This is a genomic window from Winogradskyella sp. Asnod2-B02-A (assembly GCF_045063645.1).
In the GTDB taxonomy this organism is placed as follows: Bacteria; Bacteroidota; Bacteroidia; order Flavobacteriales; family Flavobacteriaceae; genus Winogradskyella.
Map to the genome: position 1 here is coordinate 1,787,820 of NZ_JBEFOG010000027.1, position 461,373 is coordinate 2,249,192.

Consider the following 461,373-nt stretch of genomic DNA (forward strand, 5'->3'; position numbering starts at 1 on the left):
TGGCTGCTGCCCATACCGAAGTAGAAAAAGGAAGAACAGTGGGTAAAGTAATCGTTACGCTATAAAAATTACTGTTCCAGCATAGGTACACTAAACGAAATAATCATAATATATAACAATATTACTTCTTGTCCTAATATAAAAAATGACTTGTAAAAAATAGTAAACCATACGTTACGACCAGCCGTACCTAAATTAAAATTACACGAAGAATGAAGTACAATATGCACTGCCTATAAAAAACGATTCCGGAAAGTATTTTGATAACGATAAAGGAGATAAAAAGGTTATTTTACACCAGCGCATCCAGATGCTTATGATATTTCAAAAATCACTAATTTGTTAAGTGTAACCAATAAGTTATTAGGATATTAGACTTTGTTATTTGGAATTTTAAATAAGTTTCGTCAAATTTCGTATCTTTTAAAGTGTCTTAAAAAAAGCACTATTTTTCAGTCTTAAAACAATTTAAAAAAAAACAAAATTACTTTAAAGATAAAGAAGTAGTTTTGCGTTTTTTTTTAAATTAAAATTTTCCACTAAATGGATAACTTAATTACATTTTCAATTACAGTATTTACTGCTTTTTTTGCTATAACTAACCCTATATCAAATATGACGGTTTTTGTGTCTTTAACACAAGGTGCAGATGCGAAAACCAAGCATGATATAAACAAAAGATCAAATCTGATAGCATTTGTGATTGTCGCCGTTTTTGTGCTTCTTGGTAAGTATATTTTCGAATTATTTAATATCAGTATTCCTGCGTTTAAGATTACAGGTGGTATTTTGATATTTTTCATTGGTTTTGATATGCTACAGTCTAAAACGTCTAATGTAAAAAGTCTTAATGATGTACATGTAGATGAAAACATTGCTGTTTCCCCTTTAGCTATTCCAATTTTAGCAGGACCAGGAACCATTGTTACTGCAATGAATTTTGTAGCGAATGTAGAAACTATTCATATTATTTTGGTGATTCTAATTTTTGGATCAATGAGTTTAATTACCTATTTTACTTTTAAATTAAGTGATTTAATTGTAAAAATAGTGGGCCATAATGTCATTTCTGTAATCGGAAAAATCATGGGATTAATCATTGCTATTATTGGAACAGGTATGATTATTACAGGTATTAAATTATCTTTTAATTTAATGGCTTAGGCTAAAATTACTTAAAAAAAAACAAGAACTTAATCACATAAGTTTAGACTATAAGCGATTAAAATTAATTTTATAATCGCTTATTTATTTATAGCTAATTTAGTCCTATGAAAAAAATACTTATTCTGTTTTCGCATCCTAAATTTGAAAAATCTAGGGTTAACCAAGCTTTAATTAATCATATTAAAGATAAGGATCATGTGACCATTCAGGATTTGTATGAGGAATATCCCGATTTTCATATTGATGTAGTTAAGGAGAAGGAATTACTAAGTCAACATGATATTATCATTTGGCATCATCCTTTTTACTGGTATAGTTGTCCGTCTATTATGAAACAATGGATGGATATGGTGTTAGAGTTTAATTGGGCTTATGGTCCAGAAGGTAATGCATTACAAAATAAAACATGTTTAAATGTTATTACAACTGGAGGTTCTAGAGAAGTCTATTGCTCAGAAGGTTATAACAGCTTTACTATTAGACAATTTTTAAGACCCTTTGAGCAAACAGCAATTTTGTGTGGTATGACTTATTTTCCGCCTTTTGCTGTTATGGGAACCCATACATTATCTGATGAAGACTTAAACGATTATAAAAATAACTACGGAAAACTAATCGACTTATTACAAGCTGATTTATCTATTAATGATTTTGATAACAAATCGTTTTTAAACGATATTCCTCAACTTAAAGCAACTTAAACTATGACTGGAAGTATACTTTTTGAAGCCATAGTATTTTTAGCAGGTGCCATAATTTGTGTCTCTATCGCAAAACGTTTAGGCTTAAGTTCTGTTATTGGTTATTTATTGGCAGGTGTGTTAATTGGCCCTTATGTCCTCGGATTTATTGGAGAAGAAGGGCAAGATATTTTACACTTTGCCGAATTTGGTGTGGTGGTTATGCTGTTTTTAATTGGACTAGAAATTGAGCCAAAAAACTTCTGGAACATGCGAAAAACCATTGTAGGCATGGGAGGCATACAAGTGGGAGGAACCATGCTACTCTCATATATTCTATTCGCTGCATTAGGTTTCGAGTGGAAAGTGGCTTTAGTGATTTCAATGGCTGTGGCACTATCATCTACGGCAATTGCATTGCAAACCATAAAGGAAAAAGGATTGATGAATACCACATTTGGCACGTCTTCGTTTTCCATCTTATTGTTTCAAGATATCATTGTTATTTTTATGTTGGGTTTTATTCCGTTATTGGTTGATTCAGAACATAAAACGTCCACAGAAAATCACAGCGAGCATGCTAACTTATTAGAAAATCTTCCAGTAGGTCTTCAAACTTTAGCAATAATTTTATCAGTGGTTTTAATCATTGTTGCTGGTCGTTATTTAATTGTGCCAATGTTACGTAAAGTGGCTAAAACAGGTGTGCGTGAGTTGTTAATCGCGGCTGCTTTGTTAATCGTTTTTGGTATTTCATTTTTAATGGAATATGTTGGTATTAGTCCTGCGTTAGGTGCCTTTTTAGGAGGCGTTGTACTTTCTAATAGTGAATTTAAACATGAGTTAGAAAGTACCTTAGAACCCTTTAAAAATCTGCTTTTAGGTTTGTTCTTTATGGCTGTTGGTGCTTCAATTAACTTTATTGTTATCGCCAAAAGTCCATTGACTATTGGTGGTATTTTATTAGCAATTATTGTTTTAAAGGCAGTGGTGTTATTTATAACCGGACATATTTTTAAACTAAAACTTGACCAAAAATTATTGCTAACCTTTAGTTTAGCTCAAATCGGAGAATTCGCTTTTGTACTGCTGTCTTTTGCTTTCGGATTGAATATTTTAGAGCAAGAACAAATGGATATGATGCTCGTAATTACAGCCTTGTCAATGTCCATAACACCAATTATTAGCATGATTAACGAACGGTTAATACTGCCTAAAATAGGTACCAAAGAATCCATAAAACGACCAATGGATCACATTGCTAAATCGCAAAAAATAATCCTCGTTGGTTTTGGTCATTTTGGAAGTACAATTGGACGTTTTTTACGTTCTCATGGTGTTGAAGCTACTATTTTAGACCACGATTCTAACCGTGTGGATTTTCTTAGAAAAATGGGTTTTGAAGTGTATTATGGAGATGCCACACGACTAGATTTATTAGAATCAGCCGGAATTGCGGAAGCCAAAATTATTATTTGTGCAACTAATAAAATCAGTGTTTCAAAAGCGATTAGTAAAATAGTGAAGGAAAAATATCCGCATGTAGAATTCATGATTCGGACTAAAAATAGATATGATGCTTACGAATTATTAAATTTAGGGCATCAAAACATATATAGAGAATCTTTAGAAACGTCCTTAACTTTAGCTAAAGATGTGTTGAGCAAAATGGGCTTCAGAAAATACACGCTAACTAGACAAGTTCAAAATTTTATTAAATATGATGAAGATAGTTTAAGACGATTAGCCTCAGAACCTAAACGCGAAGAAGACTATATTTTTAAAGCTAAAAAAGAATTAGAGCAACAAGAGAAATTCTTAAATGAAGATTTTAAGCGTGGTGTTGTAGACTATGATAACCATTGGGATAGCGAACATATTAGAAAGGCTTTAGAAAACCCAAACACTAAAAAATAATGGCAATAAATATTCCACATATTGAATTTGATTCTAAAAAACCAGATAATAGTGGAATAGAAATTTTAACTATTGAAAATCTTGCAGAACGTAAAGAGGATGCTGATCATAATCCTGAAAAAGCACATCAAGTTTCATTTAATATGATTGTGTTTTACACTGCTGGAGAGAGTAAACATTTGGTAGATTTTGTTTGGCATCCAGTTAAGAAAAATACGTTAATTCATATTTCTAAAGGTCAAATTAATGCCTTTCAATTTACACCAGAACTAAAAGGATATATCATATTATTTACGGAAGCGTATTTAAAAAAACAAATTAGCACGTTGCCAAAAAATGAAATAGATAGACTGTTTAACGCGCAGTTATTTTCGCCTATTATTCACGTGCCTATAGATTCTAATGTTGAGACGTATATTCGGTTATTTGATGAAGAATATACTAATCCTCAAGAAAGTTACAATCAAGATAATACTTATAATGCGCTACATACCATTATCTTTTCTAAGTTAGAACGCTTAAAGCAATACCAAACCTTTCACCTTAAACGTTCAGATAAATTAAATACATTTTTAAATTTTAAAGCACTACTAGAAACTAATTTTAGTAAAAGTAGAAATGCAGATTTTTATGCTGAAAAATTAAACATCACCTACAAACATCTTAATTTCATTTGTAAAGAAACCGTTGCGATTACTGCTAAACAATTTATTGACCAATTTTTAATTTTAGAAGCGAAGCGGTTACTTATTAATTCGGAATTAAAAAGTACAGAATTAGCCTATTCTTTGGGTTTTGAAGAACCCACTAACTTTGTAAAATACTTTAAGAAGCATACCGGATTTACCCCAAATCAATTCAAAAAGACCATACAATTAGAGTTTTAGGTTCGATATATACCATTTTTGTACTCACATTTATCTTTAGTTAGGTTTTATGCTGGTTTATTTTTGTTGAAAACAAACAAATTATGTCAGACGTAAGAATATGCCCAACTTGTGGAGCAAAAGCCAAATACAAAGTTAAAGACGATAAAGAAACTTTTAGCGCAGTTCAAGATGAAGATGCTTTTAAAAAAATAGGGCAATTGAAAAAAGCAATGCAAAAATTTAAAGAAAAAGCCGAAGCTTTAGAAAAAGAATTAGAAACATTAAAGTCTAAAACGTAACCATATGAATATAGAACTGAATAAAAAAAATGCCATTGCGTTTTACAAAATGGCTTATGAAGGCAACCCAACTAAAGCTGTAGAATTATATGTTGGTGATACATATATACAACACAATCCTATGGTTGCTGATGGTCCGCAGGCATTTATAGATTATTTTGACAGAATGCAAAAAGAGTTTCCTGTAAAATCTATTGATTTTGTACGAAGTGTTGCAGAAGGTGATTTAGTAGCATTGCATACGCACCAAGTTTGGCCAGATAATGATGAATATATTACTATGGATTTTTTTAGATGTGATGACGTCGGAAAGATTGTAGAACATTGGGACAGTATTCAGCAAATACCAAAAACGTCTAGTAATAATAATAGCATGTATTAATAAGGGACAATGAATTTTTTAAAAAAGAATTTCGGTTGGATAATTGTTGCCATTTTGGCTAGTTTACCTTTATTGGTCATTTTTAAAATGATTAACATTGATTTCTCTAATGGCTTGTCTATTTCTTTTGCTGAGAATGCAGTAGGAGATGGTAAAACTACAGTAGAAATGTTATATCATGTTTCTGGTGAATTTGCCATAAGATGGATGACGGCTGTACTAACATGTACACCTGTTTTTATTGTTTTTGGAATTAACAACCTCTTTGTACGGCAAGCTATGGGAATTGCAACTGCAATATGGAGTTTAATTCATTTCGCCATTTTTATTGCAGACGAAGGTTTTTTGGAGACGTTTTCACAAGTAAATTATGTTCTAGGTTTTATTGCCATATTAATATTAATTCCATTGTTATTTACGTCTAATAGAAAATCTATGAAACGGCTTAAAAAGAATTGGAAAAAACTACAAAGCTTTGCATATGTTGCCGTTTTATTAAGCTTAATTCATGTTGCTATTTTAGATAAGACTTGGATGATTTATGCTGTAATTGTTGGTTTAGGTTTCATTATAAGAATTCCGGTTGTAAAAAATAAATTCGTTATTTTTAGAAAAAACAAAAAAATGGCAAATTCTTAGTCAAGCTGGTCAGTCTTAACTTTTATATGTTGTGTTTCTGTAATTTTTTAAAAATTGATTCGACTTAAACACAATCAAAAACTAATAAATGAAAAAACAAATGCATTTAGCTGCACAATATTTAGCAGCAGCAGGAATTAGTTTCCTAGAGAAAAAAGATGACGACAGCCATACCAATTTAGGGTTTAATATTGAAGATAGCACATTAGAATCACATTTATTATCAGAAAATGGAGACCAATTGTGTTTAAGTTATAACGACTTTTCATTACAATGGAAATCGAAAACTGGAACAGTTTCTTTTGATTTAGATGGCGCAACGCATCAAGATGTTTTAAGTTGGTTAGCAGATACTTCTAAAGCACATTTAGGTAAAGAATACACTTATAATTTGCATTACGATTTGCCATATAGCATTGACAATTCTTATGTTTTTCAATTAAAAAGTACTGAAGAATTACAAGAATTAGTACATTTAAGAACCATGGCACAATTAAGTCTTGAGAAAGTAAATAACGATTTCAATAAAAAGGCTGATATTAGAATTTGGCCACATCATTTTGATACTGGTATTTACAGCCAATTACTTAATAACAATATATATTTAGGACTTGGACTTGCTATACCAGATAGTTTAAGTGATTACCATTACTTGTACATCAGTGGCTATAAAGAAAACAGCGCTATTAATCCATCTCATTTTAGCCCATTAAAAAACGGAGAATGGAAGAGTGATGGTTTTAAAGGTGCTATATTATCTGCTTTAAATGTAACAGAAGCTGATGCTGTAGATTTTTTTAAAGAAGCAATTAATCAATATAAATAGTTAAACAATTTATTTTGTCAAAAGAAATTATCACTACATTTAAAACCATCCGGAAACATACAGAAACGATTTGTAAGCCTTTACAGATTGAAGACTATTCCATCCAAGTGGTGCAATTTGCAAGTCCTGCAAAATGGCATTTAGCACATACCACGTGGTTTTTTGAAACATTCATTCTAAAAAACTACGCTCAGAATTATGTGGAATTTGATGCCAATTTCAACTTTTTGTTCAATAGCTATTACAATAATGTAGGAACTAGAATATTACAAACCAATAGAGGTAATATGTCGCGTCCTGCTACAGATAAAATCTATGAATATAGAGCTTATGTGGATGCTAAAATGATGGAGTTTTTAAGCGATGTTTCTGATGCTGAAATAATAGATTTAGTAACATTGGGTTTAAACCATGAGCAGCAGCATCAAGAATTATTGATGACTGATATAAAATATATGCTTGGTCATAATCCTATTTTCCCCGTGTATGATGCAGATTTTAATCTTATAAAAGATACAAATTCAAATGCTGACAGCATTAAAATTAAAGCAGGTATTTATAAAATTGGATATCAAGGAAATGATTTTTGTTATGACATTGAGTTAGGTGTGCATCAAGTATATGTAGATGATTTTGAAATCAACAATCATTTAGTTACCAATGGAGAATATTTAGAGTTTATGGAATCTGGAGCTTATTCAGATTTTAATCTTTGGTTAGATGATGGTTGGTCTTGGGTCAATAAAAATGATATAAAATCACCATTATATTGGTATAAAATTGAAGGTGAATGGCATTATTATTCCCTTTCAGGATTACAAAAAGTAGACAAAAATGCCATATTAAGTCATATCAACTATTACGAAGCAAATGCCTTTGCAGAGTGGAAAGGTATGCGATTACCAACAGAATTCGAATGGGAAATTGCTTCACAGCAACTCAATTGGGGAAAACGTTGGGAATGGACTAATAGTGCCTTTTTACCCTATCCAAATTTTGAAAAAGCCAATGGAGCAGTAGGTGAGTACAATGGCAAATTTATGAGTAACAAAATGGTATTGCGAGGCGCATCTGTGGCTACATCTCAAAATCACAGCAGACCTACATATCGTAATTTTTTTAACCCATCAGAAAGCTGGCAATTTACTGGAATAAGATTAGTGAAATAGATGATTGAAACGTTTAAGAAAGAAGTAAAACAAGGATTAGACAATACCCCTAAAACGCTTCCCTCAAAATATTTTTATAATAAAATTGGTGATGCCCTTTTTGTTGAAATAATGAATCTTCCGGAATATTATTTAACTCGCAGTGAGTTAGATATTTTTCAGAATAAAACACAAGATTTAATTAGTGCTTTGCAGTTAAAATCCGACTCTTATTTTGAGCTTATTGAGTTAGGTGCAGGTGATGGTTTAAAAACGAAAAAGCTTCTAAGCGCATTAGATAATCAGCAATATAAGTTTGATTATCTTCCTATTGATATTTCTGCAAACGCCTTAAATTTACTAAAGGAAGATTTATCCGAAGTTTTACCAAACGTTTCTGTAAAAACTCAAGCGGGAGATTATTTTGAGGTACTAGCGTCTTTAAAAGAAAGTAATAAACCTAAAGTTATTTTGTTTTTAGGCTCTAATATTGGTAATATGACTGATGAAAGGGCAGCAAAATTCATCTATAATTTAGGAGCCAACTTAAAGCCTGGTGATAAGTTATTGTTAGGTGTAGATTTAATAAAATCTGAAGACATTGTGCTTCCTGCTTACAATGATAATAAAGGGATTACGGCAAAATTTAACCTCAATTTATTACATAGAATTAATAACGAATTGGGAGGTGATTTTAATCTTGAAAACTTTAAGCATCAACCAGAATATAACGAAGAAGAAGGCATTGCTAAGAGTTTTATTGTGAGTGCAGAACAACAAACGGTAAACATAAAATCTATTGGAGCATCTTATCATTTTGAAGCAGGTGAAAAAATTCATACGGAAATTTCAAGAAAATATAACGATGCTTTAATTGAGCAAATTATTGCAGAAACAGATTTTAAGCTAGACACCAAAATTATGGATAGCAAAGCCTATTTTGCAGATTATATTTTGACAAGAAATTAATAATGCTAGAAACAAAACTTGCTGTATTAGGACTTGGAAGTCGTTCAACATTATATTATTTGAGCGAATTGAATCGGTTATACAATCAAGCGAAAGGTGGTTACAGCACATGTCCATTTGTATTATTAAATACAGATTTTAATGCTATTAACTGTTTACTGCCAAACCCTTCAAACGAATTAGATGCAGCATTAAGCGTTTATATAAGTGAAATAGAAACGTATAATATACAGCATGTTTTAATTCCAAATATCACACTTCACGAAACTATAGATAGATTACAAATCACTAAAAACGTATTGCATCCTGTTCATTTAACCATTAAAAAAGTTAAAGAAAATAACTGGACTAAGGTTGTTTTGTTTGGTTCACTATTTAGTATGAATGCTACATATATTAAAAATCAATTTGTAGCAAATGGTATCGAAGTACTACTGCCTTCACAAGAAGATATGTTATTTATTGATGACGTAAGAAAGCAAATTTATAATGAAACAGAAACTAGTGAGTTGATTGAAAAATATCACTCATTAATTGATTCATATTCCACCAATAATCCTGTAATATTATCTTGTACAGAGCTATCTATTTTAAAACCAAAAGGTAATAAGAATCTGTTAGATATGGCAGATGTGCAAATTGAAGAAGCTATAAAACATTGTATGACTTAGTGCATACATTTACCATTTTTTGGCTAAGATTCATCTTAAGTTTTCTTAGATAATCAGGCATCTTTGTATTAGCAAATTATTAATTGTTAAAACAACTATCATGAAAATAGCAGTAACATCAGCAAGCGGAAAATTAGGCGCTTCTATAGTGAAACATCTTGTGAATTTAATTGGTAAGGATAATGTAATAGGAATTGCACGTACACCAGAAAAAGCAGCGCATTTAGGTGTTGAAATAAGGAAAGGAGATTATAACAGTAGAGAGCAATTTGATGTTGCTTTAAGTGGAATAGATACTGTTTTATTGGTTTCTGGAATGGACACGCCAGATAAGAGAATTGTGCAACACAGAAATGTCATCGAAGCAGCAAAACAAAATGGTGTTAAAAAAATAGTGTACACAAGTATTGTTGGAGCCGAAGAAGGAAATGCTTTTAGCCCAATAGTGCAAACCAATAGACAAACAGAAAAAGATGTTCAAAACTCAGGATTAGAATGGGTTATTGGAAGAAATGGCATTTACATAGAGCCAGATTTAGAATACATAGATACCTATGTAAAAGAAGGTGAAATAAGAAATTGTGCTGCAGATGGAAAATGCACATACACAAGCCGTGAAGAATTAGGTTATGCTTACGCTAAAATGTTAACTGAGGAGAAACACAACAAGCATATTTATAATCTTGTGGGAAATGCTATAACACAAAAGCAACTTGCAGAAGATATTAATACGGTTTTTAATACCAATTTAGTTTTTAAAAACGAATCTGTTGAAGCATACAAAGCAGAAAGAACGGAAGCCTTAGGTGAATTTATGGGAACTGTTATTGCAGGAATTTATGAAGGCATTAAAGAAGGTGCAAATGATGTAACTTCAGATTTTGAAACAGTTACAGGAAGATCACATTTATCTGCAATAAAAATGATGGAAGCCTTTAGGAAAACGGAAATGGTAAACAAATAAAATAATTAAAGCATAGCATTAAAATTAAAAGCCAGATAAATAATGTTTATCTGGCTTTTAGTTTTGCTTATTTGTTTTCTGTTCTTCTAATTCTTAATGATTTTTTTCACTATCGTACCTTCATTAGTTGTTAATCGTACAAATAGAACATAATGTCCAGTGATTGTATCGCTTAAGTCTAGTGTTGTTATTGTAGTGGCTTTACCAATAGAATTATTTATACGTTTAAGTACGTTTCCGGTAACATCAAATATTTCAATAGTGGCAGTGGTACCAATGACTGCATTGTATTTTAAATTAATTGTCTCTTTAAAAGGACTAGGATATACATCTAAATAATTAGACGATCTGCCAGCAGAACCATCAGGATATTCACAAACATCACCTATTAAATTATCATCTAAGTCTGCTTGGTCAGGGTTAAAAGTGTACAAACAATTGTCTATACAATCAGCAACACCATCACCATCAGTATCAAAAAAGCCTTCGTCTATAAGACCATCTCCATCATTATCAACACCATCACAGTAATCTTCTAATTGAGGTGATTCACATATATCTCCAATACCATTCTCGTCTACATCTATTTGATTTGGGTTATAAGTATCAATGCAATTATCAATACAATCCGCAACACCATCACCATCCGTATCAGCAAAGCCTTCGTCTATAAGTCCATCGTTATCATTATCAATGCCATCGCAAATTTCTTCGGCTTCAGCGGTTTCACAAATATCTCCAATGCCATTTTCGTCAACATCGATTTGATTTGGGTTGTAAGTATCAATACAATTATCAATACAATCAGCAACACCATCACCATCCGTATCAGCAAAGCCTTCGTCTATAAGACCATCGTTATCATTATCAATACCATCACAAATTTCTTCAGCTACTGCGGTTTCACAAATATCTCCAATGCCATTCTCATCAACATCGGTTTGATTTGGGTTGTAAGTATCCATACAATTATCTATACAATCCGCAACACCATCACCATCCGTATCAGCAAAACCTTCGTCTATAAGACCATCGTTATCATTATCAATGCCATCGCAAATTTCTTCCGCTTCAGCGGTTTCACAAGTATCACCAATGCCATTCTCATCAACATCGGTTTGATTTGGGTTATAAGTATCAATGCAATTATCAATACAATCCGCAACACCATCACCATCTGTATCCGCAAAACCTTCGTCTATAAGACCATCGTTATCGTTGTCAATGCCATCGCAAATTTCTTCAGCTACTGCAGTTTCACAAATATCTCCAATGCCATTTTCGTCAACATCAGTTTGATTTGGGTTATAAGTATCAATACAGTTATCAATACAATCTGCAACACCATCACCATCTGTATCAGCAAAGCCTTCGTCTATAAGTCCATCGTTATCATTATCAATGCCATCACATATTTCTTCAGTAGGTGTATCAGGAATAATTATTGTAGCATCAAATATATAAGGGTGAACTTCTCCTGAATTTTGTTCAAAAGCTTCAACAATAATTTGACCATCAATGTTAAAATTACTTCTATTGTTAAAACGTGCTTGAGGCGCATAAATAGTTCCGTATATCTGAGCACCACCAACATAATTTAGTGTTGAGGTTATATTCGCGAAATTATATAATATGTAAGGCGCATAACTTAAAGGGCTACCAACAATATTTGGCCAACTATCAATTGTTATAATTTCTTCATTATTACTAATATCTGTAATATTTATAATTAAAGGGGTTGTATCTGAGGGTGTTAAAGCATTAAACTTAATTTCACTTAAAGCATTAAATTCTGCAATAGTTAAATTAATTACATTGGTTTCATTTGGTATTAAATCTAGCCACAACTTTCCTTGGCTGATTTCATTTTCATTCCAAGTGACGTTAGTGCTCTGACTGCTTAATAAAGCAGAAATAGTCTCAAACTGATTAAATGCAGTATTGAAATTTATTTGTGGGTTTTCTGCAATAGAAATAGCAGTTTGCTGCGTTGATAATGCAATACTTGGTGTGCTATCATAATTACTCCCAATAGCTGTGATTCGGGTATTACTCGTTACATTGTTTTGGTCAACTTCAAAAATAGAACTTGTAGATAAATCTCCTATTTTTACATAGTTATTTTGCAATATTTGTAATCTACCAGACGTGTAAATGACTGTTCCATTAACCACCAAAGCAGTAGGTTGAGCATCTCCATTGTAATGGTTTACACCACCAAAAATATTGATAGTGCCATCGATTGTTAAATCACCTCCAACTGCCCAAGACCCTTCTGATTCGGTTCTTACAGCAATAGCATCTCCAGAAGTAAAGACATTAAAACTTGTAGCAGCTTCTGTTGGGTTAATTGGGTTAGTTTGAGCGCCTAAATAACTCGTAATATTGAGAAATGAGGTACCAACAACTAAACTAAATAGTAGTTTTTTTAATTCCATAACATGTATTTTGTAGGTTAAGTATAACAAAATTAACAATTTTAGCGACATAAAGATGTCAGTCGTCGATGAGTGGTCATTTTTTTTTACAATTAGTTGTTTTAGCTTTCTGATTTGTAATGCTGAAAGCAATGTATTGGTCGGAGTTACGGGTTTTAGCAGAATAAATGCTAAACAGCATGATAGTTGGAGTGTTTTTATAAGTGCAGTGATTGGTATTGGGCGTCCTTATATAAGAAGTCATAAAGCCAAATAAAAGTTAAAAAATTTTTTATTTCTAACCGATTGTTTAGTTTTGTCATGTAGTTAGAAATAATGGCAAGAAAAAAACAATATAATGAAGATGAAGTCGTAGAAAAAGCCATGAACCTTTTTTGGAAAAATGGTTATGAAACGACATCAATGCAAATGCTCGAAAAAGAAATGGGCATTAATAAGTTTTCTATATATTCTAGTTTTGGAAACAAACATGGTTTGTTTATTGAAAGTTTAAATCAATACAAATCTAAAATAAGTGCTACGTTATTAAAGTTTAAAAACGGCACCAACGGAATTGAAGACATTAAACAGTTTTTTTACGATTCTATTAGTTCTAATTTTAAATTAGGTAATCAAAAAGGTTGTTTTGTTACCAATACCTATAACGAGTTTTCAAAAAATGAAGACCAACTTATAAAAGAACAAATGGATGCTTTTATGAGTAATTTAAAAACCATTATAATAAAAAAATTACAAATGGATCCTTCAAAAGATGAAGACACCATTTTAAAACAAGCCAATTATTTACTCTTAGCAAAACATGGCTTAGCTGCTGCATCAAGAGTTAATACGCAACAAGAAATTGAAGATTACATTGAAATGACGTTCAAAAATCTATAACCCTTTTTTTTACACAATAACTAAACGAACGTTTAGATTAAATTAACATTAATAAATAATTAAAAAGAAAAATTATGACAACATTAAAAATTCACACTATTGAAAGCGCACCAGAAGCCGGTAAAGCATTATTAGAGAATTCTCAAAAAGCTTACGGAATGATTCCTGGTTTACATGGCGTTTTAGCTGGTGCACCAAAAATATTAGAAGCTTACCAAGCTTTACATCAATTATTTGTTGACTCTTCATTTAACGAAGAAGAATTAACGGTTGTTTGGCAAACTATTAACGTAGAGCACGCTTGTCATTATTGTGTGCCTGCGCATACAGGTATTGCAAAAATGATGAAAGTTGATGATGCTATTACTGAAGCATTACGTAACGAAACACCTCTTGAAAGTTCAAAACTTGAAGCTTTACGTACTATGACATTGACTATTGTTAGAAATAGAGGTCATGTAACTCAAGATGATTTAGATGCGTTTTATGCTGCTGGTTATGGTGAAGCACAAGTGCTAGAAATAATTTTAGGATTATCTCAAAAAACAATAAGCAACTATGTAAACCATATTGCAAATACACCTGTAGATGCTGGATTTAAGCCATTTGCATGGTCTAAAGAGAATGTGGAATCGTAAACCCTAAGACCACAGATTGATTGATAGTTATAAGCCTTCCGTGTATTCGGAAGGTTTATTAATCATTTAACCACACAATTATGATAAAAGTTTCTGTAATGTATCCAAACAGTGAAGATGTAAAGTTTGATACTGACTATTACCAGAATACACATTTACCAATGGTAGCAAAACTAGTTGGTAGCGCTTTAAAACGATTAGAATTAGATTTAGGTATGGCAAGTAAAGTTCCTAATGAATCTGCACCATATGTTGCTATTGCACATCTATTATTTGATGATATTGCTTCTTTTCAAGAGGCTTTTGGTCCACATGCAGCAACCTTTGCTGCTGATCTAAAAAACTATAGTAATGTTCAGGCCGAACTTCAAATTAGTGAATTAATAACATTTTAATATGAAAGAGAAATTAAAAATTGATATCGTTTCAGATGTGGTGTGTCCTTGGTGTACCATTGGTTACAAACGTCTAGAAAAAGCGATTTCAGAATTAGGTATAGCAGACCAAATAGACATAGAATGGCAACCCTTTGAATTGAATCCTAATATGCCAGCTGAAGGTCAGAATGTAATTGAACACATTTCAGAAAAATATGGATCTACTTTAGAACAACAAAAAGCATCACAACAACATATGATAGATGCTGGCGATGAGCTCGGTTTTACATTCGACTATTTTGATGACATGCGAATGGTAAATACCTTTGATGCGCATATTTTATTAGAATATGCTAAAGATTTTAACAAGCAAACCGAACTCAAAATGCAGTTAACAAAAGCATTTTTTAGTGACCGTAAAGATGTTTCTAAAACAGAGGTCTTAAAAGAAGCGCTTTTGGAAGTAGGTTTAAATGCGGAAGATGCTTTAGCTAAATTAGATAATGACGAAGCGCGTTTAGAGGTAAGAAATAAGCAGAATTATTGGAAAAACTTAGGGGTAAACTCTGTGCCTACAATTGTGTTTAATAGAAAAAGTGCCGTTACAGGAGCACAACCTGTAGAGACTTTTAAACAAGTACTTTCTGAATTAATTGCTAAGTAAAAAGGGCTATACCACAGTTGTTGCTAATATTTTATTTTCATAAAAAAGTTGAACGCTTTATAATGAAAAACAACAGAATAAACTTTATTAAAATGTGTATATTATGCAGACAACAAGAATGTTGATGCCAGATTAAGTATTAAGAAACACAAGAAAATAAAAAAAGTATGACAACTCAAACAAGACCCAAAGTATTATTTTTTGATGTAAACGAAACGCTCTTAGATCTTACTCAAATGAAAAAGCAGGTTGGTGAAGCGCTAAACGGAAGAGAAGAATTATTATCGCTATGGTTTACTACCATGTTGCAATACTCTTTAGTAATTACAGCGAGCGGACAATATAAGCATTTTGGATATATAGGTGCCGCAGCTTTACAAATGGTTGCTGCAAATAATGGTATTACAATTTCTGAAGATTCAGCGAGAGAGGTCGTCTTAAACTCGTTAAGAGGATTGCCAGCTCACTCTGAAGTTAAAGCAGCATTGTCTCAATTAAAAGAAGACGGTTACAAATTAGTTTCTTTTACAAACTCATCTAATGAAGGTGTAAAAAAGCAATTTGAAAGTGCAGGATTAACAGATTATTTTGATGAATGTTTAAGTGTAGAAGACGTTGGTAAATTTAAACCTTTTACAGATACGTATGCTTGGGCAGCGCGGAAAATGGAAGTGAAACAAGAAGAGTGCATGCTAATTGCAGCACATGGTTGGGATGTTGCTGGCGCACTTTGGGCTGGTTGGAGAGCTGCTTTTGTAGGTAGACCTGGTCAACAATTATTTCCATTAGCTCCAAAAACAGAAATTAATGAATCTGATTTACAAAAGGTAGCAGATATTCTTGTTACATACAAATAAGTATATTGTAATTAGTTGTCTAAATTATTGATTAAAATAGAACAATTAAAAGTTAAAATATCTTAGATAAATTAAAAGGCGTAAATTTTATTTACGCCTTTTAATTTAAAAACCAAAACCCATTCCAAAAGCTACTCTTGCTCCGTCTGAAGAATTAAATACTCCTAAATTTGCAGATAATATATCGATAGCATTAATAAAAAAACCTCCACCATAAGCATTATGCCATTTGTCTGAATGATCATCTTCAATCCAAACTCGACCATAATCAAAGCCTCCAAAAACACCAAGTTTAATAGGTATTAATCTTGTTTTCATACTATTAAAACTATATCTTAAATCTGTATTTTGGTAAAAAGCATTCTTGCCTGTAAAACGTTGATTTCTATAGCCTCGTAATCCATCAAGTCCTCCAACGGAAGCTGCTTGATAAAATTCAAAACCATCGCCAAAGTTTAAATGACTTTTTAACTTAGTAGCTATAACTAATCGTCCCGATGGGTTCAGTTTTCTTGCAAACCCTAAATCTGTAATGAGATAACCAAAACTACGATTGCTTACTTCTAAATTGTCTTTATAACCTGTTTGGAGAGAGAACGTCATCCCATTAGTGGGATAGGCTTTATTGTCATAATTAGAATAAGTATATTTTGCATTTATACCAGCAAAATGCTCTTCATCAAATATGTAATTAGGCAATAAGGTATTATCTGAAACATACCTATTACTAGTATTCTGAACTTCATTGACTTCGTAACTTATACCAAAATTAATAAGGCTTCCGCGTTTAGAATTCCATATAAGTTGAGGCGTAAAACGAATGATTCTGGTTTTTACTCTATTATAGTCTAAGCCTAATTCTTCGTCAGAATTTTCAGTTTCATTACCATAACCAAAGAAATTGACACTGTAATTAGGACTCTGAAAGTGAGTTTCAAATCCAAAATTTAAATTTCCTATTACATTAGCAAATTCACCATGGTAGTTTAATTCAAAACCATTGGTTGCAAAATAATATGCGGCTTTAAATTGATGTTGTGACGTAAACGGGTTTCTTTCAAACCCATAAACGGTATAAGTATCAATAAAGCCCAATTTTAGTCCATCGTCAGGATTGGCACCTAAACTAGGAATGATTTGATTGACATTGTTTTTTATTTTCCTATAATCGTAAACGTTGGTATTGTAATCGTCCGTTAGTTTAATTCTTGCTTTTTTAGCCTGTGTTAAATCATTTTTCTTTGATTTGTAATCGTAAATGACAATATTTTTACCATGCTCTACTTTATAATCGTCATTATTCTGACCACCAATAAAACGAACTTTAATTTTAGAAACTTTTCCTTCAACTTCAAAGCTATCGTCATCATCTAAGCCATAAACCCAAATCTCTTTAGTTGTTTTAGGCTGATAAATTTTATGATGAAATCGGTTTTTTATAGTATCATCTTTTTTGCGATATAATGATACTTCTACGTTGCCATTTTTTAGAGACTTAACATGTATGTAATCATCTTTATTTGTTCCAGTTAAAATGGCATATTTACTAATTAATTTGACATATCTGTCTGAAATATTCTGAAGGTTAGATCGTCTCTCTTTTAAAATATTTTTAATTTCAATAACCGTTTTAGTGTCTAACTCTTTAGGAATGCTTTTAAAAGCTTCATCTATAACATCATCGGTGATTTGAGATTGAATAAATAGCACTTGTTCATCCCAATCTAATTTATTATAATCCGTAATAAATGCTACATCTAGAGGAAAACCAGATACATTAAATCCTTTTACGTCTTTTAGGTCAGATTCATATTTTCTGAATTTTCTTGCTGCAGGAATAAGTTTTACACCAGCTCCAAATAAAAACCCATCAGACATTTTAGAAAAAGCTAAATCTCTATCTCTAGGTAAGGGTTTATAAATTGTTTTTCCGTTTTTTTCAAATACTAACCAACGCCATTGATCTTGGTGTCTATCTGCATCTCCAATGAGCATGTCAAACAATCGTGCTTTTATAAATTCTTTTTCATCTATAATTTTAGATTCATCACTTAACACTTCTTTTAGCATATCTACAGTGCTCACAATTTCTCCTGTAAATTTGCCTGTTGCTAATTCCATGTGACCATCAGATGGATGTTCTTCAAAGAGATAAAGTTCATTACCAAAATCCTCATTATATTGTCCTAAGGCATTTTGTTTAGGTACATAATACAATTTAGGGTTTAAATGCGGTAGGTTTATAGCATCAGATAAAGCAGCTATTGTAAATGGTGCGTATGGATAGGAGCCTGAGAAAACATCCTCTAATAAAGCTTCGGAGGCTGTCTCCGTAAACTGACCTTCTACATATTGATCTTGAAAAATAGCAGCTTGCAAAAATTGGTCAGCTTGCTTTTTCATGGCTCGCATTACATAGCGTTTACCGTTTGAAGCTTTTAAATGTAGTGTTTTAGATTGTGTACCTCCTCCTTTTCGAAACGGTTGTAAGCCACTCATTAAAGTGTCTAAACTGACAACTTTTGCTGTAACCGCTTTACTATATTCGTCTCGATATCTATTTCCCCAAAGAAATTTATAGAATCCAGATTTACTAGTGTCCTCTTTCGCATAAATAGAAGCACTTATAGAATCTAAATTTGTTTTTGGATAGTCAATTTTGGTGTTGTTCTCTGGTTTTTTTATTTGCTTATAAAATTCTACTTGGTCTGAGTTTGAATTAAAAAACTGAACATCTACAGCTTTATTTTCATCTATATTTAATAAAGCGTAGCCAGAAACGGCATGTCCATAATTATCAGGATTACGCATTCTTACAGGCGTTGTTTTAGAACCAGAACCACTGATAACTTGTACGATATTATCAGTCTCTAAATATTGTAAATTATGTTCGTGCCCTGAAAGAAAAATGACATTATCATTCTGTTGGGCAGCTACGATGAGGTTTTTTCTTAATTCATTATAGAATGGATTAGATAAATCAGCGTTAACCACACCAGTTGTTGTTCTTAATACATTTTTAATAGTACCAATAATAGGTATGGGTTTCATGTGTTCCTTAAATCCATAACGTCCATTATGTGGTCCATTACTATACATAGGATGGTGTATTGCTACTAAAGTAATTTTTCCTCGTGCTTTTTTAATTTCGCTTCTAAATTCGTCTAAAAAATCTGCTCTCGTTTTTAGTTCGCAATCGTCGTTTATTGTTGGGTGATTATTCCAATTGGTAATATACCAATGAGAATCTACAACTAATAAAACGGTATCATCATTAAGATTTATTTTCTCAATAGGACAGCCATTCTCTGGTTGAAAGGTGTTTTTGCCTAAAGCTTCTTCAACCATTTTTTCTTGTTGCTTTAAACCTTTTAAGCCACTATACCAATCATGATTTCCTGGAATAAACAGAACATTACCAGGAAACGTTTTTGCAACTTCTAATTGAAGGTTTAGTGCGTTTTTTGCGGCCTTAATGGCCTCTTTATCTTTTAGAGGAATCCCTTTAGGGTATATGTTATCTCCCAGAAAAAAAAGCAAATCATTTTTATCTGCTTTATCAAATTGATTTTGAAGTTTCACTAAGGCTTTAGGTGCTGTTCCATCGGCTTCAGGTTTTCCTACATCTCCTATTAAAAAAATATTGGTGGTTTTGTTATTTATGCCTTTTAGTTGTTTGTCTGTAACATTAGCATTGTATGCGTTGTAAGTAGCACAACTACTCAGAATGAATGTTATTGCAAACAAACTAATTAATAATTTTATTTTCATAATTTCTTTTCTATACAGCTTGTAAATCTTCAATTGTGAAAATATCGGATACCTTTTGAAGCGATTGATTGATGTCTACTCTAAGTGCTTTTATACCACTTGCGCCTTGAAGTTCCTCTAACTCTAATATTTCAATAGTACTACCTATGTAATTTTTGGCCTGTAAAAACTCAAAATAAGCTAAGTATTCTTTTTCTATGGCATTGCTAGAGTAGACTACAGCAAGTTTATGTGGTTGCGTTAAACGCTCATTTGTGTTTTTAATAAAGGCTTTGTCTATACGTTTTTTTATCATTTCGTAACGTACATTATAGGCTCCATCTACATCAAATTGTTTTTCGTCTATTCTATAGCGAATTGTAATAGGAGTATCATAAGCCAGTATTAAGGACGCAACTTCTAATTGTAATGGAAATTCTTTTTGTTTTTCGTAATACATGGCCTCCATTTCGCAAGAAACTTGAAGTTGCCACAGGCGTAAGTTGTATAAAACGGTTGGGTGATAGTTTAAATACTTTGTAATAGATTGCCCAATATATAGATTGTGTTCAATACCATCTGTTTTAAATTTTTCAAAATAATGAGGAAAAATTTCTTGCGCTTTTAATTGCTGTTTATCTAAAAATGCAGACAATGCTTTGTTGCCTTTTTCAATAGTTTTATCATATTTTTTTCTAGCATCATAAATACTACTTGTTGTTTTATCTATGGCTCTAAGAAATTCATCTACATCATTGCTGCTTTTAGAATTACTTTGAAAATGTTTAAATAAAGGGAAAAGCTGTTTCTCGAAAAATATATTTATTTCTTGTTCTGAATTGGTATGAAAGTTTTCTTTTAGTTCAAATAAATATTTATCAATTTGAAAAGCTAACTGTTCGTAAAATGGCAGATTTATTTTAATTCTATTTTTAAGTATGTCTTTGCTTATTTCTAGCTGCTTTGTAAGATCTATTCTTATAGCCTCATTCCTTGCGTTAGATGAGCCAACGACATCCACTTGCCCAAATAAAGGAACAACATCTTTAAAAACGATTTCATGAAAAACCGGATTTTCTCCATAGTTACGTTCTTGAAGGTATTGGTTAGCTTCTTCTTCAAATCGCCATTGCACAGAAGGATGTATAGCAGTACACTCTTGCTGTATTATGGCACTTATTTCATTTTGATACTCTGAAAATGTTCGTTTAGAATAGCTTAAAATAAACGGCATAATGGTATCTAGCTTAACCATATTAATGGCGTTAAGCTGGTTTGGTTTAAAAGAAGCTAACTCTAAAATAAAACCTAATTCACCGTTAATAGGAATAGGAATTAAAGCAACACTTTTTAATCCTTTTTGTAATAATATTTCACTTAATCTGTTGCCTTTGCTCCGTTTATGGTAGGTTTCTACATTAGAGATAATTACAGGTTTACAATCTTTAAATAGCATGTCTTTAATATCGTTACAAGCATATTCATCGGTACATATGTCATCCTTTGGTAACATTGTTAATGTATCGAAGTTTCTATTAAAAGGAGGTATAATTCTGTTATGCTCTACATTATAACTTCCTAGTTGTAAATCTGGATTGTTAAATATGCGTCTTATGTCTTCTATTAAATATTGAAAACTTTCGCTATTGGGCTCTATTAAATGTGTTTTAAAGTCATCTATTCGTTCGTCTAATGAGGTGTCAATTAAGGTAATTATACCAAAGCCTTCAATGGTCCATGAATCTTTTGGGAAATATTTTTTCCAAATTTCAATGTTGTTAGCGTTCCTTAATAATTCATCTAAAATGTCATCAGTAATTTCGATAGCACTTTTGTTTGGGTAGATGTCTAAAAAGTCGGCATTAAAAACAACGCGATAACGCTTTCTATCACCATTCTTATTTGTAATGGATACCGTTTTAGGTCTCTCAAAATCTACATCAAATTTATAATGAATGTTCAGTATAATAGCATAAGTAAGCAAATCAAAAGAATCTTCATAATCTTTATAGAGGTCATTAAAAATATTATCAGTAATGGTTGAGTTAATTATTATTTCCTCTAATCTAGAACTGCAAAAAAATACATCATTTGAATAAGGAGTAACAGCTCCTTTAATCTCATTCTCAGTTAGCGCAGTTGGAAAAATGTACGACATTAACTGATCTATAACCGGTTTGTTATTAAGAAAATCTTCAATTGTATTGGTTCCGGTTAACAAAACCGAGTGCTTTTCAAATAACTCTAAAGCTTGTTTTGCTTGTGTTTTAACAGCTTCATTCTCTGAGTCTAATAAACGTTCAAACTTCTCCTTTAATAAGCGTAATGATATAATTACTTTGAAGGGTCCTGTATTTTTATTTTTCATTTTTGTTGCATTTAAATAAATACTAAGCAGGCATGTTAATGTAATAACTGTATATAAATGCTGCGGCTGAAATAATAATTCCGAACATAAAAACAGTATAAGTAATTCTAAGTAGTTTATATTTTCTATTTAGCACTAATCCCAAATAATATAAATCTTTAGTAAGTGAATTATACAAAGTGTCTTCATTATCCATTAAGTAGTCGATTCCCCATTCAAAATCTTTCAAACTCATTTTACTAAAGTTTCCAAAAAATAGAATATTGGTTTTTTTCTCCTTAATCATCTCCTTTGTAATTGCCACATTAGATATTTTAGGTCGCGTAGATAATACAGATAGTACAACGGAAGCCACACTAAAAAGCATTAATATTAACGTAGGATACACTAAAAATAAATTCGATGGATTGTCTAGTTTCGGAATTAAATTAGATAATGCAATAGAGATAATTATAGCATTTACAGAGAGAAGTATGTTTGCTTTTGTATCTGCAATGGCACTTAATTCTATATGATTTTTTAACTGCACGCGGTACATCGTTTCTACACCTCTGCCAAACTTTTTACCCTTGCCTTTGCCTTTGTTTTTCTTTTTTGCTTTAGTAATTAGTTTATCTACTTTTTTCTGAGTTTCTAACTGAAGAATTTCTTTTTTAGGTTGCCAATTTCTTTTTGCTGAATCGGTATAAAATGTATGATTTTTTAGGAATATTAAATTTTGTTTAGCCCATTCTATTTTGGAAAAATCACTAATATGTTTAGCGTTCAGTTCCTTTAATAAATTTTCTGAAATATCTAAGAAATTATCAGAAGCTATATGTCCACAATCAGCATCTTTAATAATTGACTCTAATTTATTGGTTGGTACAACCTCACTTTTTGTAGCTAAAATTAATTGCTCAATTTGGTTTTGTGTGTCTTCAGATATGTTTTGTTGCGATAAATAAGAACGAGCAATCTTAACACTTTCTTCTTCGTGGCCATTGTCTGTATAAATAAATCCAGTATCATGAAACCAGCCAGCCAACAACAACGTTAAAATTTCTTCTTCTGTGCATTCTTCTGTATGCGCTAATTCTAAAATAGAAGCAATAACTTGTCTCGTATGAATAGCGTTATGGTAATAGTTCGTTGAAGCTAGATGTTTATTTAACAAATTTGCTACATATGTTTCAACATCGAGTAAAAGCTTTTCTTTCATATTACAAATTTACATTGTTTTAATAGTCGTGTAAAATGATATTTACTATCATTTTTTTTAACTGAGCAATTTAGGTTGCTACAATAAGCAAGTTATCCGTATAATTTAAGTAAAAATAATTTATTAAAGACGTTTAATTAAATCTCACGTTTTAAGATTGTAAGCAAATAGGTTTATTTATAAATATAAGTTCTAGTTAGTTTAAACCCTGAAGTCTAATAGGTAATGAGTCTTTTAGCTCTTTTATTTATAGTATTTAGAAAGTTCTAAGCTTGCATAATATCTGTTGCTAATTTTGTTAATACGTGTTTTTTCAAAGAGGTTTCTGGTTTTAAAAGCTTCCATGGTCACTTTTGCTAAAGTAGTTGTATTTGATAAAGTGTAAGTTATACAGTGAATTCTTTTAGAAAAATATACTTTTCCTTCAGCACGCATTATTCAAATTTGTCCGTTTATTTATCATAATCATCAAATAACTCATATAAATTAACTCTAAAATTATTGATGTTGATTTTTAGTTATTTAAGATCGGAAAGGTTTAAATGTAATATCTCTATAGTGTTGTAATTTATTAGAATTAAGAATCAATAATTTTTTAAAACACAGTTTTATCTAAGTAGTCTTTTTTGCTATTTCCTATTCACTAGTCCTTTAGTAAATTCGTTCAATGTCTCAACCTTTTCCTCAAAATCACCTTTGATGGTCTTTCTGTATTTATTTAAGTTTTTTACTAATTCGTCTATATTGTCAGGAATTACATCTTCAAAAAATTGTCTGAGTCGTTTTGCTGTTGTTGGTGATTTACCATTTGTGGAAATCGCTATTTTTACATTGCCTTTAGTAACAATTCCTCCCATATAAAAATCACAGTATGGAGGATTATCTGCAACATTTACTAAAATATTATGCGATCTACAATCGCGATACACAAGTTCGTTAACAGCACTGTGATCAGTTGTGGCTATAACGACGTGCTTATCTTTTAGATAATCACTTTTATAAATATCAATAATCATTTGGATTTTAAACGTTTTGGCAAGTTCTATAGTGTCGTTTCTAAACATGGGAGCAACCATTAGAACGTTAGCATCTGGACTAGATTTTAATAGAAATGTCAATTTTTCTAAAGCCACATTTCCACCACCTACTATTAAAATATTAATATTTGATGTTTTTAAAAATATAGGATATAAGTTGTTGCGTTCCATTTATTAACTGTTTTAATAGAGTATTATAGTTTAAAAAATACTTTAAAGCATAAAAATAAGTAATAATACTTAGTTTATACGTAGATATTTGAATTTATTACGTAAGTTTGATTGAAGTTATTAGGAATATAATCAAATTATAACGCATATGAAGTCATCAATAAAAGCAAAAGTCACTTTAGTTGGCGCAGGACCCGGAGATAAAGATTTGATTACTTTAAAAGGTTTAAAAGCCATTCAAAATGCAGATGTTATTTTATTTGATGCACTTGTAAGTGAAGAATTGTTATCAGAAATTGATGCTTCTATCATAAAAATATATGTTGGTAAACGATGTGGAAAACATTCATTCTCTCAAGAGGAAATTAATACGCTAATTGTCGAAAATGCTTTTAAACATGGTCATGTTGTACGGTTAAAGGGTGGTGATCCATTTGTATTTGGCAGAGCAAGTGAAGAGATTTTATATACTGAATCTTTTGGTATTCCTGTAACGGTTATTCCTGGTGTTTCTAGTGCAATTGCTGCACCAAGTAGTCAGGGGATTCCTATGACAAAAAGAGGTTTAAGTAGTAGTTTTTGGGTAATGACAGCAACAAAAAGAGATGGTACGTTTTCCGAAGATTTAAAATTTGCAGCACAATCATCAACGACTATGGTTATTCTTATGGGAGTTCGAAAACTAAATGAAATAATAAAAGAAGTTTCTAAATATAGAAGTGCGCTAACTGCTTTTGCGGTAATTCAAAACGGAACGCTTCAAAACGAAACTTTTGTTATAGGAACTCTTGCAAACGCAGCTAGCGTAACCTCTAATATTAATAAAGCTGAGCCAGGAATTATTGTCATTGGAGATGTGGTGTCAGAGCATCCTTCGTTTTTTGAAGAAGAAGTGCAACGTATGTTGTATTCTTCTTTGTAATGTAGATTACATTCTTACCCATTTAGAGGTCAATATTTCAATATTTATTAATTATAAGGTCAATAATTAGAGATATACTAAAAATTACTAGTCTTAAGTATAAAAATTAAGTAGTTCTCTATTTTGTAAGTAAAAATACTTAGATTTGTTAAGTAAAATACGTAGTTATGAAAAATATCATAGTTGTTGGAAATGGAATGGTCGGTTATAAGTTTTGCGAGAAATTTATAGATAATACCAATGGTGAAGAATATAAGCTCACTGTTTTTGGAGAAGAACCTAGGCCAGCTTATGATCGTGTTCATTTAAGTGAGTATTTTGAAAATAAGGACGCCAAAGCTTTAGAGATGGTACCAAGATCTTGGTATGAAGAAAACGGAATTACATTAATTACTGATACTAGGGTTACAGATATTAGCAGAAAATCTAAAACAATTACAACGGTTAATGATGTTGAGTATGTGTATGACTATCTCGTTTTAGCAACAGGATCATCCGCTTTTGTGCCTCCAATAAAAGGCATTGAAAAAAAAGGGGTTTTTGTGTATAGAACTATTGAAGACTTAGAGGCGACAATGAACTACGTTGCAAAACTTAAATCTGAAGGAACTCAAAAAAGAGCGGCAATCTTAGGTGGTGGGCTGCTTGGCTTAGAGGCTGCTAAGGCTTTAATTGATATGGGACTTGAAACAGCAGTGGTAGAGTTTGCGCCAAGATTAATGCCAAGACAACTCAATAACGATGCTAGTCAATCGCTTCAAACCAAACTAGAAGGTTTAGGGATTGAGATTTTACTTAGTAAAGCGACAGAACAATTAACAGGTGATGATTGTATTGCAGGCATGCAGTTTTCTAAAGACGAAACTGTTCCGTTTGATATGCTCTTGGTGTCTGCAGGAATTAGACCAAGAGATGAATTGGCAAAAACGTGTGACCTCGAAGTAGGTACACGAGGTGGTATTGTGGTTTCTAATGATATGAAAACGTCCGACTCCAACATATTTGCAATTGGTGAGTGTGCTTTGCTAAACAATATGATTTATGGATTAGTGGCGCCAGGTTATGATATGGCAGAAGTAGCTGTATCCCAAATTTTAGGAGATGAAAAAGTCGCTATGCCTACTGAAATCGATATGTCTACAAAACTGAAATTAAGTGGTATTGATGTGGCTAGTTTTGGTGATGCTCTAAATGAAAATGAAGGTGTTGAAATTGTTTATGAAAATGGTTTTGAGGGCATTTATAAAAGTATTATTGTAGATAAAGAAGGGAAATCACTTTTAGGTGGTATCATGGTTGGTGATGCTTCTGACTATAGTATGTTGCATCAAATATTTTTGAATGGAATGAAAATTCCTGAAAATCCTGCACAATTAATTTTGCCAGCAATTGATGGTGCTGCATCTTTTGGTGATGTTATGGATTTACCAGACGAAGCACAAATATGTTCTTGCGAAAGCGTAAGTAAAGGTCAAATTTGTAGCGCTATAGAAAGTGGAGTAGCAACAGACGTGGTTGGTGTAGTAAGCTGTACAAAAGCTGGAACTGGTTGTGGTGGTTGTAAACCTATGGTGACCGATTTAACCAATGCTACGCTTAAGTCTTTAGGTATAGAAGTGAAACCTGGGGTTTGTGAGCATTTTGAGCTGGATAGACAAGATTTATATAAAATTATTCAAGTAAAAGGTTATACTACTTTTAATGACGTTTTAGATAATCACGGAACTGGAGGTCATGGATGTGAACTGTGTAAGCCTTTGGTAGCTTCGCTTATGGCAAGTATAAATGCAGATACTGCTAATAAAGAATATGCGATACAAGATTCTAATGATAGGTTTTTAGCTAATATTCAGCGAAATGGTACATATTCTGTTGTGCCTCGTGTTCCTGGTGGTGAAATTACGCCAGATAAGTTAATTGCACTTGGTCAAATTGCTAAGAAATACGATCTGTATACTAAAGTAACTGGTGGAGTTCGTATAGATTTATTCGGTGCCACTTTAAATCAATTACCATTAATTTGGAAAGAATTAATTTCTCATGGTTTTGAAAGTGGTCATGCTTACGGTAAATCTTTACGTACGGTAAAAACGTGTGTTGGTTCTACTTGGTGTCGTTATGGAATGGACGAAAGTGTAAGTTTTGGTATCGAACTAGAAAACAGGTATCGAGGAATCCGTGCACCACATAAAATAAAAGGAGGTGTGTCTGGTTGTATTCGTGAATGTGCTGAGGCACGCGGAAAAGATTTTGGCTTAATTGCGGTAGAAGGTGGATGGAATTTATATGTTGGAGGTAATGGTGGTGCAACACCAAGACATGCTGAGCTATTAGCAGAACAAATAGATAATGAAACGGTTATTAAATACATAGATCGTTATTTAATGTTTTATATGCGCACAGCAAAACCATTGCAACGAACAGCTGCGTGGCAAGATAGATTAGAAGGTGGAATGGATTTCTTAAAAGAGGTTATTATTGATGATAAATTAGGGATTGCAGAAGATTTGGAAAAAGAAATGCAATCTTTAGTTAATAAGTTTGAATGCGAGTGGACGCAAGCGGTTAATGATCCAGAAATGATGAAACGTTTCAATCACTTCGTAAATAGTGAAGAAGAGGATGATAACTTAGTTTTTGTACCACTTAGAGATCAAAAAATGCCAGAACCTTGGAAATAATTAATAGACTAAAAACTAAATTACAATGGAAGTAATTCTAAATAAATATAAGACTACAAAGTTAGAAGATGTAACGGTTTGGTTTAAGGCAGCTCATATTAGTGCTTTTCCAAAAGATGGAGGAGCATGTGTTAAGTATAAAGATTTACAAATTGCAGTCTTTAATTTTGAAAGGTTAAGCACTTGGTATGCATGCCAAAATTTATCTCCAGAAAAAAAAGAAATGGTTCTTAGTAGAGGCATGATTGGTGATCATAAAGGAATTCCTATGGTGGCTTGTCCGTTACATAAAAAAACGTTTTCCTTGGTTAGTGGTGAAAATTTAAATGGAGATTTAGAGGCTATTGCCACTTATCCTGTTAGAATTAAAGAAGATTATGTTTATATTGGTTTTAAATACTAATAAAATCAAATAAATGAAGCCAACTAGATTTGAAATAGCGATAGCATTAATTGATCAGAAAAATGCTGAAGATATAAATACTTATAGTAGTCATGGTGTTGAGTTTTCAAAAGAATTACTGTATTCGCAACGTATGTTTCAAAAGTTGTTGCAATTTAAATCAGATGCCTCAGAAGAACTTCAAATAGCTGCAAGAGCTCAACATATTTGCAGATGGAAAATTGCCAGAAATGAATTTCCAATGGATAGAGTTGGTTATTTAAAATGGAGAGAGACTTTAAAAAAAATGCACGCTACAATAACAACGGAAATCTTAACCGAAGTTGGTTATAGTGAAGAATTTATAAAAAGAGTTTCCTTTTTAATTAATAAAAAAATGATTAAAAAGGATGAAGAAAGTCAGACTATTGAAGATGTTATTTGTTTGGTGTTTTTAGACTATTATTTTGAAGAATTTGCCAGTAAGCACGAGGATAAAAAGATTATTACTATTCTTCAAAAAACTTGGGGAAAAATGTCTGAACAAGGTCATAACTTTGCCTTAAGTCTTAATTATTCTGATAAAAGCTTGGCTCTAATAAAACAAGCGATTCATTGATAGATTTAAAACAAATGCCAGAAAATAGCAGTTCATTAGATCAAAGAACGTTTAGAAAGCTAAGCCGCTTATATATAGTAGCTTTGAGTACAATTGCATTATCTGTGATTATTAGTCAGTTTTTAATAAGAAAACATCTAAACGATCAACAAACCGATTCTACGGTCATTAACGTTGCAGGAAGACAACGAATGTTAAGTCAGAAATTAACAAAAGAGGCTATTATGCTTTCTTCTATTAATAATTTAAAAGAAAGCACTGCACTTAAAAATAAATTTCAAACCACGCTTTTATTATGGGAGTCTTCCCATAATTCGCTGCAAAAAGGTGATGTTAATCTAGGGCTTCCAAATAATAATAGTGATTCCGTAGCTTCTTTATTTCAAAAGATTAATCCTGTTTTTAATAATATTAATGAGGCTTCAAAACGCATAATTGAAATAGTTGAAACAAAAGCTAATAATAGTGCTTTAGATCTTACTAGTGAGGTTGAAATTATCAAAACAAATGAAAGTAGTTTTCTAGACACTATGGATCAAATAGTAAACCAATACGATTTTGAAGCAGAGGAAAAAGTAAATTGGTTAAAGAATTTAGAGTTACTTCTAACAGCACTTACGCTACTTATCTTATTGGCAGAATTATTATTTGTTTTTTGGCCTACGGCAAAGACGGTACAAAACAGTATTTCAAAATTATTAATAGCAGAAAAGAAAGCTAAAAGAATGGCTTTTGAAGCTGATGAATTAAGTGTTGCTAAGGAGAAATCAATAAAAGAATTACGTGCATTAACGCGTGCTATGGACGAGACACTTTTATTTGCTCGCATTAGGCCTAATGGAACTGTTGTTGAGATAGGTACTCGAATTTCAAAATTTTTTGGGCTTAACAAAAATATTACTAATATTAATTTTTCTGAAGTAATTAGTATCCATGAAAAAGAGCAGTTAATTATTGAAAACTTAATTTCAAAACATAAAAAAATAGGTTGGCAAGGCGAGGTGAAAGGGACAACAAAGAAAGGGGAAAATGTATGGTTAGAATTAGCAATCATTCCCTTTAATGCTGCCGGCAATAATTCAGAGTTACTTATTATAGCTTCCGATATAACGGATAGAAAAGGAGCTCAACTAGAAATAGAGCGTTTAACAGAAGCTAGTTTTGTTGAAAAAATGAATCAGCAAAAAATTATTTCGAGTAAAATAATTGAGAATCAGGAAAATGAGCAAAATCGAATTGCCAAGGATGTGCATGATGGAATTGGGCAAATGTTAACAGGTCTTAAGTATAATTTAGAAAGTATAGATTTAGGTAATATTGAGAAAGCTAAAGTAAAGGTTGAGCAGTTAAAGCTTCAGGCAGAAGATATCATTAAAGGTATTCGTACTGCTACTTTTAATCTCGCACCACCAGAGCTTACGGATCATGGTGTGGTTCCTGCAATTACAAAGCTAACAAAAGAATTAGCTAAACTTACGGGTAAAAATATTGTGCTTTACAGTAAGACAAAATTCAATGTGCGTCTAGATTCTTTAATAGAAATAAATATTTACAGAATTACCCAAGAAGCCATAAATAATGCCATAAAATATGCAGAATCAACTCATATCATTGTAACAATTACGCATACTGAAGAAATGCTAAGTATTGTTATAGATGATAATGGTAAAGGTTTTGATCCTGATAAGGTTGAAAAGAAAAAGAATGGAGATGGAGGAATGGGATTAACGTTTATGCAAGAGCGTATTAAATATATTAACGGTAGAATTTTCTTGAATTCAGAACCGAATAAAGGTACAAAAGTGACCTTAAATGTTCCCATGTAAATACGTAGTTATACGTATTTTTTATTATTTTCGTATATAGAAAAATATGTAAAATGTCCGCTATTAAAATTATCCTTGTTGACGACCATGTACTAGTTAGAGATGGTATAAAGGCACTTTTAGAAGATCAACAAAATTTTGATGTTATCAATGAAGCATCTAATGGAGTTAAGGCTCTGGAAATTTTGACTACTGATAAACCAGATCTAATGATTATAGATATTAGAATGCCAGAAATGAATGGTATTGAATTGGTAAAAGCCATTAAAGCAAAATATAAAGACATAAAAACCTTGGTGCTCTCCATGCACGATTCTGAAGAATACGTAGTTTCGGCTATAGAAGCTGGTGCAGATGGTTATATGCTTAAAGGTGCTAGTAAAGATGAGTTTATAAAAGCTTTACACACTATAGCTTCTGGTGATAAGTATTTTGCAGGAGATATTTCATCTATTATTATTAATAATTTTGTTAACGGTACTAAAAAGGCAACTGTTGCAAATACTACTGCTGTAAAAGATCCTTTCGGCCTTACAAAACGTCAGAAACAAATTCTCGGTCTCGTTTTAGAGCTTAAAAACAATAAGCAGATAGCAGAAGAATTGGATATCAGTAGAAGAACGGCAGAAGTGCATCGTTTTAATTTGATGAAGAAACTAAAAGTTTCAAACATCAAAGAACTTTCAGAGAAAGCAGCTGAATATAATCTTGATTGAGAATTTGAATTTAATAATAGAATTCTATTTTTTTTAGCGCTTAACTACTAAATTACTAAGATTTCTTCTTTTAACTGATGATTTCATATTAATCAAAAGAATACGTAATTTTTAATTTAAAAACTAAGTAATAATACTTATTTTTAAATCGTAAAATACTTAATTCTTGACCTTATGACTTCTCAAAAAGCGACAAAGCTTAATTTATTAGATATTAAAAGTATTCCAATCCGTACGTTTTGGATTACATCATTTTCATTTTTCTTATGTTTCTTTGCATGGTTTGGGATTGTGCCATTTATGCCAGATGTGGTAAAAGATTTAGGATTAAGTCCTGATCAGAAATGGAATTCTATAATTTTAGCAGTTTCAGGTACTGTATTCGCGCGTTTACTCATTGGTAAGTTATGTGATAAATATGGGCCAAGACTCTGTTATACTTGGTTGTTGGTATTAGGTGCTGTACCTGTTATTTTGTGTGGTTTAGTGCAAACGCCAACTCAGTTTTTAGTATGTAGATTATTTATAGGCTTTATAGGAGCTTCATTTGTAATCACTCAAGTACATACCACATTAATGTTTTCACCAAAAATTGTAGGTACGGCTAATGCGACATCTGCTGGTTGGGGAAATCTTGGTGGTGGAGCTAATCGTTTGGGAATGCCTTTAATTGCAGCAGCTGTAATTGGTTTTGGTGTTGCAGAAGGTGAGGCTTGGAGATATTCTATGGTAGTTGCTGGTGTTATTTGTTTTTTAATGGGAATTGTGTATTTCTTTTTTACTCAAGATACGCCAGAAGGTAACTTTAAAGATATCAACAGGTCGGAAATCATTGAAGAGAAAAAAGAAAAAATTTCTTTTCTAAGTGTGCTTAAAGATTATAGAGTTTGGATTCTGTTTCTTGTTTACGCAGGTTGTTTTGGTATCGAATTAACTGTTTATGGTACCATGGACGATTATCTACAAAACACCTTTCAGTTAGAGCGTGTTACTGCTGGTAACATTGTGTTGTCATTTGCTTTAATGAATATTTTTGCAAGAACATTAGGAGGATTCTTTGGAGACAAGTTTGGAAAGTTAAAAGGCTTACGTGGTCGTGTATTATTCTTAGCGGCAATACTGGTTACACAAGGTACAATGCTTTCAATTTTTTCGACTAGTACCAGTATTATTTTTGGAATTGTATTTTTAATATTATTTAGTTTAAGTGTGCAAATGGCTGAAGGAGCAACATTTTCTGTAGTGCCATTTATTAATAAAAAAGCTATTGGAACCATTTCTGGCATTGTTGGTGCAGGTGGTAATGTTGGTGCTTTTTTAGCAGCAATGCTGTTAAAATCTAAATCTGCTGTAGCAGAGAAAGCAGCTATTTCTGCTAGTCAAGGTTTAGGAGAGGAAGTTATTAATAATGCGCAAGCAGCAGCATCTTCGATTGCGGTTTCTAATGGCTATTTAATTATTGGTTTTACGGTTATATTTATTGGAGTACTTTCTTTACTTATAAAATTCACTACTGCAGATGAACATGCAGAGGAAGCTAATCTTAATGAAAGCTTTGGAGAATTAGAAGCGATAAAAGTAAAAAGCTAATTGTTAGCTAATATAATTATGAATTACGGACTATAAATCTTATATTTTATGAGATTCATAATAATGCTATTCAAGACTTGTTTGCTGACATAAAATGTCTTTAATTGATAATAAAAATGATGAAGTAGTATGTTGAAAAATGAAGTAAAAACAACCTGTTCTTATTGTGGAGTTGGTTGCGGTATCATTGTAAAAAAGGATATTAACAATAAAGTTTTTGTTGAAGGAGATAAGGATCATCCTGTTAACAAAGGGATGTTATGTTCTAAAGGAATGAATCTTCATTATGTAGCTAATGACACTTCAGATCGGATTTTATATCCAGAAATGCGATGGAGTAGATCGCATCCTCGCGAACGCGTATCTTGGGACGATGCATTGGATAGAGCAAGTAGCGTTTTTAAATCTATCATTAAAAAATATGGTCCAGATAGTGTTGGTTTTTATGTCTCAGGGCAATGTTTAACGGAAGAGTATTACATTGCTAATAAACTTACAAAAGGATTTTTAGGAACTAATAATATTGATACTAACTCTAGGCTATGCATGAGTTCTGCTGTCGTTGGTTATAAAAAAACCTTTGGAGAGGATAGTGTGCCTATTTCTTACGAAGACATTGAATTAGCAGATTGTTTTTTGATTACTGGTGCAAATCCTGCTTGGTGTCATCCTATACTTTTTAGACGTATTGAAAAACATAAAGAAGAAAATCCAGATACTAAAATTATTGTCATAGATCCACGAAAAACGGATTCAGCAAATTTTGCAGATTTACATCTTCAGCTTATTCCAGGAACCGATATTATTCTTAATAATGCTATTGGAAGGTACATCATTGAAAAAAAATTAGTCGATCAAGATTTTATAAATAATAACACAGAAGGTTTCGATAAATATAAGAAGCAGGTTTTCGATTTGTCATTAAGAAAGGCTTCAAAACTTTGTGGTGTTTCTGTAGATGATATAAAAACGGCGGCAAAATATATTGGTAACGCTACAGGTTACATTAGTATGTGGACAATGGGTCTTAATCAAAGTTCTATTGGTACCTATAAAAATTTCTCACTTTTAAACTTATCATTAATTACAGGTCAAGTAGGTAAGCCTGGTTCTGGTCCATTTTCTTTAACAGGTCAGCCAAACGCAATGGGAGGACGAGAAGTAGGAGGTATGGCTAATCTTTTAGCAGCGCATAAAGATCTTTTTAATGAAGATGATAGAAGAGATGTTGCTCAGTTTTGGGGAGTCGATAAAATTTCGGATAAAGCGGGTTACACAGCTACAGAAATGTTTGATGCTTTAGAATCAGGAAAACTAAAAGCCATTTGGATTGTGTGTACAAATCCATTAGTGAGTATGCCTAATCTTCATAAAGTTGAAAAGGCAATGAAGAATGCAAAATTTGTTGTTGTTCAAGATATATCACACAAGTCAGATACTGTTGCTTATGCAGATTTAGTACTTCCTGCTGCAGGATGGTTGGAAAAAGAAGGAACGATGACAAACTCTGAACGTCGTATTTCGTATTTACCAAAAGAAATTGATCCACCAGGAGAAGCGAAACCAGATGTTGAAATATTATGTGAGTTTGCTCAAAAAATGGGTTATAGGGGTTTTAATTATAGTAATGCTGAAGAGATTTATGATGAGTATTGTTCTATGACCAAAGGAACTAATATTGATATTTCTTTTTTAAATTATGACCGTTTAAAAAACGAAGGCACATTTCAATGGCCAGTTCCAGAATATAGGCATGCAGGAACGCCAAGACTTTTTGAAGATAAAAAATTCTATACACCATCGCAAAAGGCAATTTTCAATATTCCAGAGCAAATTATGAGTTCGGCTTTAAAAAAGGATATGGATTTCCCTATGATTTTAACTACAGGTCGTGTTCGTGATCAGTGGCATACCATGACAAAGACAGGGAAAGTCTCAAGGTTAAAAGCACATTATCCTAAGCCTGTTTTAGAGATTAATAAAATAGATGCTTATATCTATAAAATAGAAGATGGTGATATTGTAGAGATTAAGAGCGCCAATGGTGTAGTTCGTGTTCGTGCTAGTCTTACGGATAAGGTGAGAGAAGGTGTTGTTTTCTTACCAATGCATTGGGGAAAACAATTGCAGAATGATTTAAATAGAGCAAATAATTTAACCAATACTATTGTAGATCCTATATCTAAAGAACCAGAATTTAAATTCACTTATGTTTCTGTTAGTAAATATCAAAAGAAAGAAGAAAAGATTGTAATTGTAGGTGCAGGTGCAGCGGCTTTTAGATTTATTCAGAATTATAGAGAGAAAAACGAAAAAGACGAAATCCATGTGTTTTCAAAAGAGTTTAATCTATTCTATAACCGTGTATTATTGCCAGAATATATAACCGAAGAATTAACTTGGGAAGAACTACTGAAAATAAAGGAAAAAGAACTTAAGAAATTAAATATTACCATACATCCTGAAACGTTTATCACTAAAATCGATAAAAAAAACAAGGTAATTACGGATAATAAAGGTGAAACTCATAGTTACGGTAAACTTATTTTAGCAACAGGAAGTCGTGCATTTTTACCTAAAGATGTACAGATAGAATTACCTGGTCGCTTTACTATGCGAAATAAAATAGATGCAGATCGATTTAAATCGTATTTAGAAGACACTAAGTTGCCACCAGAAGAACAGCATGTTGCGATTGTTGGAGGTGGTTTGTTGGGATTAGAATTAGCAGCTGCTTTAAATCATCAAAATGTTAATGTCACCATTATTCAAAGGGCTTCCAGATTAATGGAGCGTCAATTAGATTTGGTGTCTAGTAAGCTGTTGGCGCTCGATGTGAAAGAAAGAGGTATTCAAATTTATTTTGATAATGAAGTTAACACGGTTTTTGATGATGAAGATTCAAAAGAATTAAACATCACTTTACGAAGTGGAAAACTGATTACTGCAAATGCGATAGTTTATGCAATTGGTACGGTTCCTAATGTAGAAATAGCAAAAAAGAATGGTATTTCTTGTGGTAGAGGTGTTAAGGTAAATCAACATTTACAAAGTTCAGATCCTAATATTTTTGCCATTGGAGAAATAGCAGAATATAATAATAAACTCTTCGGAATTACGTCTGCAGCAGAAGAACAAGCAGGTGTTTTAGCTAATTTTATTGAAGGTGATGTGAGTAGCTCATATTACGGTTCTGTATTAATGAATATTTTAAAATTCAACAATCTAAACCTTTGTAGTATTGGTGAAATAAATGTTCCTGAAAATGATGATAGTTACCAAGAAGTTATATTCACGGATATTTCTAAGCGTTACTATAAAAAATGTATTGTAAAAGATGATTTGTTAGTTGGTGCCGTTTTAATGGGTGATAAAGATGAATTTGCTGAGTTTAAAACCATGATTGGCGAAAAAATTGAAATGTCAGACAAAAGAAACACCTTATTGAGAGGTGCTTCTAATACCAAACCAGTTATAGGGAAACTTATTTGTTCATGCAGCCAGGTAGGAGAAGGTAATGTTGAAGAAGCTATTCAGCAAGGTTGTACAGATTTTACAGAATTATGTAATGTTACAGGAGCAGGTTTGGGTTGTGGAAGTTGTAAACCTCAAGTAAGAGATATGTTATTAAGCGTAAAGGCATAAAAAAATAATTATTTACACATGAATAATTTAAGCAGACTTATAGTAAATGGAGGTGTTTTATCTCCTGCGGAATTGAAATATATATGCGAATCTGCAGAAAGTTTAGGTTTAACATCTATTTCTTTTGGGTCTAGACAAGATATTTTGTTTTCAAAAACGATTGACGCAAACAGAATAAAAGAGTTTGATAAACTCAAAATAATACAACCGGGAAGTCATGATGGAGAAAATATTATTTCGTCCTATGTTGCGACAGATCTTTTTCCCGCAACATCATGGCTAACAAGTGGTCGTTATTTATATATTTTGGAACAATTTAGAACGCAGCCGAAATTAAAAGTTAATATAACGGATCCAAAACAGCGGTTAGTACCACTTTTTACAGGTCATATTAATTTTATAGCTTCGGAGCACGAAGACTATTGGCATCTGTATATAAGACTTCCAGAGTGGAAGGAAATGGAAATGTATCCAGCACTAATATATAGTTGGGATATAGAAAAAATTGTTGTGGCTATAGAAGATGTTTTGCAAGAAGAGCCAGATTCCATAGAGATGGTTTTTGAGTTGGTGAATGTTGCTGTGGATACCGAAAATAGAACGGTTGATAAGCCACTAAGCGTACCTTTTCACCCGTTTCCGTATTACGAAGGTATGAATAGAATAGGGCAAGACAAATATTGGTTAGGCTTATATTGGAGAAATAATAAATATGATTTAGAGTTTTTAAAGGCTATGTGTAACTTATGCTCTGATGATAAAATTGGAAAAATATCAATTACACCTTGGAAATCTTTTATTATTAAAGGGATTCCTAAGTCTTCTAAATTACAATGGGAAAAATTTTTAGGTAAAAATGGAATTAATGTGCGTCATTCTATGCTCGAACTCAATTGGCATTTACCAGTTGCAGACAAGGAAGCCTTGAGTTTAAAAAAATATTTGGTAAATAATTTTGATAAAAATGACATTAGTACTTATGGACTCACATTTGGTATAACAAACCACATTAGAAAAGCATATTATTTTACATCAATTGTTATCGAAATCAATGCGAAACCAGAGGAACTAAAAGATATCGGTATCAGAGATACTTATAACTTACTTTATGCAAAGAATTTTGATCCTAATACAAGGGACTATATTTCATATGTCCAAGATGTTGATAAATCAAATTTATCAAATTTATTAATGGAACTAAGTCAATTGTACTTTGATGAGTTAGGTACTGAAAAAGATGCTAAAGACAATTCTAAAATTTTAAAAGATACAGTTGAAGAGATTGTTTATCAATGTAAAGAATGCCTAACGGTTTATAATGCTCAATATGGCGATATCACACAAGATATTGTGCCAGGTTCTAAATTTGAAAGCCTTTCTGAATCTTATACCTGTTCGCTTTGTGAAGCTCCTAAATCTAGCTTTGAAAAGAAGGTTTTTGTAAGAGAAGTCTAAAATATTTAATTAATTTACCCTCCAATTGTAATCATACTCCGATTCTGACTATGCAATTTTGGTTCTTGTAATTTTTTGAGCGTATTCATACCACCACGTATTTTAAATTTAGCCTCAACGGCTTTTTTAATTACAGGTTCTATTGGGTTTCCTTCGCGTAAAGTGGTTAATAAATCCGATTCAGTAGAGGAGAAGAGACAATTCTTAAGTTGTCCATTTGCAGTAAGGCGTAAGCGGTTACAAGAATCGCAAAACGGATTTGTTACAGAGCTAATAATAGCAAAACTGCCTTTGTAACCTTTTATTTTATAATTTTTAGAGGTGTCGTTTGGCGCGTCTTGCAGTCGTAAAATTTCATTTTTGTTAAAATTAGCGTTAACAAGATTCATAACCTGTTTATATGAAACCATTTTACTCATATTCCACTTATTGCCATCAAAAGGCATAAATTCAATAAACCGGATTGAAACAGGTAAATCTTTAGTGAGATTTATAAAATCAATAATTTCATTTTCGTTAAAATCATTCATTAAAACAGCGTTCACTTTTACAATAAAACCTTCTTTAATCAATAATAGAATATTGTTGTAAACTTTTGTGAATTGGTCTCTGCGTGTTATTTGTTTAAACTTATCGCGATCTAAAGTATCTAAACTTACATTTATTTTTTTAACACCATTAGCTTTTAAAATATCTATAAACCTATCTATAATTACAGCGTTAGAGGTTATAGAAAGTTCAACATTTAGAGTTGCTAGTTTTTGCAGAATTTCAGGAATATCTTTTCTTATTAAAGGTTCGCCTCCTGTAAGTCTTATTTTTGTAACTCCATTATCTACAAAGGTTTTAGCGATGGTGTAAATTTCATTGCAAGTCATTAAATGACTTTTAGGCGACAACTGAATGCCTTCTTCTGGCATACAGTAAGAACAACGCAAGTTGCATTTTTCAATAAGTGAAATACGCAAATAAGCATGGTCTCTACCAAACGAATCTTGTAATATAGAATTAGTCTTTGTCATTAGTTTTAGTCGTGTCGTGCTCCTTTTAATATTTTAAAAATGTGTAATGCTGAAGGGAAAATAGCATCCATAGATTCTTTTGCTCCATTTGTGGAGCCTGGTAATGCTAAAACTAACGTGTTTTTTATGGTGCCAGCAACGCTTCTAGATAACATGGAATATGGTGTTCTGTCTTGGCCGTAATTACGAATAGCTTCTTCAATACCAGGAATTCTTCTATCAATTAGAGGTAATAGAGCTTCAGGTGTAACATCTCTAACTGATAATCCTGTTCCGCCTGTATAAATTACTAAGTCAACACCTTCGTTTTGGTATTTAAGAGCTTTCTCTTGGATAATATCTTTCTCGTCAGGTATCACAATATAATCTGCAATTTTAACATCGCAAGTTTCTAGTTTCGCTATGATTGCTTTTCCTGCCTTATCTTCTTTGTGTCCTGCCGAAATCGTATCCGAACATACAATTACAACGGCATTTAAATCTTTTCTAAAGCGGTCTTTAAAATCAGATTTCCCACCTTTTTTCTCTAATAATTTAATGTTATGAATTTCAATGCCTTTATCTATAGGTTTTAGCATATCATACATATTCAAAGCAACGATGCTCGCGCCATGCATGGCTTCAACTTCTACGCCAGTTTTATATATGGTTTTAACCGTGAACAGTACTTTGATTTCTAGTCCATTTATTTCGTATTCAATACCTGTGTATTCAATTGGAAGTGGATGACAATCAGGAAGAATATATGGAGTTTGTTTTACACCTAATAAGCCAGCCGCTTTGCTCATAGCAAATACATTTCCTTTTGGTACTGTATCATTTTCAATAGCAATTATGGTTTCAGGTTTACTGACCATTACAATGGCTTGGGCTGTTGCTATTCTTAGTGTTGTGCTTTTGTGTGTGATATCTACCATTTTTTGGTTTCCGTTTAAATGTTAAATTGTTTATTCGTTTAACTTTTTAATTGTGAGTTTCTTAAAGAGTTAAGCTTATTAGATATTTTTTCAATTTCTTTCCTTATTTTTTGATAATCAAATTCATTTAGCAACTCTAGTTCCTTAGAAATAATAAGTTGATTTAAAACTTCCATTAATGAACTAAAGGCCATTGTTGTAAAATGTGCTTTATCTTTATTCGTTTTTCTTGATGTTCCTTCTGCTAAATTTGAAGCTACAGATATTGAAGCTCTTCTGAGTTGATTTGTTAACCCGAATTTTTCTTCGCTTGGAAACCCCTTAGTAACAGAATATATTAATTTTATTAATGTTTTAGAATCAACCCAAACATTTAATTTTTCAAAAGAAAAGGTATATGACATATTTATAATTTTAATAATTCAGCATTTAAGCAAAAAAACGATTCAACAAAAAACACTTTTTAGCTATTTTCTTTCCATTGATGTGAGTTGTCTTCAAAAATTTCTTTTCCAAAGACAGGAACATGTGCTTTAATTTCTTCTACAATAAATTCTATGGCTTTAAATACTACTTTTCGTCTTGGTGATGAAGCAAATACGAAAAGACAAATTTCACCAGATTTCACAGTGCCTAAGCTGTGATAGATGTGCATACATGTTAAGTCAAATTTCTCAAATGTAGCTTCTCTAATGGTATTAAATTTTTCATTTGCCATGTCCTCATAGGCAGTATATTCAATAGCAGCTACAGTTTTGTTATCAATAACGTCTGCGCGTACTTGACCTAAAAAAATAGAATGTGCTCCTATACTTGTTTTGGTTTGGTGTTTGGCGATAGATTCTCCAATAAATTCGGAAGAAATAGCACCTTGTTTAAAAACGTTTTTCGATTTCTTAGTTGTCATTTGTATACTTCTTTTAAATATTTTTCTATGTCTGAAATGCTCTCTTTTATGGCATAACAGTTGGTGATTTTTAATTGGTTTAATAAAGAAATTGCCTGTTTACTTCTTTTTCCAGATTGGCAGAAAATTAGTTTCTCTTTATTTAATTCTATCTTATCTAATTGATGTTCTAAATCACTCAAAGGAATTGAGGTGACTTTAATAATTTCAATTTTTGGTAATTCATGAATTTCTCTAACGTCAATAAATTGAATACTATCTTTTTTTATTGCTGTTTTAATTGAAATTATATTTGTTTCAGAATTGCAATTGGCAATTGTGTTTTTAGAGGTGAAAAAATCACGTTCTCGTAATACCTTATCAATTTCTTCTTCAGATTTATTGATCTTTAAAACCATATTTTGAAGTGTTAAAGCATTGTAAACAAGAACTTTTCCGGATAACACATTTCCAATATCTAAAACTATTTTTAAAACTTCATTCGCTTGCATGGTTCCAATGATGCCGGGTAAAATGCCTAAAACACCAACTTCAGAGCAATTAAGCGTGTTGTTTTGTGGCTGCTTTTTGAAAAGACATCTATAGCTAGGTCCATTATTGTAGTTAAAGACAGATACTTGACCTTCAAACTTATAAATAGCACCAAAAACTAATGGTTTGTTGGTGATAATTGAAGCATCATTGATGAGGTAGCGCGTTTCAAAATTATCTGTGCCGTCAACAATAATATCGTATTGATTAAATAAGTCAATCGCATTTTTATGGGTTAATCGTTCTGGATATGCTGTTATTGTAATGGTATCATTTAAATCTTGAAGTCGTGTTTTTGCAGCTTCAGCTTTATTTTTGCCTAAAGATGATGTGCCAAATAGTACTTGACGTTGCAGGTTAGAGACTTCGACAGTATCAAAATCTATAATGCCTATGGTGCCAATGCCTGCAGCTGTTAAGTACTGCAAAATAGGGCAGCCTAAACCACCAGCGCCAACAACCAATACTTTTGCATTAGAGAGTTTGTTTTGTCCTGTTTGTCCTATTTCCTTAAGGCTAATATGTCTGCTGTATCTATTCATGTTTTTAGCCACCCGCAAAAGGCGGTAAGAGTGCAATTTCGTTTCCGGTTAATATGGTTTCTAAAGTGACCAATTCTTGATTTTGTGCGACTTGAAATTCCTCGCTCTTTAAAGCTGGATATTTTTCGTATAGCACGTTCAATAAATTTAAAACGGTCTCGTTCGCAAAAGAAATAGCTTCGTTTTCGCATTGCGTGATTTCAGCTATAAGTCCAAAATATTTAACGGTTATAAGCATTGTGTTAAGTTTTTAAATTGTTCTGGCGTATTAACATTTGTGGTGTATATGTCGTCTTCTGTATTTAGAATAATTGATTTAGTGTTACAAGCGCTAACTGCTTTGTGTAAGCGTCTTTCATCATTAAGTAAAAGTTTGTGAAACATAGATGCGCAAGATTTTTTATATACAGCAATAAGTGGCATGTGTTGTCCTTGACTTTCAATCTGTACAATATCAATAGTGTCTTCAGAAGCGTCTATGAGTTGTTGTAAAATCCTTTTTTTAATAAGTGGTACGTCGCAGCTCAGTACTAAATTATATTCTGTTTTTGATGCTTTTAAACCGGAATAAATTCCTGCTAAAGGACCAGCATTTTCTATGTCGTCAGTTATACGTTCTATGCCAAAAGCATCATACTTTTTAAGATTAGAAACAATGATAATTCTAGAAACTAACGGTTTTACTGCATCAATAATATGTTGAATAAAAAGTTTATTGTTCAGCTTTAAGAAACCTTTGTCAGTTCCCATTCTTGAGCTTGCTCCACCAGCAAGAATAATACCTGTTATGTTTTTTTTGTCTCTCATTTTATGTCAAAACGAGTTTGGCGCAAGCGATTATTAAAACAAAAGCGAGTATGTGTCGTAAACGTTTGTTGTTTATTTTTTTACTACCATAATAACTACCGAAGATGGCACCTATTATTGCAATTGTGATAAGTATAAAAACATTTGAATCGAATGTAACTCCAGAGGTGAATTGACCAATTAATCCTGATGCAGAATTTACCCAAATAAATAAAGCGGAAACCGCAGCCGCTTCCTTCATTTTTCCCCAATGGAAAAGTAGAATAATAGGTGTTAAAATAATGCCACCTCCAATACCAATTAAACCGGAAAAGAAACCAATTACGCTTCCTATTAAAAGGCTTTGCCATAATTTAACGTCCTTTATTTTAGTGTTTTCTTTACCAAAAACATTAAGCATTTTTAATATTGAGAAGATGAGTAATACGGCTAGTATCTTTTTATAAATAGAGGCGTCAACGTCTAGCATTCCGCCTAAAAACGCAAAGGGAATGGATGTAATAGCGAATGAAACAAACAATTTTCGATTAAAAAAGCCAGCTTTGTAATAATAGAAAAATGAAATACCTGCAACAAATAAATTAAGTAAAAGTGCTGTAGATTTCATCGTTTCTGGTGCAAACGAAAACAAAGCCATTAGCGCCAAATAACCGCTTGCTCCTCCATGGCCTACACTAGCATAAAGAAAGGATACTATTGGCAGTATGATTAAAAAAAGGGTTATGTTTTCTAGTTGTAGCATCTATTTATAAATCTTCCATTTTTACTAATTGAGTATCTAAAAAAGCCCAACAACTTTTATTGATCTCGTCAAAAGTTTTAATTACAGATTTACCATAATCTGTTAATTGAGCGCCTCCACCACCTTTGCCACCAATGGTGTTTATGGTCACTGGTTTTTTAGCAGATTGGTTTACAGAATCTAAAAGGTGCCAAGCTTTTTTGTATGATATTTTTAGGCTTTTTGCCGCTTTAGAAAGAGAGCCTGTGTCTTCAATTGCTTTTAGAAGTTGAATCCTCCCTTCTCCCAAAAAGACATTGTTTTCAGATTCAATCCAGATTCTACTTTTAATTTTATAACTCATAGATATTAATTAAACAGGTAATAAAATAACTTCGAGGGTATCGTTTAAATTAATTTGATTCACATCTTCAGGCATAAAAACTAAAGCGTTTGACAATGCAAATGTCTGTAGCATTGCAGAACTTTGACCTTCCAATATAGTAGCCATTCCATCTTTATAAATGGCTTTTAAAAATTGAGGTCGATTACCTGTTTTGTTAAATGTTGAGTTAGATTTTGCTTCTGTTTTTGGTAATTCAACAGTAGTATTATTCATCATTTTTTGTAAAGCGATATGGACATATATGTAAAAGCAAGTTAATGCTGCTGCAGGATTTCCGGGTAATGCAAAAATGGTAGTGCTATCCTTTTTTCCAAAGTATAATGGTTTGCCAGGTTTTTGCATGACTTTATAGAAACACTGCTCAACGTTTAATTGTTGAAGTGCTTTGCCTACAAAATCGTAATCTCCAACAGAAATTCCTCCAGAGATGAGTACTAAATCTTTTGTGTTTATTAACTTATTTAATGTTGACTGCGTTTCGTCATAGTCATCTTTAATTTTGTGAATAGTGAGGTCGTAAAACTTCAAGTTATATAACGCATTTTGAAGCATTTTAGAATTGCTTTCATATATTTTTCCATATTGCAAAGATTGTCCTGCTTCAACTAATTCATTGCCTGTTGTTACAATAGCAATGGATGGTTTTTTATACACAGAAACTTCAGTAATACCAAGTCCTGTTAAATAACCAATAGCCGCAGGAGTTAATTTCGTGCCTTTTTTAAGAGCTAAATCTCCTTTAGTAACCTGTTCGCCTTTAGGACGAATATTTTGATTAATAGAAACTGCACTCTTCTCTAAAGAAATGGTAGCGTTATTAGCAATTACTTTTTCTTGCATAATAACTGTATTTGCTGAATCTGGTACAGGTGAACCCGTAAAAATTCTTATGGCTTCACCTATTTTTAAAATTGGTGAAGCATCATCTCCTGCTTTTATTTCACCAATAAGTTTATAATTTGTGGAGTTATGCAAATTTAAAGCGTAGCCGTCCATTGCAGATTGTCTAAAAGGTGGCATATCTATAGGGGAATATACGTCTTTATAAAGTCTATAGTTTCCTGATTTTTCGAGTGGTTTTATAACCTCTTTTAAAAGTGGATTACAATTGCTTTTAACAAGCTGGATGGCATCTTTAATTGAAATCATTTAGCAACGTTATGTTTTTGTAAATATAGCGAAATATTGATTACTTATAAGAATAATTACGTATTTTAGTTTATTTTATAAGTAATAATACTTATTATTGTGATTCAAAACTATAATTTTGGCTATTCAGTTTCTTCATTCTCAATCAAAAAAACATTCTATTTCTGGTGTGTCGTGCCAAGCATGTGGCAATGAAAGTTGTTTGATTAAAAGAAATTTGAAACCAGATGCTACTTTTGATTTAGCTCAAAAGAAAAGTGAAATTAGATGTAAAAAAGGTCAGCAATTCATTTTAGAAGGTGCTCCAGTTAGTGGTCTTTTCTTTTTGCTTAAAGGAAAGGCAAAAGTCTTTAGGACAGGTATTAATGGTAAAGAACAGATTGTTCGTTTTGCTAGTAATGGTGAAATTATAGGGCATAGAGGTTTTGGTACCGAAGAGTTTTATTCCATCGGAGCTGTGGCTTTAGAAGATTCTATTTTGTGCTATTTTTCTAAAGAAAGTTTGCAAAACAGATTGGCTAATGACGCAAAGTTTACTTATGATTTTATGCTTTTTTATGCTAATGAGCTGAATAAGAGTGAATCTAAAGTGAAATCGTTATCTCAAATGACGGTTAGAGAACGTGTTGTAGATGCGTTATTGTATATCAATAGAAAGTTTAAACACAAAAATAATTACCTCGATTTGGTGCTAAGTAGAAGTGATTATGCTGATTTTGTTGGCACTACAGAAGAACAGGTTATTCGCGTGCTATCTGCTCTCAAGAAAGAACAGCTCATTGTAACACACGGAAAGAAGATTGGTATTCCAGACGTGTCGATCCTTCAAAAAGAAATTGACGAGCATAATTTTTATCTCCACAGTTAATAGCCCTTATTTAAATTTATTAATTACGTATTATTTTACTTAGATAATTTAATCGATTGGGTGGTGTTTAACTAATTGATTATTAGTTGTTTGTTTTTTAAACCTGCTTTATGGCAGGTTTTCTTATTGTGTAAAAAAAGGTATTTATAAGTTCAAAGCCATGTTTTGGTAACATATCTACTTATATATTTGTTAAAAATAAGTATTAATACTTAGTTTAATTTTAAAACATTAGATATGAAATCACTATTAACAAGACTAACTTTAATTTTACCAATAGCAATACTCTTATTTGCTTGTGGTAATGAAGAAAAGAAAACAAAGACGGCTGACGTCGCTGAAAAGACCTCAGAAACATCTTTAGATATAGAGAAACCACAATTAACATTTGGATTCATAAAACTTACCGATATGGCTCCATTAGCAATCGCTAAAGAAAAAGGTTTTTTTGAAGATGAAGGTTTATTTGTATCAGTTGAAGCACAATCGAATTGGAAAAACGTATTAGATCGTGTTATTGATGGTCAATTAGATGGTTCACACATGTTAGCTGGTCAGCCGATTGCTGCAGGAGCAGGTTTTGGTCGTCAGGCAAAATTAGTAACCGCTTTTTCAATGGATTTAAATGGAAATGCTATTACGGTTTCTAATGATGTTTGGTCTAAAATGGAACCAAATGTACCAAAAGATGCGGACGGAAAACCCATTCATCCCATTAAAGCAGAGGCTCTAAAACCGGTTATCGATCAGTATAAAACTGATGGTAAGGCATTTAAAATGGGAATGGTATTCCCTGTGTCAACGCACAATTATGAAATCAGATATTGGTTAGCTGCAGCAGGTATTCATCCAGGAATGTATACAGCAGATAACGTACAAGGACAGATTGATGCAGAAGTTTTATTGTCTGTAACGCCTCCGCCACAAATGCCAGCAACATTAGAAGCAGGTACTATTTTCGGTTACTGTGTAGGTGAACCATGGAATCAGCAAGCTGTTTTTAAAGGAATTGGTGTGCCAGTTGTTACAAATTATGATATCTGGAAAAACAACCCAGAAAAGGTATTTGTAATGACAGAGAAATTTGTTGAAGATAATCCAAATACAGCAATAGCTGTTACTAAAGCGTTAATAAGAGCTGGTAAATGGTTAGACGAGCCAAAAAACAGAGCAGAAGCAGTAAAGATTTTATCTATGTCACAATATGTTGGAGCTGATGAAGCTGTCTTAGCAAATTCAATGACAGGTACTTTTGAGTTTGAAAAAGGTGATAAAAGAGACATGCCAGATTTTAATGTGTTCTATAAATATAATGCAACGTATCCATTCTATTCTGATGGTATTTGGTTCTTAACACAAATGAGAAGATGGGGACAAATTCCTGAAGCAAAATCAGCAGATTGGTATGCTAATACTATTAAAGATATTTATAGACCAGATATCTGGAAAAAGGCGGCAGCACTATTAGTTGAAGAAGGTAATATACCAGCATCAGATGTCCCAGAGACAGATGGTTATAAGCCAGCAACATCAGATTTTATTGACGGAACAACATACGATGCTAAAGATCCTATTTCTTACATCAATAGCTTTAAAATAGGAAACAAAGATAAAGTAGCTCAATAAATCATAATACAAAAAATAAGAGAATATGAAGCAGAGTATAACATTAGGGAAAGTAACTAAATTTATGGGTTTAGGTGTTTTTAACACTATAAAAGACTTATTTACTGGGAAACTAGAAAAGGAAGACTTTAAGAATCTTTTACGTAAAACTTTAGTGCCTCTTCTTTCAATTCTTTTATTTATTGGTTTGTGGCATATGGGAGCTAAAGCACTCTATAATAAGGAGGCTGATTTTAAAATTGAAAAAGCGCTTACGGATCAAGGAGAAGAGGCTGCAGAGGCTATGAAAGTATGTATTGCATCTGGTGATGTTAGCTGTAAGCCAAACACATTGCCATCACCATCTCAAGTATGGGATTCTTATAAATCATTATTAAGAGATCATAATATTATTGCTGCAGACAAAGCTGCTTTTAAAGAAAAAACGGCTGTATTGAATGAAAAACGAGTTGCTGACGGTTTAGATGCTATTACATATACAGGTAGACCATCGTTTGTAGATCAAATATTTAGAAGTTTAAAAACCGTATTCGCAGGATTTTTATTGGCTTTATTGATAGCGGTTCCTTTAGGAATATTTATAGGGTTAAGTCCAACATTAAAGAGTTCTTTCAATTGGTTTATTCAAATTTTCAAACCTGTTTCGCCAGTAGTTTGGTATTTATTAGTGTTTATGATTGTAAAAACATTATTGATAGATTCTAATGAAGACAGCTCATTTACAATTTCATTTATTAGTGTTGGTTTATGTTCTATGTGGGCAACCTTAGTAAATACAGCAATGGGAGTTTCTTCTGTAGATAAAGATTATATCAATGTGGCTAAAGTATTAAAGTTAGGATCTTTTCAGAAAATATTTAAAGTCGTTTTACCATCATCTTTACCATTAATATTTACAGGTTTAAAGATTACGTTATCTGTAGCTTGGATGGTTTTAATAGCTATTGAATTATTAGCGCAAAGTCCAGGATTAGGACTGTTTGTTTGGGAAGAATTTCAGAATGGAGCAAATGATTCTAACGCAAAAATAATTGTTGCCATGTTTGTTATTGGTATCATCGGATTTTTGTTAGATAGATTAATGTTAACGATTCAAAACTGGGTGTCTTTTGATAAAACAGACGCGATATAACGCATGTTGAATTGGTTAAAATGTTTATTCGTTGAGTCGGTTAAACAGTTAAGCAAATAAACGATTAAACAGAAAAAAATGGCATATTTAGAACTGAATAACATTTATAAAACATACGGACAAGGTGATACTGAAACAGAAGTATTATCTAATATTAATCTTTCTATAGAAGAAGGAGAGTTTGTAGCGATTGTTGGTTTTACAGGAAGTGGAAAAACGACCTTAGTAAATTTAATTAATGGATTAATAGAGCCAACAAAAGGAGAGGTTTTGTTTAAAGGGGAACCCGTTTCTGGAACAAGCCATGAGCGTGGCGTTATTTTTCAAAATTACTCGTTGTTGCCTTGGTTAACTGTTGGCCAGAATGTTTATATGGCCGTAAAAGTCGCTTTTCCTAAAAAGAGCAAAACCGAGTTACATGAGATTGTAGCTGATTATGTTGAAATGGTAAGTTTAACACCAGCCATAAATAAGCGTCCAAATGAATTATCTGGTGGTATGCGTCAGCGAGTAGCTGTTGCAAGAGCATTGGCAATGAAGCCCGAAATGATAATTATGGATGAACCGCTTGGTGCTTTAGATGCATTGACTCGTGGTAATCTTCAAGATGAAATATTAAATATTTGGGGAAAAGATAAGCGAACTGCTTTATTGATTACGAATGATGTTGATGAGGGAATTTATATGGCAGACCGAATTATTCCATTAAGACCAGGACCTAACGCAACCCTAGGACCAGAATTTAAAATTGATATTGATCGTCCACGTGATAAAACGGAATTGAATGATAATGCGAATTTTAAGAAAACAAGAAATGCCATTATTGAATATCTGATGGATATTGGAGAGGAGCGAAAATCGGAAACTTCGGAAGAGATTACACTTCCAGATTTAACACCTAAGGATTTTGTTAATCAGTTTAAATTTCAAATATTATGAGTATTATTTTAGAAAACGATAAGATAGGAATTATTACTGATAATGGACTTTTTCCTTCTAATGAAGTGATGCTAGATTTAAAGAATTTAAAGAAAGTATATCCTACACCAAAAGGAGATTATGTGGTTCTCGAAGATTTAAACCTGCAAATTAAAAAAGAGGAATTTGTAACAATAATTGGTCATTCGGGTTGTGGCAAAACAACAATGCTTTCAATGATAGCAGGATTAAACCCTATTTCTGGAGGACGAATTTCTGTTTTAGGCAAGCAGATTAAAGGACCAGGTCCTGATAGAGGTGTTATTTTTCAGGCACCAAGTTTAATGCCTTGGATGACAGCTTTGCAGAATGTACTGTTAGGTGTTAACCAAGTATTTCCACATGGCACAAAAGCGCAACGAAATGATATTGCCAAATACTATTTACAGAAAGTAGGTTTAGAAGATTCATTTCATAAAAGAGCATCTGATTTATCTCAAGGTATGCAACAACGTGTAGGAATTGCCAGAGCATTCGCCATAAAACCAAAAGTATTGCTATTGGATGAACCTTTCGGAATGCTCGATTCTTTAACTAGGGGAGAACTTCAAGATATCTTAATTGAAATTTGGAATAAAGAAAAAATCACTGCGGTAATGATAACACATGATGTTGATGAAGCTATTTTTTTAGCGGACAGAGTGGTTATGATGACTAGTGGACCTAAGGCAAAAATTGGAGATATTTTAGATATCAATTTTGAAAGACCTCGTACTCGAAAATCAGTTTTAGAGCATGGTGATTATTACAAATACAGAAAACATTTAATAGACTTTTTAGAACATTAAAAAGTAAAAACAACAACAGTTTATTTAGCTTAAAACAAGTTTTTGAAGATTGAATTTTTCAAAAGCACAGGAAAAACACAACCTAAACCAACCAAAAATGACACATAATAAGACAAAAAATAATTCTAACTTAAAAACAAGAACCATGAAAAAACAATACGTTTTAATAGGCTTAATGGCATTAATAGTTCAATTTGCACAAGCTCAGTTTAGTCTAGACGGAGAATTTAGACCACGTACAGAATACAGAAACGGATTTGGAAGTATAATAGCAGATGATGCAGATGCAGGTTACGGAATTTCTACAAGACTGCGATTAAATGCAGGCTTTAAAACAGCTGTGTATAACTTCTATGTTAGTCTTCAAGATGTCATGGTTTGGGGAGAAAACAGACAACTTTTACCATACGATCAAAATAACTCTTTTGCTATATTTCAAGCTTGGGCAGATATAAAATTAGGTGAAGGTTTTTCTACTAAAATTGGTCGTCAAGTTTTATCTTATGATGATCAACGTATCTTAGGTGGATTAGATTGGGCACAACAAGGAAGAAACCATGATGCCGCTTTACTAAAATATACAAAAGATAAATTTGAATTAGATTTTGCATTAGCTTTTAACCAAGACTATAGTAACCCTACAGGTTTCGTATCCGAAGGTACATCTTATGATACAACGGGTTTCTTTTCTTATAAAACAATGCAAATGTTACATTTAAGTAAAAAGTGGTCTAAGTTTTCTGGTAGCTTATTATTAATGAATAATGGTTTTCAAGAATATGAAGATGATGGAGTTACAGCAGATGGAACAAGTAGTTTGCAAACTATCGGTACACATTTAAAATATAATACTGGGAAATTTGGTGTTGCTGCAAATGCTTATCTTCAAACTGGTCAAAGACAAGGAGAGGTTGATATTAAAGGAGCTCATTTATTGAGTTTAGATTTATCTTATAAATCATCAGATAAAATAACTTTTGGAGCTGGTATGGAAATTATTAGTGGTAACGATGGTGATGCTGGAGAAACAGGAGCATTCTTCCCACTTTACGGAACAAATCATAAATTTAATGGATTTATGGATTACTTCTACGTAGGTAATCATGCTAATTCAATTGGTTTAGTTGATATACATGCAAGTGCAAACTTTAAATTAGGAGAGAAATCTAGTCTTTTGGTAAAAGCATTAAATTTTAGTGGAGAACAAGAATTGGCAAGCGGAGAAAAGTCTTTAGGAACTGAAGTTGATTTGGTTTTTAAACAAAGCTTTAAAGGTTGTGCTTTGGTGTTAGGATACTCTCATATGTTTGCCAGTGATGGTATGTACGAATTAAAAGGTGTAACAGAAGATTTAGCTGCCGGAAGTCAAAATTGGGCTTGGGCAATGTTGGTAATAAAGCCTAAGTTTTTGAATTAAGAGATAAGATGTTTAAAATAAAAACCTGTAAATTATAAGTTTACAGGTTTTTTTTGTGGGTTTTATGCCCAATAAGTGGAGTCGGAGAGAATCGAACTCTCGTCCAAACAAGTAACCAAAAGGCTTTCTACACGTTTATTCTTTTCTTGTTTTTTCGATTGTAAGCTGGTTAAAGACAACCTACTTACAACTTAGCTTTTTAATCTCGAAAAGGCATCAAAGCACTACCTAATCTAAGTCAATTTTTACGATGCCTCAAAAAAGAACGCCATTAACCAAGGCTTTCTGGAGACATTTAGCCTTCCTACCTAGTAGGAATGAGCACGAATCTTACTATAATTCAGATTATGCAGCTAAAGCGTAGTTATTCTCGCCGTTTAAAATTTGGTCTAGCCTTTTAGGTGTTTCAATGCCATTACACCACGTGCTTACCATCTAATTAATCTCGCTGTCAAAACCAGTCGACCCCGTTTACTTCCCACAAAAGCAGGAATCTCATAAATGATAATAATATTTTGGGCGTTCCCTTATCAGGTCGGGCTTTTCGCTATATCTTTTGCTAAAAAAAGCAAAAGGATGCCACTACAATCCCTAACGCGTCAAACCAAGAAACAGTAATAGAATTTCAAGGTCTGCAAAATTACTAAAAATACTAATGCAAATGCCATACCAATCTTGTTTTCTATGTGTTTGCAGAAATTGTGTCAGTATCTGTGCTTACTCATTGTATTTAAAACACAAACCTCTACTAGAGTTTAAAAAAACTACAGTCAAACAAAACGTTAATAAGCTCAATATGTTTTTATAATAAAATACTCAATTTGAGTATTTTATTTGTTTTTAATGCATTGTATATTATGCGTTTACATATAAAGTGTCTTTTGCAAACCAACCAATAGCCAAAATGAAAAAACAAATACTACTTTCACTCTCTCTAATCGTATCTACAATCTATCTAACCCTTAATGCTCAAAACTGGAACGAAATCATAAATGCCACAGCCTCTGATGCAGGCACTGGTGACTATTTTGGCTATTCAGTTGCAATTGATGGTGATTATGCCATTGTTGGCGCTAATCTTAATGACGATGCCGGTGGCTCTTCAGGTTCAGCCTATATCTTTGTGCGTTCGGGAAACAATTGGACAGCACAAACAAAACTCACGGCGTCCGATGCTGCTGCTGGTGATCAATTTGGCACTACTGTTGCTATTGATGGCGATTATGCCATTGTTGGAGCTTATGCTAATAGCGACGCTGGTGGCTCTTCAGGTTCCGCATATATCTTTGAGCGTTCTGGAAACAGTTGGACAGAACAAGAGATACTCATGGCATCCGATGCTGCTGCTGGTGATCAATTTGGATCTTCTGTTTCTATAGATGGCGATTATGCCATTGTTGGAGCTAATGATAATGACGATGCTGGTGGCTCTTCAGGTTCAACATATATCTTTGTACGTTTAGGAGGTAGTTGGACAGAACAAGCAAAACTCACGGCGTCCGATGCTACTGCTGGTGATAGATTTGGTTATTCGGTTGCTATAGATGGTGATTATGCCATTGTTGGCGCTTATGGTAATGATGATGCAGGTAATAATTCAGGTTCAGCCTATATTTTTGTGCGTTCTGGAAGTACTTGGACAGAACAAGAAGAACTCATAGCATTCGATACTGCTGGAGGAGATCAATTTGGATCTTCTGTTTCTATAGCTGGAGATTATGCCATTGTTGGGGCTTTTGGTAATGACGATGCTGGTTCCTCTTCAGGTTCAGCCTATATCTTTGTGCGTTCAGGAAGTAGTTGGACAGAACAAGTAAAACTTACAGCATCTGATGCTGCGGCTATTGATATTTTTGGCAATTCTGTTTCTATAGCTGGCGATTATGCCATTGTTGGAGCTTTTGGTAATGACGATGCTGGCAATTCTTCAGGTTCAGCGTATATTTTTGTGCGTTCAGGAAACAGTTGGGCAGAAGAAGAGAAACTCACGGCGTCTGATGCTGCTGCTAGTGATCAATTTGGCTATTCCGTTGCTATTCATGGCGATTATGTCATTGTTGGTGCTAATGGTAATGATGATAATGGTAATAGTTCAGGCTCTGCCTACTTTTTTGAAAAGGAGCCGCCAGCTATTGTCCCTGATCAAACTAATTTACCGGATGTTACATCACAATGTGAAGCTACACCAACAGCACCTGCAGCAAACAGTGGAACAATTACAGCAACCGCAGATGTTGTCTTCCCAATAACAACACAAGGCACAACAATTGTAACCTGGACTTACAATGATGGTGTTGGTAATACCTTAACGCAATTACAAAATATAATAATTGACGATACCACAGCACCTATTCTATCATTTTCTAATCCTTCAGATGCGTTGATAGATTCTTGTGCAACTGAAGTTATAGTGCCTTCACCTGTAATTGTAGAAAATTGTACAATAAATACTACTTTAGATTTTGATGGAACTAATGATAGAGTTACCATTCCTTACAGTGCATCTTTAGCTTTTACAACAGAATTTTCTGTACAAGCTTGGATTTATCCAAGAGCTAACCAGTATTCTAGAATTTTAACTCAATACTCAGCTAGTGGTAACAATTCTGGTGAATTTGTTTTCGACACTTATGACGGTTCAAATCCGACTTATTTAGCAAATGGTAGAGGTTTAAGATTAGTATTTACTGGTACAGATGGTGGAGCAGTAATTAGTTCAAATGTGTTGAATTTAAATTCATGGAATCATGTGGCAGGTACTTTTAATAATGGTGTACTTAAATTGTATGTTAATGGTATCGAAGTGAATTCAGGTAACACTACATTTACTTCTATTCCAACATCGACAATAAATTTAGCTATCGGAGAAGATATTAATGTAGGTGCTTATGAGTTTTTTAACGGACAAATAGATGAATTAAGCATATGGAATAAGGCACTTAAGCCATCCGAAATCACTTCTGGCTACAATAAGATTTTAGAAGGAACAGAATCTGGTTTAGCAGCATACTATGATTTTGAAGAAGGAACAGGAAGTTCTGTATTGATTGATAAATCTAGTAATGGTAATGACGGGCTTTTAACTAACATGGATTCAAATACAGATTGGGTAACCTCTGCAGCACCTATAACTATGTCGAGTCTTACTAATGATATTACTAGTACTTCTGATGCATCAGGTACATATCCTGAAGGAGAAACAACAATTACTTGGACAGCTACAGATGCTAATGGTAATGTAAGTACGTTACAACAAACTATAAATGCAGGAGATACTGAAGCTCCATCTATTACGTTTTCTAACCCAACTGATGCCAGTATAACTTCTTGTGATACCAACGTAACGATTTCTTCTCCTTTAGTGTCTGATAATTGTGCAGAAAATACAGCTTTAGATTTTGATGGAGTTGATGACTATGTTAGTATCTCTAACTTTCCATTTTTAACAGATTTAACATTAGAAGCATGGATTAAACCAATTTATATAGCTAATGAAGGTTACCGATCTATTGTTAGCAAAGGTGCTGTTTTTGATGCTAATACTAATTTTGATTTTGGAATTAGAAGAAATTGGCAAAATGGAAATTATACTTTGTATTTCTATGTTCAAAATGGGACGACAATCAGTGGTTATGCATTAGAAATAAATGATACTCCAAACTCTTGGACTCATGTAGCAGCTAGTTTTGATAATGCTACAAAAATGGTTAAATTATTCCAAGATGGTTCTTTATTGGGCAGCAGCGTGTTGTTAGTTTCACCTACCAATGGTGGTCAAAATTTAAGAATAGCTCATCCTGCTTCCACGGATGGGCAAGACGAACCTTTTACTGGACAAATAGATGAAGTTCGAATATGGAATAGAGTTTTGTCAGAAACAGAAATATCAAATTCTAATTATAACATACTATCTGGCTCTGAACCTGGTTTAGTAGCTTATTACGATTTTGAAGAAGGAACAGGAAGTTCTGTGTTGATTGATAAATCTAGTAATGGTAATGATGGAGTTTTAACTAACATGGATTCAAATACAGATTGGGTAACCTCTGTAGCACCTATAACTATGGTGAGTCTTACTAATGATATTACAGGAACTTCTGATGCATCAAGTACATATCCTGATGGAGAAACTACAATTACTTGGACAGCTACAGATGCTAATGGTAATACAAGCACTTTACAACAAACTATAAATGCAGGAGATACTGAAGCTCCATCTATTACGTTTTCTGACCCAACTGATGCTAATATAACTTCTTGTGATACCAATGTAACAATTACTTCACCTTTAGTTTCGGATAATTGTTCCGTAAATACGGCTTTAGATTTTGATGGCGTGAATGATTATATAAACCTAGGAAGTCCATTATTATCACCATCTAATGGTAGTCAGGCGCATACTGTTGAAATGTGGGTGAAAACGACTCCAAAAAGCGCCTACACTATATTATTTAATCAATATGGATGGAATGAGTTATACGCCTATCGATCTGTCTTTTATATTGATACTGCTGCAAATGGAGGAAATCTAGTGTTCTTTAAAGGAAGTTATGTTAATATAGAAGGAACGACTAATCTTTTAGATAATCAATGGCATCATGTTGCTATGGTAAGAGAAATCTCAGGGGAGCTTTCATTATATGTTGATGGAGTAGTTGAGGCTGTTGGCTTAGATACTTATCCTTATTCTAATACAAATAGTTTAATAGGAGGTCAGGCACTTTTATCAGATAATTATTATAGTGGTGTTATGGATGAGGTGCGTATATGGAATACTGCAAGAACCCAAACGCAAATAACAAATTCATTCAATGCAAATATATCTGATTCTGAATCAGGTTTAGTAGCCTATTATAAATTTGATGATGGAATAGGAAGTAGTGTCGTAAATGATGAATCAAGTAATTCATACGATGGTGCCTTAATCAATATGGACATAAATACGGTTTGGGTTCCATCAACATCGCCTGTAGCTTCTGTAACATTAACCAATGATTTTAATGGAACTTCTGATGCATCAGGTACATATCCTGAAGGAGAAACTATAGTTACTTGGACTGCTACAGATACCAATGGAAACCAATCAACATTAGAACAAATAGTAAATATTGTTTGTAGTATAACTTACACGTTTAACAATGATGTTTGGTCACCAAATAATCCAAGTGGTTTGGCTACAGCTTTAGATGATATTATTGTTACATCTGGTAATGCTGCTATTAATTCTAATACATCTGCTAACACAGTTACGGTTGAAGCTGGTGCATCGCTTACCTTAGATGCCGCCTTAACAGCTACAGATATTACATTAAACTCTACTTCAACTAGTTATTCAAGTTTATTAATTGGAGCATCTGGTAATGTGTCTGGTACTATAAACTATAACCGTTTCGTTAATTCTAATAGTCTTGGTAACGACCTAATCTCATCACCATTATCTGGTGAAACATGGAGTGATTTTTTAAGTCCAGAAAATGCCACAACGTTATTAGATAATGGCGGAACACCAGCCATTTATGCCTTTGCGCCTTTTGATAAAACAACAGGAGATTATGAGAATTATGATGTTAATACTACAGCAATATTAAGCAGTGGTTCAGGATATAGAGTTGCAACGGATACAGGAGAAACCTTAATGTTTTCAGGGACAATGCCAACAGACGTTAGCGTCAATATTATGAATACGCCTGCGACGTTTGCTCAATGGAATTTAGTCGGTAATCCGTATCCCTCTTACATTAATGTACATGCGTTTTTAAACCACGAGGTAGATGCTGGTATTTCAAACTTAGATCTTTTTACTAATGCATCTGCGGCAATTTATGGTTATAATGCTAATACAGAAAACAAATGGACCATTTACAACTTAGCCAATACAACAGTATCTACTGTTATAGCACCAGGTCAAGGCTTTTTTGTTACTGCAGATGCCACATATGAGTCAGTATATAATTTAGAGTTTACCACAGCAATGCAAACCATTGGGACTTCAGACGATTTTATTGCTGGACGTAATGCGGTCTTAGAACTAATGTATCTTACAATAGATTTAAGTTCAAATACAAACACATACAGTACAGATGTCTATTTTAATGCTAATGCAAGTGAAGGTTTAGATAAAGGTTACGATGCTGATCTTTGGGGATCCGTAGTGCCAGAGTTTAGTATTTATTCTCACTTAGTACAAGACAATACAGGGAAACCAGTAGCGTTACAAGCCTTAAATACAACCAACTTATCTGATGTTTCTATTTCTTTAGGTGTACATACTAATCAAGGTGAGCAAATTACATTTAGCATTTCGGAAACTACATTACCAGCAACGGTAAACGTGTTTTTAGATGATGTTTTAACTAACACATCTACATTACTTAATAATAGCGATTATACTATAACGCCATCAACCGATCTTTCAGGAACTGGCCGTTTCTTTTTGCGAACCACAGAAGAAGCATTGTCTGTTGCAGACAATAATTTTGATGCTATAAATATATTCTATGAAAAGCGTACTAAAGATGTCCTTATAAACGGACGTATTCAAAATAATACTGTAGTTGAGGTTTATGATATGCAAGGCAGAAAAGTATTGTCTAAGTCTCTTGATGCTGCTGTGTTAGAAAATAGAATACATGTTACTTCGTTAAATGATGGTGTGTATGTAGTTAATCTTAAAAATAGTTCAAAACAAAAAACACAAAAAATAATTATTAATTGAGTAGATAATATTACCTGCGTTTTAAAATTACAAACGTTTCATATTCAATACTAAAAAAATGGAATTCTCAAATAGTTGTGGTTTAAATTGACAAATAATTTAAATCACACTATTTTCGTAAAAACTATAATAATCCCACTTTTTAGGGAATGATAATTCCATTACCATGACATTCGCCATCATTAAAGAACGTAAAAATCCACCAGATAGACGTGTGGTATTTTCTCCTGAACATTTAGCAGAAGCTAGAACCCAATTTCCAGAAGCAACATTTATAGTTGAGTCTTCGGATATTAGAATTTTTCCAGACGAAGCTTACAGGAAATTAGGTTTTGAAGTATTAGATGATGTCTCTCATGCCGATGTTATGATTGGAGTTAAAGAAGTACCGATTGAAAATTTAATTCCGAATAAAAAATATTTCTACTTCTCACATACCATTAAAAAACAACCCTACAATAGAAAGTTGTTGGTAGCAATGTTGGAGAAAAACATAGAAATGTTTGATCATGAGACTATCGTTAAAAAATCAGGAGCACGTTTAATTGGTTTTGGACGTTATGCAGGTTTGGTTGGTGCGTATAATGGTTTTAGAGCTTTAGGATTGCGAGATGGTTTATTCAATTTACCAAAAGTTGAGACCCTTGCAGATTTAAACGAAGTAAAAGCAGAATTAGATAAAATTACCATTCCTAATATAAAGATTTTACTTTCTGGAACTGGGAAAGTAGCACATGGAGCCAAAGAGATTTTAGATCATTTAGGGATTAAACAAATTAGTGATGCCTTGTATTTAACATCTCAATTTACAGAGCCTGTCTATGTTATGGCAGATGTAATGGAATATGCCAAACGAACTGATGGAAAAGTAGGTGACCGCTTTAAGTTTTACAAAGATCCATCTGGTTACGAAAGTAATTTTATGCCTTACGCCAAAGAAACTGATTATTTTATAGCTGGTCATTTTTACGGTAATAATGCACCATATTTATTTACTAGAGAAGATGCGAAGCATCCTGATTTTAGAATTAATTTAGTTGCAGATATTTCTTGCGATATTGATGGTCCTGTGGCAAGTACAATTAGACCTTCAACTATTGAAGATCCTTTTTATGGTTATGATCCTCATACTGAAAAAGAAGTGGCTTACGATGACGAAGGCGCAATAACTGTAATGGCTGTAGATAATTTACCATGTGAATTACCAAAAGATGCTAGTGAAGGTTTTGGTGAAACATTTTTGGAACACGTTATCCCAGCATTTTTTAATAATGATGAAAGAGAAATCTTAAAACGAGCTAAGATGACTGAAAATGGGAAATTAACCAAACGATTTAGTTATTTACAAGATTATATAGATGGAAAATAATACCACTAAAACAGCATTAGTAACTGGAGCAGCATCTGGATTAGGATTTGAATTGGCACTTTTATTAGCTAAAGATGCTTGTAAACTAGTGTTAATAGATATAGATTTAGAAAAATTAGAGACTGCAAAAAGCGATATTTTAAAGACCTATGATACCAATATTATCTTAATGAGAAAAGATTTGAGTTTGGTAAATATTTCACAAGAAATCTATGAGGAATTAAAGGATACACCAATTGATATTATTATAAACAATGCAGGTTTTGGATTGTTTGGTACTTTTAACGATACAGCTTGGGAGCGTCAATCTCAAATGTTAAATCTCCATGTGTTAACCACAACGCATTTAGTAAAGTTGTTTTTACCGAGTATGGTAGATCGTGGTTATGGAAAAATTTTAAATTTATCTTCGTTAGCTGCTTTTCAACCAGGACCCATGATGGCTTTATATTATGCATCAAAATCTTATATTTTATCCTTTTCGCAAGCGATTGCAAATGAGTTAAAAGGCACAGGTGTTACAGTTACTGCTTTATGTCCTGGACCAACAAAAACGTCTTTTCAAAGTACGGTTTCTCAAGATGCCAAAGAGAATAAGATTTCTTTTAATATGGCATCTGCTAAAGATGTCGCGGCTTATGGTTATAAAGCCATGCAAAATGGAAGGGTTGTGGCAATTCCTGGTACTTTTAATAAGTTTTTGTCCATATTACCAAGAATGTTAACCAGAAATAGAGCGACCAAAATTGTTCGTAAAATTCAGGAAAAGAATCGCGAGTCTTAGTGACTTTAATGATCAGAATATACTTTAAATTAAAAAGAGGAATATCTTAATTGATATTCCTCTTTTTAGTTTTTAGATTATTTTTTAGTTTTTCAAAAGTTCTACTATAGTATCAATTTCGCTTACTATTTTTTCTGCAGAACCACTAAAACCAACAGATTTAAAATTAATTCTGCCACCAGGACCAATAATTACCTTTGTTGGTATGCCAGAAACTTTATATGCACTTGCTACATCATATTTATCATTATCCTCATTTATAGGATCAATTAACACGTTAAAACTGTATGCATTGTCTTCTATAAATTTAGATACTTTTTCAATACGGTCTTTACCGCTTTCAAACGTATCAACAAATAAAAATACAACACTATCATCGTCTTTGTATTTTGTAACTACTTTTTGCATACCAGGAAATGATGCTATACAAGGTCCACACCAAGTTGCCCAAAAATCTAAAACAACTGTCTTTCCTTTTAAATCAGATAAAGTGACTACATCACTATTTAAACTCTTTACAGTAAAATCTGGTGCTTTTTCATCTATGAGTGTTTTTCTAATGCGATTAAATTCTTTTTCTTTCGCTTTAGCTTCAAGCTCAGCTAACAATGTTTTTGGATTTTTTGAGTTGTCCGTTTTTTGAATGGCCTCTATGAAGTTAGCTTTTATGTTTGCTGTACTTTGCCCTTCTTTTATAAATTCTGAAGCTTCTTCAACGATGTTATTATGTTGATTGTCTGCCTTTAAAAATTGAATATAACGTTCATTCATTTCTGGACTTTCACCTTGGCCTATTGCTATTTTTTGATAATTTATAGCTTCTTTAACATCACCATTTTTAAAAGCTAATAATGCATAAGTATCTGCATACATGTTATATGTACTCTCTAAACTTTTCTCGTATTGTTTGGGTGTATAATATGGTGGCTTATTTTGTGGTGCTTTTTGTTCAGCTTTAATGAGTTCTAAAGACTTTTTTGATAGGGCTATAGCGGCTTCAATATCTTCCCCTTTTTCAGCTTTAGGCCAAGCAATAGCGTTATAAAGTGAAGCCTTATCTGTTTTATTGTTTTGTAGATTTAAATAATCTTCAAAAGCTTCAATGTTACCTTTTTTGTAATTTGCATTAGCTAATGTTTCAATAACAAAGCTCGCATATTGCGATTTTAATAATTTGTCTTTATGCTGATTAAAAATAGTTTCTAATGCACTGAGCTCTTTTGTTTCAAAAAAAGTATTGATTACAGAGCGCAACGCTAAATCGCTATCAGGAAATTTTTCTACAGCTATTTTAAGGATACTATCACTCTTTTTAGAATCTCGCATGCCAACATAAACACTTGATAGGGTTTTGTAATCTTCTAATGTTTCCGCTTTTTTAGTACTAAACTTAGAAAGGTACATGTAGCTAACATCTTTGGCTGTTTTTGCATCTACTTGTCTCGCTAAGTAAATATGTCTGTCTATCCATTCTTTTTTTAATTCCGGATTTTTTTCTAATGCGTTTTCTACGGCATTTAATGCATTTTTTGGATTGCCTTCCATACCAAAATTTTCGCCATAATTTATAATGTAATTTTGTTTTGAAGCTTCAACATCTATAGCCATTTTTTTATCGCTATTCACTACAGAAAAAAGGAAACCTTCTTTGTTGTTATTCGCATAGTCATCACCAACTTTAAAGTTAAAGGCTACAGCCGAAATACTATCTGGCACAGTAATCGTTGCTTTATTGTTATTAAAATCTAAATCAAAAGGATAAGATTTAGAATGACTTATTTGGTAGAAAAAACTATCATCTAATTCTCCAGTACCATTATATGTAATCTGGAAAGGTGTGTTAGCTTCAACCGTTTTAGAAGAAAAACTAAAGTCTCCAATTTCAATAAGCTGAGGTGCTGCTTTTTCTTCATTTTTACAAGCTGAAAAAAGGAATAAACAGAGTAAGGAGTATAGTGCTATTTTTTTCATAAAAACTAATGTTTATAATTATCAGCTTAAAGGTATAAAGAATAGATTGATAAATTAGACTAAAATAGTTATAGGTTTTGTAATGTTTTCAAATTTCTAAATAGCCAAAAGCCAACTGCTAAAAAAGTTCCAAAGCCAATGGTAAACAACCAAGCTTCATAGTGTTGAAACGGTGAAATTAGGATATTAAAAACATCAGAAATTAAGACTTGTGGATTACTAATGATTTCCCAAGAATTATAACGCAAAAAACGGCCTAAATAAACTCCAAAGCCACATAAAAAGAGAATACTAAATGTTAGTGTTGCAATAGGAATTTTTTCAAATTTAGATTTTACAAGATTTTGCATATCTATAATTGATAAATAAAACAAGAATAATCCGCTCAAGGCAAAGGATAAGACCACTAAAATATCGAGCCATAAAAGTGAATCATTTCCTATTCTAATATGAATAAGGTCTGTTACAATATATGGAGCATTGGGTAAAAAAGCCAACCAGATTATTAACCAAACGACGAGCTTAAATGTGCTGATATTTTGTTTTGAGCTGAGATACATAGTGATCGCAAAAGGTATAATGGCTAAAAATACATTCCAGATTAAGAATAGATAGAAAAAGGACTTGTTCAATTTTATGCGTACCATGAGTAAAATGGCACTAAACGTTAATGCTACTGTGATTAATGATAGCGTTTTAAATTGTGATTGAATGGCTTTTTTTATGGTTTCCATAATGTGGTTTTTTGTTGTGATTCAAATTTTGAAATTGAGGTTTCTACAATTAAAACGGTTGCAATTCCCAAGGTATAAGCAATTAAATCTGTAAACTGAAAAGTGCTACCAAAGATTAATTTTGCTGTAAAACTGTCTTGTAAATTAAAATAGCTTAAGAATGGAGTAAGTTGTAAAAACTCAATACCAAAAGCAATTAAGAGGACGACCAAACTAGAGGCCCAAACACTCAAATTGGTGCATCCTCTAATAATTGCATATAGTAAAATAACGACTAGATAATCGCCAAACGTGTAGCGAATAAATCCTGTATTAAGTATAAAGGCGATTGCTAATTCTACTAAAAACAAGCTGTGTGCTAAGGCCAAATAATATTTATTGAATTGTAGCTTCATGGTAAGATGTGATTTGTTCATTTTATGGCAATTTTGTCTCCTAAAAATTTGGGTTCAATATTAAATAGTAAATCTAAACTGGCTTTTGCTCTTGCTAAATATTCTCTTTTAGGATGTTTATAAACATCTTTAGCATTAAACGCAATGGCATTAATGCCAAAATGTTGGGCAATATAAATAGCACGTTCATTATGGAACTTTTGCGAAATAATAGTGATATCATTCTGTCCAAATATTTCCTTAGCTCTCACAATAGAATCTAAGGTTCTAAAACCTGCATAATCGGAAAAGATACACGCTTCAGGAACACCATTTGCAATTAAATCGTTTTTGAAATCAGTGGGCTCATCATAGTCTTTTCTACTATTATCTCCACTCACTAAAATGTAATCTATCTTCCCAGCTTTATATAATGCTACAGCAGCATCTACTCGGTGTTTATAGAACATATTTATGTTTCCGCTTGGCGCAAGTTTGCTTGCTCCAAGAACAAGCCCAACTTTGTTTTTAGGAATGTTATCTATGTTATCATAATTAAATCCTTTGGCTTTGTAAGCTACCCAATAGAACGTGGTGACTACTCCAAACACAATGAGCAGTCCTGAAAGGATTAATAGTTTTAGTTTTTTCATGCAGCAGCGAGGTTGAGATTTAATAATTCATGTTTTGAAAAAATAGCTTTCCTAAAGTCCGATATGGGAACGGTTAATAATTTTTGATAATCGAAATGATAAAATGCATTTGCCGCTTTTCCTGTTTTAAAAGACTTGTAATAATATTTGTAATAATCTGGAAGAATAGAAACACCAAGTACAATAGCTCCATATAAATAAGGACTACGTTTACCGTTACCAAAACAAAGACATTGCAGTGCAATTTCATCTTCAACTTTTGTGCTATAGCCACAAAGCACATGGTAGCAATCGTGGCGCTCTACTTTGGGTAATAATTCAAAATTATTTTCATCTAAAAAATCACCTAAGTGTCTGCCAAAAGTAGGTTCTGGTAGATTTAGTAAATCGGCTTTTGTAATCTTCCAAGGTTCATGATTTTTAAATAAAGAAGTATAAATACGTTGCGAATGTTCAAACATCCAAATGATGAGATCCTTTCGTTTTTGTTTCAAAATTTTAAATAGGTTGTTCATGGTAATTCGGGATGATGAGGTTTTGTGATGTTTTTGATAGTGGTATATTTTCTTTTACAATGCTTCAATTTAAAGTTCCAAATTAATAGTGCTAGGAAGTAGGTGCTTATTGCATAATAAATGGCGAAATATGCGAAATCTAGAGTAATAATTAACGCGCTACATAACCCGAATAAAACTATGATGTAGTATGGGAAATGTGTTTTAAAAACGTACGGTTTATCATTCGGTTTTTTAGAAAACCAGAATACACAAGTCACGCTTAATCTTAGGATAATAAAAGTAAATCCACCAGCAACAAGACACACAAAAATTATAAGTGCTGCCATCTTATTTTGTGTTTAGTTTAAAATTATCGTATTGTAATTCTTGCCAATTATTTGTTCTTAATTTATAGACGTATTTATTGTATTTATTTTTAATGAGTTGAACAGAATTGTCATCTAAAGTTGTAGTTGCTATCTGCTCATTTAGTAATAAAGTGTTGTTATTAGAAAGGTTATACAAATAGTTGAAATCCATAGATTTCGCATAATTAAAGTTGTAGTTGGTAATATGATAATCCCAATTAATAGTACTAGAAATAATAAGAATTATAAATGCAGCTTGCGTGTTTATTCTAAACAAATACCAATTGTTTTTTGCGCTATTTATTTTTAAAAGCGTGGTGACAAGTCCGATAGTGGCAAGTAGAAGGTAAACGATAACACCAATACGCTTGTAAGTGAGACCAAAATAGTAGATATACTGACTGTTTTTAAAAACGATACTTAAAACCAAAAGAATATTTAAGATAATCCAAGTAAAAGCTAAACGCTTAAGTGATTTGTTGTCTTTGTAAAAATTTAAGTTGCCTCTAAAAACATAAAGTAAAATCATTATCGCAATTACAATAGAAGCAATTAAGGCGTTAATTCCGTTATGTACTTGGGCAGAGTAGGCTGAAGCTCTTAGGTCTTCTTGTGATACTAAAAAAGTGATATCTGTAATAAGATATAATACAATTAAAGCATTTAGTAACGCAATGAGTATCACACCAAGTTGGTTTTCTTGTTTTAATTTTGAAATTGAAAAGGCTTCAGTTTTAAGTAAGGTGTTACTGGTTTGTAAATCGAGTTCAGTAGCAGGTTCTACTTCAATGGGATTATAAATATTGTTGAATAAATAATATCCCAAACCTGCAACTAACAACCATTGAATGTTTATAAATCCAAAATCGATGGCCTCTATAATGTTACTAAATACGGGATTTCCATCTTTGTATAGTGCGACGAAAGCAATAACTATTACTGTAGGAATTAAAATAATTTTAGCCCAATGAAGATAATCAATTTGTATTTTTTCTTCTTTCTCTGTTTCGGTTTTTGGTAATGCAAAGTTGCGATGAAAAAAACCAGCGATAGTGGTGTAAATGCCATTTAGCCAATGGACATATATAGAAGATTTCGTTTCAGAAAGATGACCAATTAAGGTAAAGAAAGCGACTAAATTGGCAATTATGGAAAGGGTAGAACTATGAAAAAACATTGTTAATCCTGTAATTAGATAAGCGATACTATAGATTTGGGTTTTTCGATTTTTAAAGTGTGATTGATTATTAATAAAAAGAATCACAACAGTAAGAATACTGAATAAAAATAGGTTAAGTCCAATGGATTGATCGTAGAAGAAGGTACTAAATAAAAGAGCTGCGATAAATAATGCTGGTTTTTTCATGTTTTGTTTATTTAAAAGTACTTTGTTTTTCAAAGTAAATGTTTAAAAAAATAGCTGACTTACATAGAGTAGTCAACCAATTAGGTTTTTCGTATTAATTTTTCAAGCGCTTCAATGTGTTTTTTAAATTCTACTTTACCAAGTTTTGTAACACTATATCTTGTGTTTGGCTTTCTTCCAATAAATTGTTTTTCAACTAAAATATACTCTGCTTTTTCTAACGCTTTGGTATGGCTTGCTAAATTACCATCTGTTGCGCCTAATAACTCTTTTAGCATATTAAAATCTGCATACTCATTTACCATAAGCACTGACATAATGCCGAGTCTTATTCTATGATCAAAAAGTTTATTTATGTTGGTAATTATATTCAAATCTCAGTATATAGTAATTTTTTGTGTATTGGTAAAAAACGTCTCATTTAGTGTCATATTTAAAATGCATCCAAGTACCATAAATGATGTGCAATAATCCAAAACCTACAACCCATAACCAGAAACCGTAACCTGGATAATATGCAGCAAACAAACCTAAAACAATTTCAGCAAATCCTAAGTACTTTATATCTCCGATGCTATATTTTGAAGCATTAACTAAAGCTAAACCGTAAAAAATAAGCATTAGTGCTCCTGTTTGTCCATATCTGCCTTGGTCTAATATGATTAAGGTATACAAACCACCAGCCACTAATGGGATTAAAAAATTAAATAAGAGACGTCTTGATGAATTGTCCCATATTTTTTCACCATTTTTTTTAGCCTTTCTTGTTGTAAGTATTATGCCAGTTAAGGCGCTTAACAAAGCAATCATAAAAAGTACAAACATGCTCGTCCAAAATACCCAACCGTGAAATATATATAATTTGCCACCACTGTAAGAAATAACAAGCCAATAGGCTATTGCCGCACCAATTAAAGCATAAATGCCAGCTAGAATTCCAGATAATCCGCTCAGGGAAATAAATCGAGAAGATTTATTCATAAGATTTTTAATCTCACTGATGTCTTTTAAGTAATCCTTGTCGCTCATATTTAAAGTACTTTGAAATACAAAGTAAAATAAAATATTCGGTTTCAACAAATTTATTTTAGAGATTTGATTAAATTTATGAATTGACAGTTAAAAATATAGAAGCGATATGATAGAATTACTTTTAGCGATAGCCAATATTTCAGGAGGCATATTACTTGGTCTAGCCACCTTAGATAAATGGGATGGAGAGCATAATTTTTTTAATAAAATTGCCGGATTTTTAACCCCTTTTGATACTATTATTGGACTCGCGCTTATTATACTAGCAATACTAGAATTTTGGGATGGTTTAGTCTTTAATATTATAAGTATTCTTGGCGGAATTTTACTTTTAACACATGTCTTTTGGAAAGTACCTGCTTTAGAAACAAGTCTTAGAAAACTCTCTGCGAAGCTAATGCCGTTTAAAGCTATTATTGGAATTGCATTATTAGTGATTGGTATTTTAGGTATTTTTTAATTACCCATAACAGATCTTTTTTTATATGTGTTATCACAAAATTAACGTGAAGAACATCAGTTTTGAATGAAAGAAAATCAAGTTTTTTTCATTAATTAACAATCTTTCAGACTTATTAACAAGTATGACAATTGTCATGTTTTTGAGATTTATGTTGGCTAGCTTTGTGTCAGTTTTATTAATATTTCAAAATCTATGTTATCATGAATCAAACGCTTTTGTCTTCAAAATCATTTACTTACGATGAAGTTTTAAAAAAATCTCTAGACTATTTTCACAACGATGAACTTGCTGCAACCACTTGGATTAACAAGTACTGTTTAAAAGATAAACAGGGAAATTATTTAGAAAAATCTCCAGATGATATGCACATGAGAATGGCAAAAGAATTTGGTAGGATTGAAAATAAATATGCACATACCGAAATCGTTTCAGAAAGTTTATCGGATTATGGAAAAAATAGAAAACCATTAACCGAAACGAAGATTTATCAACTTTTTAAAGATTTTAAATATGTGATTCCACAAGGAAGCGTGATGTTTGGTTTAGGAAACGATCAAGTGATTGCGTCGCTATCAAATTGTATTGTAGTGCCATCAGTTTTAGATTCTTATGGTGGTGTTTGCTATACCGATGAGCAATTAGCACAATTATTTAAAAGACGTTGTGGAGTAGGAGTTGATTTATCAGAATTACGACCAAAAGATGCTTTAGTATCAAATGCAGCTGGTTCAACAACAGGTGCAGTTTCATTTATGAATCGTTTTTCTAACACCACAAGAGAAGTTGCTCAAAACGGCAGACGAGGCGCTTTAATGCTTACTATGGATGTAAAACATCCAGATATTGAAGATTTTATTACAGTAAAACAAGATTTAACGAAGATTACAGGAGCTAATATTTCAATTCGGTTGTCAGACGAGTTTATGCAAGCCGTTGTAAACGACACAAAATTTACATTACAATGGCCAATTGACAGCAAAACACCAAAATATACTAAAGAGATAGATGCCAAAGTTTTGTGGCAACAAATTATAACCTGCGCACATAATACAGCAGAACCTGGTTTGATTTTTTGGGATAGACAACATTACTATTCCACATCTTCTGTATATCCTGAATTTAAAAATAGTTCTACAAATCCATGTTCAGAGATTGCAATGCAAGGTGGTGATAGTTGCCGATTGATTGCTGTTAATTTATTCAGTTTTGTTGAAGCTCCTTTCACCAAAAAGGCAAAATTCAATTATAAGAAATTCTATGAAGTAGTTTACGAAACCCAACGTCTTATGGATGATTTAGTGGATTTGGAACTGGAAGCCGTAACTAGAATTTTAGCTAAAATCAATACAGACCCAGAGCCAGACACCATTAAAAGAACCGAAAAGGAAATATGGAATTTATTGGCAGAAACTGGTAAAAAAGGGAGACGAACAGGTTTAGGATTTACAGCTTTAGCAGATGTTGTTGCAGCATTGGGAATTAAGTTTGATACCGATAATGCTTTGGAGGTTGTTAATGACATAATGAAGACAAAAATGACTGCCGAGTTTGATAGCAGTATTGATATGGCAATCACAAGAGGTCAGTTTGAAGTGTTCAATAGAAATGTTGAAGACACCTCTGAATTTGTTCAAATGCTTGCAAAAGAATTTCCTGAAACTTATGAAAGAATGATGGAACATGGTCGAAGAAATATTTCCATAAGTACCGTAGCACCAACAGGATCGTTAAGTATGTTAGCACAAGTGTCTAGCGGCATTGAACCTGTATTCTTACTGTCTTACGTAAGACGAAGAAAAGTAAATACCAATGACGAAAACTCTAAAGTTGACTTTGTTGATGATTTAGGAGATGCTTTTGAAGAGTTTACGGTATATCACAAAAAGTATGAGACTTGGATGAATACCACAGGTAAAACAGATGTAGCTGAAAGTCCTTATGCAGGTGCAACCGCTCCAGAAATTGATTGGAAAAAACGTGTGGAAATGCAAGCTTTGGTTCAAAAATACACCACACACTCTATTAGCTCTACCATCAACTTGGCTTCAGATGTAAGCATTGATTTGGTTGGAGATATTTATGTCGATTCTTGGCAGAAAGGATTAAAGGGCATTACAGTTTATAGAGATGGATCGCGAAGTGGTATTTTAGTTTCAACGGATGATAAAACTAATGAAGAAACAATAACATCAACAGAAACATTAATCGCCAAACGACCAGATAAAATTGAAGCCGAAATTGTACGTTTTCATAATGAGACTGAAAAATGGTTAGCTGTAATTGGTTTAGTAGATGGTAGACCTTACGAAATCTTTACAGGTAAAATGAAAGATGCCTTTAACTTACCTCAATGGGTAGAAAAAGGTTGGGTTATTAAAAATAGAAATGAAGATGGTTCTTCACGTTACGATTTTCAGTATATAGATAATGAAGGTTATAAAATAACTATTGAAGGTTTATCTAGATCGTTTGATAAGGAGTTTTGGAATTATGCCAAATTGATTTCTGGCGTATTGAGACACGGCATGCCCATACCTTATGTGGTTGATTTGGTTCAGAATTTAAATTTATATGACGATCATATTAACACCTGGAAAAATGGTGTAGCAAGAGCCTTAAAACGATTTGTGCCAGAAGGGACAGAAGCTTTAGATAAAAAATGTTCTAATTGTAATGATCCTGAAGGGTTGATTTTTGAAGAAGGCTGCTTAAAGTGTAAAAGTTGTGGTTATTCTAAGTGTGGATAACAAATTCCTACGAAAGCAGGAATCTTGCAAAAGAACGGTTGTCTTTAAGCAAATTATACACCTCATAAAAAAGCTAAGCTAATTTTAGTTTTAGAGAGGTGTATTTTTCTAGTTTACTTTTTAATTTTAAAGTCTAATATCTTCTCGCCATCATAATACAGGCTTAAGCGTTTAGATCGTTTGGATTTATACTTTAAAACTGCCACGTATATGTCATTATCATTTTTTGTTAACGAGAGTTTTCTAAGTTTATTTTCATTATTAAACTTATAATAAATTGTCTTATTACGTTTTTTGTTTTTAAAACTAATATGAATTTTTTCATCTTGTTTTGATACATGTAGCGTACCTGTTTGATAATTAGAAAGCTCTAGGCCACTTTCAAAATATTTCGCATAATAAATAGGGAGTTTAAAAAATGCTTTAGTGCTAATTGGTTCTGAAATAAGTTGAAATTCAGGTTTTTCAGGTAAATGAGAAGATAATAGTTTTTCGGGATCAGTAAAGAAATAGTAATTATTAAATCGCTGAACCCATCCTCCTGAATTTCTATCTTCAAAACCTGAAGCAAAAGTAATGTCAATAAGTTTCCATTGATCATTGATTTTTACAGCATTCCAAGCATGATTTTTTGAATAATGAGGGTTTTCAATATTATCTACTGTCCTTTTTATAATGCCTTCAATTAATTTTACCTCAATATTAGACTTTAAACAGAGTTCCGAAAAAAGAGAACTAAATCCTAGACATAATGCCCTTCTATGTTTGAAAACTTGTTTGGCTAATTTTTTTCTTTTTTGATTTTCAATGCTTTTATTAATACTCTCTGAATCAAAAATTAACTCTAATACTGGAGGTCTAATAGAGTAATATTTGTTCAAGTCATAGGTTATATTTTTAGCAGTCCAAGTATAAAATGCCCTTACCTTTTCTACGTCAGTATTAAATTCATTGTTTACATGCTTTACTAAATCTTCAATTTGGTTAAAATGTGGATAGTTTTTTACTTTTTCATCAATCAATTTGTAATTTTGAGAGTGAACAATTATAATTGAAAATGTAAACAGGATAGTGATTAATAACTTCATAGTTTAAATATAATACAAATTAATAATAAATGAATCCAGCCGAAGCACATATCCTTAAACAACCAGAACCATACAAATCTATTTTTTTGCATTTACAGGTATTAATAGAACACACTTTACCAGAGGCAGATTTACTATACAAATGGAGAATGCCTTGCTATTACATTGATAAACGTCCAATGTGTTATATCAATCAAAGCAAAGATTATGTGGATGTTGGCTTTTGGCATTCTGCACACTTGTCAAAAAAATGGGATGATTATTTAGTTTCAGAAAAACGGAAAGTAGTAAAATCATTGCGTTACAAAACAGTTGACGATATTAATGATGTTATTTTCATTTCAATTTTAAAAGAAGTAGAAGCGCAGAAAGAAAAAGGGTTTTATAAGAAAAATTAGGTTTCAGTCTCAGTTTGTAGTTTTTTGGAAATAGAATATTTAATTATAGAGCTCATAACATTCCGTAAATATCTACATGTATTGTAATCTTCAGAAACACGTAATCACAACGTTTAGGATGAGTGATTTTTTTTACTCTGAAACTTTACGCCTCAGCTAGAAATCAATTACTTCACCAAATACATACCCAAAAAAACAGCCAAAAATCCCACAACAAAACTAGCAATGGTATAAATGGCAAAACTCATAAAGTCACCAGATTTTAAAAATACATGATTCTCATAAGCAAAGGTTGAGAATGTAGTAAAACCACCACAGAAACCAGTAGCTAATAGTAAGGTTTGATTTTGTGATAACGTTTCATTCTTAGCCGCTAAACCAAGTATAATACCTATTAATAAGCTTCCAATTATATTAGCTGCAAACGTACCATAGGGAATTCCGGTTTCTGAGTTGTTTAACCATTTTCCAATTAAAAAACGTAGCACACTACCAAAACCACCACCAATAAAAACGAATAAAAGCTGTTTCATTCCTTAACCGCTACATAAATTTCAGTAATCCAATTTGCGGGATTTTGCTCACTCATCGGATCCGTTAAATAAGTTTCAATCATTGGGCCACCTTCAACCATTTCTAAATTATTATCAGCAATATAGGTCATGGTAGTATTCCAAGCTTCTTTCAAATTAGAATAATTACCTTTTAAAACTGTTTTCACGGTTCTAAACGATTCTAGTTTACCTGTTAAAATTTCGGCTTCGTCAGTCACAATTCTAGAGTTTGTGGGTACACAAGTAGAGAACATTACCGTGTCATTTTCTTCATCCCATTTATGATATAAAATAAAAGGAGGACCAGCCATAGTTACATTATGTGTCATGGCATAAGCTCCGACTTTTGGTAACATTGTTGTCATGTTTTTTTCAAAATCACTAAATTTACAAGACGCAGTATTGTAAAGGTAATAGCCTCCACTGTGTTGCGTTATACCTTCAACTTTAATGCTATAAACTTTCATTTCATTCTGTATCACGCTATCTAACAGTGTTAGTCCTCTTTCAAAATGAGGTCCAATCTGTTTTTCCATACCTCCCATAAATGCCGAAACCATTTTAAATCCAAAAGGCAAATCTTTGCCAGTAATGGTCCAAGTTACATCTGTAGAACCATCTTCATTGGGTTTAAATTCCCAATTAACATCAGATTTTGGGAACTCTCCAAATTGCATTTCTTGCGAAATGGTTGATTTTGGTTTGGTATCAATAGTTTTAAAATTTCCTACTTCTCCTTCATCAGTCCATTGGTAAGAGCCTCCAATACCATTTGTTTTATCGCCAAGCGTCATTACCATTTCAGGTTTTTCTTCAATCCAAGAATTCCAAGCTTCCCAATTTTTAAAATCAATGACATTATCATAGACCACAGATTGTGGTGCTTTTATGGTCCTAGTTCTTGTAACTTCGAAAGAATTTGGTTGTACTGCAATATAAATTGAAACTCCAATAATAAGGATGAGGAGTAGCAAAAGTATATATTTTATGTATTTCATTTTTAGACGTTCTATATTGTATAATATCAAAGATAGTCATTTTATGATATGTGATATATATCTTACCTTTGTTTCAACTAAAATCGAATAAAATGAATATAAAATCATTATTTAAAGTTTGCCTTTTTGCTTTATTAATTGTGTCATGTAAAAATGATACAAAAGAACAACCTATTGAAACGGTTGAAGTCGTTGAAACGGATTTCAGTTTTAACGTAGAAGAATTTGCTGATATTAAAGTCTTACGTTATCAAATACCAGGTTGGGATAACTTAACTTTAAAAGAACAAAAGTTAGTTTATTATTTAACGCAAGCTGGTTTAGCAGGTCGCGATATTATGTGGGATCAGAATTACAGACATAATCTTAAAATTAGACGCGCTTTAGAGAATGTATATACGTCATATTCTGGTGATAAAACTACAGACACTTGGAAAGAATTTACCATTTATTTAAAACGTGTATGGTTTAGTAATGGTATTCACCATCATTATTCTAACGACAAAATTGTGCCTGGATTTACTAAAGAAGAACTAAGTGAATTGTTTGCAGCGACACAAACTGAGTTACCAGAAGAAGCTTTCGATGTTATGTTTAATGATAAGGATACTAAAAAAGTAAATCAGGCTAAAGGCATTGATAATGTATTGGCTTCTGCAGTTAATTTTTACGGACCTGATGTAACAAGTAAAGATGTTATTGATTTTTATAAGAATAAAAAATCACCAGATGCTACAAGACCATTATCTTACGGCTTAAACTCTCAATTGGTTAAAGAAAACGGAGTGCTAAAAGAGCGTGTTTACAAATCTGATGGTTTATATGGTGCAGCAATAGATGAAATTATTAAATGGTTAGAAAAAGCTAGCGAAGTCGTAGAGAATGAAGCACAAGGTCATGCATTAGATTTGTTAATGAAGTACTACATGACAGGTGATTTACAAACTTGGGATGATTATAATGTGGCTTGGACAGCAGCTACAGAAGGTAACATTGACTATATTAATAGTTTTATTGAAGTGTACAACGATCCAATTGGTTATAGAGGATCTTACGAAAGTGTCGTACAGATTAATGATTTTGATATGTCTAAAAAAATGGCTGTGCTTTCTGAAAATGCACAGTGGTTTGAAGATAATTCGCCATTAATGAGCGAGCACAAAAAGAAGAATGTTGTTGGTGTAACTTACAAAGTGGTTAACGTTGCAGGTGAAGCAGGCGATTCGTCTCCAAGCACACCAATTGGTGTTAATTTACCAAATGCTAATTGGATTAGGGCTGCCGTAGGAAGTAAATCAGTTTCTTTAGGAAACATTATACACGCTTACAATAATGCAGGTGGTTCTGGTAGGTTGAAAGAATTTGTAAATGACGAAGAAGAATTGCAATTAGAAGAAGAATACGGACAGTTAGCAGATAAATTACATACAGCATTGCACGAAGTAATTGGGCATGCCTCAGGACAATTAAATCCTGGTGTGGGTGAAACTAAAGAAACACTTAAAACCTACGCATCTACTTTAGAAGAAGGACGTGCCGATTTAGTTGGTTTGTATTATTTATACGATTCTAAATTACAAGAATTAGGATTAGTTGAAGATTGGGAAAAAGTTGGAAAAGCAGCTTACGATGGTTACATTAGAAATGGATTAATGATGCAATTAATTCGTTTAGATTTAGGAAATGATGTTGAAGAAGCACACATGCGAAACAGACAATGGGTTTCTGCTTGGGCATTTGAAAAAGGAAAAGCAGACAACGTTATTGAAAAAGTAACTAGAGACGGAAAAACGTATTTTAATATTAACGATTATAAAAAGTTACATGAGCTTTTTGGTCAGTTATTAAGAGAAACACAACGTATAAAGTCTGAAGGTGATTATGCTGCAGTTGAAGCTTTAGTAGAAGGTTATGGTGTAAAAGTAGACCAAGCCATTCATAAAGAAGTTTTAGACCGCAATAAAGAGTTTCCTTCGCCTCCATATAGTGGATTTGTAAATCCGGTTTTAATCACAGAAACAAACGACACAGGTGAAATTACTGCGATTAAAGTGGAACAACCAAAATCATTTGATGAGCAGATGTTAACCTATGCTAAAATCTATAGTCATCTTCCAGATGTGAATTAATTAGTATTCATTTAAAATAAAAAAAGCACTTGCAATAACGTAAGTGCTTTTTTATGGGGTAAAATCAAGTATATGAGATATAATAGTATGAACAATTGTATTTGAATACTGTTTAATTTTAAAATTAACTATATTTAAAAATGATGATTTTAAAACGTTGTCAATAAAAAGATGATAGAAGACTTAAAATATTATAATAATCTAAAAAAATATACAGGAACTCTTGTAGAGTTATTGGATAGTGAATCTTCTTTTTCGGATGTGCCAGATACATGGCATGTGGTGATAGTTGATATTTTAAATTCTACACTAGCCGTTGATGAAGGTAAACACCATCAGGTTAATTTAACAGCTACAGGCTCCATAATTTCCGTGTTAAACTTTATCAGAAAAGAAAAACAAAACATAGAAATACCTTATTTTTTTGGTGGTGATGGAGCTACATTTCTCATTCCAACATTATTTTTAAAGAGAATTATACTAATCTTAGATAATTATAGTCTTCATATTAAGAATCACACCAATTTAATACTTAGAGTAGGTCATATTTCAGTTAATTATTTAATGGGTCAGGACTTTGGATTAAAAATAGCCAAGCACCAACTAACAAATCAGTTATCTATTCCTATTGTATTAGGTAATGGTTTAAAAAAGGCTGAAGAAATTATTAAAACAAATTTTGAAGAGAATAGAACCAATTTTGAAAAAACCCTTTTAAATTTAGAAGGCATGGAGTGTCGCTGGAAGCAAATAAAGCCTATTCAAACTCAAAAAAAAGTGGTTTGTTTATTATTAGATGCAATAAATGAAAAAGATCAAAGACTTATTTATAAAGATGTTATTAGTCAGTTAGATACGTTTTTTGGCACTTTAAATAACAGACAACCCATAAAAACAAATAATTTAAAATTAAATTTTAGTATTCTAAATATATGGGAAGAAATGAAGATTAGATTAGATAAGCAGAATTTAAGTTACTTATTTAAAAAATGGATAGAAACACTGGTAGGTAAATTCTATTTGAACTTTTCAGTTGATGGAAAACAATATTTACAACAAATAGGGCAATTATCGCACACGTTTATGCTAGATGGAATTATTAATACTGTTTTTACTGCTGAACAATCTAAAATTGATCTTTTTATAGAGTATTTAAACCAACTAGAAAAAGAAAAGAAAATCATTTATGGTATTCATATCACACACGCATCTGTAATGTCTTGTTATGTGTTAGATAGAAAGACAAAACATTCTCACTTTGTAGATGGCACAGAAGGAGGTTATACTTCAGCAGCTAAAATGTTTAAGCAAAAGATAAAAAAAGTGTAACCACTTTATTTCAAGTTAAACCAAATAATATTTTAACCTAAAAGTTTATTCGATTAAATTGTCTCTTTGAAGGGAGTTTAGGGATGTTTTTTAGCGAATCAATACAAGTAACAATGCATAACATATTACAATATTTTATACCATGCAAAGGGAAACAAAGTTTAGTGTTTTTACTTTTTGTTTCATTAGTTCTCACATCATGTAATAACGAACCTAAAGCTACACCAGACACCGATTTTTGTACTCATATCCATAGAGACGAAAGCACAACATTAACCAAAGAACTAGAAGACGTTGCGATTAAAATGGAGACTAAAACAGGAGTTTATGTTTTAGAAGACGGCAGTGGTTCTATGGTTGCCAGAGCGTGGTTAAGTGAATATGCAGAAAAAACCATAGACATTCAATACTTTATCTTTTCAATGGATAACGTTGGTCTTATTGCTTGCGATTATTTAATTAGAGCTGCAGATCGTGGTGTAAAAGTGCGCATTATAGTCGATGATATTATGGTAGATGCAGATATACAAGATATTTTAACCTTTGCATCTCATGAGAATATTACCGTAAAAATATATAATCCAGGTGTTAATTTAGGGAAGAACCTATTTAGTAAACTAAAGAAATTCACTACCGATTTTAGATCAGCCAATCAGCGCATGCACAATAAAACCTTTATTGTAGATGGTAAAGTGGTGATTACAGGAGGTCGTAATATTGCAGATGAATATTTTGATTACGACCATGAGTATAATTTTAGAGACAGAGATGTGCTCTTGTTAGGTAAAGTATCTCAAAATATAAACACCTCTTTTAGCCAGTTTTGGTACAGTGATCTAAGCAAAGATGTTACCACTATTATAGACGATTTGCCAAGCAACGCAACAGCAGAAAACAGATTTGATAAATTACACGAGTATGCTTGTAATCCTCAAAATTTTTGGCCTCAAGTAAGAAAGCGCATAGCCAACTTACCAAGCACGTTTAAAACCATTAATGATTCTGGCGATTTAGTATGGTTAGATGATGTACAATTTATTTCAGATGATCCAGGAAAAAATGATGGAGAAAACGGACTAGGAGGAGGCGGACGTTCTACCACAGCATTAATAGATTTGGTTAAAAATGCACAAACCTCAATAGAGATTCAAACCCCTTATTTAATTACCACAACTTTAGCTCAAAATTTGTTTAAAGAAGCCACAGAACGTGGTGTAAAAATTAGAATATTAACCAATAGTCTTGCATCTACAGATAATTTAGAAGCCTTTAGCAGTTACCAAACCGATAGAGAACGTTTATTAAAAACAGGTGTACGCATTTTTGAATTTAGACCAGATGCAGAAGAACGCCTTAGTATAATGACAGGAGAACTGCAAGAAACTCTAGAGCATAAACCCATTTTTGGTTTGCATGCTAAATCTATGGTTATAGATAATAAAATTACTGTCGTTGGTACGTTTAATATAGACCCAAGGAGTGCCAATTTAAATACCGAATGTGTAGTGATTGTAAATTCTACCCAAATCTCACAACGTGTATTAAAAGGTATGGAAATAGAGTTTAAACCAGAAAATTCATGGGAAACCACTTTAGATTTTAACCCAGATGCAGAGGTAGATAATTACAAGCGCTTAAAAACTTGGACACGCAAAATTTTGCCTAAATCTATTTTATAGGTGATTAAATGGTGTGTGTTAAAAAAATAAGTAGTTCTACGTATAGGTTTCTATCTACTTAAGTGTTAGTTTTATAAACTGTTATATTAGAGTAATAATAGTTCATATCCCTCAAATAAATTCTGATATGAATTGTAATTGTTTTGATATAACACGTTCTACGCAATTTGACAAACCAACAAACGAATGAATAAACTTCAAATTTTGAATACAATTAAATCTATAGGGAAATGGATTTTTCTATTGTTTACAATATTCTTAGTGTTTTTATACATTCCTGCATTAATTGACAAAATTGAACGACCAACTTTCAAAAACTTACCAATGAATCAATATGTGATTATTGGTATTATATTAGTGATTATGATTTTACTAAATCTAAAATGGTTCGGTATTTTTAAAAAACTGAAATGATTCAATTTAAAAACTTAACGAATCGGATTTTGATTATCTCAAGCGGATTTTTGATTTTAATAGTTGGAATTTCTTACTTTCTGTATGTTATAAGCCAACCGAAACACTTGGTTTGCGGAACTGAAACGCCTGAATTTGTTTGCGGAACTGTTTCGCCGAATTTGACAGAAAATGGTCGAAAAGGAAAACAGATTTTTAATACAAATTGTGCAGCTTGTCATAAACTGAACAAAAATATGACTGGACCAGCATTGGCTAAAACTGACTCTATAAGACTTTGGAAATGGATAACTTTAAAAAACGAAAAAATAGATAGTTCTAAAATCGGAGAATTAGGAATTGACTATCACAGAAATCTTTGGGGTAAATCATTGGAACAATCTGAAGTAAATGAACTTTACGAATATATTAAAGCGGAATAAAAACTGCGTAGAACAACGTGTATAATTCATTGCTAGTTCTAGCCTACTTACGAAAGTCCTCGCGGACTTTCTATCTGTGATTTATTTGCTAACTTTAGTGCTCAAACACGCAACGAAATCATACACAAAACCGTTAGCTGTAATTTGAACCAAGGTACTTTCCTGAAATAGGTTGACTAAAAATTAAACATTTAATTATAGTCACTTATGAAAACACGAAAACAAGACTGTCGAAAAAAACCTTACGAAAAAGTAACTTTTCAGTACAAATTATTCGTCGTTGGCCAAATACAAAACGGTCAAATCTCTGCCAATTTTGCATCTAAGAAATATGATATTTCAAGATCAACTATTGCTTATTGGCTAAAAAAATATAGTACNGAAATTATAAATTGTATAAAATCTATGATAACGGAGATTATTATAAAGCTTACCAATTATATAATGATGATGGATCTGACAGTGATATAGAAGAGATGGTGGATGTTATAGATACCATGCCTGTATCTCTTAAAAATGAAATGATCTTAAAACTAGAGACGCTTTTAGCTGAAAACGATACAAGAATACCACATTTTAATCCAGATTATAATGGTGACCCTTTAGTTAATCAAGATATTGTTCCGTCTGTTACTTCAACAGTTTATGATCATGATACAGATGTAGCCACAGCAACTCTTACTACTAATCCTGGAGATGCAATTATTGAAACGGCTTATTTGCTTTATAGAATAGAGGCTGTAGATTCATCAGAAGAAGAATGGTTTGAGCTTCCTGCTACTATAAATGGTAACGTGATTACAGCCGATGTGCCAGAAGTAGCTACAGGAATTGTATTTACGTTAATAGATGAAAATAATTTTGTGGTTATAACGGATGACATCTCAACAGTTATTAATCCTATAGATGGAACTTATACTAATGCAGTTGACCTTGGAGATGGAACATGGGATACAGCGACTAACTGGACAAATAGCATAATAGCGAATGAAACTGGTATAGCAACTCTTGAAAGAACTATAGACTTAGAAACCAATAGTTATACAGTTGGGCAACTTCAAATGACAGGTAATAGTAATACCAAAACATTTTCTAATGGTACACTAATTTTAAATGGTACTACGTCTTTAAATCCTGATCAAATTATAAGGAATAGGTCTAATAAAGCCATCACCATTACATGTAATGTAACAGTAGATGTTGATGATAAAGAACTTCATATTAGAGAAAATGCTACCACACAACTTATTTTTAATACTGGTACATTTGCATTAGGTAGCAATACGATTAATGTAGATAATAAAAGTACTGCCACTACTACTATTCCTGTAGAATTTAATGGAGCTGTAACAGGTGATTCAAGTAGTCGTATTAACATCATAAATCAAGATGTGTCTTTAGGAGCTTCATCTGATTTTTCTGGCTTTACTGGGAGTATAACTTTTGGAGGTACTAATGGTGTGTTAACCGTAAATGGTGTAAATACTATTGAAGGTTCAATTGGAGTATTAGCTACGTCAGATGGTAATTCTATTATAGAATTTAATGCTAGCCAAAACGGTTTAGCTAATCTTTCAGTAGATACACAGGCATTAGCAATAGATTTTGATGCTGCAGCAACAGCTGTAGAATTTACGGGATATACGACATCAACTACAGAAGGTGTTGTAGACTTACAAAATTATGTATCTGGTTCTCTTAGAATAGGAACCAATGCTACTACTATTTCTCAAACCATATTAAATACTTGGCTTATTGATGGTGTAGAACCTGCAGATGGTACACTTGTACAAGATGCATCTGGATATATTAATGTACAAACATCTGTACAAAATATTAGAACTTTTTTACAAGCAGCACCTAATGGAGAATGGCAAACTACTACTAACTGGGACACTGGTGTATTACCATTAACAACCGACCAAGCATTAATATTATATGCTGGTGATTTAACTTTAGATCAAGATCGTGCAATAGGAAATCTAAAATTTCAAACAAACACAGCTAGGTCTTTTCTTGATGCTGGTTCGACTATATTAACTCTTGATACTCAGTTCGCGTCGAATTCGCGTTTAATTGATAATTCTACCAGTAAAGCAATTACCATTTACCCTAGTATAAACTTTACGACTTCTGGGATTATTTATAATAGAAATAGAAATGGTAATCAACTTACTTTTACAGCTGGTACGATTTATATAAATTCTAATACAATTACTACCGATAGTCGATCGACACATCCAAGTAATCAATACATAGTGTTTAATGGACCTGTAGACGGAGATGGCATAATAAATGTAGATGATTCACAAGCTGGTGGTGCAACACAAGGAATCTCTTTAGGTGCTGATGCAGATTTTTCAACATTTACAGGTACAATTAATGCTAAAAATAATCCAATTGTTTCGTTTACAACGAATGCATTTGGTAGTGCTTTAACTTTAGACGGTACAGCTTCATTTGAAATAAATGTTGCAAGTACTTTTACAGGTTCAATTTCAAGATTAGCTACAACTGCTGGCGCTGCAACTGTAACATTTAATGCAAACCAAAGCATGGGTGCTCTTACAGTAGATACACAGCCATTAGCAATAGATTTTGATGTTGCAACAACAGCTGTAGAATTTACAGGATATACGACATCAACTACAGAAGGTGTTGTAGACTTACAAAATTATACATCGGGTGTTCTTAGAATAGGAATAGATAATACTGGAATTTCCCAAACCATTTTAGATACTTGGCTTATTGATGGAGTAGAACCTGGAGATGGTACACTTGCGCAAGATGCATCTGGATTTATTATATTTCCAACGACGTTTACGTCAACCAATGGTCAGAGTCTTAATTGGGAAGATGGATCTTCTTGGGCAGGAGGAATTGCTCCTACAGATCCTACTGAAAATGTAATAATACATGGTTTGATAACCATAAACTCAGACGTCACTGTAAATAATATAACTATTGTAAATGCTGATGGCGCAAGTACTTTAGAAGAAAGAGTAGTTGTAGGACCAGGACATTCTCTTACTGTAGAAGGTAATGCAGTGACAAGAGGTCAAATTTTTGCATCCTCTAATTCTACTAGTTATGGTAGTTTAATTTTTAAGGGAGTTGTAGATGGTCAAATTAGACTGCAAAGATTTGTAAACGGAGTAGCAAATGGCAACGACCTAATAGCGTCTCCTGTCACTGAAACTTTTGCTTTTTTTGCTGGTGATAGTCCTAATCTTTTGGAAAACCCTAGCAATACTACAGAAAAGGCATTTGGCCCTTTTGATAATACTACTGGTGCATTTGTAAACTGGGATACGATTAATGATGGAGGAACAAATATCGTTCCTGGTAAGGGGTATAGAGCAGCTTCTAGTAGTGGGAATTTGGTTACATTTAGAGCTGAGCCAGAATCACCAGCAGTCGATGTACCTGTTTCTATTACAGATGGTGGTGACGCTACTTATGGACTATGGAATTTAATCGGAAACCCTTTTCCATCATATTTAGATTTTGGTGCCTTTTGGACTGAAAATTCAGGCGTACTAAATGGTGGAGGAGGAGTCTACCAAGCGATTTATGGTTATGATGCTGATGATTCTGATGGTAGTAATTATACGATTTGGAATGGATTTAATACGACAGATAAAATAACACCTGGTCAAGGTTTCTTTGTTAGAACTATATCTGGTGGAACCGTAACTTTTAAACCAGAAATGAGAACTGTTGGTTCTTCTGATGATTTTATTGCTGGTAGATCATCGACAACTGGTTTTGTTTTATCGGAGTTGTTTTTATCTAACGGATCATCTACTTATAATACAAAAATATATTTTGCTGAGGATAAAACAAAAGGGCTAGATCCAGGATACGATGCAGCAGATTTTACAGGTGCTACTAATGGTATTTATACAGATCTTGTAGAAGATAATGAAGGTGTAAAATTTGCTATTCAGGCTTTGCCTTATAATGATTTTAATGATGTTGTTGTGCCACTTGGTGTTAATAGTGATGCAGGTATACAATTAACTATTGGTTTAGATGCAACAACTGGCACTATTCCTTCAAATATTAATGTTTATCTTGAAGATAATGTAGCCAATACATGGACATTATTAAATAGTAGTGATTATGTGTTTACACCATCTGCTTCAATAAATGGAACGGGACGTTTCTATGTGCATTACTCATCTACAACATTAACAATAAAGGATGATTTGTTAAACGGATTAAACATTTATACGGAACAATCATCAAAAACAGTAGTTGTTAAAGGAAAATTAACCAATGATACTACAGCTGTAATTTATGATGTACAAGGTAGAAAAGTATTACAACAAGAATTAGATAGTGCTCATACAACAAACACAATTAATGTGAATGCTTTAACTACGGGAATTTATATTGTTCAGCTAGAAAATAATTCACAAGTTAGAACTCAAAAGGTTATCTTAAATTAACTATAGAAATATCAGGTTTAAAAAGGAGTTTGTATTTTTTACAAGTGATTAATCTAATGGAAGTAAAACAACTTTAAAATTGTTAAAGGAATAAGGTAGACGTGCTACAACGATTAAATATCTAACTTTTTTGTTTCTGACGGCTACCTAATCTATAGGTGTAACTCAATATGATGTAGCGTCCTAAACTTTCTGATGTGGTTTCTTCAAAATAGTTGGTGGTGCTTCGTCTTTCAAAATCTACATTTCTATCTAACAGATCTATTAAAACCAGTTTAAGACTATTATGGCTATTTCCTATATTGTATGAAATAGCCATATTCCATATAGGAAGCTGAAGGTTACTATCAAATTGATTATCTGAAAAAGCGAAATAATCAAATTGCGTATTAAAATTCAGTTTTTCTGTGAAATCATAATCTACGGCAGCATAATAATGTTGCTTTTTATAAGTTCGATTAAGATCTTTTTCTATAGAAAATGTGGTGTTATTAACACTGTAATTGGTTCCAAGCTTTAAATCTATAACATTCTTTTTTGCGTTCTCTATTGACAAACCCATTAGAATATCTTTTGAAACCACATCGTTAAGTTGAAGGTTAATTAATGACGTGGAAGAATTATAAAAACTACTGTTCTTTATAGCATAACGAATTCCTAGTCCCTTTATTTTTTTGCTAAAATTAAAAAAGGCGGAAAACCGTTTCCGCTCTCCACTATTGATATAACTTCTTGTTTTAACAAAGTCATCATCAATAGCAATGTTTTGTATAATAGCATCTCTAGAAAACTGATATTTAATTCTACTTGTAAAATTTAGCGATGTTTTGTAGTTGTATATATTAGCTATTAAAGAGAAATCGTCAGTTTTTTCTGTTTTCAAATTAGGATTTCCTTTTCTTATAAAAAACGGATTTAAATCATTGATAACTGTTGAGCTTTCTGCAGTGCGAGGGCTGCGTATTTTTCGGTTATAGACCAATCTGTATTTTACACCATTTTTAGGTTTGTATTGCAGTGTAGAAAATGGATTTAAGTAAAATTGATTGCTATTAAAAGGATCTTCTGTAATGACACCAAAAGATCTATCGAGCTCTTGAAGTTCAACACCAGTAAAAATATTCAGTTTTTTTGTACTGTAATTGTATGCCAATCGGTTTTGGTAACTGCCTTCTCTGTTGTTGTATTTGTAAGTAAAGAGCTCTTCGGCATTATCATTCGTTATTGTGGTTTTAAGTTGGTAGATGTCTTCATTTTGATTTAAAACTTTTAAAAAGGATTGAAATTTAAAATAATGATTATTACCTAAAGGTTCTGTGTATTTAAAATTGAAATTGTATAAGCCGTTATTAAATGTTTCGTCTCGTAGCGCAAAAATCTCAGTATTTGTTGGGTTGTCACTATCTATATTTCTGGTCACAAAGGTGGTTTGTTCATTATCCTTTGCTTGTTCGCTTATATTGGTGTTAAACCCAGCACTAAAGCTACGACCAGCTTTAGCTAATTTCTGATAGAAGTTAATATTAAAATATAATGATTTTTTAGTGTTATTATTACTGTAGTTTTGACTATTTAAAGTCACTAAATCACCATCTTCAGTATAATAAAATCCGTCTCTAGCTGAATTTTGTATCACCTCATCCGAATTTAAACGCCCTTTAATGGTTAGGCTATTTGTACGATTTGATTTGTTTATGTAATTAAAATTGAAATTGTGATTTTTTGAAACCTTGTCAAAATTATTATCTGCTTCGTAATCAAAGTTATTGGTATTTGAAAACGAAATTCTTTTGGAGAAGGACGTTCCTCTGTTGTCCGAGAGATTGTAAAAATAGTCGGCATTAAGAGATTTTTTCTTTTTAAACTCATGTCCAATATTTATGCCGCTTACTCCCGTTTTTAAATAACCACTTAAGCTTTTTGTTTTTTTTGAATTGGAATTGTCATCATCAGATTCATCAGCAATGCCATCAGCATTTTCTAGAAATCCTTGAATGTTAGATCCCGTAATATTGATGTTGTTGTATTTACCAATAATTGCCAATTGTGTTTTTGGCGAAAATTTGTTGTAGTTAACGTTGCCAAAGTAGCGACTGTCTAATCCTATACCTGCTGACGCTTTTCCGAAACCTTGGTTTTTTTTCGATTTTTTCAAAGTAAAATTTATCACAATCTGTTTATTACCGTCATCTACGCCTGTTAGTTCTGCTTCGTCACTTTTTTTATCGATGACTTCAATTTTTGCAATGGCATCTGCTGATAAATTTTTTAATACAAGTGCCGGATCTCCTCCAAAAAATTCTTTGCCATCGACATATATTTTAGTGACTTGGTTACCTTGAGCAATTACTTTTCCATTAGACTCAATCTCTAAACCAGGTAATTTTTTTAAAAGCGTTTCTAGATTATCACTTGAGTTTACTTTAAAAGAATTGGCATTAAAAGCAATAGTATCTTCTTTTATTTGAATTGGTATTACAGCAGATATCGTAACGGCATCTAACTCATAAGAATCCTCTTTAAGAATGACGTCGCCAAGGTCTATAGGTTTGTTTTTATAATAGACATTCTCAAAATGCGTGACATATCCTAAGTAAGAAAATTGTAATAATAGAGAGTCCTTAGGTGTATCCAAAATTACAAATTCACCCTTAATATCTGTAATGGTGTAATTAATAAATGTAGAATCCTTTTGTCTTAAGAGGGCTACAGAAACAAATTCTATAGGCGCTTTATTTTCGGTTATGACGATACCTTTAATTGGTGGTGAAGACTGACTAAAAAGAACATTAGACAGAACTAGAAAAACTAATATTAAGAATTTTGATGGATTCATGTCACAGTTAAATCACTTAGATTTTAAATTAGAGCATTATTATAATTGAAAAAGACAGCGTCTTTATGCCTTACTTTTAAGTTCTATATAATTGTAAACCCTATCGCTTAAATAGCTTGGTTTTCATTTATAGATAAAAAAAAAAGGTAGCAATTTAAATTACTACCTTATTTTTTACAAAATAATTTAAGCAACGTTTATTACTTAAAATGACCATATTAAATTTTTATTCTTTTACAATTCTCAAGGTTTTAGATCCTAATTCTGTCTTGATATTTGCAATATAAATCCCTGTTGATAAATCACTAATGTCATAATTAGATTCTTCTTTAAATGTTTTTATCAAACGTCCAGTAATATTATATAATTTAACACTCTCAATACTTCTATTAGAATCTATTTGAAAACTGTTAGTTACAGGATTAGGGTAAGCAACAATAGATGCATTATTTAATTCAAAGTCATTTACAGGTAATGTGGTTGCAGATGGTCCTTGAAAAGCATCTAAATAATATACATTTCCTGTGGCGAGAAAATCAGCATCTGGTTGATCAAATAATAGGTTTACAGTACTATAAGATACACCATCTGTAAGTGTAACTCCTGTAAAATCAAAGGTATATTCTTCCCATTGATCATAAACAGTAACATCAATTGTTACGTTCTTTTGGCCTGCAGTTTCAATTCCATCTCGCAAAAACAATCTTAATCTTCTACCAGAACTGCCATCTACATTGGTTGATGGTGCATAGGCTCTTATTTTAAAAATAGCAGCTGATTGATTTGCTGAAGTAATTATAGCCGGTAATTGAAACTTTAATTGTGAGTGTACTTCTTCTCCTTTTGTAAACTTGGCAACTAATGGACTGCTGTTTCCAGTAGTTGTTGGTGTAGCCACTGCTGATGCTTGTTCTAAAAACTCACCGCCTAGCACCTCATTAAGTGTTACGCTAAATGTATCTGGGCTATAGTTATGATACCATTCATTTCCAGATTCTAAAACGGCTTCTGCATCCAAAGGTGGTTCAGGCACGTCTTTATCGGTAACGTTAAATTTATACAATCTTGCTGCAGTAACTGATGGTGCAGTTCCTAAATCTAAATCTGTAATTTCAAATGTAATAGGCGTTGGTGTAGTTGAAAATGTGACAGCTCCAGCATAAGTAGCAGATAATACTTGATATGTACCAGTACCACCATCAGTTTCACTATATGTGAATGTTTGTGGTGTTTCAGACCCAACCGTAATTTTTATAGCCAATGTATTTCCTTCTTTTTTTCTAAAATCAAATGAAATAGTACCGTCAATAGTACCTGATGAAGTTTGAGCAACAAGGTCAAACGTACCAGCAACATCGTTAGAACCAGCTTCATCAGCCACTATTTGAGTACGATTTGGTGTAGCAGGTGCTTCTGAAATAGTAGCAGCCGTTCCAGTAGAAACAGAAGTTACCAAAGGGGAAATCATAGTAAAATCTTGATCTGCTGCATCCACTGTTATAATAGCTTGTGCAAATGCCAACGTTGTGGCAAATAAAAAGGACATGATAAAAAGTAATTGTTTTTTCATAATATAAAGTTTTAATTAGTTAATCAAAGTTAGTTATACAAGGTGTTTTTTCTTTGCTTATTTCAACCAAAAACTTTTCTATCACAACTATTATACTTAAATAATGTAATGAAGGGCATTCTCAAAATGAGTCTTAAAAGCATAGACATTTCACAGATTAATTAGTGGTTTAAACTGAGATAACACTATTTTGTGATGTTGTGAGAAAACAAAAAAGTTCCTTAGTTAAATTTAACTAAGGAACTTTTTTTAATCAATTTATAACAACAACGTTTGTTGCATTAAATACTTGAATACCGAAATCTTATTCTTTTACAATTCTCATTGTTTTAGAACCTAATTCCGTCTTAATATTTGCAATATAAATACCTGTTGCTAAATCACTAATATCATAATTAGCTTCTTCGCTATATGTTTTTAATAATTGTCCAGTAATATTATAAAGTTCTACACGCTCAATACTGTTGTTAGCATCTATTTGAAAGCTGTTTTTTGTTGGGTTAGGATAAACTTTAACACTTGTCTTTTGTGTTTCAAAATCATCTACACCTAAAGTTTCATTAGAAAATCTAAGCCAATAGAATCTAATTCTAGCGCTATTAGAAAGGTCTTGTAAAATATTAATATCCAATGTTATCGTTTTAGGAACAGATGTAATAGTAACATTTTGGGAAAATGTTAACGTATCAAATGTCTCAAAGCCATTAAGGTTGCTTGCACTAGCGTCAGCAGCTAAAGTAATCGGTGCGTCAGTTGTGCCATCAACAGTCATAGTTACACTCCCAGAATTACCAAATAATTTTCTTACGTGAAAAACAATTGATGTTTCGAAATCTGCTCCAGAAGAAACTACATCAAAACTAATAGATCCATTAAGAGCTTCTGGTATAGTTGCATTAAGATGAGCACCATTTCCGTTTGGTGCAAAAGGTCCTCCAGTTTGAGTATAATCTGTACTTGCTATACTGATCTGCTGTGTTTCAGAGTCCAATGGATCAAGTACTGTTGCTTGCCCAAATGTAACACCTGTAGCAAAAAGTAAAATTGCAGTAAAAAGTAATTGTTTTTTCATAATATATATGGTTTTAAAATTAGTTACTCAAAGTTAGTTGAGTTATTTTATTTTTCTTTGCTAAATTAACCCAAAGATATGCTCATTTCTTGTGTAAAAAAATAAAAGTGCTAAAAAACAATGGTTTATGTTTTTCTTTTGAAGCTATAGACAACGGTCATAAACTTAATAGAAAAATTAATTATTTGCTACTTAGAGCATAGTTAGAATACTTCTTTTTCTTCTTTTTAAGAGATTTAATCGTAGGTATTTCAGGATAACTTACTAAGAAATTATTCGCATCAATTAAGTTAATAATATAATGGGTAGTGCCTTTAGGTAAATTGGCTGTTATAGTACCATCAGTATTTATTTTGGCATCGGTTTTAAACCATTCTTCGTATTGGTGCCCTCCGTTAGTTGTATAAATCAAATCGGCCTTTATCACCTCAGCTCCATTTTCTTTATATTTAAAAGTAACTTGGTTATTCTCTTTTGATTGAGATAATACAGTGGGAACCGTTTCTTTATGCTCCATATCACTTTTGTAATAGGGATTGTAAGACGGATAACTCGCTTTCATTTCTGTTAAAATAGAAGTCAATTGCGCGTTCATTTCTTTTGTTTTTTCAGGATAAGACGACGCTAAATTATTTGCCTCCTCAATATCCACACGTTCTGCGACTCCATTATTGGTGGTATATAATTTATATAATTCATATTCTGGTGTTCTAGGGTTATTTTTATAGTCATAATTTCTAATGAATTTATAATCCCCTACACGTAACGTACTTTGGTATGAAGAATGTGGAAAATGCCACATCATCGTCGTTCTTTCATTACCGTTTTTATCAAGTACCAATTTAGAATCGGTAGGGTCTTTTAACAGCAACGTCGATAAATCTGCACCATCCAAATGTTTGTCTTTTGGTTTCTCAATTCCTAATAAGGATAAGATTGTTGGGTAAAAATCGAGTCCGTTTACAACAACATCAGATTCTACTCCTCTTTTAATTCCAGGTCCTGATATTAATAAAGGTACTCTTGTTCCACCTTCTTTAGCATTTATTTTTCCTTTGTCTAATGGATAATTGTCAGTAAAAACTTCTCCTGGATGACCTTCCATTCCTCCGTTATCTGAAGTAAAAATAATATAGGTATTTTCACTTAGTTTATGACCTGGCCAACGTGGATCATCGGTAGTTTCTAAATAATCAAAAACCTGTCCTACATAGTAATCTAACATTTCTACCATGGCTGCATAATATGGATTATTCTGTCCTTTTACGTCCCAATGATCAGGGGCCGTTGGAAAAGGTACACCTAACTTTTTACAATATTTTTCTAAGAGCGCTTTACTCCTTGTGTGTATTGGTGCATGTACAAGAAACGTAGCATAGTACAAGAAAAAAGGATCTTGTTTGTTTTCTTTTAAGAAGTTTAAGGCATCTTGACTGTTTTGATGGTATGGAAAACCGTTTTCATCCAAGCGGTAAGGATCAGACGCTTTAGTTGTTGCAAAATCGGTTAAACGATGTGGTTTTTGTGGACTCGTTGCTCCACGATTTGCAGTAGACACATCAAAACCTTGATCTGTAGGTTGCGGGAAAGCAAAGTGGTTAATAGCCATATGCCATTTTCCAGCATGCCCTGTGGTATAACCTTTTTGCTGCAATACTCTTGCTAGAGTCATTTCGTTTTCTGGCATTCGTCCACTATACCAAGGATCGATAATGCGTTGTGTATTTTTGTTTGCATAAACTGTAGGAGGTGCACCACCAACAACATGTGTTTTTTGGGCTCTTGCTGGATGGTTTCCACTCATTATAGCACATCTACTCGGTGCACAAGTTGGAGCAGGTGAGTAGGCTTGCCAAAATTGAATACCTTTTTTTGCGAAGGCATCAATGTTTGGTGTTTCGTAAGGAGAAGGTTCATCAATATCGTAAACCTTTACATCTTGCCATCCTAAATCATCAGTAAGTAAAAGAAGAACATTAGGTTCTGGTCTATCAGTATTTTGAGTTTTTTGGTTCGATACTTTTGGGTTTTGTGTATTACAGCTAAAGCATAACATAGCTGCGATAATACATATCGTAAATTCTTTATACCTCATTTCAATTTTATTAAATTATTTTTTTAATCTCGAAAGCATAATTACTATGCACATTAAAATGTTTAGTAAGCTTCTGCTAAGTAACAAAACGATATACCTATACTGTATCTGATATTGCTTTAAATTTTGCTTTAATCAATCAATTCAACTACGCGCTTATGATTATGCGTGTCTACTACTAATGTTGTAATTATAGAAATAAAGTTAAGTAATTATTTCTTTTGAATCTTATTATTAGCGATTTAACTGTGAAATCTTTAGATGGATTACAGTAAGAAATGGGTGGATTAGAGAAAACGTAATAATAGTATACGGATTATCTTTATAAAAATTTAAAAGTATGATTAACAAAATTAATTTTATAGTTCTATTTTCATTTTTCTGCTTAAGTTCCATTGCTGCGCAACAGACTTGGTATGAGAATTCAAGTAGCACTAATAACATTAATTTTAACAGCGCAACAGCAGGTACTTTTACCACAGATGAATCAAATCCAGAAACTAACGGTATAAATTCAAACATTACAGTTTCACAATTTGTAAGAAATGGGGACACTAATCCAACCATTCTATTTGATTTAACAAATCCAATAACAGATTTATCCTCATATTCTATTTCATTAAAAGCATATACATCGATACCAACGACCAACTTTAATTCAACAAACAATAGAATTCGATTGTATTTAAGAAGCTCAGATATTGGCGATTCTGGTGATATTTTTGAGCAATTAATATTTTCTCAAGGAGAAACTTGGGAATCTTTTTCTTTCGATTTTAACGGGTTAACAATTCCTTCTGATGTGCTTTTAGCAGGAGGTTACGACCAAATACTGATTGAGTTGGCTTCTGAAGATGAAACAGGACTAACATCAACCTATTATATCGATACTATTTCTGGATATTCAGAACAAACCATACCGCGAGCTACATTTTTATCAGGTTCTTGGGGAGTGAGATTCAATGTCAACGGTGGGATTAGATTAGACGATACGGAAGACTATGAATGGGCAGCTGGTGCACAACAAATTGTAGATAATTTGCCTGCAGTTGACCACGTTATTACAAATTTTACACATCCAGCACATGGTTATTTTTATACCTTAAGAGATAATACTCAGGTAGATGTAGCCAATGAAATTCATCCAGCAATGGTACCATCTATAGAAAATGAACAAATAATACTTAATGTCATTAGTACTTTAAAAAGTTCAGGGAAAAAAGTAATTCTTTATGTTAACGGAGCTGGTCCATCAAGCATTCAAGGCAATGTTGATGCTACCGAAGCAGAAATTTCATTGGCATGGGAAAATTATTGTGATCTAAACTTTGCGGGAGATCAAGGTTTAGCGTGGCAAAATTTAGCTAGAGGTTATTTTGAACGATTTAATAGCTTAGTTGATGGCTATTGGATTGATAACCTATCTAATTTACCAGGTGATTTAGATGCTTTTATCGCTATGATTAGAGAAGTACATCCAGATGCGGCTATTGCGACCAATTTAACCAAGTCGTATATAAAAGATGAGAATGGTAACAATATATATGTAGATTCTGATGCTACGGTCGATGACAATCCTACAGATTATAAAGTTTTCTTTTTAGAAGCTAATGATCCTCATATGGATTTTACAGCTGGTCATCCTACACCTTTGGGACAAGGAGCACCACCTAATTCATGGGCATATGAAGAGTTTTCCTTTCCATTAATTACTGAAAACCCTTGGTCTTCTTACGACGGAAGTAAGTTAGCATTAAAACATTATTTTGCACCTATTAGAGAACGCTGGAGTGTTGCTAGTGCAGATTTAGTTTTTGAAGTTGAGCAAGCCTATCGTTTTGTGAGAACTTTTACAGATGCAGGTGCAACAATCACATGGAGCACAACAATTACCGATGGTTTTATTACTGCAGATGAAATGGCTATAATGCAAGAGGTAAACGACAGAATGATGCAAATGCCTAAACCAGACTACATACCTTATATAAGACCAGTAGGAGCTTACTTAGTTGGAGAAACATTAAGCATTGATTCTGATAGTTTTTTTAATAAACTTGTTTTATTTCCAAATCCTGTAAAGCAAAATTTTAGCTTATCAAAAGAAATTTCTTCTGCAATTATTTACAATGCTAATGGACAGGAAATACTAAAATTTAAAAGCAATCAAAATTCTTTTGATGTTTCAAAACTAGTTGAAGGCGTTTATTTTGTAAAAGCGTATACAGCAACAAATGAAATTCAGGTTTTTAAATTTATAAAACAATAACAACCACATTCATAAATATATAACTAAACAACAAACATTAAATCACTCTACTGATATGAAAAATAAATTATTCACTGAAAGAAAAACATATTATAAATATATCGCTTTTTACGTGTTGTTACTTATGGCTTCTTTTTCCTACGCACAAGTTGGTGTTGGAAATACAAATCCACAAGCCACTTTAGATATTACAGCATCTAATCAAGCAGCACCTTCAAATGTAGATGGCATCTTAATTCCTCGAATTGATACCTTCCCTGCAACAAATCCTACTGCTGCGCAAGATGCAATGCTTGTTTACCTAACCACTACGGTTGGTTTAAATTCTAAAGGTTTTTATTACTGGGATCAAGCAACAACAAGTTGGATTCGTTTTTCGAGTATTGAAAAACTAAACGATCTTTCTGATGCAAAATCGGATGTAGATGGTCTTAATGACGGTTCTTCTATTTTTATTGGGATAAATGCAGGATTAAATGATGATGCTGATAACAATCAAAATGTTGGTGTAGGTTTTAACGCATTAATGACAAATGTAGATGGTGATGCAAATTCTGCGTTTGGATTTCAAGCCTTGAGTTTAAATACAGATATAAATAACTCTGCTTTTGGCTTTAGAGCCTTAGCAAAAAATTCTTCAGGACGAAGAAATTCTGCTTTTGGAAGAGGTGCTCTAGAAGAAAATACAACTGCAAATTTTAATACGGCAGTGGGAACACAAGCATTAGCTACCAATACAACTGGAGCTAGCAATGTAGCGATAGGTGAAAAGGCTTTAATCGGTAATTTAACTGGAGATGGTAATACAGCAGTTGGCGCTGAAGCTTTAACTAATAATATAGCAACAGTAGCAGAAGGAAGTAGTACTGCAGTTGGTTATCATGCTTTACACACAAATACAAGTGGTGCACGTAATACGGCTGTAGGGTACGAAGCACTTAATACTGCTGGTACTGCTAATAACAATTCTGCATTTGGTCATAATGCACTTAGTACTAACACATCTGGTAATAATACCGCTATGGGTTCATTTGCAGGAGATTTGTCTTCAGGAGCCTCTAATGTAATTATTGGACAAAGAGCTGGTAGCGAATTAGCCGGAGCAGAGAATGTACTTATTGGTCAGCATGCTGGTCGAATATTAATTGGAAACAACAATGTGTTTATCGGAAGAAATTCAGGTCGTACTACAACAGGAAATTCTAACGTTTTTATTGGTGATTTTGCAGGTTACGATACAGCTTTTGCTTCGGTTAGTAATACATTAGTAATTCAAAATGAAGATAGTGCTATTCCATTGATTTATGGAGACTTTACCAATGATAGAGTGGGTATTGCCAAAATAGCAACAACACATGCTCTTGAAGTTGAAGGTACAACTGAGGCTACTCAATATAAACTATCTGCATTAAATACAGCACCTGCTAGTGCTACTGATACTGGAGTTGAAGGTGAAATAAGAGTGACTGCGACACATATTTACGTATGTACAGCTACTGATACTTGGGTAAGAACTGCTTTAGCAACTTGGTAGATATAGGTTTACGTAGCTTTCTAAGTTATAAAACAGATTGTAATGATATGCCTAAAATCAATTCCCTTAAAGAGATTTTAGAATGCCGTTAGGAGAGTTTATTCATTAACTGCTATTACAGCATAATGTGATTTTAATAGAATTTGAAATGCTTACACCAAAAATAAGGTGTAACTCATTACTTTTAATTAGTAAGTTGTTACCATTAATTGTTACCTGAAAAGTAAATGTATTAAGTTAAACATCAGAAAGAAGTGAGCAATAATTAAAATATTATATATCTAAGAATTAAATTATTATTTATAAAAATATTCTAGATGTCATTAGTGTTTATATAATTCTGTAACGTTGCTATTCTAAAGCTTCATAAATATTATTAGTGTAGCTATTAGCGGTTTTTGGTCTAAAACCACAGTATAACTTTATCTGTTAAAAAAAGTCCTTTAAAAGTATTCAGACGATGAATACTTTTAAAGGACTTTACATTTATGCCGTTACTTAGGCATTTATTCTTTTAGAAGAATTTAATTTTTCTTCTTCTTCTTGTTGTTACCTTTTCCTTTACCCTTATTCTTTTTAGAGGCATTCATTATTTCTTTAGCGCGATTTTTTCCAAAAGCTATGGTAAGCAATTTAGAAAATTCCTTGTTGTTTTCTTTTCTATGCTCTTTTATCTCTGCAGAACCCTTTTCGTACTTTTCGTTAATTTCAAAAAAAGCTATCGCATGTCCTTTTCTCAATGTAACTATAGTTTTCTTTTCTTCGTCTGTTATCTTTAGATTATCTTCTACAGCCTCTACGAACGCATTAACTCTTTTGTCTATTTTTTTATCTTTAGTATTTTGAGCAAATAATGAACTACACATTGCAATACTAAATACGAGTAATAAAATTGTCTTTTTCATAATTTTAAAATTGTTTAGATTATTAGAACAACAAACATAATCTATATCTCCATTAATTGCGTTCTATTATTCATCATTTAGTTGCTGTAAACTATCATTTTCATCTTTTTGAATATTCTGAAGGCGATATACCATGCAATTTTTTAAATGAGGTAGAAAAGTAAGAATTAGATTCTATACCTATTTGATACATCACTTCTGCAACATTATAGCCACTATTACTATCTAATAACTCTGCCGCTCTCTGCAATCTAAAATTACGTAAATAGGCATTTGGGACTTGCCCAGTAAGTTGCTTTAATTTTCTATAGAAATGAGATGAACTTAAGCCTGCTTCTATAGAGAGTTCTTCTACTCCAAAATTTGAATTAGATAAATTTTTCTCTATAATCTCAGCGATATTCTCTAAAAATTCGAGGTCCCTTTTAGAAAAACCTAATTCCTTTTTGTCTTTTGGAGGTAAACTATTTTTTGAAAAATAATCTTTTATCTTAACATTATTTTCAATTAGTTTTTTTAGTCTTAGTTCTAAGTGTTTTAAAGAAAATGGTTTGCTAATATATTCATCGGCTCCAAATTCTAAACCTTTAATTAAATCCACATTATCTCCTAAAGCAGTTAATAGTAAAACTGGAAGTTGGCAAGTTTCTGGATTGGCTTTTATTCGTTTACATAATTCAAAGCCATCCATTTCTGGCATCATTACATCACTTATAATGGTGCTAAACTCCGTTTTTTTAATTTCTTCAAGTGCTTCAACTCCATTGTTTGCTATTGTGATATTATATTTGTCTGATAATGCACTATTTAGAAAATCTTGGATATCTATTTCATTTTCAACAACTAAAACATTGTGCTGTTTCTTGCTTTTTTTGTTGTTCTCAGCACCTTCAATAGTATTGCCTTGTAAGGGTACCCAATTTTTAATGAATGATTTTTTTACTCCATGGTGTTCAATGTTAGCTTCCTCAATTTTAGAAGATGGAATAACAATTGTAAAACGGGTTTCTTTATTTGGTTTACTTTTTACAGAAATACGACCATCAAATAAATCTATTAAAGATTTACAAAAGGATAACCCAATACCTCCACCACTAACATTACCATCTTGATTTCCTAATTGATAGAATCGTTCAAAAATGTTATTTAAATTTTCTTTTGGTATGCCTTTACCAGTATCAATAACATCTATTTTTATCTTTTTAACATCGTCTTCAAATATTATTGAAGCGTCAATACTTATGGTTCCTTGAACAGGTGTGTTTTTAAAAGAGTTTGAAAGTAAATTAAAAAGTATTCTTTCCAATTTTTCTACATCAATAACAATTTCTTCATTTGGAGTGCTAATTTTATAATAAAAATTAATGTTTTTTTCTAATGCATAATTTTCAAAAGCTTCTGTTGTTGGATATAAGAAATCGCCTAAAGTAGACTTTGTAAAGTTTAAATTGAGATACCCTTGCTCTGCTTGTCTAAACGTTATTAATTGATCTATTAAACTTAAGAGACGATGCGTGTTTCTTTTAATGATCGCTAAAAACTTTTCACTTTCTGGATTATTGTTATTTTCTATAACTCTATCTAAAGGTCCAGAAATTAATGTGAGAGGTGTTCTAAACTCATGAGATAAGTTGGTAAAATATTTAAATTTACCTTGGTTAATAACTTCCATTTTGTCTTTGTCTAATTGCTCATAGATCAATCTTTGTTTTAATTTTTCATGCTGAACAAAATAGAAAACAATTCCAACACCAATACCTATAAGTAAAAGAGCCATTAGCATATAGCTCCACCAAGTTTGGTACCAAAGCGGCAGAACAACCAACGTTAATGTTTTGGTTGAAGCACTCCAAATACCATCTCCATTTGCGGATTTTACTTTTAATGTGTAAGTACCTGCTGATAAATTGGTGTAAGTTATTGTAGATTTTCCTTCATCTGTTTCTACCCAATCTTTATTAAAACCTTCTAATTTATACGCTATTTTGTTTTTTGCAGGTGTAGAGGTATGCTCAGTAACTAAATTAAAAGAAATAATACGCTGACTTTTAGAGACGGTAACAGTATCTGTTTCGGAAATCGCTTTTTTAAGAATTGTAATATCATTTAATTTTTCACCAATTTTTATAGGTTTATTATTAATTAATAGCGACGTAATTAAAACTCTTGGAGGTTGTTTGTTTAAAGATATTTTCTGTGGGTCGAAAATCGTTAAGCCGTTTAGTCCACCAAAATACATATAGCCAGATGTGCCTAAAGTATATGCGGATTGTCTAAAATTATTTTGAATTAAACCATCACTAACATCAAAGACATTTACTTTCTTTGATTCTGTATTAAACCGAACCAATCCCATATCTGTACTGATCCATAAATTATCGCTATTTTTTTGTGGTAAAATCCCGTAGATAACATCATCTGGTAGGATATTATTTTTTCGGAAGTATTCAATGTTTAATGGATTACTCTCGCTATCTAACGTTAATTTATTTAAACCACCACCAAAAGTACCTATCCAAATATTTTTTTTACTGTCTTCAAGAAGTGAAAAAACACTTTTGTAACTTATTTTAAGACTGCCTGTTTTATTTTCTTGGTATTGTCTTATAATCTTAATTTTTCCATCTTTATATGTACATTGCAGTAAACCTTCATCTGTACCAAACCATAATTGATTATTACTATCTTGTAAGAAAGATTGCACTCTGCTTGCTTCTATTCTTAAGCCAGAAGATATGTTAATTTTTGGTTGTTTTGATTTGTCAATTTCTTCCCATGGATTTTGTATCACTAAAATTTTATTTCCAGATAAGACAATATCGGTGTCATTTATTTGCGAAATTTTTCGTGTTAAGAATAATGACGCTTTGCCACCTTTTGATAAAAATTTAATTTCTTTAAAATCTTTTTTCTGCGGATTGTAAACAAATACTTTTTTGTCTGTACCTAGCCAAATGTAATCTCTTTGGTCTTGATAAATACATCTAATGACGTCATTATCTTCAATAGATAATTTACTTTGTAAATCTTCAAACTTAATTTTATCTAGATTGTTTTCACTAATGGTATTTATACTTCTAAATAATTTTTTATTATACCCAGAAATCCAAATCTTACCATTGGTATCTTCTAAAATGGAGGTTATTAAATTATCGCCAATAGAAAACTGATCGTAAGGGTTGTTGGTATAAGAATAAAATGGTTTTTGAAAAAGATCCAATTTATTAAGTCCACCTTGTGCAGTGCCTATCCAAAAGACATTGAAACTATCTTGATACACCGCATTGATTTGATGACTACTGATGCCGTTTTTATTCTTTGAATCGTAATTAAAATGTTTGAAAGAATTTAGAATAGGATTGAATTTGTAAAGGCCATCATCGGTTGTACCTATCCATATAACATTATCATTGTCTTTAAAAAGGCTATGGACATAGAAGGTAGAATCTTGATTTGGTACTTGTATTTTCTTGACTAAATAATCAGAGTTTGAATCTAAATTTGAACTGTACAAACCTTTTGTTGTGCCAACCCAAAAGATATTATCCTCTTTTATGATTTCAGTAATTTCTTTATCCTTAAAAAAATCAAAATCATCTAAATCTGAAATTGGTGATGTTAATATTTGACTTTCTGGTTGATACTTAACTTTTTTTAACCCATCAGTTGTTCCTAAGATTATGGAAGAATTAAGTCCAAATGCAAATGTGTTAATTTCTAAAGATGTTTCTTTTAAATCTAGAATGTTCTCTGTTACTTCGAAAAAACCACTACTTATATCTTTTAATTTACAGCGTATTAATGCTTTGGAAGACGTGATCCAAATATAACCGTCATTTTTTGCGTCAATCTTATTGACATTTATATTATATTTAAGTGGAACCGTAAAAAAGCGTTCTAACCAAGGGACATATATATTAACGCCAACATTAGTGCCTATCCAAAGAATACCATCTTTATCGTTATATAAATAGGTAACATTATTACTTGAAATGGCTTGTTCATTTTTAGATTGTGTACTAAATGTTTTAAATTCATAACCATCATAACGAATTAACCCATTTGGAGTGGCATACCATAAAAATCCATATTTATCTTGCTCTATGGCATTAACAGTATTTTGATTGAAACCTTCTTTATTAGAAATTCGTTCAAAATTTTGAGAATAAGCTTGTAGAGAAAATAGTGTAATTACAACACTAATAAAGCATATAATTCTACGCATTTTATATTTTTAATTTGGCTCAAGAATATACATATTTTAATTTATTCTCTAATAAATTAAAGTAATTTTTTTATCAAGGAACAACTTTCATAATAACAGGAAGGTCGCTCAGTAATATGAGTAGTAATAATATCTAATATAAATAGCTTACCATCAGTGGTTATTCTGTCTGCTTAATCAATTAGAAATGATTATTAAAGTAATTATATTTCTAGTGGTATTAAACGTTCTATTTAAATGTGTATTGGTTTTAAGGAATAAATGCTCTTAAACAGTTTTTGATGACTGATAGCATTTAGATTAATTCCTAATTTATATAATATTTCATCATCAATGCAGCACCTAAAGAGCTTTCATTTTTACAATCAGAAATATTTATTTCAATATCATTTTTAAATAGCTTTAAAAAGTTAATAAAGGTGAATTTTTTATTAAATCCACCAGAAATATAAATGTCTTTGATCTCTAATTTTTCATCAGAAATTGAATTGCTTATTCATTACCCTTATAAAATGGGCTTTTTATTCTTAATGAATTTATAGATCGTAATCTATAAAGCTAATCGGTATATCTCTATAGTATCTTCTATAGTGACTTCTCTTGGATTTCCGCCAGTACAAACATCTTGAATTGCATTATGAGCCATTTCTTCAAAATCTTCTTCTTTAACTCCTAATTCTCTTAATCCTGAAGGTATTCCAACTGCTAAAGATAATTTTTTAATGGCTTTAATCGCTGCATTGGCACCTTCTTCATCACTCATTTCTGAAACGCCAATTCCCATTGCTCTGGCTACCTTTTTTAGTTTATGAGCACAAGATGGAATATTGAATTTTTCAACATGTGGCAATAATACGGCATTTGCAACACCATGAGGTAAATCATACATGCCTCCTAACTGATGCGCCATTGAATGAACAAAACCTAAGCCAGCATTTGAAAATGCCTGACCAGCAATGAATTGTCCCCAAGCCATTTTGCTTCTGGCTTCTAAATCTGAACCATTTTTTACAGCTTGTTCTAAACTAGACGAAATCAATTTTATTGCTTCTAAGGCCAAAGCATCAGACCAACGAAATGCGCCTTTGGTCACATAGGTTTCAATTGCATGGGTTAAGGCATCCATGCCTGTTGCTGCAGTTAAATTGGCTGGTTTGCCTAACATTAACTCAGGGTCATTTACAGCAATTGATACTAAACAATTTTTATCAACCATCACCATTTTGATATGACGGGCAACATCGGTGATAACATAATTTATAGTTACCTCACTTGCTGTACCAGCCGTAGTATTAATTGCAATTATTGGTAATGATTTTACTTTTGATTTATGAATACCGTCATAATCCTCTATATGACCTCCATTAGTGGCTAAAATACCAATGGCTTTACCACAATCTTGAGGAGAGCCACCTCCAAGTGTTATAATAAAATCACACGAATTTTCTTTTAATAATTTTAACCCGTTAGTTACATTTTTAACTGTGGGATTAGGTTGTACATCATCAAAAACAACAGATTCTATACCTGATGTCTTTAATACATCTAATACTTTTTCTGCAACACCAATCTTAACTAAAATTTTGTCTGTAACAAAAAGTGCTTTTTTATATGGGAGTCCTTTTAATTCTTCACCAAGATCATTTAATGCTCCTGGTCCAATTAAACTTAATGGTGGCAAATAAATCCTTCTACTTTGTAACATCTTTTAATATTTTATTTATTGATATAATCTTTCATTAACATTGCAGCACCCAAGGCGCTGGCATTTTCACCTTTCGGAAATTTAATGTTTTGTTCAGGCATCATTTGATTTAAGTACTCAACAAAAATTTCATTTCTGTTAAAACCACCAGAGATGTAAATATCTTTAAGGTTGTTTTCTGAATCTAAAATTCGGTTGATACCGTTATGTACACGTTGTGAAATTTCAAAAATAAGTTGGTAGTATGCGCTTTCGTAATTCTCAAAATTTTTAAGTTGTGTTAAATCGCCTTTAAAATTCTCTGCAATTTCCTTAGGGAAAAACAGTTGTTTGCCTTTAGATAAAATGTCTACACACAGATTCTTATTTAGCTTAAATTCTAAATAGTGATTTTTATCAACACCAAAATGTTCGCTTAAAGCAATTGCATTAACCTCATGTACTCGCCCTAGAAATTGCATAGATGATTTTATTTGCTTTTTATCTGGCGTCATAAAACAAAGGCAATCGTTTTTTAATTGATCGATTGTTAATGTTTCTTTGCTAAAAGGATTCATGCAAATAATCCAAGTACCAGTTGACAATAGTATAAATTCGTTATCAGAATTTTCATTAGCTTCTAATAAAGGAATGATAGAAGAAGAACTATCGTGCAAACCTTTGCCAATAGCTATTTCTTGTCCGTTTACAGTTGCAATAGTTGCATGTTTTCCTGGTTTTGGTTCTGGTAATTTTATACTTTCTGTTGCCAACCAATCATGATACTGCATGGTATCGAAATCCCAAATAGCGGTATGTGCTCCAACTGAAGTAAAATCGGCTGTGATTTTATTTGAAAACAAATAACTAAGATATTGTGGATAGTGTAATATGGTTTTTACTTTATTCCAATAGTGAGGTTTGCTTTGTTTTAACCAATACATTTGTAAACCAGCGTTTAACATGCCGTACGCAGGCGAGGCTGTTTTTCTAGAAAATTCTTCAACACCACCATTTGCGTCATAAAATGGTGTAAAATCAATATCTAAAGGTTTTAAATAATTGTAAAGTGGTGTTATTCGGTTACCATCCTTATCTAAGTAAACTAACGTAGCACCATGTGTAGAAAAGTTGATGGCTTTTATTGTAAACTTATTTTGTTCTTGAATGACTTTAATTTCATTTTGTATCCAAGTTTCTATAGATTCTATATTGTCACAAGGATAATTGTCATCATCTACAATTTCATCAAAGCGAGTAGAATTTGTATAGACAACATTAAAATTCTCATCAAATAAAAGTATTTTTTTATTGGTTTTACCAATATCTATTACAGCAATTACATTCTCCATCACAGTTCAAAATTAAAAAAAGGGTGTTGGTTTTTGAAGCCAATCACCCTTTTGAGTTATTCTAATTAATCTTTAAATCCGTATAACGGACCATAATTTTTACAAGCTCTATAATCAGCTCCTTCTAAGCCTTCTCCAAAAGCAGACCATGCACTTGGTCTAAATACGTCATCTTCACTAACATTATGCATGTTAACAGGAATACGTAACATTGCTGCTAAAGAAATTAAATCAGCACCAATATGTCCATGAGAAATTGCTCCATGGTTGGCTCCCCATTTAGCCATTACAGTATACACATCTTTAAAGAAACCTGTACCTGTTGTTCTTGGTACAAACCATGTTGTTGGCCACGTTGGGTTTGTTCTTTCATCTAAAACTTCATGAACATCTTCTGGTAACTCAACACTCCATCCTTCTACAATCTGTAAAACGGGTCCAATGCCTTTAACCAAGTTTATTCTACACATTGTCATTGGCAACTCACCTCTAGTTTTAAATTGTGATGAAAAACCACCACCTCTAAAATATTCTGCAATTGCAGCAGGCCATTTTGTATTTTCTAAACATCTTTGAACATCTTCTTCAGAAATATCCCAGAATGGTTTCATTGTAGGGTTTCCGTCTGCATCTTCTTGTTGTGCAGTTGCATCTAACGTTGTAGAACCAGAATTGATTAAGTGGATAATTCCATCTTTAGCAATACCTGTTAATTTTTTACCTGTAACTCTTTCTACAGACTCAGGACTCCAGTACGTACGTACATCAGAGAATAACTGAGCTTTGTTTGTTAATAAGTGACCGAACAACATAGAAATTGCGTTTAAACAATCGTTTTCTGTTGCAAAAGTATATGCTTGTCTAATTCCATTCCAATCAAAAGAGGAGTTTAAAATAGACTCTGTATAATCTGCATTTGGTTGGTAGTCGGTCCACTGACGTTGCCCTTGAAAACCTCCCATAATGGCATTTCTACCTTTAGATTCTTCACCGAATCCCATGTCTTTCAACTTGGGGTTTCCGTTCATTAAATCTTTACAGATTAAAGTCATTTTTACAACCTTTTCCCATTCTGCATCTTTAACTTCTGCAGATTTCTGTGCTTCAGGACTATTGTAATCTTTACCTTCTATACAGTTTTCTTTGGTCCAAGCTAATGCTTTTTCAAATTCGTCATGGTCATAAATACCTTCATCTATACGTCTTAAAAGCTCTACAGATTCTACAAACTCAGCTCTTACGCCTAAATAATCTTGTAAGAAGTTAACATCTACCATAGAACCAGCAATACCCATAGAACTGTATCCTATAGATAAATAAGATTTACCTTTCATTTGGGCAACGGCTAAACCTCCTTTTACAAAACGTAATATTTTTTCTGAAACATCTTGAGGAATGGTTTGGTCACCACCATCTTGCACTTCTTTACCATAAATTCCAAAAGCTGGTAATCCTTTTTGAGAATAGCCTGCTAAAGCTGCTGCTAAATAAACAGCTCCTGGTCGTTCAGTTCCATTAAATCCCCAAACGGCTTTAGGTGTTGAAGGATCGGTATCCATAACTTCTGTTCCGTAACACCAACATGGTGTCACTGTTAATGATACTTCAACGCCTTCTCTTTTAAATTTATCTGCACAAGCTGCTGCATCTGCAACACCTCCAATAGTTGTGTCTGCAATTACAACTTCTACTTTTTCTCCACTTGGAAAACGTAACGTGTCTTTTATTAATTTAGCTGCCGCTTTAGCCATGTCCATGGTTTGAACTTCTAAAGACTCTCTTACACCTAATTCACGTCCATCAATCACCGGACGAATTCCTACTTTGGGTAGTCTACCTATTAATCTACTCATGATTATGTTTTTTTTATTATGTGAATTGTTCTAATTCTGTTAATTGATCGTTTGAAAGTCCTGCTGGCTGAAAACCTGCTGCCCAACACATCATTAACATTTTAGCTCCTTTATTTGCAACATCTAAAAAGTCCCATGCTTTCATTACATCTGGTGCTGTTGCTGTTGCTCCATGCTTTTCCCATAAGGACACGTTTCTTGTTTTAAACGCTTCCATAGTGACTTCTGCTAAAGCTGCTGTACTAGATAAAGCATAAGGAGTACAGTGAATTCCTTTAGGAACAAATACTTTTACCTCAGGACACATCATCCAGATTTGTCTGTTTAATTCTTCTTCGTTATCAAATAATTCGTGATGACTCATACAGATTAATTCTAATGGATGTGTATGTACAACCGCTAAATTTTCTGGATGATAAATAGAGTTAAATAAATGGATACTTGCATGAGAAATTAACTCACAAGTTGGTCCAAAGTTTTCACGCTTACCTCCCCAAATAATTGAATAGGCTGTGGCGTCTTCATTGATATAAAGAATACAAGATGCTTCTTCAAGCTTATCTACTAAATCTCTCAAATAACAACCTGTACCTGTAATATAAATTACAAATCCTGCAGCTCCTTTTGGGAATTCAAATGGAATTTCAGTTCCAATGCCTTTTACTTCTTCTTTTGTAAAGTAAGATGTTAAGTTCATTGAAATATTTCCTGCATTTCGCTCTGCCCATTCACGTTGCCATAAATAACCTGCGACTTCAGATACTTTTTTTAATTCTGCTTCTACCTGTACTGGGAGTTTTATTGTTTTCATATCGTTTTAAATAAAATTATTGTAACAAAAATAGAGATAGAATACACGTTATTAAATATTCAAAATCTGTATTTTTGTATCTAATTCAAACATTAGTGCTCCATGAAGTTTGTAAAAGAAATTGAATTAGGCGATCCTTCTGCGAATCATCAAAATTTTATTGATCTGAAATTAAAGATGTTATGTTGTAGATATTGGTTATTGGATTTATGGGACTGTCATGAAATGGTATTTCCGTTTTGGAGACTATATTGGAATAAAAACACAGGTGGTCAATTAATTCATCAGGATACTGTTTTTGAAATGGATCCAAATTACATCTACATTATTCCTCCGTTTACTTCGTTTTCATCACTATACAGCAAAAACCATATCTATACTGAAGGTATTCATGTGTCAGGGAAACAGTTAAACGTGAATCACAATGAAGCGGAATTAGAAAATATGTTCTTAATCCATTTCTTTGCTCACTTTAATCTTGGAGTTCCTTTTGATAGTGTTTATCCTGGTATATTAAAAATAGAATTAACGGACTATTTAAAGGATAGACTAAGCTATCTAACCAATCGCTTAAAAATTGAAAACAAAAATTTCAAACTCACCTTTAATTTAAAGTTGCAAGCTTTCATTAAGGAAGCACTTACTAATATTGGTCCCGAATTATGGAAAACTATTAATATAGACGAACGTGTTTTAAAAGTGATCCGTTACATTGAAGTTAATATTGATAAAAAACTAAGTAACACTAAAATGTCATCCCTTGTTAATATGGCGCCAAATTCCTTTTCGCGATTATTTAAAGATGAAATGAATGTAACTTTACATCAGTTTGTTCAAAATAGAAAAATTGCAAAATCATGTGAGCTATTTGAGCACACCAATAAATCCATTGAATATGTTGCTTTCAATTTAGGTTTTTCAGATCGCTACCATTTTTCACGTGTATTTAAATCTGTTACTGGCTTAACTCCAGCATCATACAAATCTGGAAAATACACTTAAAACCACTTTGTAAAATATTTAGATCCTTAGTCTATAGATGCGTGTTTTTAACACTATGAAGATTTTGAGCAAGCAATTGACGGATTTGAGAAACGTACTCTATCCTTTTCTTTCATTCTTTGTAAAGGCCAATACCATCAGGTTGTAGGTCAGCAAATTTCTATTACAATAAAAGGGCTTTTTCAGTATTAAATACTGTTGAAAATTCAAACTCAGAAATCCTTCTATGTTTAAATTATACATATTATTGATTAATATGGATAAATGCTAAAACCACATTGAGATATAAGTTTGTTGACTACATTGGTAAAGAATAATTCAGTTTTTTGTTTATTTATAATAAAAACCTCGAATTTATTAAACATATCACAACATAAACTAAACGTAAACACTCATGAAAGAATTTAATCAATTTATAAACGGAAAGTTTGTAAAATCTACTTCTTCAGAAGTAACAAAAGTACTTAACCCTTGTACAGAAGAAGTATTGTCAGAGATACCACATGGTTCTGTTGAAGATGCAAATATAGCATTAGCGGCTGCAAAAGAATCGCAACACGCTTGGAAATCTCTAACTGCGATTGAACGTGCTGGCTATTTAAATAAAATGGCTGCTGTAATTCGTGAAAATCGTGTGTTTTTAGCCGAAACCTTAGCGTCAGAACAAGCTAAAGTTATAGGGTTAGCGCAGGTAGAAATTGATGTTACTGCTGATTATTTTGATTATAACGCAGGTTGGGCAAGACGAATTGAAGGTGAAATTATTCAGAGTGATAGAGCTAAAGAACATATCTTTTTACATAAAGCACCTATCGGAGTTTCTGTAGGGATATTACCATGGAACTTTCCATTTTTTGTAATGGCGAGAAAAGTAGCACCATCTTTAGTTACAGGTAACACATGTGTTATTAAACCAAGTTGTGTAGCACCAAATACAGTGATGGAATTTGTAAAGCTTATTGAAAATATAGGTTTACCTGCTGGTGTATTAAACTTTGTTTGTGGTTCTGGACCAATAGTTGGTAATGCCTTAACTAAGAGTCCTATTACAGGTATCGTAAGTTTAACAGGAAGTGTATATGCTGGTCAGAAAATTATGGAAGCTGCTGCACCAAATATTACTAAGGTGTCTTTAGAATTGGGAGGAAAAGCGCCCGCTATTGTTTGTGCAGATGCTAATTTAGATTTAGCGGTTAATGCTATTGTTAACTCTAAAGTAATCTTTAGCGGTCAAGTTTGTAACTGTGCAGAACGTGTTTATGTAGAAGATTCTATATATGATGAGTTTATGGATAGAGTAACAAAGAAATTCAACGAAGTAAAAGTTGAAGATGCATTCTCTACCAACAATCCAGACATGAGTAGTATGGTATCTCAAGCACAAATAGATAAAGTTGAAGAAATGGTAAACTTCGCTAAAAAAGAAGGTGCTGAGGTTGTGCTAGGTGGAAGCAGATCCAGCCAATTTGACAAAGGTTATTTTTATCAACCAACATTATTAACAAACGTTAAGCAGAGTATGCAAATAATTCAAGAAGAAGTATTTGGTCCTGTTTTACCAGTAATGACATTTAGTACACTTGACGAAGCAATTGCTTTATCAAATGATAGTGACTTCGGATTAACATCATCTATTTTCTCTGAAAACTTTAATAAAGTGATGCATGCTAGTCAAGAATTAGAATTTGGCGAAACCTATATAAATAGAGAGCATTTTGAAGCCATTCAAGGTTTCCACGCAGGATGGAAAAAATCTGGAGTTGGTGGAGCTGATGGAAAACATGGTATGGAAGAATACCTTCAAACAAAAGTGATCTATGCACAATACAGATAGTAATTAATATCAAATTACCAAAGCACTATTCATTTTTAGATATTAATTTGAATGGTGCTTTTTTTTCATTGAAACTAAAAAAAAATAAGACGAAATGACAAATTCAACAAAAATACCAGTAGTATCTAAAGAGGTCATCGTGCCATTTGTACTCATCACATCTTTGTTTGCACTTTGGGGTTTTGCTAACGATATTACAAATCCTATGGTAGCAGCATTTGGAACCGTAATGGAAATATCAACTGCAAAAGCCGCTTTGGTACAATTAGCTTTTTATGGTGGTTATGCTACTATGGCTATTCCTGCAGCACTTTTTGTTAGAAAATACAGTTATAAAAAAGGGATTCTTTTAGGTTTAACGCTTTATGCTATTGGAGCTTTGTTATTTTTTCCAGCAGCAAAATTTGAAGTTTTCGGATTCTTTTTAGGATCATTATATATCCTAACCTTCGGATTGGCTTTTTTAGAAACTACAGCAAATCCTTTTATATTATCAATGGGAGATGAACGTACTGCAACCCAACGTTTAAACTTAGCACAAGCTTTTAATCCTATAGGTTCATTGTTTGGAATGTTTGTGGCATCTAAATTTATACTTACCGCTTTAGATTCTGACAAACGTAATGAAGCTGGTGAACTTATTTTCAATACGTTAAACGAAGCTCAAAAAGCGGTTATTAGAACACACGATTTAGGAATCATTAGAAATCCGTATGTTATTCTTGGTTTTGTTGTTATAGTCATGTTGGTGGTCATTTCTGTCACTAAAATGCCAAAAAGAAAGGTTAGCGATAATCCAACGAGTGCAGCATCTTCATTTAAAAGATTGTTCAAAAACGGAAAATATAAAGAAGGTGTTTTAGCACAATTATTTTATGTGGCAGCGCAAATTATGTGTTGGACATTTATTATTCAATACGCAGGCAACTTAGGCATACCTAAAGCAGAAGCACAAAACTATAACATTATTGCAATGACAATATTTTTATGCAGCCGATTTATTAGTACCTTTTTAATGAAGTACGTTAACTCTAGAAAACTACTAATGATTTTTGCACTATGTGCTATGGTAACCATGTCTGGTGTTATTTTAATTGAAGGTATATTAGGCCTTTATTTCTTGGTAGCGACTTCTGCATTTATGTCTTTAATGTTCCCTACCATTTACGGTATTGCTTTAGACGGCTTAAGAGCAGACGATACTGCTATTGGAGCGGCTGGTTTAGTAATGGCAATTGTTGGTGGTGCTTTAATGCCAATATTACAAGGACTAATGATAGATACAGAAAAAATAGGACCATTTTCTGGAGTTAATTTCTCTTTCATTCTTCCTTTTATTTGTTTCTGTGTTATTGCACTTTATGGCTATAGAACTTTAAAAGTATATAAAGACCAGTAATTAAAAATGATGTTAATGGAAAAAATATATGAATTATAAAAGTACATTATGAAAGTAGGATTATTTATTCCTTGTTATATCAATCAATTATATCCACAGGTTGGAATAGCAACATTAGAACTGTTAGAGAAACTAAACGTAAACGTTGAGTATCCTTCTGGACAGACGTGTTGTGGACAACCCATGGCTAATTCAGGTTATGAATATGAATCTGTAGGAGCTTGTAATAATTTTGTGGACAATTTTAAGGATTTTGATTATGTCGTTACACCTTCAGGAAGCTGTGCTTATCATGTTAAGAAACATTATGATATTATACCGCAAACAGAAGATGTTATTAACGTTCGCAATAACGTTTACGAACTATGCGACTTTATTGTTAATATTCTTAAAATCAAAAATGTAAATGCAAAATTTCCATATAAAATAGGAGTGCATAAAAGCTGTCATGGTCTACGTGGATTGCGATTAGGATCTTGTTCAGAACTTGTTGGTCCTTCTTTTTCATCAATAGAAGATCTTTTAAACGAAGTTGAAGGAGCTCAATTGATATCATTAGCAAGAAAGGATGAGTGCTGTGGTTTCGGAGGTACTTTTGCCGTTACAGAAGAAGCTATTTCCGTAAAGATGGGCAAAGATAAAATCAAGGATCATTTAGATAGTGGTGCAGAAGTAATCACTGCAACAGATACATCTTGCTTGATGCATTTGGAAGGTTTGATTAATAGAAACAAACAACCATTAAAAGTATTACACATCGCCGAAATTTTGAATAGTAGTATTTAAATTTAAAGTAAAATGAATCATTCAAAAGCAGCATCTATATTTAATAAAGACGAGAAAAAAGTCGATTGGCATGATAAAGCCTTATGGTTTGTAAGACATAAACGTGATAAGGCAGTACACACTGTTGAAGGCTGGGAATCGTTGCGGAATTACGGTCATGGCATTAAAGCACATGCTCTTTCAAATTTAGACAATTATTTAATTCAATTTGAAGAAAACGCTTTAAAAAATGGTGTGCAAGTTCATTGGGCAGCCAATGGAGACGAACATAACAAAATTGTACATGGAATTCTCAAAGAGCACAATGCAAAAAAAGTTGTAAAAAGCAAATCAATGCTTACTGAAGAATGTCATCTAAACCCATTTTTAGAAGCTGATGGTATTGAGGTTATAGATACAGATTTAGGAGAGCGTATAGTGCAGTTGGCTAAAGAGCCACCAAGCCATATTGTATTGCCAGCTATCCATAAAACAAAAGAAGATGTTGATGAACTTTTTCAAGAACATTTAGGTACAAAACCTTCTGGTGGTGATCCTCAGTATTTAACAGGAGAAGCAAGAAAGCATCTTAGAAAAAAGTTTATAAGTGCAGATGCTGCCATTACAGGTGTTAATTTTGCTATCGCAGAGACAGGTGGTTTTGTAGTGTGTACCAATGAAGGGAATGCCGATATGGGAGCGCATTTAGCTCCTGTTCATATTGCGTGTATGGGAATTGAAAAACTGATTCCAAAACAAGAACATTTAGGAGTCTTTTTAAGACTGTTAGCAAGAAGTGCTACTGGGCAACCTATTACTACATATTCATCTCATTTTAAAAAGCCAGTTAATGGTAATAAAATGCACATTGTAATTGTAGATAATGGAAGAACAGAACAATTAAGTAGGCCAGATTTTAGAGCGTCATTACATTGTATTCGTTGTGGAGCTTGTATGAATACTTGTCCTATTTATAGACGAAGTGGAGGACATAGCTACGATGCCACTATTCCAGGTCCTATAGGTTCTATTTTATCGCCTGGTAAAGATTTAACAAAACATAGTAGTTTGCCATTTGCTTCTACCTTGTGTGGCTCATGTTCGGATGTGTGTCCTGTAAAAATTGATATCCACAGTCAGTTGTACAAATGGAGGCAGATTATAACTAAGGAAACTCCTCAGCCATTTGTTAAGAAAACATCTATGAAAATGATGGGTAAAGTATTTGCAAAACCTATGCAGTTTGAACGTATTGGAAAGGTGGCACGATGGTCTTTAAGAAATTTACCAAAAGGAGTGATCAACTCAAAACCAAATGTTTGGGGAAAAGAAAGAGATTTACCGTCAGGACCAACTGAAAGTTTTGATGATTGGTATAAAAAAAGAAAAGATAATGAGCAGTAGAGAACATATTTTATCAAGAGCAAAAGCAAATAAGCCTGACTTATTAGAATTACCAAACCTAGACTTAAACGTGTTTGTTGATGGAAGAGATTTAATTAAAGAATTCAAAACTAAAATTGAAGTGGTTGGTGGCAATGTTGTTGATGTTGTAGCAAAGGAAAGCGTTATTTCACAAGTGTCATCTCTATTTCCGGATTCGCAAATTAATTTTTCGACACTTGAAGGAACGCAAGATTTTAATACAATTTCATTAGAAGCTTTAAACAAACCTCATGAACTTGAAGATTTAGATATACTGATACTAGAAAGTGATATAGGTGTCGCTGAAAATGGAGCGCTTTGGTTGTCAGATAATCAAATTCCAATACGCGTGTTGCCATTTATTACAAAGCACTTAGTTTTGGTATTGAAAAAAGAAAATATAGTTCCTTTTTTACATCAAGCCTATCAAAAACTAGCTTCTAGAGAAGCCGATTTTGGGGTTTTTATTTCTGGACCATCAAAAACTGCAGATATAGAACAATCGTTAGTTATTGGTGCACAGGGAGCCTTGAGTTTGACTGTTTTTATTTATTAGATAAAATAGTTGTAGAAGGTATAATGGAGTTAAAATGATGTAGCATTTAGTTGTGAAATTAGTGTTTGGACATATTTTAAACTTAATTAATAAAATAGTAATTGTATTTAAAACAATTATTTAAATAAGAAAAAGTCGCTGTAGGGAGCGGCTTTTTTTTGTTGTCAAACTTTTTAAGTTCTATCATTTTTTAAGCTATAAGTGTAGATAATTATAGTATGATAATTTAAGTGTAAGCAATAAACAGTATTGAAAAATCGCTATTTTTTATTTTTTTTCAATCTAAAAGACGCATTTTTAGTCTGTCATTATATTTTTAAAAGTCTTTTAAATTTAAATTTTTATAGTTGCTAACACTTTAAATAAGTACTCTTTTTAAGTGGTTTGTCCCTAATATTGTTGATTTTTTAAAACCAAAAAAGCCTTAAATCATTTGAAATCAAATGTTTAAGGCTTGTTAGTGGTGGTGCCTCCAGGAATCGAACCAGGGACACAAGGATTTTCAGTCCTTTGCTCTACCAACTGAGCTAAGGCACCAATTGCTTAATTAAGCGGATGCAAATATAGAAGCATTTTTAATATTCACAAAAAGAATTTGCTAAAATTTGATTTTATAAATTTGCAATATAGAATTTGCTTATGAATCTTATTGTAGATGTGGGGAATACGTATGTTAAGTTTGCTATTTATAATAGTTATAATTTAATATTTAAATTAAATTTTAAGCTTTCAGAGTTTAAAAAGCAGTATAAAGCCCTAAAAAAAGACTTTCCAAAGTTAGAGAAAGCTATTATTTCCTCTGTTGGTCATTTATCACAAGACCAAGTAGAATTGATAAAGAAAGATTTGCCAGTTATTGAATTGAGCTCAATGACAAAATTACCATTTAATAATCTTTATGAAACTCCAAAAACATTAGGTGTAGATAGGATGGCTTTAGTTAGTGCTTCCATACAACAGTTTTCTGATAAAAATGTACTGATTATAGATGCGGGAACTTGCATTACCTACGATTTTATTACTAAAGAAAATAATTATTTAGGAGGAGCAATATCACCAGGTATTAGATTGCGTTACAAAACGTTAAATAATTTAACCGCAAATCTTCCGTTATTAGAAACAGAAGAGCCTAAAAGTATTATTGGGAACTCTACAGAAACATCAATTCATTCTGGTGTTGTAAATGGTGTTGTTAAAGAAATTGATGGAATTATTGACCAATATATTAAAGATTACTTAGATTTAACAATTATTTTAACAGGAGGAGATGCCATTTTTTTGTCAAACCAATTAAAAAATACCATATTTGCGAATTCAAATTTTCTATTGGAGGGTTTGAATTTTATTCTAGAATATAATTCAAAATAATGATAAAACGACTCATTGTAATATGTATTACAATTATAAGTTCTGCTGCCTTTGCGCAACAAGGAACTGGTTCTCCATATTCATTTTACGGTATTGGAAGCCTAAAAGCTAAAGGTACTGTAGAAAACCGCAGTATGGGAGGAATTGGTGTTTACTTAGATAGTATTCATGTCAATTTAAGGAATCCGGCTGCTTATGCTGGTAAAAATGTTGAGTCTTTTCCTTTTGAAGGAGAAAGTAGACCTATAAAGTTTGCTGTTGCAGGTTCTATGTCTGATGTGACTTTAAAAAGTAATTCTGGCGAAGCAAAAGTAAATAGCACCATCTTTGATTACATTGCTATGTCAGTTCCTGTTGGTAAATTTGGTTTTGGTTTTGGTTTAATGCCATACACTTCTGTGGGTTACGGGCTAGATGATGTTAATGAAGACGATATTATAGTAAACCGTTATAGTGGTGAAGGAGGTGTAAATAAAGTTTTTGCAGGTTTAGGTTATCAGATTAATGATAAACTAAGTGTTGGTGTAGATTTTAATTACAACTTTGGTAGTATACAAAATTCAGCCATTGAAGTAAAATACACACCAGAAGGTGAGGTAGTCGAATATCAGACGAGAGAATTTAATAGATCTGATTTAGGTGGTTTAAATCTTAATTTTGGTTTGGCTTATAAAACTATGATTAATGAGAAATTAGAGATGTCTGCAACTTTTACTTACGCTCCTGGAAGCAATTTGAAATCGGAGAATTCAAGAACAATTTCTACCGTTTCCTTAGATGCATCAAGTTTAGAAGTATCTTCAGTGTCTAATTCTATTGATATTGATGTTAACCAGTCGGATATAAAATTACCATCTAAATTTTCTTTAGGTGCAGGTATTGGTAAGCCTAATTCATGGTTTGTAGGTTCTGAATATACTTTTCAGAAATCAAGTGATTTTTCTAATCCTGTTTTTTCAAATACTGATACAACTTTTGAAAACGCCTCTCAGATTTCTGTAGGTGGATTCTATATTCCAAATTATAAAGCCTTTTCAGGTTATTTTAAAAGAGTGGTTTACAGAGCTGGGTTTAACTTCGCAAATACAGGTTTAGTTATAAAAGATGAGTCAATTAATGAGTTTGGCATATCTTTTGGTCTAGGTTTACCAGTTGGAAGCCGAAGTTTGTTTTCTAATGCTAATCTAGGTTTAGAATTTGGAAAACGTGGTACAACAAACAAAAACTTAATTCAAGAGAATTTTGTAAACTTAAATGTAAGTTTATCATTAAACTCTAGATGGTTTAAACAAAAAAAGTATAACTAACAAAATTAAATTAAAGATGAAGACGAGAATTACTATAATGCTTTTAGCACTTTTTGTGAGTGTTAACATAGGATTTGCTCAAGAGGACAATCAGGAAGAATGTATGAATAACTTATCTATTTTTAATAGTTATTACAAAAGCAAAAAGTATGATGAGGCATATGGTCCATGGAAAATAGTACGTGAAAAATGTCCTAAGTTTAATCAAGCCATCTATGCTTATGGTGATAATATTTTAGAGCACAAGATTAAAAACTCTACTGGAGCAGAACAATTAGCGCATATCAATGATTTAATGTTGTTGTTTGATCAAAGCCACGAGTATTTTGCTTCAAAGTATTCATTAGGTGACATGTTAGTAGAGAAAGCACAGTTAGCTTACAAATACAGAAAAGAATTAAACATGTCAGATGTACAAGTGTATAACATGTATGATGATGCTTATAAAAAAGATCCAGAAAACTTTACTAGTGCTCAAGGACTTTATACGTATTTCTCTTTAGCTGTTGATTTGTATGATGCAGGACAAAAAACACCAGTGGATGCTCAAAAATTATTTGACAAATATGATGATGTTATTGTCATGATTGAAAGTGTAGAGAAAAGCTACATAGAGAAGCTTAATAAGTTAGTTGAAAAAGAAGAAGCAGGTACTGAGCTTAGTAAAAAGGAGCTAAAGTATAAAGCTAACTATGAGGCAAATTTAGAGGCTTTTGAAACTGTAGCTTCTAGTATGGACAAAAAGCTTGGTGATAGAGCTAATTGTGAAGTGTTAATACCTTTATATCAAAAAGATTTCGAAGAATACAAGAACGATGCAGTTTGGTTGCAACGTGCAATGAATAAAATGGGACAAAAGGATTGTACTGATGATCCTATGTTTGAGAAACTAGTTGCACAAAAGAACACTATAGAGCCAGATGCTAGTACTTCATTTTACTTAGGTGTATTAAAAGAAAAGCAAGGTAAAATGTCTGAAGCAGACAAGTATTACAGTCAATCATTTGACTTAGAGACTGATCCACTTAAAAAATGGAAACTTGTAATGAGAGTTGCTGAAAAAAATTATAAAAGAGGTAACTACGGTAAAGCAAGACAACAGTACACGCAGGCGCTAAAATTAAATCCATCAAATGGTAGTCCTTATTTAAGAATAGCAACGATGTATGCAAAAAGTGCTAATAATTGTGGAGATACTAATTTTAACAAAAGAGCGGTATTTTGGTTAGCTGCATTAGAAGCTGAAAAAGCAGGAAGAGTAGATGGTAGATTAAGATCTGCAGCAGCACAGACGGCTACTAGTTATAGAGCTAGTGCTCCTTCTAAAGCTGATATTTTTCAAGCAGGAAACAAAGGTGAGGTTATAAAAATTGGATGTTGGATCCAACGTTCAGTAACAGTTCCTAATCTTTAATGACAAAAGATAATTTACATACTATAAAATACTTAGTCACAGCAATTGCTGTGACTTTGTTTTTTTCATGTAGTAATGACTTCGATGATGTGCAGAAAGTAGGGATTTTACAAAATCAACCTATTAGTGAAGCAGAACATATCGATTTAAATTATACAGAATACAAAGATTCTACAGTAAGGCTTTTAGCGAACCTATTAAGCCCTAAAATGTTAGATTATTCAAATAGAAGTTTTGCGTTTCAAGAATTCCCTGATGGTATTGAACTTAAAATATATGATGAAAACAACAACAAAACAACTATAACCTCGGATGATGCAATTGTGTATTCTGAAACCGATATTATAGATTTACGAGGTAATGTGATAATTGTAACACCAGAACGAGACACTATGTTTACGGAGCAATTATATTACAATCAAAAATTAGAATGGGCATTTACAAATGAATCTTGGTTATTTAAACGTGCTATTGGTCCACTTTATGGAGTTGGGTTTGATTCAGATAAAGAGTTTAATAACTTTCAGATGTTAGAAGTAGGAGGTGATTTTGAACTCGATAATTAGTTATCTTTGCACTTTAATCATTATAATTAAGACATGAAAATTCAGAAAATTTTTCATTACGCATATATTGTTTTTGCAGTACTCTTTTTGTATGATGCTATTTCAAAATGGTCAGTAGATCGAAATGGTTCATATATGATGTTCTTCTTTGCTGCATTGGCTCTTTTTATGTTTTTCTTTAGACAACGCTTTAGCAAAAAGTTTAGAGACCATAACAATAATTAATATATGACTGCTGATATAGTCATTATTATAAGTACTCTTATTCTTTCAGCCTTTTTTTCTGGGATGGAAATCGCTTTTGTGTCTGCCAATAAAATTCATATTGAACTAGAAAAAAAGCAAGGTGATTTTTTAGGAAACATATTAAGTAAGTTAACGGCCAAGCCTTCCAAATACATCGCAACGATGCTTATTGGAAACAACATTGCTTTAGTAATCTATGGCTTTAAAATGGGCGAGGTTTTAGTGCGATGGTTTCAATCAATGTTACCATCAGATAGTGCCGCTTTAACTTATTTATTTAGTGATTTGCAATTATTAACTCAGACCATAATTTCTACTTTAGTCATTTTATTTACTGCAGAGTTTTTACCTAAAGTGTTTTTTCAGATTTATGCCAATACCTTATTAAAGGTGTTAGCTTTTCCTACTTATGTTTTTTATCTATTATTTTCTTGGATTTCAGATTTTGTGCTTTGGATTTCAGATGCCGTCTTAAAGTATATCTTTAAAGCCGAAGGTGAAGATGTTGCTTTAGCGATGACCAAAGTAGAGTTAGGAAATTATATAACAGAACAAATGGAGTCCGTAGATGACCATGATATTGTAGATAGTGAGATACAGATTTTTCAGAATGCGTTAGAGTTTTCAGATGTTAAAGCGCGCGAAGTTATGGTGCCACGTACTGAGATTACGGCTGTAGATATTTCAGAGAGTATTGAAAACTTAAGACAACTTTTTATTGATTCTGGTAGAACAAAAATCATTATTTACAAAGACAGTATTGATGATATTTTGGGTTACGTGCATTCTTTTGAGCTGTTTAAAAAGCCTAAAACTATTAAGTCTATTATTATTAAAGTAGGTTTTGTACCTGAAACAATTCTTATAAAAGATGTATTAAATATTTTAACTAAGAAAAGACGAAGTATGGCTGTAGTTATTGATGAATATGGTGGTACATCAGGAATTATGACAGTAGAGGATATTATAGAAGAGTTGGTTGGTGAAATAGAAGATGAACATGATACTATAGAATTAGTTGAAGAACAACTTAATGAAAACACCTATAGGTTATCAGCAAGGTTAGAGGTAGATTATATCAATGAGACTTATAAGTTAGATTTACCTGAAGGTGAAAACTATGAAACTTTAGGAGGTTTAATTGTTAATGCAACTCAAGAAATTCCTCAAGAAAATGATGATGTTCAGATAGATAATTTCAAATTTACAATTACTGAAGTGTCATCAACTAAGATTGATGAAGTAGTTTTAAAAATCTTAGAGGTTGATTAGTGCTCTGTCTATTTTGTGTGTTTTTAGTTCACCAAAAAGACGCTGTTTTTAGCATATAATTGCACTATTTTTTATAAGACTTGCATTATTATCATTTTAAAAAAGAGTCATATTAAAGTTTAAAATTTAAATTTTAAAAAGAGAAAAGAAAATGTGCAGATAAGTTCGCTTATAAAAACTACTGTTCTCCTTTTATTATTTAGTAGAAAATACTATTTTCGCAGACTTATTTACACCAAAAATATACTATACAACAAAGACTATGGCAGTTTTAAATAAAATTAGACAACGTTCGCTGATATTAATATTGGTTATCGCGTTAGCGTTATTCTCATTTGTAATTGGAGATTTATTCAAGAATTCTACAGCATTTACAGGTGGTCCACAAGACGTGGTTGCTACTGTTAACGGTACTGATATTAATCGTAACGATTTTCAGCAAAAGGTTAAAAATTATCAAGATAGAGCAGGAGGAAGGCAAACATCTACTCAAGCAATGAATGCTATTTACAATCAAGAATTACGCAGTATTGTTTTAAAATCTGAGTTTGATGAATTAGGATTGTCTGTTGAAAAAGACGAAATGAGAGATTTATTGAAAAATAGTTTTTCTTCATATCCTGAATTTCAAGATGAAAATGGGAATTTTGATGTAAATCGTTTAAACGCTTTTATATCTAACTTAAAAGATTTAAACGGCGAAGCAGCACCTTTAGGTAACTTTATGGTTAACTATGAAAGTTGGACAAACAATGAGCAGACGATTGCTGCAAATGCTATTCAGCAAACATATTACAATATGATTAAAGCTGGTGTTAGTACAACTATAGCTGAAGCTGAAGATGATTATTTTGGTGATGCAAAAACAGTAGATATTCGCTACGTGCAAGTGCCTTATACAACTATAGCAGATAGTTTAGTTGTTGCATCTAAAACTGAAATTCAAGCATACATGAATGCTCACAAAGATACTTACGAAACGGAAGCAAGTAGAGAAGTTGTATATGTTGAGTTTAAAGAAGAAGCTTCTAAGGCTGATGAAGATAAAATTAAAGCAGATTTGTTAGCTTTAAAGTCGGATAAATCAGAATATAATGAGAGTAGTAAGAATACTGAAGTTGTTCCAGGATTCGATTCTGCTACTGATATCGAAGAATTTATAAATTCAAATTCAGATATTAAATATAACGATTCATTTTTAAGAGCAGCAGAATTGCCAGCAGTAGCTAAAGATACTTTATTAAAGTTAAGTGTAGGTGACTATTACGGACCTTATAAAGATGGTGAGTATTACAAATTATCTAAAGTAATTGCAACAAAGCAAATGCCAGATTCTGTAAAAGTACGTCACATCTTAATTCCACATGTTGGAGGTCAAAGAGCAGATGCTGCAGTTACTAAAACAGTAGAAGAAGCTAAGGCTACAGCAGATAGTATTTTTGCTAAAATACAAGCAGGTACTAAATTTATGGATTTATTAGAGTTGTCTTCTGATAAAGTAAGTAACGAAAAAGATGGTGAGATTGAATTTGATTACAGAGCAGGAATGGCACCAGAATTTAAGGCTTATGCTTTTGATAATAAAGAAGGTGATATAGGTGTGGTACAAACATCTTTTGGATACCATATTATTGAAGTATTGGAACAAAAGAGTTTTAATAAAACAGTTAAAATAGCAACTCTTGCAGATAAAATTGAACCATCTGATCAAACACTTCAAGATGTGTTTAACAAAATGTCTAAGTTCGAAATTGCATCTAAAGATGGAGATTTTAATGCATTAGCAAAAGAGCGTGATTTGGTATTAAAGCCAATTACATTTAATGAATTAGATGAGAATATTCCAGGTCTTGGAAGTCAAAGAGAAGTAGTGCGTTGGGCATTTGATGATGATACCGAAACAGGTGATTTTAAGAATTTCGCAATATCTAACTTTGGATTTATCGTTGCTAAGGTGGTAGAGAAAAAGGAGAAAGGTCTAATGAGTATTGAAGATGCTTCAATTACGGCTTTACCAGAAATAAGAAAAGAAAAGAAAGCACAAATGATTCGCAAAGAATTAACAGGAACAACTGTTGCCGAAATTGCTAAGAATCAAGGTCAGAGTCCAAGAACAGCTGCTGCTGTTACAATTAAGAATACTACCTTGTCTGGTGCAGGTGTAGAGCCTAAAGTTGTAGGTGCTGCATTTGGTTTAGCGCAAGGAGTAACTTCAAAGCCAATTGATGGTGAAAAAGGAGTTTATGTTTTAGAGGTGACTAAAGTTAACGAGGCAACTAAGTTAGATAACTATTCTGCAATAATGAATAGATTAAATACAGAGCGTAGAAATACAGTGCAAACTAAAGTGATTACAGCTTTAGAAGATGCTGCAGAAATAGAAGATAATAGAGCTAAAACGGTATACTAACCGATTAGAAAAATAATTTACTTAAAAAGGCTTTACATGTTTGTAAAGCCTTTTTTATGTCTTAAAGGTTAGTTGTGTGGTATCATAGCATTCAATATGCGTAAACCATTTATAAAATCATACCGTCATAAGGTATAACAATATCATACCCTTTTGCATTGAAGTAGGCTTTAGGATTGTTCTTAGAAGTGACTAACACAAAATCGCCTCCCCAAGCTCCTAAACTTTTTACCGCACCATTAAAATCTGAAAAGAATTGGGTTTTAATTGGGTCTTGCTGAATGAGGTTTGAAATGATGTTTTCATGTTTTTCAATCAAACTTTCAAATTCCGAAAGTGATTTGCAAACAATCATAGCTTCTGTTATAGCATTAATCTGTGCAATGTTATCTGAATTGATTTCCGCATTTTTTTTATAAGTTGAAATCCCGTCTCTACTATTCTGTTTTTGGTTGAGATATACAAAATAGAGTTGCGGCTTAAAATTAGGTTGAAAATTTACAGTTTCAACTTTAGGCTTTTGTTCAGAGTTTAACTGATATGTTATTGGATCATTATGCTGTGCACAAGCAATATCGTAACCACTACCTCCAAAAGTTTTTGCAAGCAATTGGTAGGCGTCTACATTTGCCCAATTCGCTATATTATTAATTAAAGTTGAAGAGGTGCCCAAACCCCAAAGTCTATTAAAATCTTGATGCGTAGTAATATTATATCCTCGATTCGAAGCTAAAAACTTAGGATTCAAACTTTGGACTGCTTTTAATATTTCAATAAGGCGCTCAGAAATATCATTCTTTAAAGCTGATGTCACGCTAAACACAGATGAAGCGTCTTGTATAGTAAATACATCTTCAAACCAAACCTCACCTAATTCATTATAACTCTTCCAATTTATTTTGTTAGAGTTATTCGCAATAACGTCTAGACTCTGTCCATATTTAGTTGGGATCGCTAAAGCCTTTGCGCCATCTAATACAGCATATTCTGCTGTAAGTAGTAGTTTACCATTACTTCTATATGTTTTAGGGTTATTGTTCAAAATTTAAATTTTGCTTATTGCTGTTCTTCTATAATCACTGAGTGTCATCTATGTTCTACAATACCAATTGTAAGAGGTGTGTTGGTCTTTTTAATTTAGTTTCGTATGTTTTTAATAGCTTCTACAACTGTGCTATGCGTTACCACATGTGTTTTAAAGTATTCAACAAGTTTTACTTTTTCAATTTCTGTTGCTTCAAACTGATTTAATATATTCATTAAGTGCATTTTCATGTGTCCTTCTTGAATTCCTGTTGTGGTTAAGGATTTTACAGCACCAAAATTTTGAGCTAGTCCTGCAACAGCAACTATTTTCATTAAATCTCTAGCTGTTGGTTTTTGTAACATTTCTAATGAGAACTTAACTAAAGGATGTAGGCTTGTTAAACCTCCAACGGTTCCTAAAGCTAATGGAATTTCAATCCAAAATTTAAAAATACCATGGTCAATTGAACAATGTGTTAAACTAGAATATGAGCCATCTTTTGCGGCATAAGCGTGCACTCCAGCTTCTACAGCTCTAAAATCATTTCCAGTGGCTAAAACAACAGCATCAATGCCATTCATTATACCTTTGTTGTGCGTTACAGCTCTATAAGGTTCTATTTCTGCAATACTAATAGCTTGTTTAAATTTTTGAGCAAACTCTTCAGGATTTGGAATATCCTTACTTTTTAAATCTTCAATCTTACAAGATACTTCTGCGCGTACTAAACATTGTGGTACGTAGTTAGAAAGTATGCTCATTACAATGGTAATGTTTTGCTCTAATTCATTGAAGCTTTCATATTGTAAGGCTTCATTCTTAAAAGTCGTTGCAAATTGTTCCAAACACGTATTGATGAAATTCGCTCCCATAGCGTCTAAAGTTTCAAACGTGGCGTGAAGTTGATAGTAATTGGGTAAATCTTTCGATTTGTCTCGTAATTCAATATCTAAAATGCCTCCTCCTCTGCGTTCCATACTTTGAGTCATAGAAGCAGTATCACTAATTAATTTGGGCTTTACATGATTAAAAAAAGTTTTAAGTTTATTAAAATCTCCTTTGAAAATAAAATGTACTTGGCCAATTTTTTCAGTGGATATGACTTCTGCTTTAAAACCTCCGCGTTCTAACCAAAATTTAGCCGCTTTACTTGCTGCAGCAACTACCGAACTTTCCTCAATAGCCATTGGAATAGTGTAAAAAGTGTCGTTAATTAAAAAGTTAGGTGCAACACCTAATGGTAAATAATAGTTGGTAATGGTGTTTTCTATAAATTCATCGTGTAGTTTTTGAAGTTTTTCATCCGAGTTCCAGTAACGTTGTACTAGTGCTCTTGCGCTATCTTTATCTACGAAATATGAATTTAAAAGCCACTCAATTTTTTCGGATTTAGAAAGCTTAGAAAAGCCTGAAATGGTGTTTGGCATGTTGTTTTAATTTTTGAAAAAAACAAAGATACTAGGATTGGTATTAAATGAGTGCATAATCGATTGTAAATGCCGATTTACTGTTAATAATAGCTATTTTTTGCATAATTTTTAGTAAACTTGGCATTGCTTTATTGAAACTTGAGATTTATAAAACAAGCATGTTAAAACTAGCTATTGATAAAAGTATGATTAATAGCGAACAGCATGTGGCTTTTGTAAATATTAAATATAAATACATGAAATTTAGACATCTTGTAGCTGTTTTCGGCTTTTTAATGACTTCTTTGGTTTTTTGTCAAGAAAAACAAATAACACTTCAAGAGATTTGGAGCGGTGAATTTAGAACAGAAGGTATGCAATCTTTGCATTCTATGGCTAACGGAAATGAGTATTCCGTTTTAAATTTTAATAGAGAATCAAGAACGACATCTATTGATATTTATGATTATAAAACTTTAGAAAAAACAAAAACTTTAGTGTCTTCAGGTGATATTGCTGAGATCCAATATTTTTTGGATTATTCTTTTAATAAAGATGAATCTAAAATAATTCTTACTACAAAATCAGAACCTGTTTTTAGACATTCTACATTGGGTGAATATTATATTTATGATATTGCTTCAAAAAAAGTAACTAAAGTGTCTGATGATTTGGTTCAAGAACCAACATTGTCTCCAGACGGTTTAAAAATCGCTTATGGATTTAAAAATAATTTGTATGTTAAAGATCTAAAATCGGGTAAGGTTGAACAAGTCACTAAAGATGGTGAAAAGAACAAAATTATCAACGGCATTACGGATTGGGTTTATGAAGAAGAATTTGCTTTTGTAAGAGCGTTTGATTGGAATGCAAATAGTGATCAGATTGCTTTTATAAGATTTGATGAAACTAATGTGCCAGAATTTTCAATGGATGTTTATGGCTCAGATTTGTACCCAACGCAACATGTGTTTAAATACCCTAAAGCTGGTGAGGCAAATTCTAAAGTGTCTTTGCATTTATATGACATTAATTCAAAAAACGTATCTGAATTAAAAGTAGATAAAGATTATGAGGATTTCTACATTCCTAGATTAAAATGGACAAATGAAGCTAATGTTTTAAGTGTTCAATTTATGAATCGTCATCAAAACGAATTAGATCTTTGGATGATTGATACTAAAGCCCTGACTTCAAAAATTGTATTAGCAGAAAAAGATAAAGCGTATATTGATGTTACTTTCAATTTAACATTTTTAAAAGATAATAGTTTTATCTGGACAAGTGAATTAGATGGATTTAATCACATTTATCATTATTCTAAAGCAGGTAAGCTAATTAACCAAGTGACAAAAGGGAATTGGGAAGTCACAGATTATTATGGCTTCAATGAAAAAAAGAATACTATATATTTTCAATCTACAGAAAATGGTTCTGTCAATAGAGATGTTTATTCTATAGGCTTAAACGGTAAAAATAAAAAACGTCTTACACAGAAAGTTGGAACAAACAGTGCGTCTTTTAGTGCAGATTTTACTTATTTTATTAATACATTTTCTAGTGCAACGACACCACCAGAATATGTATTGTATGATTCAAAATCGGGGAAAATTGTAAAGCAGATTAAAGACAATAATGTTTTAGCAAAGAAATTACAAGGCTATGCAATGTCTAAAAAAGAATTTAGTACTATTTCTGTAAATGGTAATGATTTAAATATGTGGACAATTAAACCCAAGGATTTTGATGCAAACAAGACTTATCCATTGTTTATGTACCAATATTCTGGTCCAGGTTCTCAGCAGGTCGCTAATCGTTGGAATAGTGCAAATGATTATTGGTATCAAATGTTAGCACAACAAGGTTATATTGTGGTTTGTATTGATGGTAGAGGAACAGGATTTAAAGGTGCCGATTTTAAGAAAGTGACACAAAACGAATTAGGGAAATACGAAGTTGAAGATCAGATTGAAGCTGCAAAGCAACTGGGTAAACTAAATTATATTGATGCTGAAAGAATTGGAATTTGGGGTTGGAGCTATGGTGGCTTTATGAGTAGTAATGCACTTTTTAAAGGGAATGATGTCTTTAAGATGGCTATTGCAGTTGCACCTGTTACAAGCTGGAGATTCTATGATTCTATTTACACAGAGCGTTATATGACTACACCTCAGGAAAATGCAAGCGGTTATGATGAAAATTCACCAATAAATCACGTTGATAAACTGAAAGGAGATTTTCTTTTAATTCACGGAACAGGTGATGATAATGTGCATGTTCAAAATACTATGCGAATGGTTGAAGCATTAATTCAAGCGGATAAGCAATTTGAATGGATGATTTATCCAGATAAAAATCACGGCATTTACGGAGGAAATACAAGATTACATTTATATAAGAAAATGACTAATTTTATTCATAAGACTTTAGGTGATAAACTAGAGATGTCTAAGAATTAGTAATCTTAAGATTATAAAAAGAAAAACTAACTACTAACTAAAATAACAATCATGTCAACAGCCATTAAACAACCGCATCAAAAAGAACTATTTGGGCATCCAGTAGGTCTTTATGTTTTATTCTTTACAGAGATGTGGGAACGATTTTCTTACTATGGAATGCGAGCATTATTGACACTTTATTTAGTTGAAAAAACAACAGCTGATAATCCAGGTTTAGGTTGGTTAGATTCACAATCTATTATGCTTTACGGTTGGTATACAATGCTGGTTTATGTGATGTCAATTCCTGGTGGGATGATTGCAGATAAATATTTAGGACAAAAGAAAGCCGTTTTTTATGGTGCATTGATACTTGTTGCTGGACATGGGATTTTAGCATTCGATGTGATGTGGGCATTTTACACAGGTCTAGCTCTAATTATTTTAGGTGTAGGCTTATTAAAACCTAATATTTCAACAATGGTTGGAGGTTTATATAAACCAGGAGATATAAGAAGAGATAAAGGATTTAGTATTTTTTACATAGGAATTAACTTAGGCTCATTACTAGCAACCTTTATTGTGGGTTATATTGGTGAAGAGATAGGTTGGCATTATGGTTTTGGTTTAGCAGGAATTGCGATGCTTTTAGGCTTAGTTGTTTACATGTATGGCCAAAAATTTTTAGTTACGGTTGGTAATAAACCAACAGCAGAGGATAAAAACAATGATGTATCCATAGCTAAATTGTTAAGTGATTTATTTAAGTCTCCAGTTAATCTTGGTATTGTAGCTTTAATAATGGCGTACGCTCTTTATGCAGGTTTTACCTACAATGGTGTTGATAGTTGGGGCTATACGGTGTTATATATTTTTATTGCTGTTGTAGCAGGAATAATGATGATGATTTATAAGAATTTAGAGACTCAAATAGCTAAGGATAGATATTTAGTTCTGTTATTATCCTTTTTAATAGTAATTGTATTTTGGGGTGCATTTGAACAAGCAGGTGGATTAATGAGTATTTATACTAAAACTAATACAGACCGAATGTTGTTTGGGTGGGAAATACCAGCAACTTGGTTTCAAGGTTTAAATGCAGGATTTATAATCATATTTGCAACCTTAGTAGCTGGTTTTTGGGCTAAACGCAAACTGAAAGGAAAAGAAGCTTCTTCTTTATTTAAAATGGCAATAGGTACAATGATAATGGGACTTGGTTTTGTGTTTATGATATTTGCAGCAGCAGAATTTAATTCTAAAGGAAGTTCAGCAATGTATTGGTTAGTATTAGCTTATTTATTTCATACCATCGGAGAATTATGTTCTTCTCCTGTAGCATTATCTTTTATAACTAAGTTAGCACCTGTAAAATATGCCTCATTAATGATGGGAGTTTATTTTGCAGCAACTGGATTAGGTAATAAAGTTGCAGGTGTAATTGGAGAATCTGCATCTGAATTTGGTGAGTATGCCATCTTTTCTGGCATAACTATATTTACTGTTCTTTTTGGTATATTGGTAATATTACTATTAAAACCATTAAAAAGATTAACTCATGGCGCAGAAGACAATGAAGTTGAAATGCATGATGACGAAGCGGAAGGTTTTGAACTAGCGGAATAAATAATAGTAAATTAAAATAACCCTTATAGAATTCTACTTTAAGAATTCATCCTAACTAAATTATTTTTTATGAATACAGACATCGAAAATCTATTTAAAGACAAAGTTCTTGGTCATCCAGCAGGACTTTTTGTTTTGTTTTTTACCGAAATGTGGGAACGCTTTTCATTCTACGGAATGCGTGTACTACTTGTTAATTTTCTTACCATGGCAGCTATTGGCTATAATCCAGGTTGGGAATGGACTGTAGAAAATGCAGGGGCACTTTTTGGAACTTATGCGATGTTACTATATATAACACCAATTATTGGTGGTTGGCTGGCAGATAAATACACTGGTTATAGAGCTGCAGTAATTATTGGGTCGTTAATAATGACGGCTGGCCATGCGTCTATGGCCTTAGAAACTGAATTTTCATTATACTTTGGTTTGTTTCTTTTAGTAGTAGGTACTGGTTTCTTTAAACCAACAATGACGTCTATTATTTCAGATATGTATAAAAAGAACCCAGAAAAGAAAGATGGTGCTTATACTATTTACTATATGGGTGTAAATGCTGGTGCATTTTTCGGAATGATGCTTTGTGGTTATTTAGCTGAAAAAGTAGGTTGGGCTTATGGCTTTGGATTAGCAGGAATTTTTATGCTATTAGGAACGATTCAGTTTTGGTTAGCGGGTCCATTATTTGGGAAAATTGGAGCGAAGCCATCTAAAGTGCATGAAGTAGAATTACCTCAAAATATTAACGAGGAAAGTGTTGAGATTTCTGAAGAGGAGCAAGAAGAACGTCCTAACCCTTTTACAACTTTAGATAAAGTCTTAATTGTAATAGCATCAATCATAGGTTTAGGCTATGCAATTAACGATCCTATGTCTAAAATTGCAGGTGTAGATATGTTCTCATTTTTACAAATAGGTGATTTTGAAGGGCAATACACAGCCGTTTTATTTGCTTTAACGTTATTCTTGGTATTAGTAATTGGTCGTATTTTAAGATATACAGCAGTAGTAAGGGACCGAATGATAGCCTTTATCATTTTTGCTTTCTTTACGGTGTTCTTTTGGATGTCTTTTGAGCAAGGAGCATCATCATTAGTAATTTTCGCTAGAGATAACGTCGATAGATTATTGAGCGGAAGTGCTGCAACAATATTTAATATTGTAAATACATTATTGACTGTAATTCCATTGATTATTATTTCTTATGTGCTTTATATTTTATGGAAGAAAACATTTAAGAAAATACCAGGTTCTAATATTGTCCTAGTGATTTGTTTCTTACTAATGTGGGGAATTGTTGGATGGATGTTAAATAGAGATTATAATACCACGGCTTACGATGTGAGTTATAGTGCTATTGAGCAACCAGAATTAGATGATAAAGGAGAGCAAGTTAAAAATGACAAAGGTGTATTGCAATTTAAATATATACCTGTGACTCAAAGTACAGTTACTAATCCGTCACAAAAAATTGTAACAAAAACAATTACTGTTGGAGAACCTTATGCAGATTATAAAGTTGGTGATAGTAAAATTCTTATTAATAAGAACAAGGAATTAACTGAATTCTCATTTGTGTCATCCGATGATAAAAAAACTGAGTTAGTTGCTAATGCTAAGGGTTTAGGTAGAGATACCGGATTTGTAGATGCAACGATTACAAAAGTTAGAGAAAATGAGGTTGAAATTACAGTGTCTTGGTTTAGTATTCTAAACTCGTTCTTTATTATAGTTTTTGCTTCGTTCTTTTCTAAATGGTGGGAAAGTAAATACAACCCAAGTGCGGCAACAAAATATGCATTAGGATTATGTACTATGGGACTTGGTTTTGGTTTACTAGCCTTCGGTGCTTTTGGTCTTGTAGATGGTGTAAAAGTAAGTATGGTATGGCTGATTTTAGCTTATCTGTTCCATACATTAGGTGAGCTCTGTTTATCACCTGTAGGTTTATCTTATGTAAGTAAATTGGTGCCAGGTAGGATGATTGCCTTAATGTTTGGGATGTGGTACTTAGCCATTGCAATTGGTAATAAGTTAGCAGCAGTAGTTGGTGGACAGATTGAAAATATAACTAAAGAATATAGTTTATCAACGTTCTTCTTAATATTTACTATTGTGCCAATTATCGCTGGACTTATAATATTCGTATTAAATCCAGTATTGAAAAAGTTAATGCATGGTGTGCGTTAAGCAAAACCGTTAAAAATATCTAAAATGCTCCTGTTTAGGAGCATTTTTTGTAAGTTCGGCTCATTATTTGCAACAAATTGAATATGATGAAAAAAATAACCTTAGGATTAATAGCTGTTTTTGTGTTTTCATTGACAGCAATGGCACAAGAGATTAATTGGGTAACCATGGATGAAGCTTTAGAACTTCAGAAAAAGGAACCTAAAAAGATATTTATGGATGTTTATACCAATTGGTGTGGTCCATGTAAAATGTTAGATAAAAATACATTTCATAATCCTGATGTTGCAGCTTATGTGAATAAGCATTATTACGCTGTGAAGTTTAATGCCGAAGGAAATTCTACAGTAACTTATAAGGATAATACATTCGGAAATCCAAAATACGATGCATCAAAAGCAAACAGAAGAAATAGTGCGCACGAATTTTCAAGATACTTGCAAGTAAAAGCATATCCTACTATGGTGTTTTTTGATGAAGAAGGTAATGTGATTTCTCCTGTTCAAGGATATTTAAAACCGCAACAATTAGAGTTGTATTTAAAGATTTTTGAAAGTGATAAGTATAAAGAGATGACAACACAAGAGCAGTTTAATGAATATTACAAATCATTTAAAGCAGAGTTTAAGGAATAAAAAATCTATTCAATAATAAAGGCTCCCTTTTCGTTTGTTTGATGGAAAGGGATTTTTTTATGCTCACAACTTGCTTTCCAACGTTTTAAATAAGATTTGTAGTTACTTGCATCTGCAATAATTTGTTGTGGTTGTAGACTATCAATCATTCTATTGAGATTTAGTCTTGGAGAATTTCGTAATAAAATGTAATTGGGCTGAAACGAAAGACTTTTATATACGGCTAAGCTGTCTATTACTAAAATAGTTTTGCTTTTATATGTGTATATGGATTGTAAACTGTCTGAATACATATTGTTTATAGACTCACCAACTTTGTAGTTTTTTATGGCATAATCTGATTTCAGCATAATAGAATCTAAATTATGATACAATGTTAAGTTAGCATTCTTTTTGATGCCAATCATAGAATAGCGACTCTTGTTAAACACAACAAAAGCATCATTTTGAGTTTTAGATGTGTTATAAATGAAAACACCTTGTAATCCAATTATAGTAATTAAACTAATGGCTGTCCATTTAAAATTTCGGAATTTATAAAGTTGAATTAAAGCTACAATTATCAAATAGCAAGTAATAACTTGAAGTAGAGTAAACGGAATATCTCTAAATAAAAAATCTTCAAATTGAGCTATCCAAGCTATAAATTGATTTAAACTTTCAATTATAAAACTATAAGCCAACACAATTGGCTTTGGTAGAAAACCTATTAAAGCAAATGCAATAACTAGTAAACCAAGGCCTAGAATTAAACCTAAAAAAGGAATCACAACTATATTAGAAATAAAAAATAAACCCGGAAACTGATGAAAATAGAATAAACTAATTGGCACAACTCCCACTTGAGCAGCTAAAGTAACGGTGAGTATTTGCCATAATTTATCAGTTAAATAATATTTTGTTTTCCATAGTTTATAAATAATTGGCTGCACACTTACAATACCTAAAACGGCCAAATAGCTCATTTGAAAACCAACAGAAAATAAAAACATGGGCTTAAAGAGTAAAATCACAAAGGCAGATATTACTAATGTGTTATAAATGTTTGTTGGTCTTTTAAGATGCATAGCAATACTAATGATACTAAACATTGTCACTGCTCTAGTAACGGAAGGAGATAGACCTGCAACAACGGCAAAACTCCAAAGTATACTAACTAAAATGAAAGGTCTAATAAAATGGCCATATTTTAAATACAGCAAAGGGCTAAATACAAAATTTAGAATCCATAATAATATACCAACATGCAATCCTGAAACGGCTAGGATATGTATAGTGCCAGAGTTGACGTAATTATTGTAAATCGTTTTATCAATTGTTTGTCTTTGGCCAAGTAGAAGCGCATTCATAATGCTAAGGACTTCGTCTTTAAATCCTGCTTCTGTAAGTTTTGTGTTGATGGTTTGTCTCAGTTCATCAGCATAACCATAAATAGTAGATTTAGAACCTGAAAGCTGTAAAATGTTAGCAGAGCTTAAGTAGAGTTGATGGTAAACTTGTTTCAATTCTAAATACTTGCTATAATCAAATTGGTATGGGTTTAATGGTTTTTGAATTACTTTTAATTCTGCGCTAGAAAATAATACATCATCTACATTAAAGAGTTTTTGTAAACTATCTCGTCTCACATTAATAAGTAAATGACCTGTGGCTTTTTTGCTGTTAAATGATTTTATTTCAACAATATATTTATCATTATATGCATCAGGTTTTAGTCGTTTTTCAATTTGAAAAACAATAATATTTTGGTTTTCAAGAGGATTCTGATTTGAATAATGCTGAGGTCTTAATGTTTCGTTTTGAATATTGTAGGAGGTCATTCCAATTCCAATCATACAAAAGCCTGCTAGAATTCCGAAAAATGGTGATCTACTGATTTTAGATCTTAAGATTATCCAATAGATTCCAGCAGTAACCATTAAACCTATAGTAATGTATAAAATGTATTGGAAATTAAGCTTTGTGAAATGGGCTAAAAGGATTCCAATAACCAAACAAATGGTCAGTTTTATAATAGTAAAATTTAGTAACTTCATGATTGTGAGTTACTAATATAATAAAAATGTATTTATAAGACGCGTCTAGCTTGTACAAATGAGAAATACCAATATTTTTCAGCTAACGAAGAAATCATTACGCCTCTGCTACTAGATGCGTGTATAAATTCTACATTACCAGTTCTTACATTAGTAACAATACCAACATGATTTACTTTTCGGCTATTTTTCTTAGTCGCAAAAAATACTAAATCACCAACGTTTACTTCTTTAACGTCTATCCAATCTCCTGTGCCTTGAAGTCCTGATGTTGTTCTAGGCAAGCTAACATTATGTTTTTTGTAGCTGGTATAAATTAAGCCAGAACAGTCCATACCTTTTTTTGTTGTACCACCATATTTATATCGTGTGCCATCAAAAGTTTTGGCATATTTCACTATAGTTTCAGCTTCAGCAGTTGGCTTTGCAGTAGTATTGACTTTTACAGAAGGTGATGTGCTTTTTCTACTAGAATATGATTTTTTGGATTTACAGCTAGTAGCTAGAAAAATTAAAAGTAGAATTGGTAAAATTTGTTTCATTGGGTATGTAAATGTTTATTGTTTGGGTGGTTTAACTGCGTCGTAAATCAATTTAGCAGTATTTTCACTAGCTCCTCGACCTCCTAGAATTTGCTCTAGTTCGTAATAGTCTAAAAATAGTTGTTCTCTTTTTTCGGTATTTAAAATAGCTGTTAATTCTTTTTTAAGCCTTTTTTTGTTTAAATCTCCTTGAATTAATTCAGTAACCACTTCACGATCCATAATTAAATTTACCAATGAAATATATTTCAAGGTAATAATACGTTTTGCAATTTGATAAGAAATTGCATTTGCTTTGTAGCATACCACCTGAGGGACTTTAAATAAAGCAGTTTCAAGTGTTGCCGTGCCAGAAGTGACTAGTGCTGCAGAGGAAATACTGAGTAAGTCGTATGTTTTATTAGATATAAATTTAATGTTTTTCTTCTTAATAAATCCTTTGTAAAACTCAAAATCTTGACTAGGTGCGCCAGCAATAACAAATTGATAGTCTTTAAAATCATCAACCAAACTAAGCATAACACCAAGCATTTTTGTGATTTCTTGTTTTCTACTACCTGGTAATAAGGCGATAATGGGTTGATCACTCAGATTATTTTCTTTTCTAAAAATATCCTCTTCAACTTGAGGTCTATCTGCAATAGCATCAATTAATGGATGTCCAACAAAATTAACATCGTAGTTGTACTTTTTGTAAAAGGCTTTTTCAAAAGGAAGAATGCAGTACATCGCATCAATATCTTGCTTTATTTTTTCAACTCTGCTTGCTCTAGAGGCCCAAACTTGAGGAGAAATATAATAATGTGTTTTGTAATTTAATGCTTTTGCCCATTTAGCAATTCTAAGATTAAAGCCAGAATTGTCTATGAAAATTATAACATCTGGCTGAAATTTTTGAATATCATTTTTGCAAAACTTTATGTGGCCTAACACTTTCCTGAGATTAAGAATCACCTCTGCAAACCCCATAAATTGACGTTCCTTGTAATGCATTACCAATTCTCCGCCTACTTGTTGCATAAGGTCGCCTCCCCAAAATCTAATATCTGCCTCTTTATCTTGTTTAAACAAGGCTTTCATTAGGTTTGAGCCATGTAAATCGCCCGAAGCTTCTCCTGAAATGATATAATATTTCAACGTTATGTAGTTTTTAAATTAGTCATTCAAATTCCAAGTATTTAGTTTTTGTATGGTGTGGTGAGCAGTTAAATCAAAATGGACAGGCACCACAGAAACGTAACCATGTTCTAAAGCCCATTCGTCGGTGTCCTCACCTTTGTCCATGTTTACAAATTTACCTGTTAACCAATAATATTCTCGTCCCATTGGGTTGGTGCGTTTGTCAAATTCTTCTTTCCAATTGGCTTTAGCTTGTCTACAAACTTTGATACCCTTTATGGCCTCTTTCTCAAGATTTGGAAGATTTACGTTTAAAACAACACCTTCAGGTAATCCATTTTCTAAAACTTGTCTAGTGATGGTTTCTATAAAAGATTTACAATGTTCAAAATTAGCATTCCAATTATAATCTAAAAGTGAAAAACCAATAGCAGGAATTCCTTCAATACCAGCTTCTAAAGCAGCACTCATGGTACCAGAATAAATAACGTTGATAGAAGAATTTGATCCATGGTTTATGCCAGAAACACAAATATCTGGTCGTCTTTCTAAGATTTCATTTACAGCTATTTTTACACAATCTGCAGGCGTGCCGGAGCAACTATATTCAGACTGCTTTCCATCTATAGTTACTTTTTCTATATGCAAAGTAGAGTTGATTGTTATGGCATGTCCCATTGCGCTTTGTGGGCTATCTGGTGCTACAACAACGACATCTCCAATAGTATTCATTACGGAAATTAAAGTTCTTATTCCAGGTGCTGTTATGCCATCATCGTTGGTAACTAATATTAAAGGTCGTGCAGACATTTCGTACAAAGATTTATTGAATTGTAAAAATACTAAAAAGCTAACGTTTAATAACTAATAACTGCTTTAACAAAAATTTAGTGCCTCTATTTTTTATGGCACGGTTTTTTCTTCTATTTTAGTGAAAAATTGAAAAGCCTACTTAAAAAATAAATAAATAGAATATGAAAGGGAATTATAAGTTTTTACTACTCGCATTATTGATTGCATTTGCATCGTGTAGTTTTACAAGCAAAAAATTTGAAGATCCAGATAAAGATAAATTACTAATTCAACTAATTACCTATCTATTAGATCAAGGTCACTTTGAGCCAAAGGATATTAACGATAATTTTTCGTCTAATGTTTTTGAATCTTATTTAGATAATCTAGATCCATTTAAACGTTATTTTTATGAGTCAGATATAAAAGAATTTGAAGCTTATAAAGATAAAATTGACGATCAAATAAAAGCATATGATGTGTCGTTTTTTAATATCACACACGAACGTTTATTGCAACGTATTGCTGAATCTAAAACAATTTACACTGATATTTTAGAAAAGCCTTTCGATTTTTCTAAACAAGAGGACTATAATGCAGATTATACTAAGCTTACGTATGTAACGAACAAACGTGAAATGAAAGAGCGTTGGAGACAGCAACTTAAGTTTTCTACTATTGCTAATTATGATGATGCTGTGACTCAAGAAGATTTAAGTAAAGATGACACCGAAAAATCAAAATCAAAAGAGAAAAAATCAATTAAGGAGCATGAATCTCAAGCCAGACTAGAAACGAAAAAGTCTTTAGATGAATTATATGAATATATAGATGATAGAAGACGTGAAGATTGGTTTTCTGTTTATATAAATGCTATTGTAGAAGAATTTGATCCGCATACATTTTATTTTGCACCAGAAGATAAAGAGCGTTTTGATAGAGATATTTCTGGTAAGTTTGAAGGAATAGGAGCGCGTTTACAAAAGAAAGTTGATGGTATTGTGGTTAACGAAATTATTAGTGGAGGACCAGCATGGAGAGCTAATGAACTAGAAGTTGGTGATCAAATCCTTAAGGTAAAACAAGAGGATGAGAAAGAAGCTGTAAATGTTGTTGGTATGCGTTTAGACGATGCTATTAAATTTATTAAAGGACCAAAAGGTACCGTGGTTACGTTATCGTTAAAGAAAGTTGATGGTACTATTCAAGATATTTCTATTACTAGAGATGTTGTAGAGTTAGAAGAAACTTACGCAAAATCTTCTATTGTAGAAAAAGACGGAAAAACCTTCGGGATTATTAATTTACCAAAGTTTTATATCAGTTTTGAAGATTATAATGAGAGAAATGCAGCTTCAGATATTAAGCAAGAAATTTTAAGGTTAAAAGAAGAAGGCGTAGAAGGTTTGGTGATGGATTTAAGAAATAATGGAGGAGGATCTCTACAAACTGTTGTAGATATTGCTGGTTTATTTATAGAAGAAGGTCCTGTTGTGCAGGTTAAAACGACTGGAGAAGCAAAAGAAGTACTTAACGATAAAGATAAATCTATTGTTTGGGATGGTCCATTAGTAATTTTGGTTAATGAATTATCTGCTTCGGCTTCAGAAATTTTAGCTGCTGCAATGCAAGATTATAAGAGAGGTATTGTTATTGGTAGTAAGCAGACTTATGGGAAAGGAACAGTGCAAACTGTAATGGATTTAAACCGTATGGTAAGAAATAACACTAAAGGTGATATGGGAGCTTTAAAGTTTACGACACAAAAATTCTATAGAATTAATGGTGGATCTACGCAGTTAGAAGGAGTAAAGAGCGATGTTGTTGTTCCGGATCGTTATAGCTATATTGATATAGGAGAAAAAGATCAAGAAAACCCATTAGCTTGGGATAAAATTGATGCAGCAGATTATGATGTATGGGAGAATTATTACGATTACGATACTACAATTAGTAAAAGTAAAGAACGTATGGCTGCTAATGAACAATTAAAATTGATTGATGCGAATGCACAATGGGTGAAAAAAATAAGAGACCGTGAAAACTACTCATTAAATTATGAGACGTATAAAAAGGAAATGCAAATTAACGAAGAAGAAGCTAAGCGTTTCTCTAAGTTGTCTGAATACCAAACGGACTTAACATTTAACTCTTTACCTTATGAAATGAAGTTAATGGATAAAGATTCTATATTATTAGAAAAACGTAACCGTTGGCACAAGGCTTTAGCAAAAGATGTTTATGTTGAAGAAGCAATAAATGTTTTAAATGATTTAAAGATGACGTATGCGATTAAAAATAAAGTTGCAAATTCTGTGAAGAATTAGAGTCGTCAATGAGCAACAAGAATAATTCATTATCAAGTTTAGCGCTTCAAAAGTTTAAAAAGAACTTTTGGGGCGTTTTTAGTTTGGGTATTATTGTTTGTATTGGGTTGGTTTCTGTTTTTGCATATGTGTTTGCTCCAGATGCTTCACAAAATGCGAATCAAATGCATTTATCTATTCATTCTAAATCTCCTGGTTTTGAAGTGCAAATGTTAACCATTCCTTCTGGCATTATAGCTGATCAAAACTTTTTTTCAAAACTGTTTTTAGGAAAAAATAATACAGACACTGAAATTCCTATTCAATCTTACGAAGTAAAAGGAGATGTAATATCTTATACAGAATATGCTTCAGATGGATTGCAAGGGCTCGAAAAACAAATGAAAATAACACGATTTCCAAATTCGAATTATAAAGAATATATTAAAAAAAGAAAATTCGCTTTCGGTACAGATAAATACGGAAGGGATTATTTAAGTCGGATTTTAATTGGTTCAAGGATCTCATTTTTTATTGGTTTTGTAGCTGTTTTTATTTCTTTAATTGTTGGGCTATTAATGGGAAGTCTAGCAGGTTATTATGGTGGAAAAGTGGATGCCTTTATAATGTGGATTATAAATATAACATGGTCAATCCCAACATTGCTATTAGTTATAGCTATTACGCTAGCTTTAGAGAAAGGGGTATGGCAAGTTTTTATAGCTGTAGGACTAACAATGTGGGTAGAAGTAGCTAGAGTTGTTAGAGGACAAATAATAAGTGCCAAGGAAATGCAATATGTTACTGCAGCGAGAGCTTTAGGTTATAATGATTATAGAATCATAACGAAACATATATTACCTAATATTTTTGGTCCCTTAATTGTAATTTCTGCGGCTAATTTTGCGGCCGCAATTTTAATAGAAAGCGGATTAAGCTTTTTAGGTATTGGAGCACAACCACCAATGGCAAGTTGGGGAGCGATGATAAAAGGTCATTATAATTATATAATTCTCGGAAAACCTTATTTAGCATTGATACCTGGATTTTGTATCATGCTATTAGTTATGGCTTTTATGTTGGTTGGTAATGCTTTACGTGATGCTTTGGATGTAAAAGGTTAGGTCGTTTGTTTGTCTAAAAAGTAGTTTTTTAATTATTAAAGAATAGCGACCAATTTTCAGGTTTTAAATGCTGTTCAAACAAATCAACTCTATATTCTCCGTTTCTAATTAAAATTTGTCCGTTTGGTTTTATAGCGGCAAACGATCCGCAAAGTGTTTGGCTAGTAAAAATGTTTTCTTTTGCAAAATTGTTGACATCTAAGAAAAAATATTCTTCTTCATTTTTTGAATTAGTGTTCAATTTTATACCGTTTTCAAATAAACTAATGAAAATAATATTATGTTTTCTGTAATCCTTTATCAATGGATTTATAAAATTTTTGCGAGAATTAATCTCTTTTTTTGTCCATAGGTTATCGCTTTTTGAACTGCACAAATCATCTTTATAATAATATTGCAGTATTATTATGCTGCTATCATTGAATTTTAAAGGGGTTATTTTTTCAATCTCTGTTTTTATAGTTGTATAATCAATGTTTCCAGCCGTATATAAATTACTTCTAAGTGTGGCATATCGTTTTTTATCTTTACCAATACTATCCCACCGACTTAAGCCTAAATCTTTATTTCTCCATTTTTCCAGAAATTGACTTTGACCGATAGTGTCTCCTTTTTCGTCAATATGAATCCTTTTCTGACAAAAACCGAAAGAAGCTAAAATTAAATATATTAGTAGGGTTAGTGAAGTTATTAATTTCATAGCGAAATTTTAATTATTCTTTAATTCTTCAATCTCATCATTAGTTTTTCCTATAAACCCTAAAACATCATCCTTGCCAATACTATTAGAAGAAGATGTTACAAAATAAGGAGGTAATTCTTCCCAAGTTTGTAGTAATACGTCACAATACTCTTGTACCTGTCGTTCAATAGCTTTAGGCTTTAGTTTGTCTGCTTTGGTGAAAATAATCGCAAACGGCATTTCACTTTCACCTAAATATTGCATAAACTCTAAATCTATTGGCTGAGGTTTATGTCTAATATCTACAAGAACAAAAGCTGAAAGCAATTGTTGGCGTTGTTCAAAATAATTAGTTATAAACTGTTGAAATTTCTTTTTCGAAGATTTTGAAACACGAGCATAACCATAGCCAGGTAAATCAACTAAATACCAATTTTTATTAATTATAAAATGATTTATTAACTGTGTTTTCCCTGGTCTCCCAGATGTTTTTGCTAAGCTTTTTCTATCCGTTAGCATGTTAATTAAAGACGATTTCCCAACATTACTTCGTCCGATAAATGCATATTCGGGTAGGTTGTCTTTAGGACATTTACTAACTTCAGAATTACTAACTACAAATTCGGCTGATTTTATTTTCATCTTTAGTTTCCGCCAAAACGGAAATCATTTTAATTAAACGCTTATGGTAATTTAAAGTGGTATCTTAAGAACTTTGTGATTAAGTTTTAAACTTAATGATTTTAAAACTCACGTTTCTCAAGCCAAGAACTCAAAATCGTATTAAATTCTTCAGGATGTTCCATCATGGCTGCATGCCCACATTTATCAATCCAATATAATTCAGAATCTGGCAATAACTCATGGAATTCTTTTGCAACTTCTGGTGGTGTTACACTGTCGTTTTTACCCCAAATAATACAAACTGGAGTATTCATTTTAGGTAAATCCTTGCCCATATTGTGCCTAATAGCACTTTTGGCAATCGCTAAAGTTTTTATTAGTTTATTTCTGTCGTTTACAGTTTCGTAAACTTCATCTACAATTTCTTTAGTTGCAACTGCAGGATCGTAAAATACGTCTTGTGCTTTCTTTTTTATAACCTCGTAATCGCTACGTTTGGTGTAACCACCTCCCATTGCGCTTTCGTAAAGTCCAGAGCTTCCTGTAATGATTAGGGCTTTAACTTTTTCTGGATTCAGTTTTGTGTAGTATAGACCAATATGTCCACCGAGAGAATTACCCAATAAAATGACGTTGTCTAAACCTTTATACTCAATAAAAGCTTTTAAATAATTAGCAAAGCTTTTTACGTTGGTTTTTAACAACGACATGGTGTAGATAGGTAATTCAGGAATGATAACCTTATAGCCTTTAGTGCTAAAGTGCCTAGTAACAGCATCAAAATTACTGAGTCCTCCCATCAATCCATGCAACACAATAATTGGTGTGCCTTCTCCTACTTCAATATATCTATAATCCTTTTCTTTTTTTAAAAGGTGTGCCATTTGCAAGTCAGTGCTTATGTGTTAAAAACAAATATAACTAAATCCTTTAGAATATAAATATTATCAATAAAATATCAATTTTTTTATTTGAAAATCATTGGAGTTTGTCATGTTAATAATTCCCACTTATGGAAAGAAAGCTTACAAGTGATATTTGTTGACCTTAAAATTACCTGAACATGTTTTAAACGAAAACTTATCAACAAATGTGGTAGAATGTGGTAAAAAGTGGTGATTTTTTCAATATATTTGAATCTTAATCGTTAAAGTGGTAAACGAAACCTTTTGAATTCATTTATAGGAACATACGAATGTAAAGCTGATGCCAAAGGAAGGCTAATGATACCTGCTGTGCTTAAAAAGCAGTTGTCATCAGCTTTGCAAGACGGTTTTGTTTTAAAGCGTGCTGTTTTTCAGCCGTGTTTGGAGTTGTATCCAATGTCTGAATGGAATAAAATGATGGAGAAGATTAATAAGCTCAATCGTTTTAAGAAAAAGAATAATGACTTTATTAGACGATTTACTGCAGGAGTTAAAATTGTAGAGGTAGATAGTACTGGGCGATTATTGATTCCGAAGGATTTAATTAGTTTTTCAGGTATTTCAAAAGAAGTGGTTTTAGCTTCTGCTGTTAATATTCTTGAAATTTGGGATAAAGATAAGTACGAACAAGCTATTGATGATGCGGCTTCAGATTTTGCTGATTTGGCCGAAGAGGTAATGGGACAAGACGACGAAGAAAATGGATTATCATAATGCAGTTTTACTAAAGGAAACAGTTGACGGTTTAGATATAAAGCCAGATGGTGTTTATGTAGATGTCACTTTTGGAGGAGGTGGACATAGTCGTGAGATCTTATCAAGATTAGGGCCAAATGGAAAACTATATGCTTTCGATCAAGATAAAGATGCATTAGCAAATGCTATTGATGATGAGCGCTTTGTGCTTATCAATGAGAATTTCAGATTTGTAAAACGATTTTTAAGATTTTATGGTGTGAAAGAAGTCGATGGTGTCTTGGCAGATTTCGGAGTGTCATCACATCAGTTTGATGTTGCTGAGCGAGGTTTTTCTACGCGTTTTGAAGCAGATCTCGATATGAGAATGAATCAAGATAGTAAGCTTTCTGCCTTTGAAGTTGTTAATAATTATGATGAGGAGCAGTTGAGATCTGTATTGTTACAATATGGAGAACTGCGAAATGCGCCAGCAATGGCAAGGGTGATTGTTTCAGAGCGAAAGCATGCTGAAATAAAAACAAGTGAGCAGTTAAAAGCTGTTTTGAAGCCATTCTTAAATCATCAAAAAGAAAATAAGGTATTAGCGCAAATTTATCAGGCGATTAGAATTGAGGTGAATCAGGAGATAGAAGTTTTAAAAGAATTGCTATTACAGACTCCAGAGATTTTAAAGAAAGACGGGAGGTTGAGTTTTATCTCTTATCATTCTTTAGAGGATAGGTTGGTAAAACGATTTATTAGAAATGGATTGTTTGAAGGAGAGCCTGAGCGTGATGTGTTTGGAAATTTTGAGGTGCCTTTAAAAAAGGTGGGTGGACTAATTGTTCCTTCAAAAGAAGAAGTTAAAGTTAATAATAGAGCACGCAGTGCAAAGCTTAGGATTGCTAAGAAAATATGAAAAAAAACATCTACGGCATATTAAGAGGGAAGTTTTTAATCAGTGATGATTCCTTTAAAAATTGGCGCATCATTATTTTCATTTCTTTTTTGGCAATTATAATGATAGCAAGTTCGCATAGTGCAGATCAAAAAGTTTATGAAATAGCAAAGCTGAACAATGAGGTTAAAGAGTTGCGTTCAGCATTTGTAGATAAAAGAGGTAAGCTCATGCAGCTTAAAAAAGAGTCTTTTGTAGAGGCTGAAATGAAGGCGAAGGGTATTGAAATTTCCTTAAATCCGCCAACAAAAATAATAGTAAAATCAAAAAAGCAACAATAATAAGTCTTGGCAATAACAGAGAAAAACATATTGAACAGATTGTACTTCGTAGCAGGCTGCATGTTTGTGTTCGCCTTGGCTGTGGTGTTCAAGCTTATTAGTATTCAGTTTATACAAGGTGATGAATATAGAGCGCTTGCGGAAAAGAGTACCACTAGAGATTTTCCTATTCCTGCAAATCGTGGGAATGTGTATTCTGCTGATGGTAGTCTGTTAGCGACTTCTATACCTAAATACGATATTAGAATTGATGCTATTCAGGCAAAAGACGCCACATTTGAAAAGTATATTAATGCTTTGGCTGATTCACTTCATGTTTATAAGGGGAAGCCAACGTCTTATTATAAGAATATTATCCGTAAAGCTCGAAAAAACAAAAATAGATATTTCCTTTTAGCTAGAAATATAAGTTATTCTGATTATATCCGAATGAGAAATTTTCCGTTGCTTAATCTTGGTGCTATAAAAGGTGGCTTAATTGTAGAGCAAACAACAAGACGTGAACATCCAATGGGTGGAGTTGCATCGCGTTCTATTGGTTATGAGCGTTTTGATGAAGATGGGAACGTCAGTAGAGCTGGCATTGATGGTGCTTTTGGTGTTAAATATTTACGAGGCACTAATGGGAAACGTCGCAAACAAAGAATTGGTAATGGGCAATGGAAGCCAATTGCAGATTACGACCAAGTTGAGCCCAAAGATGGATATGATGTTTATACAACTATAGATGTCAATATTCAAGATATCGCGCATCATTCGTTGTTGAAACAATTAGAATTATACGAAGCTGAACATGGTTGCGTAGTTGTAATGGATGTAAAAACAGGAGAGGTAAAAGCTATTGCTAATTTGGCTAAAACCTCTAAAGGGACGTACTACGAAAAACGAAATTATGCAGTTTACGAGGCTCATGAGCCTGGTTCTACATTTAAAGTCATGGCTATGATGGCTGCTTTAGAGGATAAGGTTATCGATACATCAACGGTTGTCGATACAAAGAAAGGTAGAAAGAAATTTTATGGCCGTGTTATTACGGATTCAGGTAGTGGTTACGGCGAAATTTCTGCAGCACGTGCATTGGAAGTTTCATCTAATATTGGTTTAGCAACGATTATAGATGATAATTACGCTAAGCAACCTCAAAAATTTATTAACCATTTAAAAGATTGGAAGCTTAATGACTCTCTTGATATTTCTATAATGGGAGAAGGTATTCCGGATATTCCAGAGCCTGGTGCTTCAAACTGGAGTAGAAATGCATTGCCTTCAATTGCTTATGGGTATAACCTAACAATTACACCTTTACAAACTTTGACCTTTTATAATGCAATTGCTAATGATGGTGAAATGATAAAGCCTCGTTTTTTAAAGTCGGTAAAATCTTTTGATAAGAATATCGAAGTATTTAAAAAGCAAGTGCTTGTAGAAAAAATATGTTCAAATAAAACATTGAATGAAATTCAAGATATATTAAAGAATGTAGTAGTTCGTGGTACAGGTCAGCGTATGTATTCTGAAACGTTTTCTATGGCTGGTAAAACCGGAACCGCAAGAACCAACTATGCTGATCTCGAAAAATGGTATAAGGATAAAAAGTATGTGTCTTCATTTGCAGGTTATTTTCCGGCAGACAATCCTAAGTACTCTTGTATTGTAGTTATTCATGAACCAAGTACAAAGGTGGGTTATTATGGAGCTGATGTTTCTGGTCCAGTATTTAAAAGAATTGCTCAGAAAATTTATACGGACACACCAATAATAGATGAAGTTGAGACTCTTGATTTTAAAGATAATTTAGTTAATGAAGAGTTTGAAAATTATTTTGAAAACGCTCGTAAGTATAGAGAGTTAATGCCAAGCGTAGTAGGTATGCCAGCAATGGATGCTATTGCTTTATTAGAAAACTTGCATGTAGATGTTAAAGTGAAATTGTCTGGAAGCGGAATAATAAAAAAACAGTCTGTAGAAAGGCATCAGAAATTACAAACCAATCAAACCATTGTTTTAGAAGCATCATGATGGTATTAAAAGACATATTATATAAGGTTACTATTAATGCTGTCGTTGGGAGTACAAGCATTACTGTGGGTAAAATTGAATTCGATTCGCGTCAAATACAGACCAATGATGTTTTTGTTGCTATTTCTGGGACCATTACAGATGGTCATAATTATATAGAAAAAGCGATTAAAGATGGCGCAACAGCTATTATTTGTGAAGTGCTTCCTGAAAATCTTCAGGATAATATCACGTATATAGAGGTTGTAAATTCTAATCAAGCCATGGCATTTATGGCTAATAATTTTTATGGTCAGCCTTCGGCAAATTTAAAACTCGTTGGTGTAACAGGTACTAATGGTAAAACAACAGTGTCGAGTTTACTATATCAGTTGTTTAAAAAAGCAGGTTATAAAGTTGGGTTATTATCAACTGTAAAAATCATGGTAGATAATACCACTTATAAGGCGACGCATACCACACCAGATTCTTTAACTATCAATAGATATTTGAAAATGATGAATGATGAAGGTGTAGAATTTTGCTTTATGGAAGTGAGTTCGCACGGAATTCATCAAAGTAGAACTGAAGGTTTAAAGTTTGAAGGTGGCATTTTTACAAATCTGTCTCACGATCATTTAGATTATCACGATACGTTCGCGGAATATAGAGATGTTAAGAAAAAGTTTTTTGACCAGTTGCCAAAAGAAGCCTTTGCACTATCTAATATAGATGATAAAAATGGCTTGGTAATGTTTCAAAATACACAAGCTAAGAAATATACTTATGCGTTAAAAAATTATGCAGATTACAGAGCGCAGATTTTAGAAAATCAGTTCAGTGGTTTGTTGTTGAAGTTGAATGATAGCGAATTATGGACGCGTTTAATAGGAAGTTTTAATGCTTACAATATTCTAGCTATTTATGGTACGGCTGAATTATTGGGCTTAGAAAAAGATGAGATTTTAAGATTGATTAGTGAGCTCGAAAATGTAGCAGGACGCTTTCAGTATTTTATTTCAGAAGATAAAATTACAGCGATTGTAGATTATGCACACACGCCTGATGCGTTAAAAAATGTATTGGAAACCATAAATGATATTAGAACTAAAAACGAAGAATTGATTACAGTTGTGGGTTGTGGAGGTGATAGAGATAAAACTAAGCGACCAAAAATGGCACACATCGCTTCGGCTTTAAGTACTAAAGTGATTTTTACAAGTGATAATCCACGTAGTGAAGTGCCTGAAACTATTATAGAAGACATGGAAAAAGGGGTCGAGCCTCAAAATTTCAAAAAAACGTTATCTATAACAAATAGAAAACAAGCGATTAAAACGGCTTGCCAAATGGCAGGACCAAACGATATTATACTTATTGCTGGAAAAGGGCATGAGAATTACCAAGAAATTAAAGGTGAACGCTTTGATTTTGATGATTATAAAATAGTTCAAGAGTATTTAAAACAATTACAGAAATAAATAACCACCAAGAATGCTGTATTACTTATTCGAATATTTAGAAAAACAGTTCCAGTTTCCAGGAGCGTCACTTTTTGGGTTTATCACCTTTAGAGCGGCTGTGGCTATTATATTGTCATTGTTAATTTCTACAATTTTTGGTAAGCGTATTATTCGTTTTTTACAAAGGCAACAAGTAGGGGAAACGATTCGTGATTTAGGATTAGAAGGGCAAGTGGAAAAAGCCGGAACACCAACAATGGGTGGTATCATTATTATTCTAGCAACATTAATACCTGTGCTGTTATTAGCAAAGCTTGAAAACATATACATCATCCTTTTAATAGTGACTACACTATGGATGGGAACCATTGGTTTTATTGATGATTATATCAAGAAATTCAAAAATGATAAAGATGGCTTAAAAGGGAGGTTTAAAGTTCTTGGTCAAGTTGGTTTGGGTATTATAGTTGGTGCAACCTTGTTTTTTAACCAAGATGTAACGCTGAAAGAAAAATTGCCTATTGAGCAACAAAATGAAATTCGTGCTGAAAACCCAAATGTGCAAGCATCAAAATTATTTAAAGCGGAAGAGAAATCAACTAAAACAACGATTCCTTTCTTAAAAGATAATGAGTTTGATTATTCGGATTTAATTACATGGATAAGTCCAGGATTAGAGAAATACACGTGGATAATATTTATTCTGGTGAGTATTTTCATAATCACAGCAGTATCAAATGGAGCGAATCTCACAGATGGAATAGATGGTCTTGCAGCAGGTACATCAGCCATAATTGTATTGACCTTAGGGATTTTTGCTTGGGTTTCTAGTAATATTGTTTTTTCAGGTTACTTAGATATCATGTATATCCCAAGAGCTGAAGAAATTACTATTTACATCGCAGCATTTGTAGGAGCATTAATTGGTTTTCTGTGGTATAACACCTATCCAGCACAAGTATTTATGGGAGACACAGGAAGTTTAACTATTGGTGGAATCATCGCTGTAATTGCTATTGCTGTTAGAAAAGAATGGTTAATTCCAATTCTATGTGGCATATTCCTAGCTGAGAATTTATCAGTGGTATTGCAGGTCAGCTATTTCAAATACACCAGAAAGAAATTTGGAGAAGGACGACGCATTTTTAAAATGTCGCCTTTGCATCATCACTATCAGAAATCAGGATATCACGAAAGTAAGATTGTAACTCGTTTTTGGATTGTTGGAATTTTGCTAGCTATTATAACAATAGTAACCTTGAAAATTAGATAATGAAAAGGCTGGTAATTCTTGGTGGTGGCGAAAGTGGAGTAGGAACAGCGCTTTTAGGAAAAGCAAAAGGATATGATGTATTTGTATCAGATAAAGGAAAGATTAAAGAAAAGTATAAAGACGTTCTTTTAAATAATGAGATTGAATTTGAAGATGAGCAGCACACGGAATCAAAAATTCTAAATGCAGACATCATCATGAAAAGTCCTGGGATTCCAGATAAAGTGGCTTTGGTAAAACAAATTCGTGAGGCAGGAATTAAAATAGTTTCTGAAATTGAATTTGCTTCCAAATTTACGGATGCAACTTTAGTGGCTATTACAGGAAGTAATGGTAAAACTACAACGGCAACGTTGACGCATCATATTTTAAAACAGGAATTAGATGTTGGGTTAGCGGGAAATATTGGAGATAGTTTCGCGAAGCAGATTTTAGAAAAAAATCATGAGAATTATGTATTGGAGATTAGTAGTTTTCAACTGGATGATATTATTGATTTTAAACCTAAGATTGCTGTGTTAACCAATATTACACCAGACCATTTAGATCGATACGATTATAAGTTTGAAAACTATATCGCTTCAAAATTCAGAGTGATAGAGAATCAGACAGAAGATGATTATTTTATATATGATGCAGATGATGAGGTCATTTTAGAGTATATAAAAACGCATCAAATTCGATCCAAAAAATTGCCTTTTTCATTAACAAAAGTTATTGAGCAAGGTGCATATTTAGACAATAATAATATTACAATAACCATAGATAACAATAAAATAATTATGCCAACAAAAAATTTAGCATTAGAAGGAAAACATAACGTGAAGAATGCAATGGCTGCCTCTACTGTTGCGCATTTACTTAAAATTAGAAAACAAACGATACGTGAGAGTTTAGAGAATTTTCAAGGTGTTGAGCATCGTTTAGAGCACGTATTAAAAATTAATAAAGTGCAGTATATTAATGACTCAAAGGCAACAAATGTTAATGCAACGTATTTCGCTTTAGAAAGTATGGATGCACCTACGGTTTGGATTGTTGGTGGTGTTGATAAAGGTAATGAGTATAGGGAATTGTTTCCATTTGTAAACGAAAAAGTAAAGGCGATAATCTGCTTAGGTGTAGATAATGCAAAGCTTATGGAGTCTTTCGGGAAAATGGTAGATGTAATTATTGAAACACAATATATGAGCGAAGCTGTAAAGATCGCTTATAAGCTTGCAGATGCTGGAGATAATGTATTGTTGTCACCTGCTTGCGCGAGTTTTGATTTATTTGAAAACTATGAAGATAGAGGTCGTCAATTTAAAAATGCCGTAAGAAATTTGTAATATAATGTAAAGATGAATTAGGGACTCATCTATAAAAGGTTAAGCATGCAAAATTTATTCAAACAAATAAAAGGAGATAAAGCCATTTGGGCTATAGTCACGCTGTTGGCTATATTTTCGTTTATGCCTGTTTATAGTGCTGCGAGTAACTTAGCTAATAGCGGTAATACAAATACATTTTCTTTTTTTATTAAGCATTTTATGCACCTGTTTTTAGGTTTTGCAATTATGTTTGGTATTCATAAGGTGCCTTATAAATATTTTCGTGGCTTATCTATGGTGATGATTCCAATAGTGTTTGTGCTATTGTTAGTTACGATGCTTCAAGGTACTACTATAGATGGCGCAAATGCTAGTCGATGGATACAGATTCCCATTGTCAATATGTCTTTTCAAACTTCTACTTTGGCAGCTGTTGTATTGATGGTGTATGTGGCGCGTTATTTATCAAAAATTAAAGATAAAGAGGTCTCTTTTAAAGAGTCATTATTGCCACTTTGGGGTCCGGTTTTTTTAATTCTAATTTTAATTCTACCTGCAAATTTTTCTACTACAGCAATCATTTTTACAATGATTATGATGTTGGCATTTATTGGCGGTTATCCGATAAAATACCTTCTAATTATAATTGGTACTGGCTTGTTGGCATTGACCATGTTTGTATTAGTGGCAAAAGCCTTTCCGGATGCTATGCCAAATAGGGTAGATACATGGATAAGTAGAATTGAAAATTTTGCGAATGGAGAAGATACAGAAGCAGATTATCAAATTGAAAAAGCGAAAATTGCCATAGCTACAGGCATTACGCCTTTAGGTCCAGGAAAAAGTATTCAAAAGAACTTTCTTCCGCAATCGTCATCCGACTTTATTTTTGCAATTATTATTGAGGAATACGGATTATATGGTGGTGTATTCTTGTTGGTGTTATATATGTGGTTGTTGTTCAGAATTGTGATTGTAAGTCATAAATCAGATACCATATTCGGAAAATTATTAGTCTTGGGTGTGGGTTTGCCTATTGTTTTTCAGGCGTTAATTAATATGGCAGTTGCTGTAGAGTTATTTCCTGTTACTGGTCAAACCTTGCCATTAATTAGTAGTGGAGGAACATCTATTTGGATGACTTGTTTGGCTATAGGAATTATACTAAGTGTAAGTGCTAAGCGCGAAGAATTAAAGGAACAAGAGGATGCAGAAGATGATCCATTAGCCATTTTAAGTGAAGCGATATAATGAGTAATTATAAATTTATATTATCAGGAGGAGGAACAGGAGGACATATTTATCCTGCAGTTGCGATTGCAGACGAGTTAAAGTCGCGCTATCCTGAAGCTGAATTTTTGTTTGTTGGTGCTTCGGACCGCATGGAAATGGAAAAAGTGCCACAAGCTGGATATCAAATAGAAGGTTTATGGATTTCTGGAATTCAACGAAAATTAACATTGAAGAATTTAGCGTTTCCATTTAAGCTCATCAGCAGTTTATTGCGTTCAAGGAAAATAGTAAATACGTTTAAGCCAGATGTGGTTATTGGTACAGGTGGTTTTGCAAGTGGACCATTATTACAGGTAGCTTCTTCAAAAGGAATTCCATGTGTAATACAAGAGCAGAATTCATTTCCTGGTATCACAAATAAGCTACTGAGTAAAAAAGTGAATACCATTTGTGTGGCTTATGATGGTTTGGAGAAATTCTTCCCAAAAGATAAAATTAGATTAACAGGAAATCCAATTCGTAAGGATTTGCTTGAAGTTAAGAATAAGCATATCGAAGGTAAGGATGCTTTCAAATTAAAGCATAATAAAAAAACACTCTTAGTTTTAGGTGGAAGTTTAGGAGCGAGACGCATCAATCAATTAATTGAAGCCAATATTGAATTTTTTGAAGCACACGATATCCAAGTGATATGGCAATGTGGAAAATTATATTTCAATCAGTATAAGCAATACAATGAATTGAAAGGGGTACAGGTTCATGCGTTTTTAAATCAAATGGATTTGGCATATGCGTCAGCAGATGTAATTATTTCTAGAGCAGGAGCTATTTCAGTTTCAGAATTATGTATCGTTGGTAAACCTGTGATTTTTATTCCGTCGCCAAATGTAGCAGAAGACCATCAAACTAAAAATGCAAAATCGGTTGCAGATAAAAATGCAGCTATTTTAATAAGAGAAAAAGATTTGGATACTGATTTTCAAAAGGAATTTTCAGAATTGATTTCAATCGAAGAGAAACAAAAAGAATTAAGCAAAAATATTGAAGCCTTAGCCTTAGTAAATGCAACAAATGATATTGTTGATGAGGTTGAAAAATTGTTAAAAAAATAAATGAATTTTAGTAACGTACATAACGTCTATTTTATTGGTGTCGGAGGCATCGGAATGAGTGCGATTGCGCGCTATTTTGTGGCCAATGGCAAACAAGTAGCTGGTTATGATAAAACGCCAACTGAAATTACAAAATCGCTTGAAGATTTAGGAGTTGAAATTCATTTTGAAGACGATATTAAAAAAGTGGATTCAAAATTTTTAAATCCTGAAAATACGCTTGTAGTATATACACCTGCAATACCAAAAGGTCATTCTGAATTTAATTATTTCAAGGATAGTAATTTTAATGTTTTAAAACGTTCTGCGGTTTTAGGTGAAATCACAAAGCAGACGATTTGTTTAGCTGTTGCTGGTACACATGGTAAAACCACAACAACGAGTATTTTAGGGCATTTATTAAATGTTTGTAACGTACCTGTTACGGCATTTTTAGGTGGAATAGGTGAAAATTATAATTCAAACTTAATAATAAACGGAACAGATGTTACAGTTGTTGAAGCTGATGAGTTTGATCGTTCATTCTTAACATTGTCACCAGATTTGGCTTGCATCACTTCTATGGATGCAGATCATTTAGATATTTACGGCAATGCAGAAGAACTGGTAAAAAGCTTCAAGGATTTTTCAGAGTGTATAAAGCCAGAAGGAAAGCTGTTTGTTAGAAATGGTTTGCCCTTAAAAGGTATTACTTATGGTATTGAAGATGATTCAGATTATAGTGCGCAGAATATTTCCATAGAAAATGGTAGTTACCTGTTTGATGTAAAAACACCTAAGGGCATTCAGAAAGGTTTTAAATTTAGTTTACCAGGAAGACATAACCTATCTAATGCAATAATTGCATTAGCAATGGCTGTAGAATACGGTTGCTCGTATAATGATTTGGCAATAGGGTTAGAAACCTACAAAGGTGTTAAACGAAGATTTACATATCAAATAAAAACAGATAATTTTGTTTTTATAGATGATTATGCACATCACCCTGAAGAAATTAAAGCAGTGTATCAAGCTGTTAGAGAAATGTATCCTGGTAAGAAAGTGTTGGCTGTTTTTCAACCACATTTATTTAGCAGAACAAAAGATTTTGCAGATGAATTTGCAGAGAGTCTTTCAAAATTTGATGAATTATTGCTCTTAGATATTTATCCAGCAAGAGAATTACCAATGGAAGGTATAACTTCTGAATGGTTATTAAATAAGATTAAAAATTCGAATAAAAAATTAATTCAAAAATCAGAAATAATTAATGAAATTAAGAAATCTGATGCTCAAATTGTATTAACAATTGGAGCTGGAGATATTGGAGCAGAGGTAAAAAAAATAAAAGAAGCGTTCCATGATGAAGATTAATTACAACTATATAAAAGTCATTGGTTTAATGTTGTTGGTGGGTTTTTTGTTTGCATTTTCTAATCATAGAAATAAGACAAGAAAAGTAAGTGAACCAAACATAACTTTCTTAGGAGAAAACAAATTATTCATTACAGATACGAATGTTAGTAAATTGTTAATACAAAACCAAGAACCTGTTTCGCAGCAACCTAAAGAAATTATAGATTTGAACAAATTAGAATCTGCCCTGAAATCTAATCCAATGATAAAGCGTGCGGAAGTGTTTATGTCAGTAAACGGTGCACTTTCAGCTGAAATTGAACAAAAAAGACCTATTGCAAGAGTGAACACAAATGCATCGTATTATATCGATGACGAAGGTGGATTTATGCCTTTGTCTCATAATTATACGGCAAGAGTTCCTCTAGTTACTGGAAATATTGATAAAAATAAGCTCGAAACAGTCTTTCAATTTGCAAAAACTGTGGACGAAGATGATTTTTTGAAGAAGCATATCATTGAGATTCGTCAGAATGACGATAATACAATCGATTTTAAAATTCGAAGAAATAATTTTAGAGTTCATTTAGGAACTTTAAAACAACTCGAAAAAAAAATAAACAATTTTAAGGCATTTTATCAAAAAGCTTTAAAAGACCAAGTTTTAGATAACTATGCTGTAGTAAATCTAAAATTTGATAAACAAGTTATTTGCACCAAAAAGTAAACTATGGACAAGCAAAACATTTCGGTAGGCCTAGATATAGGTACCACAAAAATTGTGGCCATGATTGGTCGCAAAAACGATTATGGTAAAGTAGAGATTTTGGGCTTAGGTAAGGCCAAAAGTATGGGTGTGCATCGTGGTGTGGTTAATAATATCACGCAGACCATTCAATCTATTCAACAAGCAGTACAAGAAGCTGAAGCTGCTGCCTCAGAAAAAATAGAGGAAGTAACTGTTGGTATTGCAGGTCAGCATATTCGTAGTTTACAGCATAGTGATTATATCACTAGACCAAATTCTGACATCGTAATTGATGAAGATGACATTGATCGTTTAATTAATCAAGTACATAAATTGGTAATGCTTCCTGGTGAAGAAATTATCCATGTTTTACCACAAGAGTTTAAAATTGATGGTCAGGCTGAAATTAAAGAGCCAATAGGTATGTATGGCGGACGACTTGAAGCTAATTTTCATGTTGTAGTTGGTCAGGTATCATCCATTAGAAATATTGGTAGATGTATTAAAAGTTCAGGATTACAATTAGAAGGTATTACGTTAGAACCTCTAGCTTCTGCAAATGCAGTTTTGAGTAGAGAAGAAAAGGAAGCTGGTGTTGCACTGATTGATATAGGTGGAGGAACAACAGATTTAGCTGTTTTTAAAGATGGTATTATTCGTCATACAGCAGTAATTCCTTTTGGTGGAAATGTAATTACTGAAGACATCAAAGAAGGCTGTTCTATAATTGAAAAACAAGCAGAACTTTTAAAAGTGAAGTTTGGTTCTGCATGGCCAGGAGAAAACAAGGATAACGAAATTGTATCTATTCCAGGATTAAGAGGAAGGGAGCCAAAAGAAATAACGTTAAAGAATTTGTCTAAAATTATTCACGCAAGAGTTGTGGAAATTATAGAACAAGTTTACGTTGAAATAAAAAATTACGGTCATGAGGAGCAAAAGAAAAAACTCATTGGTGGTATTGTTTTAACAGGTGGTGGAAGCCAATTAAAACATTTAAAACAACTTGTTGAATACATCACAGGAATGGATACCAGAATAGGATATCCAAACGAGCATTTAGCAGGTGATAGTGATGAAGATATAGCAAGTCCATTATTTGCCACAGCAGTTGGTTTAGTAATGGATGGTTTAAAACGTCAAGAACGTAAAAAAGTAGAAGCAATCGAAGAAGAAATGACTGCTGCTGTAGAAGAAGAACAAATGCAAGAACCAGAAATGGATGTTGTTGTAGAAGAACCAAAAAAAGAGCGTCGTTCATTTTTAGATAAATTAACGGATCGTGTAAAGGATTTTTTAGATAATGCGGAGTAATGCGCAAGTAAAAATTGTCTAAATAGAATTAAAATAAAATTGAAAACCCATAATCATAATTAAAATGAGTAGTAGCAACGAATTTGGAAACATTTCATTTGATTTGCCAAAGCACCAATCAAACGTCATCAAGGTAATTGGTGTTGGTGGTGGTGGAAGCAATGCCATTAATCACATGTTTCAACAAGGTATAAAAGGTGTAGATTTTGTAATCTGTAATACAGATTCTCAAGCACTTCAAAGTAGTGGTGTTCCTAATAAAATTCAGTTAGGAGTTAATTTAACTGAAGGATTAGGTGCAGGCGCAAACCCAGATGTTGGAGAAGAAGCAGCTGTAGAAAGTTTAGAAGACATCCGTAGAATGTTAGATACCAATACAAAAATGGTATTTATCACTGCAGGAATGGGTGGAGGAACAGGTACAGGTGCTGCGCCAGTTATTGCTAAAATGGCTAAAGAACTCGATATACTTACTGTAGGAATTGTAACAATGCCGTTTCAGTTTGAAGGTAAAATGCGAAATGCGCAAGCACAACGTGGTATAGAAAAGTTACGTGCACATGTAGACTCGTTAGTTGTTATTAATAATAATAAGCTTCGTGAAGTTTATGGAAACCTTGGGTTTAAAGCAGGTTTCTCTAAAGCAGATGAAGTATTATCAACAGCATCTCGTGGTATAGCAGAAGTAATAACACATCACTATACACAGAATATTGATTTACGTGATGCTAAAACCGTATTAAGTAATAGTGGAACCGCAATTATGGGATCTGCTACAGCTTCTGGCCAAACAAGAGCACAAGAAGCTATTATGAGCGCTTTAGATTCACCATTACTTAACGATAATAAAATCACAGGAGCTAAAAACGTATTGTTGCTAATCGTTTCTGGTTCTCAAGAAATTACTATTGATGAAATCGGTGAAATAAATGATCACATTCAAACTGAAGCAGGATTTGGAGCCAATATAATTATGGGTGTTGGTGAAGATGAGGATTTACAAGAGTCTATTTCAGTAACTATTATTGCTACTGGGTTTGATCTTGATCAGCAGAATGAAATTTCTAATACTGAAACAAAAAAAGTAATTCACGCTTTAGGAGAAACAACTGAAACGACTACTCAAGAAAAGGAGCCAGCGATTATAACGCCAGATATTGTTTTAGAAAAAGAAAAGGAAAATCCTATTGTTAGACATACTTTACTTGAAGAAGAAGAGGTTGTTGCTGAGACTAAAGTTGATGATAAAAATGAGACAAACTTAATTGCGACTACGGATTTCTTAAAAAACATGAATGTAGTTTATGATGAAGTTTTAGATTCTAAACCGCAAGCTGTAATTGAGCCTGAAGAATTTGTTATTACACCAATAGTAAATAAAGCAGAAACAATTGAAGAAGTACAAGAAGAGCAAATTACATTTTCTTTCGATTTACCATTAGCAAAAAAAGAGCCTGAACAAGTTGAAGAGCCTAAAGCTGAAGAAGAAAAAATGCTCTTCAGTTTAGAAGAAGAAGTTAAGGATATTGATGTTAACCAACCTATTGAAATTATTTCAGTAACAGAAGTTAATGAGCAAGGTGAAAAGCGTTATGCTTTAGATGATTTTGAAACATTTGAATCTTCTATAAACACTAAAAATGAAAGAACAGAAGTAAAAGAAGAAATTGTTTTTGAAAAGAAAACACTTCCTTTAGACGAAACTGTAGAGGCAACTGAGGAAGAAATAGATCCTATAAACAGTCCGCTTTCAGATTTATTAATTGCTCGTGCAGATGAGCGCAGAAGAAAAATGAAAGATTTCAATTATAAGTTTAATACTGCTAAAATAGACGAAATCGAAAAAGTACCTGCTTACAAAAGACATGGTGTTAATTTAGAAGATGCTCAACATTCTTCTGAAACAAAAGCGTCAAGAATGTCTGTGGGAACAGATGAAAATGACGATATTCAATTAAGAAGTAATAATTCATTTTTACACGATAATGTAGATTAATAGCAAATTTTGTTATGGTGTAAAAACACTAAAGTCAAGCCCAAAAAGTCACTCAAGCTTTTTGGGCTTTTTGTTTATAATAGGTTGCGATATAGCCTCAATCTTATGTGTTTTGAGCAAAACTTTTTACTATCTTCGCACTTCTTAAAAAGAACAAAATTATGAGTTTACAAGTGGATATAATGACTGCTATGAAAGCAGCAATGAAAGGAAAAGATCAAACAGCTTTAGCTGCTTTGAGAGCTGTAAAATCAGAAATATTATTAGCACAAACAGCTACAGGATCTAAAGAAGAGATTTCTGAAGATGAGGAAATAAAAATCTTATCTAAGATGGTAAAACAGCGTAAAGATAGTGCTGCCATATTTTTAGAACAAGATCGTAAGGATTTAGCTGAACCAGAATTAGCTCAAGCAAAAATTATCAGTCAGTTTTTACCGGCTCAACTCTCTGAAGAGGAAATAACCGTTGAGGTAATGAAAACAATTGCAGCAATAGGAGCAGAAGGTATGAAGGATATGGGTAAAGTTATGGGAATTGTAAGTCAGAATTTAGCTGGTAAAGCTGATGGAAAAACAATTTCTAGTATTGTAAAGGCAAAGTTGTCTTAAAGCATATACCTGCATTTACAGGTGGTAATGGCCTCGTAGTTCAACTGGATAGAATATCAGATTTCGGCTCTGAGGGTTGGAGGTTCGAATCCTCTCGAGGTCACGAATAAATAGTTTCATAAGAAAAAACGCCAAGCTTGCTTGAGCGTTTTTTTGTTGAAACTATTTTCAAGGCTGAGCATTAAAGGATGCGTAGCAATCCTCTAATGCTTAGCATTGCTTTTTAACGATAATAAAAAAAAATAGCTTGCTTAAGCGTTTTTTTGTTGAAACTATTTTCAAGGCTGAGCGTTAAAGGAAGCGAAACAACTCTTAGTTTTATTCCAGCTCTATCTCTAAAATATTAGCATTATTTTTATTTCCTTCGTTAGAGATAAATAATTGTCCGTTAGTGCTAAACGTTATACCTTCTGGTTGGCTAAAATCATGTTTGTTTAAATTATATGTTTTTGAAATTTCACCGTTTGAATGTAATAGGAGAAGTTTTAAATTTTTACTATCTAATACGTAAATATCTTGTGTTTGAGGGTGCACAGCAATAGCAGAAGGTCTTAAAGTCTTTTCAATCTTTTTAGATTTAGAAGTTTCTAATTTTTTTGATTTTAAATCAATTTCAATTATTGGAATAGTATCAAAGCTTTTAGTTTGTATAGGGATTTGATAAATGCTTTTAATCTGTTTTTTCCCTAAGTCTTTATCTTTTGGCGTTAGTAATAATCTATTGTTTTGCTTATCAAAAGTTAAACTTTCCATGTTATTTTTTTCTGTAAACGGAGTTTTAATTTTCGATATTTTTATGTTTTTAGAATGGTAATCTAATATTTCATAAATTAAGCCATCACTACGTAAAACATAAGCATCTTGGTTGTTTATAGTAATGTCTTCATAATCGCCAGCATCGGCAAATTTTATATCCTTTATGATAGAGTTTAGTTGGGTGTTGTAAATGAAAATGTGTCCCATTTCATCTTGTATGCAGGCAAATGTGTTTTTGCTTAGCCAAACAATACCACTAACTTCTTCTAAAATGTCTGGTAATATTGAGGTGTTTTTTATGCTGTAATTTTTAAATGTTTCTATTTTAAGGGTGTCAGTATGTTGTTTAATTGTGTTAAGTTTTGAACTTTTAAGAAATAATGTAATACAGATAAAGAGTATCAATACTATTACAATATTTAACGTTTTAGAAGTCTTCATTTAATTTTATTTTGGAGTAAGTAAATCCAGTCTGCCACAATATAAATAATTAATATTAGCCCGTTTAAGTTTATCAATTTAGAATGGAATAATGTATGCTTTTTTAACAATCATTTAGCACTAAGGTCTTAAATTATATATTTACTTTGTAAATAAATTAGAACAGAAATGTTAAGAAAGCTTTTTAATATTTTATTGGTTTTTGTTGGCTTGGCAAATTCTGTCTATGCTAATGATTTTGAGGTATTAAATAGTGGTTTACAGTTTTCTGTAAATACAGAATCTTCAGGAGAAGTCTATGAGAACATTAATTCTCACCACTACTTTTTCGACTTACAAATTGAAGATTTTACTACAGTTTTTAATGCGGATACTGAGCCGACTCATTTTGAGGACGTTAATATAAATAATTATGGGCTTAGTTGTCTTAATGATTATTTTTCTGCACTACAACATTCTCAATTTGTTAAGGCAAAGCAGAACTGCATTCGCAATTTTTATTTAAGGGAAATTCTTTTTCCATTTCACAGTTTTTGGTAATACAAGTGTAAAGCATCATTATAGATGATGAGTCAATTATGGTATATAGTACCATATCAATTTTTTTACACTTTAAATTTTATTAAAAAACAAATATCATGGGAACAGGATTAATTATTATCGATATTATTATCGTCGCTATTGTTATTTTACCTTTTGCTTTATTTATAAATGGAAGCAAAAAAAGATCAAGAGAACTTCGTAACGCGCTTAAGACGGAAGCAACAGAACATAATTGTAAATTAGATAAACTCGAAATACATGGTAACTACGCAATTGGTGTAGATACTTCTCAGCAAAAGTTATTCTTTCATAGAAAAACAGAGACTTCTGTTTATTCTAAGGTTATAGATTTATCTACAGTTATGTCTTGTAAAACAACAAAAGAAACAAAACGTGTTAAGGATAAAACGAATCATTATGACGTCGTTGAAAAAATAGGTTTATCGTTTTATCATCGTGAACAAAATAATGATGCTTACGTTGAGTTTTATGATAATGACCTAATGATTTTAAGTGACCAACTAGAGGTAGCTCAAAATTGGCAAGATTTTTTAAATCAACTTTTATCATCAAAGGATCATACGCTCAATATACAAAACCAGAAACATAGAGTTATTGCAGTAAATGCATCATAATACTGGAAAACACGTTTTGTGATTTAGATTTAAGAAAAACGTCTTTCAAATTTAAATTTGAAGGACGTTTTGTTTTATAAAAATAATTCAAAATCTAAGAGAGTGGTTTTATAAGTTATTAATCTAATTTGAATTTTGATGTTAAGGTGATCATCTTTTCACTTAAACTAAACAACCAATACAATTGTTCCCAAATTAAATGGGCTTCCTTATGAGTGCTTTCACTATTTGATTGGGAAATGACATTCTTAGTAATACGATGTATAGGAAAATTAAAATGTTCAGGTTTAAATATTGAATCATTAGTTTTAGAATCTTCAAAGTTAATAACCTTCAATTGAGAACAGATGATCTCTAAATTGTTATTTATTTTTTCTGAAATTATTTTAAAGTCCTCTGAAGCTTCTGAGGTTGAGTTATTTTGAATGTAAATGCTCAACGATGCCAACGAAGCTAAAAAGCTATGATTAATAACCACTAGCTCATAAATATCGTCTATATGGTTTTGTTTAGATTCTGGCTCTTGAGCCATACGCTGAAATGCAGAACTTAGATTAGACATTTGCAAGAAGGCTTCTTTTCTATTGACTTTTAAACTTGTTGGAACAGTACCTTTCTTTTGGTAAAAATTGCTAATAGATTTAAAAAAAGCCGTATTTGCTTTTAAAGCGGCTTTAATATTGTCACCAATTTCCATAAATGACCAAGCAGGTAAAAGCCAACGCATGGCCATATAAGATAATGCAGCACCAATTAATGTATCTAAAACTCTAAATTGAATTACCGTTAATATATTAGGCTCTAAAATGGCATAAATAAAAATGACACTCAAGGTAATAAATGTGGCAGAAGCTTTGTAGTTTTTTTGCACCATAGAAAAGGCAACTACTAGAGAAAGCACGCCTAAGGCACCATACATGTATGGATCATTAACCATAAAGACCAATACACTCGCTAAAGCAGCTCCTATAAGCGTTCCAATCATTCGATCTTGTGAGCGTTTTTTTGTAAGGCCATAACTTGGTCTCATAATTACAATTATGGTTAGAATAATCCAATAAGGATTCTGAAAGTCGAAAAATAAACCAATACCATAACCTAACATTACCGCAACTGATAAGCGCAACGAGTGCTTAAAAATTGTAGATCTAAAACTAAGGTTTCTCAATAATAATTTTGGACTGTAATCTTGTGAATCAATAAAACGCTTTAGCTTATCATTTTTTATATAATCGTCTGAGGTTAATTGCGGATTACCTAATAACCATTTAATTTTTTTTAATTTTTCGAATTGCTTTTTCTGATAGTCTAATAGATTCTGAAGCATTAAATAACGCTCATAATCTTCTAGGTTATTTTCATTTTTAAATTTTAGAAGATCACTTTCAAGCGCTTTAAAAGCATCAGAAAGGGCAAGGTTTGATGTAAATAGTTTTGGCTTATTAATATTTTTAGCAATAGAACGTAATTGAAGAGATAACTCGGAAATTAACCTTTGAAAATCAGTTTTAAACTCAGGATGCTGTGCAAAAAGCACATCCATTTTGTCATAATTTACAGGATTAGCAATCGCAGCTTCCAAAATTTCAACCAATTGAATAAACACTAATAAGCGTCTACTTTGATAGTTAGACTTACCTGAACTTTTTCGCGATAGTATTAATATTTCACGCAAGGTTTGGTGATGTTCGGTTAACTCACTTTGCAAGGTCATAAGTTGAGTTTGTAATGTTTCTCTATCAGGTTGTTCTCCTATAAGTTGCCTTCTAGTATCTAAAAAATCAGCGGTTAATAAAAATGTTTGATTAAGTGTTTCTTCGGTTTGAGCCTTTGGATTGATATAATACCATAATGTTGAGAGAAATAAATACCATAATCCACCAACACCTATTAATATGGCATATTGGTAGACTTCTAGAGTATCAGATGTGTGGGCAAAACTTAAAACTAATGCCAATAATCCAGAAAAGCTTATTAATGATGCTCTAAATCCGTAAATTGAAATAAAGGCAATACAAAAGGTTAAAAAGCCCAAAATAGGGAATAGTAAAAAATTTGAAATATTGAGATAACCTCCAATAAAACTAATAACAACCACTAGTATCGCAGAAAAAAGGATTCCAACTTGTTTGTGTTTTAATCGACCACTAACATCACTAGGAGAACACCAAAATGCGCCAAAACAAAGCGCAAGTCCAACTTCAAATTGTTGCGTTGCGATACCTAAAACTATAGGTATTGTTACAGCAATACTAACTAATACTGCTTTTGAAAAACTAGTGCTTTTAAAGAATTCAAATAACTCTTTAGCGTGTTTGGAGATGAAGGTTAAAATGAGCTTTATAATTTTAAGTTTAAAACAAAGATACAACTTGAGTAGTGATGCAGGTTTTATTTATAACTAACAATTACAATAAAAATAAAAGCTGTTAACTTTCATTAAAACAATGAAAGTTAACAGCTAAAAGAATAATACAGATGTGTTTATTATTTCATAATACGTGTTAACTGAAAGAATTTCTTGTAATCATCTGGTATGGTATCAATATTTAGTAATGACCCTTCTTCCATTGGAGGATAAATATCATGATAGGTTTTTACATCGTATAGACCAACACGTTTGCTTATGTGATCTCTTGTTAATTCAGCTGGACTATTTAATCCTGCAGCAGCAACAAGTTCTAAGAAGCTATGAATGGTAGCTTCGTGGTATCTATTTGCTCGTGGTGCTTTGTCTTCTACAACCAAACCTTTAACTAAAGAGGCATTTTGAGTTGCCACACCAACAGGGCATGTATTAGTATTACATTGTAAAGCTTGAATGCAACCAATAGCTAACATCATAGCACGTGCACTATTACAGCCATCTGCTCCTAAGGCTAAAGCTCTTGCCATGTGGAAACCTGTAATTATCTTTCCGGCAACAATGACTTTTATATCTTTTCTAAGTCCAAAGCCTACTAAGGTATCGTGTACAAAAATTAAACCTTCTCTTAATGGCATTCCCATAGAATTAGAAAATTCAACAGGTGCAGCACCAGTTCCTCCTTCACCACCATCTACAGTAATAAAATCGGGTTGAATTCCTGTGAAAATCATAGCTTCACAAAAATCCATAAATTCTTGTTTTCGTCCTAAACAGAGTTTGAAACCAATTGGTTTTCCATCAGAAAGATCTCTTAATTTCTTAATAAAATGCATAAACTGAATAGGATCAGAAAATGCAGAATGCGACGGAGGTGAATGCACAGCAATACCAGGTTGTACGTGTCTAATTTTTGCTATTTCTTCCGTGTTTTTTGAAGCAGGTAAAATACCACCATGACCAGGTTTTGCACCTTGAGATAGCTTTATTTCTATCATCTTTACTTCTGGTCTTAAAGCATTGGTTTTAAATGTAGTTTCGTTAAAAGTACCATCGTCATGTCTACAGCCAAAATAACCGGTTCCAACTTGCCATATTAAATCTCCACCATTTTTTAAATGGTATTCACTTATTCCACCTTCACCTGTATTATGGGCGAAATTCCCCATTTTGGCGCCTTTATTTAAGGCGAGCACAGCGTTGTTGCTTAAAGACCCAAAACTCATAGCTGAAATATTCAATAAGCTAGAAGAATAAGGTTGCTTACAATCCTTACCACCAATTAATAAACGTGGAAACTCACCAATATCCTTTGGGTTGGTTTTGGCATACATGGAGTGCTCTAGCCATTCATAGCCAGAATGATAAATATCCATTTGCGTGCCAAATGGTTCTGTGTCATTTTCTCCCTTGGCTCTTCGATAGATTAATGATCTTAAAATTCTATTAAGTGGTCGTCCTTGCGTATCAGTCTCAACAAAATACTGCATTATTTCTGGTCTAATAGACTCTAGCATATATCTAAACCTTCCTAGTAAAGGAAAGTTACGTCTAATAGTATGTGATGTTTGCATAATGTCAAAAACACCCATTATAACAAGTGGTCCTACTAGTATAAAAGCCCATAGAATAGGCTTCCAAATAAAAGCAATTCCGATAATTGCTGAAACAAGAACGACTGAAATAATAATAAAATACTCACGAACTTTCATAGTGTCTACTTTAAATAAAGCGGTAAATATAAGATTACGCAATTAAATAATTAAGCTAAAAATATATAGTTTAACTTTTTTATTGAAAAATCTAAAAATTGGTATGTCTTATGGATAAATTAATTTTTATATCCATTATGCTCAGATAGAAAACGTTTTAATATAAGAAGAATGAATATGAAATTCATGTAGTAATCCTTAATAGCATACATTCAAAACGATAAGTAATCTCTATGTTTTAATAACCATAAAAAGATATTTTTGTGGTTATTTTTTTTGAATTTAGTTTTATTATGTATTTACATCCCAAAAAAATCTAGAAATAAAGATTGGTATTATGGCTTAAATTAATGAGATAACTTTTATTTTAACCCATAAATTTATTTCAGAGTCTTATTGCATGCTGCTACAAACTGAACAACAAAAATTAGAATGGGAATTAATATATACGTACGTCATACCTATAGGAATAGGAATCATAGCTCTGTTTATAATATTTAGATTGGTTATTATTTTTCAGCATCTATTTACTAGATATTTAAAGAAACCAATAGTCACTCACTTTTATCTAAAGCTTAAAAAACTGACTCCTATTCAGTTGTCAATTTTAAAAAATGAATATCCCTTATTTGGTAAGTTGTCAGACCAACATCAGTCATATTTTGAACATAGAGTAGCGAGGTTTATAGATAAAACTCAATTTATTGGAAAACAAGGCCTCGTTGTTACAGAACAAATGAAAGTTTTAGTTGCGGCAACATCGATAATGTTAACATTCGGATTTAGAAAGTATCTTTTAGATTTAATAAATACTGTTATTTTATATCCAGAATCTTATTATTCTCAAATTAATGAGGCAAATCATAAAGGGGAAACAAATCCACAGTTAAAGGCCATAGTGTTTTCTTGGAAAGATTTTAAGCAAGGTTATAACATAGGAGATGATAACTTAAATCTTGGTATCCATGAGTTTGGCCATGCAATTCATCTTAACGCATCAATAAATAATGATGTAAGTAGTGTCATATTTAGTCGTGGGTTTCAGAATTTAACGTCCTATCTGCAAAATAACCCAAGGCTTAGAGAGCACTTAATTGCTTCAAAATATTTTAGAGCTTATGCTTATACTAATCAATTTGAATTTTTTGCTGTGTTACTTGAGAATTTTATTGAAACGCCTAAAGAATTCAAATCACAATTTCCACATCTATATAGCTATATAAAGGAAATGCTGAATTTTAAGTTTGCAGGTTATTAGAGACTATTTAAAATAAACCTTATTTTTAACCTAAAAATAAAACATGAAGAGAATATTGGTAACTGGAGGAGCTGGGTTTGTTGGTTCGCATCTATGTGATCGTTTATTAAGCGAAGGAAATGAGGTCATTTGCTTGGATAATTATTTTACAGGTTCTAAGAAAAATATTGAGCACTTAATGGATCACCATTATTTTGAATTAGTGCGTCATGATATTATTAATCCATACATGGTTGAAGTCGATGAAATCTATAATTTAGCCTGTCCTGCGTCACCTATACATTACCAATATAATCCTATAAAAACGGTTAAGACCTCCGTTATGGGTGCCATTAATATGTTAGGATTGGCAAAACGAGTTGGAGCAAAAATATTGCAAGCTTCTACAAGTGAGGTTTATGGAGATCCATCTGTTCACCCACAACCAGAGAGTTATTGGGGAAATGTTAATCCAATTGGGTTACGATCTTGCTACGATGAAGGAAAACGTTGCGCAGAAACGCTGTTTATGGATTATCATAATCAGAACCAAGTGAAGATAAAAATCATTCGTATTTTTAATACTTATGGACCAAAAATGCATCCTCAAGATGGTCGTGTGGTTTCAAACTTTATTATGCAAGCGCTGCAAGGCGACGATATTACAATTTTTGGTGATGGAACTCAAACTAGAAGTTTTCAGTATGTTGATGATTTAGTTGAAGGAATGCACCGTATGATGAATAGTAGAGATGGTTTTATCGGTCCAGTAAATATAGGTAACCCAATAGAGTTTACTATGTTGGACTTGGCTAAAGAAGTGATAGATTTAATAGGTTCAAAATCTAAAATTTCATTTCTACCATTACCACAAGATGACCCCTTACAAAGGCAACCAGATATTAGTTTAGCAAAGAAAGAATTAGGAGGTTGGGAACCAAAGATTCAATTAAAAGAAGGGCTTAAGCACACTATTAATTATTTTGATAATTTACTTAAAGAAGTATAAGACCTAACAAAAAGTGTCTTAAATAAAAAAGGTTCACAATTTAAATTGTGAACCTTTTTTATATTTTATTGTTAAGTTGTATTACAATTTAAATACCGCTTGTAAGTGATATTGATAGTGATTGTCATCATAACCGCTATCAGGATGATTAAATGCAAATTTACCTATAGTTTGAGCTCTCAAACCAAAAGTTCTACTATTGTTTAACCATACTAAAACTCCACCACCAAGGTTGGCAGACATATTTGTTTCATCTATATGAAAAAAGCCAATACCGGCATTAACATATAATTCAAGCCAATCTATACGGTCTCCTAATATATGTTCTCCAAAATAATATTTTACATGCGTATCTAATGATAAGTAATTATAATCTTCTTTAAGATTATTGTAATCACTATCTATTCTATTCTCAGTAGTAAAACCATTAAAAGTAATAGATTGTTCTATTGCAAATTTTTCGGTCCAATTTAACTCAACTGCTGCAGCGATAGGAGTTTGAAAGCTCCAATCTTCTGGGTGATAGATAGGTGATTGAGAACCTAAACTATTAATGGCATTAACACCAATGTTTAAATACCAATCTTTCTCACTCCTTTGTGCGAAAGCAGATATACTAAAAGATACTAATAATGCTACTAAAATTAATTTTTTCATTCTGAAATAATTTTGTTCAAAGGTAAACTTTATGGATTATAAAACAAATATTGATTAAAATTTTTATAATATTAATCAAAAAAAAACTAAAAGTGGTTCAAAATAGACTTAAAATGATTGAAAATTCTGTTTCTATCTGATATTATGGCTTTTCTATAGGTCTTATTGCATATAAAAAGCCACAATCGGTATAATAAAATGGGTGTAAATCTAATTATTCCTATCAGTTTATTCCAATTTTTATAAAATTTAAGGTGCTTTAGCTTAAATAAATAGAAATTGGTAAAAATGTTAGTTTTCACATTGGTCGCAATTACTATATCTTCAAAAAATAAGCTCGTGTATTTAAAGTAGTTTTTGTAAACCTTGTTTTTATACCATTCTTTAGTACCAGTGTAACTACGTTGTATAATAATAGTATCATAAGTTGATCTAAAGCTTATACTATTATATAGTGCGCCATAATCATTAATCTGAAAATTGAGAATATTATGCATTAAAAGGTGCTTATTTGAAGGAATATACACCTTGTTAATTTGTTTTTTTTCATTAAAGATGGCCTGATAGTTTAGCAAGTCATCATTATGGGTTGTAAATAATTTTCTATGTACTTCTACTGCAGCAATAGAAGTATCTGTAAGTTTTGTTTTTAGTCTAGGCAGATGTTTGTGTTCAAAAAAATCATTACCTAAAGTTTGGTCAGATGGGTAATAGCCATCATCACATAATAAGCGATATGCTTTTTTTAAATGTTTTGGAGCTACTAATATGTCAATGTCTCCTAGCATGCGCTCAGCATTATCCTCATAACATCCTGAGGCTAATAAAGCGGATCCTTTTAAAAAAACATGGTCTATCTGGTTTAAATTAAATAATTCTGAGATAGAACTAATTTGTTTAAATATAATAGAATTTCTTTTTCTATTTTCAGTAGTAATTAATTCAAGATAACTTAATAAGTCTTCTGGTAATTTGTCTAATAGTTTTCTAGCTTTGAGTCTGCAATAAATGGCTGGTATAACATAGTGCTTACTGCCTTCTCGTACTATATTTTCCCAATTAAACGTAGCGTTGCTAATGGTGTTCTCTAGTTGAGAATTTTTAGTTTCGAAACTGAGAATATCTGCAATATGTTGATATGTAATGGCTAAATTATCCATAGGTCTCTCAATGCGTTACTAATATAAACATTAAACCTTTTTGTTAAGTTGTTTAAATAATTTAGATATTTCATCAGTAACACTTTGAGTATCACTGTATGTTAGTTGATACATTTCTAATGTTGCTAACCAATCTAAAAATTGTTTTGCATGCAAAGGATTAGGTGATAACCAAGAATCAGGGATTATAGTTTCTAGTATTGTTTTAACCGATATGCGTTCTAATGTAGTGTCAGAATTGGGTGTGTAGTTCACCAAAATGATAGAACGACAAGGGTAGTGGTCTCTTTTAGGTTTAATACAAGGAATATATTTTAAGTTGCCCTTAGTTTTATTGAATTTTACAATCGGTAAATCTTTGAAACTAGGCACTAATGGCTCAAGTAAATTAAAGGCTCCTTGTTTTATGGATATTGCTGATGGGTTATAATAAATGTCTTGGTCTTCTGACAACATAGGAGATACATCATCAGCGAGTAAGTCAAAACCGTTGGCAGTTAATAAAGCGCAAAGTGTACTTTTTCCTTTTCCTGAGTTTCCTACAAATAGAATAGAAGAATGACCATCCGTAATTGTTGAACCATGAAAGGTGCCAATCCAATCGTTCTCATCTTTATTATGTAATGTACATAATAATTGCATAATAAATTTCCCTTGCATAAGATGATACTTGTGCTTTGATACTTGAGAAATTAATTTTTGATCTTTAAATAAATATAAATCGTCATTTTTTAAATAAATGTCGAATGTAGCTGAACTATTATTTTTAGATTCTACACAATAATGTGATAGTGCTGGATGTACAGTTTTTAAAACTAATTCAGAATCGTAATATATTTGAATAGTTTTCCCGTTAAAATCATATTGTTTGGAAATATGTCTTTGGGAGGTGTCTAAAGCAATTGAATCTATCTTAGGTGAGGTATAAGGATGATTACAGTCCTTAAGATAATTAAATAACGTTTCAGAAATGCGTTCGCTTTCTGAAACGTTATTATCATTTGAAATCGTTTTGATAAAATCAGCGTTTGAGCTAGATTTTAAATATGATTCTAAAAGCAATTTTAATTCTGATTCTATAATACTATAACTGTTAGATGCGGCAAACCACAATATCCAGTTTTCACCAAACAATTTTTTATATGTAGGTGCTAAGTTAGTATTCAAAATAAAAACCGAAAATTAATCGAACGGGTCACCTCCTGGATCTGGTGGTGATGACGATTGTGCTTTAAGTGGGTTTAAAATCACAAATGTTCCTACTGCAGTTAATGCAGCATACTTACCCATTTTTTGAATGGCTTCTTTACGAGTGATTTTATCTATGTTGTTGTCTTTCTTCATGGCTTTTGCCCTAAATTTGTGTTCAAAAATAATAAAATATTTTATTTATTAAAGTAAAATACGAAAAGGTTTACAATAAAAGTTAAAATTCTTTGATAAACCAATCTGATTCTTATCAATTTACATCTAAAGTTAATACTTTAATTGCACTAAAACTAGACTTCTTTACTTATCTACGTAATAATTATGAAGTTAGTTTTATTTAAAACCACAATATATACAATATTTTAAGAAATCAGGTATAAGAATTTAATGTATAATTACTTTTTGAGTTTTATTTTGTGTTCCGTTTATTAATTGTACTACATAAATTCCTGCAGTTAAATTGCTTGTATCTATGCTTTGCAATCTACTTGTACTGTCTAAAAGGGTTGTACTTACAGCTCTTCCTTGTATGTCATATATATAAGCTGTAGTATTTTCTAATAATTGTCCAGCAATAATTGCAGTCTTCTCATTAGAATTTGTATAGATTGTGATGTCTTCTAAACTGTGATCTATTGTTGAAAGTGTACTCTCCGAAAGACGTAAGTAAAAACGTCCTGTGCCACTAAGGTTAACATTTGGTGTTATTACATAGTCACCATTGTTTAATAGTGTTGATGTATTTTCAATAGTATCATCTAAGTACACGTCTATGGTACTTGGTAAATTAGTTTCACTTATACTAAACGTTAATTGTTCACTTTGGTTTGCATTAACACCTAAAGGAATTGTAACATCCAAGTAATCTGTTTTTCCGAGGGCTTGTACTGCAAAAGGAATTCCAGTATTGTCTTCAATTAATTCTGAATATAAAGCAAATGAAGGGGCTGCACCTCCTAATAAACTAGCATCATAACCAGGGTCTAATCCTAATGTTGAGTTCTGTGTAAAGAAAATGTCAGTAATAAAATTAGCATTAGCATTACTTAGGTTTAATTTTAAGTTGGATATTACTGCAGAATCTCTTCCAGCAATAAAATCATCGCCTCCAGTAGCTAAACGCATGTCAGAGCTAGTGGTTGTAAATTCAATATCGCCACCTGTATCACCTGAAGCAATAAAAAAGCCTTGTCCTGGTGCTATATTCATACTAGTGTTTAATAAAGCACTTATTATAGTGTAATCTCCAGCAGAAGTCCCGTCTGTACTATCGTTATATCCATAGATTACAACTGCACTAGGATCTAATAGACTAGCATTGTGAGATAAAAACTGTTGAGCATCTAAGTATGAAGGAAAAGGGTTTCCTATCAAGTTTAATTTACTAACTGTCCCTTGGGCTATTGTAACCTGAACTAAACTTGTATTTACTGTACCTTCAAAAGTAACAAGATTACTTGCTTCACCTTCTGTAATACCAGAACGGTAACCTTTACCTGCAGTTAATGGAGTAGTGTCAGTGTCATTCCAAAGTTCAAAAGGATCAGTGCTACTATTATTATCAAAACCACCAAATAGTACTTCAGGTCCAGAAGGATTAGCTCTAATGTTAGGGTTGTTTGCTATAAAAGTATCAAAAGCTTGTCCTGATAAAGGAGCACTAATTAAATCGTTTCCATTTACAGAATTGTTACTGTTAACATAACGATTGTATGTTACAGTTCCTGCAATGGTTCCATCTAGTATTAAACTAGAATAACTAGTAGATGTTGAGTTTAATGTCATGCCTTCCGTTCCATTAACTGTTAAAGAAACACCAGTATTTATAGTTAGGTTTGCTCCAGGTTTCACATAAACGTTATTAGAGTTGGTATTTACAGATATAGCTGCATCACCAGAGACAATAATAATATCATCAGAGATAGTAGACACGCCGTTTGGGTCGCTTGGTTTCCATGCATCACCATATCTATATTCATTTTCTAAAGATCCAGGTGTCATATCTGCAACATCCGCAGATGAAATTGTCCATTCTGAAGCTGTCCATGTTGCGTTTGGACTAGTCGTTTTAGGATTGTTTCTAATCGCTCTAGAATCAGTATATTCCCATGCCTCGCCGGTTCCGTCTTGACCAAGTTCACCATATGCATCTAATAATGTTCCAGAGATTTCATCTCCACCATAATAAAGAAAATAACCATCATCACCATTACCAGTAACATCACCAAAGTCTTCATCGGCATCATAACCATAAGCACTATTAATATTTGCAGAGTTACCAATTACTAAAATACAATTAGCACTTAAAGTACCTGTTAACGCTCGTGAACTTATGTTTCCTCCATTAGCTTGTCTAACGAAATAAATTTGTTCAGTGGATAAATCAATTGAAGTAGTCCCATTATTATATATCTCTACAAATCTGCCAGAGAAATCATCACCTGGATCGGCAACTTCTGTGATAATAAGAGAAGGAACTATAATATCGCTAGAAAGAATCGTTAAGTCAAAAATATCATTACTACCAATTGTTGCAGCATTTCCTCCTGCTACGTTTTGAATTTGAAACGTTAAAGTTTCATCTGTTTCCGCAATTATGTCGTCGGTTATTGTAATGCTAATTGTTTGATTAGCATTTGTACCACTAAGAAATGTTACCGTTTGTGTAGTATAAGTATCTATATCTGTCGCATCTCCAGTAACTAATACCACATCGAACGTTGTATCATTTATAGCATCTTCATTAGCTATGGTGAATTCTAGGTCATAAGTACCTACATCTTCAGAAACAGATGCCGTACTTCCTGTGAATTCAACAGTTGTGCTGGCTAATGTTGTAAAATTACCTGTTAAGGCAGTACTCATATAACAAGTGTCTGTATCGTTGTATTCGTAAACAGCAACATGGTAGGTTTCATTTTGTGTTAATCCTGTAACCGCTATCGATGTATCAGATCCGTTATAAACCAGATAGTTGCCAGTTCCTACTTCTGTTCCTGCAGCAAATGCCGCATTAGCAGTATATCCAGTACCGCTTGTTGGAGTAAAATCAACAGCAGCGCCTTCTTTCATAACAACAATAACATTGTCACCATTTCCACGTGCCCATGATAACGTCGCTGAATTTGATGTTACGCTAGATTCTGAAAATACAGTTGCTTCACTTGTTGGTGCTGTACAAGTAGAAATTGCAGTACCTTGAAGCACTATATTGTCGACTCCAAATGCTTCATAATTAGCATTAGAATTACAAACTATCCTCAAATATAATGTAGTACCTGTTCCAGTGAAGTTGTTACTAGAAATTGTTTGGAGTGCATAATTTAAAACGGTTCCGTTGGAAGTGTTAGCACCACCTGTTGCGTTATTTTCTAATTCTAATGGGTCATTTGTAACTGGTGAACTAAAACTATATAGTACATTCCAATTAGTATTATCCCAAGAATATTCTACACTTAGTTCATCTGTTGCATCCCAGTCATTTGGTACTCCTCCAAAATCAGCTGAGAAAATCAAATCAGAATATCCTGAAACATTTATTGAACCGAAATTTATTACCCCAGAAATCCCACTATTAATTGTTTTTGGGTTTGAACCTACAAATAACCAAGATCCTGTAACATTTGTGTATGGACCTCCGCTTTCATATATGTCGGAATTACTCGGTTCTGCTCTGTTGAAATATTGATCGCCTGGATCAGTACTTGGCGTTTGTGAAGGAGTATGACTATATCCACTTATATCAGCTTCAAAATCTTGTGTGTAGATTGTCGTTTGGGCAAACCCCAAATTAGTCAACATCAGTGCAAATAAAAATGTGTAAAGTTTTTTCATAAGTATATTTATTTAAAAATAGATTCGAGCGGTCAAAAATACTAAATCTTTAAGTTATAAGAGTTTTTAAATATTAATAAACTGTTAATTGTATTTGTTTGACACATCTTTTTTCTAAAGGTCACTTTTTATTATTTTACCGCTTTGTGTTGATGTACAGCATGTTAAGTATAGCAAAAAAGCGCATCCTACTGGATGCGCTTTTTTACTAATATTTAATGATTAAGAACTTATCTAATAATCACTTTCTGTGATTTTTGTTGAGATCCATCTATTATAGTAACAACATAAACACCATCTTGGAAATCAGAAGCATCAATTTCGTTAACTAAGTCATTACTTTCTAAATCTGTACTATAAACCAATCGTCCTTGAATATCATGGATTGTTGCAGTAGTACCTTCATTAATAATACCTTGAATAAATATTGATCTCGGTGACTTCTTAGTATAAATTTTAATACTATTAAAGTCTTCATCATTTAAAGATAATGCATTATCTGTAACACGTAAGTAGAAACGACCAGTACTACTAATGTTCGTGTTTGGTGTGATAACATAATCAGATGACGTTAATAATGTTGATGTATTATTCAATGTATCATCTAAATACACTTCTACTGTACTAGGTAATGTAGATTCTGATATAGTAAACGTTAATTGTTCACCAACATTTGCATTCACACCTAATGGTATGACTACATCCATCATGTCTGAAGGGTTTAGTGCTTGCAATGCTAAACGCATATCAGGATTACCCTCAACTAATTGAGAATATAATGCAAAATTAGGAGCATAGTTATCTAATAGTTTCCCATCATAACCATGATCTAAATCTTGAGTTGCATTCTCGTTAAAATAGAATTGCGTACTGTAATCATTAACCGAAGTGTTTGTACTTAACTTAAAGTATGTTATAACAGAAGCATTTCTACCTACAATAAAATCATCAGCACCAACAGTTGTTCTCATACTAGGATCAAACACTACATCGTTACTTGCAACATACGTATCGTCAGCAGCAACTAAGAAACCTTGGCCTGGTGCTATAGGTATATCACCCTGAGCTAAAGTAATTACGTTCCAACCATTGGTTGCGTCTCCATCATAGCCATAGATACCTGATCCATCTTCAAATAGTTGGAAGTTGAATACACCAGCTCCGCTATCATAAAATAGGAAGTTAAATGAACTGATATATGAAGGGTATGGATTACCAATAAGGTTCCAATCTGGATGATTTGCACCAGTATCTTCAATATTTACAGAAACTGTAGATGTTGGTACAGTACCCGTAAAGGTTAATGTAGTTCCACTATCTGTAGCAGCTCTGAAACCAGTACCAGAAACTAAAGTTGCTGAGGTTGCATCGGTATAGTTTACATAATCATCCACAGATTTGTCAAATGGAGCAAAAGCATATGTAGTTGGACTTGTTTGCCCATTATCCAATAAATCTGCAGCATTAGTGTCAGAAGCTAAGAAGCTAGACCATGTTTCTCCTCCAAGTGGTGCAGAAATTAGATCATTACCTCCACTATTAGCATTAACATAACGCTCGTATTTTATGGTTCCGACAATAGTACCGTCATACATTAAACTTGAGTAACTGTTAGAAACAGATTCTAAAGTAACATCTCCATTTACTGTTAAAGTTATACCAGTGCTAATTGTAAGACTTGCACCAGGATTAACTATAACATTATCTGCAGAGGTATTGACTGAAATAGTAGCATCACCAGAAGCTACAATAATATCATCATTTGTTGTAGCCGCACCATTAGGATCACTTGGTGACCAAGAACCGGTATAAGTATAAGTAACCGCAATGACTTCTTCAACTTTTACATCATCTAATATTACTCCACGACCATAATCTCCAGTGCCTTCAAAAGCAATATAATACTCAGCACTTGGGTTAGGCAATTCTATTGTTGCTTCAGTCCATGTTGATATACTATTTAGGTATTCTTGTCCAGGAATTAATGTCCAAGCTCCTGCTTCAGAAGTTTTATAATATACTCTCAATTCATCTTGATCAGAACCCCAAGCTTCTTGAGCATGCCAGAACGTTAGAGTAGGAGAGATGATACCTGTAATGTCTAGTTTTGGTGACACTAATTTTACAACTCCCGATCTAGACGTGTCATAAAACATTGCGTTAAATGATCCCGTATGAGCAGATGTTATAGAACCACCTTGATTTCCATTGTTATAGGTCCAGTTTACAGTTCCAGCTTCAGTTTCTTGAGACCAACATGTTGGTATTATACCAGATTCAAAACCTTCTTCAAAAGGGAACGTCGTAATTGCTACTAAGCAAGGATCTGAACTAGTAGTTGCACTTGCAGATGGAATTGTTCCGTCTGTTTTGAAATCTATTAGTACATCAGAATTGGTATATGGATAAATTTCAAATTCGTATAGTGTACTAGCGTCTAAGTTTACTACAGTATATGTTTGTAAACCAGAAGCTCTTTTAAATTCAAATTCATCATCTGACCAATCTACATCATTTGCTGGGTCAGTACCATCTACAATTGTAGTGAATACTCCTGCACCAGTTTTACCAACGATTACAAAACCGTCTGCTGGTTGAGCACCATCATTGTCATCCCATGTTAATGTAATTTGAGAATCTGAATCTGCTACAGCAGTAAATGCTAATGCATGATTTGTTGGCTCTGGTATTGGATTTACTGTTAAAACACCAGAAACATAGTTTGTACCATCCCAGAAGTTACCATCAGTACTTCCTGGGTTTATACCACCATATGCAAAGTCTCCGCTATCTACAGAGAAACGACTTACATAGTAATATGTTCCAACGTCTAAACTAGATCCAAGCTCTACTTGGTATTCATCATTATTACCACTATCGGTATTATAAGTTGCTGCTATCCATGTCCAACCAGAAGCAAAATCTGCTGTAGTTGTTGCATCGGTAGTATTGTAGCCAATCCAAGATTCTATGTTAGCGCCTTGTCCTACAGCTTCTGTTCTACCAGGCTCATAGATTTGTGCATATACATCATAGCTACCACCTACAATAATACTTCCACTGCTTGGTGACTGTAAATTACAGAAGTCAACAAAGTTAGGTGTGCTTGCATTAATATATAATATACCTGTTGCTGAAGTGTTAGCTGTAGTAGCTCCAAAGTTTGTGGCACCGAAAGTCATATTATATGATCCCGCTGCGATATAATAGGTTCCAGCTGGTAAGCCTATTTCGGTTAATGAACTTAAATTACCAGTTCCTCCATCGTCATCATAATTAATGAAGTTACCAAATACATCATACAATCCAATTTCTGAATCTCCAGAAGTAGTAGATTCTGTATCTACGGTTATTTCAGTACAGTTACCATCATAAATCAATTCTACCCAAACTACACCATCTGTACCTGCAGCATAAGCGCCATTATAACTATCAGTATCTGCACAGCCAGCAATATTAAAAGTAGCTACTGTTGTTGGTATTGATGCAGAGTTTACAGTCAATTGACCTGATACTGCAGTTGTGCCATTCCAAAAATTACCATCGGTACTTCCTGGATTAATTCCTCCATAGGCATAAGCACCAGCATTATAAGAAAAACGACTAGCATAATAATATACACCTGGTGTTAAAGTTGCACCAAACGTGGCTTGATATTCATCATTATTACCACTGTCTGTATTATAAGTAGCAGCTATCCATGTCCAACCCGTTGCAAAATCAGCAGTAGTTGTAGCATCAGTAGTACTATAACCAATCCAAGATTGAATGTTTGCACCTTGACCAGCAGCTTCAGTTATACCAGCTTGATATATCTGGGCATAAGCATCAAATGTACCCCCTTCTGTAATTGTACCACTACTTGGTGATTGTAAGTTACAGAAATCAACCGTGTCATTTGATTGGGTACTTACATTAATGTATAGCGTACCAATTGTCGTTGTATCTGTTGAGGTGACATCAAAATCAGCTCCAAACGCAGTACCAGATGTTCCGGCAGCAATGTAATAAGTACCATTGGCAAGACCAAGTTCTATAAATAAACTTTGTGGGTCTATGCCTGTTCCTCCATCGTCGTTAGTACCTACTAAGTTACCATCAGTGTCGTAGATACCAATTTCGGTATCAAAGTCGGATGTAATAGTATCAACTGTAAGTGATGGACAACTTCCTGTGTAATTAAGTTGTGCCCATACAACGTTTGACGTACTAGCGTCAAAGGCTCCATTGTAACTATCTTCATTTCCTATTCCACATGCAGTAATATCTAATGTTATTGTGGTGGTTGGTAAAGGATTTGAAGTTGTAAATGTGAACGGACCTTCCCATACACTCAATCCATCAGCTATTCCGCAGTCAGATCTAATGTATGCTTCATAGTTAGTGGCTGCTGTTAAACCTGTTTCTGTATATGGATTAGCTGATGTTGCTGTTCCTGCACCACTAGGAATACCTGTTCCTTCTGCTTGAACTACAACTTCCCAGTCTGTTTCTGTTGTGCCAGGAGTCCAACTTAATGTTGCTGAATCTCGAGTAACACTATCAAGTGTTATATCTGAAGGCTCAAAACATGATGGAATGGCTTCCCAAACAATATCATCTAAATATACATAGGTATATGTTGATGTCGATAACCTTCTAATTGCAATGTAAGTATCAGTTCCTGCATATGCTGCAAAAGAAACTTCATATTCTGTAAAGGTACCGTCAATATCTATTGAAGATAATACTGTGAACGTTGAACCGTCCGTAGGGTCCGTTACTGTACCTACTTCGATATCTTGAGTAGCAGATGTATTACGTGCATAAAAACGTAAGCGATGAGTGCCATCACTTAAATTTGATAAATTAGGTGAGACAAGCATTATATTTGATGTCGCATCAGAACTTGAATTATAAAGGCTAATACCATTCGGTAGAGAATTATCTGCACTTGTATTTGATGTTACGCTGGCAAAACTAGATGCACCGTTATCAATAATACTAGACCAACAGCTCGGTAAATCTGGTGTTGTAACAGCATCAAAATTCTCATTGAAATCAGTAATTGCAAGACAACCTGTTGTAAAATCTACTGGGCCAACCCATCCACTAAAACCATCAGCCACACAATCCGCTCTTACATAAACTTCGTATGCTGTTTGCTCTGTTAAACCTGTCTCAGTATGTGGATTAGTAGTTGTTGCTGTACCTGCTCCTGTTGGTATGCCTGTACCATCTGCTTGTACTACAATTTCCCAAGCTGTTTCAGTATTTCCAGCCGTCCAACTAACCGTTACATCAGTAGCTGTAGTTGTGTCAATAGTTAAACCTGTGATATCTAAGCATGTCGGTGGAGTTCTTACGATAAACTGCCCTACATGGAAATCATAATCTGTACCACTAGCAGTACCATTTGAAGCCCAGATCGCAAATTGTACATTGCCTGTAATTGCTGTTAAATCTTCTATATATTCTGTACCTGTAAAATCAGGTTCGTTTCCTATATTCCATGTCGTCAGGTTTACCCACGTTGTACCGCCATCTGTACTACTTAATAGTTGTACTTCATCATCAGTACCCATGGTGTCATCGGTGTCACCATCATTATAGTTGGTAACAGCAACATTAAGTTCTAATTGATAAGGACCTCCTGTAGACAAATCAAATACTGGTGATATTAACCAATCTCTTATAGCAGTAGTACCATATATATTAATTCTATTACTAAATATATTTGAGCCATAAAAATTATCATCATTAGTACCAAAACTGGCAGGAGTATTTTTCCAATTAGAAGACCCAAAACTACTAGGGCCATCTACAACTTCTCCATTTGTAGCTTGTCCCCAACATGTATCAGGAAGATTTTCAGACATATCTGCAAAATAGTTTGGAATTGTATAATCACAAGGAGTTGTGAAATCTACAGGACCAATCCATGCGCTAAATCCGTTAGCTGCACAATCTGCTCTTACATAAACTTCATAAGCTGTCTCGCCAGTTAAACCACCTTCGGTATGAGGATTAGTTGTTGCTGCTGAACCTGCTGCAGTAGGAACTCCTGTTCCGTCTGCTTGTACTGCAACTTCCCATGCTGTCTCTGTATCTCCATTAGTCCAACTAACAGTCACATCAGAAGGTGTAAAGCTATCAATCGTAATTCCTGAAACATCTAAACATGTAGGAGGTGTTCTTACTATAAATTGTCCGATATGGAAATTATAATCTTCGGTATCATCTACAGTACCGTCAGAAGCCCAAACTGCGAACTGAACAGTACCAGTATAAGCTGTTAAATCTGCTATGTATTCTGTACCTGTAAAAAGAGGTTCATTACCAGCATTCCATGTGGTAATATTTACCCAAGTTGTACCACCATCTGTACTACTTAAAAGTTGTACTTCATCATCAGAACCCATAGTGTCATCTGCAGTACCTGCAAAGTCAGTAACAGCTATATTCATTTCTAATTGATAAGGTCCACCAGTTGATAAATCAAACGTAGGTGATAATAACCATTCTCTATCTACATTAGAAAAAAGATTTATTCTATTAGAAGCACCAAAGCTATAAGAACCTGTTGTCCAATCTGAAGTACCAGAACCACTAGGTCCAGTGGCTATTTCACCATCATTAGACTCATCCCAACATGCGTCAGGAACGTTAGTTGACATATCAGCAATATATTCTGGAACAATATCACTACAAAGTGTAGTAAAATCTATTGGGCCTACCCATTCGCTAAAGCCATCAACTAAACAGTTTGCTCTTACATAAACTTCGTAAGCTGTGTTTTCAGTTAAACTTAAATCTGTATAAGGATTAGTTGTTGTCGCTGTACCAGCACCTGTTGGTACACCTGTACCATCAGTTTGTATTGCAATTTCCCAATCTGTTTCTGTATTACCTGCCATCCAACTTATAGTTGCTGCTGTATTTGTAAAGCTATCAACGGTCAAAGTTGTAATATCTGGACAAGCCGGTTGTGATATTGTTACGGTATCAAAACCAACACCTTCATCTTGACCGCTACCATCAGCTGCAAAAGCTACACGTAATATTACTGTGCTCTCTCCTCCAAGACCTGTTAAAGCATGTTTTGCAACAAGCCATCCAGCTGATCCGTTACTAGAGCTATTTCTACCAGTCCAACCCAATTGTTGTCCTCCAGGTGCCCCTCCAATACTACTATCATTATACCAGTTATCTGGATCGCCATTAGTACCAACAAGTTGCCATGTACTACCATTATCTATTGAAGATTGAAGTGCCATACCATCCCAACTAAATTCAGCATTCCACCAAACACTAAGTTCAATTTCAGGAGCTACTAAGGTTGAAAAATCGAATGGTGGACTAATTACGTATGAATCTTCATTAGCATTGTAAGTTCCATCTAAATCAGTTACCCATGCGTTAGCGCCAGAGTCTGCGCTATTAATAATAGTGTTTATTGGTGCCCCAAGTTCCCATGTTCCACTGTTTGTATTATCTGCTGACCAATCTCCAGGTCCTGATTCAAAATCTTCAGTGTAAGGAAATGAGGTAATTTTTGTTGCTGTGGTTGTAAAATCTAAAGGACCTACCCATCCACTAAATCCATTAGCACCACAATCAGCTCTTACATAAACTTCGTAAGCTGTAAGTGCTGTTAAACCAGACTCAGTGTATGGATTAGTTGTGATTGCTGTACCTGCACCAGTTGGTACTCCTGTACCATCTGCTTGTACAATAATTTCCCAAGCAGTCTCTGTATCTCCAGCTGTCCAACTAATATCCGCAGTTACATCGGTAGCTGTATCTAAAGTTAACGCTGTAGGGTCTAAACAAGAAGGTAATTCGTTAAAACTGACATCATCTATTGCAATATCATCGTAGAAACTTCCAGAATCTGTAACTATATATTTTACTTGAGCAGGCCCAGTAAAGGTAAGACCGCTTAAATCTATGATTTTCTCTTCCCATCCGCTTGTGTTCGTATTATAAGTACCAACAAGATTCCAGGCTACTCCATCCCAAACTTCTACAGTTAAAGTTGCACTTGGGTTAGCTTCATTATTACTTATTTCATAAAAATATAAAGCTGGTGTCGTTAAAGGTGTTAAATCTACATATGGTGATATTAATTCTGCCGTAGTTGCAGTAGCATTAGAATCGTCCACAACCGCATAATAATTACCTGAAGTCGTCGATCCAGTTATTGTACCTGCATTACCTACATGATTAGGACCTGAAGTGTTAAACAACCAGTTATTAGTACCTGCTAAAGTCCAACAATCTGGAACTGTACCCGCATTTTCAAAACCTTCTGTATATGGTGCAGTAAATGTTGCACAAGCTGTAGTAAAAGTTACTGGACCAACCCAAGCACTAAATCCATTAGCCAAACAGTTTGCTCTTACATACGCTTCGTAAGCTGTTTCTGCCGTTAGACCAGTTTCAGTATGAGGATTTGTTGTTGTTGCTGTACCAGATCCAGTTGGAACTCCAGTTCCGTCTGCTTGTACAACAATTTCCCAATCTGTTTCTGTATCACCTGCAGTCCAACTCACAATAGCTTCTGTATCTGTAAAACTATCTATAGTTATCCCCGAAACTTCTAAACATGAAGGTGGTGTTCTCACAATAAAATTGTCAATATGGAAATCAATATCTCTTCCAGTGGTACCTTCAATTGCATAAACTGCAAACTGTACATTACTACCAGTAATTGTAGAAATGTCGGTTGTTACAGTATCTCCTGTATTAGATGGTGTATTGTTTTGATCCCATAATTGTAATGTTGTCCAATTAGTACCATCTAATGAGTACACTAATCTTACTTCGTCTCCTGCATTAAATGTACCAGCAGTTGTTGCGTTATAGTTTGTAAGTGCAACATCAATTAGAACTTCGTAACCACCTGCTGATAAATTAAATTCTGGTGACATTATCCATTCTATGTCGCCAGTTGTGTATAAATTGATGTTTACAGCACCACCACCAGAAGATGAAGTATGCGCAAACTCTTCAGATCCCCAAGTACTGCTTCCAGTTGTTGCAGGTCCTGAGCTTAAATCTCCGTCAGCAGCTTCGTTCCAACAAGGATTAAGGAAAGTTGTGAAATCTTCTGTATAATCTGGCGTGTATATGGCACAGTTAGTAGTAAAGTCTACTGGACCAACCCAGTTGCTGTAACCATCACTTGCACTAGTACAATCCGCTCTTACATATACCTCGTAAGCTGTTTGTGCTGTTAATCCAGAGGTGGTATGTGGATTTGTTGTTGTTGCTGTTCCAGTGGTAGGTGAGCCTGTTCCGTCAGGCTGTACTAAAACTTCCCAATCTGTTTCTGTACCATTAACAGTCCAACTAATTGTTGCTGTTGTATCAGTAAAACTATCAATTGTTAATCCAGAAATATCTGGACAAGCCGCCTGTGTTGTGAAATCTACAGGTCCTACCCAACCACTAATGCCATTAGCACCACAATCAGCTCTTACATAAACTTCGTAAGCTGTTTCTGCTATTAAACCTGATGCTGCATAAGGATTGGTTGTTGTTGCAGTGCCAATACCAGTAGGAACACCTGTTCCATCGGCCTGTACTACAATTTCCCAATCTGTTTCTGTATTACCAGCTGTCCAACTAATTACAGCATCAGTATCTGTGAAACTATCTATAGTTATACCTGTAACATCGGGACAAGCGGGTTGAAATATGTTTACGGTATCAAAAGCAACACCTTCTCCATTAGTAAATCCATCAGAATCAAAAGCTGCTCTTAAAAACACACTGCTTTGTCCTCCAAGCCCTGTTAAGTCATGTTTAGCAACAAGCCAAGCTCCAGAATCACCAGACCAACCAGCACTACTATTGTACCAATTATCAGGATCTCCATTTACACCTACATTTTGCCATGTGCTACCATTATCTATTGAGGATTGCAATAGCATTCCATCGTAACCACTCTCTGAACTATACCATACACTAAACTCAATTACTGGAGCTGCTAATGTTGAAAAATTAAGAGGTGGACTAATTACGTACGACGTTTCGTTAGCATTATAATCACCAGTAAGGTTAGTAACCCAAGCATTTGCACCTGAATCCGCTACGTTAATTATAGTGTTTACCGGATTTCCCAATTGCCAAGACCCACTAGTGGAGTTGTCAATAGTCCATCCTGCAGCTCCTCCTTCAAAATTCTCGTTGTAAGGAAATGTTGTTATTGGAGCCGATGTTGTTGTAAAGTCTATTGGACCAACCCAACCACTATAACCATTACTTGCGCCTGTACAATCTGCTCTTACATAAACTTCGTAAGCTGTAGACGCCGTTAAGCCAGTTTCCGTATGTGGATTGGTAGTCGTTGCAGAACCTGCACCAGTAGGAATGCCAGTAGCATCTGGTTGAACTACTATTTCCCAAGCGGTTTCTGTACCACCTGCTGTCCAGCTTATTGTCCCTGTGGTATCTGTAGCACTGTCTATTGTTAAGCCTGAAATATCAGGACAAGAAGGTAACGTTGTAAAATCTACTGGACCAACCCAACCACTAAAGCCATCTACACCACAATTTGCTCTCACGTATACTTCGTAATCAGTCAATTCTGTAAGACCACTTAATGTATAAGGATTTGCAGTAATAGCTGTTCCGGAGCCTGTAGGAATTCCTGTTGCATCGGGTTGAACTACAATTTCCCAATCTGTTTCTGTGCCATTAACGCTCCAGCTGATTGTTCCCGTTGTGTCTGTGAAACTTTCAACAGTCAATCCGCTAACGTTTATACATGCAGGAGGAATACCATCTATATAATTAAATTGTATGTTAGGCCTATGTGAACTAGTAGCAGTGGTATTTACATCACATGCTGTAGTTGAATCACTAACATAATAACGTGAACCATTTGTCACTGTTGTTCCTCTTACTTGTCCATAAGGTGAAGTAAATGGGTTTGATCCATCACTACAAACTTCTACTAGTATATTATCTAAACCATTCCAAACAAAATTAGTATCAAAAGGAATCATATCAAAGACACCTGCAGCTGTTACAGTTGGGTCATAGTCAAATGCGTTTTTAACGACTGTAGTAGGAGATGCATCATGAGCAGCTGAGTTAGTCGCTGATGTATGTCCCATTTTTATGGTATAACCTAAGAGATTACCACCTCCGTAGTCACCAGCAATAGACCATCCTAAAGCTGATATTTCGTCATTTGGTGTGAGCGTAGCACTTAATTGTGCTGCCGTATAAACCACTTGATATTTAAACGCTTCATAATAACCATGAATTGGATCTGCGGTTGTACTCCCTGTACTAGTAGTCCCTGTACCAATGACAAGACTATTAACTGGGTAAGCCGTAACCTCAAAATCATCTACAATTAAATGTCCTGCTTGATTATCATTTAAAACTCTAATAGTTAAAGTTGGACTAGGGTCATTTACAGTATAAGTAAATTGTGTATAGGTAGTCCCTGAAAATGCTTGAGTTGTCTGTGTGGTGTAATTAATACCATCAGTAGACGTTTGTAGTTCAAAAGTACCTCCACCAGAATTTAATTCTCTATACCAAAAGGTAACCACATCGGCACCTCCAGCTAAAGTAGGTGTTGTAATACTCGCTCCAGCTTCATCATCATTAATTCTAGCTGCAGAACCTGTTGCTCCTCGAGAGTCTCCTGCGGCTTCAGTAATAACTTGAACGGTTTCCCAAGTGCCACTGGTTAAAGTTTGACTCCCTGTGGTGTATGATCCAGATAATCCGGTATCAAAGTTTTCGGTGATTTGCCCAAAACTGGAGTGTCCTATTAATAGGAGTACTAAAAATGCGTAAAGATGTTTCATAGAAAGAATTAATTATAGTTAAAGCATAACTTTAGTGTTATTTGTGATTATTAGTTAAAACTAAATAACCTACAAATTTTAACACGTTATCGTTAAAAAAATGTTATTCGTCGTTAATTTGTAAAAATTACGGCTAAGTGTGTAAGAATGAGGGGACTCAAATATACTAAAAGTTAATATTCATTTAATAATTTTATTTTAACAAATAGTTAACGATAGGTTGTGATTTAGTTGTTTGCACTAATCATTATGTCTTCTAATTAGTTAATATTTAGGTGTTTGTGATTTTTATTTTAATGAAATTAAAATTTAAAATATTTTTTTGAGAATCATTTTAATACATATTAAGGGATTTAATGACTTTTTAGCAAAAATGGTAATTGTTGTGTAGAGGTACGCATTATAAGTGTTAGTAGGTTAATTATAGATGTTCTGTTTTATTTTAAAATTAGGGTATAAAAAAAGCGCATCTTTAAAAGATGCGCTTCCTTGTAGTTTAACTTTTTTAAATTATTTTATAATTACTTTTTGGGTTTTTAAAACACCTGAATTGTTTTGTAATTCTATAATATAAATTCCGGCAGTAAGATTAGAAACGTCAACACTATTTTCAGTGTTTTTAGAATCTAAAGTGTTTGATTTTATTAATCGACCTTGTATGTCATATAAATAAAGTGTTGTAGTATGTTGTAACTGACCTTTTATGTCTATTGACTTTAGGTTGGTATTGCTATATATTTCTAAACCATTTAATATATTATCATTAGTGCCTAATGTACCTCTTGAAAAGTGAATATAGAATCGACCTGTGTCGTTTAAAGTGGTTGAAGAGGTAAAAGTATAATCACCTTCTAGTAGATTTGTAAATGTATTAGTGGTGTTATCTTCAAGTATTGCAGAAGTGCCTTCAGGGAAGTTACTTTCAGAAATACTAATAACGGCTTGCTCACCTTGTGAAATATTAACTCCTAAAGGGATCGTTACATTTTCCAAATCTGTATAACTTACAGATTGTGCGGCTAAATCGTTTCCTAAATTGTCTTCTACAAGATGAGAGTAAATGGCAAAATTTGGTGTTACATTATTAATCATTTCAGAATCATAACCAGTATCCATACTTAATGAGGCATTATCGTTAAAATAGATGTCAGTTTGGTATAGGTCTTGACCTTTAGAAATTTGAAGATTCGCATGCGCTAAATTAAGGTTAGCAGATCTGCCAGCAATAAAATCATCTGTAGTACCAATAGTTCGCATAGCAGGAGTGAAATTAATGGTGCCACCACCAGTTTTAGAATTCACAAAGAATCCTTGACCGGGAGTTATTTTAGCAGTTGGATGAGCGTCAGAGTACGCTTGGTTCCATACTTTAAAGCCAGTTGTTATATTGCCAATATAACCATAAATACCAGAGCTTGTTGGGTTAAATTGAGTATTATTAGCAGCTAAAAATGATGATAATGTAATATAAGATGGGTAAGGGTTTCCTATTAGATTAGATCTACTACTTGCTCCTACTGTAATTGGTACGGCAAGAGTGCCTGTTTCAACGTCACCAACAAATTCGAATGTGGTTCCAGTAGGGTAAAGATTAGAATCTGAGGCTGTTCTATAACCTGTACCAGCAGTTAATACTGTAGTCACGTCTGCCGTTGGGTAATTGATATAATTATTAATGCCATTATCAAAAGGGCCAAATAAAACTGAAGGTACTCCTCCTATTGTGCCAGTTGGGATAGGGTTATTAGCTGTGAGTACTGCAACTGTTTGATTGGTGTTGGTAACAGGTGCAGAAACTAAATCGTTATTTCCTGTTGCAGAATCACTATCATTATTATTTACATGACGATTGTAAATAACGTCTCCATATACTTTATCTGTAATTAAGCTTGAGTAAGATGTTGAAACGGAGTTTAATGCTAATGTTCCGTTATTACGTAAGCCAGTATTCGCAGTAATAGATTGACCAGCAGAGACCGTTGTTGTAGCTCCATTTCTAATAAAGAAATCATTAATTTGTATGTTAGTACCTACGTTGTAAGTTCCGCTATACACGTAAGCGTTTTGACTACCTGTTGTGTTATCTGGTGCACTTGGCTCCCAGCCAACAGAGGTGCCATCGTCTACGTATATTAATCCGTCAAATACACTTGATAATCTAAAGTTGTCAAATCCAGAATAACCATTTTCTCCATCGTTTCTTACTCTAACCTGTAAAGCTATTGTGTTTACGGTATTAGGTATGTCAATAGTGACTCTGCCTTGGTCTGTTTCAATCCCGTCGTTTCCATTTAAAAGAAATACTAAAGGTTGATTGACACCATCATATATAAGTCTGTATTGTGCATCATCACTATTATCATCATAGCCATGGATGTCCCAGTCAAATGTTAACCTAATATTGTCAAAAGAGCTGATGTCAATAGGGTCGAAAATTAAAGTTGCGTAGCCAGTGGTTCCATTGCCTTCGTCATCTAAATCATTTTCACCAAAAATGTTATTTGAAAATTCAACGTTGTCTAATGGAGTTGCAATAGCACTGTCTATAACTCCGTAATAACCATCAACTCCCCATCCGTTGTCAAAGGTTGTTGTGCTTGTAGTGTAGGTCCATTCTGGTGTAAAACCATCAAAATCTTGCTTTGCGATATTAATTAATGGTCCATTTACATTAAATGAAGCACTTGTAGCACTAGCTAAAGGATTGCCAATAGCAACAAGAAATGCGACAACCTCTCGCTTAGTAAAAACAAGGGTGTTTAGTGTAGCAATCCCATTAGTTATTGGGTAAATGATAAAAGAAGGTTCTAAGTCACCATCAGTACTAAGAATTGTAACGCTATTATTATAGTCTAAATCTTGATTTCCATTTGAATCTACAGCTAAAATTGTAGGGAAAGGTGTCATGGTTTCAAATTGATTAACATCAATAGGTTGTTGTCCAAAGATATTTGCACTTGCAGTAACTTCTATTCTGTTATCGTCACCACTTATTGGTGTTTGTGCACCTCCTGCGTTAAAAGCGTCAAATGAAGAGCCATTAGCTACATCTGCAGATGCTGTAGTGATTGATAATTGAAATTGTGTATTGTCTATTACGCTAGATTTAAAGGTAGCATAGATGTCAAAAGTTTTAGAGCTATTGTCTAGTGCACTTAAGCTTGAGACGCTAGAAAATGTTGCTGTGTCTGAAACAACAGAAGTTTCGCTAACATTTAAAGCGCCATCAAAAATAGCTAATGTCTCAATAAGGTCACTGCTAGTGATATTGAATTCTAAATCATTTAAAATAGTTGGTAATCCATCAGTGTCCGTTAAAGTGGCTCCTCCGTCTCGTATAGTAAACTCACCTACTTTAATAGAATTAGATATAGTAAGTCCAGAAGTTGTACTATAAGTTGAGTAGTCAATGTTGTCAGAAGGATTAAAGCTAGTGGCAATAATATCTGAATCTGTACTGTTGGCAGATGTTGTTGTAATATTTCCTATTAACCGAAGTCCAGGACTCGTAATGCCATAGGCAGACCATGCTCCTCTAGCAGGAATTCTAAACCAATGGCTAGTGTTTGCAGCATTCCATGCGTATAGACGAAAGGTAATGGTACCAGCTGTGCCAGAATTAACACTTAAGCCAGTGAAATTCTCAGCTGTAGCTGTTGTAGGAGATGTTTGTTCTGGTATAAGTGCAACTCCTGCAGTGCTAAAATTATTTAAACTATAAAACACTTGCCAGCTTGCAGGACCATCAGTGTTTCTTCTTGTAATAATATCAAATTCAGTAATTTCAATACTGTTGTCTGCGCTTGCAGTCACTGACCACTCAATATATTCATTATTGGTTACAGCTTCGGGTTGTGTCGTTGCATCCCATTGGTTTGATGTATGGTTTGCTGCTCCTGTGTTAGATAGGTCAATCCCTGAGCCTCTAATAAAGCCAGTGGATGATATGGAAGGATCATTTCCTGTGTCAGTAGGTCCAACAATGTTGGCTCTATCTACAGTTACAATCGTTGTTTGGCTATATCCTAATGAGAATAGGGTGACCAATAAATAAAAAACGTAAGTCTTTTTCATGATTTTTTAAATTAATCCTAATTACTTCCTTTATTGTTTTGAAAAATAAGTGTTTAGGATAGTTTTTGAAGCGTCAAAGATAAGTTAAAATCTTAAATAAAAAAATAAAAATGCATATTTCTTCGATGAACGGTAATTTTTAAGGGTTAAATTCCTACATTTATATGTGCTTAATATAGGTTTTATACTGCGGAATTGATCTGGTAATATAGAAATGAATCTATTTTTTTAGGTTAAGTCTTGCAAAGGTCGTTTTTATTCATACTGATTTGTAATATTGATAGTTAATATTATAATAAAAAGTAGGGTTTTTTATTAAAGCCTTAATTCTGTTGCTCGTTGTTGTAATTATATCAATCTTTTATATGGGTAAGAGTTGGTATTTAAGTATTTTTGCTCACTTTATTGTTGATTGGTGTAGTATCGCGGTTTTTTTATGATGTTATATCCTAAATTATGTGTTGAATTTATATTTTAGCAATACAGATTGATTTAATTAGATGGATTATTGTGAAATTTTAAGAATATTGAGGGTTGAAATTTAGTAAACGTCATTTTGCCAAAACCATTACTTGGCGCATTATAGGTACTTTAGATACGCTTCTTTTGTCATGGTTTATATCAAATGATATGTCCGTTGGTCTTAAAATGGGTCTATTTGAGTTGGTGACTAAAATGGTTTTGTATTATGTACACGAAAGAGTTTGGTTTAAGTCTACTATAAAAGAATCGAATAAGCGTCATATTTTAAAAACGTTTTCTTGGCGAGGAGTGGGTACTTTAGATACCATCGTCTTGGGCTGGATAATTACTGGGAATCCTTTAACGGGTCTCAAGATAGGTGGTGCAGAAGTAATTACAAAAATGTTATTGTATTTTGGCCATGAAAAATTATGGTACCGAATTAATTATGGTTTGGATAGAAGGAAAGAAAGAAGACAATTAAAAAACGCTACTGAATTATGAGTTTAAATACAGTGAGACATGATTATAAAATTGCCAAGGCAGATCGTGAGAAACTTAATGGGCATCGCTCTTTTTTATTGTGGTTTACAGGCTTATCCGGTTCTGGGAAATCTACTTTAGCTAATTTAGTTGAGATGGAGCTTCATAAAAAAGGCATTTCAACATTTAGCCTAGATGGTGATAATATCAGACAAGGCATTAATAAAGATTTGAGTTTCGTTCCAGAAGATCGTACTGAAAACATCAGGAGAATAGCTGAAATAGCGAATTTAATGGTTGATGCAGGAGTGGTGACATTAGCTGCCTTTGTCTCTCCTTATATTAAAGACAGAGAAAATATAAAGCAGATTGTAGGGGCTGATAATTTTATTGAAATATACATCAATACCTCGTTAGATGAATGTGAGCGAAGAGATGTTAAGGGCTTATATAAAAAAGCAAGAGCAGGAGAAATTAAAAATATGACTGGGATTTCGGCTCCTTACGAGGCACCTGTTAACCCAGATATAGAAATTGTAACAGATCATCAAGATATAGACACATCTGTTCAAACCATATTAGATTTTATTATTCAAAAATTAAAATAAAAAACATGAGTAATTACGTAATTAATCATTTAAAAGAATTAGAATCAGAAGCTATTTTTGTGATTAGAGAGATTGCAGCGCAATTCGAAAATCCAGTATTATTATTTTCTGGCGGTAAGGATTCTATCTTACTAACACATTTAGCAAAAAAAGCATTTTTTCCTGCAAAAATTCCTTTTCCTTTAATTCACATTGATACAGGTCATAATTTTCCAGAAACAATAGCTTTTCGTGATGCTTTGGTCGAAAAATTAGGTGTAAAACTTATTGTTGGTTCGGTACAAGAAGCGATTGATAATGGTAGAGCAAAAGAGGAAACAGGTGCTGATGCCTCACGTAATTCACTCCAAATTGTATCGCTTTTAGATACACTTGAAGCTTATAAAGTAGATGCTGCAATGGGAGGAGCTAGACGTGACGAGGAAAAAGCACGTGCTAAAGAGCGTTTCTTTTCGCATAGAGATGAATTTGGGCAATGGGATCCAAAAAATCAAAGACCAGAATTATGGAATCTGTTTAATGGACGTAAAAATTACGGAGAGCATTTTAGAGTGTTTCCTATTTCTAACTGGACAGAAATGGATGTTTGGGAATATATTAAGTTAGAAAACATTGATTTACCATCACTTTATTTTTCTCACCAACGCGATTGTGTGGTTAGAGATGGTGTGATATTAGCAAATTCTGAATTTATTAAACTTAAAGCGGGAGAAGAAGTCGTGAATATGACTGTGCGTTACCGTACTTGTGGTGATATGCCAATTACTGGAGCTGTAGAATCTGAAGCTGATAATTTAGATAAGATCATTGAAGAAATTGCAACAACCAGAACGACAGAGCGTGGTGGACGTGCAGATGATAAACGTGCAGAAACAGCCATGGAAGATCGTAAAAAACAAGGTTACTTTTAAAATATAAATAGAAATTAGGTTGATACTTTAGAAATTATATCGATTAAATGTGATGACTAAAGCCGAACAACTAACAACTAACAAGGATTAAAAATGGATTATCAAGATATAGAATTATTACGTTTTACAACGGCAGGTAGTGTAGATGATGGAAAAAGTACATTAATTGGACGTTTATTATATGATAGTAAATCAATTTTTCAAGATCAGTTAGACGCTGTTGAGGAGTCTAGTAAAAGTAAAGGTTTCGATTATGTAGATTTATCATTGCTTACAGATGGTTTAAAATCTGAGCGCGAGCAAGGTATTACTATTGATGTGGCATATCGCTATTTTGCAACACCAAAGCGTAAATTTATTATTGCAGATACACCTGGTCATATACAGTACACCAGAAATATGGTGACTGGTGCTTCTACAGCAAACCTTGCTATTATATTGATCGATGCGCGTAAAGGGATGTTAGAGCAAACACATCGTCATGCATTTATTGCGTCTTTATTGCGTATTCCTCATGCTATTGTATGCGTCAATAAAATGGATTTAGTAGATTACAGCGAAGAAGTATATAATAATATCGTTACAGATTTTAAAGCGTTTTCGTCTAAATTAGGCATCAACGATATTCAGTTTATTCCAATTTCAGCCTTAAATGGAGATAATGTGGTTAACCGTTCTGAGAATATGGATTGGTATGGTGGAAGTACATTAATGTATCATTTAGAAACGGTGCATATCTCAAGTGATCATAATTTAGTAGATTGTCGTTTCCCTATTCAATCTGTGATTCGTCCTCATACATTAGATAATCAAGATTATAGAGGTTTCGCAGGTCGTATTGATGGTGGTGTATTTAAGCCAGGTGACAAAGTGAAATCATTACCTTCTGGTTTTGTGTCTACCATAAAAACGATTGAGCTTAATGGAGAGCAAATTTCCGAAGCTTTTGCACCGATGTCTGTAACCATGACGCTAGAAGATGAGATAGACAACAGTCGTGGTGATATGATTGTGCGCGAAAATAACGTACCAGAAATAGGGCAAGATTTAGAGGTGTTAGTGACTTGGATGAGTACAACTCCAATACAAGCGCGTACTAAGGTCGTTATTAAACATACCACGAACGAATCTATTGGTATGGTAAAGGAATTAAAATATAAAATCGATATCAATACCTTACACCGTATTGAGAATATAGATAAAGTGGAGATGAACGAGATTGCTCGATTATCTATCCGAACAGCCAAACCAATGTTTTACGATGCGTATAAAAAGAATCGTCAAACAGGAAGTATCATTATTATCGATGAGCAAACCAATGAAACTATTGGTGCTGGGATGATTATATAGTGGTGATGCGGTGATACAGTGAATCTATGATGCAGTGACACTGTGATGCGGTGAATCTTTAGAATAGGAATTTTAAAATTTTAATAATGACTCATAAAGATTTAGAAGTTTATAAATTAAGTTTAAATCTAGTAGAGGATATTTGTAAACTTACGAAGGGTTTTCCTGCATCTGAAAATTTTGGATTGACCTCTCAACTTAGAAGGGCAGCTGTTTCGTTGCCTTCAAATATAGCTGAGGGTTCTAGTAGAGGTTCTACAAAGGATTTTATTCGATTTTTAAATATTGCATCGGGATCATTAGCCGAAATAGAAACACAGTTAGTAATAGCAGAGCGAATAGGGTATATAACGTTTGATGATGCATTACAAAACAACCTCATTACAATTAGAAAAATGTTATACCGTTTGAAACAAGCTTTAAGCAAAAAACTAAGTAAGTAAAATGAATAATAAAAGCCTCACCGCCTCACCGTCTCACTACCTCACTGAATTACTGCATCACAGTATCACCGCAGCCTTAGAAGCAGGGAAAGCAATTCTAGACATCTATCATTCCGATGATTTTCAGGTGGAAATAAAAGGTGATAATTCACCATTAACCAAAGCAGACGTAGCATCGCATAATGTAATTATGTCGCACTTAAAAGCTACTGGTATTCCTGTACTTTCAGAGGAGGGTAAGGCTATTCCTTACAATGAAAGAAAGGACTGGAATCAACTATGGATTGTAGATCCTATAGATGGGACTAAAGAGTTTATTAAACGCAACGGTGAGTTTACGGTAAACATTGCACTCATAGAAAATCAAAAAACAGTAATTGGTGTTATTTATGTACCTGTTTTAGGCGATCTTTATTTTTCAACTAGCGAAATGGGTGCTTTTAAAGTATCAGTAGATTTGGAAGATTATAATGTAGACACTTTGGTAAATCAAGCTAGTAAATTACCACTAGAAAGAGAAGATAAAACCTTTACGGTTGTAGCAAGTCGCTCACACATGTCACCAGAAACGGAAACGTATGTTTCTGAAATGAGAGAAAAGCATGGTACTGTAAATCTAATTTCTAAAGGAAGCTCATTAAAATTGTGTATGGTTGCAGAAGGGCAGGCAGATTGCTACCCAAGATTTGCACCAACCATGGAATGGGATACGGCTGCAGGCCAAGCCATTTGCGAACATGCAGGTTTTGAGGTGATAGACTGGAGTACAAAAGAGCGTATGTTGTATAATAGAGAAGAGTTATTGAACAATTGGTTTTTGGTGAAAAAATAGCCTCATTTTTGTTACTAAAATATTAGTTTTAGAAGATTAAATTATTGATATAATATATTGATGCTCTAAATAATTAGATATATTTACACCGCAAAACTTTTTAGATTTCTACATTTAATTTCAACCCAAGAGTGCAGCAAAAAACATTAAAGAAACAAGTTATTGGAGGTATTGCTTGGCGTGGATCTGCAGATATTATTCAGCAAGTTTTACAAATTGTGTTTACCATCGTTTTGGCAAGATTGCTAACACGTGGTGATTTTGGATTGGTGGCTATGGCACTTATTGTCAATCGTTTTGTTAAAGCGATGACGAGTATTGGTTTTGGATCAGCGATTATTCAAAGTCAGGAGATTACAAAAGAGCAAATATCCGGTATATTTTATATTCAATTAGCGCTCAATATAGTGCTAACTGCAGCCGTTTATTTTGGATCGGGTTTAGCTGCATCGTTCTTTGAAGAGCCTGATTTAGTGCCAATTATTCAGGTAATTGCATTTGTTATTTTTATACAAACGTTTCAGTTTCCAAATATTCTATTGCGCAAGCGTATGGAGTTTAAAAGCTTTTCGATTGCGGAAATTGTTTCTATGGTGACGTCGAATATAGCCGCTATTATAATGGCACTCTATGGTTTTGGGGTTTGGTCCTTAGTGTGGAGATTAATTTTGCAACGATTAATTTATGGTGCTCTATCGTTTTACTATGGAAAATGGTTACCTGGAAAGCCAGAATTTAAAGGTATAAAACCTTTATTTAACTTTGGGATAAATATGTTGGGTGCACAAATGGTGTATTTTTTTGCAGAGAACATGATTGGTATGCTTACGGGAAGATTTCTCGGAAAGGAAGTTATGGGACTCTTTAATATTGCTTTTAATTTGGCTATTGTGCCAGCAAGTAAAATTCAATCCGTTTTAACGTCAGTTTTAACTCCAGGGTTTTCTAAAATACAGTATCATGCAGAAAAATTTAGAGCGAACTATACGCTTGCTTTGGGCTATACATCATTACTTTTTATCCCCTTTATGGTGATGCTCATGGCGATAAGTCAGAATCTGATTTCTACATTTTATGGTGAAAAATGGCAAGAGGCAGGTAGTTACTTAATGATACTCTCTGTAGTTGGGTTATTAAGAGGATTGTCCCATATTTTGCGAAGTGCCATAATATCAAAAGGGAAATCTAAAGTGATATTTGTGTCAACGATAGTCGAGGTGGTGTTCTCATTGCCAATTATGTATATTTTAATGCAAGATCTAGGTATTTACGGTTTAATGATTGGCTATCTTTTAGGCGCTTTATTTGGGTGGATTTATACGTCTATATATTATAATAAAGCACTAGAGCAAAAGAATGCAGCATTATCAACGATTAAGGAAGCAGTATTAATTGCTGTAGCAGTGTTCATTCCAGTGTATAGTATTAATTTATTGGGTGTAAAGCCAGTAATTGGGTTAATAATACAACTCATCGTAGGGTCTATTATTTTTGTAATTATATTGAGGAGTTTAAAACGAGAACTGTTTGAGAATCTACTTATTAAATTAAAGATCAAAAAAAACAAATAACCTTACAAGTTAATACGATATGCACCAAGTAACACTGCTAGATAAAACATCCAAAACTGAAGTTAATCAATGCTTAGATTTATTAGAAGGTAGTTTTGGTAAAGGCTTAGATTATTACCAATGGAAACACAATGTTACTGAAGAATATGGTATAGAAGAATATACATTTTGTGTTTTTAAAGACAACTTGTGTATTGCAACGACGCAGGTGATCATAAACGAAATGATTATTTCTGGAGTAGCTTATCGTTTTGGGATATTGTGTGATGGAGCCACCCATAAGGATTATAGACGTTTGGGTTTGTTTGAAAAATTACTCAGCCATATTAACACATTTTGTGCTCAAAAAAATGTAGCATATGTATATAGTACCGGAAATGCCAAATCAAGAAAAGCATTATTAAAATTAGGTTTTGAAGATTTTTTCTCATCCTATAAAGCTGCAAAAAAAGTAAGGTATACCCATGCAGCCTTGAAAGGTTATAATATGTTTTTAAATGTATTTGGTAAATTAGCCATAAAACCAAAAGATAACATCAAGGAAATAGCTATTGAAGATTATGCTAAGTTTTATACGAATCAAAAAAATAAATATGCCATAACCTGTGAGAAATCAGAACCGTATTTAAAATGGAGATTAAATGACACCACTGGGAGTTATAAGATATATGGAGCTTTCGATGCACATAAAACATTACAGGCAATAGTGGTTATTAAGAGCTCTAAAAACATGCTTTATATTGTTGATGCGATCTACAATGAGGAAATGAAGTACCTTAATCAATTATTAAAATACACCTCTGACTTAGCCACATTAAATAAAAACATTATAAAGATAAATAGCATTCATAATAACTTTAAAGGCATTAAGAAAATGTTTCAAGATAACAATTACAAAGTATCTAAAGCTGGCTCAAGTACATTGTTATTTATCATAAATCCAGATTTTAAAATACCTTATTCAGAATTAGAAAATATGCATTACATGCGAATAGATAAAAACGAATAGTAGCATGAATTCAAAGATATATTTAAGTATTACAATTGATACCGAATGCGATAAAGGCGCTAAATGGAAAGTAAAGCAACCAATGTCATTTCATAACATGTACAATGGCGTGTTTAATAGATTGCAGCCGTTATTTGATAAATATAATGTAAAAGCAACCTATCTTTTAAGTCCCGAAATTATAAGAGATCAAAGATCAGTAGAAATATTAAAAACATTTGACAGTAAAGTGGAACTCGGAACTCATTTACATGCAGAGTTTATAGAGCCACAATCCAATTTTACGTCTGACACTACTAAAGAATTTCAAAGTAATTTTGACCCAAAAATTGAAAAGGCTAAGCTTGTAAATTTAACCAATTTGTTTATTGAAACATTTGGTTATCAGCCACTTTCTTTTAGAGCTGGTCGTTTTGGGATTAGTAAGTACTCTTTAAAATTTTTGCAAGATCTGGGGTATTTAGTAGATAGCTCTGTAACTCCAGATTTTACAATAAAAAATAAAGAAAGTAAGCAGGTTATTAATTTCTTTGGTGCACCTTACCAGCCTTATTTTCCGTCTGAAAAAGATTTTCGACGTCACGGTAAATTAAGTATTTTACAAGTGCCTGTTACGGTAATTCACAAGAAATTATTGAATGTTCCTGTGTGGATTAAAAGAGGTATAATGGTAGATAAATCTTACCAACATATTATTTTTAATTATTTAACGCAATTTTCTAAACCAACATGGTTAAGACCTACATATGCAGACATAGATCAAATGAAAAGCATCACAAATGATATGATAAAACAAGCTAAAGGAAGTGATGTGTTTTTATGTATGATGTTCCATAGTAATGAATTTGAAGTGGATATGAGTCCTTATAGTTTAAATGAAGCAGCTGTAGATAAAATCTTTGATAGGTTAGACGCTTATTTAAGTTGGGTAACCTCTAAAGATAATTTTTCGTCATTAGGTCTTTCAGAAATCAAATCCAAATTTTAAGAATGGTTAATGTAGGTGTTCTAACAAATAATCATTACCCTCGTTTGGGTGGTATGGAAATAGCAGTGCATAATCTTGTGAAAAATATGCAATCAATGGAAGGTGTTTTAGCAGCAGTTGCTTGCAGTACAATGCCAGAAGTGCCTAAAACGTTTCAGTATCCTTATCCGTGTTATAGATCAAAAAGTTTTTCTGTTTTTACTCCGTTTCTGTTTGAGCGAAATCAGTTAAAAATGATAAAAGAAAATAATATTAATATTTTGCATGGACCAATGCTTCATGGAGGAGGTTTTGAAGCTGTAAAATTTTCCAAGAAACTAAATATTCCTGCAGTTGTACATTCCAGAGGTTCAGATGTTCAATTGGTTAAAGAAATTGGTTATGGAGCGCAGTTAGAAGCCGGCAGCCTTGATAAGCTCAAACAAGCAATTAAATACTCTAATCAAATAATTGCAGTAAGTGAAATTAATAAAGAAAACTTGTTAGAGTTAGGAGCAGATACAGGTAAAATAACTGTGATACCAAATGGTATTTTAATTAATGAGATTAATAATATACCTTATCAAGATTTTAGGACTAAATATGGTCTGTCTCAAGACGATTTTGTGATTATTACAGTAGGTAGAAATAGACCAGTGAAACGAATGGAATTGTTGTTTGAGGCGTTAGAAAAGCTTAAAGATTATAAAAATATAAAATGTCTGTGTGTAGGGCCAACAGAGAACTTGACTGCACTAGCCTCAAAGTACAATGTTTTAGATAAGTTAGTTTTAACAGGCAAAATTCCCAAAGAGTCTAACTTTAATATGATGCAGCCTTATGCAGAACTTATAAATACATTTAGAAGTGCAAATCTATACATATCTACATCTTATGTGGAATCTTTTGGTAATGCAGCTGCAGAAGCTTTAGCATGTGGTATTCCAATTATTGTAGGGCAAAAACATGGCGTTAGGGATGTGGTACTAGAAGGAGAAACGGGTTGGGTTATGCCAAAAGAAACTCCAGCGTCCTTGGCTGAACTTATTATTGGTTTGTATGAGAAACGTCAATCACTTTCAGAAAAAACAGAAATAATTAAAGCTTCAGTATCACATTTAACATGGCAAAATGTGGCACAACAAACAGTAGAGGTTTATAAAAAGATGTTTTAATTATGCTATTTAACTCATTTGAATATTTAATATTTCTTCCAACGGTTTTTCTGTTGTACTGGTTTGTATTCAATAAACATTTAAAGCTTCAAAATTTATTTTTGCTGGTTATAAGTTATGTTTTTTATGGCTGGTGGGATTGGAGATTTCTTGCACTTATAGCGTTTAGTTCATTTGTTGATTATAATATTGGTTTGCGATTAGATAATACCCAAGAGCAAAGAAAACGGAAGCTATTATTGTATATAAGTATGCTTGTTAACTTAGGTTTTTTAGGATATTTTAAATACTATAATTTCTTTATCGATAATTTTAAGCTGGCTTTTGAGTCAATTGGTATTAATATGCATTTGTCTTCGCTCCAGATCATTCTACCAGTAGGAATCAGTTTTTACACGTTTCAAACCATGAGTTACACTATAGATGTGTATCGAAAAAAATTAGAGCCTACAAAGAATGTTATTGAGTTTTTTGCTTATGTAAGCTTTTTTCCACAATTAGTAGCAGGTCCAATTGAGCGCGCAAAAAATTTATTACCACAATTTAAGGTTAAAAGAAAGTTCTCCTATGATTTAGCTTCAGACGGAATGCGCCAAATTCTTTGGGGCTTATTTAAAAAGATGGTTATAGCAGATAATTGTGCGGTTTATGTCAATCAAATTTTTGATGCGCCTCAAGATTATAATAGTCCTACTTTAATATTAGGTGCTGTATTATTTGCATTTCAAATTTATGGTGATTTTTCTGGATATTCCGATATCGCTATAGGAACTGCTAAATTATTTGGTTTTAATTTAATGCAAAACTTTGCGACTCCATATTTTTCTAGAGATATTGCTGAGTTTTGGAGACGTTGGCATATTTCTTTATCTACTTGGTTTAGAGATTACGTTTATATTCCTTTAGGAGGAAGCAAAGGAGGTAAATGGATGAAAGTCCGCAATACATTTATAATATTCTTGGTGAGCGGGTTTTGGCATGGTGCCAATTGGACGTTTATTGTTTGGGGTTTTTTAAATGCATTATTTTTTCTACCATTACTATTAACTAATAATAATAGAAATCATATTGATGTTGTTGCTTCAAATAAAATGTTACCAAGTATAAAAGAGATTTTTCAAATAGGTGTCACTTTTGTACTAACATGTTTTGCATGGATATTTTTTAGGGCTAAAAATATGTCGAGCGCATTAAATTATTTACAAGAGATTGGTACATTTCAATCTTCAGAGTCAATCTTGCCAGTTAAAGTACTATTAGTTATAGCGCTAATGGTTTTATTAGAATGGGGACATAGAGAAAGAAGCTTTGCATTGCAGTATTCTCCATCAGATTCTGTTATTAAAATGAGAATGATATATGCTATAGTCGCTTTTTTAATACTAACTTTTGGTAATTTTGAATTAACCGAATTTATTTATTTTGACTTCTAAATGAGAAAATTTCTAAAAAAAATAAGTCTTTATGGTTTTGTATTAGTTTTCGGATTTTATTTAGGGGCCTATTTACTATCTATATATGTTTCATCGAGAGATTTTGATAATTCAAATACAAAAAATAGTGTAAATATATTTCCTAAAAAAGAGAGCTATGACTTTGCGTTTATGGGAATTTCTCATGCTAGGATTTACTCAAGAGGAAGTAATTATAAAATACTTCAGAATTTACTAGATAGTTCAATTCTAAATTTAGCAAAAGGAGGTGGTAAGTGTGGTTTAAATGATCAAGTCTTTTATCTTAAATATTACATAGACAAGGATGTTCATATTACAAATGTCATTCTAGTACTATCACCAACCTTATTTCTATCTAGTCACTTAGATTCTGCCACCAATACTTTTAATGATGAACCTTTAGATTTTGATTTTTATATGAAATACCTCACTTACGAGGCTCCTAATAAGTATAAGCGACTTTTTAATTTTGCTAAATCTAAATATAATACTAAAACTTGGATAGCTCTGAAGCCAATTTCAGATTCTAGAAAGACGAAGATAATAGACTCAATAGATCATCTTAAATTAAAAAAAATGTTTAAGTTATATTATCCAAACGGATTTGATGGTATAAATCAAAACGAAAAAACTTTAATGCGTTTAAAAAGTCTCTGTGATCAAAATAAAATAAACTTAAAAATTATAATTCCACCTGCTTTATTTGGTGAATGGCCAGGACATGATTTGTTAACAAATACCCTATTAAAAAATCGGTTTGTAGAAAAGGTAGATTTTTACGATTTTTCTAATATGATAATGGAAAAAAAATATTATTATGATGAACATCATCTAAATTCAGACGGAATAGAGTATTTTTTTAAAAATATTTCAGAAAAAATAAATAACTAGTTATTTATGAAATTAGACATATTTGATAAACCCACTTTTGCAAAAGATACCGCTATACAATTGTAAAGTTGAGTACATGGTTTCATTCCCAAAAAAATAATTAGTAATGCTATTTAACTCATTTGAATATTTAATATTTCTTCCAACGGTTTTTCTGTTGTACTGGTTTGTATTCAATAAACATTTAAAGCTTCAAAATTTATTTTTGCTGGTTATAAGTTATGTTTTTTATGGCTGGTGGGATTGGAGATTTCTTGCACTTATAGCGTTTAGTTCATTTGTTGATTATAATATTGGTTTGCGATTAGATAATACCCAAGAGCAAAGAAAACGGAAGCTATTATTGTATATAAGTATGCTTGTTAACTTAGGTTTTTTAGGATATTTTAAATACTATAATTTCTTTATCGATAATTTTAAGCTGGCTTTTGAGTCAATTGGTATTAATATGCATTTGTCTTCGCTCCAGATCATTCTACCAGTAGGAATCAGTTTTTACACGTTTCAAACCATGAGTTACACTATAGATGTGTATCGAAAAAAATTAGAGCCTACAAAGAATGTTATTGAGTTTTTTGCTTATGTAAGCTTTTTTCCACAATTAGTAGCAGGTCCAATTGAGCGCGCAAAAAATTTATTACCACAATTTAAGGTTAAAAGAAAGTTCTCCTATGATTTAGCTTCAGACGGAATGCGCCAAATTCTTTGGGGCTTATTTAAAAAGATGGTTATAGCAGATAATTGTGCGGTTTATGTCAATCAAATTTTTGATGCGCCTCAAGATTATAATAGTCCTACTTTAATATTAGGTGCTGTATTATTTGCATTTCAAATTTATGGTGATTTTTCTGGATATTCCGATATCGCTATAGGAACTGCTAAATTATTTGGTTTTAATTTAATGCAAAACTTTGCGACTCCATATTTTTCTAGAGATATTGCTGAGTTTTGGAGACGTTGGCATATTTCTTTATCTACTTGGTTTAGAGATTACGTTTATATTCCTTTAGGAGGAAGCAAAGGAGGTAAATGGATGAAAGTCCGCAATACATTTATAATATTCTTGGTGAGCGGGTTTTGGCATGGTGCCAATTGGACGTTTATTGTTTGGGGTTTTTTAAATGCATTATTTTTTCTACCATTACTATTAACTAATAATAATAGAAATCATATTGATGTTGTTGCTTCAAATAAAATGTTACCAAGTATAAAAGAGATTTTTCAAATAGGTGTCACTTTTGTATTAACATGTTTTGCATGGATATTTTTTAGGGCAGACAACATTGCACATAGTATAGATTATATCAAAAATATTTTTTTAATTAATAAGGGACAGTCAATAGTTCCTACGGTTTTGATAGTTTTAATATTTTTCTTAATTGGCATAGAGTGGTTTGGGAGAAAAGAGACTCATTCTTTAAGTAGATTAATTAAATTACCTTTCGTGTTTCGGTACATGTTATATGTCCTAGTGTTACTTTTAATAGTATTATTTATGCCAAACGAAGCTAATTCATTTATATATTTTCAATTTTAAGTTATAATGAAGTTATTTTTATATAAATCCGTTGCTCTTTTTATTGTTGTTACAATTCTTTTTAAATTGTTAGATGTCTTAGCTGTATCTGGTTTATCTAATTTGAAGGATGATGATTATAAAGATTTAGATTTACTCTATAATAATAAGATAGACGACGAACTTTTAATTCTTGGTTCATCAAGAGCATGGAACCATTTTGATATAAAAGTAATAGAAGAGCAGATGGGAATAAAATCTAGAGTAATTGGTTTGTCTGGTGCAGATTTTAACATGCAAAGAGCGCTTTGGGAACAAGCCTTAAATTCAGAGAATAATGTGAAGTATATTGTGCATGTTGTTGGCGCCTTAGAATTTTCTAAAAGAGAAGATGGTATTTTTAAGAAGTATAAATTTTTTCCATATTTTAATAGCCAATATGTATATTCTAATTTATCGAACATTCAACCTGATCTTTGGAAAGATAAGTATGTGCCACTGTATAAGTTCCATGGGAACTATAAATATTTTTTAAAAGGGATAAAGTCTAAGTTCAAACCAAATACATCAAGTTTATATACTAAGTATAAGGGGTATAGAGGTTTTGAAGATGTATGGGATGGTGAGATTAAGGTAGACTCAAAAGTGATTTCTCAAAATGATATATCTTTAGCGACTAGTTTTTTAAGAGAAGAGGCTCAATTAGCCAATGAGAAAGGGAAAGTTTTAATTATAGTGTATGCTCCTGAGTTTAGTCAAACTAATGCCATTTTTAAAGGAAAGCAGACTATTTTAAATAAATTAGAAAGTGTAGCGTCAGCAAATGATAATGTTTACTTTTTTAATTATAATGAATGGGAAGGAAATAGAGATGTTAAATTATTTCATAATGCAACACATTTAAATGCTGTTGGAGCAAAGCTCTTTAGTCAATCTTTTGTTAAGGATTTGACTGAAGTCTTAGATATAAACAATTAAAAATATAATGTAAATGTCCATAGATACCTCTCACATAGTTTTCATTATTAGCAATGCGCGTTCGGGAAGCACAATGTTAAGACAGTTATTAAATACAAATCCGGCTATAGGAATTCCTGAACGAGAATATGGATCATTACTTTCTATATTGAAAAAGATAGAGACTTATGGAGATCTTAGTGTTAAAGAGAACTTTGAGAAGTTTTATCTAGACAATGAAAATATTGCAGAATTAGATTTAAAAAAAGGAGGATTTGAGAATACCAATACATTTATGCTAGAGGAGTCAGTGTGGTTTAATAGTCTTTCTGAATTTAGTTTTCAATCCGTTTATGCTAAGCTCTTGTATCACCATTCAGAGATATTTGGAAAATCTCAAGAAAATATAAAATGGTTAGGGGATAAATCACCACAACATATTAAGAATATAAATTTGCTTATAAAACATTTTCCCAATGCAAAGTATATTTTATTAACTCGTAACCCAATTGATATAGCACTTTCTCAGGATAAATTTTCATTTAGGCACTATAAATTTATAAAAAAGGAGTCCCTAAATAAAGCTTGGAAAAAGCTAAATAAAAAAGACAATAAGGTATTGCTTAAGAGAATTGGCGCATGTATTAAAAACATTACTAAGATCAGGCAGGTTTTTCAAAATAAAAATATTGATTATATAGAAGTGAATTATGAAGCGCTTTTAATGGATTCTAATACCTTTTTTGATACGGTTTCCGAGTTCTTAAAAATTGATAATGAGTTTGATTTAAAAAAATTAAGAATCAAAGAAAGTCAATCAGGTACAAAAAAGGGAACGAATGAATTACTTGTTAATAATATTGATAAATATAAATCACTCTTATCTCCTAGTTTTATAAAGAAAATCGAATTAGTTTTTGGAAAAGAATTATATAAAGCAACTGATAAAAAGTCTACCTCGATAGATTTAAAAAGTCTTAATTTAAAGTATAATTACTGGGACACTTTAAACTACATAAAAAATATATTTATGTCATTTATACCGGTTGTAGGGTTTTCTAAAACCATAAAACTTGTGTTTAAAAAATATGTTTCTAAAAAGAGGGACCTTTAAATTAATATAATCAATGAAACTAGCCATACTAGCACAAGCCTATTTATTTGATAAAACAGCTCCGATTAATGGCACTTTAGTGCAGCTTTATAATTTGACACAAGGGTTTAAATCAGAACACATAGATGTTAACTATATCGCAGTAACTAAAGATGCCACCAAACCAAAGGATGAGGTTGTAGAAGGCGTGCACTTTTATTGGATACAGGCGCGACCAGGCATACTTGGTTGGAAGAAAACAATGAATGATTATAGGTCTGTCCTCAACAAAGTAAAACCAGATGCTGTATATGTGAGAGGGAGAAATGTAATGCAATATGTGGCTGGTACTTATGCTAAAGCCCATAACATCACATATGTTTGGGGCACAAATGGTGATGATAGTGCTGAATTCAATAAAAATGTGAAGCGTTTAATGGGGTCTAATAAATCTGTATTAAAAAAAGCGATTTTATATCCTTTAAAAGCTTATGAGGATTGGTATATCAATAAAGGTATGAAAATGGTACAGATTGTTGTCAATCAATCTGAAGAACAAAAAATAGCAACTAAGCAACATCTAGGTAAAATGGGTGTCGTAATATCGAGCTACTTTTTTATGCCTACTCAAGAAACAGTTACTAAGAAGAATTTAATATTATGGTTTGCTAATTTATCAGAAGCAAAACAACCAGAACTTTTTATAGATATCATAAAGAAAATAGAAGTAACCAATTGGAAAGCTATTCTAGCAGGAGGCACTAGTATTGATTCATACCAGCAAAAAATTGATATTCTATCCAAAGGGACAATTATAAAAACTCTTGGGAAAATAGATTTTAAAGCATCGTTTCAATATTATAACCAAGCAAAAATTTATATCAATACAAGCAAGCCTGATGCAGATGGTTTACCAAATGCCTACATTCAAAGTTGGTTGAGTGGAGCAATAGTATTATCATTGCATCATGATCCAAATCAATGGATGAAAACACATAATATAGGGTATTGTTCTAATGGCGATATCGATAAATTAGTATTTAAATTACAAGAATTAGTCAATAATCCAGAATTATTAGCTGAAATGAGTCACAATGCACAATCATTTGCTATACAACAATTTTCAAATAAAAATATAATTAATAATTATATAAATCTGTTTAAAAAATAATGCATAAAGCATCTAAAATAGTATTTGTTATGCCATGGCATATTTCGGAACGTGGAGGTGGTGCCGAGGTTCAAGCCAATTATTTGGCTAAAGAATTATTAAGACGAGGGTATCACGTTTCATATATATGCCAAACAAATCATGCTAACAAAATTAACTCTGTAGAGAACTTAGATGGAGTCTCTATTCACTGGCTCAAACCATCAGGGAAAATTCAATGGTTAGATCAGAATAAATATTTAAAACCGCTTAAGTTAATTGATCCAAATTATGTTATCCAACGTTTAACATCTAATGTAAGTTATGTAATCTCTAAATATTCTTCAAAAACAAAAGCAAAATATATTTGGATCTGTACTGATAATAAAAACCCCTTTCGCAATTATCATTTAGGAAAGTTTAAAGAACATTGGACTATTGGTAAAATTGGTGTTATAAAATATTCCATATTTTATTTGAGTAATGTAATAATGGATTATTATCGTAATATAGGGATGAAAGGAATAGATATCGCTTTTACACAAAATGAATTTCAAAAAACAAGATTAAAAGAAAATTTTGGAAGAGATTCATTTCGTATGATTTCTGGTCATCCTGCTCCTTCTCATAGAATTTCTAATACTGATAGGTTTAATAATAAGACAATTTTATGGTGCGCCAACTTTGGAAGACATAAACGTCCAGAGATGTTTATAAAACTTGCTAAAATGTTAAAAACCCAAAATTATAAATTGATTATGGTTGGTGGACATAGTGATAAAAATTATGTAGCTAGCTTACTTGCTAATAAGGTTCAGGATCTAGAAGTTACGGGTACTTTATCGTTTGATGATGCTTTAGCCTATTTTGATCAGGCAAGTATATTTGTTAATACCTCTACACCAGGTGGTGATGGATTTCCAAATACCTTTATCCAAGCTTGGTTAAGACAAATCCCAGTAGTTAGTCTCGGATTTGATCCAGATAATATTATTCAGAAGAATAATTTAGGATACGTAGCAAAAGATATAGAAGATGCAAAAGAATTTATTACACAAATTCTTTCAAATTATGAAATGTATAAATCTACCTCTTTAAGTGCTTTTGAGTATAGTGAAAAAAATCACACTATTGAAAGGATGACTGATAATTTTATCCAATCGATTAATAGTAATTAAACGAAAAGGCAATAAAACGTAGTTTATTTATGAGTAAAGAGAATATACTTATCGAATGGCTTACAAAGTCTTTGGCTATGTACAATGCTTTTGTATCAGAAAAAAGCGTAGCGCATGTTAGGGGAGGGCGAGTTTATGAGTTGTTAGCTATAGATGTTTTAAAGAAAAGTTATGAGGTGGCTATTAATAAAGCGTTAATAAAAACCACGAATACAATAAGCTACGCTTTTCAAAATCATAAGTCAAAAATTAATGGAGATATATGTGTTATTGATCCATACCTTCTGGCTTTAGGGAAATTCAATGCTAAAAAAAAGAATGTTGCGATTGTGCATCATATAGACGAAGACATTTTTAATAAAAATCTGATGTCTAAAATCTTCTATTTCAATTTAAAAAGAAATCTAAAAAAGATGAATGCCGTTGTGGTAGTGTCTGAAGTATGGAAGACTACACTTACCAACATAGGTGTTAATAATGTGAAAGTCATATACAATGCTTTTGATATTAAAGATTATGAGTTTTCAAATGTCGAAAAAGAGATTTTTAAAAAGAAATACCATTTAGAAGGCACCAAACCAGTAGTTTATATTGGGCCAAACAGTCCAGGTAAGGGTATTAGTGAAATATTAGAGGTGATCGATCAAGATAAATACAACCTTGTAGCCACAGGCAAAGTAGATGTCAGTAATAAAAATGTAAAAACCTTCTTTTTTTCTGAAGAAGAATTTCCGCTATTTTTAGCATGTTGCGATGTGGTATTATGTATGTCAACCATGACCGAAGGTTGGAACAGAATTGCCCACGAAGCCTTATTGTCTAAAACACCAGTAATTGGTTCTGGTACAGGTGGCATGCTAGAATTATTAGAGAATGCGGAGCAAATTATGGTTAAGGATATAAATGAGTTGGATAAACATATAGCACGTAGTATAGAAAATACAGATCAATATACTACCGCAGGTCATAAATACGCTAGTAAATTTGATTTAAACTATTTTAAGTCAAGTTGGAACGCACTAATAGAAGAACTCGCATAATGAAAATACTCTGGCTTGCACCAAATTTTAATCACTATAAAGCACGTTTTCTGAATCATTTAGCAGAAGAAAATGGTGTAGACCTTACCATTTTATCAGGTACGGGAAGAGATAACATGGGAGATGAAGAACTTCATACACAATGGAGTTTTAAGCAGCTTAAAGTCAATGTATCTAAAAAAGACTTCGGAAATTCAAAAGTGGTAAAACAAGAATTAAAAAACGTATTCGGTGATTTTAACTGGATTTTAATTCCTGCAGAAAAAAAGAACCTACCATTATTTTTATATGCTAAACATCTTAGAAAGAAAAACTCAGGCGTAAAGTTGTTTTCCTATAACCATCCTATTTTAAAATCAGGTAATGGCAAAATTACATTCATAGATAAAGTATTGACCAAGTTTTATTACAAGAGTTTTGATCGCGTAATTTTTTATACACATAAAAGTTGTGATTGGGCTGTTGAGAATAAACTAATTAATTCTAAAAAAGCTTATTGGGTTAACAATACTATAGATAATACAGAGGTAGAAAAGTTTTATACATTTCAATTACCTCCAGAAAATGAAACGAGAATAGTTTTTATAGGACGACTCATTGCATCAAAAAAAATCGAAGTACTTATAGAATATGTTCAAAAACTTAAAAGAACGATTCCAGGTTTAAAATTAGATATTATTGGTGATGGTCCTGAGAAAGCTATTGTAGAATATGCTTTAAAAGAATATCAAAATATATATTGGCATGGAACTTTAGTCGATGAAGCTAAAATTGCTCCAATTATGAAGAAGGCAAGTCTAGTGTTTATTCCGGGACATTCAGGATTGTCCATTAACCATGCATTTGCTTATGGTAGACCTTATGTCACTTTAGATGGACCTAGTCATGCACCAGAGTTAGAGTATATCGAAGAAGATAGAAATGGTTTTGTGCTTAAAGAAGATATAGATGCCAATGTGAATAAGATTGAAAACGTATTAAAAAATCGAAGCGTATTGGAACAATTTTGCGAAAATGCGAAACTAAAAGGTATGGACTTATCTGTACAAAACTGGGTGCAACAAATAAAAACGAGTTTATTAGATGAGTAAAAAGCCAAAAATACTATTTATTGGACCAACACCTCCGCCGTATTCTGGTCCCGAATTAAGTATGCAACAGTTTTTAGAGTCTGAAACGTTAAATACAGCATTTGATATTAAGTTTCTTAAAACCAACTTTAGAACAGACAATACAAAGAAAGGAAAGTTAGATCTATCCATGCTAACTAACTTTTTTATTTACTTTTCTAAACTATTAAAGCTACTCATTACAAATAAACCCAAATGTGTATATTATCCCATCACACCAACACAAATTGGTTGGATTGGACGAGATGTATGGACCATTTTATTAAGTAAATTATTTGGAGCAAAAGTGATTATACATCTTAGAGGAAGTCATTTTAAGCTTAATTTTCAACAATTTAATGGGCTTATAAAAAAAATGGTTGGTATAAGTTTAAAAAAGGTGGATTGTGCAATTGTACAAGCCAGTTACTTAAAAGACCAATTTCAACCTTTTGTTCCTGAGCACAAAATGGCAGTGTTATATCAGGCTATGGATATAGAGCAATACACTAAAAGTGATGATAGTCAGATACAAGAAGGGAAAATTTTGGTTATGGGTCATATGACGAAAGCCAAAGGTTATACGGATATTTTAAAAATAATTCCTCAAATTTGCCAAGAGTTTCCATGGGCAACCTTTTGTTTTGCAGGTAATATAAGAAAAGGGGAGCGCGGAGTATTTTATAATCAGTTTACAGGCGAGAAAATCACGTATGAAGATCCGTTTGAAGCAGAGGCAAAAATTTTAAACTCAGAGTATAAAAAGAATTATGTGAACCTAGGCATCATTAGTGGTGAGGATAAAATGAAACATTTGCAGTCAACAGATGTGTTTTTAACAGCGTCTTACTCGGAAGGGTTTTCACGTTCACTTTTAGAAGCCATGTCTATGGGTAAACCAGTAGTGTTTACACCAGTAGGCGCACATAAAGAAGTGTTTAAGGATAAGGTGCATGGGTTTTCGTTTGTGCCAGGGGAATTAGAACAATTAAAGAAGGCTTTGCAAAAGGCTTTAATAAATAATGAAAAGCGCAGAGCAATTGGTGAAGAAAATAGAGCATATGTAGTCTCTAATTTTTCAATTGAAAAAATAGCGAATGATTTCAAAGCAATTATTTCAAATACATTGACAGCATGAAACATTCATAATTAAATTTCGATACCCAAAGAAATGATGATATGGATATACCATGTGACCATTCAAAAACAATAAATAGATACACATGAAAACTATAATCCGAAAATTAATACATTACTTAGGTAATGTGCTTCGTTTTTTTCAAATGTCGTTTTTAAAAGCATCTGGAGCTACCATAGGAAAAAATTCTATGATCAGTTTAGGGGCTAAAATAGATGTAAGACGCGGTAAAGTGACTATTGGCGATCATTGTTTAATTACGCATGGTTGTTACATACTATCGCATGATGGTGCAGCACATATCATTAATCCAGAAGATAATGGTACAGGGTATGTAACTATTGGAGATCATGTGTTTATTGGTGTCAATACAGTAGTGATGCGTAATGTGACTATTGGTAACCATGCTATTATTGGTGCAGGATCCGTAGTGAATAAAGATATTCCTGAAGGAGTGGTTGCTGCTGGGAACCCAATTAAAATCTTAAAAACCTTAGACAAGCCATATAGACCTTTACCTAAAAAGCATATGGACGTATCATGATATTAGTTCCTTTATTTATTTTAATTGCCATGATTGGTGTAAAAATGCAGAAAGGTATTTTTATGTCATTCTTAGTATTGGTAGCTACTAAGTCAATCATGGATGCCTTTTGGGAAATAAAGTTAGGGCCACTCTCTATTCTAGCAGTTCAAGGTATATTAATACCAGTTTTATACAGTGAAATTTTTTTTAAAAGAAAAATCATTCCAAAAAGATGGTTAGATTCAGCTAAGATTTATGTGTTAGCTTTATCGCTGGGGCTTATTTGGGCTATTGCAGTGAAACCTATGGCTACAGTTGAAACTGTAATTCTAAATGTTAATATTTATTTAGGTTTTATATTAATTCCAATATTTATTACGGATCAGAAACGTCTGAAGCAGCTGCTTATAGCCGTCATGATATGTGGCATATTTCCTATTTTAGTGAGTGTTTATCAGCTCAATACAGGTGTAGTTTTTCAAGAAAGACAAACGGTAGGTTTAACGAGGTATGTGGGTTTTTATCATGATGCATTTCCTGTTCGTTTTTTTGGATTAATGACGCTTATATCCATATTGATTTATCAATCTGTTTTCAATATTAAAGGATTTTTATTTAAAGCATTTATTTTGTTATTAGCAGGAGGTGCGTTTGTATCTATTTATGCAGTTTTTAGCAAAGCAGGTGTAGGTATTATTGGGTTGTGGATCGTATTGTTACTGTTGTTTTCCAAGTCAAAAGTTAAGCAATCATTTTCAGTACTAATAGGACTATTAGTAATATTTTTGGTTTTTGGAGATGCGGTTTCTAGTAACATAGAACAATTGTTTAGTAAAGAAGTCGGATATCAGACAGGGGAAGTTACAGATGCGAGGTATACATTGGCAGGTCGAGGATATATATGGCAAGAATATTGGAATTTTTGGACTTTGGAACAATCTGCATTTTTTCAATGGTTTGGAGACGGTATTAATAGGCCTGTGCACAATGAATTCTTTAGAGTACTTATGGTTAATGGCATTTTTGGAGTCTTAATTTTATTGGTTTTTATTTTAAGAAAAATAAAAAATATTTTTAAAATTCATAAAAATGTAAGAGTGTTTGGAATGATGTTACTAGGAATGTATACAATAGATTGTATAGGTTTAGTTCCTGGTGAATATTATTATTATAATATATTAGTTTGGGGTATCTTTGGCACATTATTGATGAAACCCCAATTATTTATAAAACAAAAATAAAGTTTAAATGCAACAACTCACACAAAAGCTAGGTTCTGGCGATATGATTATTCAAGATGTACCTTATCCACAATTAGGAAAAGGCATGGTGATCGTTAAAAATCACTATTCTATAATCAGTGCTGGTACAGAAGGTTCTACAGTCGTAGCAGCGCGTAAAAGTTTAATTGGTAAAGCCAAAGAGCGTCCACAGCAAGTAAAGCAAGTGATTGATACCTTAAAAAAACAAGGGCCAATTCAAACCTATAGAGCTGTAATGAAAAAATTAGATGCATACTCTCCATTAGGATACAGTTGTGCAGGTGAAGTTATTGAAGTTGGTGAAGGTGTAACGGAATTTGAAGTGGGAGATAAAGTGGCTTGCGCTGGAGCAGGTTATGCTAATCATGCAGAAATTGTGGCGGTACCAATTAACTTATGTGTAAAACTAGATAATAATACCAACTTAAAAGATGCAGCCTACAATACTTTAGGTGCTATTTCCATGCAAGGTGTGCGTCAAGCAGATTTGCGCTTAGGAGAATCTTGTGTCATTATTGGTCTAGGTTTATTAGGCCAATTAGCAGCATTAATATTAAAAGCTTCTGGTGTAACGGTCATCGGAATCGATGTCTCTGAAGCAGCAGTAAAACAAGCGGTAGATAATAAAGTAGTAGATTTAGGTTTAACCAGAAATGCGGCTGGTGTAGAAGAACAAATTCAAAATGCAACCAATGGATATGGCGCAGATGCGGTAATAATTGCTGCAGCTACAGCGAGTTTAGATCCTATTAATTTTGCAGGTGCTATTGCACGTAAAAAAGGAAAAGTAGTGGTGTTAGGTGCTGTGCCAACTGGTTTTGAGCGCGACCCATTCTGGTATCGTAAAGAACTTGAACTTAAAATGGCCTGTTCTTATGGTCCTGGTCGTTACGATTTAAATTACGAAGAAAAAGGAATCGATTATCCGTTGCCTTATGTACGTTGGACGGAAAAACGCAACATGGAAGCCTTTCAAAATTTAATCGCGACCAATAAAATCAATATTGATTATTTAACCACGCACGAGTTTGAGTTTGATAATGCGAAAGAAGCATTTGATTTAGTGGTGTCTAAAGCCGAACCATTTACGGGTATTGCTTTAAAATACAATACTGAAAAATTAGCTAATAAAACTAAAATTACTACTGGCGAATCAGAACAATTAGGAAAAATAAACATCTCATTTATAGGTGCTGGTAGTTACGCACAAGGTAATTTATTGCCAAACATACCAGAAACCAATGAGGTGGCTAGAGTAGGGGTTTTAACAAATACAGGAACAACCTCTAAGCGTGTGGCTGAGAAATTTAAGTTTCAATTCTGTGCAACAGAAGAAGCGGATGTGTTAGACGATAAAACCAATACGGTTTTTGTAGCGACGCGTCACGATTCTCATGGTCCTTACGTTTTAAAAAGTCTAAAGGCAAACAAAAATGTATTTGTTGAAAAACCAATATGTTTATTAGAATCTGAACTAGAAGACATCATAGAAGCACAATCTGAAGCTAAAAAAGCTGTGATGATTGGTTTTAATAGACGTTTTTCACCATTAACAGATAAGCTTAAAAAGGCTGTAGGTAATAATCCTATGACCATGTTATACCGAATAAATGCAGGTGCTATTCCTGGTGATACTTGGATTCAAGATTTAGAGATTGGAGGTGGTCGTGTTTTAGGTGAAGTATGTCACTTTATTGATTATCTAACCTATCTTAATGGAAGTTTGCCAACTAAAGTATCAGCATCAGCTTTACCAGATGCGAATAAATTAAACGATACCTTAAATATTTTAATACAATTCGAAAATGGATCTTCAGGAGTTGTGGCATATTATGCCAACGGTTCTAAGTCTATGACTAAGGAATATGTTGAGGTATTTTCTGCCGGAATTTCTGCAACCTTAAATGACTTTAAAGAATTAAAGATTTACGGTAAAGGAAAACCTAAAAAAGATAAGATTTTCAATCAAAATAAAGGGCAGAAAGAAATGGTTGAAGCTTTTGTTAATGGCTTATTAACGGATGGCAAAGCACCAATTCCTTTTGAGGACATTGTAGCGGTAACCAAAGCATCATTTAAAGTTTTAGAATCTGTAAAACGTGGAGGTGAGCAAGTTGAAATCTAATATAGCATCAAGTTTTAAACGTCTTAAAAGCTATTGTGAAGCTGAAAATTTTAAAGGTTGGGATCCTTATGATGGGATGAACTCTAAAGTTTTTCAAGCCTTACCATTAAAGCACTGGGATTTAGCCAGATTAGCTTGGATACAAGGCTTTAAAAGAAGTCCTATAAATTTTAGGAAGCTGCTTTTGGTGCCAAAAGAACATAACACTAAAGGCTTAGCGTTATTTCTTTTAGGCTATTGTCGCTTGTATAAATTAGCTGAAACTGGTAATGAAGATTTTGGAACTAAAGATCAAATTTTAACGCGTATAAATGAGCTTTCAGACTTATTATTAAGTCTGAGATCTAAAGGCTATTCAGGTTCGGCTTGGGGTTATAATTTTGATTGGCAAGCCAGGCGTTTGTTCTTGTTTAAGAAATATACACCAACGGTTGTAGCGACTTGTTTTTGTGTGGAGGCTTTGTTAGAGGCTTATGAAATTACTAAAGATGAACATGTTTTAAAAGAAACCTTAACTGCTGCTGATTTTGTGGTTAATGATTTATCGAGAACAAAACATCAGAGAGGAATTATTTTCTCATATAGTGTGCTAGATGGTAATAATACGGTTATTAACGCATCGTTATTAGGGGCTAAAATATTAAGTTATTCTTATAAGTATACCAAAAACCAACAACATGCTGATTTAGCAAAACAGGCTGTAATTGCTGCATGTGATTTACAAAGCGAAGATGGGTCTTGGATTTATGGTTTGTTACCCATTCAATCTTGGATCGATTCTTTTCACACCGGATTTAATTTAGATGCCATTGAAACCTATCAACAAAATACGGGTGATCAAAGTTTTCAAAAGCATTTAGATTCAGGATTAAAATACTATTTAGAAAATTTCTTTGAAGCAGATGGTATGCCAAAATACTATCATGATAAAACATTTCCGATAGATATTCATTGTCCTGCTCAAGTGATTGTTACCTTATCCAAAATGAAAGCCTTTCAGCCTAATGAAGCATTGCTTTCTAAGGTATTACATTGGACAATTGATAACATGCAACATAAAAAAGGATATTTTTATTACCAATACAGACAAGGTATGAGTTCAAAAATATCATATATGCGCTGGAGTAATGCGTTTATGTTTAATGCTATGGCTCATTATTTACTAGAAACAAAACCAGAATAATATGGAGGCTAAGTCCTTAAATGGAGTGATGACTTTTGCTCCAACATCTCGAAAAGAATTAATGCAATACGCTTTTGATAACCATAAAATTATGGTGGCAGTTAATGCAGAGAAAATTCTACATGCTACGAATGAAAGTAGAGCGTTGATTAATAGAAATATGGGCTATCCAGATGGGATTGGTGCAGTTTGGGCTTTGCAGAAAAAAGGAGCTGGTAAGGTGGTTAAAATTCCGGGTTGCGAACTATGGTTAGATGTGGTGCAAGGTTATTATAAGGTTAAATCTTTTTATTTGGTAGGTGGGAAACAAGAGATTATTGATGCTACAATATCCAAGTTAAAATCAGAATATAATGGTATTAATATCTGTAATTATAGAAATGGTTATATTAAGACTGAAACAGAAGAATTAGCATTAATTGAAGATATAAAAAAGCACAATCCAGATGTGGTTTTTGTAGCTATGGGTTCGCCTAAACAAGAATTGTTAATGGAGCGTATTCAAAATGAACATCAGGCCGTTTATCAAGGTTTAGGAGGTAGTTTTGATGTCTATACAGGCAACGTAAAACGTGCGCCAGAATGGTGGGTAAAAAACAATATGGAATGGACCTATAGATTATTAAGTCAGCCATCAAGAATAAAAAGACAGATACACTTAGTTCGATTTTTTGTTAATTTGCATTTAAATCGGTATTAAAACGATCCCGATAAGTTCATAATACGTGTCCAATTAGTGTTTTAATAAACTTTTTTTGGAATTTTAAGCGTGTTTTTAAGGCGTTTTTGTCTAAGATAAATTACGCAACTGACATTATGAGCTCCTTCGGCTCTCCTTCGGCTCTCCTTCGGCTCTCCTTCGGGTATGATGCGGGTATGCTTCAGGTGTGCTTCGGATCTGGTTTGAAAATGATAATTAGAATAAGAGAGAGTATTAACACAAATTGTAAATAGTAAAAATGTACAAAGTCACAATAATCGCTGGTGCGAGACCTAACTTTATGAAGATTGCACCAATCATTCATGCCATTCAAAAAGCAAAACAAGAAAATTTTGATATCGATTACCGCTTGGTACATACTGGTCAACACTACGATAAAAATATGTCTGGTAGCTTTTTTGAACAATTAGAGATTCCAGCACCACACGTAAATCTAGAATGTAGTGGAGGTACTCAAGCTGAGCAGACGGCAGCAATTATGATTAGCTTTGAAAAGGAATTAATGGCAAATCCTGCAGATTTAGTGTTGGTTGTAGGAGATGTAACCTCTACTATGGCATGTGCATTAGTGGCTCAAAAACTACATACTAAAGTGGCGCATGTAGAAGGCGGCATTCGTTCAGACGACTGGTCAATGCCAGAAGAAATTAACCGATTGGTAACAGATAGTATTACAAATTACTTTTTTACAACTTCTGAAACAGCGAACACCACCTTGAGAGCAAGTGGAGTAAAAGACGATCAGATATTTTTTGTAGGAAACACCATGATTGACACCTTGTTAAAACAACGCCCTAATTTTACAGCGCCTAAAGTTTGGAGCGAACTAGGATTAAAACAAGGAAATTATATTGTGATGACCTTGCATAGGCCAGCCAATGTAGATGAAGAGTCACAGCTAAAAGATATGATTGATGAAATTATAGAAAACACGCAAGATTTACCTTTAGTTTTTCCCGTACATCCAAGAACAGCAAAAATTTTAGAACGACTTAATGTGAGTCATTCAAGATTGCATATGGTAGAACCATTAAGTTATCTAGAGTTTAACTATTTGGTAGAAAAAGCAAAAGCGGTAATCACGGATTCTGGTGGTATTACGGAAGAAGCTTCAATTATGAGAGTACCTTGTTTAACATTACGAGATAATACCGAACGTCCAGAAACCATTACTTTAGGAACTAATGAATTGGTTGGGACAAATCCCAAAAATTTAAAACCGTATTTAGATACGTTGTTCGCTGGTAACTGGAAAAAAGGGAATGATATTCCACTTTGGGATGGGAAGACAGCAGCTAGAATTATAGAAAACTTGAAGATTAACATTAGCGAATAGTTATTTTTTTGTTAATTAGAATTTTATTCGTCTAAATATGTTTAAAGTAAAAGCTAGTAGCACATTAATTTGTACCTTGCGAGCTAATAGCTGTCTTAGTTTAAGAAGTTACTGTGCTTATGATTAAAATACTACTAGATAACTTTAATCCAGAAAATAGACCCTTTGTATGGTTGACTTCTGCATTTATTTTAGCCTTTATTATTGCTTATCAAACGTTTCCAACGATTTTATATGTCGCCAAAGAAAAACATTTGATGGATGAGCCTGATGGTAGAAGTATGCATTCCGACCGAACACCAACCTTAGGAGGTATTGGTATTTTTTTTAGTTTAGTAGTGGTAATGACTATTGTTGGCGCAATGCTTAATACGAAAGTATTGATGTTGGTAATGGGCGGTTTAACAATACTGTTTTTTTTGGGCTTAAAAGATGATTTAACAGTCCTCTCTGCGCGTAAGAAATTTGTAGGACAGTTATTTGCAGCACTGCTTTTAATTGTTTTCACTGACACAAGGATTATAGGGTTTTCGAAAATTCTAGATGTAGATGTGCTACCGTATTGGGTATCTATTGGTTTTACATTATTTGTGTATATTTTAATAATAAATGCTTACAATTTAATTGATGGAGTAGATGGCTTAGCTGGTAGTGTGGCTTTATTAATAAGTGCAGTGTTTAGTGTGCTTTTCTATAATTCTGGGGCATTGAGTTTGGCAACTATTGCCGTAGCTTTAATTGGTGCGTTATCTGCATTTTTGAGATATAATTTTTCGCATAGAAAAAAAATTTTTATGGGAGATACGGGATCGATGATTGTAGGTTTTCTGTTAGCTTTTTTCTCTATTAGCTTTATATCTCAATCTCAAATAAACACGGAATCTTTATATCATAAAGGGTCACCAGCTTTGGTTTTAGCAATGCTTTTTTATCCATTAATGGATACGTGTAGAATTTTCTTTATAAGAATTTTTATTTTAAAGAAAAGCCCTTTTGAAGCCGATAGAAATCACGTACATCATCGCTTTATTCTCTATGGTTTTTCGCATCTTCAAACCACTTTAACTGTTGTTGCAATCAACTTATTGATTATAGTGATAGCATTTAATATGCTACACTTAAATCTAAATACTCAAATAGGGTTATTACTCATTTATGGTGCAGCTTTGTATTATGCTCCATTTATCGTTAAAAGAAAATTAAAGAAGAGTAAGGGGTAGTTTTTTATAAACTAACAATACAACTTTTTGTCGGTATGAGTATTGTTTTGTGATAACTATAAATATTTTATATTTGCCGTCGGTTAATAATAAATAAAAATATGAAAATTAGGGTTTTAGTCATTGTGTTGGTATTTGTAGTCACATCATGCGCTTCCAGAAAAGACATTTTATACCTACAAGATGCAGATGCAAACTATAGTTCAAAAATTGAATATCAAAACGCGACAATTCAACCCAATGATATTTTAAAAATATCTGTAGAAACTCTTGAGCCAATTGCGGCATTACCTTATAATAGAGGAGTAAGTGGTGGTGCGTCAGCTAATTCACCAGAATTGATGCAGTTAACGGGTTATTTAGTATCTAATGAAGGTGAGATTAATTTCCCCGTTTTAGGGCAAATACCGGTCTCTAATTTAACAACCAGACAGATTGAAGATAAGATAAAACAATTATTAGTTGATGGTGGGCATTTAAACAATCCCAATATAGTAGTGCGTCTTTTAAACGCAAAAATAACCATCTTAGGAGAAGTGAATGTACCTGGTACTTATACATTTACAGAGCAAAATATTACAGTTTTACAAGCTTTAGGTTACGCAGGTGATTTAACAATAAATGGAAAACGTGATGATATTATTATAACTAGAGACGTAAATGGTATTCGCCAAATTTCTCATATTGATTTAACATCAACGGAATTTATGAACAGTGAATACTACTACATTAAGCCAAATGATAACATCATTGTAAATCAAAATGACCCTAGAGTTAAGCAATCGGGTTATATTGGTAATGTTGGAACGGTATTGAGTGTTGTTTCTTTTGCACTTACTTTAACGATTTTATTGTCACGATAAATATGGATGATTCTTTTAATACTTTTAAATCGTTTGAAGACGATAATAATATAGATTTAAAACAAGAAGTTAGTAAATTTTTGCGGTATTGGCCTTGGTTTGTATTAGCATTGTTTATAGCATTAATTAGTGCTTACGTCTATTTAAGATTTGCGCCAAGAATCTATCAGACCTCTGCTAAAATGAAAATTTTAGATGAGTCAGAAGGATTAGAATTGCCTACTTCAGCGTTCGTCTTTAAAAGAGTAAATATTAATCTAGAGAATGAAATACAAATATTAACCTCATATCTTATTCTAGAAAAAGTATCAAAAGAGTTAAACTTAAATACAAGTTTTTACGAGGAAGGTACCATTCAAACGGCACAGATAGCTCAATTACCATTTAGTTACGAGCAAATTATTCATGCAGATAGTATATCTACAGGCTTATCCTATAGTGTTATTGTTAAAGAGAAAAATTTCGAAATTACAAATCTGAATACTGATAAAACTTTTAAACTTTCGAACAATGGGCTCGAAAACAGTAAATATAATTTACCTTTTAATCTAAAACTCGAAAATAGTGCATCCTTAAATAAAATTTTAGGCAAAAAGTTTATTATTAAATATGGACCATTGAAATCTTCGGCTTTAAAATTAAAATCTAGGATAAAAGTTGAGCCCGTAGGTGAGCAAAGTGATTTATTAGAATTATCAATTAAAGGAGAGAGTAAAGAACTTTCAGAATTGATTTTGAATAAATTGATGGATGTTTTCAATAAAGATGGTATTAATGACCGTCAATTGGTATCCAAAAATACATTAGAATTTATAGATGAAAGATTTGTCTTTCTTGCTGAAGAATTAGATTCTATAGAAATAGATAGAAAAGATTTTAAACAACAGAATAATTTAGTGGATTTGGCTGCTGATGCCGAGTTAGGATTACAGCAAAGAACAAAATCTGATGAGGAGGTGTTTAAAATAGAAACACAAATCGCTTTAGCGCAACTTGTTCAAGAAGCCCTAAAGTCAGATTCAGGAAAAGGTTTGTTACCGTCTAATATTGGCATAGACAACAGTGGTATAAATGGACTTATTAATGAATATAATTTGGTTATTTTAGAAAGAGATAAATTAACAGGCAGTGCTGGTATAAATAATCCAACTGTGATGCTTATTGAATCTAAAATTGATGATTTAAGAACTAACCTTACCCAATCGTTAAACTCATATAATAAACAACTTCAAGTTTCTCAAAATCAATTAAAGGGGAGAAATAGAAAGTTTGTGGGACAAGTAGCACAGATACCCGAGAAGGATAGATTGTTAAGAGCGATTGAGCGTCAACAAAAAATTAAAGAAAGTCTTTATATTTTATTGTTACAGAAGCGTGAAGAAGCAGCAATTAATTTAGCAATTACGGAGCCGTCTATTAAGGTCGTAGACTATGCTATTTCTGGTTCAGGTCCGATATCTCCAAAGTCAAATATTGTATATGCTGGTGCTATTTTAGGTGGTTTACTAATTCCATTTGGTATTCTATATCTCATATTTATGTTAGATACCAAGTTGCACAGTAAAGAAGATATTAATAATATAAATCCTAGAATACCTGTTATAGGAGAAATACCAGATGTAAAAAAGACAAAGGATATATTGTTTTCAGATCCAAATGCGAGAACAGCACTTGCCGAATCTTTTAGAATACTAAGTTCAAATGTAGATTATATATTGCCAGTTAGTGATGATAATAAGGCTAAAGTAATTTATTGTACTTCAACTATAAAAGGTGAGGGTAAAACCTATATTAGTGTTAATTTGTCATTGGCATTATCTAGTATTAATAAAAAAGTATTATTAATTGGTGCCGATTTAAGAAATCCGCAGATTCATACGCATATTCATCAAGAAAAACATAAACCAGGATTATCAAATTACCTTCATGATATTAATTACGATTGGAAAGATTCTTTAATTCGTGGTTTTGATAAACATCCAAATCATCACATTATTTTATCAGGTAGCATTCCACCAAATCCAGCGCAGTTATTAACAAATGGTCGTTTTAAAAAGCTTATTGAAGAAGCTAAAGAGGAATATGACTATATTGTAGTAGATACGGCTCCAACCATTTTAGTTACGGATACCATGTTAATTTCTCAATTGGCAGATGCAACTATTTATTTAGCTCGTGCTAACTATACAGAAAAAAATCTGTTAAGATTCTCAAAAGATCTATCTGAATCTGGTAAGTTAAAAAACATGGCCTATGTTGTTAATAGTGTAGGAGCGAGTAAATCTTATGGTTATGGTTACAATTATGGGTATAACTATGGATATGGTAGCAAGGAATAATATTTATTGAGAGTTCTGTTTTTAAGTTAGGTGATATTTATCATACTTTTTAATGCTTTTATAAATTACTTTTATTAGTGAATTATAAAATAGGAACTCATGAAAAATATAGAACCAATTTCTACAATAATGTCAACCAAAATCATCGCGCTCAATAGAGAAGATGATCTTGAAAATGCAGAAATATTATTTAAAAGACATAAAATAAGACATATTCCTGTTGTTAAAGAGGACGTTGTTATTGGTATGTTGAGTTATACCGATTTGTTAAGGATTAGCTTTGCAGATGCTATTGACGATACCGAAACTGAAGTTGAGACCTTAGTATATAACATGTTTACCATAGATCAAGTAATGGCTAAAAATGTGGTTACCGTGCCGTCGGATGCCACTATTAAAGATGTCGCTGAAATTTTGTCTAAAAGAGAATTCCATGCTTTACCAGTAGTTGATGATGGACGTTTGGTTGGTATTGTTACCACCACAGACTTAATTAATTATTTACTAAAACAACTATAAAAAAATGCGCGAATAGCGCATTTTTTTATGAATTAGCTAAATCTTTTAAAGCTTTAATTGTAGCTGTTGGGTTTGCGCTTTTAAAAACATGGCTACCTGCCACAAATGTATCTGCACCAGCGTCTACTAATTTCTGGATGTTTTGATCAGTAACTCCACCGTCTACCTCTATACGTGTATCTAAACCTTGCTCATTTATCATTTTTCGAAGGTTTTTTATACGTTTATAAGTGATGTCTTCAAATTTTTGACCACCAAAACCTGGGTTTATAGACATTAATAATATCATATAGCATTCTGGTAGAATATCTTCTAAAACATTTAAAGGAGTTGTAATATTAAGAACTATACCAGCTTTACAACCTGCATCTCTAATCTGTCTCAATGTACGATGTAAATGAACAGTAGATTCATAATGTACTGTAATTATATCTGCACCTACTTTAGCGAATTCTTCGATGTAACGCTCAGGTTTTTCAATCATTAAATGAACATCTAAAGGCTTTGTTGCATGTTTTTTTATAGCAGCAATTACAGGCATACCATAAGAGATGTTAGGTACAAAATGTCCATCCATTACATCTATATGAAACCAGTCTGCTTCACTGTTATTAACCATTTCTGTATCGCGTTGGAGATTGCCAAAATCAGCAGCTAGCATTGATGGAGCAATATATTTTGTAGCCATTTTATGTAATTCTTTTAAGTTTCTTCAAAGGTAATTAAAAAGTGAAGATATTTTTACGATTTTAAAGTTGAAACGGCATTTTAAGAATGTAACATGTTCAAGGTATAATTGATTTGTTTAAAAGTGACTTTAAGAGTGCTATAAACAACTTCAGAGAAAATGTTTCAGTCATTTATTAGAGTATACAGAAAGTATTATAAAAAGTGAACCCACGGTAATCAGCCGTGGGTTCTTTCATCAATCAAAAAACGAACAGTTATGTTTGTAACTGTTGTTACCTTAATTAGGTTTGTCGTTAATGCAATTTATTACTTACATATTTGTACGTAATTACACATTTCTAAGTTAACCTAAATATGTCTTTAAAATTTTGCTTCTAGAGGTATGCTTTAAGCGTCTAATAGCTTTTTCTTTTATTTGTCTTACACGTTCTCGTGTTAAATCGAATGTTTCTCCAATTTCTTCAAGTGTCATTGGATGTTGACTCGCTAAACCAAAGTATAAACGAATAACATCTGCTTCACGAGGTGTTAATGTTTCTAATGCACGTTCAATTTCTGTACGTAACGATTCATGTAATAAATCTCTATCTGGATTTGGAGATTCTCCACTTCGTAATACATCATATAAGTTAGAATCTTCACCTTCAACTAAAGGAGCATCCATACTTACGTGACGACCAGAATTCTTCATAGACTCTTTAACATCGTTAATCGTCATGTCTAATTCTTTTGCAATTTCTTCTGCAGAAGGTGGTCGCTCATGGCTTTGCTCTAAAAATGCGAAGGTTTTATTGATTTTATTAATAGAACCAATTTTGTTTAGAGGTAAACGCACAATACGAGATTGTTCTGCTAACGCTTGTAAAATAGATTGTCTAATCCACCAAACAGCATAAGAAATAAACTTAAAACCACGAGTTTCATCAAAGCGTTGAGCTGCTTTAATTAAACCTAAGTTACCTTCATTAATTAAATCTGGTAAAGTTAAGCCTTGGTTTTGATATTGTTTTGCAACAGATACAACGAAACGCAAGTTAGCTTTGGTTAATTTCTCTAAAGCTAATTGATCTCCCGCTTTAATACGCTGAGCTAATTCTACCTCTTCGTCTGCGGTAATAAGATCTACTTTACCAATTTCTTGTAGGTATTTGTCTAATGATGCAGTTTCCCTATTGGTAACCTGCTTGGTAATTTTAAGTTGTCTCATCTAATTTTTAAGATTTGTGCAATTTACTACAACAACGTGTTGCTTTTATTATACGTACAAAAGCAATGAAATGTTACACAATAATAATAAAATTTTTAAATCTTTAGAAGTTTAACGGTATCAAGATTAATATCATCAATAGTTTCGTTGGTAAATTTATAGTGCCCTCGCGTTGTAATTAACCTAAATCGGTATGATTTTAATTGGCTAAGGCTGTTGAGAAATAACCATTTCGATTTTAATAATCTTGGTTTTTTCGACTTTAAACTTAAATCAAATATATGTTTTCTACCTTCCTTTTCTGCAACAATATCTGGTGTTACGTCAATATTACTTCCTTTTTTGTGATATGATTTTGGCGAATCATAACCCTTAATATCTGCTTTAATATTAGAATACCCTAAATTTTCTAGATAGGAAATGGACTGATTTAACTCTTCTGCATATTTTTCTTTATCTTGTAGTATCATAGCTTTTAATTTAGACATTTTTAGTAAGAAATCCTAATTTTGAATAAGATAAATTAGAAGCTAGGAATACTTATGTGTCTCTAAATTAGTAGCTTAATGAAATTGGCGTCAAATTAATCATCCCTTCCCAACTCTACAGCTCTGTCAAATGCTGCATAAGCTGCATCTTGAATTAGTTGTTTTACATTATTATCATCCATAGAGTCAATTGCGGCTTGTGTTGTACCTCCTTTTGATGCAACTTTGGCGATCCAAGACTCTGGTGAGATATCATTTTGGTTGAAGAGCTCTATAGCTCCTTCAAACGTACTCGTCACTAAAACTTTAGAATCTTCATCCGAAAAGCCCATTTTTTGAGCAGCCTCTAACATTGATTGCATAAAATAGAATACATAAGCTGGTCCACTTCCTGAAATGCCTGTTGAAGCATCAATAAAATTTTCAGAATTCACATGGATTGAAGTTCCTGTTGTGTCTAAAAGATTCCTTACCATTATTAATTCGACTTTAGAAACCGATTCAGATTCAGTATAAGAGGTGACACCTTTGCCAACTTGAGCTGGCAAATTAGGCATCGTTCTAATCACGTTTTTTACTCCTAATTTTTGTTGAATAGTATCTATAGTTACACCAGCCATTAGAGATACAAAAATTTGATTACCGTTTAACATCGGTTTCATGTCTTCAAATAATGCATCACTATGATAAGGTTTTACAGCAATAAACACAATGTCTGCTTTTGGTAAGCAATCATTTAAATTATCAAAGGTGTAAAATCTTGAGTCTTTACTTAACGTTGCTGTTTTTTCAGGATCAGTATCATAAATTCTCAATTTATGCTTACTTAATAATGGTGATTCTGCCATACCTTCTGCATAGGTTAAACCCATATTACCTGCTCCAATTACTAATACTCTCATTTTATTTGTTGAATTAATTCAAACTAACAATCACAAGGACTGTACAGAAGTACCAAAACTAATTATTGATTTTAAGAATTGTGATATTCTGAATCATTTGTGTTAATCATTGAGATACCAAAAACATAGAAGGCTCTTACTTAAGGAAATGAGAATCTTAGGTTTTGGTCTGCCTCAAGAAACTGACAGCCTGTCGGTGACAAATTGAATGGATTGAATAAAAAACCTATCAAATTTTGTTTTGATAGGTTTTAAACTTGGTTTATTTTTTTCTATTTCTGTATAGCTAATTCACGTGTTAACCAACCACTTCTGCTTGCTGTTGCTATGGCATAAGGTGTAATCCAAAATAAAGCGAAGGTGAATAGAATACTATACGAATATGCCCAAAAACCTTGAGTAGTTTTATATTGACTGGTAAAAAATAAAACAGAAAATGTTGAAACCACTAAGATGCTAACAAGGGTAGAACCTAAAAATAATAAGGGATGAACCAAAACGAAAAATAACATTGAGATCAATAAAGGGTAACTCATTAATATTTTTACAAATTGACTTATGAATAGGATTCGGGTTCCAGATTTACCTTTAGCTCTAAAATTAGTAAATACGTATTTTGCCATTTCTAAATTTTCTCTCACATTACTTCTTCCCCAACGAATAAACATTTTGTAAAGACCTAAATACTCTTCTGGTACATTTGTGTATGCGACAGCATTCTTTTGAAACAAGACGTGTTTACCTTGTTTTAGTATCATATTGGTCATAGCTCTATCTTCTCCAATATCCGATGGTTTTCCCATAAATGTTTGGTTAATCCATTGCGGTAAACATTTATGTACAGCTGTACTTCTGTATGCTGCTAAAGCACCAGGTGTACATAGTACAGAATTAAGATTGCTTTCTGCCGATCTTACAAATTCAAAACTCAATACAAAACTGACATCTAACATCTTTGGAAGCATCTCCTTTCTGTTGTTTAACACTCTAATGTTTCCTGCAACTGCACCACAATTTTCATCTTTAATAAAAGGGCTAACTAAATTTCTAAGGGTATCTTCAGTTACTATAGAATCACTATCTACAGTGATGTAAATATCGCCAGTACCTAAATTAAATCCACGGTAAAGTGCATGTCGTTTTCCTTTGTTTTTGGGTTGTTGGTAAATCTCTAAACGGTCTCCTAGAATCTTTTTAGCATCTAACATCCATGCCCAAGTATCATCTTTACTACCATCATCAATAGATATGATTTGCAATTTTTGCTTCGGATAGTCGCTATTGTCTAAACTTACTAAAGTGTCATAAACTTGTTTGCCTTCGTTATATGCAGGTACAATTACCGTAACGGTTGGTAGTTCTTTATCTGAAACAGATGCAATAGGCTTATATTTATAATAATTATAGGCTTTATATAGAAAAAATAGAATTTTGAAAACTAAAAGTATGGTTGCAACAGCTATAAAAGTGAAGCCTATTGTTGTACTCATTCTGTCTGCATTCAATTGTTCAAAATCACCATAAAAAACAGAAAGGAAATAAATGCCTAACATCATAAGTAAAAAGGTGCTGAAGAGCACAATTTTGTTGTTAGGGTTTTCGGTTTTTGATTTACTATTAAGAAACAGATTAAGATTGTTTGATATTTTTTTTGTTCTTCTTTTCGTTTTTGAAAGTATAGTACTAGAGGTCGGTTTTTCTGAAGCCATAGATTGTGTTTGTAGATTGATTAACTAAAACAGATGTACGTTGGCTTTTTTACTTTAGACTTTTTTTAATTTTTATTTAACACAGTAAGGTAATGATTACAATTGGTAAATTGTTGTTTATAACAGAAAGAAGACATTGTTTTATTATGTTGATTTATCTTTAATTTACTGCAAAAAGAAACCCTAAATAGAAAATTTCTATATAGGGTTTTTATAAATTTAAGAATTAAGAATTAATCTTCTTTCTTATCTTGTCTAGGTTTACGATCATCACGTCTGTTATCACGTCCGCGATTATCTCTTCCTCTGTTATTATCACGTCCACCAGAACGTTTATCATCTCTTGGTGGTCTTGCTACATAACCTTCTGGTTTTGGTAACAATGCTTTACGAGATACTTTTTCTTTACGTGTTCTAGGGTCTTGACCAAAATATTTTACATCAAAAACGTCTCCCATGTTTACAACATCAGATACATTTTCTGTGCGTTCCCAAGCTAACTCAGATACGTGTAATAATACTTCGTTTCCTGGCGCATCCATATACTCTACAACAGCACCAAAATCTAACATTTTGATTACTTTTACTTCGTAAACGCTACCAACTACAGGCTTAAATAAAATAGCATCAATTTTTGCCATAACAGCATCAATACCTTTTTTACCTACACCTAAGATTTCAACAATACCTTCTTCGGTCACTGGATCTTCGTTTATAACGATAGTAGTCTCAGTTTCTTTTTGCATTTCTTGTATTACTTTTCCACCAGGTCCAATTAAGGCTCCAATAAATTCGTTAGGTACACGTCTTGTTACCATTGTAGGTGCGTGTTCTTTAACTTCTGCATTTGGTGTAGCAATAGTATCTGTTAATTTGCCTAAGATATGTAAACGGCCAGCACGCGCTTGTTGTAATGCATTTACAAGAATTTCGTAAGACAGACCTTTTACTTTTATATCCATTTGGCAAGCTGTGATACCATCTGCAGTACCAGTCACTTTAAAATCCATATCACCTAAGTGATCTTCATCACCTAAGATATCAGATAATACAGCATATTTTCCAGAAGCAGCATCAGAAATTAATCCCATTGCAATACCAGAAACTGGCTTTGTCATTTGTACACCAGCGTCCATAAGTGCCATTGTACCTGCACAAACAGTTGCCATAGAAGAAGAACCATTAGATTCTAATACTTCAGATACAACTCTTACAGTGTAAGGACTATCGTCTGGCACCATTCCTTTTAATGCACGTTGTGCTAAATTACCGTGTCCTACTTCTCTACGAGATGTTCCACGGATTGGTCTAGCTTCACCTGTACAAAATGGTGGGAAGTTATAATGTAAATAGAAACGTTCTTCACCTTCTTGAGATGGCATATCTATTTGGTTTGCATCTCTAGAAGTACCTAATGTTACTGTAGCTAATGCTTGAGTTTCTCCACGTGTAAAAATGGCAGAACCATGTGTTGATGGTAAATAATCTACCTCACACCAGATTGGTCTAATCTCGTCAGTCTTACGACCATCTAAACGTAAACCTTCATCTAAGGTTAAGTCTCTAATAGCCGCTTTTTCGGCTTTACGGTAATAGTCAGATACTAAACCACCGTAATCTGCTAATTCTTCTTCAGAAAAAGTAGCTTTGATATCTTCTTTTATTTGTTGAAATGCAGCACTTCTTTCGTGCTTAGAAGATCCAGCTTTTGCAATAGCATATACTTTATCGTATGCCATTTCATGTACTTTCTTCTCTAAATCAGCATCTTCTCTTTCTGGTTCGTATTCACGAATAGCTTTCTTTCCAAAGGCTTCTGCTAATTTTACTTGAGCAGCACATTGTACTTTAATTGCTTCGTGAGCAAACTTAATAGCATCTGCCATTTCTTCTTCAGAAATCTCATCCATTTCACCTTCTACCATCATTACTGAATCAGCAGACGCACCAATCATCATATCGATATCAGACTCTTCTAATTGAGCAAATGTTGGGTTGATAATGAATTCTCCATTGATACGACCAACTCTAGCTTCAGAAATTGGGCATTCAAATGGGAAATCTGATAATTGAATAGCTGCAGAAGCGGCTAAACCTGCCATAGCATCTGGCATAACTTCTGGGTCATGAGACATTAACTGTATCATTACCTGAGTTTCAGAATGGTAATCTTTTGGGAATAATGGACGTAAAACTCTGTCCACTAAACGCATTGTTAATACTTCTCCGTCACTTGGTCTTGCTTCTCTTTTGAAGAAACCACCTGGATAACGACCTGCAGCAGCAAATTTTTCTCTGTAATCTACTGTTAATGGTAAGAAGTTGACATCCTTTTGTTCGTAGTTAGAAACAACTGTACATAATAACATACATTTTCCTGACTGAACAACAACAGAACCATGTGCCTGTTTTGCTAATTTTCCGGTTTCGATAGAAATTTCTCTACCATCACCTAGGTCAATGACCTCTTTAAAAACTTTTGGAATCATAAATTTTTTAATTCTAATTCTAACGCATTATTGCTCGTTAGAATAATGTTAAACAATGGTCGTTGTGTTGTTGTGTAGTTGTTGTGTGACCAATGAAAAACCGTTAGACCTAAACTTCATTTAGAATCTAGCTTCTTCAATTTTAGGTTTTATACTCGTCTAAAACCGAGTTGTTTTATAACAAAAAACCACGCTGTTAGGCGTGGTCTTTATATTGAGATTATTTTCTTAATCCTAATTCTTTCACTATTGCACGATATCTTAAGACATCTTTCTTAGTTAAGTAATCTAGTAAGCTTCTTCTTTTACCTACTAATTTCACTAATGAACGCTCTGTGTTATAATCTTTACGATTCTTTTTTAAGTGTTCTGTTAAGTGGTTAATTCTAGCAGTAAATAATGCAATTTGTCCTTCGGCAGAACCAGTGTTTTTTGCATCACCACCATGTTTTTTAAAGATTTCCTCTTTTCCTTTTTGATCTAAATACATTCTAATATTATTGTAAATGATTGTTATGTACACGAAAGCCTCTCTTTCGAGCGGCAAATATACTATTTTTTTGTGATTTGATTTTTTTTTCGTAACTTTTTGATGTTAAAAATATTATTTATAATGATTTAACCTAGTTAGCCCTTACCAACTAATAACTTTCAACAAAGATTAATCTATTTAAACTTAATGAATGAAAGTCTCAAATCATCTACGAAATTTCTCTAATGCTTACGACGTATTAGAGCGTACATTTAATAATACTTATAATGGTATTGCCATTGTAAATTTAGATGGGAATTGGTTAAAGGTTAATGAGAGTGTCTGCGATATTTTTGGATATACAAGATGGGAGCTCTTTAATATGGACATAAATAATATTGTCTATGCCCAAGATCTTGGTGTGCACGAAGAAAAATACGAAAAACTTGTTAATGGTGAAATTGATAAATATCGTGTAAAACAACGCTATTTTCATAAAGATGGTTCTATAAAATGGATGCTGATTTCAGTTTCTTTAGTCTACTTCAAAGAAGGTAGACCACATATGATTTGGCAATTTAATGATATTACTAATCGTAAGAAAAGTGAAGATAAATTAAAAGCCATGCTTAGTGTTGCTAAAGAACAAAATGAGAGATTAACATCTTTTGCCAATATTGTAACCCATAATTTGAGATCACATTCTGGTAACCTATTTTCAATTACTGAGTTTTTAGAAGAGGATTTTTCAAAATTAAAATATAATGAGAATTTTCAATTATTAAAGCAAGCAGTAGAGAATTTGCAAGAAACAGTTTCTCATTTAACAGAGGTGGCTAAGATTCGGAAAATTGACGATTCTAAAATGCAAGCTCTTAATTTATATGATTATGTAGAGAAAGCAACCTACAATATTATTGCTTTGGCACAAAACGCAGAAGCAATTATCTATAATGAAATTGATGAGGATCTTTGTATAAAAGGTATACCTGCTTATCTGGATAGTATTATTCTTAATTTTTTAACCAATGCTATTAAGTATAAATCAGAACTAAGAAAACCTATTGTAGAGCTAAAGTCTGAAACAACCAAAGAATTCGTTATACTTAAAATTAAAGATAATGGACTTGGTATAGATTTAGAAAAATTTGGTGATACTATTTTTCAATTGTATAAAACCTTTCATCATAATGAAGGTGCCATAGGTATTGGTCTTTTTATTACTAAAAATCATATTGAATCTTTAGGTGGCAAAGTTGCCGTTATCAGTACTGTTGATGTTGGCACAGAATTTTCAGTTTATTTTAAAAAAGCATAACTCATAATTCTCAAATTAAATCATGTGTTAATTGATAATACTGAAATACCTATTACATAAATTAACAGATGATTAAAGTAAAAAAAAAGCCATCTAAATAACTAGATGACTTTTTTTGATTTAGCTTATATCGGAATTATAATACATCAACTGTTGCCGTAACATCTAAATTAACTATAATATCAAATATTACAGGAGTAGCACTTACGGTTCCTGTTACAGAAGCATTAATTGCGGTATTATTTTCTAATGCATCTGCGATAGCATTTAATAAACTTGTATCTGCTATTTCATATATTGTGTTATCAATATCAGATTGTTGGAGATTAATATTTGATATTGAAACGGAAACACTTCCAAAGTTCAATGTGGCTTCGGTTAATGTTGCATCTTCCGAACCAATGAAATTAGAAATTTCATAACTTAATGAGTTAAGTGTAACATCTTGTAATAAATCTAAATTATCTTGAATCTCGACGTTTTCCGCAATATCTATAATTGCAGATTCTGAAAAACTTTGTGGCATACCTTCTGAGTCTTCAGGCACAGAGATGTTGTACGTAGTTGTAAAATCTTCGGTAATGTCAAATTCAGTTAATTCGTCAAGATCGTCGCAAGAAAATGCAGTAATCATCACCAGTAGAAAAACACTGAGTTTTGTTTTAATTTTCATCATTTTGGTTTTTTTTAATTTATTTATTGTGGCAAATGGCACAATAAACAAATAAGGTTAAGGCCGAAATATATTAATTTTAAATTAAAACACAAAAAAAAGAGTTGATTATCAACTCTTTATGGTTTTTTTTATTAAGCTCGTATGGGCTGATTCTTTATTAAATCTATATACAAGTTCACTTTAGCTTTTAAATCTTTTCTATGGGTTATAAAATCTAAGAACCCATGTTCTAATAAAAATTCTGAAGTTTGAAATCCTTCTGGTAATTCTTTTCCTGTTGTGTCTCTTACAATTCTTGGTCCAGCAAAACCGATTAAAGCTCCAGGTTCAGCAATGTTTATATCGCCTAACATTGCAAAGGAAGCGGTTGTTCCTCCTGTTGTTGGATCTGTACATAATGAAATGTAAGGAATACCTGCGTCTGCTAATTGAGCTAGTTTTACAGAAGTTTTTGCTAGTTGCATTAAAGATAATGCAGCTTCCATCATACGTGCACCTCCAGATTTACTAATAATCATTAAAGGAGTTTTCTTTTTTATAGCATAATCTGCTGCTCTGGCAATTTTTTCACCAACAACACTTCCCATTGAGCCTCCAATAAAACTAAAATCCATACATGCTATTACTAAATCTTCACCGTTAGATTTACCAACAGCTGTGCGCACGGCATCTTTAAGATTCGTTTTTGCTTGTGCAGCTTTTAAGCGATCTGGATACTTTTTAGTGTCTTCAAACTTAAGGGGATCTTTAGAAGTTAAATTAGCATCTAACTCTTTAAACTTATTATCATCAAACAGAATTTGAAAATACTCATTACTGCCAATTCTTACGTGATAACCATCTTCTGGACTTACATAAAAATTTTGTTCAAGTTCTTTCGTGTCTATTATTTTTCCTGTTGGAGATTTATACCAAAGTCCTTTAGGAGTGTCCTTTTTTTCTTCTGTAGAGGTATGAATACCTTTTTCTTTTCTTTTAAACCAAGCCATATTTAGGTTACGATTTTGGATCCTTAGACTATGCTTAGGATAGGTTTATAATTTTAGATTTACTAATCTTAAATCTATTATTTTAGTTAGTTGTAGTTTGCAATTGCAAGGGGTACAAACTTACTATTTTATTAAATATAACTCAAAATTTGTGAAAAGTATCTCAAAATTAGAATATTTATAAGCCAACAAAACCCACTAAAACTCTGATTTTAAGTTTTAATGGGTCTTTTAATTGTGGTATAAATAAATTTATAATGTGTCTACATTGTTTAAATCTTCGAAGGCTTTTTTAAGTCTTGCAATAAAAGCGTCTTCACCTTTACGTAACCAAACACGTGGATCGTAGTATTTTTTGTTAGGTATATCGTCTCCATCTGGATTACCAATTTGAGTTTGTAAGTAGTCTTTTTTATCTTGAATATAATCTCTTACACCACTTAAAAATGCGTATTGCATATCAGTATCAATGTTCATTTTAATAACACCATAACTAATACCTTCTCTGATTTCTTCTACTGTAGAACCAGATCCTCCATGGAATACAAAATCGATATGATTATGTTCAACACCATATTTTTTAGTAATATAGTCTTGAGAATTTTTTAAAATTTTTGGTGTCAATTTTACGTTACCTGGCTTATAAACACCATGAACATTACCAAATGCAGCAGCAATTGTAAATTGGTCACTTACTTTACTTAATTCTTCGTAAGCGTATGCTACTTCTTCTGGTTGTGTATATAATTTAGAATCATCTACATCTGAATTATCTACACCATCTTCTTCACCACCTGTAATACCTAATTCTATCTCTAAAGTCATACCCATTTTGCTCATACGCGCAAGGTATTTTTTACTGATCTCGATATTTTCTTCAATTGGTTCTTCAGATAAATCTATCATGTGAGAACTATAAAGTGGTTTTCCTGTTTCTTTGAAGTGTTGTTCACTTGCATCTAACAAACCATCAATCCATGGTAATAATTTTTTAGCACAGTGATCTGTATGTAAAATAACAGGTACACCATAAGCCTCTGCTAATTGGTGCACGTGTTTTGCACCTGCAACAGCACCTGCAATAGCTGCTTTTTGACCTTCGTTGCTTAAGCCTTTACCTGCATTAAATTGCGCACCACCATTTGAAAACTGAATGATAACAGGCGCATTTAAATCTCTCGCAGTTTCTAAAACACCATTAATTGTGTTAGAACCAATGACGTTTACAGCTGGTAAGGCAAAGCCTTTTTCTTTAGCATAATTGAAAATATTCTGAACTTCTTTACCTGTTGCTACGCCAGGTTTAATATTATGACTCATAATTTTTAGATTGTAAATTTAATACTCAAAAATACGTAATTTTTGAGTATTTATTACCTGAAATTCATTATTAAATGCCGAAAACGTTATCGTTTTTAAAAAATGCGAAGTTTTATGTATATGTTGAAAATAAAAGTACAGTTTTAGAATTTATGGTTTTATTTTCAATGGTTATGAAATTTAAACTAAGAATAGAATTAAAGTGAAGACGGAATTTATATCTCTAAAAAGGATAGTTAATACCAATGTTATAAACTGCATTTCTAAAGTTGTAATCTCTAAACCAACGCTTGCTGTCATTTTGAGATGGATCGTAAGTTTTAAAACCTACATCAAATCGTAATACAAAAAAATCAAAATCGTAACGCAGACCAAAACCAGAACCTATTGCAATATCTTTTAGTGAGCTAAAATTAGTGAGTGTTGCAGCTTCTTCTTCAACATTATCTAATACATTCCATATATTACCAGCATCTATAAAAAATGCTCCTTGAAATGCACCAAATAAGCTAAAGCGTTGTTCTGCACTTAAGTGAAGTTTAAAGTTAGCTTCATTAAATTCGTTGGTAGATTTAGAACTTCCAGGTCCTAAGTTATAAGCAGACCAAGCTCTATTGTCATTTGGTCCTCCTGCAAAGAAACTTTCTGCGAAAGGAATACTATTAGAATTGCCATACGGAATAGCGATACCTGCATAACTACGAAATGCAAATACATTTTTTCTGCCCAAATCTACGTATTTGACATAGTCAAATTCAGTTTTGATGTATTGAGAGAAAGCAACTCCAAAAACTTCATAGTTATCTTCATCATTTTTAGTAGCTCCACTAAGATTTGAGATTGTAGAAAGTAAATTACCTGCTAATTCGATTCTCCATTTAAAAACTGAAAAATTATTATCAAAGATGCTCTTTCGTTTATCTTTTTTATAATCGAAACTTGTAGAAAAAATAAGGTTATTTTCTGTTAGTCGTTCTTTACGTTCATCAATGGTGTTTACGGTATCGTAATCGTCATCAGATAAAACGACGTCGCCAGATAAAACATCACTAATAAACACATCTGCAGGTGAGTATGGGCTGTCTAATTCAGAATTATATAAACTTTCATCACTGTCTATATAATTGTTGTCTTGTGCAATAGTATTTAGGCTGCTAAAAGAGTTTGTATATACACCAAAGTAATTGCTAGTATTTAGATTTTTTACAAAATTTACATTAAATAATTCTAAGGTATTTGTAACTGTTGTAGAAGGATACCAGTTATAACTATAGTTACCAGATAGCGCTTGCTTGTCTAAGCCAATGTTTTGCTGACTCGTCATGGATATATTCATAGCCGTGCTTGGCGACATGTATTTTGGGATAATTTTATCGGTATTAAAAGGACTAAGAAGTCTAGGTATAGTTAAACGAATATTGCCACCAAACTCATTAATATCGAAAAAGGCAGCTTCAGGATCATTTCTGGTTTTAGAAGCGCCAATAGCTGCAACACCAGATATCTCTAAGGTTTCTGCACCTCTAAAAATATTTCTAATTTTTAAACCAGTACTAAATGAAAACCCTATGGTTTGAATATTACTTTGGTTAATATCAGAATCAAAACTTAAACCATATTTTTTTTTAGGTTCTAAATATATATTTGCGGTAAGAGTTGTGTCTTCTTCGTTTTCAACAAAATCGATGTTTGGATATCTAAACATTTGCAAATCGTTAAGATGGCGTGATGTTCTACTTTGTGCTAAATAACTATATGTATCTCCTTGGTTAATAAATACAGCATCAGTTAGTGCTTTAGGCTTAAATCTTAATTTTTCCTTACTGTAAAGATTAAAATTATTGTACGTAGTAGTATCAGTTATGGCTTTTTCTCGGTTGTTATAATTATCGTCTGTAAAAATATTAACCTCTTTTATTTTATAAACTTTAAACTGCGTTGTTGTAGTAGAATCATCACCTCTTATGGTTCTGTTTGCTATAATTAAATCGGTATGTACTTTGTGATTGGTATCTATAGTATCTATTTTAAAACGGATATAATCTTGTCCAAAATGATAAAAACCAGAATTCCGTAAAAATGTATTTATACGATCGCGTTCATTTTCATAATTGAGTTCATTGTATTGTTCCCCTTTTACTAATAATGAAGCTTTACTAAATGTACTGTATAGAGAATCAATAGCCGGACTGCTGATATTAGGTTTTATAGAGTCTAAAACATATGGTTTATGTTTTGTAACTTTATAAGTAACTTGTGCTAGTTGATTGCTGTCTTTTTCAACTTCGTAAGTTATATTGTTATTAAACCATCCATTACTGTGGTAGTATTTTCTTAGATTACTAGCTGTTTTTATAGTTTTATCTTCATTATAAATTACAGGAGCTTCACCTGTACGTTTTAGCCACGCATTAAAATTACGTTTAGAGTCTATTTGTTTATCAAATTGTTTTTTTGAAAGTAGTGCTGTTCTCCTTTTAACTTTAGAAGAATCACTTAATATGTTTGCATTTATTATAGAATCTATATTGGGTCTAGCAAGATTATAAATGTATAGCTTCAGTGGAAAGCTCAAAAACTGTCGCATACCAGAATTTGTGCGTTGCACAACAATATTATTAATACGTTCGCTAGTAATTCTTTTGCCATCTTCTAAAATGGTATTATTGGTAATAAGATGTTCATCCGTTTTTACACGTTTTACAATATTACAAGAGCTAAGCATCAATACACACAACATAAGAGCTACACTGTGATGCAGCAATTTGTTGTTAATGAATGTTTTTATAGTGAAACGTTGTAAACTCAAAATGAGATATCTTATTTTATTTGTATTGATGAAACAAAAATAATACCATTTCTTCATAAGAAATAGTATAGTCACTTTAATTTAGAAACGCTATTAAATCAAAAAACGTTTACTTTGTGTTTTTAGGTATATCGTCTAAACAAATGTAAAGACATTTTATGTTATCAAAGAATCAAATAAAGTTAATTAAAAGTTTAGGTCAAAAAAAAGGCAGGCAGCAAGAACACCTTTTTATTGTTGAAGGTATAAAGGGGATTTCTGAGTTTTTAGATTCAGATTATAAGTTAAAAAACCTCTATACAACGCAACCAATTTTTGATGCTCCAGAAGAATTAGTTTTAAAAATTTCAGAAGCTGAATTAAAAAAAATATCCGCGTTAAAAAATCCGAACACAGCATTAGCAATTTTTGAGATTCCCAATCAAAAAACCACGCAAAGCACTGGTTTAATTGTGGCTTTAGACGATGTTAGAGATCCAGGAAATTTAGGAACTATAATTAGACTTTGCGATTGGTATGGTATTACAAATTTAATTTGTAGTCTTAATACGGTAGATTGCTATAATGCAAAAGTAGTACAAGCAACAATGGGATCTTTAACCCGTATTAATGTACAATATTTAGATTTAAATGCCTATTTAAAAACCCAAAATACAACAGTCTTCGGAACATTCTTAGATGGAGAAAACATCTATACTTCAGAGTTGCCAAATGAAGGTATTATTGTTTTAGGCAATGAAGCTAATGGGATATCTGAGTGTATTGAAACCTTAGTGACCAGAAAAGTGACTATTCCTCAATTTGGTAAAATAAAAAAGACAGAAAGTTTAAATGTGGCCAATGCCACGGCTATAATATTAAGCGAGTTTAAGCGACGCTCTATTGAAAAGTAAAATTAATAAACACTCCTCTAGTTTGCATTTTAGAGACGTTACCTGTCCATGGACTGTTAGGGTCAACATCTCTTATTAATTCGTCATTCATGGCAAAAACTCCTCTAATTGAAGGTGTGAATTTAAAATAGAGTAGGTACATATCAATTCCAAATCCTATTTCGTAGAAATATGTGTTTTTAGACATTCTAAATTCACCTGCGCTATTATCATTTGGGTTATCTTGATTACTAGAAAGGTTGAGTGCCGTTGAAATACCGCCAATAATAAACGGTTTAAAATTGTTAATGCGCTTGGTTGAAACCTTTAATAATAATGGAATATGTACATAGGTTGATTTTACTTCTCTCAGTAGATCAGAGTCATTATACTCCATGCCTTCAAAATAACTTTCATCATACTCTAAATTTCTAGTAGTAAAGAACACTCCTGGTTCAAGTCTTAAATTGAGATAGTCATTAATTCGCATATCACCCACAAGACCTAAATGAAATCCAAACGATTTTTGTACAAGGATATCTTTAAGATCCTCATTGTAATCGAAATTAAAATCATATTGGTTAAAGCCAATAAAATAACCCCAAGACAAAAGCTTTTGGTCTATATTGTCTGGGTTATTTGCTACTTTTTCTTTTGTGAAAAGCTGTGCAGATACGCTTTGAAATGCTATTAAAAATACTAAAAGGACAAATATTCGCTTCATATTATGCTTTAGATGCTGTGTAAATTGTAGCCACTCCCATGGTTTGTGGATCATGTTTCACATTTATAAACCCAATTTTAGATAAAATATTGTTTAAGGCTTCACCATAAGGAAAAACTGAAGCTGATTCGCTTAAATAAGTGTAAGCTACTTTATCTTTAGAAAACAGTTTTCCTATTGTAGGCATAATTAGTTTTGTGTGGAAATTGTAACCTGCTTTAAAAATTGGATTTGTAGGCACTGAAGTTTCTAGAATTACAAATATACCATTCGGTTTTAGCACTCTTAGAATTTCGGAAAGTCCTTTTTCAAGATTTTCAAAATTACGAACTCCAAACGATACGGTTATTGCGTCAAAAGTATTAGCTTCAAAAGGTAAATCTTCAGAGTCACCAATTACCATAGAGATAATATTGTCTAGTTGGTTAGCTTTAATTTTTTTACGACCAACTTCTAACATGCCATCACTTATGTCTAAACCAATAATTTCTTTTGCTTTAGTAGATACTAAGTTAATAGCCAAATCACCTGTTCCTGTAGCAATATCTAAGATATTTTCAGGATTAGTTTTAGCAACCAGCTTTACAACCTTTTCTCTCCATTTTACATCTATCCCAAATGATATTACTCGGTTTAGACCATCGTATTCATTAGAAATGGTGTCGAACATTTTTGTAACCTGAACCTTTTTAGATTGGTCACTGTCCTTGTATGGATTTACTTTTTCAGCCATAAAAATTTTTGGCAAATATACGGATTAGTTATAAGTTCATAAAGAGGTAAGTATTTAAAGTTTAGATTACCATGGTCTTCTTTTTTAGGAAAAAATGCAAATAAATTAGAGATGCAATATTAAATGTGAAATTACAAATTGAGTTTAAACACCATTTTTTGTGATATTCCTTTAGGCAATAGAGACTTAATAATTTGTAATTTATAGTTATACATATTATTTAAAATACTTTAGGCACATATTAACTTGTAACTTATAAGTATATTTGCATCTTTATTTCAAGTATATAAAATGAAAATAATTATAGCAGGTGCAGGTGAGGTTGGATTTCATTTGGCAAAACTGTTGTCTTACGAGTCTCAAGAAATCACTTTAATAGACACAAAAAAAGATAGTTTAGCGTATGCAGGTGAACACTTGGATATTAGAACTATAAGAGGCGATGCAACATCGATTTCTATTTTAAGAGATGCAAGGATTGACAGAGCAGCACTATTTATAGCAGTAACGTCTTCTGAAACTACAAATATAACAGCGTGTGTTTTAGCAAAACAATTAGGTGCTAAAAGAACGATTGCAAGAATTTCTAATACAGAATTTATAGATAATAAAGAAACTGTAGGGTTTTCAAAATTTGGTATTGATGAGCTTATTTCTCCTGAATCTTTAGCTGCTTCTGAAATTGAATTATTGTTAAATCAATATGGTGGTTTTAATGATACTTATCAATTTGAAGAAGGTGCATTAACTATGTTAGGTTTGCGATTATCTAGAACAGCTACTTTTGTAGATAAGACCGTGAAAGAAGCAGCAGAAATATATCCTGAGTTACATTTTATACCCATAGCGATTCAACGTTTAGGTACACAATATACTATAATACCAAGAGGAGATACTATTTTTAAAGAAGGAGATAAAGTTGTTTTTATGACTTGCGAAGGTGGTGATCAAGAATTGTTTGATTTATCCGGAAAAGTGAAAGCTGAAATCAAAAACGTAATGATACTTGGCGGAAGCCAAATAGGGTATAAGACAGCTAAAGATCTTTGCGATAGTAAGTTTAATGTAAAGATTGTTGAAAGTAAGAGAAGTGTTGCAGAGGATTTAGCGGAAATTTTACCAAATGCTCTGGTGATTTGTGGTGATGGAAGGAATGTAGATATTTTAGAGGAGGAAAATATATCTGATATGGATGCTTTTATAGCTGTAACAGGTAATTCTGAAACTAATATTATGTCTTGTCTTTTAGCTAAGTCTAAAGGTGTTAGGAAAACTATTGCTTTAGTAGAGAATATGGATTATTATCAATTATCCCAATCTATAGGTATTGATACTTTAATTAATAAAAAACTTTTAGCAGCAAATAATATCTTTAGATACATTAGAAAAGGTGAGGTTGTTGCAATGACTAAGCTTACCAATATGAATGCTGAGCTTTTAGAGTTTGTGGTAAAACCTAAATCTAAAATTACAAATAAGTTGATTAAAGATTTGAAATTCCCAAAATCGGCTATTATCGGAGGTATAATTAGAGATGGAAATGGATTAATTCCGTTAGGAAGCTTTAAAGTTGAAGCTGGAGATCGTGTGGTCGTTTGTTGTTTGCCGCGATCTATTTCTGAAGTAGAAACATTTTTCTCTTAACTGAAATAGAAATTATGTCTCGTATAAAACTCAATTATAAAATTATCTTTCATTTTTTTGGATTGCTATTATTGTTTAATGGTGGCTTTATGCTTATCTCAACATTAATAAGTCTCATTTATAGTGATGGTGTAACCCTAGAATTATTATTGGCAGGTCTAACAACACTTTTGTTAGGTGCATTTGCTATGTATAGAACAAAAGACCATCGCAAGGAAATGAATAAGCGCGAAGGTTACATTGTGGTTGCTTTTGGTTGGATAGTAATGTCACTCTCTGGTACACTGCCTTATGTAGTTACTCAGGCTATTCCATCTTTTACAGATGCTTTTTTTGAAACAATGTCTGGTTATACAACCACAGGAGCTAGTATTTTAAATGATATTGAAGTTGTGCCAAAAGGAGTTTTATTTTGGAGAAGTACAACCCATTGGATTGGTGGTATGGGAATTATTGTTTTAGCAATAGCCATTTTACCATTATTAGGAGTTGGAGGTATGCAGTTATTTGCAGCCGAAGCTCCAGGTCCTGGCGGAGATAAATTACATCCTAGAATTACAGATACAGCAAAGCGATTATGGTTAATATATGTTGGGTATACTGTAGCAGAAACCATTCTTTTACAGTTTGCTGGCATGTCTTTTTTCGATGCAATTAATCATGCCTTGAGTACCTTGTCTACAGGAGGTTTTTCTACTAAAAATGCAAGTGTGGCTTATTGGAATGATAATCCTGCGATACAGTATATTATAATATTTTTTATGTTTTTAGCGGGTACAAATTTTGTGTTAAGCTATTACTTGTTTAAAGGCAAGGTTTCTAAGATTTTAGAAGATGAAGAGTTTAAATTGTACTTTACCTTTATTGCAGTCTTTACCATAATTGCGGCAGTGCTAATCTATTTTAAAGCAGATATATCAATTTCTTCTATAGATCATCCGATGGTTTTAGGAGAAGGCGAGAGTGCAATAAGACATGCATTATTTCAAGTATTAAGTGTTGTTACAACGACTGGTTTTGTAACTGCAGATTACACCTTGTGGACTCCTTTTTTAACAGTGTTCTTTTTCGGAATGATGTTTTTAGGTGGTTCTGCAGGTAGTACTTCTGGTGGAGTCAAAGTGATGCGTCAGTTGATTTTAATTAAGAATAGTTTTATAGAATTTAAACGTGCTTTGCATCCCAATGCTATTTTGCCAGTACGTTACAATGGAAAATCCGTTTCTAAGGATATTGTATTTAATGTTTTAGGTTTCTTTATTTTATACATGCTATCATTTATTGTAGGCGCACTTGTGTTTTCTATGTTTAATATAGATTTTACTTCAGCCATTGGGCTTTCAGCATCGAGTTTAGGAAATGTTGGACCTGCTTTTGGAGATTTTGGACCAGTAAATAACTATTCTGCATTACCACCTTTAGGTAAATGGTGGGCTTCATTTTTAATGCTTATTGGACGATTAGAATTGTTTACAGTTTTAATTTTGTTGACACCTTTCTTTTGGAGAAATCGATAATTGTTATTTATATATGGTTGTAAATAAAACTAAATTATTAGCAGCAATATTTATAATTGCAGCTTCTGTTATGCTTTTTCTAAATAACTTCAAGTTTAATCTATTAATTTTAATATTCAAATCTATAGGTTTGGGACTTTTTATCTATGCTTTGGTCAAAGAAAAAAAATAATTTTAATTTTTTTTTGAAATATATCTAGCCTATATTCTCATTAATATTTCCGTGATTTTTATGATTTAGTTTTATTGTTTCTCAACAAACAAGTTGTAACATTTGTAATGGTTACGCGTCTTATTTGTATAACCAATTAAAATCATCAATCATGGAATTAGTCATCAATCATCAATTAGAATTTGTACCAGAACCCACTAAGGTTAATCATTTTAGAACTCAAGGCTTATTAAATTCTAATTACAAATCTGTTGTTAAGAATAGTTTTAGTAAATCATCTTCAAAATCGATATTTGGAATTAGACAGCGATTAAAAGCTTCTCAACTTAATACGGTAAATCATACTGCTGCTATCTTAAAATTATCTGTTTTTGCCATAGCTTTAATCGCGTTGTTTTAAAATATCGTATTAATAATTCGGAACGTTCAACTGATACACTAATGTGTACCTTTTACAGCTGCCATAGCATAAAACAATTTACGTTGATGCTATTTTATTTTCACCTTTTAAATTTTAGAAACTATGTCTGCAAGTGCAATGAATACAAGTGTTAGAAATAACTTGAATTTACTTTCTAAACGGGATAGATTAAAAAATAGATTGGGTGGTTTTAATCGCGAAGAAAAAACGGAATATAATTTGCCAAAAGCAACAACCAAGCAGCTTAATCAAATTAGAAAGCGATTGAAAGAAGAACGTAAGGTTAGAATGTTAAAAGTTATTGCACTAACAGTAATTCTGTTTATGGGACTTGTATATGTGTTTTTGCAATCTGCAAAAGGAATAACGGAATTGTTAACTTATTAATTTCTTAGAACAATTTAAATATTAAATTATGCCACTAGGAGAATCAATGATTAGTACTGTAAAAAGTAACAAGAGCATTATGCTTGATAAATCTAAACGATTTAGAAAAACACTTGGTGGCTATAATAAACATAGAAAAGTTGAATATAGTTTTCCTGAAGCAACGCCAGAATATTTATTAGAAATAAAGAATAAGTTGAAAAAGGAAAATCAAATGATTTGGTTAAAAACAACCGTAACTTTTATTATTGTATTAGGTGGCTTGCTTTTATATTTTTTAGCTAAATAAAAAAACCTTTCAGGTTTTAATAACTTGAAAGGTTTCTTATAAAAAGAGAAAATAATTTTTTAACTCAACGCAGTCTTTATACGTTTAATCGCTTCTTTAATATCATCTTGAGAAGCAGCATAAGAAATTCTAATGCAATCTTTGTTACCAAAAGCTTCTCCTGTAACAGTAGCAACCAAGGCTTCTTCTAATAAGAACAAAGAAAAGTCTGAGGCATTATTAATAGTTTTTCCTTTTATAGTTTTTCCAAAATAATAAGAAATATTAGGGAACACATAAAATGCGCCTTCAGGTTCATTGGTTTTAAAACCTTCAATTTCACCTAATAAACTTAATATAAGTTGACGTCTTTCTTTAAATTCATCAACCATATACTTTATACTAGAAGGGTCTGCTTCTAATGCTGTAATCGTGGCACGTTGTGCAATACAGTTTGCACCACTAGTAATTTGACCTTGCATTTTATTACAGGCTCTTGCAATCCAATCTGGTGCTCCGATATAGCCAATTCTCCAACCTGTCATTGCAAAAGCTTTAGATACTCCATTTACAGTGATTGTTCTGTCGTACATATCTTCAAATTCAGCCATACTAAAATGACCACCTTTAAAGTTGATATGCTCATAAATTTCATCTGAAACCACATAAATGTTAGGATACTTTTGTAGAACATCTGCTAATGCTCTTAATTCGGCTTTGCTATACACCGAACCACTTGGGTTACATGGCGAACTATACCAAATCATTTTAGTTTTTGGTGTAATGGCAGCTTCTAATTGTTCTGCTGTCATTTTAAAATCGTTATCAATAGAGGTTTGTACTTCTACAGGAACTCCATCACTTAATTGAACAATATCACTATAGCTCACCCAATAAGGACAAGGCAAAATAACTTCGTCTCCTGGATTTAACATAACAGCAGCAATATTAGCTAAGGCTTGTTTAGCTCCTGTAGAAACTACGATTTGTGGTAATGTATAATTAAGATTATTGTCGCGTTTAAATTTTTTTATAATAGCTTCTTTCAACTCAACATAACCATCAACAGGTGTGTAGCTGTTATAGTTTTGGTTAATGGCTTCAATAGCAGCATTTTTAATAAAATCTGGAGTATTAAAATCTGGTTCCCCTAAGCTTAGTCCTATAATATCTTTTCCTTCTGCGCGCAGTTCTCTAGCTTTTGCTGCCATGGCAAGCGTAGCTGATGTGGCTAGGTTATTAATTCTATCCGAAAGTTGATTCATGTGATTCTGTTGGTTTTATTCTGAGAATTGTATTAAGCCATAGTTGGCTTTTTACCTAATTGTTTTAATTGCTGATAATGCTCTGTAATGGCTTTCCACATCGTATTGTATTCGTTATATGGTAAGCTAAATTCATGTGCAGTTTCTCTTACTATTTTTGCTATGTTTTTGTAATGAACATGGCTTATGTTTGAGAATAAATGGTGTTCAACCTGTCTATTTAAACCACCAGTATAGAACTCTACAATCCAACTTTTAGGTGAGAAATTAGACGTTGTAAATAGCTGGTGAATTGCCCACGTGTTTTTCATGTTACCTTCTTCGTCTGGTAATGGCATTTCTGTATTTGGCATTACATGTGCTAATTGAAATACAACACTTAAAATTATTCCGGCTGTATAATGCATAATTAAAAAGCCAATTAAAACTTGCCACCACGCATAACCTGAAACCAAAGGTAAAACCACCCAAATAGAATAGTATAATATTTTACCAATAATTAACTTTGTCCATTGCGTTGCAGGATTAGGGAAATCACCATAAGATAATTTTCTTTTTAAGTATTGATATGTTTGTTTAAAATCTGTTGTAATTGCCCAATTTACGGTTAGTAAACCATATAATAAAAAGGCATAATATTTTTGATATTTGTGGATTTTTAACCATTTAGCATGTTTAGAAAAACGGATAATTCTCCCTGCATCAATATCTTCGTCATGTCCTTGGATATTAGTATAAGTATGGTGTAATACGTTGTGCTGTACTTTCCAATTGTAATCATTACCAGCTAAAATATGTATGCTGCTTCCCATCAATTTGTTTACCCATTTCTTGCTTGAAAAAGAGCCGTGGTTAGCATCGTGCATAACATTCATACCTACTCCAGCCATGCCAATACCAATAACCATCATTGATATAATTTGTAACCATCCAGGTATATTATCCACAGTTAACAATACAACTAAAGGTCCAAGTAATAATGTAAACATTACTATAGCCTTTATGTAAAGTTTCCAGTTTCCTGTTTTTTTAATATTATTTTCTTTGAAGTAATTGTTAACGCGTTTGTTAAGGGTTCTAAAGAATTTAGCTGAATCTGTTCTAGAGAATTTTACTGTTTGTTGTGCCATTAGAATATGTATTATTTATTGTTATAACGTAAGGGATTTTAATTCATTATAACATTACAAAGATAGTTAATAAATAAAAAGCAACCATTATCGATTAAGGTTAAATTATACAGCTTAAATTTGAGTATTTTTGTTCAAACTTTTTAGCAATGGAATTAATCCTAAAATACTTCCCAGATTTAACCGAAACTCAAATTCAACAATTTGAATCTTTAGAAGAATTATACAAAGATTGGAATAGCAAAATCAATGTAATTTCTCGTAAAGATATAGATGAACTCTATTTAAAACATGTTCTACATTCTTTAGGGATTGCAAAAGTCATGAATTTTACAGATGGCTCTTCAATATTAGATGTTGGTACAGGAGGAGGATTTCCAGGCGTGCCATTGGCTATTTTGTATCCAGAATGCAAATTTCATTTAGTAGATAGTATTAATAAAAAATTAAAAGTTATAAATGCTGTTTGTGAAGCCATTGAACTCACTAATGTGAAAACTACTCATAGTAGAGTAGAGGCTATTGACGAAACCTTCGATTTTATTGTGAGTAGAGCTGTTACTACGATGCCAGAATTTACCACTTGGGTAAAAGGTAAAATTGCTAGAACTCAGAAAAACGAATTAAAAAATGGCATCTTGTACTTAAAAGGTGGAGATCTAACAGAAGAGTTAAAGCAGTATAAAACGGTAAAAGCTTTTTTACTTTCAGATTATTTTGAAGAACCCTTTTTTGAAACTAAAAAAGTAATTCATTTACCATTAAAATATAAAGTTTAGTTATAGATTTATTAGTCATATATAAAAAAACCGTCACAATAATTATTGTGACGGTTTTTTATAATAGGAAAGTTAAGTGTCTTATTGCTTAACTATTTTTTTAGTAATAGACTCACCTTCTTCGTTGGTAAAACGAACAATATATGGTTGAGCAGATAAATCTGAAATATTAACTGTATCTCCACCAGAAACAATTTTTGCTTGTTTTACATTTCTTCCTAAAAGGTCATAAAAATCAGCAGTTAAATCTTCTGTAGAATTTACGTTCAACTCATTTTTAGTACTTGTAGGGTAAACTTCTAAGGTAGATAATTCTGAGTCGTCAACACTTAAAGCAGGTGTGTAATTATAGGTTACCGATAATGGAGTTCCAACTGTAAATCCACTTGCATCAAATGCCTGAAATCTAAACGTCCAACTCATAGCAGTGGTAGTAGCACTATCATTTTGGTTCCAGATATTATTTCCAGCACTATTAGTTACTCCAGGTGCAATCATAGCAGCTGTGCCTGGGTATCCATTATTTAAAATTATATTATTATAACACTGACCAGCAAAACAAAGTTGAAAAGCAGAACCGTCAGTGCCAACAAGGTTATCTACAAATATTCTAACGTAAATATCTTCAGTTGATGTATTAGTTACTTTAAATTTCCAGTTACAAGGATCCGAGTAAGCACAACCTGCTTCAGTAAAATTTAAGGATTGTCCATCTGTGACTAAGTTCTCGTTGCTATCTTTAACGTCAAATTGTGCATGTGCAGCGAAATTGGCGAAAGCTAAACTTATTAAAAGTAGTGTTTTTTTCATAGTATTTTGATTTTGGTAAATTTGAAATTAGAAATATTCTATCAAAGATAAGATATTTCTAATATAGAAAAAAGGGAAGTATTTTTTGAATAACTTCCCTTAAATTATAATTTATAGATTACTTGCTTACTACGAACTTAGAACTATATGATCCGTTTCCGTCGTTAATATTCATTATATAATGACCAGCATTTAATTGAGATACAGGTAACTCAATGTTTTGAGATCCAAATAATCCTTCGTAATTGTTATTAATTACTGTTCTACCTAGCATATCTGTTACTGTGATATTATAGTCCCCATTTCCGGCTTGGAAAGCAACATTAAGTTTGTCAGTTGCAGGATTAGGATATATTTTAATTGAACTGATTCCAGACACCTCTTCTACACTTAAAGCCTGAGCAATACTACTTTGTTTTGCTCCAACAATACTACCATCTGTAGCGTCTATTAGAACAACTACGATATGCATATTAGCTTGTTCGCTTGTAAAAGGAATTGAATAAGTGAAATCATATGAGGCACTATCACCATCATTAATAACTGAAGGTACAGAGTTTGCTTGGCCATCAAAACCACCTAATAGAGCTCGTCCTACATGGTTATATATCATTTGGGTTGCAGGAACTGGATCTCCATAGTTCTCGTAACCTCCCATAACACCATTTCCACCACCAGAATAGTAATTAACTTGATCGTAATCTAAGTTGTTATCATTTGTACCATCACCTATTCCAGTAACTCCATCTTCAGATATTATTACGCCTAACCTAAAGTTAGCAGCACTAAATGTTGTGTAGAAATTTGCATTAGCAGAAATAGTTAAAGTATTACCAGATTGAGTTGCACCTACAGATAAATCAACAGGTACAGTTTCTGTGTTTAGAAAATCATATGCACTTTGCAAAGTTGTTTGAGAAGGATCAACATCACCATATTTTCGATCTACTACACCACTAGGATATCCTGCAATATATTGTCCAATGCCATTATCGTATGCAGCAACTGACATTTGGTCTGCATTATGTACTGCAACTCCAATAACAGTGTTTGGGTATGTTGAGGTCATGTAATCTAGACCTACTGCTCCTCTTGGACACCATCCACACCACGTGCCTGTTGCTTCCTCTATAAATACAACTTTTGTTCCAGATTGCGATACTGTGTTAAACTGTTTGTCTAAACTGTTATTTGAGGTATCTCCATCTGCAGTACCATTAACGTTATCAATAGTTACGGTAATATCTTTTTCAACTATAGTACTGTAATTTATATCTGTTGTGTGATTTATCGTTTGAGTCTCACCAGATGCAATATTAACACTGAAATTATCAGAATAATTATTTGTCCCATCGTTCCAAGAAATATCAAGTGAAGTGATTGTGTTAGCACCATTGTTATATACATCCATAGATAGTTCGTTGTCCGCAGAAATAAGTGAATATCTATCTAAGTCAACAAAATCTAAAACAGCATCTAAATTGTATGGTGATCTCACCTGAACATCATCAATGATCCAATTATCACCATCATCATTAAAATGTACAAATGCAATATAGATCGTCATGCCATCATAAGCTGATAAATCTACAGACTGAAGAGTATATCCACTACCAACAGTAGTTTCAGTATAGCTAGCAACAGTAGTAAAGTCTGCATGTGTAGTTTGAGAACTTGTAGAAACTTTTACTTCATAAGTTGAGCCATATTCAGCAGTACTGTAAGTTTGTGTTGAATAAAAAAGTAATTCAGTATTTGTAGAAGTTGATAAATCTATTTGGCTAGTTACTAACCAATCCTCTGCGATACCTCCTGTAACATTTTCATATTGATTTGCAGCTGCATAAGTTCCAGTGTTTGGTGCAGTTGCTTGAATCCAATTGTTAACAGTGCCTAGTCCATTGGTGCCAATAAATGAAGTCCAACCTGTAGGAGGAAAAGTAGCGCCTTCAAAGCCTTCTGAAAGTACTATTTGCGCACTAGATATTTGCGAAAAAGCAAAACAAAGCACAAATGCGAGAGTAATTTTTTTAATCATAGTGTTAGTGAATTAAGTTAGTTAATTTGTAAAAATCTGCTTTGAAGATAACTAAATCACTAATTGCCACAAAAATATGGCACAAAAAAAACGGTATTTAATTTTAAATACCGTTTAAGTGTTATTTTTTCGGATGAACTTAAAATGCAACAGTAAGGTTTGCACTTAGACCTGTATTTTCTGGTACAAATCTACATACACCTCCTATACATATTAATCCACCTCTTTGTCTTCCGTAATTAATACCTAATCTTGTATTGCCTTTACTATAACTTCCTCCAACACTGTAATAGTGGGTTTTGTTTTCTCCACCATAATTATAATTGTCAGCAGCATAAACAGCTAAACGTGTAGAAAAATTATACTCAATAACTCCAGCAGCCCAATTTTTACGATCGTCATCACTCCATAAATGTTGTACAACAAAACGCGCAGCTTTACCATCATCAAATCTTCTAGTGGCTTCAATGACACCAATGTTTGCTAATATGGTTTTGTTTCCTAATGGTCCTCCTTCAACAATTCCTTTATCTACAATGACATTTTGATATGTAAATGCAGAGCTCCATTTTTTAGACCATTTCTTTTTTATTTCAAAATTAATATCTCTAAACAGTTGGTGACCTTTGCCAATAAACTTAGCCTTATACCAGCGGTTTTCAATATTATATTCAGCATCTAATCCTCCCCAATAAGAAAAGTTCGCGGCTAGTTTTGTGCCATATTTACCGCCTAAAATGGTTCCTTTTTTAAAGGAGTAAAACAAATCGAATTGCGTACCAACTTCACCAGCACGTTGGTCAAATGACTCTATAATTAATCTAGATTGCGGATTGTAAACATATAAATTTGTTAAAAGATAATCTTGTTGTTTGGTAAGGCCAGGTACGTAATTTATAACTTGTTGGTTATAAATATTTCCTTCGGCAAAGCGGTCTGAATAAAAGCTAAAGTTTTCTAGACGTCTAAATGTAGCATTTACTCCTAATCCCTTTTTTGCATAGCCTGCGTTAACTTGTAAAGCTGTTCCGTCATAAAGTTTGTTGGATGAAATCTGTTCTTCATTTACAATAACATCAGGATCTTTTACAATAGCTTCAACACCTGCGTAAAAGTTGTCTATAATAAAATCTAAACGACCTCCATATGCACCAACAGTAGTTGGTAGTGCTTCATTGCCATCAGTGTCTTGGTTTCTGCCAACATAACTAGCACCTAATTGTATATCAATAGATTCAATATTTAAAGCTCCACTTAGGCTTAAGTCAGCATCGATACCTTGAATTGTACCTGCAGACTCCTCAAAGCCATAACGTTGTTTTCCAAAAACAGCTTTAAGGCTTAAATCTTTAGTAGCATTAAACCTGATGTTTAATCCTTTTAAAGCATTATTAAGTCCTAACTGTCTGTCTTCCCAAGATCGTAATATTAATCCACTACCAAATTGTTCATAGAAATAGCCAGCTGTTATATCTAAACTTTCATCTTTATAATTAAAGTAATAAGTGGCAACATTATTTTGATTGTCATATATTGGACTGTAACCTAATAAGGCAGATGGTAAATAGGATTCATATTGAGCACCAGCGGTAAATTTACCAAGGTTGTAATTCATTAAAATGTAATTATTGGCTCTAAATTGATCTTCTGGCGCTTGGAAATTAATGCCTTTGTCCGTTTGAAGCCATTGCGAATTAGATTCTAATCCTCCATAAAAATAGCCAGTCTCTTGAGCGTTTATAAAGTAGAGGTTTGATAATAGCGTAGCTAGAATAACTAATTTTTTCATTATAAGTGGTTGTTAGTTGTAAGCGGGAGTTTTTAGTTGAATATTATTTAGACAACTCTTTTATTTTTTTGTACAATTCTAATTCTGCACCAGGACTGTAACCAGAATGTTCATATACAATTTTATTATTTTTAACTAGAATTGTAAGCGGAATACTTGAAGCATTTAACGCACGTTTAAGATCGTTATTGGTGTCTAATAAAACAGTGTAATCCCAATCTTTACCATTTACCATAGATTTTACGCGTTTTACAGTTCTGCTGTCATCAACAGAAACAGCTACTAGCTCAACTCCTGTTTCTTCTTGCCATTCATCATACAAGTCATTAATGGCATCTAGCTCTTTTAAGCAAGGTACACACCAAGTTGCCCAAAGCGAAATAATGGTTATTCCATCTTTGTTGGTAGCGTCTTTAAGTGTTACATTTTTACCATCAATAGAAGTTACATCTACATTAGGAAGATCGTTTTGAGCAATAGATGTTAGGCTAAATAGACCTAAGCAAAAAAATAAAATTAGGTTTTTCATAATTAATTTTTGAGATTTTGTTTCACAATATTAGTTAAATTATTTTCAAATGTAGGGTTGTTGTAAAAATTAATTAATTTAGCAAAAACAATACAATTGCTATGATTTCAAAAAAAGTGCCAAAGTTATTTTTATTATTTATTATGCTAATTAGTGTAGCTTGTAGTAAAACGGAAGAGAATGTGCCGTTAACCACTCCAACTGCCCAGATTGTGGTTGATAAGCTTGTTAGAAAAGCATCTTTAATCAATCAAGAAATTCCTTTTAAAATTGTAACAGAAGACGGAATAGATGTCACTGCTGATGCTACTTTTTATGTGAATGGAGAGCTTGTGAATGAAATGCCTTTTTCATCTGATGTCATCGGAGATTTTGAAGTGTATGGTGTTTATATGGAAGATGGAGTAGAAATCACCACAAATACAGAATCCTTTAGTGTTATTATACCTAAAAGAAAAGTTGTGGTTGAGGATTATACTGGCACATGGTGTGGCTTTTGTCCAAGAGTTGCAGGAGCTATTTATTCATTGAGTGAAGAAACTAATGATATTACGGTTATTGCTATACATGAAACAAATAATAATTTTCCTGAACCAATGCATTTTGGACAAGTACAACTGTTAAAAGATGCTTTTAGTGTAGATGGTTTACCTGCAGCTAGATTAAATAGAACTGAAGATTGGGCAACACCACATCCGAATAGTGCTGTTACCAGTATGGCTGGTTTAGATACTAATTTAGCAATAGCAATAAACTCTGAGGTTGAAGAAGGTGAGTTATTGGTTCAGGTAAATGTGGTTTATGAAGAAGGTTCGGTTCAAGGAGATAAATTAGTGGTTTATTTACTTGAAGATGGCATTATTAGCGATCAATTTAATTATTACAATGATGATACTACAAGTCCTTTTTATAATATGGGAGATATAATCCCGGATTTTGAGCATAACGAGGTTCTAAGAAACTCTTTGTCTAGTGTTTTGGGAGATGCAATTCCTGTAACAGCTCAGTTAACTGAGCATATTTGGTCAGATACAATTACACTTCCTTCAAATTATGTTGTAGAAAATTTGAGTATTGTCGCTATGGTAGTTAGTTCTGATAATACAGCAAGGAACTCACAACATGCTCATGTAAATGAAGATAAATCTTACGAATAAATTTTTCTAAATTTTAGATTTAAAAAAACCTGAGTGATATTTTTATCCCTCAGGTTTTTTTATGTTTTTAAATATTATGAGTCTATTTGCTCACAACAAATTTTGTTGTAAATGTTGAATTGTTCTCATCTAAGATGTTTAGAATATAAAATCCAGACGTTAAATTTAAAGGAATCGTAGTTCTATTACCTAATACTAAATTAGAACGATAGACCATTTTTCCTGTTATATCAATAATACTAATTTTAGCATTTTTGTTAGAGTTAGAAAGTAGTATTAGTTCATTTTTTACAGGGTTTTCTTCTAATTGAATAGCAAGCAATTGATAATTAGAAATACTCAACGGAGGATTTAATATTTCGTTTAAAGTAAAATCCACATTGCCTTGTGTAAGTTGTACGTGAGGTTCACTTTCAGTTGGTAAATAGATGTTAACAAATGGAGATGTCGATAGGTCTATTGCGCTATGCCAATCAATTTCGTCATCAGTAAATTCTAATGCCAATGCACTTACAGAAGGGATGAAATTGAATTTATCAATATTTAACGCATTTACAAAATCACCACCAACTCCGCCTGCATCACCTATGCCTCCTGTTATTCCACCTAGATCAAATAATCCACCTGGAGCCGCATCTATGCCATCCGAATATGTAAAAGCTTCGCTTTCTGCAATAGAGCCATCGATTTCTGCACCAAATAATTGAATGGAAATACTACTGGCAGTATTTGTAACTCCAGCAGCTGGAGTAAAATTCACATCCATAAGAATACTTGCAGTAAATGGACCTATTGGTACATCTAAAGTGGTGCTTAGAACTGAATAATCATTTGTAACTGTTGGTCCAGAATTACCTATGGCAAAATATGGATTATTGGTTCCACTACCATTAATTATAGAAACATTTCTAATATTCTCTGGAAATCCACTTGGTGTTAACGAATTAATACTGGCTTCAAATATGGTTCTAAACGGATGCGCTGTTGGTAGTTTTATTGTAGGATCTACAGTAACTAAATCGGTTCCAGATAAATGTGCTTCTATATGGTCTGTTAATAATTGTCTAGCAGCAGGTGATTTTAATAGGCCATTAATTATGGGTTGTACTTCTGTAACTCCATTGGTAGAGTTAAAAGCTAAAAAGTTTAATTGATGTTGTAGACCTATTGGTACGTTGGCTCCATGATGAGGTGAGTCAAAGGAAATGTAGAGTCTAGTGTCTGCGTCTATTGTGTTGGCTTGCATATAATTTAAAGCAAATCTAGAAATTAGGCCTCCCATGCTTGGCCCAATAATTACATTTTGCTCTGGATTATTGGCTGCTTTATCCAAATTGATAATATTAATTAGCTCTACTAAAATCATAGCGTTACGTTCCATAAAATCAGCGCCACCATCTATATTTTCATTGTCAGCAGCTCTAACATAAGTTGGAAAATTTAGTATTACAACATCAAAACCTTCAGCTCTTACTAAATCTGCTAAATTTTGGTTTCCAGATGTTCCAACAAAGTCTAATGAACTATATAAGCCATTAATATCTCTTGTGTCTCCTGGATCAAAACCATCAACAACAATAATGGGCTTGTCTAAAATGTTATCAGCACTTAAAAATATCTGATATTCACCTTCGCCAGGATAGTTTGTAGTTTCCCCATATGCAGATAAATCTGGAGAAATACTAGAGATAATGCTGGTTTGACTAGTAAGAAAAAAAGGTAAGCTTAATAAAACAAAAAGGTAAAGTTTTTTCATATGTTAATATTTTTAAAAGATCAAATTATGTGTCCATGTCATGATGTTCTTTGATTTCAAAATTAAATAGTGATAATTCATTGGGATAAAATGAATGTATTTGTACAATATACAAATTTCAATAGGCTTCTGGATATTTTTCGTCAATTTTACTTTAGACTACAAAAAAAATCCTTAAAAGCACTAAGGCTTCTAAGGATTTCATAATAAGAATATTACAGGTTTTTAACCTAAGAAAGGATATCTGTAATCAACAGGAGTTACAAATGTTTCTTTTATTAATCTTGGAGATACCCAACGTAATAAGTTTTGAGCACTACCAGCTTTGTCATTTGTTCCAGAAGCTCTAGCTCCACCAAAAGGTTGTTGACCTACAACAGCACCTGTTGGTTTGTCATTAATATAGAAGTTACCAGCTGCATTTTGAAGTGCTTTAGTTGCTTCTTCTACAGCGTATCTGTCTTTAGCTATAATTGCTCCTGTTAAAGCGTATTCACTTGTTTCGTCAACTAGTTTTAAAGTTTCAGAGAAGTCTTCATCTTCATATACGTATATGGTCATTACTGGGCCAAATAACTCAGTACTCATCGTTGTATATTTTGGATTTGTCGTTACAATTATAGTTGGTTCTATAAAATAACCTTTCGATTTATCATAATTACCTCCAGCAATGATTTCAGCATCGCTATCAGCCTTGGCACCATCAATAAATTTAGCTAATTTATCAAAAGATCCTTCATGAATCACAGCTGTAATAAAGTTACTCATATCTTCTGGAGAGCCCATTTTAAAAGACTTTAAGTCTTCTATTACATAGTTTTTAACATCTGCCCATATACCTTTTGGGATATACGCTCTAGATGCAGCACTACATTTTTGACCTTGAAATTCAAAAGCACCACGAGAAATCGCAGTAGCTACTTGTTTTGCATTTGCTGTTTTATGTGCAACAATAAAATCTTTTCCACCAGTTTCACCTACAATTTTTGGGTAGGTTTTGTAGTTGTGGATATTGTTACCTATCTGTTTCCATAATTCTTTAAAAACATGAGTAGAACCTGTAAAATGTAAACCTGAAAAATCTGGACTTGCCATTACAGTATCAGTAATCATTACAGGATCTCCAAACACAACATTAATAACACCAGCTGGTACACCTGCTTCTTCAAAGATGTCCATAATTACTTTTGCGGAATACACTTGGCTATCACTAGGTTTCCAAACAACTACATTACCCATTAATGCCATACAAGCTGGCAAGTTCCCTGCAATAGCTGTAAAGTTAAAAGGTGTTACTGCATAAGTGAAACCTTCAAGAGGTCTGTATTCTACTCGGTTCCAAGCATCACTTGTACTTTCTGGTTGTTCCATGTAAATATCAGTCATAAACTGAACATTAAAACGTAAGAAATCAATTAATTCGCAAGCTGCATCTATCTCAGCTTGGTGAATTGTTTTAGATTGTGCAATCATAGTTGCAGCATTAATTTTTGCTCTATATGGACCAGCGATTAATTCAGCGGCTTTTAAGAAAATACCAGCACGTTGTTCCCAAGGCATTTGTGACCAAGTTTTACGAGCTTCTAATGCTGTAGCAATAGCTTCTTCAACATGTTTTTGTTCTGCTATGTGATATTCTCCTACTATATGTTGATGATCGTGAGGAGGAGACATTGTTCTGGTATTACCAGTTTTAACGTCTTTTCCGTTTATGTACATAGGAACTTCAACCTTTGAGTTAAACATTGATTTGTACGCTTCTGCAACAGCTATACGTTCTGCTGAACCTGGTGCGTAAGACATAACAGGTTCGTTAACTGCTACTGGTACATTAAAGAATCCTTTTCCCATAATATATTTGTTTTTTAGTTTGAATTTTGAAAGTGCAAAGATACGATATTTTAAGAGATTTTTTATTTGAAAGGTTATAGTTCTGTGCAGGTTGAAATTAAAAATTTTGTAAGTTGCCCAATTAAATTTCGACTTTTTGTCTATGTCTAAAAACGATGCTTTTATAATTTCACTTGCTTATCCGGATACAATTGTTAGGATTTCAGATGAAAAGCTAGTGTCATATTTGAAATATATAAATATTGGTTGTGAAAATTATGTGCGTGCAGGTCATGCGGCACTGGTACTTATAGATAAATACACTGGGAATTTAGAGTATTTTGATTTTGGAAGGTATACGTCTCCAGAAGGTTATGGGCGCGTAAGAGGGAAATCAACAGATAATGAATTAGATTTTCCTTTATCTGCAAAGATTAGTGATGGTAATATTATTAATTTAAATGAAGTGTTAAGCTTTCTTGCTACAAATCCAAAGTTTACCCATGGAGATGGTAAACTTGTTGCTTCTGTGTGTTCCGCTATTAATTATGAAAAAGCTAAAGCATTTATAATGCAACTACAGCAGAAAACGTTTGTGCGTTATGGAGCATTCTTAAAAAATGGAAGTAATTGCTCGCGTTTTGTAACTGATACTTTAATCAATTCAATAAATGATAAAAAGAAAAGGAAGAAATTGATTAAATCTAACCTGTTTACGCCAAGTACTGTTGGTAATGTAGAAATTGCAACTACAGAATTTATGATATATGAGGTGTCAGAATTAGGTGATATTAAAGAGTTTACATCAACCTCTAAGTCTGAAAACAGACGTTGTTTTTTAGATAGCCTAAAAGGATATGAGCCAAACTTAATAGGTAATTTAGAACCTAGAGTTGTAAGTGGAATTGCAAAGCACGCGCAATGGTTAGAAGGTATTGGAGCAGGAGCTTGGTTCGAAATTTATGATTTAGCTAATGAAATTGAATTTAGGTTTAGACGAATTTCTCCTTACGGCAATATAGATTGTGATAGAATTTATGAGGTAGACTCAAGCGGTTTTGATATTACTGCTGAATATCAATTTATGCACCCTTCTAATTGCTTGTTCTTTTATGTAGAGCAAGGCGCCAAAAAATATAGATTCAATTTTATAAAAGACTATTACTTTTAGTTAAGTGCAAAAGGTGCACTTAATTTAAAAGAAGGAATATAAACTTTAAACTTATTAGTTTTAGATAAGTTGACCATATTATAATGGCCTTGCATTGCGCCAAAAGGAGAAGTTAAAAGACAGCCCGAATTGTAAGTATGGGATTCTCCTGGTTTTAAAACAGGTTTCTTTCCGATAACGCCTTCACCTTCAATAATTTCTTCATTGTTTAAAGCATCCAGAATTCTCCAGTGTCTAGTGTTTAATTGCACAGAGTCTTTACTTTGATTCTCAATAGTAACTTTATAGCCAAATGCAAAATGCACTTTATAGTTTTTATAAAACGTACCTTCAAAATTGGTTTCTACAGAGATTTTAATTCCGCTTGTAACTTGTTGTACCATGGCTTTAATATATTGTTCTATGCTAAAGTAACATAATTTATGAATGAAGCATTATAATTCGGTTAAGTGGTCGCAATTTTTAACAAATTGCCTCTGCAGAGGCTTCTAAAGTGTCAAAAAAGCGAAAAACATCTTGTTTTTCTATCAAACTATTAATAGTTACCATTCTTATAAATTCTACATTGTTAAAATTTCCATAACCAACCATAAGTTCTGAGTTCTTATATAAATGGGTACAGAGCTTATTAGCAGAAATATTTTTGTAATTAAAACAGACTGAAATAGAGTCTTCAAAACTGTAAAGTGTATAGTCTTTATGATTGTTAATATAGTCTCTAGCGATTTGCGCCATTTCAAATTGCTTGTTTACTATCTTTTCTAAACCATTAGTTCCAACAGATTTCCAAAGTGTCCATATTTTAAGAGCATCATTTCTACGTCCACATTGTAGTGAGGTTTTACCTAAATTGAAATCATCGCCATCAGTTTGGTATAAGTAATCTGCTTCATTAGAAAATGAGTGGTGTAGTTGCGCTTTATGCTGTGTCACAATAATGGAGCAGCTTAAAGGCGTTCCCAGCATTTTATGTGCGTTAACACTAAATGAGTCTGAATGTTCTAATCCTTTGATTAAGTGATTGTGTTTTTTACTAAAAATAACACCACCACAATATGCACCATCAACATGTAGCCAAAGATTGTTTTTTTTGCAGACTTTGCTAATAGCTTCGTTGTTATCAAAAGCCCCAAGTACAGTGGTGCCAGCTGTAGCATTTACAAAGAAAGGTATGTGTCCGTCAATTAAATCTTTCTTAATAAGTTGATCTAAATGATCGGCAATCATTTCGCCTTTATCATTTGTATCTACTAATCTAACTTGATTTCTGCCAATACCAGTCAATGCTGCATTTTTAGAAATAGAATAATGTGATTCTTTAGATGTGTATAGAGTCATTGATTGTGAAAGTCCTTCAGCTCTAACAGATTCGTTTTTAGAATCTCTGGCCATAATTAATGCCATCATATTACTCATTGAACCACCAGGAGCAAATGTTCCGTCACTATCCTTAGAATAACCTGCCAACTCACAAACGTTGTGGATTACTTGTTTTTCTATACCAACATGAGGTCCTGCTACTTTATAAGTGTACATGCTATTATTAAACATTACGGCTAATAAATCTCCTAATGCTGCTTTACCAATTCTACCTCCAAAAAGTTGGTTAAAAAATGATTTTGAAGCTGTCTTAGGTGTGCTTTTTATGATGTCTTTTAGTAGAATCTTTAAGTCTTCATCAATAATGCCATCGTTGTTTAGTGATAAATCTAATTGTTGGTATAACTCTGAAGTAGGAATTGGTTTTGCTACTGGCTGATTCGTTTCTGCATCAAAAAGTGAGTCGCATAATTCGGAAAATAGGGCAATGTCATTTTGCATTTTAAAAATGTTTAAAATAATAAGGGTAGAAGACGTTTAATTTTTTTACAGTTTTCAGAATTAATTAGAAATATCTAACGAAGTAGCCTCTCCAAAGCCAATTAAGCGATCATAACGTGATCCTAAATCTTTGTAATAAACCAAAACTTTATAATTATTTTCTGTTTCCCAAAAGTTGCCACTTATAGCTCCTTCGTCTAATTCGCCTGTTTTTTTATCTACAGCGACAAACTTGTAGTTATAAAAACCTTGTTTTAATTCTATGACTGCTTCATAGCGATTACTTTCAGGGTTGTAATTCGTTTTTGTTAAATCTTCTATGGCAAAAGCATTAAAATTACCATAGACATATACATCTTTGTCTAATAGTTCGTTATGTTGTAAAGAAAAATGAATCATAGCATAATCAGCTTCAATATCTACATTGTCTCTATCGATTACTGTGACTAAGAAATTACCGTTAATGTCAGGATTGTAAGTGTATGGCCTGTCTTTTCGAGATATGTTGGTGTAAAGGTAGTTGTGGTAAAGTTCTTGTAAATCAATGAATTGAACGCCTACATTTGCGGCTCTAATATCTTTGTTTTCAAAAAACATATATTCGTTTCCTCCCCAAAATGCAGATTCAGTATCATAGCGGTAAATAAGTTCATTGCCTAGTGTGTACTGTGGTTTTAGATCTGAAATAGCAGTGTTGAGGTTGTTATTCTGAATGATTAAAGATTTGATAGTTTCCAATGGATTATTAAAATTCATACCATTAGTAGTAATCACTAAGTCTACAGATTGTTTCTCGGCAATAGCTGTTACATCTCTAGAACGTTTTACCTTAACTCCAACATTGGCTACATCTTCATAAATCATAAATTTTCTGCTAAACATGAGTTCATCATAATCATCATAGATAGAAATCATATAATTTCCACTTTTTAGTAAAGCGCGCGTTTGGGTGTTTGGTATACTTAGATTGTAATGTGAATAAATCTGATATGTATTAAATGAGTTGTCGTAGGTTAAAATTCTTTGGTTATCTAAACCTTTTAAGTATTCAGATTTTACTAAGTTAGAGGGAGTCCAATCAAAATTATAATGTTCAATAACGTAGTAGAAGTCCTCTTCGTTTCCTGTTAAAGCATCAAATTCTAATAATAATGATTCTCCAAGTTTTAAAATTGGGAGTTGTCCTTGAGTTGTATTACTTTTAAACGTAATAGTTTTAATAAAATCTGGAGGAACAACTTCTTCTGCAACTTGTGAAAGTGAAATAAAAGGCGTTAATACGAGTAGTAAAAGGGTGAAAATGTTCTTATTCATCATTAAAATTGTGTGTTGTGTAAAGATAATCAAAATCTATGCCCTAAAGCAAATATCTTATTTGTAATGAATACAAATAAAAAAGTTGCTCTAAATTCATTCTTAATTAAGCATTAATTCGTAAATTTGCACGGATTTTTAGATAACTAACTCTATTAGAGATATGTCAAAAGACATCAAAATTAAAAAAGGTTTGGACATAAAGCTTGTCGGTGAAGCCGAGAAAGCAACAGAGAATGCTATTATTAGTAATTTCTATTCCATAAGACCTGAAGACTTTCATACTATCATTCCAAAATTAGTAGCAAAAGAAGGAACTCGTGTAAAAGCGGGTGAGACTTTGTTTTACAATAAGGATTTTGAATCTATGAAATTTGTTTCGCCAGTATCTGGTGAGATAACAGAAGTACAACGCGGACCTAGACGTCGAATAGATGCTGTTAAAATTACTGCAGATAAAGAACAAACATACCTAGATCATGGTAAGTTTGATTTGAATGCTGATGCAGAAAAAACAAAAGCACATTTATTAGCTACAGGTTGTTGGTCTTTTATAAAGCAACGTCCTTATGATGTTGTTGCAAAAGCAGATAGCACACCAAAAGCTATTTTTATTTCAGGCTATGCAAGTGCTCCTTTAGCTGCCGATTTAGACTATACCTTGGCAGGAAAAGAAGCGGAATTACAAGCTGCAGTTACTGCATTGTCTAAATTAACAGATGGTGGAGTGCATATTTCTGTAGGTAAAAATTCTAATTCGCCTTTAGCTAATTTACAAAACTCAATTACGCATAAAGTTTCTGGTCCACATCCATCTGGTAATGTGGGTACTTTAATTAATAAGGTGAATCCTGTTAATAAAGGGGAGACAGTTTGGACAGTTAATGCTCAAGATCTTGTGATTATTGGAGAGTTATTGCTTACAGGTAAGTTTAATGCAGAGCGCATTATCGCGTTAGCAGGATCTTCAGTTAAGAAACCAAGATATTTTAGAACTAAATTAGGTTCTGAAATTGCCACTATGATTTATGATAATGGTGTTGAAAGAGAAGGTAATGATCGTATAATTTCAGGTAATGTCTTAACAGGTAAACAAGTACAACCTGATGGCTATTTAGATTATTACAGCAATGTTATTACTGTGATACCTGAAGGTGATGATTATGAGTTGTTTGGTTGGAACAAACCAGTTTTTAACAAAATTTCTACATCTAGAGCAATGACTTTTTCTTGGTTAACTCCTAAGAAAAAATACGATTTAAATACCAATACAAACGGAGAGCATCGTGCATTTGTGACAACAGGTACTTACGAAGAAGTATTTCCATTAGATATCTATCCAATGCAGATTTTAAAAGCCTGTATGTATAAAGATTTAGATGAAATGGAAGCTTTAGGGATGTATGAGGTTGCACCTGAGGATTTTGCGTTAACAGAATTTGTGTGTGTGTCTAAACAACCACATCAAAAAATTATAAGAGAAGGATTAGACTTAATGCTAAAAGAGATAGGATAATGGGTTTAAAACAAAATTTACATAGTTTTAAAGAAAAGAATAAAGACAAAAAGTGGTTGCCAGCATTTTCTGCAATACATACGTTCTTATTCTTGCCAAATGAGACCACTCATAATGGAACTCATATTAAAGCAGCAGACGATTTAAAAAGAACAATGAACACTGTTATTATGGCAATGGTTCCTTGTTTAATTTTTGGTATGTTTAATGCAGGTTACCAGCATTATTTAGCTTTTGGTGAAATTGAACAAGCTACAGGCGGTTTCTTAAGTGCTCAGTTTTGGACTTTAGATAACTTTGCTGTTGGTTTCTGGAAAGTGATTCCATTAGTTATTGTATCTTACGTAGTAGGTTTAGCAATCGAAATTTTATTTGCTATAAAAAACAATCACGAAGTAGAAGAAGGTTATTTAGTAACTGGTATGTTAGTACCACTTATTGTACCTATTGATACTCCTTTATGGATGTTAGCAGTAGCCGTTGTATTTGGTGTAGTTATTGGTAAAGAAGTTTTTGGTGGAACAGGAATGAATATTCTTAATCCAGCATTAACAATACGTGCATTCTTATTCTTCGCTTATCCAACATGGATGTCTGGTGATAAAGTATGGGTTCAAGGAGCCGTAGAGCGCGACCAAATGATTGCAGCAGGTCAAAACGTAGATGCTATTTCTGGTGAAACTATATTAGGTTCATTAGCACAAGGAAAAGAAGTTGCTTATTCTATATGGGATATGTTTTATGGTCTTATTCCTGGTTCAGTTGGTGAAACATCAACACTGCTAATTTTATTAGGAGGTTTATTCTTAATATTTTCAAAAATTGGAAGTTGGAGAATTATGTTATCATCTGTTTTAGGTGCTTTAGCAATGGGCTTAATTTTTAATGGTCTTGTTAGCGCAGATGTTGTAACAGAAGGTAGTAAGTTTTACGGATTAATGAGTACAGAATTTTGGCAGCATTTACTAATTGGTGGATTTGCTTTTGGTACTGTATTTATGGCAACAGATCCTGTAACAGCCTCACAAACAAACAAAGGAAAATGGATATATGGTTTCTTAATAGGATTTCTTTCTATTATGATTCGTGTATTCAACCCAGCATATCCAGAAGGTGTAATGTTGGCCATTCTATTAATGAATGTGTTTGCACCAACTATTGACCATTATGTGGTTCAAGGAAATGTAAAGAAAAGAATGAAACGTGTAAAAGCTAAAGTTGCATAACGATGGAAAATAAAACAGATAAAAATTCGTACACAATACTTTTTGCTATAGGTATGGTATTGATTGTTGGCTCATTATTAGCGTTTACAGCGTCTTCATTAAAGCCTACAATTACAGAGAATCAACGAATGGAAAAGCAGCAGAATATTCTGTATGCAATGGGTGTTAATGATAATGATGAGAGTAGTGCAACGTTTATTTCAACGGATAAGGTTGCTGATGAGTTTTCAAAATATATTACTAAGCAATTAGTTATTGAAAACGGAAATGCATCAGAAAATGACCAAGCCTATTTAATAGATGTTAAAAAGGAACAAACAAAAGCTAAAGCAGGTGAAGCTAGACGTTTACCTTTATTTGTAGGTGAGAAAGACGGTAAAACATATTACATCGCACCAATTAGAGGTAAAGGGCTTTGGGATGCTATTTGGGCTTATGTGGCTTTAGATAAAGATATGGTAGTGCAAGGTGCTTACTTCGATCATAAAGGTGAAACACCTGGACTTGGAGCAAACATTAAACAACGTTTCTTTATGGATGATTTTATTGGAGAACATTTGTTAGGTCCTTCAGGTAATTTTAAAGGAATTACTGTTGCAAAAGGAAATGCAGATCCTAAAAATTTAGATAAAACAGATAATGAGGTAGATGCTATTGCAGGTGCAACGATTACAGGTGATGGTGTTACAGCAATGATAAAGAGTGACTTAAAGCTTTATGTGCCTTATTTTAAAACTTTAAAACAATAATTCATAATGGGACTTATATCAAAAAAAGACGCCAAGTTAATTACTGATCCATTAGCAGACAATAACCCAATTACGATTCAAGTATTAGGTATTTGTTCTGCGTTAGCGATTACAGCAGAATTAAAAGCTTCAATTGTAATGGCTGTATCAGTATTATTTGTTTTAGGAATTGGTAACGTAGTGATTTCGTTAATGCGAAATATTATTCCTTCAAAAATTAGAATTATTGTTCAACTAGTAGTAGTTGCTGCTTTAGTAATTATTGTTGATCAAGTTTTAAAAGCTTACGCTTACGAATTGAGTAAAACACTTTCTGTATTTGTTGGTTTAATTATTACTAACTGTATCATTATGGGACGTTTTGAAGCTTTTGCTTTAGCAAACAAACCATGGCAATCGTTCTTAGATGGTATTGGTAATGCTGCTGGTTATGGTTTAATACTTATAATCGTTGGTTTCTTTAGAGAGCTTTTAGGTTCTGGTACTTTATTAGGATTTAAAGTTTTAGGAGATCCAATTGAAAAAACAGGATTATATTCAATAGGTTATGAGAATAACGGATTTATGTTATTGTCACCAATGGCATTAATAGTTGTAGGAATTATTATTTGGATACAACGTAGTAGAAACAAAGCTTTAATAGAAGACTAAAACAGTACACAAGTTAAAGTCACATTATACGGTGTTTACTGTTAATTGAGACTGAGACTGAAAACTAAAAGAATATGGAACATATAGAATTATTTTTCAAATCGATATTTATAGATAACATGGTATTTGCTACGTTCTTAGGAATGTGTTCTTACTTAGCTGTATCTAAAAAAGTGAGTACAGCTGTTGGTCTTGGTGCCGCAGTAATTTTTGTACTTGCCATAACTGTACCATTAAACTGGTTACTAGATCAGTATTTATTACAACCTGGAGCTTTGTCTTGGTTAGGTGAAGAGTATGCAAGTTATGATTTAAGCTTCTTATCTTTTATTATGTTTATCGCTACTATTGCTACAATGGTTCAGTTAGTAGAGATTGTAGTAGAGAAGTTTTCTCCATCATTATATAATTCATTAGGTATATTTTTACCATTGATTGCTGTAAACTGTGCTATTTTAGGAGGTTCATTATTTATGCAATCTCGTGAAATTGCTACTTTAGGTTTAGCAACAACTTATGGAGTTGGTTCAGGAATTGGATGGTTCTTAGCGATTTTAGCCATTGCTGCAATTCGTGAGAAAATTAGATATTCAAATGTACCACCTGCATTACGTGGTTTAGGAATTACATTTATTATTACTGGTTTAATGGCTATCGGCTTTATGAGTTTTGGTGGTATGTTAACAGGCGGTGATGAAGAAGGAGCAAAAGAAGAAAAGACTGCTAAAGTTGAAGCAGAAAAGAAAATAGAAGAAACAAAAGCATTAGCTGATAACACAATTAAAGTAGTTGAGTAATATGATTTTATTAGCAGCAAGTACATTAGGAACAGTAATAGCGACTGTAGCGGCATTTTTAATAATCACACTAATCTTAGTTGGGTTGTTATTAGTTGTTAAGCAAAAATTATCACCATCAGGTCCTGTAAAGATTACCATTAATGGTGAGCGAGAAATTGAAGTAGGCTCTGGAGGTACTTTATTAAGCACTTTAGGAAATCAAAAAATATTCTTACCATCTGCTTGTGGTGGTGGTGGAACATGTATTCAATGTGAATGTCATGTGCTTTCTGGTGGAGGCGAAGCTTTACCAACAGAAACACCTCATTTTAGTAGAAATGAATTGCAACATGGTGCACGTTTAGCTTGCCAAGTAAAGGTAAAGCAAGACATGGAAATTACCATTCCAGAAGAAGTATTTGGTATTAAGAAATGGGAAGCAACCGTAGTTTCAAATTACAACGTAGCGACGTTTATTAAGGAATTTGTTGTAGAAATTCCTGAGGATATGAATTATAAAGCAGGAGGATATATTCAAATTGAAATTCCTAATTGTGAAGTAAAATATGCTGATATGGATGTTTCTGCTCACCCAGAAGATCATCCAGGTGAACCAGATAAGTTTAAAGCAGATTGGGAGAAGTTTGGTTTGTGGCCTTTGGTTATGAAGAACGATGAACTTGTAGAACGTGCTTACTCTATGGCTTCTTATCCTGCAGAAGGACGTAAGATTATGCTTAATGTCCGTGTTGCAACGCCACCTTTCGATAGAGAAAAAGGAGGCTGGATGGATGTTAATCCTGGTGTAGCGTCATCTTATATTTTTAATCAAAAAATTGGAGATAAAGTTACTATTTCTGGACCTTATGGAGAGTTCTTTATTAATGATTCGGATTCAGAAATGTTATATGTAGGTGGTGGAGCAGGTATGGCGCCAATGCGTTCACACTTATACCAATTATTTAGAACTATAAAAACAGGACGTAAAGTAACATATTGGTATGGTGGACGTTCTAAAGCTGAACTATTTTACATACACTATTTTAGAGCATTAGAAAAAGATTTTCCAAATTTCAAATTCTTTATTGCATTATCAGATCCTACAGATGCTGATAATTGGAAACTTAAAACTGATGTTAATGATGAATCTGGTGATGGATTTGTAGGTTTTATTCACCAAGTAGTAATAGATCAGTATTTATCTAAGCATGAAGCACCAGAGGATATAGAATTATATTTCTGTGGACCACCATTGATGAACCAAGCTGTTCAGAAAATGGGTGAAGATTTTGGAATTCCAGATGAACACATAAGATTTGATGATTTTGGAGGCTAATAGCTAAAAAAATATCTATAAAAATAAAAACCAACTCAATTGAGTTGGTTTTTTTATGGCTAAATATTATTGATGTTATACTGCAATTAAAGAATCTGTTTTTTCGAATTTAAATAATATAGAACAATCCATAACATTATCAATTTTATCTATAGAACACAGTTGTGATACAACGGCACATAGTCCATCAAAGAGATTATTACTATTAATAGTTTCTGGTTTAAACAAACGTTTTGATTCTGTGAAATAGTAACCACAGCCGTTTAGGAAAGCATTTTCAATTTGCAACAATTCAATAGGTGTATAGCCATTGAATTGTCTTCCTAAATTTTGATGAACTAATCCAATGTAATTTAATTTTACTGAGCCATGTTGGTCCGTTAAATGTTTCCAACTGTCTTTATTATCAAGAATATTACCAACTGCACATTGCTTACAGTCATCTGGATTTAAGGTCTTATTATGAAATGATGTATATAATTTATATATCGCATTTTCAAAACGAATTGAATTTTTCATAGTTGTAAATTCTACTTTTCAAGATAAAAGATACAAAAAAATGAAATGAATTTCAAAATTCAACAGAAATGATAGATTTAGGAGTACTTATTTAAACTCCATAATTAAATACACAGAGGTGGTTTCTCCAATATTTAAAACCTCATGTGAGGTGATGGAGTCTTTGCGGAATGTGTAACCTGTTGGAACATCTACCTCGCGTGTTCCTGTATGATCAGTAATTCTAAATTTACCTCCTACTAAGGTATAACCAACATGTGGATTGTGATAGTGCTTTTCATGTCCTACGCCTGGCTCAAAAGTGCATTTCAGGACTCTTAATTCGTTATTTTCTTCAATAACCTCGCAGACTGCCTCACCTTTCCAACCTGCTTCTAATGGGTCTGGTAGAGCGTTTTGATTATTACAGCTTGAAAGTAATACTATAGCTAGAATTAAAAGATTAAATTTCATTTAGAATATTTTCGGCCAAGGTAATAATTTTAATCATGTATTATTTTAACTCGGTATTAATCGATTCTAATATAACTACTATTTGCTGATTTAATTCTGAATAATAATTTCGATTGAGATATTCAGCTGTTATAATATAATCCATAATTTCATTCCTTAATTTTTCAGATTGTAATAATTTAAGGTTGCTTTGTTCAAATTTGATTTTTTTATTTTAAAGGTATCATCTCGTGCATCTGTAATGATTTTTTTTGCATTACCTTCTTTGTTATTAATGGCAATGCCATTTCTTATTATTACACAGTGTTCGTCTTTTCGAAACTTAATTCTAGAAAGAACTCCTTTATTTGACTACAAAGCAAATTTTGGAATATTGTTACTAAAAATTGAAAGTTTGCCAGAACTAATTACTTCATCTAATATGGCTTGAATAGCATGGTAAATTACTTCCCGATTTGTCATTTTCATGGCTAAAGTAGAAAATTCCTTACTGTTATTTCAGGATGATTAGATCCCATGACGTTAAAAATTTACAAAGCCTTATGTGCAGGATCCTGTTCTTATTTGTTAAAGAAAACACCATTTAAAAAGATAAAGGAAGCTATAGAAGTCGTAAATAAAGTAGGTTCTTATATGTCTCCTTCAATTGCGAGAAAAATAGTGAATACTTTTGCACCAAAACAGCATAAAAGCAATTTGTTAACGCCAAGATAAAAAGAAATTGTGGCTGGTATTGTAGATGGTAAAAGCTACAAAATGATTGCCTCTGATTTATTTGTTTCCATCGATACAGTTCGTACACACATTAAGAACATCTACAAAACGTTAGAAATTAATAGTAAAGCTGAATTGATTCGGAAATCTTACTATAACGAACTATAATTCAGTCTTCAACATACGAAACTAGATTTTTTTGTCGTTATTTAAAGTATGAAAAAAGTTCTACTCGCCATTTTAATCTTAACATCACTTGCTGTTTTAGCGTTTCAGTTTAAACCAGTAAAAAAAGTGGTAGTATCGTTAAATCAAGTATTGAAACACCAAGTCTTATTAATAAAGATAGTTTAACGATTGCGTCTAGAGTTAATATTCCTGAAGGTTATAAACGTGTCAATTATGCCAAAGGAAGTTTTGAAGCGTATCTCAGGAATTACAAATTAAAAGCCTTTGGAAGTAAAATCATTAATTACGATGATACCAATTATTTTTGGCAAGGAGGTCATATTGGGATTTTAGAAGTCCCTGTGCCTAAAAACGGATTACAGCAATGTGCAGATGCACTAATTAGAATACGAAGCGAGTACCTATGGGACAACAATAGAAAAAACGAAATAGGTTTTAACTTTACATCTGGGCATTATTGTTCTTGGACCAAATATGCTGAAGGGTATAGACCTAAAATTAACGGAAATAAAGTTACGTTTCATAAAACGGCAAGTGCCAATACTTCAAAAGACAACTTCTATAAATTCTTAAATTTAATTTATATGTATTCTGGGACGTTATCGTTATACAACGAGTTAGTAGCCGTTAAAGCCAGAGATTTAAAAATAGGTGATATGCTCATTAAAGGCGGTTCTCCAGGTCATATTGTTATGATAGCAGATGAGGTTATTAATAATAAAGGAGGGAAACTCTTTTTACTATTTCAAGGTAATACGCCAGCACAAAGTGTGCACTTAGTTAAAAATTTAGATAATGCTACTATCTCTCCATGGTATCAATTGGAGGATGATGCTGTGATTTCGGTTTCAAATTATGTGTTTGGAAGTTTAAAATTTGTGCGTTTTAAATAGCAAGTTTGTATCTTTGCTTTATGAGTAAACCTTTAACACCTCAAGAAATTCATAACCTTGCCATGAACCACGTAGGTAAAGACCTAGAAGCTCGAGGTTTTGAATTTGTAGCTATAAATAGCACGCTAAAACGGCATCCACAATTTGTTTGCATAGATAAAAATAGTCAGTATTATTTTGTAGTTGTACGTGCTGTGATCTTGCCTGAGAATCCAAATAATTACGATATCGTTTGGATGGAAACTTTTAAAAAACATGCTTACGAAAAAGACGCCAAAGTGTTGTACGCAGGTGTTGGTGTAGGAAACCCTGAAGGTGAAGATTTACCTCTTTATTTAAACGAAGAATACCTTATTGAATATAATGGCATTCAAGTTATAGAAATGAATTTGAATTAATATAACACTCGTTTTACCAAACTAATTTTCAGTCAAAGTCAATCTACATATTTATGAAAAAAATAGTTTATCTATTTCTAATAGCCATTCTTTTTTCTTGTAATCAAGAGCCTAAAAACACCAAAATAAGTGGACCTGTTTTTGGTACAGCTTATAATATTCAATATTACACAACAGATGATTCAAATTATAAAACACAGTTTGATAGTCTTTTTACGGTAATCAATGAATCGATGTCTACTTATATTCCAGATTCAAAAATATCTAGAATTAATAAAGGTGAAAACATTGAGTTAGATCAACATTTTATGCGTGTTTTTAATAAAGCCAAAGAAATTTACAGAGCAACGGAAGGAGCTTTTGATCCAACAATCGGAGCTGTTGTAAATGCTTGGGATTTTGGGCCAGAAGGAAAAATAGTTAATATCGATAGTACCACTATAGATAGTTTAATGAGGTCTGTGGGCTATAACCGTATGGGATTGAGAGATAATAAGATATTTAAAAGTTCTAAATCGTTTTTAGATTTTAATGCTATTGCAAAAGGGTATGGTGTGGATGCTATTGGCGAGTTTTTAGAAAGCAAGAATGTTACCGATTATTTAGTTGAAATCGGAGGAGAAATTCGTGTAAGAGGTATTAATCTTGATAAAAAATCACCTTGGAGAGTGGGTATTGATGATCCTAATTTTAATGAAGAACAAAGTTATTCTAAAGTGATTCCGTTACAAGATGAAGCGATGGCAACCTCTGGCACGTACCGTAAGTTTAAGATAGATGAAAACGGCAATCGCTATGCACACATTATTAATACTAAAACGGGTTATCCAAGTAAAACCAATATTCTTAGCGTTTCTGTAATTACAAAAGATTGTATGACAGCGGATGCTTACGCTACAGCATTTCAGGCTATGGGAATTGAAAAAGTGAATTGGTTCTTAAATTCACATCCAGAATTGAAAGTTTATTTTATTTATGAAGATGAAAATAAAACATTACAAACACTAAGTGTAAATAACTTTCCTGAGTAATTTCTCGTTTTTTGAATTAGAATTTTTTACATAATATCCTTGATAATAGGTATAGTGTCGAAAAGTTTAATTTACCTATTTTATTTTTAGTAGTTTTCTCACAGTTAGCGGATTGCTAGCTTTTTAATCTCTTACTTATGAAAATAAAATTTATCATCCTCTCATTAGTTTTTCTCTTTCCATTAACAATTATTGGACAAACTGATAGTGAAATTTCAAATGTTTATATAAAGCGATCAGAAGTGCTTTTTCATAATTTAGAAATGGATAGATCTTTAGAAATTTTTAATAAAGCCTTGAAATATATGGACAGTGTTCCAAACAGTCGTGTAGCTAAATTAGGTGCTTTATTGCATTTTGAACATGAAAAGTTTTTTGAAGCACGTTCTTATGCCAAATGGTATTTTGAATTGGAAGAAGATAAGACAACGGAAGATTATCAAAATATGTTAGAAACCTACGTTAATATTCAAGAAGAAATTGATAAGTATATTGCAGAGCAAAAAGCATTAGAGTTAAAACGATTAAGAGAAGATAAAGAAGCACATAGATTAGATTCTTTAAATAAATTATGGACAGACATGTCTAAGGCTTATATCATAAAAATTGACAGCATCTATAAATTCAATAAACATAATGTAGCAGTTTATTCTAAAGATGGTCAGCTTGGTATTATGGACGATGTTGGTAATATTATTGATAAGCCACAGAATTATAACCATTTTATAACCTATGATGGATATGTCCTTATGTTAGATAAACAAAAGAATCCAGAAAAAATTTATGTATACAATTGCAATATTAAACAAGGTTTTTTATTGCCAAGTGTTTCTGCTTTCAACGCCAATTCTACACATTACGGTAAAGTAATGTTACCACGTGCTAATGGTTTAATGGTAACCTATCCTAATAATTCTAAAAAAGCATATGTTTACAATCTAAAAGACAAATCATTTATAGAAACGGCAGATTTAATTGATTTTTTAAAAATGTTGAAGAAAAATGATATTATTGAAAAATATAAAGACGAACAAGTACGTATTAATAAACAATGGTTAACCCTAGGAAGTCACTTAGGTGCTGGAATTTATGAATTGTATGGAGATGAAAATAGATTTGGATTTTTAAATACGTCAGATGGTAAAGTGTTAGATGCTAATTTTTATAACTACCTAGGAGGTTTTTACGATGGTAATTTTGAATTACTTGAAGATGGAAAACAATTCTGGATGGACGTAGATGGTATAAAAAGAGAAACTAACAAAGATGAAAATGGCATGTATTCAGGTACATCTAGATTTGTAAAGCATGCTGATGGTACTTATGTAATTCTTCAGAATAGAGAAGGCAAAGATTATTTAATTCTCGGAGATAAAGCCTTATTAAATAAAGTGAAGTTTATTGAAGAATCGCCTCGTTAATTCCTTGTTGTTTGCTGAGCTTAGTATTAGTACAAACCTAAATTTCCATCAACATATCATCCAATTTTAAAATTTAAAAAAGTGCTTAGCAGTTCAAACTAGCATTTTAGAAGTTAATAGAGCTATAAGTATAAGTAAATTGTATTTTTACTTATAATTTTTAAAATTGTACAGAAAACCATTTTTTCTATGTTTGTTTCTACTTTCATTTTTAATGGAAGCACAACAACCCGTTTCTGTACATCTCACAGAAAAAGACGGATTACCAGATAAAGAATTCTATAATATTATTGAGGACAGCAAAGGTTTTATATGGCTTTGTGCAGATAAAGGTTTGTTTCGTTATGACGGTAAGTTATTTAAAAACTATAGTAATCCAGAAAAAAGAGGATTATCTGTTTTTGAACCGGTAGAAGATCAGTTAGGACGTATATGGTGTAACAATATTTCTGGCCAGTTTTTTTATGTTGAAAACGACCAATTATTCACTTTTATTGATTTGGGTAAAGAACTTAAAGGTGAGCTTTCATCTTTTATGGTAACAAAAAAGCATCTGATTGTTTTTACTAAGTTTAAAATTTATTATGTTGATTTGTTGAGCAAAGTAGTCACATTGAAATTTACTAGCGAATTTCAATTTGGTCCACCTATTACATATAATGATACCATACTTTTTGGAAATTATAAATGCTTATCGCGTTTAAATACAAAAGAAGAAAAAGCTGAGTTATTACAGTTTTATGCATCTGTACCAAAAGAGAAGAGAAGCAGACCTATTAATCAAAAAACTGAATTATTTCAATTAGAATCACAATTATTCTCTAGGAAAAACTATAAAAAAGTCAACACATTTTTTAAACTTGATATCGATACTAATACACTAGTAGAAGTCAAAGGGTTAGAAGAGCTTAAGAATAATGAAAACCTCAAATTTTTTGAAAACGATGGACAACTTTGGGTTGCAAGTAATAATGGGGTTTTTGTTTTTTCTTTTAAAAATGACTTATTTAAGCTAGAAAAACATTTTTTACAAGAGTATTTTGTAACAAAAGTTATTAAAGATAAAGATGACAATTTCTGGCTAACAACACTTAATAACGGTGTTTTTGTAATGCCAAATATACATATAGAGCGTCTTAATGTTTTAGAAGAAAATAGCAATATAAGTTGCCTAGAAAAAATAGATAATAACACTTTGTTATTTGGAACAAATAAAGGTGATATTGTTTTTTATGACACAAAAAAACATGAAGAACATGTTATTGACTTGCCGTTAGCTGAACGCGTGTCGGCAATAAAATATCATCCCGAAAAAGAATTAATCTATATCAGTAAGGATGTAAGTGGTTTTTTGATGGATTATAATACTAAGCGTATTGAATCCATTAAAAATTTCTTTACTGCAAAGAGTTTTTCCATAATAGATCATAAAGATTTGCTATTTGTAAATTATGCACATGCAAGTTTAATTACAGGAAATGATTTTACTAAAGTAGATAAGGAAATTTCGGCTAACAAAAGAGCATATACTTCATTTTACAGTTTAATTAGCAAAACGACTTATGTTGCGTTTGTTGATGATTTAAGAGCTTATGACGATCAATGGAAACCTAATAACATTCGATATAAAGATCAATCGATTTTTGCACTTTCATTATCTGAAACCCCTAATGGAATCGTATGGGTTGGTACATTTAAAGAAGGTGTTTTCGGGATAAAAAATAACGAAGTCGTTTATCATTTTACTACTGAAAACGGACTCATTTCTAATAGAATAGAAAAGATAAAAGCAGACCAAAATAATTTATGGGTTGCTACAGATAATGGCATACAAGTTGTAGACGTAGAAACAAATAAAATTAAAACACTAACCAAACGAGATGGAGTAGTTTCTTACGATATTTCTGGAATAGAAATATTAGAAAACAAAGTGTATTTTTCTTCTAATAAAGGCATATTTTGTATTGATAAAGTAAAAGCGTTTAAACCTGAAAAGCAACCAAAGGTTTATTTTAATCAGGTTGAAGTTAACGAGCAAGATGCAACTTTAAAGTCGGATTATACATTAGAACACAATCAAAATAGTATTAAATTCGGTTTTAATGTTAATGGATTTCAATTTAACCAAAAGGGTAAATACGCTTATCGTTTATTAGGTTTAAATGACGATTGGATAACTACTGAAACTGGGATCAATTCTGTTAAATACAATAGTTTATCAGCAGGAAATTATACCTTCCAAGTAAAACCTGTTATGGATGTTGAGGTAGAAGAGAATAGTATAGAAGAACTTAAATTCTCAATTTCTAGACCCTTTTGGAAAACGTGGTGGTTTATGTCAAGTATTTCAATTTTAGTAATGGGTTCAACGGTTTTATATTTCAGAAGAAAAATAAAAAAGAAAGAACAACAACGCCAAATAGAAGTAAAACAATTATCCTTAGATAACGAACTGATTGCTTTAAAATTGGAAAATTTAAGGTCGCAAATGAATCCGCATTTTATATTTAATGCGTTAAATTCAATTCAAGAATATATTGTTTTAAACCAAAAAATATTAGCTACTATATATTTGGGGAAATTTGCAGATTTAATAAGAACCTACTTAAACCATAGTACTAAAGGAAAAATCACATTGCAAGAAGAAATAGATAGTTTAGAAATGTATTTAGAATTAGAAAAATTGCGTTTCGAAGACAAACTAAATTACACTATTACCGCAACTGGAAGTTTAAAGCCAGACCAAGTAAAGATACCAACTATGCTTATTCAGCCTTATGTAGAAAACGCATTAAAACACGGCTTGTTGCACAGAAAAGACGATCGGGTTTTAGAAATTAGTTTCTTTATAAATGAAGACTCTAATACAGTTAGATGCCTTATTACAGATAATGGTGTTGGACGAGAAAAAGCCGAAGAATTTAAAGCTAGAAGCTACAAGAATCATAAATCTTTCGCCACAAAAGCAACCCAAGATAGACTGGCATTACTTAATTACGGCAAACAAAAACAAGTTGGAATAATCATTACAGATTTGTTTGAAGCCGAAAAACCAACAGGAACTAAAGTAGATATCACAATTCCGTTTACAAAATAAAAAACACTAATGAAAGTAGTTATTATAGACGATGAGCCAAAGGCAAGAAAATTACTAGAGATATTAGTAAAAGAAAACTACCCAAAAATCACTGAGATTTTTACGGCCGAAGACTTATTAAGTGGTGTAGAAATTATTAAAAAAGAACGACCGCAAATCGTATTTCTAGATATTGAAATGCCTGAACATTCTGGATTAGAGATTTTTGATTTTATTGAATCTAAGACTTATAATTTCGAAATCATTTTTACAACCGCTTATAGCGAATATGCTATAAAGGCGTTTGAACTTTCTGCAGTAGATTATTTACTAAAACCATTACGAACCGATAAATTGGTGGATGCTATTGAAAAAGCCATCGAGAATATTGGTAAATCTCATATTAATATTAAGTTAGACGAGCTTCAAAAAAGTTTAAAATCATCCGACTTTAAAAAAATAGGACTTCCTGTAGCAGATGGTATCAAGTTTGTAAATTTTGAAGATATAATTCTCTTAAAAGCAGATGGTATGTACACTAAAGTAAGTATTCAAAATGGATCTGAATTATTAATAAGTAAACCGCTTAAGCATTTTGAAACCTTATTAGATGCCATTCCAACATTTTACAGACCACATCGTTCGTACTTAATTAATCTAAAATTTATTCAAGAATATGTTAAAAGCGATGGTGGTTATATTATAATGGATAATAATGAAAGTGTTTCCATTTCAAAAGATAAGAAAGACGAGTTTTTAACTATTGTTCAAAATATAGGGTAGTTTGCTTTAGAAGTTGAAAGTGCTGTTTCAGAAATTTAGTTACAATTTTAGTAGGTTGGATTAAGATATTTGTTTTTATAAACTTTAAAATTCTTAACCTATTATGAAAAAAATTACATTTTTTCACGAACACTTAATCCATACATGTTTCGTGAGTAAAACAAAATTACTTTTTTTATTTACTATAATTTCTGCATTGAGTTATGGACAGACTTTTGATTGGGAGACAGGAACATTACTAAGTTTTGGTTCATCTAATCAAAACATTATTGCAAAGCAAATTGTTAATGGTTACGAGGTTAACTTTTCGGCCAGTGGTAGCGGTACACCTATTCTGCTTGGCACTTTTAATCAAGGTACTACAGGCAAGGCTGTTATGAATCAGCAACCTCAACAAGTTGTTCGATTAGCTTTTTTTCCTGCAGTAGATATTCAAAGCCTCAAAGCTTTTTCTGCTAATGCTAGTACTGTTAACTGGACTTTTACACCAGTTAATAGTCCAGGTAATGCCGTTGTAACAGCGAATGTTGCTCAAAATGCTGTTACAGTGAACTTAAATTGGACTAATGTTAGTATAATAGATATAACAGCAACTAATGGAAGCTCACAAAATTTTGGAGTTGATGATATTGTGTTTTCACCTTATACACCTTGCACAGTAACCATCCCAGACGCAAACTTTAAAGCTTACTTAGTTGGTAATACTGCCATAAACACCAATGGTGATACAGAAATACAGTGTAGTGAGGCTAGTGCTTTTACGGGAGCCGTAATTGTTAATGGTTTAAATATTTCAGATTTAACAGGTATAGAGGCCTTTACAAATATTTCAGTTTTAAATTGTCGAGATAATGCATTAACGAGTTTAGATATTTCTCAAAATACAGCTTTATTAGAATTGCTTTGTCAATCTAACGCATTGTCTAGTTTAGATGTCTCAACAAACACGCTTTTAACCCGTCTTTGGTGTGATGATAATAGCAGTATTTCAAGTTTAAATGTATCATCTAATACAGCTTTAGTAGTATTATCTTCTGGGAACAATAATTTAACAAGTATAGATATATCTTCTAATACGGCTTTAGTTTATTTAAGTTGTTATAATAATAGTATCACAAGTATAGATCTCTCTAATAATACCGTTTTAGTACGTGTCGTTTTAGACTTTAATGGTTTAACGAATCTAGATATATCATCAAATACTGCTTTAGAAAATCTATCCTTTCAATCTAATGCTTTAACAAATTTAGACCTGTCATCCAATACAGCTTTAAAAAATATAAAGGGTATAAATAATGGTTTAACAAGTTTAGATGTCTCGTCAAATTTAGCTCTAGAATCTTTACAGATTGATGATAATAGTTTTACAAGTTTAGATATATCAAACAACACCTTTTTAAATGTTTTACAAGCGAACAACAATTCCTTAACAAGTTTAAACGTTGCAAATGGAAACAATGCGAATTTTGTTCAATTTAATGCACTTAACAACCAAGATTTAACGTGCATTCAAATAGACGCAGCCTTCACACCACCAACAACTTGGCAGAAAGATGCAACAGCAAGTTATAGCGAAGATTGCGCAGCATTAAGCGTAAATGATTTTAATCTAAATTCAATCTCATTACATCCCAACCCAACAACTTCAATGTTAAATATAGAAATGACTAAAAACATCAAACAAGCAACTGTCTATTCTATGTTAGGTAAAGAAGTATTAAAAACTCGAAATAAACAGATCGATGTTTCTCGTTTATCAAAAGGCGTATTTTTAATTAAAATAGAAGATGAAAACGGAAATGTTTCAATCAAACGCTTTGTCAAGCAATAACGATTAATTATAGTTATTTTAAATCTCGTAAGTGCAATGCTTACGAGATTTTTTTTTGGTTTAGAAGTCCAAAATGGTGTTTCAGAAACTCACCCCATTTTAATGAAGCTTCATAGTAGATATTTGTTTTCTAAATCTTAATAAAAACCAATTATGAAAAAAATTACATTTTTTAACGAACACATAATCAATAAATGTCTCGTGAGTAAAACAAAATTATTTTATTTATTACTACTTATATGTAGTTTTTCTTTCGCCCAATTTCCTACTACTAATTTAATAGCTCAGTATGGATTTGATAATGGGTCTTTAGTAGATGGTGCTAATGGCGCTAATTTTTCTCAACATGGATCAGCTTCACTATTTGTTAATGATAGATTTGGTACAGCTAATGGAGCTTTGCAGTTAAATGGAGATGATTTTCAACGAGTAAACTTAGATCACGACTCTTCTTATGATGATATTTCTTTGTCATTTTGGATTAAGACGGCAACCAATGAAAATAATGAAAGAACAATAATTTATGACCTTGGAGGAACTTTTAACAAAGGTTACCATATTTATTTAAAAGATGGAGAGATAAACCACTATTCAAGATTTAATGTGGGTTCTAACTATATTGTTTATAATATAACATCTATGGATATTAGTGATGATCAATGGCATCATATTGCTATTACAACACATATGTTAATTTCAAAAATTTATGTTGACGGACAATTAGTGGATTCGACTGGGAATCCAAGTGCCTCAAGTTATAGTAATAGAGGATTTGATAGTAACGGTATTGTTGGTTTAGCAAGAAATAGATCTTCATACCCGACGGCTACAAGCAGTTATAGAGACGTTATTGATGATATATTAATTTATGATAGAGAGATATCAGCTGCAGAAATAACATCTATTGGTGACTATAATTTTTGTGTTGGAATTACTAATCAGTTATTTACTTCTAATATTACAGCTACAAATATAGATGTAAATGTACCAGGTACACAAACTGTGGATATTGCGTATCATGAAGTTTCTCAACCTTTTTCTTCTGCTACAGTTGTTTCAAGTGTTTCAGGAGGAGCAAGTACAACTATTACTGGAACATCGCCAGAAACTTATAAAGTTTATGTTAGAAAAGATTGTGGAAATGGTAGTTATTCATCATGGTCTGCACCCCTTATTTTTAAGAATACAGGAATACCAACTTATGTTAACTATAATGCAACAGGAAATAATGATGGTAGTAGCTGGTCTGATGCATATATTAATTTAAATACAGCGTTAGATTTGGCAAACTCTGGTGATCATATTTGGGTTGCGTCAGGTAATTATAAACCACATGCTTTTGATAGAAGCGTTTATTTTACAGTAAACAAAGAAAATTTAAAAATTATCGGAGGGTTTAATGGAACAGAAACTCAGGAATCTGATGCAGATCATGTTTTAAATACGACTATTTTATCAGGAGATTTACAAGATAATGATGTGAATACAACCGATTTTATTTCTAACTATTCAAACACAACTCGAAATGCAGATAATAGTTACCATGTTATAAATATTACGGAATACGGAAATAATTTATTATTAGAAGGTATAACAGTAAGTGATGCACATAATAATTTAGATGCTTTTGAGAGTGGTGGTGCAATTGTAAAAGATTCTGGGGTTACTAAGCTAGCCCTTAAAAATTGTATTATAAAAGATAATGTTTCAAGAAACGGCAATGCAGGTTTATTAGCTGAATATGATCTTAATGGAACAGGGATATTAGGTGAGTTGAATATTGAAAACTGTATATTCTCTAATAATATGGCTCGGTGGGCAACAGCTATATATAGCTTTGTTCGTGACGATACTGATGCAAATATAAATATTACCAATAGTTTATTTGATGGTAATATTGCAGGAAATTTGAATAGTACAACTGCACAAGGCTATGCTGGTAGTTCGGCATGGCTTAGGAATTTAAGTATTAGTAGCAGTTCTACTTTAAATATAGACATCATTAATTCTACATTTGTTAGTAATAACGATACTGGTACAGAGCAAAATTTAAATAACTTTAGTAGATCAACGTTAGCTATAAGTAGAAGTAACGGAAATGCAGGGGCAGTAAATACAACAGTAGCTAATTCTATTTTTTGGGGTAATACAGCTACTGGTGGTTTAACTGCACGTTCTATAACAGATTTATATGAACAGCCACCTACATCTGTAAATGTTTTAAATTCTATAGATGAAGCTAATTTTAACGATGCTGTAATTACAAATACAAGTAATACAACTAACTCTAATCCTCTATTTACGGATGCTGCAAATGGGGACTTTACATTAACTTCTGGTTCGCCTGCGGTTGATACAGGAGACAACAGTTTTGTTTTTGAATCCACAGATTTATTAGGAAACCAACGTGTTTTTAATACAACTGTAGATATGGGAGTTTATGAGTTTGGAGCACCATTTTTAAGTACAAATGATTTTCAACTAAATGAAAACGAAATCAAACTTTATCCAAATCCAACAAATTCAATATTAAACATAGAAATGACTCAAAACATCAAACAAGCAAGCGTCTATTCTATTTTAGGTAAAGAAGTGATTAGAACTGAAAATAAACAGATTGATGTTTCTCGTTTACCAAACGGAGTATTTTTGATTAAAATAGAAGATGAAAACGGAAACGTTTTAACCAAACGCTTCGTCAAGCAATAACACATGGTTTTGTTTTTTAGAAATCTCGTAAGTGTAATGCTTACGAGATTTTTTTTTGTTTAGAAGTTGAAATTAGCATTTCAGAAACTCAAGCTATTTGACAATGAGTTCATAGTTGATATTTGCTTTTATAAACTTAAAATTTAACCTATTATGAAAAAAATAATGATAACGGTTGCTTTAATTTTTACAGCAACCATAGCGCAAGCTCAAAAAACCTTTTACGAAGCTCTAGAAGCTAATGGTGAGACAGCAACGTACGAAGGTTTTTCTGGCATATCTATAAATGACGATGGTACTATAGCTATTGTAAGTGGTAAACCAGCAGTAACTATAACCGTAAAAAAATTGGCAACAGGACAACCTGTGGGTTTTGAAGCTAAACCCGTTTCAGAAACTTATGGTGGTTTTGGAGCGTCTGAACTAGGCGATTATGATAGAGTAGATAGTTACCCAAATGTAATGACCATAAAAAACACTTACAAAAGAGGACTCGATGGTTATATGGTAATCGACGATTTATTATTTAAGATTAGTTACATACCAAGTGACGGTGTTCCAAAAGTAGAAGATGTTACAGCTGTGTATGTTATGGTTGAGGATCGTACTGAAGCAAAAGAAAACTCAGGAAAAAAGAAAAAGAAAAAAGGTGGTTTTTTAGGACGCATGAAGGCAAAAATAGAATCTACAGGTCAATCACCAACCTATAAATATATACAAACGGTAAATATTGAAAAGATATTCAACGATTACGTCACGGCTATGAAAGCTAAACAAGCGAGTCCAATAACTGCACAAGACAAAAAAGATATTGCAAAAATTAAGCGTGCTAGAGAGGCTGGAGACGAAGAAATAAAACGTTATAACGATTCTATAAAAGCAACGCCAGAGTATAAAGACTTGCAAAGAAGAATAAAACAAAATGAGGCAAACTATCAGGCATCAGAGTTAAAAAACACGGTAACACTTCGTAATAACTCGAATCATGAAATTTATGTAGGTAGAGCTGGAAGTAGTAATCCAGGAACAAGAATTAGTGCTGGTGGAACAACCAGATGGAGCTGTGATCAAGATGCTTATTTACAAAAAATAACGAAGTCTGGTGGAAGTAATGCTTATGATTCTACTAATGTACAAGTGTACCGCAAAAATTCGGGTTGTGGTAATACGGTGTCCATAAACTAATATTCTAGAACAAAGACCAAACAAATTTAAAACTCAAATCTTTATACCATTTTTTTAAAATGAGGAATGGTATAACCTAAACCTTAAAACAAATGAAAATATTTAAACACCTAACATTAATCCTCGCTATTTTATTAATAACCGCTTGTAACAGTGATGATGATGCAACACCAAATTACGTCTTAGAAAGTGATCGTGATGCACTAATTGAAATTTATAATGCCAACACAAACAATACCTTATCTTGGGATATTACATCAACGGATGTTTCAACTTGGGATGGTGTTACAGTTGAAGATAGTAGAGTTGCAGTTTTAAGTATAGGAAGCTCTAATATTGACGATTTACCTACAACTGCCTTGCAAAAACTAACGGCATTACGATCTTTAGTAGCAAATAATAATAGTTTTTTAACCATTAATGTTAGTCATAATATTAACCTTAAAAACTTGCAATTATTTGATAATAATCTAACCGCTATTGATGTTTCTAATAATACACTATTAGAACAATTATTGTTAGAGGGTAATAATTTAGAAAATTTAGATGTAAGCATGTTGGTGAATTTAACGGATTTAAAAGGCGGTAGTAATAGTTTTTCAAATTCGGTAAACATAGCAAACGGAAACAATGCTAATATGTGGAGAATGGAATTGGGATCAAGTACTTTGAGTTGTGTGCAAGTGGATGCTGGAGCTACAGATGGTTTTACTGGTTGGTCTATTTCTAGTAATGCAAGTTATAGCACACATTGCTTGTAAATATGTGTAACATTAACACAGTTGTTATTTATTAATTCCAAATAAGTGATTAAGAAAAGTTGGGCTAATTAATTTTAGTTCAACTTTTTTTGTTTTTTGAATAAATTTTATGTGACCTATCAGTAAATTTGGTTTCTTATATGCAAGTGCTATTAGCATTTAAATATAAAAAAGTTGTTCCAGGTTAGGGTGGAGCAGCTTTTTTTTTATAGTATGAAGTCCTTCAAACAATACAGATTAGAATCGTTTTTATACGTTTAAAGGTCTTGGTTTCGTCTATTTATTTTAATTCATATAAGGGATTATTTACCATTCATTACTCAAAAAGTGCTTTCTACTAAATAAAAATAAAGTCCAATAGATTAATTTGTAAATTCAACCCTAAATTTTTCTAGTTGAAATTAAGAGGGCTTCAATATCTATTTTTCTTTACAATAACATGGTTTGTGGCTGCTCAACAACCTGTGTCCATTCATCTCACTGAAAAAGATGGCCTACCAGATATTGAGTTTTATGATATCTTGGAAGATGAGCAAGGCTTTATATGGCTGGCTGCAGACAAAGGTTTGTTTCGTTATGATGGTAAGCACTACAAATTATTTACCAATCCTATAAAACGTGGTCGCTCTTTGTTTGGATTGACTTTAGATGCTAAAGGACGACTTTGGTGTAATAATCTTTCCGGACAGTTTTTTTATGTTGAAAATAATGAACTAAAACTCTTTAAGGATTTTGAAGATATAAATACATTAGTAGATTTTAACATGTATAATAATCATCTTTTAATTTCTGTACATAATGAAATAGTCAGCGTTAACCTTGACACTAAGGCTGTAGTTAATACATTGACGGATGTTTATCAAGATCATTTTTCGGCATTAAATACTTATACAGAAGGCTTTTATTTTAATAAAAATGATGTGATTAATTTTACAGATGATGCTACCTTAAAAAATAGTCAACCCATTCATGAATATCCATTGGTAACCCAACAACAAACTGGTTTAAAAAAGTTCTTTAAGTATAATAATAGGGTGTTTTTCTTTAATGAATTAGAATCTACTAAGCATAATGCCATGTTTTATATTGATGGTAATAAGGACGTACAAGAGGTGCAATTGCCTAACATATTACTCACGTCTATTGTTGTCACTGCTTATCAAGTAAACGATCAATTATGGGTGTTAACGAATAGAGGTATTTTTATTACTGAAATTAAGAATAATAATTTAATGATTAGCGAACGCTATTTTGAAAATAGCTACACTACAGATCTTATCATAGATTCCAATACTAATTTTTGGGTGACAACGCTAAAAAACGGTGTTTTTGTAATGCCTAATCTCGCCTTAAAAAAAATAGCTTTACCAAAAAATATAGGAGTTACTGCCATTGAAAAAACAGACCAGGACGACTTGTATTTGTCGACTTCAGATTTCAATATTTTTAACTATTCTAAAACAGATCAAAGTATAGGAAAACTAGACGTTAACTTTAGAAATAATGTTTATGGAATTTGCTACAATACATTATCTAATGATCTTTTAATGGTTGCAACAACAGAGTCTATTTTTTATAATTCAGAAGAAAGATTACATAAAAGGAGTAAACTTATTGTTACAAAATCCATAACGGTTTATGATGATGATCAGTATTTAGTGAGTCTTCCGCATGGGTTATCGCTCTACAGTAAGAAAAGAGATTCTCTTTCTTTGTTACGCCTAGCTCGAAGTTATGGGTCTGTTTTAAATAGCAATAAAACGAAAGCCTATTGTAACTTCATTGATGGTTTTGGAGTGGTCGATTTGAAAACTAAGGCCTATAAAAAAATCACTCATAATGATTCAACAGTATATGGTTCTAAAATAGCAATTACTAAAGATGATATTGTTTGGGTAGCCACATATAACAAAGGGTTGTATGGATTTGTAGATGATATATTACAGTATAAATTGAATACTAGTAATGGCTTAGCTTCTAATGTTATCAATGTGATTACACCAGATGAAAAATCCTTATGGATTGCCACAGATAGAGGGTTACAAAATTATAATTATGACACCCAAAAGGTCATAACCGTAAACAAGGAAGATGGTATAGACTCTTACAACATTAACTCTCTTGTTGTGCAAGATGATGATGTTTTCTTTGGTTCTAATATGGGACTATATCAATTTGATTCAAATGCTATTATTAAAACAAGACAAACACCTCAGCCGTATTTTACTTCTGTAGCAATTTTAGAAAAAGATACTAGTATTCAATCCAATTATGAATTAGACCAAACAGATAGTGAAATTAGATTTGGTTTTAATGTAAACGGATTCCAATCTAATGAATTTGTAAATTATGAATACAAATTAGAAGGTTACAGTGACAATTGGAATGCGGTAGAAGAGGGATTAGATTTTGTAAAATTCAATACCTTACCAGCTGGGAAATTTATGTTCAACCTAAGGGCAAAAAACACTTTTCAAAATGCATATACGACCCCAATAAGTATCGCTTTAAAAATACAACTGCCATTTTATAAAAGCTGGTGGTTCTATACCTCTATTTTATTAGTGTCCGTAGGTTGTGTGTGGTGGTATTATTCCAAGAAAACAAAACGTTTAAATACGGCGCAACAACAAGCCTTAGAAAAGGCTAAGATAAATCAGCAATTGGTGTTTTCGCAATTAGAAAACTTGCGATCTCAGATGAATCCTCATTTTATTTTTAATGCGCTAAACTCTATTCAAGATTATATTATTTTGAATGAAAAGAAGTTGGCGCGTCAGTATTTAGTGAAATTTTCTAGATTAATACGAACCTATTTAGAGCATAGCCAAACCAATGAAATTTCTTTAAATGAAGAAATTAAAACACTAAAACTCTATTTAGAACTTGAGAAAGACCGTTTTGATGACGATTTTAAATTTGAAATTCACGTTGATGAAAACCTCAACTTAGAAAACACATTTGTGCCTTCATTATTTATTCAGCCTTATGTTGAAAATGCTTTAAAACACGGCTTACTTCATAAAAAAGATAATAAAAAACTGATCTTAAATTTTGTAAAAGACAGCGTCTTCAACCTTTTAATTTGTGAGATTATAGACAATGGTATTGGTCGTGAAGCATCAGCAAAAATCAAAAATCAACGAGCAGGTAATCACAAATCCTTTGCGACATCAGCTAATCAAAAACGAATCGATTTATTGAATCGAAGTCAAGATAAAAAAGTAGAATTAGAGGTCGAAGATGTATACAACACACACCAAGTCGTCTCAGGAACAAAAGTAACGATTACAATAGAATTAGCACATTGAGAAGCTATCTTATGAAGCGAGCATATGAAACATTTTAATATTAAGAGAAATGATTTATAGTGAACAGCATGTGCCTCATATAAACAAATAAAATATAGACATGACAGCAATAATTATAGACGATGAAAAACGTGCAAGACGTATTTTGCATACCTTAATTGTAGAAGAATGTTCTGAAATAGAAACGATTTTTGAGGCTGAAAATTTATTAGATGGTGTAACCATTATTAAAAAGGAACAGCCAGATATTGTATTTCTAGATATTGAAATGCCTAATCATTCAGGACTTCAGATTTTAGAGTTTTTTAAAACTGAGGCTATTAATTTTCAAATTATTTTTACAACCGCTTATGGTCATTACGCCATAGAGGCCTTTAAATTATCAGCTGTAGATTATTTGTTAAAACCTATAGATGTTGCCGAAATGAAAGTAGCTATTGCTAAAGCATCAACCTATTTAAAAGAAAATTCCATAAAAGAAAAACTACAGAATCTCGAACGTAATTTTCAGCAATTAGCCTTAAATAAAATCGCTTTAGAAGTTCCAAAAGGTATTCGGTTTGTATCGCATGAAGATATCTTGTTTTTTGAAGCCGATGGTGTTTATACTAAAGTCTATTTGCAGAATGGTAAAACAGAATTAATCTGTAAAACCTTAAAACACTTCACAGAACAACTGAGTAATAAACCACTGTTTTACAAACCACATCGTTCATTTCTAATCAATTTAAAATACATGAATGAGGTCACTAAAAAAGACGGTCTTCAGGTTATTATGAGTAATAATAAGAGTATTCCTATTGCGCGCGATCGTAAAGATGAATTTATGGACATAATCAATCGTGTATTTTAAGTTTATGTTCCATTCATTGCTTTAATCTTACCATTCACTAAAAACTTAAAAATTACCCCAAAGCACTTTTGCATTTTTGTTTCATAATTATAAAACCAAATTTATTATGAGAATAAAATTACTTTATGTATTGTTTTTAGTTAGTAGTTATGCTTTTGCGCAAAATTGGTCGCAAGTAGGATCTGCTCAATTTACAAACCTTTCATCAGACGCTGCTATGACTTTTGATGCTGCAAACGGCGACATTTATGTGGCTTATAGCAATGTAGCAGATGGCAATAAGGCTTATGTGTCTAAGTTTGATGGTACAAACTGGATGTCTATTGGACTAGTTTCCAATGACGCTGCAGATAATATTGCTATAAAAATCAACCCTTTTAATAATGAAATTGTTGTTGCCTACAGAAATGTTACTAATAATATGACCGCTTATAAATATAATGGAACTGTTTGGTCATCTATTTTCACAAATGTAGGAAGTTCAGCCTTGTCTGACCATCGTTTGCAAATTCAATTTAATGCAGTAGGTACTATTAGAGTAGCAGGAAGAGAATGGACCCAAAAGTTATTTATTGTAGAACGCAATACGGCAGGTACAGGACCAAACCATCTAGAGGTTTTACTTAATCCCAATAATCAATATAATGGAGACCACAGATACGATTTTACAGCCTACGACGAATATTTTGTGTCACAAGAAAATAATTACAACGGATCAGTTACAGGACGTAAAAATGTAGGTTCTGCAAACAATAATTTTGATTTTAATAATTTTTTAAATGGTACTACTACAAAAAATATATCAGGAATTTATGATTCTAATTATCATGCTTTTTATAATGATATAATTCCACAAGGTGCAGCAAATAACGATATTAGAGTTTACAATGGAAGCTCTTTTATTAAGTCAGTAACTGCAACTAATGATAATGTAGAGTTAAGAAAAAGCTCAAACGATGATAAACTGTATTTAATGTATGCTAATAATACAGAAGATATAGTTTTTGAAAATTACGATACTAGTTTAAATACATGGACAACTTTACCAAGTGTAGGTTTAAATTATAATAGTTCCAATTTTTTTATAAAAATGGCAATAAGTGAAGCTGATGGAAATTTATATGTATTATACCAAGATAATGATAAAGTTTCATTAAAAAAATACACTATTACAACAACAGCTTGCAACGTAAATATTCCCGATGCTAATTTTAAAGCAGCCTTACTTGGATTTTCATATATAAACACCAATGGTGATAGCGAAATTTCTTGTACAGAAGCATCAGCTTATACAGGGACTATAAATGTTCAAAACCTATCTATCTCAGATTTAACAGGTATAGAAGCCTTTACGAATATTACAGAATTATATTGCAAAAGCAATTCGTTAACTAGTTTAAATGTATCTGCTAATATAGCTTTAACAAATTTAGAATGTAGGCTTAATCAAATAACCAGTTTAGACGTTTCTAATAATACCGCTTTAGAAAGATTAAGTATTGATAATAATAGTATTGCTAGTTTAGATATTTCTAATAATACCGCTTTAATTTACTTATATTGTTATAGTAATCAATTAACGAGTTTAGATGTTTCTAATAATACCACTTTAGAAGTGTTACAATGTGGCAATAATCAACTAACAAGCTTAGATGTTAACGGAACTACAGCTTTAAGGTGGTTACAATGTGAAGATAATCAATTAACAAATTTAGATGTGTCTTCAAATACGGCTTTAACTACTTTATATTGTCATAGTAATCTATTAACGAGTTTAGATGTTTCCTTTAATACAGCTTTAACTAATTTAAACTGTCAGGATAACCAATTAACGAGTTTAGATGTTTCCTCTAATACAGCTTTAACTAATTTAAACTGTCAGTATAACCAATTAACGAGTTTAGATGTTTCTGGAGCTACAGCTTTAACTTATTTAAACTGTCAGGATAACCAATTAATGAGTTTAGATGTTTCTGCTAATACAGTTTTAACAAACTTATCTTGCTATAGTAATCAATTAACAAGTTTAGATGTTTCCGGAGCTACGGCTTTAAATTCCTTATACTGTTATGATAATCAATTAACAAGTTTAGATATATCTTCAAATACAGTTATAGATGAGTTATATTGCGACGATAATCAATTAACAAGTTTAAATGCAGCAAATGGTAATAATAATAATTTAATTTTTTTCTCTGCAACAAACAACCCAAGTTTAACTTGTATACAAGTAGATGATGTAGCTTGGAGTACCACAAATTGGACAAATATAGATGCTACAGCAAGTTTTAATACAAATTGTATTTGCTATGTAAATATTCCCGATGCTAATTTTAAAGCAGCCTTACTTGGATTTTCATATATAAACACGAATGGTGATAGCGAAATTTCTTGTACAGAAGCATCAGCTTATACAGGATCTATATATGTTCCAAACCTATCTATCTCAGATTTAACAGGTATAGAAGCTTTTACGAATATTACGGAATTATGGTGCGGAAGCAATTCGTTAAGCAGCTTAAATGTTTCCGCTAATACAGCTTTAACAAATTTAAATTGTTATGGTAATCAATTAACGAATTTAGATGTGTCTGCTAATACAGCTTTAGCGCAGTTACGCTGTGGTAATAATCAATTAACGAGTATAGATGTTTCAGCTAATACAGCTTTAGAGGAGTTTTTCTGTGATAATAACCAATTAACAAATTTAGATGTATCTTCAAATACGGTTTTAACGACTTTATATTGTCTTAATAATCAATTAACGAATTTAGATGTGTCTTCAAATACGGCTTTAACTACTTTATATTGTTATGATAATCAATTAACGAGTTTAGACGTTTCTAATAATACCACTTTAGAGGTATTACTATGTGCTAATAATCAACTAACAAGTTTAGATGTTTCCGGAACTACGGCTTTAATTAATTTAAACTGTAGGAATAACCTATTAATGAGTTTAGATGTTCCCGTTAATACGGCTTTAACGACTTTAAGGTGTGATAGTAATCAATTGACGAGTTTAGATGTATCTTCAAATACGGCTTTAATTTCCTTATACTGTGAGGTTAACCAATTAACGAGTTTAGATGTATCTTCAAATACTGCTTTAATTTCCTTATACTGTTTTAATAACCAATTAACAAGTATAGACATATCTTCAAATACAGCAATAGTTGAGTTATTTTGTTCTGATAATCAATTAACAAGTTTAAATGCAGCAAATGGTAATAATAATAATATCAATTCTTTCTCTGTAACAAACAATCCAAGTTTAACTTGTATACAAGTAGATGATGCTTCTTATAGTACTACAAATTGGACAAATATAGATACTTCAGCAAGTTTTAGTACAAATTGTGCAGCCTTAAGTAGTATTGATTTTGAAAAGGAAAAAATATCAATTTACCCAAACCCAACAAAATCTACCTTAAATATAAAAACAGCAACAGCAACAGCTATTGCTAATATATCTGTCTATTCATTATTAGGTAAACAAGTTATTAAAACAAACTCTAAAACCGTAGATGTTTCTAGTCTTTCAGAGGGTGTTTATCTTATAAAGATTATAGATTTATATGGAAATCAACATGTAAAACGATTTATAAAGGAATAAACCAAAGTTCTATTTATACTAAAAAAGGAAAGTCATCAAGGCTTTCCTTTTTTTATTACTATTCATTTACAAAATCTTACCATTCACTAAAAAGTTAAAATTCCTTTTCCTAGATCTTATCATTTTTGATACATAATTATAAAACCAAATTTATTATGAAGTACATTATTTTATTTTTTATTGCATTAGTAACCACAAGTACATTTGCACAGCAAACATTTTTTGAAAATATTAAAGCAAAAGGCGAAAACCCAGTTTACATTGAGTATCCAGGTGTTGGCATTGATAACGAAGGAAAACAGTCAATAAATCTTAGTCAAGAAAGAGTTGGTCAATATAACGAGCCGCAAGAAGTTATCGTAAAATTATTAAATCATGAAGGTATAGACTCTGGAATAGCTATTATAGACAAAAATGATAATGACGAAAAAGGAAGTCAATATATTGCAGATTTTACAAAAAACAGACAAACTTTTACTGGATTTCCAAACACATATATCGTTTATGAAAAAGTGTTTAACGAAGGTTATGTAGCTATTAGCAATTATATTTTTTTTATAGATCATTTTAACAGCCGTACAGAATTTGGTGATATAAGAAGAGTTTATGTGCTAAAGGGTACAACACCTGATGGTGAGGCAACTTCAAAGACTAAAAAAAAGAAAAAAGGTTTCGGTAAATTTTTAAATAAAGCAAAAAATATTGCTCTAAATAATAGTGCAGGACCAGACCCTAGAAAAGCACCAGAATATAAGGCCTTGGCTCAAGAGAATGTGCGTAAAATGATATCTGATTATTTAACCGCTATGCGCGAAAAACAAATCGCCTATACGCTAACGTCTAAAGATGAAGCAGATTTGGCTACTATGCAAAAAGAGGCAGACGCTTACAGTAAATATATTAAAGATAAAAACGATGCCTACTGGCAAAGTCCAGAAGGTCAAAAAACACTCAGAGTTTGGAAATTAAGAGACCAGCACAAAGCGAGTTGTCTTAAAACAGCAGAATCTTGTGATAGTTCTTATCATTAAACAATACAAACAAATTTAAACACTCAAATAATATCAAAAACTATGAAAATTTTTACTTTTAATTGGCTTAACACTGTTACTTTTTAATTGTAATACAGATGATGATCAATCTAAAGAAAATAGTGATCCAAGTGCTTTTGTATTAACAGAGGGAGCAGCAACAAACATAGGCATACCTTTTAATTGGACCGCGTCTATAGATCCAGACAATGACGAGGTTGTTTATGCCATTTACTTAAATAACAATTTATTAATTGAAGATTTAAACGCTTTAACCTACGTTATAGAATATAGCTTGTTCGTATCTGGTGAAAATATAATTTTAGTGATTGCATCAGACGGTTTGGGTGGAGTAACAGAGCAAGAGCTCGTTGTTAATTTATTATCCTAAAGTTACAACGAGATATTGATAATAAAACTAGAGCAGATAGTAACCATGTGTTTTTTTAGTATTTAGCATCTAGTTAAGGCTGAGTCTTTATAGGACTCAGCTTTATTTATTAAAAAACAAAAGCCATTATTATATGTACTTGTATAAAGCTTAAAAAGTATGAATCAACACCAACAACCAACCCAATACTAAGAGTAAGCCTCCAATCGGAGTAACTGGACCTAAAGCGCGTAGCTTTTTCCCTTTAGCATCAGATAAAACCAATCCGTAAATACTAAAGGAGAATAATATAATACCAATTGTAAAACACCAATATGTTGCTGAGGTTACGTTAGTAGCACTTAGTCCCAGCGCTAACAATACGATAGCATGATACATTTGATATTTTACTCCAACTTCAAAGCTATGTAATTGATCTGTAGTTAGAATTTTCTTCAACGCATGAGCACCGAAAGCTCCAAAGATTACGGCGAGCATTCCAAATATAGCACCTGTTGCAATTATAATGTGTTGACTCATTTTAAAAGTAGTTGTTATTTATAAACCACAGGAATAATTTCACCTTTAGCCAATCGATATTTATTCACCATTTCATTTGAAAGTTGAGAGGTATAATCCACTTCTTCAACTTTAAAACCTATAGAACGAAGTTTGTTAAAATAATCACGTCCATAAATTCTAACATGGTCATATTGCCCAAATATTTTAGCGCGTTCATCTCTATCAGTAATAGAGTCGTCTTCAAAAGTTACCGCTCTATCTAATTCTTGTGGAATCTGAAAAATACCATAACCACCAGGTTTCATAACGCGATATAATTCTTGCATGGCTTTAGTATCATCTGGAATATGCTCTAAGACATGATTGCAAAGAATAACGTCATAACTATTATCTTCAAAAGGCAAATCGCAAATATCGGCTTTGACATCTGCAATAGGAGATAATAAATCTGTTGTGGTATAGTTAATATTTTTAAGCTTTCTAAAACGTTTTAAAAAACATTGCTCAGGCGCAAAATGGAGTACATTTTTGTTAGCAGTAAAAAAGTCAGTTTCATTTTTTAAATATAACCACAACAACCTATGCCTTTCTAAAGAAAGCGTAGAGGGTGAGAGTACATTTGGTCTTTGATTACCATAACCGTATGGTAAAAAAGATTTAAAACTTTTGCCGTCAATTGGGTCCGTGTAAGTATTGCCTTTTAAAAATAGAGCTATGATAGGGCGAACCAAATAACTTAATCTTATTAATAAAGGTCGCGGAATAAGGTTGAGACAAAATTTAAAAAGCGATTTCATTTTAAAGTACTAAAGCTTTTTGTCTAAAAGCATCTTCTTCATTAGAGGTGATTCCTAATGCTTCATGCACATATGCAAAAGTCGATAAAATTTCAGGTTTTCCGTCTACAATGGCTATATCGTGTTCAAAATGTACACTTGGTTTACCATCTTGTGTTACAATCGTCCAACCATCACTCAGTTGTTTTACTTTGTGTGTTCCTAAATTTATCATTGGTTCAATGGCAACCACCATACCTTCAATAAATTTCTTTCCACGTCCTCTTTTACCGTAATTTGGCATTTCAGGATCTTCGTGCATTTTTCTACCGAGACCATGACCAACCAATTCTCTCACAACTCCATAGCCTTCAGCTTCGGTAAATTGTTGTATAGCAAAACCTACATCGCCAACGCGATTACCAATTTTAAGTTGCTCAATACCTTTGTAAAGTGATTCTTTTGTAATCTGAATGAGTTTCTTAGTCTCTTCAGCAACATTTCCTATTTCAAAAGTATAAGCATGATCACCGTAAAATCCATTCATAAAAGAGCCACAGTCTACAGAAACAATATCTCCATCTTTTAATGGAATGTCTGTAGGTAGACCATGAACAACAGCTTCATTTACACTGCACAATAATGTTGAAGGACAATCGTATAATCCTTTAAAGCCAGGCAGAGCACCATGGTCTCTAATAAATTCTTCAGCTATGGTATCTAAATGATTGGTGGTTACACCTTCCTTAATCTCTTTAGCTAACATGCCTAAAGTTTTCGATACTATGAGCGCACTTTGACGCATTAATTCAATTTCCTCTGCTGTTTTTACTATAATCATAATTTCAAAATATTGAGCAGCAAAGATAGGTAATACCATTTCTTGTTTGAAATTACTATGCGAGAAAATCATGATTTTTTACTTTATTCAAGATGAAAGTGAAAAAGACTGATATATTATTCTAATTTCAAATATTTTCAAAATATGATTAAGAACAGTTTTTAAATAGATTGTCTATTATAAATTTGCAGTCAAATAAAATTACTATGTACAAAACCGTTACCGCAGAAGAAGCCTTAAAGGTTGTAAAGTCTAATGATCGTGTTTATATTCAAGCAGCTGCTGCAGCACCTCAAACTTTAATAAAAGCATTGTCTGCTCGCCATGAAGAATTGAGAAATGTTGAAATTTGTCAGTTACATACAGAGGGCGAAGCACCTTATGCAAATCCTGATTTAAGAGATAGCTTCCATGTCAATTCTTTCTTTGTTGGAAAAAATGTAAGACATACTATAAAAGCAGGTAACGGATCATACACACCCGTTTTTTTAAGTGAATTGCCTCGTCTTTTTCAACAACGTATTTTAGAGTTAGATGTGGTTTTAATTCATGTTTCCGTTCCAGATCGTCATGGATATTGTTCCTTAGGTGTTTCTGTTGAAGCTATTTTGGCTGCCATAGATAATGCAAAAACAGTAATTGCACAGGTAAATCCTCAGATGCCAAGAACACATGGTGCAGGAATTATTCATATCTCTGAAATAGATTATTTTGTTGAGACAGATGAAGAAATTCCGATACACGAAATGGCAGCTCCAAACGCAATAGAAAGTAAAATAGGTGATTTTGTAGCTAACTTAATAGAAGATAGAAGCACATTGCAAATGGGTATTGGTTCTATACCTAATGCTGTATTAACACGCTTAAATAATCATAAAGATCTAGGATTACATACAGAGATGTTTTCTGATGGTGTTATAGATTTAATTCTAAATAATGTGATAAACGGAAATTACAAAAAGATTAATCGTGGACGTGCACTTTCTACTTTTGTAATGGGTTCTAAGCGTTTATATGATTATGTAAATGACAATCCGTTTGTAGAAATGCGCGCATCAAATTACACTAATAACGCAGCATATATTAAGCAAAACCCTAAGATGGTAGCTATAAATTCTGCTATTGAAGTAGATCTAACTGGTCAGGTATGTGCAGATTCAATAGGTCCTGCTATATATTCAGGTGTAGGAGGACAAATGGATTTTATACGCGGAGCATCACTTAGCGAAGGAGGTAAAGCTATAATCGCATTACCATCAGTAACTAAAAATGGTATTAGTAGAATTGTACCTTCATTAAAACCTGGTGCTGGTGTAGTAACAACTAGAGCACACGTGCATTATGTGGTTACAGAATACGGAGTAGCCAATTTATACGGGCAAACAATAAAAAATAGAGTAAAAGCTTTAGTTGATATTGCTCACCCAGATCATAGAGAACGTATAGATAAGGCGTATTTTGAAATGATTTAAAGTAATCTATAGATTAAAACTGCCACCATTTTTTTCGTGCAGTTTTAATCTCTGGCTTTTCGTCTGTAATGAGTTGGTAAACTTCTCCCCAACCTAAAATACCACCTATGTTACGGTCGTCTATGAAAAGATCAGCATGGATTTTTCGACTTCTACTGTAGTCGTATTTTTCTTCAGGGAAACTTGCATTTACAGCGTAAAATTCAATGCCATTCTCTTTACAGAAATCAACAGCTTCTTGCAGTTTTGCACCACATCTGTATGTCCAAAGAATTAATCGGTGGCCATCAGCTTGTAATCTTTTTAGGGTTTCAAAAGCAAAAATACGAGTTTTCCCAATTTTGGGATAAGCATCTTCTACAATGGTACCATCAAAATCTACGGCTACTATTAATCTGTTCTGAAAATTCATGTGGATAAAAAATTGAACGGTAAAGTTACAATAATAACAAGTTTTTACAAATTGGAATATGGAATCTTGTGATTAGAGGCGAAAATAGTTTTATAATTAATTGACATTAAAACTCCTAAACATACCAATTTTTCGACTAAGAATGTTGAATAAAAAATTCAAAAGAAACAATCTTAGACGAAAAATCTTATGCTTAATGTATTGTTATATAAGACTCTGTTGTGTCATTTCTGCAGGCTGAGGTATGCCCATTAATTTTAAAATTGTAGGAGCTATATCTCCTAAAATACCATCTTTTATTTCTTTTAGATCTTTGTCTATTAGAATAATAGGTACAGGGTTTGTAGTATGTGCTGTATTGGGAGTACCATCTGGATTAATCATAGTTTCACAATTACCGTGGTCTGCAATTAAAATGGTAGTGTAATCATTTTCTAAAGCTGTAGTTACGACATTATTTACACATGCGTCAACAGCTTCACAAGCTTTTATAGCAGCAGCCATAACACCTGTATGACCAACCATATCTCCATTTGCAAAATTTAAGCAAACAAAGTCTACATCACCTTTTTTAAGTTCGGGAACTAAAGCCTCTGTTAATTCATTAGCACTCATTTCTGGTTTTAAATCGTAAGTGGCAACTTTTGGGGAATTTCTTAAAATTCTAGTTTCACCTTCAAAAGGTTTTTCTCTACCACCTGAAAAGAAAAATGTAACATGTGGATATTTCTCAGTTTCAGCAATACGTATTTGTTTTTTATGATGTTTCTCTAAAACTTCGCCTAAAGTTTTGTTTAGATTATCTTTATTAAATACCACTTTTATGCCTTTAAAACTAGCATCATAATTTGTTAAAGTAACATAATAGAGATTTAATTTATGCATGTTATATTCATGAAAGTCATTTTGCGTTAATGCTTCAGTCAATTGTCTACCTCTATCAGTTCTAAAATTGAAAAATATAACAACATCATCATCTTTAATTGTAGCCACAGGTTTATGATCTTTATCCGTTGCTATTATTGGCTTTAAAAATTCGTCTGTAATATCGTTTTCATAGTTTTCTTGAATGGTTTTTAAAACATTTTGAGTTTTTTCGCCTTCACCATTAACTAAACCATCATAGGCGATTTTTACACGTTCCCAACGTTTATCTCTGTCCATTGCATAGTAGCGTCCTGTTACGGTAGCTAACTTTCCAGAAGTTTTGTCTAAATGATCTTGAAGCTCTGAAATAAAACCATAACCAGACTTTGGGTCCACATCTCTACCATCTGTAAAAGCATGTACAAAAACTTTATCTAGGCCATAATCATGTGTAGCATTAAGTAAACCAAAAAGATGTTTAATATGAGAATGAACACCTCCATCACTTACTAAGCCTAATAAATGAACATTTTTATTGTTGGTTTTAGCGTATTCGAAAGCACCTTTTAAAACAGGTTCTTCGCGTAAGGTTTTATTTTTTACAGCTAAATTAATCTTTACTAAATCTTGATACACAATTCGGCCTGCACCTAAATTCATATGTCCAACTTCACTATTTCCCATTTGACCTTCTGGCAACCCAACATGCAAACCATCTGTCCTTAAACTGGCGTTAGGATACTTGGTGTAAAGTGAGTCTATAAATGGAATTTGTGCATTGTCTATTGCCGAAACTTTAGGGTCTGGTGATTTTCCCCAACCGTCTAAAATCATTAAAATAACCTTCTTATTCATGTGTGATTTATTTTGTTAATCAAAGATAATACATAGAATACTATTACTATTCTGTATGTTAAAAAAATATTGAATTAATATGGCTTTTTTGTTTTAAAACTTATTAGATATTAAGAGTAAGGTTCTAAGGCTCTAATTTTCAAAATGTTAAATAAATGTTATAATTTTTTATAACTGTAACAATTTTAGAATTCCGTAGTCTATTAAGTATAATCAAAAAACAATCAATTTAATTTAAAACCTTTCATCATGAAAAAATCAACAGTAGTTTTAGCTTTGGCATTAGCCTTTTCAATGAGCAATTTAAATGCATCAAACGACATTTTAACTTCAGGAACAAATGAGGTTAGTGTACAAACAGTAGAAGTCAGTCCTTTATGTAAGGCTGTAGCTACAGGTGACACAGAAGAAGTAAAAAGATTAATAAATAATGGTGTGGATGTTAATACCAAATCAAATGGTATGATGCCCATTCATTATGCTGCAAAGTACAATCGTGTAGAATTAATTAAAGTATTAATTACAGCAGGTTCTAAAATACACGAGTCTTGTGATAGCGGTTACTCAGCCTTAAGACTTGCAGAAAAAGCAAACGCAACAGATGCTGCATTATTTTTAAAGCGTTTTAAAAAGAAAACAGCATAGTTTAGTTAATTATTTGAGTTAGTTATAAAATGCGTCTTTAATTTATTTAAGACGCATTTTTGTATTTAGAAATCGCCTCTCTAATTTTTTCAATTCTATTTTCAGGATCTGGATGCGTGCTTTGCATTTCTGGTACTCTATTTGGTCCAGCAGCAGCTTTTAGAATTTCCATTACACCAATCATTTCTTCTGGATTATAGCCAGCATTAAGCATAAATAAAACACCAAGTTCATCACTTTCTAATTCATCTTCTCTTCCGTTTTTAAGAAGCGTTCCGTTTCCTATTTGAGATGCTATTGCTCCCATATCAAAGGCACCTGCACCCATAATTAAGGTCTGCCAGTATTTAGAATCTGTAATCCGCTCATTAGAATGCTTACCTAAAACATGCCCAATTTCATGACCTAAAACTCCTGCCAATTGATCTTCATTTTCAAGTTGAGAAAATAAAGCTTGTGTTATAAATATTTGACCACCAGGTAACGCAAAAGCATTAATAGTATTCTCATCTGCTAGTAAATGAAATTCATATTTATATGGAGTATCTTTAGCTAAACTGTTATTTACTAATTTGTTTCCAACATTATCTACCAAAGCTTGGTAATCATTTCTTGGGTGTAAACCTCCATGCTGTTGTGCCATACTTGGTGCACTTTGTAAGCCTATAGCAATTTCTTGCTCAGGTGATAGTGATATGGCTTGAGTTCTTCCTGTGTAAGGGTTAGTTTCTTGTTGGCTACATCTACGAATAAATGCAAATGCTACAATGGCTACACCAATAAAAAGCCTGACTTTAAAATTACCTCTTCTCATGTTGAATATATTAATGACTTCAATTTACAAAAGTTGGACACATAATTTATTTAAAAGTCATCGGTTTTATCAAAATCAATGTGATTTTTTCTTCTTCAATTTAGGTTTAAATATTTACTTTTATATCAATAATGATAAACTATGAACTTTCAATTTAAAATAATTTCTAATGATAATTTGGACCAAATTATTCCGTTGGTTTATGCACTAAACGACGGTAAAGTCAGTGAGAAATTGTTAAAATCGCGTTTTAACGAAATGAAACACCAAAACTATGAATGTGCTGGTGTTTTTATAGATAATGAGCTCATTGCAGTTACAGGTTTATGGTTTTGCACCCGTCATTATATTGGTAAATCAGTAGAATTAGATCATGTTTATATAAAACCAGAATATAGAAACAATGGTTTAGGTAAATTATTTATGAATTGGATTAATAATTATGTTACAGAAAAGGGTTGTGCTTCAGTAGAACTAAATACTTATGTTCAAAATTATGCTTCTCATAAGTTTTATTATAACGAAGGTTATCAAATTTTAGGTTATCATTTTTTGAAAAAACTATAATCTATTTTAAAAATTCTAAATCTGAATTAGTACTAATTTCGTAAGGCGCTTTGTTGTACTCAAAAATTCTAGCATCTAAAGGCCCTTTTAAGGTAAGTTTATTTCCATTTACAGCAATCCAACTGCCTTCTCTTAGTCCAATAACAGGTTGAGAGTTAAAAGCGTGAAATTCCTTAATACGTGTTTCTCTAGTTTCTCCCATGTGTTTACTGCCAGTAATTGGGTCTAAATAATGTGGGTTAATATTAAAAGGCACTAAACCCAAAGTTTTAAAGCTTGGAGGATATACAATAGGCATATCATTTGTAGTGTTCATGGTGAGACCACAAATATTACTACCTGCACTTGTGCCTAAATAAGGAGTACCATTTTTAATCGCATTTTGTATAGGTAATAGTATGTTGTTTTTATAGAGTTGAGAGACCAAAACAAAAGTATTGCCTCCACCAACAAAAATACCTTTTGCCTGTTTTATGGCTTCTGCTGCATTTTCAAATTCATGTATGCCTTTAACTTTCTTTCCTATAGCACTAAAGGCTATGGCTACTGTATTTGTATAATCATCATGTGAAATACCTCCAGGCCTTGCATAGGGAACAAATAAAATTTCATCTGTAGATTTAAAATGAATTTTAAGTTCATCTAATAAATATTCTAAATAACCGCTACCGTGAATAGTAGAGGTGCTTGCGATTATAATGGATTTCAAAATGTGATTCTTTTTTTTGTTAAAATATGAATTCTTTGTGTGATAGAAAAATCACGCCAAATGAACTTTAATAGCATTGATAATAAACGAATTTAATTAATCCTTTTCAATATTGATAGATATAAAAATCATAAATTATTTTTTTAACAAAAGTTTGACCTCAATTTTTATGGTATTACAATTATAAAACCGAACTTTATTAATCTTAACTAAACAATATGAAAAAAATTATACTCTTAGTCTTTGGTGTTTTTACTCTAACTGCCTTTGGGCAAAATATGGATAGAATTACTGTAAATGGTAGAATTGTGGTATCTTCTAATGATAAAGAAGGTGTTTCGGTTTTTAATTCATCATCTAACAAAGGTACTGCAACAGACGAAAATGGTAATTTTGAAATTAAAGTTGCTGTTAATGATTTGGTAGAGTTTAGTGCACTTCAGTTTAAAGATTTTAGTGTAACTATTACAGATAATATAATTGCATCTAAACAATTAACTGTAATTCTGGTAGAGGAAATTAATAAGTTAGATGAAGTTGTTTTATTACCCTTTGGTCTTACAGGTAACTTAAATGCAGATTTAGATAATGTAAGAACACATAATGTAGATTTAGATGCCATTTATTTTGGTTTAGATCATATTGAAGATTTTGAATTTTCAGCAGATTACAAAACTAAAGCTGATAACCTTGCCTTTAATGAGTACAATCCGCAGATGGTTAATATGGTGAATTTAGTTAATGTAGCAGGTTTTTTAATTAAACAGGTGGTTAATTTTGATACCGTTAAATTTAAAACCGAAAAAGAAAAACAATTAGTACAGAAAACACCTTTTAAACAGGCACTGGATACGTATAGTATTAACTATATTCATACCAATTTTAATATTCCTTTAGACCAAGTTGAAGCCTTTACAGATTATGTTGAAAAAGAAGGTGTAGATGACACGTTGTTTGAAAAAGATAAAGAGTTGCAATTGTTAGAACGGATTTCTCAATTAAGCAAGTCGTTTTTAAAAGATGTAAGTGCAGAAGATTAAAATCCTTTGTTTTATATCCGCTTTTTTATTCACATATGTTTTAACTGCTCAGCGGAAAAGCATTAATGGCCAACTTATGGCAAATGATGATGTTGAAGGTCTCCATATTCTAAACAAAACCGGATTACAATATACCATATCTAATGAAGATGGTAGTTTTAAAATTTTAGCACAAACTTTAGATACAATTGTGATTTCAGGGGTTAAATATCAAAATCAAAAAGTAGTAATTAGTCCTTCAATGATAGAATTGGGCCACTTGAATGTGGAGCTTGTTGAAAATATCAATGTGCTAAAGGAAGTTGTTGTAGGTAAGATTTTAACTGGAAGCTTAGAATCTGACATGGGAAATTCTGATGTAAAACACGAAATTAATTTTTACGATTTAGGTATTCCAGGATCTACGGATATACCAGCTACACAAAACGAACAACGATTGTATGATGCAGACCATGGGCAATTTGTTTATTATTATGGCATCGGGCTTTCTATTAACGTACATAAAATATTAAATAGAATTAATGGTGATACCAAAGAGTATAAGGAAAGAGTAAAAATAGAATCTAATGAAGATTGTATAAGTAGATTGCAATCCGAATATGCTGATGTTATTTTTGAGGCTATCCCAATTCCGGAACAGTATAAAACAGAATTTTTTCAGTTTTGTTTAGAAGATGAGCAATTTAATACCATTTGTGAAGACGAAAATCAGATAAATGATGTTGGTTTTCTTTTAGAAAAACTTGAAGGTTTTAAAAATAAATTAAATGAGAATGATTAAAATTTTTGCTGTTTTTATAGTTTTCATATTAAGTCTTAATCTTCAGGCACAAACCAAAGATTTAAGAGGTCAGCTCATTGCTAATGATGAGGTTGAAGGCCTTCATATTCAGAATAAAACAGCTGCAAAATATACCGTATCTAATGATGATGGTAGTTTTGTAATTCCAGCAAAGGTTTCAGATACTTTAGTAATTACTGGAGTAAAATATAAAACTCAAGAGTTTATTATTACAGCTTCAATAGTAGATTTAGGTCAATTTAATGTGCAATTAATCGAAAATGTAAGTGAGTTAAATGAGGTTGTTGTAGGTAAGATTTTAACAGGCAGTTTAGAATCTGATTTAGAAAATTCAGATGCCGAGCCCGAAATAAATTTCTACGATTTAGGTATTCCTGGTTTTACAGGAAAGCCACTCACTCAGAACGAGCGTAAATTATTTGATGCAGATGGAGGCACTACGGTCGGTTTGGTTGGTGGTATTTATGGAGGCGGTCCTAGTTTAAACTTAAATAAGTTATTAAATACCATCAGTGGTAGAACAAAAAAGTTGAAAGCTATAGTAGAATTAGATAATAGAGACGCTTGTCTTCAGCGTTTAAAAGATAATTATGAGTCCTTTTTGTTTGAAAAAGATACCTTAGCCGAAAATTTAAGAATTGAGTACTATTTGTTTTGTCAAGAGGATGAGGAATTCTTAACCTTGTGCAATCAAAACAACGAAATTAAATTACTCGAATTTTTACAAGCCAAGCTTTCTGCGTATCAAGAAAATAGAAAAACAGTATCTAACGATTGAGTTTGGAGCGCGTATTGCAAACTATAAAGAAATTATAACAATAATCATGAAGTCATTTAGCCTATTAATAGCTTTTTTAATTTTTCCTTTTTTTACATCTATTACTAATAATCACGAGTATTATGTTAGTGTTACGCAAGTAGAATATTCTAAAGAATCACAATCTCTTCAAATCATTAGTCAAATTTTTATAAATGATTTTGAAACCTTGTTGCGCAAACGTTACGATGAAAATATTACGTTAGATACAGAGCAAGAGTCAGAGGTTATTGAGACTTATATGAAACGCTATTTAGAAGATAAGCTAAAAATTAGTGTAAACGGTAGTCCTGTTAATTTTAAGTTTATTGGTAAAGAGTACAAAGAGGATATTACATATTGTTACTTAGAAATAGAAAATGTTTCAGACATTCAATCTATAGGAGTTACAAACCAAATTTTATTCGATGTGTTTTCAGATCAACAGAATATTCTTCGCATGAAACTCTTAGGGAAAAATAAGAGCTTTTTATTGGTTCCTGAGAATGATTCTTGCTTGTTAAATTTTAAATAAAATTAAGTTAAAGCCATCTTAAATTCCTATTTTAGGCGTCATTATAAACACTAAATATTCCATATGAAAATTTTTAAATATCTCTTTTGCGCAATACTTTTTACCTCTTTAAGTGCTTCTGCTCAAGATGAAGAAAAAGTAGAGCGTCAACAAGGGCACACTAATCAAAACAAATTCAAACAGTTATATGATGAGTTTGCAACTCCAAATATGTTTAGAACTGGTTCTGGTGCACCTGGTCCTGCTTATTATCAACAACAAGCAGATTACAAAATGGATATTGAAATTGATGACGTAAACGCAAAATTATATGGAGATGAAACTATTACCTATACTAATAATTCTCCTGATGACTTAAGGTATCTTTGGGTGCAATTAGATCAGAATATGCGTGCTAGAGATTCTAAAACTCCTTTGATTGGTAATTCTGGTATTGCTCCAGCAACATCATCATCTAGAGTCGTAAAATCTTATTTAAAAGAATCTTTTGATGGTGGTTTTCATATAGAACATGTTAAAACTGTGAATGGGAAAGATTTACCACACACTATTAACCGTACAATGATGCGTGTGGAATTGCCAAAGGTTTTAAAATCAGGAGAGAGTTTTTCTTTTAAAATAAAATGGTGGTATAATATTAACGATCATGTAAAAGATGGAGGACGCTCTGGTTACGAGTATTTTGAAGAAAATGATAACCGAATCTATGTAATGGCTCAGTTTTATCCTCGTATGGCTGTTTATAATGATGTAGAAGGCTGGCAAAATTCTCAGTTTTGGGGACGTGATGAATTCGCTTTACCATTCGGTGATTTTGATGTTAATATTACTGTGCCTGCAGATCATATTGTAGATGGTACAGGGCATTTGGTAAATAGGGAAGAGGTATTTACTAAAGATATGATGAAACGTTTTAATAAAGCTAAAAAATCATATGATGAACCTGTAATGATCGTAACGCAGGAGGAAGCAGAAAAAACTGAAAAAACTAAAAGTAAAAACAAAAAAACGTGGAAACTTTCTGCACAAATGGTTCGTGACTTTGGTTTTGCAACCTCTCGTAAATTCTTATGGGATATGATGGCTGTTAAAATTGGAGATAAAGATGTTATGGCTGTATCCTTATATTCTAAAGAAGGAAACCCGCTTTGGGAACAATGGTCAACAAAGGCAGTAGCAAGTACTCTAAAATCGTATTCTAGATTAACATTCGATTATCCTTATCACAAAGCCATTTCAGTACATGCACCAATGGGAATGGAATACCCAATGATTTGTTACAACTTTGGTCGTCCTGACAAGGATGGTAACTATTCTGATAGAACCAAATACGGAATGATAAGCGTTATTATACATGAGGTAGGACATAACTTTTTTCCTATGATTGTAAATAGTGATGAGCGTCAATGGACTTGGATGGACGAAGGATTAAATACCTTTTCTCAATACGTTGCCGAACAAGATTTTGGGGAATGGTACCCTAAAGCATTATCACCAAACGATAAAGCTTATCCATCTAGAAGAGGTCCTGCTAAAAACATCGTAAGATATATGGGAGGTAATCAAGATTATATTGCTCCAATTATGACCAAAGGATTAAATACGTATCAGTTTGGTAATAATGCTTACAGCAAACCTGCAACTGCATTAAATATTTTAAGAGAAACCATAATGGGTCGCGAACTTTTTGATTATTCTTTTAGAGAATATGCAAATCGATGGATGTTTAAGCACCCAACACCAGAAGATTTTTTCCGTACTATGGAAGATGCTTCTGCTGTAGATTTAGATTGGTTCTGGAGAGGATGGTTTTACACTACAGACTATACTGATATAGGTATTAAAGAGGTTAAAAAATTCGCAGTTACTAGTACACCTAATGATAATGGTAAAAGATTAGCGGAACGATATAATAGAGACCCAAAAAGTTTGGTTTATTTTATAGAAGAAGGAGATGAAGGTTATGATAATGCCATTAAAAACAAGGAGGATCTTAATAATTTACCAACAGTGAAAGAGTACATTATGGACAATTTTACACCAGAGGAACAAAAAGAGATTAAGAAGGCACCAAAGTATTTTTATCAGGTTACTTTTAATAAGCCTGGTGGTTTAGTAATGCCAATTATTGTTGAGTTTACTTATGCAGATGGTACTAAAATGAGAGAGACATATCCTGCTCAAGTATGGAGATTAAATGATAAAGAGGCTAATAAAGCCATTGCTAGTGAGAAAGAAATTGTCTCAATAACAGTAGATCCAGATTTAGAAACTGCAGATGTAGATACCTCTAATAATTCTTGGCCAATGGAGGTTAAGGATAGTGATTTTGATACATTTAAGAATAAGGTAAAGAACTAAATTTAGTTGTTTTATAAAAAAAAGCCGACTTTTTTAAGTTGGCTTTTTTTTATTTTCAATTTGAAGTACTATAATTGGGAAACTCACTTTATATTTGCACTGTGATACATCAACTAACTTTATTATTTATTGGAGGTACAGAAATAATCTTTGTATTATTTATTGTAGTACTCGTTTTCGGTGCAGATAAGTTGCCTGAAATAGCGCGTGGTTTAGGTAAAGGTATGCGTCAAATAAAAGATGCAACCAATGATATTAAGCAAGAGGTGACAAAAAGCGCGAAGGAAAATAATATTATTGATTCAGATGTTACTAAAAACATCAATGACGAAATAAAGAAAGTAAAGGATGATTTAGAAGACTTCACTGGATCATTAAAGAGAGATAAGTAATTATTTTATTCTTATAAATTAACTATGTTTTTTGTCGTAATCTCAATATTAAATACTATTTAATGTGTATTATTTAATATATTTAGAAAATAATTAACCTTCTAAATTTTATTAAATGAAAAAAATGTACACTTTGGTCGTGCTAATTTTAGCATTAACCGTAGTATCTTGTACTAAAGATACTATTACTGAAACTGAATCTGAGACTCTTCAATTTCCAGATGACCCTTTAACAGTTCAGCAAATAAATCAACGTATTAGTGAAAGTATTAGAAATACAGGAGATTTTGATTGGAATAAAGAAGATGCTCACTTTTTATGGAGTGCCTTAACTCATGGACAAAATGTATTAACTGTTGGGTATGGTAACGAAGGCCAGAGTTTTAGTGAAGAGGTAGATAATGATCTTATAACTAAAAAAAACAATTTAGTTACAAGTATTATCATTGAAGAAAAAATTGATAAAGAGGATTTAAAAATAAAAGAAGATGATGTTTTAACAGTTTTTGATGTAGAAGTTTTAAATCTAGAAACCATTATTGCTTTAAGAAAAAGCCCAAATGTAAGGTATTTAGAACCTAATGGTTATAATCTATATGTTCAGGGTTCTGAACAGAAATCGAGCTCTGGGTGTGATACAAGTGCAGAATATATAAATCCGTCGCATTACTCTACCATAACTCCAAACAACGCACAAGTATCTTGGCATTTTAATGAACATAATATTCAAAGTGCATGGAACTTATCTACAGGTTCAGGAGTAACTATAGGTTTAATTGATACAGGAGTGTCAAAAACACAATCTCTTTTAAATTCAATAGGAATTAATGATGGATATTCTACAGGGCGTTCAGTTCAAAAATATGGTACGTTTATAGATTCTAATTGGTGGTGGTCTAGTAATTATGATGGCCCTCATGACAAATGTGGTCACGGAACTGCTATGGGTTCTACAATGGCTTCACCTCGTAATGATAACGGAATGCCTGTTGGTGTTGCATATAATGCTAATTTGGTTGCCTACAGAGCCACTGAAGATGTACTTTTAAATGATTATCATGAGCGAAAAGGTGTTTCTATGGCGTTAACGCAATTAGGAAACCGAAGTGATGTGAAGATTATTTCAATGTCCATTGGTTATGTTTGGTCTATTGGTAATATCAAAGACGCAGTAAAATACGCTTATAGTAAAGGGAAGTTGATTTTTGCCGCAGGAGGAACTTCTACAAGCTTTACTAATGGTTTTGGTGTTATTTTTCCTGCAACTATGAGTGAAACCGTAGCTGTAACAGGTGTTAATGATGGCAGTAGTTATGAACGTTGTGATGTTTGCCATAGTGGAAATAAAATTGACTTTACTATTATTATGGAAGGAGACAATGATACGAGTAAAGCACCTCCGGTTTTAAATTTTTATGAAGGTCAGCGTCGATATACAGGTGGTTCATCAGTAGCAACGGCGACCACAGCTGGTATTGCGGCTTTAGTATGGTCTAGATATCCAAGTTGGAGCAGGGCACAAGTGTTAGATAGATTAAAACAGTCTGCAGATTTCTATCCGAGTAAAAACAGTAATTTTGGTTATGGTAATATTGATGCTTTAGAAGCAGTACAGTAAACTTTAATTAAATAAGAAATAGATTTACAGGAAAGCCTCGCTTAAATTAGTGAGGCTTTTCTTTTTTTAACGGCATTGAAATAGTTTAATTTAGGTCTAAGACGTGCTTTTCAAAAATAGATTGTAATTCGCGATCCGGATTATCAGTAATACCAGAATGCGTCTTAGAACTTTGAATTATGGTGCTGCGTGAAGCGGCTAACCATCTAAAGCGATCAGACAATTCAAATTGGGCAATAGCACCTCCTGAAGGCTCTCCTTTAGAAATTAATTCCCAAGATTTCAGGTAATTATTTATAGCTTCTAAATCTAATTCGCACGAAAACGCATTCAACTTTTGTTGATTGATATTAAATTTAACGCCAAGAAATTTTTTCCGTTTAGAGAATAAAATAACACCAATGTTAAAAAACTCTTCGCGCTCTACTTTAGGTACTAATCTAATAATTGCATATTCAAAAGTTACTTTATCTTGCATCTTCAGCCTCTTTTACTAATGTGTCAATTTTTGAGAGTCTCGAATTTAAGTATTCAATATAAGCTTTTCTCATTTGGTCTGGTGTAAAGGAATCTGACTCATTGATTAACCAATCTTCAGGTATTTTGTACACAATATCTTCAATAGTATCTTGGTTAAGTGTATCTGTGATTTGTTGAGATGCTTCATTTAATTGAGATGCACGCTCTAAAAGCACATGATCTTTAATCAACGGAAAGGTTCTGGTAAGATGATTTTTCCAAGTGCTCCAATTGTGGTGAAAATAGAAACTGGCACCATTATCTATAACCCATAATTCTTTATTCCAATTTAATAAATTTGTGTTTTTTACGGTTCGGTCTATATTACTAATGATGCTATCCAAAAGGACTATTTTAGAAGACGTCATAGCATCCGCAACTGAAACTAAAGGGTCAAAAGTAATGGAACTACTTAGGTAATGTAATCCGAGATTTAGACCTACACTAAATTTAAGTAAATCTTGTATTTCTTCATCGGGTTCTGTTTTGCTAAAGGAATCGTCTAAATTTAGAAAAACTAATTCTGGGACTTTCAAACCTATGGTTCTAGCTAATTCACCTCCTATAAATTCTGCAATTAATGCTTTGGTCCCTTGGCCAGCTCCTCTAAATTTTAAAACATATAGAAAACCATCACTAGCTTCAATAATAGCAGGTAAAGAACCTCCTTCTCTTAAAGGAGTGATGTATTTAACTACATCTACGGTTCTTATATCAATTTCACTCATAGTTACGAGATTATTTTTTTCTACTAATTGTTAAACCGTCTCTGATGGGTAGAAGAACAGTTTCAATACGTTCGTCGTTTTTAAGAAGTGTGTTATAATCTAAAACGGCTTTGGTAGATTTATCTTTTTCATCTAAAGGTTCTACAACTTTTCCATGCCATAATACATTGTCTGAAAGAATAACACCTCCTTTGTTCAATTTGTCTATAATTAAATGGAAATAATTGGAATAGTTTGGTTTATCAGCATCAATGAAGATCAAATCAAATGTGTCGTCTAATTGAGGAATTATATCTAAAGCACTACCAGTATGTTGAATAATTTGTTCTCCAAATTCAGATTTATCAAAATACGATCTTTGAAAATCAACTAATTCTTCATTAATATCAATGGTGTGAAGTGTGCCGTTTTCATTAAGCCCTTCGGCTAAACATAATGTAGCGTAACCCGTAAATGTACCTAATTCTAAAATAGATTTTGGTCTAATTAATTTTGAAATCATACTCAAAACACGACCTTGGTATGGACCACTAAGCATTATAGGTTGTAATACTTTTTGATATGTTTCTCTAGTGAGCTGTTGTAGTAGTTTGGGTTCTTGTTCAGAATGTTCAACTACATATTTATCTAAGTTTTCGGGCAAGAAATACATAAATTATAATTTAAGTTATAGCAATAAGACACAGAAAACTGTTAGGATAAAATTCTATCTACTAATTTCTTTTTAGCTACTTCATCATCTCCACACAACCATTGAATAACATTATCTTCCCAAATAGCATCTCGTTCTACTTCTGTAATAATTTTTCTATCTACAGCTAAATCAAGTATTTTACCAGGGTAAGAGGATTGTTTTTCGCTTTCCATTTCGCCTAGCGGATAAGGGTCATCTAATCCCATTATAACTTGTTTAGCTCCTTGATTTCTAATTAATAATTCTAAACCACCTGTGTCATGTACTAAAGTGTCAAAGAATATATTTTTATGACCAACTGCTTTTCTTGGGTGACTTTTGCCTTCAAATAAATCTGGTCGTCCATCAAATCCTTGAATACGTCGTCCTAAATTAATTTGTGCCAATTGTCCGCCATGAGCAAAACAAGTCCTCATGTTAGGATATTTATCTTGGTAGCCATTCAGCGTTAAAAAGTGATAAGCGTCTCCACATTGTGCTAACATCCATATCAAATGAAAACGCCAAGATATATTTTCAAGTTTTATAAATTTTTCACCATCATAAGGATGAATTTCAACAGCTAAATTATATTTATTGGCCATTTCAAAAATGGGTTCATTTTCTTCGTCAAAAATACAGCGCCAAGTGCCTATGGAATCCATATAATGTGTTGGTAAACATAAGAGTTGCATCCCTAAAACTTCCACACAACGTTCAATTTCCCAACATGCACTTCGTACAAAACCAGGATGAACAACAAAGCCACATGTAAATTTACTCGGATGATTATGTTGCACTTTAGCATTAAAATCATTCTGAAAACGCAAAGCTTGCTTCATTTCTTCAACCCTTAAACCGTTACCATAAAGTTGAGATAAGTTTAAAACCACAGCATGGTCTAGCTTATTACGCTCCATCCATTCTAACTTTTCATCTAAGAAAAAACTAGAATCAGTAATTGGACGATTCCAATCCTTCTGAAGCATAAATTTTCGGTCTTTATCGACCCAAAAAATACCTTTGTCTTTCATGAATTGAGGAATTTCTTCAGGATAAGGAAGAAGGTGTGAGTGACCGTTTATTCTTAGTTTGCGTTTACTCATATTAGGGTTGGGTTACGGGAAGTTTATTTCTAGTTTAATCTTTTTTAATTGTCTTATTATACCTATCAAAAATTGCAGGCATATCGGTTTCTATGTTATCCAAAGTAAATTCCTCTTCGTATAGCAGATTAGCATCTTTCTCAGAGTACCATTGCAATTTGTCTTTTACGCCTTCATCCCTTGGATATTCTATAACTAAACCAACAGTATTTGGTCCACGTTGCGGTGAATGCGGCACTTTTGGTGGTAATAAAAAGATATCGCCTTCCTTAATATGAATGTCTTTTGGTACACCATCATCAATGACTTTTAAAACAATGTCTCCTTCTACTTGATAGAAAAATTCTGGTGTTTCATTATAATGATAATCTGTACGGTCGTTAGGTCCTCCAACAACCATTACAATAAAGTCGCCATCTTTCCAAACTACTTTGTTACCAACAGGTGGTTTTAGCAAATGACGATTTTCTTCAATCCATTCTTTAAAATTTATAGGTGGAAATAATTTGCTCATGGTTATGTTGTTTTTTTGTCATTCCTGAGTAGGCAGGAATCTATGTTATTATTGCTTTTATTTTGAATTCCTGCATTCGCAGGAATGACAAGTCATAAAGTTACAAAGATTTTGTTCTTCCGCCATCTACAGGAAGATTAATTCCGTTAATATAAGCAGCACGTTCACTTGCTAAAAAGGTGATAGCATCGGCAAGTTCTTCTGGTTGCGCAAAGCGTTTTGCTGGTACTGCATTTTTCATGGCATTGGCAGCTTCTTCTTCAGTATTCCCAGATTTTGCCGATTTGTTTTTTATAATTTGAGTTAAACGTTCTGTACCAGTGGCTCCAGGTAAAACATTGTTTACGGTAATACCAAACTGTCCAAGTTCATTAGCCAACGTTTTACTCCAATTTGCCACTGCGCCACGAATCGTATTACTAACTCCAAGACCATCTAATGGTTGTTTCACAGATGTTGAAATCACATTAATGACGCGACCAAAACCTTCCTCTTTCATAAAAGGAACGGTAGTTTGAACTAACACATGATTACATTTTAAATGTTGGGTAAATGCCGATTCAAATTCATCAACTTCAGCAAAGAAAATAGGACCTCCTTTTGGGCCTCCTGTATTATTTACTAAAATATGAAAGCCATGATGGTTTGAAATATATTCTGAAACCTTTGCTTTTAAATCATCAGGATTTGAAAAATCAGCCACAATATAATCGTGTGGTCTTTGTTGAGGTAATTCGGAAAGTACTGTTTTTAGTTTGCCTTCATTTCTCGCAATTAGTGTCACTTGTACACCTTCTGCTGCTAAAGCCATTGCTGTTGCTTTACCTATTCCTGCTGTGCTGCCGCAGACTAGTGCGTATTTGTTGTTTAGTTGTAAGTCCATATAATTTCCTGCGAAGGCAGGAATCTTTTTAAGTTAATACTGAAATATAATCAGTATTATATAATTAATAATTTCGTTTCAATTCATGAGATTCCTGCCTTCGCAGGAATTTGTTAGTACTTTATACAAACATTCTTAGCTTCCGTAAAAAAACGCAAAGCTTCAAAACCACCTTCTCGTCCAACTCCAGATGCTTTTACACCTCCAAATGGTGTTCTTAAATCGCGCATCATCCAAGTGTTCACCCAAACAATTCCGGCTTGTAGCTGGTTACTAAGTTTCATGGTACGTTTTAAGTTATTGGTCCATAATGTTGCTGATAATCCATATTTTACTTTGTTTGCCATTTCTAAAACCTCGTCTTCTGAATTGAATGGCATTATAGTAACGACAGGTCCAAATATTTCTTCTTGGTTTACTCTGCAATCATCATTTGGAACTTCTATAACCGTAGGTTCTAAATAATAACCATTTTCAAAACCTTTAATTGTTACTTCATTTCCACCACATAAAACAGTTCCGTTTTCGTCTTTAGCGATTTCAATGTAATCTTTTACCTTTTCTAAATGCGATTTAGAAACTAAGGCTCCAATATTGGTGTCTGCTTCAGATGGATGTCCAACTTTTAAAGCTTTTACTTTTTCAACAAAGTCTTTTTTAAATTTTTCATAGATAGAAGCTTCCACAAAAATGCGACTGCCACACAAGCAAATCTGCCCTTGGTTTGCAAATGAAGAACGCACTGTGGTATTCAACATGTCCTCATAATCACAATCAGCAAAAATGATATTTGGGTTTTTTCCGCCTAATTCTAATGATAATTTTTTGAATAGAGGTGCAGCGACTCTGGCAATGTGAGCTCCTGTTGCTGTGCCTCCTGTAAAACTTATGGCTTTAATGTCTGGATGCTCAATTATGGCTTGTCCTGTTGAGGTTCCTAATCCGTGAACAATATTTAAAACACCTTTTGGTAAACCTGCTTCGTTACAGATTTCGCCAAGTAAATAAGCTGTCATTGGTGTGACTTCGCTTGGTTTGGCTACCACACAATTTCCTGCAGCTAATGCTGGTGCGATTTTCCATGTGAATAAATATAGTGGTAAATTCCAAGGACTAATACATCCGACAACTCCAATGGGTTGACGTAAGGTGTAATTAATAGCATTTTGACCAACGGATTCATGACTTTCACTCGCGAATTGCGTTATCGCATTTCCAAAGAATCGAAAATTACTTGCTGCTCTAGGGATATCAACGGCTTTTGCTAACGAAATAGGTTTGCCATTGTCTTTACTTTCGGCCTCTGCAAAACGGTCTAAGTTAACTTCTAGTAATTCTGAAATTTTAATTAGAATTCTACTACGTTCTTCTAAAGTGGTTTTGCTCCATGTTGGAAATGCAGTTTTTGCTGCGATATAGGCGTTTTCAACATCTTTTTTGGATGAGTTTGGGATTTCTCCATAAACCTCGCCATTAGATGGATTGTAGTTGTTAATGCACCCATTAGCAAGAGGAAGCAAAAATTCTCCGTTTATGTAATTTTTGATATTTTCCATTTTATAACGCGCTACAATGATTTATCATTAATATTGAATATCTGTTAAGTAGTTCTTCTTTTTTGAGTGATAAATACTTATGCATTCGATTTTGGGTTGAAGAAAGGTTTTTGCTAAATAAACTTAATTCATGTGAAATCTCTTTTTTGTGTTTAGATAAATCAGTTTTTGAGTTCCAACATAACAAAATATAATTACAATTTTCACCTATTTTTTGGTTATATATAAATTCTATTTCCGGATTTTTACTTCCAATTAATAAGAATTCCTTCGGAGAAAGTTCAACAAGTGGATGGTATACTTCAGGCTCCGAATAATTAATAATTCTTATTTTTTTAAAATTATTTAAATCTATTTCTATTTTATAATTGTTTGAAGTGAAATCTAGTTGTAACTCACCGAGATTCTTTGTTTGAATAAGAGTGTAAATTGTGATACTATTTTTGTTTAGTAGGTTTTCTAACCTTTTACCATAATCCGTATTTTCATCGTATTTGTCATAAGAATAGTGATAGTAATAACCATTTAGTCTCTCACCACTTTTCGATTCTAATTCTAGATTAAAACGATAAATGTTTCCTGCATCCGCATAAGAAAAAAGCGCAGAGAATAACGCTATGATAATTACAAATGGCTGCATTTAAAGTTTTTTATAAGCCATAACCTTAATCTCCACCACCAAATCAGGATGAGGTAACTGATGCACTGCAACTGTTGTTCTGGTTGGTCCTGATTCTTTTTCAAAGAATTCTCCGTAGGCTTTGTTGTAGTCGGCAAAGTCATTCATGTTGACTAAAAAAGAGGTCACATCTACCACATCTTTTAAGCTGGCTCCAACTTTTGCTAAGTTCTTTTCTATGTTTTTTAAGACTTCTTGGGTTTGGGTGTAAGCGTTTAAACGTTTTGTTCCCATGTCGTCGATTAAGTCAACGCCTGCAATAGTATTGTCCGCACGTCGAGAACTTGTACCCGAAACGAATATGAAGTCTCCGACTTGTTTTACGTGTGGATAGGCTCCTCTTGGTGTTACTCCTGTTCCGTTATTGTTACTCATAATTTTATTTTTTATAGTTCATTTTGTCTTGAAACAAAACGAACCAAAAATTCAAAACGATTTATTAGGAAATTGCTGCGCAACTTTCACTTTCAGAACTTCGTGCTTGAAGCTTCGCTTCGCATCTACGCTCTTTCGTTCATTATTTCTGAAAATCGTTGTTTCCGACGCGGTCGAAATTTGGGACATTAATTTTTACTGATTTTTATTTTAATCCCATTTTTTTAATTTTTGCTTACTGCTTACTGCTTACTGCTTACTGCTTACTGCTTACTGCTTACTGCTTACTGCTTACTGCTTACTGCTTACTGCTTACTGCTTACTGCTTACTGCTTACTGCTAATGTAACCCAGCAATTTTATCATCTTCTAAAATAGCTTCAGTTTCTGCTTTTACTTTTTTTAGAATGTCTCTTAAATCGTCTTCGGGTGAAATAATTTTATCCGTTAACATATTTAAAATCGCTTTATCCTGAGCTCTTCCTCTTAACATGGCTTCTCTGTAGCCTACCGTGGCGTTGAAAGTTACTAAACTATATTTAGAATCGTATTCCGTTGGAAACTCTTTTTCTAGAGCCATTTCTATTTTTCGTTTTTCTTGAAAAATAGGATTTGATACGTGACCTTTCATTTCGTGGAAATTATCTATCGCTAAATCGGCAATGGCATCAGTATCTTTCTTTCGGTTTTTTTCGTAAGCCGTAAAAGTAGCTTCCCAGTTTTCTAAATTTTGGTCTAAAACTTTATCAAATTCAACCACATCTTCAAAAGAGGCATTCATACCTTGACCATAAAAAGGTACAATAGCATGTGCAGAATCTCCCATCAATAGTGTATTTCCTTTATAATGCCAAGGTGAACATTTTACGGTTCCTAATGCAGCTGTTGGATTTTCGAAAAAATCATCCACTAAATTGGGCATAATTGCTAATGCATCTGGAAACTCTTTTTGGAAGAATTCTGTTACCAATTCTGGTGTTGTTAAATTATTAAAATTGTATTCGCCTTCAGCATAACTTAAAAATAGTGTGACTGTAAAACTACCATCTAAATTTGGTAAGGCAATCAGCATAAAACTACTTCTAGGCCAAATGTGTAATGCGTTTTTGTAGGTTTTATAGTCGCCGTTTTCAGTTGGTAGAATGCTTAATTCTTTATAACCATGACTTAAATAATCTTGCGAAAAGCTGAATAGAAATTTCTTGCCTAGATAATAGCTTTTTCTAAGTGCAGAACCTGCTCCGTCTGTTGCTATGATACAATCCGCATCTTCAATAAATTCTTCTTTAGAGTTGTAATCTTGAAATGTAGCTGTAGTATTTTCAAAGTCTACAGATTTACATTTTTTATTGAAATTAATAGTGACGTTCTCGTGCTTTTCGGCTTCGTTTAGTAACAAACCGTTTAGTTCACCTCTAGAAATTGAATTAATATATTGATGCTCGCGACCACTATAATTTGATAAAAAGGTGTTGCCGTCTTTATCATGAATCATTCTGCCATTCATTGGTATGCAAAGTTCCTTTACTTTGTCTTCAATACCAACAAGTTTCATGGCTTTGTTACCTCTGTCTGAAAATGCTAAATTTATAGAACGACCAGCAGAGATGTCTGTTTTTCTTAAGTCTGGACGCATTTCGTAAACAGTAACGTTGTAGCCTCTTTGTCCTAGTCTTAAGGCTAGTAGACTTCCGCAGAGTCCTGCGCCGATGATTAGTATGTTTTGTTTTTTGTTATTCATATATTTATTTTTCTGTTCATTTGCCTTGATGCAAACGAACCAAAAATCACAATCAATCTGAGGAAATTCCTTCGCAATTCCGCTTTTTCGCTCTCTATTTCTGCAGATTGATGTTCAATTCTCCGAATTGATTTAGGACTTAATAGTTTAATTATTCCGTTCTTAATTCAATCAGTATTCTGTTTTTGTTAATAAATCCATTACAGTTCCTTTTTTGCTAAATAACTAGGATGGGTTTTTTAATATTGTTTTCATTTTTTCAACCATAAGATACACATCTTCAAATGAATTGTACAGCGGAATTGGTGCACATCTAATAACATCCGGCTCTCTCCAATCGCTAATAACACCTGCTTCGGTTAATTTATCGTGTAATGATTTATCTGCATTTAATACTTGAATAGATAATTGGCAACCACGTTCATCAGGATCTTCGGGTGTGATGATTCTGATGGTATCTTCACCTAATGTTTTCAATAAAAACTCAAAATAACCAGTTAGTTTTTTCGATTTTTTTAGAATTTTATCGAATCCGACTTCATTAAACATATCTAAAGAAGCTTTTATAGCTGCCATGGATAAAATTGGTGGATTACTGAGTTGCCAACCTTCGGCGCCTGGTAACACATCAAACTCATGTCGCATATTAAAACGTGTATCTTTATTGTGGCTCCACCAACCTGTAAATCGGTTTAAGGTTTTATCATAGGCATGTCTCTCATGAACAAAACAACCCGATAAACTTCCTGGGCCAGAATTCAAATATTTATAAGTACACCAAACGGCAAAATCGGCTCCAGAATTATGTAAATCTAAATCTACGTTTCCTGCACCATGTGCACAATCGAACCCAACTTTACAACCGTAACTGTGTCCAAGGTCTGTAATGCGTTTAAAATCGAAAAACTGACCAGTATAATAATTGACACCTCCAACCATAATAAGTGCAATTTCGTTGCCTTGTGCTTCAAGAATGGTTTCTAAATCTTTATAATTTAGTAATTCTTCGCCTTCTCTTGGTTTCCATAAAACTAAACCTTCTTTATCATCGTAACCATGATGACGTAATTGTGATTCTACAGCATATTTATCTGACGGAAACGCATCACTTTCAATCAAGATTTTATAACGTTCTTTCGTTGGCTGGTAAAATGAAGCCATCATAAAATGAAGATTCGCTGTAAGGGAATTCATAGTTACGACTTCAATGGGTTTTGCTCCCACTAATTTAGCTGTGGCTTCTGTTAAAAATTCATGATAAGGTAACCACGGATTTTTGGCATCTGTATGGCCTTCAACTCCGAGGTTTGCCCAATCTTCTAACTCTTGATTGATATAAGCTTTTGTTGATTTTGGTTGCAAGCCAAGTGAATTTCCACAGAGGTAAATAAGCTCATTGCCATCTTTGTCTTTTGGAATATGAAATTGTGCTCTGTAGCTAGATAATTCGTCTAATTCGTCTTGTTTTTTTGCGTAATCAAGACCGAGTTGATAGTTGGACAATTTTAAAGGTTTTTCGGTTTGTAACAAAAATAGCATAATTATATGATATTTAGATAATAGACGAAACCCTCTATTATGAGATCATTAATTAGATAGAAAATTATTGTTTAATTAACATTTTCTCTTTAGATTGGTCTAATCAATCAATTTTATATATGCTAAAGAGACTATGGTCTTCATATCACCAATGGTATATTGAATATAGTGGGTTTTCTAAAGGAAACCAACAAGATGATTTGTCTTATTTTAGAGATAAACTATTTATTTCCATTTTAATATTAATTCTTCCAATAGGTTTAATTTCTTACATTCCTAGTGCTATTACGGTCATTTTAATGGGGAAATGGTTTGTTTTTTATGTAGATACTATTGCTTTTTTTCTTATTTGCTTTTTGTTTTTTAATAACAAAATGAGTTTAAGCTTAAAGAAAATGGTTTTTTCTTCAAATTTATTTTTCTTGTCATTTGCCCTTCTGCTATATATCGGTTTAGGAAGTAGCAATGGTTTACTTTTATTTATGCTTTGTATTTTAGTAACACTATATAGTGGAAAAAAAGCAGGTGTTAAAACAGTAGTTTGTTCAGGGGTTGGATATTTATTAATCGCTATAACTCTATATTTTAACCTTGTTGACTTGTCGATTTTTAAAGACGAAGAATTTGAAGTAATAGTAATTGTGTTTATTAATAATATTCTTTTTATTTTAATGGCTGTGCTTTCAGTTTCATTTTTAGTGGATCGCTTGCATAATGCACTATTAAAAGAAAACCATTTGCAAGAAGCGCTTATAGAAAAACATAAAAATGTAATAATAGCAAAGGAAAGAGCAGAGCAATCTGATCAGTTAAAATCTGCCTTTTTAGCAAATATTAGCCATGAAATACGCACACCTATGTATGGTATTTTAGGATCTGCCGAGCTTTTAAAGGATTATGAAGCGAATAATGATAAGGATTTTAAAGAATTTATAGGTATTATAGAACAAAATGGCTCAAAGCTACTCGACGTTATTTCTGGGATATTAAATATTTCTGAAATAGAAACAGGTGTAATGAAGATTAATGTTACTACGTTTAATATTGATGAAACAATTTCTACTATTTATAAGCTTTTTTCGCTTGAGGCAGAATTAAAGGGAGTAAAGTTTATTCTTAAAAATAATGTTTCAGAATCTTTAAAATTGATAAAATCAGATGAGGCTAAAATTACTATTGTGTTAAAAAAGTTAATTGAAAACGCTATAAAATTCACCTCTAAAGGAGATGTTATAATACTTAGTGTTGAGTCTAATAATTCGGAATTAAATTTTTCTATTGAAGATACTGGTATTGGTGTACCTAAAGATAAAATGGAAACTATTTTTAACCCTTTTTATCAAGTAGATATTACCAATAAAAATGCACTTCATGGTTCGGGAATAGGCTTGTCTATAGCTAAAGCTTATGTGAAGTTGTTAGGAGGGAATTTGTCGCTTATTAGTAAAGAAGGTGAGGGTTCTACATTTATGTTTAGTATAACAACACATTTAGAAAATCAACAAAATCAACAGATATAACATTATTTTTATAAAAGAATAAAGCACTTCCATTAAATAATAAAAGTGCTTTAATATATATAGACGCCATAAGGCGGAAAATGTAAGCTATGCATATTTAAGAAAATTCTTAATACGCGAATCTTACATTATAGATTACAAAAGTAAGTTATATTTTTAGTGATCCAAAGTAATGCTAACATTTGTAAAATTTAGATTCCATTCACCATCTGCTTTTTTATGGGTTGTAGCAATTTTAATGCCTTTATAATCTTTATAGTTTTCAAAAGTTGTAGTTAGCGATGGTTCTTTAGAATTTCCTTTTCTGAAAACCCATTCTCGGATTAAAAAACTTTCATCAAAATAAATATCGTAAGCATCACCAGGTGTATAACCTCCTTCATTGGGATAAGTTATAGTAATCATATCTAATGGTTCTTTACTAATTGGAGATTCTGCTTTTTTTGGTTTTGAAATTGTTGCAGAAGTATCCCAAGCTAATTGAAATGGCACTAATAACCAGAATTTATCATTTACAAATTTTTTATCAAGTGATATTGTCAAGCTATCTAATTTCTTTCTAGAGTAATTAGTTGTGTCTTTTTCTATTGCTGACCAAACGGCATCTGTTCTCGTATTCCAACTCCAAGAACGTTCAAAATGGATGTTGTTTTGATCAACGTTGAAAGTGAAATTGATTTCAGAAACATTTTGCCAGTTGTTGAAACCATGAGCATTCGCTATTTTTTTTGCGATTGAGACTTCGTTTTGTTCTTCTAGTACTTTAGTTTTTTCTTTGTCAGATTTACAACTGAATACAAGAACTAAGCAGATTAAACTGAGATATAATGGCTTCATACTAAAAGATGTTTTAAATTACATGCTAAATTAACCAACATGAAAGAGAAAACGAATTATTTTGAAGTTAATAGAACAACTTGGAATAAAAAAGTAGCCATACATTCAGAAAGCGAAATGTATAATCTAGATGCTTTTAAAAAAGGGAAAACGTCACTGATGCCTTATGAGTTAAAGGCGTTAGGAAATGTAAAAGGTAAATCTCTATTGCATTTACAATGTCATTTTGGGCAAGACACGTTAAGTTGGAGTAGAATGGGAGCGAAGTGTGTTGGTATAGATTTAAGTGACGAAGGTGTGAAATTAGCAAAACAGCTAAATACAGAATTACAGTTGAATGCTGAGTTTGTATGCTGTAATGTTTTAGATACCTCTAACCATGTTTCAGAAATTTTTGATATTGTTTTTACAAGTTATGGAACCATTGGTTGGTTGCCAGATTTAAAACCGTGGGCAAAAATGATTTCCGAGCGCTTAAAAGTTGGAGGAACGTTTTATATTGTAGAATTTCATCCCATTGCTTGGATGTTTGATTACATTGATGGTATATCAGAAATGAAATATCATTACAGTCAAGATGAGGTGATTTATGACGAGTACGAAGGAACTTATGCTAATCAAGATTCAAAAATGGTAAGTAAAGAGTATGGCTGGAATCATGGTCTAAGCGAAGTGATAAATTCACTTATTGAAGCAGGTTTAAAAATTGATTACCTTAATGAATATGATGAAAGTCCGTATGATGTATTCCCAGATTTAGTAAAAACAGGTTCAGGTATGTATAAATTGATAGATCAAAAATTTCCAATGATTTTTGAAATTAAGGCTACTAAAATATAATAAAAAAAGACTGAACACATGTTCAGGCTTTTTTATTAATGCTTATTGTCTTTCTTTAATAACTCAGGGAGCTTAGCTTTAAATTTATTTAATCTAGGAATAGATATATTTCTTATATAACCTTGATTGGGATGTAAACGCTCATAGTTTTGATGATAATCTTCAGCGACCCAAAACTTTTGAAAAGGATAGACTTCTGCGGCAATTTTAGCATCTAATTCTTTGGCTAAAGCTGCTTTTTTATCTTCAATAATTTTCTTCTGTTCGTCATTTTGATAAAATATAATAGAACGATACTGTGAACCATTATCTGGTCCTTGTCCATTTACTTGCATTGGGTTTTGCGATCCAAAATAGACATCAACCAATTCTGAAAAAGTAATAACCTCAGGGTCATAAATAATTTCTACAGCTTCTGCATGGCCTGTTTTTCCTGTATTACTTGCTTCATAGGTTGGGTTTTCTGTAAATCCGCCAGCATATCCAGAAATGGATTCTTCAACACCTTTAACGCTTTCGTAAATGGCTTCTACACACCAGAAGCAACCGCTAGCAAAATAAGCTCTTGCTTTTCCGTCTTTTAAAGGAACAACAATAGGTTCTGCATTAATAACTGCTTGCTGTTTAGGGTTTACTTGTGCTTGGTTTTGGCAGCTAAATAATAAGGTAATGGTTATAATACTGAGTAATTTTTTCATTTATTTCAGATTTATTTTAGAATATCAAAATTTGAATTCTGAGTTTGTAATTTTCTTTTTCTTATAGTCGCAATAAGATACAATTCCTTAAAACCAATTATTCTAAAATTATCATAAATAAAAAAAGCCTTTGCATTTGCAAAGGCTTAAAAATATGATGTGTTGAAAAATCTACTTACTAAGTTTAGCAAATAATTTATTCATTTTTACTTTTTCTTCTTCAGCTAATGCCGCATCAACTAAGATACGTCCACTATGCTCATCAGTAATTACTTTTTTACGAGAAGCAATTTCTACTTGTACTTGTGGTGGAATGGTAAAGAAAGATCCTCCAGAAGCACCACGCTCAATTGCTACAACAGCTAAGCCATTTTTAACGTTATTTCTAATTCTGTGGTATGCTTTTACTAAACGATCATCAATTTTCTTCTGAAAATCTAATGATTTATCGTTAAGTGCTTCTTCTTCTTTTTCAGTTTCCTTCAAAATTTCGTTAAGCTCACCTTTTTTATGCTTTAAATGCGCATTTCGATCTTTTAAACGGTCTTTAGTTTCAGAAATAACTATTTTTTTCTGCTCTATTTGCGCTTTAAACTCTTTAATGTGCTTTTCTGCCAATTGAATTTCTAATTCTTGAAATTCAACTTCCTTAGTTAGTGAGTTGTATTCTCTGTTATTTCTAACATTTTTTTGTTGCTCACTGTATTTTGAGATTAAAGATTTGGCTTCTTCAATTAAGTTTTTCTTTCCTTTAATATCATCGTCAATAATAGCAAGGCTATCATTTAACTTTTCCATTCTTAAGTTAAGTCCTTCAACTTCGTCTTCTAAATCTCTAACTTCTAAAGGAAGCTCACCCCTGACATTTCTTATTTCATCTACTCTAGAGTCAATTAATTGTAAATCATATAGTGCTCTTAATCGCTCTTCAACAGAAACTTCAGCTTTTTTTGCCATAATTATAAATACTTTATCGGATTTGTATTTGTCTTTGATAAAATGATTGCAAAATTAGTGATTTTTTTCGAGAGATAGTCTACTAAAAACGATTTTGTGAACTGTTCGCTTTCATAATGTCCAATATCGGCTAAAACAATGGCATTTTCAGCACTGAAAAAGTCGTGGTATTTTAAGTCTGCTGTGACTAAAATATCTGCATTGGCAGCCTTTGCCGCAGAAATAGCAAAACTACCAGAGCCACCCAAAACGGCTATACGTTTTATCGGTTTATTTAATGATTTAGAATACCTAATGCAGTCTGTTTGCATCTTAGCTTTAATATATTTTAAGCAATCTTCGGTTTCCATAGCGTTTTTAAGCTCACCTATCATTCCGATGCCAATATGCTGATTGTTGTTTTCTAATGTAGAAATTTCATAAGCGACTTCTTCATAAGGATGTGCTTCAAACAATGTTTTTAAGACTTTAGATTCAAGATGTTTCTTAAATGTTACTGATATTGCCGTTTCTTTCTCAGTATGTAATATTCCTTTTTTACCAATTACTGGGTTAGCGTCTTCATTGCCAAGATAAGTACCTTCTCCTTCTACGTTAAAACTGCAAGATTCGTAATTGCCAATGCTACCTGCACCTGTGCTAAACAAAGCTGTCCTTAAGGCTTCTGCGTTAGCTTTTGGCACATAGGTTTGTAATTTTTTTATGGTTCCAGATTGTGGTATTAGAATCTTTTTATTTGTTAGCTCTAATTGGTCACAGATAATGGAATTTACGCCCTGAAAAGCATTATCTAAAGCTGTATGAATAGAAAAAATCGCAATATTATTCTGAATGGCTTTAATGACTACACGCTCAACATAAGTTTTTCCTGTAAGTTTCTTTAGGCCTGAAAATATAATAGGGTGGAAGCTTACTATAAGATTACAATTATTCTCAATAGCTTCATCTACTACAGTTTCGAGCGTATCTAGTGTGACTAAAATCCCAGAGACCTTCTCATTTTTATTGCCAACAAGTAGCCCAACATTATCAAAATCCTCAGCATAAGCCAAAGGTGCTAAGTTGTGCAAGTGATTAATTACGTCTTGTATAATCATAAGTGTATATTTGTTTCAAAAATAATATAATTTAGTCGTCGTGAAGTTGATCCGCATCATATTGTTTCCTATTGTTCCAGTTTATTACCTAATTACATGGTTGCGAAATTGGTTGTTTGATGCTGGAATTAAATCGTCTAAGTCTTACGATTTTCCTGTAATATGTGTTGGAAACCTAAGCACTGGTGGAACAGGCAAAACACCAATGATAGAATATTTAATTCGTATTTTAAAAGATGATAAGGATTTAGCCACATTAAGCAGAGGCTATAAGAGGAAAACTGAAGGTTTTGTTTTGGCCGACGAAAGTGCTAACGCAGATACTATTGGCGATGAACCTTTTCAGTTCTACAGAAAATTTAAGGATGTAAGAGTGGCTGTAGATGCGGATCGCCAAAACGGAATTGCTGAGCTTAGAATGCTACAACCACAACCGGAAGTCGTTTTGTTAGATGATGCTTTTCAGCATAGAAAAGTAAAGGCAGGATTCAATATTCTGTTGACGTCTTATAATAACCTGTATTATAAAGATATGGTTTTGCCAACAGGTAATTTGCGTGAGCCCAGATCTGGTGCAAAGCGTGCAGATTTAATTGTGGTAACAAAATGTAATAAAGATATTACCGAAACTGAAAAACAGAAAATAACTTCAAAATTAAAATTGCTTAAACAACAGCAGTTATTTTTTAGCTATGTGGATTATGGGTCTCATGTGGTTTCGGATTCTAAAGAAATGGAATTAGCGAAACTTTCAAAATTTACTTTAGTAACAGGAATTGCTAATGCAAAGCCTTTGGTTAAATTTTTGAATGAGAAAGGATTGAAATTCGATCATCTAGAATATAGCGATCATTATAATTTTAAACCATCTGATATTGAAACTTTAGCTTCAAAATCACTAATTATTACAACGGAAAAAGATTATGTACGTTTGTCTGCTAATGAGAAGTTAAAAAGTAAATTGTTTTACTTACCTATTGAAATTAAGATAGATAAATCGGAAGAATTTAAAGCAGCAGTGCAAGTATTTGTTAGCTGAAGAAACTAGATATTATTTTTTCACCTGAAAGTGCAGCGTGCAGTTTATCTTCAAAATCATCTTGCTTAAATGGTTTTGATATAATATCATCGAAACCAGCTTCACCAAACTCGTGCATTTTATCTTCTAAAGTTACAGCTGTAAGTGCAAAAATAGTCAGCTCTTTGTCGAAAGTTCTGATTATTTTTGTGGCTTCTAATCCGCTAATTCCTGGCATATGGATGTCCATTAAAACAACATCGTATGTCACCTCTTTAACTTTTTCTACAGCGGCTTCGCCATTATCAACAACATCACAATACAGATCCATTTTGTTAAGAATCTTTTTAGTGATCATTTGGTTGATTTTGTTATCTTCTACAATGAGAATTTTAACATTGCTTAAATCTAAACTTTCCATCTTATTAACTTTTTTAACTTCTTCTACTTGAGGTTTGTCGGCTTCTTTATCATATTCTAAAGGAATTTCGAAAAAGAATGTAGTGCCTTTACCAAGCTCACTCTTTAAGTAGATTTTACCTTTAAGAATTTGAATTAATCCTTTTACAATTGATAAACCGAGACCAGTTCCTCCATATTTTCTGTTAATTTGAACAGAGCCTTGTGAGAAGCTTTCAAACATGTGGTCTTGTTTTTCTTTTGTGATACCTATACCATTATCTTCAATCTCAAAGCGTAGCTTGTACATGTTATTCTTTTGGTCAATTTTGTACGCTCTCACCCAAATGTCTCCATCTTTAGTGAATTTAATAGCATTTCCGAGTAGGTTAATTAAGATTTGGGAAATCTTTAATTGGTCGCCAACAAATGTTTCTGGCAATCCGTTTTCATAATCAAAATGTATAGTTGTGTCTTGGTCTTTTGCAGAATTGCTAAGTGCCGAAATCACATTTTCTAATTTATTTTTAAGGTTGAAATTTTCTGGGTCTAACTCCACTTTATTGGCTTCAATTTTGTTGATTTGAAGAATATCATTAATGAAAGTTAGTAGGTAATCACCAGAGAATTTTAAGGATTTTAAATGTGGAATTTGATGTTCTTTTGGGTCTTCATCTAATAGCATATTAGTAAGACCTGTTACTGCATATAAAGGTGTACGTAACTCATGTGTTACAGTAGATAAGAAGTTTGCTTTTGTTTTAGAGGCCAATTCTGCCTTCTCTTTGGCTATAATAAGTTCATCATTCTTCTTGTGAAGCATGGTGTTGGTATTAAGCCTAATGTTATTGTTTTTGTACAACGATAACGTTAATAGCGACAAAATAGTAATTAGTGCTATGCTCAATATGGTTGTTATTCTTGTAAATGCAATTTCATCACTTACTTCATCAATTTGAGCTTTTAACTGTGCGTTTTTAGCATCTTTATAATTGCTAATATATTGCCCAGAAATTCCTGGTGATAAATTCTCTCTCTTTACATTTAATATGGAATCAGAAAGATGAATATGCTTTTTAATATAATTGTAAGAATTTTGATAATCACCATTTTTTTCATGAATATCACTTAGTGTTACATAAGCTTCATTTACATCTTCTAAAATTTTATGTTCTTGTGCAATGGCTAATCCTTCTTCTGTTTGTGATAAAGCCATCTCTGAATTTCCTAAGGCAGAATACACTTTTCCACTTTGTATTAAAGCACTACTTAAACGACGATTTTGGTTGTATTTCTTGGCAATAATTATGGTTTTTTCTAATTGCTTTTTCGCCTCTTCAAAGCGTTTTTGTGCGATATAAACTTTAGCCTCATTTAGTGTGACTTCTGAAGTGTATTTTTCTAAATCTTCTTGTTCAAATAGCTTTTTTGCAGAATCAAAATATCCTAAGGCGTTTTTGTATTCTTCTTTTGTACTATGAATTACACCTTTAATATTATAAGTAATAGCTAAATTACCGTAGTCGTTATTTTCGCGTTGAATTTGAATGGCTTTAGTAAGCGAAATGTTAGCTTGGTCTTCTTCACCAACAAAAAATTGCACTTTTGCAATTTTAGTATGGATTGTACCTTGCTGAGATTTGTCGTCAATTTTTACGGCAATGTCTAAAGCCTTATCAAAATTGTCTTTAGCATTATAGTAATCTCCACGATTGCTTTCAATCCTGGCTTGTTCTAAGTGTTCTTGAAGTAATAGTGCAAGCATATCCTTATCTTCCACATTAGCTTGTTGTGCGGAAATAAGACTACATAAACATGCTAAAAAAACAAATATGTAATATTTGATCTGGGACATTCAGCTCCTTTTAATTCAGGCAAATATAATTATTTATTCGATAAAAGTCACTATTTGTCGGTTAAATTGCAAATTAAATCTAAAATTCTTGAACTATAGCCAGTTTCATTATCGTACCAGCCTACTATTTTTACCATGTTACCAATGACTGAAGTCATTTGAGAATCAAAGATACATGAGTGTGCGTTGCCAACAATATCAATAGACACAATAGGGTCTTCAGTATATTCTAAAATACCAGATAAGTGATTTTTGGCCGCATTTTTAAAAATGGAGTTGACTTCTTCAATAGAAGTAGATTTTTTAACATTGATGGTAATATCTGTTAAAGATCCGTTTGCAACTGGGACTCTAATACCACAACCTCCAATAACTTCCGATAAATCAGGGAAAATTTTTGTCAAGGCTTTTGCGGCTCCAGTTGTTGTTGGTACAATAGATTGGCCAGCAGCTCTTGCTCGTCTTAAATCTTTATGAGGTTGATCGTGCAGGCTTTGATCTGTAGTGTATGAGTGAATAGTTGTAATATAAGCTTGTTTTATACCAAGATGCTCTCTTATAAGCGCAATCATTGGTGCAGCATTATTTGTGGTACAAGACGCGTTAGAAATTATAGTTTCTGTGCCATCTAATGTGTCGTCGTTAACGCCTAAAACAATGGTTTTAATATCGTCTTCTAAAGCCGGAACAGATAAAATAACTCGTTTTGCTCCATTATTTATATGGTGCTGGAGTTCTGCTTTAGTTTTAAATTTTCCTGTAGATTCAATTACAAAATCAGGTTGGACTTTAGTCCAATCTATAGTATTTGGATGCGATTGATTGTATAAAGGAATAGAAATACCATTAACAATAATATGATTATCATTAAAAGAAACAGTATCGCTTAATACTCCATGAATACTATCATATTTTAATAAATGACTTAAGGTTCTAGCATCAGCCAAGTCATTAATTGCTACTATTTGTATTTGCGGATGCTTTAAAGCTAACCTAAAAACACGACGGCCTATTCTGCCAAAGCCATTAATGGCAATTGTAATCATTAATTAATATGTTTTTGAGCTTTGTAAGACGATCTTACAAGGGCACTACTTTCAACATGTCTAAAACCTAATTCTAAACCAATTTCTTTATATTCATTAAATTGATCTGGATTGATAAATTGTTGAACAGGTAAGTGCTTTTTACTAGGTTGTAAATATTGACCAATAGTAACCACATCAACATCATGCGCTCTTAAATCGTGAAGGGTTTGAATAACTTCTTCTCGTTCTTCTCCCAAACCTAACATAATACCAGATTTGGTTCTGCGTTGTCCTTGTGCTTTTAAATATTTTAAAACTCCAAGACTTCTATCGTATTGTGCTTGTATTCTTACTTCTCTAGTTAATCTTCTAACAGTTTCAATATTATGTGATACTACTTCAGGAGCAATATCAATAATACGATCGATATGTTTTTCTATGCCTTGAAAATCAGGGATTAATGTTTCTAATGTTGTGTTAGGATTCATTCTTCTAACAGCGTTAACGGTTTCAGCCCACATAATGCTTCCCATGTCTTTTAAATCATCACGATCTACACTTGTTAAAACAGCATGTTTTATTTCCATTAATTTAATTGAGCGCGCTACTTTTTCAGGCTCGTCCCAATCTACTGTTTCTGGTCGTCCGGTTTTTACACCGCAAAAACCACACGATCGTGTACAAACATTACCCAAAATCATAAATGTAGCAGTGCCTTCTCCCCAACATTCTCCCATGTTTGGACAGCTTCCAGACGTGCAAATAGTGTTTAGTTTGTATTTGTCTACTAAGGATCTAAGTTCTGTGTATTTTTTACCAGTAGGTAATTTTACTCTTAACCATTTTGGTTTACGTTCTGGTAATATATTTGATGCCACTTTGGTTTCCATGCAATTCTTTATTTCAAGACGCAAAGATACAAAGTAAATAATAAAAAGAGTTTATGGAATGTTAGTATAACATATTGTAAAGCACAAATTATTTACTGATTAAACCAATAAACAATTGAAAATTTTATACTTTAAAAAATTAAGATTTTGTGATAATTGCAGCTAATAGCTTTTTTGCTCTTAGGAGTTTCACTTTTACGTTATTTATAGGTTCTTTTAGCTCTTCAGAAATTTCTTTATAACTTAATTCTTGAAAAAACCTCAAGTTGATGACCTCTTGATAATGCGGTTTTAGTTTTTTTATGTCACGCAAAAGATTTGCGAGATTTTGCTCCGTAATAATGCTATCTTCTGGAGTAGGTGAATCATCAACGATATCAAAATAGTTGTCCTCATTGTCTTTAGAGGTATCATTGATAGACTTTTTTTGCTTTCTTACTAAATCTATATGTATGTTTTTAGAAATGGTAATTAGCCATGTCTTAAATTTATAATCTTCATTATAAGTGTCAATCTTGTCAAAAGCTTTAGAAAATGTCTGAATTGTAATGTCTTCAGCATCGTTTTCGTTTTGGGTTCGTTTGAGCTGAAAGGCATAAACATCATTCCAATAAGTATCAAGAAGAAAATTGAACGCGATTTGTTCTTTGTTTTTTGCTTTGATTATGGCTTCTTTTATTTCCAATGTTTAGGCTTAGATATCAAATTAGCAATAAAGATACTTAATTGTGTAATAATTAAAAATAATTCTAAAATTGGTGCTAGAATTATAAGGTCTGTTTCTTCGAGTTTTTTAGCAGTAAAACCAAAACATAGCCATTGTATAACAAAACGTAGGCCAATTAATGATATTACCCATTGCCATGAAAAGCCTAATACTAAAAGTGAAATTCCGATAAACCAGAATAATAATTGTGAGATATAAAATGTACCTAATAAAAATTGATGTTTCAATTTATAAAGATTGGCTGTGCTAATATGTCTTCTTTTTTGAAGAATCCATGCCTTAAATGTTGTTTTGGGTTCAGAAATAGTGAAGCTTTCTTTTGTAAAACAAATTGATGTATTTGAGGCATTAGCGACTTCATTTATAAATAAATCATCATCACCAGATTTAATAGTCATATGGTTGTTAAATCCACAATTATTAAAGAACAGTTCCTTTCTGTAAGCCAAATTACGTCCAACTCCCATATATGGCGATCCTAATTGGGCATAAGAGAAATATTGTAATGCAGTCATTACGGTTTCAAACCGAATAAGTTTGTTTAAGAACGAAAATTTCTTTTTTGAGTACGCTCCATAACCTAATACAATAGATTTTTCATTTGAAAAATTTGCAGATAGTTGAGCTAACCATTTAGTAGAATTTGGAATGCAATCTGCATCTGTAAAAACTAAAAAATCATTTTTTGAGGCTTTAATTCCTAATGTAAGTGCGTATTTTTTATTTCCCCAAAAGGCTTCATTTACTTTAACATCTACAAGTTTAATGTTGCTGTTGTTAGCCTTAAAATCTGTCATTATTTCTAATGTATCATCAAAAGAACTGTCGTTAACTAATACAACTTCAAAATTAGAATACTCTTGGTTTAATATTAAGGGAAGGTTTTTCTTTAGATTTTCCGCTTCATTTTTAGCACAGATAATTATAGAAATAGGAATTTGTTTTTTTAGACGTGATTCAGCTCGTTTGATACCAAACGAAAATAAAAACGTACTATAATAAAAAACTTGTATACCAACTACTGCACAAAATGCATAAAAGAGTATTACGGAAAGTGTCATTAAGGCTTAAGAATGTTCAGGTTCGTTACAATCTTTATATTGTTCTGGTGTTTTTCCGCAAAAACCACAAGATTCACCTTCTTTGTTTAGCATTGGGTTTTGGCTAGCACATGTGCCAGCAAATTTACCGTCTTTTTTTGCCCATATTTTTATGGCAATTCCTGCTACTGCTAAAGCTAATAATGCTAATGTAAGTAATAGTAATTTCATCTGTAAATATCTATTTTTCTCTAATTTATTAGATATAGTATCCTTAAATTAATTTCTTATAAATAGAAGAATTTGTTTTAAGATTGCTTCTTCTTAGTACTCAAACTTAATGCAAAGGTAATGCTTTTACATTTATTTTCTACTCAATTCTGTTGTGACTTAACTTGTTGATTTTGTGTCTATATACTATATAAGCATTTTTATTAACTAATTAACTTATCAATTATGAAAAAATTATTCGCTGAATTCTTCGGAACATTTTGGCTAGTGTTTGGTGGTTGTGGTAGTGCAATATTTGCTGCTGGAATCCCTGAACTAGGAATTGGATTTGTAGGTGTCGCTTTGGCATTTGGTCTTACTGTATTAACTATGGCTTATGCTGTAGGGCATGTTTCTGGTGCCCACTTTAATCCTGCTGTATCAATTGGTCTTTGGGCTGGTGGAAAGTTTGAAGCTAAAGACTTATTAGGTTATATTGTAGCTCAGGTTATTGGTGCCATTGCAGCAGCAGGTGTATTGTATTTAATTGTATCAGGAAAATCTGGCTTTGATGGAGTAGGCGGTTTTGCAGCTAATGGTTATGGGGAATTATCACCAGATGGTTATAGTATGGTGTCTGCTTTAATTGCAGAATTTGTTTTAACGGCATTTTTCTTATTGGTTATTTTAGGTAGTACATATCCTAAAGCGCCAAAAGGGTTTGCAGGTATAGCTATTGGTTTAGCTTTGGTACTTATTCATTTAATTAGTATTCCTATTACTAACACATCAGTAAATCCTGCAAGATCTTTAAGTCAAGCATTGTTTGCAGATGGTGCGCATTTATCACAAGTATGGTTATTCTGGGTAGCTCCAATTGCAGGAGCGATAGCAGGAGGTGTAATTCATAAAACTTTATTCTCTAAAGATTAAGTTTTAAAATAATTCAAATAAAAAAGAGGCACAATTTTTATTGTGCCTCTTTTTTTAAGATATATAGCCTATTTCTCTTTTAAAGAAATTTCAGCAACTTCAGTATCATTTTCATTTGTATTGTCACCTTTAGTGCCAATTTTAATACTAAGTGCCAATGCATCTTCCATATATGGAATTTGTTTTAACTTTCTATTAGATTCATCTAGTATACCTAAATTAACCATACGGTCTTGCAACTCAGCCCAAATTTGGTAATACTGATCTTCTGGTAATTGTGGTAACGTTATAACATCAATCATAGACGTTTTTTCTACTGGATTAATGTAAGCTACTGTTTTTAAGTTTTTGGCACGCTCATTACCATTGATAACGTATTTCTTAGAATCAGGATTGTTTAATTTAAGCAACTCTCTCGACAATTTGTCTAATTTATAATTGTTACTTTCAATATCGCTTCGTAAGTCAAAAATTTCATCAACAACCACATTGTTTTCGCTGTTAAGTTGAATGTTTTTTTGATAAAGCATAAATGACGTCGCTGCAAATAATACTGCTGCTGCACTTGCTGCAATGCTATACCACGATGTTTTTCTCCTATGCTCTAATTGAATTACTTTAGTCTCTTTAGGTTCTTCTAAGGATTCTAAAATACTATCTAACATATTATTAGGTGCTTCAACAGCACTAGCCATTGTTATAATTTCTAAATTATTCTGAAGTTCTTCATATGCTTGAGCAGCCTCAGGATAATTAGAAATAAAGTGTTCAACTTCTTTAGATTCTTCCAAAGAAGTGTCTCCAACCAAATACTTATTAAGTAGGTTAGAATTTAAAAAGTTGTGTAATTTTTTTTCCATGATCAAATAATTTATGGATTGTAGACTTTTTTAAGTTCTCTCAATCCTATTTTTAATCTAGACTTAATAGTGCCAAGTGGAATATCTAATTCGTCGCTGGCTTCTTGTTGTGTCATCCCTTGAAAAAACAAGGCGTCTAACACAATTTGATACTTTTCTTCTAGTTTCCCAACATGTTGTTTGATGTCCATGACATCTTGGTTAAAATTTGTTGTTGGTAGAATATATACGTTTGAAGTTTCAATTTGGACTTCTTTATGATATCTATTATTAAAACTTCTTAGTTTGTCTATTGCAGTATTTCTTGCTATTCTAAATAACCACGTAAAAAGTTTGGCTTTAGAGGCATCGTATTTAGAAGCATTTTTCCAAACTTTTATAAATGTTTCTTGTAAAGCATCTTGAGCAACTTCTTCGTTAACGGTAATTTTTAAGATGACACCGTAAAGACTATTAGAATAGTTCTCATACAATAAATTTAACGCCCGTTTATCTCCTTTTTGAAGATAATCGATAATTTTTTGCTCTGTAGGTGTTATGCTCAAAATGTTAAAATATTGATTTTCTGATTCTTAAAACGTCTAAAATTGATTTGAGAACGTAAATATAAGTAAATACAATATATATAGATGTTCTATAAAAAATATTAGAATAATTTTATCTTCTCAAGAGGTTGATTAATAGCATTTTCAAATAGAAATTATTCTAAATTCAAAAGTCGTAATGTAAATTGCGACTTTTGTTTTGTAATTATTTTGCCTTTCAAATTTTATTCAAAAAAATGGAATTTAAATAATATTTACTTCCATTTCAATATTGATATTAAATAGTCTATTAATAGTGCTTTGAATCAATTGTGCTAAATTTAAAATTTCATTTCCAGTTGCATTGCCATAATTAACTAAAACAAGAGCCTGTTTATTGTGAACACCATAGTCTTTAAAACGTTTGCCTTTAAATCCAGCTTGTTCAATAAGCCAACCTGCAGGTATCTTTATAGCTTCATCTGATATTTTGTAAGAGGGTACATTTGGAAAATTACGTTCTAACTCAACAAATTCTTTTGCTGAAATAATGGGATTCTTAAAAAAGCTACCACTATTACCAATCACCTTTGGGTCTGGTAATTTACTTTGTCTAATAGAGATTACAGCATTAGAAATATCTTGAATTGTAGGCTCTTTTATTGCATTGACTTCTAATTCACTTCTTATAACACCATAATCCATATGCAATTTATGGTTGGCTTTTGATAACTCAATATTTACACTCGTTATAATATATTGTCCTTTTACGTCTTGTTTGAATATTGATTCTCTGTAACCAAAATTGCAATCGGATTTTGAAAATTTTTGTAAAGATTGATCTTCTATTTTCAATGCTTCACAACTCACAAAAACATCCTTAAGTTCAACACCATAAGCTCCTATATTCTGAATTGGTGCTGTGCCAATATTGCCAGGAATTAAAGATAAATTTTCTATACCTCCGTAGTTATGCTTTAAACACCAAAGTACAAAATTGTGCCAGTTTTCCCCAGCCATTGCTTTTACAATAACAGTGTTTTCTGTTTCACTAACGACTTCAATGCCTTTTAAATTAATATGAAGCACTAAAGCTTCAATGTCTTTAGTTAATAGCATATTGCTTCCTCCGCCTAATATAAATAACGGTTTGGAATGGTATGTCTTTAAAACAGTACTAAGCTCATCGATACTGCCAATGTCGCAATAAGATTGGGCATTGGTAGCAATACCAAAAGTATTAAAAGGTTTTAAAGATACATTGTTAATAATAGTCATTAGTCTTTATATACTTTTAGTGCTCCTTCTAAGATTTTAACTGCCATTTTTAGGCTTTCTTCATTTAAGACATATGCAATACGAATTTGGTTTAAACCAACACCAGGAGTAGAGTAGAAGCCAGCTGCAGGTGCAACCATAACTGTATTGTTATTATAATCGAAAGATTCTAAAAGCCATTTTGCAAAATTATCTGAATTTTTTACTGGTAACTCAGCAATACAATAAAAAGCTCCATTTGGCTTGGCTACTTTTACGCCTTCAATTTTTTCTAATTCATTAATCAGCGTATTTCGGCGTTTTACATATTCTTCAATAACATCGTCAAAATAACTTTGTGGTGTTTCTAATGCAGCCTCACTTGCAATTTGTGCTAATGTAGGAGGACTTAATCTTGCTTGTGCAAATTTTAACGCCGTTTTCATTAGCTCTTTGTTTTTAGAAACTAAATAACCTATACGAGCTCCACACATGCTGTAGCGTTTAGAAACTGAATCAATAACAATAGCGTGTTCTTCTAAACCTGGTTCTTGCAAGATTGAATAATGTTCTATACCATCGTAAACAAATTCTCTATAAACTTCATCAGCGATTAAAAACAAATCGTGCTTTTTTACAATGTCTGCAAGTTGTTTTATTTCCTCTTTAGAATAGAGGTAACCTGTTGGGTTTCCTGGGTTACAAATTAAAATCGCTTTTGTTTTTGGAGTAATTAATTTTTCAAATTCCTCAATTGGAGGTAACGCAAAATTATCTTCAATTTTAGAAATTACAGGAACCACCTTAATACCAGAGGCCGTTGAGAATCCATTATAATTAGCATAAAATGGTTCAGGAATTATAATTTCATCATCTTCATCCATAATACTACCAAAAGCGAATAGTAAGGCTTCACTTCCTCCTGTAGTTACAATAATGTCATTATGCGTTACATGGATATCATTTCGTTTATAATACTCGGCAATTTTTATTCTATAAGCTTCTGAACCTTCAGAACGAGAATAGGCCAAAATATCCAATGAGTGTGTTCTTACTGCATTTAATGCAATTTCTGGAGTTTTTATGTCTGGCTGGCCTATATTGAGGTAATAAATGTTTTTACCTTTTTTTTGAGCTGCTTCTGCGTAAGGAACCAATTTTCTAATTGGTGATTCAGGCATATTGATGCCTTTATTTGATATTGTTGGCATTTGGTATTGGTTTTAAGTTGCTAAGTTCTGAAATTTCTTAATGTTTATATGAAAAAAAAGCATAAAAAAAAGAGTCCTCAATTGAGAACTCTTTTTATTTTTTAAAAAGAATGAGTGTTTATTGCTCAATCATACTTTTTTCTTTCTTTTCTAAAACACTTGTTTTATTAGTGTCTACTACCAAACCTTTAATTTTTAATGCTACCGTTGGAGTTTCTGCATTAGAAAAAACAGTGATAGTTTTTCTAATTGGGTTTACTCTTTTAGTATCATATTTCACTTCAATTACACCTGTTTCACCTGGCATAATTGGTCCTTTTGGTTTTTTTGGTACTGTACAACCGCAAGTAGATTTTACATTAGATATTACTAACGGTGCATCTCCAGTGTTAGTAAATTCAAAAACTCTTACTCCATCAGCACCTTTTTCTATGGTACCGTAGTCTATCACATCGGTCTTAAATTCTATTTTTGCAACTTTTTCTTGGGCAAAAGAACCTAGACTCATTAATCCTACAAATAATACTGCTAATAAATTTTTCATCATTTTAATTTTGATTAGTCAAACTTAGTTACTTTTTCATTCCTAACAAAATTTATTAGACGTAATACGCTCCATTTAACAGAAGTTTTTGCTTTTGAACCCATATTAATACGCTAATAATTTTTCGAAATAGGAATTATAAGTACTTTTGTCAGTTATATTACAAAAACAATACCAAACATGGACATCCCATCAAAATATAATGCATTATCAGTAGAAAATAAATGGTACGACTACTGGATGCAAAACAATTATTTTCACTCTATACCAGACGAAAGAGAACCTTATACCATTGTAATTCCGCCGCCAAACGTAACAGGAATACTGCATATGGGACATATGTTGAATAATACGATTCAAGATGTATTAATCAGACGTGCTCGTTTATTAGGTAAAAATGCGTGTTGGGTACCTGGTACAGATCACGCTTCTATTGCTACAGAAGCTAAGGTTGTTGCTAAGTTGAAAGCACAGGGCATTGATAAAAATGACTTAACACGTGAGGAGTTTTTAGAGCACGCTTGGGAATGGACAGAGGAATATGGAGGTGTAATCTTAGAACAACTAAAAAAACTAGGTTGTTCTTGTGATTGGGACAGAACTAAGTTCACTATGGACGATGATATGTCTGAAGCTGTAATTAAAGTATTTGTTGATTTGTATAGCAAAGGCTTAATTTATAGAGGTTACCGAATGGTAAATTGGGATCCAGAAGCCAAAACAACTTTGTCTGACGAGGAAGTAATTCATGTTGAAAAGCAAGGTTTACTTTATTACCTTGAATATAAAATTGAAGGTAGCGATGAAAAATTAACCATTGCAACTACAAGACCAGAAACTATTTTTGGAGATACTGCGATTTGTATCAATCCAAATGATGAACGTTTTACACACTTAAAAGGGAAGAAAGCCATTGTTCCTTTAAATGGACGTGTTATTCCTATTATTGAAGACGAATATGTAGATTTAGAATTTGGTACAGGTTGTTTAAAAGTAACACCTGCTCATGATGAAAATGATAAAGTTTTAGGAGATAAGCATAATTTAGAGGTTATAGATATTTTTAATGACGATGCTAGTTTAAATAGTTTCGGATTGCATTACGAAAGTCAAGATCGTTTTGTTGTAAGAAAAGCAGTTACTAAAGAATTAGAAGAAGCTGGTATTTTAGTAAAAACTGAAAACCACATTAATAAAGTAGGAACTTCAGAACGTACAAAAGCTGTTATTGAACCAAGATTAAGCGATCAATGGTTTTTAAAGATGGAAGATTTAGCAAAACCTGCTATTGATGCCGTTTTAAAAACAGGTGAAGTAAAATTATTTCCTAAGAAATTTGAAAATACCTATCGTCATTGGATGGAGAATATTCGTGATTGGAATATCTCTCGTCAGTTACTTTGGGGACAACAGATTCCTGCTTATTTCTATGGCGACGGAAAAGAAGATTTTGTAGTTGCAGAAACTATTGAAGACGCTTTAAAATTAGCACAAGAGAAAACTAATAATTCAGCTTTAAGAATCGAAGACTTAAAGCAAGATACTGATGCATTAGATACATGGTTCTCTTCTTGGCTTTGGCCAATGAGCGTTTTTGATGGAATTAGAAATCCTGAAAACGAAGAAATTAAATACTATTATCCAACAAATGATTTAGTAACTGGTCCAGATATTTTATTCTTCTGGGTTGCACGTATGATTGTTGCAGGTTACGAGTATAGAGATGAAAAGCCTTTTGAAAATGTTTATTTAACTGGTTTAGTTAGAGATAAGCAAAGACGAAAAATGTCTAAATCTTTAGGGAACTCGCCTGATGCCTTAAAATTAATTGAAGATTATAGTGCAGATGGTGTACGTGTTGGTTTATTATTAAGTTCAGCTGCCGGAAACGATTTAATGTTTGATGAAGCCCTTTGCCAACAAGGAAAAGGATTAGGTAACAAAATATGGTCTGCGTTCTATTTAACCAATTTATGGGAAGTTGCTGATATTGAGCAGCCACAGTCTAGTAAAATAGCTATCGAATGGTTCGAGTCTAAATTTCAAAAAGTACTTTTAGAAATCGAAGATCACTTTAGTAAATACAGATTATCTGATGCGTTAATGGCAATTTATAAGTTAGTCTATGATGATTTTGCATCGTGGTTATTAGAAATTGTAAAGCCAGCTTACCAACAGCCAATAGATTCAAAAACGTACAATGCTGTAATGTCAATTTTTGAAGATATTTTAAAAGTTGTGCATCCATTTATGCCATTTATTACAGAAGAAATTTGGCAAACCATAAGTGAAAGAACGCCAGAAGAAGCGTTGATAGTTTCTAAATGGCCAGAAGCAAAACCAATTAATGAAACTTTAATTTCTGAATTTGAATTTGCAACTGAAGTAATCACTGGTATTAGAAATATTAGAAAGCAAAAGAATATAGCTTTTAAAGATGCCATTGGGTTTTCAGTAGTGAATAACGAAAATGTAAACACCACGTTTGATGCTGTTATTTCTAAATTAGGGAACTTAGAGAGTTTCGAATATGTTACAGAAGCTGTTGAAGGTGCTTTAACTTATAGAGTAAAATCTAACGAATACTTTATTCCTATGGAAGGAAGTATTGATATTGAAGCAGAAATAGAAAAGCTAACGGAAGAATTAAAATATACGGAAGGTTTTCTTAAATCGGTTCAAAAGAAGTTATCTAATGAGCGTTTTGTTGCAGGTGCACCAGAGCAAGTAGTCGCTTCTGAGAAGAAAAAGGAGGCAGATGCTTTAGCAAAAATTGACACTATACAAGCTAGTTTGGCTAGTTTGAAATAGTATTAAAATAATAAAAACGATATAAAAAGACTACCATTTAGGTGGTCTTTTTTATTTACCACTCATTAATCTTATTACTATCCAACTTCACAAAAATAAAGAGTAAAATAGTAAAACCCCAAAGTCCCGAGCCACCATAGCTAAAAAAGGGTAGAGGAATACCAACGGTTGGAATCAATCCCATTACCATGCCAATATTTATGGTAAAATGGATAAAGAGAATTGAAGCTACACCATAGCCGTAAACTCTACTAAATTGTGATTTTTGGGATTCAGCTAAATAAAGAATCCTAATAATGAGGAATACAAATATTAATACAACAAAGCTAGTTCCTAAAAATCCCCATTCTTCTCCAACTGTACTAAAAATATAATCTGTTTCTTGTTCAGGTACAAATTTACCTGTTGTTCTCGTACCTTCTAAAAAACCTTTGCCAGAAAACCCTCCAGAGCTAATCGCTTGTTCAGATTGGATGAGGTTGTAGGCTTCGGCTTTTTTCATGCGTTCTAACTTTACTGGATCTTTTTCTAATCTTAGCCAAAGACTAATTCTGTTTTGTTGATGTGGTTTAATACCATGCTCATAGAAGAGTCTTACGCCATAAGAAAAGCTAACAGCAACCAACAGGACGATGATGTATTGTATCATTGATCCACGTTTTTTCCGTCGAAAAAAATATACACTTGCTAAGATAATAGTTGAAATTATAGCTGTAATTAATACGCCATATTTTAGGCCCAATACAGCTAAAATGATTAAAGATAATGCAATAATTAAATAGACTTGTTGTAAACCTTCTCTATAAAAAACAAAGAAAAATGCCAAATAAACAATAGTACTACCTGCATCATTTTGAAGTAGAATTAGCAATGCAGGAATAAAAATAATAGCTGCAACTCGTAATTGATCTCTTATGGTTTCCATATTGGTCTCGAGATCACTTATGTACTTTGCGACAGCAAGGGCTGTGGCAAACTTAGCGAATTCACTAGGTTGAATAGTCATGCTGCCTATACCATACCAAGAACGTGCGCCATTAACATCCTTTCCAAAAATAAATAAACCGATTAAAGCCAGCATGGCTACAAAGTAGATAATACTAGCAAACCGTTCATAAAACTTGGCTTCAAAAGAGAGGATAAAAACAATTAAAACAAAAGTTAATCCTAGAAACATTAACTGTTTACCGTACAATTTACTAGTATCGAAATAACTTTCAATTTCTCCAACATGCGATGCAGATAAAATATTAAGATATCCAAAACCAACTAAAAGTAAAAATAGAATGATTATAATCCAATCAAATTTAAAACGTCTTTGGTTTTCTCTAAGCATGAAAAGTTATAATTTTAAAGCGCTAGTATTTTGGTTTTCGATAGTGTGATTTTCTTCAGTTGCATAATTATCAATAAGCTGCAGAGAAGTTTGTCCATTAATTTTAAAAGGCTCACCAGAATAAGGCTTTTTATATTCGTTTTCAAGACTGTGAGTTAATATCCAATTTTCTAAATCGGTTCTAGTAATTTCACCATTAATATGTTTTTCAATCATAAGACTTGCCATTCTTCCTGCAAAACGACTTCCCCAATATCCATTTTCAACAAAAACGGCTATCGCAATTTTAGGATTATCTTTGGGAGCAAAAGCCACAAAGATGGAGTGATCTGTTAGTTGTGTTTTTACACTATCAATTCTTATAAAGTTTTCTGCAGTACCCGTTTTTCCACAGATTTCTATTCCTGGAACTCTTAAAGATTTAGCCGTACCTTCATTATATACGTCAAACATACCTTGCACAACAGGCTCAAAATGACGTTTATCTATTGTTGTATACTTAGGCGTTTTATATTTTTTTGGAATAGTATCTCCTTCAATATTTTTAATAATATGCGGAGTGAAGTAATAGCCACGATTTCCAATTGCTGCAGCCATATTTGCCAGTTGAATAGGTGTAGCTTCAACTTCTCCTTGTCCAATGGCATTAGATACAATATAGGTAGAACCCCAACGATTGTCGCCATAAGCTCTGTCGTAGTAATCACCATCAGGTATTCTTCCGGGTTGACCCACAGATAAGTCATTATTTAAAAAATTGCCTAAACCAAAACTTTTTGCATGATTTGCCCAAACATTCATGCCTTCTCCGGCATCATCATATTTATCTATAATACGACGGTATACATTAACAAAATAGGCATTACAAGATTGAGCTATACCATCATTCATAGCAACAGGACTTCGGTGATGGTGACAACCCGTTAATTTTCGACTACCATAATAATAGCCCATTCTACAAGTAAATTTATCATCGATCTCAACGACTTCTTCTTGCAGCCCAATTAGTGCATTTATTACTTTAAAGGGTGAGCCTGGTGGATATTGGGCTTGTAAACCTCTATCGTAGGTAGGCATATTAATGGTATCTCTAAATAAGCTACTAAAATTTTTATTACGTTCTCTTCCTACTAATAAGTTGGGATTGTAGCTTGGACCTGTAACCATAGCAAGTATTTCTCCACTCTGAGGATCAATAGCAACAATACCACCACGTTTGTGTTTCATTAATAGCTCTCCATAAGCTTGCAATTCTGAGTCTATGGTTAGGGTAATATCTTTTCCTGGTTGAGGTAAAGTGTCTAAAGTCCCTTCTTTATAAGGGCCAATGTTTTTATTAAAGCGGTCTTTTTGAATGAATTTTATGCCTTTTACACCTCTTAGTACATCTTCGTAAGTCTTTTCAACACCTTGTTTGCCAATTAAATCACCTAATTTATAATATGGTTGATCTTTTATGGTTCTACGGTTAACTTCACCTAAATCTCCTAAAACATTAGCTCCAATATTGGTTTGATAAGATCTAAGCGATCGTTTCTGAATATAAAAACCTTCAAACTTTCGCATTTTTTCTTGTAAAACAGCATAATCTTTTTTGGAAAGCTGAGGTACAAATGGAGAAGGTAGTCTTGGTGAATAATTTTTAGCTCTGGCTAATTTCTTATAATACTCTTCTTGAGTAATTTTTAATAGTTGACAAAATTCATTTAACTCTAGTGAATCTAAAGGAGATACTTCTCTAGGAATTACCATCACATCATAAGAGGGTTGGTTGGCAACTAAAAGTTTACCGTTTCTATCATAAACATAGCCACGTTTAGGATAGTTGAACTCTTTTCGAATCGCCGTATCTTCAAAAATATCATAGGCAGAATTATTGTAAACCTGAAGGTAAAATAAACGCGCAATAAAAACGAGACCTACAAGAATTACAGTAGTTAAGAGTAATAATTTTCTCATTTTTTGTTTCGGCTAAATAGAATTATAATCAATACACTAAGAATAATAGTGAAAATACTAGAAAATAACGTTTTTTGTAAGATTAAAAGTATATTAGAAATGTTAAAAATTTCTAATGAAAATAAGATTAAGTGGTGAATAACTGTACCTATAGAAATATATGATATTAAACTGCCTATTTCCGTTGTACTAAACTTTATACTTTGATGTTCGTATAACATTCCGAAAGAACTTTTTAAAAGTATAGGTCTTACATAGGCCAAACTTACTGCTGCTGCTGCGTGCACGCCTCCTGAATCTGAAAACAAATCGATCATCATTCCTAGTAAAAAACTGGCTAGTAGTAAGATAAGGCGTTCTTCTCTAATAGGAAATAGAAAAATAAATATGATATAAATATAAGGGTTGATATAACCAAGGAAATTAATATGATTGCATATGAGAACTTGTACCAATAGTAATAATACAAACCGAACTATATTTACAGTTAAAACACTATTCATTTGTGTTGTTTTCTAAATTATAAATTTCGTTTCGTTCTAAATTTTCTATGATATAAACTTTTCCAACATTGGTCATATCGTTAAATAATTTCACTTCAATATTGTAGGTGTCTCCTCCAATATCAGTTTCAAAACTAGCAATAGAACCAATACCAATTCCTTTTGGGAAAATTGAAGATTCACCACCAGTTTCAATCGTATCTCCAATTTTTACAGGAGCAAACTGAGAGACGTCTACAAGTTGCACAAACAGAGGAGAATCCCCATTCCATTTTAAAGAACCAATGTGGTTGGTAGATTTAATTTTTGCATTAATTCTACTTTTTTTATTTAATATAGATAATACTCTAGAGTATTTATTCGATGTGTTGTCAATGATTCCTATTATTCCATTAGAGGTCATAACACCCAAATCCGTTTTTATACTGTCGTTTTTACCTTTATTTAGAGTAAGATAGTTGTTCGTTGCAGCGTAACTGTTTTTGTATACATCTGCTGTAGTTATTCTATATTTTATTTGAGCATAAGAACTATCAATAAATGTTGAATCGATTGTTGTTTTTAAATTTAATAACTGCTCTCTTAGTAGTTTGTTTTCCTCAGCGAGTATGTTGTTTTCTGTTTTTAAATTGAAATATTGATCAACAGAATTCATCGCTCCATATAAACCGCCAGTTAAACCATTAGCAGAATTTATAAATTTACTCTTATGATAAGAATGCGATTGAATGGTTAAAGTTAAAGCAATACTAAAAAGCAATATAAACAACAGAAAGGTTTTGTTTCTTATAACAAAATTGAAAATTTGTTGCATTATTTATGGCTTATTTAATCAATACGCTTTTGTATTTAGATAAGTTTTTAAGTACGATACCTGTACCTCTAACTACAGCTCTCAAAGGATCTTCGGCAATATAGACAGGTAAATCAGTTTTTTGAGATAGACGTTTGTCTAATCCTCTTAACATAGATCCACCACCTGCTAAATAAATACCAGTGTTGTAAATATCTGCTGCTAATTCTGGTGGAGTTTGAGATAACGTTTCCATTACAGAATCTTCAATACGCAAAATAGATTTGTCTAAAGCTTTTGCAATTTCTCTATATGAAATTTGAACTTGCTTAGGCTTTCCTGTTAATAAATCACGGCCTTGAACACTCATGTCTTCTGGAGGTAATTCTAAATCTTCTGTGGCTGCACCAATTTGAATTTTAATTTTTTCTGCCGTTCTATCTCCAATATATAAGTTATGTTGGGTTCTCATGTAATAGATAATATCGTTTGTAAACACATCACCTGCAACTTTTACAGATTTGTCACAAACAATACCGCCAAGGGCAATAACTGCAATTTCGGTAGTTCCTCCACCTATATCAACAATCATGTTTCCTTTAGGCTGCATAATGTCAATGCCAATACCAATAGCTGCTGCCATCGGTTCGTGTATTAAGTAAACTTCTTTCCCGTTAACACGCTCACAAGATTCTTTTACTGCTCGCATTTCTACTTCTGTAATTCCTGAAGGAATACAAACCACCATTCGTAATGCAGGATTGAAAAATTTCTTCTTCAATGCCGGAATGTTTTTAATAAACATGCTTATCATTTGCTCTGAAGCATCAAAATCTGCAATAACGCCATCTTTTAAAGGACGAATAGTTTTAATATTCTCGTGCGTTTTTCCTTGCATCATGTTGGCTTCTTTGCCAACGGCTATAATTTTTCCGCTAATGCGGTCTCTTGCTACTATCGATGGATTGTCTACAACAACTTTGTCGTTGTGTATTATCAGTGTATTTGCGGTTCCTAAATCTATGGCTATTTCTTCCGTTAGGAAATCAAAAAATCCCATGTGCTGTTCTTAATTATTTGGGTTACTCTCGTCTTCTATTTACGACTATCTGTAAATGTAGTAAATAATACGATATTTATACGAAATTAGACGTTTATTGATAGATTTTTTTTGTTTTTTATTTCGCTTTTATAAAAGACGCCTTTAACTTGAGAAATTTATGAAAAATTAGAGCCTAGAAATAAGATAGTTATGCGTCTTACTTCTAGGCTCAATATTCTTATTAAATTAATAATTTTTAGTGCTTAAAATGACGTGTGCCTGTAAAAACCATTGCAACATTATTATCGTTACAATAGTTAATACTCAATTCATCTTTTATAGAGCCACCTGGTTGAATCACAGCAGTTATACCAGCATTATCTGCAATCTCTACACAATCTGGAAAAGGAAAAAAGGCATCACTAGCCATTACAGCTCCGTTTAAATCAAATTTAAAGGATTGTGCTTTGTGTATTGCTTGGTTTAATGCATCTACACGACTTGTTTGTCCTGTTCCACTCGCACAAAGCTGTCTGTTTTTTACAAGAACAATAGTGTTAGATTTTGTATGCTTACAAATTTTTGAAGCAAATATTAAATCGTCTAATTCAGCTGACGTCGCTGTAGTTTTTGTAACTGATTTTAAACCTTCAAGTGTATCTGTAATATTATTTCTATCCTGAACTAAAACGCCATTTAAACAACTTCTTACGTTGGTTTGAGGCATTTCTATATCTTTTAGAATTAAAAGGATTCTATTCTTCTTACCTTTTAAAATTTCAAGAGCTTCATCAGAAAACGATGGTGCAATAACAACTTCGCAGAATAATTTGTGAATCTCTTTAGCAGTAGCAACATCAATTTCAGTGTTACTAATTAAAACCCCGCCAAAGGCAGAAACAGGATCTCCAGCCAAAGCATCCACATAGGCTTGGTGTATTGTGTCGCGCTGAGCTAATCCACATGCATTGTTGTGTTTTAAAACAGCAAAAGTTGGTGCGTCATTTTTAAATTCTAACATTAAATTTACAGCAGCATCTACATCTAAAAGGTTGTTGTAGCTTAATTCTTTACCGTGAAGTTTTGTGAATATTTCATCAAAATCACCAAAAAAGAATCCTTTTTGATGTGGATTTTCACCATAACGCAATACTTTTCCTTTGTTTTCTGAAATTTTTAAAGATGGAATCTCATGATTTTTGTTGAAGTAATTAAAAATAGCAGAATCATAATGAGAAGACACATTAAATGCCTTTGCAGCAAATTGTTTTCTGTCGGCTTCAGATGTTTCTCCATTTTTAGTTTCTAGTAACTCTAAAAATTCCGCATAATCGTCTACTGAAGAAACGCAAGTGACGTCAGCATAATTTTTTGCAGCCGCTCTAATTAAAGAAATCCCTCCAATATCAATTTTTTCAATAATATCTTGGTTACTCGCGCCAGAAGCTACAGTTTTTTCAAAAGGATATAAATCTACAATAACTACGTCAATTTGCGGAATATCAAATTCTTTTAATTCTGCAACATCACCATCGTGATTTTGACGATTTAAAATGCCGCCAAATACTTTAGGGTGAAGCGTTTTTACGCGACCTCCAAGTATTGAAGGATAAGATGTTACATCTTCTACAGGTACGACATCGATACCTAAATCTTTAATAAATTTTTCAGTACCTCCAGTGGAATAGATGGTTACGTTTAAATCGTTTAATTTTTTTACGATTGGTGCTAATCCATCTTTACTAAATACAGAAATTAGTGCCGATGAAATGGTTTTGTTGCTCATAATGTTGTGTTGTGTTTTAGATGCGCCAAAAATACGTATATTCAAAACGAAAAGCTTGGTGCTAAATACAGTTTCTTTAAGTTTTTTGTAACAATAAATTGTTGAAAACGTCCTATCTTTAAAATGTTATAAAAACAACCTCTGCATGCTAGTCTATTTACGCTTATTAAAAGAGAGTTTTTCGTTTGCACTTAATGCACTTCGGAACAATAAACTCAGAACATTCTTATCACTTTTAGGTGTAACGGTTGGTATCTTCTCTATTATTGCTGTGCTTGCAGCTGTAGATTCTTTAGATAAAACCATAACTTCTCAATTAAGTTCTTTAGATAGTAATACAATGTATGTGGCAAATATGTCTTTTGGTCCAACAGATGTACCACGTTGGCAAAGAGAAACTTTTGATGAAGTGTCTTATAATGAATTTAAAAGTATTAAATCCTCGGTCTCTGATGCAGAGCATGTGGCATTACAGTTATTTGTAAAACGAGAAAATATTAGATATGAATCTGAATTAGTAAGCAGTGTTAATACCGTTGTGGTGTCTCATGAGTTTATAGATATTCAGGTGATGGAATTTGAAAAAGGTCGTTTTTATAACGAATCTGAATCTAATTCAGGGAAAGCTGTTGTTGTTATTGGTTCTGAAATCGCTAAATCCTTATTTGGAGAACTTGAACCAATTGGGAAAAAAGTGAGACTTTATGGTCAAAAATTTACGGTAATTGGAGTCGTTAAAAAAGAAGGATCTGGTTTGTTTGGAGATAGTAATGATGTTTCCATTTTTCTTCCCGCTAATTATGTTAGAAATAGATATGGAGATAATAATCCATTTATGAAGTATATTGTTATTGTGAAGCCTAAAAAAGATGCGGATATTGAAGGGTTAAAGGCTGAATTGGTGCAGGTAATGCGAAATAAAAGAGGTTTAAAGCCAGATGAAATGGACACCTTTTTTATTAGTGTTATTTCAGGTCTTCAAGATCTTATAGATACAATTATTGGAAGTCTAAACATAATAGGATGGGTTATTAGTGGATTTTCTCTCCTAGTTGGAGGTTTTGGAATTGCAAATATTATGTTTGTTAGTGTTAAAGAACGCACCAATCTTATTGGTATTCAAAAATCATTAGGCGCAAAAAATAAATTTATACTCTTTCAGTTTTTGTTTGAAGCTGTAATTTTAGCTGTGGTTGGTGGAGTTGTAGGATTGTTTTTGGTCTGGATAGGTACTATAATAGGAAACAGTTTTACAGAAGATTTTGAATTTGTATTATCACCATATAATATGGCTTTAGGATTCTTTATTTCTTCAATAATTGGTTTAATCTCAGGCGTAGTGCCAGCATTGAGAGCGTCGCGTTTAGATCCCGTAGAAGCAATACGCACAGGAATGTAACTTAGATTTTTAATTTGAATTTAAACGAAACATCAATGTTTGCTCTTTCCTTTTTAATGTTTTAGCTGTTTATAAGCGAAATCTTATTTAATTAAAGAGGCTACTTCCTTACAAACAAATTCTAGAAAACGTTCATCTGCCTCAGTAAATGGGTCTGGTGTGTTAGAGTCAATATCTATTTGACCAATATTTTCACCATTTACAAAAATAGGAATTACAATTTCGGCTTTTACAGTAATACTGCAAGCAATATAATTATCTTGAGCAGACACGTCTGGGACTACAAAATTTTGGTTACTAATTGCAACCTGTCCACAAATGCCTTTTCCAAACGGAATAATAATATGGTCTGTAGGTTCACCAACGTAAGGTCCTAATTTTAATTCGTCTTTTTCTCCATTTTTAAAATAAAATCCAACCCAATTATAATAGCTTATCTGCGATTCAAGAGTTTCGCAAATTTGTAACAATCGTTGATCTACACTAAGGTTTTCTTGTGCAATAATCGATTTAATTCTAGGTTTAAGGTCTTGTAAAATCATTTGATTAAAAAACTTTTTGTAAAAGTATCTAAAATGAGCAATTTTCAGTTAGTGTTTTTATAAATTTAACATCGTATAATTATAATTATTTGTTGAAAGCACTTTTATTAAAATACAAGCCCGTTATTCGTTTTATAGTCACATTTTTGGCTGTATATGGAATTTTAACTATAGGTTATAATGTGTATTTAAATATGTCTGATGGTACTAAATACTATCCAGATTATTTAACACATTTAGTAGCAGAGCAAACCAATGTATTATTAAATAGTCTAGGGTATCAAACAAGTGTTATACCGCATGAAAATGAGCCTTCCATTAAAATAATTATGAATGGAAAATACGTGGCTCGTGTTATTGAAGGATGTAATGCTATCAGTGTTATTATTTTATTTCTGTCTTTTATAGTTGCCTTTGCCGGAAAGTTTAAAACTACTTTATTTTATGGTTTAGCAGGTAGCATAATTATTTATGCGTTTAATTTAATCCGAATTGTTATTTTATCAATAGGGCTTTATCATTATCCATGGAGAAGAGAAGTTTTGCATACGGTTATTTTTCCGATGTTAATATACGGAACCGTATTTTTGCTTTGGATGATATGGGTGAATCGTTTTTCTAAACAAATAAAAGCCAATGAATAAAGTTGTATCATTTTCTTTGATTGTAATTTTAGTGCTGTTTTTAATCTTAATTAGAGCTTTTGAAAACGACTTGTTTTATGACCCGTATTTAACTTTTTTTAAAAATGATTACTTGTACATCGATAGTCCTAGACGAGAAATAGCAAAGCTCGTTTTGTACACAACCTTAAGGTTTGCGCTAAATACAGTAATTTCTTTAGGGATTTTATACCTCAGTTTTAAAGATAAAGGTATAATCAAGTTTTCTTTATTTATTTATGCTGTTGCTTATGTGTTATTGCTGATTCCGTTTCTGTATTTTGTAATTAACCCAAATCAAGAAGACTATTATTTGTTTTTCAATGTAAGGCGCTTTTTAATTCAACCAATAGGCTTAATATTATTGTTGCCAGCATTTTATTATTATAAGCTGAACCGTTAATTGTGTGGTAATTCTAAACTATCAATTCAATAATTTCGTAGCTTTGCATCGTGAAATTTTCATACACACATAAAACCATTTCAATTGCACTATCATTTTTGGTGCTGTTTTCTACATTGTCATTAACTATAGAAAAGCATTTTTGTGGTGATGTATTAATTGATGTGGCTATTTTTTCTGAAAGCGAAAAATGTGGCATGGATATGTCTAAAATTACAGATGCCGAAACTGTGAAAAAGAACTGTTGTAAAGATGAAATTGATGTTCTTGAAGGACCTTCTGAAGTAATCGTAAATTCTTATGAGGATTTAGATACAACACTTAAGCATGTTTTATTCGCTTATAGTTTTTCGTATATTAATCTTTTTGAAGATCTACCAAACTTAACAATTCCACATTACGGATATTTTCCGCCCATGCTCATCAAAGATATACAGTGCTTAGATGAGACTTACCTTATTTGATTTATTATAACTTTTTTTGAATATCAAATTGTGCAATTTATGCACTATTAAGTTATACCTACAAATCAAACAAATGAAAAAATATTTAGTAATAAATTTTATGCTCTTGTCGTTTATATTAACAGCGCAAGAACAGATAGAAGGTATTGTTTTAGAAACAAGCAGTACTAAAGAAATGCCGTTGCCTGGCGCAAATGTCTATTGGCTAGGTTCCTCCATTGGTGCAATTACGGCAGAAGACGGAACTTTTACTTTGCCATATAAGTTCTCGTATAGCCAACTAGTAATTAGTTATGTGGGCTTTAAAACAGATACTATAACTGTAAAAGAAGATAGATATATTAAACATATTTTACAGGCCAGCGATGAACTAGATGCTGTAAACATTGAATCTCGTAAACAGGCTACAAGAAAGTCTTACTTGCAAGCTACAAACACATTTACAGTTACTAGTGATGAGTTGTTAAAAGCAGCCTGTTGTAATTTGGCAGAAAGTTTTGAAACCAATCCGTCAATTGATGTAAATTTTGCAGATGCAGTTTCTGGCACAAAGCAAATTAAGATGTTAGGTTTAAATTCGCCTTATATTTTAATTGCTACAGAAAACATACCAACAGTTAGAGGAGCTTCTCAAGCCTATGGATTAAGTTTTATTCCTGGTACTTGGGTAGAAAGTATTCAGATTACTAAAGGAACAGGCAGTGTTGTTAATGGTTTTGAAAGTATTGCTGGGCAAATCAATGCTGAGCTTGTAAAACCTTCAACCGATGATAAATTGTTTGTTAATCTTTATGGAGCATCTAGCAAACGCCTAGAATTAAACACGCATTTTAATACAAAAGTATCAGACAAGTGGAGTACAGGTTTGTACTTGCATGGTAATACACATCAAGAAAAACACGATGTTAATGACGATGGTTTTTTAGATATGCCACTTTATAATCAAATTAATGTGATGAACCGTTGGCAATACTCAAACCTTGAAAAAGGTTTAGTGAGTTTTATAAACTTAAGATACTTAAATGATGAAAAACAAAGTGGACAAGTAGATTTTAATCGTGATACAGACAAAGGCACTACCAATTTTTGGGGAAGTGAAATTAATACAGAACGTTTTGAGGTTTCAACTAAATTAGGCTATGTAAATCCTGAAATTCCATACCAGAGTTTAGGCTTACAAACAGCTTTTAGTCATCATAAACAAGATTCTTATTTTGGACTTAATCTTTACGATATTGAACATAATAGTTTTTATTCTAATTTGGTTTATAATACTATTATTTCAGATTCTCGTCACAAAATAAAAACAGGCTTAAGTTTTACTTACGACCACTATGATGAGTTAGTAAATACAGATATATATGAACGTACTGAAAACTCAGTTGGAGGTTTTTTTGAATATGCTTATGATAATTTAGATAAGTTAATTATGACGGCAGGCGTACGTTTTGATCAGCATAATAGATTAGGCTTTTTTGTAACACCTCGTTTTCATTTGCGTTATACACCTTGGGAAAAATCTGCTTTAAGAGCTTCTTTTGGGAGAGGAAAACGAAGTGCTAATATTTTTGCTGAAAATCAGAATATGTTCGCAAGTTCTAGGCAAATTAATATTTTAAATTCTGGAGGAAATATTTACGGTTTAGATCCAGAAATTGCATGGAACTATGGTATTAGCTATTTACAAGGCTTCAACTTATTTGATAGAAAAGCAGATGTAACTTTTGATTTTTATCGTACTGATTTTCAGAATCAAGTGGTTGTAGATTGGGAAAACCCTTATGAAGTTAATTTTTATAATTTAGAAGGAGATAGCTACGCTAATAGTTTTCAATTCGAATTTAATTATAATGCTTTTGAACATTTTGATGTACGCATGGCTTATAAATATTACGATATTAAAACTGATTATGTGTCTGGTAAATTAGAAAAACCATTGGTGCCAAAGCATCGCCTATTTGCTAATACATCTTACGAAACAAAAATTAAGGAAAATGGATCTCAATGGAAATTTGATGCAACCTATAATTGGCTGAGCTCTCAGCGTTTTCCAAGCACTCAATTGAGTGCTGAAGAATTTCAATTGGTAGAAGAAACTCCTACTGTTGGAACGTTAAACTTGCAAGTTACTAAAGTCTTTTCGCCAAAATTTGAAGTATATTTAGGTGGAGAAAACGTAACTAATGTTCGTCAGAATGATCCTGTGATAAGTTCAGATAATCCATTTGGTTCAAATTTTGATAGTAATTTTGTATATGGTCCAATTTATGGAAGTATGTATTATGCAGGATTACGATTTAGAATCAATTGACGTTATATAGTTAAATTAAAGAATAAGATTGAAATAAAATATTATGAATAAATTTCCTGTTTAATCAAGGAAGATAAAAAACAAAAATTATGAAAAAATTAATGACAGTAGTTTTAGTGTGTATGGGAATGTTTGCTTTTTCACAAAATAAAAATGCAAAGGCGAATATAGAAGTAGATGGAGTTTGTGGTATGTGTAAGGAACGAATAGAAAAAGCAGCTATTAGAACAAAAGGAGTAAAATCTGCGGTATGGAATGTAGATACGCACGAGTTAAAATTAATTTTTGATGAGCGTAAAACAGATGTAAAGACTATTTCTAAGAGTATAGCAGCCGTTGGCCATGATACTAAAGAGATTAAAGCAACTGATGAACAATACCATTCTGTCCATGCGTGTTGCTTATATCGAGATGACGAGGTTAAGAAAGATCATGAGAAAGAAGAGGATTAAAATAAAAAAAAAGCCTGAACTTTATGTTCGGGCTTTTTTATGTGTTTTTATTAAATAGAAGTATTAAGAATTAGACAAACGATAGTAAAACGATTTGTTATTAATCTTAATGGTTACTAAAATTTTAATTCAAAGCGGCATCAATTTCTGCAATTAAAACATCGCAACTTTTAATTCCGAGTTTTGTCGCAGCTTTCTTATCATCATAGGTTGTTGTTAAGGCTCTTACAATATTTTTTAGTTTAATTTCATCTAAAAATGGCCCTTTGCCTTGAGGTATTTGGTCATAATCAGCATGGTTTACCAAATAGTTACCTAAATAATCTTTTATTAAACTCGTGTGCCTAAAGTAATCATCAGACAATTCATCATAATTAGCATAATGTTGTTGAATTGCTGTTTTTAATTTAAAATCTTCAATCAATTTTAAGTCTCCTGAATTTATTAAGGTTTTATACGTAATGTTTTTAGGGCTAAAATTTACATATTTCACTATTGCGAAAATGTTATTCATCAATCGCATATCTTGGTCTTTTTCAGAATTTAACACAGGTATAATCTCAGAGCAAATAATCTGTTTCTTATTAATCGCTTCAATGTTTTTTTCAAGTTGAAGCCTGTCAGCTTCAACGTCGCTTTTAAGATTAGTGAGATATTGTTTTTTTAGCTTACTATCTTTTATGTTATCTGCGCATTTATTCATGCTAAAGGCAATAGTTATTCCAATAATAACAATAACTATTTCTCTTAATGTATATTTCCAGGTTGCTTTAGTAGTTTTTGCCATAAATCCTTTTGATTAGGTGTCTAAAGCTAAGAAATTTTATTAAATACAAAAGCCTTTGATTTTCATCAAAGGCTTTTAAGTTTATAACTGCAGCTCAATTTTTCTCATTGACGAGTTTTATACATTGTGTGTTGATGCTTTCAACTACATCATGCCTGGCATTCCGCCTCCACCCATTGGCATAGCAGGTGCATCTTCTTTAATATCAACTAAAGCACATTCTGTAGTTAAGATCATGCCAGCAACAGAAGCGGCATTTTCTAAAGCAATACGAGTTACTTTCTTAGGATCAATGATACCAGCTTTAAGCATATCTACGTAAGTTTCTGTTTTGGCATCGTATCCAAAATCTTTCTTACCTTCTAATACTTTATTGATAACCACAGAGCCTTCACCACCAGCATTTTCTACAATGGTACGTAGAGGTGCTTCAATAGCTTTATTTACGATTTGTACACCTGTAGTTTCATCTAAATTATCAGTTGTGATTTTTTCTAAAGTCTTTTTAGCTCTCACTAAAGCAACACCACCACCAGCAACAATACCTTCTTCTACTGCCGCACGTGTTGCATGCAAAGCATCATCAACTCTGTCTTTCTTTTCTTTCATTTCTACTTCAGAAGCAGCACCAACGTATAGTACAGCAACTCCACCAGCTAACTTAGCTAAACGTTCTTGTAGTTTTTCTTTATCGTAATCAGAAGTTGTTGTTTCTATCTGAGCTTTAATTTGGTTTACTCTAGCTTTAATATCAGCAGCTTTACCTTCACCATTAACAATTGTTGTATTGTCTTTATCAATGGTTACGGTTTCTGCAGTACCTAGCATGGTTAAGTCAGCATTTTCTAGAGAGAAACCTCTTTCTTCAGAAATAACAACACCACCAGTAAGGATAGCGATATCTTCTAACATAGCTTTACGTCTGTCTCCAAAACCTGGTGCTTTAACAGCAGCGATTTTAAGTCCTCCACGTAATTTATTAACTACTAAAGTCGCTAAGGCTTGTCCTTCAACATCTTCTGCGATGATTAATAATGGACGACCAGATTGTGCAACAGGCTCTAATATTGGAAGGATTTCTTGTAAGTTAGAAATTTTCTTATCAAATAATAAAATGTATGGATTTTCTAAATCAGCAATCATTTTGTCAGCATCTGTAACAAAGTAAGGAGATAAATAACCTCTGTCAAACTGCATACCTTCAACAACGTCAACATAAGTTTCCATGCCTTTAGCTTCTTCTACAGTAATAACCCCTTCTTTACCAACTTTACCAAAAGCAGTTGCTATTAAATCACCAATAGTATCGTCATTATTAGCAGAAATTGCAGCGACTTGTTTAATTTTATCAGAAGAGCTACCTACTTTTTGAGATTGCTTATCTAAATCTTTAACAATGGCTTCAACAGCTTTGTCAATACCACGTTTTAAATCCATTGGATTTGCGCCAGCAGCAACATTTTTTAGACCTTCTTTTACGATTGCCTGTGCTAAAACGGTAGCTGTAGTTGTACCATCACCAGCTAAATCGTTAGTTTTAGAAGCAACTTCTTTTACCATTTGAGCTCCCATGTTTTCAAGCTCATCTTCTAGTTCAATTTCTTTTGCAACAGAAACACCATCTTTAGTCACTTGAGGTGCACCAAATGATTTTCCTATGATTACGTTACGACCTTTTGGTCCTAATGTTACTTTTACTGCATTTGCTAAAGCATCTACACCACGTTTTAGTCCGTCGCGTGCTTCAATATCGAATTTTATATCTTTTGCCATTGTTTTATTGTTTTAGCTTTTAGCTGCTAGCACTTGGCTTTGAGCTAAAAGGTTTGAATTATAAATTGATTTATTTTATAGTTGCTAAAGGCGAAAATGCCAATAGCTAAAAGCAATCTAGATTATTGCTAAGATGTCGCTTTCACGCATCATTAAATAATCTTTACCTTCAAGTTTAAGTTCAGTTCCACCATATTTTCCGTAAAGTACAGTATCTCCAACTTTTACAGTTAAAGGTTCATCTTTTGTACCGTTACCGATAGCTACAACAGTACCTTCTTGTGGTTTTTCTTTGGCATTATCTGGAATAATAATTCCTGAAGCTGTTTTAGTTTCAGCTTTCTTTGGTTCTACAAGAACACGGTCTGCTAATGGTTTAATGTTTAAGCCCATTTGTTATATGTTTTTTAAATTATTTAATTATTAATTTACGCTTTAGCGTAGTTCGAAAATTATGCCAATTCATAAAGTCTGACAAAGTTTCAGATGTGTCAATTTAAATTGGTGTAAAATAAAAAAGCCAACTTAAAAAGTTGGCTTCGTTTTATATGATATGATAACAATCTGTTATTCTGTCGCTGTTCCTGCGTCATTAGTTGTTGCTGGAACAGAAATAGGCATTTCAGTTGGTTCATCTGTGTCTAAAGCTTTAGATTCTGTACTTCCGCCAGAACCAATAGTTAAGTTAGATGCTAAAATTAAAACGATTAACGCTGTAGCTAAAAACCAAGTACTTTTATCTAAAAAGTCTCCTGTTTTCTTAACTCCACCCATTTGCTGAGTGCCACCACCACCAAATGATGATGATAAACCTCCGCCTTTAGGGTTCTGTACCATAATTACTACTACTAGTAAAAAGGCAACGATTACGATTAGTACTAAAAATATTGTAAATGCACTCATTATTATATTGTATTATTATCTTTTAATTCTTTTACCAATTTTATTTGGTGTGCAAAGAAACTACTTTTTTCTGGATATTTCAAACTTAAAATTTTGTAAGATTGAATTGCTTTATCATAGTTTTTTTGTTCTAAATAAATTCTAGCTAAAGTTTCAGTCATTAAACTGTCTGAAATAGCATCATCATTGTTAACTAACTTAGGTTTTGGAGCATTGTTAGAAACAGGTTTAATCTTCGGATTATTACTAATAAATTTATCTATAATTGCAAGTTTGTCTTGCAGTGGAGTAGTAGTTTCTACTTCTATAGCCTCATTTTTAGATACTGTTTCTGCGTTTTGCTCAATTTCAACTTTGTCGTCATCACGATTTATAGGTTTAAAACTCGTGATTTTTAGCCACTCAGTAAATGAATGGTTTTCGGTTTTGTCAAACTCTAAAGGTTTGCCTATGTTAAGCTGTTTTTCTGCTGTAATATTTTTTACATCTACCGCAATTATAGAATCTTCAATTTTAGGAGTTTCTGCTTCTAATGTAGGTTTAGGTAGTGGTTTTGCTTCAAATAAACCTGGGTCTAAAACACCTTCAGTTGCTTTAATATGTTCTTTTAACGCATCGTCTATGGTTACGCTTTTGTTTACAGAAATGTCATCTACATCGCTAACTTCTATCGCTTTAATGTCCTCAATGTTTTGTTTTATGCGTTCTGATATTTCGTTCTGATTGAAGACGTCTGAAGTAATATAATCGAATAAAACACTACGATTTGTGGTGTAGGCAGCAGTAATTTTTAAAGCGTTATTATATTTGTAGCTTTCCTTTTGTTTTAATCCTTTAAGATACAATGCTCTTAAAGATTGAAAATAAGGGTATTCATTAATGGCAGCAGAAAGTGCTTCGGTTTGAGAGGCTGTAATGGCTTCTGGGTGTTGTAATAAATATGTAAGTTGCTTAAGCTGCATAATTTACCAGTCTGCTAATGAGGCATTGAGAATATCTTGTGTAAGGCGTTCTAAAATTTCTTCGAAAGCAGTGTCTTTTATACTGCCAGTAAGTTGATCATTTGCTCCATAATCGTAAAAGAATGAAAAACGTTTTTCAAAATCTTTTTCTTCATCTTTTGTATTAATATAACGCACATTTACCGATATAGTTAGTCTGTTTTGCGCAGCAGTATTTTCTGCTGTTGCTGTCATTGGTGAAATACGATATTCAACAATTTCACCTTCGTAAATGACTTCTCCGCCTGAGTTTACCAAATTGGCACTTGTTTGATTTACAATTAAATCTTGTAGCGCATTAGTGAATAGTTGATCTAAGCCAGGTTCAATTAAATCAGCATTATTCTGAAAGAAATTAACTTGAAACGTTTCAGGTGTTTCTGTTATACCTGTAAATGAATAATTTACTTTGCAACTAAAACTTGCAAGGCAAATGGTGAATATTAGAATGTATTTTAAAGCTCTCAATTAAAAGGTGTTTATTTTTTTTAATGTATAGGAATCAATATAGTCTAAAAACTTAAAAATTAAGGTTTTGGTGTAATTGATTTCATAAACTTATCTTAAAGATCAAATTGTTTAATTTTTCTATATAGTGTGCGCTCACTAATACCAAGTTCTGCAGCAGCGAGTTTACGTTTACCACTATGTCGTTCTAAGGATTTTTTAATCAATTCTAATTCTTTATCGTGTAAAGATAGTGTTTCCTCTTCTTCTATTTCTTCGGCAAAATGATATTTATCTTCAGTGTCTATAGGAGTTGAGTCATTAACTTCAGTATGTTCAGCTAAGGATAGTACTTCTAAATCTTCAACATCAGTTTCAAATTCTTCATCTTTATCTTCTCCATAAATCTTCTGAATTAAATGTTCGTTATCTTTTTGAACCTCAGAAATATTCCCGTTTTCCATGAGTTTCATCGTAAGCTTTTTTAGATCGTTTAGATCACTTTTCATATCAAATAAAACTTTGTATAAAATTTCTCGCTCACTACTAAAATCACTTTCAGATTTAGAATTATTGACAACAGCAGGTAAATTACTGCTTGTATTTGGTAAATAATTTTGAAGTGTTACACCATTTATAGTTCTGTTTTGTTCTAAAACAGAAACTTGTTCTGCTACGTTTCGTAATTGACGAATGTTACCATTCCAACGGAATTTTATAAGTAGAGCAACCGCATCGTCAGTTAATTTAACTGTAGGCATTTTATATTTTAAAGCAAAGTCACTTGCAAATTTTCTAAATAACAAATGAATATCTTCTTTACGCTCTCTAAGCGGAGGTAAATTGATTTCAATAGTGCTTAATCTATAGTATAAATCTTCTCTGAATTTTTCTTTATTAATAGCTTCAAACATATTAACGTTTGTTGCAGCTACAATTCTAACATCTGTTTTTTGTACCTTACTAGAACCTACTTTTATAAATTCGCCATTTTCTAAAACACGTAATAAACGGACTTGGGTTGTTAATGGTAATTCGCCAACTTCATCTAAAAAAATTGTACCACCATCTGCAACTTCAAAATATCCAGAACGTGTAGCTGTAGCGCCTGTAAAAGCACCTTTTTCGTGTCCGAATAATTCACTATCAATAGTTCCTTCAGGAATTGCACCACAGTTTACAGCAATGTATTTACCATGTTTTCTGTGCGATAATTGGTGTATAATTTTAGGAATACTCTCTTTACCAACACCACTTTCTCCTGTTACTAATACAGAAATATCAGTAGGAGCAACCTGTATCGCTTTTTCTATTGAGCGATTAAGTTTTGGGTCGTTTCCAATAATTCCGAAACGTTGTTTTATGGCTTGAATTGATTCCATATTAATTTACGACTAAGGTGAAATTCTCTATATTATGTTGTTTTAATGAGTTGTGCTTAATTGATATAAGTAAACGTTTCATTAATTATAGCTGATAATTCAGGACTAGAACTAAAAACCATATCACGCTTTGTGATTCTTCCAACGGTATTGTATTCTAAATTAAAAGTAAAACTACTTTCGTCAAATGAAGCTCCGTTCCAATTGTTTGTAGACAAAAATTGTGCTATTGATTGGCCAATTTCATCAGAGTACTCATCTCTTAAAAATTGTAAAAGGTAATTGTCAGCGTACACTACTTTTAGTGGGTTTGTTTTGTCATCAAACTGGTAAGTTGTGTTGCTTTGTATCTGGCCTGTAGTTGTGCTACTTGTAATATTACCAGCAGTATCGTATGCTATCGTTTCGGCTTGTATAGAAGCATCTCCGTCAAAAGATTCTTTTTTAATCACACGGTCAGAACTATCAACAGTAAAAACGGTAGAAATTGTAGATCCTTCATTGGTTCTAGTAATTGTATTCCCATCGTAAGTGAAGTTGTAGTTATAATCGTCTTCATCATCATCGTAATAATCATAAGTTATATTAGAAACTACACCATTAGTGTATGTTATTAAAGTCTCATTAGTAATTTCACCTGCTGCATTTGTTGAGGTGTCACTTATAATTTGATTTGACCCATTACGAGTAATCTGTTGATTTTCGGTTACGAAAGGGCTTCCGTTTACAGATGCTTGATTAACACCAGAAGCAATTTTATTATCACTAATATTAAAATCTGATTTGGTGTTGGTTACAAAAGGAGTACCAAAAAAGTCAAAACTGATTTGGGTATCTAATTCATATAAAGACAACGTTAAATCTGAACTTTCGCTTCCGCTACCTCCTCCGTTATCACTTCCACCATTAGTGTAAGCAGGATCTAAAGGTTCATTGTCGCAAGAGGTTACTAAGGTTAAAGCTAAAAAGATGAGAACTAATTTTTTCATATGGATTTATTTTTTTTTAATTGTTTTTTGAATAGTCAATGGCTTTTCCAATCAATGTTGCGCTTGTACAATCTGTAATTAATACATTAACTAAATCACCTACTTTGTAATGTTCTTTAGGGAATACGGCAACCGTATTATCAGAAGTTCTGCCTGACCATTGTAAATCAGATTTTTTAGATGCTTTTTCTATTAAAACTTCAACGGTTTTGTTAAGATGATTACGTGTATTGAGTTCGCTATACTTTCGTTCTAGTTTTACAATTTCGGTTAAACGACGTTTCTTTACCTGTTCTGGTACGTCATCTTCCATTTTTCGTCCAGCTAATGTTCCTGGACGTTCAGAATAAGTAAACATATAACCAAAGTTGTATTTTACATAGTCCATTAATGATAAAGTATCTTGGTGGTCTTCCTCAGTTTCAGTTGGAAAACCTGCTATTAAATCTACACTTATGGAGCATTCAGGGATTATACGTTTAATATTATCTATAAGTTCAAAATATTCTTCACGCGTATGTAAACGATTCATTTCCTTTAAAATACGATTGCTTCCGCTTTGCACAGGTAAATGGATGTGTTTACAAATATTATCATATTTCGCCATAGTTTCAATAACATCTAATGTTAAATCTTGTGGGTTAGATGTTGAAAAACGAATACGCAATTTCGGTTGTGCTTTTGCGCATAGTTCTAAAAGCTTAGCAAAATTTACAGCTGTAGCTTTTTGAAGGTCTGAAGCGTTATTAAAATCTTTCTTAAGACCACCACCATACCACAAATAGCTATCTACATTTTGTCCTAAAAGTGTTATTTCTTTAAAACCTTTAGACCATAAGTCGTTTACTTCTTCAATAATACTTTGTGGATCTCTACTACGTTCCCTTCCTCTTGTAAAAGGTACTACACAAAATGTACACATGTTGTCGCAACCACGAGTAATAGATACAAAGGCTGTAACTCCGTTGCTGTTTAAACGAACAGGAGAAATATCTCCATAGGTTTCTTCTTTAGAAAGTATAACGTTTATGGCGTCTCTACCTTCATCAACTTCAGCTAACAGGTTTGGTAAATCTTTATAGGCATCTGGTCCTACAACTAAATCTACTATTTTTTCTTCCTCTAAAAATTTAGTTTTTAGTCGTTCTGCCATACAACCCAATACTCCAACTTTCATTTTTGGATTGGTACGTTTTATTGCATTATAATGTTGTAATCGTTTTCTAACCGTTTGCTCAGCCTTGTCTCTTATGGAGCAAGTATTTACTAATACAAGATCAGCTTCTTCAAGAGTTTGCGTTGTGTTAAAGCCTTGTTCTGAAAGAATTGAAGCCACAATTTCACTATCGCTAAAATTCATAGCACAACCATAACTCTCTATAAATAGTTTGCGTTGGTTGCCTTCTTTTTTATCTAAAACTAAGGTTTCTCCTTGTTTGTTTTCGTCAATATTTTTTTCCATCAGCTACAGTGAATACTTAAATTCTCAATAAGTATGCAAAGATAATATTATTTTAGACTTTATGACAAAGTGGCAGTTGTAATTTAGTTAAGGTTGTTTTAAATAAATGAAATTACATTAATAAAACTCGATGAAAGGCTATGATACAAACTGAGATTAAGACTTTGTAAAATTAATGAAGACTACTTTTTTTCTTGAATAATTCCAAAAAATAGACTTCTTTTGATGAACTAACTAACCAAATAAAAAAAGAAATGAACACTACTGAAATTAAACGTCACATAGATGGCGCTAAAAATCTTGACTTTGGAACCATTTTTAGTCAATCCATAGAATTATTTAAAAAAGTTTGGGTACAAGGATTGGTTACATTATTGCTAAATATTGTTTTGGCCATACCAGTAATAATGATTGTATATATACCATTACTATTTTTTGGTTTTATGAATGCTTTAACCATTAATAATAGTTATGATGCATATGATTCTTATGGGCAGTCTGGAATGGGTTTTGCTTTTGTACTGGTGCTTTTATTGGTTTATATTTTTCTTATTGTAGCCATGAGCGCTATTGGCCTTGGCTTAAAAGCTGCTTTTTACAGAATTTGTAAGCTAAAAGATCTAGAGCAAATGGGAAATGAGGATTATTTTTATTTCTTCAAAAAACCATATTTAGGTAAAACTATAAAGCTAGGTGTGGCATTTGCAGGTATTGCAATTTTAGCAACATTGCTGTGTTTTGTGCCAATAATATATGCTGTTATTCCATTATCTTTTATTGTTGTTGTCTATGCTTTTAATCCAGATTTATCGGTTTCAGAAATTGTGAAATTAGGTTTTGATCTTGGGAATAGGAAATGGTTAATTTCTTTTGGTCTTATGTTTGTGTCTGGATTCTTAGCAATGATCGTAGGTCTTGTAATGTGTGGATTTGGTATATACATTACATCGTCATTTAGTTATTTGCCTGCGTACTTTATTTATAAAGATGTTGTTGGATTTGATGGTGAATTTGATGAAGTAAGGCAAATTGAATCATAATTAACATTTTAACGCAACCATTTACTTTGATTTGCATCTATAGAGAAACACACATCTTATGAAGCTTAGAAAATTAATGACACTAGTATTATTTGGTTTGCTATTGATGAATACGCAATGTAATGAAGATGATGTAGCGATCTTACCATGCGGTTTAGAAATAATTATTGATAATTCAACTTATAACGACGTTGAGTCGCATGCGATTGAAAATGCAACTATCACTGGAAACTGTTTAGATATTAGTATATATGATAGTGGTTGTGATAGTAATAATTGGGTGATGACTTTAGTAGATTCTGGAGCAATAGCTGAATCAATGCCTCCTCAACGGTATTTAAAATTGTCACTTTTTAATGATGAAGCGTGTTTGGCGGTTTTTAATAAAGAAGCGTCTTTTAATTTAATACCGCTTAGAGTTGAAGGTGCTAATGAGGTATTATTACACGTAGAGGGTCTTTCAGAACCAATATTGTATACCTTTAATTAAGATTTATAAATATTTATAAACAGTAGAAGCCTTGCAAATTGTAAGGCTTTTTCTGTTTTTTACAACAAAAAACCACGATAAAACGCATTGTATTTACGACCAAATTAGGATTGTAACTTAATTTTCATATACATTTGTAAACGCAAAATTTTAAGAATGTCAAAGAATCTCGTTATTGTTGAGTCACCTGCAAAGGCAAAAACTATTGAAAAATTTTTAGGAAAAGATTATAAAGTAGAGTCCAGTTTTGGGCACATTGCAGATCTGCCTTCTAAAGAACTAGGAGTCGATGTTGAAGGAGACTTTATGCCTAAATATCAAGTTTCAAAAGATAAAAAAGATGTCGTTAAAAAATTAAAGGATTTAGCAAAGAAAGCAGACATTGTATGGCTAGCGAGTGATGAGGATCGAGAAGGAGAAGCGATTGCTTGGCATTTAGCTGAAACTTTAAAATTAGATAAAGAAAAGACCAAACGAATTGTATTTCATGAGATTACAAAAAGCGCAATCAATAAAGCCATTGAAAATCCAAGAAGTATAGACTATAATTTAGTAGATGCACAGCAAGCAAGACGTGTTTTAGATCGTATTGTAGGTTACGAATTATCTCCAGTATTATGGAGAAAAGTAAAAGGTGGTTTATCTGCCGGTAGAGTGCAATCAGTTTCAGTACGTTTAATTGTAGAACGCGAAAAAGAGGTTCATGCATTCAAGGCTAAAGCATCGTATAGAGTTGATGCAGAGTTTACTACCGAAGGTGGTAGTTCTTTTAAAGCAAAATTACCAAAGAATTTTAATTCTGAAAAAGAGGCTTTAGAATTTTTAAATAATAATATAGGAGCTGGTTATAAAGTTTCAGATTTACAAAAGAAACCAGCAAAAAAGTCACCAGCTGCGCCATTTACAACATCGACACTTCAGCAAGAAGCGTCTCGTAAATTAGGATATTCAGTAAGTAGAACGATGCAAAATGCGCAACGTTTGTATGAAGCTGGTCTCATTACATACATGAGAACAGATAGTGTAAACTTATCTGACGAAGCTAAAAAAGGAGCACAAAACGAAATAATTTCAGCTTATGGCGCTGAGTTTAGCAATCCTAAAAATTATAAAGGTAAATCTAAAGGAGCGCAAGAAGCTCACGAAGCGATTAGACCTACTGATTTTGCTAACCATTCTGTTGGTGTAGAACGCGATCAAGCAAGATTGTACGATTTAATATGGAAACGTGCTATTGCATCTCAAATGAGTGATGCTAAATTAGAGCGTACTAATCTTAAAGTTCAGATAGATTCAAAAAATAAGGTAAGCGAACAATTTACTGCAAGTGGGGAAATCATAACTTTTGAAGGATTTCTTAAAGTATATTTAGAAGGTACTGATGATGAAGATGCGGAACAAGAAGGTATTTTACCAGATTTAAAAATTGGAGAAGCACTTCAGAATAAATACATTACAGCAACAGAACGATTTACAAGACCACCTGCAAGATTCACTGAAGCTTCTTTAGTAAAGCAATTAGAAGAGTTAGGTATTGGTCGTCCGTCTACTTATGCGCCAACAATTTCTACAATTCAAAATAGAAATTATGTAGAAAAAGGCACACATGAAGGTGATGAGAGAAGCTATAAGCAATTAGTTTTAGAAGATCAAAAGATTAAGGATAACACACTTTCAGAACAAACCGGTTCTAATAAAGGAAAATTAGTGCCAACTGATATAGGTAACATCGTTACTGATTTCTTAGTAAAGCATTTTGAAAGTATCTTAGATTACAATTTTACGGCTAAAGTTGAAGATCGTTTTGATGATATCGCTGAAGGAAAGGAAGATTGGAGAGAAATGATGAAAGACTTTTATAAAGGGTTTCATCCACATGTTGAGGATGTTCAAGAAAATGCAGAACGTGAATCTGGTGAACGTATTTTAGGTACAGATCCAAAAACAGGACGAACAGTTTTAGTGCGTTTAGGTAAATTTGGACCTCTAGTGCAATTAGGTACACCAGACGATGAGGAAGATTCTCAATATGCGAGTTTATCACCAGATCAACAATTAGGTTCTATAACTTTTGAAGAAGCTATGGATCTATTTAAACTTCCAAAAGCATTAGGTCATTATAAAGATGAAGAGGTAGAAGTTAATAATGGACGATTTGGCCCTTACGTTAAGTTTGGTAAAAAATTCGTTTCACTACCAAAAGGTGTTGATCCATTAAGTGTTGAATACGATGAAGCTATAGTATATATAAAAGAGAAGGAATTAGCAGATGCTCCTATATATATGTACAAGGATTTAGAAGTTACAAAAGGTAAAGGACGTTTTGGACCATTTATAAAGTGGAATAATCTTTTTATAAATGTGAATAAAAAGTACGATTGGGGTAATTTATCTGAAGAAGATATCGTTACTTTGATTGAAGAAAAAATTCAGAAAGAAATAGACAAGGTTATCCACAATTGGGAAGAAGCAGGTGTAAGAGTAGAGAAGGCAAGATGGGGAAGGCATAACATTATCAAGGGGAAACAAAAAGTTGAGTTGGCTAAGACTGTAGATGTGAGTAAAATGACACTGGAAAAAGCACAAGGTATGCTCGAAAAAAACGCTCCTAAAAAGAAGGCTACTAAAAAGAAAGCCACAAAGAAAACTGCCACTAAGAAGACGGCAACAAAGAAAAAAGCTACAACTAAAAAGTAATAATAAAATATGAATTTTAATTTTCTGTCGCCTGTATCAGATGCGGTTTTAGCTCATAACGAACTAATAGCGCAGCAAGCGCTAGGAAAAAAAATTAAAATCCATTCGCGTCAAAATGGATTGCCAGATTTGGAGAACGTTCAAATGGCTATTATCGGAGTTAAAGAAAATAGAAACGATGTTAATTATATCGGATCTCAAATTAGTTTTGATACCATTCGTAAAACCTTTTATACTTTATTTCCTGGTAATTGGCATACCACATTTGCGGATCTTGGTGATATAGAACCAGGAGAAACTGTTGAAGATACATATTTTGCTATTAGAACTGCTATTTCTGTTTTAGTAGAAAAAAATATTATTCCTATAGTATTGGGAGGAAGTCAGGATTTAACTTATGCCAATTATCGTGCTTACGATTCTCTTTTACCAATGGTAAATGTTGTAAGTGTAGATACTAATTTCGATTTAGGAGACGCGAGTCTTCCTATAAAGAATAATAGTTATGTAGGCAAAGTGATTGTAGAAGAACCATATAATTTGTTCAACTACGCTACAATTGGTTATCAAACTTATTTTAACTCACAAGAAGAGATAGATCTTATAGAAAAGTTGTATTTCGAAGCCTATCGTTTGGGTGAGATATCTGGAGATATTAGTAAAGTTGAACCTTTAATGCGAGATGCACATATTGTATCTGTAGATTTAAAGTCAGTTAGAGCAGCAGAGGTAAGTGATAATCAAAAGTATTCTCCTAATGGTTTTTCGGGAAAGGAGATATGTGCTATTAGTAGATATGCAGGCATAAGCAACAAGGTATCTTCTTTTGGTATATATGAGTATAGCGGATCTAAGAATGATAATGCAACATCTATGTTAGTCGCTCAAATGATTTGGTATTTTGTAGAAGGGGTAAACTGTCGAGTTAAAGACGATGAATTTACAAATGAACGTTATTACCAAAAATATAATGTATTGGTAGACGAAGATGAGTTGATTTTTTATAAAAGTTTAAAAACAGGACGTTGGTGGATAGAAATTCCTTTTTTACCAAATGTTAATAATAAATTAAAAAAGCATACGTTATTACCATGCATGCATTCCGATTATGTGCACGCTACTCAAGGTGAAATACCTGAGCGTTGGTATAAGGCTTACAGGAAGAATAGCTTCTAAAATGAGCACTTAATCGAATTTTAACATTTTTTTTATCGACGAAATGCTTATTTTAGGGGTGAAATGCAAAAAAAATATAAAAAAAGTTGTTTATTCGGAAATATATAAATATGTTTACGACCTCAAAAATAATAAGGACTAATTTAACCTAGAGTTACTATGAATATTAAGAAGTTTATTTTATTAACCACAGTACTTGTTTTGGTAGCCAGTTGTAATTCTGGAGATCGAGGACAGTTGGTAGGTGTTAAAGGTAAAAAATGGCATCCGGAAAAACCCTATGGAATGACATTGGTGCCTGGAGGAGCGTTTATAATGGGTAAATCAGATGATGATTTAGCAGGAGTACAAGATGCACCAACAAAAACAGCAACAGTACGTGCATTCTATATGGATGAAACTGAAATCACAAATAGCGAGTATCGTCAATTTGTGGAATGGGTAAGAGATTCTACTCTAAGATTAAAATTAGCTGAAATGGCTGATTTAGAGGGGAAAACGCCAGGTAGTGGAGATATTGGAGAGTTTGCTTATGTAGATTCAGATCCAAACAATCTAAATGCTTACGAAAGTTATATGGTAAATACCTATGGTAACGAGCAAAGAAAAATTAATCGTGATGCAGAATTATATTTCAGTACGGATGATTATCCAGACGAATTATATGCTGAAGTGATGGATGGTATGTATTTACCATTAGAAGAGTCTTACAATGGTCAACGTACTTGGGATGTAAAACAATTTAAATTCCAATATACTTATATGGATATCTCTAAAGCTGCTAAAAATAGAGGCTTAAAACGTTCTGAAGTCATAGTTCAGCAAGAAGTTGAGATATATCCAGATACTACAGCTTGGATAAGAGATTTTGCTTATTCTTATAATGAGCCAATGCATAATGATTATTTCTGGCATGATGCTTATGGAGCTTATCCAGTAGTTGGTGTGTCTTGGAAACAAGCTCAGGCTTTCTGTCAATGGAGAACTTTATATCATAATGCAGATAGAAAGAAAAAAGGAAAGCATGCTGTAAATAAATACAGATTACCTTCTGAAGCAGAATGGGAATATGCTGCACGTGGAGGTCTTCAAGGTGCTACGTATCCTTGGGGTGGTCCTTACACTAAAAACGATAGAGGTTGTTTTATGGCTAACTTTAAACCATTACGTGGTGATTATGCAGCAGATCAAGCATTATATACTGTAGAAGCAGATGCTTATGATCCTAATGATTTCAACTTATATAATATGGCTGGTAATGTTTCAGAATGGGTAAATGGTTCTTATGATCCTGCATCTTATGAATATGCATCATCAATTAATCCAAATGTAAATGATCCTAACAATGCACGTAAAGTAGTTAGAGGTGGTTCTTGGAAAGATGTTGCTTATTTCTTACAAGTAAGTTCTAGAGATTATGAATATGCAGATTCTGCAAGAAGTTATATCGGATTTAGAACAGTTCAAGATTACATGGGAACTGAAGTAACTAAAAACGCAGCAACTAATTAAAAATAAACTTAACTTAAACTTAATATTAATCCCGAATTGAGTGCAAACAACCAAGCTCAATTAAAAACTAAAATTTAAAAATCATGGCAAAAAAGAAATTATCAACAATGAATATGGTCTATGGACTAGGAGCTGCAATCGTAATTATTGGAGCATTATTCAAAATCCAGCACTGGCCTTATGGTTCACTTATTCTTACAATAGGTATGATTGTTGAGGCGGTAGTTTTTACAATATCAGCATTTGAAAAGCAAGGAGACGATTTAGATTGGTCTTTAGTATATCCAGAATTAGCAGGAGGTCAGTCATTAGGAGGTAAAAAGAAAGCTATAGAAGCTCCTAAAGATGCAGAAGGTTTATTATCTAAAAAATTAGACAACTTATTAAAAGACGCTAAAATTGATGGTGAGCTTATGGCAAGTTTAGGTAACAGCATCAAAAATTTTGAAGGTGCAGCAAAAGGAATTTCTCCAACTGTTGATGCAATGGCAGCACAAAAGAAGTATGGTGAAGAAATGTCATTAGCAGCTGCGCAAATGGAGTCTTTAAATAGCCTTTATAAAGTACAAGTTGATAGTGCAAATCGTCAAGCTGCAATTAACGAAGAAGCTGTAGAAAATGCTACTAAATTAAAAGAGCAAATGCAATCTTTAGCATCTAACCTTTCATCTTTAAATGGTGTTTATGGTGGAATGTTATCTGCAATGAATAAAAACTAATTGGTTTTAATAATCGATTTAATTAACAATTAAAAAACTAATTAGAAATGGCAGGAGGAAAACAGTCCGCAAGGCAAAAAATGATTAACCTAATGTATTTGGTATTCATTGCAATGATTGCAATGACAATGTCAAAAGAAGTATTATCTGCATTCGGTTTAATGAATACAAAATTTGATAGCGCTAACGAATTAGCAGCAGCTTCAAATGAAGGTATTCTTAGTCAGCTAGAAAAGAAAGCTGAAGAAAAACCACAGGAATTTGCTATAGTTGCTAGTAAGGCTGAGCAAATCAGTAAAGTATCTGATGAATTTTACAAATTTTTAGGTGATGTAAAAGAAAATGATATTGTAAAACTTGGTGGATACGAAAGAGAAGACAATGGTGAATTACCTTATGAAGAAATGGATAAAGGTGATAAGCTAGATGAGCACTGGTTTACTGGAGATCGTTATACTAAAAGAGGTGATGAAGTTGTTGCCGCTATTGAAAAGTATAAGTCAGATATAAAAGGAATCGTTGGTGATGATGTAAAATGGACTAAAGTAATCGAAAGTTTTGAAAAGCGTTTTAGCTTAGAACCGATTGTTGATAGTGAAGGAGCAAAAAAGAAATGGTTAGATTATCATTTTCAAGGTTTCCCTGCTATTGCGTCTTATACAAAGTTAACAGCAATGCAAAATGATGTTAAAGCGACTGAAACTAACATGTATAATGGTTTCTTAGGAAATTTAGTTACAGAAGCAGTATCATTAAAAAATTATAAAGCAATAATTTTAGCTGATAAGTCTGCATTTTTTGCAGGTGAGAAATTTCAAGGTAGAGTTGTTTTAGGTAAATATGCTAATGTAACACCTACTAAATTAAATGTACAAGGTCAAGAAATTGATTTAACAAATGCTATTGATTCAACTGGTGCTGCTAAGTTAGATTTTAACGTTGGTAATGTTGGTGAACATCAAGTTGAAGGTCAATTTACTTTTATTGAAGATGGAAAGCCATTAGATATTCCAATTATTGGTAACTATGTGGTTGTACCGAGACCAAACTCTGCTACTATTTCTGCAGATAAGATGAACGTTGTTTATCGTGGTGTTGCTAATCCAATGACAATTTCTTTTGCTGGTGTACCAGATAATAAAGTAAAAGCTAATGGTACTGGATTAAAAGATTTAGGTAAAGGTAAATATGTTATGAACCCTAGTACTGGTAGAGAAGTTACCATTAATGTAACAGCTACTCTAGACGATGGTTCTAAAGCAAGCGATAAAAAGACCTTTAGAATTAAAGACATTCCTAAGCCTACAGGTACTATTTCTGGTAAAGATGGCATGGTAAGATTACCTAAGCGTAATTTAGAAATAGGTACTATTGGTGCGGTTTTAGATGATTTTGTATTTGATTTACCAATTAATGTAACATCATTTAAAGTTAAAGTTCCTGGGCAACCAACTGTAATTGTTGCTGGTACTAAAATGAATAGCCAAGCTAAATCTGCTATTGGTAGAGCACGTGCTGGTGATGTTGTTACAATTTTTGATATTCAAGCTAAAATTAAAGGAAACAGCTCTTATCGATTAAAAGGTGTATCTCCTGTAACAGTTGAGGTATCAAACTAAGCGATAATTTATTTAGATAATTAGCGTTATCAATAAAAGAAAATCCCAAATTATAATAAAAAATAAGATGAATTTAAAAAGCTTTTTATGTATAGGAATAGGTGTATTAGCTGCAAACACTATGTTTGCTCAAGCTAATATCCTAAATGCAAAAATACCTGAAGAGGTAGGTATGAAAACTGAAGCACAGTTACTTCTAGATAACGACAAGCCTTTAGAATATGGATATGTTGGAGATAGAGATATCTTATTTTCTAAAATGACTTGGGAAAAGATTGTCTTAGACGAGCGTGCTAACTTTCCATTATATTTTCCTATTGAAGATAACTTAGGGGATGATAGAAAATCATTGTACAGAGTTCTTATGAAAAATGTCAATGACGGTACTATTCCTAAAGTATATGCAGATGATTATTTTACAGAAGAACGTACAATGGAAGATCTAGCTCCTTCATTAAGAAAGGAAGAGATCACTGATCAAGGTATTGATTGGATGAATGCTGAAGGTGTATCTGATACATCTCTTATTCCTGAAGAGTATGTAATTCGTAGAGAAATTGGAGCAGCAGATATTAATTCTTATTTAGTAAAAGGACTTTGGTATTTTGATAAGCGTCAAGGAGAATTAAAGTATCGTATTTTAGGTATTGCACCTGCAGCACCAGATGTTAACTTTATTGATTCTGACGACGAAGCTAATAAAGAGCCAATTGGTTTATTCTGGATATTTTATCCTGAATTAAGAGATATTCTTCATGAAGCGAAAGCTTTTAACAATAAGAATAGCGCAGTACCACTTTCTTTTGATCATTTATTAAACAGCAGACGCTTTAGTGGAATTATCTACAAAGAAGAAAATGTTTATGGAGATAGAAAGATTGAAGAGTATGTAGCAGAGAATGCTTTAATGCAACTTTTAGAATCTGAACGTATCAAAGATAAGATTAGAAACTTTGAACAAGATATGTGGAGCTACTAATTTGCTTAACATAAGATATAAAAAACGCTCACTTTTTAAGTGAGCGTTTTTTTGTTTTAACACTTATTTTTTTAGTTATACTAAACCTTTTGATGTCTATAATTATTTACTTTTGTTTCTATGAAAAAAGTAGATTATATCATTGTTGGTTGTGGTTTAGCAAGTATTGCATTTTGCGAAGAATTAAGAGCTAATAACAAAACGTTTATAGTATTTGACAATAATTCTCAAAAGTCCTCTATTGTAGCTGCTGGATTGTATAATCCTGTAATACTTAAACGTTTTTCAGAAGTTTGGAAAGCAAAAGAGCAATTAAAGTTAGCAACACTACTATATTCTAAAATTGAAAAAGAGTTAGGCATAACAGTAGATTATAAGCTTCGAATTTTAAGGCGTTTTACGTCTATTCAAGAACAAAACAAATGGTTTACGGCATCAGACAAGCCTAATCTAGAACCCTTTCTTTCAACACAGCTCGTTAAAAATACAAATTTAGCTATAGATGCACCTTTTGGATTTGGTGAAGTACAACATGCTGGCCGTGTAGATACGGAAACTCTAATTACTAATTACAAGCAATTTTTAAAGCGTAATAATTATTTTGAAGAGGTTACTTTTGAGCACGACAATATTAAGCTAAAAGAAGATTTAATACACTATAAGGGTATTGAATCAAAACACATTGTATTTTCTGAAGGTTTTGGAGTAAAAGAAAATCCATATTTTAATACCATTCCACTTACAGGTTCTAAAGGCGAAATACTTACTGTTAAAGCACCCGATTTAAAAATTGATTATGCTATAAAATCATCTGTATTTGTGATTCCACTTGGAGATGATTTATATAATGTAGGATCTACTTATAATAATGACGATAAGTCTAATACACCAACGGAATCAGCGAAAGAAGAATTACTTTTAAAATTAAAAACGTTTTTAAAATGTGATTTTGAAGTTGTGAGTCATATTGCTGGAGTTAGACCTACAGTAAAGGATCGCAGACCTCTAATTGGTAGACATCCAAAACATAATGATTTATATGTGCTTAACGGACTTGGTACAAGAGGAGTGATGATTGCTCCTTACGTAGCTAAAGCGTTATATAATTTTATTGAAAAAGGCGAGGTGTTAGATGCTGAAATTGATGTGAATAGATTTTTGTAATTTAAATATTACAATTTAAGTCTTCACAAATAGACGTTATTTTTTAACTAAATTTTTGTCATAACTCATAAATATATTAATCCATATATTTCGAGATAAACGCATAATTATAGGGAAAAAGCAAACTAAAGTAGCTACAATAGCTATAAAAGCAGTTGTTAAAGTAGATTCTAATATATTATAGCTAATAATAAAAGCAGCGACAGCAAAGGCAATACCTACAGCATAACTTACATACATAGAGCCATAGAAAAAAGAAGGTTCTATTTGGTACTTTGTATGACAATGAGAACATTTCTCATGCATTTTTACAACATCAGAAAGAACGTAAGGGTTTTTATTTACATACATAGATTCTTGATGACATTTTGGACATACACCAAAAAGAATACTATAAAGTTTCATTCCTTTTCTAATCATAACTAAAACCTTTACTTTTGCGTTTTTTAAGACACAACAAAGGTAAAATAATATAACTTAACCTTTGTAACAATTGTAACTCAAAATTCAATTGTAATATTCAAAATACTTATGCTAAATATCCATAATCTTTCAATCTCATTTCAAGGAGAATATCTTTTTGAAGAAATTACATTTAAACTCGGTCTTGGCGATCGTATTGGTTTAATTGGTAAAAATGGAGCAGGTAAATCCACAATGCTTAAAATTCTTTCTAAAGAGCAAGAGCAAGATTCAGGACAAATTGCCGCAGATAAGGATATGAAAATTGGTTTCTTAAAACAAGATATTGATTTCGATTTAGGTAAAACAGTGTTAGAAGAATCTTATCAAGCTTTTAAAGACATAAAAACTTGTGAAAGGCAACTCGAAGAAATCAATATACAATTAGCAGAGCGCACGGATTACGAAAGTGAAGCTTACCATCAATTAATGGTAGATTTAAATGATATTCAACACCAATACGAGATTTTAGGTGGTTATAATTATCAAGGTGAAACGGAGAAAATTCTTCAAGGTTTAGGTTTTAAGCGTGAAGATTTTGATAAACTCACAGATACTTTTTCTGGAGGGTGGAGAATGCGAATAGAATTAGCAAAACTTTTACTTCAAAATAACGACTTATTACTTTTAGATGAGCCAACAAATCACTTAGATATAGAATCTATAATTTGGCTAGAAAACTTTTTGAAAGGCTATACAGGAGCCGTAGTTATTGTTTCTCACGATAAGATGTTTTTAGATAACGTGACAAATCGTACTATAGAAATTTCTTTAGGTAGAATCTATGATTATAACAAGCCATACTCACAATTTTTAGTTTTGCGTAAGGAAATGAAGGTTCAACAGCTCGCTGCACAAAAAAATCAAGAGAAGCAGATTCAGCAAACCGAAAAATTAATTGAGAAATTTAGAGCAAAGGCTTCTAAAGCTACTATGGCTCAATCCTTAATTAAGAAATTAGATAAAATAGATAGGATTGAAGTTGATGAAGATGATAATAGTGTAATGTCTTTAAACTTTCCGGTTTCTGTAACTCCTGGTAAAGTTGTAGTAGAGATAGATAATATATCTAAACGATATGGAGATCTTCAAGTCCTTCATAATGTAAATTTATCTGTTCCTAGAGACATTAAAACGGCTTTTGTTGGCCAAAACGGACAAGGGAAATCGACTTTAGCAAAAATAATTGTTGGAGAATTAGAGCATGAAGGTAAACTGACTTTGGGACATAATGTTCAAATTGGCTATTTTGCTCAAAATCAAGCAGAATATTTAGACGGAAATAAAACCGTACTAGACACTATGATTGATGCAGCCAACGAAACTAATAGAAGTAAGGTTAGAGATATTTTAGGGTCGTTTTTATTTAGAGGTGAAGAAGCAGAGAAATATGTAAGAGTGCTTTCTGGTGGAGAGCGAAATCGATTGGCATTAGCAAAATTACTATTGCAACCGTTAAACGTGCTTATAATGGATGAGCCTACCAACCACTTAGATATAAAATCTAAAAATGTTTTAAAAGAAGCTTTAAAAAAGTTTGAAGGTACCTTAATACTGGTCTCTCACGATAGAGATTTTCTTCAAGGATTAACAGATACGGTTTACGAATTTAAGGATCAGAATATTAAAGAGTATTTAGGTGATATAGATTTTTATTTAGAAAAACGAAACCTTGAAAACTTAAGAGAGGCCGAAAAAAGAACTGTAGTTGCAAACCAACCTAAGGAGAGTAATAAGCAAAGTTATGAGGACCAAAAGAAATTAAAGTCTTTAAATAATAAACTCAGCAACATAGAGTCTAAAATCAATCAGCTTGAAAAAGATATAAAAAGTGACGATATGAAGCTAGCTACAGATTACGATAAAACAGCTTCAGACCCTAAATTTTTTGATGCATATCAATTAAAGAAAAAGACTTTAGGGAAATTAATGGAAGATTGGGAAAGTGTTCATTTTAAGTTAGATAGTATTTCAAGTTAATAATTAAGATTATTTTAACGATTTCACTTGTTGATAAGGTTAGCTTTGCAAAACACTGACCACGATCAACATTATGTTAAGAAAAATTATTTTATCTGTATTAGGAGTTCTATTTATAATAGGAGCCGTTCTTTTTGCTAATTATCTCATTGATAATAAACATAAGCCAAAACCCGTAATTCCTAAAATGGTGAAGACAGTACTTACAGATACTGTAAAAAATAGCACCATTCCCATTGTGATTTCTGCAAATGGTAACCTTACAGCGAAACAACGTGTTGAGTTGTATTCTGAAGTTCAAGGGATTTTTAAAACTGGTTCAAAACTTTTTAAACCAGGTCAAAAATTTAATAAAGGAGAAACACTAATTCGTTTAGATGCTTCAGAGTATTATGCAAGTGTACAATCTGCTAAAAGTAGTTTGTATAACAGCATTGCAGCCATTATGCCAGATTTGCGTTTAGATTTTCCAAATGTATTTCAAAAATGGCAAGGGTATTTAAATAGTTTTGATTTGAATAAAACGACACCTAAACTACCAGAAATTTCAGATGAAAAAGAAAACTATTTTATAACAGGTCGTGGAATCGTTAGTGCGTACTATAGCGTAAAGAATTTAGAACAGCGATTAACAAAATATAGAATTTCAGCACCATTTTCTGGTATCTTAACAGAAGCCTTAGTTACAGAAGGGACTTTAGTAAGGAGTGGACAGAAATTAGGAGAGTTTATAAACCCTTCCGTTTACGAGATGGAAGTTGCCATTAGTAAATCTTTTGCAGATATTTTAAAAGAAGGAGAAAGTGTGAGTCTTTCAAGTTTAGACCATACTAAAACTTATGATGGTGAAGTATCTCGAGTTAATGGAAGCATCGATGCAACTACACAGACTATAACGGTTTACATAGAAGTTAACCATGCAGATTTAAAAGAAGGGATGTACCTTGAAGCAAAATTAAATGCAGAAAAAGTAGAGAATGCTATTGAAATTGATAGAAACTTATTATTAGACAGTGAAGAGATTTTTGTAGTTAATGATAGTTTACTCGATGTGATTTCTGTAAAGCCTGTGCATTTTTCTAGTGAAAAAGTGGTTTTAAAAGAAGTGCCAAATGGTACTATCATTTTAAGAAAACCGGTTCCAGGTGCTTATGCAGGTATGCATGTAAAAGCAGCAAAAGATATATCTTCAACCTCTGATTCTATTCAATAATGAGAAAAATAATTGAATATTTCATACGATATCATGTTGCTGTAAACATTTTTATTATTGCATTCTTTGTCTTCGGAATTATAGGTGTAACATCTTTAAAGTCGTCGTTTTTTCCGCTTACAGAATCTAAAATAATTAATGTTAACATTGCATATCCAGGAGCTTCACCACAAGAGATTGAAGAGGGTATTGTACTTCAAATAGAAGATAACCTTAAAGGATTAAAAGGTGTTGATAGAGTGACGTCTACATCTCGAGAAAATAGTGGGTCTATTACAGTTGAGATAGAGAAAGGCGAAAATATAGATTTTATGCTACTGGAAGTTAAAAACGCAGTAGACAGAGTACCCTCATTTCCAACAGGAATGGAGCCTTTAATAGTTTCAAAACAAGAAGCTGTAAGGGAAACGATTTCTTTTGCCGTAAGCGGAAAAGATATTCCGTTAGTGACATTAAAACAGTTAGCAAGGCAAGTAGAAACAGATTTAAGAGCCATTGATGGTATTTCTCAAATTGAATTATCTGGTTTTCCTGACGAAGAAATTGAAATTGCAGTTAATGAATTAGACCTATTAGCCTATAACCTTACATTTAATGAGGTTGCAACAGCGGTTAGTAGTGCCAATATATTGGTTACAGGTGGAAATGTAAAAACCGTTGCCGAAGAATATTTAATTAGAGCTAATAACAAACAATACTACGGTAAAGAGCTTTCTAATATTATTGTAAGAGCATCTTCTGATGGCAAAGTAATACGATTAAAAGATATAGCGATTATTAGAGATCGATTCTCTGAAACGCCAAATGCAACTTATTTCAATCAAGAATTAGCAGTAAATATTTCAATTACAAGTACTAATAATGAAGATTTAATTTCATCTGCAGACAAAGTCAAAGCATATATAGAGCAATACAATCAAAAATACACCAACGTTCAGTTAAATGTGGTTAGGGATTTATCTATAACACTAAATCAACGTACGCAATTATTGACAGAAAATGCGATAGTGGGTATGATTTTAGTATTGGTGTTTCTATCAATATTTTTAAATACTAGACTGGCATTATGGGTGGCATTTGGCTTGCCTATTTCGTTTTTAGGTATGTTTATTTTTGCAGCTCAGTTTGATGTAACCATTAATGTATTGTCACTTTTTGGAATGATTATAGTGATTGGTATTTTGGTGGATGATGGTATTGTTATTGCAGAGAATATTTACCAACATTATGAAAAAGGAAAAAAACCAATTCAAGCAGCTATTGATGGTACAATGGAAGTTATTCCGCCTGTAGTATCTGCAATTATTACAACACTATTAGCTTTCTCTTTATTCTTCTTTTTAGATAGTAGGATAGGTGAGTTTTTTAGCGAAGTTGCAGTTATTGTGATTTTAACTTTAGTAGTATCTTTGGTTGAAGCACTTATTATTCTACCTGCTCACTTAGCACATTCTAAAGCATTAAGAGCTAAAAAAACAGATGAAAATCCTTCAAAAATAAAGCAGTTTTTCTCATTCATGAGATTTATTAATCAAGGAGGAGATCGTTTTATGTCTTTCTTAAGAGATAGAGTTTATACACCTATTTTAAATCGTGTATTAAAATATAAATTGTTCTCATTGGGTGTTTTTGTAGCCTTATTAGTACTAACTTTTGGGTCACTTGGAGGAGGAATTATTGGAGTCACTTTATTTCCTAGAGTAGCAAGTGATGCTGCAAATATAGAATTAGTAATGCCTGCTGGTACTAATGTGAAAATTACAGATTCTATCATTTCTATGATTGAAGAGAAAGCCTTCATTGTAAATAAAGAATTGACAGAAAAATATCTTAAAGGCACAGGGAAACAACTGTTTGAAAATACTATTGTAGATATTAGCAGTAGTTCTAGTGCAAGATTAAGAATTAACTTATTACCAGGAGAAGAGCGACCAGATGCTATAAAAGCCAATTTAATTACAGATCGTTTAGAAGAATTAGTAGGGCCAGTAATTGGTACTGAACGATTAATTTACGGCTCTGGTGGAAATTTTGGTGGTAGTCCAGTATCAGTATCCTTGTTAAGTAATAATATTGACGAATTAAAGGCTTCTAAATTAGAGTTGAAAAAGTATTTGGAATCTAATCCGTTACTTAAAGATATTGGTGATAATGATCCTGCAGGTATTAAAGAAATTAGATTAGAGCTTAAAGAAAGCGCTTATTTATTAGGTCTCGATTTAAGAACGGTAATGGCACAAATTCGTTCAGGGTTTTTTGGTGCACAAGCTCAACGTTTTCAACGTGGACAAGATGAAATCAAAGTATGGGTACGTTACGATAAAAATAATAGAAGCTCAATTAACGATTTAGATGCCATGCGCATTGTAACACCAACAGATGAGCGCGTAACATTAAAGGATATAGCAGATTATACAATTGCTAGAGGTGATGTTGCGATTAATCACCTAGAAGGAAAACGTGAGATTCAAGTGTATGCAGATTTAAAAGATCCTAGCACTAGTAATACAGATATTATAGATGATATTAGAACCGTTTTTATACCAAAACTACAATCTAAGTATCCTACAATAAATGCCTCTTATGAAGGGCAAAATCGTGAAGCTAGTAAATTAACAGGATCATTAAAAATTGCAGGTCCAATAATCTTGTTATTAATTTATATTACCATAGCATTTACGTTTAGAAGTTATTCTCAACCATTTTTATTAATCTTATTAATTCCTTTTAGTTTAACAGCTGTAGCTTGGGGACATTGGTTATTAGGTTTTCAAGTTAATATTTTATCCCTTTTAGGAATCATAGCCTTAATAGGTATAATGGTAAATGATGGGTTGGTTTTAATAGGAAAGTTTAATAGTAATTTAAAGGAAGGAATGTCCTTTGATTATGCGTTGTCCGAAGCAGGTAAATCACGTTTTAGAGCAATTTTTTTAACCTCATTAACAACCATCGCAGGTTTAGCACCGTTATTATTAGAAAAAAGTAGACAAGCACAATTTTTAAAACCTATGGCAATCTCTATATCATTTGGTATTGCTTATGCCACTATTTTAACGTTATTAGTTTTGCCTTTATTTTTGTCATTTAGTAATAGCATTAAGCAGAGTGGTAAATGGCTAGTAACAGGTAAAGAGGTTACAAAAGAAGAAGTAGAACGAGCAATTATAGAACAAAATGAAGCAAATGATGACTAAATTAAAACTGACATTTCTGTTTTTATTGTGTTGCTTTGGTCTGCAAGCACAAGAAGTTTTAACTAAAGAAGCCGCTGTTTCTGTAGCTCTAGAAAATAATTATGGAGTTAAAATAGCCGAAAATGCTGTTGCTGTGGCTGAAAATAGTACTAGTATTCTTAATACTGGGTTTCTACCAACACTTGCAGGTAGTGCAGGAGCAAATTATAATTTAGATAATACAGAAGCTGAATTTTCAGATGGAAGGCCTGATGCCGTTTTAAATGGAGCAGAAAGTTCTAATTATAATGCTAGTGTAACTTTAAATTATACCCTTTTTGATGGTTTAGGAAGGCATTACAACTATAAACGTTTAAAAGAACAATATCAATTATCAGAGTTACAAGCACGAGCAACTATTGAATCTACTATTCTTCAATTATTTGCAGCGTATTATAATGTCGCTCAATTTTCAGATAATTTAAATGCTTTAGAAGAAACCTTAATAATTACAAAAGATAGGTTAGTAAGAGCAAATTATCAATTTGATTATGGCCAGAATACAAAGCTAGGAGTCTTAAATGCTGAGGTAGATATTAACACAGATAGTATCAATATAATTAATAATAAGCAAAATTTAAAAATTGCTAAACGTGATTTAAAACTAGTTTTAGGAGAAACGTATACTAATGATTTTAATGTTGAAACAGAAGTCGTTTTTACACTGCAATTAGATAAAGATAGTTTATTTGAAAAAGCAAAGTCTAGAAATATAGCTTTACTTCAAACCGAAAAAAATATCGCGATAAGTAAACTTGATATTAATTCTGGAAAATCAGATTTTTTACCAACAATAGGGCTATCTGGTTCTTATGGTTGGAATAAAAACAATAACAATGCTGTTGCACTTTTAGCTGTTTCTACTAGTACAGGTTTGTCTGCAGGTTTAAATTTAAGTTGGAATCTTTTTGATGGTGGCTCAACAATTACAAGGGTGAAAAATGCGAAGATTAATTTAGAAACGCAACAACTTCAAAAAGAAAGTATTTTACTTAGTATAGAACGTGATTTTAATAATGCTTGGGATAATTATCAAAACAAATTAGAAATTTATAATATTCAGGAAAAAAACATTGTGACAGCTCAAAATAATTTTGATCGTACCCAAGAAAAGTTCAAGATAGGACAAGTCAATTCTATTGAATTTAGACAGGCTCAGATTAATTTACTAAATGCAGAATTGAGCCGGAATCAGGCAAAATTTTCAGCTAAATTATCAGAGTTAGAGTTACTGCAAATTAGTGGCGAACTATTGAATGTTCAATTTTAATTTAAGTAAATAATGCACGAACATTTTTTTCAATGTCCTTATTGCTGGGAACAGATTTCTATGCTAGTGGATGTGTCTCAAAAGCATCAAACATATATAGAAGATTGTGAAACATGTTGTAATCCCATTCAGGTTTCAATAGTGATTGATAATCAGGATATTGTATCTTTTAAAGCTGAAAATATTGAACAGTAGTATTTTAGTAATCATTTGATTATTAGTTAAGTATTTGTTTTTCTTATGTAGTTGGTCGAAAAAATTTGTGGTTCATAGGCGTTTCTCGTATATTCGTAGTGTTATTGTGTCCCTCCACAAAAATCTACAACTATGAAGACACTAAAAATAACGCTACTATTCTGTTTCATTTCAGTATTCACTTTTGCAGAAGTTTCGCAAGACCAAAAAAATGCACTTGTAGATTTATATAATAATACCAATGGTGAATCTTGGAATCACTCATGGGATTTAGATCAACCAGTTTCAAAATGGTATGGACTAACATTAGATGGAGACAATGTAGTGGCATTAAATTTAAGTTTTAATGGGTTAGAAGGAAATCTTTCTGAGTCAATTTCAAATTTAATTTATTTAAAAGTTCTTAATTTATCGTTTAATAAATTAGGTGGTGAATTACCAGTTACTATAGTGAGTATGGAGAGTCTAGAGGAGTTAAAATTATATTCTAATAGCTTTAGTGGTGCAATACCTTCAGATATCGGAAATTTAACAAATTTGAAAGCTTTAGAATTATTTAATAATGAGTTTTTTGGTCAAATTCCTTCGTCAATAGGAAGCTTAACACAACTAGAGACTTTAATTTTAAGTAGTAATCAGTTGATGGGTAAGTTGCCTTCAAGCCTATCTCATCTAAAATCGTTAAAAGTATTAAGTGTTTTTGATAATAATTTAATAGGAACTATTCCTTCTTCTATAGCTGAGTTAAAAGATTTAGAAGAGTTAGTATTATCTAATAATGCATTTTATGGGAACCTTCCAGGTGTTTTGGTAGAATTAAAAGGTTTAAAAACGTTATTACTAAGTAACAACCAGTTTAAAGGAAACTATGCTGTTTTGAGAGAGCAGCTTCCTAATATTATTGATTTTGATTTAGATGCTACAAATTTAGAGGGAGCGTTGGCAACCTTAGACGACGAAGAAGACGAAGATTAATTATTTTTTAGCCATGTAATTATATAAAAATAGCACTCAGATAAAATTTGTGTGTTATTTTTTTGTTTAGTCTTTCGTATTATAAAAAAAGTATTATCTTTGCAGTCCTAAAATGATTGAGTCGGCATTATGAACCGAAAGTTAAGAGCTAAGAAAATCATTTTAAGATTAAATCGCGGGATAGAGCAGTAGGTAGCTCGTCGGGCTCATAACCCGAAGGTCACTGGTTCGAGTCCAGTTCCCGCTACTAATAAAACCTTCAACTAATCAGTTGGAGGTTTTTTGTTTTTATTAAAACACCAAGCTAAAAACAGAACCTTCTCCTTCCAGACTTTTAACAATGATTCTACCTTTATGAAGCAACATAATTTGCTTACAGAGGCTTAATCCGATGCCACTTCCTGTTGTTTTACTGGTGAAGAAAGGCACAAATATATTTTCTAAAATGTCTTTAGGAATTCCCGAACCATTATCTAAAACCTTAATCACAATATCTCTATTTGGGTTTTGAGAAGCAAGAACTTTAATTTCTGGATTGGCTCCATCTTTACAAGCATCAACAGCATTTAAAATAAGGTTGATTAAGACTTGCTCAATAAGATGGGTATCAATATCTAACTCTAATTTAGGCGACGTAACATTAAATGCTATGCTTATGTTTTTCGCCTTTATAGAGGGCTCCATTAAAAGCTGAAGATTATTAAATAAGTTTTCAATTTTTACGCGCTGTAAGTTGAGGTGCGTTACTTTACTCAAACTTCTATAGGTCTTTGCAAATTTTAAAAGGCCTTCACTACGATTTTTAATAGTTTTAACTCCAGCGTTTAAATCTTCTAACTCAAGGCGAGTATCTTCAGGTTGCTCTATGGCTAATTGTAAGTTTTTTTGAAGTGTATCTGCCAAGGATGATATAGGAGCAATAGAATTCATAATTTCGTGTGTCATCACGCTTAAAAGCTTCTTCCATGACTCCGATTCATTTTTATTTAAAGTATCATCGATATTCTGAATCACAATTAATTTGAAAGCATCGTCTTTAACTTGAAAAACGGTATCCGAAATCAATATTTTAATACTTTCATTTTGAAGCGCTATAGAAATAGAATTAGGTTCTCTATGGTAAGTTTCAAAAATGGTATTGAATAATTCGGGTTTTCTATTTTCTACAAACCGAATATTTTTAAACGAAGGCATATCTAGCGTTTCACCAAAAGAATCATTACTCCAAAGAACATCGCCAGACTCCAAATTATACGCAATAATCCCTATATCTACCATTTCTAAAATCTTTTGAAGGTAGACGTATTGCGCTTCGTTTTTAGTGTTGATTTCCTTAATCGTTCGGTTAATTTCATTAAAACCAGTATAGAGAAAACGTATGTCTTTTGGACCTCTGTCTTCTGGAAACCATCTTGAAAAATCACGATACTTAACCGCTTCAAAAAAATCATCCATCACCACAAAACGGCGTTTTACAAATGTATAGGTGTTAATACATAAGTAAAGTAGCGTAATGCTGAGTACTACAATGTAAGCGGTCTGTTCTTTGTATATGGTATAGGTTAGTGCAAATATGGTACTTACTAAAAGTAGAATTCTAAAAAAGAGCCAAAAGATGTAACTTCTATAGTTCATACTTTTCTAGTCTTCTGTATAAAGCTGCTCTTGTAATACCTAATTCTTTAGCTGATTTTGAAACGTTGCCCTTATTTTTTTCAAGAACATTTAAAATTGCGTTTTTTTCTAAATCGTCTAAATTTAAACTTTTCGTGGTAATACGCGTCGTTGAGGACGGACGTTCTATAGATGAAAATACTAAATCTTCAGGTTTTAAAACAGAACCATCGGTCATAATCACGGCACGTTCTAAAACGTATTGCAATTCTCTAACATTACCTGGGAAATCGTGATTTTTTAATTTTGAAATAAATCCGGAATCAAATGAAAACGGATTTTTATTATATTTTTCGGCATATAAGGTGACAAAATGATGTGCTAATTCGGTAATATCTGTACCACGATCTCTAAGAGGTGGCGCAATAATATCCACTGTATTTATTCTGTAAATTAAATCCTTTCTAAATTTCTTTTCGTCTGCTAAAATTTGAGGATCAATATTCGTCGCGCAAACTAATCGAATGTCAATAGGAATAGAAGAGTTAGAACCTAAAGGCGTAACCTGTCTATTCTGTAAAACGGTGAGCAACCTTGCTTGTTGACCTAAACTAATATTACCAATTTCATCTAAAAATAATGTACCTCCATGGGCAGCTTCAAAACGGCCTTTTCTATCTTCTCTAGCATCTGTAAAAGCTCCTTTTTTATACCCGAATAATTCACTTTCAAATAGTGATTCAGTTAATGCACCAACATCTACTTTTACAAACGGTTGGTGTTTTCTATTGGAGTTATCATGAAGTGCTCGAGCAATTAAATCTTTACCTGTACCATTTTCACCAAGTATTAAAACGTTAGCATCTGTTGGTGCCACTTTTTTAAGTTTCATAAAAACATCCGTCATTACGTCACTGTCTCCAATAATTTCAGTCGTATTACTATTAAGATGTTTCTTCTGAGTATTTTGGGATTTCTTTTGAATTAGAATTGTTTTAATCGTTTCTATGATTTTTTCATTCTTCCAAGGTTTCATCAAAAAGTCAGAAGCTCCTTCTTTTAATCCTCTTATCGCTAAATCAATATCAGCATAAGCGGTCATTAAAATAACAGAGGTTTCAGGTTTTTGTTTCTGGATTTTATTCAGCCAAAAAATACCTTCATTACCTGTATTTACTAACCCATTAAAGTTCATGTCTAAAATGATGATGTCGTAGGAGGTACGCTCAATTTGAGATAAAATATTACTAGGATTCTTTTCGGTAACCACTTCCTTAACCAGTGGTTTTAAAAGCAGGCGTAATGCTGTTAATACATCAACATCATCATCTATAACTAATATTGTAGCGTTTTTTAATACCATCACTCGATAATCGAGATTTATTTATTAGGAAGTCTTTCTAGAGACTAACGTCATTCTTTGTAAATTACGTATAGAACTCATTCTAAGGCTGTGTTTACAATATTACGATTTTATCTTGGGCTTCTAAAAATTACAAAACCTAAATTTTTAGAGCCTTCAAAAGTGTGCGTTTTCGAACATAAAGTGTATCAAAAACGGACACTTTTAGTTTTAAGTCTTAATTTAATGTGTTGTAAATTAAAGCGTTATGTTTTTGGCATTATCTTCACTATATAAATTGTATAAATAAAAGAGATATAATGGACGTTCCAATTCAGAAGAAGAAATTTTCAAATCAAAAACTAGGTTTAGCTTTAGGGATTTTAGCCATAGTGGCTTTAATCGTGTATGTTATTTTTCAAACTTCAGGTGGTTCTAAATTGAATGTTGATAAAGAACGTATTTCAGTAAATACGGTTTCTAAAGATGTGTTTCAAGAAAATATTCCTGTTAATGGTATTGTACTTCCAATCACTACAATTTATTTAGATGCTTTGGAAGGTGGACGTGTAGAAGAGAAGTTTGTTGAAGATGGTACGATGCTTAAAAAAGGAGAGCCAATTTTAAGATTGTCAAATACCGATTTGGAATTGAGTCTCATTAATCAAGAAACTTCCGTGTATAATTTATTAACCCAAATGCAGATTTCTCAAAATGCAGCGCGCCAAAATACTATAAACCGCCAAAATCAATTTACTGATGTTGAAAATAATCTGATTGAAGCCGAACGTGTTTATAATTTGAATAAACGCCTATATGATAAAGGAGCGATAGGAAGAATGGATTACGAGTCGTCTCAGAATAATTACGAATACCAAAAAGAACGGATGAAGCTGGCTAAACAAGTATTGTCAGAAGATACCATTTCGTCTAAATTAGAAGTGAGTCAAGCTAAAAACTCGTATGCCAGAACACAAAGTGCGTTAGAGCTCATGCGAAAAAAAGTAGGAGATTTAGTGGTGAGAGCACCAATTGATGGTCAGTTAACGTCGCTAGATGCTGAAATCGGACAGTCTATTAATAAAGGCACACGATTAGGTCAAGTAGATGTGATCACTGGTTATAAAGTAAGAGTGGATATTGATGAACATTATATTTCGAGAATTTATAATGGTCAAATAGGAACGTTTACCTTGAATAATAAAACTTACACTTTAGAGATAAAAAAAGTATTTACACAAGTTACTAATGGTCGTTTCCAAGTAGATATGAAATTTAAGGGAGATGTGCCTGAAGGTATTAGAAGAGGTCAAAATCTTCAAATTAGAGTGGCTTTAAGCGCAGAAAAAGAAGCGTTGTTAGTTGCGAAAGGTGGATTCTTTCAAAAAACTGGCGGTAATTGGATTTTTAAAGTCAGTGAAGATGGAAATACAGCGTACAAAGTCAACATAAGATTAGGAAGCCAGAATACAGAATATTATGAGGTGCTTGATGGTTTAAATCCTGGAGATAAAGTAGTCACCTCGAGTTATGATGCTTTTGGAGATACGGAAGAATTGATTTTGAAATAATAAAAAAGAGACAAGAACCAAGATTCAAGATAATAGAGAATAGAAAAAACACTAAAATTAACAACCAATAACTAAAGGCTAATAGCCAAAGCTACAAGATAAAACTTATACGATGATACAAATAAAAGACTTAGAAAAATTCTATAAAACCGAAGAAGTGCAAACCATAGCCTTAAACAAATTATCATTTGATGTGAAAGAAGGTGAGTTTGTGGCGATCATGGGACCTTCGGGATGTGGGAAATCCACGCTTTTAAATATTTTGGGATTACTAGATGATCCTGATGGAGGTAGTTTCATGTTTAACGGAACAGAAGTCGCTGGTTATAATGAGCGCAAGCGTTCAGAATTACGTAAACATAATATCGGTTTTGTATTTCAGAGTTTTAATCTTATCGATGAACTAACGGTGTTTGAAAATGTAGAATTACCATTAATCTATACAGGTGTAAAACCAGCAGAACGTAAAATACAAGTGGAAGCAGTTTTAGAGAAAATGCAAATTATGCACCGAAGAAATCACTTTCCACAACAGTTATCTGGTGGTCAGCAACAACGTGTGGCTGTTGCAAGAGCCGTTGTAAACAAACCTAAATTAATTCTTGCCGATGAGCCCACAGGAAATTTAGATAGTACTAATGGTAATGAGGTAATGGATTTATTAATAGATCTTAATGAAGCAGGAACAACCATTATCATGGTAACACACAGTGAACACGATGCAAAATACAGTCACAGAATTATAAGAATGTTAGACGGACAAAAAGTAACAGAAAATATATTGGCATAGAAAGAATAGATCTGTCAGGTTTTTAAAACCTGACAGGTCTTAGAAATAATCATCAATCAATCAATCAATCAATCAATCAATCAGGCTGAAAACACTTCAGTAAATCATAAAACAACCAACGAGTGCTGAATTTAATTCAGTATCTGTACTGAAGTGTCGAAGCCAAATCAATCAAAAAACGAACAATAATTCTTATTAACCATGATCAAAAATTATTTCAAAATAGCATGGAGAAGTTTAAAGACAAATCGACTGTTTTCGGTAATAAATATTTTTGGGCTATCTATAGGTTTAGCAACAACATTATTGCTTTTTTTATTCATTTTACATGAACGCAGTTTCGATACAATGTATGCAAATAAGGACAAGATTTTTAGAGTGCTTTTACATACTACGGAAGAAGGTATTGAAACTTGGGGACAAGTGCCATCAGCTTTGGGACCGGAACTTACAGAGCATATTCCAAATGCTGTAAAATCTGGAAGAATATTGCAAAATGGTTATGGTGGAAATGCATTTATTAAGGTTAGAGATAAGGTGCTGATTGAAAGATTATTATTTTGGGTAGATCCATCGATTCTTGAGATGTTCGATGTGAAAATGCTTAGTGGTATAGGCGCAGAAGCGCTAAATACACCGAATAATATATTACTCTCAGAAAGTACTGCAAAGCGTTATTTTGGATCAGAAAATCCACTGGGAAAAACGATATCTGTAGATAACAGGAATACCTTTGAGGTTAAAGGGGTATTTGAAGATTTTCCAGATAATAGTTCATTAAATTTTAATGCTGTTGTGCCTTTTATGATGCGCCAAGAAGCTAAACATCCAAGTTGGGGAAATGCAAGTTTTGAGACGTTTGTAATGCTTAATTCAGACAAGCCTAATCTTGGTGCTATTGAAAACAAACTTCAAAGTATAATTGATGCCAATATGGATAAAGAGCAGCAATGGTACACGTTTTCGCTTCAACCTTTAAAGGAGATTCATTTAAATTCTTCTGCCTATTCCGATAGTTATTTGGAGAACTACGGAGATATAAGACAAATAAAAAATCTTACCGCATTAGCTATCATTATCTTGATTATTGCCTGCATAAATTATATGAATTTAATTACGGCACGTTCTCAAAAAAAAGCAAAAGATGTTGGTGTAAATAAAACTTTAGGGGCTTCTTCAAAACAATTGATTTTAAGGTTTTATGTTGAAACGGGACTCATAACTGCAATTGCCATGTTGTTGGGAGGATTCTTTTCCATATTAATCTTACCATCATTTAATAAAATTGTGAATCGCACATTAGAGGTATCTTCTCTTTTTTCACTAGAAATTCTTTCTTTTTTAGTCTTTACTTGGTTAGTAACAACACTCATTTCAGGTTCTTATCCTGCTTTATATCTATCTCGTTTTTCGCCAAAAGAAGCTTTAAAACCTTCTAGTAATAAAGGGATAATGACTAGTTTTATTAGAAAAGGATTAGTAGTGGTGCAATTTTCGGCATCGGTAGTTCTTATTGTAGCAGTTCTTGTTGTTCGTCAGCAATTAGAATATATTCAAAATAAGAACTTAGGTTTTAATCCAGAAAATGTCATTGCTATATCTACAACAGCTATTCCAGATTTTGCAACCAATGAGGCTTTGGTAAATGCTTTTGAAAGACGACCTAATGTGTCTCTAGTAGCAATGGCACAAGGTTTTCCAACCGCTAGTGTGAGTTTAAACAGCATTTATAAGCCTAATAGTGATGTTGGCATGAGTGTCAACACCAATTTAGCACAGCACAATATTGTGGATATTTTACAATTAAAATTATTGGCAGGTCAGCGATTACCAGAGCATAAACAAAATGGTGATTCGTTAGTTGAGGTTTTAATTAATAAAACAGCATTAGATTTTTTAGGCTATACACCAGAAGAAGCGATAGGTAAAAAAGTGGATGCTCAACTCGGTAATAACAGTTATATCTGTGGAGTTGTAGATGATTTTAATTTTACCTCACTGCATAAACCTATTGGAGCTTATGTTTTTCATAATACAGCCAGAAAAGGAAATTATAATTATTTGTTAGTCCGGTTTAAAAATGGAGTATTAATGGAAACCGTTTCAGAATTTGAAAATACATTTAAAGACATTGCTACAAATTCTGCTTTTGAATACTCTTTTATCGATAAAAATTTAGAATTCTTTTACCAAAAAGAAAAACAGATGGCCAACGTAAGTCTATTGTTTTCAGTTTTGGCAATAATAGTAGCTTGCTTAGGCTTATTCGCTTTGGCTGCATTTATGGCAGAGCAACGTCAAAAAGAAATAGGAGTGCGTAAAGTGTTCGGTGCAAGTGTTCCAAAAATAGTTCAATTGTTGTCTTTGGATTTTATGAAACTGATTTTAATTTCATTTGCTATCAGTTTTCCATTGGCATTTTATATTATGGATAATTGGTTGCAAGATTTTGCGTACCATATTAATATCCGTTGGAGTGTATTTGCAATTGCTGGTACCTTATCATTAATCATAACCTTTTTTACGGTGGGTTATCAAGCAATAAAAGCTGCGGTTGCCAACCCAATTAAAAGTTTAAGAACGGAGTAGTCATCAATCAAAATCGAAGAAATCATGCTAAAAAATTATATCAAAATAGCAATCAGAAACCTCTGGAAGAATAGAACATTCACAGCACTCAATATTGTAGGTCTTACAGTGGCATTCGGAGTAGCCCTATTATTAGGCATGTTCGCTGTTTTTCAATTGTCTTTTGATGGTTTTCATGAAAACAAGGATCAACTTTTCAAAGTGTATTCAGAAGATAGTGGGCCATACGGTATTGAAGCCAATACCTCAAAATCTGAACCTTTTGCGGCAACACTTCGTGATGAGGTTACAGGAGTAGAAAAAATTACTCGTTATAATGGTTCTGGAGTCTTATTAACTTATCAAGATAAGCAACTCGGTATGGGCACTGCTTATGTAGATCCCGATTTTTTTGATATGTTCAGCTTTCCCATTGTAAAAGGAGATGCCAAAAACCCAATAACGTCAGAGTCTTCAGTTGCAATGACTGAGCTAGCTGCAAAACGCATATTTGGAGACGAGAATCCCATAGGGCAAACCGTTACCATTTTAAGAGATGAAGTAGAAGTGCCTTTTAATGTCACAGCGATTATTGAAGATTTTCCTGATACAAGTTCAATAGGTTTTGATATCGTTCTCAATTTTAAAAGCCAGAATGAACATGCCTATGCCAGAACTATAGGACGCTGGGACATGGAGAATCATGAGGTGTATATGCAACTTTCTGAAGGTTTAAAACCTGAGAAATTTGAGAAAAGTACAGCAGATTTTACCCAATTACATTATAAAAATGAGATTGATAATGCAAAGCGCGATGGCTTTCAACCTAATGCTAATGGCGATTACAGACAAATAAAACTATTGCCTTTTGCAGATGATAGGTTTGCCAATTTTAATCAAGGTGCTGTTACCGTAAATCGAACCATGCCGTATTTGGTTTTAGGGATTTCTATACTAATTCTATTTATCGCTTGTGTGAATTTTATCAATATGAGTATTGCTAAAAGTGCGCAACGTTTGCGTGAGATTGGCATGCGAAAAACATTAGGTGCAAACAAAAAACAACTGTTCTTTCAGTTTTGGGGTGAAAGTATTTTAGTGTTTTTAATTTCCATCGGACTAGGAATTTTATTAGCCGTGGTTTTACTACCATACTTTCAAACCTTATTTAAAACCCAAGCGTCATTGGCAACCTTACTAAACCCATCATTGTTGTTGGTGCTTATTTTAAGTGTTTTGCTGATTACATTAATTGCTGGAGGTTATCCTGCGTTATTAATGAGTCGTCTAGGAACCTTACAAAGCTTAAAAGGAAAGCTCGACGTCAATGGTAAAAATCATTTGCGAAATAGTTTAATGGTCTTACAATTTGGTATTGCTATTTTACTGATTAGTGGTACGCTTGTACTTTGGGATCAAGTAGAATTTATGAGGACTAAAGACTTAGGTTTCAATAAAGATCAAGTGATTGCTTTTCCACTGAATGGTCAACTTAACGATCAACAAGCTATAGAATTACTTCGAAATACGCTTCAAGATAAAGCTAATGTTGTCAGTGTAACAGCCTCTAATAATATTTTAGGATTGGGTAAAGATGGGTCACGCTCTACAAGTGTTTTGGGTTTTGAACATAAAGGACGAGGAGTCGAAACACATATGGTGGTGGTTGATGCCGATTATATTGAAACCTTAGATTTGAATTTAATTAAAGGGCGTTCTTTTCGAAAAAACCTAGACAGTGATAGTTTGTCAGTGATTATTAATGAATCTATGGCAAAACAATTGAGTGAAGCAGATATTTTGGCATCTCAGATAGATCTTGATGAAGGGATTTACAATATTGTTGGAGTCGTAGAGGATTTCAATTTTCAAGAGCTCGATCAGAATATTGCACCTATGACCTTATTTGCTCTTCCTAACTGGAATTTACGCAACGTCTATGTAAAAGTAGCGCCACAAAATTTAGAACAAGCTTATAACGATGTAAAAGGAGCATGGAAAACTATTGAACCTAATGCCGAATTTCAAGGGTCATTCTTAAATGAAAATATTGAAAGAACATTACGTAGTGAACGTACTATGATTACAATGATAGGTAGTGGCTCTATACTTGCTATTGTGTTAAGTTGTATTGGTCTTTTTGCTATGTCATTACTAATTGTTGCACAACGTAAAAAAGAAATAGGATTACGTAAAATAGTCGGTGCGAGTGTCTCGGCCATTACAATATTACTGACTAAAGACTTTTTAAAATTAGTAATTATCGCTTTTTTAATCGCGTCTCCAATAGCATGGTGGGCAATGCATAATTGGTTGCAGAATTATGCGTATCATATAGATCTTAATATTTGGATGTTTTTATTGGCAGGCGGAATAGCTGTAGTCATAGCTATGCTAACTATAGCTGTAAAAACAATAAAAGCCGCAACCTCTAATCCTGTAGAATCTTTAAGAACGGAATAACTAATTCATTAAATCATACACATCATGATTAAAAATTATTTCAAAATAGCATGGAGGAACCTCATGAAGCATAAGGTATTTTCTCTGATTAATATTATTGGATTAACCATTGGTTTAAGTGCCTCTTTTGTGATTGGTTTAATGGTGTATTACGATGCTACCTTTGATACATTTCATAAAGATAAGGATCGTATTTATAGAGTCGTTACAGATTTAACGAGTCCTGAGGCTAATTTTTCTATTCCAGGAGTCACATTAGCATTGGAGGATGTTATATCCGAGAATTCAAATTTTGAAACTGTTAGTGGGTTTTATATAGAACGGCCTTCAAAAGTTGAAAATAGAGCATTAAATTCCGAATTTAAATGGCCCAACTTCGTCATTTTTGCAGATGCTAATTATTTTAAGATTTTCGATTATAAGTTTTTAGCTGGTAATACATCTGAAATTTTAGCAAGTCCAAATAATGTTATTCTTACCGAAAATCGAGCAGCTGATTATTTTCCAAATACAAAACCGTCAGATATTATTGGAAAAACTTTAGTTTACAATGATTCACTTCATATAACAGTTACAGCAATTGTTGAGAATTTTAAAGAACGAACAGATTTTGTGTTTGAAGAATTTATCTCGCATTCAACAATTTTGAAAACGCGATTGCGAGACGATTTTCTCAATAAAAATTGGAATAACACCAACGATGCGTCTCAGCTATTTGTAAAGGTGACGCCAAATGCCGACTTATCAGCAATACAAAATCGTTTGGATGATTTAGCAAAGGAGCACCAAGATGAGGAATCTAAAAAATATGGTGATGAACAACAGTTTACGTTGCAACCATTGGCCGATATTCACTTCAACGAAAAGTATGGTATTTACGATTGGTCTAAAGGCCAGGCTAGTAAATCGCTGCTTACAAATCTCGCTTTGGTGGCTATATTTCTATTGGTGTTAGGTTGTATCAACTTTATAAACCTAAATACAGCACAAGCTTCTCAGCGTGCCAAAGAAATAGGAATCCGTAAAACATTAGGAAGCTCTAGAAAACAGCTCATAGGTCAATTTATGGGTGAAACCTTTTTATTGGTTTTGGTGTCTGCAGTATTATCGCTATTACTTTCTAGATGGTTGATTAATGTGTTTTCAGATTTTGTGCCAGAAGGGTTAAGTTATGAACTGATGAAATCACCTTTAATCATTCTTGGTATTGCTATTCTATTACTATTAGTAACATTTTTATCTGGTTTTTATCCAGCATTAGTACTTTCAAAGTTCAATACAGTTTCAGTTTTAAAAAATCATTTAGCTGTCGGAAATAAAAAAGTGAAACTTCGTAAATTCTTAACGGTTTTTCAGTTTTCTATTGCTCAAGTATTTGTAATTGCTACGTTGTTGGTTGGTCAACAAATTAATTTTCTTTTAGAAACAGATATGGGTTTTAAAACGGATGCTATTGTGTCTGTTTATAGCCCAAGAGCAGAACGCGAAATTTCTAAAAAAGAGCTTTATGCTGAAAAATTAAGAGCTATTCCAGAAATTAAGTCAATTAGTATTGGAAGCCATGCACCTGCATCTATTTCAACGAATAGTTCTTCAGTCACTTATAATAATGGTGACAATGAGGTTAATTTAGACTTACAATTTATTTTTGGTGACGTCAATTACGCTGAGGTATTTGAGTTAGATCTTATAGCAGGACGAACCATCAGAAATGATACTGTTAAAGAGTTAGTAATTAATGAGACATGCCGAAAAAGACTTGGGTTTAAAAGTCCTGACGAAGCAATTGGAAAAACAGTTTTATTAGGTGATCAAAGTGTGCCTATAGTTGGAGTTATGGCAGATTTTTTCCAACGTTCTTTGCGAAGTGATATTAAACCGATGGCATATAGAGGAGATTGGTATCAACCAGATTGGAGTCAGTTTCAAGCCGTTCATATCGCATTTCAAAATGAATCATCAGCAGATTTTAAAGGAACACTTTCAAAAATTGAAAATGCTTATAAAGCAGTCTATACCGAGACCGATGATTATCGCGTAGAGTTTTTAGATGAAACCATCCAGAGGTTTTATAATCGGGAGCAAAAGATGTCCAAACTTTTAAATTGGGCAACAGGCTTGTCTATTCTCATTAGCTGTTTAGGATTGCTCGGACTTGTGATTTATACCACCAACCGTCGTGTAAAAGAAATAGGTGTACGCAAAGTTTTAGGTGCGTCATTACTTCAAATTAACGCACTCTTATGTAAAGAGTTTTTAATCTTGGTAGCGATTGCTTTTGTTATTGCGGCACCAATTGCATATTACGGCATTAATAATTGGTTGCAAGATTTTGCATACAAAACAAGTATTAGTTCTTGGGTGTTTTTAGTGAGTGGTTTGGCGATGATTGTCTTTGCCTTATTAGTCATCAGTGTAAAGACGCTTCAGGCGGCAAATGCCAATCCTGTGGATTCTTTACGCTCAGAATAAACTGTTCATTTACGAACAAGATGTGTATCAAAAACGAACACTAAGGATTTTAAAATAAAAAGTAATTAGTTGATTTTTAGTGTTTTGTGGTTTTGGCATCATCTTCACTACATAATAAGTAGTAATAATTAATTCAGTCAAAAAAAGAATATGATTTTAAATTATATAAAAATAGCCTTCCGGACTTTACGTAAAAATAAAGGGTATAGTTTTTTGAATATTTTCGGATTAGCCATCGGAATTACCTGTGCCAGTTTAATCTTTCTTTGGGTTGAAGATGAGTTGAGTTTCGATTCAGGATTTGAAAAGCAAGATCAAGTGTATTATGTGCCAACACATCAAGAATATGATGGTGAATGGAGAACGTTTAATTCTACTCCAGGACCATTTGCGGAAGCTATGAAAACGGAAATTCCAGGGATTGTTAAAGCATCACGCACAAAACATAGAGATTTATTATTTGCTGTAAATGATAATGCCATTAATAGTGGTGGACGTTTTGTAGATGAAGATTTTATAACAATATTCAGTTTAAAATTTGTTGAAGGTAATGCAAAAGAGGCTTTCAATAATCCTGAAGCCATCGTTATTACGCAAGAAACGGCAGAACAGCTTTATGGCAAAAATACAAAGGCCATTGGTAAAGTACTCAAAGTAGATAATACTGAGAACTATTTAATTTCTGGAGTGATTGAAAATCTTCCAAAAAACGTCACATTTCCCATTAATTGGATTGCACCATTTGAGCGTTGGAGTGGAGACAAAGAATGGACCAATGGTTATGGTAGTTTCTTTGCAGATACCTTTGTAGAATTAACACCAGAAGCTGATTTTAATTCTGTAAATGATCAAGTCCTTGGATTGCTTGAGAAAAAAACAGGAGACAGTGATTCAAAAGCATTTTTACATTCTATAAAAGATTGGCATTTAAGAGGTAATTTTGAAAATGGAAAGCAAGTTGGTGGACGCATAGATTCGGTGAGACTATTTACTATCATTGCTTTAATTATCTTACTCATTGCGTGTATTAATTTTATGAATTTATCCACAGCACGAAGCGAAAAACGTGCCAACGAAGTTGGCGTTAGAAAAGCGATGGGCTCTGGTCGTACACGATTAATTTTTCAATTTATTTCAGAAGCTTTGATTCTTGCTTTTATGGCAACTTTAGTAAGTGTGTTGTTGCTATTTGTCTTGTTGCCACAATTCAATTTGCTCATAGAGAAAGATTTAGTTTTAGGATTGTCGCAACCATTTCATCTGTTATTTTTATTAGGCATTACGCTAGTGTGCGGCATCTTCGCAGGACTGTATCCTGCTTTTTATCTATCGTCGTTTAAGCCTGTTGAGGTTTTAAAAGGACTAAAAGTTACACAAGGTTCTGCAAATTATATCCGGAAAGGGCTCGTTGTTGGCCAGTTTACAATTTCAATCGTTTTTATTATTTGTACGATTCTAGTCTATCAACAACTTCAGCATATAAAAAATAGAGACTTAGGTTTTGATAAAGACCAATTGATTTCGTTGAATGTCAATGGAACCATGATCGAAAAATTTGACGTCATTAAACAAGATTTAATACAAACAGGTGCGGTTTCAAGTGTAGGCCTAAACAATTCAGGGATTTTAAATGGAGGTAATAATGGTTCTAACTTAACGTGGACAGGCGGAACAAACACAGAAGACGTCTTAATTTTCTTTAGATATATCAGTTCCGATTTCTTGGAAACTGCAGGTATGGAACTCGTTGAAGGTCGTGGGTTTTATGAAAACATGGCAAAAGACAGTACGAGTGTTTTAATTACAGAATCCTTTGCAAAACTTATGGGACAAGGCAGTGCTATTGGTAAAAAAATAGATAGAGGAGATATGTATACGGTTGTTGGTGTTGTAAAAGATTACCTTTTTGATGACATGTATGGACAAAGTGATCCTGTGCTATTTTTTAACTATCATGGTGAAGCGAGCTATATGTATTTAAAAACAAATCCTAAAATAGGAACTAGCGATATGTTGTCTAAAGTTGAAGCAGTAATGAAAAAACACAACCCAGCATTTCCTTTTGAATACAGTTTTGTAGATGATGCGTTTAACGCTAAATTTAAAAGTGAACAACTCGTTGGGAAGCTATCTCAGCTTTTTGCCTTGTTAGCCATTCTTATTTCATGTTTGGGACTTTTTGGATTGGCAGCTTACACCGCAGAACAGCGTAGCAAAGAAATTGGAGTTCGTAAAGTTTTAGGAGCAAGTGTTGCTGGTATTGTAAAATTATTATCTAAAGACTTTTTAAAACTCGTTGGTCTTGCCATTGTAATTGCTATTCCTGTGGCTTGGTATGTTATGGATAATTGGCTAGGGAATTATGCCTACCGCATAGAAATCAATGGATGGATTTTTGTCATAGCTGGAATAGTTGCTATTGTAATAGCGATGTTAACGGTAAGTTTTCAGGCGATTAAAGCGGCAATTGCAAATCCTGTAGATAGTTTAAAAACGGAATAGAATGCTCTTGTAAAGTAAAAAGAATATAAAATTATGATTAAAAATAACATAAAATTAGCATGGCGTAGTATTCGGAAAAATCGTTTGTTTTCAATGATTAGTCTCACAGGATTGACTCTTGGTTTGTTGGCTTGTATTAGTGTTGTTAGTGTGGTTTTGGATGACTTTTCTTATGATTCTCAATGGACTAGAAAAGATGATATTCATCGTTTACTTACCAATATAGATATGGGTAATGAGGTATCTAATAAAATGTCAGCGTCATGGGCAGGTCTAAGACCAGCACTAATGGATAATTTCCCAGAGGTAGAAGCGGTAACAAATATTTATACAGTAGATCGCCATATTAAAAAAAATATAGAGGACACTGATGTTATAGATTTAAAGGCATTAGAAACGGATTCTCTTATTTGGGATTTGTTCGATTTTAAAGTGATTTCTGGTAATCCCAAACAGTTTATTCACGGTAAATCAAATCTTGTTTTAACCAAAACATTAAAGGATAAATTATTTCCTGGTGAGGATGTTATTGGTAAAATTATTTATAGTATTCCAAGTTTTGGGAGCGAATCAACTCCGTTTTTAATCACAGGGATTATAGAGGATATACCTAGTAATACGCATTTAAGGGCTGAAGCTCTTATTATTGAGAAAGGACATTTAGAGGCATTGTATAAAGAACAGTATGGTTCATTTACAAGAAATTATGTTCTATTTAAAACAGGAACAAATGTCAAGAAGTTTTCAGAAAAACTAAATACGTGGTATACAGATTTTGTAGGTGGAGAAACTAAATATTCTTATGAGTTTCAACCCATTTCAGAAACTTATCTTAATTCAGAATTTGATAATGAAATAGATATTAAAGGGAACAGGTCTACGGATTATATTTTACTGGGAGTTGCTATTTTAGTATTGTTTATTGCTTGTGTCAACTTTGTAAATCTAAGTGTTGCGAGATCATTAACACGTATCAAAGAAGTTGGTGTCCGAAAAGTTATTGGTGCAGATCGTAAGCAGATTATCGCTCAATTTTTAGTAGAATCATTAATGTATTTTGTGATTGCTTCTTTAATTGCATTACCAATGTTTTACATCATAATCCCTTTTATAGAGCAGTTTATTGGTCATGCTTTACAAGTATCACTATTAAGTAGTTTAGAATATTTGAGTTTAGGATTTGTAGCTGTTTTTATAGTAGCAGTAATAACAGGTACATATCCAGCATTTTTAATTTCTGGTTTTAAACCAATGAATTCTTTAAAAGGATTAATTAATAAGAATGAAATTAATGGCCAACAATTCATTCAAAAAGGACTAGTTGTTGTTCAATTTTCTATTGCTATTATCGTTTTAGTTTCTGTATTTGTAGTTAAATCTCAACTCGATTTTATCAATGATAAAGATTTGGGTTATGATGAAGAAAATTTGATTGCCATTGATCCAACGTCGTGGGATGGTAAAGGTGAAACTTTACATAAGGAAATTACCAATATTCCCGGAGTAACTTCTGCTAGTCTTGTAAATTGGCGCCCTACATTTGGTTCTGGTGGTATGCTAAAATCAATTGATAATCCAAATAATCTAGGTTTAAAAATGCAAGTGTGGTTTATTTCTGGTGATGTACATCTAGCAAAAACATTAGGTTTAGAATTGATTTCGGGTAGATTATTTGATAAAAAATTGAGTACAGATGCACCTAAATCAAAACCAATTACATTTAATGAAAAAGAGGAAAAAGTAAACACGCAACCTTCAATATTAACCGAGTTTACAGCTAACGCATTACAGGTTGTAAAAATGAACACAACAATACCAGAATTAGAAACAAATCCCATTGGTATTGTAAAAAGCTTTCATACCCAATCTTTGAGATATGATTTTAAACCAGTTGTAATTATTGCAGAATCGAATCCTGATTACAGTAGTATGCTTATTAGAGTAAAAGAAGGAACGTCAAGTGAGGTTACAGCGAAAATTAACAAGGTTTGGAAACAAGCCTATCCAAACAAATACCTTGCAATGAATTGGGTAGATGATCTTGTAGAAAAGCAGTATTTAGAAGAAGATCGTTTGCAAAGCTTTTTTACATTTTTTAGCATGTTAAGTCTTTTGTTGTCTGCAATAGGTGTTTTTGGTCTCGTAGCGCAATCTACAGAACAACGTATTAAAGAAATAGGAGTGCGTAAGGTTCTTGGAGCATCTGTTAAATCAATAGTTGTTTTGTTTAGTAAAGATTATGTAAAGTTAGTAGCCATTGCGATTGTGATAGCTTTACCTATTGCTTGGTTCGCAACATCAAAATGGTTACAAGATTTTGCTTACAAGATATCAGTAGAATGGGTAGTTTTATTATTGGCAGCTTTAATAGTTTTAGTTATTGCATTAACAACAGTGGTAGTTCAGTCAATTAGAGCAGCCATAAGAAATCCTATAAAAAGTTTGAGGACTGAATAAAAAATAAACATCAATTAAAATGAAGAATACACTATTAAGCTTAAACGAAGCCACAAGAACAGTCAATTCAGGAAGCAACAAAGTTACGTTGCTAGATACTATTAATTTAAATGTTGAAGAAGGAGAATTTATCTCACTTATGGGACCTTCTGGTTCTGGGAAATCTACTTTGTTGAACTGTATTGGTATGTTAGATAATTTTACAGGTGGAGGTTATACCTTTTTAGGAGAACCTGTGCATAGTATGAAAGAAAAAAACCGCTCTAAACTCTACAAAGAATATATCGGTTTTGTGTTTCAGGCGTATCATCTTATTGATGAACTCACCGTTTACGAAAATATAGAAACACCATTACTTTATAAAAACGTAAAATCTTCTGAACGTAAAGCGATGGTTGCTGATATGCTAGACCGTTTTAATATTGTTGGAAAGAAAGATTTATTCCCAATACAATTAAGTGGAGGGCAACAACAACTCGTCGGGATTGCCAGAGCGTTAATTGGACAGCCAAAGCTCATTTTAGCAGACGAACCAACAGGGAATCTAAACTCGAAAAAAAGTGAGGAAATCATGGAGCTCTTTGCACAATTAAATAAAGAAGGCGTCACCATAATACAAGCCACACATTCTGAAAGTAATGCCGCTTATGGCTCAAGAATTATCAATCTTTTGGATGGGAAAATAGTTTAGTTTTTTAAGCAAAATTACAATACGTCACTTCGAGTGAAATTTTCGTTTTTCAGAAAATTTTGTATCGAGAAGTCATAAATAGATATAAGATTCTCGATACATTTCTCGATCCCTCGAAACACTCGAATTGACGATGCTGTAAGATTGATCGTTCGATACCTAAATAATTAAAAGTAACAAATCATGATATATAAACTCATAGTGCTAATCATTATTGTAATGATGAGTTGGGCTGGTTTTGCTCAAAACAAAACGAACAAAAGTTATACTTTAGACGAATGTATCGCTATCGCTTTAGACCATAATCTCGATTTAAAATCAACCAATTTACAAGCCAATTCAGCAAAAGTAAATTACCAGCAATCTAAAGCTAATTTGTTGCCAAGTCTTAATGGAAATTTTAGTTTAGGTGTTAATGATGGCAGAAGTATCGATCCATTTACTAACGATTATATTAATCAAGAATTAACATTTTCAAACTTAGGATTGAGTTTAGATATGACCATCTTTAATGGCTTTCGGTTATTAAATGCTGCCAAACAAAATCGATTGAATAAAAAGGCATCAGAATTAGAGATTGAAGCAGCAAAACAAAATTTAATACTAAATGTAACCTTAGCCTATCTTCAAGTTTTAAATGCAAAAGATGTTTTAGGCTTAACCAAAGCACGATTAGAAACAACTAAACAACAACTTAAAATTCAAAAAGATTTTTACGATAATGAATTAGGTAATCCAGCTGATTATGCAGATATTTTAGGGCAAGTGGCAAGCGATGAAACTAGTGTTTTGTATTCTGAAAGTAGCTTGAATAATGCCAAACTGAACTTAGCACAATTAATGAACTTAAAAGAAAACGTCAATTTAGCGACAAATGGATTAATTCTAGATTTTGAAAAATACAATTATAGTTCGGATGCTGTTTTTGAAGAAGCTATTCAAAATTTAGCCACGTTTAAAGCTAAGGAATTACGTGTTGAAGCTGCAAAAAAAGGTGTAAGTGTGGCTAAGTCTCAATTTACACCAGAAATTTCACTTTTTGGTGGTGTAAATACCAATTACTCTAGCGCAGCCGAATTGTTTACGGCAACAGGATTAAGTGTTGTAGAAACTGGTGATTTTGTAACGGTTGATGGTGAAGATTTACCAATTATGACTGAGCAAACTAGTTTTTCTTCAAAAAAAATTGATTATAAAGATCAATTAGATAACAATTTAAATACAGTGGTTGGTGTTGCAGTTAGTGTTCCGTTATTTAATGGTTTTAGAGCCAAAAACAATGTGGCTTTAGAAAAAATTAGAGTAGAGGAGTCTATCATAGAATTAGAGCGTACACATGTAGATATAAAAAATGCCATTACTCAGGTTTATTTTGATATGGAAGCTGTTTACAAGCGTTATCAAAGTTTAGAAAAACAAGTGGAAGCTTATCAAGAATCGTATCGTATTAATGATATACGTTTTAAAAATGGTGTGTCTAATTTCTTAAACTATATTACTAGTAAAAACAATTTAGATAATGCAAAGGTAAATTTAGCCAATGCAAAATACGAATACTTATTACGCGTAAAAGTGTTAGATTATTATAGAGGAATTGAGTTTCAGTTATAAATTAGGATTTTTGGTTTTCTTTTTATGATATGTCTTAATTTATTCGAATTATTAGTTTTAATAGTTGAATGTTCTTTATAAATTTTAACGATTCATTAAAATAACATAGTGATTTATGTGAATATTAATATTAATTTTGATTAAAATCAAAATAGAGTAAATATTAATCTAGTAATTTAGGTTTTATAATGAAATTATTGTTAAAATTCGATTTTACTAAAGTTTGCAATGCTGTTTTAAAACAGAAGTTGGAAGCGCATCAATTTAATTATCAGCAAACAGCTTTTGGTGAAATAGAGTTGATGGATAAAGTGTCTGAAGATCAATTAAAGATATTTCATGAAGATATTAATGGTTTTGGAATTGAGGTTATAGAAGATCCAAAAAAAATTGTGATTCAAAAAATTAAAGATGTCATAGTAGACATGGTCTTTAATGAAAAGGATATAAATGTGAAGACTTCAGTTTATTTGGCTGAGCAACTAGAAGAGAATTACAACTATTTATCTAATTTGTTTTCTGAAGTGACTTATACTTCTATTGAAAATTTTATTATCTTACAGAAAATAGAATATACTAAGATATTATTGACAAATGAAGATCTTTCACTCACTGAAATAGCCTTTAAGCTCAACTATTCTAGCGTAGCACATTTGAGTAAGCAATTTAAAAATACAACAGGCATTACACCTTCAGCTTTTCAGCGTATTATAGCTAAAAGAAAACAAATAAATTAACCTAACCGTAAGTTTGTAAAGATGAATACCGATTATATTAATATAGCCTTGGCTGATGATGATGAGGACGATAGGTTGTTTTTTACAGAGGCCTTTGAAGAGTTAAAAATTAAAAGTAAAGTGTTACTTTTTAAGGATGGTATAGAACTAATGGAGTATTTAAATGATTCCACTAATACACTTCCAAACTTATTGTTTCTAGATCTAAATATGCCGAAGAAATCTGGACTAGAATGTTTAAAAGATATTAAAATCACAGATCGTTTAAGTGATATAGCAATTGCGATATATTCTACGTCAGCATCAGAAGAAGATATTGAAAATACCTTTGTTAAAGGTGCCAATGTATATATAAAGAAACCTAATGATTTTGAAAAGCTAAAAAAAGTGCTTTCAGAAGTGGTGACTACAAATTGGCAATATCATACTAGCGGATTAAATAAAGACAACTTTTTATTAAGATTATAATTTATGCCAACACCTTCGAGTAGATACCTTAGAACCGCTTTTGTAGTTGGGCTTTTCGTTATTTTATGTATAGGTGGATTTATGTATAAACATATTAGCGAATTGTCTGAGACCTCACAAGAGGTAGAGGATAATTATGAGTTAAGAAGTGAGTTAGAACTATTAATTTCTAATCTTAAAGATGCTGAAATAGGTCAAAGAGGTTATCTATTAACAAGCGATTCTTTGTTTCTTAATCCTTACCAAGAGAGTCTTAATAAAATACAAAACAACCTTATAGCATTAGATACACTTATTATATCTAAAGGTGGGCAAGTTGAAAAGCTCAAAATGTTAAAAGTTGATATAGCTAAGCGATTCGAAAATTTTGATAAGTCTTTTAGTCTTACTAATGAAGATAACAATATATTAACACAAGAGTTATTATTCTCATTGCATGAAGGTGAAATTAGAATGGATAGAATCCGAGAGGATATCATTGAAATGTTGAGACTAGAGCAAAGTTTGCTGACCGAACATCAAAAGATTAATGATAAGAAAATAGGACTAACACCTTTGTTCTTTTATGGTTTATTGATTGTTACTCTGGTTATTCTTCTATTAGCTTATTTAAAAATGACATCAGATTTAAAAGCTTTAAAAGAGAGTAATACAGAATTAGATGTTTTTGAAAAACTGACGAAGCAATCTGAAATTGTAAGTGATAGTAGTACTTGGGTTTGGTATATTGAGGAAAATGAGTTTGAATTTTCAGATAATTTGTACCGCTTAGTAGGAGAAAAGCCTCAAAGCTTTGAGCCAACCTTAGAAAACTTCTATAAATATGTACATGAAGAGGATCTAGATAATTTAGGCCAGCAAGTAAATACAATGATGAGAGAAGAAGAACTTCCCTTCACCAATTTTCGTGTTGTACATAAAGATGGGACTATTAGACATCTAAAAGCGTTTTCTAAGCTTGTGGATGATGCTCAAGGTGTTAAAACCATGTTGGGAGTTACTGTTGATGCTACAAACGAAGTAGAAAATTACAGAATTATTGAGCAGCGTAACCAAGAATTAGAACGCACAAATAAAGAATTGTCTGCGTTTAACTATGTTGCAAGTCATGATTTACAAGAACCTTTACGCAAAATACAGACTTTCTTATCAAGATTAGAAAGTAAAGAAAAGGATCATATTTCTGAGAGTGGAAAGGATTATATTCAGAGAATGAAATCTGCCTCTGCTAGAATGCGTATGCTTATTGAAGATTTATTACAATATTCTCGTACCAATACGTCGGAAAAGGAATATATTAAAACGAATATGAACATGCTATTAGAAGATGCTCAAGCAGAACTTTTTGATAGTATTGAAGAGAAACAAGCTAAAATTATTTGTGATGAATTGCCTACAATGGAGGTGATTTCATTTCAAATTCAACAATTGTTTATCAATTTAATCAGTAATTCATTAAAGTATAGTAAACAAGACGTTCCGCCGATAATAGAAATTACTCACGAAGAAGTGCGTTCTAAAGATATAGACCAGATTAATAAGTCCTTATATAAATTTCATCATAAAATTACCTTTAAGGATAATGGTATTGGTTTTGAGCAAGTTTATGCCGATAAGATATTTTTACTCTTTAATAGATTACATGGTAAATCTGAATATTCTGGTACAGGCATCGGCTTAGCAATTTGTAAAAAGATAGTAGAAAACCATAAAGGAATTATTATAGCAGATGGCAAACCTAATGTTGGCGCTACATTTACAATTTATTTGCCATTTTTAAAATAATATAAATAGTCTCATTTCTTAAAATAGTATAAACATTTTCTGAAATTGTATAACATGCTCCATTTGCAATTGAGCATATTTGTTAAGTGTTATTACTCCATATTTTTATTGCTTAAATTGTTTTTGAAACCTGTTTGTAGCAAATTTCTATATAGAGTTGGGACCCTTAATAAAATCGTTTTTCTACAATGAAGACTTTTCTTTCTGTTTTTTTAGTGTTATTGGTTATCCTCTGGGCTATTGGTTTTTTTGTTTATGCATTCTCTGCAATAATTCATGTTTTACTAATCGTTGCTATTATTTTACTCATAGTTTTAAATAAAAAATAATTCTTAGAAATAATAAGAATCCTATTCAAGTTTCGTTTTATTGAAGCTATTCTATTTAGCTGTATATTTTTAATTCTCAGTTTCTCCTCCATTCTTTCATATAGGTATTGCCTCTAGCTTAGGTTAAGTCTTTTTTTGACTTTAACTCTAGAACGACTATAATTCATGCTTTTTTGTGTTTTGTTTAACACTATTTTGTAATCATGTAACAAAACTGAGGAATTGTATAACATGGTAAGGCTAAAGAGTTCGTTACTTTGTCATAAGAAAATTAACCTAATCCATAACATTATGAAAATATCATCTAAACATTTACAAAAGCAATTTGCAAGAGTTGGAAGGATTTTTCCAAAACGCAATGTTGACGTTGTTTATTCTGAAATAGGATATTCAAAACTGAAAACCATAGAAAGCGCCAAAACAGTCTTCTAAGCCTACAAGATTTACTACCCTAATTAGAAGACTAATAGGGCGAATAAAAAATTACTTTCTAACCAAAAACAAACACACATGAGAACTATAGAGATTAAAGCAAATAATTTACAATTTATGTTTCACGCTTTAAATAATGAAGTTGGTGGAACTTTTAGAACAAACCATAGAGAAGTAGAGTTAAAAATAGATAATGAGTTAGGTGAAGGCTTAATTAGAGGTATAGAATTGGATAGAAACACTGTATTTATTGAATTTGATGTAAAATTTAAAGAAGACATTAAGTTTGTAGTTGAAAGTCCAAAACGATCAGTAGTTAACTTTTTGTACTGCTCAGAAGGAAAATTAAAACATTCTTTCAGTAACAATGATGCTTCAAATACCGTTGAAACGTTTCAAACAGGAGTCTCTGCTAATATTAACACTTGTGAAAACCATATTAGTTTCTTTAAAGATGTTTATGTAAACTCTACAATTATTTCGGTTAACACCTCTGAAAAGAGTTCAGTGAAGCACCATATAAATAGTATGGTATCAGAACGTTTCATAGCAGGTAGAACAGCAGATTACTGTTATGTAGGTTCTTATAACTTAAAAATAGCAGAAAATATTAAGCAACTTAAGGCTATAAAACAAGATGGTGTTGTAAGAACATTATTAATTCAAGGACTAGTGAATTTTATATTAGCTATGGAGATTGAGCAGCATTCATTAGATATAGAAAGTGCTCAGAATCCTACAGGTTCGCTTTCAGCATTTGAATTGAAACAAGTGAAGGAATTATCAGAATACATTAATAATTTTCCTGAAACTAACCTTAGTGTTACTGAGCTTGCCGCTAAGATTTCAATAAGTCCTGCAAAAGTACAAGAAGGATTTAAATTAATGCATGGTAAAACTTTAAACAGTTATATAAGATTTGTGAGAGTAAAAAAATCGGAAGAGCTTATAAAAACAACAGATTTAAATATTTCAGAAATTGTGTACACTTTAGGATTTTCTAGTAGAAGTTATTTTTCTAAAATCTTTAAAGAACAATACAATTGCTCACCAATTGATTATAAGCAAAACATTAAGTTAGCTGCAACAGCATAATATATTATATATACCAAAAAGAGATTGTATAAATAAAATTTAAACTATTTATACAATCTCTTTTCATGTTTAATTCGTAAAAAATATAATATGAAATTTATATTTTTGATTAATGAATGATAATTTTACAAATGAATTCTTCGGAATTGGAATTCAAAATGGAAAAACACCAGAAAATCTTGGTGTATTATGGAGATCAGCTCAAAACCTTGGTGCAAGTTTTATTTTTACCATAGGTAATCGTTATGCAAAGCAAGCCTGCGATACACACAATGCAGTAAAATCAATGCCTTATTTTCACTATGATACGTTTGAGGATTTCTTTAATAATTTGCCCAAAGGCACGAGACTTGTTGGTGTAGAATTAACAGAGGATGCAGAACCGTTAGAAACGTTTAATCACCCAAGGAGATGTGTATATTTACTCGGAGCAGAAGACCATGGTTTATCTAATAAAGCCATTAAGAGTAGTCATTTTTTAATAAAATTTAAATCGCAATTAAGCCTTAATGTATCTGTTGCAGGAAGTATTGTAATGTATGATAGAGGTATAGATAAGCCTCGTGTTTAGTTTTTAATACACCTTTATTATTCGGCTAAATAAAATAAAGCATAAAAAAACCTTGAACTATTAATTCAAGGTTTTTTGTTTTATAAATTCTGAAAAGGTTTAACCATTCATTGAGATTAAAAACTCTTCGTTATTTCTAGTTTGTTTAAAACGATCATTGATAAATTCCATCGCTTCAACTGGGTTCATATCTGCAAGATACTTACGCATTACCCACATTCTTTGAATGGTAGTTGCGTCTAATAAAATATCATCACGTCTTGTACTAGATGATGTTAAATCGATTGCTGGATAAATACGACGGTTAGAAATCTTACGGTCTAACTGTAGTTCCATATTACCAGTACCTTTAAATTCTTCAAAGATAACTTCATCCATTTTAGATCCCGTTTCTGTTAAGGCAGTAGCAATAATTGTTAATGATCCACCATTTTCAATATTACGAGCAGCACCAAAGAAACGTTTTGGTTTATGTAAAGCATTAGCATCTACACCACCCGAAAGAATTTTACCAGATGCTGGTTGTACAGAGTTGTAAGCTCTTGCTAAACGTGTTATTGAATCTAAAAGAATCACAACATCGTGGCCACATTCTACTAAACGTTTTGCTTTTTCTAAAACAATATTGGCAATTTTTACATGCTCATGAGCTTCTTTATCAAAAGTAGAAGCAATAACTTCACCACGTACATTACGTTGCATGTCAGTAACTTCTTCTGGACGTTCATCTATTAGTAAAATCATTTGGTATACCTCAGGATGATTTGCTGCAATAGCATTCGCAACATCCTTTAATAACATAGTTTTACCAGTTTTTGGTTGTGATACAATCATACCACGTTGTCCTTTACCTATAGGTGCAAACAAATCCATAATTCGAGTAGAAATTGTAGCTTGCTTTTCGGCAATATTAAATTTCTCTTGAGGAAATAATGGTGTTAAGTGTTCAAAGGCAACTCTGTCTCTTACCACATTTGGGCTTTGACCGTTAATTTTACTCACTTTTATTAATGGGAAGTACTTTTCACCTTCTTTTGGTGGACGTACATTTCCTAAAACAGTATCACCAACTTTTAAACCAAAAAGCCTAATTTGAGACTGAGAGACATAAATATCATCTGGTGATGACAAGTAATTATAATCCGAAGACCTTAAGAATCCGTAACCATCTTGCATTATATCTAAAACTCCTTCACTTTCAATAATAGCATCGAATTCAAAATCTGGCTCACGATAGCGATTTCTACTATCTTTATTACCATTGTTTTTATTTCCGTCTTTAGAGCGTTGTTGTCTATTGTCCTTGTTTTGAGGACGTCTATTGTCGTCCTTACGTGGATTTGGTTTTCTTTGTTCCCTTTGCTCTTTAGGTTTGTTTTGAGTTTTGTCGTTAACAGGTTTATCTGCTTTCGATTTGTCTTCATTTGGTTTGTTATCCTGAGCTTTGTTCTCTTGAGCTTTACGCTCTTGAGGTTTACGAGGAAGTGGTTTTCTTTTTTCTTGAGGTTTCGCAGCAACTTCCTCTTTTTTATCAGAGCTATCAGAAAATTCTAAAGATTTTTGTTCTTTATTATCTTTTGGTTTTTGAGGAATTCTAGCACGCTTTTGTGCTGGTTTGCTTTGTTTTGCTTTTGGTTCTGAAGGAGTTTCTGCTACAACTTTTGTTTTAACAGCGTCAGGATTTGTGGCTTGGTAATCTAAAATCTGATAAACCAAGTCCAATTTTTTTTGTGTACGGTATTTAGGTACGTTTAGTTGTTTAGCTATCTCCTGTAATTCAGGAAGTTTTTTAGCTTTTAACTGAGAAATTTCAAACATTCTGTATGTTGTATATGTATTATAATTTGATATTATTAATTCAAGATTTTCTAAATGAAAAAAAAAGAAAAAAAGTGAGATTAATTTGGAAGATTAGAAGGATGCAAGTCAGTTTGTTACTTCTTTCTATTGCAATAATACAATTTTATTTTAAAACAATTTCTATCTTTTTAAAAAATAAACTCCTAATTTTGCAGAGCTTTTTTAATAAAAGATATGATTCAACGCATTCAAACTCTATATTTATTTTTAGCTGCTGTAATTTCAGCAGGCTTAATATTTGTGTTTCATTTGTGGACTGATAATAATGGTGTGAAGATATTTGCTCTAGATAATTATTTATATTTAGGTTTATTTCTTGGTTCAACTTTATTATCTTTGATTTCAATATTTAGATACAAAGACAGGAAATCTCAATTTGTTTTGGGACGACTTAATATCATATTAAACTTTGTTTTACTAGGAATCTTTGTGTATCAATCTCTAAACTTATCTGGAGAAATTAACGTTTCTGAGAAAGGTATTGGGATGCTTCTTCCTATTTTTTCTATTGTGTGTTTAGTCTTGGCTAACAAGGCTATAAAAAAGGATGAAGATCTCGTAAAATCTGTAGATCGATTACGATAGACCTAAAATCTTAGTAGTATTAGTGTGAAAAACCCAGACGCTGCCGTCTGGGTTTTTTTTGTTTTCTTAAAAAAATTTATATGTTTTAGAAAATTTTGTAATTTAGTTGAAGGCTGTAAAGGTTAACAATTAATAAATTATATAAATGAGAAAACAAGTGTTTTTACATGTATTGGGTGCTTTGCTTTTAAGTTTTTTGCTGTATAAATTGGCTGCGTTTACTTTAGGAACATCACTATTTATTGGTGTAGGTACGGCTACTTTGGGATTAGTATATAATGTGAAACGCTCTAAAAAGTAGTGCGCTAACAAAATTACCTAGTTTCAAATTCAATGACTTCTAGGTCCTTAATGTTTTTACCATCAATTTTAAAACGAAGCATAGTTCTTACTTTATGAAATCCATGTGTGCCAGCTGCACCAGGATTCATGTGTAATAAATTTAATTTTTTATCTGGCATTACTTTTAAGATGTGAGAATGCCCTGTGATGAAAATATCTGGAGGATTTGCAACTAAAGCGTCCTTCACTTTGTTATTGTATTTTGGAGGATAACCACCAATATGCGTTATCCACACATCAACATCTTCGCACATAAATCTATTATGTAGCGGAAATTCAGTTCGGGCTTTGGCGTCATCAATATTACCGTAAACGCCTTTAAGAGGTTTTAGTTTTTTTATACTGTCCGTGACATTTAAATTACCAATATCACCAGCATGCCATACCTCGTCTGCTTGTTTTACGTGTTTTAAAATCGCATCATCAATGTAACTATGCGTATCTGATAAAAGGAGTATTTTTTTCATATTTAATATTGGAGAAATCGATAAACTATAACTTCATATTTTAGGATTTCTTTAGCATCTAAAACTGTAACTTTGCACTTTAACAAAAGTAAGATTTCTATTGCGATTTTTCATTGAACTTTCATATAATGGTAAAGCCTATCATGGTTGGCAAAATCAACCCAATGCAATTTCTGTACAAGAAGTTCTAGAAAAAGCACTTTCTACTATTTTGAAAACTAAAATTGTGATTTTAGGAGCTGGTAGAACAGACTCTGGTGTGCATGCCTCTCAGATGTTTGCTCATTTTGATTTTCAAGGAGATTTTGAATCTAAAGATTTAGTTTATAAATTGAATTCCTTTTTACCAAAAGATATTGCTGTGACTTCTGTATTTAAAGTGAAACCAGAAATACATGCAAGATTTTACGCTACAAGTAGAACTTATCAATATAAAATTTCGACATCTAAAAATGTATTTGATTATGATTTTGCATATCAGGTACATTTGCCTTTAGATATTGAAGCAATGAATACAGCTTGCAAGATCTTATTACAGTATAAAAATTTTCAATGCTTTTCTAAAGTAAATACCGATGTTAAAACTTATAATTGTGATATAAAGACTGCTTTCTGGACAAAAAATGCAGACCAATTAATTTTTACTATTACAGCAGATCGTTTTTTAAGGAATATGGTAAGAGCTATCGTAGGCACTATGATAAATATTGGTTTAGGAAAAATGAATCCTGAAGATTTACATGCAATTATTGCATCTAAAAGCAGGAGTGAAGCAGGTTTTTCTGTTCCTGCGCATGGTTTGTATTTAGTAGAAATAGTGTATCCAGAGAACATAAGATTAGAGCGTTAAATTGATAAGATTCCTAGTTGTTTTGGGAAATATATATGGCAGATAAAAAAAAGAAAATATTTGATGTATCGTTGTTTACACGATTATTGCAGTACATAAAACCATATCGTGCTGTCTTTGTTGTGTCATTAATTTGTGTGATTGGTTTGGCATTATTTGGCGCCTTTAGACCTTATGTTTTAAAGGAGGCAATAGACGTTAAAATTGCAAACAAAGAGTATAATGGTTTTGTTATTTATATAGTAATAATGCTGGTTTTGTTACTGCTAGAAGTGATTTCGCAGTTGCTTTTTATTTATTACGCAAGTTGGTTAGGACAATCAGTAGTGAGAGATATACGTGTTAAATTATTTAAACACATGCTTAAATTTAAAATGACTTATTTCGATAAATCGTCTGTAGGTGTTTTAATAACAAGAGCAGTCACAGATATGGAGCGTATTGCAGATATCTTTGGTGAAGGGTTATTTATGATTTTTAGTGATATTTTAAAAATGCTAGTGGTTGCTGGTTTTATGTTTTACATGAATTGGAAATTAAGTCTTATCGTTATTGTAACATTGCCAGTTGTTTTGTTTGCGACTAAGATTTTTCAGAAGTACATGAAACGTGCTTTTGAAGATGTACGAACTGAAGTCTCAAATTTAAATTCCTTTGTGCAAGAGCGTGTAACAGGTATGAAAATATTACAATTATTTACACGAGAAGATACGGAGTACAATAAGTTTATGGCCATTAATGAGCGTCATAAAAAAGGCTGGTTAAAAACGGTTTGGTATAATTCTATTTTCTTTCCTATTGCAGATTTTATTTCATCATTAACAATGGGAGCTGTGATTTGGTATGGTGGTTTAAATGCGGTAATTGGCCAAACAGCAACTTTAGGAGATTTAATTGCCTTTACCATGTTTATTCCAATGTTGTTTAGACCTTTAAATCAAATTGCGAATAAATTCAACACATTACAAATGGGAATGGTGGCTGCAGATCGAGTATTTAAAGTATTAGATACAACATCTAATATTGATGATTCTGGTACTATTGAAGCCAAACATTTTAAAGGTAATATTTCGTTTAAAGATGTAAGATTTTCTTATGTTAAAGACGAAGAGGTTTTAAAAGGTATTTCGTTTGATGTTAAAGCAGGAGAAACTGTTGCTATTGTTGGTGCGACAGGAGCTGGAAAATCGACTATTATTAATTTATTAAATCGTTTTTATGATATTAATTCAGGTACTATAAAAGTTGATGATATAGATATTAAAGATATGACCTTGAGTTCTCTGAGAAGTCAGATAGCAGTGGTGTTACAAGATGTGTTTTTATTTGCAGATACTATTCTAAATAATATAACACTAAACAATGAAGATATTACAGAAGAAGATGTGATAAAAGCGGCAAAAGCCATTGGTATTCATACGTTTATTTCTAGCCTTCCAGGTGGTTATCATTATAATGTTAAAGAACGAGGAGTTATGTTGTCTTCTGGTCAGCGCCAATTAATTTCGTTTTTAAGAGCTTATGTAACTAATCCAAGTATCTTAATTTTAGATGAAGCGACCTCTTCAGTAGATTCGTATTCTGAGCAATTAATACAAGATGCCACAGATAAAATAACCAAAGGCAGAACCTCAATTGTTATTGCACACAGATTAGCAACCATACAACAAGCAGATAAAATCATTGTGATGGATGCTGGTAAAATTGTTGAAATAGGAACGCACAAATCACTTCTAGCAAAAGAAACAGGATATTACAAAAACCTTTATGAAGTTCAGTTTTTAAAGGTAGAAGTGGCTTAAATTATTATTGTTTTACCGCTTCCATCGCAGCTTTTTGTGCTTCTATTGTAGCTTTTTGAGCTTCAATAATATCTTGCATAAAGGCAGAATCTTTGAATAACAACGCCATAATAATTCCCAGAATAACACATAGAATCATTATAACCAGTAAGATTCCAAAGAAAAATAATAATTTTAAAATACAACTAGGAATAGACAATTTATATAGGCGTTTATAGCAATATCCAAAATATACCATTTGTAGAAAAATACTAGCAGAACCTAATATACTCGAAGGAAGGTGAAGCACTAATAGCGTAATGTTTAAGAAGGAGCTAACCAATGAAAATTGAGCCATCATAAACATGGCCATTACGAGATGTTCAGTAAAGTTATATTCCTTTCGGTTTACAAAAACCAAGCGTGATATTATGGCATAAAATGGTATTAAAAGTATCATTACAAATGAGTAATACGTTTGCATAATTATTACCATTTCTTTAGCAATTACTTCCTGTTGCTCAACGCCAGCAGAAGACATTTCTATCATTGCATTAGGAAAATATTTATTAAGAATAAGCATATATAATCCACCAACGGTAAGGGAAAGCGCTACAAAGCTAATCGGGTTCACATAGCGTTTTCTAACACCACTGATATATCCACCTATGACAACTTCTGGCTTTTTAAATAGGTCAATTACTGTACGTAATATTTTATTATCGTAATTAAAAAACGTTTCACTGATGTGTTCAAAAAGATTTCTGAAAGTCAAGCGATTTCTAATCACTTTACCACCACAATTTTTGCAATAGTCATCTTGTTTTGATAATTCGGTATGGCAGTTTTTACAATTCATTTATGCAAGGCAATTCCAATTATTATAGCTACTATTAATACAAGTAATCCAATGATTATAAATGATCCAATATAAATTGTCATTACAAGTAAAAATCGAGCAAAGGTCTCCCAAAAAGTTGTTCTAAATACACGTTTTAGAACATAGAATAAATACGCAAAAGTGGGTATGTATATTATAGAAGATATTACAAAGTAATTTAGTCCCAATACTAAAAACAGGATGGTTAGTAAAGCAGATATAATGATAACTTGAGCAGAGTAGTATAAATTAATAACGATATGCTCTGTAAAATTATAGCTTCTTTCTCCAATAATATAATAGGCAAGCCAACTTCCAAGAGCTGAAAACGGAACAGTTAAAATATAAATTAAGCCTTGATAATTATTGATGCTATTGAAATCAATGTCTTTAAAAGGGTTATCTGTTTTAGCTGATGAAGCATTAAAACCTTCAGCAAACCCAGATCCAAAATCCATTGATTCCTTAAAAAAAGTAGACATTAAAAATACTTGAAAACCAACTAAAGTTATCGATATCGCAAAATACTGAAGTACATCAATATATTTTTTTCTAGTACCATTTATGTAGCCAATAATTACAGCTTCAGGTGTTCTAAATAAATCAATAAATGTTCTAAGAAACTTATTGTCTACGCAAAGAAATTGTTCATTAACTTGTTGTGCTAAGACTTTTGGCTTTAACCGATTTTGAATCACTTTTGCGCCACATTCATCACAAAATTTTTGTGAGTCTCTAAGAGTGTTATTACAGTTTTTACAATTCACTACCCTAAATCTGTTTTTATTTTTTGGGTAAGCTCGTCTGTATCTTTAAATATTACAAACTCTCCGTTTTTAATATAAGAAATTTGTCCGGTTTCTTCACTCACACAAAGTGCTAAAGCATCTGTTTTTTCTGTTATACCAATGGCAGCTCTGTGTCTTAACCCAAAGCGTTCAGGGATATTTTTTTCATTATTAACAGGAAGAATAACACGTGTGGCTTTAACAATATTTTTATCAATTATTATTGCACCATCATGGAGAGGGCTATTTTTAAAAAAGATACTTTCAATAATGGGTTGTGAGACTAAAATATTCATTTCGTCTCCGGTATCTGTTAAGAAATCTAAGTTATTATTACGTTCTATTACAATTAACGCTCCAGTGTTAGTGGTTCCCATTTTATTGCAAGCCTTAATAATGGCATCAACATCTGTTGAGGTTTGGTCTTCGTTTTTAAGAAACTTAAAGTTTTTAAACAGATTTCGCTTGCCACCAATATTGGTAGAGCCAACCATAAGAAGGAACTTTCTAATTTCTGGTTGAAATACGACGATTAAAGCAATAATACCAACCTTCATAAAACCATCAAAAATGCTGTAAAGCATCTGCATATTGAGGTAATCCGTTAATCGCCAAGCAAAATAAATAATAAGTATACCAATAAAAATATTGATAGCAACAGTGCCTTTTACAAGCTTGTAGATGTAATAAAGAAGAATAGCAACGAGGAAGACATCCACGAAGTCTATAAATCTAAAATCCCAAATTTGTAAGTTTTCCAAATGGTTAGTGTTTCTGCTAATTTAAGAATTTATGTGAATTAGAAGATTATAATTGTGCGCAATAATCTAAAACTTGCTAGATTTAGCGCTTAATATATGAATTCGTTCGAGGTAATTTTTAGATTTTCGGTATTTAACTTTTCTAATATAGACTTCATTGAAATATAATCTTGAAAGCTTAATTTCCCGTCGAAATAAAGAGTGAGTGACAGTTCAGGTATTATTAAGTTTTCATCAGGCATAGCCATGTAAATCGCTTTCTGCTGTTGTAAAATAGGTCTTATTAAATTTTCGAAATCAGCTTTGTTGTCATTGTCAACAACTAAATATGTCATAGGAATAGGCAATTCAGCAATAACAGCATCGTCTATAGGTTTTAGTTGCAATGCATGTAAATTAATGGAGTCTTTATGGCTATTAATTATTTCATAGTAAACATCCGTGAACTCTAAAAATCCTAAGTTTTTAATACTAGTATCATTACAAGTAAAATAATTCTTAGCATCTTCATTTTTATGCATTTCGGCATTGCGTTTTTTGTCTTGTAAGAATTTAATATGCGGAATCGCTTGTTTTAAGGTTAGGCGTTTATCTACATTGACTAGCCAATTCGTTGTGATTATTAAATTTTTTCGGTTTAATAATGTGGAATCGGGTTGTGTTTCATCATAAAAAATATAACCAGGTGAGACGTCTAAAACTTCTACGGTTTTGGCATTTTCAATTTTAGGTAAAAGTAAAACACGTTCGTTGTTGCAACTTAAGCAACATAAAAAAACAAGTAAATATATAATGCGCATGGATTAATTAGATTTCAATTGATTATAAAGTGTTACACATTCCATAGCCTCTTTCACATCATGTACACGTAATATTGATGCACCATTTTCTAAAGCTACCATATGTAAAGCGGTTGTGCCATTTAAGGCCTCTTTAGCAGTAGAATTTAATGTTTTGTAAATCATAGATTTTCTAGAAACACCAGCTAAAATGGGTTGATCTGTGAGTTGAAGTAATTTTAAGGTATTAAGTAATTCAAAGTTTTGTGCTATGGTTTTTGCAAATCCAAAACCAGGATCGATAATTATATCATTTATTTTTTCCTTGTGAGCAGCCGTTATGCGTTCAGCAAAATACGCGATAACATCTTTGGTTATATCGTTGTATTGTGTTTGCTGCTGCATGGTTTTGGGATTACCTTTCATGTGCATCATAATGTAAGGCACGCTGAGTTTACCAACGGTAGAAAGCATCTTAGCGTCTAGTTTTCCGGCAGAAATATCATTAACCAAAGCAGCTCCGGTTTCAATGCTTTGTTTTGCTACCTCGCTTCTAAATGTATCTATAGAAATTAAAGTATCAGGGAAATGTTTTAAAATAATCTTAACTATTGGAATAACACGATTTAGTTCTTCGGTTTCACTAACATCATCAGCATTTGGTCTAGAACTATAACCTCCAATATCTATAAAAGTGGCATTTTGTTTTAGCATATTCTCCACCTTGTTTAAAATATCAGCTTCATCTTTATATGTTCCACCATCAAAAAAGGAATCAGGTGTAATATTCAAGATTCCCATCACTTTTGGTGTGGATAAATCAATCAGTTTGCCTTTGCAATTTATATTCATTTTTAATCTAAAAATAATGTTAAGAAAACTTTAAACCTCAAACTTTGAACTTCTAATTTATTTATGCGAAATTTACGGAAATTTTAATGTAATAAATGCAAGATACTTCAAAACAATACGATGCTGTTATCGCAAAATGTAGAGCGCTTTTTATAAATAAGATGAGTGATTATGGGAGTGCATGGCGAATTTTAAGATTACCATCATTAACCGATCAGATTTTCATTAAGGCTCAGCGCATAAGAGGCTTGCAGCAAAATGCAGTAAGAAAAGTTGATGAAGGCGAAATAAGCGAGTTTATTGGTATTATTAATTATTGTTTAATGGCACTAATTCAATTAGAAAAAGGTGTGGTAGAGCAACCCGATTTAAACACTGAAGAAGCTACTAAACTTTACGATGACAAAATTGCAATTACAAAACAGTTGATGCTTGATAAAAATCACGATTATGGTGAGGCATGGAGAGATATGCGTGTGAGCTCTTTAACCGATTTAATTTTGCAAAAATTATTACGAGTTAAGCAAATTGAAGATAATGCAGGTAAAACAATTGTGAGTGAAGGTATCGATGCAAATTATCAAGATATGATAAACTATGCGATTTTTGCTTTGATTCATTTAGGAGAAAGTAAGTAAATAGATTTTATTAGTTATGAAATATATAGTACAAATTAGCAGAGTATTCACTGGAATATTATTTATTATCTCAGGATTTATAAAATTGAATGATCCGTTAGGCTTTTCATATAAGCTTGAAGAATATTTTGGAGCAGACGTTTTAAATTTAGAATTTTTAATTCCTTACGCACTTGGTATTTCTGTAATAGTTGTAGTATTCGAAGTCGTTTTAGGTGTCTTTTTATTAATAGGCTATAAACCAAAATTTACAGTTTGGAGTTTATTGTTAATGATAGTGTTTTTTACGTTTCTTACCTTTTATTCAGCGTATTTTGATAAAGTTAAAGATTGTGGCTGCTTTGGCGATGCTTTAAAATTAACCCCTTGGGAAAGCTTTTCAAAAGATTTAATATTGCTTGTGCTTATTTTAATTTTGTTTGCTGGTGTAAAGTATATTAAGCCAATTTTCTCAAAATTGCCAACAACAGTTATGGCGTTATTGAGCTTTATAATTTCGTTTTGGTTTGGTTACCATGTGTTAATGCATTTACCTGCAATAGATTTTAGAGCTTATAAGATTGGTGCTAACTTCCAAGAAGGTATGTCAACACCAGAAGATGCAGCAAAAGCGGTTTCAGAATATACATGGACATTTAATGTTAATGGAGAAGAACAAGAATTTGTAACTAACGGAAGTTATCCAAAAGTAGAAGGTGAGTATGTTGGTGTAGAAACTAAAGTAATAGATGAAGGTTATGTGCCACCAATTCAAGATTTTTCAATAGAAACCGATGATGAAGATTTAACTGAACAGTTTTTAGAAGAAGAGAAACTTCTTATAGTTGCTATGTACAGTATTCCAAAAGGTGAGCTAGAAGGTGTTAATAAGCTAAAAACGTTTACTGATAAGGCAAAATCTAAAGGCTATACCGTAATTGGTTTAACCTCGTCAGGACCTCAAGATAAAGCGCAAATAAAGCAAGATTACAACCTTAATTTTGAATTTTATTTATGTGATGAAAAAGTGATTAAAACCATAGTGCGATCAAATCCAGGAATAGTGATTTTAAATAAAGGAACAGTTATGAATAAAGCACATTGGAACGATATTGATGATATAGAACTGTAATTTGGTAAGGTATCTTATAAATAAAATCTTTTATGCTTTTATCACCTTAATAGGTGTTATTACTGTCATTTTCTTTTTATTCAATATTCTGCCAGGCGATCCTGCAAAGATGATGTTAGGTCAAAACCAAACGGCAGAGCAAGTTAAAGTTGTAAAACAGAAATACGGTTTTGATAAACCTATTAGTACGCAGTTTCTATATTATCTAAATGATTTATCGCCAATTTCATGGCATTCAAATTCAACAAAGGATTATACATATTTAAGTTCTAATAAATATACGGCAACAGAACTGTTTACTTTAGGAAATACAACCACAGTTATAAAAGCACCTTATTTAAGAGAATCCTTTACTAAACAAGGAAAAAAAGTGTCTCAAATTATTGGAGAAACTATTCCTAATACATTTGTTTTAGCTGTTTCAGCAATCTTTATTGCCATTGTAATAGGTGTTGTTTTCGGTATTATTTCTGCATTATATAAAGATACTTGGGTAGATAAAACCATTCAAATTCTAAGTACTTTTGGTATGAGCGTACCATCTTTTTTTAGCGCCATTTTATTCGCATGGTTATTTGGTTTTGTATGGCACAAATACACTAATTTAGAAATGACTGGCAGTTTATATGAGCTTGATGATTTTGGCGAGAAAATAAATATTAGGTGGAAAAATTTAATACTTCCTGCAATTGTTTTAGGCATAAGGCCATTGGCTGTAGTAATTCAACTAATGCGAAATTCATTGTTAGAAGTTTTAAACCAAGATTATATAAGGACTGCGAGAGCTAAAGGATTAAGTGAGTTTCAGGTAATAAAAAATCATGCAGTAAAAAATGCTTTAAATCCTGTAGTTACAGCAATATCTGGTTGGTTTGCATCGATGTTGGCAGGAGCTGTTTTTGTAGAATATATTTTCGGTTGGAATGGCTTAGGTAAGGAAATTGTCAATGCGTTAAACACATTAGATTTGCCAGTGATAATGGGAGCTGTTTTAGTAATAGCCATTATTTTTATAACCATAAATATTTTTGTGGATATTATTTATGCTTGGTTAGATCCACGTATAAAGTTAGCTTAATTAAATACTGACATTTGTCAATTTATTTTCACCTTTATTGTGTTATTTTTGTATACTAAAATTAAGAATTCAATATACTTTATATTATGAGAAAAAATATAGTAGCCGGAAACTGGAAAATGAATAATGATTTACCTCAAACAGAGGAATTAATCACGGAATTGTTAAAGCAAAATCAAACTTCAGATGCTGAGGTTATGATAGCGCCAACCTTTACAAACCTATGGCAATCTTTTGAGTCACTTAGGCAAGAGCCAATAGAGGTTATTGCACAGAATATGCATTTTGCAGAAAATGGAGCTTATACAGGCGAAATTAGTGCTAGTATGTTAAAAAGTGTTGGTATTCAAACTGTAATTCTAGGTCACAGTGAGCGTAGAGCGTATTTTAATGAGACAGACGAGTCATTAGCAAAAAAAGTTGATGCTGCATTAGCAAACAATATGCGTATTATTTTCTGTTTTGGAGAAGAATTAGCAGATAGAAAAGCAGGTAATGAAGAAGCAGTTGTATCAAGCCAAATTAAAAACGCATTATTCCATTTAGGAGCAGATGCTTTTAAACATATCGTTTTGGCATATGAGCCAGTTTGGGCTATTGGTACAGGTGAAACAGCAAGTCCGGAGCAAGCTCAAGATATGCATGCCTTTATTAGAAAAACTTTAGCTGATAAATATGGGAATGATGTTGCTGATTCTGTTTCTATATTATACGGTGGAAGTGTTAAACCAGCCAATGCAAAAGAAATTTTTGGAAAACCAGATGTTGATGGTGGATTAATTGGTGGAGCAGCTCTTAAAGCAGAAGATTTTTATGCTATTGTAAACGCTTTCTAAATTCTTTTTTAGTTGACACAATTATCTTAGTATTAAATAAGATAAAAAGCCTTTAAGTAATTGGTTACTGCAAAGTATCTAATTACTTAAGGGCTTTTTTATTTAAATCCATATGCTTTTGGGTGGTCTACTTGGTTTTTAAATACCTATTTCTACTTGAAATCGTAAATACCAATCATTTGCTTTGCTAGAGTCAACATAGTTGAGGTCACTAGTTGTAATTTCGGCTTGTAACTTTAGAGCATGTTCCCAAATATATTTGGTAACACCAAGACTATATTGGTCGGTTTGTGGTGTTAGATTTTCGATGTCTTTGTGCGGTTCTTGATAAGAATAACGGCCAATAAGCTCATAATTACTTTTAAAAATATAACTCAATTGCGCATCGAAACCACTACCTGTAAAGACATATTCAGTATCTAAAGTATCATCAGGATTAATGGTAATAGGATTGTTAGCAGCTCTACTCATATAAGCCGTTTGAAAAGCCCAACCATTATATTTTACAATAGCATCAAAGAATAAAGATTGAATATCACGTTGTTCAAACAATTCCTCTCCAATAGTACCTCTTGTTCTTCTAGCATTATGATTGAAATGATAAACACCTGAGAGCATTAATTTTGGAGATTCTTCTCGTTTTATATCACCTTCAAATAAAGTACCATTACTTTTAAATGCTCCAAAAGGAAAGAGTTCTAAGCGACCCGTAAAAGCTAATCCGTTATCTGGTTCTTTAGTCCAGTTTCTGCCTTCACCAGTACTAATTGCTGTTTTTACATTGTAAGAAAATTTATTCTGCAATTCATTTAAATAATAAACTTGTAAACCAAAATCTCTATCGATATTAAAACGCGAATTATTTATGGAGCGATCGGTTAGCTGTAAAGCTCCAGAAGAATTAATACGTTGCCTATTTCCTGGTAGTTTTGTTTGTCCGAAACCAATATTCCAATGTGCATTTGGTCTATAAAATAATATGGCATCTCTAATGATGTTAAGGTTGTCTCCGTCTTCAATGGCTCCAACATCGTTTGGTGAGAATGATAGTTGAATGACATAAATAATACTAGGGTCACCTACATAACCATCAAAACGCAGTCGTAAACGTCTAATTATTGCCTCGTAACCATCTTCAGCATTGTCGTTATTTAGGTAGGTTAGACGGTTTTGCATTCTAAAACGAATGTTGAGTTTAAAAATACTGTCTGGAGATGTAATCCCTAAACCTTTACCATAGCTATAATAAGGTAATGCAGATAGTTTTATGTCGTTATTTTCTTGAGATTTAACAGTTTGAAATAAGACTAAAAATAGAATAGTAACAATATATTTATTCATATTAAGTTAATTTGAAACAAAAATAATAGTAACTCAATTAATGATTAGTAAATTTGCAAAAAATAATAATAAATGTCTAATACAATATACCTAGGTTACAACTTTAAAATAGAACCATTGCAACCTGCAACGGAAATCTTAATTGCAGAACTTGGTTATGCAGGATTTGAAAGTTTTGTAGAAACTGAAGAGGGAGTAACTGCTTACATTCAAAAGGAGGAATGGAATGAAAATATTTTAGAAGATATTTATATTTTAAACTCGGATGAATTTAAAATTACATTCGATTTTAACGAAATTGAACAAACCAATTGGAATGAAGAGTGGGAGAAAAACTTCAATCCAATAATTGTAGATGATTTAGTATCTGTACGCGCACCATTTCATGAGAAACCAGATGTGAAATACGATTTAATCATTGAACCTAAAATGAGTTTTGGTACAGGTCATCACGAAACCACACACATGATGATTCAGCATATTCTAAGGAATGATTTTGAAAATAAATCAGTTTTAGATATGGGTTGTGGTACAGGTGTTTTAGCTATACTAGCAGAGAGAGTTGGAGCTGTTAAGCTTGATGCTATTGATATTGATAATTGGTGTTATCTTAATAGTATAGAAAATGTAGAACGTAATGATTGTTCTAATATTTCGGTTTATGAAGGAGATGCAACGTTGTTAGATGGTAAGAAATATGATAGTATCATTGCTAATATAAATAGAAATATATTGTTATCAGATATTGGTAGTTATGCTAAATGTTTAAACCCAAATGGTACCTTGTTTTTGAGTGGTTTTTATGAAGAAGATATTCCTCTTATTGAAACGGAATGTAATAAGTATATGTTAAAATTGAAGGAAACTATACAAAAAGACAAGTGGGTTTCGTTAAAATTTATAAATTAGTATCATATAATTTGAACAAGCTGATTCATTGAAGGCTAATGTATTGCGTATACGTTTTTATAAAACGTGTCTTTTAAAGCTATTTGAAGTGCAGTTAGTTAGATTAAAAATGCTATAAATCGAGGAATTCTCAAATCTGTTAGACCAATGACAAAAGAAAAATACTCAGAAGAATTACTTCTACAAGAAGAAGAATTAAAACAAAACGAGATTGTTTTATTTAATGACGAAGTTAATACCTTCGATCATGTAATAGATACGCTTATTTATGCTTGCGATCATGTGCCAGAACAAGCTGAACAATGTGCGTTGTTGGTGCATTATAAAGGCAAGTGTACTGTTAAAACAGGTTCTTATGAAGATTTAGAACCAAGATGTTCTAAGCTTTTACAAGCAGGACTTAGTGCAGAAATAGTATAATAGAAAATCCCACATTGAGTGGGATTTTTTTATGTTTCAAAATAAGAGTTTCTAATCTCTTATTTTGTCATTCTACCTACAGCGCAGCTTACAAAAGACTTTGCTTTTTTAGGTAAAGAATTGGCATCTCCTTCAATTGGGTAGCCTAAATCTGATAATTTATTTTTTACATTAACAATCTCATTGTCAGAAATAGCATCAAAGCTTACTTGGTTAGTTTCGTTATTAACTTCAACTTCAGAAATACCTTCTAATTTAGATAATTGTGTTATGATGGTATTTGCACAACCACCACATTTTAAGTTTTGTATGTTAAATGTATTTTTCATGTTTGTTTTTATTTGCGCTTGCATGTATTCCATCCAAATAAAGTATATAAGGGACAGAAATTAATAAAGCTAGTGATTAAAAATATAATAGAAACAGCCATAAGAATATAGGCTAACGTTCCTTCAAGAATATTAAAGTAGTAAAGCAAAGCGATAAGAATTGCTACCGCAATTCTTACGCTTTTATCTAATGTACCCATGTTTTTTTTCATAATAAATCTTATTTATAAGTAGCTTAATAGCTAGTGAGATTGTTAAACTTCCTAACTATAGTCGTTTAATTGCTTAAAGCGTTGATGGACAAACAAAATCTGTTGTTTTTATATCTGTCTCTTTAATAGCTGCGTATCCACCTAGAACGTCAATGAGGTTGTTAAATCCTCTTGCTTTTAAAATAGATTCAGCAATAACAGAACGATAACCACCAGCGCAATGCACATAGTATGTGTTATCTTTATCAATCTCATTCATTTTCTCATTAATAAAATCTAATGATAAATGTTGAGCTCCTTCAATGTGAGTAGACTTATATTCTCCATCATTTCTAACGTCTAAAATATTAATCTCATCAGTTTTTTCGCGCTTAGCAAAGTCTTCGGCCGAAATTGATTGTAATGTTTCAATTTGTTTTCCAGCTTTTTGCCAAGCATCCATTCCTCCTTCAAGATAGCCTAATGTATTATCGTAACCCACACGAGATAATCTCGTAACAGCTTCTTTAGATTTTCCTTCAGGAACTACCAAAATAATAGGTTGCTTAATATCTTTAATTAAAGCACCAACCCAAGGAGCAAAGCCACCATTTAATCCAATAAAGATTGAATTAGGAATGTGTCCTTTTATAAAATCAGATTGTGTTCTTACATCTAAAACCAATGCGGCTTCATGATTTGCCAAAGCTTCAAATTCTTCACTGTTAAGAGGTACATTACCCGTTTTTAAAACCGAATCAAAAGCATCATAACCCATTTTATTCATCATCGCATTTTTTGCAAAATACTGTGGTGGTGGTGCAATGCCATCTAATACTTCTTCTACAAATTCGGCTTTGGTCATATTAGCACGCAACGCATAATTTGTTTTTTTCTGTTCTCCTAAAACACCTACAGTTTCCTTGCTTAAGTTTTTTCCACAAGCAGAACCTGCACCATGAGCAGGATATACAATAACATCGTCTGCGAGAGGCATAATTTTTTTGCGTAACGAATCAAATAGCATAGCGGCTAAATCTTCTTTTGTTAAATCGGATTTAATTGCTAAATCTGGACGTCCAACATCTCCTAAAAATAAGGTGTCACCAGAGAAAATGGCATAATCTTTTCCGTTTTCGTCTTTTAGTAAATAGGTTGCAGACTCTAATGTGTGTCCTGGAGTATGTAACACTTTAATAGTTACTTTTCCAAGTTTCAGTTCTTCTCCATCAGTTGCAGCATGTATATCATAGTCAGTAGTTGCTCCTGGCCCAAATACGATGGTTGCACCAGTTTTATTTGCTAAATCTACATGACCTGAGACAAAATCAGCATGGAAATGAGTCTCTAAAATATATTTAATTTTAGCGTTATTAGCTTTTGCTTTGTCTATGTATTGTTCGATTTCTCTAAGCGGATCAATTATAGCGACTTCACCATCAGATTCAATATAGTAAGCACCTTGAGCTAAACAGCCAGTATATAATTGTTCAATTTTCATAGTTTAAATTTAATTTAATGCAAATTTACAAAACTTCATTTTTTGAAATGTGATAATTATCACAAAAGGTTTTAAAATAACTCCTTGTAAATTATATAGATTGCCATTAATAGGGTGAAATATCCAAATCCTTTTTTTAGTCCTTTTGCACTTATTTTTTTTGAAAGTGCTAGACCAATAAAAATACCTAGAATAGAAATTATGGTAAACGTAATTAGAAATTGCCAATCTATTTTTAAGGTTTTTAGATCACCTAAAAATCCAATCAATGATTGTATGGCAATAATGAATAACGACGTGCTTATCGCTTTTTTTATGGGTAGTTTTACTAGTAAGACTAATGCTGGTACTATTAAAAATCCTCCACCAGCACCAACTAAACCGGCTAAAGCACCAATACCTATAGCTTGTGTACCAATTGCAAAATAGTGTGTGTTATCAAAATCTTTTATCACATGATCACTATTAACCGCTTTAGATTTTATCATTGACCAACCTGCCAAAAGCATTATTACTGCGAATATTAGCATTATAAATAGTGAATTGGTAAGTGAAAACTGGCCAATTGTAAATATCACTTCTGGTAAATTAGGGATAACTAAGCTTCTCACCATAAATACGGTCAATATTGAAGGAACAGCAAATATGATAGCTATTTTAAAATCAATGGTGTTTTTCTTAATGTTTCTAAAAGTGCCAACCAAGGCTGTACTACCAACTACAAAAAGGGAGTAGCTAGTTGCTATTATTGGGCTAAAGCCTAATAAATATACCAAAATAGGAACAGTTAAAATTGAGCCACCTCCTCCAATTAAACCTAATACGAGTCCAACAATTAATGCTCCGATATAACCTAAAATTTCCGTTAATTCCATATCAATGTGGGAGTTTGTTTTTTAATATGCCATAAACATAAGTACCTAAAAGTGCCGCAATAATGACTATTAATATTGAGAAAGCACCTGTACCTACTAAAATATACATTGGTCCTGGGCAAGCACCACATAAGGCCCAACCTAAACCAAAAATAGTTCCACCAATTATATAGCGCGTAAAACCACGCTCTTTTAAAGGTACTTTTAATGAATTACCTTCTGTAGTTTTAATTTTATTTATTTTAGATAGCTTCAAAAGTAGAATCCCTGTTAAAACAGCAGTTCCAATTATGCCATACATGTGAAAAGATTGAAACTTAAACATTTCAAAAATACGATACCAAGAAACAGCTTCAGATTTTACGAGAACAATTCCGAAGAAAATACCAACAACAAAGAATTTTATATATTTTCCCATAATTAAAAAAGTGTTGGATAAATAAGATGAATCATAATTAAGCCTCCTAAAAAGAAACCTATCACTGCAATTAATGATGGTAATTGCAAACTACTTAGTCCTGTTATAGCATGTCCAGAGGTACAACCACCAGCATAACGTGTACCAAAGCCAACTAGAAATCCTCCAATAATTAATATGAGAATGCCTTTTATACTAAATACGGCATCCCAACTAAATAATTCAGGAGGTAATAAACTTTGTCCTATATCATTAAATCCTAATACAGTTAAATCTTTAATAGTGGCTTCACTGAGATCCATGTTTATAGGATTAGATAAAAAATAGTGAGCAATAAAGCCTCCAAAAATAGCTCCGAGTACAACGACTAGATTCCACTTTTGACTTTTCCAATCAAATTTAAAAAACTCCACTCGTTTTCCTGCACCACCAATAGCACACAAGGTTCTTAAGTTTGATGACATACCAAAAGTTCTTCCAAAATAAATTAGAAGAAACATGATGATTGCAATACATGGACCTGAAACATACCAAGGCCATGGTTGTAAAATATATTCCATAGAATTAATTTAATACAAAAGTAAAGTTCTGTTATTTGGGCTGTGTAATAAAAGTGACTAAAATTCTAAAACATTAATCTTGTTTCTACCAAGTTCAATTTTATTTTCTCTTTCTAATTGCTTTAATAGTCTTGAAATAACAACTCTAGAAGTGTTTAAATCTTCAGCAATTTCTTGATGTGTAACTTCTAAATGTGTAGAAGCAGATAGTTTTACCTGATCTGTAAGGTATTTAAATAAGCGTTCATCCATTTTCATAAACGCTAATGTGTCAATTGTTTCTAGCATTTCGTCAAAACGAACTTGATAACTCTGTAATATGAAATCCCTCCAACTTTCGTTAGTGTTAAACCATATTTTCATGTTTTCTATTGGTATCATAACAACAGTTGCATCTTCGTCTGCAATAGCACGTATTTTACTAACAGATTTTACCATACAACATGTTAGTGACATCGCACAGGTATCTCCAGACTCTAAAACATATAATAAAAGTTCATCTCCATTATTATCTTCTCTTAAAACTTTAATATTCCCACTAATTAATAAAGGAATATAGTTTAAATCTTGACCTATATCTATGATGATATCTGATTTATGAAAGGTTTTTAGGACGGCAACATTAGCTATATTATCAATTATTTCTGAATCGAATAGGTAGTTGAAAGGTTGGAGTAGTGTTTTAGCAATCATGTCTCAAAAATACTAATTTTAAAATTTGAAATAAATAGTTTGCATGTTTTTTAATAAAATTGTTATATTTGCACCCACTTTAAAAAATGGCCTCGTAGCATAACTGAATAGTGCACCACATTACGGCTGTGGAGGTTGAAGGTTTGAATCCTTCCGAGGTCACAAAAAAGTATTAAACCCAGACATTAAATCAAGCTTGCTTGAATTTATAAGTTTGGGTTTTTTTATGTTCAAAAATATTGAAAGTCGTCGTTTTCTTGTTGTGTTTTAGTCCGTTGTTTTAAAAAGAGATCATTCTTTTGGATTAAAAACTAATCAAGCTGATTTAGGAATTTTAAATATTGAGTATTGTTTGGATAAAGGTTAACTAATTTAGAAACTATATTTTTAGCTTTTTCTTTTTGATTGGTAGTTGAATAGTGATAGGCTAAGGCATATAATAAACTTTCATTGTTTGCTTCAACTTTTAATCCATTAATAAGTGTTTGTTCTGCATGTTTACGATCTTGTTTTTTATCATACAATAAACTTAAATTATAATAGGTGCGTGTATTTTCTGGCATGTGCTTAACCGCATTTTTCATTTGGATTATGGCATCGTCTATTCTATTTAACTCAGCGTATAATAAAGATAGTGAGTAATAAACTGGTCCATATTCTGGTTCTTGCTCTATTACGGTCTTAAATGCTTTTTCAGCTTCAATAAAATTTTGATCTTGATAGTATAAGTTTGCTAAATTTAATCGTATTTGATTGTTGGTATTATCAATTTCTAAAGCACTTTCGTAGCCTTTAATTCCACTTTGTAAATCACCCTTTTTAATATAATAATTTGCTTTTTTCATTCTGCCTCCAACAAAATCAGCATTAGTATTTAAATTATCAAAGAACTCTTTTTTTACTTTTTTGTAACTGTCTTTATATTTTTCTGGTATTTGTAATTCTGTTAAACCGCCAAGTCCATAAAAAGCCTTAACCCTTACACTTCTTTTACTGTCTTCTAACAACGGTAAGAAGTAGGAGGAATATTCTGTATTATTAGTTTGACTCATTACGTCTAAAGTGGTTCCTCTTACTAATGGAGATTCATCATTTAAGAGCGCAAGATATTGATCTATTAAATTTTCTGCATCGTAATATGAAATGGCTTTAACGGCAGAAGCTCTTACTATTTCTGGCTGTGTTTTGTCATTCATTAATTCAGCTAAACCTATTTCTGCATTTGGTTCGTGAGCGATTCCTGGAGCTAATTTTTCTGAATAATGATGAGCATCTAATTCTCCGTATTGTTTTTTAAATTCTGCCCAAGCCCATTCATCATCTTTGTCTTCGTGGCATCCTGTACAGGCATTTGGAGTGTCATATTTTAAACTTAAATCTGGTCTCGGAATTCTAAAACTATGGTCTCTTCTAAAATCATTTCCCATGTAATATTTGCCAGGCATATGGCAATTAATACATTGAGAAGCTTCTGTGTTTTCTTTATGAAAATGATGTTTAGGTGTATTGTATTTCTCTGGTAAATGACATTGTGCACATAATTTATTGCCTTCAAATTTTAACTTTAATGAGTGTGAATTATGACAATTACTGCAGGTGACGTTGTTTTGATACATTTTACTCTGAGTGAATGAGCCATAAACATAAACTTCATCTAAAATTTGACCATCAGGATAATACAATCCTTCTTCTAATATCTGCGGAAAGTAATGATCTAACATAGTACCTTCAAAATTGAAATGCGATGAATATTGCTCTCTTCTCATATGGCAACGAGCACATTCATCTACTAATTCTTTTGGTTTAGTATCTAAAGTCATTTGTAAAGTTCCGGTAGAAGAATAGTTTTTACCAAGTCTTTTAACATCCTCTACATGCTGTTTTCCAGGACCATGGCAAGCTTCGCAATTAACGTTGATAATAGCAAATTTAGTGTCGTAACTATGGGTTTTTTGGTCGTAATTTTTTCTAACGTTGGTAGAGTGACAATCGGAACACATGTTATTCCAGTTTAATCCTCCTCTAGACCAATGTAACCATTCTGAGTGTACAACTTTAAAATCTGGATATAGATCAAACCATTTGTTTTCTTTAGAATCCCAAGCCGTTCTTAAACATTGGTAATGTCCGTTTGGAAATTGTACAATATACTGTTGTAGAGGTGTTATTCCAAAAGTATAAATCACTTTGTAGTCATGATATTTTCCGTCTGGTCCTTCGGTATTGGCATAAAAATCAGAATCTTTTTTATAAAAACGCGAAGTAATACCTTGGCTTGTAAATTTCTCACCATTAAAATCTGCTAATACAGAAACGCTATCTGCAATTTGCATGGCTTTATCGTGATGAGAACCTTGCCAGTCTTTAAATTCTTCTTTATGGCATTCTTTACAGTTGTTGTCTCCTAAAAAATGATTGTCAGGGATTATTTTTCCTGATAAAAATACAGACTCATTTGTTTCAATAGCTTCGTATTTGTTGTTGTCTTTACATGATAAAACAATTGAAAAACAACTTAATAACAAAATTATTACTCGATTTGTAAGATCTATTTTTGAATTGGTGATGTTTAGTTTCAAGGGTGAGAATTTGGTGTATTAAAAGTACAATTTTTTTTACTTTTTATACCCTAAACTTTATCATAATATCGTAAAATTAGACGTTACATGGCAACATAATAAGCTGTAATGTATTTACTATGATAATTCTATTGGAGTGCGTTTTTAGTTACATAAGCACGCCAACCTATGATAGCTAGTTGAAACTTAGAAGCTTTACTAAGATCTAGTTGTTTTTTAGTGTAAGATGGAAGTATGGCTTTGTTTAGTTTAGCCAGAATTTTAAAGATGTAGTTTTTCATTTTAAAACTGAATAGTCAATCTTTAGTAAAAATAGTAAAACTTATTCTAGAACTAAGTTTTACTTTTATTTGATTGGTAAATCAATTATAATTTAAAGTGTTGATATAATAATATCAATAATAAGTTTGGCTAGTGTGATCATAATTTTTTGGTTTTAGTGGTTAATAAAATGTATTGTTCGTTTGATTGAGTTTTCAATATATATTTTCAACTTACTATGTTCCAAACGTTTTTATTAAAATCGACAAATTTGAATTCTAATTTGTAATTAAAATAATGATTATGATTACAATAATTTGTGACTTATCTATGTTTAAGTAATAGTATTTAACTTAAAATTTAATATTTGTTTGATTTTAGTAGTTTTGTAGAGGGTTTTAGCTCTAGTTTTTAGAAACGTAGGGGAATTTGATGATTAAAACAGTACTATTTATATGTTTTGTCTTTATGTGAATTTTATTTCATGATAAATTTCATGTTTTAAAAGCCTCGTTTTTTGTAATTAATTATGGCTTAACTTTTAGATTTAATAATAAGTTATCTTTGTAAAAAAAAATATAAAATGAAAAGAATTACTTTTATTGTATTCCTGTTAATTTCTGGATTAAGTTGGTCTCAGGTTTTATTGATTAACGAATTAGATGCAGATACTCCTAGTATAGATACTCACGAGTTTATTGAGCTGAAATCTCAAGCGCCAAATTTTTCAACTGATGGTTACATATTGGTGTTTTTTAATGGCTCTAGCAGTGGAGGCGATTCTAGTTATTTTGTATATGACTTAAATGGATTAACAACAGATATTAATGGTTTGCTCGTTATTGGTAGTGATAATGTTTCTCCGTTTCCACAAGCATTAATGTCTGAGAACGTTATACAAAATGGACCAGATGCAGTTGGGATTTACCAAGCTTCTGTAAATGATTTTCCTGAAGAGACCATTGCAACTCAGACCAATTTAATTGATGCTATGGTTTATGGTACAAACGATTCTGACGCTACTGGCTTATTAACTAAACTAGGGCAGACCACTCAGTATAATGATAATGGTACAAACGCTAATCCTAAATCTATACAACGTTATATAGATGATATGGACAATGTAACATTTGATGCTCAAACACCAACTCCTCGAAGAGATAATGATGGTAATGGTATTGCTATTAACCCTATTGCAATTTCAATTGTAGACACTCAAATTGATGAAGGTGATACTTTTGATATTACATTTACAGCGGAAACTGCACTAACTTCAGATTTAAATTTTACTATAAGTTTAGATAATTTAGGATTTGGAATTTCAGATTTTACAGGAAGTACAAGTCTTACCATTCAGTCTGGTGAAACTACAACGATGACCACTATTTCATTAATTGATGATACAGAAGATGAGGGAGATGAAGTTTTAAAAATTAGATTTTTAGATTTAGTTGAACCCATTATTGCAGCAAATGGAGCCGTAGAGATAAGAGTTGTAGATAATGACTTTACTGTAGCAGCTTGGGGAACACCTTTGGCACCAACTTATGGGATTGTAGAGAGTACGCAACCAAATGGCTATTACAATAGTTTAGATGGGTTAGCAGATACCGAATTAAGACAAGCCTTACAAGATATAATAGCAGATCCTTCGGTTGTAAGAGCACAGACTTACGCTGATGTTGTAGATATTTTAAAAGAAGCTGATCAAAACCCTTTAAATAGTAACCAAGTTTGGTTAGTGTATTTAGAAGAAGGTCGTGCTAAGTTAGATTACCAAACGACGTCGTTAAGCACAGGGAAATGGAATAGAGAACACACGTTTCCTAGATCTAGAGGTGGTTTTGATAGTATAGAAGAGGATGAGATTGCAGACGGTATTGATATTTATTGGACTACAAAAGCAGATTCATTACGTCATGGTAATTCTGATGCACATGCTTTGAGAGCTGCAGATGGACCAGAGAATAGCACGCGAAACAACCAATTTTACGGTGAATATAATGGGCCAGATGGTACCGCAGGTAAATTTAAAGGAGACGTAGCTAGGAGTGTGTTTTATATGGCTGTGCGTTATAATGGTTTAGAAATAGTCAATGGTTTTCCTGAAGGGATTGTTGGAGAATTTGGTGATTTAGCAACGTTATTAGATTGGCATAGAAATGATCCGCCAGATGATTTTGAAATGAATAGAAATAATGTGGTTTATAATTGGCAGAAAAATAGAAGTCCGTTTATAGATCAACCAGATTTGATAGAGTATATTTGGGGTGATAGCGTTGGTTTAGCTTGGGATCAAGTATTAAGTGTTAATGAAAATACAGAACTCAAAGTAGCTGTATTCCCTAATCCAACAAATGGACGTGTTTATATTTCGGGTGCAACTGCAACAGTAGATGTTGAAGTTTATTCTGTAGATGGAAAGCGCTTAAAGCAATTACAATCTGTGGAAGATTATATCGACTTAGATGTAGCTTCAGGATTATATCTTTTAAAGATAACAAGTGATAATCGTTCTATAATTAAAAAAGTTATTGTAGATTAAATGATCTAAGACATAAAAAGAAAAGCCAAACTATTGTAATGTAGTTTGGCTTTTTTTTGTTTCCAAATTTTTCGTTTACTTGCTTCTAACTATTAAGGAGCCTTCTGATTTTCCAAATTCAATGTCTGGGATGCCATTAGTAACTTTCCAAGTTGCGCTATTTTTTCTACCTTCATTATCAATAAGACTAATTTTTATACTTGTAATTTTGCCATCTTTGTTTCGTTTTAATTTAGAATACTTAACCGTGATTCCAATGCTTTTAAGTTCATTTACGTGAGAATCTAAAATTTGATCTGGTGTAGATTTAGAAATATAGGCAAAGGATCCATTTTTTGAAGGATCTTCATCATCAATATAAGTCAAGCTATTTATTTTTGGTTCTCCAACGATCTTCCATGGGTTATCTTTTTTGGTGGTTTTGTTCTGGGGAGATTTTTCGGCATTTTTAGAAATAACTTCTACAACTCCATTGGCGCCTTTTTCTCCATATTTTTCTTTTGCTTCTTTTTCTTTTAGAACTTTTAGGCTTGAAACTGTTTCTTTTGAGTACACTTTTTGTAAATCTGATTTAGATATTTCTTTGCCATCAAGGATATATAATAAGTTATCTTCATTTGAAAAATGGATTTCGGAATTAGTATTTTTGTAAGTTATTGCTACAGTTTTATCTGCCTTTGTTGTCATAATTATGACTCCGTTTTTGCCTTTGTCTCCATATTTTTTAATAGCACTTTTATCTTTTAAAACAGTCATGCTTTCAATGAGATTGGCATTTAAAGATTTTAACATATCATGACTTGCTTCCTTACCATCAACTATAATTAAAGGCTCAGGATCTTTTTTTGTATAATTTGAAATTACTTTATAGCCTACCTGAGGTTGGTGAAGAATAATTTCTTCATTATAATCGGTAAATTTTACGTTTTTTTCATTTTCATAAAAAAGATTGGGTTTTTCTTGAGAGAAGCGTTTAATTTCTAATGAATCAATAATTCCATAGTATACTGTATCTTTTTTAGCCACAACATATGTTTTGTTAGTGTCTGCTTGGACTAAAATTGAATCTTGTTTTGGTGAATTATCTACTTTAGTGACTTCTAAAATGTTTACGTTTTCTTTGATGGTTCCAACTCTAAAACTTCCATCATCTTTAGTGTTAAAGTAAAATGATTTTATACCATCATTATTTTTTGCACTGTAGTTAGTAGATCCAGTTTTAGTTTTAAAATCGATATCAATAGCTTTGATTTCACTGTTTTGATCTCTTTTTATGCGTTTCACTACCATTATAACATCAATAGACTTTAATGTTTTTATAATGTCTTCTAGTTGATTATCTGTAGTTCTTTTTGTGAATACAATTTCAATTCGTTTTTGGTCAGTGATTTTATATTTCTCAATGACCTTATCTGTTAAATTATACTTTGCTAATAATTTATTAATTCTGTTAGTGAATGATTTTATAGCTGGATTATTCTTTGAATACTCACTATCTAAATCTAAGTAAAACGTTCCGTTGCCATATCTGCCAATAAAGCTTCCTTTTTTCTCAAAAAGTTCTTTATATATTATAAAAGATTCAATGGATATATTGTCATTAGATTCATATTTTGTATCCGCTAATTTTACAGCAATATTTGTGATTTCATTATTGCTATTACGCTTTAAATCATTAAAATTAAGTGAGATCTCTTTTTGTTTAAATTTATTGATAATGTGTTCTAGTTCAGAATCTTTGGTGTCTTTTGTAATAATAGAAAATACTTTGTCTTCTTTAGTTATGGTTTCATTATTAGTATTGTTTTCAATATATACCTTTTCTGTATTTACGCTCATTAATAAACCAGCTAAAAGGGGTAATATTAATGCGTATCTCCATTGTTTTTTTCTGTTTGATCTCGATTTGTTTAACATAAGAATTCGTTTTTTAATTGATGAATTATAAAAATTATTGGGTAATGAAATGTTGTGATTAGCAACACCGGTTTTTAATAATAAATGCTGGTATTCTTTTTCGTTTTCAGAAATAGTTTGTGTTTCTGAATCTGCGATATATTCTAAATTTTGTCGTACTTCTTTTCTGTAAAGCCATATTAATGGATTAAACCAAAATATAACACAAGCTAATTGTGTCAATAGTATATCTATAGAATGTAATTGGTTAGCGTGTACTTTTTCGTGAGTTAAAATGAGATCGAGTTCGTTTTCTTGTAAAATAACAGGGTTGTAAACAATCCATTTAAAGAATGAAAATGGTGAAATTTTACTTTCTATAATCACATAAGTATAGATGCCATCTTTAACTTTTGAGTTTTTGATTAATAGCAGAGCTAGTGATCCGAATTGAAATATAAATTGAATTAAAAATAAAGCTAAGCCTACACTATATATCATTGAAATTAGGGATGACCAATCAAAACTTTTTTGAATTGGTGTTGCCTCTATAAAGTTTGTAGGTGGTATTGGGTTATATACCGTTTCTTGAATAAAAGAAGGTTCTATTGGTATATAAATAGGAATAACAAGTAAAGGAAAAACTAAAGCGATTACTAAACCAATGAATAGAAACCATCTGTTATGCTGAAAGAACGTTTCTTTTTTTAATAAAAACAAATAACACAAATAAAATAGTACAATTACGGCTGATGCTTTTAGTAGATATTCCATAATTACTTCTTGTTTTCAATTAATGAAATAATTTCTTTAAGCTCATCTACACTAATCTTCTCTTCTTTGGCAAAAAATGAAACCACGTTTTTATACGAGCTATTAAAGTAGTTTTCAATAGCAGTATTCATAAATTTTGTTTTATAATCTTCTTTAGAGACGATAGGGAAGTACTGATGTGTTTTTCCATAAGCGTTATAACTCACATATCCTTTTTCTTCCAAGTTTCTTATAATTGTAGAAAGTGTGTTATAGTGTGGCTTGTCTTCTGTTATTTCGGCTAATACATCTTTTACAAAAGCTTTTTCTAGCTTCCATAGAATGTGCATAATCTCTTCTTCTTTGTTTGTTAGTTTTTGCATGGCATAATTTAAGTGTCAATCAAATCTATAACTATTTTTGTAGTTATACAACTAAAATAATAGTTATTTAACGAAAAATATAGTTTTTAGTTTCTGTAAAAAGGAAATGTTATCTTCGCGTTTTTAATAAATATAGTACTAAATAATAATAGGTAAATGAGTGTATTTCTTGTTCTTGCTGGTTTAGCGTTGCTGGTTGTTGGTGGTGATTTTTTAGTTAGAGCCTCCGTTGGTTTGTCTTTTAAGCTTAAGCTATCTAAATTAGTTATTGGTATGACGGTAGTTTCATTTGCGACTTCTGCACCCGAATTATTAGTGAGTTTACAGGCAGCTTTAGAAGGAGTTTCAGATATTGCTTTAGGTAATGTTATAGGCTCTAATATTGCCAATATAGGATTGGTTTTAGGTATAACAGCCATTATTTCTCCATTGGCAGTAGATAAAGATTTCTACAAATTGAATTGGCCAATGATGATGATATCGTCATTTGTGTTGTATTATTTCTTGTGGAATGATAATGTACTCACAGCTATTGAAGGGTTAATTTTATTTGTAGGCCTCGTTGTATTCTTAATTATTTTAATTAGAAGTTCTCGAAAATCTATTAAAGCAAATCTTGAAGAAGTAGACGATGCCCTTGCCGTGGTTTCAAATTTTAAAATTGTGATGTGGTTACTAATTGGAGCAGCAGGTTTGTATTTTGGTTCGCTTTGGTTGGTAGATGGTGCTAAGCAGTTAGCAACAGCAGTTGGTATTAGTGATTATGCGATTTCTGTAACTGTTATTGCAATTGGTACAAGTGTACCAGAACTTGCTGCTTCCGTTATTGCAGCATTAAAAAAAGAAAAAGCCTTATCATTAGGGAATCTTATTGGATCTAATATTTTTAATATAGCTTCTGTTTTAGGTTTAACAGCAATAATAAAACCTATTGCTGTGAATCCTGAAACTCCAGAGATACTATCGACTAATATTTGGTGGATGATTGCTTTTGCTGCGATTTTAATTCCTTTAATTTTAATCCCCAAACGTCTTGAAATAGGAAGGCTAAAAGGGATGCTGCTTTTTGGTGGTTATTTAGTTTTTATATATATCGCACTTAAGTAAAAGTTACTAAAAGACATAAAAAAAAAGGCTTGTAAATAATTACAAGCCTTTTTTAATTTATATAATCGCTAATTAAGAAATATTAGCGCTCTTTACAGTTTTAATAATACGACCTGCAATTTTGTATGGATCACCATTAGAAGCTGGTCTTCTATCTTCTAACCAACCTTTCCAGCCTTTCTCAACAGTAATAATTGGAATACGAATTGATGCACCTCTATCAGAAACTCCATAAGAGAAATCTGTAATGGCTGCAGTTTCGTGCTCACCAGTTAAACGTTGATCGTTAAACTCTCCATAAACAGCAATATGCTCTTTTACAACTGGTCTAAAAGCTTCACAAATCGCTTCGTAAGTTTCTTTAGAACCACATGTTCTTAAAACTTCGTTAGAGAAATTAGCATGCATACCAGAACCATTCCAGTCCATATCCTTACCTAATGGTTTTGGATGGTAGTCAATGTAATAACCATATTTTTCAGTTAAACGGTCTAATAAATATCTAGCAACCCAAATTTCGTCACCAGCTTTTTTAGCACCTTTAGCAAACAATTGGAATTCCCATTGTCCTGAAGCAACTTCTTGATTTATACCTTCAAAGTTTAAGCCTGCATCGATACATAAGTTAGCATGCTCTTCAACTAAACCTCTACCATGTGTATTTTTTCCACCAACAGAACAGTAGTACATACCTTGAGGCGCAGGATATCCACCTATAGGAAATCCTAATGGTAATTGTGTTTTAGTATCCATAATGAAATACTCTTGCTCAAAACCAAACCAGAAATCATTATCATCATCATCAATAGTAGCTCTACCATTAGAAACATGAGGTGTGCCATCAGCATTTAAAACTTCAGTCATCACTAAGTATCCATTAATTCTGTCTGGATCAGGATATATTGCTATAGGTTTTAATAAACAGTCAGATGAACCACCTGAGGCTTGTCTCGTAGATGACCCATCAAAAGACCACATACCTAATTCTTCAACTGTACCTTTAAAGTTTTCGTGCTCTTCTACTTTGGTTTTACTTCTCAAATTTTGAGTAGGGAAGTAACCATCTAGCCAAATGTATTCTAATTTAATTTTTGCCATAATGAAATTTTGTTTATATAGTATAGATACAAATATTGCTTTTTTTTTCTTTAGGGCAAAAAAAATAGGGCGTTTTAGATGAAATGTTATTAATTATTGTTAACAACCCTATTTTTTAATGGGTGGCAGTACAAATTTTAAATATTTCGTATTTTTGATTAAAAATATTATCAATATGTCAACACTTAGATTTCACGCTATAAAAAAATCTCTAAAACGCAAACCAGTAAAGATTACAGAGGAAAAAAGACGTTCTGAAATTTTTGGTCAGAATGTGTTTAATGAAGCCGCAATGCGTCAGTATTTAACTGAAACGGCATTAAAGAGTATAATGGGAGCTGTTGAAAAAGGGACTAAGATTGATCGATTAGTCGCAGATCATATTTCTACAGGAATGAAAGAATGGGCAATTTCTAAAGGAGCTACACATTATACGCATTGGTTTCAGCCATTAACGGGAGCTACAGCCGAAAAACATGATGCTTTTTTTGAAACAATAGGAGATGGGCTTGCTATTGAGAAATTTGGTGGCAATCAATTAGTGCAACAAGAACCAGATGCTTCTAGTTTTCCTAATGGAGGAATTAGAAACACGTTTGAAGCTAGAGGTTATACGGCTTGGGATCCAACGTCTCCAGCTTTTATATATGGTACAACATTATGTATTCCTACCGTTTTTGTGTCTTACACAGGAGAGGCTTTAGATAATAAAACTCCGCTTTTACGAGCATTACAGGTAATGGACAATGCAGCTGTTGCAATTTGTAAATATTTTGATAAAAATGTAAAAAAAGTAAATGCTTCCTTGGGTTGGGAGCAAGAATATTTTTTAATAGATAATGACTTAGCCGCTTCTAGACCAGATATTGTTTTAACTGGCCGTACACTTTTAGGACATTCTCCAGCAAAAGGTCAGCAACTAGATGATCATTACTTTGGGACTATTCCAAATAGAGCGATGTCTTATATGCGCGATTTAGAGAATGAATGTATGTTACTTGGTATTCCTGTGAAAACTAGGCATAATGAGGTAGCACCAAATCAGTTTGAATTGGCTCCGATATATGAAGAGGCAAATTTAGCTGTAGACCATAATTCATTGTTAATGGATGTTATGCAAAAAATAGCAAAGCGTCACAATTTTAAAGTGTTGTTGCACGAAAAACCTTTTGCAGGTGTCAATGGTTCTGGTAAGCACAACAATTGGAGTTTAAGTACAAATACTGGTGTCAATTTATTATCACCAGGAAAAACACCAATGAGTAATCTTCAATTTTTGACGTTCTTTATTAATACGATTAAAGCGGTACAAACTCACGAAGAATTATTGAGGGCAGCAATAGCATCTGCAAGTAATGATCATAGATTAGGTGCTAATGAAGCACCACCTGCAATAATTTCTGTTTTTATTGGTGAGCAATTAACAAAAGTATTAGAAGAACTAGAAAGTGTTTCTAAAGGGAAATTATCACCTCAAGAAAAAACGGACTTAAAGTTAAATGTTGTTGGTAAAATCCCTGAGATATTGTTAGATAATACGGATAGAAATAGAACTTCACCTTTTGCCTTTACGGGTAATAAATTTGAATTTAGAGCTGTTGGTTCTACGGCTAATTGCGCCAATCCTATGACGGTTTTAAATACTATAGTCGCTAAACAGTTAATGGATTTTAAAGTTGAAGTTGACGAACTAATAGATAAAAAAACAATGAAAAAAGATGATGCTATTTTTAATGTATTGAGAGAATACATTAAAACATCTAAAGCGATTCTTTTTGAAGGCAATGGTTACGGAGATGCATGGGAAAAAGAAGCTAAAAAACGAGGTTTAAGCAATAATAAAACAACACCAGAAGCACTAAAGATTAAATTTGCTAAATCTTCAATAGAGCTTTTTGATAGCTTAGGAGTGATGAATAAGGTAGAATCTGAAGCGCGTTACGAAATTGAAATGGAAGAGTATATTCTTCATATTCAAATAGAAAGTCGTGTTATTGGAGATATTGCCAGAAACCATGTTGTGCCTACTGCGGTTCGTTATCAAAATATATTGATAGAAAATGTTACTGGTCTAAAAACTATTTACGGTGATAAGTTTAAGGATTTTGCTAAAGAGCAGCTATATCTTATTGAGCAAATTTCTCATCACATTGAAGCGATAAATTCATTAGTAACTAAAATGACCGATTCACGTAAAGGATTTAATAAACAATTAGATATAGAAAAGAAAGCTAATGGTTATTGTCATAAAGTAAAACCATTGTTTGAAGATATTAGATATCATTGTGATAAATTAGAATTAATGATTGATGATGAGCTTTGGCCATTAACAAAATATAGAGAGTTGTTGTTCACTAAATGATAACATTTCAGTAACTTAAGTCTGTTTTTATATTGATTAAGTATTAAGATATACGTATATCTACGTATAAATTGGTCTAAACAAATTGCGTTTAGTGTCGTTTGTCGATAACTTCAAACTTATCATCGAAAAGGTAGTGGTTTAGTGCTAAATAATTGAAAATAACCATTTTCAAACTGTGTTTCTTCCGTACTTTTGTAGGGCTATTAATCAATATTTGTAAAAATGAAAAAGTTACTACTTAGTGTAGCTATACTTGTAGGTGCAACTCTTATTCTTTCACAAGGAAAATCTGATGATTTAAACAAAGTGACAAAAGATGATGTTGTTAACATACAATCAGCGCTACAAGCTGAATCTTAAAAAGTCAAAAAGTATTTATTACTATTAAGATAATAGGATGAAATCGATAATTCGGTTTCATCCTTTTTTTATTTAGTTTTTAATATTTAATGGTTGATTTTCAGTAATTTATAAATATTTGTATATATTGCCAACCCGTCAAAAATCTACACAGGAATAAACTTATCTTCTAATTAAAGGTATATGATTCCTAAATTCAATGCAATTATATTAAGTATTGCAATGACTTTTGTTTTTTTAAATTCTGCGTTTTCACAAGATGAAGATGCAAAAAGTGACAACTACATTAATAAAAGATATGCTTTCTTCAACTTTAGAGGGACTAACGCTATAGATGTAGTAGTTGGTTCTTTAATGGTGGAAGGTGATACTCCTAAATCTGATTTTGATTTATATTTTAGAATAGGGTATAAACACCATCTTACAAGTCATCTAAACATTAATTTTACATTCAATAAATACGACGTTGTTATTAAAGAGGATTATAATGAAGGATTTATGTCTTTTGATTTAAATTTAGAATACTTGTTTAGTCCTCACACAAAATTTACTCCTTTTATTTATGCTGGTGCAGGTTATAATGCTTCAAATTATTTTAAAAGTACAGCTTATAAATCCCAAGGAGGTCTAGGTTTTGAGTTTATACTAACTGAAGGTGTTGCTTTAAAACTTTTAGGAGAATATAATTATATGCTTACGGATGACATTGATGGTGTCATTGAAGGAGATACGGATGATGTGTTGTTTAGAATGGGATTAGGCCTTAATGTTTACTTTGGTGGTAATAAGAAAAAAGAAGCGTTACGGAGAAAAATGAAAACTGTAATTAATTCCAACCTAATCATTCCTTATAATTAAACGCAATTCTTACTTTTGCAAGACCAATACAAATAAAAAGTTCCATGAGTAATTCGGTTAGTAAAAGATATGCACAAAGAGGTGTTTCTGCTTCAAAAGAAGATGTCCATAATGCCATAAAGAATATTGATAAAGGCTTGTTCCCTAAAGCATTCTGCAAAATAGTACCAGATTATTTAACCAATGATGATGCATATTGTCTTATTATGCATGCAGATGGAGCTGGTACAAAATCGTCCTTAGCCTATATGTATTGGAAAGAAACTGGAGATTTGTCTGTTTGGAAAGGTATAGCCCAAGATGCCTTAATTATGAATATTGATGATTTGCTTTGTGTTGGTGCAACAGATAATATTATGTTGTCTTCAACTATAGGTAGGAATAAAAATTTAATTCCAGGAGAGGTTATTTCTGCTATTATTAACGGAACAGAAGATTTAATAGAAGATTTAAAATCTTTTGGAGTTACTATTCATTCTACAGGTGGTGAAACTGCTGATGTAGGGGATTTAGTAAGAACTATTATTGTAGATTCTACAGTAACAGCTCGCATAAAGCGTAGCGATGTTATTGATAATGCAAATATAGTTGCAGGCGATGTAATTGTAGGCTTAGAATCTTTTGGACAAGCAACTTACGAAACCGAATACAATGGTGGTATGGGAAGTAATGGCTTAACATCAGCAAGGCACGATGTGTTCTCTAAATACTTAGCCAAAAAATATCCTGAAAGCTATGATGCAGCTGTACCAGAAGATTTAGTATATTCTGGACAAACAAAACTTACAGATGCTGTTGAAAATTCACCAATCGATGCTGGTAAATTAGTACTCTCTCCCACTAGAACGTATGCACCAATTATAAAAGCAATTTTAAATACATATAATAGTGATGTTGTTCACGGTATGGTACATTGTAGTGGTGGAGCGCAAACTAAGATTCTACATTTTATAGATCATCTTCATATTATAAAAGATAATATGTTTAATGTTCCTCCGTTATTTAAACTCATTCAAGAACAATCTAAAACGGATTGGAAAGAAATGTATCAAGTATTTAACTGTGGTCATCGTATGGAACTTTATGTAAAACCAGAGGAGGCAAATGCAATTATTGAGATATCTAAATCTTTTAATGTAGATGCTAAAATTATTGGTAGGGTAGAAGCTTCAGAACAAAAGAAGCTTACCATAAAAAGTGAATATGGTACTTTTGATTATTAATTTTTAAAGTATGAAAAGCTATTCTTGGTTTCTTTTTGGAGTATTTATTTTATGTTCAGGTATTTTATCTGCACAACCAGATTCCCTCTATTTTAAAAAGAAAAAGCAAGCTCCTATTAAATTGGGTTGGAGAACAAAAAAGGAAGTTGGTCTAAACCTTAATCAGGTGTCTTTTACCAATTGGAATTCTGGTGGTACTAATTCAATTTCGGGTATTATAGTTGGAAAAGCAGAAGCAAAATACAAACAAGAAAAATGGTTTTGGAACTCTAATTTCAATGTGCGTTATGGTTTAAATAAGCAAGATGCTGAAGTCATAAAAAAAACGGATGATGTTATAGAAGTGATTTCTAATGTAGGACTAGAAAAAGATTCTAAAAGTAATTGGTTTTATTCTGCTAGATTTAGTCTTAATACACAGTTGGCTAATGGGTATAATTATCCAGATAGAGATAACCCTATTTCAAGATTTTTGGCTCCAGGATATATGTTTTTTGGGTTAGGTATGGAATATGGTAGACATATTGAGCGCTTGTCTTTTTACGCTTCTCCATTCACTTTAAAAACGACTTTTGTTTTAGATAAAGACTTGGCTAATAAAGGAGCATTTGGTGTAGATCCGGCAATTTATGACTTAGAAGGTAATATTCTAAAGGATGGAAAAAAAGTAAGACAAGAATTGGGTATTCTTTTAACTAACCAATATCAAGAAGAAATATTTGAAAATATTAAAGTTACAAGTCTTTTGCGTTTATATACAGACTACATTAATAGTTTTGGTAATATTGATATAGAATGGGAACTTAACTTAGATATGAAAGTCAATAAATATGTAAAGGCGACATTAGGTTCTCACCTTAGATATGATGATGATATTAAAGTTGAAGTAGAAACGAATGAGATAACCAATGAAGAGATTGTAATTATTGGTCCAAAACTACAGTGGAAACAAATTTTAGGAGTAGGTGTTGTTGTGGATTTAGATAATATTATAAAGTCTAATACGTCTTCATAATTTACAACCAAAGCGTTTAATTTAAAGTGCCTTCACTTAAATATTTGTAGTCTTCAAGTTCCGTAAGCTTATTAACTTGTTTTGTTGTACCATTTTGTAATAGGTAAATAATGTCAGAAGCTTCAATAATGTGCTGATACATGTGGTCTGATATAATAATAGCTTTCGTTTTCTTCTCTTCAGCAATGAGCTGTTTTATGGTTTCAATATGTAATGGTGATAAATGCGAAAAAGGTTCGTCTAAAAATACAATCTTACTTTTTGATTTCAGTATAATATAGGTTTCAATAAGTCGTCTTTCTCCGCCAGATAAGGCTTTAAATTTATGGTCTTTATAATTTGAAAAAGCTTCGAAGTTATCAATAAACACATTCCAATCTAGAGTGTATAATTTAAAAATAAATGATAATTTCATTCCATTAGGAATAAAATTATATTGAGGTAAATATTTAGCAATTCCTGTTGCGTATAATGGTTTTAACTCTGGTTTACTATCTAATCGTGTCAATTTGTATTTTGGTTTTAAATTCCCAAATGCAATATTGAGTAAACTACTTTTGCCACAGCCATTTCTGCCTAAAATAGCAGTCACTTTTCCTGTTTCTGCTTTTAGGTAAATACCGTTTAAAATGCGTTTGTTTTTAAAGTAAAGTTCTACATTGTCTAATTCAAATATCATTTAATTTTAGTAAAATATGTTTTATATATATTCATAATTTTAAGAGAATCTAAGTGAATTCTTTAAAAATAGTGAGATAAATAACAGTTAAAAAGCAATCTATTATAAACATAATAGAAAAAAGTTTTAAAGGCGAAATTCCTATATTTTTATAAAAGGTTAATTTTCGTTTGTTTGGGGTTTCACTCACGTAATACCATGCAAAAACCGTAAGAAATAGTTTAGTAGCAATTGCTGGTGCAATCTGTGCATTAAAAAATGCAACGACAGCAGTTACCAGAAGCGACCAAACCACAAACGGCTTATAAAATGATAGTATAGCTAGGAAACGATACATATTACTTACTAAACGTTCATTTTAGGGTATTTATTTTTTGATTGTAAAAATGTCCTGAAAATGCAAGCAAGAGAATCCATAAAAAAACGTATTTTTGAATTCCAATTTTTGAAGAGAGATGTTAGAGAAAATACAAATTATAAAACAACGGTTTGATGAGGTTAATGACCTTATCATTCAGCCAGATATTATATCCGATCAGCAGCGTTACACTAAGCTGATGAAAGAATACAAGGATCTTAAACTCATTGTAGATAAAGGTGAGATTTATAAAGAAGCAACAGATAATGTTACTGAAGCTGAAGAAATCATTGCAGATGGCTCTGATGCCGAAATGGTAGATATGGCTAAAATGCAGCTAGAAGAAGCTAAGGAAACTATTGAAAAGCTTGAAGAGGAGATTCGCTTTATGTTAATTCCTAAAGATCCAGACGATGCTAAAAATGTAGTTGTTGAGGTACGTGCAGGAACAGGTGGTGATGAAGCTAGTATTTTTGCAGGTGATTTATACAGAATGTATTCAAAATACTGCAGTGATAAAGGCTGGAGAGTTGATGTAGTGAGTCAGAGTGATGGAACATCTGGTGGTTTTAAAGAGATTATTTTTGAAGTTTCTGGAGAAGATGTTTATGGAACTTTAAAGTTTGAAGCAGGTGTACACCGTGTACAACGTGTGCCACAAACAGAAACTCAAGGTAGAGTGCATACTAGTGCAGCAACGGTTATGGTGTTGCCAGAAGCAGAGGAATTTGATTACGAGTTAGACATGACAGAAGTACGTATTGAGCGTACCACTTCAACAGGTCCTGGTGGTCAGTCGGTGAACACAACGTATTCTGCAATTAAGTTACACCATGAGCCAACAGGAATGATTGTAAGTTGTCAAGATCAAAAATCTTCACACAAAAACTTAGAAAAAGCCTTAAAGGTTTTACGTTCTCGTTTATACGATTTAGAATTAGCAAAGCAACAAGCTGCAGATTCTGAAAAACGTAAGAGTATGGTAAGTTCTGGTGATAGAAGTGCTAAAATTAGAACTTACAATTATCCACAAGGACGAGTAACAGATCATAGAATAGGACTAACGCTTTATGATTTATCTAATATCATAAATGGTGATATTCAAAAAATAATAGACGAATTAATGTTAGCTGAAAACACTGAGTTGTTAAAAGCTAGTGATGATGTCATTTAAACCAAAGCCTCTTTTTGAGGCTTTTTTTATTTGTAAAATGGATATAATAATTATTACAGGACCACCTTATAGCGGAAAAGGTACCCAATGCGAGTTTTTAAAAGAGATTTTTAATTATCAGCATATTTCTACAGGAGATCGTTGTAGATTAGAAAAGCAAAACAAGACAGAGATTGGTTTAATAATGTCTCAATATGAAGAGAAGGGAGATTTGGTTCCTGATGAAATCATGAAAAATCTTTTCGGAAATATATTAGAGGAAAACTCTGATAATAATGGTGTTATTTTAGATGGTTATCCTCGGACCATTGCTCAGGTTAATGACTTGCTTGAAATTGTAAGCAATAGGGATCTGCAAATAAGTACAGTTATTAATATTGAAGTTCCAAGAGAGGAGTTATTAAAACGAGCTAAAAAAAGAGCAGAAACTTCAAATCGAAAAGATGATAAAGACAAAGCCATTCATTTAAAACGTATTGATGTATTTGAAGATGTAACTAAACCAGCAATTGCTTATATGAAAACGAAATTACATGTTGAGGATTTTGATGGTTTAGGATCTATTGAAGACATTACAGATACTATTAAATCTAGAGTTATTAATTAATTTAGTGTAAAGTGACAACAACACAACTTATCAACCAAATCAAAAAAAAGAAATCCTTCCTTTGCATAGGATTAGATGTTGATTTAAATAAACTTCCAAAGCATTTATTAAAAGAAGAAGATCCAATTTTTGCTTTTAATAAAGCGATTATAGATGCAACGCATCATTTGTGTGTGGCTTATAAGCCAAACACAGCATTCTACGAAGCCTACGGAATTAAAGGTTGGCAGGCATTAGAGAAAACGATTAACTATCTCAACGAAAATCATCCTGAAATTTACACTATTGCAGATGCAAAGCGAGGTGATATAGGTAATACAAGTTCTATGTATGCAAAAGCATTTTTCGAAGATTTAGGTTTCGATAGTGTTACGGTTGCACCTTATATGGGAAAAGATTCAGTAGAACCATTCTTGGCTTTTAAAGATAAACACACCATTCTATTAGCATTAACTTCTAATCAAGGAGCATTCGATTTTCAGACTAAAACTGTTGATGGAGTTGAATTATACAAACAAGTATTGCAGACTTCTAAATCTTGGACAAATTCTGAAAACTTAATGTATGTAGTTGGAGCAACTAAAGCTGAATATTTAGGAGATATTAGAAAAATTATTCCTGATAGTTTTTTATTAGTTCCTGGTGTTGGTGCACAAGGTGGTAATCTTCAAGATGTTTGTAAGTACGGAATGACTGATTCTGTTGGTTTATTAATTAATTCGTCTCGAGGTATTATTTACGCCTCACAAGACGAAAATTTTGCAGAAGCTGCTGCAGTAAAAGCTGAAGAATTGCAGAAGCAGATGGCTACTGAATTGAGTCGTCATTCCTAGGAAGTATGACATGGGAATCTTTTAAAATAGAACTATAAATAAATTGCTTCGCATAGCTCGCAATGACGTATAAAGATCAACTTAATAGAACACTTGAATTTAAAAAAGCACCAAAACGAATAGTCTCTTTAGTGCCTTCGCAAACCGAATTGTTAGTGGATTTAGGATTAGAAGCTTTAATAGTAGGTGTCACTAAATTTTGTGTGCATCCTAAACATCTTAGAATGTCTAAAGTTGTTGTGGGTGGTACAAAACAAATCGATATTCAAAAAATTAAAGACTTAAAGCCAGATATCATTCTTTGTAATAAAGAAGAAAACACAAAGACAATAATTGAGGATTTAGAAGCAATTGCACCAATTCATATCAGCGATATTTATAATCTTGAAGATTGCTTTGAGCTCATTAACATGTATGGTGAAATTTTTAATGTTAAAAGGACAACTTCAACTTTAGTGTCAAATATTCAGTTAGAACGCGAAGCATTTAAGCTTCAAAATAAAAAGCATTTAAAAGTCGCTTATTTTATTTGGAAAGATCCTTGGATGGTTGCTGCATCTGATAATTTTATTAATATAATGTTGGATGAGGCAGGATTTGTAAATGTTTTTGAAGAAGAAAAACGTTATCCTGAAATAGATTTAAATAATGCAACTTTAACAGAAGCTGACCTTGTTTTTCTGTCGAGTGAACCATTTCCGTTTAAAGAGGAGCACCTACTAGAATTCAAAAAGCTGTTTCCTGAAAAGATTATAAAAATTGTAGATGGAGAAATGTTTTCTTGGTATGGCAGCCATTTACTAAAGGCATATACATATTTTCAAACACTTCATTTTTAGGCAAAAAAAAGTCGATATCTCACTAAATACCGACTCTAAACTAACAATTCTAATTCAAGATTTAACTAACTCAATCTCTTGCATTGCAAAGATGGTTATATTCTATACGTTGTATGTTATGTTAATATTAGGATTAGATTAAAATAGTGTAATGTTTTGATATTTAATATGTCAGAATTAATTTGCCTGAAATTTTGTATCACCTACAACAAACTTCAGTTTATTAATTTTGTAAAGTACTTTTGTCGCTTTATACTCAGAAATATCACTTAAAGCATGATCTGTTTGCCTTAGATTATAGGCGTCTTCAATGAGTCGCTTATACTTTTTATTGAGTTTATCTTTTTTGTTTAGAAGTCTATTTAGATTAGCCACAACATCAAAATTATTATTTAGTACTTTGAATTTAGTGATTTATCTTTAAACAGAGTTAATCTTAATTACAAAAAAAGAGAATTTAACATTTGTTTAATCCTGAAGTGCAAATACTTTCTTCAATAAATCTGTACTTCTAGAAGATGTCTTTTCTCTTATTTCCTTTTCTTCAACAGCTATCATAGTATATACACCTTTTAAGGCTTCGTTAGTGACGTAATCCGTTAAATCAGGGTTTACATTACTTGTTAAAGGAAGGCTGTTGTACTTAGTGATTAAGTTTGTCCAAATTTTGTCTGCACCTACTTTACTAAATGAGTTTTCTATAACAGGTTTAAACTTACTATAAAGTTCTGTTTGAGTTTTTGTTGTTAAATATGATGTTGCAGCATTATCTTGGCCTAGTAAAATATTTTTAGCGTCATCAAAAGTGATATCCTTTACTGCATTAACAAAAATTGGTGTCGCTTCTTTAACCGCATCTTCTGCTGCTCTGTTTAATATTTTTAGACCTTCATCAGCTAAACTACTCAAGCCTACTTTACGTAAAGTATTATCTACTTTTTGTAATTCTTCTGGTAAAACTATTTTAACTAATTCATTTTTAAAGAACCCATCTTCTGCCGTTAATTTAGTTACTTGTTTATCAATACCAAGATCTAAAGCTTGTCTTAAGCCTGCTGCAATATCAGTATTACTAAGTACTCCTTCTGCTTGTGGTAACGAATCAACTACTTGTTGTAATTCTGCACAAGAAAATAAAAGAGAAAGGCATAAAACTGAGGTCAAAAATTTTTTCATAAGTATGTTTTTTTGCAAAGATAAAATAAAACTTCAGCTATGGTGTTATTATTATCCTAATGAATCTTAAAAGTACTTTTCTGTTTTCAGGATATAATTTGGTCAATTTTAAATTATTAATGTATAATTGCTTCAAGGTATTGTTGTTAAATGTCTTTTTATTTTTTCAAATCCTTATTTTAGCATCATATTTGATTATACCTTATTTAAAGATAATATAGTTTATGGAATTGTATAAAAAAAACCTGTTTGGGTTGCTTTCATTTTTAGTGTGCTTTAGTGTTAATGCACAAAATCAAATTAAGGTTTCTGAATTTTTACAAGAATCTAAAATTGCAACATCAGATAATAATAAACTTTATTTTGTTGATTTTTGGGCAACATGGTGTGGTCCATGTATTACGGCTAAGGAGCATTTAGGAGTGTTGCAAAAGCAATTTCCTAATGATTTATATATTGTGTCAATGACTAAAGAAAATCCGCTTACTGTGGAGCGCTTTTTAGAAAGAAAGCCTGCGGAATTAGCCATTGCGATTGATTACAATGGAGAAACACATAAAGAATTTAATGTTACAGCAATACCAGATGGAGTTTTGTTTAATAGCAACGGAAAAGTATTGTGGAGAGGTGGTGCGCCAGATTTAAAAGCTAATGTTGTCACTAAATTTTTAAAACAACAAACATCTAGTACATCTCTTAATTCATTTATTAAAGTTGTTACTGATGAAGAAGAATTTAACGAAGAGTATATTCCAAAAGAAGATTTAGAGATAAAACCATTGTTAGCTGAGGTAGAAGATTTATCTGTAGTAGATGCTGATAACTATTTAAAGTTGTCAGGTTCGTTAACTCGTATTGTAAGTTATTTAGCGAAAATATATAAGAATCAAATTGTGTTAGAGGAAGGGTTAGATACTAATTACGAGGTTTATTTTAAAAAACCGTTTAATCAAAATGAAAATCTTGCCGTTAAGCTTATTACTGAAATGAAGCTTGGGATAAAAAGAAAATATAGCGAAGGTGAAGGGATTAGTTTTGTTGTAGCAACTCCTCGATTTTGGGGTACAGATCAAATAGATTGGGGCAAAAACAATGCGAAATATTTAGTTGGTGATTCTCAAATAAAAGCAGATAATGTATCCTTAAAAGATGTTGCATATCAACTATCTTATGTCTTAGATATGCCTATAATTGTGCCTGATGATAATGAAATTAGCCTCTCGCTTCACGATTGGGATTTTCATTATAAGTTTTTTCAACTGATGCAAACCGATTTAGAAGATAATTTTGGTATTACTGCAGAAAAGAAGACAGTGTCTTATCCTGTTTATCATATACAAAAGAATACTCCTTAAAACGTATACGGAGTTCTAAGAGTTGATTTTTAAATATGAAGTGTTATCTTTTGTCAATTCACTTATAGCCATTATAGATGTTGTAGAACTATAATTGATGGATTTATTGTGGATGTTGTTATACTCTACTTTAGTCTATTAATTTCATTATAGTGCATTTCTTTACAATGTCTTATCCTGTTTATTATATACAAAAGAATACTCCTTAAAACGTATACGCAGTTTTAAGAACTAACTTTTAAATGTCTACATGTTATCTTTTATTAATTGACTTATAGCCATATTAGATTATGCATAATTATAATAAATAGATTCATGGTAGATGGTGTTATTCTCTGCTTTAGTCAATCAATTTTATGATAACGTATTCCTTTCATTGTATCACATACAGTCCTAGTGTTAAAAGCAAATTACAAAAGAATTGTAAGACTTGTAAGTAGCCTTTATTTTGATTTTATAATATGAATGAAACGACAGCTTCAAATTAATTGCAGAGGTTATAACGTTTAGAATCTTGATAAAAGCGCACAAAAAAAAAAGAGCTCCTATTATAGGAGCTCTTTGTAATATTAAAACTTACTTAATTCTTAGTTACTTAAAACTCTAAATTCAGTACGTCTGTTTCTTTGGTGTTGCGCTTCTGAACAATCAGAACCATTAGAACATCTGTTTGTTAATCTAGTTTCACCATATCCTTTTGCAGATAATCTGCTTCTAGTGATACCTTTAGATACTAAATAGTTTACTACAGAGTTAGCTCTTTGTTGAGATAAAGACTGGTTAAAGTCATCGTTACCTCTAGAATCTGTATGAGACATAATTTCAATACTTACGTTAGAATCCGTTAAGATTGGTAATAAAGTTTCGTCAATAGTCTTTTTAGAAGCAGGTGTTAATCTTGCGCTACCTAATTCATAAAATACAGGTAATACGTTTGGATCTAATAACTCACAATCAACTTCTTCCCAAGTTGTAATACCACCTTTTTTATCTAAAACAGTTCTTGTAACAGTTTGGTACTGTGCAGCAATAGTGTTTGTAGTTGTAGAAGCCGGAGTTTCAATTACTTTTCTTTTAATTGTTTTGTACTCAGCAGGAATTTGGATTTCGTCCATTCTTGCAGGAGTTTTAATAACACGTTTTGTGTAAGTTGTTGTTTTTTCAGATACAGGAACAGCATTTGTACTAGCGTCTGATGATAAAGTTGTAAAACTTACATCTCTAGATTGTGCAGGATACTCAACGAAACATGCAGCAACACAATCATCTTTATTCACTGAAGGACAATCTTCTAATACTTTATATTCCCAACCAGAAGTTTGAGGGTGAACTTCAAAAGTTCTTGAGTCATTACCAAAACTAGCAGGTACAACTCTTAAATCTGTACGACCTTCTTGATTTACGTAAGGCACTTCAACATTTTCGTAAGTAGCTGGTACGTATACAAATTTCTTTGTAGCTTCTTTTACTAATACACTTTCTTCTACAGTTTTGTAAGTTGCAGGAACAACTTGTAAAGTTGTGTAAGCAGGATACGTTTGTATCGTTTCCTCTACTTCTTTAAAAGAATCTTTAGTGATACATTTTACGTAACACTTTCCTGGTTCTGGGTTGGTTGGTAAGCCTTGTGCTTGCGAAAATCCAATTCCTGCAATAAAGCAAACCAATAATAATAGTTTTTGTTTCATGGTTAAAAAAAATTAATTTGTTAATAGATTATATCTTGTGGTAAGAAAATTTAATGCCTTACATCTTATTAGAGACATTTATTTAAGATAGGTCACATTAACTTTTTATTAAGACATGTATTAATGAGGAATTTTAATCTTAGAGAAGCCTTAATGGTAAGTAAACAAAGGGATGTTTAATGCTGTATATAAAATTAAAATTAAAAATAATATTTAATTCTAAGTGAAAAATACGCATTAAGAATAGAGAATTTTAAGAGAAAATAACTGTTTTATTATTAAAAACCATCACTTTTCTATCTGCATGAAGTTTTATAGCATTAGATAGAACGATTTTTTCTAAATCGCGTCCTTTTGCAATTAAATCTTTAATAGAGTGCGTATGTGATACATGTGCAACATCTTGTTGTATAATTGGACCAGCATCAAGCTCTTCAGTAATATAATGACTCGTAGCACCAATAATTTTAACACCACGTTTATAAGCCGAATGATAAGGTTTAGCTCCTACAAAGGCTGGTAAAAAAGAATGGTGAATATTAATTATTCTATTTGGGTAGTTATCAATTAAAGTTTTAGAAACAATTTGCATGTATCTTGCTAAAACGATAAAATCAATATTATGGGCTTCAAGCAACTTTAATTGTTCCTGTTCTGCTTCATGTTTTGTGGCTTTTGTAACAGGTACGTGATAAAAAGGAATATTAAAATTATCAGCAATTGGTTTTAAATCGAGATGATTACTTAATATAAAAGGAATTTCAAGATGTAATTCACCCGAATTGTAACGCCCTAAAATATCATACAAGCAATGATCATATTTAGAAATAAACAAAGCCATCTTCGGTTTTCTTTCAGCAGAAAAAATTTTCCAATCTAGTTTAAATTTATCTGCTAGAGTAGTACTAAATAGTTGTTTAAACGCTTCAAGAGAAAAAGAATCAGATACAAATTCACATTCCAAACGCATAAAAAAGATATTTTGTTCTCTGTCTACGTGTTGATCTATATAAACAATATTACCATCATTAGAAGCCATGAAATTTGTGACAGAAGCAATTATATTGGGTTGATCTTCACAATGAATAAGTAACGTAATTTTCTGCATAAAACTAAACTTGAATGGATTGTTAAAAGTAATTAAAAATGTTACTGATACTGAGTTTCTTCAAGTTTTAGATATTTATCGATTATTGCATTAATTTTTTGAATATTCCTTAAATTTGTCGCTCAAATAAGCTAGATTTTTAAGAATGGAACAAGTTGCACCTTATAAGCCAAAATACAAAGTACGTATAGTAACAGCCGCATCGCTCTTTGATGGGCATGATGCTGCTATAAATATTATGCGTCGTATAATACAATCTACAGGAGTGGAAGTGATTCATTTGGGTCACGATAGAAGTGTAGAAGAAGTGGTAAATACGGCGATCCAAGAAGATGCAAATGCTATTGCACTTACCTCTTATCAAGGCGGACATAATGAGTATTTTAAATACATGTACGATTTGCTCAAAGAAAAAGGAGCAGAACACATTAAAATCTTTGGTGGTGGAGGTGGAGTTATTCTTCCTGAAGAAATTAAAGAATTAATGGATTATGGTATTACCAGAATCTATTCGCCAGACGATGGAAGAGCACTTGGTTTGCAAGGTATGATTAACGATTTGGTTCAACAATCAGATTTTGCAATTGGTGATCAATTGGCTGATGAAGGTAAAATGCTTCATGAAAAAAATCCAAAAGCTATTGCAAGAGTGATTTCTTCGGCTGAAAATTTCCCTGATGTAGCAAAAGAAACACTTGAAGCAATTCATACTAAAAATAAAAATTCAAAAACACCAGTTTTAGGAATCACAGGTACAGGTGGAGCAGGTAAATCATCTTTGGTAGATGAATTAGTGCGTCGTTTTTTAATCGATTTTCCTAATAAAACTGTTGGTTTGGTTTCTGTGGATCCTTCTAAACGAAAAACAGGTGGAGCACTTTTAGGTGATCGTATTCGTATGAATGCTATCAACAATTCAAGAGTGTATATGCGAAGTTTAGCTACGCGTCAGTCTAACCTAGCTTTATCTAAATATGTAAACGAAGCCATTGAAGTTTTAAAGGCTGCAGAATTCGATTTAATTATATTAGAAACCTCTGGTATCGGTCAGTCAGATACAGAAATTATGGAGCATAGTGATGTTGCATTATATGTTATGACTCCAGAATTTGGTGCGGCTACACAATTAGAAAAAATTGACATGCTCGATTTTGCAGATTTAGTAGCGATTAATAAGTTTGATAAACGTGGTTCATTAGATGCATTGCGCGATGTAAAAAAACAATACATGCGTAACAATAATCTTTGGGATATTCCGCAAGAAGAATTGCCTGTTTACGGAACAATAGCCTCGCAATTTAACGATCCTGGAATGAACACGCTTTACAAAGCGATTATGGATAAGTTGGTTGAAAAAGCAGATGCAGATTTAAAATCTACTTTTGAAATTTCTAAGGAAATGAGCGAAAAGATTTTTGTGATTCCACCTTCAAGAACACGTTATTTATCTGAAATCGCAGAAAATAATAGGGCTTATGATAAAAAAGCAGATACTCAAGTTGAAGTGGTGCAGAAATTATACGGTATTTATAAAACGATTGAATCTGTTTTAGACGCAACACCAGAATTAGATAAATCAGGAATTGCTTCAGAATCGATGTCTCCCAATGAGGATAATGAAGATTTTGTAAAACTCTTAGTTAGTGAATTCGATCGTGTAAAATTAAATCTAGATCCTTACAATTGGGAAGTAATTACCGGTTGGGATGAGAAAGTAAACAAATACAAAAATCCAATTTATAGCTTTAAAGTAAGAGATAAAGAGATAAAGATTGAAACACATTCGGAGTCGTTATCACACTTACAAATACCAAGAATAGCGTTACCAAAGTATCAAGCTTGGGGAGATATTTTAAGATGGTGTTTACAAGAAAATGTACCAGGTGAGTTTCCATATACGGCAGGTTTATATCCTTTTAAACGTACAGGTGAAGATCCAGCACGTATGTTTGCAGGAGAAGGTGGACCAGAACGTACCAACAGACGTTTTCACTATGTAAGTGCAGGTTTACCAGCAAAGCGTTTATCTACTGCTTTTGATAGTGTAACGCTTTACGGAAATGATCCAGATTTAAGACCAGATATTTATGGTAAAATTGGTAATGCAGGTGTTAGTATTTGTTGTTTAGATGATGCTAAAAAACTATATTCTGGTTTTGATTTAGCAAACGTTATGACATCGGTAAGTATGACTATTAATGGACCAGCACCAATGTTATTAGGGTTCTTTATGAATGCTGCTATTGACCAACAATGTGAATTTTACATTAAAGAAAATGGTCTAGAAAAAGAAGTTGAAGCTAAAATTGCTGAGATTTATAAAGACAAAGAACGTCCATCTTATAACGGAGAATTACCAGAAGGAAACAATGGTTTAGGGTTGATGCTTTTAGGTGTTACTGGTGATCAAGTATTACCAGCAGATGTGTATGCAGAAATTAAAAAGAATACCATTGCGCAAGTTAGAGGAACGGTTCAAGCAGATATTTTAAAAGAAGATCAAGCACAAAACACGTGTATTTTCTCTACAGAATTTGCATTGCGTTTAATGGGAGATGTGCAAGAGTATTTTATTGAGAATAATGTTCGTAATTTCTATTCGGTTTCTATTTCTGGATACCATATTGCAGAAGCAGGTGCCAACCCAATTACACAATTGGCATTGACTTTATCTAATGGTTTCACGTATGTGGAATATTATTTAAGTCGTGGTATGGATATCAATAAGTTTGGTCCAAACTTATCGTTCTTTTTCTCAAACGGAATCGACCCTGAATATGCAGTAATTGGTCGTGTGGCTCGTAAAATATGGGCAAAAGCCATGAAGCATAAATATGGTGCAAATGCTAGAGCACAAATGTTGAAATATCATATTCAAACTTCAGGACGAAGTTTACATGCTCAAGAAATTGACTTCAATGATATACGTACAACGCTTCAAGCTTTATACGCTATTTACGATAATTGTAATTCATTACATACCAATGCGTATGACGAAGCTATTACAACGCCAACGGAAGAATCGGTTAGACGTGCGATGGCAATTCAACTCATTATAAATAAAGAATTAGGATTAAATAAAAACGAAAATCCAATACAAGGTTCTTTTATTATTGAAGAATTAACGGATTTAGTAGAGGAAGCTGTATTACAAGAATTTGATAGAATTACAGAAAGAGGTGGCGTTTTAGGTGCTATGGAAACCATGTACCAACGTAGTAAAATACAAGAAGAGAGTTTGTACTATGAAACATTGAAACACAGCGGAAAATTCCCAATTATTGGTGTAAATACCTTCTTAAGTAGTAAAGGGTCACCAACGGTTATTCCTGCAGAAGTCATTAGAGCAACAGAAGAAGAAAAACAATTTCAGATTAAAACGTTAAAAAATCTTCATGAAGCAAATGATACTACAGCATTGTTGAAAGATTTACAACAACGTGCTATAAACAACGAAAATATTTTTGAAGCTTTAATGGAAGTTTGTAAAGTATGTAGTTTAGGTGAAATTACTTCATCTTTATTTGAAGTAGGAGGACAGTATCGCAGAAATATGTAAGCAGAGAACCACTTTTTGCCTTTTCGCAAAAAGTGAGTGAATCGCTTATACTGAGCGCAGCCGAAGCATCTCAGAGAACCACTTTTTGCCTTTTCGCAAAAAGTGAGTGAATCGCTTATACTGAGCGCAGTCGAAGTATCTCAGAGAACCATTTTTTGCCTTTTCGCAAAAAGTGAGTGAATCGCTTATACTGAGCGCAGCCGAAGCATCTCAGAGAACCACTTTTTGCCTTTTCGCAAAAAGTGAGTGAATCGCTTATACTGAGCGCAGTCGAAGTATCTCAGAGAACCATTTTTTGCCTTTTCGCAAAAAGTGAGTGAATCGCTTATACTGAGCGCAGCCGAAGCATCTCAGAGAACCACTTTTTG

The 461,373-nt window shown here is 32.4% G+C and carries 378 protein-coding genes, 4 tRNA genes, 1 other RNA gene and 1 pseudogene (1 of these 384 cut by a window edge); 223 read left to right on the forward strand and 161 right to left on the reverse strand.

The genetic code is table 11. The annotated features are described in order from the left end of the window. The 13 genes from ACJJVO_RS15685 to ACJJVO_RS15745 form a co-directional block, all read left to right on the forward strand. Positions 1-65, forward strand: partial view of an NADP-dependent oxidoreductase gene (locus tag ACJJVO_RS15685; RefSeq protein ID WP_405575811.1) — the 3' portion only. It extends 874 nt beyond the left edge of the window; the window shows 65 of its 939 coding nt (coding positions 875-939); its start codon lies beyond the left edge, outside the window; the stop codon is at positions 63-65. 478 nt (positions 66-543) lie between these two features. Beyond that, positions 544-1,164, forward strand: a complete 621-nt coding sequence (locus ACJJVO_RS15690; protein WP_405575813.1) for a MarC family protein — start codon at positions 544-546, stop codon at positions 1,162-1,164. A gap of 107 nt (positions 1,165-1,271) precedes the next feature. Further along, positions 1,272-1,868: an NAD(P)H-dependent oxidoreductase gene (locus tag ACJJVO_RS15695; RefSeq protein WP_405575815.1), complete on the forward strand. Its 597-nt coding sequence runs from the start codon at positions 1,272-1,274 to the stop codon at positions 1,866-1,868. 3 nt (positions 1,869-1,871) lie between these two features. Continuing rightward, complete coding sequence (locus ACJJVO_RS15700; protein ID WP_405575816.1) at positions 1,872-3,764, forward strand: monovalent cation:proton antiporter-2 (CPA2) family protein; 1,893 nt, start codon at positions 1,872-1,874, stop codon at positions 3,762-3,764. After that, on the forward strand, positions 3,764-4,651 hold the full coding sequence (locus ACJJVO_RS15705) for a helix-turn-helix domain-containing protein (protein ID WP_405575818.1): 888 nt from the start codon (positions 3,764-3,766) through the stop codon (positions 4,649-4,651). The genes ACJJVO_RS15700 and ACJJVO_RS15705 overlap by 1 nt, the downstream gene beginning before the upstream one ends. 83 nt (positions 4,652-4,734) lie before the next feature. Further along, the gene (locus ACJJVO_RS15710; protein WP_405575820.1) at positions 4,735-4,932 is read left to right on the forward strand and encodes a hypothetical protein; all 198 of its coding nucleotides are present in this window, start codon (positions 4,735-4,737) and stop codon (positions 4,930-4,932) included. A gap of 4 nt (positions 4,933-4,936) precedes the next feature. Next, positions 4,937-5,314, forward strand: coding sequence for an ester cyclase (locus ACJJVO_RS15715; protein WP_405575822.1), 378 nt, complete (start codon positions 4,937-4,939; stop codon positions 5,312-5,314). A 9-nt stretch (positions 5,315-5,323) separates the two neighbouring features. Next, positions 5,324-5,953: a ferric reductase-like transmembrane domain-containing protein gene (locus ACJJVO_RS15720; protein ID WP_405575823.1), complete on the forward strand. Its 630-nt coding sequence runs from the start codon at positions 5,324-5,326 to the stop codon at positions 5,951-5,953. 88 nt (positions 5,954-6,041) lie between these two features. After that, on the forward strand, positions 6,042-6,779 hold the full coding sequence (locus ACJJVO_RS15725) for a hypothetical protein (RefSeq protein WP_405575825.1): 738 nt from the start codon (positions 6,042-6,044) through the stop codon (positions 6,777-6,779). 14 nt (positions 6,780-6,793) lie between these two features. Then, positions 6,794-7,948 (forward strand): ergothioneine biosynthesis protein EgtB, encoded by a 1,155-nt coding sequence (gene egtB, locus ACJJVO_RS15730; RefSeq protein WP_405575827.1) that lies wholly within the window; start codon positions 6,794-6,796, stop codon positions 7,946-7,948. Next, entirely contained in the window at positions 7,949-8,896 is a 948-nt protein-coding gene (gene egtD / locus ACJJVO_RS15735; RefSeq protein WP_405575829.1) for an L-histidine N(alpha)-methyltransferase, read from the forward strand. It begins immediately after the preceding gene. A gap of 2 nt (positions 8,897-8,898) precedes the next feature. Next, a complete protein-coding gene (locus tag ACJJVO_RS15740; protein WP_405575836.1) occupies positions 8,899-9,567 on the forward strand; it encodes an aspartate/glutamate racemase family protein in 669 nt (222 codons plus the stop codon). Positions 9,568-9,667: 100 nt separating this feature from the next. Further along, positions 9,668-10,531 (forward strand): SDR family oxidoreductase, encoded by an 864-nt coding sequence (locus tag ACJJVO_RS15745; RefSeq protein ID WP_405575838.1) that lies wholly within the window; start codon positions 9,668-9,670, stop codon positions 10,529-10,531. Positions 10,532-10,617: 86 nt separating this feature from the next. On the opposite strand, the gene ACJJVO_RS15750 is transcribed toward ACJJVO_RS15745, so the two are convergent. Continuing rightward, positions 10,618-12,969, reverse strand: coding sequence for a collagen-binding domain-containing protein (locus ACJJVO_RS15750; protein ID WP_405575840.1), 2,352 nt, complete (start codon positions 12,967-12,969; stop codon positions 10,618-10,620). Positions 12,970-13,284: 315 nt separating this feature from the next. Between ACJJVO_RS15750 and ACJJVO_RS15755 the strand changes: the two genes are divergently transcribed. From ACJJVO_RS15755 to ACJJVO_RS15775, 5 genes are all read left to right on the forward strand, one after another. Continuing rightward, the gene (locus ACJJVO_RS15755; RefSeq protein ID WP_405575842.1) at positions 13,285-13,848 is read left to right on the forward strand and encodes a TetR/AcrR family transcriptional regulator; all 564 of its coding nucleotides are present in this window, start codon (positions 13,285-13,287) and stop codon (positions 13,846-13,848) included. Between the two features lie 74 nt (positions 13,849-13,922). Next, positions 13,923-14,486, forward strand: coding sequence for a carboxymuconolactone decarboxylase family protein (locus tag ACJJVO_RS15760; RefSeq protein ID WP_405575844.1), 564 nt, complete (start codon positions 13,923-13,925; stop codon positions 14,484-14,486). Positions 14,487-14,566: 80 nt separating this feature from the next. Further along, on the forward strand, positions 14,567-14,881 hold the full coding sequence (locus ACJJVO_RS15765; RefSeq protein WP_405575845.1) for an EthD family reductase: 315 nt from the start codon (positions 14,567-14,569) through the stop codon (positions 14,879-14,881). A 1-nt stretch (position 14,882) separates the two neighbouring features. Further along, complete coding sequence (locus ACJJVO_RS15770; protein ID WP_405575847.1) at positions 14,883-15,527, forward strand: DsbA family protein; 645 nt, start codon at positions 14,883-14,885, stop codon at positions 15,525-15,527. A gap of 167 nt (positions 15,528-15,694) precedes the next feature. Further along, on the forward strand, positions 15,695-16,384 hold the full coding sequence (locus ACJJVO_RS15775; RefSeq protein ID WP_405575849.1) for a haloacid dehalogenase type II: 690 nt from the start codon (positions 15,695-15,697) through the stop codon (positions 16,382-16,384). A gap of 105 nt (positions 16,385-16,489) precedes the next feature. On the opposite strand, the gene ACJJVO_RS15780 is transcribed toward ACJJVO_RS15775, so the two are convergent. The 4 genes from ACJJVO_RS15780 to ACJJVO_RS15795 form a co-directional block, all read right to left on the reverse strand. After that, positions 16,490-20,155 carry a metallophosphoesterase gene (locus tag ACJJVO_RS15780; protein ID WP_405575851.1) on the reverse strand — a complete coding sequence of 1,222 codons (3,666 nt, stop codon included), beginning with the start codon at positions 20,153-20,155 and terminating at the stop codon, positions 16,490-16,492. A 10-nt stretch (positions 20,156-20,165) separates the two neighbouring features. Further along, positions 20,166-22,502: a hypothetical protein gene (locus ACJJVO_RS15785; protein ID WP_405575853.1), complete on the reverse strand. Its 2,337-nt coding sequence runs from the start codon at positions 22,500-22,502 to the stop codon at positions 20,166-20,168. Between the two features lie 22 nt (positions 22,503-22,524). After that, on the reverse strand, positions 22,525-23,703 hold the full coding sequence (locus tag ACJJVO_RS15790) for a Pycsar system effector family protein (protein ID WP_405575854.1): 1,179 nt from the start codon (positions 23,701-23,703) through the stop codon (positions 22,525-22,527). 629 nt (positions 23,704-24,332) lie between these two features. Then, the gene (locus ACJJVO_RS15795) at positions 24,333-24,911 is read right to left on the reverse strand and encodes a bifunctional precorrin-2 dehydrogenase/sirohydrochlorin ferrochelatase (RefSeq protein ID WP_405575856.1); all 579 of its coding nucleotides are present in this window, start codon (positions 24,909-24,911) and stop codon (positions 24,333-24,335) included. A gap of 148 nt (positions 24,912-25,059) precedes the next feature. Between ACJJVO_RS15795 and cobA the strand changes: the two genes are divergently transcribed. From cobA to ACJJVO_RS15840, 9 genes are all read left to right on the forward strand, one after another. Then, the gene (gene cobA, locus ACJJVO_RS15800) at positions 25,060-25,833 is read left to right on the forward strand and encodes a uroporphyrinogen-III C-methyltransferase (RefSeq protein ID WP_405575858.1); all 774 of its coding nucleotides are present in this window, start codon (positions 25,060-25,062) and stop codon (positions 25,831-25,833) included. Positions 25,834-26,000: 167 nt separating this feature from the next. Then, the gene (nirB, locus tag ACJJVO_RS15805; protein WP_405575860.1) at positions 26,001-28,514 is read left to right on the forward strand and encodes a nitrite reductase large subunit NirB; all 2,514 of its coding nucleotides are present in this window, start codon (positions 26,001-26,003) and stop codon (positions 28,512-28,514) included. Between the two features lie 25 nt (positions 28,515-28,539). After that, positions 28,540-28,917 (forward strand): nitrite reductase small subunit NirD, encoded by a 378-nt coding sequence (gene nirD / locus ACJJVO_RS15810; RefSeq protein WP_405575861.1) that lies wholly within the window; start codon positions 28,540-28,542, stop codon positions 28,915-28,917. Between the two features lie 13 nt (positions 28,918-28,930). Continuing rightward, a complete protein-coding gene (locus ACJJVO_RS15815; protein WP_405575863.1) occupies positions 28,931-29,515 on the forward strand; it encodes a DUF4202 domain-containing protein in 585 nt (194 codons plus the stop codon). Continuing rightward, positions 29,512-31,341, forward strand: coding sequence for an ATP-binding protein (locus tag ACJJVO_RS15820; RefSeq protein WP_405575865.1), 1,830 nt, complete (start codon positions 29,512-29,514; stop codon positions 31,339-31,341). The genes ACJJVO_RS15815 and ACJJVO_RS15820 overlap by 4 nt, the downstream gene beginning before the upstream one ends. A 53-nt stretch (positions 31,342-31,394) precedes the next feature. Beyond that, positions 31,395-32,057 (forward strand): response regulator, encoded by a 663-nt coding sequence (locus tag ACJJVO_RS15825; RefSeq protein ID WP_405575867.1) that lies wholly within the window; start codon positions 31,395-31,397, stop codon positions 32,055-32,057. 174 nt (positions 32,058-32,231) lie between these two features. Then, complete coding sequence (locus ACJJVO_RS15830) at positions 32,232-33,647, forward strand: MFS transporter (protein WP_405575868.1); 1,416 nt, start codon at positions 32,232-32,234, stop codon at positions 33,645-33,647. Between the two features lie 129 nt (positions 33,648-33,776). Beyond that, entirely contained in the window at positions 33,777-37,292 is a 3,516-nt protein-coding gene (locus tag ACJJVO_RS15835; RefSeq protein ID WP_405575870.1) for a molybdopterin-dependent oxidoreductase, read from the forward strand. Between the two features lie 18 nt (positions 37,293-37,310). Continuing rightward, complete coding sequence (locus ACJJVO_RS15840) at positions 37,311-38,747, forward strand: rubredoxin (protein WP_405575871.1); 1,437 nt, start codon at positions 37,311-37,313, stop codon at positions 38,745-38,747. Between the two features lie 14 nt (positions 38,748-38,761). Here the strand turns inward: ACJJVO_RS15840 and moaA are convergent, their stop codons facing one another. The 10 genes and pseudogenes from moaA to ACJJVO_RS15890 form a co-directional block, all read right to left on the reverse strand. Continuing rightward, a complete protein-coding gene (gene moaA / locus ACJJVO_RS15845; RefSeq protein WP_405575873.1) occupies positions 38,762-39,769 on the reverse strand; it encodes a GTP 3',8-cyclase MoaA in 1,008 nt (335 codons plus the stop codon). 5 nt (positions 39,770-39,774) lie between these two features. Next, positions 39,775-40,689 (reverse strand): annotated as a pseudogene (gene moaCB, locus ACJJVO_RS15850) (bifunctional molybdenum cofactor biosynthesis protein MoaC/MoaB); the annotation flags it as partial. Between the two features lie 35 nt (positions 40,690-40,724). Next, a complete protein-coding gene (locus ACJJVO_RS15855) occupies positions 40,725-41,090 on the reverse strand; it encodes a four helix bundle protein (RefSeq protein ID WP_405575875.1) in 366 nt (121 codons plus the stop codon). A gap of 59 nt (positions 41,091-41,149) precedes the next feature. After that, positions 41,150-41,593 carry a molybdenum cofactor biosynthesis protein MoaE gene (locus ACJJVO_RS15860; protein WP_405575877.1) on the reverse strand — a complete coding sequence of 148 codons (444 nt, stop codon included), beginning with the start codon at positions 41,591-41,593 and terminating at the stop codon, positions 41,150-41,152. Then, positions 41,590-42,666, reverse strand: coding sequence for a molybdopterin-synthase adenylyltransferase MoeB (moeB, locus tag ACJJVO_RS15865; RefSeq protein ID WP_405575879.1), 1,077 nt, complete (start codon positions 42,664-42,666; stop codon positions 41,590-41,592). Before moeB ends, ACJJVO_RS15860 begins: the two co-directional genes overlap by 4 nt. A 4-nt stretch (positions 42,667-42,670) precedes the next feature. Beyond that, the gene (locus ACJJVO_RS15870; protein ID WP_405575881.1) at positions 42,671-42,904 is read right to left on the reverse strand and encodes a MoaD/ThiS family protein; all 234 of its coding nucleotides are present in this window, start codon (positions 42,902-42,904) and stop codon (positions 42,671-42,673) included. Further along, positions 42,895-43,473, reverse strand: a complete 579-nt coding sequence (locus ACJJVO_RS15875) for a molybdenum cofactor guanylyltransferase (protein ID WP_405575882.1) — start codon at positions 43,471-43,473, stop codon at positions 42,895-42,897. Before ACJJVO_RS15875 ends, ACJJVO_RS15870 begins: the two co-directional genes overlap by 10 nt. A 1-nt stretch (position 43,474) precedes the next feature. Beyond that, the gene (locus ACJJVO_RS15880; RefSeq protein ID WP_405575884.1) at positions 43,475-44,215 is read right to left on the reverse strand and encodes a sulfite exporter TauE/SafE family protein; all 741 of its coding nucleotides are present in this window, start codon (positions 44,213-44,215) and stop codon (positions 43,475-43,477) included. Positions 44,216-44,219: 4 nt separating this feature from the next. After that, positions 44,220-44,558 (reverse strand): winged helix-turn-helix domain-containing protein, encoded by a 339-nt coding sequence (locus ACJJVO_RS15885; RefSeq protein WP_405575886.1) that lies wholly within the window; start codon positions 44,556-44,558, stop codon positions 44,220-44,222. A gap of 9 nt (positions 44,559-44,567) precedes the next feature. Further along, entirely contained in the window at positions 44,568-45,749 is a 1,182-nt protein-coding gene (locus tag ACJJVO_RS15890; RefSeq protein ID WP_405575887.1) for a molybdopterin molybdotransferase MoeA, read from the reverse strand. A 118-nt stretch (positions 45,750-45,867) separates the two neighbouring features. Here ACJJVO_RS15890 and ACJJVO_RS15895 point away from each other — a divergent pair, with 118 nt between their 5' ends. The 6 genes from ACJJVO_RS15895 to ACJJVO_RS15920 all read left to right on the forward strand — a co-directional run bounded on the left by ACJJVO_RS15895 (position 45,868) and on the right by ACJJVO_RS15920 (position 52,558). Then, entirely contained in the window at positions 45,868-46,617 is a 750-nt protein-coding gene (locus ACJJVO_RS15895; protein WP_405575889.1) for a Crp/Fnr family transcriptional regulator, read from the forward strand. A gap of 237 nt (positions 46,618-46,854) precedes the next feature. Beyond that, complete coding sequence (locus tag ACJJVO_RS15900) at positions 46,855-48,243, forward strand: CmpA/NrtA family ABC transporter substrate-binding protein (RefSeq protein WP_405575891.1); 1,389 nt, start codon at positions 46,855-46,857, stop codon at positions 48,241-48,243. 25 nt (positions 48,244-48,268) lie between these two features. Then, complete coding sequence (locus ACJJVO_RS15905; protein WP_405575893.1) at positions 48,269-49,375, forward strand: ABC transporter permease; 1,107 nt, start codon at positions 48,269-48,271, stop codon at positions 49,373-49,375. Between the two features lie 78 nt (positions 49,376-49,453). Further along, on the forward strand, positions 49,454-50,314 hold the full coding sequence (locus ACJJVO_RS15910; RefSeq protein ID WP_405575895.1) for an ABC transporter ATP-binding protein: 861 nt from the start codon (positions 49,454-49,456) through the stop codon (positions 50,312-50,314). Next, positions 50,311-51,141, forward strand: coding sequence for an ABC transporter ATP-binding protein (locus ACJJVO_RS15915; protein WP_405575896.1), 831 nt, complete (start codon positions 50,311-50,313; stop codon positions 51,139-51,141). Before ACJJVO_RS15910 ends, ACJJVO_RS15915 begins: the two co-directional genes overlap by 4 nt. A gap of 145 nt (positions 51,142-51,286) precedes the next feature. Next, a complete protein-coding gene (locus ACJJVO_RS15920; RefSeq protein ID WP_405575898.1) occupies positions 51,287-52,558 on the forward strand; it encodes an alginate export family protein in 1,272 nt (423 codons plus the stop codon). Positions 52,559-52,631: 73 nt separating this feature from the next. On the opposite strand, the gene ssrA is transcribed toward ACJJVO_RS15920, so the two are convergent. After that, positions 52,632-53,027, reverse strand: a transfer-messenger RNA (tmRNA) gene (gene ssrA / locus ACJJVO_RS15925). A gap of 435 nt (positions 53,028-53,462) precedes the next feature. Here ssrA and ACJJVO_RS15930 point away from each other — a divergent pair. The 3 genes from ACJJVO_RS15930 (at position 53,463) to ACJJVO_RS15940 (ending at position 61,426) form a co-directional block, all read left to right on the forward strand. Next, positions 53,463-59,273: a LamG-like jellyroll fold domain-containing protein gene (locus ACJJVO_RS15930; protein ID WP_405575899.1), complete on the forward strand. Its 5,811-nt coding sequence runs from the start codon at positions 53,463-53,465 to the stop codon at positions 59,271-59,273. Positions 59,274-59,439: 166 nt separating this feature from the next. After that, positions 59,440-60,642, forward strand: coding sequence for an NAD(P)-dependent oxidoreductase (locus tag ACJJVO_RS15935; RefSeq protein ID WP_405575901.1), 1,203 nt, complete (start codon positions 59,440-59,442; stop codon positions 60,640-60,642). Then, positions 60,632-61,426, forward strand: a complete 795-nt coding sequence (locus ACJJVO_RS15940; protein ID WP_405575903.1) for an SDR family NAD(P)-dependent oxidoreductase — start codon at positions 60,632-60,634, stop codon at positions 61,424-61,426. Before ACJJVO_RS15935 ends, ACJJVO_RS15940 begins: the two co-directional genes overlap by 11 nt. 84 nt (positions 61,427-61,510) lie before the next feature. On the opposite strand, the gene ACJJVO_RS15945 is transcribed toward ACJJVO_RS15940, so the two are convergent. From ACJJVO_RS15945 to ACJJVO_RS15980, 8 genes are all read right to left on the reverse strand, one after another. After that, a complete protein-coding gene (locus ACJJVO_RS15945; RefSeq protein WP_405575905.1) occupies positions 61,511-63,397 on the reverse strand; it encodes a redoxin domain-containing protein in 1,887 nt (628 codons plus the stop codon). Between the two features lie 68 nt (positions 63,398-63,465). Further along, complete coding sequence (locus ACJJVO_RS15950; protein WP_405575907.1) at positions 63,466-64,131, reverse strand: DUF1361 domain-containing protein; 666 nt, start codon at positions 64,129-64,131, stop codon at positions 63,466-63,468. Beyond that, positions 64,119-64,547: a DUF2809 domain-containing protein gene (locus ACJJVO_RS15955; protein WP_405575908.1), complete on the reverse strand. Its 429-nt coding sequence runs from the start codon at positions 64,545-64,547 to the stop codon at positions 64,119-64,121. The genes ACJJVO_RS15950 and ACJJVO_RS15955 overlap by 13 nt, the downstream gene beginning before the upstream one ends. Then, a complete protein-coding gene (locus ACJJVO_RS15960; protein ID WP_405575910.1) occupies positions 64,544-65,158 on the reverse strand; it encodes a vancomycin high temperature exclusion protein in 615 nt (204 codons plus the stop codon). Before ACJJVO_RS15960 ends, ACJJVO_RS15955 begins: the two co-directional genes overlap by 4 nt. Continuing rightward, entirely contained in the window at positions 65,155-65,652 is a 498-nt protein-coding gene (locus ACJJVO_RS15965; protein WP_405575912.1) for a Coq4 family protein, read from the reverse strand. The genes ACJJVO_RS15960 and ACJJVO_RS15965 overlap by 4 nt, the downstream gene beginning before the upstream one ends. Positions 65,653-66,003: 351 nt before the next feature. Continuing rightward, positions 66,004-67,389, reverse strand: coding sequence for a DUF4173 domain-containing protein (locus ACJJVO_RS15970; protein WP_405575913.1), 1,386 nt, complete (start codon positions 67,387-67,389; stop codon positions 66,004-66,006). An 80-nt stretch (positions 67,390-67,469) separates the two neighbouring features. After that, entirely contained in the window at positions 67,470-67,763 is a 294-nt protein-coding gene (locus tag ACJJVO_RS15975; protein WP_405575915.1) for a winged helix-turn-helix domain-containing protein, read from the reverse strand. A 43-nt stretch (positions 67,764-67,806) separates the two neighbouring features. Then, positions 67,807-68,418, reverse strand: a complete 612-nt coding sequence (locus ACJJVO_RS15980) for a hypothetical protein (protein WP_405575916.1) — start codon at positions 68,416-68,418, stop codon at positions 67,807-67,809. A 109-nt stretch (positions 68,419-68,527) separates the two neighbouring features. Between ACJJVO_RS15980 and ACJJVO_RS15985 the strand changes: the two genes are divergently transcribed. Together ACJJVO_RS15985 and ACJJVO_RS15990 are read left to right on the forward strand one after the other, a co-directional pair. Further along, complete coding sequence (locus ACJJVO_RS15985) at positions 68,528-68,881, forward strand: hypothetical protein (RefSeq protein WP_405575918.1); 354 nt, start codon at positions 68,528-68,530, stop codon at positions 68,879-68,881. A gap of 203 nt (positions 68,882-69,084) precedes the next feature. Continuing rightward, positions 69,085-71,631: an adenosylcobalamin-dependent ribonucleoside-diphosphate reductase gene (locus ACJJVO_RS15990; protein WP_405575920.1), complete on the forward strand. Its 2,547-nt coding sequence runs from the start codon at positions 69,085-69,087 to the stop codon at positions 71,629-71,631. A 113-nt stretch (positions 71,632-71,744) separates the two neighbouring features. Here ACJJVO_RS15990 and ACJJVO_RS15995 read toward each other — a convergent pair whose 3' ends face one another. Further along, positions 71,745-72,719 (reverse strand): transglutaminase domain-containing protein, encoded by a 975-nt coding sequence (locus ACJJVO_RS15995; RefSeq protein ID WP_405575921.1) that lies wholly within the window; start codon positions 72,717-72,719, stop codon positions 71,745-71,747. 29 nt (positions 72,720-72,748) lie between these two features. Between ACJJVO_RS15995 and ACJJVO_RS16000 the strand changes: the two genes are divergently transcribed. Beyond that, a complete protein-coding gene (locus tag ACJJVO_RS16000) occupies positions 72,749-73,117 on the forward strand; it encodes a DUF1801 domain-containing protein (RefSeq protein WP_405575923.1) in 369 nt (122 codons plus the stop codon). Positions 73,118-73,284: 167 nt separating this feature from the next. Here ACJJVO_RS16000 and crcB read toward each other — a convergent pair whose 3' ends face one another. Together crcB and ACJJVO_RS16010 are read right to left on the reverse strand one after the other, a co-directional pair. Continuing rightward, positions 73,285-73,650, reverse strand: coding sequence for a fluoride efflux transporter CrcB (crcB, locus tag ACJJVO_RS16005; RefSeq protein ID WP_405575924.1), 366 nt, complete (start codon positions 73,648-73,650; stop codon positions 73,285-73,287). Next, the gene (locus ACJJVO_RS16010; RefSeq protein ID WP_405575926.1) at positions 73,647-74,669 is read right to left on the reverse strand and encodes a GyrI-like domain-containing protein; all 1,023 of its coding nucleotides are present in this window, start codon (positions 74,667-74,669) and stop codon (positions 73,647-73,649) included. Before ACJJVO_RS16010 ends, crcB begins: the two co-directional genes overlap by 4 nt. Before the next feature lie 92 nt (positions 74,670-74,761). Here ACJJVO_RS16010 and ACJJVO_RS16015 point away from each other — a divergent pair, with 92 nt between their 5' ends. The 6 genes from ACJJVO_RS16015 (at position 74,762) to ACJJVO_RS16040 (ending at position 85,096) form a co-directional block, all read left to right on the forward strand. After that, entirely contained in the window at positions 74,762-76,798 is a 2,037-nt protein-coding gene (locus tag ACJJVO_RS16015; RefSeq protein ID WP_405575927.1) for a dipeptidyl-peptidase 3 family protein, read from the forward strand. A 171-nt stretch (positions 76,799-76,969) separates the two neighbouring features. Continuing rightward, complete coding sequence (locus tag ACJJVO_RS16020) at positions 76,970-78,127, forward strand: DUF3095 family protein (RefSeq protein WP_405575929.1); 1,158 nt, start codon at positions 76,970-76,972, stop codon at positions 78,125-78,127. A 113-nt stretch (positions 78,128-78,240) separates the two neighbouring features. Then, positions 78,241-79,806 (forward strand): phospholipase D-like domain-containing protein, encoded by a 1,566-nt coding sequence (locus tag ACJJVO_RS16025; protein WP_405575931.1) that lies wholly within the window; start codon positions 78,241-78,243, stop codon positions 79,804-79,806. Between the two features lie 186 nt (positions 79,807-79,992). Then, positions 79,993-80,220, forward strand: a complete 228-nt coding sequence (locus tag ACJJVO_RS16030; RefSeq protein WP_405575932.1) for a hypothetical protein — start codon at positions 79,993-79,995, stop codon at positions 80,218-80,220. After that, complete coding sequence (locus ACJJVO_RS16035) at positions 80,217-80,642, forward strand: c-type cytochrome (RefSeq protein ID WP_405575934.1); 426 nt, start codon at positions 80,217-80,219, stop codon at positions 80,640-80,642. Before ACJJVO_RS16030 ends, ACJJVO_RS16035 begins: the two co-directional genes overlap by 4 nt. A 392-nt stretch (positions 80,643-81,034) precedes the next feature. After that, the gene (locus tag ACJJVO_RS16040; protein ID WP_405575936.1) at positions 81,035-85,096 is read left to right on the forward strand and encodes a T9SS type A sorting domain-containing protein; all 4,062 of its coding nucleotides are present in this window, start codon (positions 81,035-81,037) and stop codon (positions 85,094-85,096) included. 121 nt (positions 85,097-85,217) lie between these two features. Here the strand turns inward: ACJJVO_RS16040 and ACJJVO_RS16045 are convergent, their stop codons facing one another. The 4 genes from ACJJVO_RS16045 to ACJJVO_RS16060 all read right to left on the reverse strand — a co-directional run bounded on the left by ACJJVO_RS16045 (position 85,218) and on the right by ACJJVO_RS16060 (position 92,669). After that, a complete protein-coding gene (locus tag ACJJVO_RS16045; protein WP_405575937.1) occupies positions 85,218-87,932 on the reverse strand; it encodes an outer membrane beta-barrel protein in 2,715 nt (904 codons plus the stop codon). A 226-nt stretch (positions 87,933-88,158) separates the two neighbouring features. Next, positions 88,159-89,502: a T9SS type A sorting domain-containing protein gene (locus ACJJVO_RS16050; protein ID WP_405575939.1), complete on the reverse strand. Its 1,344-nt coding sequence runs from the start codon at positions 89,500-89,502 to the stop codon at positions 88,159-88,161. 304 nt (positions 89,503-89,806) lie between these two features. Continuing rightward, complete coding sequence (locus ACJJVO_RS16055) at positions 89,807-90,574, reverse strand: T9SS type A sorting domain-containing protein (RefSeq protein WP_405575941.1); 768 nt, start codon at positions 90,572-90,574, stop codon at positions 89,807-89,809. A 181-nt stretch (positions 90,575-90,755) separates the two neighbouring features. After that, on the reverse strand, positions 90,756-92,669 hold the full coding sequence (locus ACJJVO_RS16060) for a sulfatase (protein ID WP_405575942.1): 1,914 nt from the start codon (positions 92,667-92,669) through the stop codon (positions 90,756-90,758). A 340-nt stretch (positions 92,670-93,009) separates the two neighbouring features. Between ACJJVO_RS16060 and ACJJVO_RS16065 the strand changes: the two genes are divergently transcribed. Then, a complete protein-coding gene (locus tag ACJJVO_RS16065) occupies positions 93,010-94,935 on the forward strand; it encodes a T9SS type A sorting domain-containing protein (RefSeq protein WP_405575943.1) in 1,926 nt (641 codons plus the stop codon). Positions 94,936-94,990: 55 nt separating this feature from the next. Next, positions 94,991-96,469 (forward strand): hypothetical protein, encoded by a 1,479-nt coding sequence (locus ACJJVO_RS16070; protein ID WP_405575945.1) that lies wholly within the window; start codon positions 94,991-94,993, stop codon positions 96,467-96,469. 524 nt (positions 96,470-96,993) lie between these two features. Here the strand turns inward: ACJJVO_RS16070 and ACJJVO_RS16075 are convergent. From ACJJVO_RS16075 to rhaD, 6 genes are all read right to left on the reverse strand, one after another. Beyond that, positions 96,994-97,374: a hypothetical protein gene (locus ACJJVO_RS16075; protein ID WP_405575947.1), complete on the reverse strand. Its 381-nt coding sequence runs from the start codon at positions 97,372-97,374 to the stop codon at positions 96,994-96,996. Between the two features lie 100 nt (positions 97,375-97,474). After that, positions 97,475-101,599 carry a two-component regulator propeller domain-containing protein gene (locus ACJJVO_RS16080; RefSeq protein WP_405575949.1) on the reverse strand — a complete coding sequence of 1,375 codons (4,125 nt, stop codon included), beginning with the start codon at positions 101,597-101,599 and terminating at the stop codon, positions 97,475-97,477. Between the two features lie 550 nt (positions 101,600-102,149). Beyond that, a complete protein-coding gene (locus ACJJVO_RS16085; protein WP_405575951.1) occupies positions 102,150-103,304 on the reverse strand; it encodes an iron-containing alcohol dehydrogenase in 1,155 nt (384 codons plus the stop codon). Between the two features lie 11 nt (positions 103,305-103,315). Then, positions 103,316-104,635 (reverse strand): FGGY family carbohydrate kinase, encoded by a 1,320-nt coding sequence (locus ACJJVO_RS16090; protein ID WP_405575952.1) that lies wholly within the window; start codon positions 104,633-104,635, stop codon positions 103,316-103,318. A gap of 65 nt (positions 104,636-104,700) precedes the next feature. Then, positions 104,701-106,488 carry an L-fucose isomerase gene (locus ACJJVO_RS16095; protein ID WP_405575954.1) on the reverse strand — a complete coding sequence of 596 codons (1,788 nt, stop codon included), beginning with the start codon at positions 106,486-106,488 and terminating at the stop codon, positions 104,701-104,703. 16 nt (positions 106,489-106,504) lie between these two features. Continuing rightward, the gene (gene rhaD / locus ACJJVO_RS16100) at positions 106,505-107,299 is read right to left on the reverse strand and encodes a rhamnulose-1-phosphate aldolase (protein ID WP_405575955.1); all 795 of its coding nucleotides are present in this window, start codon (positions 107,297-107,299) and stop codon (positions 106,505-106,507) included. Positions 107,300-107,401: 102 nt separating this feature from the next. Between rhaD and ACJJVO_RS16105 the strand changes: the two genes are divergently transcribed. The 6 genes from ACJJVO_RS16105 to ACJJVO_RS16130 all read left to right on the forward strand — a co-directional run bounded on the left by ACJJVO_RS16105 (position 107,402) and on the right by ACJJVO_RS16130 (position 114,280). Beyond that, on the forward strand, positions 107,402-108,301 hold the full coding sequence (locus ACJJVO_RS16105) for a helix-turn-helix domain-containing protein (protein ID WP_405575957.1): 900 nt from the start codon (positions 107,402-107,404) through the stop codon (positions 108,299-108,301). 394 nt (positions 108,302-108,695) lie between these two features. Further along, positions 108,696-110,135: an aldehyde dehydrogenase gene (aldA, locus tag ACJJVO_RS16110; protein WP_405575959.1), complete on the forward strand. Its 1,440-nt coding sequence runs from the start codon at positions 108,696-108,698 to the stop codon at positions 110,133-110,135. Between the two features lie 94 nt (positions 110,136-110,229). Further along, the gene (gene fucP, locus ACJJVO_RS16115; RefSeq protein WP_405575961.1) at positions 110,230-111,534 is read left to right on the forward strand and encodes an L-fucose:H+ symporter permease; all 1,305 of its coding nucleotides are present in this window, start codon (positions 110,230-110,232) and stop codon (positions 111,532-111,534) included. Positions 111,535-111,582: 48 nt separating this feature from the next. Continuing rightward, positions 111,583-112,320, forward strand: a complete 738-nt coding sequence (locus ACJJVO_RS16120) for a (Fe-S)-binding protein (protein ID WP_405575963.1) — start codon at positions 111,583-111,585, stop codon at positions 112,318-112,320. A 12-nt stretch (positions 112,321-112,332) separates the two neighbouring features. Further along, complete coding sequence (locus ACJJVO_RS16125) at positions 112,333-113,703, forward strand: lactate utilization protein B (protein WP_405575964.1); 1,371 nt, start codon at positions 112,333-112,335, stop codon at positions 113,701-113,703. Then, a complete protein-coding gene (locus ACJJVO_RS16130; RefSeq protein WP_405575965.1) occupies positions 113,693-114,280 on the forward strand; it encodes a lactate utilization protein C in 588 nt (195 codons plus the stop codon). Before ACJJVO_RS16125 ends, ACJJVO_RS16130 begins: the two co-directional genes overlap by 11 nt. 461 nt (positions 114,281-114,741) lie before the next feature. On the opposite strand, the gene ACJJVO_RS16135 is transcribed toward ACJJVO_RS16130, so the two are convergent. Continuing rightward, positions 114,742-114,817: transfer RNA gene (locus tag ACJJVO_RS16135), tRNA-Phe, on the reverse strand. 102 nt (positions 114,818-114,919) lie between these two features. Here ACJJVO_RS16135 and ACJJVO_RS16140 point away from each other — a divergent pair. The 7 genes from ACJJVO_RS16140 to ACJJVO_RS16170 all read left to right on the forward strand — a co-directional run bounded on the left by ACJJVO_RS16140 (position 114,920) and on the right by ACJJVO_RS16170 (position 122,863). Beyond that, complete coding sequence (locus tag ACJJVO_RS16140; protein WP_405575966.1) at positions 114,920-115,648, forward strand: type III pantothenate kinase; 729 nt, start codon at positions 114,920-114,922, stop codon at positions 115,646-115,648. Further along, positions 115,648-116,955 (forward strand): hypothetical protein, encoded by a 1,308-nt coding sequence (locus tag ACJJVO_RS16145; protein ID WP_405575967.1) that lies wholly within the window; start codon positions 115,648-115,650, stop codon positions 116,953-116,955. The genes ACJJVO_RS16140 and ACJJVO_RS16145 overlap by 1 nt, the downstream gene beginning before the upstream one ends. Positions 116,956-116,971: 16 nt before the next feature. Next, positions 116,972-118,369: a hypothetical protein gene (locus ACJJVO_RS16150; RefSeq protein ID WP_405575969.1), complete on the forward strand. Its 1,398-nt coding sequence runs from the start codon at positions 116,972-116,974 to the stop codon at positions 118,367-118,369. Then, positions 118,369-118,935 (forward strand): LPS export ABC transporter periplasmic protein LptC, encoded by a 567-nt coding sequence (lptC, locus tag ACJJVO_RS16155; protein ID WP_405575971.1) that lies wholly within the window; start codon positions 118,369-118,371, stop codon positions 118,933-118,935. Before ACJJVO_RS16150 ends, lptC begins: the two co-directional genes overlap by 1 nt. Positions 118,936-118,968: 33 nt before the next feature. After that, on the forward strand, positions 118,969-119,160 hold the full coding sequence (locus ACJJVO_RS16160) for a hypothetical protein (protein WP_405575972.1): 192 nt from the start codon (positions 118,969-118,971) through the stop codon (positions 119,158-119,160). A gap of 3 nt (positions 119,161-119,163) precedes the next feature. Continuing rightward, positions 119,164-120,453, forward strand: coding sequence for a hemolysin family protein (locus tag ACJJVO_RS16165; RefSeq protein ID WP_405575974.1), 1,290 nt, complete (start codon positions 119,164-119,166; stop codon positions 120,451-120,453). 262 nt (positions 120,454-120,715) lie between these two features. After that, positions 120,716-122,863, forward strand: coding sequence for a SurA N-terminal domain-containing protein (locus ACJJVO_RS16170; protein ID WP_405575975.1), 2,148 nt, complete (start codon positions 120,716-120,718; stop codon positions 122,861-122,863). A 109-nt stretch (positions 122,864-122,972) separates the two neighbouring features. Here the strand turns inward: ACJJVO_RS16170 and ACJJVO_RS16175 are convergent, their stop codons facing one another. Together ACJJVO_RS16175 and ACJJVO_RS16180 are read right to left on the reverse strand one after the other, a co-directional pair. After that, entirely contained in the window at positions 122,973-123,905 is a 933-nt protein-coding gene (locus ACJJVO_RS16175; protein WP_405575977.1) for a GYDIA family GHMP kinase, read from the reverse strand. Positions 123,906-124,000: 95 nt separating this feature from the next. After that, positions 124,001-125,317, reverse strand: a complete 1,317-nt coding sequence (locus ACJJVO_RS16180; RefSeq protein WP_405575979.1) for a hydroxymethylglutaryl-CoA reductase, degradative — start codon at positions 125,315-125,317, stop codon at positions 124,001-124,003. Between the two features lie 239 nt (positions 125,318-125,556). Here ACJJVO_RS16180 and ACJJVO_RS16185 point away from each other — a divergent pair, with 239 nt between their 5' ends. From ACJJVO_RS16185 to ACJJVO_RS16200, 4 genes are all read left to right on the forward strand, one after another. Continuing rightward, complete coding sequence (locus ACJJVO_RS16185; protein ID WP_405576967.1) at positions 125,557-127,758, forward strand: S9 family peptidase; 2,202 nt, start codon at positions 125,557-125,559, stop codon at positions 127,756-127,758. Between the two features lie 51 nt (positions 127,759-127,809). After that, on the forward strand, positions 127,810-129,366 hold the full coding sequence (locus ACJJVO_RS16190) for a peptide MFS transporter (RefSeq protein WP_405575981.1): 1,557 nt from the start codon (positions 127,810-127,812) through the stop codon (positions 129,364-129,366). 69 nt (positions 129,367-129,435) lie between these two features. Then, positions 129,436-131,556, forward strand: a complete 2,121-nt coding sequence (locus ACJJVO_RS16195) for a peptide MFS transporter (RefSeq protein WP_405575982.1) — start codon at positions 129,436-129,438, stop codon at positions 131,554-131,556. An 86-nt stretch (positions 131,557-131,642) separates the two neighbouring features. Next, entirely contained in the window at positions 131,643-132,191 is a 549-nt protein-coding gene (locus tag ACJJVO_RS16200) for a thioredoxin family protein (RefSeq protein ID WP_405576969.1), read from the forward strand. Between the two features lie 5 nt (positions 132,192-132,196). On the opposite strand, the gene ACJJVO_RS16205 is transcribed toward ACJJVO_RS16200, so the two are convergent. The 4 genes from ACJJVO_RS16205 to surE are packed head-to-tail and all read right to left on the reverse strand — an operon-like array spanning position 132,197 to position 136,698. Further along, positions 132,197-134,227 carry a ComEC/Rec2 family competence protein gene (locus ACJJVO_RS16205; RefSeq protein ID WP_405575984.1) on the reverse strand — a complete coding sequence of 677 codons (2,031 nt, stop codon included), beginning with the start codon at positions 134,225-134,227 and terminating at the stop codon, positions 132,197-132,199. A gap of 32 nt (positions 134,228-134,259) precedes the next feature. Next, a complete protein-coding gene (locus ACJJVO_RS16210) occupies positions 134,260-134,769 on the reverse strand; it encodes a C40 family peptidase (RefSeq protein ID WP_405575985.1) in 510 nt (169 codons plus the stop codon). Positions 134,770-134,784: 15 nt separating this feature from the next. Next, a complete protein-coding gene (gene lpxB, locus ACJJVO_RS16215; protein ID WP_405575986.1) occupies positions 134,785-135,906 on the reverse strand; it encodes a lipid-A-disaccharide synthase in 1,122 nt (373 codons plus the stop codon). A gap of 18 nt (positions 135,907-135,924) precedes the next feature. Continuing rightward, positions 135,925-136,698: a 5'/3'-nucleotidase SurE gene (gene surE, locus ACJJVO_RS16220; RefSeq protein WP_405575988.1), complete on the reverse strand. Its 774-nt coding sequence runs from the start codon at positions 136,696-136,698 to the stop codon at positions 135,925-135,927. A 164-nt stretch (positions 136,699-136,862) separates the two neighbouring features. Here surE and ACJJVO_RS16225 point away from each other — a divergent pair, with 164 nt between their 5' ends. Further along, positions 136,863-139,007, forward strand: a complete 2,145-nt coding sequence (locus tag ACJJVO_RS16225; protein WP_405575990.1) for a carboxy terminal-processing peptidase — start codon at positions 136,863-136,865, stop codon at positions 139,005-139,007. An 8-nt stretch (positions 139,008-139,015) separates the two neighbouring features. Beyond that, on the forward strand, positions 139,016-140,110 hold the full coding sequence (locus ACJJVO_RS16230; protein WP_405575992.1) for an ABC transporter permease: 1,095 nt from the start codon (positions 139,016-139,018) through the stop codon (positions 140,108-140,110). Between the two features lie 28 nt (positions 140,111-140,138). Here ACJJVO_RS16230 and ACJJVO_RS16235 read toward each other — a convergent pair whose 3' ends face one another. The 3 genes from ACJJVO_RS16235 to ACJJVO_RS16245 all read right to left on the reverse strand — a co-directional run bounded on the left by ACJJVO_RS16235 (position 140,139) and on the right by ACJJVO_RS16245 (position 142,300). Further along, positions 140,139-140,810: a hypothetical protein gene (locus ACJJVO_RS16235; RefSeq protein ID WP_405575994.1), complete on the reverse strand. Its 672-nt coding sequence runs from the start codon at positions 140,808-140,810 to the stop codon at positions 140,139-140,141. Positions 140,811-140,819: 9 nt separating this feature from the next. After that, the gene (gene yihA, locus ACJJVO_RS16240) at positions 140,820-141,434 is read right to left on the reverse strand and encodes a ribosome biogenesis GTP-binding protein YihA/YsxC (protein ID WP_405575995.1); all 615 of its coding nucleotides are present in this window, start codon (positions 141,432-141,434) and stop codon (positions 140,820-140,822) included. A 101-nt stretch (positions 141,435-141,535) separates the two neighbouring features. After that, a complete protein-coding gene (locus ACJJVO_RS16245) occupies positions 141,536-142,300 on the reverse strand; it encodes an alpha/beta fold hydrolase (protein ID WP_405575996.1) in 765 nt (254 codons plus the stop codon). 285 nt (positions 142,301-142,585) lie between these two features. Here ACJJVO_RS16245 and mraZ point away from each other — a divergent pair, with 285 nt between their 5' ends. The 15 genes from mraZ to ACJJVO_RS16320 all read left to right on the forward strand — a co-directional run bounded on the left by mraZ (position 142,586) and on the right by ACJJVO_RS16320 (position 158,758). Beyond that, entirely contained in the window at positions 142,586-143,056 is a 471-nt protein-coding gene (gene mraZ, locus ACJJVO_RS16250; protein ID WP_115816058.1) for a division/cell wall cluster transcriptional repressor MraZ, read from the forward strand. After that, on the forward strand, positions 143,043-143,939 hold the full coding sequence (gene rsmH, locus ACJJVO_RS16255) for a 16S rRNA (cytosine(1402)-N(4))-methyltransferase RsmH (protein ID WP_405575998.1): 897 nt from the start codon (positions 143,043-143,045) through the stop codon (positions 143,937-143,939). Before mraZ ends, rsmH begins: the two co-directional genes overlap by 14 nt. Beyond that, positions 143,936-144,259 carry an FtsL-like putative cell division protein gene (locus tag ACJJVO_RS16260; RefSeq protein WP_405576000.1) on the forward strand — a complete coding sequence of 108 codons (324 nt, stop codon included), beginning with the start codon at positions 143,936-143,938 and terminating at the stop codon, positions 144,257-144,259. Before rsmH ends, ACJJVO_RS16260 begins: the two co-directional genes overlap by 4 nt. A 60-nt stretch (positions 144,260-144,319) precedes the next feature. Continuing rightward, positions 144,320-146,278 (forward strand): penicillin-binding protein, encoded by a 1,959-nt coding sequence (locus tag ACJJVO_RS16265; protein ID WP_405576971.1) that lies wholly within the window; start codon positions 144,320-144,322, stop codon positions 146,276-146,278. Beyond that, on the forward strand, positions 146,275-147,738 hold the full coding sequence (locus ACJJVO_RS16270; protein WP_405576001.1) for a UDP-N-acetylmuramoyl-L-alanyl-D-glutamate--2,6-diaminopimelate ligase: 1,464 nt from the start codon (positions 146,275-146,277) through the stop codon (positions 147,736-147,738). Before ACJJVO_RS16265 ends, ACJJVO_RS16270 begins: the two co-directional genes overlap by 4 nt. Positions 147,739-147,751: 13 nt before the next feature. After that, positions 147,752-148,993: a phospho-N-acetylmuramoyl-pentapeptide-transferase gene (mraY, locus tag ACJJVO_RS16275; RefSeq protein WP_405576002.1), complete on the forward strand. Its 1,242-nt coding sequence runs from the start codon at positions 147,752-147,754 to the stop codon at positions 148,991-148,993. Next, the gene (gene murD / locus ACJJVO_RS16280) at positions 148,993-150,324 is read left to right on the forward strand and encodes a UDP-N-acetylmuramoyl-L-alanine--D-glutamate ligase (RefSeq protein WP_405576004.1); all 1,332 of its coding nucleotides are present in this window, start codon (positions 148,993-148,995) and stop codon (positions 150,322-150,324) included. Before mraY ends, murD begins: the two co-directional genes overlap by 1 nt. A 45-nt stretch (positions 150,325-150,369) precedes the next feature. Beyond that, the gene (locus tag ACJJVO_RS16285) at positions 150,370-151,557 is read left to right on the forward strand and encodes an FtsW/RodA/SpoVE family cell cycle protein (protein WP_405576006.1); all 1,188 of its coding nucleotides are present in this window, start codon (positions 150,370-150,372) and stop codon (positions 151,555-151,557) included. After that, on the forward strand, positions 151,557-152,651 hold the full coding sequence (gene murG, locus ACJJVO_RS16290; RefSeq protein WP_405576007.1) for an undecaprenyldiphospho-muramoylpentapeptide beta-N-acetylglucosaminyltransferase: 1,095 nt from the start codon (positions 151,557-151,559) through the stop codon (positions 152,649-152,651). Before ACJJVO_RS16285 ends, murG begins: the two co-directional genes overlap by 1 nt. Then, positions 152,652-154,004: a UDP-N-acetylmuramate--L-alanine ligase gene (gene murC, locus ACJJVO_RS16295; protein ID WP_405576009.1), complete on the forward strand. Its 1,353-nt coding sequence runs from the start codon at positions 152,652-152,654 to the stop codon at positions 154,002-154,004. Next, entirely contained in the window at positions 153,991-154,713 is a 723-nt protein-coding gene (locus tag ACJJVO_RS16300) for a cell division protein FtsQ/DivIB (protein WP_405576010.1), read from the forward strand. The genes murC and ACJJVO_RS16300 overlap by 14 nt, the downstream gene beginning before the upstream one ends. Before the next feature lie 3 nt (positions 154,714-154,716). Further along, on the forward strand, positions 154,717-156,048 hold the full coding sequence (gene ftsA / locus ACJJVO_RS16305; RefSeq protein WP_405576011.1) for a cell division protein FtsA: 1,332 nt from the start codon (positions 154,717-154,719) through the stop codon (positions 156,046-156,048). 64 nt (positions 156,049-156,112) lie between these two features. Continuing rightward, complete coding sequence (gene ftsZ / locus ACJJVO_RS16310) at positions 156,113-158,044, forward strand: cell division protein FtsZ (protein WP_405576013.1); 1,932 nt, start codon at positions 156,113-156,115, stop codon at positions 158,042-158,044. 161 nt (positions 158,045-158,205) lie between these two features. Continuing rightward, positions 158,206-158,655 carry a GatB/YqeY domain-containing protein gene (locus ACJJVO_RS16315; protein WP_405576014.1) on the forward strand — a complete coding sequence of 150 codons (450 nt, stop codon included), beginning with the start codon at positions 158,206-158,208 and terminating at the stop codon, positions 158,653-158,655. Between the two features lie 29 nt (positions 158,656-158,684). Further along, positions 158,685-158,758, forward strand: a tRNA-Arg gene (locus tag ACJJVO_RS16320). Between the two features lie 215 nt (positions 158,759-158,973). Here the strand turns inward: ACJJVO_RS16320 and ACJJVO_RS16325 are convergent. Then, positions 158,974-159,852 carry an SdiA-regulated domain-containing protein gene (locus ACJJVO_RS16325; protein WP_405576017.1) on the reverse strand — a complete coding sequence of 293 codons (879 nt, stop codon included), beginning with the start codon at positions 159,850-159,852 and terminating at the stop codon, positions 158,974-158,976. 168 nt (positions 159,853-160,020) lie between these two features. On the opposite strand from ACJJVO_RS16325, the gene ACJJVO_RS16330 reads away from it, so the two are divergent. Both ACJJVO_RS16330 and ACJJVO_RS16335 read left to right on the forward strand, forming a co-directional pair. Next, positions 160,021-160,392, forward strand: a complete 372-nt coding sequence (locus tag ACJJVO_RS16330) for a hypothetical protein (RefSeq protein ID WP_405576019.1) — start codon at positions 160,021-160,023, stop codon at positions 160,390-160,392. Positions 160,393-160,490: 98 nt separating this feature from the next. After that, positions 160,491-161,030 carry a hypothetical protein gene (locus ACJJVO_RS16335; protein WP_405576021.1) on the forward strand — a complete coding sequence of 180 codons (540 nt, stop codon included), beginning with the start codon at positions 160,491-160,493 and terminating at the stop codon, positions 161,028-161,030. A 118-nt stretch (positions 161,031-161,148) separates the two neighbouring features. On the opposite strand, the gene ACJJVO_RS16340 is transcribed toward ACJJVO_RS16335, so the two are convergent. Both ACJJVO_RS16340 and ACJJVO_RS16345 read right to left on the reverse strand, forming a co-directional pair. Then, complete coding sequence (locus tag ACJJVO_RS16340; protein WP_405576023.1) at positions 161,149-163,401, reverse strand: FUSC family membrane protein; 2,253 nt, start codon at positions 163,399-163,401, stop codon at positions 161,149-161,151. Positions 163,402-163,517: 116 nt separating this feature from the next. Continuing rightward, entirely contained in the window at positions 163,518-165,107 is a 1,590-nt protein-coding gene (locus ACJJVO_RS16345; protein ID WP_405576024.1) for an FMN-binding glutamate synthase family protein, read from the reverse strand. Between the two features lie 502 nt (positions 165,108-165,609). Here ACJJVO_RS16345 and ACJJVO_RS16350 point away from each other — a divergent pair. Together ACJJVO_RS16350 and ACJJVO_RS16355 are read left to right on the forward strand one after the other, a co-directional pair. After that, positions 165,610-166,365, forward strand: coding sequence for a zinc-dependent peptidase (locus tag ACJJVO_RS16350; RefSeq protein ID WP_405576973.1), 756 nt, complete (start codon positions 165,610-165,612; stop codon positions 166,363-166,365). Positions 166,366-166,408: 43 nt separating this feature from the next. After that, positions 166,409-167,353 (forward strand): UDP-glucuronic acid decarboxylase family protein, encoded by a 945-nt coding sequence (locus ACJJVO_RS16355; protein WP_405576026.1) that lies wholly within the window; start codon positions 166,409-166,411, stop codon positions 167,351-167,353. A gap of 81 nt (positions 167,354-167,434) precedes the next feature. Here the strand turns inward: ACJJVO_RS16355 and ACJJVO_RS16360 are convergent, their stop codons facing one another. From ACJJVO_RS16360 to ACJJVO_RS16390, 7 genes are all read right to left on the reverse strand, one after another. Further along, positions 167,435-168,010 (reverse strand): outer membrane beta-barrel protein, encoded by a 576-nt coding sequence (locus ACJJVO_RS16360; protein WP_405576027.1) that lies wholly within the window; start codon positions 168,008-168,010, stop codon positions 167,435-167,437. Positions 168,011-168,096: 86 nt separating this feature from the next. Then, entirely contained in the window at positions 168,097-169,170 is a 1,074-nt protein-coding gene (locus ACJJVO_RS16365; RefSeq protein ID WP_405576028.1) for a nucleotidyltransferase family protein, read from the reverse strand. 30 nt (positions 169,171-169,200) lie between these two features. Beyond that, complete coding sequence (locus ACJJVO_RS16370) at positions 169,201-170,337, reverse strand: hypothetical protein (RefSeq protein WP_405576029.1); 1,137 nt, start codon at positions 170,335-170,337, stop codon at positions 169,201-169,203. A gap of 15 nt (positions 170,338-170,352) precedes the next feature. Continuing rightward, on the reverse strand, positions 170,353-170,514 hold the full coding sequence (locus ACJJVO_RS16375; RefSeq protein WP_181897570.1) for a hypothetical protein: 162 nt from the start codon (positions 170,512-170,514) through the stop codon (positions 170,353-170,355). A gap of 249 nt (positions 170,515-170,763) precedes the next feature. Beyond that, a complete protein-coding gene (locus ACJJVO_RS16380; RefSeq protein WP_405576031.1) occupies positions 170,764-174,213 on the reverse strand; it encodes a beta strand repeat-containing protein in 3,450 nt (1,149 codons plus the stop codon). Between the two features lie 230 nt (positions 174,214-174,443). Beyond that, complete coding sequence (locus ACJJVO_RS16385) at positions 174,444-186,026, reverse strand: choice-of-anchor J domain-containing protein (protein ID WP_405576033.1); 11,583 nt, start codon at positions 186,024-186,026, stop codon at positions 174,444-174,446. Between the two features lie 510 nt (positions 186,027-186,536). After that, positions 186,537-190,100 (reverse strand): beta strand repeat-containing protein, encoded by a 3,564-nt coding sequence (locus ACJJVO_RS16390; protein WP_405576034.1) that lies wholly within the window; start codon positions 190,098-190,100, stop codon positions 186,537-186,539. Between the two features lie 534 nt (positions 190,101-190,634). On the opposite strand from ACJJVO_RS16390, the gene ACJJVO_RS16395 reads away from it, so the two are divergent. From ACJJVO_RS16395 to ACJJVO_RS16540, 30 genes are all read left to right on the forward strand, one after another. Beyond that, complete coding sequence (locus ACJJVO_RS16395; RefSeq protein WP_405576036.1) at positions 190,635-191,066, forward strand: DUF2061 domain-containing protein; 432 nt, start codon at positions 190,635-190,637, stop codon at positions 191,064-191,066. Next, positions 191,063-191,653, forward strand: a complete 591-nt coding sequence (gene cysC, locus ACJJVO_RS16400) for an adenylyl-sulfate kinase (RefSeq protein WP_405576037.1) — start codon at positions 191,063-191,065, stop codon at positions 191,651-191,653. Before ACJJVO_RS16395 ends, cysC begins: the two co-directional genes overlap by 4 nt. 5 nt (positions 191,654-191,658) lie before the next feature. Further along, on the forward strand, positions 191,659-192,564 hold the full coding sequence (gene cysD / locus ACJJVO_RS16405) for a sulfate adenylyltransferase subunit CysD (RefSeq protein WP_405576039.1): 906 nt from the start codon (positions 191,659-191,661) through the stop codon (positions 192,562-192,564). A gap of 93 nt (positions 192,565-192,657) precedes the next feature. Beyond that, positions 192,658-193,914, forward strand: coding sequence for a sulfate adenylyltransferase subunit 1 (locus tag ACJJVO_RS16410; RefSeq protein WP_178983464.1), 1,257 nt, complete (start codon positions 192,658-192,660; stop codon positions 193,912-193,914). An 86-nt stretch (positions 193,915-194,000) separates the two neighbouring features. Beyond that, positions 194,001-194,357, forward strand: a complete 357-nt coding sequence (locus tag ACJJVO_RS16415; RefSeq protein ID WP_405576042.1) for a four helix bundle protein — start codon at positions 194,001-194,003, stop codon at positions 194,355-194,357. 1 nt (position 194,358) lies between these two features. Further along, the gene (gene cysQ, locus ACJJVO_RS16420; RefSeq protein WP_405576043.1) at positions 194,359-195,189 is read left to right on the forward strand and encodes a 3'(2'),5'-bisphosphate nucleotidase CysQ; all 831 of its coding nucleotides are present in this window, start codon (positions 194,359-194,361) and stop codon (positions 195,187-195,189) included. 131 nt (positions 195,190-195,320) lie between these two features. After that, positions 195,321-196,760: a lipopolysaccharide biosynthesis protein gene (locus ACJJVO_RS16425; protein ID WP_405576045.1), complete on the forward strand. Its 1,440-nt coding sequence runs from the start codon at positions 195,321-195,323 to the stop codon at positions 196,758-196,760. A gap of 19 nt (positions 196,761-196,779) precedes the next feature. Beyond that, the gene (locus ACJJVO_RS16430; RefSeq protein ID WP_405576047.1) at positions 196,780-197,769 is read left to right on the forward strand and encodes a GNAT family N-acetyltransferase; all 990 of its coding nucleotides are present in this window, start codon (positions 196,780-196,782) and stop codon (positions 197,767-197,769) included. Positions 197,770-197,773: 4 nt separating this feature from the next. Further along, positions 197,774-198,757, forward strand: coding sequence for a hypothetical protein (locus ACJJVO_RS16435; RefSeq protein WP_405576048.1), 984 nt, complete (start codon positions 197,774-197,776; stop codon positions 198,755-198,757). Between the two features lie 2 nt (positions 198,758-198,759). Continuing rightward, entirely contained in the window at positions 198,760-199,911 is a 1,152-nt protein-coding gene (locus tag ACJJVO_RS16440; protein ID WP_405576050.1) for a glycosyltransferase family 4 protein, read from the forward strand. A gap of 2 nt (positions 199,912-199,913) precedes the next feature. Continuing rightward, on the forward strand, positions 199,914-201,344 hold the full coding sequence (locus ACJJVO_RS16445) for an MBOAT family O-acyltransferase (RefSeq protein ID WP_405576052.1): 1,431 nt from the start codon (positions 199,914-199,916) through the stop codon (positions 201,342-201,344). Further along, the gene (locus ACJJVO_RS16450) at positions 201,345-202,256 is read left to right on the forward strand and encodes a hypothetical protein (RefSeq protein WP_405576053.1); all 912 of its coding nucleotides are present in this window, start codon (positions 201,345-201,347) and stop codon (positions 202,254-202,256) included. Between the two features lie 106 nt (positions 202,257-202,362). Then, positions 202,363-203,793 carry an MBOAT family O-acyltransferase gene (locus ACJJVO_RS16455; RefSeq protein ID WP_405576055.1) on the forward strand — a complete coding sequence of 477 codons (1,431 nt, stop codon included), beginning with the start codon at positions 202,363-202,365 and terminating at the stop codon, positions 203,791-203,793. Between the two features lie 6 nt (positions 203,794-203,799). Beyond that, on the forward strand, positions 203,800-204,750 hold the full coding sequence (locus tag ACJJVO_RS16460; RefSeq protein WP_405576057.1) for a hypothetical protein: 951 nt from the start codon (positions 203,800-203,802) through the stop codon (positions 204,748-204,750). Positions 204,751-204,763: 13 nt separating this feature from the next. Next, positions 204,764-205,843: a sulfotransferase family protein gene (locus tag ACJJVO_RS16465; protein WP_405576059.1), complete on the forward strand. Its 1,080-nt coding sequence runs from the start codon at positions 204,764-204,766 to the stop codon at positions 205,841-205,843. A 13-nt stretch (positions 205,844-205,856) separates the two neighbouring features. Further along, entirely contained in the window at positions 205,857-206,993 is a 1,137-nt protein-coding gene (locus ACJJVO_RS16470; RefSeq protein ID WP_405576060.1) for a glycosyltransferase family 4 protein, read from the forward strand. Continuing rightward, positions 206,993-208,150, forward strand: a complete 1,158-nt coding sequence (locus ACJJVO_RS16475) for a glycosyltransferase family 4 protein (RefSeq protein ID WP_405576062.1) — start codon at positions 206,993-206,995, stop codon at positions 208,148-208,150. Before ACJJVO_RS16470 ends, ACJJVO_RS16475 begins: the two co-directional genes overlap by 1 nt. A 29-nt stretch (positions 208,151-208,179) precedes the next feature. Further along, positions 208,180-209,190, forward strand: a complete 1,011-nt coding sequence (locus ACJJVO_RS16480) for a glycosyltransferase (protein ID WP_405576064.1) — start codon at positions 208,180-208,182, stop codon at positions 209,188-209,190. Next, positions 209,190-210,281, forward strand: a complete 1,092-nt coding sequence (locus ACJJVO_RS16485; protein ID WP_405576065.1) for a glycosyltransferase family 4 protein — start codon at positions 209,190-209,192, stop codon at positions 210,279-210,281. The genes ACJJVO_RS16480 and ACJJVO_RS16485 overlap by 1 nt, the downstream gene beginning before the upstream one ends. Next, positions 210,274-211,437, forward strand: a complete 1,164-nt coding sequence (locus tag ACJJVO_RS16490) for a glycosyltransferase family 4 protein (RefSeq protein WP_405576067.1) — start codon at positions 210,274-210,276, stop codon at positions 211,435-211,437. Before ACJJVO_RS16485 ends, ACJJVO_RS16490 begins: the two co-directional genes overlap by 8 nt. A gap of 85 nt (positions 211,438-211,522) precedes the next feature. Next, positions 211,523-211,981, forward strand: a complete 459-nt coding sequence (locus ACJJVO_RS16495) for an acyltransferase (RefSeq protein WP_405576068.1) — start codon at positions 211,523-211,525, stop codon at positions 211,979-211,981. Then, on the forward strand, positions 211,978-213,204 hold the full coding sequence (locus tag ACJJVO_RS16500; RefSeq protein WP_405576070.1) for an O-antigen ligase family protein: 1,227 nt from the start codon (positions 211,978-211,980) through the stop codon (positions 213,202-213,204). The genes ACJJVO_RS16495 and ACJJVO_RS16500 overlap by 4 nt, the downstream gene beginning before the upstream one ends. A 7-nt stretch (positions 213,205-213,211) precedes the next feature. Then, entirely contained in the window at positions 213,212-215,350 is a 2,139-nt protein-coding gene (locus ACJJVO_RS16505) for a bi-domain-containing oxidoreductase (RefSeq protein WP_405576072.1), read from the forward strand. Beyond that, complete coding sequence (locus ACJJVO_RS16510; RefSeq protein ID WP_405576074.1) at positions 215,331-216,533, forward strand: delta-aminolevulinic acid dehydratase; 1,203 nt, start codon at positions 215,331-215,333, stop codon at positions 216,531-216,533. The genes ACJJVO_RS16505 and ACJJVO_RS16510 overlap by 20 nt, the downstream gene beginning before the upstream one ends. Before the next feature lies 1 nt (position 216,534). Beyond that, positions 216,535-217,233: a WecB/TagA/CpsF family glycosyltransferase gene (locus ACJJVO_RS16515; protein ID WP_405576076.1), complete on the forward strand. Its 699-nt coding sequence runs from the start codon at positions 216,535-216,537 to the stop codon at positions 217,231-217,233. Positions 217,234-217,492: 259 nt separating this feature from the next. Then, positions 217,493-218,590, forward strand: coding sequence for a non-hydrolyzing UDP-N-acetylglucosamine 2-epimerase (wecB, locus tag ACJJVO_RS16520; protein WP_405576078.1), 1,098 nt, complete (start codon positions 217,493-217,495; stop codon positions 218,588-218,590). A 119-nt stretch (positions 218,591-218,709) separates the two neighbouring features. Then, positions 218,710-219,810: an MraY family glycosyltransferase gene (locus ACJJVO_RS16525; RefSeq protein WP_405576079.1), complete on the forward strand. Its 1,101-nt coding sequence runs from the start codon at positions 218,710-218,712 to the stop codon at positions 219,808-219,810. Positions 219,811-219,911: 101 nt separating this feature from the next. Then, a complete protein-coding gene (locus ACJJVO_RS16530; RefSeq protein WP_405576081.1) occupies positions 219,912-220,673 on the forward strand; it encodes a polysaccharide biosynthesis/export family protein in 762 nt (253 codons plus the stop codon). A 2-nt stretch (positions 220,674-220,675) separates the two neighbouring features. Further along, positions 220,676-223,012, forward strand: a complete 2,337-nt coding sequence (locus ACJJVO_RS16535; RefSeq protein WP_405576083.1) for a GumC family protein — start codon at positions 220,676-220,678, stop codon at positions 223,010-223,012. Between the two features lie 99 nt (positions 223,013-223,111). Next, the gene (locus tag ACJJVO_RS16540; RefSeq protein ID WP_405576086.1) at positions 223,112-223,531 is read left to right on the forward strand and encodes a CBS domain-containing protein; all 420 of its coding nucleotides are present in this window, start codon (positions 223,112-223,114) and stop codon (positions 223,529-223,531) included. A gap of 25 nt (positions 223,532-223,556) precedes the next feature. Here ACJJVO_RS16540 and rpe read toward each other — a convergent pair whose 3' ends face one another. From rpe to rpsO, 7 genes are all read right to left on the reverse strand, one after another. Further along, a complete protein-coding gene (gene rpe / locus ACJJVO_RS16545) occupies positions 223,557-224,219 on the reverse strand; it encodes a ribulose-phosphate 3-epimerase (RefSeq protein ID WP_405576089.1) in 663 nt (220 codons plus the stop codon). A gap of 345 nt (positions 224,220-224,564) precedes the next feature. Continuing rightward, positions 224,565-225,428 (reverse strand): RNA polymerase sigma factor RpoD/SigA, encoded by an 864-nt coding sequence (locus ACJJVO_RS16550; protein WP_092466645.1) that lies wholly within the window; start codon positions 225,426-225,428, stop codon positions 224,565-224,567. Positions 225,429-225,523: 95 nt separating this feature from the next. Then, the gene (locus ACJJVO_RS16555; RefSeq protein ID WP_405576092.1) at positions 225,524-225,916 is read right to left on the reverse strand and encodes a hypothetical protein; all 393 of its coding nucleotides are present in this window, start codon (positions 225,914-225,916) and stop codon (positions 225,524-225,526) included. Positions 225,917-226,011: 95 nt separating this feature from the next. Beyond that, on the reverse strand, positions 226,012-226,818 hold the full coding sequence (proC, locus tag ACJJVO_RS16560; RefSeq protein ID WP_405576094.1) for a pyrroline-5-carboxylate reductase: 807 nt from the start codon (positions 226,816-226,818) through the stop codon (positions 226,012-226,014). A gap of 272 nt (positions 226,819-227,090) precedes the next feature. Further along, positions 227,091-228,527: a glycosyltransferase gene (locus tag ACJJVO_RS16565; RefSeq protein WP_405576097.1), complete on the reverse strand. Its 1,437-nt coding sequence runs from the start codon at positions 228,525-228,527 to the stop codon at positions 227,091-227,093. Positions 228,528-228,760: 233 nt separating this feature from the next. Beyond that, positions 228,761-231,016 (reverse strand): polyribonucleotide nucleotidyltransferase, encoded by a 2,256-nt coding sequence (locus ACJJVO_RS16570; RefSeq protein ID WP_405576100.1) that lies wholly within the window; start codon positions 231,014-231,016, stop codon positions 228,761-228,763. A gap of 220 nt (positions 231,017-231,236) precedes the next feature. Beyond that, positions 231,237-231,506: a 30S ribosomal protein S15 gene (rpsO, locus tag ACJJVO_RS16575; protein ID WP_405576103.1), complete on the reverse strand. Its 270-nt coding sequence runs from the start codon at positions 231,504-231,506 to the stop codon at positions 231,237-231,239. A gap of 193 nt (positions 231,507-231,699) precedes the next feature. Here rpsO and ACJJVO_RS16580 point away from each other — a divergent pair, with 193 nt between their 5' ends. After that, positions 231,700-232,806, forward strand: a complete 1,107-nt coding sequence (locus tag ACJJVO_RS16580; RefSeq protein ID WP_405576106.1) for a PAS domain S-box protein — start codon at positions 231,700-231,702, stop codon at positions 232,804-232,806. A 136-nt stretch (positions 232,807-232,942) separates the two neighbouring features. Here the strand turns inward: ACJJVO_RS16580 and ACJJVO_RS16585 are convergent, their stop codons facing one another. From ACJJVO_RS16585 to ACJJVO_RS16600, 4 genes are all read right to left on the reverse strand, one after another. After that, on the reverse strand, positions 232,943-233,482 hold the full coding sequence (locus ACJJVO_RS16585) for a hypothetical protein (RefSeq protein WP_405576109.1): 540 nt from the start codon (positions 233,480-233,482) through the stop codon (positions 232,943-232,945). A 131-nt stretch (positions 233,483-233,613) separates the two neighbouring features. Further along, positions 233,614-234,471 (reverse strand): acetyl-CoA carboxylase, carboxyltransferase subunit beta, encoded by an 858-nt coding sequence (gene accD / locus ACJJVO_RS16590; RefSeq protein ID WP_405576112.1) that lies wholly within the window; start codon positions 234,469-234,471, stop codon positions 233,614-233,616. Positions 234,472-234,723: 252 nt separating this feature from the next. Next, positions 234,724-235,791 (reverse strand): class II fructose-bisphosphate aldolase, encoded by a 1,068-nt coding sequence (fbaA, locus tag ACJJVO_RS16595; protein WP_405576115.1) that lies wholly within the window; start codon positions 235,789-235,791, stop codon positions 234,724-234,726. 223 nt (positions 235,792-236,014) lie between these two features. Beyond that, positions 236,015-238,600, reverse strand: a complete 2,586-nt coding sequence (locus tag ACJJVO_RS16600) for a BamA/TamA family outer membrane protein (protein WP_405576118.1) — start codon at positions 238,598-238,600, stop codon at positions 236,015-236,017. Between the two features lie 158 nt (positions 238,601-238,758). Between ACJJVO_RS16600 and ACJJVO_RS16605 the strand changes: the two genes are divergently transcribed. Beyond that, on the forward strand, positions 238,759-239,493 hold the full coding sequence (locus tag ACJJVO_RS16605; RefSeq protein ID WP_405576121.1) for a TrmH family RNA methyltransferase: 735 nt from the start codon (positions 238,759-238,761) through the stop codon (positions 239,491-239,493). Here ACJJVO_RS16605 and ACJJVO_RS16610 read toward each other — a convergent pair. Beyond that, positions 239,480-240,196 (reverse strand): porin family protein, encoded by a 717-nt coding sequence (locus tag ACJJVO_RS16610; RefSeq protein WP_405576124.1) that lies wholly within the window; start codon positions 240,194-240,196, stop codon positions 239,480-239,482. The genes ACJJVO_RS16605 and ACJJVO_RS16610 overlap by 14 nt on opposite strands. A gap of 1 nt (position 240,197) precedes the next feature. Further along, positions 240,198-240,929: a bifunctional demethylmenaquinone methyltransferase/2-methoxy-6-polyprenyl-1,4-benzoquinol methylase UbiE gene (ubiE, locus tag ACJJVO_RS16615; protein WP_405576127.1), complete on the reverse strand. Its 732-nt coding sequence runs from the start codon at positions 240,927-240,929 to the stop codon at positions 240,198-240,200. 291 nt (positions 240,930-241,220) lie between these two features. Here ubiE and trkA point away from each other — a divergent pair, with 291 nt between their 5' ends. From trkA to ACJJVO_RS16640, 5 genes are all read left to right on the forward strand, one after another. Then, the gene (trkA, locus tag ACJJVO_RS16620; RefSeq protein ID WP_405576130.1) at positions 241,221-242,573 is read left to right on the forward strand and encodes a Trk system potassium transporter TrkA; all 1,353 of its coding nucleotides are present in this window, start codon (positions 241,221-241,223) and stop codon (positions 242,571-242,573) included. Between the two features lie 14 nt (positions 242,574-242,587). After that, entirely contained in the window at positions 242,588-244,090 is a 1,503-nt protein-coding gene (locus tag ACJJVO_RS16625; RefSeq protein WP_405576133.1) for a TrkH family potassium uptake protein, read from the forward strand. Between the two features lie 323 nt (positions 244,091-244,413). Continuing rightward, entirely contained in the window at positions 244,414-244,662 is a 249-nt protein-coding gene (locus tag ACJJVO_RS16630) for a hypothetical protein (protein ID WP_405576136.1), read from the forward strand. A 123-nt stretch (positions 244,663-244,785) separates the two neighbouring features. Continuing rightward, positions 244,786-245,070: a hypothetical protein gene (locus ACJJVO_RS16635; RefSeq protein WP_405576139.1), complete on the forward strand. Its 285-nt coding sequence runs from the start codon at positions 244,786-244,788 to the stop codon at positions 245,068-245,070. Positions 245,071-245,098: 28 nt separating this feature from the next. After that, a complete protein-coding gene (locus ACJJVO_RS16640; RefSeq protein ID WP_405576142.1) occupies positions 245,099-245,359 on the forward strand; it encodes a hypothetical protein in 261 nt (86 codons plus the stop codon). A gap of 59 nt (positions 245,360-245,418) precedes the next feature. Here ACJJVO_RS16640 and ACJJVO_RS16645 read toward each other — a convergent pair whose 3' ends face one another. Continuing rightward, positions 245,419-246,603, reverse strand: coding sequence for a pyridoxal phosphate-dependent aminotransferase (locus ACJJVO_RS16645; protein WP_405576145.1), 1,185 nt, complete (start codon positions 246,601-246,603; stop codon positions 245,419-245,421). A gap of 32 nt (positions 246,604-246,635) precedes the next feature. Then, positions 246,636-247,733: a fatty acid desaturase family protein gene (locus tag ACJJVO_RS16650; RefSeq protein WP_405576148.1), complete on the reverse strand. Its 1,098-nt coding sequence runs from the start codon at positions 247,731-247,733 to the stop codon at positions 246,636-246,638. 149 nt (positions 247,734-247,882) lie between these two features. Here ACJJVO_RS16650 and rsmG point away from each other — a divergent pair, with 149 nt between their 5' ends. Then, positions 247,883-248,512 carry a 16S rRNA (guanine(527)-N(7))-methyltransferase RsmG gene (gene rsmG / locus ACJJVO_RS16655; protein WP_405576151.1) on the forward strand — a complete coding sequence of 210 codons (630 nt, stop codon included), beginning with the start codon at positions 247,883-247,885 and terminating at the stop codon, positions 248,510-248,512. Positions 248,513-248,593: 81 nt separating this feature from the next. Here rsmG and ACJJVO_RS16660 read toward each other — a convergent pair whose 3' ends face one another. From ACJJVO_RS16660 to ACJJVO_RS16675, 4 genes are all read right to left on the reverse strand, one after another. Beyond that, positions 248,594-249,322: a T9SS type A sorting domain-containing protein gene (locus ACJJVO_RS16660; RefSeq protein ID WP_405576153.1), complete on the reverse strand. Its 729-nt coding sequence runs from the start codon at positions 249,320-249,322 to the stop codon at positions 248,594-248,596. Between the two features lie 118 nt (positions 249,323-249,440). Continuing rightward, positions 249,441-251,360: a choice-of-anchor J domain-containing protein gene (locus ACJJVO_RS16665; RefSeq protein WP_405576155.1), complete on the reverse strand. Its 1,920-nt coding sequence runs from the start codon at positions 251,358-251,360 to the stop codon at positions 249,441-249,443. 139 nt (positions 251,361-251,499) lie between these two features. Continuing rightward, positions 251,500-253,149 carry a DUF6029 family protein gene (locus tag ACJJVO_RS16670; protein ID WP_405576157.1) on the reverse strand — a complete coding sequence of 550 codons (1,650 nt, stop codon included), beginning with the start codon at positions 253,147-253,149 and terminating at the stop codon, positions 251,500-251,502. 43 nt (positions 253,150-253,192) lie between these two features. Further along, positions 253,193-253,678, reverse strand: coding sequence for a TlpA family protein disulfide reductase (locus tag ACJJVO_RS16675; RefSeq protein ID WP_405576159.1), 486 nt, complete (start codon positions 253,676-253,678; stop codon positions 253,193-253,195). A gap of 101 nt (positions 253,679-253,779) precedes the next feature. On the opposite strand from ACJJVO_RS16675, the gene ACJJVO_RS16680 reads away from it, so the two are divergent. Then, positions 253,780-254,835 carry an Omp28-related outer membrane protein gene (locus ACJJVO_RS16680; protein WP_405576161.1) on the forward strand — a complete coding sequence of 352 codons (1,056 nt, stop codon included), beginning with the start codon at positions 253,780-253,782 and terminating at the stop codon, positions 254,833-254,835. Positions 254,836-254,917: 82 nt separating this feature from the next. Here ACJJVO_RS16680 and ACJJVO_RS16685 read toward each other — a convergent pair whose 3' ends face one another. Next, positions 254,918-256,591, reverse strand: a complete 1,674-nt coding sequence (locus ACJJVO_RS16685; RefSeq protein WP_405576163.1) for a T9SS type A sorting domain-containing protein — start codon at positions 256,589-256,591, stop codon at positions 254,918-254,920. Between the two features lie 225 nt (positions 256,592-256,816). Beyond that, entirely contained in the window at positions 256,817-258,442 is a 1,626-nt protein-coding gene (gene pruA, locus ACJJVO_RS16690; protein ID WP_405576165.1) for an L-glutamate gamma-semialdehyde dehydrogenase, read from the reverse strand. Positions 258,443-258,584: 142 nt separating this feature from the next. Here pruA and ACJJVO_RS16695 point away from each other — a divergent pair, with 142 nt between their 5' ends. Next, complete coding sequence (locus ACJJVO_RS16695; protein ID WP_405576167.1) at positions 258,585-259,592, forward strand: DUF6695 family protein; 1,008 nt, start codon at positions 258,585-258,587, stop codon at positions 259,590-259,592. Here ACJJVO_RS16695 and apaG read toward each other — a convergent pair. The 3 genes from apaG to ACJJVO_RS16710 form a co-directional block, all read right to left on the reverse strand. Beyond that, positions 259,589-259,975 (reverse strand): Co2+/Mg2+ efflux protein ApaG, encoded by a 387-nt coding sequence (apaG, locus tag ACJJVO_RS16700; RefSeq protein ID WP_405576169.1) that lies wholly within the window; start codon positions 259,973-259,975, stop codon positions 259,589-259,591. The two genes, ACJJVO_RS16695 and apaG, sit on opposite strands and share 4 nt — an antisense overlap. Positions 259,976-260,054: 79 nt before the next feature. Further along, a complete protein-coding gene (locus tag ACJJVO_RS16705; RefSeq protein ID WP_405576171.1) occupies positions 260,055-261,413 on the reverse strand; it encodes a pyridoxal phosphate-dependent decarboxylase family protein in 1,359 nt (452 codons plus the stop codon). Between the two features lie 60 nt (positions 261,414-261,473). Beyond that, on the reverse strand, positions 261,474-262,730 hold the full coding sequence (locus tag ACJJVO_RS16710) for a DUF5103 domain-containing protein (protein ID WP_405576173.1): 1,257 nt from the start codon (positions 262,728-262,730) through the stop codon (positions 261,474-261,476). Positions 262,731-262,890: 160 nt separating this feature from the next. Between ACJJVO_RS16710 and ACJJVO_RS16715 the strand changes: the two genes are divergently transcribed. From ACJJVO_RS16715 to nqrF, 6 genes are all read left to right on the forward strand, one after another. After that, complete coding sequence (locus tag ACJJVO_RS16715; protein ID WP_405576175.1) at positions 262,891-264,243, forward strand: Na(+)-translocating NADH-quinone reductase subunit A; 1,353 nt, start codon at positions 262,891-262,893, stop codon at positions 264,241-264,243. Continuing rightward, positions 264,243-265,469: an NADH:ubiquinone reductase (Na(+)-transporting) subunit B gene (locus ACJJVO_RS16720; protein ID WP_405576177.1), complete on the forward strand. Its 1,227-nt coding sequence runs from the start codon at positions 264,243-264,245 to the stop codon at positions 265,467-265,469. Before ACJJVO_RS16715 ends, ACJJVO_RS16720 begins: the two co-directional genes overlap by 1 nt. Before the next feature lie 2 nt (positions 265,470-265,471). Next, the gene (locus ACJJVO_RS16725; protein ID WP_405576179.1) at positions 265,472-266,218 is read left to right on the forward strand and encodes a Na(+)-translocating NADH-quinone reductase subunit C; all 747 of its coding nucleotides are present in this window, start codon (positions 265,472-265,474) and stop codon (positions 266,216-266,218) included. 6 nt (positions 266,219-266,224) lie between these two features. Then, positions 266,225-266,869: an NADH:ubiquinone reductase (Na(+)-transporting) subunit D gene (locus tag ACJJVO_RS16730; protein WP_405576181.1), complete on the forward strand. Its 645-nt coding sequence runs from the start codon at positions 266,225-266,227 to the stop codon at positions 266,867-266,869. 74 nt (positions 266,870-266,943) lie between these two features. Continuing rightward, entirely contained in the window at positions 266,944-267,666 is a 723-nt protein-coding gene (gene nqrE / locus ACJJVO_RS16735) for an NADH:ubiquinone reductase (Na(+)-transporting) subunit E (RefSeq protein WP_405576183.1), read from the forward strand. A 4-nt stretch (positions 267,667-267,670) separates the two neighbouring features. Beyond that, positions 267,671-268,984 (forward strand): NADH:ubiquinone reductase (Na(+)-transporting) subunit F, encoded by a 1,314-nt coding sequence (gene nqrF / locus ACJJVO_RS16740; protein WP_405576975.1) that lies wholly within the window; start codon positions 267,671-267,673, stop codon positions 268,982-268,984. 75 nt (positions 268,985-269,059) lie between these two features. Here the strand turns inward: nqrF and ACJJVO_RS16745 are convergent, their stop codons facing one another. Further along, positions 269,060-269,503 carry a Na(+)-translocating NADH-quinone reductase subunit F gene (locus ACJJVO_RS16745; protein WP_405576185.1) on the reverse strand — a complete coding sequence of 148 codons (444 nt, stop codon included), beginning with the start codon at positions 269,501-269,503 and terminating at the stop codon, positions 269,060-269,062. A gap of 87 nt (positions 269,504-269,590) precedes the next feature. Further along, positions 269,591-269,956: a cupin domain-containing protein gene (locus ACJJVO_RS16750; protein ID WP_405576187.1), complete on the reverse strand. Its 366-nt coding sequence runs from the start codon at positions 269,954-269,956 to the stop codon at positions 269,591-269,593. Positions 269,957-270,472: 516 nt separating this feature from the next. On the opposite strand from ACJJVO_RS16750, the gene ACJJVO_RS16755 reads away from it, so the two are divergent. The 16 genes from ACJJVO_RS16755 (at position 270,473) to ACJJVO_RS16830 (ending at position 293,758) form a co-directional block, all read left to right on the forward strand. Further along, positions 270,473-270,670, forward strand: a complete 198-nt coding sequence (locus tag ACJJVO_RS16755) for a hypothetical protein (RefSeq protein ID WP_405576189.1) — start codon at positions 270,473-270,475, stop codon at positions 270,668-270,670. 9 nt (positions 270,671-270,679) lie between these two features. Then, the gene (locus ACJJVO_RS16760; RefSeq protein ID WP_405576191.1) at positions 270,680-270,838 is read left to right on the forward strand and encodes a helix-turn-helix transcriptional regulator; all 159 of its coding nucleotides are present in this window, start codon (positions 270,680-270,682) and stop codon (positions 270,836-270,838) included. 206 nt (positions 270,839-271,044) lie between these two features. Continuing rightward, the gene (locus ACJJVO_RS16765; protein WP_405576977.1) at positions 271,045-271,752 is read left to right on the forward strand and encodes a DUF4846 domain-containing protein; all 708 of its coding nucleotides are present in this window, start codon (positions 271,045-271,047) and stop codon (positions 271,750-271,752) included. A gap of 20 nt (positions 271,753-271,772) precedes the next feature. Beyond that, positions 271,773-272,150 carry a Na(+)-translocating NADH-quinone reductase subunit F gene (locus tag ACJJVO_RS16770; protein ID WP_405576193.1) on the forward strand — a complete coding sequence of 126 codons (378 nt, stop codon included), beginning with the start codon at positions 271,773-271,775 and terminating at the stop codon, positions 272,148-272,150. Positions 272,151-272,203: 53 nt separating this feature from the next. After that, positions 272,204-273,181: an FAD:protein FMN transferase gene (locus ACJJVO_RS16775; protein ID WP_405576195.1), complete on the forward strand. Its 978-nt coding sequence runs from the start codon at positions 272,204-272,206 to the stop codon at positions 273,179-273,181. A gap of 137 nt (positions 273,182-273,318) precedes the next feature. Beyond that, positions 273,319-274,602, forward strand: a complete 1,284-nt coding sequence (locus tag ACJJVO_RS16780; RefSeq protein ID WP_405576197.1) for a hypothetical protein — start codon at positions 273,319-273,321, stop codon at positions 274,600-274,602. A 214-nt stretch (positions 274,603-274,816) separates the two neighbouring features. Next, complete coding sequence (locus ACJJVO_RS16785) at positions 274,817-277,699, forward strand: histidine kinase (RefSeq protein WP_405576199.1); 2,883 nt, start codon at positions 274,817-274,819, stop codon at positions 277,697-277,699. A gap of 9 nt (positions 277,700-277,708) precedes the next feature. Continuing rightward, complete coding sequence (locus tag ACJJVO_RS16790; protein ID WP_405576201.1) at positions 277,709-278,461, forward strand: LytR/AlgR family response regulator transcription factor; 753 nt, start codon at positions 277,709-277,711, stop codon at positions 278,459-278,461. 103 nt (positions 278,462-278,564) lie between these two features. Next, positions 278,565-280,292 (forward strand): leucine-rich repeat domain-containing protein, encoded by a 1,728-nt coding sequence (locus ACJJVO_RS16795; protein ID WP_405576203.1) that lies wholly within the window; start codon positions 278,565-278,567, stop codon positions 280,290-280,292. A gap of 201 nt (positions 280,293-280,493) precedes the next feature. Then, entirely contained in the window at positions 280,494-283,001 is a 2,508-nt protein-coding gene (locus ACJJVO_RS16800; RefSeq protein ID WP_405576205.1) for a LamG-like jellyroll fold domain-containing protein, read from the forward strand. A gap of 153 nt (positions 283,002-283,154) precedes the next feature. Continuing rightward, positions 283,155-284,186: a hypothetical protein gene (locus tag ACJJVO_RS16805; RefSeq protein WP_405576206.1), complete on the forward strand. Its 1,032-nt coding sequence runs from the start codon at positions 283,155-283,157 to the stop codon at positions 284,184-284,186. 92 nt (positions 284,187-284,278) lie between these two features. Continuing rightward, positions 284,279-284,947 (forward strand): hypothetical protein, encoded by a 669-nt coding sequence (locus ACJJVO_RS16810; protein ID WP_405576208.1) that lies wholly within the window; start codon positions 284,279-284,281, stop codon positions 284,945-284,947. Positions 284,948-285,342: 395 nt separating this feature from the next. Next, complete coding sequence (locus ACJJVO_RS16815; RefSeq protein WP_405576210.1) at positions 285,343-288,258, forward strand: histidine kinase; 2,916 nt, start codon at positions 285,343-285,345, stop codon at positions 288,256-288,258. 100 nt (positions 288,259-288,358) lie between these two features. Next, entirely contained in the window at positions 288,359-289,111 is a 753-nt protein-coding gene (locus ACJJVO_RS16820) for a LytR/AlgR family response regulator transcription factor (protein WP_405576212.1), read from the forward strand. Between the two features lie 106 nt (positions 289,112-289,217). Continuing rightward, positions 289,218-292,727, forward strand: a complete 3,510-nt coding sequence (locus ACJJVO_RS16825; protein WP_405576214.1) for a T9SS type A sorting domain-containing protein — start codon at positions 289,218-289,220, stop codon at positions 292,725-292,727. A gap of 155 nt (positions 292,728-292,882) precedes the next feature. Further along, entirely contained in the window at positions 292,883-293,758 is an 876-nt protein-coding gene (locus ACJJVO_RS16830; protein WP_405576216.1) for a hypothetical protein, read from the forward strand. 541 nt (positions 293,759-294,299) lie between these two features. Here the strand turns inward: ACJJVO_RS16830 and ACJJVO_RS16835 are convergent. From ACJJVO_RS16835 to map, 3 genes are read right to left on the reverse strand one after another with little or no spacing between them, the layout of a single operon-like run. Then, positions 294,300-294,668: a DUF423 domain-containing protein gene (locus tag ACJJVO_RS16835; RefSeq protein WP_405576218.1), complete on the reverse strand. Its 369-nt coding sequence runs from the start codon at positions 294,666-294,668 to the stop codon at positions 294,300-294,302. 14 nt (positions 294,669-294,682) lie between these two features. Continuing rightward, complete coding sequence (locus ACJJVO_RS16840) at positions 294,683-295,447, reverse strand: class I SAM-dependent methyltransferase (protein WP_405576220.1); 765 nt, start codon at positions 295,445-295,447, stop codon at positions 294,683-294,685. Position 295,448: 1 nt separating this feature from the next. Further along, positions 295,449-296,267 carry a type I methionyl aminopeptidase gene (gene map / locus ACJJVO_RS16845; RefSeq protein WP_405576979.1) on the reverse strand — a complete coding sequence of 273 codons (819 nt, stop codon included), beginning with the start codon at positions 296,265-296,267 and terminating at the stop codon, positions 295,449-295,451. A gap of 206 nt (positions 296,268-296,473) precedes the next feature. Here map and ACJJVO_RS16850 point away from each other — a divergent pair, with 206 nt between their 5' ends. After that, positions 296,474-297,739, forward strand: coding sequence for an acetyl-CoA hydrolase/transferase family protein (locus ACJJVO_RS16850; RefSeq protein ID WP_405576222.1), 1,266 nt, complete (start codon positions 296,474-296,476; stop codon positions 297,737-297,739). 13 nt (positions 297,740-297,752) lie between these two features. On the opposite strand, the gene ACJJVO_RS16855 is transcribed toward ACJJVO_RS16850, so the two are convergent. Beyond that, positions 297,753-298,151 (reverse strand): BT0820 family HAD-type phosphatase, encoded by a 399-nt coding sequence (locus ACJJVO_RS16855; protein ID WP_405576224.1) that lies wholly within the window; start codon positions 298,149-298,151, stop codon positions 297,753-297,755. Between the two features lie 204 nt (positions 298,152-298,355). After that, the gene (gene gpmI / locus ACJJVO_RS16860) at positions 298,356-299,873 is read right to left on the reverse strand and encodes a 2,3-bisphosphoglycerate-independent phosphoglycerate mutase (RefSeq protein WP_405576226.1); all 1,518 of its coding nucleotides are present in this window, start codon (positions 299,871-299,873) and stop codon (positions 298,356-298,358) included. A gap of 249 nt (positions 299,874-300,122) precedes the next feature. Between gpmI and ACJJVO_RS16865 the strand changes: the two genes are divergently transcribed. Next, positions 300,123-300,518, forward strand: coding sequence for an ankyrin repeat domain-containing protein (locus tag ACJJVO_RS16865; RefSeq protein ID WP_405576228.1), 396 nt, complete (start codon positions 300,123-300,125; stop codon positions 300,516-300,518). 46 nt (positions 300,519-300,564) lie between these two features. Here the strand turns inward: ACJJVO_RS16865 and ACJJVO_RS16870 are convergent, their stop codons facing one another. Continuing rightward, entirely contained in the window at positions 300,565-301,332 is a 768-nt protein-coding gene (locus ACJJVO_RS16870; RefSeq protein ID WP_405576230.1) for a M48 family metalloprotease, read from the reverse strand. Positions 301,333-301,473: 141 nt separating this feature from the next. Between ACJJVO_RS16870 and ACJJVO_RS16875 the strand changes: the two genes are divergently transcribed. Continuing rightward, positions 301,474-301,899: a GNAT family N-acetyltransferase gene (locus ACJJVO_RS16875; RefSeq protein ID WP_405576232.1), complete on the forward strand. Its 426-nt coding sequence runs from the start codon at positions 301,474-301,476 to the stop codon at positions 301,897-301,899. A gap of 1 nt (position 301,900) precedes the next feature. Here ACJJVO_RS16875 and pepE read toward each other — a convergent pair whose 3' ends face one another. Continuing rightward, complete coding sequence (gene pepE, locus ACJJVO_RS16880) at positions 301,901-302,608, reverse strand: dipeptidase PepE (protein ID WP_405576234.1); 708 nt, start codon at positions 302,606-302,608, stop codon at positions 301,901-301,903. A 218-nt stretch (positions 302,609-302,826) separates the two neighbouring features. Here pepE and ACJJVO_RS16885 point away from each other — a divergent pair, with 218 nt between their 5' ends. The 7 genes from ACJJVO_RS16885 to ACJJVO_RS16915 all read left to right on the forward strand — a co-directional run bounded on the left by ACJJVO_RS16885 (position 302,827) and on the right by ACJJVO_RS16915 (position 310,152). Further along, positions 302,827-303,648, forward strand: a complete 822-nt coding sequence (locus tag ACJJVO_RS16885) for a carboxypeptidase-like regulatory domain-containing protein (RefSeq protein WP_405576236.1) — start codon at positions 302,827-302,829, stop codon at positions 303,646-303,648. Then, positions 303,635-304,429 carry a hypothetical protein gene (locus ACJJVO_RS16890; protein ID WP_405576238.1) on the forward strand — a complete coding sequence of 265 codons (795 nt, stop codon included), beginning with the start codon at positions 303,635-303,637 and terminating at the stop codon, positions 304,427-304,429. The genes ACJJVO_RS16885 and ACJJVO_RS16890 overlap by 14 nt, the downstream gene beginning before the upstream one ends. After that, positions 304,422-305,228: a hypothetical protein gene (locus ACJJVO_RS16895; protein ID WP_405576240.1), complete on the forward strand. Its 807-nt coding sequence runs from the start codon at positions 304,422-304,424 to the stop codon at positions 305,226-305,228. The genes ACJJVO_RS16890 and ACJJVO_RS16895 overlap by 8 nt, the downstream gene beginning before the upstream one ends. A gap of 46 nt (positions 305,229-305,274) precedes the next feature. Continuing rightward, the gene (locus tag ACJJVO_RS16900; RefSeq protein WP_405576242.1) at positions 305,275-305,781 is read left to right on the forward strand and encodes a DUF6702 family protein; all 507 of its coding nucleotides are present in this window, start codon (positions 305,275-305,277) and stop codon (positions 305,779-305,781) included. A gap of 63 nt (positions 305,782-305,844) precedes the next feature. Continuing rightward, on the forward strand, positions 305,845-308,142 hold the full coding sequence (locus ACJJVO_RS16905; protein WP_405576244.1) for a M1 family metallopeptidase: 2,298 nt from the start codon (positions 305,845-305,847) through the stop codon (positions 308,140-308,142). A 101-nt stretch (positions 308,143-308,243) separates the two neighbouring features. Next, positions 308,244-308,534, forward strand: coding sequence for a twin-arginine translocase TatA/TatE family subunit (locus ACJJVO_RS16910; RefSeq protein WP_405576246.1), 291 nt, complete (start codon positions 308,244-308,246; stop codon positions 308,532-308,534). 115 nt (positions 308,535-308,649) lie between these two features. Further along, the gene (locus tag ACJJVO_RS16915) at positions 308,650-310,152 is read left to right on the forward strand and encodes a S8 family peptidase (RefSeq protein WP_405576248.1); all 1,503 of its coding nucleotides are present in this window, start codon (positions 308,650-308,652) and stop codon (positions 310,150-310,152) included. An 85-nt stretch (positions 310,153-310,237) separates the two neighbouring features. Here ACJJVO_RS16915 and ACJJVO_RS16920 read toward each other — a convergent pair whose 3' ends face one another. The 11 genes from ACJJVO_RS16920 to kynU form a co-directional block, all read right to left on the reverse strand. After that, positions 310,238-310,630 (reverse strand): DUF3037 domain-containing protein, encoded by a 393-nt coding sequence (locus ACJJVO_RS16920; protein WP_405576250.1) that lies wholly within the window; start codon positions 310,628-310,630, stop codon positions 310,238-310,240. After that, entirely contained in the window at positions 310,620-311,399 is a 780-nt protein-coding gene (locus ACJJVO_RS16925) for a HipA family kinase (RefSeq protein ID WP_405576252.1), read from the reverse strand. Before ACJJVO_RS16925 ends, ACJJVO_RS16920 begins: the two co-directional genes overlap by 11 nt. 10 nt (positions 311,400-311,409) lie before the next feature. Continuing rightward, positions 311,410-312,051 carry an O-methyltransferase gene (locus ACJJVO_RS16930; RefSeq protein WP_405576254.1) on the reverse strand — a complete coding sequence of 214 codons (642 nt, stop codon included), beginning with the start codon at positions 312,049-312,051 and terminating at the stop codon, positions 311,410-311,412. 41 nt (positions 312,052-312,092) lie between these two features. Next, positions 312,093-313,178, reverse strand: a complete 1,086-nt coding sequence (locus ACJJVO_RS16935; protein WP_405576256.1) for an amidohydrolase family protein — start codon at positions 313,176-313,178, stop codon at positions 312,093-312,095. 34 nt (positions 313,179-313,212) lie between these two features. Further along, entirely contained in the window at positions 313,213-313,692 is a 480-nt protein-coding gene (locus ACJJVO_RS16940; RefSeq protein WP_215935193.1) for a 3-hydroxyanthranilate 3,4-dioxygenase, read from the reverse strand. Between the two features lie 100 nt (positions 313,693-313,792). After that, a complete protein-coding gene (locus tag ACJJVO_RS16945) occupies positions 313,793-314,575 on the reverse strand; it encodes an SDR family oxidoreductase (protein WP_405576258.1) in 783 nt (260 codons plus the stop codon). Positions 314,576-314,688: 113 nt separating this feature from the next. Further along, positions 314,689-316,131 carry an aldehyde dehydrogenase gene (locus ACJJVO_RS16950; RefSeq protein ID WP_405576260.1) on the reverse strand — a complete coding sequence of 481 codons (1,443 nt, stop codon included), beginning with the start codon at positions 316,129-316,131 and terminating at the stop codon, positions 314,689-314,691. 1 nt (position 316,132) lies between these two features. After that, entirely contained in the window at positions 316,133-316,771 is a 639-nt protein-coding gene (locus ACJJVO_RS16955; protein ID WP_405576262.1) for a hypothetical protein, read from the reverse strand. Further along, positions 316,772-317,185, reverse strand: coding sequence for a RidA family protein (locus ACJJVO_RS16960; protein WP_405576264.1), 414 nt, complete (start codon positions 317,183-317,185; stop codon positions 316,772-316,774). 339 nt (positions 317,186-317,524) lie between these two features. Continuing rightward, complete coding sequence (locus ACJJVO_RS16965) at positions 317,525-318,925, reverse strand: FAD-dependent oxidoreductase (protein WP_405576266.1); 1,401 nt, start codon at positions 318,923-318,925, stop codon at positions 317,525-317,527. A gap of 225 nt (positions 318,926-319,150) precedes the next feature. Next, on the reverse strand, positions 319,151-320,464 hold the full coding sequence (gene kynU / locus ACJJVO_RS16970; protein ID WP_405576268.1) for a kynureninase: 1,314 nt from the start codon (positions 320,462-320,464) through the stop codon (positions 319,151-319,153). Between the two features lie 119 nt (positions 320,465-320,583). Here kynU and ACJJVO_RS16975 point away from each other — a divergent pair, with 119 nt between their 5' ends. Continuing rightward, on the forward strand, positions 320,584-321,984 hold the full coding sequence (locus tag ACJJVO_RS16975) for a sensor histidine kinase (RefSeq protein WP_405576270.1): 1,401 nt from the start codon (positions 320,584-320,586) through the stop codon (positions 321,982-321,984). Positions 321,985-322,140: 156 nt separating this feature from the next. On the opposite strand, the gene ACJJVO_RS16980 is transcribed toward ACJJVO_RS16975, so the two are convergent. Then, positions 322,141-322,821: a hypothetical protein gene (locus tag ACJJVO_RS16980; protein WP_405576272.1), complete on the reverse strand. Its 681-nt coding sequence runs from the start codon at positions 322,819-322,821 to the stop codon at positions 322,141-322,143. A gap of 39 nt (positions 322,822-322,860) precedes the next feature. Between ACJJVO_RS16980 and ACJJVO_RS16985 the strand changes: the two genes are divergently transcribed. After that, positions 322,861-323,661, forward strand: coding sequence for a class I SAM-dependent methyltransferase (locus ACJJVO_RS16985; RefSeq protein ID WP_405576274.1), 801 nt, complete (start codon positions 322,861-322,863; stop codon positions 323,659-323,661). Between the two features lie 35 nt (positions 323,662-323,696). Here ACJJVO_RS16985 and msrA read toward each other — a convergent pair whose 3' ends face one another. From msrA to ACJJVO_RS17000, 3 genes are all read right to left on the reverse strand, one after another. Continuing rightward, entirely contained in the window at positions 323,697-324,359 is a 663-nt protein-coding gene (gene msrA, locus ACJJVO_RS16990) for a peptide-methionine (S)-S-oxide reductase MsrA (RefSeq protein WP_405576276.1), read from the reverse strand. A gap of 171 nt (positions 324,360-324,530) precedes the next feature. Then, the gene (locus ACJJVO_RS16995; RefSeq protein WP_405576278.1) at positions 324,531-325,316 is read right to left on the reverse strand and encodes a zinc ribbon domain-containing protein; all 786 of its coding nucleotides are present in this window, start codon (positions 325,314-325,316) and stop codon (positions 324,531-324,533) included. Between the two features lie 2 nt (positions 325,317-325,318). Beyond that, the gene (locus tag ACJJVO_RS17000) at positions 325,319-326,413 is read right to left on the reverse strand and encodes a Nif3-like dinuclear metal center hexameric protein (protein WP_405576280.1); all 1,095 of its coding nucleotides are present in this window, start codon (positions 326,411-326,413) and stop codon (positions 325,319-325,321) included. A gap of 40 nt (positions 326,414-326,453) precedes the next feature. Between ACJJVO_RS17000 and lpxK the strand changes: the two genes are divergently transcribed. After that, positions 326,454-327,452 carry a tetraacyldisaccharide 4'-kinase gene (gene lpxK, locus ACJJVO_RS17005; protein WP_405576282.1) on the forward strand — a complete coding sequence of 333 codons (999 nt, stop codon included), beginning with the start codon at positions 326,454-326,456 and terminating at the stop codon, positions 327,450-327,452. Here lpxK and ACJJVO_RS17010 read toward each other — a convergent pair. From ACJJVO_RS17010 to ACJJVO_RS17035, 6 genes are all read right to left on the reverse strand, one after another. Further along, the gene (locus ACJJVO_RS17010) at positions 327,445-329,685 is read right to left on the reverse strand and encodes an ATP-binding protein (protein ID WP_405576284.1); all 2,241 of its coding nucleotides are present in this window, start codon (positions 329,683-329,685) and stop codon (positions 327,445-327,447) included. The two genes, lpxK and ACJJVO_RS17010, sit on opposite strands and share 8 nt — an antisense overlap. Before the next feature lie 50 nt (positions 329,686-329,735). Next, on the reverse strand, positions 329,736-330,731 hold the full coding sequence (gap, locus tag ACJJVO_RS17015; protein WP_405576286.1) for a type I glyceraldehyde-3-phosphate dehydrogenase: 996 nt from the start codon (positions 330,729-330,731) through the stop codon (positions 329,736-329,738). Next, on the reverse strand, positions 330,731-331,603 hold the full coding sequence (gene lipA / locus ACJJVO_RS17020) for a lipoyl synthase (protein WP_405576288.1): 873 nt from the start codon (positions 331,601-331,603) through the stop codon (positions 330,731-330,733). The genes gap and lipA overlap by 1 nt, the downstream gene beginning before the upstream one ends. 139 nt (positions 331,604-331,742) lie before the next feature. After that, positions 331,743-332,288 carry an RNA polymerase sigma factor gene (locus tag ACJJVO_RS17025; RefSeq protein WP_405576290.1) on the reverse strand — a complete coding sequence of 182 codons (546 nt, stop codon included), beginning with the start codon at positions 332,286-332,288 and terminating at the stop codon, positions 331,743-331,745. Beyond that, complete coding sequence (locus ACJJVO_RS17030; RefSeq protein WP_405576292.1) at positions 332,279-333,391, reverse strand: glycosyltransferase; 1,113 nt, start codon at positions 333,389-333,391, stop codon at positions 332,279-332,281. Before ACJJVO_RS17030 ends, ACJJVO_RS17025 begins: the two co-directional genes overlap by 10 nt. 6 nt (positions 333,392-333,397) lie before the next feature. Beyond that, the gene (locus tag ACJJVO_RS17035; RefSeq protein WP_405576294.1) at positions 333,398-333,601 is read right to left on the reverse strand and encodes a membrane or secreted protein; all 204 of its coding nucleotides are present in this window, start codon (positions 333,599-333,601) and stop codon (positions 333,398-333,400) included. Between the two features lie 225 nt (positions 333,602-333,826). On the opposite strand from ACJJVO_RS17035, the gene aqpZ reads away from it, so the two are divergent. After that, positions 333,827-334,513 carry an aquaporin Z gene (aqpZ, locus tag ACJJVO_RS17040; protein ID WP_405576296.1) on the forward strand — a complete coding sequence of 229 codons (687 nt, stop codon included), beginning with the start codon at positions 333,827-333,829 and terminating at the stop codon, positions 334,511-334,513. A 68-nt stretch (positions 334,514-334,581) separates the two neighbouring features. On the opposite strand, the gene ACJJVO_RS17045 is transcribed toward aqpZ, so the two are convergent. From ACJJVO_RS17045 to ACJJVO_RS17065, 5 genes are all read right to left on the reverse strand, one after another. Next, positions 334,582-335,373: an RNA polymerase subunit sigma-70 gene (locus ACJJVO_RS17045; RefSeq protein WP_405576298.1), complete on the reverse strand. Its 792-nt coding sequence runs from the start codon at positions 335,371-335,373 to the stop codon at positions 334,582-334,584. Positions 335,374-335,384: 11 nt separating this feature from the next. Beyond that, positions 335,385-335,918 (reverse strand): RNA polymerase sigma factor, encoded by a 534-nt coding sequence (locus ACJJVO_RS17050; RefSeq protein ID WP_405576300.1) that lies wholly within the window; start codon positions 335,916-335,918, stop codon positions 335,385-335,387. A gap of 243 nt (positions 335,919-336,161) precedes the next feature. Further along, positions 336,162-337,175: a UDP-N-acetylmuramate dehydrogenase gene (gene murB, locus ACJJVO_RS17055; protein ID WP_405576302.1), complete on the reverse strand. Its 1,014-nt coding sequence runs from the start codon at positions 337,173-337,175 to the stop codon at positions 336,162-336,164. Continuing rightward, positions 337,175-338,365 carry a pyridoxal phosphate-dependent aminotransferase gene (locus ACJJVO_RS17060; RefSeq protein WP_405576304.1) on the reverse strand — a complete coding sequence of 397 codons (1,191 nt, stop codon included), beginning with the start codon at positions 338,363-338,365 and terminating at the stop codon, positions 337,175-337,177. Before ACJJVO_RS17060 ends, murB begins: the two co-directional genes overlap by 1 nt. A 118-nt stretch (positions 338,366-338,483) precedes the next feature. Further along, entirely contained in the window at positions 338,484-338,909 is a 426-nt protein-coding gene (locus tag ACJJVO_RS17065; protein WP_115816216.1) for a DUF1573 domain-containing protein, read from the reverse strand. A gap of 180 nt (positions 338,910-339,089) precedes the next feature. Here ACJJVO_RS17065 and ACJJVO_RS17070 point away from each other — a divergent pair, with 180 nt between their 5' ends. Further along, positions 339,090-341,720 carry a valine--tRNA ligase gene (locus tag ACJJVO_RS17070; RefSeq protein WP_405576306.1) on the forward strand — a complete coding sequence of 877 codons (2,631 nt, stop codon included), beginning with the start codon at positions 339,090-339,092 and terminating at the stop codon, positions 341,718-341,720. 55 nt (positions 341,721-341,775) lie between these two features. On the opposite strand, the gene rodA is transcribed toward ACJJVO_RS17070, so the two are convergent. The 6 genes from rodA to purH form a co-directional block, all read right to left on the reverse strand. Further along, positions 341,776-343,056 (reverse strand): rod shape-determining protein RodA, encoded by a 1,281-nt coding sequence (rodA, locus tag ACJJVO_RS17075; protein ID WP_405576308.1) that lies wholly within the window; start codon positions 343,054-343,056, stop codon positions 341,776-341,778. A 6-nt stretch (positions 343,057-343,062) separates the two neighbouring features. Continuing rightward, the gene (locus ACJJVO_RS17080) at positions 343,063-345,015 is read right to left on the reverse strand and encodes a peptidoglycan D,D-transpeptidase FtsI family protein (protein ID WP_405576310.1); all 1,953 of its coding nucleotides are present in this window, start codon (positions 345,013-345,015) and stop codon (positions 343,063-343,065) included. Further along, positions 345,012-345,518 carry a rod shape-determining protein MreD gene (locus ACJJVO_RS17085; protein WP_405576312.1) on the reverse strand — a complete coding sequence of 169 codons (507 nt, stop codon included), beginning with the start codon at positions 345,516-345,518 and terminating at the stop codon, positions 345,012-345,014. The genes ACJJVO_RS17080 and ACJJVO_RS17085 overlap by 4 nt, the downstream gene beginning before the upstream one ends. Next, positions 345,511-346,332 carry a rod shape-determining protein MreC gene (gene mreC, locus ACJJVO_RS17090; protein WP_405576314.1) on the reverse strand — a complete coding sequence of 274 codons (822 nt, stop codon included), beginning with the start codon at positions 346,330-346,332 and terminating at the stop codon, positions 345,511-345,513. The genes ACJJVO_RS17085 and mreC overlap by 8 nt, the downstream gene beginning before the upstream one ends. 10 nt (positions 346,333-346,342) lie before the next feature. Next, positions 346,343-347,371 (reverse strand): rod shape-determining protein, encoded by a 1,029-nt coding sequence (locus tag ACJJVO_RS17095; protein WP_405576316.1) that lies wholly within the window; start codon positions 347,369-347,371, stop codon positions 346,343-346,345. Between the two features lie 238 nt (positions 347,372-347,609). Beyond that, positions 347,610-349,139: a bifunctional phosphoribosylaminoimidazolecarboxamide formyltransferase/IMP cyclohydrolase gene (gene purH / locus ACJJVO_RS17100; protein WP_405576981.1), complete on the reverse strand. Its 1,530-nt coding sequence runs from the start codon at positions 349,137-349,139 to the stop codon at positions 347,610-347,612. A 145-nt stretch (positions 349,140-349,284) separates the two neighbouring features. Here purH and ACJJVO_RS17105 point away from each other — a divergent pair, with 145 nt between their 5' ends. Then, complete coding sequence (locus ACJJVO_RS17105; RefSeq protein ID WP_405576318.1) at positions 349,285-350,538, forward strand: ABC transporter permease; 1,254 nt, start codon at positions 349,285-349,287, stop codon at positions 350,536-350,538. An 83-nt stretch (positions 350,539-350,621) separates the two neighbouring features. Here ACJJVO_RS17105 and ACJJVO_RS17110 read toward each other — a convergent pair whose 3' ends face one another. Continuing rightward, positions 350,622-351,080, reverse strand: coding sequence for a GAF domain-containing protein (locus tag ACJJVO_RS17110; RefSeq protein ID WP_405576320.1), 459 nt, complete (start codon positions 351,078-351,080; stop codon positions 350,622-350,624). Between the two features lie 92 nt (positions 351,081-351,172). Here ACJJVO_RS17110 and xrtF point away from each other — a divergent pair, with 92 nt between their 5' ends. The 5 genes from xrtF to ACJJVO_RS17135 all read left to right on the forward strand — a co-directional run bounded on the left by xrtF (position 351,173) and on the right by ACJJVO_RS17135 (position 355,372). Continuing rightward, positions 351,173-351,724, forward strand: coding sequence for an exosortase family protein XrtF (gene xrtF, locus ACJJVO_RS17115; protein ID WP_405576322.1), 552 nt, complete (start codon positions 351,173-351,175; stop codon positions 351,722-351,724). Continuing rightward, entirely contained in the window at positions 351,717-352,145 is a 429-nt protein-coding gene (locus ACJJVO_RS17120) for an exosortase F system-associated membrane protein (protein ID WP_405576324.1), read from the forward strand. The genes xrtF and ACJJVO_RS17120 overlap by 8 nt, the downstream gene beginning before the upstream one ends. Positions 352,146-352,195: 50 nt before the next feature. Next, positions 352,196-352,609, forward strand: coding sequence for an HYC_CC_PP family protein (locus ACJJVO_RS17125; protein WP_405576326.1), 414 nt, complete (start codon positions 352,196-352,198; stop codon positions 352,607-352,609). Between the two features lie 73 nt (positions 352,610-352,682). Beyond that, entirely contained in the window at positions 352,683-354,920 is a 2,238-nt protein-coding gene (locus ACJJVO_RS17130; RefSeq protein ID WP_405576328.1) for a TonB-dependent receptor domain-containing protein, read from the forward strand. An 89-nt stretch (positions 354,921-355,009) separates the two neighbouring features. Next, positions 355,010-355,372, forward strand: a complete 363-nt coding sequence (locus tag ACJJVO_RS17135) for a heavy-metal-associated domain-containing protein (RefSeq protein ID WP_405576330.1) — start codon at positions 355,010-355,012, stop codon at positions 355,370-355,372. 124 nt (positions 355,373-355,496) lie between these two features. On the opposite strand, the gene ACJJVO_RS17140 is transcribed toward ACJJVO_RS17135, so the two are convergent. The 9 genes from ACJJVO_RS17140 to miaB form a co-directional block, all read right to left on the reverse strand. Further along, positions 355,497-356,159, reverse strand: a complete 663-nt coding sequence (locus ACJJVO_RS17140) for a DUF6090 family protein (RefSeq protein ID WP_405576332.1) — start codon at positions 356,157-356,159, stop codon at positions 355,497-355,499. A gap of 144 nt (positions 356,160-356,303) precedes the next feature. Continuing rightward, positions 356,304-357,932 (reverse strand): chaperonin GroEL, encoded by a 1,629-nt coding sequence (gene groL / locus ACJJVO_RS17145; protein WP_405576334.1) that lies wholly within the window; start codon positions 357,930-357,932, stop codon positions 356,304-356,306. 117 nt (positions 357,933-358,049) lie between these two features. Beyond that, a complete protein-coding gene (gene groES, locus ACJJVO_RS17150) occupies positions 358,050-358,325 on the reverse strand; it encodes a co-chaperone GroES (RefSeq protein WP_115816229.1) in 276 nt (91 codons plus the stop codon). A 174-nt stretch (positions 358,326-358,499) separates the two neighbouring features. Then, entirely contained in the window at positions 358,500-358,835 is a 336-nt protein-coding gene (gene secG / locus ACJJVO_RS17155) for a preprotein translocase subunit SecG (protein WP_405576337.1), read from the reverse strand. A gap of 2 nt (positions 358,836-358,837) precedes the next feature. Continuing rightward, the gene (locus ACJJVO_RS17160) at positions 358,838-359,797 is read right to left on the reverse strand and encodes a hypothetical protein (protein ID WP_405576339.1); all 960 of its coding nucleotides are present in this window, start codon (positions 359,795-359,797) and stop codon (positions 358,838-358,840) included. A gap of 3 nt (positions 359,798-359,800) precedes the next feature. After that, positions 359,801-360,304 carry an LptE family protein gene (locus tag ACJJVO_RS17165; protein WP_405576341.1) on the reverse strand — a complete coding sequence of 168 codons (504 nt, stop codon included), beginning with the start codon at positions 360,302-360,304 and terminating at the stop codon, positions 359,801-359,803. 95 nt (positions 360,305-360,399) lie between these two features. Further along, positions 360,400-361,665 (reverse strand): sigma-54 interaction domain-containing protein, encoded by a 1,266-nt coding sequence (locus ACJJVO_RS17170; protein ID WP_405576343.1) that lies wholly within the window; start codon positions 361,663-361,665, stop codon positions 360,400-360,402. Positions 361,666-361,721: 56 nt separating this feature from the next. Then, positions 361,722-362,654 (reverse strand): hypothetical protein, encoded by a 933-nt coding sequence (locus ACJJVO_RS17175; protein ID WP_405576345.1) that lies wholly within the window; start codon positions 362,652-362,654, stop codon positions 361,722-361,724. Between the two features lie 16 nt (positions 362,655-362,670). Next, the gene (miaB, locus tag ACJJVO_RS17180) at positions 362,671-364,116 is read right to left on the reverse strand and encodes a tRNA (N6-isopentenyl adenosine(37)-C2)-methylthiotransferase MiaB (protein WP_405576347.1); all 1,446 of its coding nucleotides are present in this window, start codon (positions 364,114-364,116) and stop codon (positions 362,671-362,673) included. A gap of 254 nt (positions 364,117-364,370) precedes the next feature. Here miaB and ACJJVO_RS17185 point away from each other — a divergent pair, with 254 nt between their 5' ends. From ACJJVO_RS17185 to ACJJVO_RS17225, 9 genes are all read left to right on the forward strand, one after another. Continuing rightward, positions 364,371-365,156 (forward strand): hypothetical protein, encoded by a 786-nt coding sequence (locus ACJJVO_RS17185; protein ID WP_405576349.1) that lies wholly within the window; start codon positions 364,371-364,373, stop codon positions 365,154-365,156. 58 nt (positions 365,157-365,214) lie between these two features. Next, positions 365,215-365,646 (forward strand): hypothetical protein, encoded by a 432-nt coding sequence (locus tag ACJJVO_RS17190; RefSeq protein WP_405576351.1) that lies wholly within the window; start codon positions 365,215-365,217, stop codon positions 365,644-365,646. A gap of 156 nt (positions 365,647-365,802) precedes the next feature. After that, positions 365,803-368,343 (forward strand): type I DNA topoisomerase, encoded by a 2,541-nt coding sequence (gene topA, locus ACJJVO_RS17195; RefSeq protein WP_405576353.1) that lies wholly within the window; start codon positions 365,803-365,805, stop codon positions 368,341-368,343. A gap of 9 nt (positions 368,344-368,352) precedes the next feature. Beyond that, the gene (locus ACJJVO_RS17200) at positions 368,353-369,519 is read left to right on the forward strand and encodes a formimidoylglutamase (protein WP_405576355.1); all 1,167 of its coding nucleotides are present in this window, start codon (positions 368,353-368,355) and stop codon (positions 369,517-369,519) included. A 159-nt stretch (positions 369,520-369,678) separates the two neighbouring features. Continuing rightward, positions 369,679-371,031 (forward strand): gliding motility lipoprotein GldK, encoded by a 1,353-nt coding sequence (gene gldK, locus ACJJVO_RS17205; RefSeq protein ID WP_405576357.1) that lies wholly within the window; start codon positions 369,679-369,681, stop codon positions 371,029-371,031. Positions 371,032-371,114: 83 nt separating this feature from the next. Further along, entirely contained in the window at positions 371,115-371,750 is a 636-nt protein-coding gene (gene gldL / locus ACJJVO_RS17210) for a gliding motility protein GldL (RefSeq protein ID WP_405576359.1), read from the forward strand. 47 nt (positions 371,751-371,797) lie between these two features. Then, a complete protein-coding gene (gene gldM / locus ACJJVO_RS17215; protein ID WP_405576361.1) occupies positions 371,798-373,369 on the forward strand; it encodes a gliding motility protein GldM in 1,572 nt (523 codons plus the stop codon). 67 nt (positions 373,370-373,436) lie between these two features. Continuing rightward, positions 373,437-374,348, forward strand: a complete 912-nt coding sequence (gldN, locus tag ACJJVO_RS17220; protein ID WP_115816243.1) for a gliding motility protein GldN — start codon at positions 373,437-373,439, stop codon at positions 374,346-374,348. Between the two features lie 120 nt (positions 374,349-374,468). After that, complete coding sequence (locus ACJJVO_RS17225) at positions 374,469-375,512, forward strand: NAD(P)/FAD-dependent oxidoreductase (protein ID WP_405576363.1); 1,044 nt, start codon at positions 374,469-374,471, stop codon at positions 375,510-375,512. Between the two features lie 36 nt (positions 375,513-375,548). On the opposite strand, the gene ACJJVO_RS17230 is transcribed toward ACJJVO_RS17225, so the two are convergent. After that, positions 375,549-375,932, reverse strand: coding sequence for a DUF983 domain-containing protein (locus tag ACJJVO_RS17230; protein ID WP_405576365.1), 384 nt, complete (start codon positions 375,930-375,932; stop codon positions 375,549-375,551). Positions 375,933-376,043: 111 nt separating this feature from the next. On the opposite strand from ACJJVO_RS17230, the gene ACJJVO_RS17235 reads away from it, so the two are divergent. From ACJJVO_RS17235 to ACJJVO_RS17265, 7 genes are all read left to right on the forward strand, one after another. Continuing rightward, complete coding sequence (locus tag ACJJVO_RS17235; protein WP_405576367.1) at positions 376,044-377,954, forward strand: ABC-F family ATP-binding cassette domain-containing protein; 1,911 nt, start codon at positions 376,044-376,046, stop codon at positions 377,952-377,954. A gap of 73 nt (positions 377,955-378,027) precedes the next feature. Next, positions 378,028-379,167: an efflux RND transporter periplasmic adaptor subunit gene (locus ACJJVO_RS17240; protein ID WP_405576369.1), complete on the forward strand. Its 1,140-nt coding sequence runs from the start codon at positions 378,028-378,030 to the stop codon at positions 379,165-379,167. Then, positions 379,167-382,364 (forward strand): efflux RND transporter permease subunit, encoded by a 3,198-nt coding sequence (locus ACJJVO_RS17245; protein WP_405576371.1) that lies wholly within the window; start codon positions 379,167-379,169, stop codon positions 382,362-382,364. Before ACJJVO_RS17240 ends, ACJJVO_RS17245 begins: the two co-directional genes overlap by 1 nt. Next, positions 382,354-383,673: a TolC family protein gene (locus tag ACJJVO_RS17250; RefSeq protein ID WP_405576373.1), complete on the forward strand. Its 1,320-nt coding sequence runs from the start codon at positions 382,354-382,356 to the stop codon at positions 383,671-383,673. Before ACJJVO_RS17245 ends, ACJJVO_RS17250 begins: the two co-directional genes overlap by 11 nt. A gap of 12 nt (positions 383,674-383,685) precedes the next feature. Then, positions 383,686-383,868 carry a CPXCG motif-containing cysteine-rich protein gene (locus ACJJVO_RS17255; RefSeq protein ID WP_405576377.1) on the forward strand — a complete coding sequence of 61 codons (183 nt, stop codon included), beginning with the start codon at positions 383,686-383,688 and terminating at the stop codon, positions 383,866-383,868. Between the two features lie 132 nt (positions 383,869-384,000). After that, positions 384,001-384,843: a leucine-rich repeat domain-containing protein gene (locus ACJJVO_RS17260; protein ID WP_405576379.1), complete on the forward strand. Its 843-nt coding sequence runs from the start codon at positions 384,001-384,003 to the stop codon at positions 384,841-384,843. Positions 384,844-385,017: 174 nt separating this feature from the next. Next, a tRNA-Met gene (locus ACJJVO_RS17265) sits at positions 385,018-385,090 on the forward strand. Between the two features lie 44 nt (positions 385,091-385,134). Here ACJJVO_RS17265 and ACJJVO_RS17270 read toward each other — a convergent pair. After that, the gene (locus ACJJVO_RS17270) at positions 385,135-386,478 is read right to left on the reverse strand and encodes a sensor histidine kinase (protein ID WP_405576381.1); all 1,344 of its coding nucleotides are present in this window, start codon (positions 386,476-386,478) and stop codon (positions 385,135-385,137) included. Then, the gene (locus ACJJVO_RS17275; RefSeq protein WP_405576383.1) at positions 386,468-387,820 is read right to left on the reverse strand and encodes a sigma-54-dependent transcriptional regulator; all 1,353 of its coding nucleotides are present in this window, start codon (positions 387,818-387,820) and stop codon (positions 386,468-386,470) included. The genes ACJJVO_RS17270 and ACJJVO_RS17275 overlap by 11 nt, the downstream gene beginning before the upstream one ends. A 299-nt stretch (positions 387,821-388,119) precedes the next feature. On the opposite strand from ACJJVO_RS17275, the gene ACJJVO_RS17280 reads away from it, so the two are divergent. The 15 genes from ACJJVO_RS17280 to ACJJVO_RS17350 all read left to right on the forward strand — a co-directional run bounded on the left by ACJJVO_RS17280 (position 388,120) and on the right by ACJJVO_RS17350 (position 410,341). Continuing rightward, on the forward strand, positions 388,120-389,370 hold the full coding sequence (locus tag ACJJVO_RS17280) for an efflux RND transporter periplasmic adaptor subunit (protein ID WP_405576385.1): 1,251 nt from the start codon (positions 388,120-388,122) through the stop codon (positions 389,368-389,370). Between the two features lie 112 nt (positions 389,371-389,482). Next, on the forward strand, positions 389,483-390,160 hold the full coding sequence (locus tag ACJJVO_RS17285; RefSeq protein ID WP_405576387.1) for an ABC transporter ATP-binding protein: 678 nt from the start codon (positions 389,483-389,485) through the stop codon (positions 390,158-390,160). A 201-nt stretch (positions 390,161-390,361) separates the two neighbouring features. Continuing rightward, complete coding sequence (locus ACJJVO_RS17290) at positions 390,362-392,749, forward strand: ABC transporter permease (RefSeq protein WP_405576389.1); 2,388 nt, start codon at positions 390,362-390,364, stop codon at positions 392,747-392,749. 24 nt (positions 392,750-392,773) lie between these two features. After that, complete coding sequence (locus ACJJVO_RS17295; protein ID WP_405576391.1) at positions 392,774-395,191, forward strand: FtsX-like permease family protein; 2,418 nt, start codon at positions 392,774-392,776, stop codon at positions 395,189-395,191. Positions 395,192-395,215: 24 nt separating this feature from the next. Next, positions 395,216-397,663: an ABC transporter permease gene (locus tag ACJJVO_RS17300; RefSeq protein ID WP_405576393.1), complete on the forward strand. Its 2,448-nt coding sequence runs from the start codon at positions 395,216-395,218 to the stop codon at positions 397,661-397,663. A gap of 150 nt (positions 397,664-397,813) precedes the next feature. Next, complete coding sequence (locus tag ACJJVO_RS17305) at positions 397,814-400,165, forward strand: ABC transporter permease (RefSeq protein ID WP_405576395.1); 2,352 nt, start codon at positions 397,814-397,816, stop codon at positions 400,163-400,165. Positions 400,166-400,198: 33 nt separating this feature from the next. Beyond that, the gene (locus ACJJVO_RS17310) at positions 400,199-402,622 is read left to right on the forward strand and encodes an FtsX-like permease family protein (protein ID WP_405576397.1); all 2,424 of its coding nucleotides are present in this window, start codon (positions 400,199-400,201) and stop codon (positions 402,620-402,622) included. A 19-nt stretch (positions 402,623-402,641) separates the two neighbouring features. Continuing rightward, positions 402,642-403,313 carry an ABC transporter ATP-binding protein gene (locus ACJJVO_RS17315; protein WP_405576399.1) on the forward strand — a complete coding sequence of 224 codons (672 nt, stop codon included), beginning with the start codon at positions 402,642-402,644 and terminating at the stop codon, positions 403,311-403,313. A gap of 183 nt (positions 403,314-403,496) precedes the next feature. Further along, entirely contained in the window at positions 403,497-404,924 is a 1,428-nt protein-coding gene (locus tag ACJJVO_RS17320) for a TolC family protein (RefSeq protein WP_405576401.1), read from the forward strand. A 188-nt stretch (positions 404,925-405,112) separates the two neighbouring features. Further along, complete coding sequence (locus ACJJVO_RS17325; RefSeq protein ID WP_405576403.1) at positions 405,113-405,661, forward strand: helix-turn-helix domain-containing protein; 549 nt, start codon at positions 405,113-405,115, stop codon at positions 405,659-405,661. A gap of 21 nt (positions 405,662-405,682) precedes the next feature. Next, the gene (locus ACJJVO_RS17330) at positions 405,683-406,129 is read left to right on the forward strand and encodes a response regulator (RefSeq protein ID WP_405576405.1); all 447 of its coding nucleotides are present in this window, start codon (positions 405,683-405,685) and stop codon (positions 406,127-406,129) included. Positions 406,130-406,132: 3 nt separating this feature from the next. Then, on the forward strand, positions 406,133-407,914 hold the full coding sequence (locus ACJJVO_RS17335; protein WP_405576407.1) for a CHASE3 domain-containing protein: 1,782 nt from the start codon (positions 406,133-406,135) through the stop codon (positions 407,912-407,914). Positions 407,915-408,102: 188 nt separating this feature from the next. Further along, a complete protein-coding gene (locus ACJJVO_RS17340) occupies positions 408,103-408,243 on the forward strand; it encodes a DUF5670 family protein (protein WP_405576409.1) in 141 nt (46 codons plus the stop codon). Positions 408,244-408,753: 510 nt separating this feature from the next. After that, positions 408,754-409,770, forward strand: coding sequence for a helix-turn-helix domain-containing protein (locus tag ACJJVO_RS17345; protein WP_405576411.1), 1,017 nt, complete (start codon positions 408,754-408,756; stop codon positions 409,768-409,770). Between the two features lie 112 nt (positions 409,771-409,882). Further along, positions 409,883-410,341: an RNA methyltransferase gene (locus tag ACJJVO_RS17350; RefSeq protein ID WP_405576413.1), complete on the forward strand. Its 459-nt coding sequence runs from the start codon at positions 409,883-409,885 to the stop codon at positions 410,339-410,341. A 99-nt stretch (positions 410,342-410,440) separates the two neighbouring features. Here ACJJVO_RS17350 and rho read toward each other — a convergent pair whose 3' ends face one another. Beyond that, the gene (rho, locus tag ACJJVO_RS17355; protein WP_405576415.1) at positions 410,441-412,159 is read right to left on the reverse strand and encodes a transcription termination factor Rho; all 1,719 of its coding nucleotides are present in this window, start codon (positions 412,157-412,159) and stop codon (positions 410,441-410,443) included. 216 nt (positions 412,160-412,375) lie between these two features. Here rho and ACJJVO_RS17360 point away from each other — a divergent pair, with 216 nt between their 5' ends. Both ACJJVO_RS17360 and ACJJVO_RS17365 read left to right on the forward strand, forming a co-directional pair. Then, complete coding sequence (locus ACJJVO_RS17360; protein ID WP_405576417.1) at positions 412,376-412,786, forward strand: DUF4293 domain-containing protein; 411 nt, start codon at positions 412,376-412,378, stop codon at positions 412,784-412,786. 145 nt (positions 412,787-412,931) lie between these two features. After that, positions 412,932-413,087 carry a hypothetical protein gene (locus ACJJVO_RS17365; RefSeq protein WP_405576419.1) on the forward strand — a complete coding sequence of 52 codons (156 nt, stop codon included), beginning with the start codon at positions 412,932-412,934 and terminating at the stop codon, positions 413,085-413,087. Between the two features lie 13 nt (positions 413,088-413,100). Here ACJJVO_RS17365 and ACJJVO_RS17370 read toward each other — a convergent pair whose 3' ends face one another. Beyond that, positions 413,101-413,595 carry a metallophosphoesterase family protein gene (locus tag ACJJVO_RS17370; RefSeq protein ID WP_405576421.1) on the reverse strand — a complete coding sequence of 165 codons (495 nt, stop codon included), beginning with the start codon at positions 413,593-413,595 and terminating at the stop codon, positions 413,101-413,103. 100 nt (positions 413,596-413,695) lie between these two features. On the opposite strand from ACJJVO_RS17370, the gene truA reads away from it, so the two are divergent. Both truA and ACJJVO_RS17380 read left to right on the forward strand, forming a co-directional pair. Continuing rightward, on the forward strand, positions 413,696-414,445 hold the full coding sequence (truA, locus tag ACJJVO_RS17375; protein ID WP_405576423.1) for a tRNA pseudouridine(38-40) synthase TruA: 750 nt from the start codon (positions 413,696-413,698) through the stop codon (positions 414,443-414,445). Positions 414,446-414,480: 35 nt separating this feature from the next. Continuing rightward, positions 414,481-416,247: an ABC transporter ATP-binding protein gene (locus tag ACJJVO_RS17380; RefSeq protein WP_405576425.1), complete on the forward strand. Its 1,767-nt coding sequence runs from the start codon at positions 414,481-414,483 to the stop codon at positions 416,245-416,247. Between the two features lie 4 nt (positions 416,248-416,251). Here ACJJVO_RS17380 and ACJJVO_RS17385 read toward each other — a convergent pair whose 3' ends face one another. The 5 genes from ACJJVO_RS17385 to folP all read right to left on the reverse strand — a co-directional run bounded on the left by ACJJVO_RS17385 (position 416,252) and on the right by folP (position 420,286). After that, positions 416,252-417,085: a DUF3667 domain-containing protein gene (locus ACJJVO_RS17385; RefSeq protein WP_405576427.1), complete on the reverse strand. Its 834-nt coding sequence runs from the start codon at positions 417,083-417,085 to the stop codon at positions 416,252-416,254. Further along, complete coding sequence (locus ACJJVO_RS17390; protein ID WP_405576429.1) at positions 417,082-417,873, reverse strand: DUF3667 domain-containing protein; 792 nt, start codon at positions 417,871-417,873, stop codon at positions 417,082-417,084. The genes ACJJVO_RS17385 and ACJJVO_RS17390 overlap by 4 nt, the downstream gene beginning before the upstream one ends. Next, positions 417,873-418,655, reverse strand: coding sequence for a diadenylate cyclase CdaA (gene cdaA / locus ACJJVO_RS17395; protein WP_115816275.1), 783 nt, complete (start codon positions 418,653-418,655; stop codon positions 417,873-417,875). The genes ACJJVO_RS17390 and cdaA overlap by 1 nt, the downstream gene beginning before the upstream one ends. Positions 418,656-418,744: 89 nt before the next feature. Next, a complete protein-coding gene (locus tag ACJJVO_RS17400) occupies positions 418,745-419,455 on the reverse strand; it encodes a hypothetical protein (protein ID WP_405576431.1) in 711 nt (236 codons plus the stop codon). Positions 419,456-419,458: 3 nt separating this feature from the next. Then, entirely contained in the window at positions 419,459-420,286 is an 828-nt protein-coding gene (gene folP / locus ACJJVO_RS17405; RefSeq protein WP_405576433.1) for a dihydropteroate synthase, read from the reverse strand. A 95-nt stretch (positions 420,287-420,381) separates the two neighbouring features. Between folP and ACJJVO_RS17410 the strand changes: the two genes are divergently transcribed. The 4 genes from ACJJVO_RS17410 (at position 420,382) to tpiA (ending at position 423,949) form a co-directional block, all read left to right on the forward strand. Then, positions 420,382-420,924, forward strand: a complete 543-nt coding sequence (locus tag ACJJVO_RS17410) for a DUF1599 domain-containing protein (protein ID WP_405576435.1) — start codon at positions 420,382-420,384, stop codon at positions 420,922-420,924. Positions 420,925-420,940: 16 nt separating this feature from the next. Further along, the gene (locus ACJJVO_RS17415; protein WP_405576437.1) at positions 420,941-422,035 is read left to right on the forward strand and encodes a BT_3928 family protein; all 1,095 of its coding nucleotides are present in this window, start codon (positions 420,941-420,943) and stop codon (positions 422,033-422,035) included. A gap of 1 nt (position 422,036) precedes the next feature. Continuing rightward, a complete protein-coding gene (locus tag ACJJVO_RS17420) occupies positions 422,037-423,113 on the forward strand; it encodes an ABC transporter permease (RefSeq protein ID WP_405576439.1) in 1,077 nt (358 codons plus the stop codon). Positions 423,114-423,199: 86 nt separating this feature from the next. Beyond that, positions 423,200-423,949, forward strand: coding sequence for a triose-phosphate isomerase (gene tpiA, locus ACJJVO_RS17425; protein WP_405576441.1), 750 nt, complete (start codon positions 423,200-423,202; stop codon positions 423,947-423,949). 138 nt (positions 423,950-424,087) lie between these two features. On the opposite strand, the gene ACJJVO_RS17430 is transcribed toward tpiA, so the two are convergent. Beyond that, positions 424,088-425,290 (reverse strand): porin, encoded by a 1,203-nt coding sequence (locus tag ACJJVO_RS17430; protein WP_405576443.1) that lies wholly within the window; start codon positions 425,288-425,290, stop codon positions 424,088-424,090. Between the two features lie 72 nt (positions 425,291-425,362). Here ACJJVO_RS17430 and prmA point away from each other — a divergent pair, with 72 nt between their 5' ends. Both prmA and ACJJVO_RS17440 read left to right on the forward strand, forming a co-directional pair. Further along, the gene (gene prmA / locus ACJJVO_RS17435) at positions 425,363-426,199 is read left to right on the forward strand and encodes a 50S ribosomal protein L11 methyltransferase (protein WP_405576445.1); all 837 of its coding nucleotides are present in this window, start codon (positions 425,363-425,365) and stop codon (positions 426,197-426,199) included. A 147-nt stretch (positions 426,200-426,346) separates the two neighbouring features. After that, positions 426,347-426,619, forward strand: coding sequence for an ATP-dependent Clp protease adaptor ClpS (locus ACJJVO_RS17440; RefSeq protein WP_405576447.1), 273 nt, complete (start codon positions 426,347-426,349; stop codon positions 426,617-426,619). A gap of 59 nt (positions 426,620-426,678) precedes the next feature. Here ACJJVO_RS17440 and ACJJVO_RS17445 read toward each other — a convergent pair whose 3' ends face one another. From ACJJVO_RS17445 to ACJJVO_RS17475, 7 genes are all read right to left on the reverse strand, one after another. Next, positions 426,679-426,948: a heavy-metal-associated domain-containing protein gene (locus ACJJVO_RS17445; RefSeq protein WP_405576449.1), complete on the reverse strand. Its 270-nt coding sequence runs from the start codon at positions 426,946-426,948 to the stop codon at positions 426,679-426,681. A gap of 8 nt (positions 426,949-426,956) precedes the next feature. Continuing rightward, positions 426,957-427,160, reverse strand: coding sequence for a DUF2892 domain-containing protein (locus ACJJVO_RS17450; RefSeq protein ID WP_405576451.1), 204 nt, complete (start codon positions 427,158-427,160; stop codon positions 426,957-426,959). A gap of 73 nt (positions 427,161-427,233) precedes the next feature. After that, on the reverse strand, positions 427,234-428,640 hold the full coding sequence (locus ACJJVO_RS17455; RefSeq protein ID WP_405576453.1) for a rhodanese-like domain-containing protein: 1,407 nt from the start codon (positions 428,638-428,640) through the stop codon (positions 427,234-427,236). A 71-nt stretch (positions 428,641-428,711) separates the two neighbouring features. Next, on the reverse strand, positions 428,712-429,515 hold the full coding sequence (locus tag ACJJVO_RS17460; RefSeq protein WP_405576455.1) for a sulfite exporter TauE/SafE family protein: 804 nt from the start codon (positions 429,513-429,515) through the stop codon (positions 428,712-428,714). 1 nt (position 429,516) lies between these two features. Continuing rightward, positions 429,517-429,933, reverse strand: a complete 417-nt coding sequence (locus ACJJVO_RS17465) for a DUF6691 family protein (RefSeq protein WP_405576457.1) — start codon at positions 429,931-429,933, stop codon at positions 429,517-429,519. 2 nt (positions 429,934-429,935) lie between these two features. Then, entirely contained in the window at positions 429,936-430,493 is a 558-nt protein-coding gene (locus tag ACJJVO_RS17470; protein ID WP_405576459.1) for a YeeE/YedE family protein, read from the reverse strand. A gap of 57 nt (positions 430,494-430,550) precedes the next feature. Then, complete coding sequence (locus ACJJVO_RS17475) at positions 430,551-431,186, reverse strand: Crp/Fnr family transcriptional regulator (RefSeq protein WP_405576461.1); 636 nt, start codon at positions 431,184-431,186, stop codon at positions 430,551-430,553. An 88-nt stretch (positions 431,187-431,274) separates the two neighbouring features. Here ACJJVO_RS17475 and ACJJVO_RS17480 point away from each other — a divergent pair. Continuing rightward, positions 431,275-431,348 (forward strand) — tRNA-Arg (locus ACJJVO_RS17480). 149 nt (positions 431,349-431,497) lie between these two features. Here ACJJVO_RS17480 and ACJJVO_RS17485 read toward each other — a convergent pair. Both ACJJVO_RS17485 and ACJJVO_RS17490 read right to left on the reverse strand, forming a co-directional pair. After that, positions 431,498-433,765 (reverse strand): tetratricopeptide repeat protein, encoded by a 2,268-nt coding sequence (locus ACJJVO_RS17485; RefSeq protein WP_405576463.1) that lies wholly within the window; start codon positions 433,763-433,765, stop codon positions 431,498-431,500. A gap of 128 nt (positions 433,766-433,893) precedes the next feature. Beyond that, complete coding sequence (locus ACJJVO_RS17490; RefSeq protein ID WP_405576465.1) at positions 433,894-434,046, reverse strand: SsrA-binding protein; 153 nt, start codon at positions 434,044-434,046, stop codon at positions 433,894-433,896. A 563-nt stretch (positions 434,047-434,609) separates the two neighbouring features. On the opposite strand from ACJJVO_RS17490, the gene ACJJVO_RS17495 reads away from it, so the two are divergent. Next, the gene (locus ACJJVO_RS17495) at positions 434,610-436,571 is read left to right on the forward strand and encodes an endonuclease (RefSeq protein ID WP_405576467.1); all 1,962 of its coding nucleotides are present in this window, start codon (positions 434,610-434,612) and stop codon (positions 436,569-436,571) included. 75 nt (positions 436,572-436,646) lie between these two features. Here the strand turns inward: ACJJVO_RS17495 and ACJJVO_RS17500 are convergent, their stop codons facing one another. Together ACJJVO_RS17500 and ACJJVO_RS17505 are read right to left on the reverse strand one after the other, a co-directional pair. Beyond that, positions 436,647-439,241 carry a M56 family metallopeptidase gene (locus ACJJVO_RS17500; RefSeq protein ID WP_405576469.1) on the reverse strand — a complete coding sequence of 865 codons (2,595 nt, stop codon included), beginning with the start codon at positions 439,239-439,241 and terminating at the stop codon, positions 436,647-436,649. 2 nt (positions 439,242-439,243) lie between these two features. Beyond that, entirely contained in the window at positions 439,244-439,603 is a 360-nt protein-coding gene (locus ACJJVO_RS17505; protein ID WP_405576471.1) for a BlaI/MecI/CopY family transcriptional regulator, read from the reverse strand. 156 nt (positions 439,604-439,759) lie between these two features. Here ACJJVO_RS17505 and ACJJVO_RS17510 point away from each other — a divergent pair, with 156 nt between their 5' ends. Further along, positions 439,760-440,710: a calcium/sodium antiporter gene (locus ACJJVO_RS17510; RefSeq protein ID WP_405576473.1), complete on the forward strand. Its 951-nt coding sequence runs from the start codon at positions 439,760-439,762 to the stop codon at positions 440,708-440,710. Positions 440,711-440,782: 72 nt separating this feature from the next. Here the strand turns inward: ACJJVO_RS17510 and ACJJVO_RS17515 are convergent, their stop codons facing one another. Beyond that, positions 440,783-441,808 carry a glutamine synthetase beta-grasp domain-containing protein gene (locus ACJJVO_RS17515; protein ID WP_405576475.1) on the reverse strand — a complete coding sequence of 342 codons (1,026 nt, stop codon included), beginning with the start codon at positions 441,806-441,808 and terminating at the stop codon, positions 440,783-440,785. Between the two features lie 175 nt (positions 441,809-441,983). Here ACJJVO_RS17515 and ACJJVO_RS17520 point away from each other — a divergent pair, with 175 nt between their 5' ends. From ACJJVO_RS17520 to ACJJVO_RS17540, 5 genes are all read left to right on the forward strand, one after another. Continuing rightward, complete coding sequence (locus ACJJVO_RS17520; protein ID WP_405576477.1) at positions 441,984-444,170, forward strand: glutamine synthetase III; 2,187 nt, start codon at positions 441,984-441,986, stop codon at positions 444,168-444,170. 225 nt (positions 444,171-444,395) lie between these two features. After that, complete coding sequence (locus ACJJVO_RS17525) at positions 444,396-444,533, forward strand: hypothetical protein (protein WP_181897579.1); 138 nt, start codon at positions 444,396-444,398, stop codon at positions 444,531-444,533. Positions 444,534-444,716: 183 nt separating this feature from the next. After that, entirely contained in the window at positions 444,717-445,391 is a 675-nt protein-coding gene (locus tag ACJJVO_RS17530) for an outer membrane beta-barrel protein (RefSeq protein WP_405576479.1), read from the forward strand. A gap of 44 nt (positions 445,392-445,435) precedes the next feature. Continuing rightward, entirely contained in the window at positions 445,436-446,614 is a 1,179-nt protein-coding gene (locus ACJJVO_RS17535) for an AIR synthase related protein (RefSeq protein WP_405576481.1), read from the forward strand. Between the two features lie 10 nt (positions 446,615-446,624). Continuing rightward, positions 446,625-447,629 (forward strand): DUF3078 domain-containing protein, encoded by a 1,005-nt coding sequence (locus tag ACJJVO_RS17540; RefSeq protein WP_405576483.1) that lies wholly within the window; start codon positions 446,625-446,627, stop codon positions 447,627-447,629. Positions 447,630-447,645: 16 nt separating this feature from the next. On the opposite strand, the gene ACJJVO_RS17545 is transcribed toward ACJJVO_RS17540, so the two are convergent. Then, on the reverse strand, positions 447,646-448,308 hold the full coding sequence (locus ACJJVO_RS17545; protein ID WP_405576485.1) for an ATP-binding cassette domain-containing protein: 663 nt from the start codon (positions 448,306-448,308) through the stop codon (positions 447,646-447,648). A 49-nt stretch (positions 448,309-448,357) separates the two neighbouring features. Beyond that, a complete protein-coding gene (locus ACJJVO_RS17550) occupies positions 448,358-448,645 on the reverse strand; it encodes a hypothetical protein (protein ID WP_405576487.1) in 288 nt (95 codons plus the stop codon). 118 nt (positions 448,646-448,763) lie between these two features. On the opposite strand from ACJJVO_RS17550, the gene prfA reads away from it, so the two are divergent. The 4 genes from prfA to ACJJVO_RS17570 all read left to right on the forward strand — a co-directional run bounded on the left by prfA (position 448,764) and on the right by ACJJVO_RS17570 (position 452,119). After that, positions 448,764-449,840, forward strand: a complete 1,077-nt coding sequence (prfA, locus tag ACJJVO_RS17555) for a peptide chain release factor 1 (protein WP_405576489.1) — start codon at positions 448,764-448,766, stop codon at positions 449,838-449,840. After that, a complete protein-coding gene (locus ACJJVO_RS17560) occupies positions 449,827-450,447 on the forward strand; it encodes an adenylate kinase family protein (RefSeq protein ID WP_405576491.1) in 621 nt (206 codons plus the stop codon). The genes prfA and ACJJVO_RS17560 overlap by 14 nt, the downstream gene beginning before the upstream one ends. Before the next feature lie 11 nt (positions 450,448-450,458). Continuing rightward, a complete protein-coding gene (pyrF, locus tag ACJJVO_RS17565) occupies positions 450,459-451,280 on the forward strand; it encodes an orotidine-5'-phosphate decarboxylase (protein WP_405576493.1) in 822 nt (273 codons plus the stop codon). Between the two features lie 62 nt (positions 451,281-451,342). Continuing rightward, positions 451,343-452,119 (forward strand): ABC transporter substrate-binding protein, encoded by a 777-nt coding sequence (locus ACJJVO_RS17570; protein ID WP_405576495.1) that lies wholly within the window; start codon positions 451,343-451,345, stop codon positions 452,117-452,119. A gap of 177 nt (positions 452,120-452,296) precedes the next feature. On the opposite strand, the gene ACJJVO_RS17575 is transcribed toward ACJJVO_RS17570, so the two are convergent. Both ACJJVO_RS17575 and ACJJVO_RS17580 read right to left on the reverse strand, forming a co-directional pair. After that, positions 452,297-452,494 carry a Lacal_2735 family protein gene (locus tag ACJJVO_RS17575; RefSeq protein WP_405576497.1) on the reverse strand — a complete coding sequence of 66 codons (198 nt, stop codon included), beginning with the start codon at positions 452,492-452,494 and terminating at the stop codon, positions 452,297-452,299. A gap of 93 nt (positions 452,495-452,587) precedes the next feature. Continuing rightward, on the reverse strand, positions 452,588-453,295 hold the full coding sequence (locus tag ACJJVO_RS17580) for a DUF4197 domain-containing protein (RefSeq protein WP_405576499.1): 708 nt from the start codon (positions 453,293-453,295) through the stop codon (positions 452,588-452,590). Between the two features lie 224 nt (positions 453,296-453,519). On the opposite strand from ACJJVO_RS17580, the gene ACJJVO_RS17585 reads away from it, so the two are divergent. Further along, positions 453,520-454,650: a TlpA family protein disulfide reductase gene (locus ACJJVO_RS17585; protein ID WP_405576501.1), complete on the forward strand. Its 1,131-nt coding sequence runs from the start codon at positions 453,520-453,522 to the stop codon at positions 454,648-454,650. Positions 454,651-455,237: 587 nt separating this feature from the next. Here ACJJVO_RS17585 and ACJJVO_RS17590 read toward each other — a convergent pair. After that, positions 455,238-456,338, reverse strand: a complete 1,101-nt coding sequence (locus ACJJVO_RS17590; RefSeq protein WP_405576503.1) for an OmpA family protein — start codon at positions 456,336-456,338, stop codon at positions 455,238-455,240. Positions 456,339-456,591: 253 nt separating this feature from the next. Then, positions 456,592-457,446 carry a formyltetrahydrofolate deformylase gene (gene purU, locus ACJJVO_RS17595; protein ID WP_405576505.1) on the reverse strand — a complete coding sequence of 285 codons (855 nt, stop codon included), beginning with the start codon at positions 457,444-457,446 and terminating at the stop codon, positions 456,592-456,594. A 145-nt stretch (positions 457,447-457,591) separates the two neighbouring features. Between purU and ACJJVO_RS17600 the strand changes: the two genes are divergently transcribed. Continuing rightward, positions 457,592-461,005, forward strand: coding sequence for a methylmalonyl-CoA mutase family protein (locus ACJJVO_RS17600; protein WP_405576507.1), 3,414 nt, complete (start codon positions 457,592-457,594; stop codon positions 461,003-461,005). Positions 461,006-461,373: the final 368 nt, after the last annotated feature.

What these genes read in the sequence shown, in the direction of transcription:
- ACJJVO_RS15990 (WP_405575920.1), top strand. Translation starts at nt 69,085, where the DNA reads ATGAATCAAACGCTTTTGTCTTCAAAATCATTTACTTACGATGAAGTT.
- ACJJVO_RS16165 (WP_405575974.1), top strand. Translation starts at nt 119,164, where the DNA reads ATGACTGCTGATATAGTCATTATTATAAGTACTCTTATTCTTTCAGCC.
- ACJJVO_RS16720 (WP_405576177.1), top strand. Translation starts at nt 264,243, where the DNA reads ATGGGTTTAAAACAAAATTTACATAGTTTTAAAGAAAAGAATAAAGAC.
- ACJJVO_RS15760 (WP_405575844.1), top strand. Translation starts at nt 13,923, where the DNA reads ATGACAACATTAAAAATTCACACTATTGAAAGCGCACCAGAAGCCGGT.
- ACJJVO_RS16995 (WP_405576278.1), bottom strand. Translation starts at nt 325,316, where the DNA reads ATGGCAAAAAAAGCTGAAGTTTCTGTTGAAGAGCGATTAAGAGCACTA.
- ACJJVO_RS16335 (WP_405576021.1), top strand. Translation starts at nt 160,491, where the DNA reads ATGGGAACAGGATTAATTATTATCGATATTATTATCGTCGCTATTGTT.
- ACJJVO_RS15985 (WP_405575918.1), top strand. Translation starts at nt 68,528, where the DNA reads ATGATAGAATTACTTTTAGCGATAGCCAATATTTCAGGAGGCATATTA.
- ACJJVO_RS16195 (WP_405575982.1), top strand. Translation starts at nt 129,436, where the DNA reads ATGAATACAGACATCGAAAATCTATTTAAAGACAAAGTTCTTGGTCAT.
- ACJJVO_RS16830 (WP_405576216.1), top strand. Translation starts at nt 292,883, where the DNA reads ATGAAGTACATTATTTTATTTTTTATTGCATTAGTAACCACAAGTACA.
- ACJJVO_RS15930 (WP_405575899.1), top strand. Translation starts at nt 53,463, where the DNA reads ATGAAAAAACAAATACTACTTTCACTCTCTCTAATCGTATCTACAATC.
- ACJJVO_RS16260 (WP_405576000.1), top strand. Translation starts at nt 143,936, where the DNA reads ATGAAAAAAAACATCTACGGCATATTAAGAGGGAAGTTTTTAATCAGT.
- ACJJVO_RS16060 (WP_405575942.1), bottom strand. Translation starts at nt 92,669, where the DNA reads ATGAGGTATAAAGAATTTACGATATGTATTATCGCAGCTATGTTATGC.
- ACJJVO_RS16265 (WP_405576971.1), top strand. Translation starts at nt 144,320, where the DNA reads ATGTTTGTGTTCGCCTTGGCTGTGGTGTTCAAGCTTATTAGTATTCAG.
- ACJJVO_RS15885 (WP_405575886.1), bottom strand. Translation starts at nt 44,558, where the DNA reads ATGAGTTATAAAATTAAAAGTAGAATCTGGATTGAATCTGAAAACAAT.
- ACJJVO_RS17260 (WP_405576379.1), top strand. Translation starts at nt 384,001, where the DNA reads ATGAAGACACTAAAAATAACGCTACTATTCTGTTTCATTTCAGTATTC.
- ACJJVO_RS17045 (WP_405576298.1), bottom strand. Translation starts at nt 335,373, where the DNA reads ATGGAAAAAAAATTACACAACTTTTTAAATTCTAACCTACTTAATAAG.
- ACJJVO_RS16325 (WP_405576017.1), bottom strand. Translation starts at nt 159,852, where the DNA reads ATGAAGACTTCTAAAACGTTAAATATTGTAATAGTATTGATACTCTTT.
- ACJJVO_RS15860 (WP_405575877.1), bottom strand. Translation starts at nt 41,593, where the DNA reads ATGACAACTAAGAAATCGAAAAACGTTTTTAAACAAGGTGCTATTTCT.
- ACJJVO_RS16900 (WP_405576242.1), top strand. Translation starts at nt 305,275, where the DNA reads ATGAAGTCATTTAGCCTATTAATAGCTTTTTTAATTTTTCCTTTTTTT.
- ACJJVO_RS16075 (WP_405575947.1), bottom strand. Translation starts at nt 97,374, where the DNA reads ATGAAAAAGACAATTTTATTACTCGTATTTAGTATTGCAATGTGTAGT.
- groL (WP_405576334.1), bottom strand. Translation starts at nt 357,932, where the DNA reads ATGGCAAAAGATATAAAATTCGATATTGAAGCACGCGACGGACTAAAA.
- ACJJVO_RS16895 (WP_405576240.1), top strand. Translation starts at nt 304,422, where the DNA reads ATGATTAAAATTTTTGCTGTTTTTATAGTTTTCATATTAAGTCTTAAT.
- ACJJVO_RS16925 (WP_405576252.1), bottom strand. Translation starts at nt 311,399, where the DNA reads ATGAGTGAAATTGATATAAGAACCGTAGATGTAGTTAAATACATCACT.
- ACJJVO_RS15700 (WP_405575816.1), top strand. Translation starts at nt 1,872, where the DNA reads ATGACTGGAAGTATACTTTTTGAAGCCATAGTATTTTTAGCAGGTGCC.
- ACJJVO_RS16465 (WP_405576059.1), top strand. Translation starts at nt 204,764, where the DNA reads ATGTCCATAGATACCTCTCACATAGTTTTCATTATTAGCAATGCGCGT.
- ACJJVO_RS16780 (WP_405576197.1), top strand. Translation starts at nt 273,319, where the DNA reads ATGAAAATAAAATTTATCATCCTCTCATTAGTTTTTCTCTTTCCATTA.
- ACJJVO_RS15945 (WP_405575905.1), bottom strand. Translation starts at nt 63,397, where the DNA reads ATGAAAAAAATAGCACTATACTCCTTACTCTGTTTATTCCTTTTTTCA.
- ACJJVO_RS16630 (WP_405576136.1), top strand. Translation starts at nt 244,414, where the DNA reads ATGGAATTAGTCATCAATCATCAATTAGAATTTGTACCAGAACCCACT.
- ACJJVO_RS17500 (WP_405576469.1), bottom strand. Translation starts at nt 439,241, where the DNA reads ATGGAATATCTACTAAAAGCATCAGCCGTAATTGTACTATTTTATTTG.
- ACJJVO_RS15905 (WP_405575893.1), top strand. Translation starts at nt 48,269, where the DNA reads ATGAAGCAGAGTATAACATTAGGGAAAGTAACTAAATTTATGGGTTTA.
- ACJJVO_RS17200 (WP_405576355.1), top strand. Translation starts at nt 368,353, where the DNA reads ATGAATTTTAATTTTCTGTCGCCTGTATCAGATGCGGTTTTAGCTCAT.
- ACJJVO_RS16490 (WP_405576067.1), top strand. Translation starts at nt 210,274, where the DNA reads ATGAGTAAAAAGCCAAAAATACTATTTATTGGACCAACACCTCCGCCG.
- ACJJVO_RS16285 (WP_405576006.1), top strand. Translation starts at nt 150,370, where the DNA reads ATGCAAAATTTATTCAAACAAATAAAAGGAGATAAAGCCATTTGGGCT.
- ACJJVO_RS15835 (WP_405575870.1), top strand. Translation starts at nt 33,777, where the DNA reads ATGTTGAAAAATGAAGTAAAAACAACCTGTTCTTATTGTGGAGTTGGT.
- ACJJVO_RS17550 (WP_405576487.1), bottom strand. Translation starts at nt 448,645, where the DNA reads ATGTATCGTTTCCTAGCTATACTATCATTTTATAAGCCGTTTGTGGTT.
- cobA (WP_405575858.1), top strand. Translation starts at nt 25,060, where the DNA reads ATGAAGTCATCAATAAAAGCAAAAGTCACTTTAGTTGGCGCAGGACCC.
- ACJJVO_RS15950 (WP_405575907.1), bottom strand. Translation starts at nt 64,131, where the DNA reads ATGGAAACCATAAAAAAAGCCATTCAATCACAATTTAAAACGCTATCA.
- ACJJVO_RS15795 (WP_405575856.1), bottom strand. Translation starts at nt 24,911, where the DNA reads ATGGAACGCAACAACTTATATCCTATATTTTTAAAAACATCAAATATT.
- ACJJVO_RS17270 (WP_405576381.1), bottom strand. Translation starts at nt 386,478, where the DNA reads ATGAACTATAGAAGTTACATCTTTTGGCTCTTTTTTAGAATTCTACTT.
- moeB (WP_405575879.1), bottom strand. Translation starts at nt 42,666, where the DNA reads ATGAATAGATACAGCAGACATATTAGCCTTAAGGAAATAGGACAAACA.
- nirB (WP_405575860.1), top strand. Translation starts at nt 26,001, where the DNA reads ATGAAAAATATCATAGTTGTTGGAAATGGAATGGTCGGTTATAAGTTT.
- ACJJVO_RS16460 (WP_405576057.1), top strand. Translation starts at nt 203,800, where the DNA reads ATGAAGTTATTTTTATATAAATCCGTTGCTCTTTTTATTGTTGTTACA.
- ACJJVO_RS15920 (WP_405575898.1), top strand. Translation starts at nt 51,287, where the DNA reads ATGAAAAAACAATACGTTTTAATAGGCTTAATGGCATTAATAGTTCAA.
- ACJJVO_RS17315 (WP_405576399.1), top strand. Translation starts at nt 402,642, where the DNA reads ATGAAGAATACACTATTAAGCTTAAACGAAGCCACAAGAACAGTCAAT.
- ACJJVO_RS17320 (WP_405576401.1), top strand. Translation starts at nt 403,497, where the DNA reads ATGATATATAAACTCATAGTGCTAATCATTATTGTAATGATGAGTTGG.
- ACJJVO_RS17170 (WP_405576343.1), bottom strand. Translation starts at nt 361,665, where the DNA reads ATGGAATCAATTCAAGCCATAAAACAACGTTTCGGAATTATTGGAAAC.
- ACJJVO_RS17060 (WP_405576304.1), bottom strand. Translation starts at nt 338,365, where the DNA reads ATGCCAACAATATCAAATAAAGGCATCAATATGCCTGAATCACCAATT.
- ACJJVO_RS16745 (WP_405576185.1), bottom strand. Translation starts at nt 269,503, where the DNA reads ATGAAAAATTCAATTCGTTTTGAAAATGCGATATATAAATTATATACA.
- ACJJVO_RS16375 (WP_181897570.1), bottom strand. Translation starts at nt 170,514, where the DNA reads ATGAAGAAAGACAACAACATAGATAAAATCACTCGTAAAGAAGCCATT.
- ftsZ (WP_405576013.1), top strand. Translation starts at nt 156,113, where the DNA reads ATGAGTAGTAGCAACGAATTTGGAAACATTTCATTTGATTTGCCAAAG.
- ACJJVO_RS17175 (WP_405576345.1), bottom strand. Translation starts at nt 362,654, where the DNA reads ATGAAAAAATTAGTTCTCATCTTTTTAGCTTTAACCTTAGTAACCTCT.
- rpe (WP_405576089.1), bottom strand. Translation starts at nt 224,219, where the DNA reads ATGGCTACAAAATATATTGCTCCATCAATGCTAGCTGCTGATTTTGGC.
- gldN (WP_115816243.1), top strand. Translation starts at nt 373,437, where the DNA reads ATGAATTTAAAAAGCTTTTTATGTATAGGAATAGGTGTATTAGCTGCA.
- ACJJVO_RS17085 (WP_405576312.1), bottom strand. Translation starts at nt 345,518, where the DNA reads ATGAATAGTGTTTTAACTGTAAATATAGTTCGGTTTGTATTATTACTA.
- ACJJVO_RS17430 (WP_405576443.1), bottom strand. Translation starts at nt 425,290, where the DNA reads ATGAATAAATATATTGTTACTATTCTATTTTTAGTCTTATTTCAAACT.
- ACJJVO_RS16975 (WP_405576270.1), top strand. Translation starts at nt 320,584, where the DNA reads ATGCTAAAGAGACTATGGTCTTCATATCACCAATGGTATATTGAATAT.
- moaA (WP_405575873.1), bottom strand. Translation starts at nt 39,769, where the DNA reads ATGACAAAGACTAATTCTATATTACAAGATTCGTTTGGTAGAGACCAT.
- secG (WP_405576337.1), bottom strand. Translation starts at nt 358,835, where the DNA reads ATGAGTGCATTTACAATATTTTTAGTACTAATCGTAATCGTTGCCTTT.
- ACJJVO_RS16300 (WP_405576010.1), top strand. Translation starts at nt 153,991, where the DNA reads ATGATGAAGATTAATTACAACTATATAAAAGTCATTGGTTTAATGTTG.
- ACJJVO_RS16270 (WP_405576001.1), top strand. Translation starts at nt 146,275, where the DNA reads ATGATGGTATTAAAAGACATATTATATAAGGTTACTATTAATGCTGTC.
- ACJJVO_RS15875 (WP_405575882.1), bottom strand. Translation starts at nt 43,473, where the DNA reads ATGAGAGACAAAAAAAACATAACAGGTATTATTCTTGCTGGTGGAGCA.
- ACJJVO_RS16530 (WP_405576081.1), top strand. Translation starts at nt 219,912, where the DNA reads ATGAAAATTAGGGTTTTAGTCATTGTGTTGGTATTTGTAGTCACATCA.
- ACJJVO_RS16730 (WP_405576181.1), top strand. Translation starts at nt 266,225, where the DNA reads ATGGGACTTATATCAAAAAAAGACGCCAAGTTAATTACTGATCCATTA.
- ACJJVO_RS17080 (WP_405576310.1), bottom strand. Translation starts at nt 345,015, where the DNA reads ATGAGAAAATTATTACTCTTAACTACTGTAATTCTTGTAGGTCTCGTT.
- murD (WP_405576004.1), top strand. Translation starts at nt 148,993, where the DNA reads ATGAAAAGGCTGGTAATTCTTGGTGGTGGCGAAAGTGGAGTAGGAACA.
- ACJJVO_RS15970 (WP_405575913.1), bottom strand. Translation starts at nt 67,389, where the DNA reads ATGAAAAAACCAGCATTATTTATCGCAGCTCTTTTATTTAGTACCTTC.
- ACJJVO_RS16625 (WP_405576133.1), top strand. Translation starts at nt 242,588, where the DNA reads ATGTCTCGTATAAAACTCAATTATAAAATTATCTTTCATTTTTTTGGA.
- ACJJVO_RS17185 (WP_405576349.1), top strand. Translation starts at nt 364,371, where the DNA reads ATGAACACTACTGAAATTAAACGTCACATAGATGGCGCTAAAAATCTT.
- ACJJVO_RS15880 (WP_405575884.1), bottom strand. Translation starts at nt 44,215, where the DNA reads ATGCTACAACTAGAAAACATAACCCTTTTTTTAATCATACTGCCAATA.
- ACJJVO_RS16650 (WP_405576148.1), bottom strand. Translation starts at nt 247,733, where the DNA reads ATGGCACAACAAACAGTAAAATTCTCTAGAACAGATTCAGCTAAATTC.
- ACJJVO_RS16025 (WP_405575931.1), top strand. Translation starts at nt 78,241, where the DNA reads ATGCATAACATATTACAATATTTTATACCATGCAAAGGGAAACAAAGT.
- ACJJVO_RS16225 (WP_405575990.1), top strand. Translation starts at nt 136,863, where the DNA reads ATGAAAGGGAATTATAAGTTTTTACTACTCGCATTATTGATTGCATTT.
- aqpZ (WP_405576296.1), top strand. Translation starts at nt 333,827, where the DNA reads ATGAAAAAATTATTCGCTGAATTCTTCGGAACATTTTGGCTAGTGTTT.
- ACJJVO_RS16105 (WP_405575957.1), top strand. Translation starts at nt 107,402, where the DNA reads ATGAAGTTTGTAAAAGAAATTGAATTAGGCGATCCTTCTGCGAATCAT.
- nirD (WP_405575861.1), top strand. Translation starts at nt 28,540, where the DNA reads ATGGAAGTAATTCTAAATAAATATAAGACTACAAAGTTAGAAGATGTA.
- ACJJVO_RS16805 (WP_405576206.1), top strand. Translation starts at nt 283,155, where the DNA reads ATGAAAAAAATAATGATAACGGTTGCTTTAATTTTTACAGCAACCATA.
- gldK (WP_405576357.1), top strand. Translation starts at nt 369,679, where the DNA reads ATGAATATTAAGAAGTTTATTTTATTAACCACAGTACTTGTTTTGGTA.
- trkA (WP_405576130.1), top strand. Translation starts at nt 241,221, where the DNA reads ATGAAAATAATTATAGCAGGTGCAGGTGAGGTTGGATTTCATTTGGCA.
- ACJJVO_RS16915 (WP_405576248.1), top strand. Translation starts at nt 308,650, where the DNA reads ATGAAAAAAATGTACACTTTGGTCGTGCTAATTTTAGCATTAACCGTA.
- groES (WP_115816229.1), bottom strand. Translation starts at nt 358,325, where the DNA reads ATGGGCTTAAACATTAAACCATTAGCAGACCGTGTTCTTGTAGAACCA.
- ACJJVO_RS15935 (WP_405575901.1), top strand. Translation starts at nt 59,440, where the DNA reads ATGACATTCGCCATCATTAAAGAACGTAAAAATCCACCAGATAGACGT.
- tpiA (WP_405576441.1), top strand. Translation starts at nt 423,200, where the DNA reads ATGAGAAAAAATATAGTAGCCGGAAACTGGAAAATGAATAATGATTTA.
- ACJJVO_RS17495 (WP_405576467.1), top strand. Translation starts at nt 434,610, where the DNA reads ATGAAAAGAATTACTTTTATTGTATTCCTGTTAATTTCTGGATTAAGT.
- ACJJVO_RS16475 (WP_405576062.1), top strand. Translation starts at nt 206,993, where the DNA reads ATGCATAAAGCATCTAAAATAGTATTTGTTATGCCATGGCATATTTCG.
- ACJJVO_RS16685 (WP_405576163.1), bottom strand. Translation starts at nt 256,591, where the DNA reads ATGAAAAAACTTTACCTTTTTGTTTTATTAAGCTTACCTTTTTTTCTT.
- ACJJVO_RS16955 (WP_405576262.1), bottom strand. Translation starts at nt 316,771, where the DNA reads ATGCAGCCATTTGTAATTATCATAGCGTTATTCTCTGCGCTTTTTTCT.
- ACJJVO_RS17415 (WP_405576437.1), top strand. Translation starts at nt 420,941, where the DNA reads ATGAAATATATAGTACAAATTAGCAGAGTATTCACTGGAATATTATTT.
- ACJJVO_RS17340 (WP_405576409.1), top strand. Translation starts at nt 408,103, where the DNA reads ATGAAGACTTTTCTTTCTGTTTTTTTAGTGTTATTGGTTATCCTCTGG.
- nqrE (WP_405576183.1), top strand. Translation starts at nt 266,944, where the DNA reads ATGGAACATATAGAATTATTTTTCAAATCGATATTTATAGATAACATG.
- ACJJVO_RS17385 (WP_405576427.1), bottom strand. Translation starts at nt 417,085, where the DNA reads ATGAATTGTAAAAACTGCCATACCGAATTATCAAAACAAGATGACTAT.
- lipA (WP_405576288.1), bottom strand. Translation starts at nt 331,603, where the DNA reads ATGGAAACCAAAGTGGCATCAAATATATTACCAGAACGTAAACCAAAA.
- ACJJVO_RS16875 (WP_405576232.1), top strand. Translation starts at nt 301,474, where the DNA reads ATGAACTTTCAATTTAAAATAATTTCTAATGATAATTTGGACCAAATT.
- ACJJVO_RS15705 (WP_405575818.1), top strand. Translation starts at nt 3,764, where the DNA reads ATGGCAATAAATATTCCACATATTGAATTTGATTCTAAAAAACCAGAT.
- ACJJVO_RS17325 (WP_405576403.1), top strand. Translation starts at nt 405,113, where the DNA reads ATGAAATTATTGTTAAAATTCGATTTTACTAAAGTTTGCAATGCTGTT.
- ACJJVO_RS15725 (WP_405575825.1), top strand. Translation starts at nt 6,042, where the DNA reads ATGAAAAAACAAATGCATTTAGCTGCACAATATTTAGCAGCAGCAGGA.
- ACJJVO_RS17525 (WP_181897579.1), top strand. Translation starts at nt 444,396, where the DNA reads ATGAAAAAGTTACTACTTAGTGTAGCTATACTTGTAGGTGCAACTCTT.
- ACJJVO_RS17360 (WP_405576417.1), top strand. Translation starts at nt 412,376, where the DNA reads ATGATTCAACGCATTCAAACTCTATATTTATTTTTAGCTGCTGTAATT.
- ACJJVO_RS16725 (WP_405576179.1), top strand. Translation starts at nt 265,472, where the DNA reads ATGGAAAATAAAACAGATAAAAATTCGTACACAATACTTTTTGCTATA.
- ACJJVO_RS17330 (WP_405576405.1), top strand. Translation starts at nt 405,683, where the DNA reads ATGAATACCGATTATATTAATATAGCCTTGGCTGATGATGATGAGGAC.
- ACJJVO_RS16660 (WP_405576153.1), bottom strand. Translation starts at nt 249,322, where the DNA reads ATGAAAAAAACACTACTTTTAATAAGTTTAGCTTTCGCCAATTTCGCT.
- ACJJVO_RS16905 (WP_405576244.1), top strand. Translation starts at nt 305,845, where the DNA reads ATGAAAATTTTTAAATATCTCTTTTGCGCAATACTTTTTACCTCTTTA.
- ACJJVO_RS17560 (WP_405576491.1), top strand. Translation starts at nt 449,827, where the DNA reads ATGATGTCATTTAAACCAAAGCCTCTTTTTGAGGCTTTTTTTATTTGT.
- ACJJVO_RS16930 (WP_405576254.1), bottom strand. Translation starts at nt 312,051, where the DNA reads ATGTATTTCTTGCCCGAAAACTTAGATAAATATGTAGTTGAACATTCT.
- ACJJVO_RS17585 (WP_405576501.1), top strand. Translation starts at nt 453,520, where the DNA reads ATGGAATTGTATAAAAAAAACCTGTTTGGGTTGCTTTCATTTTTAGTG.
- ACJJVO_RS16000 (WP_405575923.1), top strand. Translation starts at nt 72,749, where the DNA reads ATGAATCCAGCCGAAGCACATATCCTTAAACAACCAGAACCATACAAA.
- ACJJVO_RS17035 (WP_405576294.1), bottom strand. Translation starts at nt 333,601, where the DNA reads ATGAAATTACTATTACTTACATTAGCATTATTAGCTTTAGCAGTAGCA.
- ACJJVO_RS17290 (WP_405576389.1), top strand. Translation starts at nt 390,362, where the DNA reads ATGATCAAAAATTATTTCAAAATAGCATGGAGAAGTTTAAAGACAAAT.
- ACJJVO_RS17380 (WP_405576425.1), top strand. Translation starts at nt 414,481, where the DNA reads ATGGCAGATAAAAAAAAGAAAATATTTGATGTATCGTTGTTTACACGA.
- ACJJVO_RS16665 (WP_405576155.1), bottom strand. Translation starts at nt 251,360, where the DNA reads ATGATTAAAAAAATTACTCTCGCATTTGTGCTTTGTTTTGCTTTTTCG.
- msrA (WP_405576276.1), bottom strand. Translation starts at nt 324,359, where the DNA reads ATGAAAAAATTACTCAGTATTATAACCATTACCTTATTATTTAGCTGC.
- ACJJVO_RS17140 (WP_405576332.1), bottom strand. Translation starts at nt 356,159, where the DNA reads ATGGCAAAAACTACTAAAGCAACCTGGAAATATACATTAAGAGAAATA.
- ACJJVO_RS16030 (WP_405575932.1), top strand. Translation starts at nt 79,993, where the DNA reads ATGAATAAACTTCAAATTTTGAATACAATTAAATCTATAGGGAAATGG.
- ACJJVO_RS17410 (WP_405576435.1), top strand. Translation starts at nt 420,382, where the DNA reads ATGCAAGATACTTCAAAACAATACGATGCTGTTATCGCAAAATGTAGA.
- proC (WP_405576094.1), bottom strand. Translation starts at nt 226,818, where the DNA reads ATGAGAGTATTAGTAATTGGAGCAGGTAATATGGGTTTAACCTATGCA.
- ACJJVO_RS17505 (WP_405576471.1), bottom strand. Translation starts at nt 439,603, where the DNA reads ATGCAAAAACTAACAAACAAAGAAGAAGAGATTATGCACATTCTATGG.
- ACJJVO_RS16790 (WP_405576201.1), top strand. Translation starts at nt 277,709, where the DNA reads ATGAAAGTAGTTATTATAGACGATGAGCCAAAGGCAAGAAAATTACTA.
- ACJJVO_RS17440 (WP_405576447.1), top strand. Translation starts at nt 426,347, where the DNA reads ATGACAAAAGAAAAATACTCAGAAGAATTACTTCTACAAGAAGAAGAA.
- ACJJVO_RS17160 (WP_405576339.1), bottom strand. Translation starts at nt 359,797, where the DNA reads ATGCAGCTTAAGCAACTTACATATTTATTACAACACCCAGAAGCCATT.
- ACJJVO_RS15825 (WP_405575867.1), top strand. Translation starts at nt 31,395, where the DNA reads ATGTCCGCTATTAAAATTATCCTTGTTGACGACCATGTACTAGTTAGA.
- fbaA (WP_405576115.1), bottom strand. Translation starts at nt 235,791, where the DNA reads ATGAGTCATAATATTAAACCTGGCGTAGCAACAGGTAAAGAAGTTCAG.
- ACJJVO_RS17030 (WP_405576292.1), bottom strand. Translation starts at nt 333,391, where the DNA reads ATGACACTTTCCGTAATACTCTTTTATGCATTTTGTGCAGTAGTTGGT.
- rodA (WP_405576308.1), bottom strand. Translation starts at nt 343,056, where the DNA reads ATGCTTAGAGAAAACCAAAGACGTTTTAAATTTGATTGGATTATAATC.
- ACJJVO_RS16015 (WP_405575927.1), top strand. Translation starts at nt 74,762, where the DNA reads ATGAATATAAAATCATTATTTAAAGTTTGCCTTTTTGCTTTATTAATT.
- ACJJVO_RS16380 (WP_405576031.1), bottom strand. Translation starts at nt 174,213, where the DNA reads ATGAAAAAACTTTACACATTTTTATTTGCACTGATGTTGACTAATTTG.
- ACJJVO_RS17350 (WP_405576413.1), top strand. Translation starts at nt 409,883, where the DNA reads ATGAATGATAATTTTACAAATGAATTCTTCGGAATTGGAATTCAAAAT.
- ACJJVO_RS16130 (WP_405575965.1), top strand. Translation starts at nt 113,693, where the DNA reads ATGAGCAGTAGAGAACATATTTTATCAAGAGCAAAAGCAAATAAGCCT.
- ACJJVO_RS15695 (WP_405575815.1), top strand. Translation starts at nt 1,272, where the DNA reads ATGAAAAAAATACTTATTCTGTTTTCGCATCCTAAATTTGAAAAATCT.
- ACJJVO_RS16675 (WP_405576159.1), bottom strand. Translation starts at nt 253,678, where the DNA reads ATGAAAAACCTAATTTTATTTTTTTGCTTAGGTCTATTTAGCCTAACA.
- ACJJVO_RS16950 (WP_405576260.1), bottom strand. Translation starts at nt 316,131, where the DNA reads ATGGAAAATATCAAAAATTACATAAACGGAGAATTTTTGCTTCCTCTT.
- gpmI (WP_405576226.1), bottom strand. Translation starts at nt 299,873, where the DNA reads ATGAATAAGAAGGTTATTTTAATGATTTTAGACGGTTGGGGAAAATCA.
- pruA (WP_405576165.1), bottom strand. Translation starts at nt 258,442, where the DNA reads ATGGGAAAAGGATTCTTTAATGTACCAGTAGCAGTTAACGAACCTGTT.
- ACJJVO_RS17470 (WP_405576459.1), bottom strand. Translation starts at nt 430,493, where the DNA reads ATGGAATATATTTTACAACCATGGCCTTGGTATGTTTCAGGTCCATGT.
- ACJJVO_RS16390 (WP_405576034.1), bottom strand. Translation starts at nt 190,100, where the DNA reads ATGAAAAAGACTTACGTTTTTTATTTATTGGTCACCCTATTCTCATTA.
- ACJJVO_RS17515 (WP_405576475.1), bottom strand. Translation starts at nt 441,808, where the DNA reads ATGGCAAAAATTAAATTAGAATACATTTGGCTAGATGGTTACTTCCCT.
- ACJJVO_RS15740 (WP_405575836.1), top strand. Translation starts at nt 8,899, where the DNA reads ATGCTAGAAACAAAACTTGCTGTATTAGGACTTGGAAGTCGTTCAACA.
- ACJJVO_RS15750 (WP_405575840.1), bottom strand. Translation starts at nt 12,969, where the DNA reads ATGGAATTAAAAAAACTACTATTTAGTTTAGTTGTTGGTACCTCATTT.
- ACJJVO_RS17545 (WP_405576485.1), bottom strand. Translation starts at nt 448,308, where the DNA reads ATGATATTTGAATTAGACAATGTAGAACTTTACTTTAAAAACAAACGC.
- ACJJVO_RS16835 (WP_405576218.1), bottom strand. Translation starts at nt 294,668, where the DNA reads ATGAGTCAACACATTATAATTGCAACAGGTGCTATATTTGGAATGCTC.
- ACJJVO_RS17365 (WP_405576419.1), top strand. Translation starts at nt 412,932, where the DNA reads ATGAGAAAACAAGTGTTTTTACATGTATTGGGTGCTTTGCTTTTAAGT.
- ACJJVO_RS16345 (WP_405576024.1), bottom strand. Translation starts at nt 165,107, where the DNA reads ATGAAAGTTCGTGAGTATTTTATTATTATTTCAGTCGTTCTTGTTTCA.
- ACJJVO_RS16855 (WP_405576224.1), bottom strand. Translation starts at nt 298,151, where the DNA reads ATGAATTTTCAGAACAGATTAATAGTAGCCGTAGATTTTGATGGTACC.
- ACJJVO_RS16920 (WP_405576250.1), bottom strand. Translation starts at nt 310,630, where the DNA reads ATGCAAGATAAAGTAACTTTTGAATATGCAATTATTAGATTAGTACCT.
- ACJJVO_RS16410 (WP_178983464.1), top strand. Translation starts at nt 192,658, where the DNA reads ATGGATTATCAAGATATAGAATTATTACGTTTTACAACGGCAGGTAGT.
- ACJJVO_RS15780 (WP_405575851.1), bottom strand. Translation starts at nt 20,155, where the DNA reads ATGAAAATAAAATTATTAATTAGTTTGTTTGCAATAACATTCATTCTG.
- ACJJVO_RS16775 (WP_405576195.1), top strand. Translation starts at nt 272,204, where the DNA reads ATGAAAAAAATAGTTTATCTATTTCTAATAGCCATTCTTTTTTCTTGT.
- mreC (WP_405576314.1), bottom strand. Translation starts at nt 346,332, where the DNA reads ATGCAACAAATTTTCAATTTTGTTATAAGAAACAAAACCTTTCTGTTG.
- ACJJVO_RS15955 (WP_405575908.1), bottom strand. Translation starts at nt 64,547, where the DNA reads ATGAACAAATCACATCTTACCATGAAGCTACAATTCAATAAATATTAT.
- rhaD (WP_405575955.1), bottom strand. Translation starts at nt 107,299, where the DNA reads ATGAAAACAATAAAACTCCCAGTACAGGTAGAAGCAGAATTAAAAAAA.
- egtD (WP_405575829.1), top strand. Translation starts at nt 7,949, where the DNA reads ATGATTGAAACGTTTAAGAAAGAAGTAAAACAAGGATTAGACAATACC.
- ACJJVO_RS15830 (WP_405575868.1), top strand. Translation starts at nt 32,232, where the DNA reads ATGACTTCTCAAAAAGCGACAAAGCTTAATTTATTAGATATTAAAAGT.
- aldA (WP_405575959.1), top strand. Translation starts at nt 108,696, where the DNA reads ATGAAAGAATTTAATCAATTTATAAACGGAAAGTTTGTAAAATCTACT.
- murC (WP_405576009.1), top strand. Translation starts at nt 152,652, where the DNA reads ATGAATTTTAGTAACGTACATAACGTCTATTTTATTGGTGTCGGAGGC.
- ACJJVO_RS16640 (WP_405576142.1), top strand. Translation starts at nt 245,099, where the DNA reads ATGCCACTAGGAGAATCAATGATTAGTACTGTAAAAAGTAACAAGAGC.
- ACJJVO_RS16180 (WP_405575979.1), bottom strand. Translation starts at nt 125,317, where the DNA reads ATGCCAAACACCATTTCAGGCTTTTCTAAGCTTTCTAAATCCGAAAAA.
- ACJJVO_RS16360 (WP_405576027.1), bottom strand. Translation starts at nt 168,010, where the DNA reads ATGAAAAAATTAATTTTAGTAGCATTATTAGTATCTTTTAGTATATCT.
- ACJJVO_RS16125 (WP_405575964.1), top strand. Translation starts at nt 112,333, where the DNA reads ATGAATCATTCAAAAGCAGCATCTATATTTAATAAAGACGAGAAAAAA.
- surE (WP_405575988.1), bottom strand. Translation starts at nt 136,698, where the DNA reads ATGTCTGCACGACCTTTAATATTAGTTACCAACGATGATGGCATAACA.
- ACJJVO_RS17345 (WP_405576411.1), top strand. Translation starts at nt 408,754, where the DNA reads ATGAGAACTATAGAGATTAAAGCAAATAATTTACAATTTATGTTTCAC.
- purU (WP_405576505.1), bottom strand. Translation starts at nt 457,446, where the DNA reads ATGCAGAAAATTACGTTACTTATTCATTGTGAAGATCAACCCAATATA.
- ACJJVO_RS15940 (WP_405575903.1), top strand. Translation starts at nt 60,632, where the DNA reads ATGGAAAATAATACCACTAAAACAGCATTAGTAACTGGAGCAGCATCT.
- ACJJVO_RS17460 (WP_405576455.1), bottom strand. Translation starts at nt 429,515, where the DNA reads ATGGAATTAACGGAAATTTTAGGTTATATCGGAGCATTAATTGTTGGA.
- ACJJVO_RS17130 (WP_405576328.1), top strand. Translation starts at nt 352,683, where the DNA reads ATGAAAAAATATTTAGTAATAAATTTTATGCTCTTGTCGTTTATATTA.
- ACJJVO_RS16865 (WP_405576228.1), top strand. Translation starts at nt 300,123, where the DNA reads ATGAAAAAATCAACAGTAGTTTTAGCTTTGGCATTAGCCTTTTCAATG.
- ACJJVO_RS17295 (WP_405576391.1), top strand. Translation starts at nt 392,774, where the DNA reads ATGCTAAAAAATTATATCAAAATAGCAATCAGAAACCTCTGGAAGAAT.
- ACJJVO_RS16635 (WP_405576139.1), top strand. Translation starts at nt 244,786, where the DNA reads ATGTCTGCAAGTGCAATGAATACAAGTGTTAGAAATAACTTGAATTTA.
- ACJJVO_RS17400 (WP_405576431.1), bottom strand. Translation starts at nt 419,455, where the DNA reads ATGCGCATTATATATTTACTTGTTTTTTTATGTTGCTTAAGTTGCAAC.
- ACJJVO_RS15960 (WP_405575910.1), bottom strand. Translation starts at nt 65,158, where the DNA reads ATGAAAAAACTAAAACTATTAATCCTTTCAGGACTGCTCATTGTGTTT.
- ACJJVO_RS16515 (WP_405576076.1), top strand. Translation starts at nt 216,535, where the DNA reads ATGGAGGCTAAGTCCTTAAATGGAGTGATGACTTTTGCTCCAACATCT.
- ACJJVO_RS15765 (WP_405575845.1), top strand. Translation starts at nt 14,567, where the DNA reads ATGATAAAAGTTTCTGTAATGTATCCAAACAGTGAAGATGTAAAGTTT.
- ACJJVO_RS16580 (WP_405576106.1), top strand. Translation starts at nt 231,700, where the DNA reads ATGAAAGTCTCAAATCATCTACGAAATTTCTCTAATGCTTACGACGTA.
- ACJJVO_RS16230 (WP_405575992.1), top strand. Translation starts at nt 139,016, where the DNA reads ATGAGCAACAAGAATAATTCATTATCAAGTTTAGCGCTTCAAAAGTTT.
- ACJJVO_RS16330 (WP_405576019.1), top strand. Translation starts at nt 160,021, where the DNA reads ATGTTAAGAAAGCTTTTTAATATTTTATTGGTTTTTGTTGGCTTGGCA.
- murB (WP_405576302.1), bottom strand. Translation starts at nt 337,175, where the DNA reads ATGACTATTATTAACAATGTATCTTTAAAACCTTTTAATACTTTTGGT.
- ACJJVO_RS17095 (WP_405576316.1), bottom strand. Translation starts at nt 347,371, where the DNA reads ATGGGATTTTTTGATTTCCTAACGGAAGAAATAGCCATAGATTTAGGA.
- prfA (WP_405576489.1), top strand. Translation starts at nt 448,764, where the DNA reads ATGTTAGAGAAAATACAAATTATAAAACAACGGTTTGATGAGGTTAAT.
- ACJJVO_RS16205 (WP_405575984.1), bottom strand. Translation starts at nt 134,227, where the DNA reads ATGAAGTTACTAAATTTTACTATTATAAAACTGACCATTTGTTTGGTT.
- ACJJVO_RS16585 (WP_405576109.1), bottom strand. Translation starts at nt 233,482, where the DNA reads ATGATGAAAATTAAAACAAAACTCAGTGTTTTTCTACTGGTGATGATT.
- ACJJVO_RS17540 (WP_405576483.1), top strand. Translation starts at nt 446,625, where the DNA reads ATGAAAAGCTATTCTTGGTTTCTTTTTGGAGTATTTATTTTATGTTCA.
- ACJJVO_RS16940 (WP_215935193.1), bottom strand. Translation starts at nt 313,692, where the DNA reads ATGAGCAAATTATTTCCACCTATAAATTTTAAAGAATGGATTGAAGAA.
- ACJJVO_RS17275 (WP_405576383.1), bottom strand. Translation starts at nt 387,820, where the DNA reads ATGGTATTAAAAAACGCTACAATATTAGTTATAGATGATGATGTTGAT.
- ACJJVO_RS16810 (WP_405576208.1), top strand. Translation starts at nt 284,279, where the DNA reads ATGAAAATATTTAAACACCTAACATTAATCCTCGCTATTTTATTAATA.
- ACJJVO_RS17135 (WP_405576330.1), top strand. Translation starts at nt 355,010, where the DNA reads ATGAAAAAATTAATGACAGTAGTTTTAGTGTGTATGGGAATGTTTGCT.
- ACJJVO_RS16210 (WP_405575985.1), bottom strand. Translation starts at nt 134,769, where the DNA reads ATGAAACAAATTTTACCAATTCTACTTTTAATTTTTCTAGCTACTAGC.
- ACJJVO_RS16185 (WP_405576967.1), top strand. Translation starts at nt 125,557, where the DNA reads ATGAAATTTAGACATCTTGTAGCTGTTTTCGGCTTTTTAATGACTTCT.
- rho (WP_405576415.1), bottom strand. Translation starts at nt 412,159, where the DNA reads ATGTTTGAAATTTCTCAGTTAAAAGCTAAAAAACTTCCTGAATTACAG.
- ACJJVO_RS16455 (WP_405576055.1), top strand. Translation starts at nt 202,363, where the DNA reads ATGCTATTTAACTCATTTGAATATTTAATATTTCTTCCAACGGTTTTT.
- ACJJVO_RS16705 (WP_405576171.1), bottom strand. Translation starts at nt 261,413, where the DNA reads ATGCAAAATGACATTGCCCTATTTTCCGAATTATGCGACTCACTTTTT.
- ftsA (WP_405576011.1), top strand. Translation starts at nt 154,717, where the DNA reads ATGGACAAGCAAAACATTTCGGTAGGCCTAGATATAGGTACCACAAAA.
- ACJJVO_RS15995 (WP_405575921.1), bottom strand. Translation starts at nt 72,719, where the DNA reads ATGAAGTTATTAATCACTATCCTGTTTACATTTTCAATTATAATTGTT.
- ACJJVO_RS15890 (WP_405575887.1), bottom strand. Translation starts at nt 45,749, where the DNA reads ATGATTTCAATTAAAGATGCCATCCAGCTTGTTAAAAGCAATTGTAAT.
- ACJJVO_RS15900 (WP_405575891.1), top strand. Translation starts at nt 46,855, where the DNA reads ATGAAATCACTATTAACAAGACTAACTTTAATTTTACCAATAGCAATA.
- ACJJVO_RS17465 (WP_405576457.1), bottom strand. Translation starts at nt 429,933, where the DNA reads ATGGGAAAATATATAAAATTCTTTGTTGTTGGTATTTTCTTCGGAATT.
- ACJJVO_RS17450 (WP_405576451.1), bottom strand. Translation starts at nt 427,160, where the DNA reads ATGAAAAAAAACATGGGTACATTAGATAAAAGCGTAAGAATTGCGGTA.
- map (WP_405576979.1), bottom strand. Translation starts at nt 296,267, where the DNA reads ATGATTATAGTAAAAACAGCAGAGGAAATTGAATTAATGCGTCAAAGT.
- ACJJVO_RS16840 (WP_405576220.1), bottom strand. Translation starts at nt 295,447, where the DNA reads ATGAAATCGCTTTTTAAATTTTGTCTCAACCTTATTCCGCGACCTTTA.
- ACJJVO_RS16435 (WP_405576048.1), top strand. Translation starts at nt 197,774, where the DNA reads ATGAATTCAAAGATATATTTAAGTATTACAATTGATACCGAATGCGAT.
- ACJJVO_RS17250 (WP_405576373.1), top strand. Translation starts at nt 382,354, where the DNA reads ATGATGACTAAATTAAAACTGACATTTCTGTTTTTATTGTGTTGCTTT.
- ACJJVO_RS16450 (WP_405576053.1), top strand. Translation starts at nt 201,345, where the DNA reads ATGAGAAAATTTCTAAAAAAAATAAGTCTTTATGGTTTTGTATTAGTT.
- cysD (WP_405576039.1), top strand. Translation starts at nt 191,659, where the DNA reads ATGAGTAATTACGTAATTAATCATTTAAAAGAATTAGAATCAGAAGCT.
- murG (WP_405576007.1), top strand. Translation starts at nt 151,557, where the DNA reads ATGAGTAATTATAAATTTATATTATCAGGAGGAGGAACAGGAGGACAT.
- ACJJVO_RS16980 (WP_405576272.1), bottom strand. Translation starts at nt 322,821, where the DNA reads ATGAAGCCATTATATCTCAGTTTAATCTGCTTAGTTCTTGTATTCAGT.
- ACJJVO_RS16965 (WP_405576266.1), bottom strand. Translation starts at nt 318,925, where the DNA reads ATGAATAACAAAAAACAAAACATACTAATCATCGGCGCAGGACTCTGC.
- ACJJVO_RS15840 (WP_405575871.1), top strand. Translation starts at nt 37,311, where the DNA reads ATGAATAATTTAAGCAGACTTATAGTAAATGGAGGTGTTTTATCTCCT.
- kynU (WP_405576268.1), bottom strand. Translation starts at nt 320,464, where the DNA reads ATGCTATTTTTGTTACAAACCGAAAAACCTTTAAAATTGTCCAACTAT.
- ACJJVO_RS15980 (WP_405575916.1), bottom strand. Translation starts at nt 68,418, where the DNA reads ATGAGCGACAAGGATTACTTAAAAGACATCAGTGAGATTAAAAATCTT.
- ACJJVO_RS16610 (WP_405576124.1), bottom strand. Translation starts at nt 240,196, where the DNA reads ATGAAGCGAATATTTGTCCTTTTAGTATTTTTAATAGCATTTCAAAGC.
- ACJJVO_RS16065 (WP_405575943.1), top strand. Translation starts at nt 93,010, where the DNA reads ATGATTAACAAAATTAATTTTATAGTTCTATTTTCATTTTTCTGCTTA.
- ACJJVO_RS16315 (WP_405576014.1), top strand. Translation starts at nt 158,206, where the DNA reads ATGAGTTTACAAGTGGATATAATGACTGCTATGAAAGCAGCAATGAAA.
- ACJJVO_RS16535 (WP_405576083.1), top strand. Translation starts at nt 220,676, where the DNA reads ATGGATGATTCTTTTAATACTTTTAAATCGTTTGAAGACGATAATAAT.
- ACJJVO_RS16200 (WP_405576969.1), top strand. Translation starts at nt 131,643, where the DNA reads ATGAAAAAAATAACCTTAGGATTAATAGCTGTTTTTGTGTTTTCATTG.
- ACJJVO_RS16570 (WP_405576100.1), bottom strand. Translation starts at nt 231,016, where the DNA reads ATGATTCCAAAAGTTTTTAAAGAGGTCATTGACCTAGGTGATGGTAGA.
- ACJJVO_RS16605 (WP_405576121.1), top strand. Translation starts at nt 238,759, where the DNA reads ATGTTATCAAAGAATCAAATAAAGTTAATTAAAAGTTTAGGTCAAAAA.
- ACJJVO_RS16440 (WP_405576050.1), top strand. Translation starts at nt 198,760, where the DNA reads ATGGTTAATGTAGGTGTTCTAACAAATAATCATTACCCTCGTTTGGGT.
- fucP (WP_405575961.1), top strand. Translation starts at nt 110,230, where the DNA reads ATGACAAATTCAACAAAAATACCAGTAGTATCTAAAGAGGTCATCGTG.
- ACJJVO_RS16150 (WP_405575969.1), top strand. Translation starts at nt 116,972, where the DNA reads ATGAAGACGAGAATTACTATAATGCTTTTAGCACTTTTTGTGAGTGTT.
- ACJJVO_RS17600 (WP_405576507.1), top strand. Translation starts at nt 457,592, where the DNA reads ATGGAACAAGTTGCACCTTATAAGCCAAAATACAAAGTACGTATAGTA.
- ACJJVO_RS16120 (WP_405575963.1), top strand. Translation starts at nt 111,583, where the DNA reads ATGAAAGTAGGATTATTTATTCCTTGTTATATCAATCAATTATATCCA.
- ACJJVO_RS17590 (WP_405576503.1), bottom strand. Translation starts at nt 456,338, where the DNA reads ATGAAACAAAAACTATTATTATTGGTTTGCTTTATTGCAGGAATTGGA.
- ACJJVO_RS17520 (WP_405576477.1), top strand. Translation starts at nt 441,984, where the DNA reads ATGTCAACACTTAGATTTCACGCTATAAAAAAATCTCTAAAACGCAAA.
- ACJJVO_RS17225 (WP_405576363.1), top strand. Translation starts at nt 374,469, where the DNA reads ATGAAAAAAGTAGATTATATCATTGTTGGTTGTGGTTTAGCAAGTATT.
- ubiE (WP_405576127.1), bottom strand. Translation starts at nt 240,929, where the DNA reads ATGGCTGAAAAAGTAAATCCATACAAGGACAGTGACCAATCTAAAAAG.
- ACJJVO_RS16045 (WP_405575937.1), bottom strand. Translation starts at nt 87,932, where the DNA reads ATGAATCCATCAAAATTCTTAATATTAGTTTTTCTAGTTCTGTCTAAT.
- ACJJVO_RS16245 (WP_405575996.1), bottom strand. Translation starts at nt 142,300, where the DNA reads ATGGCACACCTTTTAAAAAAAGAAAAGGATTATAGATATATTGAAGTA.
- ACJJVO_RS15815 (WP_405575863.1), top strand. Translation starts at nt 28,931, where the DNA reads ATGAAGCCAACTAGATTTGAAATAGCGATAGCATTAATTGATCAGAAA.
- ACJJVO_RS17300 (WP_405576393.1), top strand. Translation starts at nt 395,216, where the DNA reads ATGATTAAAAATTATTTCAAAATAGCATGGAGGAACCTCATGAAGCAT.
- ACJJVO_RS16550 (WP_092466645.1), bottom strand. Translation starts at nt 225,428, where the DNA reads ATGAGACAACTTAAAATTACCAAGCAGGTTACCAATAGGGAAACTGCA.
- ACJJVO_RS15910 (WP_405575895.1), top strand. Translation starts at nt 49,454, where the DNA reads ATGGCATATTTAGAACTGAATAACATTTATAAAACATACGGACAAGGT.
- ACJJVO_RS15715 (WP_405575822.1), top strand. Translation starts at nt 4,937, where the DNA reads ATGAATATAGAACTGAATAAAAAAAATGCCATTGCGTTTTACAAAATG.
- ACJJVO_RS16540 (WP_405576086.1), top strand. Translation starts at nt 223,112, where the DNA reads ATGAAAAATATAGAACCAATTTCTACAATAATGTCAACCAAAATCATC.
- ACJJVO_RS16415 (WP_405576042.1), top strand. Translation starts at nt 194,001, where the DNA reads ATGACTCATAAAGATTTAGAAGTTTATAAATTAAGTTTAAATCTAGTA.
- ACJJVO_RS16235 (WP_405575994.1), bottom strand. Translation starts at nt 140,810, where the DNA reads ATGAAATTAATAACTTCACTAACCCTACTAATATATTTAATTTTAGCT.
- gap (WP_405576286.1), bottom strand. Translation starts at nt 330,731, where the DNA reads ATGATTACAATTGCCATTAATGGCTTTGGCAGAATAGGCCGTCGTGTT.
- ACJJVO_RS16035 (WP_405575934.1), top strand. Translation starts at nt 80,217, where the DNA reads ATGATTCAATTTAAAAACTTAACGAATCGGATTTTGATTATCTCAAGC.
- ACJJVO_RS17000 (WP_405576280.1), bottom strand. Translation starts at nt 326,413, where the DNA reads ATGATTATACAAGACGTAATTAATCACTTGCACAACTTAGCACCTTTG.
- accD (WP_405576112.1), bottom strand. Translation starts at nt 234,471, where the DNA reads ATGGCTTGGTTTAAAAGAAAAGAAAAAGGTATTCATACCTCTACAGAA.
- rpsO (WP_405576103.1), bottom strand. Translation starts at nt 231,506, where the DNA reads ATGTATTTAGATCAAAAAGGAAAAGAGGAAATCTTTAAAAAACATGGT.
- ACJJVO_RS17570 (WP_405576495.1), top strand. Translation starts at nt 451,343, where the DNA reads ATGACGTATAAAGATCAACTTAATAGAACACTTGAATTTAAAAAAGCA.
- ACJJVO_RS16190 (WP_405575981.1), top strand. Translation starts at nt 127,810, where the DNA reads ATGTCAACAGCCATTAAACAACCGCATCAAAAAGAACTATTTGGGCAT.
- prmA (WP_405576445.1), top strand. Translation starts at nt 425,363, where the DNA reads ATGTCTAATACAATATACCTAGGTTACAACTTTAAAATAGAACCATTG.
- ACJJVO_RS16715 (WP_405576175.1), top strand. Translation starts at nt 262,891, where the DNA reads ATGTCAAAAGACATCAAAATTAAAAAAGGTTTGGACATAAAGCTTGTC.
- ACJJVO_RS17455 (WP_405576453.1), bottom strand. Translation starts at nt 428,640, where the DNA reads ATGAAAATTGAACAATTATATACTGGCTGTTTAGCTCAAGGTGCTTAC.
- ACJJVO_RS16080 (WP_405575949.1), bottom strand. Translation starts at nt 101,599, where the DNA reads ATGCGTAGAATTATATGCTTTATTAGTGTTGTAATTACACTATTTTCT.
- ACJJVO_RS16020 (WP_405575929.1), top strand. Translation starts at nt 76,970, where the DNA reads ATGATAGAAGACTTAAAATATTATAATAATCTAAAAAAATATACAGGA.
- ACJJVO_RS15690 (WP_405575813.1), top strand. Translation starts at nt 544, where the DNA reads ATGGATAACTTAATTACATTTTCAATTACAGTATTTACTGCTTTTTTT.
- ACJJVO_RS16160 (WP_405575972.1), top strand. Translation starts at nt 118,969, where the DNA reads ATGAAAATTCAGAAAATTTTTCATTACGCATATATTGTTTTTGCAGTA.
- ACJJVO_RS16505 (WP_405576072.1), top strand. Translation starts at nt 213,212, where the DNA reads ATGCAACAACTCACACAAAAGCTAGGTTCTGGCGATATGATTATTCAA.
- ACJJVO_RS15745 (WP_405575838.1), top strand. Translation starts at nt 9,668, where the DNA reads ATGAAAATAGCAGTAACATCAGCAAGCGGAAAATTAGGCGCTTCTATA.
- ACJJVO_RS15720 (WP_405575823.1), top strand. Translation starts at nt 5,324, where the DNA reads ATGAATTTTTTAAAAAAGAATTTCGGTTGGATAATTGTTGCCATTTTG.
- wecB (WP_405576078.1), top strand. Translation starts at nt 217,493, where the DNA reads ATGTACAAAGTCACAATAATCGCTGGTGCGAGACCTAACTTTATGAAG.
- cysQ (WP_405576043.1), top strand. Translation starts at nt 194,359, where the DNA reads ATGAATAATAAAAGCCTCACCGCCTCACCGTCTCACTACCTCACTGAA.
- ACJJVO_RS15855 (WP_405575875.1), bottom strand. Translation starts at nt 41,090, where the DNA reads ATGTCATATACCTTTTCTTTTGAAAAATTAAATGTTTGGGTTGATTCT.
- ACJJVO_RS17070 (WP_405576306.1), top strand. Translation starts at nt 339,090, where the DNA reads ATGGACATCCCATCAAAATATAATGCATTATCAGTAGAAAATAAATGG.
- ACJJVO_RS17120 (WP_405576324.1), top strand. Translation starts at nt 351,717, where the DNA reads ATGAATAAAGTTGTATCATTTTCTTTGATTGTAATTTTAGTGCTGTTT.
- ACJJVO_RS17490 (WP_405576465.1), bottom strand. Translation starts at nt 434,046, where the DNA reads ATGAAAAACTACATCTTTAAAATTCTGGCTAAACTAAACAAAGCCATA.
- ACJJVO_RS16385 (WP_405576033.1), bottom strand. Translation starts at nt 186,026, where the DNA reads ATGAAACATCTTTACGCATTTTTAGTACTCCTATTAATAGGACACTCC.
- ACJJVO_RS16010 (WP_405575926.1), bottom strand. Translation starts at nt 74,669, where the DNA reads ATGAAATACATAAAATATATACTTTTGCTACTCCTCATCCTTATTATT.
- miaB (WP_405576347.1), bottom strand. Translation starts at nt 364,116, where the DNA reads ATGGAAAAAAATATTGACGAAAACAAACAAGGAGAAACCTTAGTTTTA.
- cysC (WP_405576037.1), top strand. Translation starts at nt 191,063, where the DNA reads ATGAGTTTAAATACAGTGAGACATGATTATAAAATTGCCAAGGCAGAT.
- ACJJVO_RS16645 (WP_405576145.1), bottom strand. Translation starts at nt 246,603, where the DNA reads ATGAATCAACTTTCGGATAGAATTAATAACCTAGCCACATCAGCTACG.
- ACJJVO_RS16770 (WP_405576193.1), top strand. Translation starts at nt 271,773, where the DNA reads ATGAGTAAACCTTTAACACCTCAAGAAATTCATAACCTTGCCATGAAC.
- ACJJVO_RS16945 (WP_405576258.1), bottom strand. Translation starts at nt 314,575, where the DNA reads ATGGACTTACAACTAAACAACAAATACGCACTAGTCTGCGGCAGCACA.
- ACJJVO_RS16140 (WP_405575966.1), top strand. Translation starts at nt 114,920, where the DNA reads ATGAATCTTATTGTAGATGTGGGGAATACGTATGTTAAGTTTGCTATT.
- gldM (WP_405576361.1), top strand. Translation starts at nt 371,798, where the DNA reads ATGGCAGGAGGAAAACAGTCCGCAAGGCAAAAAATGATTAACCTAATG.
- ACJJVO_RS15915 (WP_405575896.1), top strand. Translation starts at nt 50,311, where the DNA reads ATGAGTATTATTTTAGAAAACGATAAGATAGGAATTATTACTGATAAT.
- ACJJVO_RS15710 (WP_405575820.1), top strand. Translation starts at nt 4,735, where the DNA reads ATGTCAGACGTAAGAATATGCCCAACTTGTGGAGCAAAAGCCAAATAC.
- ACJJVO_RS16680 (WP_405576161.1), top strand. Translation starts at nt 253,780, where the DNA reads ATGATTTCAAAAAAAGTGCCAAAGTTATTTTTATTATTTATTATGCTA.
- ACJJVO_RS16885 (WP_405576236.1), top strand. Translation starts at nt 302,827, where the DNA reads ATGAAAAAAATTATACTCTTAGTCTTTGGTGTTTTTACTCTAACTGCC.
- ACJJVO_RS16480 (WP_405576064.1), top strand. Translation starts at nt 208,180, where the DNA reads ATGAGTAAAGAGAATATACTTATCGAATGGCTTACAAAGTCTTTGGCT.
- ACJJVO_RS16365 (WP_405576028.1), bottom strand. Translation starts at nt 169,170, where the DNA reads ATGGATAATTTAGCCATTACATATCAACATATTGCAGATATTCTCAGT.
- ACJJVO_RS15755 (WP_405575842.1), top strand. Translation starts at nt 13,285, where the DNA reads ATGGCAAGAAAAAAACAATATAATGAAGATGAAGTCGTAGAAAAAGCC.
- ACJJVO_RS17285 (WP_405576387.1), top strand. Translation starts at nt 389,483, where the DNA reads ATGATACAAATAAAAGACTTAGAAAAATTCTATAAAACCGAAGAAGTG.
- ACJJVO_RS16430 (WP_405576047.1), top strand. Translation starts at nt 196,780, where the DNA reads ATGCACCAAGTAACACTGCTAGATAAAACATCCAAAACTGAAGTTAAT.
- ACJJVO_RS16050 (WP_405575939.1), bottom strand. Translation starts at nt 89,502, where the DNA reads ATGAAAAAACAATTACTTTTTATCATGTCCTTTTTATTTGCCACAACG.
- folP (WP_405576433.1), bottom strand. Translation starts at nt 420,286, where the DNA reads ATGAATATAAATTGCAAAGGCAAACTGATTGATTTATCCACACCAAAA.
- ACJJVO_RS16985 (WP_405576274.1), top strand. Translation starts at nt 322,861, where the DNA reads ATGAAAGAGAAAACGAATTATTTTGAAGTTAATAGAACAACTTGGAAT.
- ACJJVO_RS17475 (WP_405576461.1), bottom strand. Translation starts at nt 431,186, where the DNA reads ATGATTGCTAAAACACTACTCCAACCTTTCAACTACCTATTCGATTCA.
- ACJJVO_RS16095 (WP_405575954.1), bottom strand. Translation starts at nt 106,488, where the DNA reads ATGAGTAGATTAATAGGTAGACTACCCAAAGTAGGAATTCGTCCGGTG.
- ACJJVO_RS16785 (WP_405576199.1), top strand. Translation starts at nt 274,817, where the DNA reads ATGGAAGCACAACAACCCGTTTCTGTACATCTCACAGAAAAAGACGGA.
- ACJJVO_RS17280 (WP_405576385.1), top strand. Translation starts at nt 388,120, where the DNA reads ATGGACGTTCCAATTCAGAAGAAGAAATTTTCAAATCAAAAACTAGGT.
- ACJJVO_RS15870 (WP_405575881.1), bottom strand. Translation starts at nt 42,904, where the DNA reads ATGCTTATAACCGTTAAATATTTTGGACTTATAGCTGAAATCACGCAA.
- ACJJVO_RS17230 (WP_405576365.1), bottom strand. Translation starts at nt 375,932, where the DNA reads ATGATTAGAAAAGGAATGAAACTTTATAGTATTCTTTTTGGTGTATGT.
- ACJJVO_RS16565 (WP_405576097.1), bottom strand. Translation starts at nt 228,527, where the DNA reads ATGGCTTCAGAAAAACCGACCTCTAGTACTATACTTTCAAAAACGAAA.
- ACJJVO_RS16485 (WP_405576065.1), top strand. Translation starts at nt 209,190, where the DNA reads ATGAAAATACTCTGGCTTGCACCAAATTTTAATCACTATAAAGCACGT.
- ACJJVO_RS17305 (WP_405576395.1), top strand. Translation starts at nt 397,814, where the DNA reads ATGATTTTAAATTATATAAAAATAGCCTTCCGGACTTTACGTAAAAAT.
- ACJJVO_RS17065 (WP_115816216.1), bottom strand. Translation starts at nt 338,909, where the DNA reads ATGAAAAATTTATTAGCAGTATTATTTGTAGGATTAATGAGTCTAGGT.
- ACJJVO_RS15775 (WP_405575849.1), top strand. Translation starts at nt 15,695, where the DNA reads ATGACAACTCAAACAAGACCCAAAGTATTATTTTTTGATGTAAACGAA.
- ACJJVO_RS17445 (WP_405576449.1), bottom strand. Translation starts at nt 426,948, where the DNA reads ATGAAAAATACATTTAACATACAAAACTTAAAATGTGGTGGTTGTGCA.
- ACJJVO_RS16870 (WP_405576230.1), bottom strand. Translation starts at nt 301,332, where the DNA reads ATGAGAAGAGGTAATTTTAAAGTCAGGCTTTTTATTGGTGTAGCCATT.
- ACJJVO_RS17310 (WP_405576397.1), top strand. Translation starts at nt 400,199, where the DNA reads ATGATTAAAAATAACATAAAATTAGCATGGCGTAGTATTCGGAAAAAT.
- ACJJVO_RS17530 (WP_405576479.1), top strand. Translation starts at nt 444,717, where the DNA reads ATGATTCCTAAATTCAATGCAATTATATTAAGTATTGCAATGACTTTT.
- ACJJVO_RS16525 (WP_405576079.1), top strand. Translation starts at nt 218,710, where the DNA reads ATGATTAAAATACTACTAGATAACTTTAATCCAGAAAATAGACCCTTT.
- ACJJVO_RS16935 (WP_405576256.1), bottom strand. Translation starts at nt 313,178, where the DNA reads ATGAGTAAACGCAAACTAAGAATAAACGGTCACTCACACCTTCTTCCT.
- ACJJVO_RS16170 (WP_405575975.1), top strand. Translation starts at nt 120,716, where the DNA reads ATGGCAGTTTTAAATAAAATTAGACAACGTTCGCTGATATTAATATTG.
- ACJJVO_RS16085 (WP_405575951.1), bottom strand. Translation starts at nt 103,304, where the DNA reads ATGTTACAAAGTAGAAGGATTTATTTGCCACCATTAAGTTTAATTGGA.
- ACJJVO_RS15770 (WP_405575847.1), top strand. Translation starts at nt 14,883, where the DNA reads ATGAAAGAGAAATTAAAAATTGATATCGTTTCAGATGTGGTGTGTCCT.
- ACJJVO_RS17190 (WP_405576351.1), top strand. Translation starts at nt 365,215, where the DNA reads ATGAAGCTTAGAAAATTAATGACACTAGTATTATTTGGTTTGCTATTG.
- ACJJVO_RS16670 (WP_405576157.1), bottom strand. Translation starts at nt 253,149, where the DNA reads ATGAAAAAATTAGTTATTCTAGCTACGCTATTATCAAACCTCTACTTT.
- ACJJVO_RS17110 (WP_405576320.1), bottom strand. Translation starts at nt 351,080, where the DNA reads ATGATTTTACAAGACCTTAAACCTAGAATTAAATCGATTATTGCACAA.
- yihA (WP_405575995.1), bottom strand. Translation starts at nt 141,434, where the DNA reads ATGAAAATAAAATCAGCCGAATTTGTAGTTAGTAATTCTGAAGTTAGT.
- ACJJVO_RS16960 (WP_405576264.1), bottom strand. Translation starts at nt 317,185, where the DNA reads ATGAGTAACAATAACGGAACAGGAGTAACACCAAGAGGAGCCTATCCA.
- ACJJVO_RS16820 (WP_405576212.1), top strand. Translation starts at nt 288,359, where the DNA reads ATGACAGCAATAATTATAGACGATGAAAAACGTGCAAGACGTATTTTG.
- apaG (WP_405576169.1), bottom strand. Translation starts at nt 259,975, where the DNA reads ATGGTACAACAAGTTACAAGCGGAATTAAAATCTCTGTAGAAACCAAT.
- ACJJVO_RS17240 (WP_405576369.1), top strand. Translation starts at nt 378,028, where the DNA reads ATGTTAAGAAAAATTATTTTATCTGTATTAGGAGTTCTATTTATAATA.
- ACJJVO_RS16090 (WP_405575952.1), bottom strand. Translation starts at nt 104,635, where the DNA reads ATGGAGAATGTAATTGCTGTAATAGATATTGGTAAAACCAATAAAAAA.
- purH (WP_405576981.1), bottom strand. Translation starts at nt 349,139, where the DNA reads ATGAGCAACAAAACCATTTCATCGGCACTAATTTCTGTATTTAGTAAA.
- mraY (WP_405576002.1), top strand. Translation starts at nt 147,752, where the DNA reads ATGCTGTATTACTTATTCGAATATTTAGAAAAACAGTTCCAGTTTCCA.
- ACJJVO_RS17535 (WP_405576481.1), top strand. Translation starts at nt 445,436, where the DNA reads ATGAGTAATTCGGTTAGTAAAAGATATGCACAAAGAGGTGTTTCTGCT.
- ACJJVO_RS17105 (WP_405576318.1), top strand. Translation starts at nt 349,285, where the DNA reads ATGCTAGTCTATTTACGCTTATTAAAAGAGAGTTTTTCGTTTGCACTT.
- ACJJVO_RS16755 (WP_405576189.1), top strand. Translation starts at nt 270,473, where the DNA reads ATGACGTTAAAAATTTACAAAGCCTTATGTGCAGGATCCTGTTCTTAT.
- ACJJVO_RS16055 (WP_405575941.1), bottom strand. Translation starts at nt 90,574, where the DNA reads ATGAAAAAACAATTACTTTTTACTGCAATTTTACTTTTTGCTACAGGT.
- ACJJVO_RS16145 (WP_405575967.1), top strand. Translation starts at nt 115,648, where the DNA reads ATGATAAAACGACTCATTGTAATATGTATTACAATTATAAGTTCTGCT.
- ACJJVO_RS15785 (WP_405575853.1), bottom strand. Translation starts at nt 22,502, where the DNA reads ATGAAAAATAAAAATACAGGACCCTTCAAAGTAATTATATCATTACGC.
- ACJJVO_RS17370 (WP_405576421.1), bottom strand. Translation starts at nt 413,595, where the DNA reads ATGAAAAAAATACTCCTTTTATCAGATACGCATAGTTACATTGATGAT.
- ACJJVO_RS16710 (WP_405576173.1), bottom strand. Translation starts at nt 262,730, where the DNA reads ATGATGAATAAGAACATTTTCACCCTTTTACTACTCGTATTAACGCCT.
- ACJJVO_RS16070 (WP_405575945.1), top strand. Translation starts at nt 94,991, where the DNA reads ATGAAAAATAAATTATTCACTGAAAGAAAAACATATTATAAATATATC.
- ACJJVO_RS16825 (WP_405576214.1), top strand. Translation starts at nt 289,218, where the DNA reads ATGAGAATAAAATTACTTTATGTATTGTTTTTAGTTAGTAGTTATGCT.
- ACJJVO_RS17510 (WP_405576473.1), top strand. Translation starts at nt 439,760, where the DNA reads ATGAGTGTATTTCTTGTTCTTGCTGGTTTAGCGTTGCTGGTTGTTGGT.
- ACJJVO_RS17335 (WP_405576407.1), top strand. Translation starts at nt 406,133, where the DNA reads ATGCCAACACCTTCGAGTAGATACCTTAGAACCGCTTTTGTAGTTGGG.
- ACJJVO_RS16445 (WP_405576052.1), top strand. Translation starts at nt 199,914, where the DNA reads ATGCTATTTAACTCATTTGAATATTTAATATTTCTTCCAACGGTTTTT.
- ACJJVO_RS17010 (WP_405576284.1), bottom strand. Translation starts at nt 329,685, where the DNA reads ATGTCCCAGATCAAATATTACATATTTGTTTTTTTAGCATGTTTATGT.
- lptC (WP_405575971.1), top strand. Translation starts at nt 118,369, where the DNA reads ATGACAAAAGATAATTTACATACTATAAAATACTTAGTCACAGCAATT.
- ACJJVO_RS16470 (WP_405576060.1), top strand. Translation starts at nt 205,857, where the DNA reads ATGAAACTAGCCATACTAGCACAAGCCTATTTATTTGATAAAACAGCT.
- rsmH (WP_405575998.1), top strand. Translation starts at nt 143,043, where the DNA reads ATGGATTATCATAATGCAGTTTTACTAAAGGAAACAGTTGACGGTTTA.
- crcB (WP_405575924.1), bottom strand. Translation starts at nt 73,650, where the DNA reads ATGAAACAGCTTTTATTCGTTTTTATTGGTGGTGGTTTTGGTAGTGTG.
- ACJJVO_RS16355 (WP_405576026.1), top strand. Translation starts at nt 166,409, where the DNA reads ATGAAGAGAATATTGGTAACTGGAGGAGCTGGGTTTGTTGGTTCGCAT.
- topA (WP_405576353.1), top strand. Translation starts at nt 365,803, where the DNA reads ATGTCAAAGAATCTCGTTATTGTTGAGTCACCTGCAAAGGCAAAAACT.
- ACJJVO_RS17580 (WP_405576499.1), bottom strand. Translation starts at nt 453,295, where the DNA reads ATGAAAAAATTTTTGACCTCAGTTTTATGCCTTTCTCTTTTATTTTCT.
- ACJJVO_RS16495 (WP_405576068.1), top strand. Translation starts at nt 211,523, where the DNA reads ATGAAAACTATAATCCGAAAATTAATACATTACTTAGGTAATGTGCTT.
- ACJJVO_RS16750 (WP_405576187.1), bottom strand. Translation starts at nt 269,956, where the DNA reads ATGAAATTTAATCTTTTAATTCTAGCTATAGTATTACTTTCAAGCTGT.
- ACJJVO_RS16795 (WP_405576203.1), top strand. Translation starts at nt 278,565, where the DNA reads ATGAAAAAAATTACATTTTTTCACGAACACTTAATCCATACATGTTTC.
- ACJJVO_RS16695 (WP_405576167.1), top strand. Translation starts at nt 258,585, where the DNA reads ATGTCTAAAAACGATGCTTTTATAATTTCACTTGCTTATCCGGATACA.
- ACJJVO_RS16850 (WP_405576222.1), top strand. Translation starts at nt 296,474, where the DNA reads ATGTACAAAACCGTTACCGCAGAAGAAGCCTTAAAGGTTGTAAAGTCT.
- ACJJVO_RS17255 (WP_405576377.1), top strand. Translation starts at nt 383,686, where the DNA reads ATGCACGAACATTTTTTTCAATGTCCTTATTGCTGGGAACAGATTTCT.
- ACJJVO_RS15790 (WP_405575854.1), bottom strand. Translation starts at nt 23,703, where the DNA reads ATGAAAGAAAAGCTTTTACTCGATGTTGAAACATATGTAGCAAATTTG.
- gldL (WP_405576359.1), top strand. Translation starts at nt 371,115, where the DNA reads ATGGCAAAAAAGAAATTATCAACAATGAATATGGTCTATGGACTAGGA.
- rsmG (WP_405576151.1), top strand. Translation starts at nt 247,883, where the DNA reads ATGGAATTAATCCTAAAATACTTCCCAGATTTAACCGAAACTCAAATT.
- ACJJVO_RS16500 (WP_405576070.1), top strand. Translation starts at nt 211,978, where the DNA reads ATGATATTAGTTCCTTTATTTATTTTAATTGCCATGATTGGTGTAAAA.
- ACJJVO_RS17245 (WP_405576371.1), top strand. Translation starts at nt 379,167, where the DNA reads ATGAGAAAAATAATTGAATATTTCATACGATATCATGTTGCTGTAAAC.
- ACJJVO_RS16555 (WP_405576092.1), bottom strand. Translation starts at nt 225,916, where the DNA reads ATGTCTAAATTAAAAGCTATGATACTACAAGATAAAGAAAAATATGCA.
- ACJJVO_RS17235 (WP_405576367.1), top strand. Translation starts at nt 376,044, where the DNA reads ATGCTAAATATCCATAATCTTTCAATCTCATTTCAAGGAGAATATCTT.